The organism is Rheinheimera marina, assembly GCF_042654345.1.
GTDB classification, from domain to species: Bacteria; Pseudomonadota; Gammaproteobacteria; order Enterobacterales; family Alteromonadaceae; genus Pararheinheimera; species Pararheinheimera marina.
The window spans coordinates 171,613-614,615 of sequence record NZ_JBHSGB010000006.1; the positions used below are offsets into that span (position 1 = coordinate 171,613).

Below are 443,003 nucleotides of genomic sequence, written 5' to 3' on the forward strand. Positions count from 1 at the left end.
GCCACCGGCATTGGCCACCAGATTAAACTTGGCGCTGATATTTTTCTCCAGCGTCAGCTTGATGCCACCACTGACAGTAGAAACATCAACCCGCGGTGACAATGAATTTTTCAACTGGGCTTCCTGACCACCATTGACCGCACTCATAGAAAGCTGCTCGACGCCATCCAGTTTCAGGTCCGCTTCACCATTCACCACCGAGACCCGCACTTCTTTGGCTGTGGTGCTGCTGCTGATTTCGCCATTGACTGCGTCCAGCTCCAGCCGGCCGGCTGAACCAGTGTCTTTAATGGCGCCATTGACCGTGCTGATACTGACTTTGCCCTGATTGTCGCGACTGTCAATTTCGCCATTGACTGTTTGCAGCTGCACAAATTGACGCAGTGCGGAGGCATCCACCTTACCGTTTACGCTGGTAATTTTGGTACTGCCCTGAATGCCTTTGACGGTGACATCAGAATTGACGCCCTGAAACTCCAGCTCTGCCCCTTTGGGCACGTCGATGGTCAGTTTGGAGCCTTGGTCGTTGTCCCCGCCATTAAAGTTATTAAAGGTCGGCATTTTGACTTTAAAGGTGGTAAAGCCATTTTTGGATTCCAGCGTATAGCCATCCGCCTTTTCGTCCAGTGTGCCGGATACCTTAAATTCTTTGGCGTCCACCGCACGGATTTCGACATAACCCCGCATGTTTTCGATAAAGATTTTTTCATTGGCAGCTACGGCTCTGCTTTCGTTGATCGACTCTGCAGCCCACGCCTGAGACATTGCGAATACCAAGCCTGTCACAACCAGATAATGTTTCATTTTTTACTCCTGTTACACCAGGCCCGACTGGACCACTTTTTGTAAATACTGTTGCTGTTGGTTATACAGCGAACGTAACTGTTTTAATAAACCTGCATCATTCGGGTTGTATTCCAATGCCATCTGCACCTGACTGATCGCGTTGTCCCAGTAGCCCAACTGCTGTTGCCAGTCTGCAAACACCGGGCTGACCCTGGTCAGCGTGGCCAGCTGCTGCGCTTTGGCCTGCTGATACTGAAAACTGATGGCGGTAGCGGCGTCTGCAAATACCGGAGCGGCGGCTGTCGCCTCAGGCACGGCTGCGCCGGGCAGGTTAGCCAGTTGACTGGGCGCTTCGCCCTGCCCCCACCACAAAAATGCCAGCACTAATGAAGCAGCACTGGCCATAGGCCACCAGTTCTGCCAACTGCGTTTTTGGGTTGGCTCCGCTTGGCCAGGCTCCAGCTGGGCCTGCAGACGTTGCTCCAGCTGCGGCCATAAATCGCGCTCTGGTGCCAGCTCCTGCGGCAAGGCGGCAATTAAATCATCCAGCTGCTGTTCGGTTTTCATCTAACCACCCCCGTAATAACTGACGCGCTCTGTGATACTGCGATTTTGAGCTGCCTTCAGCAATACCCAATAAAGCGGCTATTTCATTATGCTGGAAGCCTTCCAGCGCAAAGAGCACAAACACGGCCCGCGCCTGATCCGGTAAGCGTTGGATCAGAGCATCCAAATCGCTGGTATCTGCAGGCGCTTCAATGGCGATTTCCGGCATCTCGTCGGTAGACCGCCTGGATTCACGGTCTTTACGCCATAAATCCACCGCCGTGCGGGTACTGATACTGTGTAACCAGGTGGCAAAACTGCTGTCGCCACGAAACCAACTGAGTTGCTGCCACACCTTCACAAACACTTCCTGACAGGCGTCTTCCGCTTTGGCTTTGTCTTGCAACAGACGCAACGCAACCGCATAGACCCTGCGATGATACTTTTGATACAGCAGATAAAACGCCTGCCGGTCACCGGCTTTCGCGGCGTGGATCCAGTCCTGCTCTGGGTCCAGATCTGCTTTGGTCACTGTAAGGGTCATTCCATGCCTGAATTTATCTGAGTTCTGAAGCGTTAGTCGTTGCAGCCACTTCGAATGGTTTAAAGCCATGCAAAAAAAAAAATTTCAGTTGTAAATCAGCACTTTCCTCTGACAGACTACCGTTAAACCCCAGAAGAGCCAATGCCTTATGCTGCGCCTTGTGCTGTTACTTTTGCTGTCTTCCTTGCTAGGCGCCTGCAGCAGCCCGCATTTTTTACGTTTATTACCCTCGACCCAACAGGCTCTGGAAGCCAATCAGCTATTTGCCTATCAATATGCCGCCATGCAGCAACTTAGCCCAGAAGAGCTCAGTAGCCACTGCATGGACTTGGCCCTGCTGCCGGAAAAAAGTGCCAACCGGGCGCTGCGCCAATTAAGCTGTGCCGCGCTCTGGCTGCCTGTGACGCACAGTGCCGACGAAAAAAACCAGGCGGTATCGTTGTACAACCAAAGCCTGAATCAGTTGCTGTTGCAGCTGCACCCGCGGAAAAAACTTAGTAGACCGGCGCTGCGACTGGAGCTACTGCATGTTGTCGATGAAACCGGAGCCAGTATGACCGACTGGTGGCCCACCTCGTTATTCAGCTCAGACCGCGCAGAATACCAGCCACCGACCAACGGCCTTGGCGTCAGTATAGTCGCGGCCAGAGATCGCTCAGACCGGCCTGAGGACCTGAACTATCCACCCGAAGGTGTTTACCGCTCTTATACAGTGCTGCTGGACAGAATGGAGTTTGGCGAAGATCAGCAAATTAAGCTGTTTTTCCGCGCCTATGACGAGCACCAACTAAAACAGCTGCCCTTAACAGGCTTACGTTTTGACGCCGCAGCCAGTTACCTGTGGCTGATGCAACATGCCAAAGTGATGGACTTTGAACTGAGCGGCCTGTTCAGCGCCGCTGACAGCGACGAGCGTTATGGCGTATTCAGCGTCACCCCGCTGTCTGCGCATAAAATCCCGATCCTGATGATCCATGGCTTAAACTCCAGCCCGGTGATCTGGTTTGAACTGAGTCTGGCTATTTTGCAAAACCCGGCGCTTGCTGAGCGCTACCAAATCTGGCACGCCTTTTATCCGTCGGGCCCGCCACCTTTTTACAATGCGATGCGGATGCGAAAAAAAACTGACGAATTGCTGGCGCGTTTGCAACAACAGCAGTGCAGCCCTGAATTACAGCAGATGGTGATCGTTGGCCATAGTATGGGCGGTATTATCAGCAAGACCTTTATTCAGAACTCAGGTTATGAGTTATGGGACCGCACTTTTATCAAACGCCCGCAGCAGCTGGGCGCTTCCGCTGAGCAACTGAACCAGGTACGGGATATCTTTTTATTCAGTGCCCGCCCTTATGTCGATAAAGTCATCTTCCTCGACACCCCACATGGCGGCTCAGAAATGTCGGAGTCATTACTTGGGCGCTTAACCTCGGCTTTTATTACCTTGCCGGGCAATTTTCTGACGATGTTCCGCCAACTGCTCGACAAAATAGGCATCAATCAGCTAACTCCGGCTATGCAGCCTTATTTCGTCTCTGGCGGTCCGAATTCCGTGCAGGCGCTGTCGCCTTCACACCCATTGCTGCAAGGGCTGAATCAATTGCCGTATCAACGCCCGGTGTATTCCATTGTTGGCAGTGAAGGTGCGCTGTACTGCTTTGATACCAAAAGTTGCAGCCAACTCAGTGACGGTGTAGTGCCTTATTTAAGTGCGCACCAACCCAAAGCAGAGCAACAACTTATTGTGCAGTCCAGCCATAACTCGTACCGCTCACCAGAAGCGTTGGGCTTTATCCTCAAACTGCTCGGTTCACCCGCCCCAACAAATTAGCTATACTCGCCGGCCTTTTTCGCCGGAGTTTGACTTATGTCGCGTTACCTTGCCGTAGATTTTGGCACCTCGAATTGTGCTGCAGGTTTTATGCTGCACCACCAGCCGCAGTTGTTGCAGCTGGAACAGGACGGCAGCCGTTATCTGAGCTCAGCGCTTTATATTGAGCGACAACGGGACCCAGACGATGATGAAGCCTACTTGTCCGGCAGCCTGACCGCCTTGCTGCGCCAACAGCAACAAGTGTTGATTGGCAAGGCTGCGCACCAGCGTTACAGTCATGACCCACTGGGTGGCATTTTTATCCGTTCACCCAAATCCATGCTCGGTAGCCGGCTCACGCCTGCTCAGACCGAGATTTACACCCAGGTTGCCACTCTGCTGCTGCAGCAAATTTTGCAGCAGGCTGGCACGCAGCTGGACGCACCAGTCACCCAACTGCTGCTGGGGCGTCCTGTGCATTTCCAGGGGCTGGATCAGGCCGTCGGCGATGCCAGGGCTGAGCAGATCCTGCGTGAAGCCGCCCGCCGACTTGGCGTCGAAGAGGTGATGTTCGCCTTTGAACCTGTCGCCGCGGCGGTGGAGTACGAACGCACACTGGCGCAGGAACAACTGGTGCTGGTGGTCGACATTGGCGGTGGTACCACCGACATCAGCCTGATTCGGCTCGGCCCACAACTGGCCAATAAATTCGACCGTAATCCGGACTTGCTGGCTCACAGCGGCCGCCGTATTGGTGGTGTCGATATGGATATTAAATTCTGCATTTATGGCCTGATGAGCCTGTTTGGCCGGCAAAGCCCGGATTTAACCGGCAAACCCCTACCCGCCTCCTTGTTCAGCGACGCCGTCAATATTATTGATATCCATGCCCAGGAGCGTTTTTACGCGCCAGCCAGCTGGGATGAGTTGCAACTGCTGCAACAAAAAGCCGCGCAGCCCGATTTGCTGCAGCGCTTCTCCACCGTCTGGCAACAGCATTTAAGTTATTACCTGAACCAGCAGGCTGAACAGGCCAAAATTGCCTTAACCCAGCAGCCGCAAGTGCAGGTGGTGCTGGACCGGGTGGAAGCAGGTCTGGCGCAGCAGCTCAGTCAGCAGCAACTGACCGAAGCGCTGTATCAGGAACTGGCTGGCATTGGCCGGTTGATTCAGGACTGTCTGCAAGGCGCCCAAAGCCGCCCAGACGCCGTGTTTGTCACAGGAGGCTCGTCCGCCATTCCTGGTATTGCGCCCTTACTGCAGCAACTTTTACCGGACGTTCCTGTGGTGCGTGGCGACCAGTTTGGCTCCGTTGGTATGGGTTTATGCAAGCTGGGACAACTGGCATTTGCATAAACTGCGCAAAAAACAACCACAAGCACTGGCCTGAACCGCTGCTTGGCGCTACAATGCGCGCCTTTTTAACGCCGCCCCGCGGCATGTGGCCGAACAGGCCCTTAACTGAGAACTTTATGTCGTTTCAAGCATTGGGCCTTCAGCCCGCGTTAGTCGAGGCGGTTGCCGCCGCAGGTTACACCCAACCCACGCCAATTCAGCAGCAAGCGATCCCAGCGGTCCTGAGCAAACGGGACTTATTGGCTGCCGCTCAGACAGGTACCGGCAAAACCGCCAGCTTCGTGCTGCCTATTCTTGAAATGCTGTCTGGCCAGCCGGTGTTACGACCGCGGCCGACCCGCGCGCTGATCCTGACGCCAACCCGTGAACTGGCCGCTCAGATTGAACAACAAATTCAGAAATACGGCCAGTTGCTGCAGCCTAAACTGCGCCATCACGTGGTGTTTGGCGGTGTCAGCATCAACCCACAAATGATGGCGCTGCGCGGCGGCGTCGATATTCTGACCGCCACGCCAGGCCGTTTGCTGGACTTAGTCAGCAAAAACGCGCTGAAACTGGACCAGGTGCAAATGCTGGTACTGGATGAAGCCGACCGTATGCTGGACATGGGTTTTATTCACGACATTAAGAAAATTCTGGCGATGCTGCCAAAGCAGCGGCAGAACCTGTTGTTCTCCGCCACATTCAGCAACGAAATTAAAGACCTGACTCAGGGCTTATTGCACAACCCGCTGACTATTCAGATCACACCGGAAAACACCACGGTTGAGCGCATTGACCAGCAGGTGTACATGGTGCCGAAAGGCCAGAAGACGGCCGCGTTGTGTGAACTGATTGAGAAAAACCGCTGGCAACAGGTGCTGGTGTTTATGCCAACTAAACACCAGGCCAACCGTCTGACCGAACAACTGGTCTGTGCTGGTATCAGTGCCGCCGCGCTGCATGGCAATAAAAGCCAGAACGCCCGAACCAAAGCACTGGAAGACTTTAAAGAAGACCGCTTACAGGTATTAGTGGCCACTGACGTAGCGGCCCGTGGTATCGACATTGCCCAGCTGCCTTATGTGGTGAACTACGAGCTGCCACGTTCGTCTGCTGATTATGTGCACCGCATTGGCCGCACTGGCCGCGCCGGTAAATCAGGCCTGGCGGTGTCGCTGATCAGTGCTGATGAGCAGTCGCAGCTGAAACAAGTCGAAAAACTGATTGGTCTGAAACTGCCGGTCAAAGACTTTAAACCTGCGCCATTGTCGGCCGAGTTACAGGCCATTGCCTCAGCACCGCGGCCACCACGCCCGGTGCGTCGTAAACCAGAACAAGGCGGCAAAGCCGATGGCCAGAATTCAGGCCAGGGCAAAGGCCGTGCTGGCACAGGTCGCCCATCGCAAGGCCATAGCCAGGGTCAAGGCGGTCAGGGCAAAAAGCCGGAAATGTCTGCCGTTGGCAAAGCTGCGCTGGCTGCAGCCAATGGTCAGCCACAAAAACCAGCTCAGCGCCGCTTTCGGCCAAAGAAGCCTAAAACCAGCGCATGAGCATAAGGCTGTGTAAATACCTGGCGGACAGAGGGCTCTGCTCACGCCGCCAGGCATCACGGCTTATTGAACAAGGGCGATTGCAACTCAACGGCGCCGTCGCCAGTCACATCAGTCACATCATTCCCGGCGATCAACTGTTACTGGACGGCATGCCGCTGCCTGCGGCAGACACCAAACAAGTCTGGCTCTATCACAAAGCAGCCGGTGTGGATTGCAACCTCAATCCTGCCAAATCAGACAGCCTCTACCACCAGCTGCAACAGTTGCCTGTACGGTTACATCCGGTCGGCCGGCTGGACAAAGATTCCTGTGGCTTGTTGCTGTTAAGTAATGACGGAGAATTGACACAACGCCTGTTGCACCCGGATTTTGAGCATCCGAAAGAATACCTGGTGCGGACAGAACCAGCGCCAAATGCGCAGCAACTGGCAGCGCTGGCCGCTGGTGTCCATTGGCAAGTGGGGCCGCATCAGTACCAGTCCAAAGCTTGCCGGGTCTGGCCAGCACCGCATGGCTTTCGGATTGAACTGACTCAGGGGCTCAACCGGCAAATTCGCTACATGAGCCGGGCTGTTGGGCTTAAAGTGGTGTTTTTGCAACGCCAGCGCCTGGGGGAGTTACAGCTTGGCGCTTTGGCCGAAGGCCAGAGCCGCCTGCTGACGGAGCAAGAGTACCGGCAGCTGCGACACTCGCTTGGTCTTAGTGCAACACCTGCGGATAACGGCGTAGCCGCAGGCTAAGCCACAGCGTCAGTAAAAACACGGCGACTGACCCCAGCACCACCCCATTCCAGTGGGCCCATTGCCAGAACATCGACAGAAAAAGCCCGCCGCTGCTGGCGCCAACATAATAAAACACCAGATACAACGCGCTGGCACTGGCTTTGGCCCGCACCGCCTGATGATTGACCCAGGCGCTGGCCAACGAGTGACAAAGGAAAAAACCAAAGGCACTGATAAAAAACCCCAGTACTATGCACCAAAGCGGCGTCAGCAAGGTCAGCAGAGTACCCATCACCATAATGCCAATCCCAACTGCCATGCCAAGCCCTGGATGCAGCCGCACGGACGCCTTGCCGGAAATCGCCGAACCGACAGTGCCGGTCAGATAGGTCAGAAACAACAGGCCTATCCAGCCGCTGGACAGCTGATACGGCGCTTCGGCCAGCCGGAAGGCCACAAAGGTGTATTGATTCAAAAAGATAAAGAAATTCAGCCCGCCAATCAGGTAAGTCAGCAGTAAGGCTGGTTGACGCAAGTGAAACCAGTTATCGCGCATGGCTTGCTGTAAGGTGAACGGCTTTGGCTGGAAATAACTGGAGCGTGGTAAATAACGCCAGACCAGCCAGACACAAAGAGCGCTGCCTGCCGCCATGGGGTAAAACACCCACTGCCAGTGATTCAGTTCAGCAAACCAGCCGGCCAGTACCCGGCCACTGATGCCACCGACCGAGTTGGCGCTGATGTAATAACCTACAGCCGCCACCAGGGCAGGTTTGCTAAATTCTTCGCCCATATAGGCAATAGCCACAGCGGGCAAGCCGCCCAGACAAAAGCCCTGCACCGCCCGCCATGCCAGTAAGGAGGAGTACGATTCCACCTGAGTCAGCGCCAGGGTGCTGAGCGCCATACCGGTCAGGCTCCATAACAAAATAGTACGCCGCCCCAAGGCGTCCGACAGTGCGCCGTACACCAGCAATGAGGCACCAAGCGTTAAGGTACCAATGGCATAGCTCCAGCTGGTTTGCAGTGGACTTAATGCAAAATCACGGCTTAATTCAGGCAGCAGGGGCTGCAGCAAGTGCAGGTTGGCAAACACGAATACAGCGGCCAGGCACAGGGCGAAACTGGCAGTGTAAAAAGCGCGGGATTTCTTTTCGATCATTATAGCTTTGGCTTGAGTCCGGACTGCTGCTCAGTATACCCTGAAGCCCCCTTGCCGTCTGAGGCTTTGTATCAATAGAACGGATAAAACAGACGGTTTAGCCCATTCAATTCAGGATATGTGATGAAGTATTCAGCTTTGGCGGTATTGGTCTGTGCAGCCCTGACCGCGTGCTCCGAACCCAGCCCGAAACAAACCGTCGCACAAACAGCGCGGCAAAGTGACAGCGCCCAGGTACAACAAGCGCCGTCAGCCGCCGCCTTATACGAACAGGCTGCGCACACCCTGTTTCAGGCCCGCGCGCTGAATGCAGCCGGCTTGGGCTTATCTTCAGAACAAACAGGCAAAGATTTATCAGCCCAGCTGGAAGATTACGGTTCAGAAAACGAACAAGGCCTGCGCCAGCGCCTGACTCAGCTGGCCAGCCAACTGGCGGCGTTGCCGGCACCAGAAAGTGCTGCAGAAGCCGAAAACTTAGCCGTAATGCTGAACATAGTGCAGTACTACGCCGGTCAGCCAGGTTTTGCTGCCGGCTACATTGACCCTTGGATGGGCCACTCAGCCTTTGTGGTCAACCAGATCAATGGCCCGGTGATCGATATGCCAGGTGCACTGCAAAACTCGCACCCAATTAATTCTGAGCAGGACGCGAAAAATTACTTAAGCCGCCTGGAAAAATTTGGCGCCGCGCTGGCGTCTGTGCAGCAGAAATTTGAACTGGATGCCAATACCGGCTGGATGGCGCCAAAAATTCTGCTGGAGCGTGCATTGGTGATTATCGACTCCTTCGCAAACGGGGACGCCAACCAAAACGTGCTATATCTCGATTTCGCCCGCAAACTGGGCGGTCTGAAGCAACTGACCGACGCCCAGCGTACGCAGTATCTGGCTGAAGCTAAAGCGCTGGTGAGCGCACAAGTACAGGCCGGTTATCAGAAACTGGCAGTCAGCGTGCGCCTGCAATTACCTAAAGCAAGCAGCGAATCCGGCATCTGGGCTCAACCAGGCGGCGCTGACTACTACGCCTGGTCCGTGCGCCAACTGGGTGACACAGAGCTCAGCCCGGAACAAATTCATCAACTGGGGTTGTCTGAGGTGGCTCGCATCAGTCAGGAGATGGATCAGATCCTGAAGGCAGAAGGCTACAGTACAGGCTCGGTCGGCGAGCGTATGGCACAGCTAAACAATGAACCGCGCTTTTTGTACGAAGATTCCGACGCTGGTCGCCAGCAACTGCTGGATGATCTGAACCACTACATCAAAGAAATTGGCGAGAAAATGCCGGACTGGTTTGCCACCAAACCGCCGTACGAGGTAGAAGTACGCCGTATTCCGGTCGAGATCCAGGACAGCGCGGTCGGTGGTCAGTACAGCTCACCTGCCATCGACGGCAGTAAACCTGGCATTTACTGGATTAACCTGCGTGACATTAAAGCCAATGCCAAATTTGACCTGAAAACCCTGACCTACCATGAAGCCAACCCTGGCCACCACTGGCAAGTCGCGTTAAACCTGGCGCAGGACCAGCTGCCATTGCTGCGCCGTGTGGCACCTTACAACAGCTACATTGAAGGCTGGGCTTTGTATTCCGAGCTGGTGGCCAAAGAAATGGGCATGTATCAGGACGACCCTTTCAGTGATTTGGGCCGGTTGAAAGCCGAATTATTCCGCGCCGTCCGTCTGGTGGTCGACAGCGGTTTGCATGCGAAGAAATGGAGTCGTGAAGAGGCCATAGCGTACATGGCGAAAACCACCGGCACCACAGAATCGGATGTGGTAGCAGAGATAGAGCGTTACATGGCCTGGCCAGGCCAGGCACTGGGTTACAAACTCGGCATGCTGAAGCTGGTGGAACTGCGCCAGTACGCCCGCACTGAGCTTGGCGACAAATTCGATATCCGTGCTTTCCACGACCTGGTGTTATTGGGTGGAGCCGTGCCGATGTCGGTGCTGGAACAAAAAGTGAAAAACTGGGTGGCCACACAAAAAGCCTGATAGCGCAACTCACCTAGTGGGCGTGGGGTCAGGTCTTGTATTTTGCATGGCAATGCAAAATACAAGACCTGACCCCACGCCGTTTTGACCCCACGCCGTTTTCTAGCCTTCAGCTGACTCGTTGGTTTTTACTTTGGTGACCAGCAGCTGGTCAATTTTGTAACTGTCGATATCCACCACTTCAAACTTGTAGTTCTGGTAGATCACAAAGTCAGTCCGTTTCGGAATTTTCCGCAGCATATACATCATAAAACCGGCGATGGTTTCGTAGTTTTCTTCATCCGGAAATTCAGCAATATCAAAAACCCGCATCACATCATCAAGCGGCGTTAAGCCTTCCACCAACCAGGAATCTTCGTCACGTTGCACAATTTGCTCTTCGTCAGAGTACACCAGCTCGCCCATCACGATGCTCATCACATCTTTCAGCGTGACCACCCCCACCGTCAGTGCGTATTCGTTCAGCACCACGGCAAAATCCACCCCACCGGACTTAAAATGTGCCAGCACTTCGTACAAAGATAAAGTGTCGGGCACGATAAGCGGCGTATGAATAATGTTTTCTTTCAGCAGGTTAATTGGCTGCTGATGCAACACCTGCATCAGAATATCGCGGCTGTCGACATAACCCACCACTTTATCCAGGCTGTCATCCACCACAATAAATTTGGCATGCGGGTGTTCAGCAATTTTGGCTTTAATGCTGTCGCCAGACTCTTTTAAAGTGAAATAAATCAGGCTCTCTCGGGCCGTCATGGCCGAGGTGACAGTGCGGGAATCCATATCAAACACGTTTTCCAGCAGCTTGTGTTCCTGCTGCGCCAATACGCCGGCCTGAGCGCCTTCGTCCATCATCGCCACTATATCTTCCGGCGTGATTTGGTCTATCTGCATAGTCGGCACTTTAAAGAGGTAAAACACCGCGTTAGCAATACTGTTGAAAAACCAGACCAGTGGCTTCACCAACACCAGCAGCAGCATCACCAGATTAACCACCGAGATGGCCACTTTTTCTGGCGATAGCATTGCCAGACGTTTAGGCATCAGATCAGCAAACAGAATAAACAACGACGTGACCAGAAACACCGACAAGCCAAAGGCCAGAGTTTCCATCAGCGGGTTGTCTGAAATCAGCTGCAACGCAGTCAGAATAGATGGGGTAAATGCGGCCTCACCGAGAATACCACCCAGTATCGCTACCGCATTCAGGCCAATTTGCGCCACTGTAATAAAGCTGCCAGGGTTTTCCTGCAGCTTGAGTACCAACGCAGCCCTTGGCTCGCCGTCGGCGGCCAGTTGCTTTAAGCGGATTTTACGGGCAGCGGCCAGCGCAATTTCTGACATGGAAAAGAACGCACTTGCGCTGATCAGCGCCAGCATCACCAGAATATTTTCAAATAACGACATAATGTTTCTCAGTGTTGGAAGGCCCTACTGCAGAGCGATAAAAATACATCCTGCAGCTGCCGTCTGCTCAGTATAAGGGTAAACTGTTAACAGAACAAAAATTGGTTGAAATTGAATTATTTACCTGATGACTGACCTGACTCCCCGTATTCAGCAAGCCTATTTTCGCAACGGTCCTGAACACCGTTCTGGTGCGGACGTCAGTTTCCTCGACATCGTAAAGTTGTTTGGTTTTCAATCGGTGAAAGTCGGCCGTTGGGTCAGTGCCAGTGAACAGCAGTTGGCGGCCAATCTGTTTTTTGACGCTTTGTGTGATTTGATGCAATTGCTGCAGGTGCCACCACAAGTAATTTCGTTAAAACAAAGCCTGAGCCTGCAGTTTGGTATTGGCGGGCAGCCCGGCAGCTGTGCTTTTTACCAGCCACAGGGGCGCATCCTGGCGCTGGCGAAAAACGCTGGCGGTGGCAGCCTGGCGCACGAATGGTTTCACGCCTTTGACCATTATATTGCCCGTCATTTGTTTCAGCATTCTGTGGCCGAACTGGCATTTTCCAGCACGCTGTGGCTTGGCGATAGCCCCATCCGCCCCCACCCGCTGAACCAGGCTTTGAATGCAGGCTTCAAGGCTCTCTTTCTGTCACCAGATGGCCAAAGCCCAAGCGGCTATGTGCAACGCTGCGCCCGCTTTGACCGTCAGCATGGCATTTATTATTACGCCAAACCCGAAGAGCTGGCGGCCAGGGCCTTTGAACACCTGCTGCAGCGACAACCTCAGAAAAACAGTTTTCTGGTCAGTGGCACCATAAAAAGTGAAACGGCCAAAGCCGGGCTTTATCCGGATAGCACATTAACTGAACAACTCAGTCATTGCTGGCTGGGCTATTTCCGCCTGTTAGGCCAAAGCCTGGAAAACACCCGCTGACTGAGCCCTGCTGTTATGGCATAAATTTTGTACAACTTCAGTGATTCACCCTGCGCTGACAATTATTTGACCTGCGCCATGGATTGGAGAACTGCTATGCACCAAGGCACGAACTGGCAATTTGAACAACTGACTCAGATGCATCAACGGATCACGGCATTGCAGCAACTGGCCAGCCATCCAGAGCTGGTGGTGCTGTATCAGGGCCGTGCCTGGCGTCATCGGGACTTTCTCGAGTTGTCACTACGCTTTGCACTGATGGCAAAACACCTTGGCCATGACGTCAGTCTTTATGAGCTGTGGTTTGCCCGGCAAGCGGCATGGTTTTGCCATTATGGCTTGGATTGGCGCAGCGCCTAGGACAGAATTTTTGCTGCCAGCCTCAGGGATTGCCAGCGCCTTCCCTGGCGCTGGCCCTGCGGGCCGCGCTAAAGCGCGTCCCAATTCGCTCCCGGCGAATTGGTCGAACTAAGGGGTCAAACCAAAGCCTTTCTGCTCCGAATTAAAAACAAAAACCCCAGACTTTCGTCTGGGGTTAGCCAGTTTGAATCGGCAGCCCAGGGATTGCCAGCGCCTTCCTTGGCGCTGGCCCTGCGGGCCGCGCTAAAGCGCGTCCCAATTCGCTCCCGGCGAATTGGTCGAACTAAGGGGTCAAACCAAAGCCTTTCTGCTCCGAATTAAAAACAAAAACCCCAGACTTTCGTCTGGGGTTTTTGTTTTTAATCTGGCGGAGAGAGAGGGATTCGAACCCTCGTTAGGGGTTAACCTAAACACACTTTCCAGGCGTGCGCCTTCAGCCACTCAGCCACCTCTCCGGAACTTGCCGTAGCAAGCGCGGCTATCCTATTGAAAATCACCACGCTTCGCAACAACTAAATACCTGACGTCTGTCATTTGCTGAAAATACCAGCAAATGACGATCAGGCGTTGCCTTTAACCTGAACCTGGCTGGCTTTGGCGAAATTCAGCATGCGTTCCAGCGGCAGTAAAGCCCGCTTACGCAGTGCTTCGTCAACAAAGATTTCGTGGCCATCACCGTCCGTTAAAGCCGCCTCAATCGCCTGTAAGCCGTTCATCGCCATCCAGGGACAATGTGCACAGCTACGGCAAGTGGCGCCGTTACCGCCGGTTGGAGCTTCGATAAAGGTCTTGTCTGGCATTGCCTGCTGCATCTTGTAAAAGATGCCTTTGTCGGTAGCCACAATAAAGGTGTCATTAGGTAAGGTCTGACTGGCTTTGATTAATTGGCTGGTCGAACCGACAGCATCGGCCAAATCGACCACGTTGGCCGGCGATTCCGGATGCACCAGCACCGCAGCATTCGGATACTGCTTTTTCAGCTCCACCAGCGCTTTGGCTTTAAACTCGTCATGTACGATACAAGCGCCCTGCCACAGGACCATATCCGCGCCTGTCTGCTTTTGCACATAAGCACCCAAGTGACGGTCTGGGCCCCACAGGATTTTTTTGCCTTCGCTGTCCAGGTGTTCAATCACATCCAGCGCAATGGATGAGGTGACCACCCAGTCGGCTCTGGCTTTTACTGCAGCCGAGGTATTGGCGTACACCACCACCACGCGGTCCGGGTGCTGATCGCAAAAGGCACTAAACTGTTCTGCCGGGCAACCTAAGTCCAGCGAGCAGGTCGCTTCCAGCGTTGGCATTAATACGGTTTTTTCCGGATTCAGAATTTTGGCGGTTTCGCCCATAAACTTTACACCGGCGACAATCAGCGTTTTGGCGGAGTGCTTATTGCCGAAGCGAGCCATTTCCAGCGAGTCTGAAACACAGCCGCCAGTTTCTTCAGCCAGAGCTTGAATTTCTGGATCCGTGTAGTAATGAGCCACCAGCACCGCATCACGTTGCTGTAACAGAGTTTTGATACGTTCTTTATAAGCCTCTTTATCGCTAGTGCTTAAAGGCAACGGCTTCTTCGGGAAGATATAGTCAAGTTCATTAAACTGCATTGCTTGATTCATCATGCTGACCCGCGTTTGAAAAAGTGCGGCATTATACACAACTTTGGCATCAGATGCAGTGTAAGGTGCTGTTTGGATGGTGGGTCATGATGGATTCGAACCATCGACCAACGGATTAAAAGTCCGCTGCTCTACCAGCTGAGCTAATGACCCAAACAGGAGAAAACAAAGAAAGTGGTGGGTCATGATGGATTCGAACCATCGACCAACGGATTAAAAGTCCGCTGCTCTACCAGCTGAGCTAATGACCCAGGCAAGGGAATCGAACTGGTGGGTCATGATGGATTCGAACCATCGACCAACGGATTAAAAGTCCGCTGCTCTACCAGCTGAGCTAATGACCCAATTCGATTGTGTACCTGTCGCGGAAGTGGTGGGTCATGATGGATTCGAACCATCGACCAACGGATTAAAAGTCCGCTGCTCTACCAGCTGAGCTAATGACCCCTGCCGCGGACGCATATCTTACTTATTTAAAGCGCCAGTGCAACCAAAAATTACCAGAAAGCCGCTTTTCTTTGACTGTTTGCTGAAAAAGCCAGCAGACGTCTTTTCAACTTTGGCAGGTTTTTGATTTTCTGCACAAAAAAACAACCCCGGACTAAGCCGGGGTTGTTTTTATATCAGGTGATTACAGTGTATCCAGCTTGGCTTTTGCTGCCTTGGCTGGCTTTGATTGCGGGTATTTATTTACCAGCAGCTGATAAAACTGCTTGGCTGCTGCCGCATCACCGTCGCGTTCCGCTAACTGACCTAACTTGGCCAGAGCGTCCGCCGCTTTACTGGACTGAGGGTACTGCGAAACAACACGCTCAAATTGCGCCTTCGCTTTGAGGGTTTCGTTTTTCGTAAAAAACAGCTGCCCTAACCAGTAATAAGAATTCGGCACGTAACCGGAATCCGGATATTCCCGGACAAATTGTTCAAATGCAGGAATGGCCGCATCGTAATTCCGATCTTTTAAAACCAGATTAACCGCTGCTTCATAAGCACCACCTTCAGAGGTGTCGCTGGTGACCACAGGCTCAGGCTCTACAGCCGCCACAGCAGAACTCTGTCCACCCAACACAGCTGCAGGGTTTCCACCCGGAGCAGGCTCTTGAGCCGCCGGAGGCGCTGCAGTGACAGGGGGAGTGGATGCTGCAGACTGACCGCCACCAAGGCGTCTGTCCATTTCCTGATAAATATTGCGTTGTTGCTGCAATATTTCTTCGAGTTTGTAGGCGTGTGTCTCAGTGACCCCGCGCAATTCAGCCACTTCATCTAACAGAGCAGACAGCTGTTGCTGCATTTGCAACTGAGCATTCGCTCGCGCCTCAACCACACGCTCCAGCGCTTCAATACGCTCAGCGGTGGAATTGTATTTGGGTTTGACGGTGGTACCGCCCGTGCGGGACAGATCGGCTACAGGAGCCGGATCTGCCCACAGGGAAATACTAATCACCGAAAGCGCAGTAATTACAGATTTTTTCACTACTTTGCTTCGTTAGTTAGATTAGTAAACTAAAACAGCGCGACGGTTTTTAGACCATGCACCTTCGTCATTGCCTTCAACAGCCGGCTTTTCTTCGCCGTAGCTGACTACTGACATTTGGCCAGCAGAAACACCCAGGTTAGCCAGGTACTGTTGAACTGACTGACCACGACGCTCGCCCAGGGCTACGTTGTACTCTGGAGTGCCACGAGCATCAGTGTGACCTTCGATAGTCACGTTGATGTTAGTGCGGGCACGCAGGAATGCAGCGTGAGCTTCCAGAACAGAGGCGAACTCTGGACGGATAGCTGATTTGTCGAAGTCGAAGTAAATAGTGTTGTCTTGACGCAGAGCTTCCAGTTGCTGACGCAGCAGCTCTTCAGCAGACAGGCCTTGTTCAACCACTTGGTTGGTGTTTGCACCAGTGTTTGCATCAGTAGCAGCTACTTCGTCAGTTGAGCTACAGGCAGCTAAAGTTAACACTGGCACTGCAACTAACAAACCTTTTAAAACTTTATTCAAGTTCATGATGTTGTCCTTAGTATATCGATTAACCAAATTTTCGTTTTTTATAAAAATGGTGACCAGGCCGGAGATTTGACTCTGCCGTTTGCTGCCGGTAACCGTGCTTTAAAGCGCCCATCCATAGATACCAGTGCCAGTACTTGTGTCGAACCGTACAAAGTACTATAAATTATCATTGAACCGTTAGGCGCAATGCTTGGTGACTCGTCCAGATAAGTGCGAGTCAACACTTGCATATAGCGGCTCTCCACATCCATGCGGGCGATATTATACTGGCCATTTGTTCTGTTGACCATAACAATACCACGACCGTCCGGAGTATAAGATGCAGCTAAATTCATTTCCCCTTCAAATGTCACCCTTTTGGTAACACCTGACGCAATGTTCACACTGTAAATTTGTGGGTTTCCGCCACGTTCAGAACTAAATAATAACTCGGTACCATCTGGTGACCAGGACGGCTCAGTATCAATGGCTCTGTGTGTAGTCACACGTTTTAGTGCTTTGGTCGCGATGTCCATCACATAAATTTCAGTGTTACCGTCTTTTGACAACATCATTGCCATTTTGCGGCCATCCGGAGACCAGCGCGGCGCACCGTTAATGCCCTTAAAGCTGGTTAAAATACTACGACGGCCTGTGTAAATGTCCTGAATGTAAATCTGTGACTGACGCTTTTCAAAAGTCACATAAGCCAGTTTCGTCCCATCAGGCGACCAGGCCGGCGACATTAAAGGCTCTTTCGCTCTTAACAAGACCTGCTCGTTTTCACCGTCATAATCAGCTACAACTAATTGATATCTAAAGTCTGCACGGTCTCGTACTAACACATAGGCTATTTTAGTTAAAAAAGCACCACGTTCACCAGTTAATTTTTCATAGACGATATCACTGATGCGATGAGCATATTGACGGAACTGATCGCCACTGATGGTGATTTCACGAGCATCCAGTACTGCACTGACACCTGTTGTTAATTGACCACCAATTAACGCTGAACCTGAACCAGCAGAACCTGCGCCTTTAAACACATCCATCAATTCAAAGCGCACCACATAACGGTTCACGCCTACTTCACGAATGCTGCCCGTGACTACAGCTTCAACACCTTGTTTCATCCAGCGTTGGTAATCAATGTCCTGGCTGCCTTTTGGCTGCTGCGGCATCCGATTGGCCGCCAACGGATTAAACTTACCGCTGCGCATTAAGTCGGCAGATACCACATCGGCTATACGCTGGTTTGGCAGATTTGAACCTTCAAAAGTGAAAGGCACTATTGCCACAGGCCGCGCACTGTCCACGCCATCGGTTATCACAATCTCCAAACTACTGGCCTGAGCTTTTATGCTCAACACCAGCGCCAGAGTAAGCAAGGTATTTCCTAGTAACTTCAGCATCTTGTTATCTCAGTTCTGGTTTCAAAATTGGCGTTAAATCTTTAAGTGCATCATACACATCCGGGTCCGGCGACATCGGGAAATTACCGGCTTTCTGGATCGCACGCATAGCAGACTCACATAAAGCCCGGTCTCCGTCCAGCACAGTGGATGAAATTACAAACCCGTTTGGCGCCAGGCGAATATTCACCCGGCATTCTTTGCCACGCATGGTGTCATCCACAAACCAGTTTTGCTGGATTTTCGCCACAATCATTGCCAGATAACGCTGCTTTTCCGTCAGGATCTGACCGGCTTTGGCTGCACGACGAGCTTCAGCTTCAGCTTCCATTTGTTCTTGCATCATTTCTTCTGCGGCGTCACGCTCACGTTTTTCTTTTTCCGCTTTTTCTTTTTCGGCTTTTTCTTTGGCGGCTTTTTCTTTCGCTGCCTTTTCTTTTTCTTTCTTCTCTAGTTCCTGCTGCTTTTTCTTTTCCTGATCTTTTTTCTTTTTCTCAGCATCTAGTTTTTTCTGCTTCTCAGCTTCAGCGTCTTTGCGTTTCTTTTCATCCGCGGCTTTCTTTGCAGCCAGTTTCTTTTCCTGTTCCTGCTTTTTCTTTTCCAACTCTTGTTGCTTTTTCTCTTGCTCCGCCTGACGCTTTTCGCGCTCGACGCGCCGTTTATCTTCTTCGATTTGTTTTTGTTTACGCTCTTCTGTTTTACGTTCTTGTTCTTTCTTTTCTTTAATTTCTTTCACCTGCTCTTCATAAGCAGATTTATCCACAGTCGTCGCTTTCAGTGGTACAGCCGCAGCCATATCACCAGGCATAGGCATCACCAATACTTCTTCACTGCGAAAAAAACTAAAGTTCGCTACCAACAGCACCACCAGTAACAGATGTAAACCGGCAGAAATAATAAGCGACCGTTTAAACGCCGGATCCATCAGTTAGACTCCACGTCCTCAGTCATTAAACCCACTGCAGGAGCACCGGCTTGTTTTAATAAGTTCAGCAGCTGAATGATGGCGGCATAATTGACCCGGCCATCACCTTTAATGATCACCTGAGTGCCTGGTTCGACCTGTAAGGTCGCTGCCACTTCAGACTGTAACTCCTGGGCAGTGAAAGGCCCTTTGTTATTGCCGTCTTTTTCGAAGTAGTACAAACCACCTTCGTCTACAGTAGCAACCAATGGCGTTTTGCCATCTTTCATCTGCTCGATGGGTTCAGCCTCTGATTTCGGCAACTCCACATGCACCCCTTGGGTGATAATAGGAGTGGTCACCATAAAAATAATCAGCAATACCAACATCACGTCGATATAAGGTACGACGTTAATTTCAGCGACCATACGACGTTTTTTACGCACGTACATCAGTTGGCTTCTCCACTGGCTACAGCCTGACGATGCAGAATGTTGGCAAACTCTTCGACAAAGTTGGCGTAAGCATTTTCCAGCTGCTCCACTTTATGCGAAAACTTGTTGTAGGCAATAACAGCGGGAATCGCTGCAAACAGACCAATGGCAGTCGCAATCAGCGCTTCTGCGATACCTGGAGCCACCATCGCCAGTGTCGCTTGTTGCACCGCACCTAATGCAATAAATGAATTCATAATACCCCATACGGTACCAAACAGACCGATATAAGGGCTGATTGAACCGACAGTCGCTAAAAAGGCCAGGCTCTTTTCCAGACGCTCTACTTCACGTGACAGCGCCACACGCATCGCCCTTTGTGTGCCTTCCATGACGGAAGCTGCGTTACGGCTGCTTTTATGCAGGCGGGCAAATTCTTTAAAGCCCGATTTAAACAGGGCTTCCAGGCCAGTAACCGCGGTGCGTGCACTGACTTCGTTGTACAGTTTGGATAAATCCACGCCTGACCAGAATTTGTCTTCAAATTTCACTGTGTCTTCAGAGGCCTGCTTCAGCACTTTATTACGCTGGATAATCATGGCCCAGGACATCACGGACGCTGAAACCAGGATCAGCATCACAATCTGAACCACCCAGCTTGCATGAAGAATTAAATCAACTACCGAAAGTCCGCCCGTTGCCACCAGATAACACCTCTAAAATGTCGCGAGGTATTGCACTCGCTTTCATTAATGATAATTTGACACACGCAATACTAACCTCAGCTGAACAGAGTAAGTCTGCGTTTTCATTATAAATTTCTTGCCAGAATACCAGACTGGCTTTTTTTAACTGCCGTATTTCGCTACGCACAGTCAGCAACTGGTTAAAACGTCCAGGTGCTTTGTTATCCATCAGCACTTTGCGAACCACAAAAGCCAGGTCCTGAGCGAGCAGTACATCCTGCTCAACACCCAGTGTTCGTAACCATTCAGTTCGGGCTCTTTCAAAGAATTTCAGATAGTTAGCATAATACACTATGCCACCTGCATCTGTATCTTCGTAGTACACTCTGATGTCTAGCTGATGGGTCTCTGACATAAGGCCGTTTTGCCGTCCAAATTGCGCGCTATGATATTTGAGGCCTGTGGCGAACTCAACAGGCCGACAAGCCCCCGAATCAAAAATATTTATTTTGCTGAAGGCTTCAGTTTTCCATTCTGAGGATAAAGAGGCCAGTTAACCGGCAAAAGTTTCATTGCAACGATAAAACCACATAAATTGTCGATGAATGACAGCATGAGTCACCAGAGCCAAGTCGTCACAAGAATTATTAATACCTACCCCGCTCTATTAAGGTGCATTCCAGCCAGACAGACGGCTAGAGCCCCAATAAAACAGTATGCAAGCTCAGAATTCACACAATCAGAATTTTTATTCAGATAAGTAAAACTAATGCCGAAGTAAAGTTTTTCTCGTTTGAAGTAATTGCACTAACTTCCTACAATGCGCTCGTGTTCTGAACTAGCGCAACGTCAGCCCTGCTGATGTAGTGAAGAATACATGGTGATGTGACTGGTCTGTAGCAGACCGTTATGTTGCTCTCTCAACATGTTCCCTGGATTTTGAAGATTTACTTCAACTTGTTGCATTCGCCCGCTGTTAGCGGGCTTTTTTTTAACTAAAATCTGTCGACGCAAAAAAGCGCATACCGATGCGCCTTTCCCGGACTAAACGGCGTTCGCTTGTGTTAGTCCTGTTGCGGTAAATCAAAACCAAAATGTTTGTAGGCTGCAGCGGACACGATACGACCACGTGGCGTGCGCTGAATAAATCCTTGCTGGATCAGGAAGGGTTCAATCACATCTTCAATGGTTTCTTTTTCTTCACCAATGGCTGCCGCCAGGTTTTCCAGGCCAACCGGACCACCAGCAAACTTCTCGATAATGGTCAGCATCAGCTTTTTATCCATATAGTCAAAGCCCTGAGCGTCCACATCCACCATATGCAAAGCAGCTGATGCGACTTCAACGGTGACCTGACCATTGGATTTCACCTGCGCATAATCACGCACCCGGCGCAATAATCTGTTGGCAATACGCGGTGTACCGCGGGAACGACGGGCGACTTCAGTGGCCGCCGCCAGGTCCAGCTCCAGATTAAGGAAATGGGCTGAACGTTTGACAATTTGTGCCAGCTCGTCGGTTTTATAAAATTCCAGCCGCTGGACTATGCCAAAACGGTCGCGCAGCGGCGACGTCAGTGCACCGGCACGGGTGGTGGCACCAATCAGCGTAAAAGGAGGCAAATCCAGTTTGATAGAACGCGCCGCCGGCCCTTCGCCAATCATGATATCCAGCTGATAGTCTTCCATCGCCGGGTATAAAATCTCTTCCACCACTGGACTTAAACGGTGAATTTCATCAATAAACAGCACATCATTAGGTTCAAGGTTGGTTAACAGTGCCGCCAGATCGCCGGCTTTTTCCAGCACAGGCCCGGAGGTGTTTTTAATATTCACTCCCATTTCATTGGCCACAACCATTGCCAGGGTGGTTTTCCCCAAACCCGGCGGTCCGAAGATCAGCAAGTGGTCAAGCGGCTCTCCCCTGCCACGGGCGGCTTCAATGAAGATACTCATTTGCTCCCGCACATGCGCCTGACCGGTGTAATCGGCCAGCGTCTTTGGCCGGATGGCACGGTCAATCAGCTCATCTTCGCGGTTTGCACCAGCTCCTAACAGACGATCGGCTTCTATCATCAATGGCTTCCGTTAAATCATGCTGCGCAGCGCCAGCTTGATCAGCTGCTCACTGCTTAAATCTGGTTGTTTCACTTTTTCGACGGCTTTTGTCGCCTGAGTGCTGCTGTAGCCCAAAGCAACCAAAGCACTGATGGCATCATTTTCTGAGTTTTCTACCAACTCAAAGGCTTCCACTTCATCGCCTTGCAGCACCAGGTGATCTGTCACCGGGGTTGAAATGTTAAGGCCCCAGTCTTTTAGCCGGTCGCGCATTTCCACCAACAAACGCTCGGCGGTTTTTTTGCCCACCCCAGGTAACTTACACAAGGTACTGATATCGTCCTGCTGCACACAACGGACAAATTGCTGGGCCGTCAGGCCGGATAAAATGGTCAGCGCCAGTTTCGGCCCTATACCATTGGCTTTTAACAGCTGACGAAATAAAGCCCGTTCGGCGGCAGAATGAAAGCCATACAGCAACTGGGCATCTTCCCGCACCACAAAGTGGGTGTAGATCATCGCTTCTTTGCCGGTTTCAGGCAGCTTGTAAAAACTGGTCAGCGGTAACTGCACTTCGTAGCCGACACCAGCCACTTCAATTAATAAATCCGGTGCCTGCTTTTCCAGGATCACGCCACGTAAACTGCCGATCATTTGAGTCCTTATCAGCGCAAGCGGCGACGCACGGTTTTAGTCGCCTGCCCGGCCATATGAATTAAACTTTGCTGAGTATGCCCATGACACAAAGCCACAGCAAGCGCATCGGCGGCGTCAGCCTGCGGGTTGCCAGGTAACTTAAGTAAGGTGCGCACCATATGCTGCACCTGGGTTTTGTCGGCCGCACCTGTGCCCACCACAGCTTGCTTCACCTGACGGGCCGAGTATTCGAACACCTCCAGGCCGGCCACTTTGGCCGCCACTATCGCAGCGCCACGAGCCTGCCCAAGCTTTAAGGCCGAATCGGGGTTACGCGCCATAAAGACTTGCTCTATCGCAAACACATCGGGCTTGTTCTGGCCGATGATTTCACTGACGCCATCGAAAATTTGTTTAAGCCGGTCAGGAATGTCATTCAAGGTCAGGCGGATACAACCACTGGCCAGGTATTCAAACTTCTGACCTGTCTGGCGTACCACACCAAAACCAGTCAGGCGGCTGCCGGGGTCTATGCCAAGAATAATCACTTAATCCACCAGCGCCATCACCTCATCGGCGATGTCGGCGTTGTGATAGACGTTTTGCACGTCGTCAAAATCTTCCAGCATATCAATCAGCTTAAAGAATTTTTGCACTGTGTCGGCGTCGATGACCGCTTTGGTTGAAGGCACCATAGTCACTTCCGCGTGTTCAGCGTTCAGACCTGCGGCTTCCAGCGCTTCATTCACATCAACAAAGGCTTCGGGCGCAGTGAACACTTCAAAGGAACCGTCGTCATGCGTCACCACATCATCAGCACCCGCGTCCAGCGCCACGTCCATCAATTGATCTTCACTGACACCAGGGGCAAAACTGAACACGCCTTTTTTGGCAAAGAGGTAAGACACTGAGCCATTGGTACCCAGGTTGCCGCCATATTTGGTAAAGGCGCTGCGCACATCCTGCACAGTGCGTTTCAGGTTATCGGTCAGGGTTTCAACGATAATGGCCACGCCGTTCGGGCCATAACCTTCGTAGGTCAGCTCTTCGAAGTTCTCGCCGCCGGAGTCGCCAGCACCACGTTTAATGGCTCTGTCCATCACATCGCGGGATAAGTTGTTCAGCATGGCTTTGGCGATGGCTGAACGTAAACGCGGGTTTCCTGCCGGGTCGGCACCGAATTTGGCGGCAACCGTCAGTTCACGAATAATTTTGGTAAAAATCTTTACCTTTTTGGCATCCTGACGCGCCTTGCGGTGCTTCATATTGGCCCATTTGCTGTGCCCTGCCATAACTCTCTCCATTGTGCTTCAGTGTGCTCTGTAGCGTATGCACTACAAAGCAAAAAAAGGCGACTTGCGTCGCCGGTTTTTTCAGCTGGCTGCAGCAACTGCAGCCAGACCAGGCAGATTATTGCGGTTTAGCGACCACCTGAATGCCCAGCTCCGCCAGTTGCTGTGGATTGGCAAAACCCGGCGCATCGGTCAGAGGACAGGCAGCAGTAGCCGTTTTCGGGAACGCCATCACATCACGGATAGAGGTCGCACCTGTCATCAGCATCACCAAACGGTCCAGACCAAAGGCCAGACCGGCGTGCGGAGGCGCGCCGTAACGCAGAGCTTCCAGCAGGAAGCCAAACTTCTCTGCCGCTTCTTCATCACTGATACCCAGAAGTTTAAAGACTTTGGCCTGTACATCTGAGTTGTGGATACGCACTGAACCACCACCTAATTCAGTACCGTTTAATACCATGTCATAAGCATTCGACAGCAGATTGCCCAAATCCAGTTCGTCCATTGACGTGTCCAGGAACGCCTGCGTATCCAGTGGTGAGGTAAACGGATGATGCACTGCAGAGAAACTGCCGTCGTCGTTTTCTTCAAACATTGGGAAATCGACTACCCAAAGCGGTTTCCAGCCGGGAACCGTCAGGCCTAAGTCTTCACCCAGTTTTAAGCGCAGCGCGCCCATGGCTTCACATACGACTTTATAGCGGTCGGCACCGAAGAAAATCAGGTCGCCGTTTTCTGCGCCAGTGCGATTTAACAGCTCTGCGACAATCTCAGCCGTTAAGAACTTGGCCACTGGCGATTGAATACCATCCAGACCGGCAGCTTTGTCATTGACCTTGGCCCAAGCCAGACCTTTGGCACCGTAAATACCCACAAAACCAGTGTAAGCGTCGATGTCTTTACGGGAGACTTTTTCAGCACCGCCAGGCACTTTCAGCGCCACCACCCGACCTTTCGGATCGTTAGCCGGGCCTGAGAACACTTTGAAATCAACGTCTTTGACCAGATCAGCGATATCAACAAACTGCATTGGGTTACGCAGGTCCGGCTTGTCTGAACCATAGAGGCGCATCGCTTCGTTAAAGGTCATCTGAGGGAATTCCCCCAGGTCAACATTTAACTGCTGCTGGAACATCTGACGCACCATTTTTTCAGTCACTTCACGTACTTCCACCGCGCTCATAAAGCTTGTTTCAATATCGATTTGGGTGAATTCAGGCTGGCGGTCTGCACGTAAATCTTCGTCACGGAAACACTTCACAATTTGGTAGTACCTGTCCATACCTGACATCATCAGCAGCTGCTTAAACAGCTGTGGTGACTGAGGCAACGCAAAGAACTGACCTTTGTGGGTGCGGCTTGGCACTAAATAGTCGCGTGCACCTTCAGGTGTTGCCTTGGTCAGAATAGGGGTTTCGATGTCCATAAAGCCGTGGCTGTCCATAAAGTTACGGACAAAACTGGTGACTTTGGCACGGAACTTCAGACGGTCGCTCATCAGCGGACGACGCAAGTCCAGGTAACGGTATTTCAGGCGTTGTTCTTCGCTGTTGTTCTGGTTGAAATCCAGTGGCAGCGCCGGTGATTTGTTCAGAATAGTCAGCGCAGAGGCATAGACTTCCACTTCACCAGTCGCCATGTCTTTATTGACTTGCGAGTCAGGACGGGCGCGCACTGAGCCGGTAATTTGCACACAAAACTCGTGACGCAGGCTGGAGGCCTGCTCGAATAATTCGGTTAAATCCGGATCAAAGAATACCTGCACCAACCCTTCACGGTCCCGCAGGTCGATAAAAATCAGACCACCTAAATCACGACGGCGATTGACCCAACCGCATAGGGAGACTGTCTGGCCTACGTCTGAAGCCTTTAATGAACCACAATAATGGCTGCGCATTGCTTATCCTTTAATCCGAGCTTGTTTGTCAGCAAAAATGAGGGCTCATTATATAGAAATGAAGGGCTTTGTCACGGCTTCCTGCTGCTGAATCTGTATTGGTTTTTGCCGCTTTGCTTCACCTGATACATCAGCTGGTCCGCGACCTTTAGCAATGGCGCCGCCTCAGTACCGTCCTGTGGATAGACTGCAATCCCTATGCTGGCCGAGGCGCGGATCTGGCAAACCGATAACACCATCGAGTCTTCCAGGCACTGCAGGATTTTCTCTGCCACTATGGCTGCATCGTCCCGGTCGACCAGCCCCGTCAGCAATAAAACAAATTCGTCACCACCGAAACGGGCAACGGTATCGGTTTTACGTACGCAGTACTTCAGCACCTGTGCCAGTTGCACCAGAAGTTCATCACCGACATCATGGCCATACTGGTCATTGATTTGTTTAAAGCCATCCAGGTCCATAAACAGCACCGCCAGCAGCTCGTTGTGCCTTGCGTGTTGGTGAATTGCACTTTGCAGCCGCTCCATAAACAACGAACGGTTGGCCAGTTTCGTCAGTTCGTCATGACCGGCCATAAAACGCATTTTCTCTTCCATCTGCCGCCGTAGGTTCACTTCACGACGTAAGGAATAATTCCAGACCCAAAACACCAGCACCACAGCGGCAGCCACAGCGACCACCTGCAAAATCAGCTCGATAAGGTGACTGCGGTCCAACCCCTGCTGGATATGCAAATTCAACCATTTATCCTGAATGGTTTTCCTGTCCTGATCACTGATGGTTTTTATGCCTTTGTTCAGCAGCACCCGCAGCGGCGCATAATTTTTATGGATAGCAAAATAGGACGCCTCTGCAGGCAAGTCTGTCGGGATCTGCACCCTCAGGTTGATCAGCGAAGGGTCTGTCAGCACCACACCAACCGCCACTATATTGTCCAACACAAAGTCGACATCGCCACGCACCATTAAGTCAACGCCCTGCTCTATCGAAGGCACAGGCACCAGCTCGTGTTGTGGATAGTTTTTCACAAACTCATGCAGGTACTGATAATCCTGCATCATTGCAATGCGCTTTGGCGCCATTGCAGCAACGGCCTGGACAGATTCTTGCTGCGCCTGCCCGAGTAAAACCCACTGCAGGGTCCAATAATCGTCGCTGAACTCAGCAAATTGATGGCGCTCAGGCAAGTCGGACATATTGGCAACGGCGGCCAGCTTGCCTTGCTCAAAATCTGCCATCAGGGCAGACCAATCCTGATAAGGTTTGGCCTGTAACCTGGCGCCAAGTCGCTGATTCAGCAACGCCAGGATGTCTGCTGTCATGCCCTGAAACTCACCGTTGCTGGCGATAAATTCGATCGGCGGCCAGTTCGCCATTACCCCGACACTCAGCTCTTGGGTCGCCAAATCCAGCTCATCCACAGTTAATGGCACCTGCTCGCGGAACTTGCGGTAATACGCAGGCATTGCCGGGTCCAGCCAGCGCTGCTCCAGGGCAATCAATTCATCCAGGCTGATTTGGGCAAAACCCTGTTGAATTTGCTGGTAGAGCTGTTCGTTGCCCGGGCGGATCAATGAATAAATGGCCGTATCAAACCTCGGTTCCGCCAGCGCTGAAAATGCTGAATCACTGTTCATTTCGCTAAGGCGTTTACTAATCATCAGGTCCGCAGCGAAAAAGCCTGCGATCTGCTTACGCTGGGCAGCATCTATCAGTGCTTCCAAAGTGCGGTATTCCTGCCACCTGAGGTCCGGATAATTGCGGCGCAGCTCTGCGGCGTAAGCAGAGGTATGCATAATGCCGACTTTTTTGCCTGCCAGTTCACTCAGCTGATGAATAAGCTGGCTATTTGGGAAGTAGAAAGATGAACTAAGGTTATAGAGATGATAAGCAAGTTGTAACCCAGCCATTTTCTCAGGGTGCTGCATCTGTGCCATTTGCACATCGATACGGCTCTTGTGCAGGTACGCCAATAAATCGTCTGACTGTGCCGGCATAAAGGCCACTTTGATACCAGTTTTTTTCGACCAAAGCCGCCACATGTCGACGAAAAAACCTTGCACCTCACCGGACTGACTGACATGCATAAAAGGCTGATTGCCCACGGATACTCCAATCAGCAGGCTATCCGCGTCCGTTGCCACACTCAGCCATTTGCGTTCTATTTGGTCGATAAAACCAGACGGAACCGCAGACGCTGCCTGCTGCAACGCCTGATGCAAGTTAGGGTTCGTTTTCGCGGCCGCAAAAGTCAGCTGAATTTGCTGCAATGGCACCTTTTTATACATGGGAAACAGCAATTCCAGCTGTTCAAACTCTGGATAACGTGGGGTTAACCTGTCCAGCCCGGTGAAGGCCTGAATTTCTCCGGCTAAAGCCGCCTGGTACAAGGCGCTGGCATGCGGGTAGGTTTTCAGCGTGATACCCGGTAATAAACGGCGCAAAATTTCGCTGTGAGTTGCGTCTGCCACAGTCCCGACGACCAAAGGTCGTAAATCGGCCAGGCTGGTCACCCTGCTCAGGTCACGGTGCACAAAGACGTTACTGGTCAGTTCCAGGTAACCCTGCCCCAGTAAAAACTGACGGGCTCTGGCGGGTGTTACACCCAGACCGCCATGAAAATCTACTTTGCGTTCCGCCAGCAACTGCAAGCTCTCAGGCCAGTCTACTGCAACAAACTCAAGCTCTATCTGCTGCTGTTTGGCCACCTGCTGCCAGAAATCCACCACCAAGCCGGCCGGGTTGCCATATTCATCAACAAACATATAAGGATAAGAGTCATTGGAGAGGGCAACACGCAGATGCGCTGGCAAGGCGTTATTTTGCGAAGCCTGCAGCAGAGACGACAGCAACAACATCAATACACAACATAGGTTCCTGAGCATAGCGCCTGCATCATAAAGTTTCGTACACTAAGCGTCATTCGAATGAACTGCTTAAACGGACACGATGAATTTGTACTTAGGTTGCCCGGTCTGGGCCAACACAGACTGGAAAAATTTGTTATATGACAATGACCTGGCAACATCTGAATTCTTAGCTAACTATAGCCGCTTTTTTAATTCGGTCGAGGGCAACACCACTTTTTACGCCACGCCCAGTGCGGACAGCATTCAAAAATGGCTGGAGCAAAGCAGTGCGGATTTTCGCTTTACCCTGAAACTCCCCCGCAGCATCAGCCATCAGTTTGACCAATGGCAACCTGACTTAGTCCAGCAGTGGCTACAGCTGTTTTTACCGCTACGCAGCAAAATAGGGCTACTGCACCTTCAATTGCCCGCCAGTTTCAGCCCGGCATCCATGCCTTGGTTACAGCAATTGATCAGTACTGTCAGGCCGCTGTACCCGCTGGCAGTCGAAGTGCGGCATAGAGCGTTTTTTGATAAAGCAGAGCACGAAATAGCGCTGAACCGCCTGTTGCGGGATTGGGACACCGAGCGGGTCATTTTTGATTCGCGTGCGCTGTTTTCTGTGTCACCAAGCACAGCAGCCCTGGCGGAAGCCCAGCGCAAGAAACCTTATTTGCCTGTTCATGCGGTTGCTTTGACTCAAACTCCAATGCTGCGTTTTGTTGGCCTGGATGACATGGACATTAACCGTCAGTATTACCAGCCCTGGCTCGGTAAAGTCAGGCAATGGCTGAACGAAGGCCGCAGCCCTTATCTGTTTTTTCACAGCCCGGATAACAAAAGCTCTCCACTGCTGGCCCGTCAGTTTGTGCAAGAATTAGGCATTGCACATCCGATACTGCAGCCATGGTTGGCCGAACCACCACAGCTCAGCCTGCTCTGAGTTCGCAGCGGGCGTGATTTCAGGTAAACTAATGGCCGTTTTTTGACTGCCGGTATCGCTTATGAACAAAGACCAAATTTACGCAGACCCTCTGGGGCATATTCAGGATTTTCGTTTTGATTCGACCGTCGTCGATGTATTTCCTGACATGATCCAAAGGTCAGTACCAGGCTATCAGACCATTATCCAGACTATCGGTAAACTGACTGCCCGCTACCAGCAGCCAGACAGCCGTTATTACGATTTAGGCTGCTCGTTAGGCGCTGCCACTTTGTCGATGCGACGCAATATCAGAGCGTCTGGCTGTGAAGTGATCGGGGTGGATAACAGTGAAGCGATGGTGGCGCGTTGCCAAAGCCATTTGCAGGCATTTCGCTCGGACGTACCGGCCCGCGCCGAACTGGGCGACATCCGCCAGGTACAGATGGACAATGCCGCTATGGTCGTCAGCAATTTCACATTGCAGTTCCTGCCGCCGGAAGACCGTGATTTACTGGTCCAACGTATTTATCAGGCGTTAAAGCCAGGCGGCATCTTTGTATTGTCTGAAAAAATTGTTGAGGCAGATACAACCACGCACGACTTGCTGATTGATTTGCACCACGACTTTAAACGCGCCAATGGTTACAGCGAACTGGAAATCAGCCAGAAACGCACGGCGCTGGAAAATGTGATGCGCCCCGACAGCAAAAGCCAGCACCAGGCCAGGTTAGAAGCAGCGGGTTTCAGCCATATCAGCGTCTGGTTTCAGTGCTTTAACTTCTGCTCTCTGGTAGCGATTAAACAGGGAGCTGCAGCTTGAGTCGTTTTAATGCGTTTTATCAGCAAATAGCGGCCAACGGTCTTGCCCATTGGTTAACCAGCCTGCCTACTCAGCTGGAGCAATGGGAAAAAGAAGCCTTACATGGTGATTTTAAGCAGTGGCAGAAAGTATTGGACCACCTACCGGTCAGCCAGGCTGGTCTGGTTGAGCTAAAAACTCAGGTCAGCTTTGGCGATGCCGACGCCTTGTCCGATGGTGCCCGTCAGCGCCTGCAGGTGTTATTAAAGCAACTGATGCCCTGGCGCAAAGGGCCTTTCACTTTGCATGGCCTGACCATAGACACAGAATGGCGCTCCGACTGGAAATGGGACAGAGTGCAGCCTCACCTAAGCCCGCTGGCGCATAAAACCGTGCTGGATGTGGGTTGTGGCAGTGGTTATCACTTATGGCGCATGCGTGGCGAAGGTGCCGGTTTTGTGGTCGGTATTGACCCGTCCCAACTGTTTTATTGCCAGTTTGAAGCCATCAAACACTTCAACCCGGACCCGGCCGTGCATTTATTGCCGGTAGGTATTGATGACTTGCCGGCGCTGAAAGCCTTCGACACCGTGTTTTCGATGGGCGTGTTGTACCATCGCCGCTCACCGATTGATTTTTTAACCCAATTAAAACAACAACTGAAACCGGGTGGCGAACTGGTGCTGGAAACCCTGGTGGTGGAAGGCGATGTGCATACTGTATTAGTACCAACGGACCGCTATGCCAAAATGCGCAATGTCTGGTTTATTCCAAGCGTACCGGCTCTGTTACTCTGGCTGGAACGGGTCGGCTTTAAAGAGGCCCGGCTGGTTGATATTGGCCTGACCAGCCTGGATGAACAACGCCGCACCGACTGGATGGAAAATGAAAGCCTCATTGATTTTCTTGACCCGTCTGATCATAGTAAGACCATTGAAGGTTACCCCGCGCCGTTAAGGGCTGTGATTATCGCCCGCAACTAAGCCTTAGCACCCCGGAGACATTGAATGCCGTACCGTCCCAAATCCACCATGGAGCAATGGCGAATTCTGCAGGCTGTGGTGGATGCCGGGGGTTATGCTCAGGCAGCCGATTTGCTGAACAAGAGCCAGTCGTCACTAAACCACGCCGTGGCCAAGTTACAGTCGCAATTGGGTGTCGAACTGCTGGAAGTCAAAGGCCGCAAAGCCTTTTTGACCGAAGCCGGTGAAGTGATGCTGCGCCGCTCCCGTTTTCTGACCCAACAAATTGAAGATCTGGAGCTGCTGGCGTCCAACCTGAATATGGGCTGGGAGCCAGAAATCCGTATCGCTGTCGAGCTGGTCTACCCAAAACAGATTCTGTACCGTGCGCTTGCCAAGTTTCATCCGCTGTCGCGTGGTAGCCGCATTCAGATCATTGATACCGTGATCACAGGCTCAACCGAAGTGATCCTGGAACACAAAGCCGATTTAGTCATCGCCGGTACCAGCAGTATTCCGCGTGGTTTTATGGGCGAACCTTTGACCGTCACCCAAATGTTCCCGGTAGTCGGCCCGCAGCATCCGCTGGCACTGGAGCCTCAGCTCGATTTAAACGACCTGAGTCAGCATTTACAAATTGTGATCCGTGATACCGCCGCCAAACCGAAAGACATCGGCTGGCTGAAAGCAGAGCAGCGCTGGACAGTAAATAACTTTTTTGAAGCACTGGACATAGTGCGCTCTGGCCTTGGTTTTTGCTGGTTGCCCGACTTTATTATTCAGCAGGCGCTGGACGCAGGGCAAATCGTCCGGCTTAATATTCCTTTAAGTTCCGCCCGGGTGGTGCCGCTGTCCTTGGTATCCCCCAAAGAAGAAACTTTGGGGCCTGGCAGCAAACAACTGCGCGAACTGCTGCTCGCAGAGCATCAACAACAAGAATAAACAGAGGAGCTGTACCATGGAACAAAAACAAATTACTGAACTGATGCAGGCGGCAAGCATAGACGCCATTAAGTTTGTTTCCGACTTTGCCGGCATAGAACTGGATTTCAGCCTGGCGTCTATTGCGCAGTTAGACCAAATCCTCGCTCAGCTGAAACTGCAACATCAGCAAAAGCACTACACAGCGGCCGAACTCTTTACCTTAAGCTCTATTCTTGGCGCTTATACAGGGGAAGTCTTTATCCGCCACCGTGCCGGTCACTGGCACTATGATGAAAGCAATGCCGCAGAACCCTACACTGCGGTGAAGGTAAATGACAAAGATTTTCCTTTTGCCTCCATTTGTTACCACCAAATTGTCAGCCGGCCTGAGATGACCTTATCCACCTATTTTGATAAAGCTTCAGAAGGTATTCGTCAGTAAAACCTTTTGTCAGGGGCCGTTCCAAGGTAAAATGCGCGCAATTTTTTTGGACCAACCTTTTCTAGCCATTGGGGACAGCCGTGAGCGAGCAAAAAACGTCGTTAAGTTACAAAGACGCTGGTGTGGATATTGACGCAGGTGAAGCTTTAGTTGATCGAATTAAAGGCGCGGTAAAACGCACCACCCGCAAAGAAGTCATTGGTGGTCTGGGTGGTTTCGGCGCACTCTGCCAAATCCCTGCCGGTTACAAAGAGCCAGTTCTGGTGTCTGGCACTGACGGTGTGGGTACCAAATTACGTCTGGCGATGGACTTAAAACGTCACGATGGCGTGGGTATCGACTTAGTCGCCATGTGTGTGAACGACATTGTTGTTTCAGGCGCTGAACCGCTGTTTTTCCTCGATTACTACGCCACTGGCAAACTGGACGTCGATACCGCTGCCACAGTGGTCGAAGGTATTGCTGAAGGTTGCCACCAGGCCGGTTGTGCACTGGTCGGCGGTGAAACGGCCGAAATGCCAGGCATGTACCATGGCGAAGATTACGACATCGCAGGTTTCTGCGTGGGTGTGGTCGAAAAAGCAGACATTATTGATGGCAGTAAAGTAAAAGCGGGTGATCAACTGATTGCTCTGGCATCTTCAGGCCCGCACTCCAATGGTTTCTCTTTAATCCGTAAGATCCTGGAAGTCAGCGGTCAGGACCCACAAACTCAGCTGGAAGGCAAAAGCATTGCTGACCACTTGTTGGCTCCAACCCGCATTTATGTGAAAAATCTGCTGGCCCTGATTAAAGCTCAGCCGGTGCATGCGCTGTGCCATATCACTGGCGGCGGCTTCTGGGAGAACATCCCTCGCGTACTGCCAGCACAGACCAAAGCCGTGATCAACGAAAGCAGCTGGCAATGGCCAACTGTGTTTAACTGGTTACAGCAGCAAGGTAATGTAGAACGTTACGAGATGTACCGCACCTTTAACTGTGGCGTAGGCATGATTGTGGTGGTTCCGGCCGAGCAGCTGGATGCAGCGCTGGATCAACTGAAAGCCGCTGGTCAAAATGCCTGGCATTTAGGGGAAATTCAAGCCGCCACAGCAGACGAAGCTCAGGTCGTTATCCAATAATGAAATCCATTGTTGTACTGATCTCCGGATCAGGTTCCAATCTGCAGGCGATCCTCGACGCCTGCAGTGCGGGGTTCATCCCTGGCCAGGTCAAAGCCGTCATTTCCAACAAAGCTGCTGCTTTTGGTCTGAAACGCGCTGAAACCGCAGGCGTGGCCGCGCAAGTATTAAGCCATAAAGGCTACGACAACCGTGAAGACTATGATGCGGCACTGGTGCAGCTGATTGACAGCCACCAGCCCGATTTAGTGGTACTGGCCGGTTTTATGCGTATTCTGACTCCTGCTTTTGTGGCGCATTATCAGGGCCGCTTGCTGAATATTCATCCGTCGTTACTGCCGAAATACCAAGGCTTGAATACCCATCAACGGGCCATTGAAGCCGGAGACAGCGAACACGGCTGTTCTGTGCACTTTGTTACCGCAGAACTGGATGGTGGCCCTGTCGTACTGCAAGCCAAAGTACCGATCTTCCCGGAAGATGATGCCGAATTGGTGGCAGCCCGGGTACATGAGCAGGAACACCGTATTTATCCTTTAGTCGTACGCTGGTTTTGCCAGCAGCGTTTACAACAGAGCGCAGATCAGGCATTGTTAGACGGCCAGGTCTTATCTGAATATGGATACGCTGATGACGAGGACAATGACTAAATGGCGCTTGATAGCGCCGTTTTTTTTACTGCTGACCCCACTGCTACAGGCAGAAGAAGCAAGCCAAACCACCCTTTCTCCCTTTGAAGCCACTTATGATGCCTTTCGCTCCGGCAAAAAACTGGGGGAAGCCAAACGTTACCTGAAACAAACTGACAACGGCTATGAGCTGGGCTACAGCAGCGAAGTCAGCTTTCTGATTTTTGATGACAAACGCTCCGAGCAATCCTGGTTTGTGCTGAACCAAGGCCGCTTGCAACCGCAACGTTATCTGATGCAGCGCACCGGGACAGGTAAAGACCGTTATTATGAGCTGAACCTGGATTGGACAGGCAAACAACTGACGGTCGGCAAAAAACGCCAGCCGAAGGCCCTGCCCTGGAATAACCAATGGTTAGATCCTTTGGGTTATCAGCTGCAAATGGTGCTGGATCTGAAAGCGGGAAAATCGGATTTTGTCTATCAGGTGCTGAACCGCGACGGCAACGAGCGTGAGTACCATTACAAACAAGCCGCCGAAGAGTTGTTGCTGTTGCCTTATGGCAAACTGAAAACCATCCGGATTGAGCGCACAGAAAAGGACAAGCAGGTATTGGCCTGGGTTGCCCCTGAGCTGAATTACCTGCTGGTCCGTTTATGGCAAGCAGAAGATGGTGTCGAACAATTTGATATTCAGCTTTCGGAACTGAACGGTCATACCGCTTCACCTAAATAGAACAGCTGGCTTTGGCCAGACTGCATTACCTGCCACTGCTCATTACTGGTCAGTGGCATGGTGGCGATCACCGACACCACATCCTGAGCCGTCGTTTCCTTGGCAAAATCAATGTCCAAATCCATATCAGATAAGCGCGCCACGCCAAATGGCGCCCGCCGGGTGACCCAATGCAGTTTGGTACTGCAATAGGCCAGCAAATACTCCCCATCTGACAACAACAGGTTAAACACGCCAAGCGCCTGCAACTCAGGACACAAGGAGGCGACAAACTCAAAGGCGGCTTTGTTGTCTTCCGGAGCCTGACTAAATTGCTGCTCCAGCCGGTGCAACAGATAACAAAAAGCGTGTTCACTGTCAGTCTGGCCCACGACCTGATGCTGGCCAACAGGTAAGGATGCAAAGTCCTTTAACTGGCCATTGTGCGCATAAGTCCAGTAGCGCCCCCACAAAGTGCGGGTAAATGGATGAGTATTCTCCAGCCCTATCCCGCCGCTGTTGGCCTGGCGGATATGCGCCACCAGTGCGGTGGTCTTAATTGGGTAATCCGTCAGTAAACGGGCAATTTCCGATTGGTAGCTCGGATTCGGGTCTTTAAAGGTAGTGACGCCTTTCCCCTGATAAAACGCTACGCCCCAACCGTCTTTATGCGGGCCAGTCTTGCCACCCCGCTCCCGCAGCCCTTTAAAACTAAAACAAAAATCTGTAGGCACATTGGCCGACATCCCTAAAAGTTCACACATAGCGCCGATTGAAAGACCTGAGTCGTCGTAAATAATTCTGGCTGAGAGTGCAACAAAAGCTGACAGAGAATCAAGTCCGATCTCAAGGAATGACTTGCATCTTGGACCCAGCCAAACTACTCTAGGCCGATAGTGGTCTGACCTCTAGATATCAGGAGTATATGATGGACGTTTTAATTTTATTACTGGTGCTGTTACTGACAGTTGCGGTGCTGGCTTACCACAGAGCCAGTCTGAGTCTGTTCACTGCAGCTATTGCTATTGAACTGGCCGTAGCCACCTTTACTGGCACTGTTGGGCTGGCAAGCTGGATTATTTTCGCGCTCCTTGCAGCGCCATTGAATGTGGCTTCAGTGCGTCAGAGTTACCTGACCAAACCGCTGCTGAAGCTGTACCGCAAAATTATGCCGGAAATGTCTTCAACCGAAAAAGAAGCCATCGACGCTGGCACCACCTGGTGGGAAGGTGACTTATTCCGCGGCTCACCAGACTGGCACAAGATGCACAACTTCCCAAAACCACGTTTAAGTGCGGAAGAACAAGCTTTCCTTGATGGGCCTTGCGAAGAGCTGCTGCGCATGGTGGATGACTGGCATATCACACATGAGCGAGCCGATATCCCGCCTCACGTCTATCAGTTTCTGAAAGACAAAGGTTTCTTCGCCATGATCATTAAAAAGGAATATGGCGGCCTGGAGTTCTCTGCTTATGCCCAGTCTTGCGTCCTGCAAAAACTGACCAGCAAGAGCATGATCCTGTCGAGCACTGTCGGTGTGCCAAACTCGTTAGGCCCTGGTGAGTTGCTGCAGCATTATGGTACCAAAGAGCAGCAGGACTACTACCTGCCGCGTCTGGCCAAAGGCCTTGAAATTCCTTGTTTCGCACTGACCAGCCCGGAAGCGGGTTCTGATGCTGGCGCTATCCCAGATTTCGGTGTGGTCTGTAAAGGCCAGTGGGAAGGCAAAGAAGTGCTGGGTATGCGCCTGACCTGGAACAAACGCTATATTACGCTGGCACCTATCGCTACTGTTCTTGGTCTGGCATTTAAGCTGCAAGACCCGGACAAACTGCTGGGTGATAAAGAAGACTTAGGCATTACCTGTGCGCTGATCCCAACCAGCACACCAGGTGTGAAGATTGGCAACCGCCACTTCCCTCTGAACGTGCCGTTCCAGAATGGTCCAACCCAGGGTAACGACGTCTTTGTGCCATTGGATTTCATTATCGGTGGCCCGAAAATGGCAGGACAAGGCTGGCGTATGCTGGTGGAATGTCTGTCGGTAGGCCGTGCTATCACGCTGCCATCCAACAGCACAGGCGGTATTAAAGCCGCAGCACTGTTGACCGGTGCTTATGCCCGTATCCGTCGTCAGTTCAAGCTGCCAATCGGCAAAATGGAAGGTATTGAAGAAGCTCTGGCACGTCTGGGCGGTTACGCCTATATGTCAGAAGCCTCTACCACCATGTCGGTCGGCTCGATTGACCTGGGTGAAAAACCTTCTGTAGTTTCTGCCATTACCAAATTCCATATGACCGAGCGCATGCGTCAGGCCATTATCGATGCAATGGATATCCATGGTGGTAAAGGCATCTGTATGGGCCCGAATAACTACCTGGCACGCGGTTATCAGGGTGCGCCAGTGGCCATTACGGTAGAAGGTGCCAATATTCTGACCCGTAATATGATTATCTATGGTCAGGGTGCTATTCGTTGCCATCCATTTGTACTGGCAGAATTACAGGCCGCAGGCCTGGAAGATGAACGTGCTGCAGTGACCGCCTTTGACCGCGCTCTGTTTGGTCATATAGGTTTTGCCATCAGTAACTTCTTCCGCTCTGTCTGGTTGGGTCTGACCAATGCAGCCTTCTCACAAAGCCCGTACAACGACGCAACAGCACGTTATTACAAACAAATGAACCGTTTCAGTGCCGCGCTGGCGCTGATGTCAGATGTGGCTATGGGTACTTTAGGCGGCGATTTAAAACGTCGTGAGCGTATCTCTGCCCGTTTGGGTGACATTCTGAGCATGCTGTACATCACCTCTGCTGTATTGAAACGCTTTAATGATGATGGTCGTCCGGCGCAAGACTTGCCTTGTGTGCAGTGGGCTTGTGAAGACAACCTGTACAAAGCACAGCAAGCACTGGATGAACTGATGGATAACTTCCCGAACCGCGCCGTGGGTGTGGTGCTGGGCAAATTGCTCTTCCCTTGGGGCCGTCGTTTACGTAAACCTTCAGATCAGCTGGACCATCAGGTTGCCCGTATTCTGCAAACACCATGTGAAGCCCGTTCACGTCTGGCAACCGGTGTCTACCTGACGGTCGAGCCAAACAACCAGATTGGTCTGATTGAAAAAGCGCTGACCGACATTCTGGTAGCAGAACCACTGTTTGATAAAGTGGCTCAGGCGGCGGGCAAACGTCTGCCATTCTTCCGCTTAAATGAAGTGGCGGATCTGGGCTTGTCATTAGGGGTGATCAGTGAAGAAGAAGCTGAAAAGCTGCGCATTGCTGAACAGGGCCGTCTGCATACCATCAATGTGGATGACTTTGAACCAACCTACCTGGCTGCAGACAAATCACTGTTTGCCGAAGCGGCGAAGTCGTCTTCAGCAGCTGCCTGAAGCAGTCCTGCACAGAAAAGCCTGCCTTAGTGCAGGCTTTTTTTTGCCTGCACTAAGGCAGGCAAATAACCATAGGCCTACCCAGCGTGCAGTCACAGCTGCAGTGATTGAATGAAGCAGCAAGATAAAGATGAAGATGCGAAACGCAGAAAACAAAAAAAACCGCTAATGCGGCGTCTGAAGAAGATGGTCGGTGATGCAAGATTCGAACTTGCGACCCCTTGGACCCAAACCAAGTGCGCTACCAAGCTGCGCTAATCACCGACGTATTTTGTAAAGCTAAATGGGGTGGCTGATGGGGCTCGAACCCACGACAACCGGAATCACAATCCGGGACTCTACCAACTGAGCTACAGCCACCACGGTAGAACTAACATCTGTTGCAATGGCGCGCCCGATAGGACTCGAACCTATGACCCACGGCTTAGAAGGCCGTTGCTCTATCCAGCTGAGCTACGGGCGCAAAACTCGAAGCCGCTAGGCTCGCTAAGATGGTCGGTGATGCAAGATTCGAACTTGCGACCCCTTGGACCCAAACCAAGTGCGCTACCAAGCTGCGCTAATCACCGACTTCGCTACACTACTGCAACGGGGCGGAATATTACAGCCCGGCCGCTGGAGCGTCAAACCTTTTTTTGTCCCAACCAAACTGATTGCTCATAATTTAAACCTTCTGGCGCTTTCGCTGAAATTGACAGCACTGATTGCCAATTTTATAAACATTTTCTGCTACTTACTCCTAAGAGTTCAGGATTCAGGTTGGCCTGCTCTGCCCTGCTGTGCGACAATTAGCGCCCATCTGATCCAGCAATTTAAGAGTAATCCGATGGCAGCACAAATCATTGACGGCAAAGCAGTCGCTCAGTCCACCCGCAACCAGGTTGCAGCACGGGTCCAGCAACGTCTGGCGGCAGGCAAACGCGCTCCCGGCCTGGCCGTGGTGCTAGTCGGTCTGGATGCAGCCTCTCAGGTTTATGTAGGCAGCAAACGCAAGGCCTGTGAAGAAGTAGGTTTTGAATCCTTTTCCTATGATTTACCTGCCACCACCAGCCAACAGGAATTGTTTACATTGATTGATACCCTGAATGCGGACCCGAAAGTGGACGGTATTCTGGTGCAATTGCCACTGCCTGCTGGTCTGGATGCATCAGCCATTCTGGAACGTATCAACCCACTGAAAGATGTGGATGGTTTTCACCCTTACAATATCGGCCGCCTGGCTCAGCGTATGCCAGCCCTGCGCCCCTGCACGCCCAAAGGCATTATCAAGCTGTTGCAGAGTACTGGCGTGCAAATCCGTGGCATGGATGCTGTGGTCGTGGGCGCCTCCAACATCGTCGGCCGCCCTATGGCGCTGGAATTGTTGCTGGCTGGCTGCACCACAACGGTCTGCCACAAATTTACCAAAAACCTGGAGCAGCAGGTACGACGCGCTGACCTGCTGGTGGTGGCTGTCGGTAAGGCCGAATTTATCCCGGGTGATTGGGTCAAACCTGGTGCCATTGTGATTGATGTTGGCATTAACCGTCTGGACAGCGGCAAGCTGGTTGGTGATGTGCAGTTTGATAAAGCAGTTGAACATGCCCGCTTTATTACCCCGGTGCCAGGTGGTGTAGGCCCAATGACAGTGGCCTGTCTGATTGAAAACACGCTGGAAGCCTGTGAGCAGTACCACGATCAGTAACAACGCACTTGCCAGTCACAATAAAAAAGGGCCTTACGGCCCTTTTTTATTGCTGTGTTAAGCCGGTTTCAACCGGTACTTCTGGTGCGCCAGCACCAGTGCAATCAGGCTGACCAACGCCACTGCAGCGCCAATCACCTGGCTGTACTCAGCAGGTAAGCCAAAGCCAATAGGCGCAGTGGCAATGTAAGCCACTGTAATGGCCGTACCAATCACCGCAGGAATACTGGCAATCCAATGGAAGGTGCCGCGATCGAACAGATACTTGGTAGCCAGCCACAGCACGCTGGTAGACAACAACATGTTGGAAAACGCGAAGTAACGCCAGATCAGTGAAAAGTCCAGCAACGTCATCAGGTAAGCCACAAACAAAATAGGCACTGCCAGCAGCAGGCGGTTACGCACACTTTGCGGAATATTAAAGGCATCCACAATGGTCAGACGCAATGCGCGAAACGCCGTATCGCCTGAAGTAATAGGGAAAGCCGCCACTGCCAACACCGCCATCACGCCGCCCAACACACCCAGGTAGCTGGTGGAAATATGGTTGACCACTAAACCTGGGCCGCCTTGGTCCAGCATGGCTTTGAGTTCAACATAACCACCTGGAAAGGCAGAAATACCAGCCAAAGCCCAGACACAAGCCACTATGCCTTCGCACATCATGGCACCATAAAACACCGGTCTGGCGTATTTTTCATTAGTCAGGCAACGCGCAATAATAGGTGACTGAGTGGAATGGAAACCACTGATGGCACCACAGGTAATGGTTAAAAACAGCAGCGGCCACACCGGCAAACCACCCGGGTTTGGCTCCAATAGTTCATGCTCCTGATGACTATGGGTGAAATAAGCAAACACATCCTGCACCTGCGGCAAGTGCGGTGCTTCCAGCAACAGGGCTCCGGCAATCAGCGTGGTCATCACAATCATCAGACCACCAAAAAACGGGTAAAGCCGGGCGATGATTTTATCGACAGGTAATAAGGTGGCAAGGAAGTAATAGAACAGAATGACAAGTACCCAGAAGGTGTTGTTTTCCAGGAAAGTTCCGTCAAAAAAGCTCAGATTGGCCAACAGACCAGCGGGGCTCATAATAAAAACCACGCCAACGAAAAACAGCAGCATGGCGGTAAACACCAGCATAAAACCTTTAAACACCACATTGTAATAATGACGCGCTATTTCCGGCAGACTCTTGCCGTCTTCTTTCAGGCTCATCACACCAGAGAAATAATCGTGCACAGCACCACCGACAATGTTGCCGATCACAATCCAGACTAAGGCGACCGGGCCATACAAAGCGCCCAGAATAGGGCCAAAAATAGGCCCGACACCAGCCACATTCAGGAACTGAATTAAAAATGCCCGGGTTGGGCTCAGCGCAACATAGTCCACCCCTTCACTAAAGCGTTGTTGGGGTGTAATGGCAGTCGGGTCTATACCGGCCTGTTTTTCAACAAAAGGGCTGTAAAATTTGTAGCCAAGCACAAGAATGGCAAGGCAGAGGAAAAAGATCAGCATAAGGCACTGTCCTGTCTGGTTTTAGTCAACAGATACTAGCCTATCAGCGAAGCAGCGCACACCCTATTAGCCAATGGTCGGAGCCGCCAGCTGCGCTGGGCGAAAAGCTTTACAGCTTTCCGCTCAGCACCAGACCAGCCAAAGCAGAAAACACCAGCATAAAGACACCACTGTAAAACAGCGCATTCAGAGCTTTAGGTGCCGAATTCAGTTGAGCTTTGCCTTGCAGTACAGCCCAGTAAAGATCCGGTTGCAGCGCAAACACCAAGGCAATCAGCATTACACCGGTCAGTCGACTGTATTCCAGTTGGGTCAGGCTGGCGTTATAGGTCCCCAGAAGCAGAGCACATAACGCCACAACGACGGCAGCAGCGGACAGCAGCCGCAGCCAGAACGGCGCTTTCTCAGAACGAGGTAACGCCATAGTTGGCATCCACCAGTTCGCTGGTTTTCAGTTGTGAGACCTGTGACTGAGTGTTGAACCAGGCAGTCACCGCCGCGATATCGTCTTGTGTTGCTGAGCCATAACGATGAGCGGACCAGATAAAAGCTTCAAACTGAGTTTTATCGCCACCACCAGCCATCACCAGATCGCGCTGTTCAACCTGGTTGATCACGCTTTCCAGAAATACACTGAAGGCGTGCTCATCTGTCAGTGCCAGCTTGCAGGACAGCATAAAACCGTACTCGGCAAATTCACCCAGATACAGCTTTTTTTGTAAACGACGGCTTTTCACTTTAGACACAATAGGCTCCTTAATGGGACTTGGCAGGCGATCCTGAACGCTTCAAGCCGCAGATTCAAGTAGTTTTTCTGCAGCGGTACTGACAGACGAACATTTGGACATTGTTACGAATAATTTGTGCGCGCTGGTTACTGTAGTCGTTCATCTGGAATACCACAGGCCAGAACGCGAAGGCTTTGCACAACCCCCAGAACTGGGTTTCCGCCATCCGCAGATCGTCAATCTGTAACACACCGGCCTGGTGTGCCTGAGCCAGAAAACGGCTCAAGCCTTTTTCTTTTTCCGACACCTGCTGGATCATTTGTTCAATCAGTTGCGGCTGACGAATGTATTCCGCCAGCAGCACCCTTGCCTTTTCGATGAAATCGGCCTGAGCGTACAGTTGCCACATGGCTTCAGCGATATTCTCCAACTGCACCACAATGTCCTGCGCCGGATCGTACTCCACATTGGTGACATCTTTGCTCAGTTGCCAGAACGACTCGGTCACCGCCTGGAACAAGGCTTCTTTACTTTCAAAATGGTTATACACAGTGCGTTTCGAGACGGCAGCCCGTTCAGCAATCGCATCCATACTGGCACCAGCAAAACTTTTTTCTTTAAATTCAGCTAACGCCGCCTTATGAATGTCCAGACGCTTTTGCTCTGAACGACTGAGTTTTTCCACCTGACTGACTCCGCAAAACCTTCGATTGAAAAAATTTTACACTACTGAGTTTACTTTTTCATGGATTTTATTAAACTACACCGTGTAGTTTACTTTATTTAATCTCAGGAGCCCATTATGAACAGCCACACATCACCATCGATCCGTGTTCAGGCCGATGCTCAGGACAAAACCGCCTGGGTTCGCATTTTATGGCGCTTTTTGACCCAGAAAGTGGCTGACAAAACCCCAACACAAGCGCTGCCGGTACAGCGACCTGATTTGTCGGGTACTGAAGATCTGGTGATCCGCTTCAGCCACAGCACTGTGTTGCTACGGTTAGATGAGCAGTACCTCTTGCTGGACCCGGTGTTTTCCGAACGCGCGTCGCCACTGTCCTTTGCCGGCCCGAAACGTTTCCACCAGTTACCAATGCAAATCTGTGACTTGCCGGAAATCTCCGCGGTGCTGATTAGCCACGATCACTATGACCATTTGGATAAAGAGTCGGTGCAGCAACTGGATGCCAAAACCCGTACCTTCGTGGTACCTAAAGGGGTCGACCAGCATTTAATTCGTTTTGGTATTGCGGCTGAGAAAATCCGCGTGCTGGACTGGTGGCAACAGACCCGCTTAGGCAGTCTTACCCTGCACGCCACGCCAGCCCAACATTTCTCTGGCCGTGGTTTGTGGGATAAAAACCAAACAAGCTGGGCCTCTTTTGTCATTGAATCCAGCCAACAACGTGTCTTCTTTAGTGGTGACAGCGGGTATTTCAAAGGGTTTTCAGAGATTGGCCGCTGTTTTGGTCCCATCGATTTAGCACTGATTGAAACCGGTGCTTACGACGAGATGTGGCCTGATGTGCATATGCAACCGGAGCAAAGCTTGCGCGCTCATCTTGATTTACAGGCCCGTTACCTGATGCCAGTGCACAACAGCAGTTTTGACCTGGCGATGCACGCCTGGTATGAACCGTTGGAACGCTTGGCCCTGGCAGCTGAAGCCTATCAGGTGTCACTGGTCACTCCGGTATTTGGTGCCGCAGTGAAGTTGGCCAGCCTGCAAAGCTCTGCGGCCACTGAGTATTGGTGGCGTGAACTAATGCCCGCCAGTGATACACTGGCATTGGAACCGTTGTTTATTCCGGCATAAAAAACCTTCAATATCCAGGGCGGTTTTGCCAGCATTACCGCCCTTTTTCATGCCTGAAACCGCCAGACGCCGCAAATGGCCACTGAAACTGCCCCCAAAAGCGTAGTGGGCGGGAGCGCAGTTTGTGTGCCCCTTCGCTTGCTGTATCCGTTGATTTAAAAAGTGACAGGTTGCCTATGTGGTCTTATTTACAACAGAACTGGTTTTACAACCTGCGTTCTGACTTGCTTTGTGCTGCGCAGGTTACGCTGGCACTGATCCCCGAGGCCATTGCGTTCTCGATTATCGCCGGTTGACCCTAAAGTAGGCCTTTACGCGTCCTCTGCTATTGCGGTGATTACGGCCTTTGCCGGTGGCCGTCCGGCCATGATCTCAGCGGCCACCGGGGCTATGGCACTGCTGATGGTCACGCTGGTCAAAGAACATGGTTTACAGTATCTGTTGGCTGCAACACTGCTCTGCGGTGTGCTGCAAATCCTGTTTGGTTTGTTAAAGAAGGCACAGAAGTCGACGTTCTGGGGCTGAACCATGCCAGCGCGACCTTGGTAGACAAATTTGCTATCCACAATAAGCCAGATGCGATTGAGCAGCTGATGCACTAACAAAAAAGGAGCCTATAGGGATATATCCACGGCGGGTCTGCGTGGGCTTTGCCTTTTCCGCTGCAGCTGAACCAACTCGTGAATAGATAAGCAGTTTTAAATAAAAACTGCTTATCTGATCGGCATTAGCCCTTGAGGTTCCTTTTTAATAGCCTTTTGCCGGGTCAAACCATAACAGCGGGTTGTCCAATGGCGTTTCTTTTGGCAGTAACGGATTCACCAACTCAATCACCGTGCGTTCAGACAGCGCCGCTTTATCCAGCGCCGGACCAAAAGAGTGCAGAAACAACTCCTGCATACTGCCATCTTCAATGGCTTTCCATAGCCCCCGCTCTATCGCAGAGGCCAGTTCTTCGTTGTCCTTTTGTACAAAGAAGTACAAAGGGGCTGTGTAGTGCAGCACCCATTTTGGCGCCACCGCTAATCCCAGCGCTTCACGTTGGCTCAGCTCAGGCCAGATTTCGGTGACAGAACGCGGGAAAAAGTCGATTCGGGCACTTTTGACCATACGGAACATGCCTTCAAAATCGCCACTGCCCAGCACCTTAAACTGATTGGCCTGCAGCACTGGGAAATCGGGCCAGTCACTACCCTGCACCGCCATTAATTTTTGCAGCTGGGCTTGATTTGGCAGCCTGGCAAACTGATTGGCGCGTTCTGGCTGAATAACAAAAAGCCGCCAGCCAAGCAAACCCCGGTCAATTGGAATTCGGATAGGCCTGAGTTGTTGTTCACGTTCCGGGGTGGTCATGGTCCAAAGCACATCCAATCCTTGCGCTGTGCTGACCTGCCGTAAAGTGCGATGCTGAGTCATCACCGAGGCACTGGGCACAGCCTGGTAATCAGCGCCGGATTTTTCCAGCGCCAGCTTCAGTAAAGCAACGGGATAATCGCCGCGCTCATCGGTGGCCAGGTTTTTTGGCCAGGCATAAATGACCGGCGTTGCGGCAAAAGATTTTACGGACGTTGCGACTAAAAAAAGAAGTAACAGGATAAACCAGGTACGCATATTGAACCTTCCCTGTTCGGATCCAAGCTAAGAACTGTTGTCTGATTGTAGCCAAAATTCAAACAACAGCCTGCCTTTTTAACCCGTTTTAGCCGCCACCTAACAGGCCTTTCAGCTTATCTTTGACTTTATCTTCAATTTTTTGCTTGGCTTTGTCTTTGGCGGTCTGACTGATGTCCGGTCGGATTTTGATAGCAGTCCACGGGCCTTTCACCCGCACCGGAATGGTCAGGCCTTTGCCTGCTTCCGTAGCACCCTGCCCTTCAATACTGGCTACCAGTCTGGGGCTTAACAAATAGTCGACCTGACGCTTAGGTAAATCCAGACTGCCATTACCAGTTAAACGCAGCAGCGGGCTGGCCAGGTGCAGATCGCTACTTTGGCCTATGCCGGCGGCAAACTGCATACTGGCAGATAGCTCCGAGAAGTCGGTTTTCTCCGACTCACTGAAATCTTTATCCAGATTCACTGCCTGCAGGTTGCCTTGCAACGCCTGACCGGCGCTGCGCACTATGGCGGCAATATTGGCACCGCGAATAGCCCCATCGGCAAAACGAAAGCTGACAGTGCCGTTCAGCGCTTCAACCAAGGCTTTCTGGTGTAGTCCACTACTGGCCAACTGACCGCTAATCTGGCCTGTACCCAGCAACTTATCAAAACCAGCGGCATCAGTCAGCAGCGGCTGCGCGGCCACGCCAGTCAGGTTAAACTGACTGGCCATCTGATAGGGCTTGCTCGCTGCATTCAGCTCCAGCCAGGCACTGCCTTTGCCCTGATAAGCGTCCAGCTTAGCTAAATCAAAGCGGGCCTTGCCATTGTTCAGTACCAGCTTCATCTCACTTGGCCCCAATTTGATTTGTTGAAACACCAAGCCCGCCAGCTTCAGCTGCTGGTCCAAATTCAGTTGCGTTAAGGCGGATAAATCAAGCGGCGTCAGATCCCAATCCTGCGTAGCGGCAGCCGCCGCTGTACTCTCCTGCTGCGGGTGCAAGCCCAGGTACGGGTTCAGATCCAGTGTATTCAGTGCCAACTGGCCGCTGACTTTAACTGGCTGCAGAAACTGCACGCGCTGCTCGCCGGTCAGTTTCAGCTGGTCCAGTGCCATGCTGAGACCTGTCAGTTGCAGATCGTTGTCGGTCAACAGTACTGTGGATTTAAGCTCAAGTTTGTTCATTACCTCCGGGCTGGCTTGGGTCTGCACATCAAACCAGGCCAACAATTCACGCAAGGAACCAGCTTCAAGTTCCAGTTTACCCTGCAGATTGGTTTGGTAATTGGCATCCAGTTTTAGCGCCAGCAGGTCATTATCCAGCTCCAGCTGCAAACTGATTGGCTCTTTGGCCAGCAATGCAGCCAGGTGGTCAACGCTCAGGTCAAGTTTCTGCGTTTTGCCGCGATAATCGGCCTCCCCCTGCAACCTCAGCGGGCTTTTCAGGCTGGCAATCTCAATGCTCAGTTGCAGGTTATCCAGTTGCTGCGCGCTGCCAGTTTGCGCATCCTGATAACTTAGCTTCCCATCAACAATACGAATGTCGCCTAACTGCAAATCCGGCAAAGCAGCTGCGGACGAAGGGGCTGACCCCGCTGCGGCTGCAGCAGGCTGTTTGTCACCCGCTAATAACTGCCAGTTTGCCTGACCTTTGCTGTTTTTCTCCAGATACAGCTCTGGTTTTTCCAGCACAAATTCATCAATACGCACTGTGCCGGACCATAAGCTGCTCCAGGCCAGACGCAGTGTCAGTTGCTCAGCAGTCAGCATCTGGCTGACCTTGCTGCCTGGCTGATTGGCAAACTTCAAACCTTTGAGCTGAAGGCCAAGCGCAGGAAACAAGCTCAGTTCGGGGGTGCCTTCCACCTGAATACGCCGTCCGGTTTGTTGCTCAACCTGACTGCTGACCTCTGCCCAGATTTTTTCGCTGGATAAAAACTGCGGCACCAGTAACACCAAAGCCCCAATCAGCAGCACCAGGGCTGCCACCAGTTTAATTGCGAGTTTCATTTATGCTCCTTGCTTATGGGGAAGAAAGACACCTTAACATAACCGCTTTAAGCTGAACCCAGCCTGTAGGCGGCATCACTAAAACCAGCTAGAATGCGCGCCCTATAATTGTCGCAACAGGTCACCATGAGTACCAGCAACGCCTTATACACAGACCTGTCCTGTTATTATGACCTGATGTGCGCGGACATTGACTACGCCAGTCAAAGCCAGATGGTGCACCGGCTGCATCAGCTGTTTGGCAATGGTGGCAACCGCCATTTGGATCTCGCGTGCGGCACCGGGCCACATATCCGCCAGTTACTGGATTTAGGCTATCAAAGTTCGGGCCTGGATTTAAATCAGCCGATGCTGGACAAAGCGAAACAACGTTGCCCTGAAGCCAGCTTCGTCCAGGGGGATATGTGTGCGCTCAACTGGCCTGAGCCGCTGGATTTAATCACCTGCTTTTTGTATTCACTGCATTATTGCGCCAGCCTGGCCCGGCTGAACCAATGCATTCGTCAGGTGCACCAGCAACTGGCTACTGGTGGGCTGTTTTGTTTTAACGCCGTCGATAAACAGCAAATTGATAACCGCCTGAGTCAGCAGCACAGCACCAACACCGACAACAGCCTGTTTCACTTTGAGTCTGGTTGGTATTACCCCGGCACAGGCGAACAGCAACAACTGCAATTAGCGATCAGCCGCAGCACAGGCGACATCACAGAGCAATGGCAAGACAGCCACCCTATGGTCGCCGTGAGTTTTTCTGAGCTGCACCAGCTGCTGGAACCTTATTTTGAGACGATCCTGCTGCAACATGATTACGAAAAAATTGTGCCATTGCAGCCAAACTCTGGAAATACACTGGTGCTGTGCATCAAAAAGCCAGGCTGAAACCACCGCATGCTGCTGCCGTTTGAACCTGTTCTGTTGCAGCAGCAACCACTCCTTGCCATAGTAAAGCAGCTTGGCTCTGCGATAACTATAACAAGGAACATCTATGAAGTTTTTCATTAAAGTCAGTAGCTTATTAGTGATGACTGTCAGCCTGCATCTGGCAGCTGCCACATCAAATGAGCGCACGCCCTCCGCTACCGAGCGTCATCAGGGCGACGGCCCGTATAAACGGCTGATTTTACGTGGGGTAACCTATGTCAGTGGCGAAGGCGCTCCACCGGTCGGGCCTGTTGATATCGTCATTGAACAAGACCGGATTGCCGAGATTGTGACCGTCGGCAATCCCGGTGTGCCAATCCCTACCGCAAACCGGCCCAAAGCTGCACAGGGCGACAAAGAAATGGATTTAACCGGCATGTATGTGCTGCCGGGCTTTATTGATATGCATGGCCATATTGGCGGCAGTGCCAACGGCATTCCGGCCGACTATGTGTTTAAACTCTGGCTGGCGCATGGCATTACCACAGTGCGTGAGCCCGGTAGCTTTAATGGCGTGGCCTGGACCATGCGCCATGTCAAAGCGTCCAATGACAACCTTATCGTCGCCCCCCGCATCGTGCCTTATGTCGGCTTTGGCCAGGGTCTTGGCAAGCCAATTTTTAGCGCAGAGCAAGCGCGCGACTGGGTTAAAGATGTGAAAAAAGCCGGGGCGGCAGGCGTGAAGTTTTTTGGCGCCCCACCTGCCATTATTGCCGCCGCGCTGGATGAAGCGAAAAAACAGCAGCTTGGCACCATGATGCACCACGCTCAGCTCAATGTGATGAGCACCAATGTGCTGGACAGCGCCCGCATGGGTCTCACCTCGATGGAGCACTGGTACGGCTTACCGGAAGCCCTTTTTACCGGCCAGACCATTCAGAATTACCCACTCAATTACAACTACCAGAATGAGCAAGACAGATTCAGCGCCGCCGGTGAGCTGTGGAAACAAGCGGCCGAGCCAGGTTCAGAAAAATGGAACTCGGTGCGCGACGAGCTGATTAAGCTGAACTTTACCATCAACCCGACCCTGACTATTTACGAAGCCAGCCGGGACGCCGAAGCGCAGCGTAACGCCCCCTGGCAGCAGGACTATACCCTGCCCACCCTGGCCAACTTTTTTAAACCAAACCGCAATGCTCATGGCTCTTATTGGTTTGACTGGGGCACAGAGCAGGAAGTGGCCTGGCGCGAAAACTACCGGCTTTGGTTCCGTTTTTTAAATGACTTTAAAAACCATGGCGGCCGGGTCACTGCAGGTTCCGACGCCGGCTATATCTATAAAATTTATGGGTTTGCTTACATTCAGGAATTAGAACTGCTACGCGAAGCTGGCTTTCACCCATTGGAAGTGATTCAGGCGGCGACACTGAATGGTGCACAGGCACTGGGCATGGACAAAGACATTGGCAGCCTGCAACCCGGCAAAAAAGCCGATTTGGTGATCGTGACAGAAAACCCGCTGGCAAACTTTAAAGTGCTGTTTGGCACCGGTCATTACCGGCTGAATGACCACAATGAACCAGAGCGCAGCAAAGGGGTGCGTTACACCGTCAAAGACGGCATTGTGTATGACGCCCAGCAACTACTGTCCGACGTGCGGCAAATGGTGCAGCAAGCCAAAGGTGACAGCAGCAAGCTCTGAGCCCGGTGGCATTCTTACCGACGTAAAAAAGGGCGGCCCATTCGATCATGCCGCCCTTGGTTTTTCTAGAGACTGATTATTTCAGATCGTATCTGTCCGCGTTCATCACCTTCACCCAGGCTTTGACAAAGTCCTGCACAAACTTGGCTTTGTTGTCGTCCTGTGCATAGACCTCAGCGTAAGAGCGCAGCACTGAGTTGGAACCAAACACCAGGTCGACCCGGGTTGCCGTCCACTTCACCGCCCCTGTTTTACGCTCAACAATCTGATACGAGTTTTTCCCCGTCGGTTTCCAGCTGTACGCCATATCGGTCAGATTGACGAAGAAGTCGTTGCTCAGCACGCCCACTTTATCGGTAAAGACACCGTGGCCAGTGCCGCCGTGGTTGGTGCCAAGCACCCGCATACCACCAACCAGCACAGTCATTTCAGCGGCGCTCAGGCCCATCAGTTGGGTGCGGTCCAGCATCATTTCTTCCGGGCTCACCACATAATCCTGCTTCAGCCAGTTACGGTAAGCGTCATGCAATGGCTCCAGCACAGCGAAGGATTCCACATCCGTCATCTCGGCACTGGCATCACCACGGCCTGGTGCAAATGGAACCTTAATCGCCACACCGGCATCTTTAGCGGCTTTTTCCACCGCCGCACTGCCACCTAATACAATCAGATCCGCCAGGCTGACCTTTTTGCTTAAACCGGCTTGCAGCTGCTCCAGTACCTTCAGCACTTTTTGCAAACGCACAGGCTCGTTGCCTTCCCAGTCTTTTTGTGGTGCCAGACGAATACGGGCACCGTTGGCGCCGCCACGGTAATCCGAACCACGATAAGTCCGGGCGCTGTCCCAAGCGGTCGAAACCAGCTCAGACACCGACAAACCAGTCGCCAGAATTTTGGCTTTCAGCTCATCAATTTCAGCTTCTGAAAGCTGGTAAGTCACAGCTGGGATTGGGTCCTGCCAAATCAGATCTTCAGCCGGTACATCCGGCCCTAAATAACGGCTTTTCGGGCCTAAATCGCGGTGCGTCAGTTTAAACCAGGCACGGGCAAACACCTCTTCAAAGTAGGCGTGGTCTTTGTAGAATCGCTCAGAAATCTTACGGTACTCTGGGTCGACTTTCAGTGCCATATCGGCGTCAGTCATCACCACCATAGTACTGCCTGCACCACCTTCGACATCTGCCGGGGTGTCTTCAGGCTTCAGGTTAACAGGCTTCCACTGATGGGCACCGGCCGGGCTTTTGGTCAGTTCCCAGTCGTATTCCATCAGCATTTTAAAGAAACCGTTGTCCCACTGGGTTGGATGCGCAGTCCAGGCCCCTTCCACCCCACTGGTTACGGTGTTACGGCCAATACCGCGGCTTTGGTGATTCATCCAGCCAAAGCCCTGCTCTTCAATGCCGGCACCTTCTGGGTCGGCACCTAACTTGCCAGCGTCGCCATTACCATGGGCTTTACCTACAGTGTGACCGCCAGCGGTCAGTGCTACCGTTTCTTCATCGTTCATTGCCATCCGGGCGAAAGTGACCCGCATGTCTTGCGCTGTTTTCAGCGGATCCGGATTGCCGTCTACCCCTTCTGGATTCACGTAAATCAGGCCCATCATGACCGCAGCCAATGGATTTTCTAAATCACGCTCACCTGAGTAGCGGCTGCCTTCGCCACCACTTTTCGCCAGCCACTGTTTTTCCGAGCCCCAGTATATGTCTTTTTCCGGGTGCCATACGTCGGCGCGGCCACCGGCGAAACCAAAGGTTTTAAAGCCCATCGATTCGTAGGCCATATTGCCGGCCAGGATCATTAAATCGGCCCAGGACAGCTTGTTGCCGTATTTTTTCTTCACAGGCCACAGCAACCGACGGGCTTTGTCCAGGTTGCCGTTGTCTGGCCAGCTGTTCAGTGGCGCAAAGCGCTGTGTCCCGGTGCCACCACCGCCTCGGCCATCGGCGGTACGGTAAGTACCAGCACTGTGCCAGGCCATGCGGATCATCAAGCCGCCGTAATGGCCCCAGTCGGCCGGCCACCAGTCTTGCGACACTGTCATCAAGGCTTTTAAGTCGGCTTTCACCGCCGCTAAATCCAAAGAAGCAAAAGCTTTGGCGTAGTCGAAGTCAGGGTCCATCGGGTTGGTTTTGCTGTCGTGCTGATGCAGGATGTCCAGGTTAAGCGCATTCGGCCACCAGTGTTCAGAAGCCGTGGCCGTCGATGTTTTGGCGCCATGCGCGAACGGACATTTTCCTGTTGATTTATCCATCTGTAGTTTCCTCATCGTTAAGATCACAGTGAGCCAACCGGCCCTCAAGTTGCTACTAACATTAGACCTTTTTTTTGACAACAGAAAGAAAGTTTAATGGACTGAGTTAATCGATTTAATTGATATAAAACAATAATTTCCTACTTGTTCAGCAGGTTTGACGACCCATATCCAGCCTTTCCTTTCTAGCCCCGGCTTGCGCAGAGATAAATTATGGTATACAAGTTACTATGCAATACATAGTAACTTGTATACCCGAGTAAACACCATGACAGACACAGACAAAAATTCGGATAAATGGGAAGTGCAACTGCGCAAAGGCACGCTGGAGCTGGTCATTCTGGCGCTGTTGCAGCAACGCACCCTGTATGGCCTGGAGCTGCTGAAGCAATTGCAGCAATTCAAATCAACGGCCATCAGTGAAGGTACCTTGTACCCGCTGCTGGACCGGCTGAAACGCGACGGGCTGATCGACGCCGCCTGGGTGCAGGAAAACGACACCCGGCCACGCAAGTATTACAGCCTGGCGGCAGCCGGAGCCGAACGTCTTGGCGCACTCATTCAGCTCTGGCGGCAATCGGTCTCCGATATAGAGCAGCTGCTCTGCAGCCACACGGACAACAATTAGAAGGGGAATAAAATGCAAACCAATGCAGCGGTGCAGCAGTATCTGCAACAACTGGAACTTTACCTGGCCCGGCTAAACGCTCAGGACCGCAATGATGTGCTGCGGGAAATTGAAAGCCATTTGTTTGATGTGCTGGAAAGCCAGCCTGACGCCGACATCCACCTGATATTGCAGGGGTTCGGAGAGCCGCGCCAATTGGCGCAGCAGTACATCGCGCATCTGACCACTGGTGCGCCACCGCCGAAAGGTTTTAAAGCCATTACTCAGGTAAAACGCAGCGTCACCTACAGCCTGTATTTTTCGATGGCGGTGTTTGGTGGGGTCACGGCATTCAGTCTGCTGCTGACCGCCATCGCCAAACTATTCTGGCCTGAGCATGTCGGGGTGTGGTCAGAATCCGCAGGGGAAGCCATTACCTTAGGCATAATGGCCGACCCTAAACCGGCAGAGCTGGAAGTGCTGGGCTATGGTCTGGTGCCCGTGGCCGCCTTGACCGGGCTTGCGGTACTCTGGCTCACCCGCAAAGTGCTGCTGGCCCTGAAAAAGCAGCTTTAGTCGTCGTCCTGCCACAGCTCATCGTCTTCGGCCAGCTGCTGCAGCAGGGTCGCCTGGCGCTTGAGCTGGTCGGCACGTTGGTTAAGTTCACCCGGCAGACTGGGGCTGCCCAGCCAATCCTGGCCCTGACAGGCAGCAGCGGCTAATGCCGCCCACTTTTTGGCAAAGGCCAGCAAGGCTTCACGGGGTTCTGCCAGCTCATCGGCTGGTAAATGGTCAAAAGGTACTGGCTGCGGCTGACTGCCACTGCTGTCACCGACTAAAATCCAGTGACCCACATAACCCGGGTCGGCCGGGTCTTCCACTGCCCATAAGCCCAGGTAAGGTGCGCAGTCCCATTCAGGCCAGTCGCAAATCTCACCATGCGGGATCTGCTGTGCCGATACATAAGCAACTACGGCCGGGTATTGCTGTTCGCACCAGGCCCAATCGTCTGCGTCGTCCAATTGCATATCAGCTTCACTCAAAAGGAAATAAGGCGGCTATTGTCGGAAAGTCTGTCCAGCGCAGCAAGGAAAATAACGCACAGCAGCAAGGGAAAACAAAAAGGCTCAGCAGCAAAGGCCGCTGAGCCGCCGAGATGAGATCAATTACTGAGCCACACAACCGCAGACCGAACCTGCACTGCTGTTGATGTTGGTCCACTGGCCGTTCCACTTCAGGTTATTAGCGGCATTGGGGCAAACCCCTGGATTGGCTGTCGTGCCCTGACAAATCGCTGGCGCTGCGCTATTGCTGCCAATTGGCGTGCTTGAGGTCACATCAATCGCCTCCCCTTTGCCCACCACAATGTCCAGAAAGATATGACTCAGATTCTGGCTGGTGATGTTGTTATTGACCTGGTTGCCGGTGCCGACATAGTTATGGCAACCAAAGCAGTTGCTGGCAAAGCCCGCACTGTTCAGGTTCACATGCTGGAAGGTGGTTTCTGCCACTGAGTTGGCCAGGCGCAAAGAACCACGTTCGTTTGGCACGCCCTGCCCGCCTGAGCTTTGCGCGATATCACTGACCCACAGCGCCCCGACATTAAAGTAGTTGCCCAGCACCGGCATACCGGCAGGCACTGAAGTACCCCCAAGCAGGCTGTCCAATCCGCTGTTTTGTGCCTCAATAGCCGAGATGTTCTCGACGGCCTTGAGATCACCAGATCCGGTCCCGAATGGGTAAACCCGACAAATATTGGTGGGTGTTCCTGTGGCTGCCGACAAGCCCTCGGATGGGTTATTGAAATTACAGGTGTTGCCTGCGGTTTCAGTCCCTGTCAGGCCGGTAGCGCAGCTTGAACTGGCAAAGGTAAAGCTGTCTTTGCCAGTGATGCTGCTTGGCGCACAGTCCGGTGTGTTTTGTTTGTGTTCAAAGGTGGCCCAGACAAATTCAGGGTGATCTGGGGTTGCCACCGCAATATGCATACCGACCAGGCCCAGCGTTTGGGGTTGCCCGCCAATGCTTTGTTGTTGGGTAACAAAAGTGCCGGCGCTAATTTCGGCAGCAGAAAGCACTTTCCAGGCCGCTTTAATTTCTGTGGTGCCACCGGGGAAATTAATCAGGTTTTGTTTTTGCAGCTGCACAGCGCTGCCAGGCAAACCACACATGCTTTTACTAAAGCGCACGTCGTAATACACCACATTGCCGTCCTGGGCATAAATGGTGGCACCATCACCGGCTTGTTGAGTAGAAATCGAGGTGCTGTCGGCTTTATTCAGGCTGGTTCTTAAGGTGGGGCCTGTCACTGTGGCATCACACGAATTAGCCGGGTTGCCTTGGCTGTCAAACTCAAGCACGGCATACTGGCTTGGGTCCATAAAATTGCGCTGGCCAGTACTGTTCGCTGACATCAGGTACAAATAAGTCTGGGTCGAAAACTGATAGAAGTCACAAAAGGTTGAGTCGCCGGGACCAGCACTTTGCTTCACCTCAGCGGGCATTGAAGGGTTACTTAGCCAGGCCGGAGCGACTGGGCAACTGGTATCCGCAAGCACAGTTGTGCAGAGGCCAGCCCACAACAAGGCGCCGCCCAGCACTATTTTGGTGGTATTCATAGCAGGTATTCCTTCCTTTTCAGTGTTGTCACCACAGATAGTGCAACCGGCAGCCCATCCACCAGCCACTTACCTGTTTCAGATACACTAGCTCAAATTATCCATTTCTGGAACTAAATGAAAAAAAAGAAACTTAGGTTTTGCTAATTTTCAAACCCCCTCCGCCACAGATAAATTTTACCGCCGACTTGAACTGGTTAAATTCCAACCTCACTATCCACTGTAAAGCCGGGTGAATTCTTCGCCTACCCATCGCAGGAGCAACACAATGTCTTACCGGATTGAACATGACTCAATGGGCGCGTTGGAAGTGCCAGCCGACGCCTTGTACCAGGCTCAGACCCAACGTGCGGTGCAGAATTTCACCTTGCACCCGGCCAGCCTGCCTTGGCCTTTTATCCGCGCTTTGTTATTGATCAAACAAGCAGCGGCTCGCGCCAATCAGCAGTTGGGGCTACTGAGCAGCACGCAGAGTGACGCTATTATTCAGGCGGCACAGTCTCAGCTTGAGCAGCCGGATCCGGCGCAATTCCCAGTGGGTGTCTACCAGACAGGTTCAGGCACCAGCTCCAATATGAATGTGAACGAGGTGTTGGCGACTCTCGCCAGTCAGAGCGCTGGCGAAAAAATTCACCCGAACGACCATGTGAACCTGGGCCAAAGCAGTAACGACACCATCCCGACGGCTATCCATGTCAGCGCCGCACTGGCGATCAGTGGCGATCTGTTGCCGGCCCTGACCCAGGTGCAGCAGGCGCTGAGCCAATTGTCAGCGCAACAAGGCCATGTACTGAAAACCGGCCGCACCCATCTGATGGATGCCATGCCGTTGCGTTTTGGCCAGGTATTCAGCGGCTGGCAAGCTCAGTTACAGCATGCCGCAGAGCAGTTGCAGGCGCAGCTGCCGCACTTACAGCAGCTGGCGCAAGGTGGCACCGCCATTGGCACCGGTGTCAACGCCCATCCGCAGTTCGCCGCCCGTTTTGCTGCCGCGCTGAGCGAACAAACCGGTCTGTCGTTTAGCCCCAGCCCCAATTTCTTTTTCAGCTTAAGCTCCCAGGATGTCGCGGTGGCGACTTCAGGCGCCTTAAAAACCCTGGCGGTTGCGCTGCTAAAAATTGCCAATGATTTGCGCTGGATGAATTCTGGCCCGCTGGCAGGTCTGGCGGAAATTGAATTACCCGCGCTGCAGCCAGGTTCGTCCATTATGCCGGGTAAAGTGAATCCGGTGATCCCGGAAGCTGTCGCGATGGCCTCGGCCCAGGTCATTGGCCACGATGCGGCTATTACAGTGGCAGGCCAATCAGGTAATTTCGAACTCAATGTGATGTTACCGCTGGTGGCTGCCAATCTGCTCGACAGCATCAGTCTGCTCAGTGGCAGTCTGCGGGCATTGGCCGAAAAAGCGCTAACCGGGCTGAAAGTACGGGCAGACACCACAGCCCGGGCTTTAGCGCGTAACCCGATTCTGGTGACTGCGTTAAACCCGGTGATTGGCTACGAGAAAGCCGCAGCTATCGCTAAACAAGCCTATCAGCAGCAGCGCCCAGTGCTGGACGTGGCGCTGGAGCAAACTGATTTATCGGAAGCTCAGCTGAAAGAATTGCTGGACCCGGCGCGTTTAGCAAACTAATACTGAGCGGACGGATTGCAGCTAAGCGTCTGAACAGTCAGTCCCGGCGCTTAGCTGGCAGCCTGCGCCACTTTTTGTTGGCCTAAACGCCAGATGGCGTAGCTGAAGGCCAGGCTCAGCACCAGCATAAAGACACTGGCCCACCACCATTTGGCAGAACTTGGGTTGTACAGCAGGAAATACGCCATCTGACCCAGGTTCAAAATGGCAATGCCTTTGAGCATCAACTCTTTGTTCACTTTGGCCAGCACCACAGCCCCCAACGGCGCCATCAGCAACACCACGGGGTAAGCACAGAGCCAGGTCTGCACCTGATACGCACTCAGGTCCTGTTCCACCAGTCCAAGCCAGCCATAGCCCAGCACACTGATCGCCGCCATCAACATAATCGCCAGCTGAGTGGCGCGTTTTTCCTGCATACGAAACAAGGTCACCAACAAGGTGTAGAGGATAATATCGGCGCCGGTGCCAAACAAACTGGCACACATACCACCGGTCAGCAACACCAGCGTCAGCAGGCCCCATTCGTAGCCTTTGGGTGAACGCAGTTCACTCTGGCAACCGCGATGTTTGCCCAAACTGTACGCCAGCGCAAACGCAGTGATCAGGCTTAAAAACAGCGCCTGAATAATGTACACCGGCAGCTGTTGCAGTACCTGCATGCCCAGCACAAAACCGGCAAAACACAGCGGGATCATCCACAGCAGCGGTTAAACACCCTTTTGTCTGGCGTGCTGCATAAAATGAATACGCTCGCGCTGGTCATACCTATGCTTTGGATCATCAGGCTGAAATCCCGCGCCATCACCCTGTCTATCTGCAAGAAAATGTTCAGCACCGGAAAAGCCACAGCACCGCCTCCTTCCGGGGTAGACCCAGCGACAAAGGCGCCCACCACCATAATGGCTGGGTAAAACCAGTGCTCCGCCAAAAAAGCCAGGTCGTTAAAACTGTAAAACAGCACAGCCCACAGCAACAACGCCGCGAAAAACCAATAGCGAAACAGCCGGTAACCAAACATGCACAGCACTCCTGAAAATACTTGCCAATTTATACCCTGTTTCGCCGATAGCTGAATAGCCACCATTGCAAAAATCCCCCCTTTAATACTGGGGTCAGGTCTTGTATTTTGCGTTTCAATGCAAAATTCAAGACCTGACCCCAAAAGAGACTTGACCCCATCGTATTTGCCGGTGCACTGGCAGTTTCAGGCAGATTTAGCCAGCGCGCAGGTTTATAATGCCGGCTTTTCAACCACAGAGTAGTCCAGATGATCGGTGACCCAGCAGAGCAAGCGCAGTCCCAGCAATCAACCAGCTTTGACGCCACAAAAACCATTTTGCCAGTGGTGGCGGCGGTCAGTTTTGTCCATTTGCTGAATGATTTAATTCAGGCCATTTTGCCGTCGATTTACCCATTGCTGAAAACCGAATACAGTCTCAGTTTTGCCCAAATCGGTCTGATCACGCTGAGCTTCCAGCTGATGGCGTCAGTGCTGCAACCGGCGGTTGGCCTCTACACCGACAAACACCCCAAGCCGTACCTGTTACCCTGTGGCATGCTGATGACCTTGCTAGGTCTGATATTGCTGGCGAGCAGCAGCAGTTTTGCTGGTTTATTGGTGGCCTCGGCGATGATTGGTATGGGGTCATCCACCTTTCACCCGGAAGCGTCGCGGGTGGCCCGCATGGCATCCGGTGGCCGCTTTGGTTTTGCCCAGTCGTTTTTCCAGGTCGGTGGTAATGCCGGTTCGGCCTTTGGTCCTTTGCTGGCGGCCGCCATTATTCTGCCACGTGGGCTGGATGCAATTCTGTGGTTTACCCTGTTTGCCATTTTAGGGATTGCAGTGCTTAGTGCAGTCAGCCGCTGGACCATCCGTTCAGGGGCCAGCTTAAAAGGTGCGAAAAAACAGCCGCATTTCAGCCATTTAACTATGGCCCAGGTCAAAGGCGCACTGCTGGTACTGGCCATACTGGTGTTCTCCAAATACATCTATATGGCAGCTCTGACCAACTACTACACCTTTTACCTGATGGAAAAATTCGCCGTCTCGGTGGCAGATTCTCAGCTTTACCTGTTTATCTTCCTGGCCTCAGTGGCACTCGGTACTTTTGTCGGTGGCCCGGTTGGCGACAAAATTGGCCGTAAAGCCGTGATCTGGATTTCTATTCTGGGGGCTGCGCCTTTTACCCTGCTGCTGCCTTACTGCAACCTGTACTGGACCGCCGCACTGTCCGTGCTGATTGGCCTTGTGCTGTCTTCGGCGTTCTCCGCCATTATTGTGCTGGCGCAGGAATTAGTACCGCATAAAATCGGTCTGATCTCCGGTATCTTTTTTGGCCTGATGTTTGGCATCAGCGGCATCGCCGCCGCCGGGCTTGGTGCCTGGGCTGACGCCACGTCCATAGTGCAGGTATTTCAGTACTGCGCTTATTTGCCGTTGCTGGGCGTGGTCACTGTACTGCTGCCTAAAATGCGAAAAGACTAATGCCTCTCAGTGTCAGACAACCCGGGAGTGCCGGGTTCGTCTGACAGACTGTTCTTGTAATTCATTGATTGAAACGTTAAAACAGACCTGACACCGGAGCGAACAAAATTTAATCTCAACTGGCTCAATCAGGGAGTTTTGCATGGCAATTCGTTTTCTATCCGCAGTCGCGGCTATTCTTTTCTGTCTGACATCATCATTCGCGCAGGCCGCTCCCAAAACAGAACTTCAGGCTGGCGCCGTCGCTTCCCCTGATCAGTACGGCGCGCTGGTCGCCGAACAAATTCTGCGCCAGGGCGGCAATGCCGTTGACGCCGCTATCGCCACCGCCTTTACCCTGGCCGTCACTTACCCCGAAGCCGGCAATATAGGCGGTGGTGGTTTTATGCTGATTTGGTTTGAAGGCCAGCCGTATTTCCTGGACTACCGCGAAACTGCGCCCGCCGCTGCACACCGCGACATGTACCTGGACGCAGATAAACAGGTGATTGAAAACTTAAGCCTGATTGGCCACAAAGCCAGTGGTGTGCCTGGTACAGTCAAAGGCTTATGGCTGGCGCATCAGAAATTTGGCAGCCTGCCATGGAAAACCCTGCTGGCACCGGCCATCCGCTACGCCAGTAACGGCTTTACTGTCGCCGCCAATCAGTACCAATACCGTGCCGATATCTCAACGCAACTGGAAGGCAAAACCAACTTCTCCGACTATTTTGGCACCATGAAAGCAGGTGAAAACTTTAAGCAGCCAGAGCTGGCGCAAACCCTGAGCCGGATTGCTGAACAAGGGCCGGACGATTTTTACAAAGGCAAAACAGCCCAGCTGCTGGTGGCAGAAATGCAGCGCGGTGGCGGCCTGATCAGCATGGCCGATTTAGCCGCATACCAGGCGGGTTGGCGTGATGCACTGGTCACACCCTGGCAGGGCAAAAGCTTTATCAGTGCGCCGCCCCCCAGTTCAGGTGGTATTGCTATAGGTCAGTTGCTCGGTTTGAAGCAGCGCCGTCAGGCTGATTTTAACGGCGTGGCGCACAACAGCAGTCAGTATGTGCATCTGATCGCCGAACTGGAAAAGCGGGTTTATGCTGACCGGGCAGAGTATTTAGGCGATCCCGGCTTTGTGAAGGTACCGCAGGAGCAATTGCTGAGCGCCGCTTATCTGGATCAGCGCGCCAAAGAAATTAACCCCAAGGCGATTTCGGCCACAGCGAATGTAAAACCGGGGCTCGAAGGCTACCACACCACCCACTTCTCTATTCTGGACAAAGCCGGTAATGCGGTATCTAACACCTACACGCTGAACCTGGATTTTGGCAGCGGCGTGGTGGTGCAAGGCGCTGGCTTTTTGCTGAATAACGAAATGGACGATTTCTCGGCCAAAGCTGGCGTGCCAAATGCCTTTGGCGTGGTGGGCAAAGACGCCAACTCGATAGCGCCGGGCAAACGCATGCTGTCGTCGATGAGCCCAAGTCTGGTGGTGAAGGATCAGCAGATTGAGCTGGTGGTCGGCACGCCGGGTGGCTCCACCATAATCACCTCGGTATTTCAGGTGATCAGCAACCTGTATGATTTTGGCATGGGGCTGCAACAAGCGGTGGCGGCGCCACGTTTTCACCACCAGTTACTGCCAAAAGACCAAATCACCATGGAGCCTTTTAGCCCGCTCTCTGCCGAAGTGCAGCAGCAGCTGACTGAACGTGGTTATGTGCTGAAAACTCAGGATTGGAACTTAGGCGACGTGCAGGCCATTCAGGTGCAGCACCAGCAGGTCTCAGCCGCAGCCGACCCGCGCTCGCGCGGCGTCGCCAAAGTCATTCAGTACTAAAGAAGTGCAGCCGGCCTGCATACAGCGCAGGCTGGCTAATTCAGGTCTTGTGGCGTCACTGGCAATAACGGCAGCTCAAACACAAAGGTGGTGCCTTTGCCAGGCACACTGACAAAACTGATCGAGCCGCCATGCAGCTCCACCAGTGATTTGGAAATCGCCATGCCAAGACCAGTGCCGCCGACCCGTCGGGTATTGCTGGAATCGGCCTGAGCAAACTTTTCAAACACCCGGTCCTGAAACTCCAGCGGAATGCCGGGACCGGAATCTTCCACTTCAATCCGCACTTTATCGCCTTGTTGCTGGCTGCGAATTTGCACTGCACCGCCTTGTGGCGAATATTTAGCGGCATTGGACAATAAGTTCGACATCACCTGCATAATCTTGTCCGGGTCTACCGTCATCTGCAGATCCTGGCCAGGATGCCAGTCAAAACTCACACCGTACTGGCTGGCATAGCCCTGGTTCGCTTGCAGCGCCTGCTCCAGCAGGCCATTGAGCGACACTTGCACCAGATGCAGCGGCGAGTCCGCCAGCGTGGCTTTGTTAAAGGTCAGCAGGTCATTCACCAGCCGGGCCAGTCTACAATGAAGTGGTCTCGCCATTTCAGGTAGCCTGGAGTGTGCGGCCAAAAGTCGCCAAGGTGAATGTGGCGTCCATGGCCGCCTGGTGCCAGGCCAACCCCTTTAACGAACATGGCCCACACGGGGTACGCAACCTGGTGGTGAACCCAGAGCTGCTGTCGGTGATCCCCTGACAGCAACAGGCCCGCAGCCTGACTACGGGCCTTCGCTGTTACTCCAGAATAGTGACTGTACTTTGCAGTGCTCTGTTGGCGCTGACATCCACCGGCGCGCCAACCACTGCAAAACTGCCCTGTAAGCGAATATCGGCAGAAGAGCTGCCGAGCTGTAAGCGGATTTCACCGGGCTCCAGCAACCAGGGCATCTTGCCGTGCTGCTGCGGGCCCAAAAACGCCGCCATCGTAACCGGCAGACTAAAGCGGACCTGTTTCTGCTCACCAGGCAACAAGCTGACCCGGGCAAAGCCAGCCAGTTGCTGCACCGGCCGGGTTAAACTGGCGACCGGGTCCTGCAGGTACAACTGCACCACTTCTGTCCCTGCCCTGCTGCCGGTATTTTTTAACTTCAGGCTCACCTCTACCTGCTCGCCGGCTTTAGCCTGGGTTTTATTCAGCGTGAGCTCGCTGTAGCTGAAGCTGGTGTAACTCAGACCATGACCAAAGGCATACAGCGGGCTGATGTTGTCATGTAAATAACCGCGGCTGCTGGACGCTTTGTGGTTGTAAAACAGCGGAATATGACCGGCACTGCGTGGAAAAGTCAGCGGTAATTTACCGGACGGATTCACCTTGCCAAGCAGCATATTAGCCAGCGCAGTACCGCCCTCCTGGCCTAAATACCAGGCCTCCACTATGGCTGGCATTTGCTCCGCCAGACCGCCCAGCGCCAGCGGCCGGCCATTTTGCAGCACCAGCACCAGCGGTTTGTTGCCCGCCACCGCCAACACTTCTTTGGCCAGCAATTGCTGGTCGGCACTCAGTTCCAGCGTGGTACGGTCGCCCAAGTGTTTGTCGGCCCAGGCTTCGCGCGCCAGTCCTTCGTTTTCACCCAGCACCAGCACTATGGCATCGGAGTTTTTCGCCAGCGCCACCGCTTCTGCGCGCAGCCTGGCATTGTCGGTTGCACTCGCCAGCACGGTGTCGTCATGGTTCCAACGCAGCATCGAATAGGTTCCGGCCTTCTCACTGCGCGCAACCATCGCTGCAGCCGCTTGTTCAGCCAGTGCATTAGTGCTGGAGGTATCTGTACTGGAAACAATGGGGCTGTCTGCCGTCGCTTGCGCCTTCGGCGTTAAAAAGTTGTTGTCTGTGATGCGGCTGCCACGGGCAAACGTCACCGCCACCTTGCCTTGCAGTTGCTGCTGCAAGGCGTCGACCAGGTTCACCGTTTTACGTGGAATGCTGCTGTACCCCCCCAGTAATGCCTCATCGGCATGCGGACCAATCAATGCCAGTTTTTTTAGCCTGCTGGCGTCCAGCGGCAACACGCCGTCGTTTTTCAGCAGCACTATGGATTTTTCCGCCAGGTCCAGTGCCAGGCGACGGCCTTGCTCTCCTCCTAAAGCCGCATCGGCTTTACTGGCATCCACATAAGGGTGCTCAAACAAACCAAGGCGGAATTTCAGCATCAACACGGCGCGCACTGCCTGGTCCACCGCCTGCACCTGCAGCTGACCGCTTTCGACCAGAGCTTTTAACTTGGGAAAGGCCATAGGATCGGGAGTTTCCATATCCACCCCAGCCAGCAGTGCCGCTTTGGCAGCGTCGGCTTCATTGGCAAAAAGCTGATGACGGACGGCTGCGCAGTTCCTGCACGGCAAAGTAATCACTGACCACGGCGCCATTAAAGCCCCATTGCTCACGCGCCAAATCTCGCAGTAGGTAGCTGTTAATGTGTGACGGTACGCCGTCCACTTCGTTGTACGACGGCATAATGCTGGCGGCAAAAGCCTGAGTAATAGCCGCTTCAAAAGGCGCTAAAAACACTTCCTGCAATTCACGCGGTGCAATATGGGCCGGTGCCGTATTCACCCCGGCCTGCGGTTGGCCATGGCCGGTCAGGTGTTTAAGCGTGGCAACCACTTTATCTTCAGCAAATGCAGCGTCTTTGCTGGCCAGGCCCTGAAAACCCCGCACGGCGGCAACGCCCAGCGCAGACACCAGATAAGGGTCTTCACCCATGGTTTCTTCGATACGACCCCAACGTGGGTCGCGGCCAATATCCAGCACCGGCGCTAAGGCCCAGTGTGCACCTGTGGCACGCATTTCCCGCGCGGCCAGTGCATAGAGCTGTTCCAGATCATCCGGTGACCAGCTGCTGGCCAGCGCCATGGCCTGCGGAAAACTGGTGGCGTCATAGGCCACATAGCCATGCAGCGCTTCTTCGTGCATCAAGGCCGGAATGCCCAGCCGCGTCTGCTCGGCCAACCAGCGCTGTGCCGCATTGTTAAACTCAGCCATCTGGCGTGGCGTTTTGTATTCGCTTGGCCGTGCTATATGGCCAATACCGTTTGGAATTAAGGCTTTGGCTTTGGCCGGTAAAAACTGCATCTGGCTATTTTACATCTGACGGCGCTGATGCCAGACACTTTGCAGCTGCGCCAGCTTTTCATCCAGCGTCATCCGGCTTAATAAATCGTCTACCCGCTCAGCGACAGGCGCTTTGGCATCTTTATAAAGCGGTGCCGTGTCGGTGCTGCCAGCGCCATAAGCGCCGCAGCTCAGCATGGCCGCAGAAACAGTGGTCATCAGGGTTTTACGCATAACAGTGGGCTCCTTGTCGCAAGCCAAAACCGGTGCAGCCGGTCTGATTATTTTTTGTGCCGCTTATGCGACTGACCTACCTTAGCCTGAGCTGCTGTGCTGCCCGTTAATGGAATGTTTTTAGTGAGTTATCTTTTTTCACAGCCCTGATGTGTCGTCAGGCCAGAACCCCTATGCTGGCTACCAGGCTGCGCCTATTTCGCAACCATGCGGACACAAACTCACAAAGCAGCCGTATCGACAACAAGGGGAGATTTCAGGTGCAAACTGCAACACAACAGGGGTCGGCTGCGATGACCAGCCCAACCAGCGAGGATCACAGCCAGGCCGAAAACAGCGGCTTGATCCTGTTTATCAGCCTGGTGGCTACTATTGGTGGTTTTTTATTTGGCTTTGACAGTGGCGTGATTAACGGCACCGTCGACGGCCTGCAGCAGGCCTTTCAGTCACAAAGCGTCGGCACCGGCTTTAATGTCGCCAGCATGTTGCTGGGCTGTGCCGCCGGTGCGTATTTTGCCGGCCGGCTGGCCGACCGCTATGGCCGCCGCACGCTGCTGCGCTGGGCCGCGGTGTTTTTTATTGTCAGCGCCTGGGGTTCAGGCATTGCTGACGGCTCTGTTGAGTTTGTGATTTACCGCATTCTCGGTGGTTTTGCCGTGGGTGCCGCGTCGGTGATTTCGCCCGCCTACATTGCAGAAGTGGCGCCAGCCCGCTACCGCGGTATGCTCAGCAGCCTGCAGCAAATCGCCATTATCTTTGGCCTTTTTATGGCTTTTGTCAGCAATTACCTGCTGGCCAATTACGCCGGTGCCTCCACTCAAAGCCTGTGGCTGGACTTTGCCGCCTGGCGCTGGATGTTCTGGATTGAGCTGCTGCCTGCCAGCGTATTTTTACTGATGCTGCTGTTTATTCCGGAAAGCCCGCGTTATTTACTGCTGACCGGTCGGCAGGCCGACGGCGAAAAGGTGCTGCATACCCTGTTTGGTGAACGCTGTGCCCAGAAAAAAGTGGCAGAAATTCAACGGTCGCTACAGGCCAATCATGCGCCGCGCTTAAGTGATTTACGCGACCCCACCACAGGCAAGCTGCGCACCTTGGTCTGGGTGGGCCTCGGCCTCGCCACCTTCCAGCAACTGGTCGGCATTAATGTGGTGTTTTACTACGGCGCCGTGCTCTGGCAGGCGGTGGGGTTTTCTGAAGCCGATGCACTGTTAATTAATGTGATCAGCGGCGCCATCAGTATTCTGGCCTGTGTACTGACCTTACTGGTGATCGACAAAATTGGCCGTAAACCGCTGCTGCTGTGGGGCTCGGTCGGTATGTTTATCACGCTGGCACTGCTGGTGTATGCCTTTGCCAACGCGGCACAAGACGAGAACGGCAACCTGCTGCTGGGCGACTACGGTACGCTGGCGTTGGTCAGTGCCAATGCCTACGTGTTTTTCTTTAACTTATCCTGGGGCCCGGTGATGTGGGTGATGCTGGGAGAGATGTTCCCCAATCAAATTCGTGGTGTTGGCCTGGCGGTCAGCGGTCTGGCGCAGTGGCTATGCAACTTCCTGATCACCATGACCTTCCCGTTACTGCTGACCGGCATCGGTCTGGCTGGCGCTTACGGCCTTTACGCGCTCGGCGCCCTGCTCTCCATCGCCTTTGTGCTGAAACTGGTGCACGAAACCAAAGGCAAAGAACTGGAAGAAATGCAATAACTGAACGGGGTCAGGTCTTGTATTTTGCATTGAAACGCATAATACAAGACCTGACCCCAAAGGTGGACCCCAAACCCGCAGCAACTAAGGCGCATCAAGGCCATAACGTTGTAGCAGTTGCTGGTAGCGTCCGTCCAGCTTTAAGCGCTGCAAGCCTTGTTCGATGGCTTCCATTAACGCGGCAGAATCGGCTTTATCGGCGGTCACCGCAAACTTCAGCGGTAACTCGGCAAACGCAGGTTCGGCCCAAGCCACGGCATCAGCCAGCCCAGTCCTGTCATGCGCCAGCAAAAATTCACCAACAGCTCGCTCTAAGGCCACATAGTCACAGCGCCCCAGCTGCATGCGCCGCAGGTTGGCTAAATCGTCCTGTGCTTCATCAAAAATCCCCCCCGCCTTTGCCAGCTCGGGTGGATAACCGTAACTGTGCACCGTGCAAATGCGCTGGTTACGCAAGGCGCTAAGCTGCAGATCCCGCTGCCCCAGCTCAGGCCTGCGCACATAAAAACCCAATCGACTTAGAAAAAGTGCGGAGCTCGCCAGCGCATTGTGGCGTTTTAATTCTTCAGGCCACAACAGCAGCACGCCATCAGCCCGGCCCAGTTTCAGCTCATGCAGCACCCGTGACCAGGGAATAAATTGCACCTTCGGCTGAAAATCACAGCCGTCCAGCATCAGCTCTAGCAATTCAACCGCCGCGCCCTGGTGCTCCATCTGCTCCGACGCATAAGGTGGGTATTCCAGCGTAAGAAATAACACCTCTTTGGCTTGCGGGCTGGGGGCCACAGCAAAAATCACAGAAGCAAATAACCAGGCGAAATAACGCAAGTGAACTCCGGGGCGACAGACAAAAGCAGAGTGGATTCATACCAAAACAGTAATGCAGTTTATTAAATAAGCAACAAGCACCGTACTCCTAGCAACTGCTTCTGGGGTCAGGTCTTGAATTTTGCACTTGAACGCAAAATTCAAGACCTGACCCCAGTCACAGCCTATTCACATGAGAAAATTTCATTATCCAATGAAATAAAACCACTTTTATTCATGCAATCTGACGCGTATAACTTACTCATTGCCAACAAATAGCCATCCAGACACCTTAAAGTCCAATATTAAGTCAGGTCTTGGGGGTTGGGGTCAGGTCTTGTATTTTGCGTTTCAATGCAAAATACAAGACCTGACCCCAACCGATGCCAAGCGATGACCTAACAAAACTGGCTGGCACCTGGACCAACGGAGAGCAGAGCATGAGCACGAACTTTACCTTCAGCATTAAACGCATCGGCTTTGATGAGCATTACCAGCCGGCCAATAACACGCGGATCACCACCAATTTTGCCAATTTAGCCCGGGGTGAAAGCCGCCAGCAGAACCTGCGCAATGCGCTTTGTATGATCAACAGCCGCTTTAATGCGCTGGCTCCGTGGGACAACCCTAACCTGAACCGCTATGCCGTCGAGCTGGAGATCATTTCGGTGGATCTGGCCGCAGAAGGTCAAAGTCACAGCTTTCCGACCATTGAAGTGCTGAAAACCAGTATTCTGGACCACCAGACCGGTCAGCGCCTGGCGGGCATTGTCGGCAATAACTTCTCGTCTTATGTGCGGGATTACGACTTCAGCATCCTGCTGCCTGAACACAACAAAAACCAGCCACAGTTCAGCATTCCAGCTAACTTTGGCGATCTGCATGGCAAGTTATTCCAACTCTTTGTGAACTCAGCGGCCTATCAGCAGAACTTCGACAAGCCGCCAGTGATTTGCCTGAGCGTGTCGGACAACAAAATTTATCAGCGCACCAGCAACCAGCACCCGGTTTTGGGGGTGGAATACCAACCGAACGAGCCGTCGCTGACCGAACTGTATTTCAAAAAGATGGGCTTGCAGGTGCGCTATTTTATGCCGCAAGGCAGCGCCGCCCCGCTAGCGTTTTATTTTGTCGGCGACCTGCTGAATGACTACAGCAACCTGGAGCTGATCAGCACCATTGCCACCATGGAAAGCTTCCAGAAAATTTACCGGCCGGAGATTTACAACGCCCATCAAAGCGCAGGCGCCAGCTATCAGCCTAACCTGAAAAACCAGGCACATAACCTGACCAATATTGTGTACGACCGCGAAGAGCGCAGCCGCCTTGCGGTAGAACAAGGCAAGTTTGCCGAAGAGCATTTTATTAAACCGCACAGAGCCGCCTTAGAGCAGTGGTCGTCTCGTGCGCTGCACGCCTGAAGCTGCCGTATCGCCGCCAGAGCCCACTTACCTCGCGGCCATGCTGCAGCTGCAGCGCTTAACGCCCTGCACCTGGCACCAGGCCATTAACGAACAGAACACAGAGCATTAATGATGAGAAAACTACTCCCCACCTCTACCGCAGGCAGCCTGCCAAAACCAAACTGGCTGGCCGAACCTGAAACCTTATGGTCGCCATGGAAACTGCAAGGTGACGAACTGGTCAGTGGCAAACAAGACGCGCTGCGCTTGTCGTTGCATGAACAAGAGCAGGCAGGCATTGATATCGTCAGCGACGGCGAGCAAAGCCGCCAGCATTTTGTCACCACCTTTATCGAACATTTAGACGGCGTCGACTTTAGCAAACGCGAAACCGTACGCATCCGTAACCGTTACGACGCCAGCGTGCCTACAGTGGTTGGCCCGGTCAGCCGCAGCAAACCCGTGTTTGTTGAAGACGCCAAGTTTTTACGCTCACAAACCAAAGCGCCAATCAAATGGGCCCTGCCTGGCCCAATGACCATGATCGACACCTTGTACGACGCCCATTACAAAAGCCGCGAAAAACTGGCCTTTGAATTTGCCAAAATTCTGAACCAGGAAGCCAAAGAGTTAGAAGCAGCAGGGGTGGACATTATTCAGTTTGATGAACCCGCCTTTAACGTGTTTTTTGACGAGGTGAACGACTGGGGCGTTGCTGCACTGGAGCGCGCCATTGAAGGCCTGCAATGCGAAACTGCCGTGCATATTTGTTATGGCTACGGCATTAAAGCCAACACCGACTGGAAGCAAACCCTCGGCAGCGAATGGCGCCAGTACGAAGCGGTGTTTCCCAAGCTGCAGCAATCGAGCATCGACATTATTTCGCTGGAATGCCACAACTCGCATGTACCGATGGAGCTGCTGGAACTGATCCGCGGCAAAAAAGTGATGGTGGGCGCCATAGATGTGGCCAGCAACAGCATTGAAACGCCAGAACAAGTGGCCGCCACTTTGCGTAAAGCGCTGCAGTATGTAGACGCCCACAACCTGTACCCCTGCACCAACTGCGGCATGGCGCCACTGTCGCGCCAGGTGGCACAAGGCAAGCTCAATGCCTTAGCAGCGGGGGCAGAGATAGTGCGGCGGGAGCTGGCGGGTCAAAACTAAAGGATTGAATGCTGGCTCAGCGCTAAAAAAACAGCCAGGCAGTGCCCGGCTGTTATCTATACATCAAATGAATTCAAGCCAGCTTAACCTTTGCTGGTTTTCGCAGTGCGCGGCTTCGCTGTGGTTTTTGGTTTGGCTTTGGCTGCAGGCGCAATCAGGGTTTCTGATTTTTTATTGGAACGCCCTGTCACCACCTTACGCGAAATACTTTTCAGTAAAGACTCACGGTTGCTGACTTCAAAGCCTGGTTTGACAACGCGCTGTATTTTAGCGCCAATCAGTTTCTGAATGCGCTCTAAGGTCTGTTCCTCTTCACGGCTAACAAAAGACAACGCCTGCCCGGCAGCGCCAGCGCGGCCTGTGCGGCCAATGCGGTGCACATAATCTTCCGGTAAATAAGGCAGGTTAAAGTTGACCACATAGTCCAGGCCTTGAATGTCCAGACCACGAGCGGCCACTTCAGTTGCAATAAGCACCTGCAGTTTGGCTGACTTAAAGTCGGCAATGGCGCGGCGTCTGGCGCCCTGGCTCTTGTCACCGTGACAGACAGCCGCTTCAATACCACGTTGCTGTAAACCCGCTAACAGACGGTCTGCCTGCTCTTTGGTACTGGTAAACACCAGCACCTGGAACCAGTTTTGCTCGGCCAGCAGCTGTTCAAACAATTCAATTTTACGGCTTTCTTCTACCGCATAGACCACGTGCTGCACTGTATCTGCAGTGCTGTTCACTTTCGCCACTTTGATTTGCTGGTGATTACGCAGGATCTTATGCGACAGTTCATTGACTGCAGCTGAGGTGGTGGCAGAAAACAACATGGTCTGGCGTTTAGCGGCGGTCATTTGCATCAGCTTCAGCACATCAGCACTAAAGCCCATATCCAGCATACGGTCGGCTTCGTCCAGCACCACATATTCCACGTCCGACAGAATCACATTCCCCAGCGTCAGGTGCTCAATCAACCGGCCTGGCGTGCTCACCACAATATCTACACCAGTAGTCAGTTTACTGGCTTGCCCGCCCAGTTTGACGCCGCCGTATAAGGCCGTCACGCTGATGGGGGTGTGCTTGGCATAGGCTTTAATGGACTCAGCAATTTGTTCTGCCAGTTCGCGGGTTGGTGTCAGAATTAACGCACGAGGCCGTTTTTCTACCGTGGCTTTTGGGTTGTCCAGCATGCGCTGTAGCACAGGCACCGAAAAGGCGGCGGTTTTGCCTGTGCCCGTTTGAGCTGATACTTGTAAATCTTTACCGCGACGCGCTGGCACTATGGCTTGTGCCTGCACCGCCGTCATCTCATTGTAGCCACACTCCACCAGAGCGCGTTGCAGTTCGGCAGCTAAATCTAATGATGAAAATTGCATAAAAATTCCTCTGCCAACTGGCTACAGCAAAATTAAGGGGGCGAAATATACAGCATTTTTGCTGCAGTTAAGAGCTTTGTTTACAAAACATACCGCTTTGGCGGCCGAAAGACGGCGAATTCAGGCCTGAAGTGCCCTAGTGACCAAGGGTCAGACCTCATTCAGCGCCCAAGGGCAGCACTTAGTCCTCAAAGTCAACATCAGGGCGTGGCAGATGTGTGCAGCTGCGCGCCAGAATTTCGACATAAAACGCTGGCCATTGCTGTTCAACAGCAGCGTCGATTTTCTTATTGATATCAGAGTTAAACACTTTCACTGCCTGTTGTTCGGTCTCGCCAAAACGACAGTCAAAAGCCCAGTAATCTTTACCTTCTGGCAAGGCTTTACGACGTTCTCTGGCCAGGTATTTTTTAATTTCGTGTTTAATTGCATCGACCAAACGGGCTTGCTGCAATTTAGCGTGTGTTAATGCAAAGGTCTTTTTCATAGGAATTCCTAACTGAATGCGGTTGGCATAAACGCTGCCTGGCTCAAAAGGCCGGGCATTCTACATGGATATAGGCGTTATCACCGCCAAAATCTGCAGCGAAGCGCTAAATAATGCCGGTGATGCCGCACTAGTGTAGTGGATGATGGGCTTGTGGGGTCTGGAGTTATCCAGTTAAAGGTCGTTTAACTGAACTTCAATGTCGCGCTGTTTTGCCCTTTGTACAACCAGCGCAGCCAACTCCAGGTCGTCCATATAGTTTATTAAAGCTTCATAAGCTTTTGCCGGAACGCAGTAAAATACGGGTTCATTATGCGCAAGCACTGCCACCGCATAACCTTCAGCTTTCGCAACAACCGCCATAGGATTCAACTGAAACTCTGCGATGCTGGCTGTCTGCTCTGCCAAGACAGAATAAGCTTCAGGCATGCTACTCCCCTTCGCGCTCAGTCGATTTTTCTATGCTTTCGAATCCAAACTGACACATATGCACTGTGACTCTGGGCAGCCTCATACGCTCGGTCTGGGACATTAAAAACTCACGCCAAAACGGCCAGACATGATGATGTACATTCTTTTTGGAAAACTCGGCAATAGCCTCGTTAGAAATCACTTTTTTCATCACGTATTCAGCGGCAAAAGTTGCTTCAATGCAGGCCTTTTGCACAGGCTCCTGCCCTTCGGCTTCCTCTACCCATCTAAAGCCATAACCGCACTCAACCCGCACCAAATGCTGCCCATCCTTTAACTCAATAGCAGATACGGCCGGCAAAGCCGAACGCGTTTGAGTCTGAAACAGGTCAAAGTTTTCATATTTTGCAGGCGAATCTGCGGCCACACTACTTTGAGCATGAACAAGGTACACATCGTTGATACTTAAATGATCAATAGCCTCTTGCAGCAACAGGTTCATGGCTTCACCGCCAACTTTCATTCACGACCAGCTGAAGCTTAGGCATCAAAGGCTTCACCTCCGCGCCAACGCAAACTTTCGCTAGGTGCTGCTCCACTGTATTCGAGTGCCATGCGGGTACATCCGCTTTGGGAACCAGCCCTATCCGTTCCGCCAGAATATGGAATGCGTCCACCGAACTGGCAGCAAGCCGAATTAATTTGTCCATCGCCTCGGATTGGGTGACATCATCAGCTTCATACTTGGCAAAAGCCACCGGGCCGCCACCAAATACTTTGGCAGCCTGAGCCTGAGTAATACCAAGTTGCTCGCGAACTGCTTTCACCTCTGCGCCGGTTAAAAAACCGTCCACCTGCTTTTTAAAAGCAACCACAGCGCGCTTGTTAGCGCGTACTTGACCGGCGTCAGCTTGCTCTGAACCACAATGATCACACACAGAGAAATAGCTGACGATCGCGGAAGATTGACCTTTATAGTCGACAAGCTGAGAACCTGACTGCAGTGCTAAATGCCCTTCGCCACATAAAGGGCAAAGATCTTTACCTTGCATACAACTCTCCTTTTTAGCTACCTGACGGATGACTGGATACCACTAAAATCAGCTGCCCCGTCTTACCAATAGCAAATTTCAAATAAAACTCTGTGTTGAAGTAATCACCAAGGGCGTCGTTCATACGCCGCTCAACCACAAGGTACGCATCACAGGCCGCCCAAGCCCCATTTGGTTGCTGTCTGCACCACTCAGAAGCCAGATACCTACCTTCGAGCAAAGCAAGTTTCAGTAAAGCTGCAACATCTTCCAGATCCATCGACCATTTTTGTAAATCCTGCACACAACCTTTGGTCCATGCCCTGATCCGCTCTGGCTTTAACAGTGGCATCACATCTCCAACAGGATACAAAGGTCCACCAGCAATTTTCTGCCTGCCTTGCGCTGTTGGGTCTAAGCCCTGTTGATAGCGGCTGAGGATAATACAACTTACCATTATGGTAAGTCCAAGAGTTTCGTCAATGTTCCCAGCAAAATGTTCATCTCACTTTCCTTGTGCGTGGTTATGCGCAGACCAACAGTATGGTTGAAATTTAGCGTATGCAGCCCTTTCGAAAAGTTCATTTTTATCAAATCCCGTCCTTAGTTGTATTGCGTTTAGGAACCTCCATTGCTATGTTGGTTTTGTCTCCAATCCAGCAAAAAAAACAGATTGATCAAAGCAATGTGAAATCAATACTTTAAAGAGGGAATTTATGATTGTTGAGCAGCAACTGGAACGTGCGCGCCTTGAATTATTAGATATGGGCCTGCGCGCTAACCCGCAGCTGAATTACCGCAGCGGTAGTAAAGCGCTCGACATTATTGATGAAAAGTCGGCCAGCATTTTCCAGATGCTGGTTGAACAAGAAAGCCCCCTCAGCTTTTTACCGCTGCCAGAAGCCTACCAACAAAAAATTGCCGACAACGAAGATGAAGGCACCTTTTTCCAGAGCGACGACGAAACGGAATTACCACCACTTGATTTGTACCTGGAAGAAAAAAAGGGCGCGGCCCGCTTTAGCGACAAATACCTGCAAACTGGTTTAATCCCCGCCAAGCTGGATAAAGCACTTTTGAAACTGGAAGCTGAAGCCCATACCATGCTGCAGGAGCAAGGGGTTGAAGTGCTGTATTTAGCGCTTGGATTTTTGCAATGGCATGAGCCGGCCAATACCTCGGTGTCGCGCTATGCACCATTAATTCTGGTGCCTGTTGCCCTCACCCGCTCATCGGCCAGAGACAGTTTTAAGCTCCGTTACACCGGCGAAGAATTGGGCTCTAACCTCACACTGGCGGCCAAACTAAGAACGGAATTTAAATTAGTGCTGCCTCAGTACAGCGATGAAAGTTCAATAACTGATTACTACCAGGCAGTTGCAGAATCTATTTCGGCTCAGCCGACCTGGCGTGTACACCCGGACAAAATTGGCTTGGGTTTATTCTCATTTGGCAAGTTTCAGATGTATATGGATTTGGACCCAAGCGGCTGGCCAGAACAAAAGCGGCCGTCACAGTTGCCGCTTATTGGTCGGTTGTTTAGAGATGGCTTTGCTGAACAAGCAGCCATTAATCCCGATGACTTAAATCATCCTGAAAAGCTGCATTTGGTAAAAGACGCAGACTCCAGCCAAATTGAAGCCATCCTTGCGATGAAAGCAGGCTCAGATTTAGTTATTCAGGGCCCGCCTGGCACCGGTAAATCCCAGACTATTACCAATATCATTGCCGAAGCCGTTGCGCTGGGTAAGAAAGTACTCTTTGTCGCCCAGAAAATGGCAGCTCTGGAAGTGGTGAAAAAGAGACTGGACGAGTCTCACTTGGGTTATGCAGTGCTGGAACTACACAGCCATAAAAGCACCAAAAAGACGGTGCTGGCATCTATTGCTGAATCTTTAGATCAAGGCCGCCCACAAACCCAAAGCAGAGAAAGTGAACTACTCTACCTAGCCGAATCCAAAAGCCAGTTGGACAACTATGTGCAGGCCATCAAAAGCCCAATACGGCAGAGTGGCCTCAATTACGTGGAAGCACTCGGCACTTTACTTCAACTCAACAGCCAAATTGCTGACTCTGCGCTTCCCGTCATCCCCTTTAGTTATTTTGAAGCATGGACAGCGGACCAATACAACAGCGCTCGCAAACTGGTTATCGAGCTGACAGAACAGTTAGCACGTATAGGCGAACCAGCAGAACACCCCTTTGCAATGTCGCTTCGCACTGATTTTTCACCAGCCCAACAACAGGCATTAGTGAGCACGATTTATGAGGCGACAAAGTTACTTGAGCAGATTGAAACTGAAAGCCAGGCCACAGCCCACTACCTGCAACTGAACAAACCAGAATCGTTAAACAGCGTTGCACCGCTTGCGGCCACCGTACTATGGCTGGCTGACGTACCCGACTTAAAACGAGTCAAGGTAAATAACCCGGTATGGGCTGACGAGCCAAAGAAAATAGCGAATGGTTTAGCCTGCTTAGAGAAATTTTTGGCCGTAAAAGCACAATGCGAACAGCACTTTATCGCCCAGGCTCTGGATGCCGATTTACTCAGTATTCGGCAAGGCCTGATCGGGAGAACCGATAAGTGGTGGCGCTTTTTATCCGCTGCGTACCGCCAGGCGAAAGCGAAATTGGCTGGCTTATGGCGCGGTGAGTTGCCAGCAAATAGCGCAGACTGGTTTATCGCGTTAGACGCTGGTCTGAACTACCAATCTTTGAAAAAAGAATTGGCGTCTTATCAGGCCACACTGGCTGAAGCTTTTGCTTCACAATGGCAAGGTGAACACAGCGATATACAAACCTTGCAGCCCATTCATCAGTGGATAGCCAATTTCCACAGCAAAGTAGCAACCAACGAGCTGCCGTTGTCACTGGCTGCATTGATTGACCAAGGCGCAGATAAACCGCGGCTTCGCAGTAGTGCAGAAAAACTTAACCACTTAAGCAACGCCATTGAGCTACAAACGAACACTCTGAAAGAACTGGTGCAAATTGATGCGAACGACTCTAGGTACCACTTCAGCACTGTGCCTTTTGCCGAATTTAAAGGCCTGTTAGCCAGCTGGAGCAACCCAGCCTTGCTGTATGATTTCGCTCGCTACAACCAGATCATTCAGGCGTTATTGCCCTACCAGATAAAGCCGCTTACCGACCAGGCTTTTCGCTGGAACAAAGCGCCCAACTTGCTGCTTAGCATGTTTGAACACAGCTATTACCGAGGTTTAGTAGACCACGCCTATGATGCTTGTGAAGCCATCCGCCGCTTTGACCGACACAAACACGAACAAAGCCTGCGTGAATTTAAACGCATTGATGGCAGTAGTTTGTATTTTGCACAAGAACAGCTGGTACACAACTTATACGAGCGCCTGCCGAAAAAAACCGCCAAAGGCGAAATGGAGTTGGTACTGCGTGAGCTCGGCAAGAAAAAACGCCATATTCCCATTCGTAAACTGCTGGCCGAAGCCGGTACTGTAATTCAGCAAATTAAGCCCATTTTTATGATGAGCCCAATGTCGATTGCCACCTATTTAAAGCAAGGCGCGTTGGATTTCGACCTAGTGATATTTGACGAAGCCAGCCAAATACCGGCCCCGGACGCTTTGGGAGCCATGCTGCGCGGCAAACAAGTGATTGTGGTGGGTGACAGCAAACAAATGCCGCCGAATAACCTGTTTGGTAAGGCCGTAGAATTGGAAGAAGAAGAGCTGGAAAACAGCGCCACCGCCGAAATGGAAAGTATTCTGGCGTTAATGGAAGCCAGAGGCGCAGCAAGCAAAATCCTGCGCTGGCATTACCGTTCTCGCCACGATTCACTGATAGCGGTGTCAAACGACCAGTTCTACCAAAACCGTTTAGTTGCCTTCCCAAGCCCTGGCTACCATGCCGATGCCACAGGTTTGAAATTTCATTACCTGCCGCAAACCCATTACGACAAAGGCGAATCACGCACCAACCCTGGCGAAGTAAAGGCGGTTGTGGCAGCAGTATTACAACATGCGCTTACCAAGCCCCATTTATCCTTGGGTGTTGTCGCCTTTAGCTTGTCACAGCGTGACGCCATTTTGCTGGAACTGGAAAAAGAGCGCCGCTTACACCCAGAAACAGACGACTTTTTTGCCCGCCATGCGGCAGACGATGAGTTCTTTGTAAAAAACCTGGAAAACGTGCAGGGCGACGAACGCGACGTTATTTATATCTCTATATGTTATGGCAAAACCAGCGATGGCAAGCTGAGCCAGAACTTTGGCTTGTTGAACAAACCGGGCGGTGAACGGCGCTTAAACGTGCTGATTTCACGCGCCCGCTTAGCAATGGAGGTATTTGCTAACTTCAAAGGCGATGAACTGAAAGTTGAAGCCGACAGCCCCTTTGGCGTGCGTGCTTTACAAATTTTTATGCAGTTTGCCGAATCCGGCCGTTTAGACAAACCGCACGAAAAAGCCCAGGAACAAAACTTCGCGTTTGGCGCCCTGCTCCACCAAGCCATTCAGCGCCTGGGTTATCAAGTAGCAACAAAGGTAGGCAGCCAAGGCTATTACATAGACTTAGCCATTAAGCACCCGGACGACCCAAGCAAATATGTGCTTGCGCTGGAATACGATGGTGCCGGCTATTACGAAGCTGCATCCGCCCGTGACAGAGACAGGCTACGGCAAAGTGTGCTGGAAGGCTTGGGCTGGAGCTTTGAACGTCTGTGGTCTACCGACTGGTACCGCGACCCGGACGCAGAACTGCACCGACTTAAACTGTTGATAGACCAGGCCATTGTAAAACACAACGAGCTAATGGTTGCACTTGCCGAGCAAGCCAACAACATCAGGCCTGTGCTTAGCGTAGCTAGCACTGCCGAACCTGCCGCCTCAATTTTACGGGTAGAAGAAGAGCCACCAGAATTCGAAGCCTGCACCAATCCGTATAAAAAGACCGACGTGTCCAAGTTAAACATTCCGGCTGTGGATGACTTCAGCGCCATTCCTTTTAGCATGTTGGTTCATGCGGTAGAACGCATTGTAGAAACCGAATACCCCATATTCACCAGCTTAGTGGCCACCCGACTGGCAAACGCCGCTGGCCTGACACGAGTTGGTGCCAAAATTAAACGCACTGTAGATCAAGCCATCGAATGCGCGGTAGCCAAGGAGCTGATCCAGTTAGACAAAGACGAAGTGTTATGGCCGCATGGCCGCAGCACAGTAAAATTAAGAAACTGGAACAGCGCCGACACAGCAACCCGCAAGCTGGAAAATGTCTGTGATGCCGAACTGACTAATGCCCTTTTACTAACAGTACAAGACGCCCACGCTATCAGCGTAACGGATGCAGCATCCGCAGCTTTGGGGTTACTGGGTTTTCAGCGCGCAACAGCTCAGGCTGCAGAACGGATGGCGAAGTTGGCACTGGTTCAATGCGATAAAGGTGTGTTGGTTTGTGAGAATGAAAGGTTGAAAATAAGGAATAAACCATAAACTCCTTTTAATTTCATTTACTATTCATATAAATAAAAAATACTTTTGAACTTTTAAGTTAAATAAGCCACCTTAATCACACCTAAAACAGGAAAAATGAATGAGCTTAGAAAAAATAATTTTAGAATCTGTAAAATCTGCCTCTCCGGCGATTCTAAAAAAATGAAACTTATAATTGAAGAATTTGAACACTTTTCAAATCATAAGCTAATGCCCCATCTGCTAAGTAGCTATGTAAAACTAAACACATCAACATCTCAACTGTTCAGAAATAAAGGATATAAAATAAACGAACTATATATCCCACTAACACTAAAAATATTAGACACCGAAGAAGTAAAAGTAGATAAATACCCGGCTGGCGCGATAGAAAAACATAACAAAATAATCATCAAAGATACAGCCGGCATGGGGAAATCAACTGTATTAAAAATGTTATTTAGATACTGTTTTGACACTGCAAAAAGAGTGCCTATATATATTGATTTAAAATCATTAATTGATGAAGAAAAAATAATACCTGTTGAAGTCTACATGCATAAATCATTTCCTTCATTTACTGAAAAGCCAAGTCAAGATTTTATAAATTTACTTCTTCAAAGGGCGCCGTTTCTGTTCTTATTCGATGGCGCAGACGAAGTCCCAGACAAGCACAAACCCAAGCTATTCAAAGAGATCTCGGATTTTCAAGCAAAAGCATCAAACTCCGCATTTATAATTGCCACAAGAGATGAGGACAAAATTCTTAGCTCTTTTAACGATTTTACATCTGCATCTATTCAACCATTAAAGAAAAATGAAGCTTACCTGCTGCTTGAGAGATATCAATTCGAAGATGTTAAAGCATCAGACTTGATAACTGAAATTGAAAAACCAGAAAATGCTTCTGTCTTAGATTTTCTTAAAAATCCATTACTTACAACTCTTCTTTACACTGCATATGCATACAAGAAAAAAGTACCACTTAAGAAAAGTTTATTTTTTAAGCAAATTTATGAAGCTTTATATGAAAACCATGATGCAACTAAGATAGGATATTTGACTAGAGAAAAAAATCTGGTTTAGATATTAATTCTTTTGAAAAGATACTATCACATCTTGCGTTTTATAGTCGAAGCAAAGAAAAACTAGAATATAGCAGGCCAGAACTCTTTGATATTTTATGTAAAATTACTGAGGTTCACCCAACTATCGAATTTGATATTAATGGTTTTATCGAGGATCTAACGAGTAGAGTACCTGTATTAAGGAAGGATGGATTATCTCTTGCTTGGCAACATAAATCGATTCAGGAGTACTTCTTTTCGATCTACATGATTAGAACACTAAAAGATGAACAAAAGATAGAAATGCTGACAAGGTTAGCTCAAAGCAATAAACTATCAAAATACAAGCTTGTAATTGATATAATTCACGATGAAGATACAGAACTATTTCACAGGACATTTACTCAGGCAGCTTATGATTTTTACATGGGAAACGTCAAAGATAAATATAAAGAAAAATCTACGGAGAATGATTCACTAAATGTCTTTTACAGATATATATCTGGAGACCTGAAAAGGATTATAGGAAAAGGTAACTATGACCGAATCTACCATAAAGTAAATCTAGCCACCGCTGAAATATTTACAGAAATTAAAATGCTTATACAACAAAAATACGATTTCAAGAATTACGGCGCGTCACAATCATATATACAACATAATACCAAATCATTTGCATATGCCAGCATACTAACATCACCAATTGTAACCATATTAGAAGTATTAAACAGCAAAAAATCAGATTTCGTTAGAAACGTATCAATCAACGGCGGCGGACTGATAGGTGGAAAATTAATTGAAAATTTCACAAAGGAAGGAAATGTTAATGCGCTTCGCTCGCTAGGAATAAACTTTAACATCTATGTTATCGATGCAGAAACCTGCCGCACATTTTTAGAAAAACTAAATTCAGATGTGAAGAAAAGAGAAGAATCAACGCTGTTCTTTACTGATTTTTAAAAAATAACTTCGATGTATTTCATATAAAAAGGTGAATATAGCACTCACCTTTTTTACTTGCTAATGATCCGCTAAACAAAGACATTTAGCGGATTGTCTTTTACCGATAATCTTCCGGACTAGGGCAAGCGCACATTAAGTTGCGGTCGCCGTATACGTCGTCGATACGGGTAACGGTTGGCCAGAACTTGTTTTCGGCCACGTATTGCGCCGGGAAAGCGGCGTATTGGCGGTCGTAAGCACGGTCCCAACCGGCGTCGAAAATGTCTTCCATGGTGTGCGGTGCGAAGTGCAGCGGGCTGTTGTCTGCTGTCCACTCGCCTGCTTCTACCCGGGCAATTTCATTGCGAATAGAAGTCATGGCCAGAATGAACTTGTCCAGCTCGGCTTTGCTTTCTGATTCAGTTGGCTCAATCATCAGCGTGCCAGCAACCGGGAATGACATGGTTGGCGCGTGGAAACCGTAGTCCATCAGGCGCTTGGCAATGTCCATCTCAGTCACACCAGTGGCTTCTTTTAATGGGCGCATATCAATAATACATTCGTGCGCTACGCGGCCGTTGGTGCCCACGTACAGCACAGGGAAGTGTTGGCCCAGTTTCTGTGCCATGTAGTTGGCGTTCAGAATGGCCATTTCAGTGGCCTGACGTAAACCGTCGCCGCCCATCATCTTAATGTACATCCAGCTGATTGGCAGAATGCCGGCGCTACCGAAAGGTGCGGCAGACACTGCACCGTTGTTTTCGCCTGTGCCGTCAATTTTTACCACAGCGTGGTTAGGCATAAACGGAGCCAACTGTTTCTTCACGCCAATTGGGCCCATACCAGGGCCGCCACCGCCGTGTGGAATACAGAAGGTTTTGTGCAGGTTTAAGTGCGATACGTCCGCGCCGATAAAGCCAGGCGAAGTCACACCCACCTGAGCGTTCATGTTGGCGCCGTCCATATACACCTGGCCGCCGTGGGCGTGAATGACGTCACACAGCTCACGAATGGATTCTTCGAATACACCGTGGGTAGACGGGTAAGTCACCATAATGGCGGCTAACTTGTCTGATACGGCTTCAGCTTTGGCTTTTAAATCAGCCATGTCGATGTTGCCGCTCTTGTCGCAGTCTACCAGCACCACTTCAAAGCTGGCCATGGCCGCTGTTGCTGGGTTAGTCCCATGCGCAGACACCGGAATTAAACACACGTTGCGGTGTGAATCGCCACGGCTTTCGTGGTACTTACGAATGGCTACCAGGCCCGCGTATTCACCCTGAGCACCAGAGTTTGGCTGCATTGACACAGCGTCGTAACCGGTAATGTTCACTAACCAGTCGGCCAGTTCGCCAATCATCTGGTAGTAACCTTCGGCCTGGTCGCGTGGTACGAACGGGTGCAGCTGGCTGAATTCTGGCCAGGTGACCGGGATCATCTCGGCAGTGGCGTTCAGCTTCATGGTGCACGAACCTAATGAGATCATCGAGTGGTTCAGTGCTAAGTCTTTGTTTTCCAGCTTTTTGATATAGCGCAGCATTTCTGTTTCGCTATGGTACTGGTTAAACACGGCGTGCGTTAAGTAGGCAGAGGTACGGACTAAGTCAGCCGGAATAGAGCTAGAACCGTTCGCTACAATAGCTGCGTCCAGCGCGGTTACGTCTAAGCCGTGGCCTGCGCCTAACACAATGTCAAACAACTGAGCAATGTCGGCCGCGCTGGTTACTTCGCTGAAGGCAACGCTTAAGCTGTCTGCAATGTCAGTACGCAGGTTCACACCAGCAGCAATAGCGCGTGCTACAACGGCAGCGCGGTCAGCCACAGTAAAGGTGATGGTGTCGAACCAGCTGTTGTGCTTCAGTGCCACGCCTTTGGCCTGAATGCCAGCGGCGAAAATGTCGGCGCTGCGGTGAATACGCTCTGCAATGTTTTTCAGGCCTTGTGGGCCGTGGTACACACAGTAGAACGAGGCCATGTTGGCCAGCAGTACCTGTGCAGTACAAATGTTTGAGTTGGCTTTTTCACGGCGAATGTGCTGCTCGCGGGTTTGCATGGCCATACGCAGTGCCTGGTTACCACGGCGGTCTTTTGACACACCAATGATACGGCCTGGCATAGAGCGCTTGTACTCGTCACGGGTGGCGAAAAACGCTGAGTGTGGGCCACCGAAGGCCATAGGTACACCAAAACGCTGGGCAGAACCCAGTACCGCGTCGGCGCCCAGTTCACCAGGAGATTTTAACAGCAGCAGCGCCATTGGGTCTGTGGCTACAGCAACAATGGCTTTTTTCGCTTTTAATTCAGCAATTAAGGCAGCGTCGTTACGTACTTCACCTGTGGTAGACGGGTACTGAATCAGAGCACCGAATACGTCGTGGTTTACCGCGTCAGCCGCTTTGCCCACTAACACGTCAAAACCAAACATTTCGGCGCGGGTTTTTACCACGTCGATGGTTTGTGGGTGTACGTCGTCAGCAATGTAATAAGTGTTTGATTTGTTTTTGGTGACGCGCTTGGCCAGTGCCATGGCTTCAGCAGCGGCTGTGGCTTCGTCCAGCAACGAGGCAGACGCTAAGTCCATGCCAGTTAAATCTAACGACACTTGTTGGAAATTCAGCAGCGCTTCTAAACGGCCCTGCGCAATTTCTGGCTGGTATGGCGTGTACGCTGTGTACCAGCCCGGGTTTTCCAGCACGTTACGTAAAATAACGTTTGGCGTTAAGGTTGGGTGGTAGCCCATACCAATGTAGCTTTTGAAAATTTTGTTTTTGTCGGCAGCGGCTTTTAAATAAGCCAGCGCGTCCGCTTCAGTGGTGGCTGCGCCTGTCGCCAGCGGCGTGGTCAGACGGATAGAAGCAGGCACTGTTTGTGCAATCAGCTCTTCCATGCTGCTAACGCCCAGCTCTGCCAGCATAGCGGCAGTTTCGTTGGCGTCAGGGCCGATATGGCGTTGAATAAATTCTTGATGGTTCGCAAGTTGCGACAGGGTTTTCACAGCTGAAGTGGTCATGCCTTGAAGTTCCTAAAGCGTTTAATAAATCTGTGGTTGCCCGCAGTGGGCGTTCCGGTTTGGCCGGTAAATAAAAAACCCCGTGTTGCCACGGGGTTTAAAGACGACTTATTCGGCGTCGATAACAGCCTGGTAACCAGCGGCGTCTAACAGGCCAGCCAGTTCGCTTTCGTCAGAGATTTTGATTTTGAACATCCAGCCGTCGCCGAATGGCGCGCTGTTTACCAGCTCTGGTGCGTCGTTCAGCGCGTCGTTGGCTTCAACGATTTCGCCAGACAGTGGCGCATAGATGTCTGAAGCTGCTTTTACAGATTCAGCGACAGCAACGTCGTCACCTTTAGTTACGGTTTCGCCAACTTCTGGTAATTCAACGAACACCATGTCACCCAGTAAGTCCTGAGCGTGTTCAGTGATACCAACGGTGTACACGCCGTTACCTTCGTCGCGTACCCACTCGTGTGATGAAACATATTTTAAATTAGTTGGAATAGAGCTCATCTTTTGTTCCTCAGACCTTAATGCTGTGTTTTATTGGGGCCAGTTGACTGGCTTCGGCAACCACCATAGCCAAGGCTTGGGGTTGCCGCAAGGCGGGTTTTGCAGGCGTAGCTGATTATTTTTCAGCCAACGCCTACCCCACCATTAAATAACTTTTTTACCCATGCGGACAAAGTTTGGTTTCACCACTTTGACCGGCACCAGTTTACCGCGAATATCCACTTCTGCCGTGTCGCCAGTAGCAGCCGGCACGCGGGCCATCGCAATACTAAAACCTAAAGTTGGCGAGAAAGTACCAGAGGTAATTACGCCTTCACCGGCAGCAGTCACCACTTTTTGGCCGTGGCGCAAAACGCCTTTGGCTTCCATCACCAGGCCAACCAGTTTTTCAGTACCAGCCGCTTTTTGCTGTTCCAGCACGGCACGGCCAATAAAGTTGCGGTCGCTTGGCTCCCACGCAATGGTCCAGCCCATATTGGCAGCCAGTGGCGAGACAGTTTCATCCATATCCTGGCCATACAGGTTCATACCTGCTTCTAAGCGCAGCGTGTCACGTGCACCTAAACCAGCTGGTTTCACACCGGCATCCAGCAGTTGCTGCCACAGTTGTGGGGCTTTCTCTGCAGGTACAGAAATTTCGTAACCGTCTTCACCTGTGTAGCCAGTCGTCGCCACGAACAAGTCACCAGCCTGTACACCGAAGAATGGCTTCATGCCAGCCACAGCCGCTTGCTGCTCAGCTGACAGAATAGTGGCTACTTTGGCTTTGGCATTCGGGCCTTGTACGGCAATCATGGCGAACTCAGGGCGCTCAGTCACCGTCACGTCAAAGGCTTTGGCTTGGGCGTTGATCCAGGCTAAGTCTTTTTCGCGGGTGGCACTGTTTACTACTAAGCGGAAGAAATCTTCAGTCAGGAAGTACACGATTAAATCGTCAATCACGCCGCCTGCTTCGTTCAGCATGCCGCTGTACAGGGCTTTGCCTGACACTTGCAGCTTGGCTACGTCATTGGCCAGTAAGTGGCGTAAGAAAGCGCGGGTGTTGGCACCACGTAAGTCAACGATGGTCATGTGCGACACGTCGAACATACCGGCGTCCTGACGCACAGCGTGGTGTTCTTCGATTTGTGAACCATAGTTCAACGGCATATCCCAGCCGTGGAAGTCCACCATCTTGGCGCCAGCTTCTACGTGCTTGGCGAATAATACGGTTTGTTGGGCCATCGGTACTTTTTCCATTGTTGTATGCTGCGTACGGCGCGGCAGAGGTAAGGTTTCAGCCGCTGCGTTGTTCGCACAGGCTGACGCCATTGAAAAAGTTAGATTGCAGTCATCAGTTGGTCACAGTTTTGTGCATATAACCAAAGCTACAATTCAGGATGAGCCTGATTATAACCGATGGCCCAAGGGGCCAACAGCCCCTAGTTCATTAGATTTATTTATGCGGAGGAGTCCAGAGTCAGCAGGCTGTTGCGGCGTTGTCAGTCAGGCGTGAATTCCGGGCGGGCCCGTTTAGGCAAGTCACCGCTATTGCCAAGCGCGGCCGCCATAATGCTTTTCTTCAGCGGACCGGCTTTATCCACCAGCCGCATACCTAAGCCCCGCACCAGTTTTAATGCGGGGTTGCTGCTACCAAAGCCACGTTTAAAAGCTTCCATGGCCACAATCAGGGTTTGGGCTTCGGCCTTGCGCCAGCGCTCAAAACGGCGCAGCAAACGCTCTTCCTGTAAGGGCTTACGGGCGAGCACCTGCTCTGAGATTAGTTCTGCTAATGCGACAACGTCCATTAAACCTAAATTCATGCCCTGCCCCGCCAGCGGGTGAATGGTGTGTGCTGCATCGGCAACCAGCACCACCTTATTCAACAACCATTCGCTGGCGTAACGCATTTTCAGCGGATGCGCGCTCAGCACACTGGCGCGGCTTAATACGCCAAGCGCATTGCCACTGGCGACAGTCAGTGCTTTGTTGAACTCCGCTTCGCTCAGTGCCAATAGCTGCTCTGCCTGTTCAGGTGGCACACTCCAGACAATGGACAATAGATGCGAATCGGCCAGTGGCAACAAGGCCAAAGGCCCGTCTTTTAAAAACACCTGGCGCGCACACTGGCCATGCGGTTCGGTGCTGTGAATTTGGCACACCAGCGCCTGGTGATCGTAATCCCAAAAGGCAATTGGCATTTTCAGCTGCTGACGCACAAAAGAGTTGGCGCCATCAGCCGCCACCAGCAGTTTGCACAGCACGGGCCCCTGCCCACTCAGACTAAGCAGAGTTTGCTCTTCGCCGGCATTAATGCTGTCAATCTGGCAATTAAACAGGCAGCGCACATTGGCTTTGTCGGCCAGTTGCTGGAACAGGCACTGGCGCAGCTCTTCGTTGTCCACCAGGTACCCCAAAGCGTCCACTTGCTGCCCGGCTGCGTCAAAGGCAATACGGGCAAAACTGTCGGCTTCCCAGACTTCCATTTTTTGAAAACCGGCTTTGCTGGAAAGCTGTTGCCAGGCGCCCAGTTGCTGCAGCACCCGGCGCGATGCCTGGTTCAGCGCACTGACACGTTGCAGGCTGGGCGCGGCGCCAATCTGCGGCGCATCGCCTTTATCCAGCACGGCAATTTTCAGCGGCAGTTCGCTTAACAGCAATGCCAGAGTGAGACCTGCGCTGCCCGCACCAACAATAGCGATATCCAAATCCAACATGGTTAAACTCCTTCGGTCTGGCGCTTCGGCACGGTCATTCCAAGCTGCTGCAAGCGCTGCTCTATGTGCTTAAGCGGCGTCAGCCCCATCGCAAAATGCGCCAGTTGTGATTTCAGGCCACTGCAATAATTCAGCCCGCTCAGGCCAATATTCCGCCCAAGCGCGATCAGCCGTGACGAATTGGAAAACAGCCGCACTAAGGCGTCTGTGTACAGGATCAGTTGCTGCATATCCGGCTCACGCAGCTGCTGGTAAGCGCGGGTAAAGGCGTAATCACCCAGCTGAGCCGGTGTCGCCTGGTTTATTCTGGCCTGCACCAGCAGCAGTAATGAGTAGATATCGCGCAGCGCCAGATTAAAACCCTGGCCAGCAATAGGGTGCAGGTTATGTAATGAATTGCCCAGCAGCACCACCCGATGCCGGGCAGCTTCCGAGGCCCGGCGCAAAGTCAGCGGATACAAAGCACGCTGCCCGGCCTTGTGGAACACCCCGGCCCGGTAACCCGCCTCACTTTGCAGTGCGGCAAGAAAATCCGCTTCGGGCAATTGCATCAGCGCTGCGGCTCGCTCTGGCGCTAAGGTCCAGACCAGCGAATAACGCTGCTGCGTCAGCGGCAACAAGGCCAGCGGACCTGTGGAGGTAAAACGCTCAAAGGCTTTACCCTGATGTGGCCCTTGCAGGCCAATATTGGCAATCAGCGCCGTTTGGCCATAGTCATCGCTTTGCAGCGCAAAACCGGCCAGCTCGCGGCTGGGTGAAGCGCCGCCTTCGGCAATCACCAGTAAACGGCAACTGAGGCTGACGCCCGATTTCAGCTGCACCTGCTGCAAGTCCAGTGACGGCGTAATGGCACTGATGGCGTCGGGCCGGAACCAAACTAAGCGCCCTTGCGCTTCATAAGGTTGCAGCTTTTGATGCAGCACTGTGCCTATATGCTCCACTTCGATCACCTGACCTAGTGCGTCCAGCTGATAGTCGCTGCTTTGCAGGTAAGTTTTACCGAAGTGGCCTTTGTCTGACACCGCAATGGTTTTAATCGGGCTCGCATGAGGCGCCAGCAATGACCAGAGACCCCAGTTTTTCAACAGGCCTATGCTGCCTTGTGACAAGGCGATACTGCGGCTGTCGAAACTGCTTTTGGACGGGCTGGCCTGAGCCTGCTGTTCAATTAACGCCACCTTAAGGCCAGCGTGCTGCAATAACTGGTGTGCCAGCATGGCTCCTGCCATACCGCCGCCTGAAATCAGAATATCAAAAGGCTCTGTCAACGCGTCCTCGCTTGTACTGGGCTTTGCTTGTGTCAGGCTTTGCCTGGTCTTAGGCTTTGCTTGGTTGTAGCCTGGGCCAGCTTACTGCGCGGCCATCAGCGCCTCTATCTGTGCAACCTCTTTTGGCACCGCCTCGGTCAGGTTGTCATGCCCGTCCCTGGTGACCAGTAAATTGTCTTCTATACGTACCGCCAGGCCCCACCATTTAGCGTCACAGGCGGAGCCGGTTGGAATATAGAGGCCGGGTTCAATGGTCAGCACCATGCCAGGCTCAAATGGTCGCGCGCTGCCGTCTTTTTGGTAAGCGCCAACATCGTGTACATCCAGCCCCAGCCAGTGGCCAAGGCCATGAATAAAGTACTGCTTACAGGCGTTATCCTGAATTAATTGCTCCAGCTCACCCTGCAAAATACCCAGCGCCAGCAAACCTTTGGTCAGCTCGCGCTGCGCTGCAGCGACGGCGTCATTCATGCTGTTGCCCGGTTTAACGGCTGCACAGGCTGCGTACTGGGCGTTTAACACCACCTGATACAGCGCCGCCTGCGCCGCGCTGAACTTGCCATTGACCGGGAAAGTACGGGTAATGTCGCCCGTATAGCCCTGATACTCGGCCCCCGCGTCAATCAGCACTAAATCGCCGTCTCTTAACGCGTCGTTGTTGTCGGTGTAATGCAAAATACAGCCGTTTTCGCCGCCGCCTACTATGGTGTTGTAGCCGACTTTACGGGCACCGTGCATGGCAAACTCATGCACAATATGCGCTTCCAGCTGGTATTCAAACACGCCGGCTTTGGCCGCCTGCATTGCTCTTCTATGGCCCAGCGCACTGATATACCCAGCTTTTCGCATCAGTTCTTGCTCAGCTGCATCTTTAAATAAGCGCAGCTCGGCGATCAAGGGCCGTAAGTCCTGCTGCACTGTAGGCGCCTGATAACCACGCTTTGGATAGAGCCTTAAGGTTTTCAGCGTCTCTGCCACTTTGGCATCAAAAGCGGCATAAGTACCTTCAGCGTACACCAGTGTTTGCTTTTTATTCAGCGCGTCCAGCAGCACCGTATCGAGCTGGTCGATACAGGCGGTGTCCAGACCAAATTGGCTCTTGGCGGCTTCAGGCCCAAAGCGCCGGCCTTGCCAGACTTCAGCCAGCACGTCTTTAGCGCGACACAGCAGAAGATGCCTGCTTTCGCCATGCTCTGCTTTGCTTAAGATCAATAAGCTTTCTGGTTCTGGAAAACCCGTCAGGTAATTCAGGTCACTGTCCTGACGGAACGGGAATTCAGTGTCGCGGCTGCGGGTCAACTCTTGTGCCGACGGGATCAGCGCCACAGAGTTAGCGGGCATTTGCGCCAGCAATGCGTCGCGGCGTTGTTGGTAAATAGCTGTGTTCATTAATGCAGGGTCTTGTTCTGAACTTCGGCTTTGGCAAACTTCTGGCCCACTTCATTAAAACAGGTCAGCACCAGTAAACGGATATGCTCAAGCACTAAGTAATAGGATTCTTCATTGTCTTCGCTACTGGTGTCGTCCAGCGCAAAAGGGTCGATATGGGTTATTTCGGTCAGCTGGGTAACGGCATCGCGCACATCTTCCGAACAAAGCGACAAATCGTTTTGCTGAATGGCAAAACCCACTAAAAACGACTGCGCCCATTCGACCATGGCTTCCAGCCGTTCTGGTAACGAATCGTCGTCAGACGGCAGCAATAAGGCAAAGGAGTAGTCGGTTTGTGCCAAAGATGCAGACGTCTGAGCAATTAATTCAGAAATTTCTGTTTTTGCCTCGTGAGATAAGGCTTGCCCGTCATTTAAGAAGTCATCCAGAACTGGTAAGATCTGCGTCGCTTCGGCATTGACACCGGCAGACAGCAAGCCAGCAATTAAGCCATGAACTTCGGCGGCAGACGCCATCAGGTGAGATTGATCCAGCAAGCTGGTCCAGTAGTCGTACGAGCGTAAGGCATTCGGATCCATAATTTTTCGGCCAAAGCGACTTTTCAAGGCGTGTATCCTATCATCTGAGCGTTAAGCCCGCCAACAGATGGCGCCCAACTCGCAGGCCCCGGCGGTAACTATGCAACTTCGTAAATTTCGTCCCGTTCCTCCACCTCCGGCCGACGCCGTGGTGAAAAAACCTGTCGCCATCAAAGGCAAAGCCGACAAACCGAAACAACTGACTATTTCCGTGTTGGGCCGGGTGCTGAAAGTCGCCTGCCCTGTGGGTGAAGAGCAGCGCCTGCAAGCCGCCATTACTGAACTGGAAACCCGGGTCGCCAACACCAAATACAAGCCCGGCGTGCATATGAATGAAGATGTGCTGCTGATGATCGCACTGAATTTATGCAACGAACTGGTGGATTTGAAACCTAAGCCTGCTGAGTCATCCAACTAAGTTGTGAATTAAAACACCAACTTGCGGCAAAATTACGCAACTAAACGCTAAAAATGAAATTCGGGGCTGAACAGCCCCGGAGCCGGTGTTATACTTGAGGCGTTCTCTGAGTTGTTTGTGATTGGGATGACGTCCCTGAGCCGATATTCTTTTAAACCAGGGGCTCTTCTGTGTTGCTAGTGTGCAAGCTCAGCCCGTACTGAGAAGCCTGAGGCGACCTTTGGACTCCCGCCTTGAACCTTGGGTTCAAGGGCTATCTCTCGACACGGCAACTTGGAGAACTATCCCCCCACTTGCTTTTGTTTCCTGCTCTGTTGTTTTAAGCTTTGTGCATTCTGTTTTGTGATAAGCCACTTATGTCTTCCAGCCGTGCTGAATTACGCACACTGACCCGTCAGCGTCGCCGCGCTTTGTCTGCAGCCGAACAGCTGCAAGCAGCCAGTGCCTTGGCGGCACAATTACTGAGCTGGCCGCAATTAGCCCAGTGCCAGCAGATAGCGCTTTACCTGACCAATGACGGTGAAATCTCCACCCAACCCTTGCTGCATGCCTTATGGGCCGCCGGGAAAACCCTGCATTTGCCTGTACTGCACCCTGTGGTACCGGGTTATTTGCTGTTTCAGCAATTTAGCGCCGACACGCCGCTGCGGCTGAATAAATTTGCTATTGGCGAGCCACAACTCAATTGCAGCCAGCTGACGCCTGTGCAGCAACTGGATTTAATACTGACCCCCTTAGTGGCCTTTGATGCACTCGGTAACCGGCTGGGTATGGGCGGTGGTTTTTATGACCGCACCCTGTCTCAGCTAAAGCCAGACGCCAGCCGGCCTTTGCTGATGGGGTTGGCGCATCAATGCCAGCAAGTGCCGCAGGTACCTGTGGAGGCCTGGGACCAACCACTGAGTTATATCGCCACGCCAGAAAAAATCTGGCAATTCAGCCAGTAAGGTTACGCCGCCGCAACAGCTGGTTTACACCTTAGCGACCAGCCCCCCTTGCTGGTCAGATCTGAAGCAGTTCTTTTTTAGTAAAGACCTTTTTCGGCCCCCTGCTTTCAGGGTAATATCCATCTGTATGGCTAAACGCTTTTTGGACCCGCTGATGACCCAGGATCAAATGAAAAAAAATGCGGCATGGACCGCATTAGATTACGTACCACGCCAAACTATTGTGGGTGTGGGCACAGGCTCCACCGTGAACCACTTTATTGACGCCTTGGCGACCATTAAAGACCAAATTCTGGGTGCCGTGTCGTCCTCTGTCGCCTCCACTGAAAAAATGCAGGCGCTGGGCATTAAAGTACTGGATCTGAATGAGGTTGAAAGCTTTAGCGTTTATGTCGACGGTGCCGACGAAATTAACTCTCGCAACCATATGATTAAAGGCGGTGGTGCCGCGCTGACCCGCGAAAAAATTGTCGCGGCCGTCGCAGAAAAATTTATCTGTATCGTCGACCAGAGCAAACAGGTTGAGGTGCTGGGCAAATTCCCATTGCCGGTCGAAGTGATTCCAATGGCGCGCGCTTATGTCGCCCGTGAACTGGTGAAACTGGGTGGTAACCCGGTCTGGCGTGAAGGCGTCGTCACCGACAACGGCAATATTATTCTCGATGTGCATGGCCTGTCGATTACAGAGCCAGAAGTTTTAGAACAACAAATAAACAACCTGGTCGGCGTGGTAACCAATGGCATTTTTGCCCGCCGCGCAGCCAACCTGGTGCTGGTGGGAACACCACAGGGCACTTTGGTGCTGAACTGATTTTTGCAATTAACAAGAGTGAAGTAACAATGACTAAGTTTTCGTTGCCAAAGGACAAGATCAAAATTCTGCTGCTCGAAGGCCTGCACCAAAGTGCAGTGCAAACCTTTAAAAAGCAGGGTTACACCAATATCGAATACCTGAAAACCTCTTTAGAAGAAGACGAGCTGATTGAGAAAATCCGCGACGTGCATTTTATTGGTATTCGTTCCCGCACCCAGTTGAATGAAAAGGTGCTGGAAGCTGCAACGAAACTGACCGCCATTGGCTGTTTTTGTATCGGCACCAACCAGGTGAACCTGGACGCCGCCATGGAACGCGGTATCGCGGTCTTTAACGCGCCTTTCTCCAACACCCGCTCTGTCGCCGAACTGGTACTGGGCCAGCTGATTATGCTGCTGCGTGGTATTCCGGCCCGAAATGCCGCCGCACACCGTGGTGAATGGCAGAAAACCGCCACACAGTCGTTTGAAGCCCGTGGCAAAACGCTGGGCATTATCGGTTATGGCCATATCGGCACTCAGCTGTCGATCATGGCAGAAAACATTGGTATGCGGGTGCAGTTTTACGATATCGAAGACAAACTGGTTTTGGGTAACGCCACTCAGGTGGACCTGGGTTCACTGCTGAAAACATCAGATGTGGTGACATTACACGTGCCAGAAACCACGTCCACCAAAAACATGATTGGTGAAGCCGAACTGGACCTGATGAAGCAAGGCGCGATTTTAATCAATGCTTCACGCGGCACAGTGGTAGACATCGACGCTCTGGCTTCAGCATTAAAAGCCAACAAACTGGCCGGTGCCGCCATTGACGTGTTCCCGGAAGAGCCAACCAGCAATGACGAAGAATTTACTTCGCCACTGCGTGAATTCGACAACGTGATCCTGACCCCACACATTGGTGGCTCTACTCAGGAAGCGCAGGAGAACATTGGTTTTGAAGTATCCGGTAAACTGGTGAAGTACAGCGACAATGGGTCGACCTTGTCTGCTGTGAATTTCCCTGAAGTGTCGCTGCCTGAGCACAAAGGCCGCTCACGCCTGCTGCATATTCATAAAAACCAGCCTGGCGTTTTGGGCAAAATTAACGAAGCCTTTGCCAAACACGGGATCAATATTTCAGGTCAGTACCTGCAAACCAACGCAGAGATTGGTTATGTGGTGATTGATATCGACTCAGAAGATCACGAACTGGCACTGAACGAGTTAAAAGCCATTCCAGGCACCTTACGCGCCCGCGTACTGCACTAACCCACTCTCGCACTCTCGGGGTCAGGTCTTGAATTTTGCATTTCAATGCAAAATTCAAGACCTGACCCCATACCCTTAGAACGAATACACCACTGTGGCGGCGGTTTCGCTGTCAGTGCTTTTCTTGTCTGCGGCTACGTCGGAATCGTATTTCACATTCACACTTAAACGCAGCGCCAGCCGGTTATTGATTTGTGCGGTAATAGCACTGCGGCTGACATAACTGGTGTTGTGGCCATCAAGTGACACGTTGTATTCCAGTGTTTGCTTAAACTTGCTGGTTGCCGAGAAATGGTATTCAAAGTTGGCTGCAGCGTACCAGATTAAACCTGAGTTGCTTTCGCCTTCGGATGGCTTGTCATAAGCCAAACCCGGACCGGTTTCGAAGTCCAGGTAGTTTTCTCCTTCCGAGTACAAACGGTTGGCATAACCTGCAGCCAATGACATTTGCTCACGGAACGCACCAAAGCGGTCGTTCAGGTAGTGTGCCCGGCCGAACAAGCTGCTGTCAGACTGCCTGTATTTGTAGTTACTCTGACCGGTCAGACCAATCCGCTGGCCTGTGGTGTAGTCGGTTTTTTCACCTGTGACTGAATCTTCCGTGGTGTTGCGCTGAAATAGCGTCTGAATAAAGTACTTATTACGGAAGCGGTCCAGTTCCTGATTTAATTCCACATTACTGCGCACTGCGGTGGATTCGGTGTTACCACGGCTTAACGCCACCCCAACTTCCACGTCACCCGCCCAGGGTTTTATCTCGGCGTTTGCAACGCTGGCTGGGGCTTGCTGCGCCAGACTGCTGGCAGATAACAACATCAAACATGCGACAACAGTACGCATCACTCGGTATCCTTTTTTTGGTTTTCTATTCTGAATTCAGATAAAGAAAAACCAGGCGGTGCCTGGCTTTTCTGGCCACGCTGCGGCGAATTACTCCGCGTCAGCAGCCCGGTTTTGGATATAACCTAACGCCATTTCAATGCGGCTTAAGCAACGCGCTTTGCCAATCAACGTCAGGGTCAGGTCCAGCGACGGCGAGTTACCGCCACCTGTGACAGCAACACGCAGTGGCATGCCCACTTTGCCCATGCCTAAACCCAGGCTTTCGGCCGCCGCATTGATAGCGCCATGCACAGCTTCGGCAGTCCATTCGGTTAACTCCGCCAGTTTGCTTTTTACAGCAGCCAAAGGCTCTGCGGCCACAGGGCGCAGGTGTTTTTTCGCGGCGGCTTCGTCAAACTCAGCGAAGTCTTCATAGAAATAGCGGCTGACTTCCACCATTTCTTTTAAGGTTTTCACCCGCTCAGCCTGCACTTTGACCAGTTCAGCCAGCGCAGGGCCGTTGCTGGTATCCAGCTTCTGATCGGCCACATGCCATTCCAGGTGTTTAGCCACATAAGCTGGCTCCAGCGTTTTCATATAGTGCTGGTTTAACCAAATCAGCTTGTCGGTGTTAAAGGCTGACGGTGCACGGTTACAGTTGGCTAAATCAAACAGCTCGACCAGCTCGGCTTTGCTGAAGATTTCCTGATCGCCATGCGACCAGCCTAAACGCACCAGGTAGTTCAGCAGGGCCTCTGGCAGAAAACCATTGTCACGGTATTGCATCACGCCAACAGCGCCATGGCGCTTCGACAAACGCTTACCGTCATCGCCCAGAATCATTGGCACGTGAGCATATTTCGGAATTTCAGCGCCTAATGCGGCCAGAATATTCATTTGACGTGGCGTGTTGTTGACATGGTCGTCACCACGAATGACATGGGTGATGCCCATTTTCCAGTCATCCACCACCACAGTCAGGTTGTACGTCGGGGTGCCGTCACTGCGGGCGATGATTAAGTCGTCCAGCTCAGCGTTGGCAATTTCGATGCGACCTTTGATTAAGTCGTCAATCACCACCACGCCGTCCAGCGGGTTTTTAAAACGGATCACATAAGGAGTGTTTTCCGGATGATCAGTGCGGTCGCGCCACATGCCGTTGTATTTTGGCTTCAGGCCAGCAGCCATTTGCTCTTCACGCATCTTGTCGACTTCTTCAACAGTGCAGAAGCATTTGTAGGCTTTGCCTTCAGCCAGCAGCTGAGCCACCACTTCTTTGTACAGGTCAAACCGCTTGGTTTGGAAATACGGGCCTTCGTCGTAATCCAGATCCAGCCAGGTCATCCCTTCCATAATGGCGTCCACAGACTCCTGAGTGGAACGCTCTAAATCTGTATCTTCAATACGCAGAATAAACTTGCCGCCAGTTTTGCGGGCATATAACCAGCTGTATAACGCCGTTCTGGCGCCACCAACGTGCAGATAACCTGTAGGGCTTGGCGCAAAGCGAGTAACAATCGACATAATAAATCCATCAGGGCCAAAAAATCGGCCGCTATTGTAGCGCTGTTAACTGCTGAATGCACGGCCGATACCACCATTGCAGCGGTTAAAGCGGTTACTTTTACAGCATACGATTAAGCAAACCGAAAATAGTGTTGACACAAAAAGTCCGCCCCCTATAATGACCGCCGAACGTTACGCCGGATGGTTAGCTCAGCCGGGAGAGCACCGCCCTTACAAGGCGGGGGTCACTGGTTCGAACCCAGTACCATCCACCATCAAACTCTGTTTGAAACGACGTTCACTGCAGTACCCAGACCGGATGGTTAGCTCAGCCGGGAGAGCACCGCCCTTACAAGGCGGGGGTCACTGGTTCGAACCCAGTACCATCCACCATCAAACTCTGTTTGAAACAACGTTTACTGCAACACCCAGACCGGATGGTTAGCTCAGCCGGGAGAGCACCGCCCTTACAAGGCGGGGGTCACTGGTTCGAACCCAGTACCATCCACCATAATTTGTTGTGATAGTGTAAGGTCGGTGAAGCACCGCCCGCTCTCTGTGACAACACGGGTGACACTGATTAAACCCAGTACCATCCACCATCAAACTTAGTTTGATAAAACTTCAGTTACACCCAGACCGGATGGTTAGCTCAGCCGGGAGAGCACCGCCCTTACAAGGCGGGGGTCACTGGTTCGAACCCAGTACCATCCACCATAATCTCTTTCAATGAAATCCAGACGCCTTGCAAGTGCGATGTACGCACCGCCCGCTTTCCATGACAAAACGGTTGTCACAGGTTCGAACCCAGTACCATCCACCATATTGTTACGCAGAAGACCTGTAGCTTTATAAGCCCCCTCGAGGCACCGCCAATTTTTTCACAATTTACTAACCTTACTTCCTAAATTCGCAAAATTTTCAAATTTCACCGAATTTCTCTGGCCTTGCTGCATCAATTAGCGCTTTAATATCTATATTTGATAGAAATGATAAATCCTCTAGAAACGCATGACTGACGAGCTGAGCCGCGATATCCGCATTCTGATTGTGGATGAGCAACCCATTTTGCAAAATTACCTGCGCTTTGCGCTGGAGACCTTGGGCTTTCTGAGTTTCAGCCATGCCGAAAATGCCAGTGCGGCTTTGGCTTTGTATCAGGAAAAGTTTTTTGACTTGGTGATCTGCTCTTTTAACCTGGATGGCAAAGACGGTTATCAGCTGTATCAGGAACTCAAAGTCCGTAATCTGTACCGCCACAGCACAGGCTTTATCTTTATCAGCGCCGACACCGACCCTTCTCTGGTGCACAGTGTGCTCGAGCTGCAACCTGATGAATTTATGGTAAAGCCATTTTCCATCAAAGATTTAAAGACCCGTATTGAACGTACCATGCAGCGCAAACAGCAGCTCAAACCTCTGTATGAACTGCTGGATCAAAATAAAACTGTGGGTGCAGTGCAGCAAATTGACCATTGGCTGAAACAAAACAGCATGCCAAAGTTTGCGCCTCTGCTTAGAAAAACCCGCGGTGAGATCCTGATCAACAGCAACAGATGGGCGGAAGCCGAGCAATTTTATGACGCTATTCTGGACCGGGACCCACAGCCCTGGGCGCAGCTTGGCCTGGCACGTTGCCTGATGGAGCGCGGTGAATTCAGTCAGGCCATATTCCTGCTGCAGCCGTTATTGCGAAAATCTGACTACAAGCTGTTGGCGCTGGATTTACTGTCCAATATCTACCTGCAACAGCATTTGTTTGACAAAGCACACGCCGAGTTAAAACAAGCCGCTGCGCTGGCGCCACGCAATTTATTGCGCCAGCAAAAGCTGCTGAATTTATCCAGGCTTAACCATGATTACGAACATCAGTACAAAGCAGCACGCGATCTGGTGAAGTTCGCCCGCTACTCCGTTTTTGAACAACCTGATTTGTATCTGAACCTGGCGCGATCCTGCATCGACTATGCGCTGACCACCAGTGAAGACGACCAGACCTATCGCTTGTCCAAGGTTGCCAATGAAACCTTGAACTCCATGCGTAAAGCCTTCCCGGATCAGCCCAAAGAAGAGCAGCAACTGGTATTGCAGGCCCGCTTACTCTATCTGAAAGACCAAATCGACAAGGCGAAACAACTGCTGCTGGAGCTGCAAAAAGCGCCACAGCCAGACCGGCTGGAAGATGCGCTGGACAAGGCCAAAGCGTTGCATGAAGTGGGCTTACTGAATGCATCCCGTCAGGTCCTGAGCCAGGTCACATTGGACAGCCAACAAGAACAAGGGGTAGACCCGGTGTTTATCCGCTACCTGCAACAAGAACAAAAAGAACGGGCCGCGCTGCCGATGGGCCCACGTGAATTTAATAACAATGCAGTGCAGATGTATGAGCAAGGTCATTGGCAAACAGCGCTGGACGCCTTTGTACAGGCATTTCAGGTGATGCCGTCCAACGCAGGTATTGCGCTGAATCTGTTGCAGGCGCTGCGCTCTGGCAAAGCTCAGCTTGATGCTGAACAGGCGTCGCTGCTTGAGCAGCAGTGTGAACTGCTGTTGGTCAATTCCAAGCTAACCAAAGAGCAGCAGCAACGTTGGCTGCAATTACAAGGCCGCGAGCCTATTGCGATTTAACACCAGATGCCGCAGGCTCTGGCCATTCACTGAGCACCAGCTTCAGCCGGTAACTGCGCACTAACCACAGCGCACCAATCGCCAAAGTAATAGGCGCCAGCAATAACCAAGGCGCAGTCACAGTCACAAAGGCGGGCAGATGCGTCAGGCTGTGACCCAAATCAAGCAACGCCGTCGCAATCAGTGGCCATCTGCAATGACGCCACAACACAAAACAGCGGCGCCAGCCTTTGTCTTTTCGTTGCGACAACACCAGAGTCAGCACCAAAGCCGGCAACGCTATCAGGCAGGCCAGCATAAAGTCTTCCGAATGCGGATAGATCATTTTCAGCATGCTGTCGCCGCCTTCCCGCATGGTCAGCACCACGACCCACAACAGATAAGGCCGCAGCAACACCAATAGCAGGGCGTAAAACATCCAGGGAATACGCACCAGCCCATGGTCGTCCAGCTCAAAATACCGCTTCATTTAAGCGAGACCGTGCTCAGTAAATAAATCCAGCATTTGTTGCTCAGTCCAGACCGGAATATTCAGCTCGGTCGCTTTCGCCAGTTTAGAACCCGCATTGTCTCCGGCTATCACCGCATAGGTTTTTGCCGAAACCGAACCCGAGACTTTCGCCCCCAGCCGCTGCAGTTTGTCTTTGGCTTCATCCCGCCCCATCGCCAGCAAGGTTCCGGTCAGCACCAGGGTGAACCCAGCCAAGGGCTGCTCACCTTGTTGTTTCTGTTCAATGGCAGGCCAGCTCAGACCGAGCTCGATCAGCTCAGCAATCACGGTCTGGTTGTGTGGCTCAGCAAAAAAGCGCTGAATTTGCCCGGCGACCACAGCGCCTACATCGTTGACTGCCAGCAGCTGCTCCAGGCTGGCCTGCTGCAGTGCGTCCAGCCTGGTGAAGTGATTCGCCAGGTTCAGTGCTGTCGCCTCACCCACTTCACGGATCCCCAGCGCATAAATAAAACGTGGCAAGCTGGTTTGTTTGGCCTGTTCAATGGCGGCCAATAATTTCAGCGCCAGCTTTTCACCCATCCGGTCCAGCCCGACCAAGGCACTGAATTCCAGCCGGAAAATATCGGCTGGGGTTTTCACCAGCTGCTCGTCGACCAACTGGTCAATCAGCTTGTCCCCCAAGCCTTCAACGTCCAACGCTTTGCGGGCAACAAAATGTTTCAATGCTTCTTTTTGCTGTGCAGCGCAAAACAGGCCACCGGTGCAGCGGGCAACGGCTTCACCTTCCACCCGCTCTACTGCGGAGTCGCACACCGGGCAGGTCTGTGGGAACAGAATAGCTTTGGCATCCTGTGGCCGCTCTTCGAGCACCACGGCGACAATTTGTGGGATCACGTCGCCAGCGCGGCGGATGATGACTTTGTCACCAATCAGCACGCCGAGGCGGTTAATTTCATCCTGGTTGTGCAAGGTGGCATTGCTGACGGTCACACCGCCCACCACCACAGGTTCTAACCGTGCGACTGGCGTAATAGAGCCGGTGCGGCCAACTTGAAACTCCACATCCAGCAAGGTGGTGGTTTTCTCCTGCGCCGGGAATTTAAAGGCCACAGCCCAGCGTGGTGCCCGTGACACAAACCCCAGCGCCTGCTGTTGAGCCAGGCTGTCGACTTTCAGTACCACCCCGTCTATTTCATACGGCAGCTTCGCCCGTTTGGCCAGGATCTGCTGCTGATACGCCAGTGCAGCAGCCAGGCCATGCACCTGCTGCACTTCCGGGCACACCGGCAAGCCCCAGCTTTTTAGCTGCATCAGGCGGTCATAATGGCTGTGGTTATTCAGTAAACTGGCCGGGTCGTCCAGCGCTCCAATGGCATAGGCATAAAACATCAATGGCCGGGTTGCTGTGACTTTCGGGTCGAGTTGACGCAGGCTGCCTGCCGCCGCATTGCGTGGGTTGGCAAACACTTTGTCGCCACTTTGTCGTGCTTTGGCGTTCATTGCCTCAAAACCGGCCAGTGGCATAAAGACCTCACCACGCACTTCCAGTACCGCCGGCACATCCCCAATCAGCTTCAAAGGAATGGCGCGGATGGTTTTAATGTTGGCGGTAATGTCTTCGCCAGTGAAACCATCACCGCGGGTCGCCGCCTGCACCAGCTGGCCATCTTCATAACGGATACTGACTGCCAAGCCGTCCAGTTTCGGCTCCGCCGAAAAGCTGAAGTCGCCAGTGAAATCGATGCGATCCGCCATACGTTTGTAAAATGCACTGAAATCATCGGCGTCAAATGCATTGTCTAACGACAGCATCGGGATCTGATGCGTTACCTGGCCGAATTTACTTAAAGGGGCCGCCCCCACCCGCTGTGTTGGCGAGTCGGCAGTGATTAACGCCGGATCCTGTTGCTCCAGCAGTTGTAACTCACGAAACAGCGCATCGTAGTCGGCGTCAGGGATTGAAGGGTTATCCAGCACATAATACTGATAGTTATGGTGGGCCAGCAGCTCACGTAACTGCTGCGCCCGGGCGGCAGAAGTTAAAGTCATAGTTAACTCTTTGTTGGTCAAAGGCCTGGAGGCCAGATAAACAAACAGGCCCCATGACGGGGCCTGTGCAGTTCAATGTTCTAATCGCTGTTAACCGTGGATCAGCTGCTTACGCTGAAACTCACGGATTTTCTCCACATAGTGGCGCACGGTTTGCACCGTCAGCACTGAACGTTGGCCGTCCAGCACCTGGCCACCGAATTCATCGGCCAGCTTTTTCGCCGCGCTGTGCATCAGGTTAAAGTTCTGCAGCGCTTCGCCAGGCCCTGGCAACGTCATAAACAGGCTTAAACCACGGGTATTCATCTTGTCCATGTCTTCCAGGTCAAAGGTGCCTGGGTTAAACATATTGGCCAGCGAGAACAGCACCTCACCAGAACCGGCATTGTCCTGGAAGCGGTGGAAAATATTCATTTCGCCGTATTTGAAGCCCAAGGTCAGCAGGCTTGGCAGTAATAAGGAACCGTTGATTTCTTCGCCTTCGGGCAGCAACACATACAGGATCAGCACTTCATTGGCTGGCGCCTGTGGCGCTTCATCTTCCACTGCATCGTAACTGGCCTGCTCTTCTGCAGCAAAATCCAGCTCGTCTGTGGCAGAAAAACCGCTCAAGTCCAGTGACGGCTCCGACACTTCAGGCTCGCGCCGCACTTTCACTGGCTCACGTAATTTATTGCTTTTTGGCGGTACAGTCGGCGCCGGTTTGGGTTGTGGCTTTTCACCCGGAGCCAACACGCGCTTTTTACCCACACCAAACTCGTCAAAGCCGTCGGCCTTCTCTTCCGCGGTTTCAGGTTCGTAATTCAGTTTGTCCTGATTGTTTTTCCGGACCGTCCACCAACCGTGTAACGCCAGAGCCGTAATACCGGCTACACCCAGAATAATTAATACATAACGTAATTCTTCAGCCATCTCTTTTACCTTTTAGTTCTCAGGCTTGTGCCATTTTCACGGCATCTTCCACATCCACTGCCACAACACGAGAGACTCCGGGTTCCTGCATGGTTACCCCCATCAGCTGTGCTGCCATTTCCATCGCAATTTTGTTATGGCTGATATAAATAAATTGCACTGTCTCAGACATTTCCCGGACCAGATTACAGAATCTGCCGGTATTCGCGTCGTCCAGCGGCGCATCGACCTCATCCAACATACAAAAAGGTGCCGGATTTAACCGGAAAATTGAAAACACCAATGATAAAGCTGTCAGCGCTTTTTCACCACCCGATAACAAGTGAATTGTACTGTTTTTTTTCCCCGGCGGCCTTGCCATGATGGTAACTCCAGTTTCTAACAGATCTTCTTCAGTTAAATCAAGGTAGGCACTACCGCCACCAAAAACTTTTGGAAACAGATTCTGCAGTCCTTCATTCACCTGTTCGAAGGTCTCCTTAAATTTTTGCCGGGTTTCCCGGTCGATTTTACGGATGGCGGTTTCCAATGTATCCAGTGCGTCGGTTAAATCCTGATGCTGGGTATCCAGATACTTTTTCCGCTCATCCTGCTGTTCAAATTCTTCGATAGCTGCCAGGTTAATAGGCCCTAACCGGCTGATACTATCCTGTGTTTTTTCCAGTTGCTGCTGCCATTGCACCTCGTCAGCTTCAGCCGGTAAGGTTTCCGACAGCTCGCGGAAGTTCACCTGCAACTCGGTCAGTTGCTCCAGCATATTGGTGGCCCGCACCCGGTAACCTTCGGCAGCAAGTTGCAGGTCGGTCAGCTCACGCTGTTTTTGCGCTAACACATGGTTCAGACCTTGTTGGCCTTGTTCCAGTTGCCGCAGCTGGTCGTCCAGTTGTTGCAGTTGTTGACTTTGTTCAGCCACTAAAAGTTCCTGCTCAGCACGTTGTTCCAGCAGGATCTGCAATTCTTCCTGTGGATCGGCGTCCGGTTCTGCCAGTTCTTCTAACTGATCAGCGACCACCTGAGCACGTAACTGCAGCTGTTCTTGTTGTGCTCTGCCCCGCTGCAAACTTTGTTGTTGAAACTCCAGCTGTTTTTGCGCCGACTGCTGTTCCAGTTTCAGTTGCTGTACCTGCTGTCTGCAGAGATCGTATTGCTGGCGCAGCTGCTGTACCTGCTGCTGGCTTTGCAGCAGTTGTTGCTCCAGCGGGTACTGTTGTTCCGCCAACTGCTCCTGCTGCAGCTGTAATTCATCCTGTTGCAGCTGCAGCATGTCCAGCTGCTCTGCACTTTGTTCGGCCTGCTGCCGCGCTTTGCTCAGCTCCAGCTGGGTTTGCTGCAACTGCTGCTGGCTTAACCGCTGTTGCTGCTCCGCCAGCAGGCAAGCTGTGGTCAGTTGCTGCACTGCCGCTTGCTGGGTGTCTTTTTGCTGCTGCAGCTGCTGCAACCGGCCTTTGTCTTGTTGCAGTTGTTGCTCGGCCTGCTGCAAGTTGAGGTGTTGCAGCTGCAACTCAGGTTCCAGTTGCTGTAATTCCAGTTCAAGCACGCTGAGCTGATGCTGCAGCACCAGGCTATTGTCCTGCTCATCCTGCGCCAATTGACCCCAATTAGACCCAAACCAACGGCCGTCCTGGCAAATCAGCGACTGCCCCAGCGCCAGTTGGCTTAGTTGTGTTTGCAGCTGTTCAGGGCTTTGCAGCAACAGAATCTGATTGAAATAATCCGGCACCAGACCATCGACCACGGCAGCAAGAGTGCCCAGAGTTTTGTTCTTGGGCTGGCGCAGCACATAGGCCTGCGTTGGTTCTGACTGATGCTGCTCGCTTAAGCCGGCCTGCTGCAAACCGGACAGAGCCGTGGCAACAGCCAGCGCCCAGCTTGGGTCCGGCTGCAACTGAGCCAGTAATTCTGCGCTTTGTTGTTGGCGCTGCTGCCACTTTTGTTGCAGCTTCTGATGTTGCTGTTGCAGGTTTTGCTGCGACGTTTCCAAGCGCAGCAGACTAGTGCGTTGCTGCTGCCAGTGCAATTCAGCCTGCTCGAAAGCCAGCTGAGCCTGGTTAATTTGCGTACTGAATTCCGTTAACGCCGCCTGCTGCAATTCCAGCTCTTGGCGCAGCTGGGCCGTTTCTGCCGGCTGCTGCTGTTGTGCCAACAACTGCAATTGCTGGTCTAGCTCGGCCGCTCTGCTGCTGGCCGATTGCTGTTGTTCCTGCTGATGACGCTGCTGGAATTGATTCTGCTGTAACTGCTGCTGCAATTGCAGACGCTGATGCAGCTGTTGCTGCTGGCCCTGCTGTTGCTCAGCCAACAGTTCGCTGGCTTGCTCCAGTTGTTCGGTCAGCTGTTCCAGCTGTACCTCACTGATGTCCAGCTGCGGCGCATAACCCAATAACTGCTCCTGCAACTCCTGTTGCTGGGCCAGCTGCTGCGCCAGGTGTTCATCGGTGTCTGTCAGCGTCAGTTGCAAGGTACGTAACTCGTCGCTTAAACGCTGACGTTGTTGACGCTGATGCAACAAGTTTTGCTCCAACCGGGTGATCTGGTTGCCCAATTGGTAATAACGGGCCTGCGTTTGCTGATGACTGTCACGCTGTGCCTGCTGCCGCTGTTTGAGTTGCAGTAATTGCAGCTCGTCACCGGACTGGCTGGCCTGGAATTTTTCAATCTCGGTTTGTTTCGCCAGAATTTCCTGTTCGCTCTGCTGCTGCAAGCCGTGGAAATGTAGCCATTTCAGGCAAGCCAATTCGGCTTTGAGTTTGCGTTCCTGCGTTTTCAGCTCTTTAAAACGCGCCGCCGCGGAGGCCTGACGTTTGAGCTTTTCGAGGTTTTTACCCAACTCTTCGCGCACATCACTCAGACGGTCGAGGTTTTCACGGGTATGTTTGATGCGGTTTTCGGTGTCGCGCCGCCGCTCTTTGTATTTGGAAATGCCAGCGGCTTCTTCGATAAAAATCCGCAGCTCGGCAGGTTTGGATTCAATCAGCCGTGAAATCATGCCCTGTTCGATGATGGCATAACTGCGCGGTCCAAGGCCTGTACCTAAGAAAATGTCGGTAATGTCACGCCGCCGGCATTTACTGCCGTTCAGAAAATAGCTGGACTGGGCGTCGCGGGTCACCAGACGTTTAATCGAGATTTCACTGCGATCGGCCAGGCTGCCCTGCAAGCGGCCTTGGGTGTTTTCAAACACCAGTTCGACTGAGGCTTGTGACACAGGTTTGCGCTGGGTCGAGCCGTTGAAGATGACGTCGGTCATGGCATCGCCGCGCAGGTTTTTTGCAGAGCTTTCACCCAGCACCCAACGCACGGCATCGATCACGTTGGATTTGCCGCAGCCATTTGGCCCCACCACGGCAGTCATTTGGGCCGGAAAGCCCACTGCGGTCGGGTCAACAAAAGATTTAAAACCAGCCAGTTTTATTTGCTTTAAACGCATCAGTCCCTGGATCACAGCGCAGGATTGGTATTCTGCCGAAACTGTAACAGAAGCCCCCTTAGTGTGTCATTACTGAAACTTGCGGTTACGATTTGTATTTGCCTGTATTGGCAGTATTTTTTATGCTTCAGACAGTTAGCAAAGGCGGAGCTCTGAACATGCAGTACCTGATGCGCGGTTTGTCGTTAATTAAAACCAAAGGTCTGAAGCGTTATGTGGTGGTGCCGCTGAGCATCAATCTGGTGTTATTTGCCAGCGCATTCTTTTACCTGATGAGTCAGCTGGGTGCCTGGGTCGATCAGGTCGCAGCCACGTTGCCGGACTGGCTGAGCTTTCTGCAGTATCTGATTTGGCCATTGGCATTGTTTTCTATTGTGATGACGATGGCGCTGACCTTTACCATGATTGCCAACTTTATTGCCGCTCCATTTAACGGCTTACTGGCAGAAAAAACCGAGCTGTACCTGACAGGTCAGCCATTGCCTGATCAGGGGCTGTGGGCTTTTACCAAAGATATTCCGCGCCTGCTTGGCCGGGAATGGCAAAAGCTTGTGTACCTGCTGCCACGCGCCATTGGCTTTTTGCTGTTGTTCTGGATCTTGCCTGGTATTGGCCAGTTACTGTGGTTTTTGTTCTCCAGCTGGATGCTGGCGGTGCAGTACTGTGATTACCCCTTTGATAACCACAAAATCCCTTTTGCCACCATGCGTAAAGAGTTACGCGACCAATGGCAACTGAGTATGGGTTTTGGCATGAGTGTGTATGTGCTGAGCTTAGTACCACTGATTAACTTACTGATTATGCCGGTCGCCGTCTGCGGCGCCACCGCCATGTGGGTGGATCACTACCGCTACAAACCGCTGCGCAGCCAGCATTTGCGTAAGAACTGAAGAACGCTGTTAGCTTGGGGTCAGGTCTTGTATTTTGCATTGAAACGCAAAATACAAGACCTGACCCCAAAGTGTGAGGCTAAGTGGTGTGTTTACGCCGCCAGCGTACATCCATTTTGGCTTTCGGATGCAGGCTGCAATGTTGTTGCACCACCACAGGCCGTGACACGATCAGGTTGTTCGGGTACACCACCTGTTCATTGTGTTTTGTCACCAGCACAGTACTGAACAAATTGATTTCCAGTACCCGGCCTTCTACATAGTTGGAGCCGTCGATAATACGCACTTCAGCGCCAGGCGCGAAATTACGCTGGCCGAGCATAATGAAAAACGCTGTGATGTTAGAGATAAGTGACCAGGCGGCAAACAACGCCACCCCAATCACCGCGATCATTGAGGACGCAAGAACCAGCAGGCCTTTGATATCAATGCCCCAAACCACGCTGAGCACCACGACCAGCAGCAGAAACAACAGAATATGAAACACCACCAAAGCGCGGCGGTTCATTTCTTCTTTCAGCACACTGGCCGCAATAGTTTTGTACAGGAAAGGCGCAATACGCCGGCTCAGTACAATATAAAACAGAATAATCACCAGGCTGACAATGATCTGCACCACCGCAGGGCTGAAATGCGCAAACACCGCTTTCAGTTCAGCCAGCCATTGCATCGCTTGTTGCACTTTTATGTATCCTTTTTTGGCTAATCCAAATCGTTCAGTGCCCAACTGACGATATAGTCTTCAAACTTTTCCATATCGACCGCATCTTCAGAAATCGTCTTATTACGTACCGACATCTGCTTTTTGTGCATCAGGCTCTTTTTACCGCCATTCAGTAACGGGTGCCAGGACGGCAGGCCGCGGCCTTCGTATAAACGGCGGTAGCTGCAGCTGGTTGGCATAAAGAAAATGTCTTTCAGGTTCTCTTTAGTCAGCTTGACGCAGTCCGGCACCAGCACGGTACGCTGGTCATAAACGGTGCATTCACACTTGTGGCTGTTCAGGTACTTGCAGGCAATATTGGTGTAATACACCGTTTCTTCGTCTGCGATGTAATCGGTCGGGCCTTCCTGCTCTTCATCGTCAATAAATTTGTTCAGGCAGCATTTGGCACAGCCATCACACAGCGCCTCCCATTCCTGGGTGCTCATGTCTTCCAGGGATTTTTGTTCCCAGAATTTCTCAGTTAACACAGTTGGCCTTACGCAGACACGCTGGTCTGCAATGTAAAAAAGTCATTCAGTTCGATACCTAAGTGGTCGCCAGGCAACAAAGGCCCGACACCAGCAGGCGTGCCGGTCAGCACCAGATCGCCTGGCAGCAGGGTAAAATGCTGCGACAACTCGGCCAGAATACGCGCCACCGAGCGAATCATCATGCCGGTATGACCAGCTTGGCGTGGCTGGCCGTTGACCTGCAACGAAAACTCCAGCTGTTGCGGGTCTTTAATTTCTGAAGCCGCCACAAAACCCGACACCGGACAAGCCCGGTCAAAGCCTTTGGCAATTTCCCAGGGCCGCCCCAGCTCTTTTAAGCGCTTTTGCACATCGCGCAGCGTTAAATCCAGCGCCAGACCATAGCCCCATACGGCTTGCAAAGCTTCATGTTCTGACGCTTTGCTGAGCGGGCTTTGCAACAACACCGCCAATTCCGTTTCATTGTGCACCTCGCCCTGCCCCTGTGGCAGCAGCAAGGGCTGCTGCAAATGGCATAAAGCGGTCGAGGGTTTAATAAAAAACAGCGCTTCAGGCGCGGTTTTGCTGTTCATTTCAGCGATATGGTCCAGGTAATTCTGACCAATACACAACACTTTGCCGATGGGCAGCGCCAAAGGCTGTCCCTGACTGCCCAGATGCTGGTAGTTCATCCTTAGTCCTCACTGATAATCAGGTCAGCCAGATAGCCCACGCTGGTGACAAAATAATAAGAACGGTTCCAGTGCATTAATGTCTGGTAGTTGCTATAGGCAAGATAGACCCGGCCATGTTCATCGTCCGGCATCACTAAGGCGGCGCGGATATCCCGTTTTGGCAAAGCACCGCCTGCGGTAGTACGTACACCCAAAGCCTGCCACTCGGCCAGACTACGCTCAGACTGCGCCCACCACTGCAACCACTGCGCTCTGTCTTTACTGCCTTTAGGGATCACCAGGCCCAGGTCAAACTCTGCTGGCAAACGCACTTGCCGGCCCCAGGTCAGGCTCTGGTCCCAGCCTTCGGTTTTCAGGTAATTCGCCATCGAAGCCCAGGCATCCATCCGACTCTGCCAGATATTGATATGACCATCACCATCGCCGTCTTGCGCATAGGCCATAAAGGCACTTGGCATAAACTGGCTTTGCCCCATAGCACCGGCCCAGGAGCCTTTCATCTCAGGAAGAGAGACATGGCCAGCTGCCAGAATATCCAGTGCCAGGAAAAATTCTTTACGGAAAAACGCTTCACGCCGGCCATCATAAGCCAGCGTCGCTAAAGCAGAGGGCACAGAATAATTGCCCATCACTTTGCCGAAGCTACTTTCCAGTGCCCACAGCGCCATAATAAAACGCGGCTGAACACCATATTTTTTGCCAATACTGGCCAACTCTGTCTGATGTTCTTTATAAAACTTCCTCGCCAGCGTAATACGTTGTTTGCTGATGCGCTTGGGCAGGTAGGTGTCGAGTGTTTCCACAAATTCCGGCTGCTTTTTATCAGCCACCACCGCAGATTTATAATGCTGCAGGTTAGCAAACACCTGCTTGACCAGCGCGGCCGGGTAGCCGCGTTCAGTGGCTTCCTTTTTTAAACCAGCCACATACTGCTCGAAACCTGGCTTGTGATCTGCAGCTGCCGGAGCAGCGTTGGCGGCAGTCTTTGAGGCTGCAGTGCTGTTGGCAACCGACTGGCTGCACGCCAGTAACCCAGCCGACAACAGCACCGGCAGATACCAATTCAACTTCATTGTTGCTCCTTGTTTAACCAGTCCTTATGCTCAGCCAGCCAGTCTTCTTGCTGCGGTGGCATTTGCAGATAAAAGCCCTGTTCATTTAATGACTGCCGTACTTTTTCAATGTCGGCATTGGCCAGTTGGTCACGGCCAGCCAGATTCAGCAAGGTCACCAGTTGAGGTGGGCCAAAGCTGTTGAGCAGGGCTTCAGGCACCGCAGAGAAATCGTCACGGCGCAGAACATACAAAAAGGTCTGGTCTTTTTTCGGGCTTTTATAGATAGCGCATAACATAGGGCAAAAACTACTCTGACTAACTTGCCTTGGGGGTGCGCAAACTATAACATGAAGCACCAGCCTTGCGTATCAGAGCGTGCAAGGGCTGCAAAGAATTTTGCCTTAACAAATCAAAGAAAAATAAGCGCTATTTCATCTATGTCAGATCATTCCTTTGAACTAAAAGGGAGTTTATTCCCTCTGTCTGTGTTGTATTGCCAGGATTTATCTGCCAGCGCACTGAAAACCCAGCTGGAACAAAAACTGTCCCAGGCTCCGGCTTTTTTTTACCGTGCCCCCGTGGTTATTAATATTGAAAGCATCAACGAGGTGCCGGATTTCGTCGCCATTAAGCAGGTGTTTGCTGAGTTGGAGCTGGTGCTGGTGGGCGTTTGTGGTGCCAATACAGAACTGAAAAAAGCGGCGCAGTCTGCTGGCCTCGCGTCATTGCAGCTGAGCAAAAACAAAACGCCTGCCAAAGAACACAAAGAAGAAAAAGCCGCACCTGCCCCCGCAGCCCCAGTGCTGATGGACACCAAAATTGTTGAACAGAACATTCGTTCTGGCCAGCAAATTTACGCCAAAGGTGCGGATCTGGTAATTCGTGGTACTGTAGGTGCAGGAGCTGAAGTTATTGCCGATGGCAATATTCATGTGTACGGAGCCTTGCGTGGTAAGGCCATTGCCGGTGCCGCCGGAGACAGCAGTAAACGTGTGTTCTGCCACAAGTTAGAAGCAGAATTAATTTCGATCGCCGGCAGTTACTGGCTCAGTGACAGTCTGCAGGGTGAATACTGGGAGAAATCGGCCTGCATCAGTTTGCAGGACGATAAATTGGTTTTAGCAGATTTGCTTTAAGGATATTTTGCGATGGCAAAAATCATTGTTGTAACGTCAGGAAAAGGCGGTGTTGGTAAAACTACTTCCAGTGCTGCCATTGGTACAGGTATTGCGATGCGCGGTTTTAAAACCGTGATCATCGATTTTGATATTGGCCTGCGGAACCTCGACCTGATTATGGGTTGTGAGCGTCGCGTGGTGTATGACTTTGTCAATGTGATCAATAACGAAGCCAACTTAACTCAGGCACTTATTAAAGATAAACGCATCGACACCTTATTTATTTTGCCTGCGTCGCAAACTCGCGATAAAGATGCATTGAGCAAAGAAGGCGTTGAACGGGTGCTCAACGACCTGAGCAAAGACTTCGATTACATTATTTGTGATTCACCTGCAGGTATTGAATCCGGTGCCATGATGGCGCTGTATTTTGCCGATGAAGCTGTGGTGGTGACGAACCCTGAAGTGTCATCCGTACGCGACTCAGACCGTATCCTCGGTATGCTGAGCAGCAAATCACGCCGCGCCGAGCAAGGCCAGTCAGGCATCAAAGAACACCTGCTGCTGACCCGCTACAACCCGGAGCGGGTAGAAAAAGGCGAAATGCTGAGCGTGGAAGATGTCGGTGAAATTCTGGCGATTAAACTGCTGGGTGTGATCCCTGAATCTCAGGCGGTGCTGAATGCATCGAACTCAGGTACTCCGGTCATTCTGGATGAAGAAAGTGACGCAGGCCAGGCCTATCTGGACACAGTTGCCCGCTTACTGGGTGAAGATGTGCCTTTCCGTTTCCTGAATGTGGAGAAAAAAGGTTTACTGAAACGTCTGTTTGGAGGCTAACCAATGTCGTTATTGGACTATTTTCGCTCGTCGAAAAAGAACACTGCCTCGACTGCCAAGGAGCGGTTACAAATTATTGTGGCCCATGAGCGCCGTCGTCGCACCAGCCCGGATTATCTGCCGCAACTGGAGCGCGATATTCTGGAAGTGATCCGTAAGTACGTCGACATTGCCGACGACCAGGTGTCTGTGTCACTGGAGAAAAGCTCAGATGAACTTTCTGTGCTGGAATTGAACGTGACCTTCCCGGAAGAGAAAAAAGGCAGCTAAGGCTGTCTTTACAAAGAAAAAGGCCCTGCGGGGCCTTTTTTTATTGCTGCAGCTACGGCCATTCAGGGCCACTGAATATGTGCAATCACAGGCAGATAAGGTTTGATCAATGGCGCCCGCCAGTTACGTAATAACTCAGGCACCGGCACTTCTGAACGCTCAGCATCACTGATACGCCAGATCCAGTTAAAGAGCTCGTTGACCTGTTTGCGCACCGCCAGCAGCTCCGCCGGAATATCGGCGTTTTTTGCCGCCAGCTTAATGCAGTCCACCAGCTTTTGCTGCTCTTCCTTCTGACCTGCAAATACATCGCGATGATAGAAGGTATGAGGACACTGCTCGGCCGGTAAGGCTTTGGCTTTTTCAATCAGCGCCAGCACGGTTTTGCCGTGACGGCGTACTTCACGTTGTGGGATCTCCGGAATATTCAGCATCGATTCGATGCTGCCTGGGCGGCGTTTGGCAATATCCAGTAAATGGAAGTCTTTAAATATCAGCCCCAGCGCCATGTCTTTTTGCATAGCGTATTGCTGGCGCCAGACCACCAGCTCACGTAAAACAGCCAGTTCGCGCGGGTTCAGTAAAAAGCTGTTTTTCACTTCCAGATGCTTAAAAGCATCCGGCCAGGAGACATGGCGACGCGCGATTAAATGACGACCTTCCGCCAGCAACAGTTCGAGTTGATTCTTCTGCTCAAGCTCAGTCAGCAATTGCTGGTACACCGGCAGTAAATATTCCACATCGTGCGCGGCATAACGCAACTGCAACGGGCTGAGCGGCCGCGCCAGCCAGTCGGTACGCGATTCACTTTTATCCAGCTCTTTACCGGTTACCTTGTGCACCAGCTTGGCGTAGCCCAGGCTACTGCCCCAACCCAGCAGTTCGGCGGCCAGTTGGGTGTCAAACAGTGGAGTGATATCCAGTAGTTGTTTGGTGGCCAGCGCTTCCAGATCTTCAGTGCAGGAATGGATCACTTTCACCACATTGGGATTGGCCAGTAAGGCGCGAAGGCTGGTCCAGTCTAAATCAGCCAAGGGGTCAATCAGCGCCAGACGACTGCCATCAAACAGCTGAATTAACCCCAGCTTAGGGTAAAGGGTACTTTGCCGGATAAACTCTGTGTCCAGCGCCAGACTGGCCGCCTTGCTGGCTTCTGCACAAAATTGATCGAGTTCGGTTTGGCTGCTGATTAACTGGTCGCTCATGCTTGGTCCTGTGTCCGGCGCACCGTGCCCCTGAAAAAACAAACCGGCGAATTCGCCGGTTTTGTTGTTCTGAGTTAGCCTTTCAGCTCACGTCGCAGGATTTTTCCTACATTGGTTTTTGGCAATTCTGTGCGGAATTCTACCAGCTTCGGTACCTTATAGCCCGTTAAACGTTCCTTACAGTGCTTAATCAGCTCAGCATCGGTCAGGCTTTGGTCTTTTTTCACTACGAAAATTTTCACCGCTTCACCTGTGGCTTCGTTGGGCACACCAATGGCAGCAACTTCCAGCACTTTCTCGTGCATGGCCACCACTTCTTCAATTTCATTCGGGTAGACGTTAAAACCAGACACCAAAATCATGTCTTTTTTGCGGTCCACGATGTAGAAGAAGCCGTCGTCATCCACTTTGGCGATATCGCCTGTGGCCAGCCAGCCTTCATCATTCAGTACCTTGGTGGTTTCTTCTGGTCTGTTAAAGTAACCTTTCATCACCTGTGGGCCTTTCACCCACATTTCACCGGCTTCGCCAGCGGCCACTTCTTCGCCCTGATCGTTTACCAGTTTGATATCGGTAGAAGGTGCAGGTAAACCAATGCTGCCATTGTAGGCTGGCAGGTTGTATGGGCTGACCGTGACCAGAGGTGCACATTCAGTCAGACCATAACCTTCCACCAGACGGGTATGCGTCACTTTCTGCCAGCGCTCAGCCACTGGGCGTTGCACCGCCATACCACCACCCAATGCCAGTTTCAACCTGCTGAAATCCAGCTGGGCAAAACCAGGGGTATTTAACAGGCCGTTAAATAAGGTGTTTACACCGGTCAGGGCAGTAAATGGGTACTTGGCCAGTTCTTTGACAAAGTTGGGCATGTCACGTGGGTTCGTGATAAGCAGGTTGGTGCCGCCGTACTTCATAAACACCAGGAAATTGGCCGTTAAGGCGAAGATATGGTACAGCGGTAACGCAGTCACAATCAGCTCTTTGCCTTTGCTCAGCAGCGGGTCCAGACAACCGGCCGCCTGCTCCAGGTTGGCGATCATATTGCGGTGCGTCAGCATCGCGCCTTTGGATACACCAGTGGTACCACCTGTGTATTGCAGGAACGCTAAATCGTCACCCACCACTGCAGGTTTCTGATAACGGCTGACATCGCCCTGGCCAATCACGGTTTTGTAAGTGGTGCTGTGTTTCAGGTTATGAGCCGGGATCAGCTTTTTGACATGCTTAACCACCAGATTGACGATGCTGCCTTTGAGCAGGCCAAGCATGTCACCCATTTGGGTCAGTATCACATGTTCAACGCCTACTTTGTCTTGCACGTCAGCCAGCGTGTGGGCAAAGTTTTCGACAATCACAATGGCTTTGGTTTTCGAATCGTTCAGCTGATGTTCCAACTCACGAGGGGTGTACAACGGGTTAACGTTCACCACCACACAGCCAGCGCGCAGGATGCCGAGAATACAGACAGGGTATTGCAGCAAGTTCGGCATCATCACCGCTACAGCGTCGCCTTTTTGCAGTTTCAGCTGATGCTGCAGATAAGAAGCAAATTTCAGGCTCAGCTCGTCCAGTTGACGGTAGGTGATGCTTTTGCCCATATTGATGTACGCTGTTTTGTCAGCGTACGCTTCGATGCTTTCGGAAAAAACCTCTAACAATGACGGATAATGATCGGCATTGATCTCAGCTGGCACGCCAGCCGGATAACTTTGTAACCAGAGTCTGTCCACTGTCCTCTCCTCGTGGTATTGGCAGTTTTATAATTATTTTAGTGAGCGTTTTGCCTTGATATGCCCAGTTAACGTGGCCCACAAAGCAAAGGTCGAGTTTTTACTCTAATCCGGCATCATCCCATAATTGCTTTATTTGTACAATTGTTCGCTGAATCATCCATTTTTATAATCACTATAACAGCAGGAAATTTCAGCTGACCAGCAAAAGCTGCTCTATTTGCTTAGCAACAGCAACCGATTGAGTCATATGACAATGATGTCCGCCTGGCACCGTCAGCAGATTAAGTTTGGCGTAACATCCGGCAAAACGCTGCTGAGCATCTTGCATCATCGGTAAGCCCTGCTCGGCCATCAACACATGTACTGGGCATGCAATAGCACGCAGCAGTTGCTCGGCCTGTTCGGGCATCAGCCGGTACATGGACGACTCACGCAGCCGTAAATCAGCGCGCCAGCTGCAGCCATTCTCCACTGGCTCAGTGCCCCGCTCGGCCAGCAGCAAGGCACTGGCAACATCCAAATCGCCTTGCTGCAATCGCGCCTGTGCCGCCGCGGCAAGATCAGGGTACAGCGGCTTTTGTTTGCGTTCACTTTGCCAGCGACTCTGACTGGCACTGCGTAATTGCTGCACCACCGCCCTGGCATCGCCCAGTACCAGACCAAAAGAGTCAATCAGGATCAGCTGCTTCACCAGCTCCGGGTGCACAGCTGCCAGTACAGAGGCAATCATACCGCCCATCGAGTGGCCAATCAGACTGATCGGACCCCATGATTGCTGACGCAATAAACTGGCGATATCGTGCACATAGTCGAGAAAATGATAGCTGGCATCCGGGCTTCGGTGCGACGACCAGCCATGGCCGGGCAAATCCAGCGCCAATAGTGAATACGTAAGGAGCTGCTGCGCCAAAGGCGCAAAGCTGTTGGCGTTGTCTAACCAGCCATGCAGACAAAGTGCATCAGGCTGCTCTGCCTGACCAGATTGCCAGGCCGCCAACGTTAAATTACCAGCTAAGGTGAAACTTAGCTGGCGCTCTAAGGCTGGATTATTGCAGTGTTGGTTTAACAAATTTCAGCGTCATCCTGTCGCTTTCCCCGATCGCCAGATATTTGCTGCGATCAGCCAAGCCCATGGCCAGTGTCGGAGGCAAAGCATACACGCCTTTTGGATAATCTTTAGTGTCGTTCGGGTTGGCATTAATTTCGGATTGCGCCACCAATTGAAAGCCCGCAAGACCAGCCACGTGAATCACATAGGATTCATCCAGATAGCCTTCAACCGCTGAGCTGGAAATTTCAGACACTTTACTGGCCCTGTGGTCCACCAAACCAAAGACCCCACCGGGTTTTAGCACGTCGTAGACTGCGCGAAACACGTCCAGCAGGTAGCCCTGTTCATTCCAGATATGGCTATTGCGGAACGACAGCACCATATCGTACTGGTTCACCGGCCCCATATACATATAAGCCGGAGGGTCAAACTCCAGTTGCTGCACCGGGCCAAAATAGGATGCGTTTTGTGTCAGGTGCTGGTTCAGCTTTTCGGTAATGCGGCTCCAGAAAATCTTCCTGTCATCCGTCATGCTACCGTCATCGCTGCGAAAGGTTGCCACCGTCAGTTTGCCTTTGTCTTTCAGATAAGGCGCCAGAATTTCGGTGTACCAGCCGCGGGCCGGCCAAATTTCCAACACCTGCATGTCGGGTTTTAAGCCGAAGAAACTTAAGGTTTCTACCGGGTGCCGGTATGGATCGCGAGCCTTGTCTTCGGCACTGCGGATGGGCTGATCGACCCAATGTTGTAAGTCAGCAGCCTGCGGGGTTGCCGCAGACGCTGCAAAATGAAAGAGGCATACAAAGCTAAGGCTGTACTTTAGTCTTGTTGTTATCGACATGAACCGGACCTTGTGTGGTTGTAGTTTGTTTTGTAATGGTTTTCACTCGGATGCCTGGACCGTAAAACCCACTCCAGTACGGATAAGGACGGTAATAAGGCCATGGATCCACATACTCGACCCGGGTGTCCTGCAATTTAGGCCAGACATAGACTTTTGCGTCGTTAATGACCGGATAAACATACTCGTATTGATCCACTTTGCCTTGCTCTTTGCGGCCCAGTTCACCCAACACAGTCACAGATTTGCCTTGTTGGTACACCATCGGATCCAGGAATCCTTTGATGTACGCCACAAAACGGCCGTGGCTCTGATCGGATACAGCAGGACGACCATTAGAACCGGATGGGAAATACACCACTTCCAGCCGGGTTTTATCTTTCTGATTGCTGACTGCAGCAATCACTCCACTCCAGCGTGCAGTGCCAAAATCAGTTCCGGCTTGCACCGCTGTGTCGTAATTCACCAGCGCCACGTTGTCTGCAATACGGACCTGCTCTGGGTAACTGGCACAACCCGCCAACACCACCAATCCGAACAGAATGGCAACAGATTGTTTTATCATGATAATTTTTACCTCTTGGCGTGATACAGCTTAGATATCCAGCAGGCGAGTTAGTTCCGTTTTACTCTATGCGAAGGCCGCATCCGGCGCAAGCACCGGCTGCACTTTCGCGACAACCAGGCTTTCGTCTGAGCCAACTACCCACTGGGCGTGTTTATCATTTTGTCATCCCAGCCTAGTACCTTAAGATGAACCCTTGCTGAGTCTACCTGCCTGTAAACGGGCAATTTGTTGAAAAAGGTCAAACGATGTTAAAAAAAACTGCGTTAATGGTCTGCGCTGCCCTGGCTGCAGCCCCTGCACTGGCGGCACCAAAAAATATTATCTATATGATTGGCGACGGCATGGGCCCGGCTTATCTGGCTGCCTACCGGTATTATATGGACGACCCGGCCACCAAAACCGTGGAGCGCACCATATTTGATGAGCTTTGGGTTGGCGTTGCCACCACCTATCCTGATGACGATACGGTCGTGACGGACTCAGCTGCAGCCGCCACAGCGCTGGCCACCACCCATAAAACCTATAACGGCGCCATTTCGGTGGATCATCAACACCATAACCTGACCACCATGCTGGAAATTGCCAAAGCCAAAGGCAAAACCACAGGGGTGGTCGCCACCGCCCAGATTAACCACGCCACTCCAGCCAGCTTTATTGCACACGACCCGGCGCGCCGTAACTACGACGCTATTGCCGATGATTTCTTTGATAACAGAGTCCATGGCAAGCCAGTCGCCGATCTGATGCTCGGTGGCGGCACTCAGTACTTTATCCGTAAAGACCGCAACCTGGTCGAGCAGTTTAAAAGCGAAGGCTACCAATACGCCGACAACTGGGACGGCCTGCGTCAGTTGAATAAATTACCTGCCATGGCGTTACTGGCACCAGAAGGCTTTGTCAGCACCATTGATAACCCAGAACCTGCACCGCTCAAACAAATGACCGAAAAAGCGCTGCAGCTGATGAGCGGCAGTGAAAAAGGCTTTGTGGTGATGATTGAAGGCAGTCAGATTGACTGGTGTGGTCACGCCAACGACGTTGCCTGCGCCATGGCAGAAATGCGCGATTTCGCTGAGTCCATTAAAGTGGCGAAGGCCTATGTCGACAGTCACCCGGATACCCTGCTGGTGATCACCGCCGACCATGAAACCGGTGGTTTATCTTTGGGTGCAAACGGCCAGTACGCCTGGAAACGGGATGTGATTAAAAAAGTGAAAAACAGCGGTGACTATATTGCAGACCAACTGCTGCCACTGAAAGATGCAGCCACCTTGTATCAGGCCTGGTTGAGCTTTACCTCTTTGCCGCTGTCTGCTGAAGAACAACAACTGCTGGTCAACGCCCGTGCCGAAGGCCAGAAAACGCTTGCCAAAGCAGTCAAACAGCGCATTGATCATCATTCGTTAACCGGATGGACCAGTGGAGCCCATACCGCCATTGACGTGCCTGTGCTCGCTTATGGCGCTGACAAAGCGGCCTTTGCTGGTTTCCAGGACAATACCGATATCGCTGCCAAGCTGATTGAGTTTATTCAGAAGTAAGTGACGGGAAAAGAGACTCTAAGCGAACAAATCCACACTGAATAGCTGCTGGATTTGTTCGCGTTTTTCCTGATTCGCCAGGCTTTGATAAGCCTGCAGTGCCTGACGGTTTTTGTTATTAGGCTGGTCGTAACTGGTGCGGCGTTGCTCCTGCTGTTCATCCAGCAGACTGATCACCTGAGCACTGGCTTTAACGCCACTGCCTTCTGGCTGGGCAGGTTTTTCCGCCACAGGCTTGGCAGGCACCGGCAAAGACGCCAGCCCCTGAAAAACCTGTGCCACATTCTGGCTTTGTGGAATGTCACGACTGACAGTCACACTCATGAAATTCGTTCCGCCTGTTTAAGTCAGTTTATTTTTTACCGGCCCGGCAGCTTTTGCCAGGTGACCTCGTCACGAACATAACTTGGCTCGGCCTGTTCAGCGGCAAAAAATTGCCCCAAACGGCAAGCCATTGCCGCATGCGGCAACATATCCTGTGCTGAAGGGTACAGAATTGTTGGGCTGTGCAGCACCTGTGCGAAATCCTCTTCTCCGGAATTGCCAGTTTTATGCCAGTCTGTCAGCGCTTGCAAATAGGTCTGCCAGCCAGTGCCGACCGCACAAATAGGGCCCTTGAGCTTCGGAGCCGGCAGCGACGCAGGTTTACAGGCAATTTCTTCGCTAAGTGGCTGCATCAGGCCAAAATCATCCAGCGAAAAACTGGCGATATAGACTTCACTCATACGCGCATCAATAGCAGCTACCACCTGATGGGCCTGATGCACACGATGCGCCGCCTGTGCCATGGCCGCCAGTGTCGACACACCATAAACCGGAAGATCGGCGCCAAAGGCCAGACCTTGTGCCACACCAACACCAATACGCACACCAGTAAAGCTGCCCGGACCTTTGCCAAAGACTAAACCGTCCAGTTGCTGCAAGGTCAGGCCAGCCTGGCTCAGCAATTGCTGCACCATAGGCAACACCCGTTTGCTGTGTTGTTGCGGACAGACTTCGTCCAGTGTCAGCAGTTGATCATTCAGTTGTAACGCCACCGAGCAAGCTTCAGTGGATGTATCCAGGGCCAGTAATTTCACCAGCACTCCTTAATCTCGTACTTAATCTTGTAATTGCTGCAGAAATTCTACCGCAGAGTGCAGGTCCCGGCTACGCCGCATTGGCGGTAAACTTTTCAAAAATACGGCACCATAAGGCTTAGTGACCAGCCGGTTATCACCAATCACCAGCACGCCCTGGTCGGACACATCCCGAATCAGCCGGCCTACCCCTTGTTTTAAGGTAATAACGGCCTGAGGTAACTGCACCAACGCAAAAGGGTCTTGCCCTTTGAGCTGGCAATCTTCATGTCGCGCCTGCAATAAAGGGTCGTCCGGTGACGCAAAAGGCAGTTTGTCGATAATGACACAACTTAAGGTGTCCCCCCGCACATCCACCCCTTCCCAGAAACTGCCGGTGCCGAGCAATACGGCATGTCGGGTTTCAACAAACTGCTCCAGCAACAAGCGTTTGCTGGTACTGCCCTGCACCAGTACAGGCAAGCTTAAATGCTGTGGCAATTCATTCGCCATCCACTGCAACATGCGGTGACTGGTAAACAGGAAAAAGCAGCGGCCCCGATTGGCTTCAATCAGAGGTACCGCCACTTTCAGCAGCGCCTGAGCAAAACGTGGGTCGCTCGGTTCAGGTAAATAACGTGGCACCAGCAACATGGCCTGTTGCTGGTAATCAAATGGACTGTCGAGCAGCAAGGTCGCAGCATTTTGCAGCCCCATTTGCGCGGCATAATGGTCAAAGCCGTTGTCCACCGACAAGGTGGCCGAAGTGAATACCCAAGCCCTTTTCTGACCGAACACCAGCTCACTGAATTTATCGGCAATGCTAAGCGGCGTTAAATGCAGGCCTAAATGTTGACGGCTGGTTTCATACCAAAAGCTGACGCCGGTTTTTTGCACGTCCTGCAATTTCTCCAGCTGGTTTTTCGCCTGAGTCAGCCGCTCAAATACATGGTCCACCACCTCATTGCGGCCAAGACTGCCTTTGAGAACCTGATACAACATGCCCATAGCGTCGAACACCCGGGTCAGTGCCAGCTGAATTTCCGGCCGCTGATACGCGTCCCGCCAGTTGCCGCGCTGCGGGTCCTCCGGCCATAACAGCCGTAAATCGCGGGTCAGCATCGCCAGCTTATCGGCGGTTTTGCTGAGCTGCGGGTGGTCGCGCAGTTCGGTTTTGCAGACCAGGTCCAGCTCTTTGCACAGTTCTAACAAAGTTCGGGTCGACAAGGATTCGCCAAAATACTCGGACGCAATATCAGGAATTTGATGGGCTTCATCAAAAATCACCACATCCATTTGCGGTAACAGTTCGCCAAAGCCAGTGTCTTTCAGTGCCATGTCGGCAAAAAACAAATGGTGATTCACTACAACTAAATCAGCTTGTTGGGCTTTTTTGCGCGCCTTAAGCAGGTGGCAATCTTCAAAGCTGGGGCAGTCTTTGCCCAAGCAGTTGTCTGTGGTACTGGTGACTAAAGGCAGGGCTTTTGAGTCTTCAGCAATGTAAGTCAGCTCTCCGACGTCACCACTTTGTGTTTCCACCGACCACTTTTTGATCAGTGCCAAATCATTCAGCAGCGCAGGTTCCATGCTGGGCGCATGGCCATAATGCTGCTGCAGCCGGAACAGGCAGAGGTAGTTGGAGCGGCCTTTGAGCAGACTGGTCTCGACCGGTAATTTCAGCGCTTTGAGCACAGTCGGCAAATCACGGAAAAACAGCTGCTCCTGCAGGTTTTTGGTCCCGGTCGACAGGATCACCTTTTTGCCCGACAACAAAGCCGGTACTAAATACGCGAAGGTTTTGCCTGTGCCCGTACCAGCTTCGACCACCAGGGCGGAGCCTTGCTCTATGGCCGATGTGACCGCCAGCGCCATTTGTTTTTGTGGGTCGCGGGCGCGAAAACCGGCAATCGCCTGCGACAAGGCGCCTTGTTCGGCAAAAGCCGATTCCACTCGTTGACGGAACATCAGCGCTGACCTTGCCGGGCTGGAAAACTGAAATGCTGCAAATCCACTAACCTGCTGAGAAAAACAGCCGCTATTATGCCTTTGTCAGACAAAAATATCTAAGTGACCATCGGCATCAGCGTGCTGATCGGCTTCCGGTGTGATCTGAGGGGTAACTGCTGCGGCTGCCGAAGCGGCTTGTCCCTGGCCATTCCGGCCTTTTTGCTGCTTCTGCTGTTCTTTGAGCAGTATTAAAAAACGTTTTTCGTTTCTGTCATAAGCGCTGATCCGGGCGTCTTTAAACACCGGCGTGATCATAGGCCCAGCTGATGCGGTTGGTGTGCCCGGCGGTCGCTGCAAATAAGGAAATAAGATGTCCATCAAAGCCTCCTTTGTATTGTTATCGGCCGGAACCGCCACAACTTTATCTATACAACCTGCTTACATATTAACCAAATCAAAAGCCTGACTCTCTTGTTTATTTTGACCGTCGCTTATAGAACAAATTCACAAATCATCATCAAACACAATAAATTCAAAGCATTAAACAAATCTCCAAACCAATTGGATTGGAAAAATCATTGAATTTTCTGCTTGCCTGTACTGCGCAAATCCGCTAGCTTGTATACAACCTAAGCAGGAGATACTCATGAAATTGTTCAACAGCTGGCACCATCATCACCATCATTTGTCCGACTAGCTAGTCCTTGTTGACCATGGAGGCTAGTTTGTACACGGCCTCCGATGGGAACTCTGCAACAGATGCAAACAAAAACCCCGGGGCCAGAACCCCGGGGTTTTTGTTTTTAACGCTTTAAAAAATAGACGAGACAGCATATGACAGTAGACGGCAAAAGATTACGTATTGCGATGCAGAAATCCGGTCGCTTATCGCAGGATTCACAAGCACTGCTGACCAGTTGTGGTTTGAAAATCAACTTACGTGAGCAGCGCCTGATTGCCCATGTCGAGAATATGGAGATCGACCTGCTGCGGGTGCGCGACGACGATATTCCGGGCCTGGTGATGGATGGTGTCTGTGACCTTGGCATTGTCGGCGAAAACGTGCTGGAAGAGCTGTCGCTGCAGCGCCAGATCGACAACGAACCTTATAATTATCAGGTGTTAACCCGCTTAGACTTTGGCGGCTGCCGTTTATCTATTGCAGTACCACAAGAAGAAAACTACCAGTCGGTGAAAGATTTGGAAGGTCGCACCATTGCGACCACCTACCCTCGCCTGCTCAACCGCTACCTGAAACAAAATGGCGTCAATGCCCGGGTGGTGACGTTAAAAGGTTCAGTGGAAGTGGCACCTCGTGCAGGTCTCGCCAGTGCCATCTGTGATTTAGTTTCCACCGGTGCCACGCTCGAAGCCAATGGCCTGAAAGAAGTAGAGGTAATTTACCGCTCCAAAGCTGTGCTTATTCAGCGCCGCGATCTGGCAGAAAGCAACAAGCTGAACATGATCAACAAACTGATGCCACGTATCGCAGGCGTGATGCAAGCCAATGAAAGCAAATACATTATGCTGCACGCCCCACGGGCTCAGCTGGAACAGGTGATTGCGTTATTACCTGGCGCTGAGAACCCGACCTTATTGCCGCTGGCTGGCAATGACGCCATGGTTGCCATCCACGTGGTCAGCAGCGAAACCCTGTTCTGGGAAACCATGGAAAAGCTCAAAGCGCTGGGCGCTAGCTCGATTCTGGTGCTGCCGATTGAAAAGATGATGGAGTAAACCAGCATGCAAATCCAAGCTTGGCCTGCGCAGCAAGCGGCACAGCAACAGCTGCTGGCCCGTCCGCTGCAACAGCAATCGCAGCAATTGACCGATGCAGTGCGCAGTATTATTCAGGCAGTGAAAACCGAAGGCGATGTGGCGCTACGCCGTTTCAGCGCAGAGTTCGACCGGGTTGCTGACAACCCGCTGCGTTTATCCGCCGAGCGCCAGCAGCAGTTAATCAGCGGTTTATCGGATGAGCTGAAACAAGCCATTGAAACGGCTTATGGCAATATCCGTCGTTTTCACGCCGCGCAAGTTCCGCAAGACATTGAACTGGACACCCAACCCGGCGTGACCTGCCAGCTGAAATACCAGGCCATCACCAGCGTGGGTTTGTATGTGCCAGGCGGCAGTGCGCCACTGCCTTCAACTGTATTAATGCTGGGTATTCCGGCTCAGTTAGCGGGCTGCCCGCGTGTGGTGCTGGTGACGCCGCCGGGTCAGCCTCAGGCTGGTGACATTGCCGCCGAAATTGTCTATGCAGCCTCACTCTGCGGCATCAGCGAAATTTACACCTTAGGCGGCGCTCAGGCCATTGCCGCTTTAGCCTATGGCACTGACACTATTGTGCCTGTCGATAAAATATTTGGCCCCGGCAACCGCTATGTTACCGAAGCCAAACAGCAAGTCAGTCAGGATGCCCGCGGCGCGGCCATTGATATGCCAGCGGGCCCCTCTGAGGTGCTGGTGATAGCCGATGACAGCGCCAACCCGGTGTTTGTTGCCGCCGATTTATTGTCGCAAGCCGAGCACGGCCCGGATTCGCAAGTGGTGCTGGTCAGCCCCTCTGAAGCCTTGCTCGATGCGGTGGTGGTGGAACTGGAACGCCAAACCGCCTTATTACCCCGCGGCGCTATTGCCGAAAAGGCACTGGCCAACAGTCGGCTGATTTTAACCAAAGATTTGGCCAGCGCAGCGCTGGTCAGCAATTTATATGCGCCAGAGCACCTGATTATTCAGACCCGTGACGACGAGCAACTGCTTGGCAGCCTTACCAATGCCGCCAGCATTTTTGTCGGGCCTTTTACGCCGGAGTCAGCCGGTGATTACGCCAGTGGTACGAACCATGTGTTGCCGACTTACGGCTATAGCCGCAACCACAGCAGTTTAAGCCTGGCCGATTTTTACCGCCGTTACACAGTGCAAAAACTGACAGCAGCCGGCATGCGCGCGCTGGGGCCAACCATTGTCAAACTGGCCAAAGCCGAAGGCTTAGACGCCCACGCTAATGCCGTGTTGTTTCGCTTAGATGTATTAAAAAGCCAGGCCAGCCAAGAGGATGTTTCGGCATGAAGATCAGTGAATTAGCCCGCGATAAAGTCAAAAACCTGGTGCCGTACGCCTCGGCCCGGCTTAGCATGAGTGGTGGGTCGGTCTGGCTCAACGCCAATGAAAATTCGCTGGCTACCCAGTATCAGTTAAGTGGCGACTACAACAGATACCCGGATTGCCAGCCACCAGCCTTGATCCAGGCCTATGCCAGCTACGCTGGTGTCAGCCCTGATCAGGTGCTGACCAGCCGCGGCGCCGACGAAGGCATTGAACTCTTAATCAAAAGCTTCTGTGAGCCGGGTAAAGACCGCATCAGCATTTGCCCACCGACCTATGGCATGTACAAAATCAGCGCCTTTAGCCAGGACGTTGAGGTCAATACAGTGCCGCTGACCAAGGAGCTGACGCTGGACCTGCCAGCGCTCTTTGCGGCGCCAGACACCAAGCTGGTGTTTATCTGCAGCCCGAACAACCCGACGGGAGACTTAATTCCACGTCAGCAAATAATTGAGGTACTGGAGTTTTTCGCCGGCAAAGCACTGGTGGTGCTGGATGAAGCCTATATTGAGTTTGCTCCAGAAGCGACTGTGGTGAATTTACTGGCCGACTACCCGCATTTGGTGGTGCTGCGTACCTTGTCCAAAGCCTTTGCGCTGGCTGGCCTGCGCTGTGGCTTTACCCTGGCGCAGCCGCCTGTGATTGCCGCACTGAAACAAATGATTGCGCCCTACCCGGTGCCGGCGCCTGTAGCAGACATTGCGGTGCAGGCACTGTCCAAAGAAGGCCAGCAGCAGATGCGCAGCAGAGTGCAGACCATTTTGCGCGAACGCGACCATTTCAGCCGTTTTGCCGCCGACTTGCCCTATGTCAGCCGGGTGTACAGCACGGCTGCCAACTATGTGCTGCTGAGCGTGCCTGACGCCGCCGCTGTGGTAAGCGCCATTGCCGACAAAGGCATTTTAATTCGCAACCAGTCCAGCCAAATTGGCCTGGGCCAGGTGGTGCGGGTGTCGATTGGCAGCCCGGCCGAGATGCAACAGCTAAAAGCCGTAATGGCAGAGCTGTCGTTTTGATGATGATTATGATTTTCCAAAAGAATTGATGAGCTGAGGTTTGCAATGACCGCTTTGCCTATTTTATTTATCGACCGCGACGGCACCATGGTGGAAGAGCCACCTGTCGACAAACAACTGGATAGCCTGGAAAAACTGACTTACGAGCCAGATTTAGTGCCAAGCCTGCTGAAGTTACAAAGTGCCGGTTACCGGCTGGTGATGGTCACCAATCAGGACGGCCTGGGCACCGACAGCTTTCCTCGCGACACCTTTGACGCACCACATGACAAAATGATGCAGCTGCTGACCTCGCAAGGCATTCGATTTGACGACGTGCTGATTTGCCCGCACTTTGAGCGAGACAACTGCAGCTGCCGCAAACCCAAACTCGGGCTGGTGAAGGACTACCTGCAGCAAGGCAAAATCGACTTTACCAATTCTTTTGTGATTGGTGACCGCCAAACCGACGTGCAGCTGGCCGAGAATATGGGCCTGCGCAGTTTCCGTTACGACCGGAGCACTTTGGGCTGGAAAGCCATTACTCAGGCGCTGCTAAGCAAAGGCCGCACCGCCAGTGTCAGCCGGGTGACCCGCGAAACCAATATTCAGGTGACGGTGGATTTAGACCAAAGCGGCGCCAACCAAATCAGCACCGGCGTTGGCTTTTTTGACCATATGTTGGACCAAATAGCCACCCACGGCGGCTTCTTATTAAAGCTGACCGTCGAAGGCGATTTACATATTGATGACCACCACAGTGTGGAAGACGCAGCACTGGCGCTGGGGCAGGCGCTGAAACAAGCACTTGGCAATAAAAAAGGCATTCAACGTTTTGGTTTTGTGCTGCCGATGGATGAATGCCGCGCCGAATGTGTGCTGGATTTATCCGGCCGGCCGCTGTTGAAATTTGACGCTGAGCTTGGTCAGGGTCAGGTCGGCACCCTGAATCTGGAAATGGTGCAGCACTTTTTCAGAAGCCTTAGCGACGCCATGCTGATGACGCTGCACTTGTCCGTCAGCCCAGGCAACAAACACCATATGGTGGAAGGCTTGTTTAAAGCGTTTGGCCGCGCCTTGGGCCAGGCCATTAAAGTCAGCGGCGATGCATTGCCAAGCAGTAAAGGAGTGCTCTGATGAGCCTGGTGATTGTTGATACCGGCTGCGCCAATATCAGCTCTGTGTACTGCGCCTTTAAACGCCTGGGGGTGGAGGCCAAAGTCAGCCGCGACCTTGGCGAGATTAAAAACGCCGCCAAACTGCTGTTGCCTGGTGTTGGCGCCGCCCGTCAGGCCATGAGCAATTTACAGCAGCGTGATTTAATCGACACTTTAAAAGCCGCGCCACAGCCATTGCTTGGCATTTGCTTAGGTATGCAGCTTTTGACCGACCACAGCGAAGAAGGTGATGTCGCCTGTTTAGGTATTTTACCCGGCGAAGTCAAACGCATGCAGGTCGGCAAGCTGCGCTTACCGCATATGGGCTGGAATACGTTGACGACCACCGACGCCGGACAACAGCACCCGTTGCTCGCCGGTATTGGCGCACAGGATTATGTCTACTTTGTGCATAGCTTTGCGGTGGCGCCATCGGCCATTACGCTCGCCAGTTGCGACTATGGCCAGCGCTTTGCGGCAGTGATTGGTCAGGGCAATAAATTTGGTGCTCAGTTTCACCCGGAGCGCTCCGGCAAAGTGGGCGCGCTGCTGTTACAGAACTTTTTAAGCCTGAAGGCTGATTGAGGAAAGCTTGTGATTATTCCTGCAATTGATTTGATTAACGGTAAAACGGTGCGGCTTTATCAGGGCAGTTACGACCAGACGACAGAATATACGCAAAGCCCGCTGCAGCTGCGGGATTTATACGCCGAAGCAGGCGCAGGCCTGCTGCATCTGGTGGATTTAACCGGCGCAAAAAACGCTGCTGAGCGCCAATTGCCACTACTCAAACAACTGATGCAAAACGCACCGCTGCCAGTTCAGGTCGGTGGTGGTGTGCGCACCGAAGCCGATGTGGAGCAACTGCTCGAAGCTGGTGCTTCACGCGTAGTAGTTGGCAGTGTTGCGATTCGCCAGCCTGAACTGGTCAGTGACTGGTTACGCCAATACGGTGGTGAACGTATCGTGTTGGCGCTTGATGTCGTCATTCGTGCTGATGGCGCCAAAACCCTGCCAAGCCATGGCTGGATTGAACAAAGTGAACTCAGGCTGGAGCAATTACTGGATGGCTACTTAAGCTCTGGTGCCCGCCATGTGCTCTGCACCGACATCAGCAAAGACGGTACTCTGCAAGGCCCAAATCAGGCCTTGTACCATGAAGTGGCGGCCCGTTATCCGCAAATTGTCTGGCAGGCCTCTGGCGGTGTCGGCGCCTTGTCAGATATCAGCGCATTAAAACCAACAGGGGTTGGTGGTGTGATTTTAGGCCGCGCTTTACTCGAAGGTAAATTTACCGTGCAGGAGGCAATTCAATGCTGGCAAGACGCTTAATTCCCTGTCTGGATGTGCGGGATGGCAAAGTGGTGAAAGGCGTGCAATTTCGTAACCACGAAATTATCGGCGAAATAGTGCCGCTGGCGCAGGCTTACGCCGAACAAGGCGCCGACGAGCTGGTGTTTTACGACATTACCGCCTCCAGCGATGGCCGTGTGGTGGATAAAAGCTGGGTGCGCCGCATTGCTGAAGTCATTGATATTCCATTTTGTGTCGCAGGTGGTATTAAATCTGTGGCCGACGCAGGGCTGATTTTAGAAATGGGCGCCGACAAAATTTCGGTGAACAGCCCAGCGCTGGCACGGCCTGAGCTGATTAGCGAGCTGGAACACAACTTCGGCCAGCAATGTGTGGTGGTCGGTATCGACAGCTTCTTTGACAAAGCAACGGGCCAGTATCAGGTGTATCAGTTTACCGGCGATGAACACCGCACCCAAAAAACCAGCTGGTTAACGCTGGACTGGGTGAAACAGGTGCAGCAACTGGGGGCAGGTGAAATTGTACTCAACTGCATGAACCAGGACGGCGTGCGCCAGGGGTATGATATTGCTCAGCTCAAAGCCGTGCGGGCGAGTTGCTCGGTGCCGCTGATTGCCAGTGGCGGTGCCGGTGCTAAGGCGCATTTTGCTGACGTATTCAAACAAGCCGATGTTGACGGTGCCTTGGCCGCGTCGGTGTTTCACAAAGGCGTAATTGCCATACCTGATTTAAAGCAGTATTTGCTGGCACAGCAGTTGGAGATCCGGCCATGAAACTGACTCTTGAAAATTTAGACCAACTGGATTTTTCCAAAGGCGATGGTTTGCTGCCAGTCCAAGGCTTGCTGCCAGTCATAGTCCAGCACGCCCGTTCCGGCAAAGTGCTGATGCAGGGTTACGCCAACCGTGAAGCGCTGGAACATAGCCTGCAAACTGGTGCTGTCACCTTTTTCAGTCGCAGCAAAAACCGGCTTTGGACCAAAGGCGAAAGCTCAGGCCATACGCTGAAGCTGTACAACATGACCGCCGATTGTGACCGCGACAGCATTCTGGCTTTGGCGCTGCCACAAGGCCCTACCTGCCACACTGGCAGCGAAACCTGCTGGTTTGACACCGACGCCAATAGTCCCAGCCTGAGTTTTATTGACGATCTGGAACAAGTGATCCACAGCCGCTACGGCGCTGACCCCAGCACCAGCTACACCGCCAGTTTATTTGCCAAAGGTGTCAAACGCATTGCGCAAAAAGTGGGGGAAGAAGGCGTGGAAACCGCATTGGCTGCCACAGTTGGCGATAAAGAAGAGTTGAAAAACGAAGCAGCCGATTTGTTGTACCACCTGCTGGTGTTATTACGCAGCCAGGATATGGCGCTGGACGATGTGGTGCAGGTATTAAAACAGCGGCATAAATAGCGGCCTTGGCCACAACCTGTGGCAGCCGCTTTATACCGAGCGGCTGCCACTTAAGTAAATAGAAATAACCCAGCCACCAGATAACCCGATCCTATACCAATAGCAAACACCGAGAAAAACCGGATACGGGCCAACTGTTTCGCCACTTGAAACACGTTTTTGCCTTTGAGTAGAGAATCCACCATGTAGTCCTGACCCAAAATAGAACTCAGCACCGACAAGCCAAAAATCGCCAAAGCAATATAGACATCTTTGCCCGCTTCAATCAGTTTGGTTTGGATCAGCAGTACCAGACCACCACAAATCGCCGACGATAACCAGGCATATTGTTTTAACAGTTCGAAATGCAGCTCCGTCGCTAAGGTTTCATTCGGTCGCTGTTGATCCATATGTTGAGCCTGTGTTGGCGCATCGCACTCAGCAGACACTGAGCCCTGTAATATAGGTTGTGGCGAGTCTGGCGCAGCCTGTTGTGGTTCCGTCATCGGGGTCATACTCCTGTTGTTATCAGTACTGTGCAGTCAAAGCCAAAAGGCGTGAAGCAACACTATGTTGTTTAAGCCTCCAGATTACGCAACAATTACACAACCTGTCGATGACTATGTGTTTACCTGCCGGGTGAGCCGACCAGCACTGGGGTCTACAGCTTTTTGTTAGTTCACCCTTGAGCAGCCCTAAGGCAATTGCCTACAATGGCACACTTTTTTAACTGACAGGCCAACGCCATGAACGATACCGTCGCCCGCCCGGATTTACCGGACCGTCTTTCTGTCCACCCACGCAGCCCACATTACAATGCCGAAGTCTTTGCCCATGACATTGGCATTCGCTTAAACGGCAAAGAGCGCTTTGACGTGGAAGAGTACTGCATCAGCGAAGGCTGGGTAAAAGTGCCGGCAGGTAAAGCCGTGGACCGCCGTGGTAATGCGCTGCTAATCAGCATTAAAGGCACTGTTGAAGCCTATTACCGCTAAGCTTCTGTGCCCTTACAACACAAGGCAGCCTGGATTGGCTGCCTTTTTGTTTGTTCCGCACCTGAGTGTTGTGCACACAAGCGGCAAAAAACTACAAGACTGCATTTTTCTGCGCATCTGAGTTAGCCTGTGGTTTTAGTTTTGCCGCGGAGCAACAGATGAAAAACTGGTTATTTTTAGGCATTGCCATTGTCTGTGAGGTGATTGCCACCTCAAGTCTGAAATCCAGCGAAGGCTTTAGCAAACTTCTCCCCTCTCTGCTGGTGGTTACAGGTTATGCCGCCGCTTTTTACTTTCTATCGCTGACACTGAAGAGTATTCCTGTTGGCATTGCTTACGCTGTATGGTCTGGGCTAGGCATAGTGTTAGTGTCTCTGGTCGCCTGGCTGTGGCACGGCCAAAAAATTGACCATTGGGGTCTGGTCGGTATGGCACTGATTATTAGTGGTGTCCTGGTGCTGAATTTATTATCAAAAACCAGCCCGCACTAAGAATGCAACTATGCTGAACAGACCTGCCAAGTTCCTTGCCTGTTAAGGAGCAGTATGAACACTGGTGTTGTTTTATTCGTATGTCTTTTGACGGTGTTGTGCAGCCCGGCATTTGCCTCTTCCCTTCCTTGTCATTTAACAGTTCCGGTTACAGAACAACCGCATCAAAGTACCTCGACTGAGCCCAGCCGCTGGCGTGCGCTGCAGCAAGAATTGCTTCAGCTATTGGCGCAAAGTGCGGACTGCAGCATTCAACTGATTAAAGTGCCCTGGGCCCGCGGTTTAGTGATGTTGCAGGACGGGGAGCTCGATTTAGTGATGACCTTGTCCAAAACAGCGGAACGTGAGCGTTATGCCGACTTTATTGGCAGCCACTATATGGAAGAAATGGTGCTGGTACTGCGACGGGACTATCAACAGCAAGTGTTGAAGCTGGATGACCTGTTGCAGCTGCCTGGAAAAATCGCCGTATTGCGTGATGGTTTTTATGGCGAAGAGTATCAGCAGTTAAGGCGTAACCCCGCCTTTGAACGTAAACTGCAACCGGCGCAAACCATCAGCCATCAACTGGCGTTTCTGCAACATCAACGAGTACTTGGCATCATTGGTGAAAAAGCCCAATACGAGCGATGGGCCAGCAGCCATCCAGAACAGGCGGCAGACTATGTCGAGCAATTGCTGGTCAACCGCAACCCGGTGTATTTTGCCGCCAGCCGCAAAGCGCTGAGCCAGCAACAACGTGATCACCTGCGGCAAAGTTGGGCCAAAGTTTATGGCTCCACTGCCCATAAAGCCATTTTGCAAAAATATGGCTGGAGTACGGTGTTGCAATAAGTCTCAGATCTTACTTGCCAAACTCAGGTTAAGACAGCTACGCTGCCCCGTTACAAAAAAGTTAAAAATCATTATTTCCCATAACACCGCGGATAAGGAATTTTATGAAAAAGCCGCTAGTCACAGCACTGATAGTAGTGTGTTGTTGGTCCTCTCAGACGATGGCTGCAGGTTTAGGCCTGGTGGGAGATGTCAGCGTCAGCGGTATGTTCAGCCCAGAAGTACAAGAATTTAAAATTAAACAGGTGCATCCCGGCTCTTTGGCCGAAAAAGCCGGATTGGTAGCAGGCCAGACTATCCTTGCTATTGATGACTGCAAAATCCCTGGCTGTCCGGCCAATAAAGCCCGTACCCTGATGAAAAAAGCCACTGGTGAAACACTTCAGCTACTAGTCGCAAATCCTGATGGGAAAGAGCAGCTGGTCAGCATCCTCTTCGAATAAGACAGCTCAGGCGTGCTAACGCCCGCCCGGGCAGCCTTTACCACCAGTTAGTTGTAAGTCAGCTTCAGCGATTTAATATCCGCCCACTGGGCCTGACCTTTGAGTAAATCGCCAGCCGGGTCCGTCATCCGTTGGTCGACAAAGGTGTTCGGTATCAAAGTTCCCGACTCAGGCAGCACATCAACATGTTCTGCGTCGCTCCACTTCCAGGGGCCATCGGCATAACCTGGCAGAACAGCAGTTTCCGGCTGCGAGTATCGGATAAAAGCCTGAGCTCTTACTGGCGTGTCCTCGGATAACCTCATCAGCGCCGCATGTTGTGGGACTTGCGCAACAAAGGTCAAGGTGTTGCCCTGTTGCTGCAGACCCAAAGCCATGGTTGGCGAGGTGCTGGATGTGGACAAGAGTCGCCCAGTGCCATTTTCAGGGTAATGGGTCCAAATCTGCGCCCCTAAATCGACCAGAGGCAAGGAATAATTGTCAGGGAAGAACCGTGTATTTTTGAAATGCAGGATCTGGAAATTAATATCGCCCTCATCGGTTTTGCCATTTTTATTCAGGTCGAACGAAATCGCGTAGTCGTATTCAATTTGGTTGAGTTGCGAAGCAGTTCTGTTGATAGTGACTGAAGGAGGTAAATAAGCCAATTCCAGCTCCGCTTTCACAGTGCTCAGATTTTGCGGATTGGCGCAGCCCGGTGTCGGCCAAAAGCTTTGCAGCGCAGGCAGTTCTAGCTCGTCTTTGCCTTCTTTGAGTTTCAGCGCCGCGCCAGCCAGGCTGAACGACGTTGTACTTTGCTCGCCTGTGGTCACGTCTTTACTGGTTACCGAATTGGCCGTGCTGGCCACCACATTAAAAAAGTCCGCTTCGTAACAACCCTTGCTGTCATCAAACACATAAGTGCTGATACTGCTTTGGGAAACCATGACTACTGCCAGTCCGTCGATACCCCACACCCCGGTATAAGCCACTGATAACGGCGCTGGCACGTCCTCGGTACCGTCGCCAGAACCACCGCCACAGCCAGCCAACGCCAAAGCGAACATCAACACATATCCATATTTCATCAAACAACTCCTTATTTACAAAGATATAACAATACCGTACAAAACCCCCAAATTGAAAACAAATTGCCAGACTACCCGACAAAATTCCAGCTCAGAACTTATTTCCCCCTCGCCTACCCCTGGCTGCACTTTTGTTTTATGCTGGGTCAAACCAATAAAAACAGGGAATTCCATGAAATTCAAAACCCTCAGCCTGCTCACTATGCTGGCCTGCGCCACTTCCACTTTTGCCGCCGAACAACTGAACTACCAAATCCTGGTGGATAAAGGCAATAAAGCCGGCGAGCAACTGGTCACTATTGGTGACAATGGTGATATCAAGGTGCGTTACATCTTCAAAGACAACGGCCGCGGTCCAGAGCTGGACGAAGTGATTAAACTCAATGCCGCAGGTTTAATCAGTGATTACCAGGCCAAAGGCAATACCACCTTTGGTTCGGTGATCAATGAACAATTTAAGCTCGACGGCACCCAGGCCAGCTGGAGTACAGGCAAAGAGCAGCATCAGGCCAATACCGATGGTAAAGCCATGTACCTGCCGGTCGATGGTTCGCCTTTCCTGGCATCACTGGCTATTAGTGCCATGGCAAAAAATAAAACCAACAGTCTGCCGCTGTTACCCAGCGGCACGCTGAAGCAGGAAGTGGTCAGTGAACTTATTGTCGATAAAGGCGGCGAGAAACAACAGGTTCAGTTACTGGTGCAAACCGGTGTTGGCTTTGAACCCAGTTTTGTCTGGGCGACCAAAGGTGACAACGCCCGCTTGTTTGCCTATTTGGCACCGGGTTACCTGACGCTGATTGAAGACGGCTGGCAAGGCAATGCAGAAGCCATGATGGCCATTCAGCAAAAAGCGGAAACTCAGCTGCTGGAAAAAGTAGCCACCGAACTGCCAAAAGAATTACATGGCCTGACCGTAGTGCGTAATGCCCGCATTTTTGACTCGGTGACGATGAAAGTCAGTGAGCCAAGCGACATTTTCCTGCTGCGCGGCAAAATCACTACCATAGTACCGGCCGGTAGCCTGCATAGCCTGGTTCAGCACGACATCGACGCCGCCAACCGCATTGTGTTGCCAGGCCTTTTCGACATGCATGGTCATATTTCCCGCTGGGAAGGCATTCTGCATCTGGCTGCTGGTGTCACGACCTTACGTGATATGGGCAATGACAATGCGACCTTGCAGCAGATGATGGACGAAATTGCCCATGACCAGTTGCTGGCGCCAACCATAGTACCAACCGGCTTTTTAGAAGGTGAAAGCGCGTTTTCTGCCCGCAACGGCTTTGTCATCAGCACGCTGGATGAAGCCAAAGCCGCCATTGACTGGTACGCAGCGCACGGCTACCCACAGCTGAAGATTTACAACTCCTTCCCGAAAGACATTCTCAAAGCCACAGTCGCTTATGCCCACAGCCGAGGCCTGCGCGTCAGTGGTCATGTGCCAGCTTTCCTGAAAGCCGAAGACGCCATTCATGCCGGTTTTGACGAAATCCAGCATATCAACCAGCTGATGCTGAATTTCCTGGTGAAACCTGACACCGACACCCGTACATTGGACCGTTTCTATCTGCCCGCCAAACAGGTGGCTGATTTGGACCTGAACAGTGAAAAAGTGCAGGATTTTATCAAACTGCTGAAAGAGCATAAGGTAAGCGTGGACCCTACACTGGCCACTTTTGATTTTCTGAAGAAAGTCGACGGTACGGTCGGCGAGCCATGGCGCGCCATTGTCAAACACCTGCCACCAGATATTCAGCGTGCTTATGCCCGTGCTGAGCTGGATATTCCGGATGAAGCCACAGCAGAACGTTATGCCAGGTCGTATGCCAAGATGGTGGAATTTACCGGCATGATGTACAGGGCAGGCATTCCGGTGGTCGCCGGCACCGACGAGCTGGCTGGTTTTACCTTACAGGGTGAACTTGAGCTGCTGGTCAAGGCGGGCCTGACCCCGTCTGAAGCACTGCAAGTCGCCACCTTAAATGGTGCCCGTTTCAGCCGGGTCGAGCAGAACAAAGGCCAAATCAAAGCGGGCTATGACGCCGATTTACTGCTGGTGGACGGCGACCCGACCAAAAACATTGGCGATATCCGTCAGCTGGCGCTGGTGATCACCCAGAATAAAGCCATCAGCCCGACCCGTCTGTACCGTCAGATTGGTGTTGAACCTTTTGCCAAAACCGAAGTGAAAATCCGCGATTACACTGAGCCTGCAGGCCAAAGCGGCGGCAAAGCACAGCATGGTCACCGCCATCTGCACTAAGGCGCTCAACCTGTTGAGGTCAAAATCTCCACAGTGCAGCCAGCCCTAACCCTCAAGCCCCGGTTAACCGGGGCTTTTTAACGGAGCAACAGTCCGATGAAATACAAAATTAAGCAAAAAATTTTCAGCCTGACCGACAGCTTTAGTATTGAAGATGAGCATGGCAACACCGCCTATAGCGCCAAGGGTAAGTTGTTCAGCATTTCCAGCAGTCAGACCTTAGCCGACGCCTCAGGCCGCGAACTGGTGAAAATTAAACGCAAGTACCTCACCTTGTTACCGGCCTGCCGCCTGCTGTGCGCCGACGGCAGCGAGTGGCTGATCCGTAAACGATTCTGGCCATTCTGGACCAGTCGTTTTACCATTACAGGCCCGGCGGGAGAGCTGGAAATCAGCGGTAATTTGTGGCAACACGAGTATGAAATTCGCCAACACAATCGCTTACTGGCGGCAGTATCTAAAGCCTGGTTCAGCTGGTCTGATACCTATGGCGTCGATATCTACGCACCCGAGTGGACTGCACAGCTTCTGGCTGCTGTTATCGTGATCGACAGGATCCAGCACTCCGGTAAAAATTCGGTAGTGGACGACGACTAGTCAATGCCGTTGTCCTCACTTATGCTGCCGCAGTCGAACACTAAACAACAGGAAATGTCGTGGATTTAAGCAGTTATCTGGCGCTGGTTACCATCGCCTTTATGGGAGCCGTCAGCCCTGGTCCCAGCCTGGCACTGGTGATCCGTAATACGGTACAAGGGGGCAAAGGCTACGGGGTAGCCACCGCCTTGGGCCATGGCGTTGGGGTCGGTATTTATGCGCTGCTGACCGCGCTTGGTTTGTCGTTGTTGCTGAGCACCTCGCCGCTGTTATTTGACCTTATTCGCTACACAGGTGCCGCATTTCTGGCGTATCTGGGGGTGAAGTCCTTGCTGGCGAAACCGGCCGATCCAAATGCCCCCGTCGTGGTGCATCAAAGTAAAGGCCACCAAGGCGCGGCCGAAGGTTTTCTGATTGCGTTTTTAAACCCGCATCTGGCACTGTTTTTTATCGCGCTGTTCAGCCAGTTTGTGCATACCGACACGGGTTTAAACCAGGCACTGCTGATGATGTTCACAGTGGGAACTATTGATGCCGCCTGGTATTGCCTGGTCGCAGTGGTGCTGTCCGCCGGCCCGGTACTGGCGTGGTTACGGCAAAAAGGCCACTGGATAGACAGAGTCAGTGGCGTGGTGCTATTGGCATTGGCGGTCAAAGCCGTACTTTGAACAAAGCCCGGCAACGCCGGGCTTTTTATTTTAATTGTCGGCACAGCCCAGAGGCAGTTTTAAGCGGGCAATGGCCCCACCTTCAGCCCTTTGCAGCCGGATAAAGTCGCCGCCATGCTGGCGGGCGACCCGCTGCACAATGGCCAGACCCAGACCATGGTGAGACAAGCCATCGGTGTTATGTTCCCTGTTACTGTTCCAGCCTTCGCCATCATCACAGACATCAATCAGGCAATCCTGCTGTACCAGACTGATTTCAATCCAGACCTTGGTCTGACAATAACGCAGCGCATTGCTAAGCAGGTTGGATAAGGCGCGTTGCAACAGCTTCTGATCGGCCTGCAGCACTACAGCCCCAGCACTATGCAGCTGGATCTGATGTTCAGTATTGGTAGCAAATTTATCTATCAGCTCTTGCAGCAGCCGATCCAGCCGCACGTCGCTTAGCTGCAGTTCAGAACGGAAGTTTTGCTGAGCCAGCCGCAGGTAGTCATACACATTGTCTTCAATTTCCTGCAAATTCCGGCTGATTTGCGCCGACTGCTCAGTACTTAAACGCTGCTCCAAGTTCAGCAGTACAAAGCGTAGCCTGGCCAAAGGGGTTTTAATATCATGGCAGACGGTATCGGCCATTTCGCGCTGCAACGAATTCAGGTCGGCGATGGTCTGATTCATCCGACTGAGCGAGCGCGCCAGCGGCTGCAAATAAGACTGCTCACTGAGCTGAAAGGCTGGCAAATGGCCCAGTTTAATTTCCTGCAACGCACTGCGTCTTAAGGTATCCACGTCACGGAATAAATTCCGGCTCAGCCAAAACAGACAGAGTAACAGCAGCAATAAAAACACATGCGCCAGGTCGATACTGAAATCCGCACCATCGGGTAAATTCAGCTGACTTAAACAGATGAGTTCGCCCCCCGACATCTCACTGCACATGGACGCATTGCCCTGGGTATCCCGCATCACTTCAACGCCGTACACCACATCAGGTTGCGGCTGCCAGTAGCCTTTAGGGTAAGTGACATACAGGCTGTTTGGACAATCGTCGGTATCGGACAGCCGACAATGCAGCTGCTGCGATTCACTGTGATGGTACACCTGATGCAACATACTGCGGGCCGCTTCGACCATTTCGTCGCCCTGATAAAACCAGTTGTACAGCTGGTTCAGGCTGAAAAACAGCAGCAGCACCAGCAGTACAATACCGAGGTAAAAACGCAGCAACGCCGACTTCATTCGTCGCCTCCTGCCAGGCTGGCGTGGCTGATGCGGTAGCCCTGCCCCCACACCACCTGCACATTCCAGTTCGGATCCTGTTGCTGCAGTTTTTTCCGTAGCCGCGACGCCCGGCCATCCATGGTGCGGTCGACGCCATCGTATTCACGGGTCAGCTGTTCGCGAAACAGCCGTTCACGGCTCACCACAGCGCCGTAGTTTTCCAACAGCGTCTGCAGTAACTGCAATTCGGCATTGGTCAGCCGCAGCTCTTCAGTGTCGAGAAACACCCGTCCGGCCACCTGATCAATGTGCAGGTTATGCCGCTTTATAAAAGTGCGGTCTGGCTCTGCCACTATTGCAGGTAAAAACACCTTAATCTTCGCCAGCAGAATTCGTGGGTCCAGCGGTTTGAGCAGGTAATCCTGAGCGCCCAGTTCCAGACCTTGCAGCTGAGCACCGACCGAGGTTTGTGCTGTCATGAAGAGCACAGGTCCTTTAAACTGCTGGCGAATTTGTTTCACCAAATCGAAACCGCTGCTGCCCGGCAACATCACATCACAGACCAATAAATCAAAACGCTGGGCCAGCAGCAGCTTTTTTGCTTTTTGTGCATTGCCACAGCTGCTGACCTGGTAGCCTTCATTTTGCAGAAAGTCTGCCACCAGCTTGCACAACTCAGCATCGTCTTCCACCAGCAGAATATGCTGCATCAGGGCGTCCCCCAACTGCGGCTACGCTTAAGCAACTGATCGCCGGCATTCAGGTCCACCTGCAATACCCGCACTAACCGCTGGCTGACCAGCGCCCCCGACTGCTGATCACGCAATTCAAAACGGCTGTGTTCAGTCAATACCAGTTGCAACTGCTGCCTGACCTCGCGGCCACAGAGTAAAGGTTCTGCTTTGGACTGCAGATAAAGGCATAGCTGTTGTTCGTTTTGCCATTCAACGGAGAGTTGCAGGCTGCAGGCTTGATGGCTGTGGTGAAGACATAAACGTGGCTTCAGGCTAAACGAGTCAGCCCGGGCCTGGCCAGTGCACAGCATCGCGCCGCCCAATAACAAGGAAATAAACAGTAGTCGCATAACGAAGTGCCGACACAAAGTGAAGTTATTACTCTGCCTGAAGCTTTACCGGCAGGCAAGCAAGCGACTGCCGGTAAAGCTGGTGCAGATCAGAACTGATAACGTACTTCCAGGCCATAGGTCAGTGGCGGGTTCAATGACACCGTTGGCGTGCCAAGTGCAGCGGCGGCAAAGCCACCAATACCGCCTGTGGTGTCCTGGTCCAGCAGGTTTTTGCCAAACAGCGCCAGTTCCCACTGATCATCACTGCTGCTCCAGCTGATGCGGGCATTCAGATCTTTGCGATCGGCGAAATAAGCCGGAATGCTGTAGGCCACAGGCAACAGGTCTGGATCATCAGCTCTGGTATTTTCTTCGTAGACATAGTCCATATGCAGCTTCAGATACCCATTGGCCCATTGGCCTGGCACCGCCCAGTCTGCCGTCAGGGTGTACGAATCGGCCGTTGAGCCTTTGTCGGTGTCAGTCACTAAGTCGCCGTCTGCGTTATAGAACTGATCCCATCTGGATTCTGTTTTGCGATACTCAGTGACCAGACCCAACTTCAGGCTGTCCAGCGCCTGCCAGTCCAGCACCAGCTCCATACCCCGGATATCCTGGTCGCCGTTAATCACCATAGGCACAGCCACGCCGGAATCCGGCTCTTTGCTGTTGACCGATTGCTGCCTGTTGTCCAGATCCATGTCAAAAGCAACCAGTTGCAGACGGACTGTCTGCCATAAATCGGCTTTGTAGCCCAGCTCCATGCTGGTCACTTCTTCCGGTTCAAAAGGAGTCATCGCAGAGCGCGGATCTAAGGAGTCATAACCGCCTGACTTATAGCCGGTGGAATAGGACAGATACAGCATCTGCTCGTCCGTCAGGTTTTAGCGGGCCACAGCGCGGCCTGTCCATTTACTCCAGCTGTTGCTGGCATTGAGCTGCGGCATTAACGGGAATAAAAAGTCGGTCAGGCCATTCATTGGCGCGCCAAAAGAACGTTCTTTGATTTCCCAGCTAAAGTCTTTGTCATCCTTGCTGTAACGCAGGCCGGCGGTCAGGCCCCATTGCTCATTCAACTGGTAATCGACATCGGAGTAAACACCAATGGAGGTGAAGTTACCTGTATTGATAATATCTTCGCTCCACAGCTGGCCAGTTGCAGAAGGCCCAAAGATTTCATTAATGCCCAACCCAGCACTGATGGCCTGGTAGGTTAAATCGCCGGTGGCCTGAATAGCAGCCACCAGTTCAGGGCTAAAGGGCGCGGCACCCAGTTGCTGCAATAAGCCACCCACGGACGGGTCCACCATGGCCATCACACTTAAAATGCTGGCCCAGTCCTGCGGGTTCCATAAATGGTCAGCTGGCAGGCCCATCATGCTGATCATCTCATCCGGTACACCAGCGCCCTGCAGGGCCGGGATCAGCATGGCGTTGATATCGGCCGTAGTCAGCCGGGCTATGGTGTCGGCAGTAATATTCAGGCTGGTCTTCTGGTAAACATTTTCTTTGCTGTAGGTCAGACCGCCGACATAACTTAACTTGTCATGCTGGTAGTTAATTTGCAGTTCGTTGTAAAAAATGTCGGAGTCTTCGAAGTTAATGGTGTCTAGGTAACGGGTTTTGTCGGCGGTGCCGTCGGTGTCGTCTCGGCCTGAAACTTCCCATTGTCGTTTGCTGCTAATAAATTTCCCTGACCATTCATCATTAAAGTCATGGCTAATTTTCAGCGACCATGCATCCATGTCGCGGCGTTCATGGCCGTCAACCACATCGTTTTCGACGATACGGTCAGTCACATTCATGCTGTACGCATAAGGGCTGACGCCAACGCCTGGCGCATAACCCTGGTTCATATCGTCATAGTCATAACTTAATTGCACTTTGGTGCTGCTGTTCGGCTGCCACAAGGCGGCCAGCCGCGCCGCTTTATGATTACGGTTGCCCAGCTCTTCGCCCTGGTAATCCTCGTAGAGGTTGTCAACAAAAGAGTCGCGCTTGTTACTCATCATATTAAGCCGCACCGCAAATTCGTCACTGATGGCTTTGTTGCCCATCAGCTCATAACGTTGCTGGTTGTAGTTGCCCAGCGTGGCTTTGACAAAGGCCTCGTCGTCCTGCGCTGGGGCGTTCGGGATCATATTGACCACACCGGCTGCGGCATTTTTGCCAAACAAAGTCCCTTGTGGGCCTTTGAGAATTTCAATGCGCTGCATGTCGGAGAACATCACACTTTGCGCAGCACGAGGCAGGTAAAAATCGTCAAAGAAAATAGCAACAGACGGGTCGCCCCCCGTACTGATATTGCTGCTGGAAATCCCCCGCATGGTGGCGCTGGCCTGGGCGACCGCATCTTTACTGAAGGTAAAACCCGGGGTGTAGTCGCTGATATCACCCAGCAGTACTGAGTTGGTTTCTTTTAAATCTGTTGCAGAAATACTGTCGATGGCGACCGGCACGTCCATCAGGTTTTGCACCCGCTTTTGTGCTGTCACCGTCATCACTTCAATGGCTGGTTCTTCTTTGGTATCTGCCTGTTGCGCCAGCAGATTGTGACTGCACAGCGCCAACACCACCCCTGCAGCCAGTGGATGCAGACTAAAGCCTTTGCCAAGGCGCAATTGCTTTGTAGACATAAGTTTCTCCCCGTTCTTGTTGTTCTGTTTTTCGGGATCTGACGCTCTCTACTGAACTTGTACTGCGTCCCTTCAGAGGCGGATCTCGTCCATTCCGATACTACCTGCGCTGTTCTCGAAATTCAGCGAACTGGACAATTTTGTACACTTTTCGGTTTGAACCCTGAGAGCTGAAAACGCAAGCTTAGGCCAGACAACCACAAAGAATTAAACTTATAAATGGCGTTGATATGCGGATAAAAATCAGAATATTGCCGACATTAGCACTGATTAGCCTGAATACAGCTTTGGCGTCAGAACCAACACTTTGCCTGAGCTGCCATGGCGACAACAGCAGAGCGGCCACCTCAGCGCCGCTGCTGGACGCCCAGCTGAAACCTTATCTGCAAAAACAATTGCAGCAATTCAGAGCGGGCGAACGTGGCAGTGACCCCGCCGACGCCGCAGGCCAAACCATGGCCGCCGTTGCCAAAACCCTGACCGATGCCGACATAGCGCAATTCGCAGGCTACTTCGCTGCACTGCCAAAAACTGCAGTGGCAGCAGAGCCCGCAGCCGCTGAGCTGCTCGACAAAGGTCGTCGCCTCTACATTGGCAACTGCGGCACCTGCCATGGCAATCAGGCCGAAGGCAATAACGCCTTGCATGCCCCTGCACTGGCCGCGCAAAGCCCGGCTTACCTGCTACTGCAGCTGCAGCATTTTCGCAGCGGTCTGCGTGGCCAACTTAAAACCGACAAGCCAGGCCGCCAGATGGCGATGATGGCGAAAACGCTGACTGAGCAGGATGTGCAGGCCGTGGTGGCCTATATCGGAGCAGGGCTGCCATGATGCTGACCTTTTTTGCTCAACTGGCGCTGGCCGGTCAGCCACTGCAACTGAGTGGCAGCTGCCCACCCAGTTTTGAGCTGACAGCGCAAAACCAATGCAAGCTGGTGACTCGGTATGACTTGTACGACTCATTGCAAAACAAAGGCGTTGGCGGGACTCAAACCTCCTTACCTGAAGCCCGTGACGGCTTTACCCCACAGCAAATTGATTTAGGCCGCTTTTTGTTTTTCGACCCTCTGTTGTCCGCCAACCATCAGCAAGCCTGTGCCAGTTGTCATCAGCCCGCACTGGGCTTTACCGACGGTAAAGCGCTCAGCACCGGCGCTCATGGGGATGTCGGCACTCGCAGTGCACCCAGTTTGTGGAATGTGGCCTATTTAAAGCAGCTATTCTGGGACGGCCGCACCAAAACCCTGGAGCAGCAGGCACTGATCCCGCTGTTTGCCAAACATGAAATGGCCAATACCCCGGAGCAGGTGCTGGCCGAGCTGATGAGCAATAGCCAGTACCCTGCGCTGTTCCGCCAGGCCTTTCCTGACAAAGAGCAACTGGATTTAACTCAGCTGGCCACAGCGCTCACCGCCTTTCAAAGCTCACTGATTTCGCTGAACAGCAAATACGATCAGTATGCCCATGGCTACCACCTGGCACTGAACGATGAAGAAATTAAAGGCATGAATGTGTTCCGCTCTTTTGTAGCGCGCTGTTCGGAATGCCACACCCCGCCACTTTTTACCAACCAGCAAATTGCCGTGATTGGCACGCCGGAGCCGGAAGGCATGCCGTTCGACCCGGGTGCAGGCAGTGAAGCAGGCAAAGAGAAATGGCGCGGCGGCTTTAAAGTGCCCAGCCTGCGCAATATAGCCCTGACGGGGCCTTATATGCACTCAGGCCGCTTTGCCACCCTGGAAGAAGCCGCCGAGTTTTACACCAAAGGCCGCGGCCATGCCGTGCCCAAAGGCGAACATTTGCAACTGCACTGGCATATCTGGGAGCCGAAATTAAGCCCGGAAGAAATTAAGCAACTGGCGGTGTTTATGAATACCCTGACCGATCAAAGCCTGTTACCGGCTATCCCTCAGACTTTACCTTCTGGCCTGCCGTTACCGGCGGAGCTGCAAACAACCAACGACAACAACAAAGGAATCAAGCCATGAAAAAAACGACGGTGGCATTGGCTCTGCTGGTCCCTGTGGCCTTTATTGCCGGCAGTTACCTGTCTGGCTCCGGTCAATCAGCTCCAGCCTATCAGCCCGATGTCAGCTATGGCGCCAGCGGCGATGCCGGGAGCACGGCCAATCAGAAAAAATCAGTGATCAATACCATGGCACCAGGCGCTGTGCACCAGGTGAAACCTGGCCAGCTGATTATGGACGCAGTGCAGGCGGCCAACCCGGGCGATATGATCCAGGTCTGGCCAGGCGACTATAACGAAACTGTCTACATCGACAAAGACAATATCCGGCTCTCTGGGGTCATTGTTGAAGGCAAACGCCCGCGACTGTTTGGTGACGGCCATTTAAACGATGCCATCCTGTATTCCGGCAACAACATCGTGGTGGAGAACTTCCTGATCACCAAATACAAAGGCAACGGCATTATGGGCCAGGCCGGCAATAACTTTGAGATCAGAAACAACATTATTGAAGACACCGGCGTGTACGGCATTTTCCCGCAACTGGGTGACAACGGTATTGTTGAACACAACGTGGTTTACGGCATTGAAGACGCCGCCATTTACATTGGCATGAGCGATCATATTCATGTCGCCAACAACGAAGTATTCGACAGTGTGGCCGGTATCGAAATTGAAAACAGCCGTCACGCCATTGTTGAAAACAACTTTGTGCACAACAACACCGGCGGCATTCTGGCTTTTGTCACCCCTGGCCTGCCGATTAAAGACACAGTGGATGTGATTATCCGTAATAACTGGATCAGCAATAACAACACCAAAAACTTTGGTGCACCTGGCTCCACTGTGTCTGGCATTCCGGCTGGTACCGGCATTCTGATTATGGCGGCCGACAAAGTGGTGATTGAAGACAACCTGATTATTGGCAATAAAACCGCCGGTATCATTGTGACCGACCACCAGAACGCCCCGAATACCACGCTGGATCCGGAGTCAGATCCTTACCCGGATGAGGTGATGATTTTGAATAACCTGATGTACAACAATGGTTACGACACCATTCCGGAGGCCAAAGTGCTGATGGCAACTGAGCTGAAACAAGGCAACCCGGATATTGTGCGGGTGGGCGACAGCAACAAGAGTTGTATCAATAACCCGCAGCAGTACATCACGGTTGGTGTGGCGAAATGGCCATCCTGCAGTTTTACCAATACCGACAACGTGGTGAGCTACCTGCTGGACACCCCTGCGGCCCCTCGTTCAGTGGATGCCAAAGACAAAGGTAAATACGCCTATCTCGGTATTTGCACCGGCTGCCACGCCTACACCGGCCGTCTGATTGGCCCGCCGGTTCAGGTGATCCAAAGCCTGTATATGGACGACCCGCAAGGTCTGGCTAATTTTATTGCCAACCCGGTGAAAAAACGCGAAGACTTCCCGGCCATGCCAAAACAGGACTACCTGGACGCAGAAACCCGCTTAGCAGTGGCGGAATATATGTTATCCGTGACCAAATAAGTCACCTGAACAGGTGGCTGTAGGGGCGCAGCTTGCTGCGCCCTTTTTTAATTCCCCGGGCTCTGGCTTACCATCCGCAGGACTCCGCTTATTGCTGCCCTTGTTCCTTTGCCTTTGCTTAGGCTACAGTCACCACCACTTTGCCCACTTGTTGATTGGATTCCAGAAAGCGGGTTGCTTGCTGTATTTGCTCCAGTGGGAAAGTTTTTGCGATCACCGGGTTCAACTGACCCGATGCCAGGCCAGCGCTGATAAAGGCTTTGGCACGCTCTAGCGTTGCGTCGTCGGACACCACTTCGTTGTACAGATAGCCTTTAAGGGTCAAGCTCTTGCCCAGTACGGTGAACAGCGGAAAAGGAGTCGGCTCCGAACTCAGTGCGCCATATTCAAACAAAATCCCGCCTCTGGCCATGCTGGCAGTGAGCGGCTCAAAAGCGGGTCCGCCAACAGGGTCGAACACGACCCGGGCACCTTTGCCAGCGGTTATTTCCATCACTCGCGCGACTAAATCTTCTTCCTCAGTGGCAACCACATAATGCGCCCCAGCATCCAGCAAAGCCTGACGCTTGGCAGAGGTTCGTGAGGTCGCAATTACCGTCGCGCCGACAATCCGTGCAATCTGAAAAGCGGCCAAACCCACACTGCTGGACGCTGCAGTCACGATCACTACATCATCTTTGCTCAGTTTTGCCTGATCAATCAAAGCCCCCCACGCTGTCACATATTGCATCCAGGACGCAGCCGCCGCTTCAAAGGAGATACTGGCAGGGTGCTTGACCAAATGACGGGCTGGCACATTAGCCACTTCGCCATAGGTGCCCCAGCGGGCAATATCATTTGGCGGAATTAAACTGACCACATCACCGTGAGCAAATTCAGTGACCGACGAGCCTACAGCAGAGACAACACCTGAAGCTTCATAGCCAAGGCGACTTGGAAAAACCGCCTCTTGCAGATAGGCATGATTGCGGAACATGACTTCGGCGCGGTTTAAACCTATGGCGCGCACCGCGATTTGCACTTCATCTGCGGCAGGCTGTGGTACATCCACATCCTCCAGTTTGAGCACACTTGCGTCACCATACTCATGAATACGAACAATACGGGCCATCGGTATACCTCTGTCAATTTAGTGAGTGAACTAACCAACCAAGTCGCCATGAAGGGATTCTGGGTTGATGAGCAGCAGAATAGCGCGCCAGATAATCACTCAGAAGACACGGATATTTGAATTAATTATTATATTATCTGATAACAGTCATAGTGATTGGTGTGCACCCGATGGAGTTTATCCAACAAATTAAGGTATTTGTCACAGTGGCTGATTTAGGTAGTTTTGCCAAAGCAGCAGATGCGCTGCACATGACTCGCCCCAGCGTCAGTAACGCGATCACCACACTGGAAAACCAGCTTGCGACAAGGCTGCTGCACCGCACCACCCGGCGCTCCAGCCTGACAGCCGAAGGGGAGCTGTTTTATCACAAAGCAATCCAGCTACTGGCTGATGTAGCCGAAGCGCAAAACCTGTTTGGCCGCACCGGTCAACCTGCGCGCGGCCGGCTGCGCGTAGAGATCCCCGTCGCTGTCGCCAGTACAGTGATCATCCCTCGCCTGCCTGAATTCAGACAGCTTTATCCGGATATCGAGCTGATCTTAGGCGTCAGCGATCAGCCAGCCGACCTGGTTGCTGAAGGAATTGACTGCGTGCTTCGTATTGGCGGTTCAGCGCCACCGACCATGGTGAGCCGGCAAATCGCGCAAATTCCAATGCTGTTTTGTGCCTCGCCCGATTACCTGACAAAACACGGCACTCCTGTCAGCACGGACGAACTGCAGCAGCATCAGATCATTAGCTATTTTTCCGGGCGCGTGCGCCAGCAAATGGAGTGGTCGGTCAAAGACGGTGCAGCAGAACAGCCGCTCCATCTGCGCCCAACTATGTTGGTGAACAACACAGCCGCCTATGTGGACTGCGCTCTGGCAGGCATGGGACTGATTATGGTGGCGGGTGTCTATGTAGAAGCCCAGCTCCATGCCGGTACCTTGATTGAAGTGCTCCCCGATAGGGACCACGTTAGTTTACCTTTATCCGTGTTATACCCACATCGTCAGCATCTGTCGTTGACGGTTCGAGCTTTTGTCGATTGGGTCGTCGAGGTGTTTCGCCAGCAAAACAGCCGCTGGATCACAGCGAGCTAGCACTGTCTGCTGCGCTTGGTTTCATCTGAGGCATCAACAGCGGCTGGTGCCAGCACCGTCAGAGTTGCACCTTGTGCGCTTTGCTATAGCGTAAAAACGCCAGTAACTGCTCAATTTGTTCGTCCTTTAAATGGCTAAAAGACGGCATTTTGCTTTTATAGCGAAAGCTGTTGGCGTCTTTGATAAAGGCGCGCAGGTTCGTCTCGCTCCAGTATTCAGTGACATTTTTCGGCGCATTCAGCTCAGGGCCCACTTCCCCGCCCTGCAGGTTGATGGAATGGCAACTTAAGCACTGGCTTTTAAACAGCAAAAAGCCTTGATACACGGCAGAATCCTGCGTAACCCCGGTTGGGTAAAGTGCGGCGTACGTCTCGGCAAAACTGACCAGTTCAATTTTGACCAGCTGATAAGGCCAGGGTTGGTGTTTGGCAGCAGCGCCCTGGGTCCAGACCAGGTAAAAAGGTGCTGGTGATAACTTGGCTTTGCCTTGGGTGACCGCTTCAAACTCAAAATCGGCTTTGCCAGCTTCGGCAAAAGCCAATACAGGTTCTCCGGCCAGTAAACTCAGCGGCATCGACGGCGCGTACCCGTCGCTGGCTACCAGCTTTAACTCATCGCCTGGCATGCCATTTTGATAACCCGCCAATTTCAGCACATCAGTCAGCAAAAAGCCCAGATAGCTTTTTTGTTGCCCGTACACAGGGTCATACAACTCAACCCTTTTTACCGGCAACTGCTGCTTGAGTTCGGCCAGAGGGTAATCAAGCTGATGACCAGGCAGGCTCACCGTTAAATCAGCGGCCGCCAACGAGTAACTGACAGCAACCAACAGCACAGCCCATAGTTTCATCTCTGTCTCTCCTGGTTGCTGCCAGCATGATTACAGTGGCAAGTAGTGGTTTAAAAAGGCATCAATCTGCTCAAAGGTTGCCTTACGGTGAGAATAATAGTCCAGATGGTGGGTGGCGTTTTCCAGCTCGACATACTGCACCTGTTTCTTTGCACTTTTCAGCTCATCCGCCATCCAGCGGCTTTGTTTGACCGATACTGAACGGTCTTCAGTGCCATGGATCAGCAACACCGGCGCTTTAATTTGCTTTACTAGATTGATTGGCGAGTTTTGCTCCAGCAGGTCGTTGTCTGTGCCCATTTGTTTTTTCGCCAGATTGTAACTGGTGAATTTACGGTAGCTGCTGCGCTGCTCTTTCAGGTCAAACACACCGGCAAAACTAATAGCGCACTGGTACAAGTCCGGCGTGCGGGCCACCCCAAGCAACGCCGCATAACCGCCATAACTGGCGCCCATAATGCAAATCCGTTTCGGGTCTACCAAGCCTTCGGCAATCAGGTACTGCACGCCATCGGTAATATCGTCCTGCATCGCCATACCGTACTGCCCTATCGCCTGGCTCATAAACTCATGGCCGTAGCCGGTTGACCCACGGAAGTTCGGTTGAAACACCTGGTAGCCTTTATTGACCAGATAAGCCGTGAAGGGGTCGAAGCTGTTGTTGTCGCTGCTAAAAGGGCCGCCATGTGGAAACACCACCAAAGGCGCCGCTTTGCTGCCTGGCGGTACCGACAAGTAGCCTTCAATGGCCAGTCCATCACGGGCTTTGTACTGAATTTTTTGTTTGGCAACTAACGTCGTTTCGTCCAGCCCCGGGTTAGTTTCAGCCAAGGCCATTAAGGATTTATCGTTGCGATCTCCCAGCAGGTAGGTGCCCGGGCTGGTGACACTGGTGGAATACACCAGGTAGGTCCGGTCATTCTGGCTTAAATCGCTGATGTAGTTCACTGTGTCTGGCAATACTTTGTCCAGACCGGCCTGAAAGGCTTTAAACTCTTCATCCCAATACCAGCTGTCGGCACCGTCGGCGCTGAAGTAAATTCCGACAGGTTCGTCTTTGGCTTCTGAATAAATTAAGCCACCTTCGAGGTCATACTGCGGGTGGCTCAGCAACAAGGTACGTGGGAAATCAGCTTTGGATAAATCCACTTTAAACACGGCATTGCGGCCTTCATGGTTAGCGCGGATATATAAATCTTTTGGGTCTTTGCCAAAGCCCAGTACAGACACAGCCTGTTCGGAAAAAGCTGGCCATTGCCAGGCAGTCATCCAGTCCTCACTGCCCGGTGGCAACAGGCGAATTTTGTATTCAACGTTTTTTTCATCATAACCCAAGCCAACCCGCACCACGCCCTGACGGTCCACCATCCAGCTATTAATGCCTGGTTTATGCTTGTGCTGCAGTTTCATTTTTCCGGTCTTTACATTGACCTGATAGACGTTGTCCTGACCGGCCACCTCGCGGTCCAGACTCAGCAAAAAATGGTCCTGATCAGGGAAACCGATTTTAATCACGTCGTCCTGAAACTGGCTTTGATGCTCATCTTTTTGCGTCCGGGCGACCATAGGGATGATTTCGGCGCCCTCTTTGGCTTCCATTGAAAACAGCCGGGTCTCGTGAGTTTTCACGCCCATACCCCGCACGCCACCAAAACGGAAGCTCAGCAGCAGATGGCTATTATTGGCCCAGCGCACCCAGCCTATTTTGTATTTGATATTATCCGTGCGCGCCAGATACACAGCGTCGCCGCTGACCAAGTCAATCAGTTGTAACAAGGTGTCATCTTTGACATGACGCAGAGCAATGAGTTTGGAACCATCAGGTGATAACCGCACCTGGTCCAGTCGCTCGCCATGATAAAAAGTCTCCAGAGGTAACACAGCAGCCTTATCGCCCTGTGCCATCAATTGAATGCTGAAAAAACTGCAGACGAGCAGAAAAATCCTTAAATTTACAGGCATTTGCAATCCTTGCTAAATAAATTAGATACAGAAATTTAACGGAAATGACTTTGGGGAACAAGTAGAAACAAAAGACTTTGTTTGGGTGGCAACCTCACCAGCCGGCATCCCGGCACATACATTGTCTGCTTTGGCTGCTTCCTTCCGGACCTGACCAGGTGAACAAACTAGCATTGCGGGAGGACCGATGAGGTCACCATTGAGGGTACCGGCTAAACCGGTGCGCGCATTATCCGTAAAAGCCACAGTGATGGCAAGGCAGTATTGGCCGCTTCAAGCATTTTCCGGGTAACGCGCGGTTATTTGCTGAAAAAACGCACGATACAGCTGCATATCCTGTTCAAAGGTCTCACCCGTTTCCAGGCAAGGACCAAAACGTACTTGCCTGCTTGAATAATCCAACCCAATCAGCGCCACTGGCACCTTGGCCTGCTTGGCAATTTGCCAGAAACCGGACTTCCACTGGGTAACTTTTTTACGGGTGCCTTCCGGTGCCAGGCCAAGCAACATGGCGTCGCTTTGTGCGAAACGTTCAACCACCTGGCCAACCACACCATGTGCCGCACTGCGGTCCACCGCAATACCACCAAGACGAAGCAGCAGGCCTCGCACCGGCCAGACAAAAATACTGTGTTTGCCTAAAAAGGACACTTTGATATCCAGTGCCAGCACCGCGGCAATGCCAATAAAAAAGTCTTTATTGGCGGTATGAGGAGCAACCGCCAGCACCAGCTTTGGCTGCTCAGGAATAGGGCCGCTGATTTGCCACCCCCCCAGCAGCTTCAGCAGTAAGCGGCCAATAAAACGGCCAAAACGGCTGTTGCGTTTTGGCCAGTTTTCCGGGATATGGCGGTGTGGCATTAAGGTTGAGCCAATACCAGTTGATGCGCCTGCAGCACTTTTTTCAGTCGCTGTTGGTTCACAGGGCCTAAGCGGATCATCTGACGCTGCGCCAGCGGTAATTCCTGCAAGGACGCATCAGCATAGGTGTAATACACGTTCGGCTGCTCCAGTGCCACTGGTGGCGCTACTTCTGGCGCTTCCAGCAACACTTTAATGGCTTGTTGTACGCGGTCACGGAACTGTGCATCCGGGTAGCCCAGTTCCTGATAAGCCTGCTGCATCAGCGGGTAGTATTTTTCAAAAACCTGTTTCACTTCAGTCACGGAAATACTTTCCAGCAACTGCAGGTAAGGCTCGTAACGGACAAAGTTATTCGGGCTCAGCAGCAGCTGCCCGTCCTGACGTTCCACCATAAATTTTTCAGTCATCGGTTGAAACAGCGGCTGATTCTTCGGCAAAGTGCCTTGCGCCACGTTGTCGACATAAACCACAAAACGACGGACCATGTCTTCAGTGACAAACAACGACGACAAACCAGGTGCCCACTTCATGGCCAAAAGCGCGGCTTTGACTTCAGGGTCTGAGTTATCCAGATCCGGCAACGCCGGCACAGTGTCCACCTCGACCGGCTCCGCCAAAGGCTGCTCCTGCAGCGGCGTTTCATCTTCTGCCTGCACGGTCAGACTGTCGATTGGCTCTTGGTTGGCCGTCAGTACGTCGGCCGGTTCGGCTTGCGTTTGAGTTACAGGCGGCGCCACTGGCGTTGGCTCCGGCTCAGTGCTGTCTTCTCGCAGAAAAAACCAGGCCAGAACTGCGACGGTGACAAACACCACTGCCAGACCAATATAGTATTGTTGCTGGCCTGAGCCAGGCGTCTTTTCAGTCATAACTCCGTTATCCTTAGTCACTGTCCGCAGCTGTTAGAAAGCAGCTGTAGCGTTGCATTTATTTGGCTTTTCAGCAATATATATCAACAGACTGCGGTTTTGGTTAAGAAGTTTCGATGCAAACCAGCAAAACAGAAAAAAAATCGACGCACAAAGTAGCCTTATTGCTGACCGGCGGCGGCGCCCGGGCTGCCTACCAGGTTGGAGTGCTCAAAGCTATAGCTCAGCACTACCCCCGCACCAGTGCCATTCCCTTTGACATCATCTGTGGCACTTCTGCAGGCGCCATTAATGGCACCGGTATTGCCTGCTATGCGTCCTGCTTTCATTTGGGGGTAAAAAAGATTGAGTTTATCTGGCGCAACTTTCATACCGGCCAGGTGTATTTTTCCAATTATCTGCGCTTGGGCTGGCATTTGTTACGCGGCTTTTTAAGTAACTTTCAGGCCGACTATGCCAATAAAAAGCCGGTCAGTTTGTTCGACAATAAACCGCTAAAACTGCTGCTGCATAACATTGTCGATTTGCAGCGTATCGACCGTAATATTCAGGGCGGTTACCTGTCCAGCGTTTCGGTCACGGCTTCCTGCTACAACACCGGGGATTCCATTACGTTTTTCCAGTCCGAGCAGGCGCAGGAGTGGCGCCGGGCCAAACGCTGGGGCCGCAAAACCTTGTTGGGCATCCAGCATCTGATGGCTTCCGCTGCCATTCCACTGGTATTTCCTTCGGTGCGAATTCACCAGCAGTACTTTGGCGATGGTTCTGTCAATCAGTTGTCTCCACTAAGCGCTCCTATCCATTTGGGCGCCGATAAAATACTGATCATTGGTCTGGAGCCGCCACGACCCGCAGATTTCAGCCATCAGATGCCGCATCACCCGGGTGTCGCCACTGTGGCCGGGCATTTGCTCGACACCATTTTTGCCGACACCTTAAACGCCGACCTGGAGCGGATGAACAGGATCAATAAAACCATTGATACCTTAAAATTGCATGGCATTCCGAGTGACTTAAAAAAAGTGGAAAGTTACCTGATTAACCCCAGCGTCAACTTTAACCAAATTGCCAGTCAGTATTTTTTAAGCCTGCCCATCGCAGTCCGTACCCTGCTGAAGTTTATTGGCATCAGCCAGCACTCCGAATCCAGCTTGACCAGTTACCTGTTATTTGAAAAACCCTACACCCGCCGGCTGATAGAAATAGGCTACGAAGACGCGATGCGGCAAATGTCAGCCATTCTGCAGTTTTTACAGGGGGAAGCGGCAACTTCAAGCCGTCAAAAAACCAGCAGTGACGAAAGTTGATTTGAAAATATCTGCAAGATCATCCACTTACTGAACTGGCACAATCCCTGCTTATCCCGCTTATCTATAGCACTGCGGAGAAGAGTAGTGGAATTATTTGGCTTACAGGATATGGCGCTGTTCGGCACCAGTTATGCGGGAGTGACCCAACACCCGCAGTGGACGTCTGACGATCCGGTATCTTTAACCGAACAATTACAAACCAGCCTGGATTTGGCCGAGCAGCTGGAGATTTTCTCTATGGCTGCAGGCAAAGTTTTGCCGCTGCGTTCTTTGCAGCTGCAAACCGCCGTCGGCAAATACCTGGCATCGGGCTCGGAAGCAGCGCCGAGTGAACACCGCAGTATGCTGATGTTAAACGACCAGTGCCTGGCTGAACTCTGTTACCAGACCGAACTGCCGGTGACGCCCATGCAACAGCATCAGCTGTGGCAACTGGAGCGCCAGTGGTTGTATCCGATGCGAAACACCCTGGTGGTCGCCCGCTTGCAGCAACTGGCACTGCGGGACAGCCTGACCAGCCTTGGCAACAGACGGCATTTTGACGATCAGTTTGCCAAAGCGCTGCAGCTGTCGCACCGGCGGCATGAAGCCTGTGCGCTGATCCTGCTGGACCTGGATAACTTTAAACGCACCAACGACAACTTTGGTCACCATGCAGGGGATGATGTGCTGTTGGCGGTGGCTGATGCAATGCGTCATACCTTACGTGCCAGCGACGGTTTGTTCCGCTTTGGTGGTGACGAGTTTGCGGTGATCTTAACTGCCGAAGATGCCGCCTGTGCTGAGCTGGTGGCACACCGGATGGTGAAAGCCATTAACCAGCATCATTTGTGTCAGCAATTTGAAGTCACAGCCAGCGCCGGCCTGGCGCAACTGACGCCGGACGAACAGGCTGCCACTTTGTTCGCGCGGGCGGATGATGCCTTGGCACAAGCCAAACTGGCCGGTAAAAACGCCGTCAAAGTGTCATTGCTGAATCAGGCCTGATCCAGCCGTTGTATGTCAGGCCCGTGTTGCCAGTGCAGCCGGGCCATTGCCACATCGTCCCTACAGTTCCCGGTCACACCGGCCACAGCAATCACCTGCCCTGCCTGCACTAACACCGGCAACTGCGCCCGTTGCCAGGGGGGAATTTGCCATAACTTCAGCCACTGCTTCAGCGACTTATGATGGCGCTCCCCAGCCGGAAGAAAAGGGTAATGGTACTGACCAAAACACAGCTGCAGTTGCTGATCCGCGGCATATTGAAAAGCGATGCCCTGGCCACGCGGCTGCACCTGTAGCTGGCCCAGGTCACAGGGTAACTGCAGCAACTGACCATCCCATGGCTGACACTGGGGTTCAGGCGCCAACCGCCCCTCTAACAGGTAGACCCAGTGCTGGAAACGCCGGAGCTGGTATTGCTCGAGTACTAACAATGGCTGAGCGTCCTGCTTCGCCTGCACCAGCTCGGTAAAAAAGGTCTGCAGCCAGCTGCTGGACGGGTTCAGTTGCCACTGTGCTAACCATTGGCGCACCAGCAACTGTTGTTCAATGGCCGGAAACTGCGCCAGTTCCTGCAAATTCAGCCGCCGCTCTTGTTGCACCTGCGACATCAGGGGTTCAATTTGTTGCTGCTGCCAGCTCCACAGCTCCCGCACATGCTGCTGGCTGCGCAGTGCATTGGTACGAAAACTCGGCCAACGCTTCTGCAATAAGGGGATCACTTCGTGACGCAAAAAGTTGCGATCAAAGCGGCTGTTGCTGTTGCTGTCATCTTCAACAAAAGCCAGTTGCTGCTGCGCAGCAAAGGCTTCCAGTTCGGCTCTGCTAAAAGGGAGTAAGGGGCGCACCATGTAGCCCTGCGCAAAAGGCTGCAGTGCCGCTATACCAGCAAGACCAGCCAGGCCAGCACCACGTTTAAGCGCCAACAACATAGATTCCAGCTGATCGTCAGCATGATGGGCCGTCAGCAGCAGTGTATCGCTATGCTGGACAAAAGCCGCCAGCGCCTGATAACGGGCAGCTCTGGCTTTGGCTTCAAGATTGGCGCCGCCTTCCAGCTTCACCCGCACGGCCTGGAACGGCACTTTGCGGGTCAGACATTGCTCGGCACAGAAGGTGGCCCAGTCATTGGCGTATTGGCTTAAACCATGGTGGATATACACAGCTTCCAGTTCCACCTCAAGCTGCTGACGCAGCTGCACACAAAGTTGCAGCAACACCATCGAGTCCAGGCCACCTGAAAGAGCCAGCACCAGCTTTTGGGCCTGCAGAGGTTTAAGTGCGCTGTGCAGCGCCTGTAATAATGGTGAGGTCATAAAAAAACCGCCTGACGGCGGTTTTTCCTTAGCTGATTAGCAATAACCGAACGACATCAGGCGTTTATAGCGTTTGTCGAGCAACTCTTCAAGGCTGAGTTTCTCCAGCCGGTTTAAGTCACGGATTAATGCCTGCTTCAGACTTTGTGCCATCTGGTCATGGCCACGGTGCGCGCCGCCCAGCGGTTCGCTGATAATCTCGTCAATCAGGTTCAGCTCTTTTAAGCGTGGAGCCGTAATACCCATCGCATCGGCGGCCAGTGGCGCTTTTTCGGCGCTTTTCCACAAAATGGACGCACAACCTTCCGGAGAAATCACCGAATAGGTGCTGTATTGCAGCATGTTAACCTGATCACCGACACCGATGGCCAGAGCACCACCAGAACCACCCTCACCAATTACAGTACAGATCACCGGCACTTTTAAGCCCGCCATCACTTTCAGGTTACGGGCAATAGCTTCACTTTGGCCACGTTCTTCGGCGCCTACACCCGGGTAGGCACCTGGCGTGTCAATAAAGGTGACGATAGGCAATTTAAAGCGCTCTGCCATTTCCATCATGCGCAGTGCTTTACGGTAGCCTTCAGGTTTTGGCATGCCGAAGTTACGTTTGATTTTTTCAGCGGTGTCACGGCCTTTCTGGTGACCAATCACCATCACAGTGCGCTCGCCAAGACGGGCAGTACCACAGACAATAGCCGGGTCGTTGGCGAAAGTACGGTCACCGGCAAACTCATCAAAGTCAGTGAAAATATGTTTGATGTAGTCCAGGGTGTAAGGACGCAATGGGTGACGGGCCAGCTGTGCCACCTGCCATGGGCCCAGCTCGGAGAAAATCTTTTTGGTCAGAGTCAGACTTTTCTCTTTGAGTTTGGTGACCTCTTCTTCCAGGCCTATATCGTATTCACCGTTGCGGCTGACCTTGCGCAATTCTTCTATTTTGGCTTCAAGTTCCGCAATCGGTTGCTCAAACTCTAAATAATTCAGCATCATCGACTGTTACTACCTTAGTTAAAATCCAGTTGTATTGTTGCTAATTGCTTTAATTGATGCAACAAAGCGTCTGTGGGTGTCACCCACCATTCGGTCCCCAGTGCCAGCATGACTTCGCCTTCTTCGCGCTGATAAAGCAGCCGAACCGGCACTGTGCCTTGTTTAAATTCTGTCATCGCCTGCTGCAACCGCGGCAGATAATCCGCCTGCATTTGTTGGCTTTTTACGGTTAAGGTCACGGATTTTAAGCACTTTTCTCTCGCGGCTATAATGTCCGTCACTTCGCGGCCGGTCATTGTAAGGCCACCACTGAAATCATCAAAGCTGACCTGTCCCGACACCACCAAAATTTTGTCTTTTTGCAGCAGATGCTCAAAAGTTTCGAACGGTTCGGGGAAAAAGCGTACATCTAAACGCGCCGATTTGTCATCCAAAGTGACAATGGCCCAGCGCCGGCCCTTTTTATTGATCATGCTGCGCACTGACAACACCAGACCTGCAGCATGCACCGTCTGGTCACGCCGGGTCGGTTGCATGTCAACCAAACGGCCCGAGGCGTAATGCGGCAGTTCTGCCAGATATCTGTTGATCGGGTGGCCGGTTAAATACAGACCCAGGGTTTCCCGCTCCCCCTCCAGCCAGACTTCATCCGGCCAGACCGGTACCTGTTTAAAGGCCGCCGCCGAGTTTTCCGGCTCTGGCGCCATTAAGCCAAACAAATCCGCCTGCCCTACCGCTTCGGCTTTGGCTTGTTGTTCAGCGCCACGCATCGCTTCTTCCAACGTGGCCATCATGGCCGCCCGATGTGGCCCTAATTTATCCATAGCACCAGATAAAATCAGCTTTTCAATCACACGGCGGTTTAAGCGTTTTAAATCAACTTTGTTACAGAAATCGAACAGATCAGCAAATTTTCCATGCTGTTGCCGCGCTTCCAGTATGGCGTCGACCGGGCCTTCACCCACACCTTTAATGGCGCCGATACCATACACAATGTGGCCGAGTTCATTCACGGTAAATTTATACAGGCCGGAGTTCACGTCTGGCGGGATCAGTTTGAGCTGCATGCGCTCACATTCATCTACCAGGGTCACAATTTTGTCGGTGTTGTCCATATCGGCCGACATCACCGCCGCCATAAATTCGGCCGGGTAATGCGCTTTCATCCACAGCGTCTGGTAGGACACCAGGGCATAAGCGGCGGAGTGCGATTTGTTAAAACCGTAACCGGCGAATTTCTCTACCAGGTCGAAGATTTTCATTGCCAGCTCAGCGTCGACACCATTTTTTACCGCGCCGTCGCGGAAAGTGTCCCGTTGCTTCGCCATTTCCTCAGGTTTCTTTTTACCCATAGCGCGGCGTAACAAGTCGGCGCCGCCCAGTGAGTAGCCAGACAACACCTGAGCAATCTGCATTACCTGCTCCTGATACAGGATAATGCCGTAGGTTGGTTCCAACGTGGCTTTGAGTGACTCATGCTGCCAGGTGGCATCCGGGTAGGAGATTTCTTCACGGCCGCGTTTACGGTCAATAAAGTTATCCACCATGCCCGACTGCAACGGGCCTGGCCGAAACAGTGCCACCAGGGCTATCATATCCTCGAAGCAGTCTGGCTGCAGACGGCGGATCAGGTCTTTCATACCACGCGATTCCAGCTGGAACACCGCCGTGGTATCCGCCTTCATCAGCACGTTGTAGCTTTTTTTGTCGTCCAGCGGAATGCTGTTAATGTCGACCAGCGGCTTGCCTTCCCGGGTCAGCCGCTCGTTGGCCATATTGACGGCCCACTGCAGAATAGTCAGGGTACGCAGGCCGAGGAAGTCGAACTTGACCAGACCGGCGTATTCAACGTCGTTTTTATCAAACTGGGTGACAGGGTTTTTGCCTTCGTCGTCACAATACACTGGCGCGAAATCAGTGATTTTAGTGGGCGCTATCACCACACCACCGGCGTGTTTCCCGGCGTTACGGGTTACCCCTTCCAGCTGCCGCGCCATATCAATCAGATCTTTGACTTCGCTATCAGAGTCGTACAACTCAGGCAGGCGCGGCTCTTCGGCAAAAGCCTGCTCCAGCGTCATGCCCGGTGTTGGCGGCACCAGTTTGGAAATCCGGTCAACAAAACCATAAGGATGGCCCAGCACCCGGCCGACGTCGCGGATCACCGCTTTGGCCGCCATGGTACCGAAGGTAATAATTTGCGACACCGCTTCGCGGCCATACATGTCGGCCACGTGTTCAATCACTTCGTCGCGTCTGTCCATACAGAAGTCGACGTCAAAGTCGGGCATCGACACCCGCTCAGGGTTCAGGAAACGTTCGAACAGCAGGTCAAATTCCAGCGGGTCCAGGTCGGTAATTTTCAGTGCATACGCCACCAGCGAGCCGGCACCCGAGCCCCGGCCAGGACCTACCGGAATATCGTTGTCTTTACTCCACTGGATAAACTCCATCACCACCAGGAAGTAACCAGGAAACCCCATCTGGTTAATTACGTCGAGCTCAATTTGCAAACGCTCATCGTATTCGCCGCGCCGCTCTGCCCGCACCGCCGCGTCGGGAAATAACTGTACCAAGCGTTCTTCCAAACCTTCACGCGATTTCATCACCAGGAAATCGGCGTCAGACATACCGCCGGTTGGGAAAGCCGGTAAAAAGTACTCGCCAAGCCGGATGGTCACGTTACAGCGTTTGGCAATTTCCACTGAGTTTTGCAGCGCTTCAGGAATATCGGCAAACAGCTGCTGCATTTCTTCTGCTGAGCGTAAGTACTGCTGCTCACTGTAGTTTTTTGGCCGCCGTGAATCTTCCAGCGTGTAGCCGTCGTGAATGGCCACCCGGATTTCATGCGCCGGGAAATCCTCTGCCGTTAGCAGAACAACCTCGTTGGTGGCCACCACTGGCAACTGCTCGCGTTCAGCCAGCTCCACCGCCATTTGAATATAGGTTTCCTCATCCGCCCGACCAGTCCGGATTAATTCGAGGAAAAAGCGGTTGGGAAAATGCTGCCGATAAAACTGCACCAGGGTGTCGGTGGACTGCGCGTTGCCTTTAAGCAGCGCTTTGCCGAGCGGGCCGTCTTTACCACCGGACAGCACAATCAGGCCCGGGCTGTATTTTTCCAGCCAGTCGTGTTCAATTTGTGGCCGCCCCTGCACATGACCGCGCAAATACGCATCCGACAATAACAAGGTCAGGTTGGCGTAACCTTCGTTGGTGGCAGCAAGCACCAATAACCGGCAGGATTCGTTCGGGAATAACGGATGCAGTACCCAGAAATCTGCCCCAATCAGCGGCTTAATACCAGCGTCATGGGCTGTGCTGTAAAAACGTACCAGGCCGCACATGTTCATCTGGTCGGTCAGCGCCAAGGCCGGCATGCCAAGCTTTTTCGCCGCGCCGACTATAGGTTTGATCTTTTTGATGCCATCGACCATCGAAAAATCGCTGTGCACCCGTAAGTGAATAAATCCCGGTTCAGCCATGGTGCGCCTCCAGTACGTCCCGCACTGGTTTAAAACTACGTCTGTGTTCGCTGATCACGCCATGCTGGCGAATAGCAGCCAGGTGCTCGGCCGTCGGGTAGCCTTTATGACCGGCAAACCCATACTGCGGGTAAAGCTCAGCCAGCTGCGCCATTTCGCTGTCGCGGGCCACTTTGGCCAGAATTGAGGCTGCGCTGATTTCCGGCACCAACGCATCGCCTTTCACCACTGGACTGGCAGGCATCAATAAACCTGGTGGTATCCTGTTGCCATCCACCAGCACCCATTCCGGCTGTATACTCAGACCTTCCACCGCGCGGCGCATCGCCAGCATAGTGGCATGCAGAATATTCAGGCTGTCGATTTCATCCACTTCGGCACGGCCTAAGCTCCAGCACAGCGCTTTGGCTTTAATTTCATCGACCAGCAACAGGCGCTTTTTTTCACTGAGTTTTTTCGAGTCGGTAAGACCAACAATGGGCTGGTTCGGGTCCAGGATCACCGCGGCTGTCACCACAGCGCCCACTAAAGGGCCACGGCCAACTTCATCGACCCCGGCAATCAGGCTGACTGGCGGCCTTTGGTACAATTCGCTCATGGCTGACGCTCCAACACGGCAGCAATGGCTTTGGCCGCCTGGGCACTGGCATCACAGCGAATGCTCTGGTGCAGCTCAGTGAAGCGCTGTAACAGCGCGGCGCGCTGCTCCCCTTGCAATAAAGGCTGCATAGCGGTGACCAGGTGGTCGACCTGCACCTGCTCTTGCAGCAGCTCAGGCACCAAAGGCTGGTCAGATAATAAATTCGGCAGGCTGAAAAATTTCAGTTTGACCAGACGTTTGGCGATTTGATGAGTCAGCCAGTTCAGTTTGTAACCGACCACCATCGCGGTTTTAGCCAGCATCGCTTCCAGGGTAGCCGTGCCAGACGCAATAAACACAGCGTCTGCGGCGGTCAGCACCAGCCGGGCTTTACCCACTTCCAGCTGCAGCTCCAGCTCTGGCGCGACCTGGGCTTTAATAGCGCGGAACAGCCCGGCTTTTTGCTCAGTGACCATATTACAGACCAGCTGAAGTTCAGGCTGCTGTTGTTTGAGCTTCGCAGCTGCCTGCAGAAAATCGGCCGCCAATAGTTTAATTTCATTGCCCCGGCTGCCTGGCATTAACGCCAGTACCGGCTGGTCTGGCAGCAGGCCCAGTTCGGTTTTGGCAGCGGCTTTGTCAGGTTCGACCGGCATCTGGTCGGCCAGAGTGTGGCCAACAAAAGCGCAAGGCACCTGATGTTGGTCGTAAAAGGCTTTTTCAAAAGGCAACAGCGCCAGCACCAGATCGGTAGCTTTGGCGATTTTAAAAATACGTTTTTGCCGCCAGGCCCAGACCGATGGGCTGACATAATGCACTGTGTTAAAACCGGCCTGTTTCAGTTTCAGTTCAACCGGTATATTAAAGTCCGGCGCGTCGATACCAATAAATAAGTCTGGCTGCGCTGAAGTCAGGCGTTGCAGCAACTCTTTACGAACCTGCAGTAAACGCGGCAACCGCCCCAGTACTTCCACTAGCCCCATCACGGCCAGCTCTTCCATATCGAACCAGGCTTCAAAGCCCTGCGCTTTCATACGAGGGCCACCAATGCCAAAAAATTCGGCCTGCGGATACAGCTGTTTGAGTGCCCGGATTAAATCGGCACCCAGGATGTCACCTGAGTGCTCGCCAGCGACCAGCGCAATACGCCGTGCTGTTGTCTGTGGAAAAGAAGTCTGTTCTGTCATGCGCTTGTCTGAGAGGGCAGTCTTGGCTGCCTGAGTTGATCCTGATGCAAACTATCCTACCCTGATGCACGGTGAAGGCGCCAGAGATTAAAAAGCCGGAGCAAGTCCGGCTTTTTCTGCGAGTGCGGCTTAGCGAATAATACCGCGGCTGGAATTGGCAATAAAATCGGTGAACAACTTCACCTCAGCAAATTCTGCTGCTTTGTCTGCCAACACTTCCAGCGCTTCCTGCACTGTTAAGCCTTTGCGGTACACTTCTTTGTAGGCACGGCGTACTTCCAGAATGGCGTCAGCGCTGAAACCACGACGTTTCAGACCTTCAACATTCAAACCAGCCGGCACAGCGTGTGAGCCATGCGCCATCAGATAAGGTGGTACGTCTTTGACCACAATAGAGCCACCGCCGATAAAGCTGTGAGCACCAATATGGCAAAACTGGTGGATACCGCTCATGCCGCCCAGAATCACCCAGTCGCCAACATGCACGTGACCAGCCGCCTGCGCCCCGCTGGCGAAAATGACGTTGTCGCCAATCACACAGTCGTGTGCCACATGGGTATTGTTCATAAACAGATTGTGGGAGCCAATGCGGGTGACGCCCTGATCCTGCACTGTGCCACGGTGCACTGTGCAGTTTTCACGAAACACGTTATTGTCGCCAATGACCAGCTCTGTGGCCTCACCTTTATATTTTTTGTCCTGGCAGTCTTCACCAATGCTGGTGAACTGATAGAAGTGGTTCGCCTTGCCAATTTTGGTTGGCCCCTTGAGCACCACGTGGGATTCCAGCACTGTGTCATCACCAATTTCAACATTGGCACCAATCAGACAAAAGGGCCCGATTTTGACGTTTTGCCCCAAACGGGCTGAGGCATCAATCACGGCGGTTGGATGGATCATATTAAAGCTCTCTTCGGGCACACATCAGTTCAGCAGTACAAACAACCTGACCGTCCACTTTGGCCTCACCATAAAACTTCCATAAATTGCGGCGTTCTTTTAAAAACTTCACTTCCAGGATCATCTGGTCGCCTGGCGTGACCGGCTTTTTAAAGCGGGCTTCGTCAATGGCGGCAAACAGATATAACTCGTTTTCAGCCCGTTCACTGACAGTTTTAAACCCCAGAATACCAGTGGCTTGCGCTAGTGCTTCCAGAATTAACACGCCTGGGAAAATCGGCATGCCAGGGAAATGCCCGGTAAAAATAGGCTCATTAATGGTGACGTTTTTGACTGCCGTTAAGGATTCGCCCGGCGTGTAGTCCAGGACCCGATCAATCAATAAGAATGGGTAACGGTGCGGCAGTAAAGCCATGATCTCCTGGATTTCCAGGCTGTTAAGTTGGTTTGCCAAAATGAACCTCTTGTCTAGTTATTCGTCCTGAGGCGGAGCAGAACTCAGTCGTTGAACCTGTTGTTCCAGTTCCCGCAGCTTCTGATACATCTGATCCAGCTGGCGGAAACGAACACTGTTCTTACGCCATTCCAGATTGCTGCTGGCCGGAGTCCCTGAGGAGTAGATACCTTTTTCGGTAATGGATTTAATAATCATCGACATACCAGTGATTTGTACGCCATCACAGATGTCCATATGACCATTAATAGCACAGGCCCCGCCGATAATGCAGTAACGCCCTATTTTAGTGCTACCGGCCACCACAGTACAGCCTGCAATTGCCGTATGATCACCAATCTGCACGTTATGGGCAATTTGAACCTGGTTATCCAGTATCACATTTTGGCCAATCACTGTGTTTTCCAGCGCGCCACGGTCTATGGTGGTGTTGGCGCCGATTTCACAGTCATCACCAATCAGCACAGTGCCGGTCTGAGGTATTTTCACCCAGCGGCCCCGTTCATTGGCAAAACCAAAACCATCAGCGCCTATCACAGCGCCGCTGTGCACCAGGCAGTTTTTGCCCAGTTGAACCCGATGGTAAAGCGTGACATTGGGCCAGATTTTACAACCAGCACCAATCACCGCGCCTTCACCGATAAAGCAACCGGCGCCAATCTGCACGTTCTCACCAATCACAGCACCTGCGGCAATCACCACATTGGCACCAATCTGAACGGAGTCAGGCACTAAGGCGGAGGGGTCAATCTGAATGTTGGCAGCGCGACCTTGAGCTGCAGCCGGGGTTGAATCAAGCCACTGCGCAATGCGGGCAAAAGCCACATAAGGGTCTTTCACCACCAGTGCATTGACCGGGCAGAATTCCCGATCCTCGTCTTTAATCAGGACAGCTCCCGCAGTCGTCGTCTGCAGAAACTTGCGGTATTTGCTATTGGATAAAAAACTAATTTGGCCAGAAGTGGCTTCTTCTAATGTGCCAACGGCACTTATCAGTGCCGTTGCATCCCCATGTAGCTGAGCACCTAAGCGCTCAGCCAGTTCAGCCAGGGTAAAAGCTGTCATTATTTCGCTTTGCTCACCTGGTCGATCACCGCTTTAGAGATGTCGAATTCAGGCTTCACATGAACAGCCGCCTGAGAACTTAAAATCAGGTCGTAACCGTCTTTGGCAGCGATACCGTCAATGGCGTTTTTCACCAGGCCCATCAGCTTGTTACGCTCTTCGCCCTGACGACGACGGTAATCTTCATCCAGTGGGCGAGCCATTTGCTCGTAACTCTTCATTTGCTTTTCCATTTCAGCCTGCAGCGTTTTCTTCTGCTGGTCATTCATGGTGGCACCATCACGCTTCAGCTTTTCCTGATTAAACGCAATGTCTTTTTCCAGCTTCTGTACGTCAGCGATACGGCCTTCGAATTCAGCTTTCAGGGTGTTTTGGATTGTGGTGGTTTGTGGCAGACCAGACAGAATTGACTGTACATCAACTACACCAATTTTCATTTCTTTCGCCGCCGCTGTACCGGCCATCATTAAACCAGCCAGCAACACTACTGCAGTTTTGGCAACGCTTTGCTTAAACATCTTGTTTCTTTTCCCTTCAAAATTTTTAGAATGTTGTACCAATATTGAAACTAAAGTTTTCTTGATCGTCACCGTCGTACTTTTTAATGATTTTCGCCAGACTGAAGGTCAGCGGCCCCATTGGTGAAATCCATTGTAAAGATACACCAGCCGTAGCACGAATTAAACTAGGATCTGAGTAATCCAGCAGCTGTGGTGAGTAGGTTGATGTCGCGTAACGGCTTAAACCAATGTAGCGGTCCATATCGAATTCAGTGTCCCACACGTTACCTGCATCAACGAACAGACTGGTACGGATTTGATTGATGTATTCGTCACTGACAAAAGGTGTTGGCGTGATCAATTCCAACGTCGCTACAGCCATGGCGTTACCGCCCATGGAACGGGTCGATACATAGTAACTGTCTAACGACGGATCTGTAGGTAAACCTGAACTGCTGCCACCAATGTTTGGTAACCCTGGTACTGAGTTCACCACGCGGTAAATCGCATGAGGACCGATGATACGGGCTTCAAAACCACGTAAGTTCTGACCACCGGCGTAGAAGTTATCGGTAAACGGCAGCGTGTAATCGTAACCGTCTTTGTCGCCATAACCATTACCATAACCCAGTTCCAGCTTACTCAAGAAAGACCAGCGGTGGTCATTGCTAAGCGGGATGTACTTGCGGGCTTCAAAAGTAGTTTTGTAGTACTGCAAGTCTGAATTCGGTGTAGTGACCCGACCTGTTAACACCATTTCATGACCGGCTGTCGGGAATAAACCGCGGTTCAGCGTACTCTGCACCCAAGAGGCAATCAGCTCGTAGTTGGTGAACTTGAAGCCACCATCCGGATCGGCTTTATCTAACAACACAGCGCGGAAATGACGGTACTGGTCCACTTCTGTCAGTGAATTAATTTCGTTCACTGCGTAGTTGGTACCGAAATTCAGTCGGTTGTATTCGTTGATCGGGTAACCAATGCTGGCACCGAAACCATAACGTTTCTGCTTATAGGCTTCCAGGTTGGATGACAGGCTGGTGTAGTCTGTATCTGAATAGAACACCTGACCACCTAAGCTGACACCATCCAGCGTAAAGTATGGGTCTGTCACGGACAGACTGACTTGCTTGTTGTATCTGTTGGTACTCAAATTGATACCGGCGGAGTTACCAGTACCAAAGAAGTTCTGTTGTTCCACACCAATCTGGAATGACAAGCCCTGGAAATCACCGTAGGCAATACCGGCGTTAAAGCTGCCTGCTGGCTGCTCTTTCACTGTGTATTTCACATCGACGCCATCGTCTACACCAGCCACAGGGGTGGTTTCAAAATCGACTTTTTCAATGTAAGGCAAACGTTGAATACGTTCTTTTGACAATTCCAGTGCATCGTTGGATAACCAGGCACCTTCCATCTGACGCATCTCACGGCGCATCACTTCGTCTTTGGTGGTGACGTTACCCGCCACGTTAATACGGCGCACATAAACACGTTTACCCGGGTCCACACTGATGGTCAGTGCCACTTCTTTGGTATCGTCGTTAATGGTTGGAATAGTGCGGACTTTCGAATTGGCGTAACCAAAGCGGGCCAATAACTTGGCAATGCTTTCTTCGGTGTAAGTCACCAGAGCACCGTTATACAGCTGACCGGCCTTTAACGGTACCAGCGCTTTAATAAAGTCATCCTGGCCAATTAAGTCACCGACAAAATCGACGCCTGTGATGGTGTATTTCTCACCTTCAGTGACGTTTAACGTCACATAAACGGATTCTTTGTTGGTGCTGACCGACACCTGGTTGGCGTCGATGTTAAAACGCAAATAACCACGGTCTAAGTAGTAACTGCGGATTTTTTCAAAGTCGCCCTGCAGCGTTTGCTTCTGGTAGCGGTCTGACGACAGAAAGCGCCACCAGGGCAAGTCATACATGGACTCAATGTTGTTCAACAGTTCCTGGTCGCTGAATACTTCGTTGCCGACTATGTTGATCTGACGAACAGAAGCAGCGTCACCTTCTTCAAACTCAATCTTCAGGTTGACCCGGTTGCGCGGTAAATAGGTGACGTTCATCTTCACTGTGGCATTGTATTTACCCACGCCGTGATAAAACTCGGTCAGACCGTTTTCAACTTCTTTGATGATGGTTTTGTCGAGCGGTTCACCGACCACTATTTTCTGGCCTGTCAGGCTTTCGGTCAGTTGCTCTTCTTTGATGTCTTTGTTGCCATCAAACTCGATTTTGTTGATGGTTGGACGCTCTTTCAGCCGGTAAATCACCGTATTGCCGTCACGATAAACCTGAATATCATCGAAGTGACCAGCGGCATACAGCGTTTTGATACTACGGGATAACGTCGCTTCGGTGACTGTGTCACCAATGTTAAACGGCAAATTATTCAGTGCCGCCCCTAAAGCGACCCGTTGCAAACCTTCCACCTGAATGTCTTGCACGGTAAATGATTGTTCAGCGAGCACCGAGTTACTTAAGCCAGCAAGTAACATCGCAGCTACTAATCGTTTAATTGTCATTGTTTAGGACTACTTTTTGATTAGTTATTTACAAACGAGAAATATCGTTGAGCAGCGCAATTCCCATTAACGTCAGCAGTAACAGGCTTCCAATCCGGAAACCCAGTTCCTGCGCTCTCTCAGAGACAGGTTTACCCCGTATAAGTTCCAGCACAAGATACATTAAATGGCCGCCATCCAAAATAGGCAGGGGCAGTAAATTTATCACACCGAGGTTTACGCTGATCATCGCAAGAAAAGACAAAAACGCAATGAAACCAATATCGGCGCTGCTGCCCGCCCCTTGTGCTATCGAGATTGGGCCACTTAAATGTTTGACAGAAATGTCACCAAAGATAAATTTTCCCAGCATTGAAACAGTCAACCGGGTCAACTGCCAGGTCTTCTCCATGCCCACCCAGATAGCCTCCAACGGGCCATACTGTTGGGTAAACTGCATATGCTCCGGCCACGGCATTACTGTTGGGCTGACGCCTAAAAAGCCCTGATGAAAACCATCGGCGGTTTCGCGGCTTTGCGGCGTCACGTCCAGCGTCAGATGGTCGCCATCGCGCTCTAAGGTAAATTTAAGTAATTTTTCCGGGCTGTTCTGTACCAGCTGCACCATGGACTGCCAACTGGTCACCACATCGCCGTTAATAGCCACTATGGTATCGCCCACTTGTAAACCAGCCAGCTCAGCCGCAGACCCGGCTTCGACCCCACTGATTTTAGTCAGCACTTCGGGGCGTAAGGGTTCAATACCTAAGCTACCGAACACACTTTGTGTGTCCGGGTCAAAGGTCCAGCGGGTTAAATCCAACTGCACGCTTTGCTGCTGCCCTTGTTCGGTCTGTACTGTCAGTTCAGCACTTGGTTTGCCAACCTGTTCAACCAGCAGCAGGCTGACAGCACGCCAGTCTTCGGCTTTTTCACCGTTGACCGCCAGGATTTGTGATTTTGCCGGCACCGCAGCAACGGCCGCCACAGAGCCTGGCTGTACCTGACCAATCACAGGGCGAATGTTGGGCACACCAATCAGGTACATCAGCCAGAGCAAAGCAATGGCAAACAAAAAGTTCGCCACCGGGCCGGCGGCAATAATCGCCATCCGTTGCCACACCGTTTTGCTGTTAAAGGTTAAATCGTGAAACTGCGGCAATACCGGATCGGTACGCTCATCCAGCATGCGGACATAACCGCCCAACGGAATGGCCGCTATCACATATTCAGTGCCCTGACGATCACGCCAGCTGTACAGCGCTTTGCCAAAACCAATGGAGAACCGTTTGACCAGTACACCGTTTTTACGGGCAACCCAGAAATGGCCAAACTCATGCACAGTGACAAGCAGGCCAATGGCGACCACAAAACTCAACAAGTTCCACAACAAATCAGACATCAGTGCATCTCTTTGATTTTCTGGAGTACAAAAGCACGGGCTTCACTGTCCAGCTGCAAAATATGCTCAAGGCTGCTGGCTTTGACCGCAGCAAAGTGGTCCAGTGCCAGCGCATTAAAGCGGGCTATATCGGTAAAACGAATTTGCTCTGCCAGAAAGGCCGCAACGCTGACTTCATTGGCAGCATTCAGCGCTGTGGTGGCGCCCTGCCCTAAAGCACAGGCTTGTTTGGCCAGATAAAGGCATGGGTAACGTTCAGCACAAGGCTTGGCGAAACTGAATTCAGTCAACGCAAAAAAATCCAGTGGTTTGACATTGGTGCTGATGCGCTGTGGAAATGCCAGCGCATGGGCAATAGGCGTGCGCATGTCCGGTTGACCTAACTGGGCCAGCACAGAGCCGTCGGCGTATTGCACCATGGAGTGGATAATACTTTGCGGGTGGATCACCACCTGAATGTCGTCAGGCCGGCAATTAAATAACCAACGTGCCTCAATAAACTCCAGGCCTTTGTTCATCATGGTGGCGCTGTCGACCGAAATCTTCTGGCCCATCACCCAGTTTGGGTGTGCCACCGCCTGCGCCGGAGTAATGCGCTCAAAATCAGCCAAATCTTTACGTAAAAACGGACCACCACTGCCGGTCAGCAGCAATTTACTGATTCCATAGTCAGCCAGTTGCTGATTGGCGGTGTCCTGCTGCAGCGCAGAAGGCAGACACTGAAAAATAGCGTTGTGTTCGCTGTCGATTGGCAGCAAAGTGGCGCCATGCTGTTTCACTTTCTGGATAAACAGCTCACCTGTCATCACCAGTGCTTCTTTGTTGGCCAGTAACACAGTTTTGCCCTGCTCTACCGCAGCTAAGGTTGGCAATAAGCCGGCCGCACCGACTATAGCAGCCATCACAATGTCAACGTCTGGGTGAGCAGCCAGTTCTGCCAAGGCGGCAGTACCGCTGAGGACTTCAGTCGCAAGGCCTGCATCCGACACCGCTTGCTTCAGTAAAACAGCTGCGTCGGCATCAGTCATCACTGCATAAGCAGGTTGAAACTGCCGGATTTGCTCCAGCAGTTTCTGCCAGTTTTGTGCTGCGGTTAACGCGAACACCTGGTACTGCTCAGGGTATCCGGCCAGCACATCCAGGGTGTTGCAACCTATTGAGCCCGTCGCGCCTAAAATCAGCACTGAGCGCATCAGGCAAAACCTCCCAGCAGCGCCAGCAATAAGGCATAAAGTGGTGCTGTGGCGGTCAGGCTGTCAATACGGTCCAGAATACCGCCGTGGCCCGGAAAGATGCTGCCGCTGTCTTTCAGACCCGCAACCCGTTTAAACATACTTTCAGACAGATCACCAAATACGGACAGTAAGGTCAGCAGCAGCGCGGCCAGGTACCAGGTCAGCGTCTGCTCTGGCCAGCCAAGATACGCCGACACCGCCGTTACCAAGAGTAGAACCATGGCAAAACCACCGGCCATACCTTCCAACGTTTTACCCGGACTGACGGCAGGCAGCAACTTGCGTTTACCAAAAGGCTTGCCCACCAGATAACCGCCAATGTCTGCGGCCCAGACAATACCCAGCAACAGGAAGATTAACCAGGCGCCTGTGTAGCTGTCCTGATGGTAATTGACGGAACGAACCAGCAGCACGGCCGTCCAGGCTGGCACCAGAGTGAACCAGCCCATCAGGGCACGGCGCAGATGGCCTTGGCTCCAGCTGGCGCTGCTTTTTGGAAAGCTAAGCACCAACAACACGGCCACCAGCCACCAGAGCACGCCCAAACCCAGCATCAGGTTACTTAAATCATCCATCTGTACTGGCCAGTACGGCGTATCAGGCAAAGCGATATAAAGCCCCAACAGACTCAGGCCAATCAGGCTGCAGTAAAGCAGCTGACTGCTCAGCTTGCGGTAACCACAAAACAGGCTCCATTCCCAGGCACCAATCAGGAAGGCGGCGGAAATAAAGATGGCAAAATAAGGCAAAGGCAAAAAGAATACGGCACATAGCGCTAAAGGCGCCAGGACCAGGGCTGTGATCACTCGTTGCTTAAACAAAGTTGTTATCCTTGTGTCGAGCGCATAGCCAGCTCACGGATCTGGGCTCCGGTGCAACCAAAACGCCGCTCCCGGTCGGCAAAGGTTGCTAATGCCTCAGAAAACACCTGCTCGTCGAAATCCGGCCATAAGGTTTCAGTAAACCAGAGTTCAGCATAAGCCGCCTGCCACAGCAGGAAATTGCTGATGCGGATATCCCCTCCGGTGCGGATCAACAAATCAAGCTCTGGCTGATCGGCCATCTGGACATACTGGCCCAACTGCTGTTCGGTGATCTGCTCGGGGTCTAACTCTTGGCTAGCGACCTGACGGGCTAAGTGTTTGGCTGCATTCACCATATCCCAACGGCCACCGTAGTTAGCAGCCACATTCAGGGTTAAGGCGGTGTTGTCAGCGGTAAGCTGTTGCGCTTCTTTAATATGTTGTTGTAGTTTTTCGCTAAAAGGTGACAAGTCACCAATGATATTCAACCGGACATTGTTTTTATGCAGGCTTTTCACTTCCTGCTGTAGGACCAGTAAAAACAGCTGCATCAGACCTGACACTTCATCTTCCGGACGACGCCAGTTTTCGCTGCTGAAAGCAAATAAGGTCAAAGAGCGGATCCCCAGTTTACGGCAAAAGCTCACTGCCCGCCGCACCGCGTCCACCCCTTTTTTATGACCCCAGACCCGCGGTTTACCCTGCCGCTCGGCCCAGCGTCCGTTGCCGTCCATTATAATAGCAACATGTTGTGGCAAGGCATGTTCTAATGCCTGTTGCACCTCTGTCATTGAAACCTGACCTTATAACCGCAATAAAAAACGCCGCGAAGTGTTGCTCCCACGGCGCTTCATTCCATAACCAGTCAATTGACTGATTAAACTTCCATCAGTTCTTTTTCTTTTGCTGCCAGAACTTCATCAACCTTTTTTACCCACTGGTCAGTGATTTTCTGGATTTCGTCTGATGCGCGACGCTCATCATCTTCACTGATTTCTTTGTCTTTTAACAGCGCTTTTAAATCAGCATTGGCGTCACGGCGGATATTACGTACAGCAACACGGGCCCCTTCAGCCTCACCACGGACCACTTTCACCAGGTCTTTACGACGCTCTTCGGTCAGTGGAGGCAGCGGGATACGCATGGTGGTACCGGCACTGATTGGGTTCAGGCCTAAATCTGAGGTCAGAATGGCTTTTTCTACCGCCTGGATCAGGCTTTTATCAAATACGGTAATCATCAGAGTACGGGCATCTTCAACAGACACGTTAGCGCATTGACGCAGCGGCGTATCGGCACCGTAATAAGACACCTGGATACCGTCCAGCAGGCTTGGGTGAGCACGGCCGGTACGGATTTTGGAAAGTTGATTCTTCAGCGCGTCAACGCTTTTTTCCATCCGGGTTTTGCTGTCTTGGAGAATATCGTTAATCACTTTGGCTATTCCTTAATTCTGCTTCACCAAAAAAGTGGCAAAGAGTTTACTGTAATTTTTCCGCGTGGTCGATCACTGTGCCTTCTTCTTCACCCAGCACCACACGTTTCAGTGCGCCCGGAGTGTTCATATTGAAGACACGGATTTGCAGGTTATGGTCGCGGGCCAGTGTGAAGGCCGCTAAATCCATCACTTTCAGTTCTTTTTCCAGCACTTCTGTGTAGGTCAGTTTGCTGTACATAGTGGCCGCCGGGTCTTTCACCGGGTCGGCAGAATAGACGCCATTGACCTTAGTCGCTTTTAATACCGCATCGGCTTCAATTTCGATACCGCGTAAACAAGCAGCAGAGTCCGTGGTGAAAAATGGGTTGCCGGTACCAGCAGAGAAAATCACGACACGGCCAGATTTCAGCAGGCTAATGGCTTCGGCCCAGTTGTAATCGTCACAGACACCATTCAGAGGAATGGCTGACATCAGACGGGCGTTCACAAAGGCACGGTGCAGTGCATCACGCATCGCCAAACCGTTCATTACTGTGGCCAGCATACCCATATGGTCACCGACCACACGGTTCATACCGGCTTTGGCCAGGCCTTCACCGCGGAAGATGTTACCACCACCAATCACAATGGCGACCTGAACACCCAATTCCACCAGCTCTTTAATTTCCGTGGCCATCCGGTCCAGCACTTTGGGGTCGATACCAAAGCCTTCTTCACCCATCAGGGCTTCGCCGCTCAGCTTTAACAGTATTCTTCTATAGGCTGGTTTTGGATTGCTCATGGAGTCCTCTTCATCTTTGTTGTTAGATATCCGGTGTCGGTTTTCGGCGCCGGCTTTGCAGAGGCCGGGCTTTTCTATCCTTGGATAAAAGAAAACCGCGACAGCGGGTTACGCGGTCGCGGTTATTCTAGCTGGTTTCAAAGTATTGCTAAAGCAGCAATTACTTCTTGGCAGCAGCGATCTGAGCAGCTACTTCGGCAGCGAAGTCAGTTTCCTGCTTCTCGATACCTTCACCTACTTCCATACGGATGAAGCTGGTCGCTTTCGCGCCGCTTTGCTTCAGGAAGTCACCCGTAGTGATAGCTGGATCTTTTACGAACGGCTGACCAGTCAGAGAAACTTCGCCGGTGAACTTCGTCATACGACCAGCAACCATTTTCTCAGCGATTTCTTTTGGCTTGCCGCTGTTGATAGCGATTTCGATCTGAATTTCTTGCTCTTTAGCAACAACTTCAGCCGGTACGTCTTCTGGAGTCAGGTAAGACGGGTTGTTCGCAGCTACGTGCATTGCAACGTCTTTTGCGATTTCTTCGTTACCGCCTTCCAGTACAGTCAGAACGCCGATACGGCCTGAGTGCACGTAAGAACCGATCACAGCGCCTTCAACCAGGTTGATGCGACGGATGTTGATGTTCTCACCGATTTTGGCAACCAGAGTAGCACGGGTTTCTTCAACTGAAGCTTCACCTAAAGAAGCAGCGTTGATAGCGTCCACAGTTAACAGCTTGTTGGCGTGAGCCAGGTCTGACACTGCGTTGGCGAAAGCCAGGAAGCTGGCGTCACGGGCAACGAAGTCAGTTTCACAGTTGAATTCGATAGCGATACCGAAACCGTTACCAACGCGGGTCAGTACCACACCTTCAGCAGCGATACGGCCAGCTTTCTTGGCAGCTTTAGCCTGACCATTTTTACGCATCAGTTCGATGGCCGCTTCGATATCACCAGCGGTTTCTTCCAATGCTTTTTTACAATCCATCATGCCAGCGGCGGTGCGCTCGCGTAATTCTTTTACTAAGGCAGCTGATACGGCCATGGGAATTCCTCGCAAAATTTGGGATAAACAAACAGGGGCTTTCGCCCCCGTGAGCATATAAATGCCAGATGCCGCCTTTATGACAAAGGCGGCAATTCACTGCAATTATTCAGCAGCGACGAAAGTCTCGGCTTCAGCCTGAACTTCGATGTTTTTGCTGCGACCTTCAGCCACGGCCTGATTAACAGCACCCAGGTATAACTGGATAGCGCGAATAGCGTCATCGTTACCAGGGATTACGAAATCAACGCCTTTTGGATCTGAGTTGGTATCAACTACAGCCACTACAGGGATACCCAGGTTGTTTGCTTCTTTGATGGCGATGTGCTCGTGGTCAGCGTCGATCACGAACAGAACGTCAGGCAAACCGCCCATATCTTTGATACCGCCTAAGCTCTTTTCCAGCTTGTCCATCTCGCGGGTACGGTCTAAAGCTTCTTTCTTAGTCAGCTTGTCGAAAGTACCGTCCTGGCTTTGCGATTCCAGGTCTTTTAAACGCTTGATTGACTGACGAACTGTTTTCCAGTTAGTCAGCATACCGCCTAACCAGCGGTGATTGACGTAGTACTGGTCAGATTGCAAAGCAGCTTCTTTGATTGCTTCAGAGGCAGCACGCTTAGTACCAACAAACAGGATTTTGCCTTTCTTCGCAGCAACTGACTGGATGAAAGCCAGAGCGTCGTTCATCATAGGAACAGTTTGTTCCAGGTTGATGATGTGAACGCGGTTACGGGCGCCGAAAATGAATGGCTTCATTTTTGGGTTCCAGTAACGGGTTTGGTGACCGAAGTGTACGCCCGCCTGGAGCATATCGCGCATAGAAACTTTTGCCATTTAGAATAGTCCTCTAATGGGGTTGGGCCTCCATACATCCCATAGAGCCGACCGTTACGCTTGGCGTATTGGCACCCCGGCTTATGTGTCGATGTATGTGTGTTATTTTATTCGCGGCGAATTTGCCGCAGTTATGCAACTGACTCACCGAATCCGATTTGCCAAATTGCGGCGCGCTTTATACCATATGCCCCCTTGAAACACAATCCATTGTGTAATTTTGCAGCAGAGAGAAAGCCATGGCCGCCACCATCAAAACCCCGGATCAAATTGAAAAAATGCGTATCGCAGGTCGTCTTGCCGCCGAAGTGCTGGAGATGATTGAGCCGCATGTGGTGGTCGGTGTGACCACTGAAGAACTGAACCGGATTTGCCACGACTACATTGTCAATGTGCAACAGGCCATCCCTGCTCCGCTGAATTACCATGGTTTTCCTAAATCCATCTGCACTTCAGTCAATCACGTGATTTGCCATGGCATTCCGTCAGACGATAAGAAACTGAAAGATGGCGACATCATCAATATTGATATTACGGTGATTAAAGACGGCTACCACGGCGACACCTCAAAAATGTTTGTGGTGGGTAAACCAAGCATCCTGGCGGACCGCTTAATTAAGGTGACGCAAGAATGTCTGTACCTGGGTCTGAAAAAGGTGAAAGACGGCGCCCGTTTGGGTGACATTGGCCACGTGATCCAGCAGCATGCCGAAAAACACAGTTATTCTGTGGTACGGGAATACTGTGGCCACGGCATTGGTGCCACTTTCCACGAAGACCCACAAGTACTGCACTATGGCCGTCCTGGTACGGGTGAAGTGCTCAAAGCCGGGATGACCATCACCATTGAACCGATGATCAATGCAGGCCAACGTCACAGCAAATTGATGAAAGACGGCTGGACGGTTATCACCAAAGATCGTAGTTTATCTGCGCAGTTCGAACACACCATTCTGGTGACTGAAACCGGCTGTGAAATTCTGACCTTAAGACCAGACGACACTATTGAACGGATCCTGACCGCCAGCTGACAGCCTGGCGGCTTTGATGAGGTAAAGCGATGAATATGGCATTGGCATTCAACAAGTCTTTACCTGCCAGCTGCACCCTGGACAACTACAAAAAGCATTTTGCTGACTTTAATGACTGGCTGAAGGTCGCCTTTGAACATCAGACCATCGCCAGTCTGGTCAAAGCCCGCGCCCGTTTTATTGACGAGTCGTTGTGTGCCTTATGGCAGCATTTCGGCTTATCTAAACACAAACACTATGCACTGATTGCGGTCGGTGGTTATGGCCGTGGCGAGCTGCACCCCTGCTCTGACATCGATTTATTGCTGCTGACAGAAAGCCGGCCTGACGCACAGCAACAAGAACAAATCAGTCAGTTTATTACCCTGCTGTGGGACTTACGACTGGAAGTCGGCCACAGTGTGCGTACGGTAAAAGAAACCGTCACCTTGGGCAAAGACGACATCACTATTGCCACCAATCTGATGGAAATGCGCCTGCTGACCGGCTGCAAAGAGCTGTTTGGCGAATTGCAGCAACAGATCAGCAAAGACAGTTTCTGGAGCTCACAAAAGTTCTTCCAGGCTAAACGCGATGAGCAGCAACAGCGTCACGCGCAGTACCATGGCACCGCCTACAACCTGGAACCCAATTTAAAAGCCAACCCTGGTGGTTTACGCGACATTCAGACCATTGGCTGGGTGGCGAAAAAGCACTTTAATACCCGCACTATGCGTGAGCTGGTGGCTTATCAGTACCTGACGGAAGATGAATACCAGGAACTGATGGAGTGTGAAGCCTATTTATGGCAAATGCGTTTTGCGCTGCATGTTGAATCAGGTCGCAATGAAAACCGCATTTTGTTTGACTATCAGCCCGCTGTGGCACAGCGGCTGGGTTTTGGCGACGACGGCAAAGCTTCTGTCGAGCGTATGATGAAACGCTTTTTTCAGACGGTGCAACGCGTCACTGAACTGAACGATATGCTGCTGCAGCATTTTGAAGTCAGCATTCTGAACAGCCATGCCAAATTTAAACAGCTGAAACTGGACGACTATTTTGAGCTGGTCGGCCCGCTTATTCGGGCCACCGACAATGCGGTATTTGCGCGGCGCGAAAACATTCTGCGGCTGTTCTGGCATATCGCCAATAACTCCAATATCACCGGCATTCATTCAGACACCATTCGTTTGCTGCGATTGGTGCGCCGCCGTCTGATGGGCGATTTGCAGGACTATGAAGCCTGCCGTCAGTTATTCCTGACCATTATGCGCCACCCGCGTGGCATGGACAGAGCCATCACCCTGATGCACCGCCACGGTATTCTGGCCGCTTATCTGCCGGCCTGGCGTAACATTGTCGGCCAGATGCAGTTTGATTTGTTCCACGCCTACACAGTGGATGAACACACCCACAGGGTGCTGAAGAACCTTTATCGCTACAGCCAGCAGGGCTTTGAAAACGAATTTCCGCTGTGCACCGAAATTGTCAAACGAATGGAAAAACCCGAGCTGTTGTATCTGGCCGGTATTTTTCATGACATCGCCAAAGGCCGCGGTGGCGACCATTCCGAGCTGGGCTCCCTGGACGCCCGTGAGTTTGGCAAACTGCATAAACTGAGTGACTTCGACAGCAAACTACTGGCCTGGCTGGTGGAGAGCCACTTGCTGATGTCAGTGACAGCGCAGCGCCGTGATATTCACGACCCGGCGGTGATAGCTGAGTTTGCCGAAAAAGTGCGGGATGAAACTCGCTTAAATTACCTGTACTGCCTGACCCTGGCCGATATTCGTGCGACCAACGACAATTTATGGAATGACTGGAAAGGCTCGTTGTTGCGTGAGCTGTTCCTCGGCACCCAAAAGGCACTGCGCCGTGGTCTGGAAAAACCTATAGACCTGCGCGATTTAATCCGCGAAAACCAGGCCGAAGCGATGAAGCTGCTGCAAAAACAAGGCTTCACCGAACACGAAGTGCTGGCCCAGTGGAGCCGGGTGAAAGCCGACTACTTTGCCCGCTACAGCCCAAAGCAAATTGTCTGGCATTCAGAACACATATTGCGTCATAAAGACCCGAAAGAACCTTTGGTGCTGGTCGACAAAACACCGTACCGCGGCAGCACCCAGGTGTTTGTCTATACGCCGGATCAGGAAGGCCTGTTCGCCCGTTTAGTGGCCGCGCTGGACAGCAAAAAAGTTACCATTTATGACGCCCAAATCATGACCAGCAAAGACGGTTATGCGATGGATACTTTTGTGGTGCTGGAACAAAATGGCGAACCTGTTACCTCGCCGTCCCGCCTGCAAAGTTTAAAACGGTCACTGGAAACCTTTATTCAGGGCAAAGCCGAACAAAGCAAAAACAAACAGCGGTTGTCACGGCAAATGCGTTCTTTTACCGTTCCCCCCAAAGTGGTGTTTTTACCGGCACAGAACAAACACCGCACCATGCTGGAAATTACCGCATTGGATATGCCGGGTTTGCTGGCCAATCTTAGTGCGGTGTTCCAGCAATGTGAGATCAGCATTCACGCCGCCAAAATCACCACTATTGGTGAAAAAGCCGAAGACTTTTTTATGATTTCAACCCGCCAGGACCAAGCACTGGACGCCGAGCAACAAGCCCGGCTGCGCAAGGTTCTGGTAGAGCAATTAACTCCCGAGACTGAGGACTGATATTTTGACAGAGTTAAAAAGCATTATTGAAACGGCCTTTGACAACCGTATGGCCATTACGCCAGCAACAGTGACTGCCGATGTGAAAAACGCGGTCAGTCAGGCCATTGAATTGCTGGACAGCGGTAAAGCCCGTGTTGCAGAAAAAATTGCGGGCGAATGGGTGACGCACCAATGGCTGAAAAAAGCCGTGTTACTGTCATTCCGCATCAATGACAACCAGGTGATGGATGGTGCAGAAAACCGTTTCTTCGACAAAGTACCGATGAAATTTGCCGACTACACGCACGAGCGTTTTGTCGCAGAAGGCATGCGGGTGGTGCCTCCAGCCGCAGTGCGTAAAGGCAGCTTTATCGACAAAAACGTGGTGCTGATGCCGTCGTACGTCAATATCGGTGCTTATGTCGGCGAAGGCACCATGGTCGACACCTGGGCTACTGTTGGTTCCTGTGCTCAGATTGGTAAAAACGTGCACCTCTCTGGCGGTGTCGGTATCGGTGGCGTGTTAGAGCCACTGCAAGCCAACCCAACTATTATCGAAGACAACTGCTTTATCGGTGCCCGCTCAGAAGTGGTTGAAGGCGTGATCGTCGAAGAAGGCGCTGTGTTGTCTATGGGTGTCTATATCAGCCAGTCCACCCGTATTTACGACCGGGAAACCGGTGAAATCAGCTATGGCCGTGTACCAGCCGGTGCCGTAGTAGTGCCGGGTTCGATTCCGTCAAAAGACGGCACGCACAGCCTGTACGCCGCTATTATCGTGAAAAAAGTCGATGCGCAGACACGTGCTAAAGTGGGCATCAATGCCTTACTGCGTAGTGTCGAATAACAGCACCTTGCGCTAACAAAAAAGCCAGCAACAGATGCTGGCTTTTTTCTTGCTGCGGGCTGGCACTTACAGTTCAACACCCAGCCAGGCTTTATGTTGTGCTTTTTGCTGACGGCTTGGTTTTGCCACCGCTTTAATTACGCCCGGCCCCTTAGGTTGCATCCGTACGGCCAGAGTCGTTTGTTGTAAGCGGCCTTTGCGGAAATAACTCAGTTCCACCTTGTCGCCTGCTTTGAAATCCTTCAAACGCTCCGTCAGACCCGCTTTTAATTGCAGGCCATTGACCGCCACAATCAAATCTTCCGAGGTCAGCCCTGCAATCCAGGCTGGCGAATCGCGCTCTACTTTAGTGACTGCGGTAAATCCTTGTTGGTCCGTCCCTGAGACACCGCTAAAGACTTCCTGCTCTTTATCTGCCTGCCACTCTAAACCAAAGCTTTTTAACAGCGCTGCCGGTTCAAAAGCCAATGGGCTTTCCACCTGAGTGGCCCAGAAGGAGTCAAGCGATTCCCCGGTCAAGTCTTTGGCAATCTGTTTAACGTTTTCTGCGGTAAAGGCCGTGGTTTTGCCAAAACGCTGATACAACTGGTTATGCAAGTCACGGTAACTCACTTTATTGTTGGAATTTTCCAGCATCCATTGGTCCAGCAGCCAACTGGCGATAAAGCCTTCACTGTAGATATTGACGCTGTAGTTGGCGGCGTGGTCACCGCCCTGAGCAATCCAGTTGTCAAAACTGCTTTGCGCCACCGACTGCACCTGACGGCCTGGGGTATGCATAAAGCGGTTCAGTAACTTGGCTAAACCTTTGTAGAATTCTTCCTTTTTCATCAGCCCAGCCTGCAGTAGCAACTGGTCTTCGAAATAACTGGTGCTGCCTTCAGAGATCCATAACAGCTTGCTGTAATTTGGCTGCAGGTAGTCATAAGGCACCAAATCCGCCGGGCGGTAGGCTTTGACGTTCCAGGTATGCACCAGCTCGTGCGACGCTGTGCTCAGAAATCCCAGATAATCTTCGCGTTTGGCAAAACCAAAACGGTCTTTCTGGATCACGGTGGAATTTAAGTGCTCAGTGGCGCCTCGGGCACCGTCAGCCGCATGCACAATAAACAAGTAGCGGCTAAACGGATGCCCCTGCCAGATCCGGCCTGTCGTCGCGACCAGTTTCGCCAGATCCTGTTGCATTTGGTCCAGGTTGTAGTTGCCTTCGCCCCAAACTACTAACCCATAGGAGCGGCCATCGACCTCAAAGCTGCGGTACTGGTTAATCCCGGTTTCGATTGGAGAATCGGCCACCACGTCATAATTTGCGGCTTTAAAGCTATGCTCGTTGTCCGCGTGTTCCATGCCAGAGTATGATTTCCACTGTGCAGGCACATCCAGCTGCACAGTCAACGGCAAGTCTTTATGCTTCGGGCTGAACATCAAATACGCGCTGGCATTGATATAGGCATGGGTGTCATCAATGTGCCGGGTGCGGCCACCCAGCTCATTGGCGTAAATCTGATAACTGACTTTTAAGGTACCGGCCGCAGGCAATTGCAGCTGCCAGCTGCTTTTTTCTGTTTTCTGGAACGGCACCGGCTGGCCGTCGGCCATACTGGCCTGGAAATAACTGACCCCATTGGCCAGGTCAAGAATTTGGTATTTACCACTGCGCCAGGCGGGCAGGCTCAAAGTTAAAGCACCGGGCTGGCTGACATCCAACTGCATCTCTACCTGTGCCAAATGATGTTCTGGTTGTTTTATATGAATTTGGTACTGCACTTCTGCCATCGCTGACAGCGACAGAAAACTGATCATGATCAGTAAAACTTTCAGGGTTCTCAAACTACACCTCCGCGTTGAATGCCGGGCAAGATAGCATAAATCCATGTTCTGAACGGGCTTTGTCGGTAAGGACCAGCTGCAGAGCGATCAAAAAAGTGTAACTCAATATGAAAACTTTCAAATTAACTTTTACATTTGACCGACAGTCTGTTCTAATAGCCAGCGTCCAACCGGACATCTAAAAAGCAGACCCTAAGAGAATACTATGAACTATCTGACCTCTGCCGAAGAACAAAACTGGTTACCTTACTACTTAACCAAAAAGTAACCAGAAAGAACTACCCTACAATTGCTGATTAAACGGACCCTTGTGGTCCGTTTTTTTCATTTTTTTCAATTAACTACTGTCGCTTTTAAAGTCAATCCAGATATACTTAGGCCAGTTAAGCCGTATTTCTGTATGCGGAGAGTGATACGAGTGGCCGAACAACCAAACGACCTGAAACTGCAGTTGGCTAGTGCTCTCAAGGCGCGAAAGCAATTAGAAGACACCTACGAATCCCAGTTCAAAATTCTGTCACAATTTGTGGTCCGGCTGTCTTTAACCTGTAAAGGTATTGATATAGAGCTGGATAACAAACTGGCAAAACTGCGTCAGGAATTCAGCCGCAGCACCGATCTGGAAAAAATACTGCCGTTGGTGGAAGCTACTTCTGATTCGCTCAAATTGCTTGAGACCAGGCAGCAGCACGACCTGAAAAAGGCACAAAGCACTCTGTCAGAAGCAGGTAAGTTACTGCAAAAGCAACGTGGCTTGCCTGATCAGCTGCGTCGCGACTTGCGGGACCTGCTAAGCAAAGTGGACCAGCCTTCGGCCACAGTGCATGCTTTTTTGCCACACATCACTACCCTGACCGAGCTGTACCAGACCGCATTGGGCACCAAACAGCAACAGGACGCCGGCCAGGCCGATGATCACCGATACCAGCATGTGTGCCGGCAGATATCGGTCGAACTGACCAATCTGCTCAGTGAACTGGCGTTTGAAGCCAAATATGCCCCAGATGTGGAAAAAATCCGGCTGACCCTGCTGTCCGACATCACCATTGAGGTGTTGCTGGAAAGCTGTCTGCGTACCATTGAAATTATCATCGCCTCTATTACCGATGAACGGCAGTCCGCCCAGCACTTCCTGCTGAAGCTGAATGATGCACTCAATACAGTGCAGAAAAATCTGCTGTCGTCACTGACTGGCAGCCAGAATTTCCGTGACAAACTGTCGCAACTGAACCATCAGATTGAACAGCAAATCGATGCACTGTCGGTTGAAAGCAAAAATGCCACCTCGCTGGAGCAGTTGCAGCAACTGGTCAGTCACAAATTGGGGGCCATAGGCCACTCAATGAAAGAAAAAGAAGCGCTGGAAAAAGATGAGCGGGAGCTCATTCTTGCCGCGTTGAAGACGATGGAACAACGTCTGGCCGAGCTGGAAGATGAAGCCAAGCAGTTTAAGAAGCGACTGTCTGAGCAGAAGTTCCGCAGCTTGCAGGATGCATTAACTGAGCTGCCAAACCGAGCCGCCTTTGATGAACGTTTCGAGTTGGAAATACGCCGCTGGCAACGTTATGGTAAACCATTGACCATTGCCTTGGCTGACGTTGACTTCTTCAAGCAAATCAACGACAACTATGGTCATAGTGCCGGTGATAAAACCTTAAAAGTCATAGCACAGGCATTAAAACAAAGCCTGCGCGATACCGATTTTATCGCCCGTTACGGTGGTGAAGAGTTTATTCTGCTGTTTCCGGAAACTGCGCTGGATGAGCTGAACCAGCCACTGAACAACCTGCGGGAACGTATTAAGAAAATCCCGTTTAAATTTAAGGACAAAAACGTCCCTATCTCTATTTCATTTGGCGCCACTGAACTGAAAGCCTCTGACACCAACAGAGCTGCTTTTGACAGAGCCGATGAAGCTTTGTACGAAGCCAAACGGGCAGGACGGGACAGAGTGGTGCTAAAACCCTGAGCAGCAACGCATAAGGATGTCATTTATGCACGTACAGTTAAACCCCTTGGGGGCCATGTCGTTATTATCCCAACTGGAAGTTGACCGGCTGAAATCCAATACCAGCGCAGATGCCTTTCAGTTGTTCCGTAATTGCTGCCTGGCGGTGTTAAACGTCGGTAGTCACACCGACAGCTCTGCTGAAATTTATGACCAGTTTAAAGACTTTGATGTCAACCTGGTGGCCCGCGAACGCGGTATCAAGATCGAATTATTTAATCCACCGGAATCGGCTTTTGTTGATGGCCAGATTATCCGGGGTATTCACGAGCACCTGTTTGCGGTGCTGCGGGATATTCTGTTTTACCATACCCAGCTGACTCATGCGAACCGGCTGGATTTATGCAATACCGACCATATCACCCATTCTGTTTACGATATTCTGCGTAATGCCCGGGTGATAGACGCCAGCATCGAACCCAGCATGATTGTCTGTTGGGGTGGTCATTCGATCAATGAAACCGAATACAAATACACTAAAGAAGTCGGCTATCAGCTCGGGTTACGTGGTCTGGATATCTGCACCGGCTGCGGCCCTGGTGCGATGAAAGGCCCAATGAAAGGCGCCACCATTGGCCACGCCAAACAGCGCAATACCCAAGGCCGTTACCTGGGGCTGACCGAACCCAGCATTATTGCCGCTGAACCACCTAACCCTATAGTGAACGAGCTGGTGATCCTGCCAGACATTGAAAAACGGCTGGAAGCTTTTATCCGGGTGGCGCACGGCATCATTATTTTCCCGGGCGGTGCTGGTACCGCAGAAGAGCTCCTGTACTTGCTCGGCATTATGCTGCATGAGAAAAATAAAGATCAGCGTCTGCCGGTGATCCTGACAGGACCACAGCGCAGCGCTGCTTATTTTGCTGAACTGGCCAGCTTTATTGAACAGACCTTAGGCAAAGAAGCCCTGAGTCTGATTGAAATAGTTATTGATGATCCGGTCGCTGTGGCGCAGAAGCTCAAACAAGGTTGCACACAAGTCCGGCAGTATCGCAAAGCCACAGGGGATGCCTACCACTTTAACTGGACCCTGCACATAGACCCGGATTTCCAGCATCCTTTTGCTCCGACCCATCAGAATATGGCGTCACTGGACCTGCATCTGGAGCAGGATAAAGCCCGTCTTGCTGCTAACCTGCGCCGGGCCTTTTCCGGCATAGTGGCCGGTAATGTCAAAGATGAAGGTTTACGCGCCATTCGTCAGCACGGGCCATTTCAGTTATCAGGCGAGCCGAAACTGATGGCGCTGATGGACAAGCTGTTGCAGGCCTTTGTCGAACAAGGCCGGATGAAATTACCAGGCAGTAAGTACGAGCCTTGTTATCAAATTCTGCAGTAACATGGCACATTTGTTATTAATTGATGGCCTGAACCTGGTGCGGCGCCTTTACGCTGCCCAGGAACGGCCTTTCGTTAATTCAGCCAGCCCCTACTCCACGGCAACAGGCGAACAACTGCTGTTTAATACCAGCGAACAGGTGCTGTTGGTGCTGAAAAAACTGGTGCGTCAATTTGAGCCCAGCCACCTGACCCTGGTGTTTGAGCAGCCTCATCTGAACTGGCGCGCCCAGTTATACCCGCAATACAAAGCCGACCGGCATCCAATGCCGGAACATTTACAACTGGCATTGCCAGCTTTACTGCAGCGGCTGGCGGACGCAGGTTTTAATTCGGTTCAGCTGCCAGAGCAAGAAGCCGACGACATCATCGCCAGCCTTGCCATGCAGATGCGCCAGCATCAGCAACAGGCGACCATCGTCTCTACCGACAAAGGCTATCTGCAACTGCTGCCTGCCGGTGTACAGCTGTATGATCATTTCAACAGGGTGCAACACAGTGCTGACACAGTGCTGCAGAAATTTGGCGTATTGCCGGAGCAGTTAGTCCGATATTGGAGTCTGGTCGGAGACAAAACGAATAACATTAGTGGAGTTGCCGGGATAGGCCCGAAAACAGCCATGGAATTGTTGCAGCTGGGGCCGGATATAAAAACGGCCTTGTCCCATCCGGATTGCCCGGAAAAGCTGGCACAGAAGATCAAAGCAGCCAAAGCGGACTTGCTGGTCTTTATGCAGATCCTCAGTCTGAAGACAGATTTGCAGCTGGGGCTGAACCTGCAACAATTCCGTTATTCGCCACAAAGGTCTGATTGATGAGTAAAAAGGTCTGGTTACTGCTCGGAAGCGGCGTCTTGCTGTATCTGGCACTGACAATTTTAGTGTTGTTGTTCTACAACGATGATCCGGATCAAATGGACTGGCAGGACAGAGAAGCCTTTAATACCAAGCTGATCTATAAAATGGATCTGAAACAGCCTTTGAGCCGGACTGAAGTGATTTCCTCCTTAGGCGGGCCAGATATTACCGAAGCCATCGTGGTGTCAGAGCAGATTTATCAGATGATGTATTACCGGACCCACAGAACCAAAAGCGATGGCATCACCACAAGAGATGAATGCACAGCCTTGTTGTTTAAGAACAATCAACTGATCGCAATAGGCGAAAACGCAATTGAACAATACAACCAGCTCAGATAAAGCCGTGCATCTGCTGGCCGGGCTCTATCAACAAGCCGGACAGCTGTATGCGTCAGCTGAAGTGAGCGCCAGTCAGGTGCAGCAACTGTCTGCTGCCTTATTGGCACTGAGCCAGACCCACCCTGCTTTACTGCTGAGCCAGTTATCCTTGACACCAAAAGAGCAGCCGCTGCTGGCACTCGCCGCATTAAAACAAAGCGCCCTGCTGTGCCTGTTGCAACGTCAGCTGAAGTTGCCGGATAACTGGTGCCTGCTGATGTTGCAGGCTGTATTGGTGCAACCGCTGGCACTGGCCGACAGCTCGGCTGAGTTCAGTGCAGCACAGCAGCGCTACCCTGCCTTGCTTAGCCTGAAAACCTTCCCTGAACTTTGCAAAGCGCTGAATCTGGCCGCGGTGTTTAAGCTTTGCGATCATAAAGCGAAAAACCGGCCTTACTGGCAAAGCAGCAGCACGTCGCTGATGGTCAGCTTTTGCTGGCAGGTGGCCCGACTGATGCTGCCAGGCTCTGGCCGTTTTCCCGGGCTTGAGCAAATTTCAGCGCTTTTTTTACCGCAGGCGGACCAAGCCGAATTCGTGTTATGGCAGGCGATAAGCCAGGACCCACTCTGGCTAACCGGCCGTTTTGTACAGGACGAAGAGCAGCAATTACTGATGCTGATAGACCCGGTTGCCCAACAGGGTATGCTGCGGCTGGTGTGTTTTGATAAACAACACAAAGTCTTTTCTGCGATCACTGAGTTGCCAGAATATGGGCTGACACTGCTGCAACCCCGCACTTTCAATGACTGGGCCTACTGCAGCTTCTGGCAAGAAAGCGAAGTGCAACTGGCTACGCCAGATAAATTGCCCAATCTGCACTGGCTGCAACAACTGGCCAGCGCGCAAACGGTCAGCCAGCAAAGCAAAATGCTGCAACAACAACCTGAACTCTCTGAACTGGTTAAACAGCAGGCCTCGGTCCTGAGTCGTCAACAGCTGGAGCTCGACTCAGAAAAACACGCCATAGCGCTGATAGGCCAGCACAATTTACCCGCCGTCTTACAGCAAAGCTGGCTGGCACAGCACTGCCTGCTGCAGGCTCACCCCTGGCACCAGCAGTTGCTGCAATTCCGCCAGGCCCTGCAACAGGCGCTGCTGTTGTTAGACAACAGCCTGGACTTGTTGGGTCTGAACAGCTTTACCGCCAGCACTCTGGCCTGGTGTTGTTGCTGGCCTTTATGGCAGCAAAATGATGCGCGGCTCTATCCGCTGGTCAGCGCTCAGGGGCGCGGATATCTGGAGCTGTATCTGAAGCAACAGCTCTGGAAGCAGCCCCAGTATCAGCAACTGCTGTGTAAAGTGCTGAGCCATTTGCAATGCCCGCCAGACTGGACTGTCGCCGCCAAGCAATACCGGGCGTTGCCGCAGCAAGCACAAATTTCAGCCCAGGCGTTGCTGCTGGCAGCGGCTTTGGAGCTGACACTCAGCCTGTTTTCAGTGGCGCAGGACCAGGCAGAGCAGCTGGAGCAAAGTCTGCGTTTTTTGCAGCAAACCAGTAAAAAACCACTGTCTGCCGCCGCCGAGTACCAGCAACAGCTGCTGGTATCGGTGCAACCCTGTACCGAACTGTCACCACTTTGTAATTTAATTTCGGCATTGGGCAACGAAAGCCGACAAAACCCGCAGATTTCCCGGCAAATAACCGCATAAAGTGGAAACTAACCACCAAAAATGCTATATTCGCGCCGTTTTTTTCCTGGCCGCCACCCTGGGTAACCCCACTACTTCAAGCTATAAAGGTGTCGGCATCAACCGGTCTACGTAAGGATTATTATGAGTTCTCAAACTATTACCGTCATCAAAGGTGATGGCATTGGTCCAAGCATTGTCGAAGCTGCTATTCAGGTTCTGGATAAAGTAGGTTGTAACTTCAGCTACGAGTATGTAGATGCTGGCTTAACTGCGCTGGAAAAAACCGGCGAGTTATTACCACAAGCTACGCTGGATGCGATTGCACGTAATAAAATCACCTTAAAAGGCCCGCTGACCACGCCAGTTGGTGAAGGTTTTACGTCTATCAACGTGACGTTACGCAAGAAATTCAACCTGTACTCCAACGTACGTCCGGTGATTTCGTTTAAAGGCACCAAAGCCCGTTACGAAAACATCGACATCATCACTATCCGTGAAAACACCGAAGGTATGTATTCAGGTGCTGGCCAAGTCGTGAAAGAAGAAGGCACAGTGGCCGAAGCCATGAGCATAGTGACGAAAAAAGGCTCAGAGCAGATTGTTGAGTTTGCCTTTGAAACGGCCCGCCGCGAAAAGCGCAAAAAAGTCACTGCAGTGCATAAAGCCAACATCCTGAAATCAACTTCTGGCTTATTCCTGAAAACGGCCCGCGAAGTGGCTGCCCGTTACCCGGATATCGAATTTGGCGAAATGATCGTTGATAACGCCTGTATGCAGCTGGTGATGAACCCGCAGCAGTTTGACGTCATTGTCACCACCAACCTGTTTGGTGACATTCTGTCTGATCTCTGCGCCGGTTTAGTCGGTGGTTTAGGTATGGCGCCAGGTGCCAACATCGGCAAAGACTGTGCCGTCTTTGAAGCGGTACACGGCAGTGCACCGGATATCGCCGGTAAAAACCTGGCCAACCCAAGCTCAGTGATCCTGGCCTCTATTCAGATGCTGGAATACCTGGGCATGAAAGACAAAGCCGAAAAAATTCTCGCTGCAGTCAAAGATGTGATTGCGACGGGCGACCGCACTACCCGCGATTTGGGCGGTACCCATGGCACCACGGACTTTACTGCCGCAGTGCTGGAACGCCTGTAATTGAAAGAAGCCGCTGAAAAGCGGCTTTTTTTATCACTGAAACTCAGTGTTTCTGCCACAGCGTTAAAGCAGTTCAGCCTCTGCATCGCGCTAAGCTCAGGCATGGTTTAGCATAAGCCGGGCCTGCGTTGCAGTGCCTCACCCTGTTGTCAGTCACCTCACTCTGGATAAGGAACTTTTGGATGTACCAGCTCTATTTTTCGCCTTCAACCGCCAGCATGGCACCGCATATTCTGCTGGAAGAATTACAGGCAGAGTACGAACTGGTGCTGACAGACACCGCCACAGCGTCGCATAAATCGGCAGACTACCTGAAGCTGAACCCCAACGGCTTAATTCCGACTTTAGTGGACGGCGAGCTGGTGTTATTTGAAACCGCGGCTATCTGCCTGCACTTATGTGATAAACATGCGGATAAAGCCTTAATGCCCGCGCCAGGCAGCGCCCAGCGTGGTGAGGCCTATAAATGGCTGTTCTGGTTATCAGCCACCTTACAAAGTGCGCTCATTGTGTATTTTTATCCGGAACGTTGGGTCGAAGGCGAACAAAACGCGGCCGATGTGAAAGCCCATGCCCAAGCCAAAGTGCTGAGCCTGCTGGAGCAAATGGAACAGCAAGTTGCCAGTCACTGTGGCCATTGGTTTTTGGGCGATGAATTCTCGCTGCTGGATATTTACGCCATGATGTTATGCCGCTGGACCCGCAATTTCTCAGGCAAAAAAGCCCGGGATTTCCCATTTCTTGCATTGTGGCTGCAACGTATGCTGGCACGCCCTGCGGTGCAAAAGGTCTATGCCAAAGAAAACATCCAACCGCCGTTCGTTTAACTGACAGGCTCAAGCGGTTTGCTGCTTGAGTGGATACGGATCACAAAGACCACAGCATCCACACTGCCGGTCAGGTTAAGCGTCTGCACCGGCTGTTGCTGCCAGCCTAAATCCAGCGTTTTGAGTTCAAGCTGCTTTGTTGCCATCGTCAGTAGTGCAGTTCCCTGCGCCAGAAAAACCCCAAGGCAAACCAGGTCGTCGCCGGGCTCCATAAGGTAAGGCAAGGAGTGCACCTCCAGACTGGCCCGCACAGCGCCGCGCCGGCTCATCAGATTAAAGTCGCGAATGGCACCATCTATCAGCCCGCAGTGCACCGGCGTTTCACCGGCAAATGCAAAGGGCTGATAGGGGCTGATCAGCTCGACCTGCTCAGCAGGCAGCTGCAGGAAAAAACCTGCGCCTTGCAACAACAAAATAATGCGGTCAATACCAGGAAAATGGGAGAACGGCCCGTCACTTGCCACTTCAGCAATAGACAAGCGCCACAACAGGCCGTGCTCATCATCCTGACGCAGCAGCTGATGGGTAATACCACCGCCATTTTGCCAGGGTTGAGTCAGCCATTGTTCCGGCCTAATCAATCGGAAAGGACCCGCATCAGGCTTTACAGACATGTACAGTGACCTCTTCCCTGTCATGGTACAAATGCTTGGCCTGGAAACGGACCCGAAGCCCAGCTTCTTTCAGTTTTTGCTGCATAGCCTCCAGCACTTCAGCCACAGTTTCGTAGCGTTTTTTCATTGGCAGTTTCAGGTTAAAAATACTTTCCTGACACCAGCCGTTGATCAGCCAGTCACAGACCAAATCACCAACCCGTTGTGGCTTTTCAATCATGTCACACACCAGCCAATACACGTTTTTCTTGTCCGGCGTGTATTTAAATCCATCGACCTGATAATGCTTCACCTGGCCTGTGTCCATTAAACTGTCGGCCATCATGCCGTTGTCGATGGCAACCACCATCATGCTGCGTTTCACCAGCTGATAGGTCCAGCCACCGGGGCATGCGCCTAAATCCACCGCATTCATGCCAGACGCCAGGCGGGTTTCCCATTCATCTTTCGGAATAAACTGAATAAAGGCTTCTTCCAGTTTCAGCGTGCTGCGACTTGGCGCTTCAGACGGAAACTTCAGCCGCATAATGCCATTTTCCAGCGGGCTGTTATTTTCCGGGTAAGACAGGCCCAAATAAGCCTCTTTGCCGGATAACATAAACAAATGCAGCACAGGCGCACGCTGGTTTTCTTTTTTCAGCAACACGCCGCACTGACGCAGTGCCTGACGCAGTGGCACTGTGAATTTGCGGGCCAGAGTCGACAGCGTTTTACCATCATTGGTTTCCGGGTATTCCACCCGCAGCTCGCCCAGGTTGCGCAGCTCGGCTCCCAAGGCGGCCTGTACTACGGCAGAGACCCGGTCTGCCGGGTCCAGTTCCAGCTTTTCGTCCACCAATAAACACCACTGGCGGGCGAAGATCAGCTTGTCGAAGTCATAGTCACGGTAAAAGCTGGCCAGGCTTTCGCTGTCGTAGGCTTCAAAAATCACAAAAGCGCTGTTATTGCTTAGTTTGCAAAACCCGGCCACACCTTGCTGACCCGCTTTGTCCTGGATTTCCGCCGCACATTCTTTTTCAAAACCAGCACGGCAATAGAGTAAAAGTTGTCTCATGTTATTTCCTGATCCAGGGGCTTAACGCCAGCAACAGCCAGCTGATAATTAATAATTGTCCGGACAAAGGTGCCAGCTGGCCAAAATGCAGGCTCCAGCCAAACACCCCGCCCACTAAAGTAACAACAAACCCACAACTGCCCAGGTGAAACGCCAGCGCAACCAGCCGGCTTAACCAAGGGCTTTTTTGTTGCAGGTTTTCGGCAGCACCCAGCACCAATAAAGCCAGGCAATGTAAGGTAAGAATAAAGCCCGCGCTGAGCAGCACCGCCAGTTGACTGCCGGTCAGGCTGGACTGCCACAGATGCATCAGCGCCGCTGCACCACCGACACAGACAGCGCCATACAAAGCCGCCAGGCTGGTGTTAAGTTTCCAGAATAACGTCATCAATAAATCTCCCGGTCCGCTCTGCCGCCTGTTGCAGCAGTTGCTGCTGAGTCAGGCCACTGGACTTCAGCGGTTTAAAATCATGGTCTGCGCTGCGAAGCCAGTTCACTTCTACTTCAGGCCAACTTAACGAGCAGAGCTCTGCAGCAGTGCCAAAAGGGTCACGCTCGCCCTGCATCACTAGGACCGGCCGTCGCAATGTGTCGAAATGCCCGGTTCGCCAGCTGTCTTTTTTCGGCGGATGAAAGGGGTAGCCATAACAGCACACTGCTTTCACAGCAGCGGGCACCTCACCGGCAATACCAGCACAGAGCATAGTGACGACGCGCGCGCCCATGGATTTTCCAGCCAGTATTAGCGGCAAATCTGTCGCCATCCCAAAGAGCTCTTCTTGCAGCTGCGCAATTAATACCGGCATTTTTGGCGGTGGCCGCCGCTGTCCGGCCAGACACTGCTGCATATAGGCAAAGTTAAAGCCCCATACGTCAATGCCCTGCGCTGCCAGATGGCTTGCAAGCTGCTGACAAAACTCAGACTGCACTGGCGCACCGGCGCCGTGACAGAGCAACATACGGGCTTTGGCAGAAACCGCCGCTTTTAGTAATTCAGCCATCGCGGATTAATCTGGCGTGCTGTTATTAAAATAGTGCTCAGCAAAATCCTGCTGATCCAACTCCACTTGCCGGGCTATCCATTGGCGAAACGCCACTATTTTTCCAAGCTCAACCTGGCTTTCCCGGCACACCAGGTAATGCGAGTCTTTGCTCAGCAATACATGGTTAAAAGGCACGATCAGCCGTCCTGAATTTATATCTGGCCTTGCCATCACGTTGTGCGCCAATGCCACGCCCTGACCATGAATAGCCGCCTGCAATACCATAGCGGTATGCGAAAAAATAGGCCCCTGGTTCACATTAAAGTTTTTAATGCCTTGCCCGACAAACCAGTCTTTCCAGGCCTGGCGCGACCCATCGTGCAACAGGGTATGAAACTTCAGATCCTGTACATCTTTCAGCGGTTTGCCGCTGGTCAGCAATAAAGGTGAACAGACCGGCAATAAGTATTCGGTATGCAGCTTATCCGCATGCAAGCCACGCCAGCTGCCTCGGCCATAATAAATGGCCACGTCCACGTCATCGGTCAAGGACCCTTCGTCTGAATCCACCGCTTTGATCCGCACATCAATGTCACTGTGGGCTTCACTGAATTTACTCAAACGCGGCACCAGCCACTGAATGGCAAAACTCGGCTGCAGGCTGACGGTCAGCGAGCCCTTAGCACCACGCGCCAGCAGCTTCTCAGTTGCTTCATGCAGCTGAGAAAAAATCTCTTTAATATCAAGAAAAAAGCTCTGGCCTTCTTCGGTCAGTAACAAAGACCGGTTTTTCCGCATAAACAGCTTCAGGCCCAGATGGTCTTCCAGCGCTTTGATCTGATGGCTAATCGCCGCCTGGGTGACAAACATTTCCTCAGCGGCTTTGGTAAAACTCAAATGCCGTGCTGCGGTTTCAAAAGCTTTTAGCGCATTCAGAGGAGGTAAACGCCTTGCCATGGCTGGAGTCCTGAAGATTTTAATAAGTTTTTTTAATGTAAAAGCAGTATAAGCCAGAGCTGATGGGCTTCACCAGCTCTGTTTGAGGGAGGACGTCGTTATGCTTTTGGTACGTAACCTTCGATATGCACATCGGCACCTTCGAATAAAAACTGCTGCATGGCGTCTTCCAGCAGTTTGCGGTGCTCCAGATTCATCATATTCAGCTTTTTCTCGTTAATCAGCATCACTTGCTTGGCTTGCCATAAGGCCCAGGCTTCTTTGCTGATGGAATCAAAAATCTTTTTGCCAAGCTCACCCGGATACAGCTGAAAATCCAGCCCTGGCGCTTCTTTCTTTAAATAAACACAATTAACCTGACGTGACATGCTGCACCTCACAGTAAAAAATTTGCGCTAGTTTAAACCAGTGCGGGTTAAGCCCCAAGCATTAATCCGTTTCGTCCTGCAACCGGGCTTTTATCCAGCTGCGGATTGGCGCAGGCAAACCAACGCTTTCCAGTTGTTTTCTGCTGTACCAGCTTTGCTCTGGTTTGGTCTCAGCCACTTCCAGTTGCCAGACTTTTGCCTGCAGTTTGTAGTGCGAAAACACATGGTTAAATTCGCCCTGCAGCACCGCCTTCGGCTCAGTCTCTACCTGGGGCAAAGCCCAGAGATCAGCCCAAATACCGGTTGAAGGCCGCTTTTCCAGCAATAACAACCCTTGTTGCTGCACCCAGAGAAAATGCCCCTGTTTGACCGGCGTTTGTTTTTTTGGTTTGGCTGTTGGTAATTCAGCAACCCGATTTTGCTGATAAGCCAGGCAGTCGGCCTGCAACGGACAACGCTCACACAACGGCTGACGGGGTTTACAGATGGTTGCGCCCAGATCCAACAAGGCCTGAGCAAAACTGCGGTTCTGTTTCAAAGGCGTCAGCTGTTCTGCCAGCGTCCAGAGTTTTTTATCGACGGCCGAGCTTGTGGGCACGCCTTCGATGGCAAAAAGCCGGCAGAATAAGCGCCGCACATTGCCGTCCACAATAGGCCCCCAGCTATCGTAAGCAAAAGAGCGAATTGCACCTGCGGTGTAGCGGCCAATACCAGGAATAGCCAGCAAATCCGCCAGCTCAAATGGGAAATCGCCAAGCCCGGCAATGGTTTTCGCTGCTTTATGCAGATTGCGCGCCCGGGCGTAATAGCCCAACCCCTGCCATAAGGCCATCACCTGATCCGTCTCTGCCTGAGCTAAATCAGCCACGTCTGGAAATGCCGCCATCCAACGCTCGAAATAAGGGATCACGGTGCTAACCTGGGTTTGCTGCAACATCATTTCGCTGACCAGCACCCGGTAAGGGCTGGGGTTTTGCTGCCAGGGCAAGCTATGGCGGCCCTGACTGGCTTGCCACTGGATGATCGTTTCAGAAAACAATGAAGGAGACTGTAAAAACAACGACACGCTAAGCTACCCATCTGGAAAAACGCCGCCATTCTAGCATCGAATGCAGCTTTGGCACCTCGTATTAGTTGAGCTGACTGCACAGAATAAGGATAATACGCGGCCAATTTATAGCGGAGAGTCTTTGATGAGCGAGCAGCAGCACCCAACCGATCAGCCTGAACAACCACAGGAAGAAAAATTCCTGCGTAAAATCAGAAGCTTTGTGCTGCGAGAAGGCCGCCTGACCAAAGGCCAGCAACGTAGTCTGGACCTGTTCTGGCCAACCATGGGTCTGGAACATCAGGCCACATCTTATGATTTCAGCCAGATTTTTGGCCGCCAGGCCCCTTTAGTGCTGGAAATCGGCTTTGGCATGGGCAAGTCGCTGGTTCAGATGGCGAAAGAAGCACCGGAAAAAGACTTTATCGGTATTGAAGTGCACAAACCTGGTGTCGGCGCCTGTCTGGGGGAAGCCGAAACTCATGCTGTGAAAAACCTGCGTCTGTTTGAACATGACGCCGTTGAAATTCTGGAACAGAGTGTAGCCGACAATACGCTGGACACAGTGCAGCTGTTTTTCCCGGATCCATGGCATAAAAAACGTCACCACAAACGCCGCATTGTGCAGCCTGAATTTGTCCAGTTGCTGCGTCGCAAGTTAAAACCAGGTGGCGTCTTCCATATGGCGACTGACTGGGAAAACTATGCCGAACATATGCTGGAAGTAATGAGTGCAGCCGAAGGCTACCAGAATCTGTCTGCCAGCAACGACTACGTACCGCGTCCGGACCATCGTCCACTGACCAAATTTGAAAACCGCGGTGTGAACTTAGGTCATGGCGTCTGGGATCTGATGTTTAAGAAGGTTAATTAAGATGCTTGATAACAGCAGCCTGATGGTAGTACGCAACAGCGCTGATTTAAAAGGCTCGGTGCTGGTGGTGGAGCCGCCAGCCGACCGTTTAGTCGTTGAACTGAAATCGCTGGGGCTGCAAGCCCGCTGTTTTACCACCAATGCTGCTGTTGCTCACAACTGGCAAAGCCTGAGTGCTGAGCCAGCCTTTTTGGGTGAACTGCCAACAGAACAGTTTGATTCAATTCTGATCTTTCACCCCAAAAGCAAAGAGCAGTTACCTGCTCTGCTACAGCAACTGAAAGCTGTGGTCAAAGCTGACAGCCAGTGTTTTTTAGTCGGAGACAATAAAGGCGGCATTAAAAGCCTGCCTGCACTGGCCGAAAAAATTGGCGTCAAAGTTTACAAACTGGACAATGCCAAACATTGCCTGTGGTTTGAGCTGGACCATCTGGCCGAAATGAGCGGCAGCCAAAGCGGTTTTCTCCAGTTTCCTCTGGTCAGTGGCACGACAGAACTGACTATTTGTTCCAAACCTGGCGTGTTTAATCACGGCAAACTGGATTTAGGTACTAAGTTGCTGCTGGAACATCTGGGGCATGTGCAAAAAGGCAAAGTACTGGATTTCGGCTGTGGCGCCGGTATTGTCGGTGCTTACCTGAAAAAGAATCACAGTGCCATTGAGCTGGTGGCCAGCGACATCAGCACTCTGGCGGTCGAATCGAGCAAAGCCACTCTGGCGGCCAATCAGCTGGCCGGCACAGTGCTTTGTGCTGATGGCTTACCAGCCAAAGCCGGACCTTTTGACCATATTGTCAGTAACCCGCCGTTTCACACTGGCTTAAAAACCGATTATCAAATCAGTGAGTTGTTTTTCCAAAGTGCAAAGCAGCAATTAAAAGCCGGTGGCAGTCTGACCTTGGTTGCCAATGTGCACCTGCCTTATGCAGAACAACTGAAAAGCCTGTTTTCACAGGTAAAAGAGCTTGGTCGGCGCGACGGTTTTGTGGTTTATTATTGTCAGTAACCACCACTACGGATCGCCATAATGCGTTGGATTGCCCCGCTATGTTTATTGTTCGCTAGCCAGGCTCAGGCTGCTGAATGCATTCAGGCGCCCAGTCGCACTCAGGCCTGCCCTCATATGGTGTATCGTTTGGGCCAGCTACCTGGCATGGAAAAACCAGCAGTCCTGTGCATTTGTGCCAGCGATTTTCAAAAGTTTCTGCATAAACCTAAAGATCCCACCGATGCCCAGTTACTGCAGCTAAAAAAAATGCAGCTGGAAAGCGAGCTGGGCCAGCCAATAGACCCAATACTCGCGGTGCTAAAAAGCCACTGATTACTCAGCCAACACTATCTGGCGCGGATAAAAGGCCCCTAAATATTCTTCCTGGTGCTGCAGCAATGCCGGCACCAGAAACAACTTGCCTGCCTCGACCCAATAAATCGCGTTTTGTTTAAAACGAATGGCTAAATCCACAGCTTTGGATTTTTCGCATAACACGGCCCAGCTTTTTTCCTGAAAGGATAAGTCAGGTGAACAGCCAATAATGGCTCGATACGGCAGGTTTAATTGGTCAAGAAAGTCAGAGAAATGTTTGTCGAGAAGTAAGTTTTGTGAAGGATGATGCAGGTCACCTGCGGGATTTTGAGCGCTGATAATGGCAAAACTTATATCCTGCCCCAGCCGCTGATGGCATAAAAACACGCTACTTTTGTACTGATCCCATTAGTCCATGTGTTCACTCCTGTATCAGACCGAAACTACTATAAACCGCTTTTATTTTTTTGTCGCTGCTGAACAGTTGCAATTGAATGTAACTTCAATACTATAAGGTGAGGACGTACAGAAAATCGCGGATGGATCAATGAGTTCTGCGTTAAAAGCAACATCAATGAAAGGCGCATTGATATGGGTGGTTATGCTGATTTGCAGCATCACTTTATGTGTCTCTTTGACTATAGCGACCTTGCAGGACATCAAAGCAGAAAAGAAAAACCTGTCAGAACAGCTGCATGCTTACGCCGCCATTATTGCTTTTAATGCGGTAGGTTCACTGGAAATTGACGACCCCGAAATTGAAGATAAACGTCTGGCATCCTTCGCGGCCGAGCCTCGCCTGACCAATATTCATATTTATAAACAGCAGGAAAACGGCGAGCTGACATTTTTTGCCAGTTACAACCGCCGCGACATCGGGCCTTATCCAACTCAGTTTTCCCGGGTCGAGCAGCTGAAAAACACCCTGTTAAGCGAAGGTGCCATGGAGCTGAGCCAGGCGATTGAAAGTGACGGCAAACGCTTGGGTTATGTTTATGTGCGCTCCAGCCTGGATGAGCTGAGTGACTATGTGCAAAACCGCGTGTTGTTCGACATTCTGATTGCCCTTTGCTCATTAATTGGTGCCTTTATCCTGGCTATTCGGTTGCAAAACCGCTTTACCCAGCCGATCTATAGCCTGCTGTCACTGGTACAGAAAGTGTCGAAAGACAAGGATTACCATGTGCGGGTACCAGCGATGGAGATTATCGAATTCCATAATCTGGGCCGTGCCGTCAACACCATGCTGGACCGTACTGAGCAGCAAATTAATAAACTGCAGGGTGCGGAATCTGAAATACGTCAACTGAACCAGGATCTGGAACATAAAATCAGTGAGCGCACTCTGGCACTGAAAAGCTCCAACCAGGACTTACTGAATACCTTATCCACTCTGCATCAGTATCAGAATCAAATTGTAGAAACTGAAAAAATGGCCAGCCTGGGCCAGATGGTGGCCGGAGTCGCCCATGAGGTTAATACACCTATTGGCTTAGGCGTCACAGCCTCAACTTTAATGCAGGACAAACTGCTGGAAATTCAGCGGGCTTTTGATGATAAAAAACTAACGTCAAGCCAACTGGCCAAATTCCTGTCGGACAGTAGCGAAAACCTTGGCATTATTTACCGTAATCTGGAGCGCGCGGCCAACCTGATCCGCAGCTTTAAACAAGTGGCAGTGGACCAGTCGAATGACAACAGACGCATGTTTAATATGTCGCAGCTACTGAACGAAGTACTGCTGTCCTTGCGGCCCAACCTGAAAAAAACTCAACACCAAGTGTTGATTGAATGTGATGAGCAGCTGGAGTTTGAAAGCAAACCAGGCCCAATCAGTCAGATCTTAATCAACCTGATTATGAACAGTCTGATCCACGCCTTTGAACAAACCGAACAAGGGCAAATATCCGTCAGCGTGACGCTGGCCAACAGTCGCTGCTTTCTGCATTACAAAGACAATGGCTGTGGCGTACCAGAAAACATTAAAAAACGTATTTTCGACCCCTTTGTCACCACCAAAAGAGGTGAAGGTGGCAGCGGTTTAGGTATGCATCTGGTCTATAACCTGGTTACTCAGGCGCTGAATGGCAAAATCCAACTGGACAGTACCTTGGGCCAAGGCATTGATATCCACATAGATTTTCCGGTTATACCCAAATAGCAAAAAAGTATTTCCAATTTCAGCCTTTAAGGTGTTGCTAATTGTTAACAATTGTACTTGTTAACAATTGGACCGATCTATATAATTGCGCAGACATTTGCCATGGGCAAACAGCCAATTATTTAATTTAATTTCAAACACTTAAATATAATTAATAAGGTTTTAGCACAATGCAGACTCCTGTGATTCTGATCGTTGAAGACGAGGAAGTAACTCGCCTGAACCTGGTAAGCCTGTTTCAGGGCGAAGGCTATCAAGTGCTGGAAGCAATCAACGGCGAAGAAATGAACCAGCAACTGTCAGAGCAGAAAGTGGATCTGATCGTGATGGACATTAACCTGCCGGGCAAAAACGGTTTAATCCTGGCGCGTGAATTACGTCAGAAAGAAAACCTGGGCCTGATCTTCCTGACCGGCCGGGACAGTGAAGTCGATCGCATTTTAGGCCTGGAAATCGGTGCAGACGATTACCTGACCAAACCATTTAACCCACGTGAACTGACTATTCGGGCCCGTAACTTATTAAACCGGACGGTAAACCAGCCGGTCGCGGAAGAACACAAAAGTGTGGTTCGCTTCAACGGTTGGGTACTGGATGAAAACAGCCGCAACCTGACCTCCCCTACCGGAGAGTCACGTCGTCTGCCAAAAGGTGAATACCGTGCTTTACGTTTGATGCTGGACAGCCCGGGCAAAATTTTTACCCGTGAACAACTGATCCGTCATATGACTGGCCGTGAGCTGCGTCCGAATGACCGGACTGTGGATGTGACCATCCGCCGGATCCGTAAGCATTTTGAATCAGAGCAGGATTGCCCAGAGCTTATCAGCACTATTCACGGTGAAGGTTACCGTTTTGTCGGAAAGCTGGAAAAATAATTCAGACAGCTTCCAGATAGTCTTCCAGAGCGGCCAGGTGCCGCTCTATTGTTAAGTGAAAGTCCACCAGCTGTTTTTCCATACCCTGCCACTGCACAGGCTGTTCAGTCTCAAGCTGTTTAGCTTGCTGCTGCACCCATAACAAGCCAACGGACGAAGCAGCTCCTTTGAGTTTATGCGCCGCATCACGGAACTCCTGCTCCTGCTGTTTCACTGCAGTTTCAATCATCTTATTGATATAACCGGGCATCAGCTGAGCAAATAGCTGCACACTGCGCTGCATGGTTTGCACACCCAGCGACTGCAGGTAATCATCCAGCGTGTCCAGATCAAGAATATCCGAACTACGCTGGGGTTTGAGCTGGGTATTGTTGCCAGCGCCGGTGCCAAATAACTCATTAAGCAGCTGGTCCAGCTTATTGGTGTTGATAGGTTTGGCCAGTGAACCTTCAACCCGAATGCCATTTAACTGCTCCTGCGCTTTACGCACATTGGCACTAAGCACCACCACAGGCAGGTCGACGAGGTCAGGTTCAGAGCGAATGTAGCGGGCAATTTCATCCCCTGTCATATCTGGCAGCTGCATATCCAGCAGTACTAAATCTAAGTCGTCTTCGGTTTCCAGCAGTGCCATGGCATCTTCGCCGGTTTCCGCCAGCACCACCTGATGGCCGCGTTGTTCCAGCAGATTGGTAGCAATTTCAGCATTCAGCGGCACATCTTCCACCAGCAGCACTGTCAGCGCCGGATGCAGGGGCAAGGCTTCAGGCTGCGGTGGCGCCAGCAACTGAGTCGGTAGCCGCACGCTAAAACAACTGCCGCTACCGGTTTTGCTCTGCAGGCTGATACTGCCGTCCATGGCTTCCACCAATGAACGCGATACCGACAAGCCGATCCCTGAACCGACCATACTGAGCCTGCGACCGTCGCTGGATTTATAGTACATATCAAAGATACGTTGCTGCTCAGCTTCAGCCACCCCAATGCCGGTATCCCGTACATGGAACACCAGCTCATCGCCGGATTGCTCACTAAACTCCAGCTCCAGCAGCACCTGCCCTTTGGCAGTAAACTTCACCGCATTATTAAGCAGGTTCCATAACACCTGCCGCACTCTGGTCGGATCCAGTTTGACATAACAGTCGGCACAGAACTCGGCCGGCGCTATAAACTCCAGCCCTTTTTGTTGGCAGATCAGGCTGGCGAAATTACAGATATCCCGGACAAAATCACCCAGTTGCACACTCTGATACAGAATATCCAGATCCTGCCGGTCAATTTTGTCCAGGTCGATAATGTCGTTGAAGATATTGCCGAGCGTCTCGGCGCTACTAAAGATAGTGTTGCTCCAGCTGCGCTGCTCACTGCTTAGCTGAGTTTCCAGCAATCGCCGGCTCAGGCCGACAATACCATTCAGCGGTGTACGCAGTTCATGGCTTAAGGTGGCAATAAACTTGCCTTTGTCCTGATAGGCTTTTTCCAGTGCCTGCTCAGCCAGTTTACGTGAGGTAATATCACGGCCGAACCCCAGCAAACCAATATAGCGGCTTTGTTTGTCGAAAAATGGCACTTTGCGCATTTCAAACCACATCATCCGCCCATCGGGCGCCTGGTATTCCACATCAAGCGTCATAGCGGTGCGGCTGACGTTCAGTTCCTGGTCAATTAAAATGGCACTTGGCATGGTGTCGGCGTCGAACAACTCCGCTGGATAATGGCCAATCAGTTCTTTGGCCGATTTGCCCATCAGCACTTCAAACATCTTATTGCAGCTGACAATGCGGCCAGTCTCGTCGCGGTAATAGAACAAATCGGGAGAACTGTCGACAATAGAACGCATCAGCAAACTTTGCTCTTCCAGCTCCTGCTGGGTTTTACGGCGCCAGGCAATTTCCCGGCGCAGTTCGTCCACCGCCCGACGTTTTGCCTGAAACGCCTTTTTCCGCTCTTCAATTTCAAAGTTCAGCTGACGAATGGTTTCCTGCATATTCTGGTTCAGCAACCGCTCCTGTCGGATCGAGTCCTGCAGATAGAACAGCGCTTCGTCCAGATGTTGCACCAGGTAAAAACTGATCAGAATAAACACCGGCGAACAGGTCAGCGAAAACAGCAAAGCGCCAAGCACCAGTGGCCACAGCACCACTTCATACAACAGCAGGCTATAAGCACCAGTCAGGACCCCTGTGACGGCCTGCAATAAGATAAAACAGAGGAAAAAGCACTGCAGCCAGCCCCATTGCTTCAGGTAACTGGCAAATTTCCGGATCACAGGATGAACACTGTGTTGCATGCGAGCCTTCAGGGGTTACAGAAAATCATGGTCAGTCTGCCAAAAACACCTCTGCTTGTCGCCATCAATTTGGCCAGTCGGCATGAAAGTGCCAGGCAACAACTTGAATTCAGCCAGCAGCAGCCCAATTTAGCGAATATCTGAGCAAAACACTCAGGTATTCGTTTTTTTCGTTTAAGCCATTCGAAAAAAATCAGCCAAGGCCGCACAAGTTTTATACAGGTCCATAGAAAAAAATATGGTATAAAGTGCGCCAATTTTTAAGGCAGCCCGTATTGCACTGGGTTGTATAAAAACGGACATTGGAGTTTTCATGCCGAGCATAATGCCAGACGTAGCCAACCATGCATCAGCCAGTTACGAAAGTACGCTGGATTGGGTTGGTATGAGCCAGATTGAACTGCCCCTGATGTTCGCCGTTGCCGGCGAAGCACCGCGTCAGGTCAGCAGTAAAGTAGAAGCTTTTGTGAACCTGAAGGATCCAAAGGCCAAAGGCATTCATATGTCACGGCTTTACCTGCTACTGGATCAGCTGTCCAATGAATCCAGCCTGAGTTTTCAGACCTTAAGCCAGCTGCTGCACGATTTTATCAGCAGCCATGAAGAGCTGAGCACCCATGCTTTTGTAAAGTTTGACTTTGACCTGCATCTGCGCAGAAAAGCACTGATCACTGAAAAACAAGGCTGGAAAGCTTACCCTGTCACTATCACTGGTCAGCGCAAAGACGGCAAACTGTCGGTTGAGCTGAAGGTAAATGTGCCTTATTCATCAACCTGTCCTTGTTCTGCAGCACTGGCGCGCCAGTTAATTCAGGAAGCTTTTGTCACTAAGTTCGCCGGCCATAAAGAAGTCAGTATGGAACTGGTGAAAGACTGGTTGGGTACCACTCAGGGTATTGTGGCCACGCCACATAGTCAGCGTTCTGTGGCGGAAGTCAAAGTGAAGTTGAATCAAAGAGTGATCGACTTCCCGGTGATTGCGCTGATTGATGCCATTGAAGATGCGTTACAGACGCCGGTGCAAGCCGCAGTGAAACGCGCAGACGAACAGGAATTTGCCCGCTTAAACGGTCAGAATCTGATGTTCTGTGAAGATGCAGCCCGCCGTTTAAAACAGGCGTTAAATAACCTGACTGAATTCGACGACTTCTGGCTGCGGGTGAACCACTATGAATCTCTGCATGCCCACGACGCTGTGGCTGTGACGGTCAAAGGTGTTGCATCAGGTTACATCGCATAAGTTTCGCATAAAAAATATCTTCTCAATTACAAAAAAGGCCGGTCTAACCGGCCTTTTTTCTATCTCTCCTGGCATTTACTGCCAAAAAAACTAGATTTAATGTAATTAAATTACAAAAAACTGCTGTTCTTTTCGACGGTCTAATGGCCTGGGCTAAGCGGCAAATCTGTCTTGCAATTTCGGCCGAATCTCGGTATATCTAAAAGGCATTTTTATGGATAGACGTCTAAACGGCATAAAAATGCAGCCCAAAGGTCAGCAAACTGCATGAAAGCATAAATGTTGTTTTCTTTCAGTGATAAAAACGCCCATTACAAGAATAATAATTCACTATTTATAAATTTATATTTACTTTTTAGGACAGGTTGGAGGAAGGGTCATGGCGTTGTATCACCACAGTCAGGCGAGAGAGAACTGTGGCTTTGGTCTGATCGCCCATTTAGAAGGCGTCGCCAGCCACCGTATTGTGAGAACTGCGATCAGCGGCTTAGACCGGATGCAGCACAGAGGTGGAATTTCAGCGGATGGGAAAACAGGTGATGGTTGCGGCCTGTTAATGCAAAAGCCCGACAGCTTTTACCGCGCTGTAGCGGAAGAAAAAGGCTGGAGTTTAGGGACTAAATATGGGGTGGGTATTATTTTCCTCAGCCAGGATCCGGTTAAAGCCGAACTGGCACGGGCTATTATTGAGCAGGAAATTACCCGCGAGACTCTGACCCTGGTGGGCTGGCGTGAGATGCCGGTTGATGCATCGGTGTTAGGTGAACTCGCCCTCGATTCCATGCCACAAATTAAACAGGTCTTTGTCAGCGCCCAGCCAGGCTGGGGCGATCACGACTTAGAGCGCCGCCTTTATATGGTGCGCCGTCGTATCGAAAAACAACTGACCGACGACAAAGACTTTTATATCCCAAGCTTTTCTTCGTTGGTGACCGTATTTAAAGGTCTGATGATGCCGGCTGATTTGCCGCGTTTTTATCTGGATCTGGCCGATGTGCGGATGGAAACCTCCATTTGCGTATTCCACCAGCGCTTTTCGACCAATACCATGCCTCGCTGGGCCTTAGCTCAGCCATTCCGTTTCCTGGCCCACAATGGTGAAATCAATACCATTACCGGTAACCGTCAATGGGCGCGGGCACGCCAATATAAATTCGCTTCGCCATTGCTGCCCGATTTGCAGACAGCAGCGCCTTTTGTCAGCCAAAGCGGCTCGGATTCCAGCTCGTTAGACAATATGCTGGAACTGCTGCTGGCCGGCGGTATGGACTTGTTCCGTGCTATGCGTTTGCTGGTACCACCAGCCTGGCAAGGCAACAAGGTTATGGACGACAACCTCAAAGCCTTCTATGAATTCAACTCCATGCATATGGAACCATGGGATGGCCCGGCCGGTATTGTCATGACCAACGGTAAGCATGTGGCCTGTAACCTGGACCGCAATGGCTTGCGCCCTGCCCGTTTTGTTATTACCAAAGACAAGCTGATCACGCTGGCTTCTGAAGTCGGCATTTGGGATTACACACCAGATGAAGTGCAGGAAAAAGGCCGTGTTGGCCCGGGCGAGATGCTGGCGGTGGACACATCAACAGGCAAAATCTGGCGCTCCGAAGAAATTGACGCCGACCTGATGAACCGTCACCCGTACCGCAAATGGTTGTCTGCTAACGTGCAGCGCCTGGTGCCGTACGAGCAGTTTGACAGCGACCTGATTGGCAAACGTGTATTCAGCGACGACGACATGCTGGTGTACCACAAGCTGTTTAACTACAGCTATGAAGAAATCGAGCAAGTGATCAGCGTGCTGGCCAAAGACGGCCAGGAAGCAGTCGGCTCTATGGGTGACGACACCCCGATGGCCGTGCTGTCACAGAAAACCCGTACTTTCTATGACTATTTCCGTCAGCAGTTTGCTCAGGTGACCAACCCGCCAATAGATCCGCTGCGGGAAGCGCACGTGATGTCGCTGGCCACCAGTATTGGCCGCGAGCACAACGTGTTCAGTGAAACGGCTGGTTATGCACGCCGTATTCAGTTTGAATCGCCGGTGATGATGTACAGCGATTTAAAACAGTTGAAAACCGCTGATGAGAAATACTACAAGCACCATATTATTTCGCTGAACTTTGACCCGAGTGAAGAAAGCCTGGAACAGGCCACCCGACGTATTTGTCATGAAGCGGTGCGTGTGGTGCGCGATGACAAAATTGTGCTTGTGATCCTGACTGACCGCCGTATTGCTCAGGGGTTAATCCCTATCCCGGCAGCTATGGCCGTGGGGGCAGTGCACCATGCGCTGATCGACAATCAGCTGCGTTGTGACTCCAACATTATTATCGAAACCGCGTCGGCCCGTGACCCGCACCACTTTGCGGTGCTGGTTGGTTTAGGCGCAACAGGTATTTACCCCTTTATGGTGTACGAGACCATTGAACAGCTGGTGGAAAAAGGCAGCTTAGCGCTGAGCGCCCGCCAGGCTGTACTGAACTACCGCAAAGGTATCAATAAAGGTCTGTACAAAATCATGTCGAAAATGGGTATTTCGACCGTCGCCAGCTACCGCTGCTCCAACCTGTTTGAAGCTGTGGGCATCAATAAAAACGTGATGCAGCTGTGCTTCCCGGATATGCCATCACGCATTCAGGGCGCCGACTTCACTGATTTCCAGCAGGACTTACAAAACCGCGCCAACAGCGCCTGGCTAAAACGTAAGCCACTGACCCATGGCGGCCAGCTGAAATACGTGCACGACGGTGAATACCACGCCTATAACCCGGATGTGGTGCAAAGCCTGCAAAAAGCCGTGCGTTCCGGTAAATATACCGATTACAAAATCTATTCGGACTTTGTGAATCAACGTCCGGTGGCGCATTTACGGGATTTGTTTGAGCTCAATTATGCGGCTGCCAGCCCAATTGCCATCGAACAGGTGGAAGCGCAACAACAGATGTACCCACGCTTTGACAGCGCGGCCATGTCTATTGGCGCCTTAAGCCCGGAAGCGCATGAAGCGCTGGCCATTGCGATGAACCGCTTGGGCGGTCGCTCTAACTCAGGTGAAGGTGGTGAAGACCCCCGCCGCTTTGGCACTGAGAAAAACAGCAAAATCAAACAGGTGGCCTCTGGTCGTTTTGGTGTGACACCGCACTATCTGGTGAATGCTGAAGTTATTCAGATCAAAGTGGCGCAAGGCGCCAAGCCAGGTGAAGGCGGTCAGCTGCCAGGTGAAAAAGTCACGGCTGAAATTGCCCGTCTGCGCTATTCAGTGCCGGGGGTCACGCTGATTTCGCCACCGCCACACCATGATATTTATTCGATTGAAGATTTAGCCCAGCTGATTTTCGATTTAAAACAGGTGAACCCGGACGCTTTGGTGTCAGTGAAGCTGGTGTCTGAACCTGGTGTTGGCACTATTGCCACCGGGGTGGCCAAAGCCTATGCCGACTTAATTACAGTGTCTGGCTACGACGGCGGCACAGGTGCCAGCCCGCTGACGTCGGTCAAATACGCCGGCTCGCCGTGGGAACTCGGTTTGGCGGAAGTGCACCAGGCGTTAGTCGACAACGGTCTGCGTGACCGCGTACGTCTGCAGGTGGATGGTGGTCTGAAAACCGGCCTGGATGTGGTGAAAGCCGCTATTTTAGGCGCTGAAAGCTTTGGTTTTGGTACTGGCCCTATGGTTGCTTTAGGCTGTAAATTCCTGCGCATTTGCCACTTAAATAACTGCGCCACTGGCGTCGCCACTCAGGACGCCACGCTGCGCCGCGACCACTTTAACGGCTTGCCGGAAATGGTGATGAACTACTTTAAGTTCTTATCCCAGGAAGTGCGTGAGCTGATGGCAGAACTGGGTGTGTCTCAACTGACTGACCTGATTGGCCGCACTGATTTATTGTCCGTGCGCCAGGGCCAGACGCAGAAACAGCTGAAACTGGATTTAAGCCCAATTCTGCAATCGTCCGGCGTGCAGTCAAGCAAACCGCTCTACTGTGTGCAGAACAATACGCCATTTGACCCGGGTGCGCTAAACCAGTTACTGGTCGAACGCTGCAAAGACATGGTGCAGTACAAAACCGGTGGCCGCTTAAACCTGGCTATTCGCAATACGGACCGTTCTGTCGGTGCGACTTTGTCAGGCTTAATTGCCCGTCATCATGGCAACCAAGGCATGGCCACTGACCCTATCCAGGTGCAGTTTAACGGTACTGCAGGCCAAAGCTTCGGCGTCTGGAATGCTGGCGGTCTGCATTTATCTTTGCAGGGTGACGCCAACGATTACGTTGGTAAAGGCATGACAGGTGGTCAGCTGGCCATTTACCCACCTAAAGGCGTCAGCTACTCAAAAGACGATGCCACCATTGCCGGTAACACCTGTTTGTACGGCGCCACAGGTGGCCGCTTGTATTTAGCAGGCCGCGCTGGTGAGCGTTTTGCGGTGCGTAACTCCGGCGCTATTGCCGTGGTAGAAGGCACAGGCGATAACTGCTGTGAATACATGACAGGTGGTGTGGTGTTGGTACTGGGTCAGACCGGTGTCAACTTTGGCGCCGGTATGACAGGCGGCTTTGCTTATTTGTTAGATGAACAAGATGATTTGTGCCTGAGGGTAAACCCTGAACTGGTGGAAACGCTGGATGTCAGCATGCCGATTTTGCAGGAACACCTGCGTAGTCTGCTGCATCAACACGTTGAAGCCACCGGCAGTGAGAAAGCCCACCGCATTCTTACTGAGTTCAGTAGTTATTTACCTAAATTCAAGCTGGTGAAACCAAAAACCAGCGATGTAAACACCTTGCTGGGTCACCGTGCGCGCTCGTCTGACGAGTTGCGGGTGCAGGCGATGTAAGGAGCACTCATCATGGCACAAAACGTATACCAGTTTATCGATGTAAAGCGGGTCGACCCGCCAAAGCGCTCGCACCGCGAGCGCACTATTGAATTCGTAGAAATTTACCAGCCAATGACAGAAACCCAGGCGGCAGGTCAGGCCGACCGCTGTCTGGACTGTGGTAACCCCTACTGCGAATGGAAATGCCCGGTGCATAACTACATTCCGCAGTGGCTGAAGCTGGCCAACGACGGCAAGATTATTGAAGCAGCTGAGCTGTCGCATAAAACCAACAGCCTGCCGGAAGTCTGTGGCCGGGTGTGCCCACAAGACCGCTTATGCGAAGGCGCCTGTACCCTGAACGAAGGCTTTGGCGCTGTAACCATCGGCTCCATTGAAAAGTACATTACCGACAAAGCCTTTCAGATGGGCTGGCGGCCGGACTTATCCGCCGTGGTGAAAACCGACAAACGGGTGGCTGTTATTGGCGCCGGCCCGGCAGGCCTGGCCTGTGCTGACGTGCTGATCCGTAACGGTGTTACCCCAGTGGTGTTTGACCGTTACCCAGAAATTGGTGGCCTGCTGACCTTTGGTATTCCGCCATTTAAACTGGAAAAAGACGTACTGAAACTTCGCCGCGAAATCTTTACCGAGATGGGCATTGAGTTTCGTCTGAACACCAATGTCGGTGTAGACGTCAGCTTTGACTCCTTATTGGCCGAGTACGACGCTGTGTTTTTAGCGCTCGGCACCTACACGCCAATGCAAGGTGGTTTAGTCAATGAAGACGCGCCTGGGGTCTATGAAGCACTGCCGTTTTTGATTGGCAACATCAACAACCTGATGGGCTGGCAGACAGAACACCCGTTCGTCGATATGGCCGGCAAAAAAGTGGTGGTATTAGGCGGTGGTGACACCGCAATGGACTGTGTCCGTACCTCGATTCGCCAGGGCGCCAGCCAGGTGATTTGTGCGTACCGCCGCGATGAAGCCAATATGCCGGGTTCGCGCCGTGAAGTGCAAAATGCCCGCGAAGAAGGGGTGGAGTTTCTATTTAACCTGCAGCCACTGGGCATTGAAGTGGACGCAAACGGCAACACCATTGGCGTCAAAGTGGTCACCACCCAAATGGGTGCACCAGACGCCAAAGGCCGCCGCAATGCCGAAGCCGTGCCAGGCTCAGAGCAAGTATTGGCCGCAGACGCCGTGATTGTGGCCTTCGGCTTCCAGCCAAGCCCACCGCAATGGCTGAAAGATATGGGTGTAGCGTTGGATGAAAAAGGCCGTGTGGTGGCCAGTGAAACCAGCCCTTACCCACTGCAAACCAACCAGCAAAAAATCTTCGCCGGTGGCGATATGGTGCGTGGCTCCGACCTGGTCGTCACCGCCATCGCCCAGGGCCGCAAAGCCGCTGAAGGTATTCTGGATTATTTGCAGGTGTAAAGTTGCGGGTTTAACAGTGAAAGGGCGTGGCATTACACGCCCTTTCACTTAATGCTTGATAGCAGCATCGATGACATGTCAACTTACCCTAAAAGCGTTTACTTAAAAAATATGCTACGTCAGGAAAAATAAAAACGCCAAAAGCTCGCAGAAACAGCTTCAAACCACTTATTGAGTAAAACCTAAACCATCTACTCTGTTCAGGATTATTCTCTTACATTAAACAAGCCTTTCAGAATATAACCGACCAAACCTACAACCACTGTCGTTGAAGTAAGCAAGGCAATAATTACTTCCGGTGGAACTTCTCTGCTGTAATCAAACTGCTCACACATGTAAAAGGCAACTACAGTCCACAAAGCAATAAACCATAACCACATTAACCATAAAACATGCGCTGATAACGACCGCTTAAGTTCCGTCGAGGTTCGGGTGTCTTCGGTCTTCGCTCTTACACCATCGGTTTCCGCTCTAGCGCGTTGCTGTACCTCAAGAACGTCCTGATCTGTCGGTTCTGGTTCTATTGGGTCATCCGCTAAAGGTGGTAACTCGAGGTTTAAAGACATTCCACCCTACCCGAATGCAATATCTGCTGATAATGTGGCCGGATCAGGGAGTCTGGAATTATTGCTCCTCTGACCTCGTGACCTTTTTGATCAAACCATACTGAATGCCAAGGACTACCTACTCTGTGAGACAATTCTGAAAGTTGCCCACCACTGAGCCTGGCAAAGTTTCTAACCACATCCTCTAGAATCCGCAAGCTCTCAGTATCGATCCCTGAGGACCTTGTACTTTCAGGCAAATCAGCAAGAGGAATCGGCTGACTTTGGTAGTTTCTAAATCGCCCATAAATCTCAGGGATCACAGGACCATATTGCCAAGCGTTAATTTTTTCATTAATCAATGGTAAGCCACGCTGCGCCAAAGAAATTCCATGGGCAATGTATACCAATTTTTGCACTTGCATTGGTGTTAGCGAATAGCCTGAAGATGCTGCCACCTTAAGCAGATCTATAGCAACATCGACTGCTGGGTACATAACGTTATCTCCCACTTAACTCAAGCCAGTGTTCCAGAATAATACTGTTAAAGTGTACAGCTATCTATCCCACCAAATCAAGGTGAGTACCTCCGTCATGGCCAGATCACCGTTTATTGTGGCAAAAGCCCGACGCTATATTCAGGGCTGCCTTGAATCCTGAACCTGTAATGAAAAACGATTCTTGCCATGTAGTTAGATGTGTTTAGTCGGACACAATGCTAAGGCTTTAGCCACCACACATTGAAACTCATTGAAATTCAGGGTAAAACAGCCGGATAGTACCAGTTTGTTAAACGCAGGGGATTGTGTGAAGCCTGTTCAAATCACAGCACTGCTGTTAACCATAACGGCTCTGCCTGGCTGCACCACAGGCCAGTTAAGCTACGTTACGCCAGGCGGCGAGCATAAAACCGCCTGTCACACGGAATACAGCGGGCAGCCCAGTGTCGATAACTATGCAGTGGAATATATTCTGAGTTATTGCGCGACTGAGGCCACCAAACAAGGCCATACAGTCTCAGAACAGCACCTGCTGGACATCAACCGTACTCTGCCCGCGGCGCCTGCGGGCAAAAGCTGGTCGCACGAACTTGCCAGACAGCTGCATCAGGCCGGTCAGCTAAGCGACAAAGAGTACGGCTATTTAATCGCCGCGATGGATTTGGGGCATATTGAAAGGAAAACTGAATAAATAAAGATCCTGGCCTGTTCGTGGTGCTTGCTGGGGGTATCAGTCTTGACCTGCTCCACCAGTCCATTATTCCTCTTGAGATCCGGCCGGACACGACAGCGCTGTTTTCGACTTCCCCCCAGATGCGGCCCAAAGAAAAACCTGACTGGCAACCTGATGTACTGAGTTATTTCGGGCAGCTTCTCCCCTTGTAAATCAATAAGCTGCATCTATTCTTAATGCTGGTTTCTCTTCAAATTGGTTTTGCCATGTCATTGATGGTCAGTGGTTTGATCTTCTGCGTGCTAATGCTGTTCCCCGCAGAGTTCAGAGCCGAAGAGGTGATCCATATCCGTCATTATCATTTACAACCCCGCCATGGTTTTGCCTTAAAGCTACTGGAACTGGTGCTGGAAAAAAACGGCGCTCCTTATCGTATTGAGGCGGTGCAATCACCTGAGGTTTTAACGGAAGGCCGGGTAGAAAAAATGGTGGTAAATGGAGAGCTGGATATGCTGTTTATCTCCACTTCTGCAGAGCGTGAGCGCACTATGATCCCGATTAAAGTCCCCATTTACCGCGGCCTGCTCGGACTCAGGCTGCTGTTAATCACACCGGAAAACAATGAAAAGTTTAAAAATATAACCACGCTGAAACAACTTAAACCCTATGTGGCCGGGCATAATCCACATTGGAGTGACTTTCATGTATTTAAGGAAAATGGCTTAAGAGTCGTCAGCTCCACAAATTATCAATTGCTGTTTGAAATGCTGAAACATGGCCGGTTTGACTACTTTTCCAGAGGTGTCAATGAGGTATGGGGCGAGTTAGCCTTGCATTCAGACGACCTGATCATTGCTGACAATATCATGTTGTTTTATCAGCACCCTGTGTATTTTTTTGTCAGTAAACACAGGCCCGATCTGGCAGCTGTGCTGGAACAAGGTCTGGCAAAGGCCACAGAGGACGGCTCTTATCGTGCTTTGTTTGACCGTTATTATGCCGACACACTGAAGAAGGCCAACTTAAACAACAGAACCATGATTTTTCTGAACAACACGGCTGTGCCTGTAGGTACAGCACCAATAGATACCAGTTGGTGGTTAACTCCTTGAATCCAGGTGTATTATATGACGTTCACTGTCAGCCAGTCCGCTGGCGCCAACCTCAGCCTGACAACAAAGACGGTCTTGCTAAGTGGTAAAGACGATAGCAATTTTGCCGTGATGGATTTGAGTTAGCCTGAAGGAAAACACTATGAATAAAGCGCTGAGTCTATTGGCTGTATTGATGACTGGCCTCTGCGTTTATCTGCTGAGTCAGGCTTTTGCTCCGCTCAGCTCTGATAGCGGGCTGGGCGGGCTGCCAAGTGCCGGCGAGCAGATGGCATCCCCATCAAAAACCAATGAACCAAGGCTGGCTCAGTCGGAGTTAACACCTGCTGCAGAGCTACACACGGATAACACAAGACAACCCGACACACACACCACTATGCAGGTTAAAACAAGACCCAGCTGGCGGCTGGATGCGGCTCTGGCGGAACATCTCGACAGACTGTTAACGCAGGCCCAGGCAGGGGATGCTGAAGCTGCTTATGTCTTGGGCATGAACTTACGCCGTTGTTATGGCGTGCCGGTTGATGAAGAGACCTATGCACAGCGACTACAACAGGCCTACGACAATAAGGCAGACAATAGTAGCGTGGTTAACCTGCAGCTGAATTATCAATTCTGTTTGGGCGTTAGCGAGCAGCAGCGTAAAGAATTTTATGTACTGCTGGCAAAGGCCGCAGCGAAGGGAATGGTGCCAGCACAGGAGTTTATCGCAGCCATGGTGCCTGAGCGTTATATGGAACTGATTGAAGCCGCTGAGTTGCCACGAGAAGACTATATCAGGCAACGTGACACTTTCGTCTTGCAGCAAAAAAGCTGGCTGGAAGATGCCGCAGCGCATGGCAGCCTGCAAGCTATGGTCCGGCTGGCGCAACAAAACTACTATCAACAGGATGGCCCTGATGGCCGGCTGAAAGCCTATGCCTTTAATCAGTTGATCTTAAACTTTACCGATGACAACGAGCTGTATAGCCGGTACGACCGTTACCAACAAAATCTGCAGCAACAACTGACAGCAGAACAGATTGCTAAGGCGCTGGAGATGACTGAACACTGGACTCAGAGCGTCAACCAAAACGGCAGTTTATACCCGTTTTAACCCGTAAAGCGCCGTCAGCCCAGCCAGTTTAACCGGGCAAAACTGTGTTGCACCTGCAACTGACCTTCGCCATGCCACAGTTGCAGTTGACCCGGCGCTATCACGCCGGGCAAGAGGTCGGTTTCCGCTTTAATGGCTTCCAACCCAACCCAGCCACTTCGTCCGCTGTATTTTGCGGCGTAAAGGCAAAGGTCGGCCAGTTTCAACAGGCTTTCCCAGTGCAGAGGTGAAGCGCCCAGTGGCAACGGATAACAGGCATAGCCGACAGAGCAACTGACAGCAACTGGCGGCGCCTCGCTCAGCGGAAACAACTCTTGCTGCACAGTGTCAACCAGTCGTTGTGCCAAAGGAGCGGCTTCTTCTCTGTTAATACTGCGGGCAATCACCAAAAACTCTTCGCCGCCCCAACGCACCAGATAGTCCGATTGGCGAAACACCTGCTGCAGCTTCTGGCTGAAGTGTTGCAACACCTCATCACCCGCATAATGGCCATAGTTGTCGTTCAGCGCTTTAAAGTGGTCCAGGTCTATCAAAAACACCGCGAGTTCAGCGCGTTCAGGCTGGCTGGTTTTGCCACTTTGCCAGTCCTGCCAGCGGCGCCTGGATTGTTCCAGTTCGGTTTCGATATGGCTTTCCAGAAAGTGTCGGTTGTAGAGACCGGTCAGCTTATCGGTCAGGCTGATCACTTCCAGCTGCTGGTAAGCCTGCTGCAACTCAGTATTTTTCTGTTTGAGTTCAGAGGTTCTGGCGGCAACTTCCTGCTCAAGACGGCGGTTTTGCTGGCTTTGCAGATAGCGACGATACAAGGAAATCATCAGCACAAACACCGCCATTAAGCCAAAAATCCAGAAGTTACGCGCCAGTTGGCTTTGCTCCAGCCGGACCTGCTGCAGGCTTTGCTCATTTTGTAGCAAAGATATTTGGTACTGCTGGCGGGTATATTCGGTCTGGGCCTGAATGGCGGCAATAGCGGCCGCCTTTTTATTGCTGAAGATGTCATCTTCCAGCTGCTTTTGCGCTTGCAGCGCCTGCAGCGCATCACGCACCTGATCCAGCCGGATATAAGCGTCCACCCGCATTTGCTGCAGCAACGCTTCGTCCGCCCGTTCATTGTTTTGTTGTGCCTGCACAATACCTGGTTCAATGTAACTCAGCGCTGCCTGTGCCTTGCCCTGGCGCAGCGACAGCTCAGCCGCCATTTTGTAGCTGTCGACCAACAGGCTTTTGTAGCTCTGTGTGATCGCGGTCTCAATCACCTGGTCCAGCAATTGCTGCGCTTTGGCAAAATCCCCTTGCTCCATTGCCAGTTTGGCATGCACAGTGCGGGCCCATTCAATGTCCCGTTTCGCACCAATTTGCTGAAATAGCGTCAACGCCCGGTCGGCGTGCGTTCTGGCCTTGTCAAAGTCTTTCAGATCGCTGTACAAAAAACCCAATTTGTTGTGGCTGTAAGCGATATCACGCTGATTGCCACTGGCCATATCCATTTCCAGAGTTTGCAGGAAGTACTTTAATGCCTGGTCATTATCACCCAGACTGCGATGTAAATCGGCAAGATTAAAAATGGTGCTGGCAATGCTGTCGCTGTCTTTCAACTGATAACTCAGTTCCAGACTTTGTTGGTGGGCGTGCAGGGCTTCTTCAAACTGGCCCATTTTCTCTAGCACAGTACCTATGTTGTTGTAACCAGATGCGATGGACTCTAAATCCTCCAGATCACGGTAGATCTGCATCGCCTGATACAGGTATTTCAGCGCATTGGCATAGTCACTCTGATAGCGGTAGGTCATGCCCAGCCTGTCCAAAGCATCGGCCAGCGCTTCACTCTTCCCCAAAGGCTGCAACAACGCAACCGCCTGTTCCAGCTCGGGTTTTGCTATCCGATAGTTATTGCGCTCCATCGCATTTTTGCCCAGCTGAAAATGCGCCATACCTAAATGCAGTGGGTCTTGGACTACCGTAGCCAGCCGAAGATAGTCGCTGGCCAGCTGATCGGCTTTGGCTAAATCACCTTGTGCTCTGGCTTGTTTCAACTGCGCACGCAGCGCGGAAAAGTCCGTGGTTTCAGCCACACAAAACAGGCTCAAACAGCAGAGCACCAGACTAAAAACAACAGGAAAGCAACGCATTACTAAGGATCTATCCGCCGAAAAACTGCACAGAAACTAGCACAGGTTAATTAGCGACATCAAATACAATGCGACGTCAGCGACAACAGCTGCCTCCCGGCTGCTGTCAGAACCCCTTAGCGTAGTGCCAGCATATCGCTGCGGATAAAATCAGCCAGCACCGCCTGGTGTTGCTGCTGCCATAACTGCAAGGCGCTGCTATCGCCGCTGATCACCTGCTGGATAAAGGCTGCAGATAAGGCCTGGGTGGCGGCTTTTATGACCTTGTTCTGGTTAGCAGTTTCGTCATTGCGGCGCCAGCCGGAAAACACGTTGTGGCTACCGCCATTAAATACCGCCATCACTTTGTAAGGGCTGGCCATCGCATAAAACAGCTCCAGCCTGTCCTGTGGTGATGAGTAATAACCCGGCACTTTAATTTCGTCTTCGGTGGTAGTGATGTGCAAGGTTGGAATAGTCACGTCAGCCAGCACCTGCTGCAGCGGCTGGTCGTTATAAAATGGCGGCGCAGAAATTAAAATGGCCGCTTTAATACGTGGGTCTTTTAAGCTGACCAACTGGCCGTTCTGTTCCACCTGAGCACCAGACAGCAACATGGCGGTATTGGCACCATAGGAATGGCCAGCCATCAGAATTTGGTTGGGGTCCACACCTTGCGAGGCATCACTTGCTAAAAACTGGTCCAGCGCAAAACGCACGTCCTGCACCCTGGCCAAGGCTTCGCTTTCATCAGCAGCATCCATCAAACGAAACGGCAGCAATAAGCGGCTGCCCTGCCAGACTTTGCGGTCGCTGCCGTCATGTTGCAGGTGCAGGCTGTAATAACCCTGACTGGCCCAGTATTGCCCCAGATAGGCATAACGCTCTTTCGAACCACCCAGGCCATGCGAGAACACCAGTAACGCCGCCTTGTGATCTGGACGCGCAGTGGTTTTAGGGCTGAATAATAAGGCGGGTACAGTACGCTGGCGGCTTTGGTCAAACCAGCTAAATTCAGTTTGTGTAACCTGGGCGTCTAAATTGTCCGCCAGTTTTTCTGCCTGCTGTACTGAAGGTAAGTTCAGGTGTTGCTGCCAGACGGCCGGGCTCAAACCACTGGCCTTGGCGCTGCAGCCGCTCAGACTCGCACTGAGCAGTACAGTCGCAGCGAGGGCAATCAAGGTGGTCCAAATCCGTTGTGTCTTCATCGTTATGCTCCGGTGTCGGACTGCAGTGTAATCAGTCCGTTCTAACTGCCAGGCGCACTGGGTTCAGTGGCATGGATTACGGGATAAGGGCAGTGTACGAAGAGAACAGACCAGAAAAAAGCGGGAAATTCTGCACAGAGTATTCAAAAAAATTCATCAATAGCAAAAACGCGTCGATGGCGATATCGGGGTCAGGTCTTGAATTTTGCATTGAAACGCAAAATTCAAGACCTGACCCTGAACTACCAAGACCTGACCCCAAGCATTAAGCTTTTTTCACCAGTAACAGCCCCACCTGAGCTGAGCTGATCACAACACTGTCACCAGCTTCAAGCTCGCTGTCGCTGCACTCCGGATCCAGTTTCACCTGCCAGTGCACGCCACTGAACAGCAGCTCACTGGCCTGGGTTTTGCTGGTATGAGCGGCAAGTACCAAAGGCGTGCCGACAAAATCTGAAATGCCTTTGTCTTCCTGCAAGCGTTCGTCGCTGTGCTGCAGGCGCCGCAGTGGTTTCCACAGCACCAGTGCGGTGATCACAGCAAGTACAGCCAACGCCAGCAAGCTGACCCAAAGCTCATCTGGCAGCCAACCCAGATACAAAGCGCCAGACACTAACAGTGACGACACCGCCAGCGACAACAACACCTCAAGCAGACCAGGCACTGCAAAAGGCAGCAGCGCCAGACAAACCAGGCCTAATACCAACAGTGATGAGGTTAAATCCATCAGGTTCTCCTCAATTATTTATTCAATGCGCTGTTTAATGCACCGGACTGCTGAATAGCCGCTACCACTCCTAAAGCTTCGGCCACCGTATTGCCCGTGGATGATTTGTCATTGTCCATCAGCACGACAGTGGATTCGCGGGCTATGGCTTTTTTCGCCGCAATAGCTTCAGTGGCCAAGTCCAGTTGCACCGCAGCCTGGCCCTGTGCAGTAGAAGCAGCTTCACCAATCATGGTCAGGGCTTTGGCTTTGGCTTCAGCCACCAGTTCAATAGAACGGGCTTCACCTTGTGCCTTTAATACCTGTTGCTCGCGTTCAGCTTCTGCCGCCAGCACAGTCGCCTGCTTTTCACCCTCGGCCAGGTTAATAGCCGCCTGGCGCTTGCCTTCAGAATCCAGAATAGCGGCGCGTTTTTCCCGCTCAGCACGCATCTGTTTTTCCATCGCGTCCAACACTGAACTTGGCGGGTTAATGTCTTTAATTTCGTAGCGCATCACCTGCACACCCCAGGCGGCGGATGCCTGGTTGATGGCGTCAATAATTTTGGCGTTTAAGCTGTCACGTTCTTCAAAGGTTTTATCCAGGTCCAGCTTACCAATTTCAGAGCGCATCGAGGTTTGCGCCAGCTGGATCACCGCATACACATAGTTATCAATGCCATACGAAGCTTTGTACGGCTCCATCACCTTGATATAAAGCACACCGTCAATGGTCAGGCTGATATTGTCTTTGGTGATGGCCGACTGGCTGGGAATGTCGATGGCATTTTCTTTCAGCGACACCCGGTAGGCAATACGGTCGATAAAAGGAATAATAAACTGCAGGCCTGCCGTCTGGGTTTCGTGGTATTTACCCAGACGTTCAATGATATAAGCCATATTCTGCGGCAGTATCACTATAGCTTTGCCAATAATAATTAACACGGCACACACCAGCACCAGAGGCACCAGCAGCTGACTGTCAAATAGCATCGATTGGTCCATCACTTATCCTTATGATTTAGTTAAATTCAGCAACAATTTAACGTATTTTTTACCAAAGCTAAACCCGCGACCGCATTCTTTCGTTGCCCTCTTTCAGTCAGAACCTTGGGGTCAGGTCTTGTATTTTGCGTTTCAATGCAAAATACAAGACCTGACCCCAATAGAGTGAATTTGCTGCATTCACTTTTCGTCCCTGCGGCCAGAGGTTAGACTGTCTACAAGCAAATCCAGAGGTTAGGACATGAAGTGGGGTATGTTGTCAGTTCTGTGTCTGAGCCTGGTTTTGCGTGCGCAAGAGCAGCCCCAACTGCTGATCCCCAAACCCCGCTCAGAGTACGACATTAATCATCAGTACTACGTCAGTTTGCTGGATAAAGCCTTGCATAAGGCGGCAAAAGGCAGGCCAGTGCCTAAATTGGTCAGCAGCTACCAAATGGAGCAAGGCCGGGCCTTGCGTGAACTGGCCAAAGGTGAAGTACTGGACGTATTCTGGGTAGGCACCGACCAGCAAAAAGAACAGCAATTCCGAGCTATCCGTATTCCTTTGGAACGGGGCCTGATGGGCTTTCGCAAAATGATCCTGCATAAAGATTCTGTGGCCAGATTTGCGCAGGTCGACAGCCTGCAGGCCTTGCAACCTTTCACCGCCTGCCAGGGCGCATTTTGGCCAGATGTCAGCATTATGCGCGCCGCCGGTTTAAAAGTGCTGGCGGCCCCTGTGTATGAAAATATTTTTAAACAGGTCAACGCCGGCCGCTGTGATTATTTTCCGCGTGGCTTGCATGAGGGCGTGGTTGAGCTGCAAAAACGCCATGATCTTTACCCGGATTTAGTGCGTTACCCGGACCTGATGCTGCACTACCCTTTTACTGTCTATTTCTTTACCCAGAAACAGCATGAAGAACTGGCGAAGTGGATAGAACAAGGCTTGGAATCCATGATTGATGACGGCGAGTTGTTGGCCCATATGCAACAAAATGAGCTGACCCGTCAGATGTTTCCGTTAGAAGCACAAGCGGCCAGTCGCTGGATTTTGCTGGCCAACCCATTACTGAGCAAAGACACTGACTTCCACAACAGCCGCTATTGGTTTGTACCGGCCGATTTTGGTTATTCGCAGGAGCGCCATTGATGCTGCAGGCAAAAGATATTGCCGACCTGATATTAAAAGGCTTTCGCCGTCACTTTGTGCTGTTCCAGCGCATTACTGCACAGGCGAAAAACCGCTACAGCTATCAGAACTGGCAAGGCTTACAACAAGATAACTCTGAGCGCATCTCTTACTACGACAGCAGGGTGAATGAAACCCTGACGCAATTGCAGCATTTGTTGCCCGCCGTTGCGGAGCAGTCCGCCGACGGCAGGCCTTTGCTACTGGATGAAGCCTTGTGGCATCAGGTACGCCAGCAGTACCAGCATTACCTGATGTTTCACCCTCAGGCCGAACTGGCAGAAACCTTCTACAACTCAGTGTTTTGCCGCTTGTATGAACGTAAATATTTTCATAACCAGAATATTTTTGTCGAATCCACCTTAAACAAACAGCAATTACCGGCCCCAGTCGCCTCTGTCTACGAAAGTTATTTCCCGGCCCAATATGGCCTGAAACAAAGTATTCGCGCCATTATGGCCAGCTTTAAACTGGATGTGCCTTTTGTCAATTTAGAGCGCGATATCCGCCTGCTGGTCCGCACTTTTACCGAACAATCCAGCCATGGCCGTCACCCGGTGCAACTGGTGCGTTTTGATATTTTAAAGTCACTGTTTTTCCGCAACAAGGCGGCTTACATCATTGGGCGGGTGGTGACACCAGACGGCCAGCAGCCATTTATTATTCCGCTGTTGCACCAGGGTAAAGACGGTGTTTGTGTCGACACCCTGATCACCGACGCTCAGCAGATGAGTATTATCTTCGGCTTCTCCCGTGCTTATTTTATGGTGGAAATGACGGTACCTTCCGCCTTGGTGCATTTTCTGCGCGAGCTGTTGCCACATAAAACCCTGGCCGAGCTTTACTCCTCCGTCGGCTTGCATAAACAAGGCAAAACCGAGTTTTACCGTGAACTGCTTCAGCACCTGACCAAATCCAGCGACCACTTTGTGGCGGCGCCCGGTATTCGCGGTATGGTGATGATGGTGTTTACCCTGCCTTCGTTTCCTTATGTGTTTAAGGTGATCCGCGACCGTTTTGCCGAAACCAAACAGTTCGACCGCGCTACCGTCAAAGCGCGCTATTTACTGGTAAAAAAACACGATCGCGTGGGCCGGATGGCTGACACCATGGAATTCTCTGACGTGGCATTGCCACTTAACCGTTTCAGCCCGGAGCTGCTGCAGGAACTGCAGGACAGCATTGGCAGTTCAATGCGAATTGAGGATGACTTACTAATCATCCGCCACTTGTACATTGAACGACGGATGATCCCACTGAATATCTATCTGGAGCAGGCCAGCACCACGTTAAAACGCCATGTGATGGACGATTATGGTCAGGCGCTGAAAGACATGATTGCTGCCAATATTTTCCCAGGCGACATGCTGCTGAAAAACTTCGGCGTGACCCGGCATGGCCGGGTGGTGTTTTACGATTTTGACGAAGTGCAGTACCTGCTGGACGTGAATTTCCGCACCATTCCGCACACCGACAATTACGACGACATGCTCAGCAGCGAGCCCTGGTATTCGGTCGCTCCCGGCGACGTGTTTCCGGAGCAAATCACCACTTATGTCACAGCGCAGCCGGATATCCGCCAAATGCTGCTGGAGCAGCATCCGGAACTGGCAGACGCCCGCTATTGGCAGCAAAAACAGCAAGGGATCCGCGCTGGCCTGGTGGAAGATATCTTCCCTTACCCACAATGCCAACGCTTTGCCCGGCTCTATCCGGACGAATTTGCATAGCCAAGCCAGAGCGGCTTGCGTAAAATGCGCCGCCTGAACCTGAGCCTGTTGTGACACCAATGAATTCTGTATTGGCGCTGCGTGCGCGTGAACTGCAAAAAACCACCCGGATCTTCCGTGCCCGCGGCAGTAAAGTGATCCGCTGCGAGCAGTGCTTATTGCCGGTGCCAGACTGCATTTGTGCCGCCAAACCTCAGGCTTCGGCCCACTCAGCCTTTTTGTTTCTGATGTACACAGGTGAAGCCTACAAACCCAGCAATACAGGCCGGTTGATTGCCGACATTGCAGAGCGCAACTTCGCCTATGTTTGGGATCGTACTCAGCCTGATCCTGAACTGCTCGCCTTGCTAAAGCAGCCAGAGTACCAGCCCATTATTGTGTTTCCACAGCAATACGCCGCGCCAGAGCGCTGCATATCGGCAGTAGAAACAGGCGATAAAATTCCACTTTTTGTAATGCTGGACGGCACCTGGCGCGAAGCCAAAAAGATGTTCAGAAGCAGCCCTTATCTGGACGGCTTTCCGGTGCTGGGCATTCAGCCTGAACAGGCCTCCAGCTATCAGCTGCGCGAAGCGGCGCATGAGCATCAGCTTTGTACGGCGGAAGTAGCAGTGGAGGTGTTAAAACTGGCTGGCGATCAACAGGCCAGTGCAGACTTAGCCCAGTATTTTCAAACCTTCCGGCGTAATTATATTGCCGGCAAACCGCATTTAACTTTCGAATAAAAACACTGCAACTGCAGAACTAACCAGGCTGGATCATCCAGCGGCAGGTCATGACCGGCCTCACTGTGCAACCGGATTTCTGTGTTAAGCCACGCGGCCAGCCGCGCACTGCAGCGCCAGTCCACCAGCCGGTCGGCCTGGCTGGCCATCACAAACACCGGGCATTGGGGTTTGACTTCAGGTCTGAATCTCGCGGCGGCCCACAACTGACGCAGCGCATTGGCTTTGGATACCGGGTACTGCCGGGCAAACTGGATCCATTGTGCCACCACAGCCCGCTGTGGCACCTGATTGCTGGTCAGCTGCCAAATCAGCGGCTCGCGCTGCTCTGGTTGCTGGCTCAATGCGCAGCGCAGCAAGGTCAAATAGTTGGCAGGCCTTAGGCGCTGCCAGAATGGACTGAGCGCACTGCTGCTGTTGATCAGCACCAAAGACGCCACGTGCCCGGGCGCCGCCACAGCCCAGTCCAGCGCCAGCATTCCCCCCATTGAAATGGCACACAGATGCAGCCTGGCTTGCCGATACTGCGGGTAGTTTGCCGCAAGCTGTTGTTGCAGGCTCTGGCGCATCTGTTCAATACGGCCCGGGCTTGACTGCTGATACAAAGCGCCGCAACCTGGAATATCCAACGTAACCACTGGCAGCTCTAACTGCGCAGCCAACCGCTGTGGCAGCTTCTGCCAATGCCGCTGTTCGCGCACCAGGCCACGCAACAGGAGAATCACATCAGCGGCCATACCAAAGCTCCAGCGCCTGCTGGCGATGCATGCGGGGGTACAGGCTTTGTCGCCACTGCTGCTGTGACGCGGTGGCCGAGATTAAAAAGTGCAGTAAGGTCAGGTGCGTGCGTAACACCCGTTTCACCCGGTGCGGTTTGACCGGATGAAACATGCCAAGCAAATCCAGCAGCTGCCAGGGGTTTTTCCGCACCCAGTTCCAGGAGCCCATTTCCAGTGTCAGCGGTAAAAAAGTGGTGTCCGTCTGCAGTGACTCGTCATACAGCTGGTCCCATAAATCACCATGGCAAAGGTAATGCTGTGACTGCGGTTCAAACTGATACGGCTGATAAGGGTAGCTGTCAAACAACAGCTGACGCAGCCGGAATAACTCGGCTAAATGCGGCACAGGTTCGCGGCTTTTGGCATAAGGGAACCACAATCTGTCCATCACGCCAAACCCAGAGTGGCAATCCAGCACCAGGCTGAAGGGCCCGCGAAACAGTTTTTCCCGAACCAGCCGCACTAAGGCTTGGGTTTCGGCTTCCGGTTGCAGTGGATTGCCGCGATACCATGGCAGGCGTTTGGACAACAAATGGCCGCCTACCAAAAAGGCCGCTTTGCCTTCACAGCGCACCTGACCATTTCGCATCAAATCGACGCCATGGCCATTGCTGCGGGTTTTCAGCGCCATGCCAACAGGGTTCACCATCGGCAACAAATACAAATTCAGCTGGCTTAAGCTATCGGCTAAGGTCTGGTCCCAGTTCAGCCGGTTTTGCAGGCTTTCCAGAAAGGCAATCAGCACGGCGCTGCCAATCCGTTCCAGCCCATGCACACCGCCGACCAGCAACAAGTTGGGTTTCGCCGGGTCACGCGCACCCAGTTCAATCAGGTAACTGGGCAGCCGGATGCCGCTGAACTCAAATTCAGCCCAGCACTGCGCCGACACCTGGGCAGGTGCCCTGTCCAGCAAGGCTTCCAACCGGATCAGCTCCGGTAATAAATGTCGTACCCGGGCTGACCGCACCCAGCTCTCCCTATCCTGCTACATCGGTGTTTTTCTTCAGCATAAAAGTAAAAAGCCCAAGTTAAAGTGAACTTTTCATGACAAGCACGGACTATGAATCGCTGGAGTTTCAGCGACTTGGGCGGCATACTGAAAAAAAACGGAGGGGCCCTGATGCGATATTTAGTTTTGTTGCTGCTGGTGGCACAAACGGGTTGTGCTTACAGCCAACGTGGTTCAGATGAGTGGTGGTATGACAGAACCCAGCGGGATACCAGAGCGCAGTGCAACACTCTGCCCGCTGAACTCAAAGCGCAGTGCCTGCAGCAGGCTCAACAGAGTTACGAAGAGTTTAAAAAGCAGCAGCAACATTAGAGCTGTAGCTGGTAAGCGTCCACCCATTCATTTTTATGCGGCACCAGCACTGGCGCAATAGGCAACATGCCGACTTTCTCCAGCAGCTTTTTCGACGCCAGATTCTGTGGCGACACAATGGCCTGCAGCTCTGTCAGCTGCAAAGTACGGGCATAAGCCACCACAGCTTGTGCCGCTTCAAGTGCATAGCCCTGGCCGGTAAATTGTGGAAAGTAGGCATAACCTAAATCCGGTACCGGCAGAAAATCACGCTGAATAAGGCCACAAAGGCCAATGGCGGTGCCGTCCTGCAACAGCACTTTGTACATACCAAAACCATAAGTCTGGTAACTGGCCAAAGCGCCTTGTTCCAGGTTAGTTCGGGCATCCTCTAAGGTGCGAACCCCTTTATCGCCAATGTACTGCAAAAAACTTGGCTCGTTGTACAGCGCCAGTGCAAAGGCGGCGTCGTCCAATGTCAGAGGCCGAATAATTAAACGTTCCGTGGTTAACATCAACGTCTCCATCACAAAAAACTGCGGCAGGTTCTGATGAATACTGTACAAAAAAAACCGGAGCCTTTGCTCCGGTTTTTGAGTCATTACTCAGACTGGTCCTGTTGCTTCTTCGCCCGTTCTTCCCAGAAAGTGGCATTTTTAATGCCTAACTTCAGCGGGTCAAAGGTGATAGGGCCACCGGCTTTCTTTTGCGCTTCATAGTCACGCAGACAACGAATGGTTGGCTTGTGCAGGAAGAAAATCAGCAAAATACCCAGCACGTTAATCCAGGCCATCATGCCCACACCTATGTCACCAATGGTCCAGATATAACCTGCACTGTTTACCGCACCGTAAGCCACCATAAACATCAATGCCAGTTTAAACAGCCACAGTGGCAGCTTGTCACCAAACAGGCTGTTTAAATACGCCACGTTGGTTTCAGTGATGTAGTAGTAAGCCAGAATGGTAGTGAAAGCGAAGAAGAACAGCGCCAAGCCCACGAAAATAGAACCGAAGTCACCAAACACCTGCAGCAGCGCCAGCTGGGTAAAGGCAGGCGAGCTAATCTCGGTATTGGCTGCCACATTCTGCACAATAAAAGTGCCGTCGGTTAAGGTGCCCGCGACGTTATATTGCTGAGTGATCAGAATCATCAGCGCAGTGGCGGTACAGACAAACAAGGTATCCACATAAACAGAAAACGCCTGCACTAAACCTTGCTGAGCCGGGTGGTCCACTTCTGCTGCAGCTGCTGCATGTGGGCCAGTGCCCTGACCCGCTTCGTTGGAATAAATACCACGTTTCACACCCCAGCCAATAGCCGCTCCTAAACCAGCCTGAGCCGTGAATGCATCACTGATGATCAGGCTAAACACGCCGGGTAATTTATCCAGATTCAGAAACACCACCACCAGCGCCATAATGATGTAACCCAATGCCATAAATGGCACTACGATTTGAGTGAAGTTGGCAATACGACGGATACCACCGAAAATAATAAAACCCAGGATCATCAGGATCACCGCCAGCGTGATCAGCTTATTGGTACCAACCAGGCCAAAAGCCGTGTCGACCATAGCACCCTCGCCGAAGATCCGTACCGCCGCATCACCGACAGCATTGGCCTGCACGCCCGGTAAAAACAAGCCACAACCAATAATGGCGGAAACGGCAAACAATACACCCAAAGGCTTCCAGCCCAGGCAACGTTCAAAATAATAGGCCGGACCACCACGGTACTGGCCGTTCTGTTCGACTTTATACAACTGGCCTAAAGTCGACTCGACATAAGCGGTACTGGCGCCCAAAAAGGCCACCACCCACATCCAGAACACAGCGCCGGGGCCACCAAAGCCTATGGCCGCAGCCACACCGGCAATGTTACCTACCCCAACCCGACCTGACAGCGATACAGCTAAGGCCTGAAACGACGATATCCCTTTGTCTGAGCTGGAGTTATTTAATAAGAGTTTCAGCATTTCTTTGAAATGACGCAGCTGCGCGAAACGGGTCATTACAGAGAAAAACAAACCGGCGCCCAGACACAGATAAATCAGCGCCGGACTCCAGATAACACCATTGATGGCGTTGACTAATTCATTCATTTACATGTTCCCCACGGCATTGGATGGCAATACAACTTGTCTATACCTGTCGTACTTGAAGCTGCGGCTTTGTTGGCTGCACCATCTCGCCCCAGTCACATAGGTTTACTATGCTCCTGGGGTCTCACTGGCTTGCCGCCTCCCCGCAACTGCAAGTTACTTGGGTAAATCTGCCTTTGTTTTTGGATAAAACAACGGCCGGAATCGCTGCCCGGCCGTTATGCCCTAACAAGATACCGCAAGCACGCCGCTACGCCTATTCTTTTATGCACAGTCCTTTTATCGATAGCCCTGTTGCGCCTTGCCTCCTTTGGTCCCATCTTTGCCTCCAGTGGCAAACAGCAGTCGTCGCTTTTCAAAAGCGCTTGGTTATACTGCTTCTGACTTTAGTTGCCGGGATATCGCAGTGCTTACCACCAAACACTCCGCCATCATGCGCTACCACATTTGGTTCTGGCTGGTTATTTTTATCACCAGCCTGTTGAGCTGGGGCCTGGATTATCTGCTGTGGCAGAAAAAAGAAAGTGTGCTTTACCTGGGCCTGGCCTTTATCAGCGACGCTGGCGCTTTTGTGCTCACCGGTGCTGTGCTGCTCTGGTCTCAACACCAAATTCAGCAACAACATTTTTCCATCTGGCATTTTGTACTGGCTGCCGTTGTCGCCACGCTGGTGTACATTCCGCTGGATAATGTGCTCTGGTTACTGCCGATGAAAGATGAAGCCTTTGATTTACGGCTACTGCTGAGTAACCTCGACAGCAGCACCCTGGCCTTTTTTGTCTGGACCAGTCTTTACCTGGCTTATGTACTGCACCAGCAGCGTAATTTCCGCTTGCAGGAATCCAGCCGGCTGACGCAAAAAATTCAGCAACTGGAACTGCAGGCGCTGCGCCACCAGCTCAACCCACATTTTACCTTTAATGCACTCAATTCAGTCTGTGCATTGATTGAAGCAGAACGTTATGACGATGCTGAGTTGATGTCTGAGCAGCTGGCATCCTTTTTACGTTATTCGCTCAGCCATTCACCAGAGCAACTGGTGCAACTGGCCGACGAGCTGGCCGCTATTAATGCCTATCTGTCACTACAAAAAACCCGCTTTGGCAATAAGCTGCGGGTGGACTGGCAAATTGAGCCTGAAGCCAACAGCCAGATGATCCCACCGCTGCTGCTGCAGCCATTGGTGGAAAATGCCATTAAATACGCGGTCGCCAGTCGCCAGCAAGGCGCCACCATCACCATCAGTGGCGAATGCAAAAACAACGAACTCTGGCTGAAAATTCAGGACGATGGCCCAGGCGAAGCAGCCACCACACTGGCAGGCCAAAGTGCCGGAGTGGGCCTGAGTAATATCCGCAACAGGTTAAAGCAGCATTTTGGCCAGACCGCCCGCCTGGTGGTGGATGCAGGTCAGCAAGGTTTTGCGGTGTTAATTCAGTTGCCGCTGCAGCGGAGCGCGCTATGACGGCAGTGCAACCCTCGTTAGGGCGTTTCTGGTACTGGCATCTGCTGTATTGGCTCAGTTATCTGCTGGTGAAGTTTATTCATCTGGCGGTACTGGTGCCGCTGGATGGCCGCGCTGTGTTTCCTTATCTGATGATTTACCTGCTGCTAAGCTGCATTGCATTTCTGGTGACTGGTTACGTTGGTCAGCGCGAGCTGCGCGCGTCTCATAGTCTGCGCCAACAGGCCGTCATTCTGCTGCGTTGGCTGGTTCCCCTCTGGGTCGCACTGGTGCCGCTGCGCCAGTACCTGATGATGAACTACGCCATGCTCAACTATGAAAACGACGTGAGCCCGCTGCATTATTTATTGGCCTTTAATCTGGTGCTGATGCCCATAGCCGGCTGGGGGGCACTTTTTATGGTCTACAAAGCCAATGTGCTGGACCGGCTGGAATTCAGCCATCAGCAAGAGTTGGCCAGACAAGCCCGGATGACCCGGTTGAAAGTGCTGCGCTACCAGGTGAACCCGCATTTTATGTTTAACACCTTAAATGCGCTGAATTCGCTGATTGTGCAGCATAAAGGCCTGGACGCTGAAAACCTGATCCTGCAGCTGTCGGCCTTTTTGCGCCATTCACTGAAAAACCACACCGAACATCTGATCCCGCTGAAAGAAGAACTGGACGCGCTGGCCGCGTATCTGGCCATTCAGCAGGTTCGTTTTGGCGAACGGCTGACCTTGTGCTGGCAGCTCGATGAGGCAGCACTGAACTACAAAATTCCGCCACTGCTGCTGCAGCCGCTGGCGGAAAATGCCATTAAATATGCAGTGTCTGAAGTCAAAGGTGCGGCGCAAATTCGGGTGGCCGTGCGCAAGTGCGACAGTCATATTCACTTGTCGTTGGCCGACAACGGCCCGGGCGCAGCACTGGCCGCCGGTTGGCCACTTCAGGCCAGCAGCGGCAGCCTGCAGAATCTGGCCGAACGTTTAAGCCTGCTGTTCGGCAGCAAAGCCAGGTTGGCGTTTCAGCAGCAGGATCAGCTTTTTACCGGTGAAATCTCGTTACCTCTGGAGTCTCTGGATGCAATTGATTAGAACCCTGATCGCCGACGATGAACCGCTGGCCATCAGTAACCTGAAAGCCAAGCTAGCAGCCTACCCAAACATTATGGTGGAACAAAGCTTTGATAATGGCGACGACACGCTAGCCTATTTACGTCAGCATCAGGTCGACCTGGTGTTTCTGGATATTCAAATGCCGGGGTTAAAGGGCATCGAAGTGCTAAAGCAGCTGTCGAAATCCTCAGCAATGGCGGCGCCACTGATTATTCTGGTCACCGCATACGACAACTATGCGTTTTCCGCGTACGAGCATTTCGCCTTTGATTACTTGCTCAAACCCGTGTCGCGCCAACGCCTGGCGCAAACCTTACTTGATGCCAAAACCGCACTGGATAAACAGCAGCAACTGGTACCGCCACCTGTCACGCAAAAGCTCACCTTTAAAACCGGCGCCTCAACCTTATTGCTGGACGATGTAGACGTATTGATGATTGAAGCGGCCGGCAATTACATGTGCGTTCATACCTTAAGTGAAAACCTGATTATCCGTGAAACCATGAAAGAGTTGCTGCAGCGGCTGCCGCCGCAGTTTGTGCAGGTGCACCGCTCCTCCATCGTCAATCTGCATCACGTGCACAAAGTGCAGCCGCATAACAACGACTACCAGCTGCAACTGTCCAACGGCAAACAGGTGGTGGCGTCGAGGCGCTTTAAAGCCGACTGGTCGCCCAAATTGCAACAGCTCTGAGCTGAGACTGTGCCTTCGCCGCACTACCAGACACAGAGTAAACGGGCAACAGCATCCACGCTGTGCGCAGCTGCCGCTTACCACGGCAGAGCCGTGCCATCCCAGTTCAGTAAAGCTCCGCTTTGTCCGGCAGTCAGCCCTGCGGCCACAGCTGCCAGCCGCTTTGCGGTCGCTAACGGACTTTGCAGTTGGCCAGCGGGCAGATTGTGCTGAAAAGGAGCGGACAGCTGGGTATCTGTAGTGCCGGGATGAATACTGACAATGACGGCCGTTTTGTTCAGCCGCCCCACTTCAATGCTGACATTTTTTATCAACATATTCAGTGCCGCTTTGCTGATACGGTAGCTGTACCAGCCCCCCAGCATGTTGTCACCGATACTGCCGACCTTTGCACTGAGCACCAACAGTTTGACGGCAGGCCTTTTGTACAGGTAACCAAAGAGTAATTTCAGATAGAGCGCAGGCACCTGCACATTGCTGGCAAAACGAACGGCAAGTTGATTGATATCCAGTTGGCGGATCGTTTTTTCCGGCATCGCCTGATTGTCATGCAGCACCCCATTGCAGATAAAGATGATATCCGGTTGTTGCGCCAGTGCGGTGGCGACACGCTCAGCACTGGTTGTTTCAGAGGTTAGCGGGTCCTGTATCCAGCGAATGCCAGGGAGCTGCAGTGAAGGTTGACGGCTGATGACGACCACTGTGTGAGTCTCTGCATAGTGCTGTGCCAGCGCCAGGCCAATACCACTGCCGCCACCAATAATACATACCGACTGTGTCATCGAACCAATTCTCCCGCCAGTTGCACACCACTGAGCCAGGCATTTTCTACCCGACCGCCATTCAGCCAGTCGCCGGCCAACCCAAGCGCCAGTTCAGGCCGGTGCAGCATGCCATAGCGTGGGTACAGCGGGTTTTGCTGAGCATAACGCCAGCGATGACAAAGCGTCATCTCAGCAGCCAAGGTTTGACCGGCAAGTTGCTGCACGGCCTCAATGGCGTAGCCCGCAATATCGCGGCTGTCTGCGTCGAGATGCTGCTGAGAAAAAGCCGCACCAAAGTGCAACAACCATTGTTCGCCATTACAACGGCCTGGCTTGGAGCTTTGCCGCGCCAGCCAGCTAAACGGGCTATTTGCATTGCCAAAAATGCCATCGTAAGGCCAGGGGCCAGACGCCAGCTCAAGATTGACCGCCCAACAGGGCAGCAATGCTGGCATGGTAAATACGGCGCTGAGTTCAGTATCAATCACCCCAGCTTCGCGCAGCAAGGGTTCTGCTTGTTGCTGCGGTATCGCCAGTACCAACTGGTCAAACACGCCCAGGCTGATACCGTCACTGAATAGTTGCCAGCCCTTACCGTCAAAAGCCAGTCGGTCAACCTGGCAGCCGGTATGCAGCGCAGCGCTTTTCAGCAAAGCTACAACCGGCGCCTGCATCGACGGCACTCCAATAAAACGCAAGGTGTTATCAGGGGACGCAATTACTGCGCCCTTCTCAAGCCGGCCTAACCGGCCTTGCCACTGCGCTATGCTGCCATCGCGCAACCAATGTTGGCACTGAGCGATAAACCCTTCATCGCGGGCCGTGAAATACTGAGCCCCTAAGTCGAGGTAGCCCAGCTCAGTGCGTTTACTGCTCATACGGCCGCCTGCAGCGCGGCCCTTATCAAACAGCCTGACTTGCTGGCCCTGCTGAGTCAATTGACTGGCACAGGCCGCTCCGGCCATACCGGCCCCAATAATGGCGATGGTCATTCTGGATGTCCTGAATTTACCTACAATGATTCTGCTGTAACTACGCGGATAAGGCCGTTTACGATCAGCAGCAGGCTCAGCTTAACCGCCGGAGCATGACCAGGTGCAGGCACATTAAACATGTATGCCGCGGTACCAGCTGTCATTTCCTGCGCTAGCTTTGTCAGTTTGCTGTCACAAAACCCCGCCCAATTATTGCCCAATGTTGCTAAATATTTCGGTGCCCCCTGCTGTCACAGCTGGCTTCCCAGTGGCCCCATTTGAGCAGAAAACCAACAAAAACAGCGCCAGAATTCAGGCATGGCGCGGTGCCATAGCGGAGGATACCCCAATGAAAGTTTTAGCTTCTATCGCCATTCTGACCGCAGTAATCTCTGGTTCAGCCCAGGCCAGCGACACTTCTTACAGCATGGACCCAAGCATTGAGCAGTTACTGGTCAAGGTCTGCAGCCAAAGCCAGGATGACGACAAATTTGGCTTAAATAAAACCCTGAAAGCCAACCGGCTGAGCAAACAAAATGCGGTGGATAAAGTGGTCTGCAACGGCCAGCCGTTAGTGACTTTCGCCCGCAACTACGAAGCGCACAAAGTGGTAAAAATGCTGGAACGTTACGAGCAGCGCGGCAAAGGCAAAGTGTCTATTTCTGATGTAGTGGCAGCGCCGAATTAATGGCCCTGTCCTGGCCCTCTTCTTTGAATGCCAGTCGGTAAAGCTGACTGGCATTTTGTTTGAGATGACAGAAAAGGTTTTTATTTATCCTGTTGGCGGCTGAGCCCGGTTCAGCACCCTCTCGCCAATCTGCTGAAAAAAGCATACAAACAGCTTACCCCAGCGGCCCTGACAGCACGCCACAGTACTGCATGGTCCTGCATACCAGCCACTGGGCAGAAGCAAACCCAGCACAACAAGCCAGCAGTCCGGTCAAAAAGGCCGCCCACGGCCCCATCTGCTTGCGGCGCGCAATCAATGCCGCGGCGACTGCAGCAATGCCTAAACCTGACAGCGAAAACAGGTGCCCAAGACCAAGCAGGCCATCTGGCCTTGGCAAAGACACTTGCCAGGCCCAATACAGGAGGCAGGATAACACCAGTGCAGAAGCGGCACCGCTGGTCAACAACGGGGGTGCTTTGGCAAGTTGCACCAACCCCACCAAAGCAACCCAGCACACCGGGTAATACCAAACACCGACATAGAGCAGATCGCCCACCACCAACATTGCCGCCAGCAAAGCAGCACCTATCCCAAACGCAATAAGGCTATCTGTCCATCTAGACATGGTGTACATAATTCCTAAGGTTGAAATGTAGTGGCTACAACGATATGGCCAAAATTAGTTGACCACTACACGCTTTCGAGATCGCGAGCTTCAATAGTCGTTGGGGTTCGCATACTCAAAACTCATAACGCCCAAATTTAGCGCGGAAAGCCGCGCAGCGGGTTGCCGTCGCAGCCAGCATTTTTTGCTGGCGATAAAATTTGATTGTTATGCAGCCGCGACAAAATGATGACAATGTGATTCTAATCAATTACCTGATTAACCTTTGCCTTACCTGCAACAACAGGTAATCCCATCTCAATCCATTTGATAATACCTTCATCTATGACCCCAGTATTTTTGTACCCTAAACTTCGGAGATGATTGATAACTGAATCTGAAGCGGCATGAGGACAGGCACAATAGGCAATAATCCACGTGCCATCATTAGGTAAGTTTTCCGCAATTCTTGATTTATCTCTGTAATACGGCATCGGAACCGCACCAGGAATGTGGATACGTTGCCATGCTGAACCTGGCCGCGTATCCAAAATAATCATTTTATTATTATCTTTTAATGCTTTTTCAACTTCGCGAGCGGGCACATATCTACCTTCTCTTAAATTAAATTGTGGTGCGTTCCCCTTGGGATTGAGCACATACTCATTTGGATTCGGCCATGGGGCAAGTTCAGGCGGTTGTGGGCTCCAACCCGAAGCCTGACTTCTGAGATAGGCAACGACATCATGAATCTCCTCATCCTTGAGAATTCCGGCAAAACTTTTCATCGGCGTGCCATCTCTTCCGTTTACGATAGCGTATTTCAAATAGCTGTCTGTTGCGCTCGATAAGAATAATTGGTCTGCTAACGCAGTACCGGTGCCACCTTGCCCCTTGTCTCCGTGACAAGTTGCACAGTTTTTACCATAAAGCTCTTTCCCCTTTGCCGCCTTTCCAGGAATCGGCGCCTGGTCTAAATCTATTGGAGAGATATTCTCTTTCTGGGCAAGCCATCTGATCAATAAGATAATGTCTGATTCTGTCAGAGGTCCGCCTGCGTCTTTGATATACCCATCCATTGCAGAATTTATCCGCCCAAATGCAATCGAATCAAACATCATCTGAGGGAATGCGGTGCTCAGCATCGACTTTGAACGTAAAGATGGCGCATGATCTGCCTTATAACCTTCCCGCTGCGCGCCGTGACACAAAGAACAATATCTTTGGTACATAGCGTCCGCTTTTGCCATCTCCACTTGATTTAATGGTGATAACAGATCAGCCCGACATGGCGCATTGAAGCTCAAGGCGACAACAGCAAAAATGGCCAACAAAATCCTATTCATACACATAAATCCTTTTAAAATTTTAGTTTGTCAAAAGTTGCAAAAGTCTATCAGGGCTTACAACCTTTTCAGCAGCAACAACCCTATACTTATTTTGAAGTAGGTATTTAACAACCAATATTTTCCCATTTTCGATCCTGACCCTATGAAATATTTTTTGATACCGCCAAATAAATGATGGGTATCACTAATAACAACGACGATTCGTTAAATATGCGCAAAACAATATCACCCGGAAACTTATTTTGTCTGACAGCACATAAAAATAACCAACCCGAAAAAATAAAGTAAAAAAAATAACAGAGTTACTAGACCTAATTTAACCTTTAACCAGGTGCCTCCAATGCCAAATTTGAACCAAAGCCATCCACCAAACAAAAAAGCGAAAAAAAACATTAGCAAACCAAACCGGAATAGCTTTAAGGAAAACCTCTCAACTATATCTGTGTTTTTACCAGATTCCCGCCCTCTTTGTAATGCAAAATGGCTCTGGGCAGAACAAAAACACATGCCAACCAGCCTATTACAAATAATATATGTGCGGTTTTAATGATGAAGTAGATAATAATCTCCTTTAATCATCACGCTTGATTCACGGGTTTTAGCAAGGCCCAATGAACGCAGCAAAAAAATCGAATTATCTGAAGCTATTGTCAGGTCGCAATAAGCAGCTGATTGCGCCATTTCCATTCCATTGCAGCCAACCCGCCTACAAAAACAGCCTCGACAATTAGATGAGCGCAACCCAATAAAGTCATATTGCCAGAAAATTGGGTGACTATAGCGATACAAATCAAAGCCCATATCCCATTTGCGCATACTAAAATTTTTATTAAACTTTCTTGCCGTCGTCTTCGAGTGGCAAGCGTAAATGAATACCACGCATACAATAAGTTTACAGTTCCTATAACCAATAAAAAACTTTGTGAGGTCGAGTATAAATCGGTCAGCCAGCCGGAGAGTGAGATCACTAAAATTCCGGCGAGTGCACCAGCAGTGCAGTCTATCCATAGAAGGTTCTTGGCTATTTTCATACATCTATTGCTTCTTTACTAAAGCGGCTTAACTAACGCCTAAACGGCATAACGCCCCAATAAGCGGCGGATAATAGTTGGCTAAAATAGTGAACGAAGTGAACGCAGCCAACTGTTATGCGTCCGACTTGATTGGCTTGTTAGAGCTACTTTTTATTTGGTTTAATTAATATTAAGCGCATTAATGGGCGAGCAATTAACAAAATGAACGCCAACAAAACTACGAAAAGAACACCTAATTGATAAAACTGGTTTAAACCATACAAAAATGAGCTTTCACTAGGCTGCGTAATTTGAAAGTAGAGAAATAAACTAACAGCACTTACCACTATCAATATGACCACAAGCAAAATTGTATTTAGCGGTTCACCATATTTAAATTTAATTTCGTCCTCGTCGCTCAAAATACACTCCGATCCTTAGGTAGCTCTAACGATGCCCGCAGCGGCGAGCGTAGCGAGTCCAACAGCCGAAGGCTGCGTGCTGCCGGGCCTTGTTATGCCAATTGCCGAAGCCAATCATTGAACCACTCCTTGGGCATTTGTTCGGCCTCAAAGTCTTTGGTCCGGAGCTCTTCAAGCGTATATGTGTTTGCCAGATAGAGATCCCACTGCGTTTCCACATCAGTGAGAACAGGGAGCAAACTCTCAATTTCTGGATCGGCATCAACATCAAGATACTGACACCAGAACCTATCGCACCATTCTGCGATCTGCCTGTGCGAGTATGGGGAAGCTTCTGGGGTTGCGCCCCACCCAAGCATTTGTGTCACTGATTCTCGCGTAAACGGCATTTCCGCTGGAGCACTTGGTTTCATAGTTCGGAGCACCTACTCACTAAGGCATAACGCTCGAGTTAAGCCGCGCCGCGAAGCGGCGTCGGCTTGAACGAATTGTTAGACATCATTTGCCGACTACCTTGGTGCTCTCGCCTTTCACGTAGTGAACAAATTCTTCCAACTGATCAGCGTGCAAGGCCAAGCGATCTTCTTCTTGTCCAAGATAAGCCTGTCTAGCTTCAAGCAAGACGGGCTGATACTGGGCCGGTAGGCGCTCCATTGCCCAGTCGGCAGCGACATCCTTCGGCGCGATTTTGCCGGTTACTGCGCTGTACCAAATACGAGACAACGTAAGCACTACATTTCGCTCATCGCCAGCCCAGTCGGGCTGCGAGTTCCATAGCTTCAAGGTTTCATTTAGTGCCTCGAATAGATCCTGTTCAGGGACCGGATCAAAGAGTTCCTCCGCCGCTGGACCTACCAAGGCAACGCTATGTTCTCTTGCTTTTGTCAGCAAGATAGCCAGATCAATGTCGATCGTGGCTGGCTCGAAGATACCCGCAAGAATGTCATTGCGCTGCCATTCTCCAAATTGCAGTTCTCGCTTAGCTGGATAACGCCACGGAATGATGTCGTCGTGCACGACAATGGTGACTTCTATAGCGCGGAGAGCCTCACTCTCGCCGGGGAAAGTCGAAACCTCCAGAAGGTCGTTGAGCAAAGCTCGCCGCGTTGTTTCATTAAGCCTTACAGTCACAGTAACCAGCAAATCAATATCGCTGTATGGCTTCAGGCCGCCATTCACTGCGGAGCCGTACAAATGCACGGCCAGCAACGTCGGCTCCAGATGGCGCTCAATGACACTAAGCACCTCTAACAGTTGTGTCGAAATTTCGGCGATCACTGCGTCCCTCATGATGTCTAACATATTACTCAAATGCACGGCACTCGCTTTAATTCGTGCGCCACACCCTCTTTCCTGAGTTGTCTTCTTTATTCGTCGCCGTTAACTTATCTGACTTCAGTGACTTAAAGCGGACTGTCTCAAACACTGGCACGAGAAATCAGGTTATAACCCGAATAAAAGGCTTAAACAACCAGCTGACACTGAGACGACACAGCTTTATTTTTGGTCAGACAAAGCAGCTCGCTTTTGGTGAAAACCAATCCATCAGCAAAACAGACGCGGGTAACTGCGTAGTGAGCAATATAAAAGTGAGCGCGCCAGAAGCGAACGGGCGAACGCAGTAGTTACCGGTGGCTGGGTTGCCTGCCACAGAGGTGGGATGCAGTAGCTGTTTTTCCTGCAACTTAGGGCGAACGCAGCAGCTGTTAGTGGTCGAATTGCCTGCCACTTAGGCGGATAAAAAAGGGCAGCCGAAGCTGCCCAAACTGTCAGTGTTTACCGACCACGTTATCAACGCTGTGGATGTCCAATCCGCTTAGAACTGGTTCATCGTGTTGTCTTTGCCTGCCGCTTTTAAGGCAGCGTCGCCTGAGAAGTACTCTTTGTGGTCGTCTCCCATATCCGAGCCGGACATATTCTGGTGTTTTACGCAGGCAATGCCCTGGCGGATCTCTTTGCGCTGCACCCCTTCCACATAACCCAGCATACCTGCGGCACCAAAGTACTCTTTGGCCAGATTGTCGGTCGACAAGGCCGCCGTATGGTAAGTCGGCAGCGTGATCAGGTGGTGGAAAATGCCGGCTTCCCGTGCCGCATCAGCCTGGAAGGTACGGATACGTTTATCCGCTTCCAGCCCCAGTTCAGTGCCATCGTATTCCACCGCCATCAGTTTGGCTCTGTCATAACCCGCCACATCTTTGCCTTCAGCCTGCCAGGCGTCGAACACCTGCTGGCGGAAGTTTAAGGTCCAGTTAAAGGATGGGCTGTTGTTGTACACCAGCTTGGCGTTTGGCACCGCCTCGCGAATACGGTTGACCATTTCGGCGATTTGGCCGATATGTGGTTTTTCGGTTTCAATCCACAATAAGTCGGCGCCGTTTTGCAATGAGGTGATACAGTCCAGCACCACACGGTCCACACCAGAGCCGGCTTTAAACTGGAACAAACCGCTGGCTAAACGTTTAGGCTTTAACAGCTTGCCATTGGCTTTTACCACTACATCGCCGTTTTGAATATCGTCCGCGCTTTGAATGTAATCACCATCGAGGAAACTGTTGTACTTGTCGCCTAAATCGCCCGGGGTTTTGGTCACGGCAATTTGTTTGGTCAAACCAGCGCCTAAGGAGTCGGTGCGGGCGACAATAATGCCGTTTTCAATGCCCAGCTCTAAGAAGGCGTAACGCACCGCGTTAATTTTGGCCAGGAAGTCGGCGTGAGGCACAGTGACCTTACCGTCCTGGTGACCACATTGTTTTTCGTCCGACACCTGGTTTTCAATTTGAATCGCACAGGCACCGGCTTCAATCATCTTCTTCGCCAGTAAATAGGTGGCTTCTTCGTTACCAAAACCAGCGTCGATGTCGGCAATAATGGGCACCACATGGCTTTCGAAATTGTCTATTTTCGCCAGCAGTTCTGCCACTTTGCCCTGCTGGTCTGCTGCACGCGCCGCATCCAGCTCACGGAACAGGCCGCCTAATTCACGGGCATCAGCCTGTTTTAAGAAGGTATACAGCTCTTCGATTAAGGCAGGCACTGCGGTTTTTTCATGCATCGACTGGTCTGGCAATGGGCCAAAGTCTGAACGCAGAGCGGCAATCATCCAACCCGACAAATACAGGTATTTTCGTTTGGTGCCGCCGAAATGTTTTTTAATCGAGATCAGTTTTTGCTGGCCTATAAAGCCATGCCAGCAGCCTAACGACTGAGTGTACTGGCTGCTGTCGGCGTCATAAGCCGCCATATCAGCACGCATTACATTGGCGGTATGCTGCGCAATGTCCAGCCCGGTCTTAAAGCGGTTTTGCAGCTGCATCCGCAACGCGTATTCAGCACTAATCGCATTCCAGCCCGCGCCTTGCCCTTTAACGGTCTGTTCCAGTTGTGCCACTGCATCTAAATAAGCTGACATGTTGATCCCCTGTGATTGCTGTTCTGTGGTTGCAGCGAAAGTGCTGTTGTTGCAATTCACTATAGGTTTCAGTTTTGAGATTCATGTAGTTGATTTTTATGATTCCCATCATTCATTATGTGAATATAGCCAGCCTGAGGATCGGATAATGAATATCAGCAAAATTGACCTGAACTTATTGGTGTATCTGGACGTGTTATTGCGGGAAAAAAACGTGACCCGCGCCGCCAACCAGCTGAACATTACCCAACCCGCCATGAGCAATGGTTTGAAACGGCTACGTGACTTATTAAACGACCCTATTCTGGTGCGCACCTCAGACGGTATGGTTCCGACCGAACGCGCCAAAGAGCTGGCGCCTGTGGTGCGCGGCATTTTGCTGACGCTGGAAGAAACCCTGCAGCCGAATAAAGAGTTTGAGCCAGAGCACAGCCACAGGGTGTTTCGTATTATGGCCAGTGACTACGCGGCATCCACCCTTATTCCGGCGCTGCTGAAAAAGCTGCGGGCCCTGGCCCCCGGCACCTCACTCGACATTATGACGCCGTCGGACGTGACCTTTCATGATGTAGAAAACGGCAAAGTGGATATGGCTATCAACCGCTTTGACCAGCTGCCGCAATCGTTCCACCAGAAGACCATCTGGCGCGATAGCTTTGCCTGCCTGGTGAACAAACAAAACCCGATCGTTAGCCACTTTAACCTCGACAGCTATTTAAAAGGCCAGCATATCTGGGTCAGTAAAACCGGTTTTGGTGTGGGTGTGGGCATGGACCCGGCCGATGTGCAAAAGCTGGGCTGGGTGGACGAAGCGCTGGCGAAGTTTGGCAAGCAGCGCAATATCAGCGTCTTTACCCGCAACTACCATGTGGCGATGCATCTGGCGGTAGAAACCGACCTGATTGCCACCCTGCCGCTGCGTGCGGCGCTCTTGTATCAGAATGACAATACCATGCAAGTGCTGGACCCGCCTTTTCCTATTCCGTCCATTGAACTAAAGATGATTTGGAGCCCCTTGTTGCACCAGGATGCCAGCCATATCTGGCTGCGGCGGTTAATTGGTGAAGTGGCCGAGGAGTTGTAATACAAAGGGGTCAGGTCTTGAATTTTGCATTGAGACGCAAAATTCAAGACCTGACCCCAAATAAGGAGTTACAGCAGTTCGTAGGCTGGTAAGGTCAAAAAGTCCACCAGCTCATCTGCGGTGGTAATTTGCAGCAGCAACTGCTGTGCTTTCGCAAAGTTCTGCTCCTGCCATAAAGCTTCCCCCACTTCAGCGCGAACCACAGCCGATTCCTGCGCCAGCATCTGGGCAAATAAGGCTTTGGTGACCAACTGGCCATTGCTCAGTGACTTGCCGTGTTTGATCCACTGCCAAATCGAGGTGCGGCAAATCTCGGCGGTTGCCGCGTCTTCCATTAAGCCGTAAATCGGCACACAGCCTTTGCCGCTGATCCAGGCCGCAATGTACTGCAAAGCCACGCGGATATTGGTGCGCATACCAGCTTCGGTGCGTTCGCCTGCTGAAGGCGCCAATAAATCAGCGGCTGTTACCGGCGCATCGTCAGCGCGGCTGACATCCAGTTGATTGCGTTTGCCGTCGGTCAGGTAACGGTTAAATACCGTATTGGCTGTGGCGGCCAGGCCTGGGTGTGCCACCCAGGTGCCATCGTGGCCGTTGCTGGCTTCACGCTCTTTGTCGGCTGTTACTTTGGCCAGAATAGCTTCGTTGGCGGCCGGGTCTTTCGCCGGAATAAAGGCCGCCATACCGCCCATCGCCAAAGCGCCACGCTTGTGGCAGGTTTTGATCAGCAGCCGTGAGTAAGCCGACAGAAACGGCTGGTCCATGGTCACCACCTGACGGTCCGGTAGCACCCGGTCAGCATGATTTTTTAAGGTTTTGATATAACTGAAGATATAGTCCCAGCGGCCGCAGTTCAGCGCCACAATATGCTCACGCAGTGCATGCAGAATTTCATCCATTTCAAATACAGCAGGCAGGGTTTCAATCAGCACAGTGGCACGAATGGTACCGACCGGCTGGTTGAACTTGGCCTGGGTAAAACGGAACACCGCGTCCCACCAGGCGGCTTCTTTATGGCTTTGCAGCTTCGGCAGGTAATAATACACGCCCGAGCCATTGGCCAGTCGTGTCTGGTAGTTGTGCAGGAAATACAAGGCGAAATCGACCAGTGAGCCGGGCACCTGCTCACCGTCCACCAGCAGGTGTTTTTCCCACAAATGCAGGCCACGCACCCGGGCAATCAGCAAGGCCGGGTTGTCACGCAGCGCATACTGCTTGCCGGATTGCGGGTCGCTGTAGTGAATGGTTCCCAGGTTAGCGTCACGCAGGTTAATTTGGCCTTCAATCACACCAGTCCAACTCGGCGCCTGTGAGTCTTCAAAATCCGCCATAAAGACTTTCACATCTGCGTTTAGCGCATTGATGATCATCTTGCGGTCTACCGGACCGGTAATTTCCACCCGGCGGTCCTGCAAGTCGGCCGGAATAGCCGCTACAGTCCAATCTCCCTGGCGGATGCTGGCCGTTTCAGGCAGAAAATCTGGCAGCGTACCGCCGTCAAACTGCTGCTGCCGGCTTTGGCGAGCGGCCAGCAGTGTCTTTAGCTGTGGCCTGAATTCACGGGTCAGTTCAACCAGCAATTGCTGCGCCTCGGGTGTCAGTATTTGCTCAAAGCCACTGTGCATCGCGCCCAGAATAGTTAAACCTGAAGTGGTGGTCATCTGTTGATCCTTGCCTTTCTCTTTGTAGGGTGACCTCCACTATATGTGAGCCGCCTCATTTCAGCCATTAATAGCAGCAATGCCAGACATTCACCTGACTTATACAGGTTAGAGCAAAAACACTAATTCATTGGCATAACCCCTGCATAGTTCAGTCTAGTAGGCACCTCAGAGTGTCTGTTTAGTCAAATTTTTGTCGGAGGTCGTTATGGAATTGGTTTTATTGTTACTGGTGGTATTAGTGGTGGCGGCAGCGTTGCTGGCAAGCCGCTTTATGCAGCACGGTAACCCCTTTCCGGTCAGCAGAAAAGCCACCTTATTTACTCAGGTTGAGCGCAACTTTATGTTGCTGCTGGAGCAAGCGGTAAACGGCGAATACAAAATTATGAACAGAGTCAAAATGCTCGACCTGCTCGATTTCAAACAAAACACCGACAGCAAGTCACGCCGCGCTGCCATGCTGAAAATGAATGCCAAGTACCTGGACTTTGTGTTGTGCGATCCAAAAGACATGACCATTGTCGCAGTAATTGATCTGGTGAATAACAACAGCAAAGATGGTCACAAAGCGGCGCCGGACTGGTTTGTCAGCGGTGCATTGGAAGCGGCGGGTTTGCCGTATATCCGGATGAAAGTGCGTACCGATTACAGCCTGGCCGATATCCAAGCTGGCCTGGCCGCCAAAATTGGTAAAAACCTGCCAAAGCCAGACCCATTATTAAAAGGCCACGTAAAAAAGGGCCCAACGCGTCCGGTGCGGCCGCTAACACCAGTGCTGTCGCCTAATCAGATCAAGGCGCAGTCTACTGCGTTAATTCATTAATCATCAATTAGTTACAGAAGAGGCCACCTGCGGGTGGCTTTTTTATTGGCGCTTTCGGTGAGCCTTTCAGCAAAAATTACAAATTTTTACTTCAGCTGCAGGGCTTGCTGTCGATAAAGTTAAAGGATAAATGGCATGGGAGTAAACATGACAACATCCATAAGCGGAGCCCCTGGCTTAAGCGAAGGCTATGAAGTGCTGAGCGCCAGTCTGGCTAAAAAGCAACAAGTTGCCGATGGCCGTGCGGCCCTCGAACTGTTGCAAAGTGCAGCCATGCCGGTGGCACAGCTGCAAAGCCCAAGTCCGGTGGGCAACCTGGGTCAGAATATTGACATCAGAGTGTAGGCTTTGGTCTGCAACCAAAGGGCTGACCTTGTCAGCCCTTTTCTTTTGTCCTGCAACCGCAAGTGTACAGGCTTAGCCATGCTGTGCATTCAGCCAGGCCTGCCGGTCCGGCAAGGCGGCAAAAGCACCAAACGCCATACAGGTGAGCGAGCCCGCCCGTATGGCGCCCTGCACCAGTTGCTGCTGCCAGCTGAGCGACTGCAGCGCATTGTCAAATGTCTGGCCTTGTTCAATCGCTTCGGCCAGCTGAAACAACCAGGCCCCGACAAAAGCATCGCCCGCTGCTGTAGTATCTTTTACCTGCACAGGTGCAACCTGCAGGGTAAAGTGGCCGGCCCGGCTGTAACTCTTCACTTCTGCCGCCCCAGCCGTCACCAGCAGCCACCGGGCCTGGCCAGCAAGCAACTGCTCAATCCAGTCCTGGTCTGACTGTTCGTCAGCCAGATAACGCAGCTCATCGTCCCCCAGCTTGATCAAATCCGCTTGCTGCACCAGCTGTCGCACCAAAGCACGGTCAGCCTGGCCTGAAGCCCACAGGTTATGTCGCAGGTTTGCATCCACACTAATCAGCCAGCCGTTTTGCCTGGCCGCGGCAATCAGCGAAAAACTGGTGTCGGCAATAGCCGCTGTAGTCAGGCTGTTGGAGCATAGATGCAAGATGCCGGGCTGCTTCCAGAATTGCTGTGGGCAATGCTCTGCCTGGTACAACAAATCAGCGGCGGGTGGCCGGTAAAACGAGAAACTGCGATCACCCTGCTGATCCAGGGCCACGAAAGCCAAAGCGGTTTTTGCCTCGCTGGTAAAGCGAACCTGCTGACAATCAACCCCGTAGTGCAACAATTGCTGATGCAGGAACTCGCCAAATAAATCCTGCCCCAACATGCCCATAAAATGGCTATCGCCGCCCAGCCGCGCCACCGCGACCGCCACATTGGCAGGTGCACCTCCGGCGTAACGGCGGAATACATCCGGCTGCCCGGGGTCTTGTAGAAAGTCGATTAAGACCTCACCAAAGCAACAAACGGGAACAGTTGGCATGGCATGCACCTCGGATAAACATGAAATAATCTTAATCGTTTAAGCCAGCTTAGCTTTATCTGCTTTGTGCGTAAATTCATTGCAGAAAAAATTTTTGTTTCAGCCACAGAAATTCTTGCAAAAACGATTCAGATCACGTTTTATTAGCGGGCAGATCCTTGCTCAATGCGGACAACAATAATGCAGGCCACTACAGCTCAGTTACTCAATCAACCTGAACTTCTACAGCAGGAATGCCAAACTTTGCTGAAACGTTTCAGCCAACTGCTGAAGCCGTTGGCCAAGCAGCACTGGCCACTGCTGCAGTCCAGACTGAGCGAACAGCTGCCGGTATTACTGCGGCTGTACCTGAGCCTGTACGCCGAGCGTTATGACTGTTACTTCCACCTGGAGCAGCTACTGAAAAGCCTGGCGAAAAGCCTGGCAAACCGGCCCGACTACCTGTGCCAGTTGGACCAGCAACCACAAGACTGGCATAAGCAAAACAACCAGTTGGGCGGGGCCTGTTATGTCGATTTGTTTGCTGGCGATTTCGAAGGCCTGAAACAGCGAATTCCCTATTTAAAGCAAACCGGCATTAACTACCTGCATTTGATGCCGCTGTTCAAAGCACCAGAGCCAAACAGTGACGGCGGTTATGCGGTGTCGGATTACCGCACCACCATGCCGTCGCTTGGTAGCATGCAACAGCTGGCGGAACTGATGGCCGAGCTGCACCAGCAAGGTATCCGTCCGGTACTGGATTTTGTGTTTAACCACACCTCTGACGAACACAGCTGGGCACAAAAGGCGCAAAAAGGCGACCCGGACTACCGTGATTTTTACTTTTTTTTGACCGAAGCTGAGCGCGACCGCTATGCGCCAAGCCTGCGTGAAATATTCCCGGAAATCCGCCGTGGTTGCTTTACACAAGACCCGGCATCCGGCTTGTGGATCTGGACTACCTTTAACAGTTTTCAGTGGGATTTAAACTACGCCAACCCGGCCGTGTTTAATGCCATGGCAGAAGAAATGCTGTTTCTGGCCAATCAGGGCGCAGCGGTATTGCGGCTGGATGCGCTGGCCTTTGTCTGGAAAGAAGCCGGTAGCAACTGCGAAAACCTGCCCAAAGCCCATTTGCTTATTCAGGCCTTTAATGCGGTCGCCCGTATAGCGGCACCGGCGCTGCAGTTTAAGTCGGAAGCCATAGTGCACCCGGACGAAGTGGTGAAATACATTGCGCCTACTGAATGTCAGCTGTCGTACAACCCACTGCTGATGGCGCTGCTGTGGAACAGCCTGGCCACCCGCAAAACCCGCTTACTGACCGAATCGTTAAAACGTCGTTTTGCGATAGACCCGCACTGCAGTTGGGTGAATTACATCCGCTGTCATGACGATATTGGCTGGACTTTTGACGACAATGTGGCCTGGCAATTAGGCATCAATCCGGAGCACCACCGGCATTTTCTCAACCAGTTTTATACCGGCCAGTTCCCTGGCAGCTTCGCCACTGGGGTGCCCTTTCAGCAAAACCCGGTCACAGGGGATTGCCGGGTCGCCGGCATGCTGGCGTCCCTGGCTGGTGTGGAGCAAGCTCAACTGCAACAGAAGCCGCAGCACCTTGAGCATGCGCTGGCGCGCATTTATCTGCTCAATTCGGTGATCCTGAGTATAGGCGGCTTGCCGCTGCTCTATATGGGCGATGAACTGGGTCTGCTGAATGACTACAGCTTTAGTCAGGATCCGGCGAAAAAAGATGACAGCCGTTGGGTAAACCGGGTGAAAGTCACAGAAACGCAGCTGGTGCAGGCCAAAAAACCAGCATCGCTGTCGGGTAAAATCTACCAGCAACTGCAGCAGTTGCTCAGCTGCCGCAACCGCTTGGCGGTGTTAGGCCAGGGCAGCACTGAGATCCTGGACAGTGGCAATCCGCACCTGTTTTGTTATCAACGCGAACTGGCAGGCGACAAGCTGCTGGCACTGGTGAATTTCTCTGAGCAGACCCAGCACCTGCTGCTGCCAGCCACCGGCAGTTATACCGATGAATTGAGTGGTCAGCGCTATCAGGCCGGCACCATTCAATTAGCGCCTTATCAGGTGCTGTGGCTGACCCCAGTCAGCAGCTGACAGTCACTCTAAGTGCATCACTTCAGCTGCTGTTTTAACCACTGCACCATGTCTGTCCGGACTTGCTGCTGCACCGGAGCAAAGCTGTGGTTAGCCGCAGGATAGAGCATGAGCTGGTAAGGCCATTGGCGTTTTTCCAGTTCGCCAGCCATAAGTTTGGACTGAGCCACTTCGACCCGCTCATCCTGCTCACCGTGTTGCAGCAACAGCGGCACCTTGGGTAAGTCGTCAAGGAAATACAGCGCAGAGCGTGCCCGTAACAGCGCCGTTTTATTGTCGGCATAGCCTGGCATACGCTGCTGATAAACCTTCTCCATGGCAGGCCTGAACTGCAGATGAGATTCTAAATCGGCCACCCCAGCGCCAACCACCAGAGCTTTCACTGGGCCAGGCCACTGGGTAGCCGCCAGATAGGTCATCATGCCGCCTCTGCTATGGCCCCAAATAGCCAGTTGGCTGCTATCGGCTTGCGGCAATTGATCGGCAATGGCTTTTAGCGCCAGCACATCAGCCACTTCAGCCCCGCCAAACTCATCATGCAACAAGGTCGCCCCAAGCTTGAGTTGATCCGAACGATAGTTACTGGCGAGGATCACAAAACCCTGCTCTGCCACCGGCATCAGCTGCTGATACACCTGACCAAACACCAACTGGCCAAAGTCGCCATTGCCACCCCGGTTAAAAATCAGCACTGGCAGTTTTTTATCGGCACTTTTGGGTGACAGGATATAACCACGCACCGAATGTCCATCTACTGTGTAGCGAATTTCGTTGCAGTCGACATTGGCCTGATAACGGGCAAAGTCTTGCGCTTTAAATTGTTGCTCCAGCATAGCCCGACGCTGTTGTGGGTCCACGCCTGGTTTGGCTGGCTGCGCATTCAGCCAGTCGAGAAAGCTCTGATGGCTGACTGCCGGGCCTGAAAAGCAAGAGCGCTGTTTTTCAATCTGCACAGGCGTCGGTTCAGGGCTGAGTGGCGCCGGTGTTTTGGTGGTGAAAGCCGATAACGAATACGCAGAAGTCAGGCCAGACAGCAGCAGAAGTGCAGAGAACGCAGTACATCTCATTGTTGTTACATCCATGTAATAAAAACCACAGCAAACTAACTGAAGCTTTATCCAACAGTCAACTGCTTCGTGCTCGGCAAGCTATGGCTTTGGCCGGATTGCTTGCGCTTCTGGCCTGTCTGCTACTTGCCGGTTTTTTTGCGTACAGCGATAGTAAGCCTGTGCTGAATTCTTAGTGGAGCCCGTCATGTTTGATGCTGTGCGTAAGCCCGGAGTGCAAGGCGTGGTGCTCGCCGCCGCCGGTATTTTGATGGTGACAATGGGCATACGCCAGTCCTTTGGCCTTTTTGTGAACCCTATTAATGCCGACACAGGCTTGGGCCTGGTCGCTATCAGTTTCGCGCTGGCGATAGCGCAGTTTTGTTGGGGAGCAGTACAACCGGTTGCCGGCATTCTGGCCGATAAATACGGCCCCAAACCTGTGCTTTCTTATGGCTTGCTGATCCTCGCCATTGGCTGTGCGCTGACGCCTTTTATTCAGAACAGCTTTGGCCTTATTTTTACCATAGGCCTGCTGAGTGCTATAGGTGCCGGAGCCAGTAGTTTCTCGGTATTGATTGGTGCCGCAGCGCAACGTTTGCCTGCCGAAGCACGGGGTTCCGCCTCAGGCATCATTAACGCCGGTGGCTCATTGGGCCAATTTGTGTTTGCACCACTGGCGCAAAAACTGATTGCGCTATTTGGCTGGATGGGCGCAATTTGGGCGCTGGCGATTGCAGCACTGGCGGCATTGCCGCTGATTAATAAAGTGACTGGCCAGCAAGAGACCGAACACAGTCATGCCGCCCAGGCCAAAGATGAGTCGCGCATCTGGCCAACCATACGCCAGGCGTTAACAGACCGCAGTTATGCATTGGTTCATTTGGGCTTTTTTACCTGTGGTTTTCATGTCGCCTTCCTGGTTACCCACTTGCCCGGCGAAGTCGAGCTTTGTGGTTTACCTGCAAGTGTGGCCAGCTGGTCGCTGGCGCTGATAGGTCTGGCCAATATTGCCGGCAGCCTCTATGCGGGCGCTTCTGTGGCGAAGTATCGCAGTAAACATATCCTCGCGCTGATGTATGCATCGCGGGCTGTGCTGGTCGGCTGGTATTTGCTGATGCCAAAAACCGAATGGACTTTCTACCTGTTTGCCATTGGATTGGGCCTGACCTGGCTGGCGACGGTGCCGCCTACTGCCGCCATTGTTGGTAAACTTTTTGGTACCCGATACCTGGCCACCTTATTTGGTCTGACCTTATTCTCCCACCAGATTGGCGGTTTCTTAGGTGCCTGGCTTGGCGGCCTGGCGATCACAGAGTTCGGTGATTTCAGCTGGATGTGGTATGCCGATATAGCGTTGGCGTTGGTTGCTGCAGCGGCAAACCTGCCAATCAAAGAAGCGAAAATTGCCCCAGCGCAGGCCCAGCCGGCCTGAGCCTCAATTAAGGCAGACAACAAAGCCGGAGCGAAGTCCGGCTTTGTTGTCGGTGCCGCCATTACACCCTGAACTGGGTGACCAGCTGATTCAAATGTTCGGCCAGACGGGCCAGCTCAGCACTGGAGGCCTGGGTCTCGTGGGCACCTTCCGAGGTTTGCGCCGACAGGTCACGGATATTCAGCAAGCCGCGATCCACTTCGCGGGCCACAGTGGCCTGCTGCTCAGCGGCACTGGCCACTGTCATATTCTGATCGTTAATCTGGCCAAGTGACACCGCAATGCCGGAAAACGCGGTACCGGCCGCATCAGAGGCCTGACGGGTTTCAGTCGCTACTTTACTGCTGCGTTCAATGCTCTCCACTGTCTGCTGAGTTTCCGCCTGCACCGCCTGCATCATCTTTTCAATTTCTTTGGTCGATTCCTGCGTTCTGTGTGCCAGCGCACGCACTTCATCGGCCACCACAGCAAAACCACGACCACTTTCGCCGGCTCGGGCCGCTTCAATGGCGGCGTTTAACGCCAACAAGTTGGTTTGGTCGGCAATAGCACGAATGACATCCAGCACTGAACCAATGCTTTGTACCCGTTCCACCAGTTGCACTATCCCCTGGCGTGCCTGCTGTAAATCGGTTTCCAGTACGCGGATAGAGTCCACAGCCAGGTCAACCCGCTGCTTGCCGTGTTTGGCTTCTTCGTCGGCTTCAGTGGAGTTCCGTGACGTTTCCAGCGCATTACGGGCCACATCTTCAATAGCCGCCGTCAGCTCGGTCACTGCGGTCACCGCCATATCCAGCTCCATACTTTGCTGGTTCAGAGTACGGGAGGATTGTTCAGTCACGACGGACAGTTCTTCAGAGGTCGCTGCCAGCTGAGACGACGAGTGGCTGATATCGTGAATGGTTTTTCTCAGCTGCTGCTGCATACGCGCCATGGCACGGATCATCTCACCGGCTTCATCCGGTTCATCGTCATGAAAGTTCTGGGTTAAGTCACCCGAAGCAATACGTTGACTGACCAGCACCGCGTTATTCATCGGTAAGGTTAAACTGCGGCTAAAGAAAAACGCCAGCACGCCACCCAAACCAATAGCAAGCACAATCACAGTAACCATGCTGGTGTTGGCCATCACAATGCTGCGTTTGGCATTTTCAGACTGTTGATGCGCAGTTGTCTTCTGGTATTGCGCTAAATCAGCCAGCGCCTGAGTGAGGTTAGCTGACGCCTGATTGACGCCTTGTCCACGCATCGCTTGCGCTTCAGCATAGTGTTCATCCCGCATCAACGTCAGCATCTTGCTATGCATACTGTCGTAGCCGGCTTTGGCTTGCAGCACTTTATCGAATGTCGCCTTGCCTGCTGCGCTTTTATGGAATTCGGATGCCTGTGCTGAGAACTGATCGTAGTTTTTCATCACAACAGACAACTGCTGCCATTCCTGCTGGCGCTCTTCTTCCGTTTGGGCCAACAGAATGTTGACGGTGCGAAGGCGGATCAGCATAAACTCCCGGTTCATTTCAGCCACCAGCATAGTGGCTGGCAGTCGCCGGTCGGCAATATTATCGATACTGGCCTGGGTTTCGGCAAAACGGAACATTGCCACTACACCAACAATTACACTGACTAAAACTAACAGGCCAAATGACAAAGCCAATCGTTTCCCTACTTTTAATTTACGCAGCATCTGGTTACTCTCAACAGAAAAATGAATATAAAACCCTTGGTAATAAGCGACCTTACCGCAAGTTTTCTTTAACCTCCCCCAGCTGAGCAAAAAATAGCCAGCCTGGAAGGCTGGCGATTATATAGACAGGTTAAATTAATTCACTCATTGTAGACAGACGACCAGTTATCTTCGACCAATAACCGAAGAATCTGATTTAGTACCTAAATATCAACCACTTACTCTGTAATCGGCCAACATCTTTCCTTGGCCAAGTGCTGCAGCTTCGTGTTCAGTTTCGCGATACGGCTCGGCCAGAGCTTGCTGATACCACAACTGCATCGCCGGTTTTTGCAGCAAAAAGCGGGCATAGTCAGCGGCTTGCTCTGACAGTGGCAAACCGTAGGTCTGACAACGAAACACCACAGGGGCATAAAAGGCGTCCACAGCACTGAAATTCGCACCAGCCAGATAAGGGCCGCCAAAGCTATCCAACCCTTGTTGCCACAACTCGCTGATCCGCTTCAGATCCTGCATCACTGCCGCTGGCAAAGGCGATTTGTCAAAACGGCCACCGGCATGGAAAGGGCAATAACTGCGCAAGCCGGTGAAACCTGAGTGCATTTCTGCACTGGCCGAACGGGCCCAGCTACGCGCTTTGGCATCGGCAGGCCAAACGCCGCTATGGCGCTCTGCCAGATATTCCACAATGGCCAGCGAATCCCACACCACCCAGCCTCCATCATGCAGGCAAGGCACTTTGGCATTAGGGGCAAAGTCTTTAAACACAGCAGCATTGTCATTACTCAGAAACTGCACCTGCTTTTCTTCAAAGGCAATACCGAGCTCTGTCAGTAGTAACCAGGGCCGCAATGACCAGGACGAGTAATTTTTGTTGGCGATAAATAACTGATACATAAAGACACTCCTTTTTTCACTAGTGTAACTGCCCTATGCCGCAGTACCAGCTGCAATCAGGCCAGCTTCGGCAACAAATAAGCCCATTCTTCACCACTGGTCTGATTTGACAGAAACGCAGCCATAGGTAACCATTTTGTTACTTATGGAGCATCTATGAACGAACAACAACTGGACCAGGTGTTTCTGGCACTGGCGAACAGCAGCAGACGTTTGCTGTTGGATCTGATTGCCGCCAGACCTGGCTGCACGCTCAGCCAACTGCAGGCTGATTTCAGCATCAGCCGTATTGGCCTGATGAAACATCTGCAGGTGTTACTGGATGCGGATCTGGTGCTTGCGCAAAAACAAGGCCGGGAACGGCCTCTTTATTTTAACCCTGTGCCTTTGCAGCAGATCCATCTGCGTTGGGGCGAACAATACCGGGATTTTTGGGCCAGTCAGTTGCTGCGGCTAAAAGCTGCAGTGGAACAGAAAAACCCAGCCCCACAGCAAACCGAACTGAACCATACAGAACTGAACCACACCGAACTGAAGAAGGAATTATCATGACCGAAACCAGCAGACTGGTGTCCAAAATTGTGATCAACGGCAGCCTCGAAGCCATCTGGCGCGAGCTGACCAAAAATGATGAACCCCAGGCTGCTGTGTTTAATGCCTGGTTACACGCCCAGGCTTTAGTGCCAGGTGCCAGCTTGCAGATGCGCACAGCAGACGGCCGCAATGTGCTGGTGATTGGCAAGGTAATGGAATATGAGCCACCCTACCGTTTTGTCCACAGCTTTCGATTTACTCAATACGACGACCCGGAATCTGTGGTCTGTTATCAGCTGACGCAGCTGGAGCACGGAGTGGAAGTGTCACTGATTGTTGAAAACCTGCCGGTTGGCAGCCGTACCGCCAAAGATATGACCGGTGGCAGCACCATGATCCTGAACACCTTAAAAGCCGTGGTCGAAACCGGCAAACCGGCCTTTGGCACCCGCGTGATGTATTTCCTGTTCAGCAAACTGGGCTTTGTGTTACCCGCCAAAACCCGCGTTGAACATTGGCCTTTGTAATAAGTAAGGAATAACAAATGACAGCGATCACAAGCGCCGAACAAAGCCAATGGCGCAATCTGGAGCAGAGCAGCGGTAAATCACAAGCTGAATGGCTGACGCTGGCCAATCAACAAAAATTCGACAAACACAGTGAATTGGTGAACTGGCTGAAAAGCGAATTTGGTATAGGCCATGGCTACGCCAATCTGGTGGCGCACAGGGCCAAAGAAGCAGCTGCTGGCGGGCCAGCCGAAGCAGAAGACTTAGTAGCGGCCCAATACGCAGGTGCCAAAGCCGCTTTGAAACCCTGGTATGAAGAGCTGCTGCAGTATCTGCAAAGCCTGGGGACTGATATTGAAATCAGCCCGAAAAAAACCTATGTCAGTATCAGGCGTAACAAACAATTTGCATTAATTCAGCCCTCTACCGCCACCCGACTGGACATAGGCCTGAATTTAAAAGGCACAGAACCACAAGGCTTGCTGGAAGCGTCCGGCAGTTTTAACGCCATGTGCAGCCATCGTATTCGTGTCAGTCAGGCGGCGGATCTGAACGATGAACTGAAACATTGGCTAAAAGAAGCCTATTTAAAAGGCTGAAGACCTCAGGTTTAAGGAGATAAACACATGTTATTAGGCGCATTTTCGGTCAGCTTAACGGTGAAGGATATTGAAGCATCCAGGCAGTTTTATCAGAAACTTGGCTTCACTGTTTTTGCCGGCGATCAAAGCCAGAACTGGTTAATACTCAAAAATGGCGACACAGTCCTGGGGTTATTTCAAGGCATGTTTGAGAAAAACATCCTGACCTTTAACCCAGGCTGGAACCAGAACGCAGAACCTTTGGCCGAATTTACCGATATCCGCCAGATCCAACAACAGCTGCTGGCCCAAGGTATTCAACTGCAGAAAAGCGCCGATGAAACCAGTTCAGGCCCAGCCCATCTGGTACTTGAAGATCCGGACGGCAACCAGATTATGCTTGATCAACACAGGTAAAGCATGGGGTCAGGACAACCTGCCCCATAAGAATTAGGCATTGAACCGATGTATCAGATAGCGTTGGTGCTTTGTGTTCCTTTAAAACGTCGCGTCCAAACCTCACGCAGCCAGGTCGCCACACAAGCCAAGACCATGGCTGGCAAGGACATCAGCAAAGGCAATACAGCTCCAAATGCAAGGCTCATCACCAGTACATACCCCAGCACAATTTCGGCCCTGTGCAGTGGTAACACCAGCGCCATGACAAACACCGCTATAAACAACGGTTGGGTGATCTGTTCTGCTCCGGCTAAAAATGAACCTGCAACCGCAGCAGCGTAGAGGCCAGCTAAGGCAAAATTGCGCCAGAAGCTGAACAGGTTGATTACTCTGAAACGACGGCTGGCCAGCACGCCCAACACAGGAAAAATCAGAGCTCCCCAGGCATTGGACACTGTGGGTAAGCTGGGGTCAGCCAATAAATGGTGGGCTTCAATGCCGCCATGTAACCATTGCCAGCCCAGCGGCAGCAGACCCATCGCTAAAGTAAGCAACCACAACAACTGCGTCTGACGATTATTGTTCAACCCTGTTCTCCTTGTTTATTAACAACGAATTTACCTTAGCAAAAATTTTCTAAGCCCAAACTGTTGAATCGTAAGCAAATATAACAAAGCAGCCGCTGGAGGCCGGGGGGGAAACTAAGTCTGGAGTGCTGCGTTACTATCAGGTCAATCAGGAGAGCTGTTCTTGGAATTCTTAGGGGTCAGGTCTTGGATTTTGCGTTTCAATGCAAAATTCAAGACCTGACCCCAACGATATTAATTCAGTTTACGCAGCCAGATATTGCGGAAACTGACTTTATCGCCATGGTCCTGCAGCTTTAGCGGCAGGCAGCCATGAGCTTTCACCTGAGGCGGGCCAATCCATTCAGTAGTGCCAGCAATTTCAGTGTGGTTTTGTACCAGAACACCGTTATGCAGCACTGTGACATAACCCGGGCTCAGTCGTTTATCGCCATCAAAACGCGGCGCTTTATAGATAATGTCGTACTGCTGCCACTGGCCGGCCGGCCGGGTGGCGTTGACCAGAGGAATGGTTTGCTTGTAGACAGAGCCGGCCTGACCATTGGGATAGGTCGGGTTGTTGTACGAATCCAGCACCTGAATTTCATACATGCTTTGCAGGAAAATACCACTGTTATTGCGCCCCTGCCCTTCTTTGTCCATCCGGTCGCTGTCGACTTTCCATTCGACATGAAGCTGAACATCACAGAAGCCCTGCTTGGTTTCAATGTCGCCCGAACCAGGTTTCACCTGCAATACGCCGTCTTGCAACGACCAATCTGCCTTGCCGCCTTTCGCAGATTGCCACTGGCTTAAGTCGGCGCCCAGCAGCGCAATCGCATCGGACGGCACAGCACCTTCCGCGGCGCTGACCACAGCCGGTACCGGCTGCCAGACTTCCGTCTTGGCCGCCAGTTGATGCATTTCTTGTTCAGACAGTTGTTTGTCCGCCGCCAGCGCACCACAGGCAGGCATCAGGGCCAACACCCAGATTAACTTTTTCATTCGTATGATTCCTTTGTTCTGTCTAGGTCGCCCAGGCCTTGTCGCCTTTTTTATAGGGAAGATCACCGTCGTATTTACCAGGCACAGCCACATAACGCAGTGCTTCGGTGCCCCCCACCTGAGAGCTGAAGAAGGTAAATAAACTCAGCTGTTTCAATAAGGTGAAGTAATGCAGCTCGCCTTTACGTTCAGATGATTTGGAGCTGGCCAGCGAACTGCTGCCCTCCAGCCCGCTGGTGCCACCTTGCTTGGCGTCCTGGTCCAGCTTGCTCAGCAGCTGCAGCTTTTGCTCGGGTTTCAGTGCCATAAAGTCTTGTTTAAACTGCTGTTTACTCAGCTGTTTGATTTGCTTTAACCCAGCAAAAAATAAGGTCTGGTGTTCCAGGCTGTAGCAGTCATTCACCAGCACGGCCATCACGGCGCCACAACCGGCAGCTTTGGCACCAGGCGTGCTGGTTTGCGGCAGAATGGTTTCGGCAATTTCATCCAACATCGCCACATCATCGGCGGTGTACAGGGTTTTACCTGCATCCGGCGACTTCATACCAGCCGCCCAGAGCTCACCACCCACCATGGCCATGCCGGTGGCTGCTGCGATCATTTTTAATAAGTCGCGTCTGTTCATCTTACAGCTCCCCTTTTTTCAGCTGCTCAACCGCAAAATTGGCGGCGCGGGCTGTCAGTGCCATATAGGTCAGCGACGGGTTCACGCACGAAGCTGAAGTCATACAGGCGCCATCGGTGACAAAGACATTCGGCGCATCCCACACCTGGTTATTGCCGTTCAGCACCGAGGTTTTCGGGTCACGCCCCATCCGGGCCGTGCCCATTTCGTGAATACCCATACCCGGGCCATAATCGCCGGCATAACCCTGTACGTTTTTCACGCCAGCCGCTTCCAGAATATCGATAGCGTCTTGTTTCATGTCTTCACGCATTTTCAGCTCATTAGCTTTGAGCTCAACATCCATCGCCAGCACAGGTAAACCCCATTTGTCCTTGCGGTTTTTGTCGAGGAAAATGCGGTTGCTATGGTCCGGCAGAATTTCACCGAAGCCACCCATACCAATGCTCCATGGGCCTGGCTGAGTCAACGCATCTTTAAAGTCAGCGCCAATGCTGAGCTCTGCCACATTGCGGCTCCAGCCCTGACGGCTGGCCGAGCCCTGGTAACCGAAACCACGCAGGTAGTCGCGCTTGTCGCCACCCCAGTTACGGAAGCGCGGAATATAGAAACCTGACGGACGACGGCCAAAATAGTATTTGTCGTCAAAGCCTTCCACTTCACCAAAAGCGCCAACGCCTAAGTGGTGGTCCATCACGTTATGACCCAGCTCACCGCTGCTGCTGCCAAGGCCGCCTTGCCAAATGTCGGTGGCAGAATTCATCAGAATCCAGGTGGAGTTAAAGGACGAGGCATTAAGGAACACAATCTTACTGGTGAACTCGTAAGTCATCTTGGTTTCGCTGTCCAGCACTTCCACACCACGGGCTTTTTTGCTGTTTTTGTCATACAGCACCTGGGTCACAATAGAAAAGGGCCGCACCGTTAAATTGCCGGTTTTCATCGCCACAGGTAAGGTGGCCGACTGGGTACTGAAATAACCGCCAAAAGGACAACCTAACCAGCACTTGTTACGGTACTGACAGCCCACCCGGTTTTGTTCAGGTTTAGGCTGGGTAATGTTGGCACAGCGGCCATGGATCATATGACGGCTGCCGCCAAATTGCTTTTTCAGCCGTTCAGCTACTGTTTTTTCGACAATATTCAGCGGCACCGGCGGTAAATACTGGCCATCCGGCAATACATCCAGACCGTCGCGCACCCCGGAGATGCCAGCAAAACGTTCGGCATAGTCGTACCATGGCGCCAAATCCTGGTAACGGATTGGCCAATCAACGGCTATACCGTCTTTGAGGTTGGCTTCAAAATCCAGTTCGTTAAAACGATAACTCTGACGACCCCACAGCAGCGAGCGGCCACCCAAATGGTAACCACGGAACCAGTCGTAACGCTTCACTTCGGTGTAAGGCGACTCCTGCTCATTGGCCCACATGCCAAAGGTACTTTCGTTTAACGGATAGTCACGCGACAGCACCGGGTAGTCTTTTTTCATTTGATTGGTCGGTTTGTCACGGTGCGGATAATCCCAGGCTTCTTTAAAAGCGTTTGGGTAGTCCTTGATATGTTCAATAGGTCGTCCGCGTTCCAGTAGCAGTACTTTCAGGCCTTTTTCGGTCAGCTCTTTAGCTGCCCAACCACCGCTGATGCCAGACCCTACTACTATGGCGTCGTAATGATTGTTCGCTGTTGTCATTTATGATCCCCTGTGATGGGCGGGTTTCTACCCGTCGTCCTTGAAGCTGCGACTTTGGTGACTGCGCCATGTCGCCCCAGTCACATAGGTTAGCTATGTTGCTGGGGTTTCACTGGCTTGTCGCCTGCCCGCATCTTCAAGTGACTTGGGTATAGAGCCCTGTTCTCGTTATAAGTTGTTCAGGGCAGTGCACCTGCCCCGCTCTGATCCTTGACCTGTTCAGACGTCGCAAATCTGAATGGCCTGCGCCAGCGCAGCCGCCCTACCGGCTTTGCTGTCGGCTGTTGGAATAAATTCCTGCGCCAGGTAACCGCTAAAGGGTAAATCCCGGATCGCTTTGGCAATGGCCAGGTAGTTCAGCTCCTGGCTGTCATCAATTTCATGACGGCCCGGTACACCCGCCGTATGGTAGTGACCAAAATACTGATGGTGCTGTTTGATAGTGCTGATAATGTCGCCTTCCATAATCTGCATATGGTAGATGTCATACAGCAACTTAAAGTTCGGTGAACCCAGTCGTTTACACAGCTCTATGCCCCAGGCAGAGCTGTCGGCCAGATAGTCCGGATGATCGACTTTGCTGTTAAACAGCTCCATCTGCAGGACCACGCCACGCTGTTGTGCTTTGGGCAATATCTGCTTTAAGCCCTTAACCGCATTGCTCAGTGCCGTTTCATCATCCATGCCCCGACGGTTACCACTAAAGCAAATCAGATTGGTGTAACCGGCGTCCGCCACTAAATCGATATGCTTCAGGTAACGGGGGATCAGTGCCTCGTGAAATTCAGCTCCGCCAAAACCGTCGGTCAGATTCAGCTCAGCTCCGTTGCACATCGAACTATCAACGCCATGTTTTTTCAGGGTCGGCCAGTCTTCCGGGCCGACCAGGTCAATAGCGTTAAAGCCCAATGACTTAATCAGCTGGCAAAGTTCGTCAATTGACAAATCACCATAGGTCCAACGGCTGACTGAGTGTCGGATATTGCCTTTCAGTGGCGCGGATTTCGGGCTGGCTGAAGCCGAACTTAAAAAGCCAGTCGCGCCTAACACCGACACGCCAACGGCACCGGCGGCCAGTTGTTTCAGCAATTCCCGCCGCGGCAGGTGGTGTGGGTTCTGAGTCATGTGTTACTCCTGACGCAGCGGTTCGTTTTTAAACACCAGCGCAAACACCACCAGCACCAGCGCGGCGAATCCTGCCGGGAATAACCAGATGCTGGCCCAGTCGGTCGCTTCCGCTGTGCTATACGCATCAGTAATTTTGCCCGCCACACTGAAACCAATCAGCATACCGACACCGTAAGTGGCCAGGGTGATCAGACCTTGAGCTGAGCTGCGAATTGCCGCCCCTGCTTTGCTGTTGGTGTAGATTTGGCCGGAGACAAAGAAGAAGTCGTAACAAATACCGTGCAGCGCAATACCCAGTAACAACATCCAGACGCTGCTACCGGCATCACCATAGGCAAACAGCACATAACGCAGCACCCAGGCCGCCATGCCCAGCAGTAAGGTCCAGCGAATACCAAAACGGTTTAAGAACAGGGGCAGTGCCAACATAAACAGCACTTCAGACGCCTGACCCAAGGTCATTTTTCCCGTCGCGTTTTCCACACCAATACCAGTCAGAAACGGGTTAGCATTCTGGTAATAAAACGCCAGCGGAATACAGATCAGCACTGAGGCAATGAAAAACAAAAAGAAGTTTTTATCTTTGAGCAGGGCCAACGCATCCAGGCCCAGCAACTCACCGATTTTCAGCTGCTGGCCACGGCCGGCTGGCGGCGTGGCTGGCAAGGTAAAGCTGTACACACCCAACACTGCGGACGCGATAGCGCACATCAGGAAGGTATTTTTCAGCAGACCGTCAGCAATGCCTTGTTGTGAATCCCAGCCAAACAGGTAGCTGATCACCAGACCGGCGGCAATCCAGCCCACAGTGCCCCAAACGCGAATTTTGCCAAACTCCAGATCCGGCTGCTTTAACTGGCCGAATGACACTGAGTTCACCAGCGCCAGAGTCGGCATATACACCAGCATATAAGCCAGTACTAACGGATAAAAACTGCCGAAGTCGCCGGACTGATACATCAGGAACATCAGCACGGCACCCGCTAAGTGCAGCAGGCCAAGCAGACGTTCGGCATTAAAAAAACGGTCAGCAATCAAACCGACAAAAAACGGCGCGATAATAGCGCCCCAAGACTGGGTGGAAAACGCCGCGCCCATTTGAGCACCTGTGGCTGAAAGGTTCTGACTTAAAAAAGTACCCAAAGTGACAAACCAGCCACCCCAGATAAAAAACTGCAAAAACATCATGCTGCTTAAGCGTAGTTTGATGCTGTCCATAGGTTCCCCGCTGCTGTTGGACTCTCGTTATTGTGGTTATTTGTTGTTGTGTTTTACCTAAATGACGCCAGACGACTTAGTCGTCCAGTCCCAGAATACGGCGGTTGCGTTTTGCATCCGTCGCGGCGCCGGCAAAATCGTCAAAGGCTTTTTTGGCACGGTCAATTAAATGCCCGGCAATAAAAGGCGCACCTTCAGCAGCGCCCTGGGCAGAATCTTTCAGGCAACACTCCCATTCCAGCACCGCCCAACCGTCAAAACCGTATTGGGTCAGTTTGCTGAAAATACTGGCAAAATCGACCTGCCCATCGCCCAAAGAGCGGAAGCGTCCCGGGCGGTTCACCCAGTCCTGATAGCCGCCATAGACACCGCTGCGACCATTGGGTCTGAACTCAGCATCTTTGACATGGAACATTTTGATCCGGCTGTGATAGCGGTCGATAAAATCCAGGTAATCCAGTTGCTGCAGCACAAAATGGCTGGGGTCAAACAGAATGTTGGCGCGTGGGTGGTTGTTAACCGCTGCCAGGAACTGCTCAAAACTGGCGCCGTCATGCAAATCTTCACCTGGGTGAATTTCGTAGCAAACATCAACACCGGCTTCGTCAAAGGCATCCAGAATAGGCAACCAGCGTTTGGCAAGCTCAGCAAAGCCCTGCTCCACCAGGCCAGCCGGCCGTTGTGGCCAGGGGTAGACCAGATGCCACAGCAAAGCCCCCGAAAAGGTGGCATGCGCTTTTAAGCCCAGCCGCTGGCTGGCTTTGGCGGCGTATTTCAGTTGCTGAATGGCCCATTCGGTGCGCTCAGCCGGCTTGCCACGCAAGGCTTCTGGTGCGAAGTTATCAAACAGCTCGTTATACGCCGGATGCACCGCCACCAGTTGTCCCTGTAAGTGGGTCGACAGCTCGGTAATGGCAATACCATGCTCAGCACAGGCCGCTTTCATAGCATCGCAATACGCCTGACTATTGGCCGCTTGTTCGAGGTCGAAAAACGCCGGGTCGTTGGTGGGCACTTGCACACCTTTGTACCCGAGATCCGCCGCCCATTTCGCCATTGTTTTTAAACTGTTAAACGGCGCTTCACCGCCCATAAACTGCGCCAGGAAAATCGCCGGGCCTTGAATTTGACTCATGTTGCTCTCCTAAGCGTTGCTTACAGACTGTCGCGGATATCCGGCACCGCCAGCCATTTTTGATTGCTGCTGCCGCTGGCCGCCACAGTTTCAATAAAAGCCATGCCACGTAAGCCGGCGGCAATACCAGGCACACCGCTCGGTTGTCCATGCTCACCGGCACGGATAGCCGCGGCAAAATCGCTGTATAAATTAGCCATGGCTTCCAGGTACCCCTCCGGGTGACCGGACGGCAAACGACAGCGGCGATTCGCTTCCTGACCCAAGCCAGGCATACCGCGGCCTGCCCTCAGTAATTGCACTGGGGCGCCATGAGGTTTCAGGATCACAGTGTTCGGTTCCATCTGGTGCCACTCCAGCGAGCCTTTTTCGCCATACAGACGAATTTTCAGCGCGTTTTCTTCCCCAGCGCAGATTTGGCTGGCCATCAACACGCCGGACGCGCCTTCTGCAGTGCGGAACAGCGCCGCGCCGTCGTCGTCCAACCGGCGGCCAGGAACATGGCTTTTCAGCTCAGCACAAAGTTCTGTCACACGCTGGCCACTGATAAATTCCGCCATACCAAAGGCATGGGTACCAATGTCGGCCATACAACCACTGGCACCAGCCTGAGCCGGATCGGTGCGCCAACTGGCTTGTTTGTTTTCGCTGCTTTCTAAATCATCGGTCAGCCAGCCTTGCGGGTATTCGACATAAATTTTGCGCAGTTGACCCAAAGCACCGGACTGCACCAGTTCGCGCGCCTGCCATACCATAGGGTAACCAAGATAAGTGTGCGCCAGGCCGTAAAGCTGATTGCTTTGTTTTAGCACCGTCGCCAGTTCACGGGTTTCTTGCAGTGTGACGCCGGCTGGTTTTTCACAGAACACCGCAAAACCCGCCTGCAACGCAGCACTGCTGATAGGCACGTGCAGTTGATTTGGCGTGACCACCACCAGCAGTTGCATGCGCTGCTCCGCCGGTAAAGCAGCCTCAGCCGCCAGCAGTTGTTGCCAGTCTGCATAGACACGCTCAGGCGCAATATTCAGTTCTGCTGCTGTCGCCTGGTTGTTGTCCTGATTGCGGCTAAAAGCGCCGCAGACCAGTTGATATTCGCCATCCAGGCCTGCTGCATGACGATGCACTGCACCGATAAAAGCGCCGGCACCGCCACCGACCATGCCATAACGGATTGGCGTTTTGCGTTCTGTTGTCATTATTCAGCTCTCTGTTGCATCGAACCGGATCGGGTTCTGCCATCAGAGAAAAATGTAATGGATTACATTTTGCACCGTCAAGGTGATTTCTGCCCCTCGTCGCAAATTTCGTCGAAAAAAGCCGCCAACCCGCACCAAAATAGAGCATTAACTTTAAAAATATGCAGTTTTTTTGCACCAAGCTGACTTTTCATTTGCTGAAAATCAGCTTATAAATGCTATCGGTTACAAATTACCAAGAAAGCCTGGTCTGCGGTAGACTGACCAGCCAATAAAGCAGCATGAAAACAACAGGTTGAATGGCTACTATTCATGAAGTCGCGGCTCTGGCCGAAGTTTCGGTCGCGACAGTTTCCAGAGCACTGCAACAACCGGAACGGGTGTCAGACAAAACCCGCGCCCGGGTATTGGCTGCGGTCAAACAAACCGGTTACAAACCTAATTTAATGGCGGTGAAGTTTCGCTCCGGCAAAAGCCGCAACCTGGTGGTGCTGGTGCCAACTGTCGCCAACCTGTTTTTCGCCCGGGTGATCAGTGGCATGCAACAAAGTGCGCATGACAAAGGCTATTCCCTGCTGCTATGCAACACCATGGCCAACGAAGAAATGGAACAGAGCTACGCGCGGATGGTGCATACCTCGCAAGCCGATGGCCTTATTCAGCTTCGGGCGTTTAACCCCTTTACCGGTCTGGAACTGGCCGCCGATCAGCCACTGCCTATGGTCAACGCCTGTGAAGTGCTGGACCGCATCCGCTGTCCGACCGTGCTGCTCGACAACAAAGCGGCCGCTTATGCCATGACCGAGCATCTGCTGGGCCTGGGCCATCGCCGTATTGCGATGATCAAAGGCCCGCCGCGCAGCCCGCTGACCCGCGACCGGGTGGCTGGTTATAAAGAAGCCCTGAGCGAGGCAGGGGTCGACTTTGATGAAAGCCTGCTAAGCCCGGGTAATTTCAGCCTGGCATCAGGACAAAAAGCCGCCGCTGAACTGATGGCATTGCCGCAGCCACCCACCGCTATTTTCTGTGAAAACGATGAAATGGCGATTGGCGCGCTGCAACAGCTGAAACAGCTGGGCCTGCGGGTGCCGCAGGACGTTTCAGTGGCAGGTTTTGACGACATTGCCTTTGCCGCGTACAGCGAACCGCCGCTGACCACCATAGCGCAACCGGCGGAAGAATTTGGCAGTACCTCGGTCAGTTTACTGATCGATTTAATTGAAGGCAGGCTGGGCAAAGCCCCCAAAGTCATACTGCCTTTTGATTTGATAGAACGTGCCAGTACGGGCCCTGCCCCGGGGCACCTAACCTAAGGAAAGCAGCATGAACAACGCTTTGTCTCCGCCATCTTTGCAAGACCCGTCCAGACGTAAATTATTGAAATACAGCCTGTTGGGTTTAGGCACCGCCGCTTTGGCTTCACCATTAAGCCAAGCCTTCGCAGGCAGCCCCGCTCACAAACTGCAGGCGGGTCTGCAGCTGTACACTGTGCGTGACCTGATGGGTCAGAGTGTGGCCGACACCCTGAAGCTGGTGGCCGGTATTGGTTACAAAGAAGTGGAATTTGCCGGCTACTTTAATCTGAAAGCCAAAGAAATCCGCCAGATCCTCGACAGTGAAGGCTTAACAGCGCCATCGGCTCACGTGCCACTGGAGGTGCTGCAGGCTCAGCTGGACCAAGTGATTGAGGATGCGAAAATCGTGGGTCACCACTTTATTGTGCTGCCTTATCTGACCGAGCCACAGCGTCAGACCATCGACCAGTACAAATCCTATGCCGCCTTTTTAAACAAAGCCGGTGAAGCCTGTAAAAAAGCCGGCCTGCAAATGGCCTACCACAACCATGATTTCGAGTTTCAGCCAATCAATGGCCAGGTGCCTTACGATATTCTGCTGAAAGAAACCGACGCAGACCTGGTGAAACTGGAGCTGGACCTGTTCTGGACCATTAAAGCTGGCTTAAGCCCGCTGCAATTGTTTGAACGTGCACCAGGCCGTTTTGCGATGTGGCACGTCAAAGACATGAGCCAGAAAGGCGACATGGTCGATGTCGGCACCGGGGTGATTGATTTCGCGCCTATTATCGCCAAAGGTGAACTGGCTGGCGTCAAACATGCCTTTATCGAACACGACAACAGCGATAACCGCGTGCGCACCATCAAACAAGGCTTTGACTCACTGTCCAAACTGCTGAAGTAACCTACCCTGCTTCACTCCCTTTGGGGTCAAATCTCTGTGGGGTCAGGTCTTGAATTTTGCATTGAAACGCAAAATTCAAGACCTGACCCCAGCTTTATCTGTTTATTTAATGCCCAACCTTGACGAACTGAATTTTCAGAGGTAAAACGATTAAGTGCGGTTGAATTTAATTCATCTCACACGACAATAAAGCGACTCCATAGCCCATAAACCAGAGCGGCAAAACAGGATGTTGCTTTTTTTACGCAAAAGAACTTAAACGATTAAGTCAAGCTCGACAGGGGGCATTTAAATGTTCAAGCAACAGAAAGTTTCAGTCGCGGTACGCCAGGTGTTATTGGCGTCTGGTTTATTGGTCACAGTGCCTGTGATGGCGCAGGACAACAGCGCCGCAGAGGCCAGCAAAGACAAAGAAGAAAAAGCCTTTGAAACCATTGTGGTCACCGGCAGTGTGCCCGGTCGTACCCAGATTGAATCGGCGATTGCGGTCACCACAGTCGACGCCGAAATGATTAAAGATTTCCAGCCGAGCTCTGAGTCGGAAGTATTCCGCATGATCCCGGGTATTCAGGTGTCCGGCACAGCTGGCCCTGGCGGTAACTCCAATATCGCAGTGCGCGGGTTGCCAGTGGCCACCGGCGGCTCGCCTTTTGTCCAAATTCAGGAAGACGGCCTGCCGACTGTGCTGTTTGGCGATATGAACTTTGGTAACAATGACTACTGGACCCGTTTTGATTCCAGCGTTGATCGGGTGGAAGGGGTCCGCGGCGGCACCGCCGGCACTTTCTCGTCACAATCTCCGGGCGCCATCATTAACTACATCAGCAACTACGGCGAAGTCGAAGGCGGCTTGCTGCGCCTGACCACTGGCCTTGGGTATGACGAAAAGAAACTCGATTTCCGTCAGGGCGGTGCCCTGAGCGACAACGTCAATTACCACCTGGGCGGCTATGTCAAACAAGGCAAAGGTCCACTGGACGCCGGTTTTAATGTCAGTGAAAGTGCGCAAATCAAAGCGAACCTGACCAAGTACTTTGGCGACGCCAACTATGTGCGTTTTTTGGTGAAAGTGGCCGACACTCAGGAACCGAACTACACGGGCGCTCCTGCACTGGCCGACTACGATGGCCATAGTTTCAGTAACCTGCGGCCCTACCCTGGTTTTGATGGTCGCAGCCAGTCCAATTACTCCATTCACAATCAGGAATTTATGATTGTAAACCGCAGTGGCGATTTGGAGCGGGTGGAGATGAGTGGCATCACCACCGAAGCTCTGGCGCTGGGTAACGAACTGCATTACGAGTTCAGCAACAACCTGGTGCTGGACAACAAAATGCGCTGGACCGATATGAGCGGTGGTTTTACCTCGCCTTTCCTTAATGTGGTCAGCACCAGCAGTGTCATTGGTTCCAGCCTGAATGGCGCCACAGTCGGTTCTATTCGTTATGCCAATGGCCCACTGGCCGGAACCTTGTACGATCAGGACTACCTGAACAACAACACCAATGTGCATACCAGCATGCGTGACGTCGGCAGCTTTGTGAATGACCTGGCCTTGTCAAAAGAATACGAACTGGGCGATCAGCTCGTCACAGCCCGCGCTGGTTATTTCTATATGAACCAGAATATTGCGTCAGACTGGCACACCAACCGCACCTTCTCGGAACTGAGCGGTAACAACCCGGCCATGCTGGAGCTGTTTGACACCTCAGGCAATCAGCTGACCGCCAACGGCATTGCGGGCTTTAACAACAACTGGGGCAGTTGCTGTGCCCGCGACTATGATCTGGCCTATACAGACACAGCCCCCTATCTGGCGCTGGATTTAGACAATGACCTTTTTACGCTGGATGCCAGTGTGCGCCGCGATACGGTGGACGCGTCCGGTTGGGCACTCTCAGGTGGCTCCGAATTCAGCACGCTGGTGTCTGGGGTGGCCATTCCGACCATCATCGCCAATGGCAGTCAGGAGAACCTGGATTATTCGGTCAGCTACAGCTCCTGGACAGTCGGTGGTCTGTACAAACTGAATGAAGACACCAGCTTCTTTACCCGTGCCTCCAAAGGTGGCCGCTTTAATGCTGACCGTCAGATTGCGTCCGGTAAAATCAATGCAGACGGCTCGTTAAACCAGGCCGGACAGACAGCGGCAGTGGACTTTGTGCACCAGTACGAACTGGGTGTGAAACGCCGTGGCGATGTGTTGGATGGCTACTACAGCCTGGAACTGACGTTATTAAAAGGCGACTTCAAACAAAGCACCTATGAGTTGTCAGCCACCTTGTGCGGCGGTGCCGGCGGTTGTGTGATTGACGCTGAGTACAAATCACAGGGCGCAGAAATCCTGGGTACCTTAAGGTTGGGCGATTTCTCGCTGGTCGGTAATGCCACCTACTCAGATGCCGAGAAAAAATCAGCAGGGTCCAGCAGCTGGGTGCGTGCCGACGGTATTCCGGATCTGATTTACACCCTGTCGTCCAACTACCATATCAATGACCAGTGGATCACCGGCCTGAATGTGACCGGCCAGACCACCGCTATTGACGGTGCAGGCAATGAATACCCTTCCAACTACACCTTAGGGGCCAACCTGAAATACAGCCCAACTGACAATTTGCAGTTTGGCTTGCAGGTATACAACCTGACCGACGAATTTGATATTCGCGGCAGTGGTGGCGTGGCCGACGCCAGCGTCAGTCCGACGGTGATTTCTGGTGGGCCAGTGATTGGACGCACTGTGAATTTATCAGTTACCTTAAGTTATTAACCTAACCAAAGCCGGGTTCGCCCGGCTTTTCCGTTAATCCGCAGGTCAGCATGAATTCAAACGCCATAAGTTCAGTACTGATTGTCGGTGGCGGCACGGCAGGCTGGATGACAGCAGCGGCGCTGGCCAATGCCTTACCGCAGGGCTGCCGCATTGCTCTGGTGGAATCCGAAGACATTGGCAGTGTCGGTGTTGGCGAAGCCACCATTCCACCGATCCGGCTGTTTAACCAAAGCCTCGGGATCGATGAACACGACTTTATCAAAGCCACCCAAGGCAGCTTTAAACTCGGCATTGAGTTTGTGAACTGGGGCTGCCGTGGCCAGCGTTATTTCCACCCATTTGGCAGTTACGGCCGTCAGTTCGATGTGGTGAATTTTCATCACCATTGGTGGCAAGCCCGACAGCAAGGCAAAGCCGACAACCTGGAGCAGTACTCCATGGCCTGGCAGGCGGCGCAGGCCGGCAAATTCGCCCCGCCTGTGGCCGAACCCAGATCAGTGCTGTCGACCCATGATTACGCTTACCACTTTGACGCCGGCCTTTACGCCCGCTACTTGCGCCGTTACGCCGAACAACGTGGCGTCGCACGCATTGAAGGCAAAATAACCGCAGTGCAGCAACAGCCAGAAAACGGTCATATCCGTGCCGTGCAGTTGGAGTCAGGTGCTGTGCTGGACGCCGAGCTTTTTATCGACTGCTCGGGTTTTCGTGGCCTGTTAATTGAACAAAGCCTGCAAACCGGTTATGAAGACTGGTCGCACTGGCTGCCCTGCAACAGTGCTTGGGCTGTGCCTTCAGAGCGCGGGGACTTTACACCTTACACCCGCTCCACCGCCTTATCGGCCGGCTGGTGCTGGCGTATTCCACTGCAACACCGTACAGGCAACGGCCAGGTGTTTTGCAGCAGTTTTATCGAGCCACAGCAAGCCGCCGACCAATTGCTGCAGCAGCTGGATGGCGAAGCGCTGGCAGAGCCGCGCCAGCTGAACTTTGTCACCGGACGCCGCAAGCTGTTCTGGAATAAAAATGTGGTGGCTATTGGCCTGTCCAGTGGCTTTCTGGAACCGCTGGAATCCACCAGTATTCATTTGATCCAGGCTGGCATTGCCAAATTGCTGGCACTGTTTCCGGACACCAGTTTCAGCCCCTTATTACGGGATGAATACAACCGTATTGCCATTCGGGAAATGGAAAATATCCGCGATTTTGTTATTTTGCATTACAAGCTGACCCAGCGCGACGACAGCGAACTCTGGCGTTATTGCGCCGAGATGCAGGTGCCTGATCCATTGCAGTACCGCATTGAACTGTTCCGTCAGTACGGCCGCCTGGTTCCCGGCGAGCTGGATTTATTCGGCAACACCAGCTGGCTGGCAGTGCATATAGGCCAGAACAACCTGCCACAGCAAAGCGATATGCTGCTGAATTACAGGCCTGTGCAAGGCAGTGATTATCTGGCGAAAATGCGCCAGGCGATGCAACAGGCAGTGCAACAACTCCCTTCACATCAAGACTACATTAACCAATACTGCAAAGCAGAACCGGCGCCTTAGCGCCGCTGCGGTTTCTCAAAACGAAGACTTAATGGGTCTGCTGCAGCCTTGCTGCAGCAGGCTGCTTCAGGTAGTTCCACCATAAGCCGAGGCACAATAGCCCGGCAAAGCCGGTTGCCAGATAAAAGCCATACCGCACATCGCCCAAGGCGTCACCGACCATGCCCATCAGCAAAGGCCCAAGGGCAGCGGCCAGCGCGGTAAAGGCTAAAATCAGCCCGGCCGCTGCGCCATGTTGGTCGCGACGAAAACAACTGATGCCTTTGGAATTCAGTGTCGGGTACATCATCGACATAAAGAGGCCACTGGCCGGCATCAGCCACAAAGCCCAACTCACGCCCTGCCACATACTCAGCGCAAAGCAGAGGAAAATCGCGCTGCCAAACCAGGCCAGCAGCACAGTCCAGTCGAACTTCAGCAACAGGTACTCCGCTAGAAAACGTCCGGCGGTGCGCAGCACAAAAAATAAGGTAATGGCGTGAGTCGCCAACAAGGCTTGTTGACCGTCATAGCTTTGCAGCAAGGTCGGCAACCAGACAAAAATAGCCACTTCAGTCGCCACATAACAGGCAATCGCCAGCGAAAACCACAACGCGTAGGGGTCTTTCACCAGTTTGAGGCTTTGCCAGATGGAGCTTTGCGGCTGCGGCTGGTAGGCCGGGTACTCCAGCCGGGCGGCAATTAACAGCAGCACGGCACAGATAAAACCAGCCAGCAGATAGAGCTGAGTCCAACCCAATTGTGCGGCTATTAGCATACCGACGAAGGCCGGCCCCGCTATCGCTCCCAAACCGAAAAAACCTTCAACTCTGTTCATTAGTCGGGTATGGCTGTGGCTATCAGCACTGACATCGCCTACCAGCGCTAAAGCGCCGGTTTTAAACAAACCAATCGCCAGCCCACTGACACCAAGCAGCAGCAGGTAAAACAGGAAATCTTCGCCAAACACAAAAGCAACACAGGCCAAGGCGTACAGCGCCAGGCCGGAGAGGATCACTTTTTTCCGGCCAAAACGGTCTGCCAGCCGGCCAAGGAATAAACCGGACAAGCCAATAAACACCATAGGCACATAATGAAAGGCCGCCGCTTCGGTCAGGCTCAGCTGAAACTGCTGCACCACCTGCGGAATAATGACGCCGACTGCGTCTGTGGTCATCGCAAACACAAAAAACATCAGGCAGGTCATCCATTTCACCTGGCTGTAGGCGCTCGGTGCCATCGACACCTGCGCAGCAAGAGACTGGTTTTGTTGCATCGTTTATTACCCTGTTGAGTGGCAAAAGCGGCGGTGACGCAGCCGCACTGATCTCTGATGGATCTTAATTTCAGCCTACATCTGAATCGTTTAAGTTTCAATGAAAACTGTTAAAAAGGGGTCAGGTCTTGTATTTTGCATTGAAACGCAAAATACAAGACCTGACCCCTTTTTACTATTAGCAGCTTTGCCGTTGCATAAGTTCAGACGGCATCAGTAGGTCGGTTTGCAAATCACCGGCCAGCAAACGGCGCGCGGCGGTACGGCCTTTTTCGTCGCTATGCTGCGCTATGGTGGTCAGGCTTGGGTAAAAGCGTTCCGCTTCTTCGATGCCATCAAAGCCTACGACGACCAAGTCCTGTGGGATGGCAATACCCAGTTCACGTGCGACTGTCATTGCCGCCAGCGCTATGCGGTCGCTCATGCACAGCAACACCTGAGGCCGCGGAAACTGGGTTAAGGCTTCGCGGGCCGCCACCTGCGCAAAGTGATGGGTGTTTAATGGAATATGCCAGACACTTTGGGCTGGGATCTGCCGGCCATGTTTGTCAGCAGCCGCCAGATAGCCATCCAGCCGACGGCGGGAAATGGATTGTTCGGTGCCATACAGCTCGTCCGGCTGAATGCGACAGACCCGCTCTGAATCAATCAACCGCAGGCCTAACACCGCCACAGCGCCGTTTTTTTGCGCCAGTGCATGGCTGGCGATCTGCCGGGCTGCAGCGTAGTTGTCGACGTTGACGGCCGCCACCCCGGGTAAGTTGCAGTCGACACTAATCAGCGGCTTGCCGCTTTTCAAAATACGCTGCAATTGCTCATGGTTGCTCGGCGCCCCATACAAAATAAAACCATCGGGTAAGGCTTCTGCACTGCTGCAAGCGGTGTTATGCCGACTCGACAACAGCAGCAAATCCATGCCCTGCTCCTGGATCACTTCCGCCACCCCTTTGATCAGCTGATTAGCCACCGGATCGCTGACCGAATACTCCAGGCTGTCGGACAGCAAAATAGCGATAATGCCGGATTTGCCGGTGCGTAAACTGCGGGCCGCTGCATTCGGGCCGTCGTAACCCAGCTCAGCACACTGCTGCAAAATCTTTTGCCGCAGCTCTGGCGACAACTGATCGGGCCGGTTAAAGGCATTGGAGACAGTGGCGACAGAGACATTCAGCAGCGCCGCCACAGTTTTCAGATTGAGTTTTTTAGCAGAAGCGGACGACACGTCATCTGTCCTTATCAGGAACACAGTAGTTTCAATGCTTTATGATGCCTCTGATTTAGGCATATTACCAGCCTCGGGTCATTTGGGGTCAGGTCTTGAATTTTGCGTTTCAATGCAAAATTCAAGACCTGACCCCCACGCTACGCAGGGAAATTAACGGTGACCAATAAACCGGCGCCGTGGTTTTCCAGCTCGATGCTGCCGCCATGGCCTTCGGCGATGTCCCGGCACAGAGTGAGCCCAATCCCGGAACCGCCTGCTTTGGTGGTAAAAAACGGCACCATGGCATGGGCCAAACTGTCCGCGCTTAAGCCCCCTCCAGCGTCCTGCAAACTCAGGCGCAGCCCTGCAGGCGTTTCCTGCAATTGAAGTTCGATCTGCTCTGCAGCAGAGCCGGACTCATGGGCGTTTTTCAGTAAATTCAATAACAACTGCATCAGTTGCACTGAGTCCAGTTGCCAGTCCTGTCTGGGTAAATCCCCAACCAGTTCAAATTCATACTGCTCCTGCAACTGGTTAATCAGCCGCGGCCAGTTCACCGGCCCACGCTGCGGCAACGGCAGCTTGGCAAACTCAATATAAGACTGCAAAAACTGATTCAGGTGGCGCGAGCGCTCGGCCATGGTCTGGAAAATCTGCTGCAGCCGGTCATCCTGATACTGCCGGGCCAGCTGCTCACCGGAAAACGCCATCGACGACAGCGGCGCCAGCGTATTGTTCAGCTCGTGCCCTATCACCCGCAGCAGTTTTTTCCAGGCTTTGATTTCTTCCCGGTGGATTTCCCGCGTCATCGGCTTGAGCAAATACAGCTGATGTGGCTTCTGGTTGAGCTGAAAAAAGCTGATAGACAAATGCCAGATACTGGCCGGTTCGCCCAGATGAATTAAGCCCTGCTGGCCACTCTGGATCGCCTGCAGCAGCGCAGGCCAGCTGGCTAACAGCTGTTCCAGCAACAGCCCTTCGGCGTTACGGCCCGGGTTAAACAAAGCCCTGGCCGCGGGGTTCGACATTAATAAACGGCCGGCAGAATCAGTCAGCAACAAAGCGCTGGGGCTGCTTTGCAGCACTGTGTCCAGCAGCAGCTCACGTTGGTACAAGGTGGCCCTTTCCTGCCTTAGCTGGGCCGACATGTCCTGCAGCACCCCGGCCAGCGGCTGCAACTCACTCAAGAGCTCGCGGTTGGCATCGACATTAAAACTGCCATCCTGCAGGTTCTGCGCATGAAGATTCAGTGCCTGCAGCTCATCGGCCAATGGCTTCAGGGCCAGGTACTGACCAACACCAAACAGCCCCCAGCCGGCTAGCAGTACAAGAAGAAGCCACCATGGGGTGTTAAAGCACCACAGCAACCCCAGCACCAGCGCAAGCGCCAGGCAATTGACTAACCAGAGCCGCTGCCCCAGTGTGGTTTTAAGGCGGGGTAATGCCATAGAACTCCATGCGCCGGTACAAGGCCTGCCGGCTGATGCCCAAGGCTTTGGCGGCGCGGGATACGATGCCCTGCGCGGCAGACAAGGCCAGCTCAATTTCAGTTTTGTCTAAATCGTCCAGGCTCTTTTTCGAACCGCTGTCTTGCGGTAACCCCAGATCGGCAACATCAATGGCCTCTCCAGGCGTCAGTAATAAAGCCCGTTGACACAAGTTCTGCAACTCCCGCACATTGCCGGGCCAGCTGTATTGACGCAGCGCTTGCTCTGCCTCGGGTGTCAGCGTTTTTGTACCAGCCAGAAAATGACGGGCCAACGGGATGATGTCGTCCAGCCGCTGGCGCAGCGCCGGTAAATGCAGCTGCACCACATTAATGCGGTAATACAAATCCTGGCGGAACTGGCCTGTGGCGATAGCCTGGGTTAAATCGCTGTTGGTGGCGCTGATAATACGCACGTCCACTTTGCGGGTCTGGCTGGAACCTAAACGTTCAAACTCGCCGGTCTGCAACACCCGCAGCAGTTTCATCTGGCCAGATAACGACAGGTTGCCAATTTCATCCAGGAACAAGCTGCCACCGTCGGCCGCTTCAAAGCGGCCTATCCGGGTTTTGCTGGCACCACTGTAGGCACCGGCCTCGGCGCCAAACAGCTCAGCTTCCATCAAGTCGGCCGGCAAGGCGCCCATATTCACTTTAATCAGCGGCTGCCGCCGGCGATCAGAGTTGGCATGCAGCACCTGCGCTATGCCTTCTTTGCCGGCGCCGTTTTCGCCGGTGATCAGCACAGCCGCATTGCTCGGGGCCAGCTGCAGCGCCATCTGCAGCAATTGCTCCATCGCCGTGCTGGCAAAGACCAATCCGGCTAAGTCTTTGCCGTCAAAGGATGCCAGCCGCTCTTGCTGGCGTCGCTGCGCCTGTTGTTGTTGCTGACTGAGTTCAGACAGTTTCAGCACATTCGCCACAGTGGTCAGTAAACGCTGGTCATCCCAGGGCTTGGCAATGTAGTCCGTTGCGCCGGCCTTGACCAGCTCCACCACCATATCCAGCTGAGTCCAGGCGGTCATCAGCACTAATGGGGTAGCGGGATAGGCAGAACGCAGCTGATAAAACAGGTTTTTGCCTTGTTCACCGCTCATTTCGCCCTGGGCGAAATTCATGTCCTGCAAAATAAGATCCACAGTCTGGCGGGCGAGCAGCTGCAAGGCCAGTTCGGGAGACTGCGCCAGCAGTACCTGATACCCCTGCAACTGAAACAGGGTCAGCAAGGCGGTGCACACCGCCTCGTTGTCATCAATGACCAGTATTTTCTTCATCTGTTATAGCGTCTTGGTGGCTGTAGCCGGTGAAATCCTTGTGGCTATTCTGGCAGGATACCATGTTGCCAGAGTGACACAAACCAACAGTAACAGAGTGGCCAGCAGAGGCAGCCACAGTGGCACTGCCGGAATGCTGATCACTTTAGCCAGGCTGATATTCAGGCCATAACACACCAGCACGCCCAGCACAGCACCCACCAGCGTCGTCAGCCAACTCTCGCTTAACACGTCCAGCAAAACCCGGGCTTTGCTGGCGCCCAAAGCCCGCTTAATCCCCACTTCCTGCTGCATTTGCAGTGCGTGAAAGTGTGCATGACTGTAGGCTGAAATCATCGCAACCAGCAGCATCAGGCCACTTAAAATAGCCAGCAAAGTTGCCAGGCCAATTTCAGATCGGAACACCTCGTCACGGTTTTCGTCCATTCGCGTCACAGTACCGATATCCATCTCCGGTTCGGCACTTCTGATCACATCGGTAAGTTGCTGACGCACCAGCTCAGCCTGCCCTGGCGCAACGCGAACTATTAGCTGATAACCACGCTCAGCTCCATCCAGAACATAAAACAGGATCTGTGAATAAAAAGGATCGCTGGCGTAACGTTGAGAATAAAAGTCAGAAATAACTCCGACCACGGTACCGTTATTGGTTGATTTGCCAATAGGATCCTGCCCGGCGAACAATTGCCTGGAAAGTTTTTCGGTAATGACTGTGTTTGGCGTATTCATATCTGCATCGGTCAGCAGGCGCCCAGCCACCAACTTACTACCCAGAACCTGAAAAATCTGAGCACCGGTATTGTAATAAGCAACAGAGCTTACATTGGACTCATCCTGACGGTCTGTTTCAAACATATTGCGGTTTGAGCCCCCTTGACGCAGAGGAATTTGGTTGGCAGAGTCCGCAGCTTCGACCCCCGGAATAGCCCGGATGGCCACCAGTTGTCTGGTGATCACTTCAGATAATGCGGGTTCAACCCGCATTGCAGCACTGGTCGGCTTTACCCATACTGTCAGCAATTGATCCAGCTCCAGTCCAGTCGGCTGCTCGACGAGCTCCTTCGCCGCCCCAGCCAGTAACAACGAGTTGACCACCAAACCTAAGGTCACAGCCAGCTGCAACAGCAATAAGGCGGTAATCACTTTGCGGCGCAATAAGGATTTAATAATTAAAGAAACTGACATCACAGACTCCTTATTATTTTAACTGTTGGTTCAGCGGGCTGAACGAGGTTTTTAACGCCGGATACAGCGTGACTAAATAACTTACCAGCACCACAAAGGCTGCCATCACCGCCAGCATTGACCAATCCCAACCAGCTAAAGCCTTAGTGCTGGGTAATAAAGAACTGATGGCCCACAAGCCCAGCTGGGCAAATAACAAAGCCGCCATAAAGGCCAGTACTGAGCTCAGCAGCACATCCGCCACAATCTGGCCTTGCAACTGCCAGCGGTTGGCACCCAAAGCACGGCGCAGGCTGAATTCATACTGATTGGCCATATAGCGGTTCAGTGACAAATGGCTGGCATTGACCACACAAACCAACAGGAATAATGAGGCCACCAGCGCAAAGGCATCCAGTTGATCATTGGTCGCGCGCAGCGCCGTCTGCACGTCCAGCAGATTGTCCAGTTTGTTACTTTCTGGCCGTTCATGGCGCCCAGCGGCTTTTTCATCCGCCACCAGGTTTTTCAGAAATTGCCGGTACTGTGCCACTTTTTCCGGGCTGTCCAACTGCACCCAAAACTGCAGCATATTGGCAAAGTTGTTTCTGGCCATTTGTGAGTAAGTGGCCATATTGCCGTCCCAATCCACATCAAAATAAGAGTTCTGTGTATTGGACTGAATAGCCAAATCGTATGCGGTTTCCAGCGGAATATAGATGTCTTCAGCAGGTTCAGCAGAACGACGACCGTTCACGTCATACAGGCGTGGCAGCATGGCCCAGTCATCCAGCACTCCAATCACTTTGTACAACTTGTCATCAATCAGCATGTCCTGCCCCACCACGTCGGTGCGGCTAAAAAACTTCAGCGCGGTGTTTTTGCTGATCACCACTTCCATTCTGGCCTTGTTGTCCGGCCAGGTTTCCCCCTGTAAAAAGGGCACATCAAATAACTTAAAAAAGTCACGCTGAGTTACTCGCAACTCGACCCGACTTGGTGTAGCTTGCTGATTCTCCACTGTTTTGGCATAGGCGTCGCTGGAAAACATCGCCGCTTCTGCAGATGGAATGCCGCTGCCGCTCATTTTTTGTATGTCCATATAACTCATGACCCGCGGAGGTTCAAAACAGTCGGTGCAGTCTCCGGGCACTGAGTTAATCCGCGCCATAAACAGCGTCTGGCTTTTTTCTGGCAACGGGTCACGGTTCATCCAGTAGTACAAAGTGGCGTTACTGAAAAAGGTGCCCAGGCCCAGGCTTAAAATCAGTAAGGTTAAACAATAGGGTAGCGGCGCCCGTTTAATGCTGTGCAGGCTGAGTTTCAGGTTATGTAAGAACTGTTCCATCTCAGGCTCCTGCGCTTAAAGGCTCATACACTGTGGCATCGTTCAGCTGTCCGTCGACAATCTGCACATGGCGGCCAGCGCGGCGGGCCTGGTCCGGGTCATGGGTAACCATCAGAATGGTACAGCCCTGCTGGTTGATTTTTTCCAGCAACTCCATCACCTGACGCGCCATTAAGGAATCCAGGTTGCCTGTCGGTTCATCCGCCAGCAGAATGCGTGGTTCACCGGCAATGGCGCGGGCAATAGCCACCCGCTGCTGCTGACCGCCAGACAACTGGCTGGGGTGGTAATCACGACGGGCCGCTAAACCCACTGTTTCCAGCGCCTGTTCCACCCGGCGCTTACGCTCAGCCGAATTCATGCCGCGGTAGCGCAGCGGCAGTTCAATATTGTCAAACAGGCTGAAGTCTTTAATCAGGTTAAAGCCCTGGAAAATAAAGCCAATTTTTTCATTACGCAGTGCAGATAAGGCTTTATCCGACAAGCCCTGCACTGAATGGCCATCCAGCAAATACTGGCCCTGATCAAAACTTTCCAGTGTGCCAATCACGTTCAGCAAGGTGGATTTGCCTGAACCTGAAGGCCCGGTCAGCGCGACAAACTCGCCTTCCTTCACATGCAGATCAATGGCCCGCAGTGCGTGGGTTTCAATCAGTTCGGTGCGGAAAATCTTCGATAAATTATTAATTTTAATCATGTTGTGCTCCTGCAAATTCGGTCAAAGTAGTGATTAATTCAGTTGTACGCGGTCTTGCTGTTTAAATTCATCCAGGTTGGAGATCACCCACTGGTCGCCTTCTTTGGCGCCTTGCAAAATCTCCACGTATTGCACCGACGAAGCGCCTAACACCACCGGGGTTTTCACTGCCAGGTCCTGATTGACCTGATAGGCAATACGGCTGGCGCCTGAGGCCACAAAGTCACCGCGGCGAATGCGCAGCACGTTGTCTTTTTGCTCAATAATGACGCGGGCAGATAAACGCTGGTTCTGTCGCAGACTGGTGCTGTCGTTCTGACTGAAACGCACCCGCGCCGTCACCAGATTATCTTTGACCTCCGGCGAAATATGACTCAACTGGCCTTTCAGCTGTTGGTTACCCAGATTCACTTCCACCGGCATACCGACCGCTAAATCACGAATGTAGCTTTCCTGAATAGCCAGCTCAGCTTCGTACTGGCTTAAATCAATCACCGTGATCAGCGGCGCGCCAGCCAGCACATGGGCATGCTGCTCCACCAGCCAGTTGCCGACCTGACCAGTGACCGGGGCGGTAATATGCAAGGCGGCCTGTTTTCGCTCCAGCTCAGCGACCACTAAGGTCTGACGCTGTAAGGCTGCCGCCCCCGACTTTTTTTCAAACTGCAGCTTGTCCGACGCTAAGCTGACTTTGCGTTTGGCATGGTCAAACTCCAGTTCGGCCTGCACCAGCTTGTCTTTGGCCACGTCATAGTCCAGCTGACGGATCACCCCGACTTTGATCGATTGCTCAGCCCGCGCCAACTCACGCTGCGCTGCCAGCAGATTGACCTGAGCGGTATTCTGGATTTGTTCCATATCCAGCTGCAGCTCACGCGCCAGCAAAGTCGCGCGTTCAAAATCAGATTCCATGCTGGCTAAGGTGGCTTGTTGCTGTTTCAGCTCGTTCTCCAGTTGTGGGCTGGACACCACCGCCAGTAAATCCCCTAAGGTCACAGCTTCACCCGGTTGTTTCAGGTATTGAATTTGACCGGCTTCCTGGCTGATTAACGTCGGTGCGTTGGCCGCCACAATACGGCCCTGCACCGATAAATCGCGGGTAAAACTGCCGCGCTCAACAGTGGCAAGCTGCACCTGATTTTTTGGGATCACTAACGACGCCTGAGCGCTGCTGGCGCTCCACAAACCATAACTGATGGCCGAAACGGCGAAGGTAAAACCCAGTGCCAGCAGATTGCCTTTGCTGAATCGTCTGGCTTTCGGCTGGAGTTGAATATCCTGATTCTGTGTACCCTGTATCATCTGCTGTTCCTGTCCGCTACTTTGCGGTAACCTGATTCGACAACAACAGATAGCAGGCTTTGTGCCAACTACAAAAATAGCCATAAGCTTCTGTATTTATTGAATTTACCCAACAAATCTAAGCAATAGCAAAGTGTCCGCGGACACTAAAAGTGTCCGGCAGTGGCTAACGGACACTTCAGGTTAGTGCGGATCAGCAAGGACTAGTGAATGTCAGAGGCTCAGCATTATTTATTGTGTTATCAGACGTCGGCCGACTATCTGGAAAAGCGGGTGCTGTTTCGCGCCGCCCATCTGGAACTGGCCTGGCAAGCCGCAGAGCGCGGAGAGTTGGTGTTAGGCGGGGCTGTCGGTGAACCCATTGAAAGCGCTATGTTGCTGTTTAAAGTCTCAGACCCGGCCATTATTGAGGCCTTTGCCAAAGCGGACCCTTATGTGAAAAACGGCCTGGTCAGCAGTTACCGCATTCTGCGCTGGCACACAGTGGTGGGCGAAAGCGCCAGTACACCGGTCAGATTGGCTTGACCGGCGGCCAGATTCAGCAACGCGCTCTGGTGCCAGATCCCGCTTTGGATTCACCAGCGAAAATGGGCAAATAACGAACGCTCTATCGCAACTTTTCAAGGAAGAAAATGAAACCTTTTCAAATCGTGGGCCTGTTTTTTAGCCTATTGGCTTTTTCTTATTATTTATTAATTAGCTCCGATCCTCAGGACAGCAGCCCCTCGGCTGGCTTTGGCGCCATCCTGATTATCCTGCTGAGTATGGTTTCAGCAGTGCTGCTAATCCCCAGCTCTTTTGGTTTATGGCGTAAAAACGCCAGGGAGGCCAGACAAGTAACAGGCCCGTTCTGGCTTAGCCTGCTGGCGGTGAATTCTCTGTTAGCGCTATTTTACAGTGGTGTCGGTCTGGTCTGTATTTACCACCTCAGCATCTGGTACCTGCAGACCCACTGACACTGAGCAGCACTGCTGCTTGCCGAAAAATAATAAAAGGCGTTTTTTTGGAATATCTGTCGGTTAAGCGTACTGGAGTTGTCTTTTTTGCTGCAGTATCAACACTCTTCCTATGCCTTCAGCATGGTTGTTTCGCCTACGGCGAGGGAAGGCAAAGAACTAAGCAGACCCTGTGCGGGTGATTGCGGGATTTCGATAAGCCAACAATCTGGCTTATCGACGCACGAACGCCCTTTGTTTTTATTGACTGCAGTATGCTGGACTTAACGTGATGGCCCTTCGACCAACAACAGCGCCAAACGCCGCACCACGGGTAACACCACCAGCACCACAGGGAAAGCGACCATCCAGGAGATGCCCCAGGCACCTAACCATGTATGCAGCAGCTCCGGGCTCAGGCCAATGCTTTTAATGGTGGCCACTAACGACACAATGCAGCTCATCAGCAATGACAGTAAAAAAGGCATCACAATGCCCAATTTATACCCAAGTGACCTCAAGATGCGAGTTTCAGAGCCCTTGGGCGGGGCTAAAAGCGCTTTATGCCGCGTTAACTGTTGTCGCTTTAGAACCACTAAAGCGTCCAACAGCAGCCTTGCCTAAAGCGCTTTTATCTCCCGCTGAATTCTGCTTCTTGAAGTTACTTGGGTATATGTATGCGGTAACTTCTTCATAGGGTTCTCAATAACCTAATTGCGGGGCGTCAAAGTGTTCGGGTTCGTCGGAGTAAATACAGACATTCCAGTCGGCTGCCAGGCCGTCTTCAGCCAGGCAATAACGCTGGAAAAACTCTTTAATTTCATTACGCTGACAATGCGCTTCAAAACTGGCCAAGTCCGCCCAAATTTCATTAAACACAATAGGAAAACTGCTGCCGGGTGCAAAGTCACTCTGAACCTGACGGGTCACCCGGTACTGCAGGCAGCCATCTTCGCGCAAGGTATTCGGCTCCAGGCTTTGCAGCACCTGAAACAACTCTGATGCTTTGCCCGGCTTGGGCTGAAACTGGGCAATGCAATAGACTTTCTTTGACATGCGGACTCCTTTAAAGCGGCCAGCTTTGCAGCTGACGGCTGGATTGAAATTGATGTTCCGCCCCACTGATAGGGTCGGTAAAATGCAAACGCTGCGCCAGCAGCTGTAACGGCTGACTGAAATTGCCGCGCTGTTTCGGCTGCAACTGGGGGTAATATTTGTCCCATAAAATGGGGCAGCCAATCTGCTGCATATGCAGACGCAGCTGATGGGTTTTGCCGGTATGGGGGCAGAGTTCAAATAAACCAAGGTGCTCGCGGCAAGCCACCAGACTCAGGCTGGAATCGGCATTGACGTCACCAGCCCACTGGCGCATTAAAAAACGCGGCTCCGATTTTTCAATACGGTTTTGCACCCGCCACTGCATGGGCAAGTCGGCCTGTTGCAGCGCTGGAGGCAATTCGGCAACCGCCTGATAGGTCTTTTCTACTTTGCCTTCAGCAAACAGCTGGTAATAGGCCGCCCGGCTTTGCGGGTTGCAGGAAAATAACACCAGACCAGCGGTTTCATTGTCGAGCCGGTGCACCGGCACTAAATCTGTCAGGCCGGTGTCGCGTTTTAACCGCTCCAGCAGACATTCATTCACGAAATCACCACCTGGGATCACCGGCAGAAAATGCGGCTTGCAGGCCAACACAATATGCTCGTCACGGTACAGTAACTGATGCTCAAAGGGGATCTGGGGCTCGATGGTCACTTCACGAAAATAACAAACGCGGCGGCTTGGTTTGAACAGGGTGTCAGGCGTAATAGGCTCGCCGCTGTCATACCAATACACTTTGCCGTCCAGCACACGTTGCTGCCATACCTGCGGTGCAATGCGGTGAAAATGCGCACATAAAAAGGCCAATACAGTACGCCAGCCCTGATCGCTGGCTGGTAAAGTAATTTCTGACGGGGTATTGGCTTTGCTCACAGCGCCTCCGGGATTGAAGGCGCGTAGTTAACCGATTTTTACCGGCCGGATCAAGTTATTCGCCAGATTTGAACTTAGCCAGCGGTAACATGCGGTATAAGGTATTGTCTTTGCGACCATAGTGGTGCCACAGGGCCATCAGCGCATGGCCACCAATCAGGTAGTAGCCCAAGGTGGCTCCCAGCTTGTGCACGTCTTCCAGTTGATGAGCCAACTCACTGTCTTCACCGGTCAGCAGAGGGACTGACAGCCCCCAGAACTGAAAATCGTGACCTTCCAGGCTCAGCACCAGATACCCCAACAGGATCATGCCCAGCATCCAGCCATAAATCAGCAGATGGCCAAGGCCTGTCAGGCGCTGCGCCAACATCGTCGGGCTCGGTACTATGGGCGGGGCTTTATCCAGCAAGCGCGCCAGCACACGAAAACCGGTCAACAACAATAAGGTCAATGCCAGGCTGTAATGCAAAGCTTTGACTAAATCCCTGGCATCACTGCCCCGCTCAAACAAGCTACGGCTTTCCATCGACAGGTAGACCAACACCATCAGAATCAGACTGAGCCAATGCAAACCAATAATGACCGAACTGTACTTTGTACTTTGACTGCTCATTGCATTTCATCCTTTCGTTTTTTTTCAGTCTAACCCGGCTCAGCTTAAGGCAAACTTAAAGCTCAGCCCAGCCATGACCACCAACAACAAGCTGACAGCGGCAATTTTGGCGGCCAGACTGCGGCTGCCCGACACCAGCACCATGGCTGTTTTCACCAGCGTGTTACTGACACAGGCCAATAAGATAGCCTGAGCCGCCAGTTGCGCCTGCTGTTGCCGCCCAGCGAAATCGGCCATCGACAAGCTGATGGCATCCACATCGGTCAGGCCGGCCAGGGCCGACAACCATAACACCCCCTGACCAGGCAGGTAATGCTCCACCAGTTTGACAGCCAACAGTACGCCAGCAAACAACAAACCAAACTGGATGGCCGACCAGAGGCTGAACGGGTTCTGCACCGGCAGCCTGGCGGTCGCAACCGGAGCCAGCCGGCTGTTGCCATGCCAGAACAACAACACAGCGGCAGTCGCACACAACAGGGCCATCAAGCCAAGCGACCAGGCCAGTTGCTGCAGCAAGGGTAAATACAGCGCCGAGCAAATTAACAGCACCCGCAAAAACATTACTGCCCAGGACAATAAAATGCCGCCAGCCAGGTGGTCTGCCGCCAGCTCGTCACTTTGTTGTTTACTGCTGCGGGCAAAAGATAAGGTCGCGGCGGTGGAAGAAACCAGCCCGCCGGTTAAGCCGGTGACAGCACTGCCTTTGACTGAGCCTAACGAGCGCACGGCCAGATAGCCGACCAGCGACAAGGCTGAAATCAGGATCACCAGTAGCCAGAGTTTATAAGGATTCAGCGCCTGCCAGGGGTCTATGGCCTGATTGGGTAATAAGGGCAACACAATAAAGCTGGCGATCAAAAGTTTGAGCATGGCAAACAGGTCACCAGAATCCAGCTTACCGACCAGGCCATGCAAAGGGTCACGAAATGCCAGCACCGCCGAGGTTAAAATCGCCAGTGCAACGGCAAGCTCGGCATAGCCAAGCACCACAGCGCCGCCCAACAGACAGACCGTAATAGCCGCCAGTTCGCTGGTCAGCCCCAGCCTGCTTTGTTCAGTTTTGTTTTCCAGCCAGTAGGAGCTCAGCACCAGCGCCGTCACCGCCAGTAACGCCATCGCAAAAATCCACAACTGGCCGGTTTGCATGCCCAACCAGGCACTGACCGCCCCCATTTGTGAAAACAGGATATAAGTGCGGATACCGGCAAAACTGCGCGGATGTTCGCTGTTTTTATGCTTTTCCCGCTCCAGACCGACCAAAGCGCCCAGCAATAAGGCGATTATAAAATGTTGTACTATGGACAAATCCATTAAAAGACCCTATCAGCCTTACCTACTTTTTCAACTGGCTTCACTCTACCAGAACAGGTTAAAAAAATAGCGGTTAAAACTTAGCCCCCAAGCTGATTTTCTGGCTGAGATCTCTGCTGTCCAGCTTTTGATCAGCCATTCCCGGCAGACGAAAATCAATGCGGCTCCAGTCCAATACCCAGCTGTAACTCAGGCTGACACTATCTGTCAGATGGTAACGCACACCGGTACTTGCATTGATTTCACCATCAAAATACAAAAAGCGGACAGGTTGATTCAGATGCTTCAACAGGTACCCTTCGCTGTACCACTCCAGCGCCGTATCCGCCCAACGATAACGCAAGTCCCAGTCCAACTGACTGAATTTCAGCGTCACCGAACTGTCCCCATCCAGTAACAACTCCAGCAGAGGCTGCTGGCGAAAGCTGCTGTGCTTCACGCCCAACAACACAACCAGCTCCGCCCTGGCCTGGTCCGTATCCACAAAGCTGTAGCCCAACCCTGAACTCAGATCGAGGTTCTTGTAGTCAGTTGTCAGGTAGTTGTAACCATAATCAGCCTTGGTACGCCAGAAAAACGCCTCAGCAAAAAAGTAGTCAATACCAGGGGTCACATTGTATTTGTGTGCTTTTTCAACAGCATTGCTGGTTTCGTAATCGTACTTAGTATCCAGATTGGCCCGCAGCTGCTGCCAGCGCAGTTCGGACGACGACACAAAACCTAAGGTATCCAGGCTGTTTTCGTTACGGCGGCTGGACGCCGATAAATCGACCCTGTGTTGATGTTCAATGCCGTCAGGCTTGTTGCTCGCTATTTCCACGGCGGCCACTGGCAGACTGGCGCCAGTGACGTCAGGTTGAACAGTCGTAAGCTCAGGCAAACTGCTTTTAATATGCAGGCGTTGGATCACCAGCTCACCTGCGTAGCTGGTCGCTAGCACCAATTCGCTGTCACTGTAACGGACCAGGGTGCCACTGATGCTATCGCCATTGTCTAATTTCAGCTGCAACTCAGTGGCCAGCCCGGGCAGCACAATCACAGCCAGCCACAAACATAGTCCTTGTTTCCACATAACTCAGGCCATTTATTGCTCAGAACTTCAGCTTAACCAAGAGCTTAGCAAATAGAAACGACTGCCACTCTGGTTAAATTTATACCTGTCAGTAAAAAATAGTCCATCCCGGCCCTTGAATATCGAACAGTCGCGATATATATATCGTTATATCGCGATATGCACAATGGAAGACTCATGAGCACTGTCAGTCTGGATGAGATGTTTAAAGCCTTATCCCATCCGGTGCGGCGGGACATTCTGCATTGGTTGAAGCAGCCAGAGCTGTATTTTGCCGATCAGGAGCACCCGCTGTCACTGGGGGTTTGCGCCGGAAAAATTGAACGCAAAACCGGGCTGTCGCAGTCAACGGTGTCGGCCCATCTGGCCACGCTGCAGCGGGCAGGCCTGGTCAGTAGTAAAAAAGTCGGCCAGTGGAATTTCTTTTGCCGCAACGAAGAGCAAATTCAGCAGTTGCTGAACCAATTGACGCAGGATTTATAACGGAGTTTGTATGACCACTATTTTTGACCCTGTCACCCTGGGTGATTTAACCCTGAAAAACCGTATTGTGATGGCGCCTTTAACCCGCAGCCGTGCCAGCGAAGGCCGGGTGCCGAATGCACTGATGGCGGAGTACTATGCCCAGCGCTCAGGCGCAGGTCTGATCCTGACGGAAGCCACCTCGGTGACTCCGATGGGGGTCGGATACCCGGACACCCCAGGCATTTGGTCAGCCGAACAAACCCAGGGCTGGAAAGCCATCACCGAAGCTGTGCATGCCAACAACAGCCGGATCTTTTTACAGCTGTGGCATGTTGGCCGTATTTCCGACCCGCTGTATTTAAACGGTGAGTTGCCAGTTGCGCCCAGCGCGATCAAACCAGCTGGCCATGTCAGCCTGGTTCGGCCAATCAAAGATTTTGTCACCCCACGCGCTTTAAGGCTGGAAGAACTTGCTCAGGTGGTAGCGGACTACAAACAAGGCGCCATCAATGCCAAAGCGGCAGGCTTTGACGGCGTGCATGTGCATGGTGCCAATGGTTACCTGCTCGACCAGTTCTTGCAGGATTCCACCAATAAGCGTGACGACCAGTACGGCGGTTCCATTGAAAACCGCGCCCGCCTGCTGCTGGAAGTGGTGGACGCTTGTATTGACGTCTGGGGCAAAGACCGGGTGGCGGTGCATCTGTCACCACGGATGGACGCACATGACATGGGCGACTCCACGCCAGCTGACACCTTTGGTTACGTGGCGCAGCAGTTAGGTCAACGTGGTATTGCCTTTATTTCCACCCGCGAGCATGCGGCTGACGACAGCCTGACACCAACCCTGAAGCAAGCCTTTGGTGGCCCGGTGATTGCCAATGAAGGTTTTAACAAAGAGCTTGCTAATCAATGGATTGCCGCAGGCAAAGCCGATGCCATCGCCTTTGGTGTGCCTTTTATTGCCAACCCGGATCTGCCAAAACGGCTGGAGCTGGATGCGCCGCTGAATGCAGCCCGCCCTGAGCTGTTTTACGCCAAAGGCGCTGAAGGTTATACCGACTACCCGACGCTGTAAGCGACAACACGCAACCCCTGCGCTCTGAACGGCGCCGGGGTTGCCAGCCATAGCGGTTAATAGCGGTAACTCACTGTGGCTCTTACACTTCTGGGTTCAACCGGGTGATAATGCAAATCCTCCACGCCTTCTTCAGCTTCACCTGGCAGCCGTGAGCTGTACCAGTAATCAATGTCATGGTCGTAGCTGTTTAGCAGATTCAGCACGTCAAGCTTTAGATCCCAGCCCGTCAGACGGTAGCCCAGCGACAGATTGACCAGGCTGGTGGCGTCTGCTTCATGCTGCTTTGCACTGTCAAGAATGCGTTTACCCAGATAACGCAGCCTGGCACTGGCATAAAAGCCTGAGTCGGCCGGCTGGTAGGTCACGCCTGCGCTCGCGACCCAAGGCACTGAACCATCCACGTAGCGGCCTTCTCCGGCCTCATCCTGACGAAAGCGGGCACTGGTCCAGGCAACTTCTGCATCCAGACTCAGTCTGGGGTTGAGCCAGAGATAGGAAGCCAGTTCCAGTCCGTGGCGCCGTGACGCCCGGCTGGGTTCAGTGCTGCCTGCATCTCCGACATACAACAGCTCCGAATCAAAATCCAAAGTCCAGAACGCGGCGGAGAAATTAATCCAGTCCGCGTCGTAATAACGCAGCCCGGCTTCAGCGCCTTCTGAGCGCACCAGCAGGTCAACCGGGCTGACTGCTTCACCGCTGAGCGGGTCCACATGAATGGTGGCGCCCCGAATATCATTGGAGTGAAAGCCCTGCCCCAGACTGCCATAGAGCTCAACATTGTCGCTGAGCAAATAGGACAAGCCGCCTTTGAAACTCAAAATCCCGTCGTCGCTGCGGCCACTGTTCAGCGCCGTATCGCTCTGAACCTCACCGGAAAAATAGTCATAACGCAGGCCCAGACGCAAGGTCAGCCACTCATTCAGTTCGGCTTCCAGATTGCTGAACAGCCCATTGGATAGCTCGTTGACGGCATCGTCACGCACTGTGCCTGTGTACACACCTGCATTGGTGGTGTTCAGCGCCACTTTGCCAATATCGTCAAAGCGCAGCTCGTTGCCGAGGCTCAGCTCGGCCCGAACCTCGTCCAGCCACAAATGCCAGTGCCGGCTTAATTGACCACCCCAAACCTGACGCTGATCCAGCTGTTCAAACTGGTCACCGGCCAGCGGGTCGTTCAGCAGATAAGTAAAATCTGACAACAGGCGCAGTCTGGATTGGATCAAATAAGCGCTGGCCGACCAGTCATCGTCCTGATAATTTGCAGAGAGGCTGTACCTGCTGCTGTCGCCCCCCAAGCCGGTATCCAGTGAGCCATAGCGGTCAATCAGCCCGCTTTGTACCGCCCGTAAGGGAATTTGGTCGGCCGATTGCCATTGGTTGTCATACGCCATCAGGCTGACCGACAACTGCCCGGCGCCCACTGTCGTCAGGTACCTGGTCAGCCAATTGAGTTTATGCACGTCTTCATCCACATCAGTCCAGGGACCAGCGTAGGTTTGGAACTCTGCAGCATACAGCAGCCGCTCTCCCTGCCATTGCTGCTGCGCCGTCGCCAGGTAACGCTGGTAACCATAGCTACCCAGCGTCAGGCCCAGCTGCGGCGCGGCCAGTTGGTCGGCCAGGCTGATGCGGGCTGAACCCGAGCTGGCAAAATCACCGGCTCCGGCATCATAAGGCCCTTTGGCGTAGCTGATTTGCCCAACCAGTTCAGGAATTAAGAAATTCACATCGGTGTAACCCTGACCATGGCCGTGGCTGCGCATATTGACCGGCATACCATCGACATAGGTGGCGAAATCGGTGCCGTGGTCCAGGTTAAAACCCCGCAGAAAATACTGGTTGGCTTTGCCGGAGCCGCTGTGCTGTGTGACGATCATGCCGGGCACAAACTCCATAATTTCGCCGGTACGGGACAATGGCCGCAGCGCAATTTCTTCGGCAGACACCAGGCCCTGTGAGGCTGAGCTGCTAAGCCCAAGCAGATTCTGCTTACGGCCATAGACGCTGATTTGTTCTATCGCGTAATCCATCTGGCCTGTTGGGTCTGCCTTCACCGGCAACCACAGACTTGCCGCGACCAAACCACATGCCAGCCCTACTTTGTTGTACAACCTATTCATCTGAACCAGGACCCTGAAACGACTGCTGCGCACCCTAACCAATAGCCGCGGCGAATACAAACCCCGGCAGCCTAAAGTTCGTTAAAGTGGTCTGATAGCCAGACCAATGCAAACCGAGCCTTATAATGCAAACCGAGCCTTATGATGCGGAAAAAAAACGCCAGCCTGATCAGGCTGGCGTTTGTCATGTTGCTGAGTGTACAGTGCTTAACGCACTATGGTCATTTCACTGAGCAGATTGTCAGCACCATCGACATCCTGCATCATCCACAGCATAAAACGGATATCGACATGAATAGCCCGGGTAATTTCCGGGTTGAAGTACCAGTCTTTGGTAATAGATTCATAGGTTGAATCGAAATTCAGACCGACCAGCTCGCCGCGGGCGTTCATCACGGCTGAACCTGAGTTACCACCTGTGGTGTCAGCACTGGACAGGAAGTTCACCGGCACTGAGTTAAAGGCGGTTTTCTTTGCTTGCGGGCAGGTAAAAATGCCGCAGTACCAGGGGCTTTCGGTGCTCGCCGCTAAATCAGCGTAAAAATAGCCGTCGGTTTTACCCTGGTTGTAGGCATCCACCAGCTTTTGCGGCAGGTTAAACGGGTACTCCGCCTGACGTTTAGCAATCATGCCTTTGACCGAGGTAAAGGGTGTTTTGTAAACGCCGTCTTTGGCCGGGTAACCATCCACAGTACCATAGGTAATACGCAGCGTACTGTTGGCATCCGGGTACACAGGTTTACCCTGCTCTTTGTTGTAGGCAATGATGGCCTGCATATAAGCCGGACGCACTACAGCAATCTGGCCTTTTAACTCTTTGTCCTGCAACTCCAGCGCTTTGTTTTTGCCGGCAATGGCTACCGCCAGACGAATAAAGGCGTCGTCGCTTTGCTCAAAGGCTTCAGCCTTTTGACCTAACCAGGCCAACCGGCCTTCAGTGCTGGCCAGCTTGCTTTGCGCATACAGCTTTTGCAGCAGCACTTTAATTTGCGCCTGCGTCATACCGGCGGTTAAACCTAAAGCGGCGTCCAGTTCAGCCACCCGCACCGCTTCCGGCTGAGCGGCGTATTCAGCCAGTTGCTCTGACCAAAGTTCGATATCCATGGCCTCTGCATAACTTTTTTCCAGCCGGGCCAGCCGGGCTTTAATCATCGGCAAGTCACGGTCCTGGTAACCCATTTCGCGTTCAGCATCTGGCTTTTGCTGCTCTTGCGCCAGCCGGTACAGCGTGCTGGCCGCGTTTAATAAATCGCTGCGTTTGGCATTTTCAAAATAATAGGTTTGCTGAGTAAAGGTCTGCTCAGCGTCGACCACCTTAGCCAGCTCCAGCAATGCCTGCTGGTAGGACGCACGGGATGGGTCCGCCTTAATCCACTGGTTCAGTTGCTGCTCACGCTCCAGCTTAATGGCGTGAATGTCGGTCACTTTAAAGCCATCCAGCAAGCCCTGCAGTTTCTTCATCCTGTTGTTATGGCTTTTCACCACAGAGGCGTATTTCACTTTCAGCTCGCCGTCGGCAGCACCTAAACGGTCGATGCTGTTGATCATCTGCTGATACGTTTTCACCATGGCCGGGTATTGCCAGTCAGCGGCAAAGGCAATTTCATCCGCCAGCCGGTAACGGCTGGTCTGGCCCGGGTAACCGGCCAATAAGATGCCGTCGCCTTCACGCACACCAGAGGCATTCACTTTTAAGAAGCTTGTTGGCTGGTAAGGCACGTTATCTTCGGCATAAGGTGCTGGTTTGCCGTCTTTGCCGACATAACCACGCAGGAAGGTGTAATCACCGGTATGGCGTGGGTATTCGAAGTTATCGATGTCGCCACCAAAATTACCAACCGACTCGCTTGGTGCGTACACCAGACGCACATCCTGCAGCATCAGCTGTTTAATCTGGAAGTACTGCAGACCATGGTGAAAGCTCACTACAGAACAGCGGTAATTCGGGTCGGCTTCACAGGCTTTAATCAGGTTCTTGCGCGCCATTTCAATGGCTTCATAACGTTCAGCGCCGGTCAGGCCAGCCAGGCTTGCCGTGACTTGCTCGGTCACATCCAGCACCTGTTCGGTAATGTACAAACGCTCCTGCGGCCCGGCTGGTAATTCTTCTTTTAACGTTTTAGCCAGAAAGCCTTTTTCAATCAGGTTGTTGTCTTTGGTGGAGTTGTTCTGAATGGCGTTATAACCACAGTGGTGATTCGTCACCACCAGGCCCTGGCCAGAGACAAAAGACGCTGAGCAGTAGCCCAGGCTGACAATGGCGTTCATTGGGTACTGGCTTAAATCGGCCAGTTGTTTACCTGGAATTTCGATGCCGGCTTTGCTGAGCTCTGTTTGTAATTCAGCCAGTTGGTAAGGTTGCCACTGACCTTCGTCTGCCTGCACAGACAAAGCCGTAGCCACAGCCAAAGCTGCAGTCACTAATGCGTATTTCATGGGGACCTGTGATTGTTTTTGTTGCGGTGCGCCGATTATCCACGCTTTGCCGTCCAACGCAACCGCAAGGGGGTAAGGCGCATGGCACAGAAGATAATTTTACTCAGCCTAATTTACCCAATCAGATCAACATGCTAACAATAAGCCTCGTTCAAGGAGTGACCATGTTTAATCTGAGTTCTATCGTCGAAAAATTCCGGCCTTTGCACCTGGCGCAGCGCTTTTATCTGCTGGCCACCTTGAGCCTGCTGGCTTTCCTGCTTAGCATGGCCAAAGCCAGTGTGCTGATCCAGCTGTTTGCGCTGTGTCTGCTCGCCGCCACCGCTATTGAAATGTGGCAACGTTTTGCTGTTTGGTGGCACAGCCTGCTGGGCAAGGCACTCATCCTGGTGTTTTACGCCGTCGTGCTGAATTTCTCATTTGCATATGCCGAGTCGATGGTCAATTCAGTGCTCGGGATCCGGCCCGATGTGGTGCCTTACACTGTCAACCTGGCGGCCTTGCTGCTGGCGCCAGCCTGGGCCCTGATTGGCAGCATGCTGGTGCTGCAACTCTATACCACCTTGCATGTCAGTAAAGTGATGTTGCTCGCCATGTTGCGCCCTTTTGGCCTGCGTGCCCGGCATATTTTACCGGACGAACCTTACCCGGGCTGGACCCTGTGTGCCCGCATTATTTACCTGCCGGTGGTCAGCGTATTTTTGCTGATGGCACTGGCCAGCTATTTCAGTGGGAAACCGGGAGAGCTGTTTAGTGACGGTAGCACTGTGCTGGAACTGGATGCCGAGCAGAAACGCCCTGAAACCGCTTTAGGTCAAAAACAACAAATCAATGTACTGGGCGGCGAAGGGCCACTTTTGCCAACCATGCTGTGGCTAAACAAAGTACTGGCGACCTTTAACTACCAGATAGAAAGCTTAGGTGCGTCCAGTTGCACGCTGACAGCCCCCACCCATCTGGTGCATATCAATGACTTTGAGGTGCTGCTGATCACCCCGGACTCAAAAGCTGAGCTGGGGTATCGTTATGAAGTCGCGCTCTGCCAGTCACCGGCTTTTGGTCACAACAAATCCAATCCGAAAACAGCAGAATTGCCATAAAAAAAGCCAGCATCGCTGGCTTTTTCGTTAAAGGGGTAACCCTTAATGGCCTTGGGCCAGTTTAATCTGCCGGTTCAGTACCGGAGTTAATACAAACATCAGCACGCCACAGGCCACACCAATCCAGCCTAAGGTGGCGAATACATCGGCATAAATACCCAGTGCAGTTTCAGTGCTGGTGCCTGCCGGCATCGACGCCAGGGTACCAAAACGGCCAGCCAGCATTTCACCAAAGGCTGATGCCAGGAACCAGACGCCCATCATCAGGCTGACTACACGTGGCACCGATAAGGTGGTCACTGCGGACAGACCAATAGGCGACAGCGCCATTTCACCAATTTCCAGTACCAGGTAGGCCAGAATAAACCACCAGAAACCGGCCAGACCATTGGCTTCCGGGTTCAGGGCGGCGTACTGCAGCACAAAGTGGGCTAAACCGGCAAACAGCAAACCAAAACCAAACTTGGCCGACGCCGACGGGTTCCAGCCGTTGCGATCCAGCACAGGCCAGAGCCAGGCAAAAGGAATGGCTAAGGCAAAAATAAACAGCGCCCCCACAGCGGTCAGCTGTGACGCATTGGGTGTAAAGTCAGTCAGGCCAAGATTAAAGGTGTAGCTGTTCATCACCCGGTCTGAGAACGCCAGCCAGGTGCCGTAGGTTTGTTCGTACAGACCCCAGAACACCGCAGAGATAGCAATCAGCACCATCAGGACAATCATATTGGCGCGCTCAGCTTTGCTGCACTCGACAAAAATAAACTTAAACCACCAAATCAGCAGGCCTATGCTCATCGCAATAGCCACCACTTCAGTGGCGGTAATTTCAGTGCCTTCGGCCAGGCCGAGCAGTGCAGCCAGTGCACCAAAGTCAAAACGGGTTTGCAGAATTTGTTGCACCAGGGCCACACCGGCCACAGCGCTTAGGTAAATCAGCCATTCGCGCTTGATACCAAAACGTTTTTGCTGCAGTAATTCTGGTTGGCCTGGTTCTGCCTGGCCATGCAAGTGTTTGCTGTTGCTGACAAAAACCGCCAGGCCCAGCAATAAACCAATACCAGCCGAACCAAAACCATATTCCCAGCCGTATTCAATACCCACCCAGCCAACAAACAGGCTGGAGATAAAAGCCCCCAGGTTAATGCCCATATAGAAAATGGTGAACGCCGAATCGCGGCGCGGGTCATCGTCTGCATACAAACGGCCAACAATAGTGGAGATATTCGGCTTTAAAAAGCCAACCCCAACCGCCACCAGCGCCAGTGATAAATACATCACCTGCACTGCCAGTGCGTCGACACCGGCGTCCACTGTGGCGGCATGGCCTTTATACGCCATGCCCAGCATACCGACCGCCATCATGGCGCCACCAAAGGTCACCGCTTTGCGCATCCCCAGGTATTTGTCGGCCAGCAAGCCCCCAACCACAGGCAAGGCATAAGCCAGACCGGCGTAAGTGCCAAGCAGAATGTAACCGTCGTTATCGGAAAATAAATGGTGTTTGGTCAGGTAGAGAAACAGCAGCGCCTTTAAACCATAAAAAGCAAAACGCTCCCACATTTCGGTAAAAAAACAGATATAGAGCCCTAAAGGGTGTCCAAGCAGCTCACGCTGTCCGGCCAGATGGTTGGTTGTCATAAAGCATCCGCGTTGTTGTCTGTTGTTATGCGTCACCAGTATGCAGCTAAGAGGCTGGATCTGGTTAGTCAGGGTCTGTCTGTGCAAACCGGTCCGGTATTAAACCCAATGCTCAGTCTGGCAGCAAATATATTTACCCTTCGCTTTAGTCAAAATCACCAGCTATTGGTAAAAACCATCATTAGCTCGTCAGCTAAAAATATCTAACCACATGATTTATAAATAATTACCAAGCTGGCATTAAAGTTGAAACGCTATAGATAGCAATGAAAAAAAGGAGACAACAATGAGCCTGCTGCGACTGATATTTAACCTGCTGTGGTTTGTGATGGGTGGTTTTGTGATGGGTCTGGCCTGGTGGCTGGTGGGGTTACTGTGTTTTATCAGTATTGTGTTTATCCCCTTTGGCCGCGCCTGCTTTGTGATTGGTGAAATGGCGTTCTGGCCTTTTGGCAATGAACATGTCAACCGGGAGCGCCTGAACCGGGTGGCTGATATTGGCACTGGCCCTTTGGGTGTGCTGGGTAATGTGATCTGGCTGGTGTTTGCTGGCTTCTGGCTGGCGTTGGGCCACCTGTTTCATGCCATCGCCTGCATTGTCACTATTATTGGCATTCCGTTTGGTCTGGCCCATTTGAAACTGGCCACCCTGACCCTGATGCCGATTGGCCGTACTGTGGTGAATAAAGCCTGTTAAGACTCGCCCTGCTCTGCGCAGGCCTGGCCATACAAACGCCAGGCCTGTTGTTCGGCGCGGTAATAATCCCAGACACAAGGGCAACAGCTGCCACTGCCACAGCAGTCGCTGCTATCCGGTGCGACCGGCTCTTCGTCCGGTACTTTCACTTTGATCTCACCAATCTGTACGTACTTGTTCATGCAAAAACCTTCAGAGCAAAAATCGCTGGGCAAAAACGGCGCAGAGTGTAGCATAAGCCGCAGTGATTCTTTAAAACCCAGCCCCATGAACGAAAAACAGCAGCGAATTTGGCAAACCGTATTACAGATCCCAAGCGGAAAAATTGCCAGCTACGGGCAAATTGCTGATTTAGCCGGTTTACCAGGCAGGGCCCGGCTGGTCGGTAAAGTGCTGGGGCTGGCACCTGAGGCCATGCAATTGCCCTGGTACCGGGTGATGCGCAGTGGTGGCCAACTGGCCTTTGCCGCCGGCACCCCCAATGCATTGGCACAGCAGCAACTGTTGCTGGCGGAGGGTGTCGTGGTACGTCATGGTCGGGTGGCCAAAGAGTTCTGGTGGCAACCGGATTTAGCTGAATTGCTGTTTAAGCTGCAGTACTGACCCGCTCTGCAGTCGCACCGTCAGAGTTAGCTGTACATATAGCCCAGCATACCAAGCATAAAACCAGCCACAGCTCCCAGTGGGGGCGACCAGTGCTGTTTCAACCGGACTTGTGGCGCAATGTCCTGAAACACTGAATACAAAATGCCGCCCGCTGCCAGCAGCATAATGCCCCCTAACATGGCCGGATGCTCAGCCAGCACAAAGTAACCAATCAGGCCAGCCACAGGCCCCAACAAGGCCATCAGCGTAAAACTGACACAAATGGCAAAGGCCGAATGCTGCTTGCTCTGGCGAATTTCCCGAAACGCATTAAAGCCCTCAGGAATATTTTGCAGCGTGATCAATAACGCCAGTAAGAAAGCATGAGGCCCGCCAGCGGCCAGACTGGCCCCCAGCGCCATCGATTCGGGCAAAAAATCCGCCAGCATGGCCGTCAGCTGACTGGCCGGGCTCTGCTGGCGGGCTAACCAGATATCCAGCGCCATAAACAGCAGAGCCCCACCGATAAAACAGCAGCAGGCCAACCAGGGAGAAAGTTCAGCGATCCCTTCAGGTACCAGCACCAATGCAACGGCCGACAATAAAGCGCCACCACCAAACGCCATCACGCTGTGACGCAGTTCCAGCTCCAGCCAGTGCGACTGCAGGTGTTCAAACCTGGCCAGCAAAGCACCTGCCGGCATCGCCAGGCCAGCAATCAGGGTCAGTAGCAAAAGTTGTGTTAAATCAGACATAAAGCCAAAACCATCTTCCATAACGAGCATCAACTCAGTGCCTGATTAGCCTAATGCCAGACGCTGCAGCAGTACAGTGTTTTGCTGGCGTTGGTACCAGTCATTGCCCACCAGTTCCAGTTCATCTATGGTGCACTGACCAAAGTCACAGTGACGCAGTGCGTCCAGGTGTTTCAGCAATGGCCCGGGCTGTGCCGGACTCTGACTAAACCTGAGCACCGTCAGGTGAGCGGTCTGTAACGGATAACGCTGGTCAATCGAATGACGCAAGCCGCTTTGGCCAAACAGCTGACGTAGCCGCTCGCGCAGCTGGTTTAAACCGGCGTCTGCAAAAAAGCCCTGCACCAGCACCGACGAGGCCGATGCGGTAATGCCTGAAAACTTCAGCTGCAAGGGCCCGCTGTCGGCCAGCGCCTGGCGGATCAGCGCGATGTAGGGCTCTGGTTGGATCTCGGCAAGGCGAAACCCCGCCACACAGGAAATCAGTGACAGTACCGTCAGATGAATATCGCTGGCCGGATACAGATACTGCCGCGGGTCCAGCTGCTGTAACGGCACCAGTTGTTGCAGAATTTGCTGTTTCACCTTAGTTGAGGGCCTGGCCAGCAGTGTGATCCCATAGCGATAGTCGGCCTTGCCCTGTAAATAAGGGTCAGTATCAAACTGCTGCAACGCAAACTTCGCCCTGGCCTGCTGCCACATGGCATCGTAATGCTGTTGCAGTTCAGCTCTGCTGCTTAACATCTGCGGCATTAATGAAAAGCTTTAGAGCGTAACAACCAGCGCAGTGGCAACTGAGAGGCTAACATGCCGAGCAGCATCAGGCTGCAGCCCAGTACTGCCCTGCCGCCTAATTCTTCACCCAATAACAGCACACCACCAATGGCAGCAAATACAGTTTCCAGGCTGAGAATAATGGCGGCATGGGCCGGGTGCGCGTGTTTTTGCGCCAGCACCTGCAAGGTGTAAGCAATACCGACAGACACCACACCGGAGAATAACAAGGGTTGCCAGGCGGCCAGCGCCTGAGCTGCGCTTGGGGTTTCGATGCTAAGTGCAACGACGGAGCTCAGCAGGCCGCAAACCACAAACTGCAGGCAGGCCAGCAATATAGGCGGCACCTTTTTGGTGTAGTGGTCAATACAAAGCAAATGCGCGGCCCAGAATAAAGCGCCAATCAGCTGCAGCAAATCCCCCAGGTTCACGGTGAAATTATCACCGACGCTTAGCAGATACAGGCCGCTGATCGCAATCACAGCGCCGAGCCAGGTATTGGCATTGGTGCGATGGCCCAGCAGCAACCCCAGTACCGGCACCAGCACCATATAGAGACCAGTAATAAAACCGGCATTGGCCGCGCTGGTATACAGCAGACCCACCTGTTGCAACGACGCCGCGACAAAGAGCACTGCACCGACCGGCAAGGCGGCCCACAACAAGGCTTTTTTATCGTAATCACCCAAGCGGCCGGTTTTTTTATACCAAAATATCAGTGGCAGCAGGCTGCAGGCACCAATCAGAAAACGCAGCGCATTAAAGGCGTAGGGCTCCAGATGGTCCATGCCCAGGCGCTGTGCGACAAACCCCAGGCCCCAGATGCCGGCGGCCAGTAATAACATCAGATTGGCTTGCACTTATTCTCTCCGCCTGAAGCTATCAGGCCAGGTATTAACGTCTATGCGCTCAGGTTACTGAGCTTTTAGCAGCAAAACAATCGGCATAACCCGCCGGATTAAAACGCCCCGCCATCCACAGCACCAGCAGGCAGACCAGTGCCAGTACCAGCCAGCTCAGGCTGAAACTCTGGGTCAGGTCACGGATAAGACCGGCCACTAAAGGCGAAAATGCCGCCAGCGTATAACCAACCGCCTGCACAAAAGCCGTCAGGCTGGCCGCCTGCTGCGCGTCTTTGCGATGGTCCATCGCGACAATCAAAGACAACGGAAACAACCCACCTATGCCCAAGCCGAGCAATGCAGCCCACAGCCAGGCCGCTGCTGGCCAGAGCACCAGACCAGCAAAGCCTGCCAGCATCAACAGCGCCAGCGCTAACAGCACAGGTCGACGGTCATACAACCGGCTGGCCAGCATAGGGCTGACAATGCCCGACAACACTTCCATGCTGATCATAAAGCCCAATAACAGTCCGGCTTTTGGCTCAGGCCAACCCAGTTCAACATAATAAGCTGGCAACCAGGCCAACACGCAGGTAAAAGCGCAAGTAACCAGGCCAAAAAACCAGGCCAAAGTCCAGCCGCGGCGATACTTACGGTACCCCAAAGGGTTCTGGCCCGAACCTGGCGCCGCCAGCTGACGCAGCCCTGAACGCTGTGAAAACCAGGCCAGCAACGCCAGCACGGACAACAGCGCCCAGCCGCCAAGCGCCAGACGCCAGCTTTGCAATGCCTCAGCCAGATAGGCACTGAGCGAAGCCGCCAGTGCGGCCCCGGCAATAATGGCGGAGATATACCAGCCCATCACCAGCGCAGCATGGCTGGCAAAACGCTGTTTGATCACCGCAGGCGCCACCGCCTGCACCATTGCGATGCCGAGGCCGGACACCACAGCAGTCAGGATCAGATCCCAGACGCTGGCGCTCCAGAGCCGGATTAAAGTGGCCAGCCCAATGGCCGCTGCAGCCCAGAAAATCAGCAGGTAAGGCCCCAGTTTTTGCGCAAAATAATGCGCGCACAAAATACCCAAGCCCATCGCCAGCACCGGCAACATGGTCAGCAATGACGCCAGGCTAAAGCTAAAAGGCAGCTCCTGCTGAATAAAAGGCAATACAGGGCCTATCGCGGCCATCGACGGCCGTAACGTCAGTGCCAACACCAACAATGCGAGGATCAATCCCAGTTGAGATACTGGGCGTAAGGACGAATTCATAACACCTCCGGGGAGCAGGGCGCGCACTTTACCACAAATTTGCAACATGCTGAGCTGCAGCAGATCCGGCTTGCGATCTAAATCAGATCTTTTATACTGTGTTTATATACAGTATATTTTACCCTGCTATGCACCCTTTATTACAGCAACTACAGAACAAGCAATGGCTCTGGCAAGGTGGTCAGACTCAGGCCCCCTTTGGGCAACTCTGTGCATCTGGCTGGCCACAACTGGATCAATGGTTAGGCGGCGGCTGGCCGCAACAAGGTATGCTGTCGCTGCACAGCGCCACTGGGGTGGGCGAATTACAGTTACTTGGCCGGCTGCTCGACAGCGGCAACCGCTTGCTTGCTTTTATCAATCCTCCGGCACAGCTTGGCGCTGAAGCCTGGCAGGGCCAACCGCTGTCACAGCTCTGGCAGCTGCAGGCGCGTAAAAGCGCCGATGCGCTCTGGGCTGCCGAGCAGTGTCTGCTCAGCGGCAGCTGTCACACCGTGTTGCTGTGGCAAAATCAGTTGGAATTACGTCAGCACAAACGCTTGCAACTGGCCGCCCAACAAGGCCAGAGCCTGCTGCTATTGCTGCAGCACCAGGCGACAACCCCGTTGGCGCTGCCCTGGGATTTAAGCCTGCAGCTACAACCACAAGCCGACGCGTTGCAACTACAGATGCTCAGGCGTAAAGGCTTTGCCCGGCCAGATCCCTTTAAGCTGAGCTGGTCTGCCCTCTTTCCGCAGTTTTTCCCGGCCAGCCCCTTTGCCCAACAGCAGCCAGAGACAGAACAAAGCCCGCACAAACCGCAGGGCGGCGCGAAGGCGCCATCCAGAAAACGCTCACGCCAGAGAATACGGCTCAACCTTTTGTGGCCCGCCGATCATGCCTGAGCTCTGGTGTTACCTGCATTTCCCTAACCTGTTGCTGGATTCCTTACTGCAGCAGCCATCGTCTGCGCTGGACCCGGCTTTGCCTTGTGCTTTGGTAGACACCGAACACCGGCTGCTGCAGCTGAATGCACGGGCACGTCAGGCAGGCTTAACTCCAGGCTCAGGCCTGGCCAGTGCGGCCGCTTTGTGTCACGAGTTACAGCTGCAGCCTTATGACCATGCCGCAGAGACCACGCTGCTGCAGCAACTGGCGCTTTGTTTGTATCAGCACTGTGCTGATCTTGCACCGGACCCGCCGCAAGGGCTCTGGCTCAGACCCGGCCCTATGCTGCAGTTGTATCAGGGTTTTTCCCCCTGGTGGCAACAGCTGCAGCAAAGCGTAGCGCCCATTGCAGCGTCACTGAACTTTGCCACAGCACAAAGCGCTGCCGCCGCCCGTTTGCTGGCCCGGCAGGGCTATAACCAATGCACAGCCGAACCTGAACAGAGCTGGCCAGCACTGCGCCAGTTGCCGCTCAGTGTGGCCGGGCTGCCGGATCAACTGGCCGAATCACTGCGACGATTGGGGCTGAAACAACTGGGCCAACTGCTGGATTTACCCAGAGCTGAACTCAGCCGACGTTTTGGCCCGACTTTGCTGCATTACCTGCAACAACTGCAGGGCGAGCAGCCGCTGGCATTAACGCCACTGCGGCCTCAAAGCCATTTTTCCGCCACACTGGAGCTTTGGTATGAAATCAGTGACAGCCCGTTATTACTGGCACCAGCCAACCGTTTATTACGGCAATTGCAGCAGTACCTGATTGAACGCGATTTGCTGGCGTACCAGCTGCAACTGGTGCTGACAGACCGGGAAAAACAGCAACAACAGCTGTCGTTCAGTTCAGTGGCTGGCGAGCAACAAAGCAGTGCCTGGCAACAATTGCTGGGGCTGAAACTGGACAGCCTGAAACTCAAGGCCCCGGTGATCAGTCTGGAGTTAAGCCTGCTGCACGCCGGGCCACGTTATGCTGATCAGAAAAGCTTGTTTGCAGAGCACAGTGCCCGCTACAGCCCAGCCGCCCTGCTGTCGTTATTACGGGCCAGGCTCGGCGAGCATGCAGTGCAGCAACCGGTGCTGGCCAATCATTTAGTGCCAGAGCAAGCCAATCAACTGGCTCCGGTGCAGCAATCCATTCCGGGCAAAGGCTCTGGTGCAGGCCAATCTCTGAGCGCAGCTCAAACCCCAAACGCTGCGCTGGCCACGGCGCTCCTGCCCTCTGGCTGGCGGCCGCGCTTACTACACAGCACAGCCCAACCGCTACAAAGCGCCCCCAGAGCGCTGATCGGCCCACAGCGACTCAGCTGCAACTGGTGGCAACCACAAAGCGTGCACCGCGACTATTATGTGGCACAGCTGGCCAGTGGTCAGTGGGCCTGGCTGTATCAGGATTTACGCCAGCCCGGCTGCTGGTACCAACAAGGCTGGTTTTGCTGATGGACCAGTTGCCTTACGCCGAACTGTGCTGCCAAAGCCATTTTTCTTTTTTACAGGCGGCATCCAGCCCGGTGGAGCTGGTGGATCAGGCCGTCGCTTTAGGCTATCAGGCGCTGGCCATTACCGACGAATGTTCGGTCGCCGGTATAGTTCGGGCTTATCGGAGGATCCGGGATAAAAACTACCGGCTAAAGCTGATCACCGGCAGCCTGATGCAATGGCCGGACGGCTTGCGTCTGGTGTTGCTGTGCCCCGACCAGGCCGCTTACCGCGAGTTGTGCCGGCTGATCAGTGCAGCCCGTCGGCGTAGCGAAAAAGGCCAGTACCAGCTGGCGTTATGGGATTTTCAGCGTTTACAGCATTGCCTGCTGCTCTGGTTACCCAGCGGTGATCCAGAGCAGGATCAGCAGTGGGCTCAGTTGCTGTGTCAGTACCATCCGGGCAGGGTCTGGCTTGGTGCCAGCCGTTATCTGACCGCCGCCGATCAATTTTATTTACCTTACTGCCAGCAGTTGGCAGCGCAGTTTGAACTGCCCTGCTGCGCCGTCGGCACTGTGTTGATGCACCAGAGCAACCGATTACCCCTGCAGCAGGTTCTGAATGCGATCCGGCTGCATCAAAGCCTGAGCCAAAGCGAACGCCAGCTGCAGGTGAATGCCGAACGCAGCATGCGGCCTTTGCACCGGCTGGCACAGTTGTTTCCGGCCGAGCTGCTGCAACAAAGTGTCAAACTGGCACAACGCTGCAATTTTGATTTGGGCAGCATCCGTTACCAGTATCCCAGTGAACTGGTACCGGCACAGCAGGATCCAGACAGCTATTTACGCCAGTTGGTGGAGCAAGGGGCCGCCTGGCGTTTCCCGGACGGCGTACCGCCGGATGTGCAGGCGCTGATCGACAAAGAACTGCAACTGATTGCAGAGCTGAAGTACCCCTATTATTTTCTGACTATTTACGATTTGGTCTGTTTTGCCCGCGAGCAACAGATCCTGTTTCAGGGCCGTGGTTCAGCCGCCAACTCGGTGGTCTGTTATTGCCTCGGCATCACCAGTGTCGACCCCACCCAAATTCAGCTGTTGTTTGAACGCTTTCTGTCGAAAGAGCGCGACGAACCGCCCGACATCGACGTGGATTTTGAGCACGAACGCCGTGAGGAAGTGATCCAGTACATTTATCGCAAATACGGCCGTGAACGGGCCGCTTTGGCGGCCACCGTTATTTGTTACCGTTTTAAAAGCGCCTTTCGCGATGTAGCCAAAGCGCTCGGCCTGATGGAGGCTCAGGTGGAGTTTTTTCTGAAGAACCTGCACCGGCGTGACCGTCACCAGCCCTGGACAGCTCAGCTGGCGCAATTGGGGCTGGACCCGCAATCCCGGCTGGCCAGCTTGCTGGTGGAGTTAACCCAGCAACTGGTGGGCACCCCTCGGCATTTGTCCCAGCATGTCGGTGGTTTTGTGATCACCGCAGGGCCCTTGTATGAGCTGGTGCCGGTCGAAAACGCCGCCATGGCAGAACGCACCGTGATCCAGTGGGATAAGGACGATCTGGAAAGCATGAAACTGATGAAAGTGGACGTGTTGGCACTGGGGATGCTGACCGCCATTCGCAAAGCCTTTGATTTGGTGCGCCAGCACCAGCAACAGGAGTTGTCATTGGCTGGCATTACCCGGCTGGGTGACGACAAGGCGGTGTATCAGCGCATTCAGGCCGCCGACACTGTGGGAATATTTCAGATTGAATCACGCGCTCAAATGTCGATGCTGCCCCGCCTGCGGCCACACTGCTTTTATGACCTGGTGATCCAGATTGCGATAGTCCGGCCTGGCCCTATTCAGGGCGATATGGTGCATCCTTACCTGAAACGCCGTGATGGCGAAGAGGCCGTCGACTACCCGTCCGCCGACGTAGAAAGCGTGTTAAGCCGCACCCTGGGCGTGCCGATTTTTCAGGAGCAGGTAATTAAAATTGCCATGGTGGCGGCCGGTTTTACCGGCGGCGAAGCCGACCAGCTGCGCCGGGCTATGGCCAGCTGGAAAAAAACCGGCGAGCTGCTGCAGTTTAAGCACAAGCTGATTGATGGCATGTTAAGCCGCGGCTACCCACAGCAGTTTGCCGAACGGATTTACCAGCAAATTTGTGGTTTTGGCGAATACGGTTTCCCGGAATCGCATTCCGCCAGCTTTGCTGTGCTAGCCTATGCTTCGGCCTGGCTGAAACATTACCATCCAGCGGCCTTTTACACCGCACTGCTGAACAGCCAGCCGATGGGCTTTTATGCGCCCAGCCAGTTGGTGCAGGATGCCAGGCGCCATGGTTTGGAGACTCTGCCGGTTTGCATTAATCATTCAGACTGGGACCATCAGATGGTGCAGTCGCAGGGGCAATGGGCAATCCGGCTCGGGTTACGGCTGGTCAAAGGGCTGAGCCGGCAAGCGGCGCTGCAACTGGAACACCACAGGCCAACAACAGGCTTTCAGAGTCTGGCTGATCTGCAGCGATTGCAACTCAGCAGCGGCGACCTGACCGCGCTGGCCAGTGCCAATGCCTTGCAACAACTCAGTGGCAGCCGCTTTGCCAGCCGCTGGCAGTTGCTGGATAACGAAAACCGCCTGCCGCTGCTGCAAAACCAACACTACCAAACCCAAACCGAACTGCCACTAGCCGAACCTTTGCTGGAAGTGCTGGAGGATTACCAGAGCACAGGCCTGACGCTGCGCCAGCACCCGGTCTTGTTATTGCGTCAGCAACAGCTGCTGGGCCCTTTTACCCTGGCCTCTGAACTTGGCGGCTTGCCGCATAAAAGCCTGGTGACCGTGATCGGCCTGGTCAGCTCCAGACAAATGCCGGGCACCGCCAGTGGGGTCACTTTTATCACGCTGGAAGATGGCACAGGCAACATTAATCTGCTGGTCTGGTCGGCCACAGCTTCGGCACAGCGCCAGCCTTACCTGAAAGCCAAACTGCTGAAAGTGCAGGGTATACTGGAGAAACAAGGTGAGGTGATTCACCTGATCGCCGGCAAGCTGACCGACCTGACGGCCCTGCTCGGTCCGATCCGTAGCTACTCCAGGGAGTTTCATTAATGAGCCGAAGCAGCAAAGCAGCCAAACCTTACCGGGTGAAAAAAACCGGCATCAAAGACGAAAACATCGACCGGCAAATTTTGGTACTGCACAGGGCGATGGCGGAAAAATTGCTGCGCCAGCCACAGCTGCTGCCGCAGGTGCTGACAGGTTTGTAAATCAGTCGGTCTATTGGGTATGCTGGTTCAAACGCCGTACCTCTGCGGTACCATGGACCCGGCAGCCAGCCCCTTACTGCCAGCGGAGTTTGTTTGATGTCACATCCCCCATCGTTACGCCACCGCCTGGCCAAACAGCTGGACCCGCAACTTTATCCACATCAGGGCTTGTCATTACTGAACCTGTTGATCGCCTGGGTGATCCTGCTGGGTATTGTGCTGGCGATACTGCAAACCGAGCCGACCATACGCCAGGGACATGAAGGCTGGTTCCGCTTGACTGAACTGCTGTTGGCGTCAGTGTTTTTGCTGGAATATCTGGCACGGGCCTGGACCTGTGTTGAAAACGATGCCTATACCCAGCGCTGGCGTTACCTGTTGTCGTTTTTCGCGCTGGCCGATCTGGTGGCCATAGTGGTGGCCTTTTCGGTCTACTTAGGCAACGGTGGTGTTCTGCTCAGACTGCTGCTGTTGATCCGTATTTTACGGTTGGCCCGGCTCGGGCGCTTTTCAACAGCGCTGGACTGCATTGCCCAGGCCATTCGCAGCCGGGCTTATGAGCTGCTGATCAGCGCGATTTTTGCATTACTGATTCTACTGACCTCCTCCACCCTGCTGTTTCTGGTGGAAGGCGATTTACAGCCCGATGCCTTTGGCTCCATTCCACGAGCCGCCTGGTGGGCTGTCGCCACCCTGACCACAGTGGGTTATGGCGATGTGTACCCTGTCACCGTGTTGGGCCGGGTGTTGGCTGGCCTGACCGCTATCAGTGGGATCTGTATTATCGCCATTCCAACCGGCATTCTGGCATCCGCATTCAGTGACGCCTTGCAGGAAGCCAAACAGCGTCAGCACAGTCTGCCCAAACGCACCGACCTGCCGCATTAACCGGCTTTAGCGGACAGGCAACAGCTGCAGTAACTGCAGCAGGTCGTCCACCACAAAGTCGGCCTGATCTGCAAAGCGACCGTTGTCGCCATAACGGAATAAACAGCTGCGGGCACCAGCGTTGGCCGCGGTTTGTAAATCAAACAGGTAATCACCGACATAGAGCAGTTGCGACACCGGCAGCTGCAAACGGTCAGCAATTTGCCACAAACCATGCGGCTGAGGTTTGGCCGGTGCGTCTTCACGGGTCAGCACCAGCTCAATCGGGATCTGCAATTGCTGGCAACAGAGCGCTGTGGCGCGCCGCATATTGCGGGTCAAAATAGCGCGCGGAAACTGCAGTTCAGCCAGCTGTTGCAGCAGTTGCTCAGCACCTGGCATCCAGCCGGCTTGTTGCGCCCCTTCCAGTTCAAAGTCTTCGATAATGCGGCTGGCACGCTGGCGTTCAGTGTCGGATGGCAGGCTGTGCAGATGTTCCAGAATAGCGGTGCCCTGAGGCCAGCCTAAACGTTGGCACAACAGCGAGAAATCCAGCCTGGAGTCGACCAGGGTACCATCCAGGTCGAACACCAGCGCTGCAATTTTTGGCTCAGGAATGGCTCTGCTCCTCAGACAAATGAGCCATCTCGCCGCGATGCAGTTTGTCATGCACCTGATGGTCATGCATCAGGTACTGTGGCATCAAGGACCCAAGCAACATACCAACCAAACTGGCGACTAAACCAGCCAGATGAGCAGGCACCAGCGGGTCGTCGCCGCCCAGCCAGATAATGGCCTGCCAGGTCGCTACACCAAAAGCAATCGACAGCAAAGCGCCCTGATTGGTGGCTTTACGCCAGTACACACCAAAAGCCAGCGGAATAAAGGCCGCCACCAGGGTGATCTGATAGGCATTTTCCACCATGCCAAAAATGGTCGATTCACTGTTCAGCGCATAAGCCAGGGTGCAGAAACCAAATACCAGAGTGACCAGCTGCATCAGGCGCAGCAGTTGTTTATCGGTCAGGGTCGGCAACATCGGCTTTAAGATATTTTCGGCAAAAGACACAGACGGAGCCAACAGGGTGGCCGAGGCACAACCTTTAATGGCCGACAGCAAGGCGCCGAAGAACACCACCTGAGCAATCAGCGGCATATGCTGCATCACCAGGCTTGGCAGGATCAGCTGGGTGTCCGACGCCATCATTTCTTTCACCATATCCGGCGCAATCAGTGTAGCGGCATAACCAATAAAGAGTGGGATCATCGCAAACAGCAGATACAGCACACCACCAGTGATGGAGCCCCAAACCGCAATCTTTTCTGATTTAGCCGACTGCACACGCTGAAACACGTCCTGCTGCGGAATCGACCCCAACATCAGGGTGATAGCAGCGGCAATAAAAGCCAGCACCTCTTTTAAATCCGCTTCAGGCCAGAAGCCGAGCTTACCGGCGGCGGCGGCATGGTCCACCACCACAGCCACACCACCAACCATCTCAGAGACTTCACCGCCAATGTAAATCAGGCCCAGTACAATCACCACCATCTGCACCAGATCGGTAATAGCCACGGCCCACATGCCACCAAACAGGGTGTAAATCAGGATGCTGGCAAAACCAATGCACATACCGGCGGTCTGGCTGATAGCGCCGTCCGACACCACATGAAACACCAGCCCCAGCGCCATCAACTGGGCACCGACCCAGCCAAGGTAGGACATCACAATGGCCAGCGTGGTCATCACCTCGACAGGACGACCATAACGCCTTTTATAAAAGTCGCCGATGGTCAGCAGCTTCATGCGGTACAAGGGGGCCGCAAAAAAGATACCGACGAAAATCAGACAAAGCGCTGCGCCAAAAGGATCCGCCACTATCGAGCCCAGATTGCCATCAATAAAGGTGGCCGGGATCCCCAGCACGGCTTCACTGCCAAACCAGGTGGCAAATACTGTGGCGGTCACCATATAAAATGGCAAATGCCGCCCGGCCACCGCGAAATCGCTGGTGTTTTTCACCCGCAGAGCCGCCCACAACCCTAAAGCGACTGAAAATACCCAGTACGCAATCACCAGACTCAATAACATAACAGGCCTTATTCCTTATTTTTTTGCGCTACTCTAGCGAACACTTATGCACAAATACAGCGGATTTATGCGGCTTGAGCTGAGTTTTTTTCAAGCGCCTTGAGTGCCCCAGACCGAAGGCCAGGGGTACTGGCTGAATTGCTGGCAAAACCATTGCAGCGCCTCGCCTTGTGCCTGCTTTTGCCAGGCCAGATACAAAGGCGCATTATCGCGTGGAATGCTGGTTTTTTTGGCAATCAGTTCACCACGGGCAAGCTCCGCCTGGATCAAATGTTTAGGTAGAAAACCCACCCCCAGCCCCTGCACCTGAGCGGCAATTTTGGCCGCCATGCTGTCAACCCGCAGTACCCGCCTGGTGGCAAACAAACCTGAGCTGCGTTTCGGTGCATCCAGCGCCGAATCCGCCACCACAATGGCGGTTTGCTGAGCCACATCTTCCAGGTCAATCTGCCGGTTCAGTTCGGCCAGTTCATGCAAAGGCGACAAGGCAAACACGAATTCGGCTTCGCCAATGGGCACTAGCTCATAACGGCCTTTGGGCATTTCGGCAGACACACCAATGGCCAGCTGGGCCTGGCCGGTTTCCAGCGCTTCCCAGCTACCGCCCAGCACTTCCTCACGAATGCTGACTTCGGTCATTTTGCCCAGCGCCATAAATTGCTGCACCAACGCAAGCACTGGCGCATAAGGCACAATACTGTCTTTGGCCAGCACCAATTGTGTTTCCCAACCGGTATCCACCTGCTTGATGGCATCCTGCAAACGGCTGGCAGCCTGCAACAATTCCCTACCCTGCTCCAGCAACAATTGCCCTGCGGGTGTCAGTTGGGCTTTTTGTTTGCTGCGGTCAAACAACTGCACGTCTAAGTCTGCTTCCAGCTTGGCAATGGTGTAACTCAAAGCCGAAGGCACTTTGTATAAATGCTCTGCCGCTGCAGCAAAGCTGCCTTTGCGTGCAATGGCGTCCATAGCTCGCAGCGCATCCAGCGTCAGAATGGGGTGATTGGCCATGCGACTTCCTTATTCAAATTTTTTGAACACTGAGGTGATTTTATTCCGCTTTTCGTCAGAGGTAAAGCCAACTAAAGTACATACATCCAAGCACGACAGGCAGTAAATAAACGGCGTTTGGACCAAACCAAAGGTCAATTAATTTAAGGTGAGTGAAAATGAACAAAGCAACTTTACAACAAATTTTTTCCAGCAATGCAGGTTTTGGCGCTCTGGCGTTACGGGTTCCGGTTGGTGTGATCTTCGCCGCCCACGGTGCGCAAAAACTGTTCGGCTGGTTTGGTGGTTACGGCCTGGAAGGCACAGGTGGCTGGATGGACAGCATTGGCTTAAGCCCAGGCATCCTGATGGCGTTCCTGGCTGGTGCCGCAGAGTTCTTCGGTGGCCTGGCACTGATCCTGGGTCTGCTGACCCGTCCGGCAGCCGCAGCACTGACGGTTGCCATGCTGGTAGCCATCTTCTCGGTGCATATCCAGAACGGCTTGTTTATGAGCAATAACGGTTACGAATTTGGCCTAGCCCTGCTGGCGGCTTCGGTTTCGCTGCTGCTGAGCGGTGCAGGCAAAGCCTCTGTCGACAACCTGATTGCCAGCAAGTTAAACCAGTAAGACCTCCAAGCGCGGCCCTGCGGGGCCGCCATTACGAACCCAATTCAATTGAACACTGAGTGGCCCTGTGCGGTCCAAGGAGACAGTCCCATGTTAGTATTCAGAGCATCCAAAGACCGTGGCGCGGCCAGTTTCGGCTGGTTAAACAGCAAACATACCTTTTCATTTGGCCGTTATTACGACCCGACCCAAATGGGCTTCTCGGCACTGCGGGTGATTAATGACGACGAAGTGGCACCAGCTGCAGGTTTTGATACCCATGGTCACCAGGACATGGAAATCATCAGTTATGTGCTGCAAGGAGAAATTGCGCACAAAGACTCGGCAGGCAATATCAAAACGCTGCCAGCCGGTGAATTTCAGTTGATGAGCGCAGGCAAAGGTATTTATCACAGCGAATTTAACGCCAGTGACAGCAATAACCTGAAGTTTCTGCAGATTTGGATCCAGCCTAATCAGTTTGGCGGCGCCCCGGGTTATCAGCAAAAAGCCTTTGAGCGTCAAAACGGCCTGAACCTGATCATTTCTCCAGATGGCCGGGATGGCAGTTTACAGATGAAACAAAATGCCTTTTTGCATCAGTTAATCCTGCCGCAAGGCGAACAGCTGGCATTACCGGTGCAAGCCGACCGTCGCTACTACCTGCATCTGATCACTGGTTCACTGCAGTTAGGTGAGCAGCGTCTGCAACCGGGTGACGGTATTAAAGTGGCTCAGTTAAGCAGCCTGAGTGCAGAAGCCCTGGAAGGTCCGGTGGAAGCTTTGTGGTTTGACCTGCCTTAACGACCGATCATCAGGGCAGCACCTTGCCCTGATACAACCACAACACGGCGCGGCTGAATTCAGCCGCCCATGCCGCTTCATTATGATCGGCCCCTTCAACCAATCGGTACTGTGCCTGCTGCGCCGTCATCCCTTTAGCCACGAGCTTGTGCACCAAACGCTCAATGTCAGGCACCATGCTGCCGCCTTCCTGCAAGCCCATATAGAAATACAATCGCTGCCCGGGCAATGGCAGCTGCTGGCTGAACTGCTGCACATTAGCCCCAACCGCCCAATAAGACGGTGAAAACAGCCCGTAGCGGCCAAACACCTGCGGGTACTTCAGTAACGCATAATGGCTGATCAGTCCGCCCATCGAGCTGCCCATTATCCCTGTATTGGCGGCATCGGCTTTGGTCCGGTAATGCTGGTCAATATAAGGTTTCACCACAGTGACCAGAAACTGCAGGTACTGATCGCCCTGCGCCTGACCAATAGGCGGCCCTGAATAAGGCAATAACTCCTGATTACGAAATTCACCGCCATTGTCGATGCCGACGACAATCAGCTTCAGCCCTTGCTGCGCCAGTTGATTCAGACTTTCATCCACCCGCCATTCGCCAGCATAGGAAGTGCTGGCATCAAACAAATTTTGTGCATCGTGCATATAAAGCACAGGGTAAGAATCGTTGGAGCTCTGGTAATCCGGCGGTAAATACAGCCGCAGGATGCGGCTTCGCTGCAAACCCGGCATCTGAAATGCCGGTTCCAACACTGTAACATTGGCGGCTGCGGTGGATCCTTTTGCCAGCACACCCGGTGACGCAAGCATCAGCAGCATGACTGCCAGGCTGGCGCTTTTTAACTTTGTACGACTTTGCATTTAGCTACTGCTACCACTGTTAAGCTGAAAAAGCGTTTTGGATAAGTCGCTGAGCAGCGACTGGTTTTTACTCACCACCCCGTTGATTTCGCTGGCCGAAGCGCTGGCTTTACTGGCCAGGGTGCGCACTTCATCCGCCACCACAGAAAAACCACGACCGGCCTCACCAGCCCGTGCCGCTTCAATGGCAGCATTCAGCGCCAATAAGTTGGTCTGGTCGGCAATGCTGTTAATGGTGGACACCATCACATTAATACTTTGGCCTGAGCTGATCAGTTCCCTCATAACCCGGTCGCTGGTTTGCACCACCGTCAGCCGCTCTGAGATATCCGGGCCAAACATGATAATTTTCTGTAACTTACCATAAGGGTCGAAGACGGCACAAAAGGTGGCGGCCAGGCCAATCTGTCTTCGCCCCACCACCAGATGCACCTCTGTACTGATACTTTTTCCGCAAGTCACCTGCTGCTGCAAATCTGCCGATAAGAAGGTTTTCCAGTCGGCCAGCGCTGAATTCAACTCCTCTTTGCCTAGCTGCAATTTCTTCTCGGCATAGCAATTAATGTTGAGTAAGCGGCCCAGCTCATCCCATTCCACCATCAGATTGGACTGACTAATCGCATCAAAACGGGTTTGCGCTTCTAATGCTGCAGTTTTGACTTTACTGATATCGGCCAGAATGGCGATATAGCCTTGCAACTCACCGGCGTCCGAATGCACCGGATTGCTGGTCACCGAGATCCACAGCGAACTGCCGTCTTTGCGGTAGATTTCAATTTCATCATAAAAAGCTCTGGGCACGCTGAGCTCGTGCTCAATACGTTCGGTGGTGGCTTTGTCGGTTTTACTGCCAACCAAAAAATCACGCGGATTGTGACCAAGGATCTCTTGCTGGCTATAACCTGTCATCGCGCAGAAACCTTTATTCACATACTGAATTTTGCGGTCAGCACCAGAAATCGTCACCGCATTATCGGTTTCGTTGGCCACCATCGACAGCAGCCTGAATTCCTGCTTCTGCGCCACCTGGGCGGTCATATCATTGGCAAATTTGACAATCTTCAACACCCGGCCATTCGGGTCTTTAATCGGATTATAGGTCGCGTGGATCCAGACCGGCTGGCCGGACTTGGTCAGCCGTTTGTATTCTGCCGTCTGGTACTGGCCTTTTTTCAACGCTTGCCAGAACTGGGCATACGCACTGCTGGCGCTTTCCTGCGATTCGACAAAAATCCGGTGATGTTTACCCACCACTTCATCCAATTGGTAACCCATCAGATTGAGAAAATTTGCGTTGGCAAATTGAATAATGCCGTCCAGGTTAAACTCGATCACAGCCTGAGCCCGATGAATAGCGTCAAGCTGCGACGCTATATTGGCACGGGCCAGCACTTGCGCTGTCACATCGGTGGCAAACTTGATAATACGCACCACTTTGCCGCCACTTTTAATCGGCGTATAGGACGCCTGGATCCAGACTTCCCGCCCGGTTTTGGTCAGCCGCTTGAATTCAGCGGTTTGTGATTGGCCAGCGCGTAAACTGGCCCAGAAACTCTGGTAGCTGCTGCTGGCGGCTTCGGTGGGTTCGACAAAAATCCGGTGATGTTTGCCTTTCACCTCTGAGGCTGCGTAGCCCATCAGATCCAGGAAATTTTGATTGGCTTCCAGAATAGTGCCGTCTAACTCAAACTGAATCACCGCCTGAGTCTGATTGATCGCGTCGATCACATCATCTGAACTGGTACGAAAACCGAACATCGCAATACCTCGCAAGTTGTCCCTGTAAACAGGCTAGCCAAGGTTTGATATGACGCAAGAGCAAATGACTGATTTAAAAAATTAATTTGCCCTGAGGGTGGCAGATTGAAAATAGTCTGGCCACTTTGTACAGTACGCTTTTTTCCGGTGACATTTTATGTGGTTAGCCCGAATTCAGTACCCCTTGCTGGCGCTTAGCTCTGCCGCCCTGATGGCCAGCATTGGCCCGATAGCCCGGCTTAGCCAGGTGGATGCTGCCAGCCTGACCTTCTAAAGGCTGGCCTTTGGTGCAGTCGCCATCGGCTTATTTTTACTGGGCAGCCGCCAGACACAGTTAGTCCGCCAAACCCCGCACTGGACTGTGATGCTCAATGGCGTGTTACTGGCCAGCTTTATTTTGTGTTTCCTGCAGGCCATTCAGACTTTATCCCTGACGCTGGCCATTATGCTGGTGTATCTGGCTCCGGCTTGCGCTGCGCTGATAGCGCATTTCTGGTTTAAGGAACGGCTGACTGTATTTTCACTGGCGATGATCCTGCTGGCCTTTTTCGGTTTTGTGCTGTTACAGGACTTGAGTTCAAGCCAATCCGGCCAGTTTTCAGCAGGCTTTGGCTATGCGCTGGGTTCATTGCTAACCTATTGCGCTTTTCTATTACTGAATAAAAAAGTGCCCGCCTCGGAACACCGCTTAAACAGTACCTTTTACCAGTTGCTGGTGGGGGCCTGCTGTGCCTTGCCCTTTATGTTGCAACAGAATGCGCCAAGTGCAGCACAATGGCCCTGGCTGATTGCGGCTGGCTTATTTCCCGGAGCCCTGGCGCTTTGGTGCGCGGTGCAGGCGCTGACTCATTTGCCGGCGCGGGTCTATGGCACCCTGGCCTATGCCGAACCTTTGGTGGTGGTCCTTTGTGCCTGGTGGTTGTTTAGCGAGCCCTTGTCGCTGCGCCAGGCCTTGGGGGTTAGTCTGATTATTCTGGCAGGTATTGCTCAGACCGCCGGTGCAGGCACTGCTGCTAAGCGCCCGGTCGTTCAGGCTTGAGGTACATCCAGTATCAGCCGGTTTCTCAATTCGATTTTAACGCCCGCGCTTGGAAAGGCGGCGTTATACAGCCGCAGTTGTACCCGCATCGCCGGTACCAGCCGCACCGGTTTGGGTAATTTATACAGGTTGGTACAAGGTAAGCTCAGCAGTAAATCCTGCTGCACCAGCAATTCGAGTTTGCAGTTTACCCCAGCCGGCACCTGGCCGGTGGCGCCAAACGCCACAATATCGGCACTTTGTTTCGGCCATTTGGCGTCATAGGGGATCACCACATCAGCACCGGCAATCAGCGTTTTCTCGACGTTCCAGACCAGATCCCGCGGTGCCGCTGCTGCCACAGCAGGCAGTAACATCAGTAAGCAAAATACGCTGGTCCGGCCCGCCCTCATAACCCCTCCAACTTTTGCATCAGGCTAAAATTCAGTTCGGCCTGCTGCAAATCACGCTGCAACTGACCTTGTGAACGCTGCAGTTGGCCCAGTTGTTTACGCAAGGATTTGTTTTCTGACGTCAGTTCTTGTTTGCGCTCCACATCCTTAGTAGCAGCTAATGCATCGGTATTGCTGTCGATGCGTTGTTCCAGCTCTTTAATGGTGTCGTTATTCTGCTCAAACACCTGTTGCAGGTTTTCCAGTGCTACCTTGGCGCCATACCATTGACGGCCACGTTCATACCCCAGCCTGAATTCAGTTTCCAGCGCACCGCTGCACAGCGGATTGAAACTTTTGCCTTGCTGTCCCCACAACACGCCATTGTCGTACTGACAAAATTCTATCGCACCGGCCGCATGGCCTTGCTGATAGGCCTGAAAATCTGAACTCAGCCCATGTTTGGCACATTCCTGCTGATAGCTACGAAACTTGCTGGCTTCAATGCCCTGCTGCGCATCGGTTTTTCCGATGGCAAACCAGTCGCCTAACTGACATTCCTGTTGACTGATACTGCTGCAGGCCACAAGGCTCAATACCGGCAGTAGCAGTAGCAAATGTTTCATGCACGCCCCTTCATTTTTCCATCAGGTTTTAATCTACCTGATCTGTCTGGCAGATTCATCTGCATATTCCAAGCCGCATATTCCACGTCAAGGCAACTTCAAGCACAATGCTCTTTTGAGGTCAGACGGCGACAGAATGAATTATTTGGCACATTTATGGCTGGCTCAGCACAACACAGGCTCCAGAGTGGGCAACCTGCTGGGCGATTTTTGCCGTGGTGTGGATTTAACTGCACAGCCTCCAACCGTGCTGGCAGGTTTATATAACCACAGAGCGGTGGACTGGTTTACCGACCGGGCGGACGAAGTTCGCCAGGCCAGGCAACTTTTCAGCGCCCCCATGCGCCGCTTTGCCCCGGTTGCATTGGATTTGCTGTTCGATCATTTGTTGATTCGTCACTGGGCAGAGTGGAATCAATCAGCTTTTTCTGCCTATAAAACCCAGCTTTACTGTCAGCTGCAGCAAGACCTGCCGCAGATGCCCACCGGCATGGCGGTGGTGATGCAAAAAGTGCTGCAACAGGACTGGTTTGGCAGTTACGCCACACTACAAGGGGTGCAACACGCCATTCGGGCACTGGCACTTCGTGGACAGCGCACCGGTATTTATGCCGCCATCGCAGATGAGCTGCCACAGTTGCAGCCGCAAATTCAGCCGCTGTTTCTGCGCTTTTTGCCACAGCTACAGCACTTCGTTGTACAAGCCGCCATCGAGCAAAACCCGGCTCAGGCGAAAGCCCGTTACATCAGCGCCACCGGCAAAGACCAAAGTAGCGAGGCTTGAGATCCATCAAGCTGCAACAAGCTGGCACTGGCTTTTTTGATCCGAAAGCAACTGGCCTCTGTCTGCAGATAACTGGCCAGCAGCGCAGACAAATCAGGCTCGTGGCCGACACAGACCAGTAGTTCAGTGCCCTGCCCGGCATAATGGGCGATCGCCTGCTGTTGCACTGCGGCCTGACTGTAGATATCCAGCCAGTTGACTTGCTGCGGCGCTGGCCAGCCGAGTTGACGATGCAGTATCTCTGCGGTTTGCAGTGAACGACACAAGGTACTGCACAGCAACAACCCGGCACCCAGCTCTGCGCCAGCCAAAAACGCCGCCAGCCGCAGGCATTGTTGCCGGCCTTTGTCGGTCAGCTGACGGCTGCGGTCCGGGAAGCCCAAACTGCGGTCATCCGCCGTGGCATGGCGGATCAGTAATAATTTCATGATTAGCTCTAAAATTCTGTGGTTTTCATCGCCGCAGGCCCATTTGTCATTCAGTATCCATCAACGTATAAAAACAGCGCCAGTGCCGCCATACCCACGAGCGAAAAAAACTTGTTATAATCGCCGCACTTTTTCCGGCACAGATAAAGCGCCGGTCCCTTAACAGTGCGGAGAACGAAAGATGCAATTTCCTGATGATGGCAACGGCGATATGCTCAAGGCGATGGCTGAATCCGGCATGGACCTGAGCCAGGTGCTGGCACTGGATTTTTATCTGGTGTTCCCGGACCAGACCAAAGCTGAATCGGCTCTGGCCGCGTTAGCTGGCAGCGCGATGGATGGTGAAGTGGAACTGAACCTGAACGATCTGGACCAATGGGAACTGATTGTCAGCCTGAACATGCTGCCAGAGCATGCCACTATTACCGCCAAAGAAACAGAACTGGATAAATTCGCCAAAAAATTCGGCGGTTACAACGATGGTTGGGGTGTGATGCAACACCAGGACGGCGACGAGGAATTTGCCGACGACGACCACGATCACCACTGCGATGACCACTGTGGTCACTCTCATTAAAACTCAAAAAACAGCGAGAACGACTTATGGGCGCTCAATGGAAAGCCAAACATAAACAAGACGCTGCGGCCGCCAAAGGCCGTATTTTTACCAAATTAGCCAAAGAGATTATGGTTGCTGCCCGTAACGGTGCGGATCCGGATATGAACTCTAAACTGCGGGTAGCGATGGAAGCGGCGAAAAAAGCCTCTATGCCGCGTGACACGCTGGAACGCGCCATTAAAAAAGGCGCAGGCTTGCTGGATGGCCCGGTTAACTACGAAGCCGTGACCTACGAAGGTTTTGCGCCCTATCAGGTGCCAGTGATTGTGGAATGTCTGACCGACAACAAAAACCGTTCAGCCCAGAGTATCCGCGTACTGTTCCGTAAAGGTCAGCTGGGGACATCAGGCTCAGTGTCCTGGGATTTTAAATATTTAGGCGCCATTGAAGCCTCACCAACCAGCCCGGACGCCGACCCGGAACTGGCCGCTATTGAAGCTGGTGCCCAGGACTTTGAAGCGGCAGACGAAGGTGAAACCCTGTTCCTGACCGAACCTACCGATCTGGACGCCGTGTCCAAAGCCCTGCCTGAGCATGGCTTTACGGTGACTTCGGCCAAGCTGGTGTACCGGCCGAATAACCCGGTCAGCAGCCTGACCGATGAACAACGCGCCGAAGTGGAAGCCTTCCTCGACGCTATTGACGCCGATGATGACGTACAGAACGTCTATGTCGGCCTGGCAGGTTAACCTTTATCACAAGCCGTTAACCTGAATAAAAACCCGGAAATGCCAACAGCTTTTCCGGATTTTTCGCATAAAAAATCAGAAAAACCGCAAAAGCACCCGCCAAATTACAAATTTACATTCAATTTTACTGATATGCCCTTGAGCTGTGCTCCGGCTTATGGTTTTATCCGCGCGACTTAAAAATCGTCAGGAAATTCGAGGCCGTATTCATGCGATTCCAACCCCATTTGTTAACCGTCGCGGTTTGTACCGCGCTGAGCGCTCTGCCTTCTGTACAGGCTCAACAGCAACACAATGCCGAAGAGGCACAAATTGAAAAAATCAGTGTCACCGCCACCCGTCGTGCCGGCACAGTGCAGGATGCGCCGCTGAATATCACAGCGCTGGATAATGACGTGATGGCGCAGCAGAACATGACAGAGCTGGCCGACGTGGCCCGCTGGGTACCGGGTCTGACAGTGCCGGATTTAGGTGGCCGTGACGGCACACCGCTGATTGTACGTGGCCTGAACACCAACTCCTCAGGTCCGGATTCGGACGGTGGCACTGTCGCCACTTACCTGGGCGAAATGCCGGTGCAAATGGATTTACGCCTGGTTGATATTGAACGGGTGGAAGTACTGATTGGCCCTCAGGGCACCTTGTACGGCGCAGGTACTTTAGGTGGCGCTATCCGTTATATTGCCAAGGAGCCTGAGTTTGGTGTGACCAGCGGCTCCGTCTTTGGTGACATTTCACAAAATGCCGAAAGCGACAGTCAGGGCTCTGAAGGCGGTTTTATCCTGAACCTGCCGTTGTCCGGTGACACACTGGCGCTGCGTACCTCACTGAATTACGTCAATGACCCGGGTTTTATTGATTACAACTACCTGGTGCGTCAGCCTGGAATCAGCCTGACCGATCCGGACTGGACCAATGCCGAACAGGTTGACACCAACCTGCGCCGCAAAGCCGACGCCAACGGCGAAAAAATACTGACCGGCCGCATTGCGCTGCGCTGGTCACCAAACGAAGTGTTCGACTCCACGCTGAACTACTACTACCAAAGCCAGCAAGCGGAAGGCCGTTCGATCAGCCATTACCAAAGCCTGGGCGCCGACAATCCGTTAGCACCACAGATTGGCCAGTACGAGTCTGCCTACCGCTATGAAGAGCCGAACGACCTGGACGATTCACTGCTGAGCCTGGAAATGAAAGTGGATCTGGATTTCGCTGAACTGGTGTCCGCCACCGGCTTTGCCACCTCCAAAGAACAAGGCCAGCGTGACCAGAGCGACCTGTTGATCCGATTGGATTACGGCTACGAAGAATTCCCGGCATTTTCTGCTTTCACCTTTGAAGATGAAAAGGATGAAACCTTTACTCAGGAGCTGCGCCTGGTGTCCAGCGGCGATGACGCCTTAAGCTGGATTGTTGGCGGCTACTACAGCAACAACGAGTTTGACGGCCTGAGTAAAGAATTTACGCCTGGGTTTGACCAGTACGCGCTAAACGTCTGGGAGACCGGTGGCAACCCAAGGCCGGATGCACTGGAATACATTTCCGTTGATAAAACTAAAGTGATTGAAAAAGCCGTATTCGGTGAGCTGAGTTACCAGCTGACTGACGCCTGGCAAGCCACTTTGGGTACCCGTTTCTACCGCTACAGCGTGAACTCAGCCTCAGCGGTTGATTTACCTTTGTACAACTCGGTGTTCGATGGCGCTCCATCGGATCAGATTATTCTGGACTTCGAAGGGGCCAGTGCCAAAGACAATGGCAACCTGCTGAAATTTAACACCAATTACAAACTGACTGAGGACCTGATGGTCTACCTGACGGTCAGTGAAGGCTTCCGTATTGGTGGCTCCAATGGCGTAGCCGCCTGTACACCGGAAGATCTGGAAGGGGGTCAGCGCGTTTGTGCCTTACCGAATGAACGCCTGTATGCGGCCGACACCACCACCAACTATGAGCTTGGGGTGAAATCCAGCTGGCTGAAAAACAAACTGCACTTAAACGCGGCCTTGTTCCGGGTGGACTGGGATGACGCCCAGGTCACAGGCGCCACCATCAATGGTCAGCAGCCCATCATCACCAATGCCGGTGCTGCCAAAGCTCAGGGCATCGAGTTCTCTGGCCGCGCCGTGCTGACCGGTGAACTCAGCACTTACCTCACCTATGCCTACACTCAGGCAGAGCTGACCTCAGATGCACCTTTCCTGTTTGCCGTGGTGGATGAGCAAGGCACTGAACTGCAGGATTATTACGACGGGAAAGCTGGCGATCGCCTGCCGGGCTCACCAGAGCACAGCCTGTCCTTTGGCCTGAATTACCAGACGGATGTGTTCGAAGACAGCCAGCTGGACCTGAGCTACGGCGTCACTTACCAAAGCGATGTCTACACCAAAGTTGGCCTGCGTGCCGACGGTGAAGCCTTGCCTGGTTATGCCGTGAATAACTTTTCCGCCAAGCTGGCACAGGACGCCTGGTCGGTGACCTTCTATATCGACAACCTGTTTGATAAATATGCTTTTACTGCCACCCGCCGTGACCGTGGCGATATGGGTCTGGCCCGCTTTGACGAGATGAACAGCAATGACCCGGCGCTGCAGCGCAACTACGGCCATTACATTCTGACGCCTCGCACCTTGGGCCTGAAGTTTAACTATCAGTTTGAACTTTAACGGCAATGCGATATAAACAAAGCGCCTGAAGGCGCTTTGTTTTTTTTACAGAGAGACTGATGCAATCACCGATCACCCTGCCTGCGCTGACGCACGCCAAAACCCTGATGCAACAGCAAAAGTGGCAACAAGCTTACCAGTTGCTGGCAGGCCTGGTGCAGCAACAACCGCTATTGGCTGACAGCTACTATCTGATGGCACTGATCCAGCTGGAACATCAGCAGCTGCATAAAGCCAAAGCCCTGTTAGTCCAGGCGTTGAAACTACGTAATGCGCCGGAGTTTAGGGTACAACTTATTCAGGTGTGCAGCCTGCTCGCGCAGATGGCAGATGTCAAACAGTTACTCAAACCCCTGGTGGCCAGTCAGCTAACTAATGCGCTTTGGGCCGATATAGTTGGAGTTGCGCTGACCCGGCTTGGAGACCATCAGGCGGCTCTGGCCTACTTTGCTCAAGCCACAGTTCTTGCGCCGGACAACGCGGCTTACGCCTACAACTATGGGGTAGCACTAAAGTTTGATGGCGATTTTACAAGGGCCCGCAACGCCTTACAGCACGCAATTACCATGGATCCGAGCCATAGCGCTGCCTGGTACGCGCTGACCGAACTCGACAGCGCCGAACAAGCCACCATGCATAGCGCGCAGTTGCAACAGATGTTAAAGCAGCAGACTGAGCCGGAAGAGCGCCTGATCCGCAGCCATGCCTTAGCGCGCTGTCTGGAAACTGTGGGTGACTATGCCGAAGCTCTGGCAGTGCTTCACCCCGCCAAACAGGCAAAACGGCAGAGCGCAGCCCAAGCGGTCCAGCAGCTGTTACAGCTGTTTCCTGCCTTCACGGAACTGGCACAACAAGCCAGTTCAGCCACAGGTGGCAGCCTGAGCACAGAACCGATATTTATCATTGGCATGCCACGCTCCGGCACCACCTTGGTGGAGCGGATTTTAAGCAGCCACAGCCAGGTGCAATCGGCCGGCGAATTGCAGGATTTTGCCACCGCAGTGAAAGAGCTGACGCAAAGCCCGGGCCGAACCGTGTTAGACCCGGCTACGCTGGCCGGCGCTTATCAGCTGGACCCAGCCGCTATTGCCGAGCGTTATTTGCAACGCAGCCGGGTACTGACGGGCAGCAAGCCCCATTTTATCGACAAGCTGCCATTTAATTTCTTTTACGTTGACCTGCTGCGCCGGGCCTTCCCGCAGGCGAAGATTATCTGGATGCTGCGTAACCCGGCCGATACCTGCCTTGGTAACTACCGTGCGCTGTTTTCACTGCATAACCCTTATTACAGCTATGTGTTTGATCTGAAAGACACCGCCGCCTTTTATGCCGGGTTTTACCACTGGACTTTGTTCTGGCAACGGCAGCAGTTGCCACAAATTCGTTTCCAGTCCTATGAAGAGCTGGTGCGCCAGCCCGAACAACAAACTTATGAATTGCTGCAGTTTTGTGGCCTGACGCCAGAGCCCGGCTGTTTTGCCTCAGAGCAAAACCAAAGTCCGGTAGCGACCGCCTCTAAAGTGCAGGTGCGCGAAGCCATCCATACCAAAGCCGTGGGGCGCTGGGCCCGCTATCAACCAGCGATAGCCCCTTTGCTGCAGGCTTTGGCTCAGCATCAACTGCCCTTTGAGTGGCCAAAAATCTGACACCTTCAGCTTTGGCTCCTGCAGTCAAAAGATTTATACTGCCGGCCTTGTATGTAAGGATGTAACGAATGAACGTTCTGGTCGCCTCAGCCAACCCAGCCAAAATCCGCGCTGTTGAATCTGCCTTTGCCGACGTCTTCGGCCGCGCCAATTTATCCGTTTGTGGTATTGCCACCGAAAGCGGTGTCGCCGCGCAGCCGATGACCAGCGCCGAAACCCTGCTGGGCGCACAAAACCGGCTGCAGGCGCTGCTGCACGCTGATGCCGACTACAAAGTCGCGATTGAAGCCGGATTAGATGGCGATATGACCTTTGCCTGGATGCTGGTCGAGCACCAAGGCATGTACGGCAAAGCCCGCTCGGCCAGCCTGATGTTGCCACCGCAAGCGTTGACGGCACTGCAACAAGGCGAGGAACTGGGCGATGTGATGGACGCCATGTTCGCCGAGCAGAATGTGAAACAAAAAGGCGGCGCTATTGCGCTGTTAACCCAGGACAAACTCAGCCGCAGTTCGGTCTACCATCAGGCATTGATCCTGGCACTGATCCCGTTTTTAAACCCAGAGTTGTTTCCAACACCGCCTTTAGCCTGAGATTTACTGCAAGTCCGCACTTTTGGTCATGGCCGTTAACGGCCGCTACTGCTAACCTGCCAGCCAGTTTACACAAGGTAGCGGCAGCTAAAATGGTCATGGCTAAAACCGATCTCTGGCAACAACTGTTGGTATTTATTGAACAGAACCTGCATACCGAACTGGATACCAGCTTGCTGGCCTCGCGGGTCCATTTAAGCAAATGGCATTTTCAACGACAGTTTAAACAGCAATACCAGCAAAGCGTTGGTCAGTACATTCGCGCTTTGCGATTGGCCAAAGCCAGTGCCCGGCTGCAGTACCGAAGCGATGCCATACATCAGCTGGCCGGGCATTGCGGTTTTCTGAGCTCGGAAGGCTTCAGCCGTAGTTTTTTACAGCACAGTGGCATGGCGCCATCTGAGTTTCGCCGGCAAACTGCCCAACTGCCGCCAGGCCAAAGCCTGCTGCCTGCCGGGGTGACAGATCCAGAATGGCTTTGGCTGGAGCCGCTGACGGTGGCACTATTGAACCATCATGGTTCGATGCAGCAACTTGGCAGCACAATTCAGCAGTTTATTCAGTGGCGTAAGCAAAACAAACTGCCACCTACGGTCAGCCGGACCTTCAACTTATGGTGGCAAGACCCAGCCACTGCAAGCACTGACCGCTCCCCTTTTGCGCTGGCTGCAGAACTAAGCAGAGCGCCAGCGCAACAACTGCAGCCGTTGCAGTCCTATCAGTTATTCGGCGGCAGCTACCTGAGACTGCGACTGACCGGCCCTGAGCAGCACTATTAGCGCCTGGTTCAACAGCTACTGCAGCAGTGGCTGCCCTCATCCAACGCGGTATTGCGTGAGGAGCCCGTTGTGCTAGAACGACTATGCTGGTTCCCGGATGTTGCCGAATGTGACGCAAAAAGCTGGCTTTATCTGCCAGTTTGCGCCTAAGCTGGGCTTTGTGACTCATTCTGGAGAGACCTATGACAAGCTTAAAGATCCTGGCAATATGTGGCAGTTTACGGCAAAAGTCCAACAACAAAGCTTTATTGCAGTATGCAATGCAGCAAGCGCCGACAGGCATTGAGATTGAACTGGCAGACCTGTCTGGGCTGCCATTTTACAACTCAGATTTAACCGAAAAACCTGACAGTGTGACGAAACTGATTGCTCAGGCTGCCGCCGCCGATGCGCTGCTGCTGGCGAGCCCTGAATACAACTACTCTATCGCGCCTGCACTGAAAAACGCACTCGACTGGTTGTCCCGCGAACCGAACAATGGCGTGCTGGCCGGCAAAACTGCGGCGATTATGGGCTCAGGTGGCGGTATGGGCACCTCCAGGGCGCAATACCATCTGCGTCAGGTCTGTGTCTTCCTCGACCTGCATCTGGTGAATAAGCCTGAAGTGTTCTGCAATTCCTTTGGCGACAGCTTTAACGCCGCAGGTGAACTGGTGGACGAGCGAATTCAGGGCTTGATTCAGCAGCAACTGCAGGCATTGGCCGAATTGACGGGTAAAATACGCAATTAAAACAAGGCCGTGCTTGTGCCAGGTGAAAAACTTTGTCAGATTAACTAAAGCAAAAACCCACGGATAAGAGGTTGCCGCTTGATTGAGCGTTTAAAACAGGATTTTTACCTGATGATGGTGACACTGGTCGGCGTGCTGGCCAGTTGCACCCTGGTACCTTTTGTACTCTACCGACTGGTCAGTGAAGATTATCTGGTCGCTACGGTCGACCTGCTGCTGATCAGTACCTGCACGCTTTCAGTAAAATGGGCCTGGCGCACTGGTGATACTGAGCGACCTGGCCTGATGATGGCGCTGGCATTTTGTATTGGCGCCGTCACTGTGGTGTATAAACTCGGCTCAGATGCGTTGTACTGGATTTACCCGCTGATGGTGTTTCTGTTTTTTCTGGTGGCTCCACTCAAGGCTCTTTGGTTGTTATTGTCCATGCTGACGGCTATTGCCCTGCTCTACCTGTCCAACCAAAGCCACATCTTTGCCAGCGCCTTTCAGTTTGTCGTCTTTATCGCTACCACATTAATCACCTGCGTCTTTGCCTATATTTTCGCATACCGCACTCATGTTCAGCGCAATGAGCTTAGAACACTGGCCACCATAGACCCACTGACTGGCGCCCGTAACCGGCATCATCTATCCGATGAGCTTTCGGGTGCCATGCAGCGTTATCGTACCTCAGGTAACGATTCAGGTTTGATGTTGCTCGACCTCGACCACTTTAAAAGCATTAATGACCAATATGGCCACCAGACTGGGGATCAGATCCTGGCGCAGCTAATCCCCTTGCTGCGCCAGATGCTGCGCCAGCAAGACCAAATCTATCGTTATGGCGGCGAAGAGTTTGTCATTCTGGTACAAGGCATTCAGCTGGCTGATTTGCATCAGCTGGCAGAAAAAATCCGCCATGGCATCTGGCAACAACTAACGCTGCCGGATGAAAAAACCATCACCACTTCTATTGGCATTGCCTGCACCAGTCAGGCCCGTGACTGGCCACATTGGCTGCAGCTGGCCGATCAGGCGCTGTACCAGGCCAAACATCAGGGCCGCAACAAAGTGATGCTGGCAGAAAACACAGTTACGACTTAAGTCGTAACGCCAGCCAGGAGCCTGTGCTTTATGCTGGCTTTATCTTGGCTTGCAGGAGTGTGCTGATGTTACTGTTTTTTCTACCCCGTTACCTGGCGCTGAGCATTGTGGTGTTACTCGGTGTGGCGTTGCTTCATGCGGTGCAGCCTGTCCGGCTGGGTTTTGTTGCCGATGTGCTGGCGCCACCACTGCTCTGCCTCTGGCTGGTTCGCTGGTACCAGGGCCAGCATCCTCCTTTACAGCTGTCAGACCGGCCACGGCTCACCTATGGCCTCGCCATGCTGGACGCACTGTTGCAGGCGGCGCTGGTGTTTATCAGTGTCGGTTCAATGCAGGCGATTGCCTTAAGCGATGCAGTGCTGAGCTTTTTTAGCGTGGTGGTGTTTCACACCCTGATGATTTATTTTGCCTTGGGCTACACCATCAGCAAAGGGGCTGTAACGCCAGCGTCCAAAGCCGCCTGAAACAAAAAGGGCTGGTATTAAACCAGCCCTTTTGAATAGTTTCAGTGGATTAACTGCGTAGCAGGTGATCGAAAGCACCTAAAGCTGCAGTGGCACCAGAACCCATCGCAATAATGATTTGCTTAAATGGGGTGTTGGTGGCATCGCCAGCCGCATAGACACCATTCAATGAGGTCTTGCCATGGCCGTCGACGATAATCTCACCACGGTTGGTCAGCTCAATAGTTCCGCGCAGCCATTCAGTGTTTGGCACCAGGCCAATTTGCACGAAGATACCTGCCAGCTCGACTGTTTTGCTGTCACCTGTCGCACGATCTGTGTACTGCAGGCCGACCACTTTGTTGCCATCCCCCAGCACTTCTGTGGTTTGCGCTTGTTTAATAATGGTGATGTTTGGCGTAGATTCGGCTTTTTTCACCAGCACGGCATCTGCACGCAGACTGGCATCAAACTCCAGCACAGTCACATGTTCAACAATCAGTGACAAGTCCAGTGCGGCTTCAATCCCAGAGTTACCACCACCAATCACCGCCACTTTTTTGCCTTTAAACAGCGGGCCGTCACAGTGCGGGCAATAAGCGACGCCTTTACCACGGTATTCTTTTTCTCCCGGCACGTTCATTTCGCGCCAGCGGGCTCCGGTCGATAACACCAGACTCTTGGCTTTTAATACCGCTCCGTTGGCCAGTTCCAGCTCCAGATGTTCAGTGCCCTGGCTCAGCTTCACCGCTTTCTGGCTGTTCATCACGTCCACTTCATACTGACGGACATGGGCTTCTAAATTCGCTACCAGTTTTGGCCCTTCAGTTTCTTTCACAGAAATAAAGTTTTCGATACCTACGGTATCCGCCACCTGACCACCAAAACGCTCAGCCACCACACCAGTGCGCAGGCCTTTCCGGGCTGAATAAATCGCCGCTGACGCACCAGCCGGGCCACCACCGACAATCAGCATGTCGTAGGGGGCTTTGGTTTTCAGTGCTTCGGCCTGACGGGCTGCCGCATTGCTGTCCACTTTGTTCAGGATATTGGTCAGGCTGATTGCACCTTGCGAGAACTGCTGACCATTCAGGAATACAGTAGGCACCGCCATAATGTTGCGTTTGCTCACTTCGTCCTGGAACACTGCACCATCAATCATGGTGGTTTTAATCTTCGGGTTCACTGCCGCCATCACGTTCAGCGCCTGCACCACTTCAGGGCAGGTCTGGCAGCTTAAGGACACAAAAACTTCGAAGTTCAGTTCATCGGTCAGGCCGGCAATTTGCTCCAGCACCGCCTGCTCTTCTTTAATGGTGTGGCCACCTGAATGCAATAAGGCCAGCACCAGTGAAGTAAACTCGTGACCCAGCGGCACGCCGGCAAAACGGATCAGGCTGTTTTTCGCTGTGCCACGCACAGCCATCGACGGTGCGCGGACTGTGATGTCAGTTTCTTCTTTGACAGACACCAGCGGGCTTAAGCCAGCGATATCCGCAGCCAGGGCTTTAATTTCACCGGCTTTATCACTGTTATCTAATGCAACAACCAGCTCCACCGGGCTTTTCAGGTATTGCAAATACGTCTGTAACTGAGATTTTAAGGTTGCATCTAACATATTCGACTCCTTTTGCTGCCACTACTGGTCTGCTGCTACTGCCTTTTCGGCAAAGCTTCGCCATGCGGGACAAATCCCACGGGCAAAACATACTTAATTCGGAAAGAAGCTGGCGGCCTGCGCCAGCTTTTATAACGAGGGGCTGGAGGTCAGCCCCATGGTCTTTTCAGACTTAGATCTTACCAACCAGGTCCAGAGATGGAGCTAAAGTCGCTTCACCCGGAGTCCATTTAGCTGGACATACTTCGCCATCGTGGTTTGCAACGTATTGAGCAGCCTGAACTTTACGGAACAGTTCTGCAGCGCTGCGGCCGATACCCAGGTCGTGGATTTCAGCAACTTTGATTTCGCCTTCCGGGTTGATCACGAAAGTACCACGCAGAGCCAGACCTTCTTCTTCGATCATCACACCGAAGTTACGGGTGATAGTACCAGTTGGATCACCGATCATTGGGTAGTTGATCTTCTTGATGGTTTCAGAAGCATCGTGCCACGCTTTGTGAGTGAAGTGAGTGTCAGTAGAAACTGAGTACACTTCAACACCGATTTCCTGGAACTTGGCATAGAAATCAGCCAGGTCGCCCAGCTCAGTTGGACATACGAAAGTGAAGTCAGCTGGGTAGAACACCACAACAGACCATTTGCCAGCCAGGTCCTGATCAGTGACAGGAACGAATTTGCCATGGTGGAAAGCAGTGGCTTTAAACGGCTTAATTTTGGTGTTGATAATAGAAGACATTGTCATACTCCATGTTGGTTAGTGAAATTGAACATACATCAGATGTTGCACAGTGTAGTCCGACTGAATTATTTAATACAACGAATTAAATCCATAAATCTAATCAATTTAAATGATTAAACAAAACTCAACCTGACTGAGCAACACTGCCAGCCCAGACTTCTGCACTAGACTGAAAGAAACTCAGCTCAAAGCATGGGGGCAAATTGTGACAGTTCAAGGCATTAGCTGGCTTGGCGCTGCGCTTTTTTTGCTGAACCACAGCTTCTGTGCAGCCGAACCTGTGCTGGTGTACCAGTATAAGGACAGCAAAGGTATCACCGTATTCACCGACAAAGCGCCAGCAGGCACAAGGTTTCTGCTCAGAAAATACGATTGCCTGGCCTGTAGGGTCCAAGCACAGCTGGACTGGACAACGACCCCATTGTTTTTAACCGAGTATCAGCCACAGATACAACAAGCCGCCCGCTTGCAGCAACTGGACCCCGCGCTGCTGCGCGCGGTGATCCATGCAGAATCAGGCTTTGACCCCAAGGCCCGTTCCTCCAGCGGAGCCTTGGGCCTGATGCAGTTAATGCCAGCCACAGCCAGGGAATTGGGGGTGGCCGACAGCCTGAATGTCGCAGAAAACATTCAGGCAGGCGCGGCTTATCTGAAGCAGCAACTGCAACGTTTCCCCAATCAGCTTGGGCATGCGCTGGCCGCTTACAATGCCGGCCCTGAGACAGTCAGGCAGTATCAGGGCGTTCCTCCTTACACCGAAACGCAGCGTTATGTCAGCCGGGTTCAACTGTTATTACAGCGTTACCGCAGTGCCAGTTTGCCCGTTCCTGCCTTAGCAGCCGCCCCTCCCTTCATAACTCCTGCTGACAGCATCGCTGTGGCCATTAAAGAGTAACAAAGTATAACCCTTTGAATAGATGTAATTTTTAGCTTTGCGTTCAGGCTGGGCTATACGGCAGACTAATAAAAAAGGAGAGTCTGATGAAAAAAATAGTTCCCGTCGCCCTGGTTCCCTTGCTGCTGAGCGCTTGTGTGGTGCATGTTAATGCGTCCAGCCCTGAACCCACCCACCAAGAAAGCCAGCAGCTGTTTGTCAGCGGCAGTGGTATTAAAACACTGTCCGTAGAAAGCCAGGCAGGTAACCTGCGTATTATTGGCAAAGCAGGCCAAAGCCAGATTGATGTCAGCGCCAAACTCTATTACCAGGATAAATCTCAGGTGCAGCTGAGCCTGGAAAGCAAAGGTGATCATGCCATGTTAATGGCGAAGACGGACGGCAAATGCTTTGGTATTTGTACCGGTGAGTCTCCGCGCATTGATCTGGAAGTGACAGTGCCGGCCTCGCTGCTGCTGGACCTGGACGACGGCTCAGGCAATATCAGCATCAGTGGCATGACAGCCGATATCGACCTTGAAGATGGCTCAGGGGACATTCAGCTTCACGGCGGCGCGTCCGTCAAAATTGAAGACGGCTCCGGTGGCATCCAAATCAGTAATCTGACCGGTTCGCTGATTATCACCGATGGCTCAGGTTCAATCGAGGTGCAACAGGTGGCGGGTGATGTAGCGATCAACGACGGCTCCGGGGAAATTAACCTACGCAATGTGGGCGGCACTGTCCGTATCTCCGACGGCTCTGGCAGTATCAGCGTGCAGCAAGCGGGCAGCTTTATTCTGGAACAAGATGGTTCAGGTGAAGTGGAGATCAAAGACATTAAAGGCGAAGTCAAGCTGAACAAGGACTAATCCTGCTTCAGTCAAAGCCCGGATTTAAGCTCCGGGCTTTCCGCTTATCCCTTTTCATCGCCTCTGGTCACGTCCGCCTGCCACTTCTGCGCAGCCTTGCTGCATAGTCACTGCAGCAGGAGGACATTCAGCATGACAAAAACCGAATTACGGGCCGCAGGCCTCGGCTTTATGGCGTTAAGCAGTATATTGGCACTGGGCGCCTATTTACCTGTGCTAACCAGTCCTTTGCAGTCTTGCTGGTCCAGCTTGCTGTTTTAACTTCCGTAAAGCTAAACAAGGCTAGCTTTGCTGGCGATACCACTCGCCGAGGATCAGGCTGGCCGCCACGCTGACGTTTAACGATTCAACATGGCCAGTACCGGGAATTTGCAGCGCAATATCGGCCGCTTTGGCCACCGACTGCGACACGCCAAACATCTCTTCGCCAAACACCACCACCACTTTGGCCGGCAATTTAGTCTTATACAGGGATTCACCGCCATGGCTGGAGGTGGTTACCAGGGTATACCCCGCGTCTTTACACAGCTTGAGCGCCAGCGGCAGGCTGTCACAATGTAAGCCTTCGACAAACTCCACCCCACCTTCCGCCGTGCGGGCGGCGGCGCCATTGGCCAGTAGTTCAGCTTCTTTCATCAGAATACCGCTGATACCAAAGTGCGCGCAGGTACGGGCAATAGCGCCCAGATTGTGCGGGTTACCCACCCCATCCAGCGCGAGCAGACAATCGCGTTTTTTCGGTTGCTGCAGATAGGTAGCGACAGAACGTACCGGCTTACGTTTGAGCAACAACACCACACCACCGTGATGCTGACTGCCACTGATCTTCTCCAGTTCATCGTCAGACACAATGTGGTAAGCCTTTTTGGACTTCGCCAGAAACTTCATTAAATCGGCGAATTTCGGCGCCAGCTGCTCATTCAGATAAAGCCGGACCAGTGCATCCGGCCGTTGTTCAAAGGCAACCCGGCAGGCATTTTCACCATAGATTTTGGCTTCTTCGCTGCGGTTTTGTTTCAGTACTTTGGCGGAAACCGGCTTTTTACTGCCTGACTCCTGCAGTGGCTTGGCGGCCCAGGGTTTTTGCATCAGGCCTGAGCTTTCAGAACGTGCTGCAGGTCGACGTTTGCTGGAACGGTGTTCGGTCATAGTGGATCCAAGGCGGTAAAAAATGGCGCTTAGTGTAGCAGTTTGTCGCGTTCCACCACAGTAGCAGGCCGCACAAAGCTTGCCTTTCACGCGCCAGCCAGTATGCTTGCGTTTTGTTTTCGAGCAGGTCTTTTTATGCTGAGTTATCGCCACAGCTACCATGCCGGCAATCATGCCGACGTGGTCAAACATCTGGTGCAAGTAGCCATACTTAATTATCTGAAATTAAAAGATAAACCTTTTTGCTACCATGACACCCACGCCGGAGCTGGTTTCTACAGCCTGCACAGCGAACAAGCGCAGAAAACCGCGGAATACCAAACCGGCATAGGTCGACTGTTTGACTACCAGGCCAAAAGCCCTGAACTGGCCGCTTATATTGAATTGGTCAGAAGCCTGAACGACGGCAGCCTGGAGTTTTACCCGGGTTCTCCCAAAATTGCCGCGCAGTTATGCCGCCCAGGCGATACCATTCAGGCGACAGAATTGCACCCAGCCGATCACCCGATCCTGGCCAGCCAGTTTGTCCAGCGCCGCCATTGCCGCATTGAAAAAATGGATGCCTGGCACGGCATTAAAGCCATGCTGCCGCCATTGGCCAAACGTGGCCTGGTGCTGATTGACCCACCTTATGAACTGAAAACCGAATACCAGGATCTGGTAAAAGGCTTGCAGCAGGCCTATCAGCGCTTTCCGCAGGCGACTTATGCCATCTGGTACCCGGTGATAGAACGCAGCGCCGTTGAAGCCTTTCTGACCGCCATCGCCAATACCGGTATCCGCAATCAGTTGCGGATTGAATACAGCCCACTGTCCGACAGCGAAGGCTTTGGCATGACCGGTTCGGGCATGTTGGTCATTAACCCGCCTTATACGCTGAAACAGCAAATGCAGCAGGCCTTGCGGGAGCTGGATCCGCTGCTGGCGCAACAGCATTCACAGATACGGATAGAACAACGGGTAGAGGAATAAGATGAGACATTTATTGGCGTTGGTAGTGGCATTGAGCGCAGCTCCGGCATTCGCCTTTGGTCCTGTTGGCCACCAAATGGTCTGCGATATGGCTTACAAACTGTTAAGCCCGGCGTCCCAACAAAAAGTGGATAAGCTGCTGACCTTTCATGAGGAAAAACACTTTGGCAAGGCCTGCTCCTGGCCAGATCAGGTACGGGCTTTACCTGAATACAAACACACAGCCATGTGGCACTACGTCAATATTCAGCGCACCGACAACAGCGTCAGCATGGCGCACTGCCCGGAAAAAGGCTGTGTGTTGTCGGCTATTTCGCAGCAAAGCAAAAAGTTAGTGCCATTTGCACCATCCAGAGCGCAGTTAGAAGCACTGCTGTTCACCGGTCATTTTGTCGGCGATTTGCACCAGCCTTTGCACGCCGGTTATGCCAACGACCTGGGGGGCAACAAAACCGCAGTGTATTTCAATGGCCAACCGTCGAACCTGCACGGCGTGTGGGATTACGTGATTCTGGAGCAGGCCGGTTACAGCGCGGATGAGAAACAACAAGCACTGTACCAGGACTTACTGGCGAAACAGCAGCAGTGGCAGTCGGTCAATGTGCTGGACTGGGCCAATGAATCGGTGATGCTGGTCAAACTGATTTATCAGGGTTACAAGCCAGGTATGCTGGTCGATCAGCAGTACACCGCTGCGCATTTACCGCAACTGGAGCAACGCTTGCAACAGGCGGCAGTACGGCTGGCCTATTTGCTGGAACAGGGCTGGACAGCGCCATCCCCATCCGCCGAAGTGACGACAGCGACATCTAAGGCAGCTGAAAAGATTTAAATTTGGTCAGCTTCAGCTGGCTCAGTAAATGGGCCAGTTGCAGTTGATAGTCCATTTCTGTTGGTGCCAACTGGTAGGCGCTGTAATACATTTTGGCCGCCAGTTTCAGCTCTGTATCCTGCTGATAGCGTTGTCCCATCCGGCTACAAGCTCCTGCCCGCTGTTCGGGTGGGTAAATCAACTGAAAACTCTGACGGTACAAAGCTTCAACGTAAACCCGGGCCGTGGTGTACGGCAATTGACTAAGCAAACGATTAGCGCGCAGCATTAACTCAAAAGCAGCCTGGTGTTTATCCAGACGATGCAGCAGTACAGCCGCGTGGCACAAAGCCGGTAACGACATCTGCATACTTTCCAGATGACTGCGCTGACGTTCAATAAACTCTTCTGCCGCCGCATTGCCGGAATTCAATTGCACTAAGCTCGCCTGCAACCAGACCACTTCGGCGGCAAACGACTGCACCTCTTTATCTGCCACCACTTGTTTAAAGGTCTGATTCAGCAGCTGCAACAAGGCGTCGGTATGGCGCTGTTTAAACTGATGCAGATACAACAGCACCCGGCATAAACTCAGGCTCAAAGCGCAAAAACCATAGCCAGAGCCAATCAAGCGACGTTTGCGTTCAATAAACTCAATCGCCTGATCTTCCTGCCCAGCCAATACCAACACCAATTGCACTAATTGAGCCATTCGCAGCGACATACCTGCGGCCGGGATCTGACTGACAATCTGGGCGGCGCCGGTAAAGTCGTTCTGGTTCAACGCCAGGAACACCGACCAGTATTCACGTTTTTCCTGGTATTTCTGCAGTTCGTCCGCAGGGTTTTGCAGAAATTCCTGGCAAGGTTCCAAGTCACCATTTTCATAATCGATACGAAACTGCGCCCACAATGCCCAACCCTGTTGCCGGGCACAGGCATTTTTAATCAGGCCGCTGGCGGCATCAAACACACCCAGTTCCAGTAACACAGCCACCTTCAGCGGTAACAGCTGAGCCGGTGTGTCAGCACCGGCTTTTTGCTGCAGTTCGGTAATGAGCTTAAAAGCGTCGACATAACGCCGCTTTTGCACCAGTGTCAGCACAGGCTCTAGAAAAGGAGCCAGTTTGACATGTTGTTTCAGCTCATCGTCGATATGGAATTTATTGTAGGGTCGGTCCAACAGACTGATTTGATGAAAGGGGTAATCCAGCGCATAACGCAGACGATCATTCGGAGTGGCCAGCAGCACCAGCCGGCTGGAGGCTTTAAGCAGCTGTTTATCAATAATACGTTCCACCAGATCCTGGCCAGTCTGGCCGGGATCTGCGTCGTAATCGAGAAAAATGATGTCATAAGGAGCGGCATGCTCCAGACTCAGCAACTCCTCTGCAGAACGGGCCATATCGAGCTTTTTCATGCCCAGGCCCTGCAAAATTTGCTTCATCAAATGCGATGCAGCAGGGTCTGGTTCAATCACCAGCACCTGCAAATCGAAAAATTTACTGAAATCAAATTTGGTCAGACTCAAACAGCGTCCCTCACTGCATTAAACGCATATAACCAGCTGATTTTCTTAGTTTAGGCGTTTTATGCTTGCAGGCAAACTGAGGATTTGAAAAATTCAATACCATTTTGCAGTGCAGGCCTGTTACTCCTGGCCACGCCAACGGGCATGGCACAGGGTTTCGTGTTTTTCTTTACTGAGCAGAATACGGGCCAGCAGAATTTCTGGCTGACCAGCCACCTCTGCCAGGCCGATACGGGCTTCCAAGTGCAGTTCTGGTTCCAGCTCAACCGCAAACCAGTCTTCCCACTCCGCGGTCGCGTCAACCAGATCCACAAAAGCTGAAGCGTCCGCATGCTGCAGATACAGCTGAAAATCTGCCGGGCTCAGGTTCTCCTCAGCCAGCTCTTCAAAAATGACAAACGCATGGTCACAAAGTTCGTCCAGGGTCCAGAGTTCCAATTCAGGGGTCGACATGGGTGAATTCCTCAAAGCGCCGTCAGCGGCAACAACAGAGGCAGATTATAACGTCAGCCGGTGATGAACGGCAAAATCTCTGGCTCCCTGCCACACGAAGGGGTAGCATACAGCCCTTTTCCGCGCGGAGTCTTTGCATGCACCAATACTTAAGCTTAGTCAGCTTGCTGGTTGATGATTACGATCAGGCACTGGCCTTTTATCTTGGCAAACTGGGCTTCGAACTGGTGGAAGACAGCCCGCAAGGAAACAAACGCTGGGTGGTGATTCGCCCACGTGGCGCCAAAGAGAGCGCTATCTTGTTAGCCAAAGCCAGTACCGCTCTGCAACAAGTGCAGATTGGTCAACAAGGGGCCGGTCGCGTCTGGCTGTTTTTGCAAACCGATGATTTTTACCGCGATTACCAGCGTATGCAACAAACCGGCGTTGAGTTTCTGGAAGCGCCAAGGGAAGAGCCTTACGCCACTGTGGTGGTGTTTCAGGACCTCTATGGCAACAAGTGGGACTTACTGCAAAAGCGGGAGCTCTGATGTACCGCTGCCCTGTCTGTGCTGAAGCGCTGAGCGCCAATTCTGCGGGCCTGGCCTGCGTCAACCGCCATCAATTTGATCGGGCACGGGAAGGTTATGTCAACCTGTTGCCTGTGCAGCAAAAGAACTCCAAGGTGCCGGGTGATTCGGCTGAGATGATGCAATCCAGGCGCTTATTCCTCAATGCCGGGCATTACCAGCCATTGTCAGATGCAGTCAACCAGCTGTTGGCATCTGTGCATCCAGCCACCCTGCTGGATCTGGGGTCGGGAGAAGGCTATTACAGCAACAGGCTGCAGCAGGCCTTGCCCGAAACGGCCGTTTATGGGCTCGATATCGCAAAAACTGCCGTACGTTATGCCGCCAAAGCCTACCCAGCCGTGCAGTATTGCGTGGCGAGCGCCTGGCATCTGCCTTTTGCAGACCAGAGTTTTGATGCAGTGCTTAAACTTTGTGCCCCTTGTGAGCCACAGGAGCTGGCCCGGGTCTGTAAAGATGGTGCGGCCTTGCTTGCTATCAGTGCGGCCCCGCAGCATTTGGTGGAACTGAAGCAACAGGTGTACCCAGATGTCAGACTGCATAGCGACGCGATCCCCCAACTGGAGGGGTTCAGCCATCAGCAAAGGCAACAGCTGAGTTATCAACTGCAACAGGTCCCTGTCGCTGAACTGCTGGCGCTACTGGAGATGACGCCACTGAGCTGGAAATTTAAACCAGGCCAGAAGCAAAAGTTTGCCGAAACCAACCCAAGTATCAGTCTGGATTTTTATCTGGATTTGTACCTGAAAAAACAAAAACAATAAATCTGAAAAAATTGGCAACAGCCTTGCATAAACTTCGGCGGATCAACCGGGCAGTACCACTGAAGAAGTTGTTGTATGCAAGAATTCCTTACGCAATATAAAAATGAACTGAAACTGTGTTTTCAAAATGTTGGTCAGCATGAAAGTCAGCTGCAACAACTCAACAGTTGGTGGAGCAAAGTCAGTCTGATTGGCAAAATCAACTGTCTGAAAGTGGGTTCCACTATTCTCGACAGTATGGACGAAACCCGCCTGCGCTTTGAAGAACTGCAACAGGATCTGGTGGAACAACTGCTGCAGGAACAAGGACGTAAACAACTGCAGGCCGACCAGGCTTGCGTGCAGCTGGCACTGGATCTGTTGACCCGCAATCTGTTTGAACGTACCGCCGATATTGGCTTTTTGGCCAAAGACGCCGTACTGAGCCAGTATTTACAGCAAGCGGAGCCAAGGGATAAGGCCCAGCTGCAGCACCATCTGAGCCTCTACTGCCGCTTTTATTCTGTCTATGACGATGTATTGCTGTTCAGCCCGCAAGGCCAGTTACTCTGCCGTCTGCAAGACCAGCGGACGGAGCCTGCAGGCATCGACAGCTACCTGAACCAGGCGCTGGCCACACCAGGCCAGTTTGTCGAGTACTGCGGCCCCAGCGCCTTATTTACCGATAAAGACAATGCGCTGCTGTATTTGCAGGCCGTGACCGGCGCCAGCGGCGCTGTGCTGGGTGTACTTTGCCTCAGTTTTAAATTCAGTAATGAAGTGCAGGCGATCAGCCAGCAGCTGCTGCCTGACCAGCTGGGGCAGTTCTTTCGGCTGGTCAGCTCCAAAGGCCGATTGTTATTCCAAAGCAAGCAGCTGGACAGCCCGGTCAGCCTGCTGCCAAAACGCTGCCTTCAGACGCTGGAAGGTGAGCTTTATCTGGTCAGTCCGGCGCTCAGTCAGGGTTATCAAGGCTACCTGGGGCCCGGCTGGCAACTGCAACTCTGGACGCCGTTAAAGCTACTCAGCCAACCTGCGGCACAATCGTCGGCCTTAACACTGGACGTCGGCGCTTTGTTCCCGCAGCTGCAGCAAATCCGCCAGGATTCATTAAGGGTCAGTGACGAGCTAGATTTGATTGTGCTCAATGGGGTGATCGCTGCAGCGCGCAAAGCCGCCAGTGAGTTTGTGCCTGTGCTGGATGCTATCCGTGGCATTGGTCGCAATATGCATCAGGTCTTCAGCAGCTCCGTCAGCGAGTTAAGCCAGACTGTGCTGCAAAGCCAGCTGCAAGAGCTGCAGACCATGGCGGTGCAAGCCGCAGATATGCTGGAGCGCAATTTATATGAACGTGCCAACGACTGCCGCTGGTGGGCACAAAACCCTCGTTTTCGCAGCGCACTGCAGCAACCAGACCCTGCCGCTTTGCAGCAGCAACTGGCTGAAGAACTGCGTTATATCAATCAACTGTACAGTGTCTATGCCGGCATCTATTTGTTTGATCCGACACTGAAAATACTGGCTTGCTCCGTGCCTTCGGCCTTGCCGCAATTACCGGCCTCAGTCACGGCTGACGCCTGCCTGCAACTGGATGCAGCAGAGCTTTATCACGTCAGTCCATTTCAGCCCAGCGAGTTGTATCAAGGCCGGGCCACTTATGTTTATCAGGCAGCTATTTTCCCGGAACACAGCCAACAAGCTTGTGGTGGTATCGCACTGGCATTCGACAGTGCGCCCCAGTTCAGTGCAATGTTGACCGATGTTCTCCCCAAAAACGGGCAAGGTGAAGTACGTGATGGCTTTTCCGCCTGCTTTATCGAAGCCTCAGGCAAAGTACTGGCGTCCAGTTCAGAGCTATTGTGGCCAGTGATGAGCCAGCTGCAATTGCCGGCAGATTTATTGAAGCGGGCACTGGAAACAACCTGCACAGAGAAAATCCGCTTACAGCAACAGGAGTGGTTAGTCGCGATAGCGCCAGGGCGAGGTTATCGGGAATTCAAAACCACTGACTGCTACCGGCAACAAATCTATGCCTGCTTTTTCCTGCGCTGTTAACCGAGAGGCGACTGTAGACGTCTCTTTTACAATGCCTTCTTTGCCAACCAATCAGGTTGCTCTGCTGACCTGGTTGGCCTTCAGCCTGGAACGCTGAGCATATCCTTTAAAAGACCTGCCCGTTAATTAAACAGTTTTTTTGATGAGTACCATCAAATTAAACCGTTTTATCAACTAACACCGCGTCGTTATACTGCATTTATTGAATTTGAGCTGGGGCTGGCGCCACGACCAACACGCCGTATCAGGCAAGATAAATTGAACATTTTGCCAAGGTGGGGGTCGATAGGGGGCTAGCGACAGATTAACTTCCCGGTTTTGCCAGGTCTGGCATCTCTGTACTAGCGCAAGCGGTTACAACTATCTCCCTGGACCGCTTTTTTTCGCCCGGCATTACGCCGGGCTTTTTTTTGCCTGAATTCAGAGGTTGGGTACAGCCCCATCAATTAGACACAGTGCTGGTCTTATTCCACAGGTTCTGGTGTTTTCCATAGGAAAAATACTCATCGGGAAACCAGCACTTTGGTAACAGATCCATATTCTTCCGCTCTTCAAAATTGGAGACCAGCTTGCTCAGAATTTCCAGCAGACGCTCTTTGCTCATCACTTCCAGTTTTTTCCGCGCTTGTGGGAAATACAGATTATTTTCCACGCTGATCACCACATTCGACGCCGTCTGGCTAAAGGTCAGATTACGGGTGGCAACCCGGCAAATCGGCATATCGGCCGCGGCCGGATACAAGGACACCACCACGGCGTATTCGTATCTGTCCAAATCACGTTTATCAGAGTCTTTCGGAATATAAGTAATACCAAAACCTTGCGGAAACATACCAGTGATTTGCAGCAGCGCTTCGACGGCGGCTTTATGGTAATAGCCCCGCTCCACCCCACTTTGCAGCACCAATGCCGCTTTAGGCAGCGACTCATAACTGTGGTTGGCTTTGGTGGATAACACGACGGATGTATAGATTTGCGGGATCTTCAGCAGGTTGCCCACCCCACCTTCTGGCTTGATGGCATTTTTCAGCAAGGTAAACACAAAGTTCAGCTTGTCCTGCTCGTTTTTATTAAAGAGTTCACGCTCTTCTTTCGAATTGCCGACATAGCGGTCACAGGACAGGCCCTTAACAACATAGTTCAGCGTTTCCTGATAGTTAATTTTCAGCAGTTCAACCCGGTCAGCATCGTCCAGCACCCGAAACTCATTCAAATCGCCTTCGGGGCCACGCAGAATATGCAAAGCGTCCGGGTGAAAAGTGCCAATATCCTGCAACATGGCCGCCATCAGCAAAGGCACCTGCACATCGTGTCGGAACGGCGAATACTGGCCGTTGTAACCCATATCAGGTAAATCCAGTTTTTCTTTTTCTGCTCTTACTTTTGCCAGCACATAATCATTTTGCAGTTCATTATCCAGCAACAAACGGTCCAGTAAACGCAGGCTTAAAATGCCTTTGTACAAGTGCTTGTGACGTTGATTGACCGATGCCATGTACTTGCCTGAACTGGGCGACAACAGCTGAATAGTGCCGAGCAATTTGGAACTGAGCTGGTTCGTTTCTTCAAAGCTGTCCCCTTCCGACAAATCCAGGACTGTCAGACAGATTGCTTTCAGAGCCCGAAAGCGTTCCACCCGGCTGTCATCCAGCATACGTAAGTAGAGTTTGTAGGCAGAGGTTGCCTCAGCAAGCTGCTTTTGCAAGGCATCGCTTTTATCGCCTTGCTCCAGCTTTTGCTCCAACTGGCGGATTTGCTGCACTAGTTGCTGGTGTTTATCATCCTGTTGTTTGGCATGACGGAAGTAGTCTGTTGCTACTTCGTAGACAGAGTCATTGATTGGGGTTAAGTCATGAATTTTGCTCAGCAGGGTTTTTACCGTCTTCACATAACCGGACTGACTCTGGGCGCCATTTGCCATACGAACTGATATTCCTTCACAATGAATAAGTTACGGTTTGAGATTATAGCAGCAGTTGCCGCCGAAACTACTCTGCTAGTTCAGGCTCCCATTGTGCATCAAAAATGTCCGGGGTGAATTCCGGTTGCATCAGCGCCGCCATTTTCTTTTTCGTCTGAGGTTTGGCGTTTAACAGCCGAGACCAAAAGTAAGTGGAAATATCCCCGACCAGATTGGTTTCCGCATTGATCAGCACCACCAGGCCAACCCCTTTTTGCTTCGAATAGGCCATTTCGGTGCGGTAGCCTTTGACCCAACCACCGTGATAAAACACTTCATTGCCAGCAAAATTAAAAATACGTAAACCCAGTCCATAATGCGAGGTACTGACGTATTGGCCCCAGGTGCGCCCCCCTAAATCATCCGCCACTTTCACCCGTTTCTGCCGCACATCCTGCAGCATCACCGGCGATAATACGGTGGGGAACTGGCCCAATTGCGCCATCAGCCATTGGCTCATATCCATCACACTGGCATTGACCCCGGCGGCCGGGCTGACCCGGTAGTAACTCGGGTTCACTTTGGTTTCAGACCAGCCCCGTTTGACCCGTACATGCGGCATAGCACGGTTCTTCGACGCCAGAAATGCCGAATAACCCACTGAGGCTGTTGGCATTTTCAGTGGCTTAAACAGCTTTTGCTCCATCAGACTTTCAAAGCTTTGTCCTGTGGTTTTTTCCATCACCGGTTGGATCAGGCTGAACATCACGTTCTGGTAGCCGTAGCATTTTCCAGGTGAACACCTTGGGTTCACATAACGAAACTTTGGCAGAATTTGTTTAGGGGTTTCGTTGGCTTCAATCAAATCATCATAGGTATTTGGAAACAAGCCTGTACTCTGCGACACCAGATGTTCCACTTTTAATGCTTTCGTCGGTGCTGCACCTTTAAACGAAAACGCGGGCACATAACGGGTCACCGGGTCTTGCCACTGAAAACGCCCCTGATGCACCAGCATAGAGGCCAGCTGGCCGGTAAAGGTTTTGGATACCGAGGCCAGCCGGAATACCGTATAAGCATCCACTTTGGCTTTGGTACCCACAGAACGAACGCCATAAGCGCCGACTTTGATGATTTTATTGTCTTTAACAATGGCATAAGCCGCGCCTGGCACATTGGCTTTCTTTAATTGCTGCCGGAACTGCTGGTCAAAATCATTGGCCAGTTGATCCAAAGACGCGGCCACAGACTGGAGGGAAAACAAACAGAAGGCGCCCGCCAGTAATACAGTTAATCTCACACCAGAACCCTTAGTTTGGAGCTTCGCCCCTGCGGTTAATTGTGGTTTGCAGCAACTGGTATTGCTGCAAAAGTTCAGGAATTTGTTGTTCTGCCACCAGCTGCACCTGCTCGCTGCTGAGCTGCTCAGGGTGCCACTGACCAAAAGCAAAAGGCTCCAGCAAAGGCCCAGCCAGATAGACCCAGGCGTCCTGCCACTGGTGATTGGCGTATACCCGCACCAGCTCACGCCGGTATAAACCACTGTCGATTTCTTCGAAAAAATCCAGCACCGCCAAATGGTCAGCGTTCAAAACTGACAACAGCATTCCGGCTTGTTCAGCCTCACTGTCCGCCAGCAACACCGGCACCGCACCTGCGTCCAGATCTTTGCTCAAGCCATACCGCCTGTAGCCAGGCAACAAAGCGTCTGCTTGAGCAAACTGCTGACCTGTCAGCGCTTTAGTAATTACAGGAAAGGTCAGCAAGCCATAGACAAAGAGCTGTGTACAGTCCGGTTGAGTCATATGTGGGTCTCCAGATGCCTCAGGGTCAGAAAGAGCCGTAAGTCAAACTCCAGTTGATGATACTGGGGTTCCATATGCTGGCACAATTGGTAAAAAGCTTTGTTATGATCTTTTTCTTTCAGATGAGCCAGCTCGTGCACCACCACCATCTGCAACAAGGCAAAAGGCAGCTTTTTAAACAAAGCACTGATCCGAATTTCATTTTTGGCTTTCAGCCGGCCGCCCTGCACCCGGCTTATTTGTGTGTGTAAACCCAGACTATTGTCCAGATGTAATTTGCTGTCAAAGCAGACCTTGCTGAGCGGAGCACTGGATTTCAGAAAACGCTGTTTCAGTTGTTGGGTCAGCTGATACAGCGCCTGATCGGTCTGAATAGGATGGCTTAGTTCGGGATAACGCCCTTTCAGCACTGTAGCCAGCCGGCCTTGTTCCACCAGCTGCACCACTTGCTGCTGAATACTGGCCGGGTAAGCCGCCACATAACGTAAGGGGTCAAACGACATCAACACACTCCTGCTCAAACTAGCGGCAGTGTACTCAATTTTGCTGATGCCTTCAGCCTGACTTTTTCCTCAGCCTGTTTTAGCCTGCCGCACAATGCAGTGGCTGGGCGCTGCTGCGTATGGCCAGGATCTGGCCTTGTTGTCCACGTACCAGCTCGACAGTCTGACCCTGGCGCCACACCTGATCCTGGCGCAACTGCTCCGCCAGCTGCTGATCCAGTTTCACTAACAATTGATCACAGACCGCCACCTGCCATTGCTGCTGTTCAAACAACAGCTGCCCCAACAACGCCTGCTGCTGTTGCAGATCCTGCCGCGCCTGCTCGTATTGCCGGTAACGCTGCTGCCAGCCAGGCACCGCAGTTACCTGCTTCTGGGCAGACAACTGATGCAGCTGCACCTCGTGATAGCCTGTTTGCTGCACAGTCTGTATTTGATAATAACTGTCCTGCTGCCACACATAAGCCAACGCGACCACAGCCACCAGTGTCGGATCTTCGCCGCCCAGACCGATACGCTGGGCTGTGGCTGGAGGCTGAGCTGGTGGTGGCGGTGTGGGCAACACCCTTTTGGTTTGTTCGACTGGCCGGTCCGGCCGCACCCATGCCAGGCTGACAGGCTCAGTGGCTGGGCGAAATACCGGCACCGCCTGCTGGCCCAACAACGCCTGCATCACTGCAAAAAGTAAAAAGGTCATGCCGGCCGCCCCAGCAACTGCCACGACCAATTGCTGACTACTGTGGGTATAAGTTAAGCTCGCCATCATTCTTCTCCGTTGGTTGTTTGCGAATTAGACGAATCAGCCGAAAAAAAGGGGTTAATGTTGTTGAAAAAAATTGCAGTCTTTCTGACGATGGCGACCTGCTTTCAGTTACAGGCCTGGCCGCAACAGATTGTGGTGGTACGACATGCCGAAAAACAGTCGGGCAGCCAAGACCCAGCTTTATCTGTTTGTGGGCAACAACAAGCGCTGGCCATGGCGGCATTGGTGCCTGCGCCTGTTCTGCAGGTATGGCACAGCGGCTTAAACCGCACCAGGGAAACAGCTGAACGGATGGCGTCTAAGTGGCCTGAAGCGCAAAGTCAAAGTTATCCGGCGGCAGATTTCAGCAGCCTGCTTAAGGCACTTGCAGCGACCAGTCAAAACAGTCTGGTGGTGGGACATAGCAACACAGTGCCAGCTTTGTTGGCACAACTCAGCCGCCAGGCTGCCCCCGAATTAACAGAGCAGGATTACGGTCAGGTCTTTGTGCTGGAACGTCAGCAGGACAGCTACCATTGGCAACTGCTGAGCATAACGCCACCACAAGGCTGTCAGAAACACTAAAGCAGGAGCTGCAGAATGCAGCTCCGCGCTTCGTTAAGATTTGCGGAAACGTTCAACCAGTTCGTGCAGTTGCTCAGACGTCGCCTGTAAATCACGGCCCAGCTCGCTGACCGCATTGCCATCTCTCAATGAACTGCCCGCTAAATCAGAAATGCTGACCAACTGCTGGTTAATATCTTCCGCCACATGGGCTTGTTCTTCGACAGCTGCAGCCATCTGACCAGCCATAGAGGCGATGCTGGTCACCGCCGTGGTAATGCCTGACAACATTTGTTCGGTTTGGTTGACCTGTGCCACCCCCTGCTCAGCATCTTTTTGCCCGCCCTGTGCGACTTGCACCGCAGTTTTGGCTTTATCAGACAATTGCTGGATGATGGCAAAAATCTCTTTGGTGGAATTGGTGGTGCGTGACGCCAGCTGCCGCACTTCATCAGCCACTACAGCAAAACCCCGGCCCTGATCACCAGCCCTGGCCGCCTCAATAGCCGCATTCAACGCCAGCAAATTGGTCTGTTCAGCAATTTGCTCAATCATTTGTGCTGCTGCCACTATGGTGGAGGTTTGCTGCGCCAGTTCGCCCACTGAACTGCTGATATTGTTGACCGTCTGCTGTAATTGCAAAATAGCCTGCCGGGCCTGGTTCGCCACACTGGCCCCTTGCCGCGCCAACTGGTCGGCATCTTCAGCCTGGGTCGCAGTGTCCTGTACATGAGCAGAGACTTCGGCGATGGTGGTGGTCATCTCATTCATCGCCGTGGCGACTTGTTCTGTCTGTTGCTGCTGCTGCCGGATACTGTCGGCCGCCTGCACCGACATATTCATCACAGAACTGGCCTTATTAGCCACCGCAGTCGATGAGTCTTCTATCCGGGTGATCACCGCATTCAGATGCGCCAGCTCGGCCATCAGCGCCACTTCCAGTTTACCCAGCAGACCACTGTCCTCGGTGTACGACAGCACCGCCAACTCGTCCATAAAAGGTTTGGGGTTTAACGTCTTCAGTTTCTCCAATGCAGAGCGGTAACGACGTAACCCCAACCACACAGCACCAAGGGTACTGAGCAAAAAAAGCCAAATAGCGTCTGTGGCATCCTGCCAATACCACAGCACTATACCCACCAAAATTAACAAAAATGGTACGGCCTCCCATTTCAGATCCGTCGGCCATTCGGAGGCGACCTGGCGGACCTTTTTGCCCTGGTTAAAGGCCTGATACAAGGCTTCAGCCCGGCTGACCTGCTCGCGGCTGGGTAAAGAACGCACCGATTCATAACCCACTACCCTGCCATGCTCAGTCACAGGCGTGACGTAAGCATTTACCCAGTAGTAATCACCGTTTTTGCAGCGGTTTTTCACCAGTCCCATCCAGGGGTTACCTTGTTGCAGGTAGCTCCACATAGTGCGAAACGCCGCTTCCGGCATATCCGGATGACGGACTATATTGTGAGGTTTACCAATCAGCTCTTCGCGGGAAAAACCGCTAATCGCGACAAAGGCATCGTTGACATGCACTATGCTGCCTTTGATATCGGTGGAAGAAATCAGTTGTTGTTCTTTCGGAAAGGTCCGCTCTACAGTGGTAACAGGCAGGTTCTTACGCATCCCTCGTTCTCCTAGTTCCAATCCAAGAAAAGTGGTGTATGAATATCAGGCATTTGATAATTCTGATAAAAACCTAGCAGCAGATCAGGTACAGCAACAGAAAAACTGCAAATTATTTTTTGCGCAGCAGCACCAGCACTTCGGCATGCTGGCTGTGAGGGAACATATCAAACAGCTGGGCTTTCACCAGTTGGTAGTCAGCGGTCAGGTTGGTCAGGTCTCTGGCCAGGCTCTGTGGATTACAGCTGGAATACAACACATACTCTGGGGCCAGCTTTAGCAATTGGTTACAGAGTACCGATCCCAGACCACGCCGGGGCGGGTTGACCAACAATAAATCCGGCGCTTGCTGCTGCGCCAATGCAAAGGCATCCGCATCCAGCGCCATAAAATCTGGCTGCTCCAGTGCCAGCTCGGCAGCCGCTTTACGGGCACTGGCAATAGCTGCCGCTGAAATTTCAATACCGGTCAGTTGAATACCCGGCCTGCTGCTGGCCAGGTGCAGGCCAAAACCGCCCACACCGCAGAATAAGTCCCACACCGAATGCAGCGACAAATCAGCAGTCCAGTCCACCGCAGTCTGATACAAGGCAGCTGCCACCGCCGGATTGGTCTGGAAAAAACTTTGTGGGGTCAGATACAAAGGCACCTGATTTAACCGCTCTGCCAGATAACTGTTTTCAGTCAGCAGAATTTCTGTTTCGCCTTCCAGCTGCGCCATCGCCACTGGCTGCAAATTAACGGAGCACAACTCGAGTTCAGGCCATTGCTGTTGCAGCCAGGGCAAATGTTTGCGGATAGCCGCCAGGTGGTTTTGCGAACGCAGCACAAAACGCAGCATAAAACGACCGCTGGAACTGGACTGACTGAGCAGAATAAATTTCAGTTCGCCCTTACGTTCAGCCACCTGATAAGGCTGCAACCGGGCGCGCTGAATAAATTGCTGCACCAGGGCAAAGGCCGGCGCAAAGGCGGCGGGATACAGGAGACAGGAGGTTAAATCGACGGCTTCACCTGTATTCAATAACAGGCCCAATACCGGATGTTCAGAACAGCCCGACACCACCATCTTAGCTTTGGTGCGAAAGGCGGACTCCGCACTTGGGTAAGGGGCAAGCACCTGCTCAGGAGCAAATGGCGCCAGCAATGACAACCACTGCTGCTGTTTGTGCTGCAATTGCAGGGAATAATCCTGTTCTATCTCAGTACAAGAGCGGCAACGCCCTGCAGCAAACTCAGCACAATACACCAGCAACTTCCTGCCCTGAAAAAAAGACGGGCTAGTGTAAACCAGCCCGCCCGCCTTTCGCCAGCCTGATTAAGGCTTGAGGTGTTGTTGTAAAAAGCTCAGCACCGAATCAAAGTACTTTTTCCGGTTTTCCGGAGCGTAAAAACCATGACTTTCATCATCAAAATCGAGCCATTGATAGGTCTTGCCCTGTTTATCCAACGCCTTGCGCAGCGCTTCGGCCTGGCTATAAGGTGCCCTGCGGTCACGTTTACCGTGAATAATTAACAAAGGTGCTTTGATAGAACCAGCTCTGTATACCGGCGAATAGGATTTCAGCTGGGCCTGGTCCGTCCCCAGGACTTGGTCCAGATAGGCGACACCAAAAGAAAGCTGCGGAATGTCACCATCCGATTTTAGCTGTTCCAGTTCGTACACCCCAGCCACACCTATGGCACAACGATACAAATCAGGGTCTATGGCAGCAGACTGGACTGCGGAATAGCCACCAAACGAGGTGCCCATAATACAGACCTGATTGGCATCCACCACGCCTTGAGCAATCAGATACCGCACTCCGGCGCTAATATCTTTTTGCACCGCATCGCCCCACTGGCCATACCCCGCTCGCTGGAAGGCGTCCCCATAGCCGCCAGAGCCACGGAAATTGACCTGCAACACGTTATAGCCACTCTGGCTAAGTAACTGCACTTCTTCGTTAAAACCCCAGTAATCCCGCACGCCATGTGGGCCGCCATGGATCAGCACCACCAGAGCTTTACTCTGGCCTTTGGCTTTGGTCAGATAGCCCTGCACAGGTAGCTGGTCAAAAGAAGGGTAATTCACAGCTGTGGTTTCAGACCATGGCAACCCATTGAGCTCAGATTTACGATCCATCAATTTACGCAGCGAATTATCTTTTTTCTGGTACAGAAAATAAGCTCCAGGATTCACATCACTGTAAGCATAAATCACCCAAGTCATGTCATCACTGCTGCGGCTGGTGACGCTGACCACCTCCCCCGGAAAGGCAATGGTGAGGTTCTTGAAAAGCTGACTTTCCGCCATGGTTTTGTCCAATAGCACATAAGCAGGATTGCCATCATCCAGCCGGAGCGCATAAGGCTGATTGTCTTTTTTGGTCAGCTCCACATCGGTAATACCTACTTTGGCATCCGAAAAAACAACAGTTCGCTTGCCGGTAAAATCAATCCGACTCAACGCTGGCATCGCTGTGTCTTTTTGATCCACCAGTAATAGGCTATCGTCTGATGGGCTGACTGCCAGTACATTGATCCCTTCACCAAACCAGTCTGCAGGAAGTTTGTTCCACTTGTCTTTATCCCGCAGATACACATCCTGCCCAGCTGTTTTAGTGGTGACTACAGCCAGACGTGGTTCACCTTTGTTATTGGTGATAATGGAGGAATAAGGCGCAGGTGCTGCGGCTAGTCGTTTGGTTTTTCCTGAATACACATTCATTTTCAGGATTTCAGCCATCCCATCGCCACCCGCATTCCAGTTGGTGGCAGTGATCAGGATGTGGTCATTGTCCTGTTCCAGTGTATCTACGACCCGGCCCCAGGCGCGACGCCCTTCTTTGGCTTTAAAGCGGGTTCCGACCTGCTGCTCACCGGCCCGGTAACCAAACAGCATCTCGGATTTTTTGCCATCGTAATTGACCGCATAAATTTCACCGAAAATTCGGGGTTCGGTATTCCAGAGCACGGATTCCGCCAGTTCGATGACCACCCGTTCATTGTTCACCCAATGGTAAGTACCCACTTCAACTAAACCAGGAAAGCGGACACTACCAGTCATCTGAAAGCCGTCCAACGCAATAAATACCAAAGAGCGGCGCCCTTCGGAACGGATCACCGCCGCCAGATGTTTGCCATCAGGTGAAATTTTAACGTCGGTGTAATTGCTGTGCTGCGAGAGCAATGTAACTAAATCCGGTTCATTATTTTTCGCCCAGACAGGCGGCATAAATAAACTACCGGCAAGAAGAAATGCCAATATATAAGCTTTCATATAAATCCCTTTAATCTTAGTTCCTGATAACACTATGAAATTAGGGTTGCAACCCTAACAAACATTTACATAGATTTAAATAGTGTAATGGCGCGTTGATAGTTCTCCAGCGCCAAAGCCGCATCGTACCTGTTGCCTTCGTCCCGCATAAAGGCATGTTCAGCATTGTATTCAAACCAGCTGAACCTGGCGTTGGCCGAGGTTAGCTGCCGGTAAATCTCAGCACGGCCAGCTGCGGGCACATGGGGATCTTGTTTCCCCCACACCATCACCAGTTCAGCCTGAATTTGCGGGCTTAGTGCCAGAGTTTGTTTGCCGGTTAGCGTGGGCAAGGTGTCGCTGTGTAAATCGGTGGCATACAGGCAATACGCCGCTTTGATTTCGCTCTGCAGCGCGGCCCGAAACGCCAGATGGCCACCGATACAGACCCCAAAAGCACCGACTTCAGGCCGCACATAAGGCAGAGTTTTCAGGTAGGTCAGCATCGCCTGATTGTCGCTATCGTAATGCTCCAGCGGTTTGGTCCATTTGTCCTGGTTGCCTTTGTCTTTACCGGCATCGTCATACGCCAGCACAGTGCCTTGCGGGTTTAACTCGTGAAAGATTTCCGGCACCAACACCACCAGGCCGTGAGACGCCAGCAAGGTCGCAGTGCGGCTGATAGGCGCCGTTTGCTGAAAAATCTCGGAATAAAACAGCACAGCCGGATAACTCCTGCCCAACTCCGCTGCCTGCAGCGGCTGATACTGATAGACCCGCATTGGCCCCGTGGCTGTATTTAGTGTGATGCTCCGTTGTTCAACTTGCATGACGTATATGGCTCCCTAAGATGTCTGGCCGTCTATAGTAATAAGGCCATGCACTTCCTGCCAGAGGCCAGCCGAAATTTGATTAATTCGGCATTCAGCCTCGGCACCCTACACTGGCTTTCATCTGAACAGGAGTAGTTATGCAACATCATCAATGGCTCGCCGCCGCCATCTTATCGACAGGCCTTATCGCTGCAGCTGCAGTGGTCGGCAATGCAGTGCTGGACTTTCGCGCTATGGAACGAGTGGTGCAGGTGAAAGGCTTGTCGGAGCGCGAAGTCGCCGCCGACATGGTGATTTGGCCGGTTAAATTTACCGACGCTGACAACGATCTGAGCAAACTGGTCGCCAGCATTGAACGAAAAAACGAGCAAGTGCAGGCCTTTTTAAAATTACAGGGCTTCGCGGCTACAGAAATTTCAGTGGCGCCGCCACAAATTGTTGACCGCCAGGCCGGTTATTTTGATCCCAATGCCCGCCAATTGCGCTACAGCGCCAGTTCAACCCTGACGGTGTACAGCAAAAATGTCGATTTAGCCCATCAGGCCATGACGCGTTTATTGGAGCTGAGTAAAGGCGGTATCGCCATTGCCGGGCAGGATTACGACAGCAAAGCAGAGTTTATTTTCAACGGTCTGAACGAGCTAAAACCCGACATGATTGAAGAAGCCACCCGCAATGCCCGCGAAGTAGCCACCAAGTTTGCTGCTGATTCTGACAGCCGGCTCGGCAAGATAAAAGCGGCCAGCCAGGGCCAGTTCAGTATCAGCGACCGTGACAGCAATACCCCATACATCAAAAAAGTGCGGGTGGTTGCCACAGTGGATTATTACTTATCCGATTAAGGGTAAAGGAGACGTCATATGAAGAAGTTGAGCTACAGTCTTTTGCCATTCGTAGCGGTGGTGCTGTTATCTGGCTGTGCGGTATCAGGCCCCAGAGTCTGGGTTGAGCCGCCGCGTATGTAAGTGCCTGCGGTTGTGGTGGAGCCTGCCCCAGCCGTTATTGTGGTGGAAGAGCGCCATTATCACGGTCACCCGAAAAAACATAAGCGCCACTATCACAGATGTCACAGGTGCGATGATTAACAGATCAGACTTGGCATCTGTAATGCAAAGCAGCTAGCATTTGCGCAACACAACAAGAAGGAGAGCGCAGATGCGCAATACAGTCGTCAGTCTTCTCGCAGCAGTCGCCCTGTCAGGTTTAACCGGCTGTGAAGTGGTTGGCCCCCGGGTTAAAGTGGAACCGCCAAAAGTGAAAGTGCCAGTGGTTGTTATCGAAGGTCAGGATCAGGGCAAACACTGCCCACCTGGTCAGGCGAAAAAAGGCCGCTGCTAACAGCTCATGCCGATCAGATAAGCAGTTTTTATTCAAAAACTGCTTATCTATTCACGAGTTGGTTCAGTTGCAGCGGAAAAGGCAAAGCTCACGCAGACACGCCGTGAATACGTTCCCTGTAGGCTCGGCTTTGGCATCCCTGCCAAAGACGGTCTGCTTAGTTCTTTACCTTTCCTCGCTTTGGATAGATTCAGTTCGTTTACAGTTTTAGTTCAGGTGAATTCTGATACTGTGCGGTAAAAAGTAATGCCAGTCAGCTTATCTGACTGGCATTAGCTGCTAACAGCGGCCTTTTTTCTTAGTCGTATTCAATACCCTTTATTTCAGCTGTTGCAGCAGCGTTTTTAGCTGAGCCAGTGGCACCAGTTTGATGTTCTGCCCTTGTTCTGGCATCCGGTTGCGACCGTCCTGCACCAGAATAGCGCCCTGTTCAAAACCTGGCCCCAGGTTCAGCGTGGTCAGTTCCAGACCATCGGTCTCGGAGCTGCCATCAATAGCGAGATCCGGATTTAGCCGAATACGAAAACGCAGCACAGCTTCATAAGGGGCCGTGGCTTTATACAGCACGTAGCTGTCATTGCCCTGGCTGGAGACCAGCAGATATGGCTGCTTGCCAGGCCAGAAAGCCAACCCTTCGACATCCGCCACCAGCATCTGGTCATCGGCTTTGATAATGAACTCGCCTTGGGTGGCGGCGCTGGCCCGGGCGTCAAAACGCCAAATCCCGACATCCTCTTCACCGACAAACAGCTGATGCTGCCCATCATCGGCCACGCAACCTTCCGGCTGCGACGGCACCTTCAGGCTGCGCACCAGTTTGCCGCTGGCGCCTTTGGCGGATGCGCTGATCTGGTACTGCGCAACAGTACCGTCTTTGCTGTTGGCAAACACATAAAACTGCTGGGTTCCGGCAGGCTGATACATACACAAACCGTAAATATCAGTCAGCCCGGTCTGAATACGCGTCAGAGTGCTGACCTTGCCATCCGCACTGATCCCAAACAGCTGAATGCCATTGTCTGCTCTGGTGCTGGCCGCCGCCAGTGCCATCGATTGGCCCTGATAGTGAAAGCCATAACGCAGGTCGACATTATTCACCCGGCCGACCGCTAAAAACTGTTGCTGTGCCCCTTGCATGTTGTAAACCGCAAGGCCGGCTCTTTTGTCAGTCGCCAGGATCAGGCTTTTCGCCGGATCGGTCGGGTGTTGCCAAATAGCCGGGTCGTCAATGGCGTCACCACGGTAGCTGACCGCAGCCGTTTCCAACGTAGGACTGAGCTGATAGAACGCCGGTACTGTGCGGCCCCAATGCTGCACCTGTTGGGCTTTATCTGTGCTGTTTAAGCGCTGCAGCTGCTGCGCTGTTGCCCCCACCGACAATCCCTGACGGTCCAGCTGCAATACTTCAGGTTCATCCAGCTGCAGCGGCTGACGCTGTGGTGCTTTGCTGAACTGACCGGCGGGGTAGCGCAGCAAGGCCGCAGGTTCGGACTGCAGTGCCAGTAAATCACCGGCAGCAGTCAGTTCCAGCGCTTTAATTTCACCGGCAATGGCGCCTTTCGGTGCCAGCACATCCAGCAGCTGGCGGTTTTCGCTTTGCTCCAGCTCAGCCGAATAAGACCAGAGTGCAGTGTCGCCTTCCGCCAGATACAACAGACCTTGACGCTGGTCCACCGCACAGGCACTGGCATTGGTCGGCAAATTCAGGCTGCGTACCGGCAAGGCTTTCTCCAGCGCTTTGCCATCCTGCGCCAGTAACCACTGCTCGCCAACACCCCGGTCACCAATTAAAAACAGGCTGAGCTGTTTGTTTTGTTCGCTGTAGTACCAGCACAGGTCATCCACCACCAGCTGGGTGCTGGCTTGCTGCAAAATTCTGACCTTGTCGGTGGCCGTCTTCAGGCCAACCAGCACCTGGTTGGTTTCGCTGTCTACCGCTGCAAACCAGCTTTGCGCTGGCAACTGCAGAGCTTTTAAGCGTTCAAAGCGGCCGCTCCACTGGCCAAGCGATTGACCTGAATTGTCGTGCAGCGACAGCTGCTCCGGCGCCGCTTGCAGCATAAACTGTTGTGTTTGCAGTGCCTGGCCTGTCGGCTGGCTGGCGACGCTGGCACAGCTACTCAGCACCAGCGCTGCCAGCAAACTCGTTTTTGCTGAAATTTTTGTTGAAATGCTTTTCATTGGGTTCACTCCTTACCAACGGCTCAACTGCACACCAAAGGCAAAGGTGCGGCCATATTCTTCATACTGGGCGTTAAATTGATGTTTGCCTGTGTAGTTGTAATAAGGCTCATCGGTCAGATTCACCGCGTTAAAGTACAGCTGCAGCGCCGGGCTGAATTTGTATTTGGCACTGAAATCCCATTGCAGCTGTGCGTCAGAGAACAGGTCATAGCGTGCATCATCCAGCTCGCCCACTTCCACCAGGTACTCGGATTTATAGTTCGCCGCCAGACGCAAGCTCCACTGCTCGTCTTCATAACCCAGCGCCAGGTTGGCGGTGCGGTCTGACTGGCTGGGTAAATCAATATCCCTTGTCATCCGTTCGCCATCGTCGTACCAGCTGATTTGGGCATCCGAGCCGGTCAGCGTCAGGTTGGCGGATAGCAGGAAATGCTGCCAGAAGCCGCCAAGGCCCTTCAGTTGCTGCACCAGATTCAGCTCCAAACCATATAAAGTCGCATCGTCACCATTGACATAAGTTTCGGCGGCTTTGAAACCGGCATAGTCGCCGTAACCGGCTAAATCAGTGGCGTAGACAAAATCCTCAATGTCTTTGTAGAACAAAGTGGCGGACATTACACCCAGTTCGTCCGGGTAGTATTCCATACCCAAATCCAGGTTGGTTGACCGTAACGATTTCAGCGCCGGGTTACCGAAACTGGCTTCCAGTTCATCGTCATCTTCTTCCAGTAAAAAGGCCGGGGCCAACTGGGCAAAGTTCGGTCGCACCAGGGACGTGGTGGCGGCGGCACGTAACAGGCTGTTGTCTGACAGTTCAAATTTGCTGATCAGCGCAGGTAACCAGTGCGCTTCTGAACCACTGTAGGTGCGTGGGCTGAATTCTTCATCAATGGCGTTGTATTCACTGCCGAAGGCGTCACGTTGTTCATGTTCATAGCGGCTACCAGCCACAACCTGCCAACCCTCGCCCTGCCAGTTACCCTGCAGGTAAGCAGCGTTAATTTGTTCATCCACCCGGAAATCGTTGATCTGTGATTCGACATCGTCCAGGTAATCGCTGTTGTCCAGCGAGTTCAACATCGCCATCAGCGCCGCAGGGTCCACGGCCGGACCAAAATGGTCCAGGCCATAACGGGCATTACTGTGGCTGTAATCGGCCAGACTCAAGGCGCTGACACCAGCGTCTTCCAGATCTTCAAACAGCCACAGGCTTTCATCTGCGGTCTTTTTACGGTCGCTGAATTTGGCGCCAGCTTTCAACTCCACCGCGCCCCAGGAGGTCAGCAGGTCGCGGCCAAAATCCAGCTTGATATTGTGCTCACGCTCTTCGGTGCGGGTGTCGGCCACTTCCACTTCTTTCAGCTCGTAATTGCCTGCCTCATAAGCGCCGTCCGGCGCCTGTAGCCGGATAATGTCGCCTCCGAGGAAGGTTACGCCTTCTTCAAATTCAGTTTCGAACTGGCCGTCGGCCAGGCTGTAAGGCGTCACTTCATCGGCTTTGCTCATACCGCCTTCCAGCGACCAGAACCAGACATCCAGTTGTTGCTTCATGCCCAGCACCACAGCGCTGATGCTCTGGCTTTCTTCACGGGCTTTGATGCCACGCACCAGCTCGGCGCCAGTGTCAGTGCCTGCCTGAATTGGGTCACTGAACTCAGTGGCCAGACTCTGCCGCACTTCGGTGTCGACAAACTCACTGTATAACGTACGCAGGTAATAATCGGTATCACCACCTGGCCTGTAGTCGAGGTTCAGCGCCGCGCCCTGGCGTTTACGGCTGATGCTGTACTGACGTTGCTCAAATTCCTCCAGCGCTTCGTCATCCAAATCCCAACTGCCACCGGTCTCCACGTTGTCCGAGCCAAACTTGCGGTCGGCATAGCTGGCAGAAAAGGCCACACCCAAAGCGTCTTTGTCGGCACCAATATCAAAAATGCCGGTTGCCACGCCGGAGAATTTCGGGCTGGTTTCGCTTTGCTGTTGGTTGTAGCTGCCTTCACCGCTCAGGCTGTAAAAGTTGTCGCGACGGTCAAACGCAGAAATGGCTTTAATATCGACGGTACCACCTAAAGAACCAGCCGCCTGCTCTGGCGCAATGGTTTTACTGACTTCCACCGAAGCCAGTAAGTCGGACGGGATCACATCCAGTGCCACAGCGCGGCGGCCAGCTTCAGGCGCGGCCAGTTGGGTGCCGTTGTAGGTAACGGTGTTGTAATCCGGCGCCAGACCCCGCACCCGGATAAACCGGCCTTCGCCCTGATCCGGCTCGACCGACAAACCAGCCAGCCGGGCTAAAGATTCACTTAAGTTTTTATCAGGAAACTGGCCCAGTTCGTCGGTGGTCGCCACGCTGACAATGCCACTGGCAAACCGCTGTTGGCTCAGCGCTTTACTGGCTGAGTTCAGCTGGCCCTGCACCGTCAGTTTGTCGATATTGCTGTCGACCGCCAGGCTTAAATCGCCCAGCGCCAGGTCACCACTAAGCTGCACCTGCTGTTGCTGCTGCGAACGCCCGGCATAACTCAGCACCAGCTGGTAGTTACCCTCCGGCAGATTGGCAAAAGCAAAACGGCCGTCATGGCCTGTCACTTTACTCAGCTTCAGCGCCGGAATGCTGACCTGAACCCCGGACAACAGCACTTCCCGGCTGTCGAGCACCCGGCCCGACAATTCAGCCGCCATCAATGGCGTGACACAGCCTACAGCCACAGCTGTGGCCAGTATGGCTTTTTTAAATCGCAGGTGTTTATTGGCAAACATAGTTTTTTTACTGAGCGCAGACATAGCAGTTCCCTGATGAGCAATAACAGACATTGCCTGGCAGTCTGACCCGCCACTGTGACAAGCCGGTGTCGGCCAGCTGGCAGGCTGCGCAGAAATGACCCGGTCTGTTTAGCGCATAGGTAAGCCGCGCTGTCATGGTTTTGTCATGCAGCCCGCGCACACTGAATTTTTTAGTTGCGCACAACCGAATTATGACCACACACCCAAGAAAACTGCTGTTAACCCTGCTGCTCTGCCTGCTGTGTGTTGTGCTGGCACTGCAAAATGGCGAGGTGAAACCCTGGGCACGGATTGACTGGTTTGACGTTTTGGGTGAAGGCAGCAGCTTTTTGGTGGTGCTGGCCTGGCTGCTGCTGGTGCTGTTTAGCCGCCCGGCGGGCCCTGTGACCAATGGCCTTTATGTCGGTTCTTTGCTGCTGGTGTTGTCTTACTGGCTGAACCTGCTGGACGAATTTATTGCCTACCCAGACACGGAGCGCCTGCTGAGCTGGCTGGAGTCTATTCCTGCGCCCATCGGCATGCTGGTGCTGACTATGGGTCTGGTCGGCTGGCACCGGGAGCAGAGGCTGATTAACTCGCAGCTGACCAGCCGTGAGCTGCACCTGCGGGCCCATGATTTGCTGGACCCGCTCACCCGGCTGTACCGGCGCAATTACCTGCTGCAGGCGCTCCGGCGCGAGCAGGCGCTGCAGGCCGAACATCAGCAACCCTTTTGCCTCTGGCTGCTGGAACTGGATGAATTAACACAGCTGATGCAGCAACAAGGACTGGCAGAGTCCGAACATCGCTTACAACAACTGGCGGAGCTGCTGTTGCTGCAATTCAGACCCGGCGATTTAGTCTGTCGCTTGTCCAGCCACAGTTTTGTCGTGCTGCTGCCTGAAACCCCAGAGCGCACAGCCCGAGTGCTGACCGATTTAGCGCTGCGCCACCTTGGCAGCACGATGCAACTGCAGGCCCGGCGCAGTGCCCTGCATTGTCAGACCGACGCTTATCCGCAGACTGCAGAAGCACTGCTGCACCAACTGCAGCAGCAACTGCCGCCAGTGCATCAGGCGGCGCTGTTGGACCCGCACTGATGCTGCTCTGCCCGCACGAACCCAGCCTGCTGTTCAGCACTGTTGCCAAAGACATGCTGCAGTGCTGCGTGCGGCGTGGTTTTCATCTGCAAAAGCTGCTCAAAGGCACACCGTTGTTTCCGGCCGACTTAGACCAGCCGCGACTCAAGCTCAGCGTGCAGCATTACCTGCAACTGGTGGAGAATTGCCAGAAGCTCTGGCCCGGTCCTGAGTTGGCGCACCTGACCGCCCAAGCCTGGCTACACAACAACCAGCACCCCTTGTTGCAGTTACTGCAGCATTGTCAGACCATGCCGCAAGCCTTGCTGTATTTTGTCCGTTATCAGAGCCTGTTGCTGCCGCTCTGGTACCCCAGGCTGCAGCGCAAGCAAGGCCAGATCCGGCTGGAACTGCGCCCTGCGTTGCAACTGGGGGCCGCCCGGCCTTTTATTGAGCATTTGCTGTGCAGTTTCTTCGCCGGTTTATTCCAGCGGGAACTGGGACGGCCGCCAGAGAAAATCAGCCTGACCTGGCTGAGTGACAACCCGGACTGGAGCTACCCACTGGAATGGGGACTGCAGCCACAACTGGCCGCCAACTGGACCTTAAGCTGGCCGCAGTACTGGCAACAACAGCCATTGCGCCAGGCCTGCGCCAACCGTAAAAAGCTGCAGTTAAGCTGGTGTCAGATGCTGCAACAAAGCCTGCCGCCGCGTCAGGGTTTGTGGCAACAAACTGAACAGCTGTTATTTGCGCAGTTACCGGATTTACCGGCACAGGAACAAGCGGCGCAGCAGCTCGGCATTGCGCTCAGTCGTTATAAACGCCTGCTGGCTCAGCAGAACTGCAGCTATCAGCAACTTTGCGATCAGGTACGTTTTAGTGTGGCTTGTGACGCCATGGCGCAGGACCTGCCCAACAGGCAACTGGCGCTGCTACTGGGCTATTCCGATGAGCATAATTTCAGGCGGGCATTTAAACGCTGGGCCGGGCTATTGCCCAGCCAGCTGCGGGCTTTACTGTAAATCGGTGGCCTTGCCATGCAGGGCCTGACCGTCAAACTCGACGCCATCCCAACCGTATTGCATAAACTGGCGGATATTCTGATGGTCGGTACCAGCTGGCTGTTCCAGCACGTCCTGGCGGTAATAATCGCCAAACATCTGCAAGGTTTGCGGTTCAGACAAGCGATGCAATAAAGCAAAAGCCAAAATCTTGCAGGAACCATTATTCTGACCAGCCTCGTTGTGCTGAACGCCATTTTTAAAGGCAGTCGGCGTAAAGTCATACAAGGCATCAATCAGCTGAATACTCTGGTTAAAACTGATGCTGTCCGGGTCTATGGTCAGTTGGCGGAAAAAATCTTCAAGCATGGTCCATTCCTGATTAAAGTTTGTACAGATCCGGCCGATAAGACTGCTGAACACCAGAGGGGGAAACTTATGCAAATCCTCAGCAGCAGTCAGCAACAACAGGCATCCGGCGCGTCGGTATCTTATGCTGTCCGACGGGTGTCTCCAAGTCAAAACGACCAATCAACTGTAACAAAGGATAACAGCAGCGATAGATCTTTGCCTGCCACAGCCTTACCAACGGCGCAGTCCGAGTCTGAAGAGGACCTGGCAGAGATCAGCAAAGACGCTCAGCTGGCCTTTAATAAACAGAATACGGTAGGCACCATCAAACGCCTGCTGGAGCTCTTGAACAACGGTGAACTGAAAGGCTGGATTGATTTGGAGAAGTTGGCCAAGGCCTATGCCGGCACTCCCGCCCAGTCAAACCAGAGTGCAGAAGCCGCTGAAGCCGCCCCAGCCCAATTGGTGCAGGAATGGCGTTACAGCGCTGAGCATCTGGCGGCAGAACTAAACGGCAGCGCCAGTTTCAGTGATGGCACTGAAGTCAGCTGGTCCATCAGTTTTGAAATGAGCTACCAGGAATTCAGTTATTCCGAACGGGTGGAGCAGCCGATGCAAGACCCGCTGGTACTGAGCATGAATGGCCAGCCCGCCGAACTGACCGACCAGACCAGCGCTTTTGCGCTGACCGCTCAACAAAGCAGTATCCGTCATCTGGCCTCTGACCAGTATTATCTGGCGGCGGATCACAACGACAATGGTCAGGTCGACAACGGCACCGAGTTGTTTGGCCCGCAAAGCGGTCAGGGCTTTGCCGAACTGGCGCAGCATGATGACGACCTGAACGGCTGGATCGATCAGAACGACCGCATCTGGTCGGCGCTGAATTTATGGCGGCCGGGCGACGGCCTGTACAGCATGAAACATGCCGGTGTGATGGCGTTGAATCTGAATACGGTCGCTACGCCATTTACTTTACGCCAGGGCGATCAGGTGATGGGCCAGCTGCAGCGCAGTGCTGTGTTTCTGACCGAAGATAAGCAAGCCGGTTTACTGCAGCAGATTGATATCAGTGTGTAGCGCTAATATTCAGGCGGGTTTGGCCCGCCCGAATATCAGGACAACAGATCCGATAACCTGCCTGGCTTGTAGTGGCGTAACTTGCTGCGCCAGCTGTAAGAACCTGCCACTGTCACTCTGAGCATTGAGTGCCGGATCCGGCCAGTATTTTTTATTCGCTGCGGTTACACTAAAGCCCTGACTGAATCACCGGGGCCGCAGATGTCTGATATACAGCTGTACCAACAAGCCCGCTTATCACGGGATCCGCGTTTTGACGGCCTGTTTTTTATTGGCGTCAAAAGCACAGGTATTTACTGCCGCCCCATCTGCCCGGCTAAATTACCGGCTGAACATCAGGTGGAATATTACTCCTGTGCCGCCGCCGCGGCTCAGGCTGGCTTTCGCCCTTGCCTGCGCTGCAGACCCGACAGTGCGCCGCACTCGCCGGCCTGGCTAGGCGTACAAACCACCTTACGTCGCGCCATTCAACTCATCGACCAGGGCGCTCTGCAGCAGGGTAATCAAGGGCAACTGGCGGACCGGCTTGGTATCAGCGAACGTTATTTACGCAAATTATTTCAGCAGCATCTGGGCGTAGCGCCCAAACACTATGCGCTCTACCAGCAAGTGCTGCTGGCCAAACAGTTGCTGCACCAAACCCAGTTACCCGTTGCCGAGATTGCGCTGCGCTCAGGCTTTCACAGCCTGCGCCGCTTTAATGATGCCTTTAAACAACAGGTTCAATTGACGCCTGGCCAGATCCGGCGCCGCCCTCAGCACGGAGAACAGACAGTGCTCGAATTGCAGTTAAGTTACCGGCCGCCACTGGACTGGGAGGCCCAACTAGCCTTTTGGCAAAGCCGCACGCTGGACGGCATGGAATGGGTGCGGGGCCAGATCTACGGTCGCACTTTTGTCCATCAGAACGTGCCTGGCTGGTTTGAGCTTTGCCCACATCCGGCAAGCACTCAACAAAACCACAGCCTGCAGTTGAAGCTGCACTGGCCAAGCAGCGCCGATCTCAGCCCGGTGCTGGCAAAAATCCGTCAGCTGGCCGATTTAGACGCCAATATGCTGGCGATTGAGCAGCAATTAAGCCCGGTGTTTGGTGACCAGCTCACCGCAGGCCTGCGTATTCCGGGCTTATGGGGTAGCTTTGAAGCCGCTATCAGAGCCATTTTAGGGCAGCAAGTGAGTGTGCAGGGCGCCCGCACTCAGCTTAATCGCCTGCTGACCGAGCTGGCCGCCACTGTGCCCGGCACCGACAAAAAACTGTTTCCGACGCCCGAAGCCATTGCAGGCAGCGAACTCTTGATGATTAAAGTGCCACAAGCCAGGCGGGACACCCTCAAAGCGCTGGCGCGTTTTGTCATAGCGCAGCCGGATTCCACACCGGATGACTGGTTGCAGCTCAAAGGCATAGGCCCCTGGACTGTGGCCTACGCCAAAATGCGCGGTCTGGGCGAACCGGATTTATGGCTGGGCGGCGATTTAGGTGTGCAAAAAGCCCTGGCGCACCTGCCCGCCTTTACCGAACAGCAGCTGTCGCCCTGGCGTAGTTATGCCACTTTTCAGGCCTGGCACAGCCTGTCGTTGCCAAAACCCGCCAAAGACAGCGTCAGTAAGGACTAAGCCATGCAACAACTGCAATTGCCAAGCCCCTTGGGGCTGATTGAGATTACCGCCAGCGAACAAGGCATCCACAGTATTTATTTTGTCGACAGCTCCAGTGCGCCAACGCACAGCAGCCTGGCCGCACTGGCAGCGTGCAAGCAGCAACTGACCGACTATTTTGCTGGCCAGCGCCAGCAGTTTGAATTGCCGCTGGCTGCGACAGGCACAACCTTTCAGCAGCAGGTCTGGGCCGCGCTTTGCACTATTGATTACGGTCAAACCTGCAGTTATGCCGCCATAGCGCAGCAGCTGGACAACCCCAAAGCAGTGCGCGCTGTCGGCGCCGCCAATGGCCGCAACCCCTTGTCTATTGTGGTGCCCTGCCATCGGGTGATTGGTGCCAACGGCAGCCTGACCGGCTACGCCGGCGGCCTGGAGCGTAAACTCTGGCTACTTGAGCATGAACAAAAATATGGCTTTGCGTTAAGCTGAGAAAAAATCATTTTTGAAATCAGCCAATTAAATAGTCAAAATTTTCGAACAACCTGCACAAAATATTGCGCTTTTCTTCAAGCGGCCCGGCTGATTAACTGACCTCATCAACTTTGGAGGTATGTATGACTATCCGTGTAATCAAACAACTTATTCCGGCGATGCAAGCGTCTGACGGCGCAGGCGTGAAAATTAAACGCAGCCTGGGCCAGCGCCAGGGCGTACGGCTCGACCCGTTTTTAATGCTCGATGCTTTTGGCTCTGCAGAAGCCAGCGATTACATCGCCGGTTTCCCGGCGCATCCGCACCGGGGCTTTGAAACCGTCACTTATATGCTGGACGGTCATATGCTGCATGAGGATCACCTGGGTAATCAGGGCCATCTGAAAAGTGGCGGCGTGCAGTGGATGACCGCCGGGCGCGGCATTATTCACTCGGAAATGCCACAACAGGAATCTGGCCTGATGCGTGGTTTTCAGCTGTGGATCAACCTGCCCGCCGCCGAAAAAATGAAGCCGGCGGCTTATGTGGATATTGCGCCCACCGATATTCCGCGTTTTGAGCTGGATGCGGGGAGCTGGCTGAAGATGATTGCCGGCAGCATTGAGCTGAATGGTCAGCAGATGGCAGGCCCTATTCAGGGCTTAAGCACTGAACCTCTGTATCTGGATGTGCAGTTACAGGCCGGCCAGTCGCTGCAAATTCCTGTACCGGCCAGCCACAATGTCTACTTCTATCCCTTTGAAGGCGACGCACTGGTGGCGGGTCATAAAGTACGGGAGCACCATGGTGCCGTGCTGGACCAGGGCGATACTGTGGCCGTGAAAGCAGAACAGCCACTGCGGTTTATTTTGCTGGCCGCTAAGCCTATCCATGAGCCTGTGGTGCAATACGGTCCTTTTGTGATGAACACAGTGGAAGAAATTGAGCAGGCCATTCGTGATTTTCAGGCCGGTGTGCTGACCGATAACCAGCAGGCTCAGACCATTCAAATCCATAAAGCCTAAGACTTTGTCCCGCCGCGGGGCTGATGCTATGATCAGCCCCGTTTTTTATTGCTTAACGGGATTGGCCATGCAAAAAGTTGGAATCATTGGTGCGATGGAACAGGAAATCGCACTGCTCAAAGCCCAAATTCAGGATCTGCAGACCACAAAAATTGCCGATTATGAATTTTACAGCGGCAGCCTGAATGGCACCGCCGTGGTGCTGGTGCAATCTGGTATAGGTAAAGTGGCCGCCGCAGTCGCCACCACCCTGCTGATTCATCAGTTCCAGCCAGATGCAGTGATCAACACAGGGTCTGCCGGTGGTTTTGACCCGGAGTTGAATGTCGGTGATGTGGTCATTGCTAGTGAAGTGCGGCACCATGACGTGGATGTCACAGCTTTTGGTTACGAGCTGGGCCAAGTGCCACGCATGCCAGCCGCATTTACCGCCCATCCGCAGTTAATTGCCGCTGCCGAACAAAGCATTCAGCAACTGGGCTTCTGCAAAACCAAAAAAGGCCTGGTCACTACAGGTGATGTCTTTATGTGCCAGCCGGAGCGTATTGCGAAAACCCGTGCAGAGTTCCCCGCTATGCTGGCGGTCGAAATGGAAGGCGCTGCTATTGCCCAGGTTTGCCACCAGCTGCACACCCCTTTTGTGGTGATCCGCAGCTTAAGTGACATTGCCGGTAAAGAATCGCCAAGCTCCTTTGAGGCTTACCTGGAAATCGCCTCGAAAAACAGCTCAGCCATGGTGATTGAACTGCTGAAAAACTTAAAAACTGTGACCCTGGCTTAAGCCTTCAGGTTGGTGTACAGATGTCGCAGCTGCTGACTGATCTCTGGCTTTACCCGCCACTGTTGCTGCTGGTCTGGATCCTCAGCCAGCACCTGCGGCTGCCGCGTGAAACCCAGCCGATGGCTCTGCTGCAGCTGTTTGCCACCCGGCTGGGCAGCAAAGTCAATCCGCCCAACCGTAGCGAGGGCCAGCAACAGCTGTCCGGCGCTTTGGCGTTGCTGACCCTGGTGTTACCTTTACTGGCCCTACTGTCCCTGCTGTACTGGTTTTCCGACTGGCCACTGGTGCTGGACGCGCTCTTGCTGTTTTTGTGTCTGGACTTTGGCCGTCAGCAACTGCGCCATCGTCAGGTGGCTTCAGCCATCAGCCGCAAGCAACTGGGGCTGGCGCGCGACCTGTTGCAACTGGAAGTCTTGCGTGACTGCAGCACCTTGTCGGAAACCGGGTTATGCAAAGCCAGCATGGAACATCAGGCGCTGCAACTGGCACGGCACTGGCTGGCCTTGGGGTTCTGGTTTTTAGTGGGTGGAGGCCTGACGGCGGTGGCGTACCGGCTTATTTTGTTATGCAGCCAAAGCTGGAATACCAAGCAGCAATCCTTCCAGCACTTTGGCAAAGCTTCAGCCAGTCTGGGCCAGCTTTGCAGCCTGCCCGGTTACTTTGGCGTCAGCCTGCTGTATGCGCTGTTAATGAGTCTGGGCCGCAGCTGGCGTGAGTTACAACAAAGCAAACACAGTAACCTCTGTGTCGGCCAACGTTGGGTGCTGGCCAGCCTGGCTGGTGTGCTGCAGGTGAATTTAGCCGGTCCGGTGATTTACCAGGGTCAGAAGCAACGACGCGACCGGGTGGGCCCATCCCGTTTGCCGCAGCTGGCCGACTTATGGTTGATGTTAAGGCTGACCCAGCAAGCCCAGTTTGTCTGCTATCTGCTGTTACTTTCCGTCAGTTTATTGCAACTTTTTTCAATACTGTATTAACACTGGACAAGGCCAAACAAAGCACTGTATTTTGGAGCCATTCCGCTGATTTATCTGCGGCAACAATAAGAACAACTAATTGAGTTTTAAGAGGTTTAAGTGACTGCTGCCTGGTTACGCTGCTGTTGTTTTTTCTGGCTGTTGCTGGCATTTTCTGCGTCGGCCGTCACCTTGTTACAGCCATTAACACCGGATCAGAATTTATCCTCCGGTTCAGTCAACGATTTGCAGCTGGATCACCAGGGCTTCTTATGGGTCGCCACAGATTCAGGCCTGAACCGTTTTGATGGCAATCAGAATATCCGCATCGGAGAGGCCAACACTGCACTCTGGACACAGCGTTACAGCAAAATTTTGCTCGACGGCCAAAAACGTTTGTGGGTGATGGCGCCGGTTGGCGGCCTGTATCTGTTTAACCCAGAACAGGCACGGCTGGATTTGCAGAGCAAATTGCCTGAAAACGATCAGTCCCCCGCCCTGATGTCAGGCGCCCTGACCGAAGACCCGGAAACACTGCTGCTCAACAGCAGCCGTAAAGTCTACAGCTATCAGACAGAACAGCGGCAGTTGAGCCTGCTGACACAACTGCCGGAATCACCGGACAACTCGTTGTATATTCGCACTTTACTGGCTTATCGTGACTGGGTATTCATAGGCACCTCCAAAGGTTTGTACCTGCACAGGCCTGACCACCCTCTATTGAAGATCCCCCATTTGCCTGCCGAAATCTCCGGCGACTACCCTCAGCATGTCAAAGCGCTGTCGATTCAGCAGCGGAAATTGCTGGTTGGCACTGTACAAGGCTTGTATCAGCTCGACCTGATGCAACTGGAGCAAACCCCAGGTCAGCCACCTGCGGTGCAGATACTGCAAAGTGACGCCAATATCTGGCAGATACTGCAGAAAAATCAGCAACTGCTGCTCGGCACAGAACAGGGCTTGCTGCAACTGGACCTGAACACCGGCGTGCTGACCAACCTGGTCCGGTTCAGTCACAGCCAGCAGGCGCTTTCCGATAACAATATCACGGCGATGTTGCTGGATGATTTAGACGGCTTGTGGTTGGGCAGCCGCTTTGATGGCGCCTATTATTGGCACCCACGCAGTCAGGCGGTGGTGCAAATGAGCCAGGCCGGCGATGATGGCCTGGGGCTTAGCAATGACAAAATTACCTCAGTGGCGGAACGTGGCCCTGACGAATTATGGCTTGGCAGCAGAAATGGCCTGAATCTGTGGCATCGTGCAACCGGCCAGGTGCAGCAGTTCCTGAAAAACCCGGACCCGAAAGCCGTCTGGCACAGCAGCTCTATTTTGAATATGTCGACCGACAGCGATGGCAATCTTTGGTACTTCTCTTCGTCCGGCCTGAATTATTTTGATGCCACCAGCCTGCAACCTAAAGCCATGCCACTGCAAAACCAGGCCGATAAAGCTATTTTGCAAAGTGCCCGTGTGGGCAGCCTGCATTGCACCTTTGGCGCCTTTTACCTGCTGACGCCGCAAAGCTACTACGGCTACAACCCGCTGAACGGCAAGGTACAGGAACTGACGCAGCTGCAAAAAGCCATTCCAGCCAAAGACATCCGGCAAATTCTCGGGCGCTGGCCCACAGCGGAAGACTGGTTGCTGTTGTCAGCCAACGAAAAACTCTACCTTGCCAATGAAAAAACCGCCGAATTAGTCCCCTTGTATGAAGCACCCTCTGATCAGGCCTACCGCTACCGGGCGGGCGACAAAATGGCAGTCGATAAGAATGGTCTGGTCTGGGTCAGTATGGCCAACCTGGGCCTGCTGGCTTTTGACAGCCAGAGTCGTCAGCTGAAACACCTGTTTAATACCGCCAATAAACTGCAAACCAACTCTGTTTATGCAGTGCAGGCGGATCAACAGGGCCAGATCTGGTTTTCCAGCGACAAAGGCGTTTCTTCACTGAATGTTGACAACCTGCACGTTGAGCACTTCAGTAAACAGGATGGCTTGTCCGCCAATGGTTTTTTACCACGCAGCAGCGCGCTGCTGAGCAGTGGTGAGCTGGCATTCGGTTCAATACGGGGGGTGAACCTGTTATCCCCTGAACGCCTGGCGGAATCGCGTCAAAAGCCGCAAGTAGTGATTACTTCGGTCTCGGCATTACAGACCAATTTACATTCCCCACTGACCAGTCTGAATGGCCATGAATTTAATCTGCCCTATCAGAACCAGGGGCTGAGTATCAGTTTTTCCAGCCTGAATTACCGTGACGCCGCCAAAATGCGTTACCGCTTCTGGCTGGATGGCCCACAGCGTTCGGTGTTTCCCGAGCAAAACCAGAGCTCGGTCAGCTTCGGCCAGCTGGCACCTGGGGATTACCAGTTTAATGTGATTGCTATTTCACCTGTGTCCGGCATGGAAAGTGAAATCGCCAGCCTGAAACTGACCATCAGTGCTGCGCCCTGGTTAAGCCGCGGTGCCTTTATTGCGTATGGCTCCATTGCCTTGCTGGTATTGCTGGTGTATTTACGCACCCGTCAGCAGCAACAAAAAGTGCTGCGCCTGGCGCACGCCAGAGTAACAGCCAGTGAACAGCGACTGAAACAAGCGCTGGATTCGATCGACAGTGGCGCCTGGGAATGGCATTTACATAAAAATTCCATGTTTGCCTCCCGTATTCACAGCATGCTGGGGTATCAGGAAGCGCTGAACCCGCTGACCATGACCCAGCATTTGTCACTGATCCATCCGGATGACAAAGAGCCCTATCAGCAAGCCTGGCAAAAATTACTGCAAAACCCGGAGCGTACCTTTGATCACAGCTACCGGATGCAGCATAAAAATGGCCAGTGGCTCTGGTTCCGCGACATCGGCAAAGTGGCTGAAGTGTCGCCACAAGGCCAGGTAGAACGGGTCATAGGTACCTTCAGCAATATGACGGAAACCCGCGCTAACCAGGAAAAAGCCCGGTTGTTTGGCGAGGCCTTCCAGCAAACCCGCGACTGGGTAGTGATTCTGGACGCCAGCCAGAAAGTATTGGCCGCCAACCAATCTTTTGCCGATGTGTTTGGTTCGGTCGACGACTACCTGGCCAAACCGCGCACCCACCACTTGGGTATTAACCTGCAGCGCCGCCGCTTCTATACCCAGCTGCTGCGTAACCTGACGGTGAACCAGCACTGGCAAGGTGAAGAACTGGTGCTGACTCCAGACGGCAAAGAGCGCCCTACCCTGATTAATATCAGCGCTATTGGCGATGGCGAAAAAGTTGAATTCTACGTGTTAGTCTTTACGGACATCACGGCGCAAAAAGTCGCCGAAGAAGAATTACGTTACCTCGCCAGCTACGACTCCTTAACCGGCCTGCCAAACCGCACCTTACTGATGGACCGCATTCAACACGGCATAGACCAGGCGAAAAGGGCGAAAAAATCGCTGGCTTTGTGTTTTATCGACCTGGATAAATTCAAACAAATTAACGATTCGCTCGGCCATGATGTCGGTGACCAGCTACTGCAGGAAGTAGCCAAACGGCTGAAAATCACCTTGCGTGAAACCGACACTATCGCCCGTTTGGGTGGCGACGAGTTTGTGGTGCTGCTGGAGTCCTATAAAAACCAGGACAATATCAGCCATGTGGCACGTAAAATTCTGCAATCGGTTGGCGAACCTATGCAACTGGGGCCGCATACAGTGTCAGTGTCACCCAGTATCGGCATTGCGGTCTACCCGGACGATGCGCTCGACGCCACAGCACTGCTGAAACATGCTGACGTCGCGATGTACCACGCCAAAGATTTAGGCCGGAATAACTTCCAGTTCTTTATCAACGAGATGAACGAAAAAGCCCATATGCAGCTGGAAAAAGAAACTCAGTTGCGGCAGGCCTTTAAAAACCGCGAGTTTGTCAATTTTTACCAGCCTATCGTCGATTGTCGCTCAGAAGCTGTGATAGGTGTTGAAGTGTTAATGCGCTGGCAAAGTAAAAAAGGCCTGGTGCCACCATCTGACTTTATACCGATGGCCGAAGACTTACGTTTGATTGTGCCTATGACCATGCTACAACTTGAGCAGGCCTTAACCGATCTGAAACAGTGGCGCCAATCTGGTCTGGATCTGTATTTGTCGGTCAATTTGTCCACCAGCCATCTGGAGCACCATAGCCTGGCCGACCAGACCGCCTTGTTACTGGAGAAGTATCAACTACCAGCCAATTGCCTGCGCTACGAAGTGACCGAAAGCGCGTTAATGCGTGACCCGGAAAAAGCCATTACCACCATGCTGGCCTTGAGTGATTTAGGCATTCAGCTGTCACTGGACGACTTTGGTACCGGCTACTCGTCACTGAAGTACTTAAAAGAGCTACCGATTGACGCGATAAAAATTGACCGCAGCTTTGTTAAAGACATTGGCATAGACCCGGACGATGAAACCATTATCGAAGCTATCTTGTCGATGGCGGCAAGCCTCGGCATCAGTTGTGTGGCCGAAGGGGTGGAAACCGAACAGCAGCTGGCATTTTTCAGCACCCGTCAGTGTTATTTGATCCAGGGCTATCTGTTCGCCAAGCCTATGCCAGCCCAAGAGCTGGTGGATTACCTGAGCGCAGAGCAATTCAATTGATGGATAGCCCGCAGAAGGACGGCATCAGCGTCCTTCTGGCGGTTGCCATAATTCAACGCGGTTGCCTTCTGGGTCTGTCACCCAGCCGAATTTACCGAATTCTGAATCTTCGGTGTTGTCGTCCACCTGACAGCCTTCATCACGCAGCAGCTGCAGCAGGGCCGCTAAATCGGCCACCCGGAAGTTCAGCATAAAGCCTTGTCCGCCCGAGCCGAAGTAACTGGTGTCGGCGGCAAAAGGGCTCCATACGGTACAGCCAGTGCCACTTGGGTTGTCCGGGCTCTTCCACTGAAACACCGCGCCACCCCAGTCTTCCAGCGGCACGCCCAAATGGGTTTGATACCAGGCCGCCAATGCCTTGGGGTCTTTGGCTTTAAAAAAAACTCCACCTATTCCTGTGACTCGTTGCATGCTTTGACTCCCTGTGTTCAGTTACCTGGCGTGATGCTGACTTAATTTAAACAACAAATTGGTCCGCACCGCCGGCCATTCACTGGCAATTATGGAATACACCACAGTATCGCGGTAGGAACCGTCTTTCATAATCATATGGTTACGCAAAATGCCGTCTTGTCTGGCGCCTAAACGCTCAATGGCGTTGCGTGAGGTCTGATTAAAAAAGTGGGTACGAAACTCGGCCGCTATAGCGCCACACTGCTCAAATAAATGGCGCAGCATCAGGTACTTGGTTTCTGTATTGACCGCAGTACGGCGCACCGACTCGGCGTACCAGGTGTAGCCAATCAGCGCGCGTTTATTGGCCGCATCCACCTGGTAAAACCTGGTGGTGCCCACCACCTGCCCTGTTTCCGCCAGTTTCACCACAAAAGCCTGTTCGCCCCGCTCAGCCCCCTGCACCGCCTGTTGCACATAAAGCGCCAGCTCGTCCGGGTTCGGCACAAAGGCATACCAGAGTTTCCAGCTTTCGCCATCACGCAGCGCGGTGCTGAGCGCCTCTGTATGCTGCTCTGTTAAGGGTTCTAAGCTGACATGCTGGCCTTGCAACGGGCCGGGTTGGATCCACATAAAAACGTCCTTGGTCTGAAGTACTACCACAGAGCCCACTCTAAAATGCGCCAGGCCAAAGTACAATGGAAACAAACAGCTGGCGCTTTATTCGCTTTATCGTTTTGCCGCTCTGAAAATCCAAAGCTGGCTGCTATACTGCGCGCCGTTCAGAACCCCGTGTTGGAGACCCCATGCAGCCGCAACTGGTCACTGGTGCCCTGCTTTTGTTGTTGGCCGAAGCTTGTTTTGCCGGCATTGGCGCCTGCGTTAAATTTACCAGTGACAGCGCCAGCCATGCCCAGGTGGTGTTCTTCCGTAACTTTTTTGCGCTCTTGGTGATGCTGCCCTGGATCCTGTTGCAGGGAAAACAAATTCTCTACACCAAACGCTGGTACCTGCATGTCAGCCGCGCCACCACCGGCATTATCTCCATGTACTGCTTTTTCTATGTGATCAGCCAGCTGCCTTTGGCACAAGCCATGGTGGTGCTGCTGATGTCACCTTTTATTGTGCCGTTAATTGCTTATTACTGGCTGAAAGAACGGCCGAGCCGGCTGACGCTGTTTTCCATTGGGTTGGGCTTTGTTGGGGTGCTGTTAGCGCTGCCGGTGGCCACAGGCCAGGGCGGCGCATTTTATCTGTTTTTAGTGGCTTTGCTGTCGGCGGTTTTAGTGGCGGTCACCAAAACCACCATACGTTATATGTCCGATACCGAACCTGCTGCACGTATCGTGTTTTATTTTTCCTTACTGACCGCGGTCATTTCCTTTATTCCGGTGCCTTTTGCCTGGAACCCTCTGCCCGCCGAAGCCTGGTGGGGCTTTGCTGCTATGGGGGTTTTGGCTGCCATAGGCCAGATGGCCATGACCAAAGCCTACGCGCTGGCGCCAGCTTCGGATATCGGGATCTGGACCTACAGCTCAGTGGTTTTTGCCGGTTTATTTGGTTATCTGTTCTGGTCCGAACCTGTCACTATGGCCTGGTTTGGCGGTGTACTGATTATTTTCTACGCCGGTTATATCAGTACCCGGCAACGGTTACTCTGATAACCTATTGAGATACAAACTGATTTCACACTCTGTTACATTTACCCCGCTATTTTTTTGAAACAGCTTCCAACCTTTTTTTGCCCTCTTCCGACTTAGAAATAATCGTTATGAGGAGCCTCTATGAAAATTGCCGACACCAGCAGCCAGGACGAAGTGCTGCAGGCCAAACCTAAACCGAAAAAACTGATCTATGGTGCAGGCGCTGGCCTGGCGCTGATGCTGGCCATTTGGACTTTAGCCCCGGCGGTACAAAGCTGGTCGCAGTCCGATTTGTCAGTGTCGATGTCGCGCGTGCGTATCGACACGGTGCGAAGCAGCGACTTTACCCGCGATATTACTGCACAAGGCCAGGTGGTGGCGGCAGTCAGCCCGAAACTCTACGCCCCGGCCGACGGCACTATTACCTTGCTGCTGGACGCCGGCACTGAAGTGAGCAAAGGCGAAGTTCTCGCCAGCATCGACAGCCCTGAACTGACCAGCAAACTGCAGCAAGAGCAAGCCACACTGTACAGCCTGCAGACCAGCTACGACCGGCAGAAAATTCTGGCCAAACGCCAGCAGCTTACCGATCAGAAAGCCGTCGACATTGCCCAAATGACACTGACCACAGCCGACCGGGAAAAACGCCGGGCCGACCTGGGTTTTGACAAAGGTGTGGTCAGCAAAATTGAACACGAAAAAGCCCAGGACGATCTGGAAACCGCCAAAGTGCAGCACCGCCATGCCGTGGAAGACGCCCGCCTGAATGTGGAAAACCTCGACTTCGAACTGAAAAGCCTGGCTCAGCAGCTGGACCGTCAACGTTTGCTGGTGGACGACTACCAGCGTCAGGTAGACGCGTTAAATGTGCGCTCACCGGTCAACGGCCTGCTGGGTAATTTAGCGGTAGAAAACAAAACCTATATCGCGAAAAACCAGCTGATTTTGTCCGTGGTGGATTTAAGCCAGTTTGAAGTAGAAATTGCGGTACCAGAAAGTTACGCCAACGACTTGTCGATTGGGTTGCCGGTGGAAGTGACCGTCGAGCAAAAAACCTATGCCGGCAAGCTGGTGACTATTTCGCCTGAAGTGTTTGAAAACCAGGTGAAAGGCCGGGTGCGCTTTACCGAAGGCGAAGGCCCGGCTGCGCTGCGGCAAAACCAACGCTTGTCCAGCCGCATTCTGCTGGAACACAGACCCGACGTGTTGCAGGTGGCCCGCGGCCAGTTCCTTGACAGCAGCAATGGCCGCTTTGCCTACAAAGTCAGCAATGGCCTGGCGGTGAAAACCCCAATTGAAACCGGCGCCCGCAGTATCAGCGCGGTGGAAATTCTGTCAGGCCTGAAACCAGGCGACCAAATCATTACCTCTGGCACCGACAGCTTTAATGGCGCCGACACTGTTCAATTGAATTAAGCCTTACTAAGGAGAGCCGTTATGCTCAGCATGAAAAATATCAGCAAGTCGTTTGCCACCGACAATGTGGTCACTCACGCGCTGCGCGAAATTAATCTGGATCTGAACGAAGGCGATTTTGTCAGTGTGACTGGCCCGTCCGGCTCAGGCAAAACCACCTTCTTAAACATCGCCGGCTTGCTGGAGCAAAGCAGCAGCGGCGAATACTGGCTAGACGGTGAAGACATTGCCAAGCTGAACGACGCGGGCCGCTCGCGGATGCGTAACCAGAAAATTGGCTTTATTTTCCAAAGCTTTAACTTAATTCCTGATTTAAACCTGTTCGACAACGTCGATGTGCCGTTGCGCTATCGTGGCTTTAATGCCAGTGAGCGGAAAAAACGTATTGAGCACCATTTAGACCAGGTGGGCCTGGCCTCGCGGATGAAACACCTGCCAAGTCAGCTCTCCGGCGGTCAGCAACAACGGGTCGCCATAGCCCGCGCTTTAGCCACCTCACCGCGTTTTTTACTGGCGGACGAACCCACAGGTAACCTCGACAGCCAGATGGCGCAAAGCGTGATGAGCCTGCTGGAAGATATCAACAAAGGCGGCACCACCATTTTGATGGTGACGCACGACCCGTCGCTGGCGGCCCGCGCTAAACGCCAGATTTTTATCAAAGACGGCCGTGTCACTGAACTGACGCAAAAAAACCAGAACAACCTGCATCTGGTTAACGGCGAATAAGGAGCAGCTTATGTTTGCGTATTATTTGAAACTGGCGTACTTAAGCTGCAAACGCACCTGGGGTATGACCAGCCTGATGGTGCTGGCCATTGCCTTGGGTATTGGCGCTTCGATGACCACCATTACGGTGAACTACCTGATGTCGGCCAACCCTATCCCGCATAAAAGCAGCGAGCTGTTTGTGGTGCAGCTGGACAGCTGGGACCCGAACAACCCGTATTACGATGACGGCGACGCGCCAGATCAGCTGACCTACCGCGACGCTACATTCCTGTGGCAGGCGAAAAAAGCGCCGCGTCAGACCATTATGACCGGCATGAGTGCAGTGGTGGAACCGGCGGACAAAGACGCGCTGCCCTTTTTAATTGAAGGCCGTGCTACCAGTGGTGACTTTTTTACCATGTTCGACACACCGTTTTTATACGGCAGCGGCTGGGACAGAGCCGCCGACGAACAACAGCAACGGGTCGCAGTGATCAACGCCGAGCTGAACGAACGTTTGTTCGGTGGCAAAGACCCGGTCGGTCAGCTGATCAAACTGGCCGGCGAAGACTACAAAGTGGTGGGCGTGATGGCGCGCTGGAACCCAAAACCTAAGTTTTATGACATCAGCACCGGCGCCTTTAACGACAGCGAAGAAGTGTTTGTGCCTTTTAGCCTGATCACCGAACAGAAGCTGGGCCGCAGCGGCAATACCAACTGCTGGAAACCGACTGAATCCGGCTACCAGGCTTTTCTGGACTCCGAATGTATTTGGGTGCAGTTCTGGGTTGAATTGCCTTCTGAAGCAGAGAAAGAACAGTACCTGACCTTTATCAATAACTACGCCAAGGATCAGCACCAGTTTGGCCGCTTTGCCCGTCAGGACAATAACCATTTGCGGGATGTGATGCAGTGGCTGGAAAAACGCGAAGTGGTGTCCGACGATGCCAGTATGATGATGGCGATGTCGCTGATGTTTTTACTGGTCTGTTTGCTGAATACCGTCGGGCTGTTGCTGGCGAAGTTTTTGGGCAAAGCCAGTGAAATTGGCGTGCGCCAGGCACTGGGCGCCAGCCGGAAGGATTTATTTGTCCAGCACCTGATTGAATCGGGCCTGATTGGTCTGGCCGGTGGTTTATTGGGCTTAGTGCTGGCTTTTGCTGGCCTGGAAGCAGTGAAAAGCATGTACGGTGATTGGATACGTGACCTGGCCCGGCTCGATCTGACCTTAGTGGCCATGGCGATTGGCCTGGCCGTACTGTCCAGCATTATCGCCGGTTTATACCCAACCTGGCGCGCCTGCCATGTGCAGCCGTCGCAGCAACTGAAAGCGCAATAAGGAGCCAGCCATGTTAGAAATTGGACCGATTTTCCGCGCTTTATTGCGCAATAAAATAGGCGCCTTGCTGATTGCACTGCAAATTGCGCTGACTCTGACCATTATGGTAAACGCCGTCTTTATGATGCAGGAGCGCAGCGGCAAAATGGCGCGCCCCAGTGGTCTGGACGAAACCAACACCTTTTACCTGAGCAACACTATTTTTGCCCAGAATTACAACCAGCAAAGCGCACTGGCGCGCGATTTGGATCTCATTCGCAAAACCCCTGGGGTGGTCGATGCTACCCAGATCAACGCTATTCCGCTGTCGGGCGGTGGCTGGTCGATGGGGCTGCAAACCAAACCAGGTGACGATATCGAAGGCACCGGGGTGGCTGTGTATATGGTGGACGAGCACGGCATCAACGCCTTGGGCGTCAAGCTGATTGCCGGTGAAAACTTTGCACCCACAGACATTGTCTGGCGTGCCAGCAGCAGCAACGACTGGCCGGCCAAAGCCATTCTGACCAAAGCCATGGCCGAGCGCTTATTTGACGGTGACTGGCAAAACGCGGTTGGTAAAACTGTCTATATCAATAACCATGAACCTATCCAGATCAGTGGCTTGATTGAAACCCTGCAAGCGCCCTGGAACGGCTGGGACAATGTGGAAAACGCCATGCTGGTACCGCAGCAGTTGGAAAGCCGTGGCAGCCGCTTTTTCATTCGTACCGAACCTGGACGGCGCGACGAGCTGATGCCAGTGATTGAAAAAATGCTGGCCGAAGCCGACAAAGGCCGCATTATCCGCCGGGTGACCAGCATGGAACAAACCCGCAATGACAGTTACCGCCAGCATCAGGCCACCAACAGCATTTTGCTCACCGTGATTGTGGTACTGACCTTAATTACCGGTTTTGGCATTGTCGGTCTGGCCATGTTCAGCATCAGCCGTCGCACCCGCCAGATTGGCACCCGCCGGGCACTTGGCGCCAGCCAGTGGCAGGTGATGCGGTACTTTATGCTGGAAAATCTGTTGATTAGTTCAGTGGGTGTGCTGCTCGGCGCAGCCGGCGCTGTCGGTCTGAATATCTGGCTGGTCAGTACCTTTAGTATGGCGCCTATAGGGCCAGGCCTGATTGTGACAGGCGTGCTATTGCTGTTGCTGGTTGGCCAACTGGCAGTCAGTTACCCTGCCCTGCTGGCGTCGCGGATTTCACCGGCCACCGCCACCCGCGGCCGGGCCTGACACTAGGGCTTGTTGACGTTTCAGGGTTATTTTTGCAGCCGTCTGGCCGGTTTTTATGCCAGGCGGTGCGAGTGCAGTGTAGTTCGTCTACATAAACGAGCATCAACGCAGCAGAAAGACCGGCCAGACGCTGCCCTTCGGGTTCGTCTGGCGGCGCCCTGCACTTTGTCACTCGTCGCTCATTTAGAATAACTAAACTTCGCTCCTCGTTTCGCGTTCAGAACGCCGCCAGAGCGAACAAAATTTAATCTCGAAACGTCAACAAGCCCTAACCGTCGCCTTTGAAGCTGCAGCTTTGTTGCTGTGGCTGTGCAAGTTCCCAACCACTTTCCCCGCTGGTTTTGTCCTTAACAGCGGGGATTTTTTATGCTTACCACAACTCCTGCACCAGCGAAATTTTGCCTTGGTGAAAACCAAACAGCACCAGCAGTGGTTGTTCTGCCTGCCAGCTGCCATCCAGTTTTAACACACCATGGGCATATTCCACCGCCATAAAATTCGTGCCCGGAATACTGCGTAACACGCGTTGTTGCTGTGACGGCCCATTGGTGTAGGCACCCCGTTTCAGATTACGTAAAAAGGCGCTGCGCCAGCTGGCTTTGTCAAAATGAGCCTGGTAGTTGCTGTGAATATACTGCACGTCGGGCGCCAGCTGCTCAAGCAGCCGATCGATATCTGCAGCGGTTGAACCTGCTCTGCTGACCTGATCCAGCGCTTTAAAGTAGCGGCTGACTTCGGCCAGCTGACAGCGATTGTCGCAGTCTGAAGCCCAGAGCTGAGCGCTGAACAGGCCAGGTACCAGCCATAGCATCTTTTTCATTGCATCTCCTTTGCACCAAGGGCGGGTGAACGGCAGCCAGTTCAGCTGTGGTTACCATAATTCGCGGGGTTCTTCCGGCATCACCTGGTTACGGCCGGCTTGTTTGGCCAGATACAAGGCCTCATCCGCATCAGAAATCAGCTTGCGGGCATGGTACTGGCAATTTTTGGCGCTACTGACGCCAAAGCTGGCAGTCAGTTTAAAGGCATAACCTGCTTGTTCCGGCTCCAGTGCTTCAATGGCCTGGCGCACGGTTTCAGCTAAAGCCCAGCTTTGAGCAAAGTTGCACTCTTGCAGCAAAATGGCAAACTCTTCGCCACCAATCCGGCCTATGGCATCACTTTTACGCAAGCACTCTTTGGCCGCGTTGGCCGCCTGCTGCAAGGCCCAATCACCGGTCTGGTGGCCATGGTTGTCGTTAACAGATTTAAAGTGGTCTAAGTCAAACAGAATAAAGCCCAATTCCTGCTGCTGCTTTTCCGCCTGCTGCAGCGCCGCCTCAAGCACCTCTTCAAAGTGATCCCTGCTGTACACCCGGGTCAGCTTGTCATAGGTCACCCGCTCTTTCAGTTTGACCCGCACCCGGTGGCTACGCACCACTAACACAGCAAGCAGCAGCACCAGCACAGACCCCACCAGCAAGTACAATCGCTGGTTTTCACTTTCGGCTTTCGCCAGCGCAGTTTCCAGCTGCAGCTGGTTGGCCTGCTGGCTCAGCGTATCAATTTCCTGCTTGCGCTGCGCCGCCTGCATTAATGCGGCATGGTAAGCCAGTGCGGCCGATTGTTGCTTGTCATAGGTCTTCTGGTAGGCCGAAAAAAGATCTTCTGCGTAGTCCAGTGCCCGTGCAGGCTGCTGTGCGGCTTTATTAAGTTTGACTAACGCATGATAGATTAAAGTTGCGACTTCAAGAGGAGTTGTCTCTTTGTGTTTATTGAATAATTGTGTCAGCACCTCAGCCTGCTCTGACGCAAGCTTCAATTCATCATTTTGTACCAACGCATTCACAAATGTTGCCTGCCAAATCATCGCCAAATTTGTGTAGCCAAAGCTTAATGCGAGTGACTGCTTGTTCCGCAAAACATCAAGCGCCTTATTGGTTTGCGGCACAGATAACCAATAAATGCTAAGCGCACTTTCACTTAGCAGTGCATATAGCATTTGTTGTTTGTTGTAGCAGTAACGAATCTCATCCTGCAATTGACTTTCTGGGCGAACCCAAATGTGACTGCGATAAGCGATTTGAGTTTGAAGATAGAGAGCGGTGCAACGCACATTGTCGGGATACTCAGAGAAGTCAGCTTTCCCCAAGGTAGCAGCAGCTTCATCGTACAAAGCAGAATCCATCAAAGCCAGGGCCATAGCCATGAGACCACTTGATTTCACTGCCTCAGGTAATTCGCTGTATTTGACGTCATTTAACTGCAAGCCGTAAGAGAAGGCTTGATAAAAATCACCTTTAAGTTGATACAAATTAACCACAGAAACCAAAGTTTTGTATTTCAATTCCAGATCTTCAGACTGAGACAGAACCTGAAGGTAAAACCGTTCTGCATCGTCATAATTGGTCAATAACATTGCAGAACGTCCCTGGTAAAAATTAAGCAGGTTCGTTTGCTTGCTATCTGTTTTTGGTGTGACTTTACTGACGCTATGTTTGACGTAATCAAGAAAAGATTTGGCGTCTGAGCTAAACAACATGTCTGCATGTGCCGGATCAAAGTCGGATTCAGCATGTGCAGATAAGCTAAAAACGATCAGCAAAACACCGATCGTTTGCTTCATTCGTAGTAAGAGCAAAATATTAAGCCGACTCGCGCTCAGGAGCCGGAACGTCCTCTTCCAGAGGCTCTTCTTCAGGCTGGTCTGGAGCGATAATACAACAAACAATATCACCTGCGCTTTTTACTAACTGGGCAATTCTAGCTTTGTCTCCAGAGAGAATCGCGCTAATTTCAGCATCAGATAAACCATCCAATTCCATCTTCACTCGTAACTCTTCCTGACTAAGAACTCTTAATTCAGCACTTGAAGCAAAACTGGTAATGAAATGCAGTAACTTACTCATTTTTTCTCCTTATTTTACAACTCTTGACCATAAGTGATTTGCATATCCAAGCACAATAGCTCCCAAAAATTTAATCTGCTGCAGGGTCCAGCAGCTTTCTCATTTCCATATTTGGAACAAGTTTTTTTGCTGGAGGAATAACTAGTGTTGTGTGCAGAAATAACTCAGCTTGTGGTAAATCACCCAGTCGAACCCTATCCATTCTGGGTTTACCAACAGGTAAAGTGCAAGCCTCATACAGCACCACCTGATGATCAAGCGGATAATGCTCGGACAGCAGCTCGACTAACAAAGCCAGCCGCTGCTGGTTGGTGCTGAAACGGGCGACGGATAAATCACCAGCCACGCCAATTTGCCATAAAATCAGGTAAGCGCTGGGGTCGAGGTTGCGTTTAAACATCATCAACTGGGTAGTTTCATATTGCTGGCAGCCAACCCGGCCCGGGTCTATGCCCAAATCGGCAATCAGGCAGTCTTCTGCCGACACTCCTGGCTCCATATGGGCTGCAAACCCTTCGGCCCTGGCCTGCGCCAGCGCCTGGTGCGGTACCTGGGCAAATACGCCAGGGTGACCATAAAAAGCACCGACGACTTTTTTACCTGCCCTCACTTCGGTCAGTATCGCGTCCACCATCTGACGGTAACTTTGGCTTCTGTCCTGCCCTTCCTTGTAATAGGGCTGCAGGCTGCGCACATCCGGGTGCAGACTATCCAGCCATTTCTCCACCACACCATGCGACATCAGCGCAAACACCACATCGGCTTGCTGAATATAACTCTGACTTAAGGGCGTAATATGCGCCGCCATCATCATGCCTGTACCTACACAAACCAAACTACCTTTATTCGTCATAAAACCTGTGCCTAAATTTGATAAGGATAAATAGCTAAATACTGCTGCCAACGACTTCGCCTCATAATCCAATAGCCAAATCCATTTTGCTCATTTGAATATTCAATATGCAGCCGTGTTAAAAATGCAGGCACCGCTTTATTTGATATCCGATGCTTTACGTCCAGCCCTTCCAGCCCCCAAACGCTGAACCCAAAGTTGATCAATGCAGCCCCCACCAACACCGAATATCCCTTATTACAATGCTCTGGTAATAACATCAGCCCAAACTCGGCCCTGTCATCTTCAGTGCTGATCAACGCCGTAATCCCCATCCCACTATCATTGTCTGACGAAACCGACCAATAGTAGGCTGAGCTATCACCTCGCAGTGCTTTTTTGAACAGTTCATCAGCTTCGAATTGAGTCATCACCGGAGCAATATGCTTCATCACGTCAATGTTGGTAAATAACTCGATAAACAACTCATTGTCATCTTGGCACAACGGAGTTAAACATAACCCTGCATGTCGAATTTGTTGTTGAATTCTTTCCATTTTTTATGCCTGCACTTCACAGAACAGCCAATTTAGTTCCTTGCGACGTGACAAACAAGTCCCAAATTTATCGCATGAGCAGCGCGTTTTAGCCGTCCATAACAGCAATACTTTGCTTGCTCTGCCACTCTTGAACAAGGACATCGGCTATGGGCTGGCGACTAACACTTCGGCAACTCATGCTGGTACTTGAGGCACTACTCGGCTAAAATACTCCACCTTTTTTTACGTTAACTTTTTTACGGGCTACAACACAGATGGGCAAAAAGCTGCACATTAAGACCTGGGGCTGCCAGATGAACGAATACGATTCGTCCAAAATGGCGGACCTGCTGGATGCCACCCACGGCTACACTCTGACAGAAGAGGCAGAAGAAGCAGACGTCATTCTGCTGAACACTTGTTCTATCCGGGAAAAAGCCCAGGAGAAGGTATTCCATCAACTGGGTCGCTGGCGTCCGCTGAAAAAGAAAAACCCGAACCTGATTATTGGTGTTGGTGGTTGTGTGGCGTCGCAGGAAGGTGCAGCCATTCGTGAACGCGCACCTTATGTCGACATCGTGTTTGGCCCACAAACGCTGCACCGTCTGCCAGAGATGATTAACTCTGTGCATGGCAGCAAGTCGCCTATTGTCGACGTGTCTTTCCCGGAAATTGAGAAGTTTGACCGTCTGCCAGAGCCAAAAGCCGAAGGCCCGACTGCCTTTGTGTCCATTATGGAAGGCTGTTCCAAGTACTGTACTTTCTGTGTGGTGCCTTACACCAGGGGTGAAGAAGTCAGCCGTCCGCTGGACGACGTGCTGCTGGAAGTGGCGCAGCTGGCCGAACAAGGCGTGCGTGAAGTCAACCTGCTGGGCCAGAACGTGAACGCCTTTCGTGGTGAAAAGCACGACGGCAGCATATGCCATTTCTCCGAGCTTCTGCGTTTAGTGGCGGCCATTGATGGCATTGACCGGATTCGTTACACCACCTCACACCCGGTCGAGTTTACCGACGACATTATCGAGGTGTACCGTGACGTGCCTGAGCTGGTGGATCACCTGCATTTACCGGTGCAGTCTGGCTCGGATCGCATTCTGGCGCTGATGAAACGTAACCACACCGCCATTGAATACAAATCAAAAATTCGTGCGCTGAAAAAAATCCGGCCGAACCTGTCGATGTCGTCTGACTTTATTATTGGCTTCCCGGGTGAAACCGCAGAAGACTTTGAGCAGACCATGGACCTGATTAAAGCCATGAACTTTGATCTAAGCTTCAGCTTTATTTACAGCGCCCGCCCAGGCACCCCTGCGGCCGATTTACCGGACGATGTGCCGGAAGAAGAGAAAAAACAGCGTCTGTATATTCTGCAGGACCGCATCAACCAGCAAGCACAAAGCATTGCCCGCGCCATGCACGGCACTGTGCAACGTGTGCTGGTGGAAGGCCCGTCGAAAAAAGATATTATGGAACTGACTGGCCGCACCGAAAACAACAGGGTAGTGAATTTCGAAGGCTCACCAGATATGATTGGGCAGTTTGTCGACATTGAGATCACCAACGTGTTTGCCAACAGCTTAAAAGGCAAAGTGATCCGCACCGAAAACGAAATGGATTTACGCCGCTCCGTGTCTCCGGCCTCTATATTGGCGAAAGCGCCAAAAACAGATGGGCTTGGGGTCACCAGCTACGTGCCGTAAGACAAATCCGAACCGTCGACAAAGGGTGCATAGCGCCCTTTGTTTTTGTGAAGCATCAAGCAGAGACAGGACATTGGATAACCCCATTACCAGCTTAGATTTTGTGTTAACTCCTTTTGACCCACAGCGCCTGGCGTTTTTGTGGGGGCCTTTCGACGACAACCTGCGCCAGATTGAACGGCGTTACCGGGTGCAAATTTCTTACCGCGACAACGAGGTGCATTTGGTCGGCCTGACCGCTCAACTCGAGCCGGTGAAGCAGATCCTCGAATTATTGTTGGCAGAAACCGTCAACGTCCAAGGCAAAGCCATCGCATTAACGCCGGAGCAGGTGCACCTGGTGATCCAGCAACAGCAGCAGGACCCGGACGAACAAGGCTCAGCTGAGGTGAGCATCAAGACCCGCAAGGGCTCGGTGAAAGGCCGCAACGCCAATCAAAGCCAGTATGTGAAAAATATCCGTCAGCACGACGTTACCTTTGGCATAGGCCCGGCCGGTACAGGCAAAACCTATCTGGCGGTAGCCTGCGCAGTCGACTCGCTGGAAAAAGGCGAAGTGCGCCGAATTGTGTTAACCCGCCCTGCCGTCGAAGCCGGTGAGAAGCTGGGCTTTTTACCCGGTGATTTAACACAAAAGGTAGACCCTTACCTGCGCCCGCTCTACGACGCCTTGTTTGAAATGCTGGGTTATGAAAAAGTCGAAAAGTATTTGGAACGTGGTGTGATTGAAATAGCGCCGCTGGCCTATATGCGCGGCCGCACCTTGTCCGACGCCTTTATTATTCTGGATGAAAGCCAGAACACCACGGTTGAACAGATGAAAATGTTCCTGACCCGGATTGGCTTTAACTCCAAAGCCGTGATCACCGGCGACGTGACCCAGGTGGATTTACCTCGCGGCCAGTACTCGGGCTTAAAGCACGCAATGGATGTGCTGTCCGACGTGCCTGAGCTGAGCTTTAACTTTTTTAAAGCCAAAGACGTGGTGCGCCACCCGGTGGTACAAAAAATTGTGCTGGCCTATGAAGCCTTTGATGCGAAAAAACAGGCCGCTGCCGACGCGGCGAAAGCGGCCAGACTGGCAGCAGAATCTGCGCCAGCCGCACAGAGCGACACGCCCGGCACTTCTGCAATAGCCGACTGAGGAACTTATGGCCGTTATTCTTGATTTACAGCTGGCGAGCACGGCCAGCAACTTACCTACAGAAGCGCAGTTCCAGCAATGGCTGGATGCTGCGGTACTGCCCTTTCAGCAAGACGCCGAAGTGACCATCCGTCTTGTTGATGAAGACGAAAGCCGGCAGCTGAATTTTGATTACCGCGAAAAAGACAAACCGACCAATGTGCTGAGTTTCCCTTTTGAGTTGCCTCCCGGGGTGGAAGAGCTGCCGTTATTGGGCGATTTGATTATTTGTGCCGATGTGGTCGCCACTGAAGCAGCCGAACAAGGCAAAGCATTGCACCATCACTGGGCTCATATGGTGGTGCATGGTTGCTTGCATTTATTGGGTTATGACCATATTGAGGATGCCGACGCGGAGGAAATGGAAAACGAAGAAATTCAGATCCTCGCGACACTTGGCATAGAAAACCCTTATATTCTGCCAGATTAACTGATATCTTATTTTTTTTTAGCTTTGGAGCTTAATACTTTTTATGGGTGACGACCATTCTCACTCTAGCAAGGGTTCTGCGAAATCCTGGTTAGAGCGTATAGCCGCCATTTTTACCGCAGAACCACAGGATTTATCCGATCTGGTCGAGATTATTCAGGAAGCCGGCACCCGCCAGCTGATTGATACCGACACCCAGCGTATGCTGGAAGGTGTGCTCGACGTCTCGAAAATGCGTGCCCGTGACATTATGGTGCCCCGCAGCCAGATGGCGACCCTCAATATCAACCACAGCCTGCAGGAACTGATGCCTGTGCTGCTGGAGAATAATCACAGCCGCTACCCTGTGGTCAATGAAGACAAAGACCATATTGAAGGTATTTTGCTGGTCAAAGATTTGCTGGCGCATGCGCTCAAAGGTGAAACCGACTTAGACCTGCGGCCTTTTCTACGCCCTGCGGTGATTATTCCGGAAAGTAAACGGGTCGACGCCCTGCTGAAAGAATTCCGGCAAAAACGCTACCACATGGCGGTTGTGGTCGACGAATACGGCGGTGTGTCTGGCCTGGTGACCATTGAAGATATTTTGGAACAAATCGTTGGTGAAATTGAAGACGAACACGACGATGAAGAAGATCTTGATATCAAACAAATGGCCAGCCATGTGTTTCAGGTCAGCGCCCTAACGCCGGTGGACGAATTTAATGAAAGCTTCGGCACCGAATTTGATGAAGAAGAAGCCAGTACCATTGGCGGTATTGTGCTGCATGCGTTCGGCCATATGCCGGAAAAAGGCGAAACCATTGAACTGCAACATCTGACCTTTAAAGTCAGCAAAGCCAATAACAGACGCCTGGTGCAACTCCAGGTGATTAAAGCCAAAACCCCGGCCGAACCGCCGACGGAATAAAGGAAGAACATAGTGTCGTTGTTACGGACCTCTTTCTTACCAGCCCTGCTTCTTGCAGGGCTGGGTGCATTCAATACCCTGGCTTACGCGCCTTACAGCTGGCACGCCATTCCCCTCTTCACCCTAACAGCACTGGCGCTGATGCTGCTGCGCTCACAAAGCTGGAAACAAGCGGCGTTTTACGGTTTTAGTTATGGGGTCGGCTGGTTTGCCGTTGGCATCAGCTGGGTGCATGTCAGCATCGCCACTTTTGGCGGAATGCCGCTGGTTGCCAGCCTTGGCATTATGGCGGTGCTGGTGCTGTATCTGTCGTTGTACCCGGCCCTTGCCGGAGCCTTAGCCTGGCGTTTTCGCCAAAGCAAAGCCTGGCCTTTGCTGCTGACCGCCTGCTGGCTGATAGCCGAAAACCTGCGCAGCTGGGTGTTCACCGGCTTTCCCTGGTTGTCAGTGGGCTACAGCCAGACAAGCTGCTTTCTGGCACCCTGGGCGCCCCTGATTGGCGAAGTGGGCATCAGCTTTGTCATGCTGCTGTTTGCCGGCAGTTTTGCGGTGCTGGCGCTACGCCGGCAATTTGGCTTTGTGGCCCTTACGGCCCTGCTGTTTGCGCTGACGCCATTTCTTGGCACCTTAAAAGGCTGGCAAAGTAGCGGACAGTCGGTGTCTGTCGCTTTAGTACAAGGCAACATTGCGCAGAACCTGCGCTGGGACCCGGCAGAAGAAGCCAACACCATGAAAAAGTACATGGAGCTGTCGCGCGAATACCTGAACCATCAGTTGATGATTTGGCCTGAAGCCGCCATTCCTCAACTGGAACCTCTGGCGCTGGCTTACCTGATTAACCTGGATATGCTGGCGGCAGAGCGGGAAACCGCGGTAGTGACTGGTATTCTGGACTACAAAACCAATGGTGATGCCTACAACGGTATGATTGTGCTGGGCCGGTATCACAATGCCAAAACTCAGGGCGATTACAGCTACGGCACCCAGAACCGCTACCAGAAGCACCATCTCTTGCCAATCGGTGAGTTTGTGCCTTTTCAGTCTGTGCTTAAACACATAGCGCCCTTTTTTAATCTGCCGATGAGCAGCTTTAGCCGTGGCGACTGGCAGCAAGCTAATTTGCAGGCCAATGGTTATCAGTTGTTGGCAGCACTTTGTTTTGAAATTGCCTTTCCACGCCAGATGGTGGCGAATTTCAACGACGACACCGACTTTCTGTTAACGGTCAGTAATGATGCCTGGTTTGGCCAGTCCATCGGGCCGCATCAGCATCTGGAAATTGCCAAAATGCGCGCGCTGGAATTGGGACGCCCTTTGCTGCGCGCCACCAATAACGGCATTACGGCTGTGATAGCCGCAGACGGTGCTGAACTTGGCCGCCTGCCACAGTTTGAAGATGGGGTGTTGTCACTTAAGGTGCCACAAACCTCTGGCCGTACTCCTTACAGTCTATGGGGTGACTGGCCACTGAATCTGTTCAGCCTTGTGCTATTGGCCGGTTTCTGGCTGCGCCAGCGGTTGAGCGCCGCCAAAAACCAGGTCTGAGCCAACCGGGCGAAAACCCGGCTCAGGCAAATACGGTCACCACCTGCCGGCTTAACCCAACCAAAGCACCGGCAGGGTTCCATAAACGTGAGCTGATCAGGTGGTAACCGTCAGCGCCCTGCTCTATTTCTGCGGCATAAGACCAATACTGTTCGCCGTTAAAACCAGTCCAGCCCGGCAATAACTCTAAAGTCCAGGTGAGTGAACTGGCCGGTGCAGGCTGAGGCAATAAGCCAAGGCTCACCGGCCACCAGGCGTCTATTAATGCCAACAGCTCTGGCAAACCGGCTTCGCCCTGATGCGCTTTTAAGCGGTTACGGCCCGCCAGCACCCGCTGACTGCCACCACTGTAAGGCCAGTTTCCGGCGTCCAGCATAAAATCAATATGTTGAGTAAATTCCGGCACACCAGGCGCCGCCGGCATCTGCCAGCCTTTATGCTGACTGATGCTGTTTTGCTGCAATTCTGGTAACAGCGGTAAGTCCAGCTTCGATGGGCGCGCCACACCAAAACTGGCCAGCAGCACCAGGGCGACTTGACCATGTTGTTCTATTTCCACCAGCGCCTGGGTCACCGATTTGCCCTGGCGTAAAATCCGGCGGCTGACAGTCGCCGTGCCAGGTTCCAGCGGTGCGACAAAAGATACCGTCAGCGAGCGGATCTCTGCCGCACTGACCGGCCCGTTTAATAAATGCTGCGCCGCTAAGGCCGCCGCCATACCGCCAAATAGCGCCCTGCCCTGGCCCCAGCCGGCCGGCACCTCAATCTGTACCTGCTCAGACTGGGCCGTAGAAAACTGCTGCATCACCTGTAAAAACTGCATTTCAACCTCATTGACTGCACCGGGCTGCGTGTTTGGCTGCAGCCCTTCCGTTGTGGTTGCTATCTTAGTTTTCTGACTGCTGCGCTTCCAGATCTTTTACCGTTACAGTGCCAAGGGCTTCATCATTACGCTGCTGCAGCTTGACTAAATACTTCAGCAGTTCAGGCGGAAAGCGGCTCAGATAGGGGTCGCCATTTATGTTGCTGATATTGACCGAGCTACCACCACCAAACTCCTGTCGGGTGCCATAAATATCGGTCACAATCCAGTCATCAATCAGCGCATACATAGTGTCGGCATCCTGCAGTGCGTCTTTTTCTGCCGGTTTCAGGTAGTGATTTAAATGGGCTCTGAGGTCCTGTTGAAAATTCGGAAAGTAGTCGGCATTGCGCTGGTAAAAACTGGATACCAGGAAGTTGTCGCCGGCCGGATACGTACCGCGGTTGGAATTAATAAAATCAAAAGCATTTGCCTGCAATGCCCGCATCACATTTTCGCCGGTATAAGCAAACTTACGAATACTGGGGCTGCCAATATAGCCCTGGTACAGGCCATAGAGCACCAATGGGTCGTGGTCAAATTTCACCTTCAGCACTTTGTGTTGAATGTCGTTCAGGCTCAACTCCACCCCTTCAATTTTCAGCAGCTTACGTTGCAATAAACCGCCCTCTGCGGTAACAAACTCCTCCAGGTATTTCTTCGGATAGATTTTATTGATTTCATCAATCACCACCAGGTTATACAAATTCAACCAATAGGCCAGTTGCTCAGTGGCGGTCAGGGTATTGAGCGCCACTTCACTGGGCAACTGCTGAAGGCTTTGCCGTATGGCGCTGACATTGTCATTTAGCTCAGGCAATTTTCGAAACTGTTCATAATGGAACTTATTACCCGCCAGAAGCGTGCGGGTTTTGTATTTATTGGTTAAGCGCGTGCCAGTATGGGGTACTTCAGCTTTGGCTTTTTCCCGGTTAACCGGGCCAGACAACATGACTGATGAGCGCAGCACAAAGTCCCAATCAGCATAATCAATGACAATTTTAGACTTGGGGTCATCACCAAACCAATGTTTCGGCAGGTTCTGTTCAGTAGCCTGACTGGTCAGCGAACACAGCATCGCCAAGGATGCCAGCAGTAAATGGATTTTCATTTTGTTCATTCCTTCGAGCAAATGGTGATTGAGAAGGGGCAGCCCTACCACAAGGAACGCTGCCCATGTTTAAATGAGGGATCAGTTTTGCTCCGATTCCTCTTTCAGGTCTTTCACTGTCACAGTGCCGCGGCTTTGTTCATTTCTCAGCTTCAGTTCTTTCAACCGCAGCATTAATTCCGGTGAGAAACGGCCGTAGTCTGTTGCCCGGCTTTGCAGTGCCGAACTGAGCAATTCAGTGTTAGCAATTTCAGAGGTTTCTGGTGGGCCGCCAATCTGGCTAAAGGCCCCCAGTAAAGCTGCTGAGCTATCAGCCACACTACCACCAAAGTTTTGATTGGAGCCGTAGATGTCCGTCACAGTCCAGTCATCAATTTTAGCGACCATCTTTTTGGCATTATCCAGAGAATACTGGTCTGAGCCACTGAGGTACTCCTTCAAATGCGCGCTCAAATCTGCTTTAAAATCAGGGAAATAATCGGCGTTGCGCTTATAAAAATTGGCAACCAAAAACTCTTTACCGGCGGGGTAGGTACCGCGATTGGAGTTGATAAAGTCAAACGCGTTTGCTGTCAGCGTACGGCGGACATTATCACCGGTATAGGCGTGTTTACGAATACTCGGGCTGCCAATATAGCCTTGGTACATGCCATACAGCGTCAGTGGGTCTTTATTAAACTTCACTTTTAACACTTTATGCTGGATATCATTCAGGCTTAAAGCGACCCCTTCCACCGTCACCGTTTTGCGCTCAAGCAGGCCATCATCGTCGGTAACAAAATCTTCCAGTTTTTTTTGTGGATAGACTTTGTTGATTTCGTCCACCACGACCACGTTGTACAGGTTCAGCCAATACGCCAGTTGCTCATCATTTTTCAATTGATTGAGCTGAACTTCTGCTGGTACCTTTTGTAGACTGTCCCGAATGGTGCTCACCGTTGCTTTTAATTCAGGTGTCTTACGAAAGCGCTCATAAAAAAATTTGTTACCGGCATTAATGGTTTTAACGTTGTACTTATTTTTCATTCGGGTGCCGATACTACCGCGGTCCTCAGATGCAAGTTCACGGCTTGGCGGCCCGGACAACAGCACAGACGCCTGTAACACATAATCCCAGTCACTGTAATCAATAGTAATAGTGGAGTTTGGGTCTTCACCAAACCAATGTTCCGGCAGTTTCTGCTCGCTGGCCTGAATGCCAAGCGTAAAAACCAGCAACACCGACGCCACTAACCAGTTCTTTTTCATTGTTATCGCTCCTTCGCTTTGATCTGTATTCAGGTTCCGGAGCACGAATACACCCTGTGATTCCGGTTCAGTCAAAGCCTACACTAGCCCAATTAGTCAATGGTTTCAAATTTGTTAACACGTTGATTTGACTGAAGGAGTTCTGGCCGACACAGCAGAGCTTGCCGTGACGGCCTTAGAATAAGGGAACTAACTCACTCAAGGAGCAGACAGTGAGGTCGGCTTGAATACCCGCAGGTAGCGCTTTACCCGGGTGTTGCATGAAACAGGTGTAAAACCCCATCTGCTGGCCACCGGCTATGTCAGCCACCGGGTTGTCACCCACCATCAGTACTGTGGCAGGATCCGGCTGGCCCATTTGCTCAAGAGCATGCTGGTAAATCTTCGGGCTGGGTTTGGCGGCACCCACCTGCTCGGAGATCACCAGTAAATCAAAATGATCCTGCAGGCCAGCACGCTCCAACCGAACTTGCTGCAAGTCAGTAAAACCATTGGTGATAATACCCAGACGCTTGTTGCCTTTAAGCCGTTGCAGTAGCTCGATGGCACCGGGCAATGGCGGGCATACCTGCGCCATGGCTTGCAGGTACTGGCGGTTCAACAGCGCAGGGTCCACCTGCAACTCTGCGCCAAGCTGGGTAAAACGCCTAACTTTTAGCTCGTCTGCGGCAATGTCTCCTTGTTGGTACTGCAGCCAGAGCGGTTGGTTCAGCGCCTGAAACTGCTGGTAATCCTGCTCGGTGAAGTGACGCTGATACTGCTGCATCATCAGTGTCAAACCACTGAACGCATCAAAATGAAACAAGGTGTCGTCAGCGTCAAACAACACCCATTGCAGATGTTCGATCCAGTCCTTACTCATCGGCAGTTCCGTTGACAATGTCGGCGATATCTTCCAGCCGCCGCAATGCCAGGAAGTTAATAGTGCGTTTCGGGTACTGGCCTTTGCTGTTGCGCTCGCCCGCGGGCATATCCATCAACAACTCCAGCGCTTCATCCACTTGTTTGACCGTGTAGATGTGGAACTGGCCGTCGCGCACCGCTTGTGTCACTTCGTCATTCAGCACCAGGTTCAGCTGGTTGCTGGCCGGAATAATCACGCCTTGCTCACCGGTTAATCCGCGTGACTGGCACAAGCGGAAAAAGCCTTCGATTTTTTCGTTGACGCCACCAATGGCCTGCACCTGACCATGCTGGTTAATAGACCCCGTCACCGCCAGACTTTGGGTAATAGGCAAATCGGCAATCGCGGAAATCAGCGCACAGACCTCAGCCAATGACGCACTGTCGCCGTCAATCAGGCCATAAGACTGTTCCATCGCAATATTGGCCGACAGCGTCAGCGGAAAATGCTGGGCATATTTAGCGCCAAGATAACCGGTCAGCAGCATCACCCCCTTAGAGTGAATGGCTTTGCCGAGTTCAACTTCACGTTCGATATCAACCACGCCAGTCGAACCGGCAAATACAGTGGCGCTGATCCGGGCTGGCGTACCAAAGGCCGTGTCACCAATTTCCAGCACGGTCAGGCCGTTAATTTTGCCAACAGACCAACCGTCGGTGTCGATCAGAATTTGGCCTTCCTGAATATCTTCTAAAAAGGACTCACTGATGCGGCCGGTGCGGTACTGTTTGCCTTCCAGCGCTTCCTGCACATGAGCCGCCGTCACTTCGTTCTGGCCATGCTGGCCTGCATAAAAACACGCTTCCCGCACCAGCTCCAGCACTTCGGCAAAGCGGGCCGACAGTTTGCGCTGATGTTCGGCCTGGCGGAAACTAAAACGCAGCAACTGCGTCAGGCCACAAGCCGACAAAGTTTCCAGCCCCATTTGCTGAATTTGATCCTGAATTTGCAGCGACATAAACCGCAAGGTGTGAGGCGCAAACGGCAGGTAATGCTCAAAGTCAGCCAGCACGCGGAATAATTCGTTGAATTCGTCGTCGACGTCCTGGATCAGGTAATACAAATCCCGAGACCCCAGCAGCACTATTTTCACGTTCAGCGGTATAGCTTTTGGCGTGATAATGGTCGAATTGGTGACTGCATGGTCACTCAGGGTATCAATCACTATTTCGCCGCTTTTCAGCGCCAGTTTCAGGGCGTCCCAGACGCCAGGTTGCGTCAGCAAGCGGTCAGCGTCCAGCACCAGATAACCGCCATTGGCTTTGTGTAAGGCGCCGGGACGGATCATGCCGTAATTGGTATACAGGCTGCCCTGCATCGAACTGTATTCGACCCGACCAAACAGGTTGCCATAGCTGGGGTTCGGCTCAAAAATAATAGGGGCGCCGTCCATCAGTTCATGGTGCATCAGCACATTGGGCACAAAGTCTTCGACAAACAAACTGCGGGTGTCCATTTCTTCCAGCTTGTCTGTTTCTGCATCTTCCGGCAGCAACTCCAGCACAGCCTTGACCAGCGCCGGTTTCATTTCTTTTAAGAAACGCAGTACGCCAATTTCTTTGGCGTAATCATGTTCCAGTTGCTTGAGCAGCGGTTTGATCGCGGTTTCAATGGTCTCGCGGCGCAGCGCCCGCAAGTTCTCCGACAACTCGCGTTTCCACTGTGGCAGCTCCAGCAACTGCTCGTTTAGCAGGGTTTCCAGCTCCGACACCAGGTCATAAAAGAACTGCCGTTTTTCATCGGACAGTTTGGCAAACTCGTTGTCATCCAGCGCTTTACCATCAATGACCGGCGAGAAGCTGACGGCACCATTCTCTTCGTACAACACCACTTGCTGCTCCAGCGCTTTGCGCTCGACCAGCGAAATTGCAGCTTCGTATTTGTCGTCAAAGGCCGAATGAATGGATTTTTTCTTACGCTGATACCCTGGGTTGTCAAAGGCAGCTGGAAAGGTATCCAATAATTCATCAATCAGTGCTTCAACTTTTTTCACCAACACTTTGCCTTCGCCCGGTGCCAGCCGAAGAGTATGCGGTACCCGCTCGTCGTCAAAGTTATTGATATAGCACCAGTCGTCCGGCGTGGCTTTTTCACTGGCCGCTTGCTGCAGTACATCCTGCACCAGAGTAAAACGCCCCAACGCCGGTTCCCCCATCACATAGAGGTTGTAGCCCGGCATATCCATGCCGATTGCAAAATTCAATGCGGCTTTGGCTCTGTCCTGCCCGATAAAGGTGCTGGATAAACCGCTGACATCCAAAGCTTGCTGGATTAATTCAGGGGCAAGAGAAGGTCCTAATTGTTCGGGGGAAAGCGCAAGGGAACGGCTCTGTGGCGTCATGCAAAAGGCTCTTACTAATCAAAAAAAGGAAACTGCCTCATCTTAACAAATGACGGCGTAAAAAGAACAACTGCAATACAGTTTCACCAGGCTGCCGCACTAAGACGGCAAACCTAAGCGGGAAAACTGCTGCCCACCGCAGTCGGCGCAGCTACATAGCTCATCAGGGTGAAAAAAGCTTTGGGTCTGGCCACAGGAATTGCACTGGTACAGGCCCATCCCAACCCGCTCCCCCTGCAAATAGACGCCATGGTGATGCAGGTCTTCCAGCAATTCCTGCCATTCCACCTGCGTTTTGTCGGTGATCAGCGACAATTCATACCACAGTGCCTCAGGCCAAATCGACGGCGGCTGCTCTTCATCGGACTGGCGTTTTAAGGTCTCCAAAAACAACTGGGTTTCGTAGGCACTTAAGTCTTTGCCTGCTTTCAGATAAGCCCGGATGGTCTCAGACCATTGCACCAACCGGCTCACCTGCTCTTCACGGGCTTGTTTCAACATTGCAGCTAACTCGTTGAGCCAGCGTTGATATTTGTCTGAAAAATCTGCCATAACTGCCTCCTGTCTCTCAGTATAGTCGGCAACAAACGGCTTTTTTGTCAATTTAGTCGCAGCCTGGTTGTAGTTGGTCTGGCTTTGTTTCAGGCTGGTATTTTACCGGAGCTTTCTATGAAAAAAATAATAATAGCCCTCAGCCTGTCGTTGAGTTTAACCGCCCAAGCCGCCGACTATTACCCACCGGCCGGCCAATGGGCATCCGCAAAACCGGCCAGCCTGAAAGTGAATGAGCAACAGCTGACCGACGCGGTGCAGTACGCCATCGCCAGCGAAAATCCCGCCAGTAAAAACCAGGCCGTGGTGCAGGCCACCACCTTTGGCGCTAAAGAGCCCTATGACCAGATTGTCGGCCCTATGTCGGTGCGGGCACCGGCCAATGGTCTGATTATTTATAAAGGCAAACTGATCGCGCAGTGGGGCGAGGTGGACAGTGTCGATATGACGCACAGCATCACCAAGACATTTTTAACCACTGTGGCGGGTCTGGCCTGGCAGCGCGGTTTAATTCACAACCTGCAGGACAAAGTCGGCCCCTATATGCCACACGGCGTCGACTTGTATCAGAGCGAGCACAATAGCCAAATCCGCTGGGACCATTTATTGCGCCAGACCAGTGACTGGCAGGGCAGCTTATGGGGCAAACCGGACTGGGCCGACAGACCCGAAAGCAAAACGCCTGCCGAATGGCCAAACCGGCCACTGCGCACACCAGGCAGCCACTATAAGTACAACGACGTTAGGGTCAACCTGCTGGCTTTATCTACCTTGTATGTCTGGCGTAAACCTTTGCCGACTGTACTGAATGAACAGATTATGCAACCGATTGGCGCCTCATCCACCTGGCACTGGTATGGCTACGACAATAGCTGGATTGAACTGGATGGCCAACGTATGCAATCGGTCTCTGGTGGCGGTCACTGGGGTGGCGGCATGTTTATTAATGCCTGGGACTTAGCCCGCTTTGGTTATCTGTTTTTACGGGATGGCCGCTGGGAAGACAAGCAACTGGTCAGTAAAGAATGGATTAAGCTGGCCCGCACCGGTGGCAGCGACAACCCGGAATACGGCTTTGCCAACTGGTTCTTAAACCCTGGCCGTAAAGCCCTACCGAGCGCCCCTGAAAGTGCAGTGACCTTTCAGGGGGCTGGCCGCAACATTATCTACATTGATCAGCAGCATGACCTGCTGATGGTGGCGCGCTGGATTGGCAATGGTGATGAACTGAACCAACTGGTTGGCAAAGTGCTGGCCGCATTGCCAGATTAACCCTCAGGCAACTAGCGCTGGTCCGCCAGCGCTAGTTTAACACCAAGCGCAACAAATAATGCCCCAACACTTTTATCCAGCCAATACCCCACAGCGCTGCTGACTTTCATTTTCTTACCCGCCAAGCCAGCGCTGACCGCCAGAAACATACACCAGAGCATGCCATTGAGGTTAAAAATCCCCCCGAGCACAAGAAAAGCCAGCGCTTTATTGGCTGCATCAGCGGCAATAAATTGCGGCACAAAGGCCAGGAAAAACAACGCCACTTTGGGGTTCAGCACATTGGTGACAAAGCCCTGCAAAAAAATACTGCGCGCAGAGGCGGCCGCAACGGTTTTAGCCTGCCCTCCGGCCGGCGCTCGTTTGGCCAGCAGCATTTTCACCCCCAGGTACAGCAAATAAGCGGCTCCGGCCAGTTTCACCAGAGTAAAGGCGGTTGCCGAGGTGGTAAGAAGCGCTGAAACCCCTAAAGCAGCGGCAACAATATGCACGCAAACACCGCTGCCAATCCCCGCCACAGCAATCAAGCCAGCCCTGATGCCTTGACTGGCACTGCGGCTGACAATCAGCACTGTATCTGGCCCTGGGGACATATTCAGCAACAAGCCGGAAATGACAAACAACCATAAGTTTTCGATACCAAACACAAAAGCGCTCCGTTGAAAAATCCCCTGACAGCGCATCACTTTAGGGAGCAGCATCAGCCGGAACAAGAGCGCTGGCATAAAATAAAACAATCTGCGCTTTGTCCGCACAGGTTGTTGTTGCCCTACCCTGCTATGCGGTATGCTAGCGGCAATTTTTTTCGCCGGTGCAGGGCGCCTCTCGCACCGGTTTTGCATGGTTTGAAGTCGGAAGGTCTGAATGCACGAACAATACAGCCCGCAGCAAATTGAACAGCAGCTGCAAGCGAAGTGGGAACAAAACAACGCCTTTAAAGTGGTGGAAGACGCCACCAAAGAAAAATTCTACTGCCTGTCGATGTTCCCTTACCCAAGCGGCCGGCTGCATATGGGCCACGTGCGTAACTACACCATTGGTGATGTGATCAGCCGCTTCCAGCGCATGCAAGGCAAAAACGTCATGCAGCCTATGGGTTGGGATGCCTTCGGTTTACCGGCTGAAAACGCCGCCATTAATAACAAAACCGCACCAGCCAAATGGACCTACGCCAACATTGATTACATGAAAAACCAGCTGAAACGCTTAGGTTTTGGTTATGACTGGGACCGCGAAATTGCCACCTGTCAGCCGGAATACTACCGTTGGGAACAATGGTTCTTTACCAAACTGTTTGAAAAAGGCCTGGTCTACAAAAAGCTGTCAACGGTGAACTGGGACCCGGTGGACCAATGTGTACTGGCCAACGAGCAGGTGATTGACGGCCGTGGCTGGCGTTCAGGCGCCTTGGTGGAGCAGCGTGAACTGGCACAGTGGTTTATTAAAATCACCGATTACGCCGAAGAGCTGCTGAATGACTTAGACCAGCTGGATGGCTGGCCTGAGCAGGTCAAAACCATGCAGAAAAACTGGATTGGCCGTTCAGAAGGGGTGGAAATCACCTTTAAAGTTGCCGGTTCAGACCAAACGCTGACTGTGTACACCACCCGTCCGGATACCTTCTACGGTGTCACTTATGTCGCCGTGGCTGCTCAGCACCCGCTGGCGCAACAAGCTGCATTGAATAACCCGCAATTGCAGGCCTTTATTGACGACTGCAAAGGCAACAAAGTGGCCGAAGCCGAAATGGCCACCATGGAGAAAAAAGGCGCGCCAACCGGCTTGTCTGTTATTCACCCGCTGACCGGTGAACAAGTCCCGGTTTGGGTCGCCAACTTTGTGTTGATGGACTACGGCTCAGGTGCGGTGATGGCGGTGCCAGGTCACGACCAGCGCGATTACGAATTTGCCACCAAATACAATCTGGCGATTAAACAAGTGATTGAGCCTGCTGCCGGCAGTGAGACCGCTTGTGACTTAACCACAGCTGCCTTTACCGAAAAAGGCGTGCTGGTGAACTCTGCTGAATTTGACGGCCTGGATTTTGCCGCCGCCTTTAAAGCCATTGCCGACAAGCTCGCAGGCTTAGGCATTGGTCAGATAAAAGTGAACTACCGTTTACGTGACTGGGGCGTGTCCCGTCAGCGTTACTGGGGCTCACCAATTCCAATGCTGACTCTGGAAGATGGCACTCAGGTGCCCGTGCCGGAAGATATGCTGCCAGTTCGCTTGCCAGAAGATGTGGTGATGGATGGTGTGAAATCGCCTATCAAAGCCGATCCAGAGTGGGCAAAAACCAGCTACAAGGGTCAGGCCGCTTTCCACGAAACCGATACCTTCGACACCTTTATGGAGTCGAGCTGGTACTACGCCCGTTACTGCAGCCCGGACCACGACAAAGCTATGTTAGACCCGGCCAAAGCCAACTACTGGCTGCCGGTTGACCAGTACATTGGTGGTATTGAACACGCCATTCTGCACCTGCTGTATTCACGTTTCTTCCATAAGTTATTACGTGACGTTGGCCTGGTGCAGTCGGATGAGCCATTCAAACGCCTGTTGTGCCAGGGCATGGTGCTGGCTGAAACCTTCTTCCGTGAAACTGACAACGGCGGCAAAGAGTGGTATTCGCCTGCTGACGTGACCGTTGAGCGTGACGATAAAGGCCGTATCACAGGCGCCATGTTGCAAAGCGACGGCCAGCCGGTGCAAAGCGCAGGCATGAGCAAAATGTCCAAGTCGAAAAACAACGGAATCGACCCACAAGTGGTCATCGACCAGTACGGTGCTGACACCGTGCGTCTGTTTATGATGTTTACCGCACCACCAGAGCAAACCCTGGAATGGCAGGACTCAGCCGTGGAAGGCGCTAACCGTTTCCTGCGCCGCGTCTGGACCTTAAGTTCAGAAAACAAAGCGCTGTTTGGCAGTAACTGGTCAGGTGAGCTGAACAATGAGCAGAAAGCGCTGCGCCGTGAAGTGCATAAAACCATTGCCAAAGTGACAGACGACATTGGTCGTCGTTACACCTTCAACACGGCCATCGCTGCCATTATGGAGCTGACCAACAAGCTGCAAAAAGCACCGGTCGATACCGACGCCGACAAGCAAGTGAAAGTGGAAGGCATTAAAGCCATACTGCAACTGCTGAACCCAATCACCCCTCACCTGTCGCAGTACCTGTGGTCTGAGCTGGGCTTAGGTGATGCACTGGAACAACACCCCTGGCCAGCGGCCGATGCTGCTGCACTGGTGGAAGATGAGAAACTGGTGGTGGTGCAGGTGAATGGCAAGTTGCGCGGTAAAATCACAGTGGCCGCAGACGCGACCCAGGACGATGTGTTGGCGCTGGCCAAACAAGACGAAAACGTGCTGCGTTTCCTCGAAGGCGTCGAGATCCGTAAGGTGATCTATGTGCCGGGTAAACTGCTGAACCTGGCGGTTGGCTGATGCGCAGTGTCCGCCTGCTCCCCCTGATGCTGCTGAGCCTGGTGCTCAGCAGCTGTGGTTTCCATTTACGCGGCAGCTTGCCGCTGGAAAAGTTTCCATCTTTGTATCTGGATGCGCCTAAGCATTCCGAACTGGCCAAACGACTGAGCCTGCAGCTGCAAAGCAATCAAGTCAAACTGCTGGACCAGATGGACCCAAAATCCCCGGTGCTGAAGCTGGAACAAGACAGTCTGGAACGTCGCACGTTGTCATTGTTCCCCAATGGTCAGGTAGCCGAGTACGAGCTGATTTACAAAGTGCGTTATACCCTGTATCTGCCAGAGCACAACGAACAGCAACGCGAGTTTCAGCTAAACCGCGATTACCAGGACGACCCGAACCGTGCCTTGGCCAAAGCCAAAGAGCTGGATCTGATGCTGGACGAACTGCGCACTCAGGCTGCCAGCCGCATTATCCGCCAGCTGAACCGGACCCAATAGATGCTAAAACTGTATAGCAATCAACTTGCTGCACAGTTAGATAAACAGCTGGCGCCCGTGTATCTGGTGTTTGGTGAAGAACCACTGCAAAAGCAGGAAAGTCTGGATCTCATCCGGCAAAAGGCCCGTAAACAAGGCTTTGACGAGCGCCTGAGTTTCCATTGGGATCAGCAATTCAGCTGGCAGGATTTTTTGCTTGAGCTGAACAACCTGTCGTTATTTGCCCCTCGCCGTTTATTTGAACTGGAACTGCCGGCCAAATTACCTGCCGGCGCCGCTGAACAGCTGAAACAACTGTCCACACAGCTGCACCCGGATCTGCTCCTGGTGCTGCATGCCAGCAAAAATGCCACCGAATTTGCCCGCAGCAGCTGGTTTAAACAACTGGCACAAAGCGGCGTGCAGGTACAGTTTTACCCCTTGGATGACCAGCAGTTTGCCCGCTGGTTACAGCAACGCGCCAGCAGCATGAAGTTGCAGCTCAGTAGTGACGCAGTGACCTTGCTGCAACATCACTGCGCCGGTAACTTATTGGCGGCCGCACAGGAGCTGGAAAAGTTAGCACTGACTGACCACCAGGGCCGGATTGATGCCGCCTTGCTGGAACAGTTTCTGGCAGACCAGTCGCATTATTCTGTGTTTCAACTGGTGGATGCCTTGCTGCAGGGCCAAGGCAATGAGGCGCTGCATATGCTGCACCGTCTGCTGTTGCAGGACACCGAAGCAGTCATTATTGCCTGGCAGTTGCAAAAAGAAATTCAGACGCTGTTGCAAATGCATCTGGCACAGCAACAAGGTCAGCCAATGGCAGATTTTTTTAAAAATCATGGGATCTGGCCAAAACGGCAGGCGATGTACCACAGCGCCGTGGCGCGTTTACCACAAAAATGGCTGGGTTATTGTGTGGCTGAACTGGCCGCATTTGACCGGGCTTTTAAAAGAGGTTTATTAAGTGACAGTGATTTAGCGCTGGCCCATCTGGTCAGCTTGTTTGTCTGCCCGGTACCCAAAGTCTTTTCGCTGCAACAAGTTTACAGCCATGACTAAACCCCGCCTGGCGATTTTAGGTGGCACCTTCGACCCGGTGCACAAGGCCCATCTGGCCTGTGCTTTGTATGTGCAGCAACTGTTGCAGCCCGAGCAGGTGCAACTGATGCCCTGTCACCTGCCAGCACACCGCAGCAGTCCTGGCGTCAGCCCTGAGCACAGAGCAGCGATGGTCAAGCTCGCCATTGCACCCCACCCAGGCTTAAGTCTGCAAACACTGGAACTGGACCAACACCGCCCTTCATACACAGCAGACAGCCTGCAGCAACTGGCTCTGCTGTATCCTCAGCACCAGCTGCTGTTTGTGATGGGCAGCGATTCCTTGGCTTATTTTAAAAGCTGGAAAAAATGGCAATCAATTCTTGAACTTAGTCACCTTGTTGTCTGTCAAAGACCAGGCTCAGGCCGGACTGATGGCGATTGCGCCGCTCTGCTGGACCAATTTGGCGTAGCAACCCCTAAGCAACTGGCAGTGCAACAAAGTGGCGCTATTCTCTGGCTGGACAACGCGCCGATGGATTTATCAGCAAGCCAAATACGCCAGTTATTGCAAAGCCCGCAGCCTGAGTTGGCCGCCCCCTTGCTGGACAGCAGAGTGCTGGATTATATCCGGCAGCACCAGCTGTATCAGGCCATGTAATGCCGTGGAAAAAATGCTACCATATTGCGTTTTTTCAGCCTGGAGTTAACTGTGCAAGCCCAAGAGTTATTAAGTTTTGTTCTGGACAAGATGGACGACATGAAAGCCAAGGACATCACCTCGTTAGATGTAAAAGGTAAATCCAATGTCACTGAAGCCATGGTGATTTGTTCAGGCACGTCAAACCGCCACACCCGCTCCATTGCGGATTACCTGGTGAAAGAAGCCAAAAAGGCCGGTTTGTCGATTTTGGGCATTGAAGGCACAGGCTCTGGTGAATGGGTGTTGATTGACCTGGGTGACGTGATTGCACACGTGATGCAGGAAGAAAGCCGCAGTTTTTACCAACTAGAGAAGTTGTGGAGCGCCTGATCGGATGAAGTTGTTACTCATCGCTGTAGGCAGCAAAATGCCAGATTGGGTGACAACAGCCTATCAGGAATATGCCCGCCGTTTTCCGCGCGACTTACCGCTGGAACTGATTGAAATTCCTGCTGGTAAACGGGGCAAAAATGCCGACATTAAACGCATCCTTGAACAGGAAGGCGAAAAAATGCTGGCAGCAGTGCCAAAAGGAGCCCGTATTGTCACGCTGGAAGTGGAAGGCGGCAGCTGGAGCAGCCCGCAATTGGCGCAAAAGCTGAACCAATGGCAGATGGACGGCCGTGATGTCTGTTTGCTGGTCGGTGGGCCTGAAGGCCTGGCACCGGCCTGCATTGCTGCCAGCGAGGCCAAATGGTCCTTGTCTGCGCTGACCATGCCACATCCCATGGTGCGGGTGGTGCTGGCGGAGAGCCTGTACCGGGCCTGGAGCATCAGTACCAACCACCCTTATCATCGCGAATAATTCATGCGTAAAGAACGTCAGGCCATTCAGGACCCATCCGCCGACAGTCAGTTGTTTAAACAACGGGCCGCTGTGGGTTTTGTGGTGGTGGTGCTGTGTTTTATCCTGATTGTGTTCAATCAGTATCACCTGCAAATTGAGATGCACGACCATTACGTCACCCGTGCCGACGGCAACCGTATTAAGCTGATCCCACAACCGCCAAACCGTGGCTTGATTTACGACAGAAACGGCGTCTTGCTGGCAGAAAACCGCCCTATCCATTCGGTAGAACTGGTGCCGGAACAAGTGAAAGACATTAAAGCCACGGTGGCTGAGCTGGCGAAGCTGATTGAAATTACGCCTGAGCAGCAGGACGAATTTTTAAAAGAAGTCCGGCATCACCGTCGCTTTGCCAGCATTGCGGTGAAAGAACATCTGACCGATCAGGAAGTGGCCATTATTGCGGTGAATCAACACCGCTTTCCCGGCGTCACGCTGGAAGCCCGCTTAACCCGACATTACCCCTATGGCGATTTGTTCACCCATGCCATTGGCTATATCGGCAAAATTAACGCCAAAGAGCTGGACAAGCTGGATGCGGATGGCGTGTCGGCCAATTACGCTGCCAGCCGCGATATCGGCAAAATAGGCATGGAACGTTTCTACGAAAGTCAGTTGCATGGCCAGGTTGGTTTTGAGCAGGTGGAAGTGAATAACAGAGGCCGGGTGATCCGGGTCCTGAATTCACAGCCGGCCACCTCTGGGGATGATTTAATTCTGTCTGTCGACATCAGTCTGCAACAAAAAGCCAAAGAGCTGCTTGGCGAAAACCGCGGCGCCATAGTCGCAATGGATCCGCGCGATGGCGCAGTGTTGGCGTTTTATTCCAACCCCAGTTACGACCCCAACTTATTTGTTCATGGTATCAGTGGTAAAAACTACCGTGAGCTACTGAACTCGCCTGACCGGCCTTTAGTGAACCGGGTGACTCAAGGCGTATATCCGCCCGCCTCCACCATCAAACCGTTGATGGCGATTCTGGGGTTAGAAAATGGCACAGTCACCGAACAAACCCGAATTCCAGACCCAGGTTTTTATAAGCTGCCTAACTACAGTCGGGCCTACCGCGACCATATTAAATGGGGCCATGGCTGGGTCGACGTGTACACCGCCATTACCAAAAGCTGTGACACCTATTTTTATGACCTGGCGGTCAAACTCGGTATCGATAAAATCTCTGTCTATATGAAACAGTTTGGCTTTGGCTCGCGCACCGGCATTGATGTGCTGGAAGAAAGTCAGGGCCTGATGCCATCGAAAGAGTGGAAACGGGCCCGGCATAAACAAAGCTGGTTTCCAGGGGACACCGTATCGTTAGGCATAGGCCAGAGCTACTGGACCATCACCCCGATGCAGCTGGCACTGGCCACTGCAGTGATGATTAACAATGGCGCCAAACCAACTCCTCACATGGGACGGTTTTTCCGCAATGTGCAACAAGACACCAACCTGACCGCGCCCATGGAGCAGGTGGTGGAAGTGAAAAACCCGAAAAACTGGGATATCGCCCGTGAAGCGATGCGTCAGACCGTCATGGTTCAGGGCGGCACCGGCTACAACGCCTTTAAGGGCATCAGCTACAGCGCGGCAGGCAAAACGGGCACGGCGCAGGTGATTAACATGGCGCAGAACCAAAAGTACAATGCGGCGGCACTGAAAGAAATCCACCGCGATAACGCGATGTTTATTGGTTATGCCCCGGCAGAAAACCCAAGCATACTGGTGACTGTTGCCGTTGAAAACGTCGGGGGCGGTGGTTCAAACGCCGCACCTATAGCCCGTAAAATGATGGACCACTATTTTACCCGGCAAAGTGCCGCAGGGGCTCAGCCATGACCACCTTAAAAGACCCGCAGCACCAGAGCCTGATGGCAAAACTGCATTTGGACGGCCCGCTGTTTTTTGCCCTAACCGCCCTGTCGATTACCGGGCTCTTTGTATTGTACAGTGCCAGTGGCGAAGATTTTGGCATGGTCAGCCGCTATGTATTGCGGGTGATTATGGCCTTTGGTGTGATGCTGCTACTGGCTCAGGTCAAACCACAAACGCTCAGTTTCTGGGCCTTGCCCTTATTTCTGGTCGGTACCACCATGCTAATCCTGGTGCTGGCCGTGGGTCATATCGGCAAAGGCGCACAACGCTGGCTAGACCTGGGTTTTATGAAGTTTCAGCCATCCGAATTGATGAAGCTGGCAGTCCCTATGGCCATTGCCTGGTTTGTATCCTCGAACCCCTTACCACTGCGCACCAAACACCTGATTTTTGGTTTTGTCATGTGCGCCATCCCTACGGTGCTCATCCAGCAACAACCTGATCTGGGCACCTCCATTCTGATTTTTGTGTCCGGGGCTTTTGTGCTGTTTTTGGGCGGGATGAGCTGGAAAATTATCAGCTCCATCGCGCTGGCGCTGCCTGTGGTCAGTTACAGCATGTGGCTGTTTTTCATGCACGACTACCAAAAGCGGCGAGTGCTGACCTTCTTAAACCCGGAAAGTGATCCACTGGGGTCAGGCTACCACATTATTCAGTCCAAAATCGCCATAGGCTCTGGCGGCTTTGAAGGTAAAGGCTGGCAGCATGGCACCCAATCGCAACTGGAGTTTTTGCCAGAGCGGCATACTGACTTTATATTTGCGGTGTTCAGCGAAGAGCTTGGCATGATTGGCGTGCTGTTTTTACTGGCTATGTACCTGTTTATCATAGGCCGTGGCCTGGTACTGGCCAGCCGGGCACAGGACAATTTTGCCCGCTTGTTAGGCGGCAGTATCATGCTGACGTTTTTCGTCTATGTGTTTGTCAATATCGGCATGGTGTCAGGCTTGTTGCCTGTGGTTGGCGTCCCGTTGCCGCTGATCAGTTATGGCGGCACATCAATGGTTACACTGATGGCAGGTTTTGGTATTCTAATGTCCATTGCGACTCATAAACGTTTTTTAGCTCCGCAGTCCTGATATGAACATAAAAAGAATAACGGCCCTGAGCCTGTCAGTTTTAATCTCTGCCTGTAGTCAGACGCCCACACCAAGCTCCGACACGCAAAGTAATCGCGGTTGGGAAGAACCCAACAAAGGCCGTTACGCCCAGGATAAAGACAGTCATCCGACCCGGATGCCGACTCTGTTGGAAATGACAGACCCTGAACCCAAAGCAGAATTGCTCAGTCGTGGTGGAAATAAACCCTACAATATTTATGGGGTGGATTACACGCCTCTGACGGCAATTACTGAATACGATCAGGTCGGTGTCGCATCCTGGTACGGCAATAAATTCCATGGTCACAAAACCTCCAACGGCGAAGAGTACAGTGTGTTTGCCATGAGCGCCGCGCACAAAACCTTGCCATTGCCTTCTTATGTGCGAGTGACCAACTTAGATACCAACCAATCCGCCGTGGTGCGGGTCAATGATCGCGGGCCTTTCCACAATGACCGCATCATCGACCTGTCCTACTCCGCCGCCTACAAGATTGGCATGATGGGTAAAGGTACGGCCCGGGTTCGGGTTGAACTGCTCGCCTCGCCCGCCATGGCTGGCCAGGAAACCTATTCGATGGGCCTCGGCAGTCCCGGCCGCAATAAGTTTGAAGAAACTACACTGGTGTCCAACCCAGCCACACCGCGCCCTGGTTTAAGCCAGCCGATGCCAGCGTCTGTCGCAGCACCTACCAGTCCGGCGGTTCCCGCCTATCAGACAGCTGCGGCGACTGCCAAAGCAGGCAAAGTCAGTGGCTGTTATATCCAGCTGGTGGCCAGTGGTAACAAAGCGCGTTTACAGCAATTAGGCACCGAAGTAAGCCAGCGCCATGCTGTGGCGACAGAAATTAATGACGGCAACGGAATTTTCCGCTTGCTGGCCGGTCCAATGACGTCAGCGGCGGCAGCCGCTACCTTGCTGGGTCAACTGAAAGCAGCTGACTACCCATCTGCTTATATCACCGACAGAAACAGCTGCGGTTAACCCGAATTTTTAAGCGACAACGAAAAGAAAAGGTCTCATGAATACGTATCGTAAAGTTCTTCTTGCTGGTTCCATTGGTGTTGCAAGTTTTTTTGCAGCCGGACAGACAGCCCCAGCCCAGCCGACAGTGTTACCTCAGCCGCCGGAAGTAAACGCCAAAGGCTTTATTCTGATTGATTACAACACAGGTGCCGTGCTGGCCGAGGGCAATGCCGACGAACCACTGGCTCCTGCCAGCCTGACCAAGATGATGACCAGTTATGTGATTGGCCTGGAAATCAAAAACGGTAATATCAAACCAAGCGACCCTGTCACTATTACGGAAAACGCCTGGGCTAAACAGTATTCAGACTCATCCAAAATGTTTATTGAGGTGGGCGAAACCATCAGCGTAGAAGAGCTGAACCGCGGCATTATTATTCAATCAGGCAACGATGCCTGTGTTGCCATGGCTGAGCATATCGCCGGCACTGAAGGTGCTTTCGTTGAACTGATGAATGCGCACGCCGCCCGTATTGGTATGAGCAGCACCACCTTTGCCAACGCACACGGTTTACCAGACCCACTGCAACGCACCACAGCCCGCGATATGTCGAAGCTGTCGGTTGCCTTAATCCGAGACACGCCGGACGAATACAAAATTTACTCAGAAAAAGAGTATGTATTTAACGGCATCAAGCAATACAACCGCAACGGTCTGTTGTGGGACAAAAGCCTGAACGTTGACGGTATTAAAACCGGCCACACCTCAGAAGCAGGCTACAGCCTGGTGACTTCAGCCACCAAAGACAATATGCGACTGATTTCTGTCGTGATGGGCACGGAAAGCGCTAAAATCCGTGAAGCAGAAAACAAAAAGTTACTGACCTACGGTTTCCGTTTCTTTGAAACCTTTTCCCCCTTTAAAGCAGGTGAAAAGTTTGCTGAACAACGCGTCTGGCAAGGGACAAAAGATCTTCTGACCCTGGGTGTACTGGAAGAAACGCCAATTACGCTGCCACGTAACCAGCGCAAAGATTTAAAAGCCGACTTTAAGTTGAATCAGCAGCTGATCGCCCCCATTACCAAGGGTCAGCAACTGGGCACGCTTTACTTAAAACTGGGTGACAAAGATGTGGCGGAATACCCGCTGGTTGCCCTGGAAGATATCGAACAAGCAGGTTTGTTCAGCCGTCTGATCGATATGGTAAAAATGCAGTTTGAATAAACTGCCGGAACTGACCTTTTCAGCAGAAGTCCCGGCTACGCCGGGACTTTTTTATTGATAGTAGCGAGTACAACCCTATGACCACAGAAGTTAAAAACACCAGATTTGATGAGTTTTTGGAGTTTCCCTGCGCGGTAAACTTTAAAGTGCTGGGTGTGGCAGTGCCAGAGCTGGTCGACCATATTGTTGCGGTGCTGCAGGTGCACGCCAAGGCCAACGACTACAACCCACAGGTTCGCCCGAGCAGCAAAGGCAACTACCATTCTGTCACAGTGTCTGTGACTGTCATCAGCAAAGAACATATGGAACTGCTGTACACCGAACTGGGCCGGCTTGAACTGGTCCGTTATGTAATCTGACGCCCCTTTTTTCGTTGGTTGCAGGTATAATGCGCGACCAAAGTGTGCAGTGGAGAGTGAAGTGACACTGAACCATCAGCTGGTGATCCGGGATTTAGGTCTGTGTGACTACACAGAGACCTGGCACGCCATGCAACGTTTTACCGACGAACGCGATGAACAGACCCCAGACGAACTCTGGCTGGTTGAACATCCGCCGGTGTTCACTCAGGGGCAAGCAGGCAAAGCAGAACATCTGCTGATGCCCGGCGATATCCCGGTAGTGCAGGTGGACCGCGGTGGTCAAGTCACCTATCACGGACCTGGCCAGCTGGTCGCTTACGTGCTGCTGGACATTAAACGGCGTAAACTGGGCGTGCGTGAACTCGTTACCTTAATAGAACAATGCATTGTCGACAGCCTGGCGCCTTATGGCATTGAAGCCTACCCACGTGCAGATGCACCAGGTGTTTATGTTGAAGGGCGTAAAGTTGCGTCTCTTGGCCTGCGGGTGCGCAGAGGTTGTACCTTCCACGGCCTGGCACTGAACGTCAGCATGGATTTAGGCCCCTTCGGCCGGATTAACCCCTGCGGCTACGCGGGTATGGAAATGATCCAGACACAAAGTATTCAGGGCCCTCAGACTGTTGCTGAGGCCAAACACCAGTTGGTGCAGCAATTTGTGCAGCAACTGGCTATAACCCATCCCGAACACAAAACAGGGTTAACAGACTAAGATGACCACCAAAACAGCCCGTATGGAACCCGGTGTCAAACTACGCGACGCCGACAAAATGGCGTTGATCCCGGTAAAAGTACTGCCAACTGAACCCAGCGAAATGCTGCGCAAGCCCGACTGGCTGAAGATCAAGTTGCCCCGCAGTACCGAACGAATCGAACAGATTAAAGGCGCCATGCGTAAACATGGCCTGCATTCGGTCTGTGAAGAAGCTTCCTGCCCTAACCTGCCGGAATGTTTTAACCACGGCACCGCCACCTTTATGATTTTGGGTGCTATCTGTACCCGTCGTTGCCCGTTTTGTGATGTAGCCCACGGCAGGCCATTGCCGCCAAGCGCTGAGGAACCCGAAAAGCTGGCACTGACCATCAAAGATATGGCATTGAAATATGTGGTCATCACCTCGGTTGACCGCGACGACTTACGTGATGGCGGAGCCCAGCATTTTGCCGACTGTATCACCGCCATCCGTCGCGAAAGCCCGGCGATTAAAATTGAAGTGCTGGTTCCGGACTTCCGTGGCCGGATGGATGCCGCGCTGGACATTCTGACCCAGACACCACCGGATGTGTTTAACCACAACCTGGAAACCGCGCCGCGTTTGTACAAGCTGGCTCGCCCGGGTGCCGACTACAAATGGTCGCTGGAACTGTTGCGTCGTTACAAAGAAGCACACCCGGAAGTTTCAACGAAATCCGGTCTGATGGTTGGTTTAGGCGAAACCACCGAAGAGATTATCGAAGTGATGCACGACCTGCGGGCACACAATGTCGATATGCTGACCGTTGGCCAGTACTTACAGCCAAGTAAGCACCACTTACCAGTCAAACGCTATATGAGCCCGGCCGAGTTTGAAGAAATCAAACGCATCGGCTATGAAATTGGCTTCAAGCATGTGGCGTCCGGTCCTTTTGTCCGTTCGTCTTACCATGCAGACCGCCAGGCTGCCGGCGAAGAAGTTGTGACTTACAACGCTAAATAGTACTTCACAATGCTATTTTGTACTGTACATCGCTATTTTGTACCGCCACTTCGTAGTAATAGCGGAGTGGCTTAGTGAAGGGGATTCCAGGGATCAAGGAATTCCCCTCCGATAATCGTTACTGGCGGGTTGATTGGTTCGGTGCCATTCAACCCAACCCCAAGCTCCCGCGCGAGCCAGTACTGCAAGTTGTTATCACCCCATTCAAAACACCTGATATTAGAGCTCTGCCCCCTAATAAGCTGGCTTCTGCATCCAGCGGTTTGGTGGATTACACAGAACAACAAACAATCTGTATTGGTACCGGCCAGCTGCCGGCTATGTGTGTTGGCTCTATTTGGCGCAACAGTGAGTGTCAGCAGCAGCTTGCTGGGCAACTGGCTGAGTTCAAAGTGTTAATTTGCAGGCAAAACTGATCCACCATTTGCATCGAATTTTGATCCGCTTTACTCAGTCAGTATTGCAATAAGATTTGTCTTTTCTCAAGCCTTACCTCCGCGCTGTTTTTGTTTTCTTGGTTGATTCTTTAAACCGATAACTGTTGTTGCCGGTCTCGATGATATGGCAGTGATGGGTAAGCCGGTCCAGCAGTGCTGTGGTCATCTTTGCATCGCCAAACACCCTGGGCCATTCGCTGAAGTTCAGGTTGGTGGTAATAATGACGCTGGTTTTTTCATACAGCTTATTGAGCAGATGGAACAATAACGCACCGCCATTTTGACTAAATGGCACGTAGCCCAGTTCATCCAGCACCACTAAGTCCACACCGCTGAGCCTTGCTGCGATGCGGCCACATTGCTCTTTGCGCTTTTCCAGTTCCAGCGCATTGACCAGTTCAAGCGTGGAGATAAACCGCACCCGAAGCTGGTGATGCTGAATGGCCTGCACGCCAATTGCAGTGGCCAGATGCGTTTTGCCGGTGCCAGGCCCGCCGACGAACACCAGATTTTGACTGCTTTGAATGAACTCGCAGCGATGTAAATCCAGCACCAGTCGTTCATCCACTTCACTTTCCGCGAAGTTAAACCCATACAAGTCGCGGTGTAAACATCCCCTAGAATCGGTGCATTCCTGATTAGAGTTCTCCGGCGTACACTACGTCTGAGGAGAACAGCATGAAAAAGTCACGGTTTACAGAAACACAAATCATCAAAGTGTTGAAGGAAGTGGAAGCAGGCCGGTTGGTCAAAGAAGTGTGCCGGGAATATGGCATTTCAGATGCAACCTACTACAACTGGAAGGCCAAATACGGCGGTATGGAAGCATCAGATGTGAAACGCCTCAAAGACCTTGAAGAAGAAAACCGCCGCTTAAAGCAAATGTATGCCGAGCTCAGTCTGGACCATAAAATCCTGAAGGATATCGTGGAAAAAAAGCTGTAAAGCCGGCGGTGCGACGTGAGCTGGCCGATTATGCGATACAGACTCATGCGGTCAGTCTGCGCCGGGCGTGCCGGGTGGTGGGTTTAAGTGATTCGGTGTATCGGTATCGGCCAGACGTACACCGAGATGATGCGCTGATAGCGACGCTTCAGGCCGTTTCAGAACGCTATCCGGCCTATGGCTTTAGCAAGCTGCTCAAGGTAATGCGTCGCCAGGGCCATCTCTGGAACCACAAGCGTATTCACCGGGTGTACTGTGAGCTGAAACTCAATAAACGGCGCAAAGGTAAAAAGCGTTTACCTAACCGAAATCCAGCGCCATTAGCTGTTCCGGCGACACTGAACCAGTGCTGGTCGATGGATTTTATGAGTGATGCACTGATGTGTGGTAGACGCTTTCGAACCTTTAATGTCGTCGACGATTTTAATCGTGAGGTGCTGGCCATAGATGTCGACCTGAGTTTACCGGCGCAGCGGGTGCTCCGGGTGTTAGAACGCATTGTTGCCTGGCGTGGATTGCCAGCAAAACTACGGATGGACAATGGGCCTGAATTTATCTCAAGCACGCTTGCCGATTGGGCAGAGCAACATGAAATAGAACTGGAATTTATTAAACCGGGCAAACCCACACAAAATTCTTACGTGGAACGGTTCAATAAAACATACCGCACTGAAATTCTGGATATGTATGCGTTTAAAACCCTGACGGAAGTTCGGGAACGCACAGAACACTGGATGCGGGAATACAACGAAGAACGGCCACATGATTCCTTAGGCGATTTAACCCCTTGGGAATATCTGGCAAAAGCAGAGGCGGAAAACTCTAATTTAGGCTGCCACTAAAAATGGGATGTTTACAATAACAATGTAAATTTAACCTGTTGAATTCCTCAGTAGTGATTAGCGGTGTAGAATAACGTTATGATGTCTGACTCTGGTACAAATGAGCTTTGTAATTCACAGAAGTTGTGAATTACAACGCGCAATAACATTGTTCGTTGGTCACTGCCTAAAAAAGAACTCCGCCTTTGGCGGAGTTCTTTTTTTACAGCCAATGAATAACCTTCTGTTAAGCAATTGAAGGTCTGTTAGTTTCTCAGTCAGAGTCTATTTTTTGCCGTGAAAACCAACTATGCTTAGCCCATCAGAGAGGAGAGGTAGTCGTGGATCACAGACGTTTTAGCCGGGTGCTGTTCAATGGCCCCACTCTATTAACAGCGGCAGGTCAGCAACTGCGCGGCCAGCTCAAAGATTTGTCCCTCAAAGGTGCGTTAATCCAGCTGGAACAACAAGCCAGCCTGGTGACCGGCACCCATTATCAACTGGAAATTGAGTTGAACGATTCAGGCTTACAATTGGTGATGCAGGTCAGCGTTGCGCATCAACATGAGGATTTAGTTGGTTTGCGTTGTGAGAAAATGGATATCGACTCGGTCAGCCATTTACGTCGCCTATTGGAACTGAACCTGGGCGATGCCGACTTACTCAGCCGGGAGCTGGCCGATCTGTCGGCCTGACCGCTTCTTCCAGCAAACGGATCGCATCCGGATAACCTAAAGCTGCAGCCTGACGCATAAACAGTGACCAACTCACCATATCACCAGCCATACGGGCTCTGTACGCATACAAATACTGCACTGGCATCAACTCTTTGGCAGAGTTGAGCTGGTGTTGCATCAACTGAAGATACAACGGGCTGAGCTCCGCCTCGTGATAACGCATTAATGACCAGTCGGCCAGTGCATAGGCCTGACGTCCAGCCTCAGCACAGGTCTCGACTTTAATCAGTTGCTCCGCTTGAACCTGATGCGAAAAACGCTGCTGATGCGCGGTTAGCAGCGACAGGTCCGTCAGCAAGTTTGGGATATCTGGCCGCTGGCAGACTTGCCGTGCCGTTGATACAGGTAAGCGGTATTCGTCAATAAAGCCCAACACATGGGCAAACTCATGCCTGAATACCGAGTAGCCACTAGTCTGAGCCAATTGCAAAATGCCATTGTTATAACTGGCTCCGCCTTCGCCCCCGATCACCAGTAGCTGCGTGATGGCCGCCGTGTTGACCAGGTCGGCCAGATACTGGTAGTTGCATTGCACTCTGGTTTTGCTATCCATGCTGCAGCGCAGCTGCAAACTGTTCACCCTGACCGCTGGCGCAAAACAAACAGCAAGCCGGTTCATCGCTTTGTCCTTCTGCCAGCTGGTCAGCAACTGCAGCCAGTGCAGCTCTGCCTGCTGGTTCTGTACCACAGGTTGTAAAGTTAATGCACAGTGTGGGGCTTGCCAGCCACTGACCGGACTTGCGCCTTGCCATAAACCATAGTGTGACGTCAGAGCGGTATCAGGCTGCTGCGATGCCGACTGCATCCAGTCAGACAGAAACTGCGCAGCGGTGTAATAGCCATGCTGATGCTCCATTAGCTGCAATAGCGGCGCTAATGCGGAGGATTGACCTAACTGCAGCGCCTGCTGCTGCCACTTCAGCGCGGCCTGCCATTGCTGCTCATTGGCGCGTCGCTGGCCAAGTTCCAGTGCAGCTCCGGCTTCCGTTCTGGCTGCCGCAAACAATTCAGCGTCAGACTTTGCAGTCCAATCGGGCTGGCAACCGCACAATGTCAGCAATAAAAAAAAGCCGGCAAGCCGGCCTTTTTTGGCTGATTGTACGCTGTTATTGAGCCACTTCAGCACCTGCATCCAAACCTCTTAACCTGTTCATTTCAATGCGGGCATAACGATGCTCAACAAATTCATGAATATTGGTAGCCAACGCCTTTTTGTAGTAATCCAGCGCTTTGGTCGGGTGGGCCTCTTCATGCCATTTCGCCAGGTAGAAATACACCTCACATAAACGCTCAGCCAATTGCTGAGGGTTTAATTGCGGATCAGCTGCAATGTTTAGCAACTGCTGCTCCGTGATTTTACCCAGATAAAACGCGACGATTTGACTGGCCCAATGCTGAGGATCCAGCTTACTTTCATTTAACGCGAGACGAGCCTGAGCCTCAGGTACCGAACGCTTGCTCTCTGCAAAATACAGCCACAAGGAACGGTATGGATCTTCAGGTTTAGCAGTATGGAAGGCTTCGAAATCGCTGACCGCCAAATCTGTTTTACCGTCGTACATCAGCGCGATGCCACGGTTCAGATAGGCGTAGTCATAATCCGGAGCCAACTCCAGCGCCGCATCAAAGGACTCGTACGCTTCGTTGTAATTGCCAACCAAAGTATGGTGAATACCGATAAAGTTATAGGCATCGGCCATATCTGGCTGCAACCGCAACGCACGCAGAAAATCAAAGCGGGCTAAAGCTCTTAAGCCGACACTGTCGTACATCACACCACGATCGTAAAACAAGCGGGCGCGTTGCTCATCAGTCGCTTCTGGCTTGGTAAGCAGCTCAGTAATACGGGCGATCGCAATTTCTGTGCGGTAAGACACCGGCTGAGCTTCAGGCATCTGCAAGTCTTCGACCAGCTCAGAATGAGACGCCGTGGTTTGAGCACAACCCGTCAACCACACTGCACAAAGCAGTGTGGTGACTAAGGTTCGCAGGGATTTACTCTGCAGCAGCTGCATCGGCAGCCTCAGCAGGCTTGTCCTGAGCTTCTTTGATGCTCAGGCGAACGCGGCCTTGTTTGTCCACTTCCAATACTTTTACCGCAACTTTCTGACCGATTTGCAGGTGATCAGCCACATTGTTCACGCGCTCGTCAGAGATTTGTGAAATGTGCACCAGACCATCTTTACCTGGCAATACGTTCACGAAAGCACCGAAATCAACGATACGAACCACTTCACCGTGGTAGATACGGCCCACTTCGATTTCCGCTGTGATAGCTTCAATCTTGTTGATAGCGATATTGGCAGCCTGAGAATTGGTGGCTGCAATTTTCACTGTACCGTCATCTTCGATTTCGATGGTCGTGCCTGATTCTTCGGTGATCTGACGGATCACCGCGCCACCTTTACCAATCACGTCACGGATTTTCTCCGGGTTGATCTTCAGGGTGTAGATGCGTGGAGCGTGCTCAGACAGCTCTTCACGGTGCGTGCTGATCGCCTGGTCCATTACCGTCAGGATGTGCAGACGGGCCGCTTTGGCTTGTTTCAGAGCGATTTGCATGATTTCTTTAGTGATACCGTCGATTTTGATATCCATCTGCAGTGCAGTGATACCTTCTGAAGTACCGGCCACTTTAAAGTCCATGTCCCCCAGGTGGTCTTCGTCACCCAGAATGTCCGACAGAACCACGAAATCAGAGCCTTCTTTCACCAGACCCATCGCAATACCAGCGACAGAAGCTTTGATTGGCACACCAGCGTCCATCAGAGCCAGAGAAGAACCACACACAGAAGCCATTGAGCTTGAACCGTTTGATTCAGTGATTTCAGACACAATACGTACTGTGTACGGGAAATCATCGAAATCTGGCATCACCGCAGCAACGCCGCGCTTGGCCAGACGGCCGTGACCGATTTCACGACGCTTAGGCGAACCCACCATACCGGTCTCACCTACTGAGAACGGAGGGAAGTTGTAGTGGAAAATAAAGTGGTCTTGTTTTTCGCCCAGCAGGTCATCCACATTCTGTGCATCACGTGCAGTACCTAAAGTGGCTGTTACCAGCGCCTGAGTTTCACCACGGGTGAACAGCGCAGAACCGTGAGTACGAGGTAGCAGGCCAGTCATCACTGACAGGGCTCGCACCATTTCGTTGTCACGACCGTCGATACGAGGCTCGCCTTTGATGATCCGGCTACGGACGATTTTACTTTCCAGGTTATGGAAAATATCGCCAGCTTCCAGCTCATTCAGGCTCTCACCTTCGGCCAGTTCAGCTTTGATTTTGGCAAACACAGCGGCTTTGATTTCACCGATACGCTCGTAACGCTTGGCTTTTTCAGTGATACGGTAAGCTTCACCAACTTCAGCAGCAGCCAGCTCTTCAATTTTGCTGATCAGTGCAGTGTTTTGTGCAGGAGCGACCCAGTTCCAAGCCGGTTTAGCAGCTGCGGCAGCAAATTCGTTAATCGCATTGATCACAGTTTGCATCTGGTCATGACCGTATACAACGGCACCTAACATCACATCTTCAGACAGTACACCGGCTTCAGATTCAACCATCAGTACCGCGTTGGCAGTACCAGCAACCACTAAGTCCAGCTTACTGGTTTTCAGTTCAGCTTCTGACGGGTTCAGTACGTACTGGTTATTGATGTAACCAACACGGGCAGCTCCCAGAGGACCGGCAAACGGAATACCTGACAGCGCTAACGCAGCAGAAGTACCGATGATGGCAATGATGTCCGGCTGAATTTCAGGTTGCACAGAAACTACAGTGGCAATGACCTGAACTTCGTTGGTGAAACCTTCAGGGAATAATGGACGGATTGGACGGTCAATCAGACGAGACGTCAGAGTCTCACCTTCTGAAGGACGGCCTTCACGTTTAAAGAAACCGCCTGGAATACGACCGGCAGCGTAGGTTTTTTCTTGATAGTTGACGGTCAGAGGAAAGAAATCCTGACCTGGCTTAGGCTCTTTTCTGCCTACCACTGTGACTAACACAGAGGTATCACCCATGCTGGCAAGTACAGCCGCGTCAGCTTGACGGGCGATAACGCCGGTTTCCAGAGTAATAGTGTGTTGGCCAAACTGGAATGATTTTACGATGGGAGTCACGTGAGTATTTCCTTTCTGATTTTCGCGTTTTTTCGCGGAGTCTTTTGTTCGATTTTTCGCGGCACAGTATAGCCTGTTCAACAGGTTAAAAGATAGCGGCGGGCCGCTGGCACTACGAAGAAATATTAAGCATTCTGCGACCGCAGGTCAGACCTTGATGGCAGTAAAAAGTTCGGATGCATAAAATGAGGGGCAAGCCAGGCAACCGCCAGTCAGGCTAGAAGATAAAATCACTGGCGCTAAAAACAAAAAAGCCAGTCATCAGACTGGCTTTTCCGCACATCGCTATTAACGACGCAGACCTAAACGCTCGATCAGCGCAGCGTAACGCTGAGCATCTTTGCCTTTCAGGTAGTCTAACAGCTTACGGCGCTGGCTAACCATGCGCAGCAGACCACGACGAGAGTGGAAATCGTGTTTGTGATCAGCAAAGTGAGGCTGTAACTTGTTGATAGAACCGGTTAACAGAGCAACTTGAACTTCTGGTGAACCAGTGTCGCCTTGTTTAGTAGCGAAATCAGCTAAGATTTGCGCTTTTTCAGCTGTAGTTAGTGACATAAAATCCTCCGATTGGATATACAGCTGTAGCCAGGCACTAATCCAGCTACAGCAAAAGAGCGCGCATTTTATGCGGTTTCAGCAGCACTGACAAGCAAAATCATGCCTGTGAGCTGCTGGTATTCAATAACCTGCGAACGGACAACACAGCGCCAGCCACAGAACCAACCCCAATAAACTGAGCCGCGGCGCCATAGAGTTTTACGGCCGGCAATTCAGCCTGACCCAACAACTGCAATTCTGCGTCGCTCAATTGCACCGTTTGGCCGTGCACCAGGCGTTTTTGCTGAGTCTCGTTCAGACTGAGCGCAGGCAAGCCGGTTAAGGCTAAATCCATCGGCAACAATAAAGCATCCAGCCCTGCCCAGTCTTTGGTATCGTTCAATGGCACCAGTTCGGCTTCCTGCCGCATTTGCTCAGCATGGAAAGGCCCGACATGGGTGCGGCGCAGCGCCGTGACGTAAGCGCCAGATCCTAACAATTCCCCTAGATCATCAATCAGGGTGCGAATGTAGGTACCTTTACTGCAATGCACAATAAAACTGGCGTTCACACCGTCAAAGCTCAGCAATTCAAAGCGGAATACCTCGATAGGCCGTGCCTCACGAGGCACCTCAATGCCCTGCCGCGCATATTTATACAGCGGTTGACCTTGGTACTTCAATGCCGAGAACATGGTCGGGACCTGCTGCTGCGGGCCACGAAAGCGGGTTAACGCCTGCTCCAGCTGTGCCAGGTCAAACTGAACCGGGCGTTCGCTGATCACTTCACCGGCAGCGTCACTGGTGTCTGTCCGGATACCAAAACGAGCACTGACCTGATAGGTTTTATCGGTATCGAGCAGAAACTGACAAAACTTGGTGGCTTCACCAAAACAAATTGGCAATAAGCCACTGGCCAACGGATCCAGAGCACCGGTATGGCCGGCCTTTTCAGCCTGGTACAGCCAGCGGATCCGTTGCAGGATGCCATTGCTGGAGACTTCCAGCGGCTTATCCAGTAATAAAATACCGTTTACCGCACGACGGGCCATTATTCTTCCTCATCGTGCTTGGCTTTTTTCTCGGGTTCCTGGCCTGAAGCGACACGCTTACGTTCATCTTCTTTACGAACCTGTTCCACCAGGTTGGCCATATTGATACCGCGGTCCAGTGACTCATCGAAATAAAACCGGATGGTCGGCACAATACGTGACTGAATGCGCTTGGCAATCAGGCTGCGGATAAAACCACTGGCATCGTTCAGAATGTCCAGATTCAGTTTCACTTTGTCCTGATCCAAGCCTAAAAAAGTGACGAAAATTTTGGCGTGCGACAAATCTTTCGAAACGTCTACCGCCGAAACCGTAATCATGCTGTGCAGGCGCGGGTCTTTGATTTCACGTTGTAAAATCACCGCCATTTCCTGCTGCATTTGTTGTGAGAGCCTGTCTACCCGGCTGAATTCTTTAGCCATTGTTCTTTCCTTCTAGCTGAGAAAGAAACAGGGGCTAAGCACTGCCTAACCCCTGCCGATTTCTGTATCGAACTTTCTGCTGTTACAGCGTACGTTCTATCTGAACCACTTCGAAGACTTCGATTTGGTCGCCTTCACGCACGTCGTTGTAGTTCTTCACACCGATACCACATTCGAAGCCATTACGAACTTCAGAGACGTCGTCTTTAAAGCGACGCAGTGATTCCAGTTCACCTTCGTAGATCACCACGTTATCACGCAGAACGCGGATTGGTGCGTTACGTTTCACGATACCTTCGATCACCATACAACCAGCGATAGCACCGAATTTCGGTGAACGGAACACGTCACGAACCTGAGCCAGACCAATGATCTGTTGTTTAAACTCAGGCGCCAGCATACCGGTCATCGCCGCTTTCACTTCGTCTAACAGTTCATAAATGATGCTGTAGTAACGCAGATCCAGGTTTTCGTCTTCGATGATCTTACGCGCAGAGCCTTCAGCACGCACGTTGAAGCCGATCACGATGGCGGATGAAGCAGCTGCCAGTGTGGCGTCAGTTTCAGTGATACCACCCACACCGCTACCGATGATCTTGATTTTCACTTCATCGGTCGACAGTTTCAGTAAGGAATCCGTGATCGCTTCAACAGAGCCCTGAACGTCTGCTTTCAACACGATGTTCAGTTCGGACACATCGCCTTCAGCCATATTGGCAAACATGTTTTCCAGTTTGGCTTTTTGCTGACGAGCCAGTTTCACGTCGCGGAATTTACCCTGACGGTACAGGGCAACTTCACGGGCTTTACGTTCATCACGCACTACTGTCACTTCATCACCAGCAGCAGGTACACCAGACAGACCTAAGATCTCAACCGGGATAGACGGGCCAGCTTCTTTGACTTCTTTACCGTTTTCATCGCGCATTGCACGAACACGGCCATATTCGAAACCACAAAGCACGATATCGCCTTGCTTCAGTGTACCTTCCTGAACCAGGATAGATGCCACCGGACCACGACCTTTGTCCAGGCGGGATTCAATCACCACGCCACGGCCCATACCCTCACGTACAGCGGTCAACTCCAGTAATTCAGCCTGAACCAGTAACGATTCCAGTAAGTTGTCGATACCGATACCTGCTTTGGCAGATACTTGAACAAACTGAGTATCACCACCCCACTCTTCCGAGATCACGCCGTATTGAGATAACTCGTTACGTACGCGGTCCGGATCCGCTTCTGGCTTATCAATCTTGTTCACTGCGACCACGATAGGCACACCAGCTGCTTTCGCGTGCTGAATGGCTTCTTTGGTTTGTGGCATCACGCCATCGTCAGCTGCAACTACCAGCACCACGATATCCGTGGCTTTGGCACCGCGGGCACGCATGGAGGTAAAGGCAGCGTGACCTGGGGTATCCAGGAAGGTGATCATGCCGCGGTCAGTATCGACGTGGTAAGCACCGATATGCTGGGTAATACCCCCGGCTTCGCCTGCGGCAACCTTAGCTTTACGGATGTAGTCCAGTAATGACGTTTTACCGTGGTCAACGTGACCCATGACGGTGACAACCGGGGCGCGAGGCTCCAGCTGGCCTTCGCCTTCACGGTCTGACATTACGGTTTCTTCCAGCTCGTTTTCTTTGGTCAGAGTGAACTTGTGGCCCATCTCTTCACACACGATAGCGGCAGTTTCCTGGTCAATTACCTGGTTAATGGTCGCCATGGCGCCCATCTTCATCATCACTTTAATCACTTCAGACGCTTTCACAGCCATTTTGGCTGCCAGCTCTGCCACAGTGATGGTTTCACCAATTTTTACTTCACGCTCAACCGGCTGCGCAGGCTTGTTAAAGCCATGCTGCATACTGGTTGGGGTTTTCTTTTTCTTGTGCCGATTGGCGCGGTTAAAGGCGTCTTTATCATCCGCGTCATCTTTTTTCTTCGCTTTGCCGGCAGGCGCTTTGCTCTTACCGCTGCGACGGCCACCACGTTCATCACGTGAATCCGCTTCGTCTTCCGCCTGTTTGGCGTAAGCGTTGCTGGTCAGGTGGTAATCGTCTTTCTCTTCTGTTGAATCTTCTTTTGACCAACGCTCAGCGTTTTCTTCAGCCAGACGGCGAGCTTCTTCAGCCTGACGCTGGGCGTCAAGTTCCAGCTTACGCAGGCGTTCAGCTTCTTGCTGTGCCTTAATGCGTTCAGCTTCGCGTTTCGCTTCTTCTTTAGCAGCTTTGCGGGCCGCTTCTTCCGGATCGTCTTTATGACCAGCTTTAGCGGCTTCATCACGTCGTTTGGCTTCTGCTGCTTTGCGCTCAGCTTCTTCTTTCGCTTTACGCTCCGCCTCGTCCTTCGCTTTCTTCTCAGCAGCTAAACGTTCCTGCTCGTGACGTGCAGCTTCAGCTGCACGTTCTTCTTCCTGGCGGGCCTCTTCAGCTAAACGAGCTGCATCGTCACCAAAAGGACGTTTCACGTAGGTTTTTTGCTTGCGCACTTCTACCTGAACTTCGCGGTTACGACCAGCGCCACCGGACACGCTCAATGTGGTTTTCTCTTTACGCTGCAATGTCAACTTGGTTGGCTCAGCAGACTGACCACCATGGGCCCGGCTTAAATGATCCAATAAAGAGCGTTTTTCGTCTTCACTGACCATCTGGCCAGCGGATTTTTGAATGCCTGCATCAGCAAACTGCTGGATTAAACGGTCAACAGTGGTGTTGACGTCACTGGCCAGTTTCTCAATAGTTACATCTGTCATGTCAGTGTTTTCCTCCGTTTACCCAATCAGTTCTGTTCGTTAAACCAGACGATGTTACGGGCAGCCATAATCAGCTCAGCCGCTTTTTCTTCTGACATTTTTTCAATTTCGATCAAATCATCTACTCCAAGCTCAGCCAGGTCGTCGAGAGTGACAACACCTTTGCTGGCTAATACGTACGCAGTGTGTGTGCCCACACCTGGCAGGTTGATCAGCTCTTCACTCGGAGCTGCACCTTCCAGCGATTCTTCGCTGGCCAGAGCTTTAGTGGTCAATACTGCTTTTGCGCGTTTACGCAATTCTTCGACTGTGTCTTCGTCCAGACCGTCAATGGCCAGTAATTCGCTGACTGGCACATAGGCGATTTCTTCCAGTGAAGAGAACCCTTCATCGACCAGCACGCCAGCGAAATCTTCATCAATTTCCAGCGCGTTCATAAAGAGGTTCAGCACTTTAGAAGTTTCTTCCTGGTGCTTTTCCTTCATCGCGGTCACTGTCATTACGTTCAGTTCCCAACCGGTCAGCTGACTGGCCAGGCGTACGTTTTGACCGGCACGGCCGATGGCCATGGCCAGGTTGCTGTCTTCCACCGCGATGTCCATAGCATGAGCATCTTCATCCACAATGATCGAAGCCACTTCAGCAGGAGCCATCGCATTGATCACGTACTGGGCTGCGTTATCATCAAACAGCACGATATCAACACGCTCACCACCCAATTCACCGGATACAGCCTGAACGCGCGAACCACGCATACCCACGCAGGCACCCACAGGGTCGATACGACGATCGTTGGTTTTTACTGCTATCTTGGCACGCAGACCTGGGTCACGGGCTGCACCACGGATTTCGATCATCTCTTCGCCGATTTCCGGCACTTCGATGCGGAACAGTTCAATCAGCATTTCCGGACGGGTACGGCTTAAAAACAGCTGAGCACCACGGGCTTCTGGTTTTACTGCGTACAGCAGACAGCGGATACGGTCGCCCGGACGGAAGGTCTCGCGAGGCAGCATTTCTTCTTTGGCCAGCATGGCTTCGGCATTGTTGCCTAAATCCACGATGATGCTGTCACGGTTTACTTTCTTCACCACACCAGTGACTAACTCGCCTACCTGGTCGACATAAGCTTCAACAACTTGTGAACGCTCTGCTTCACGTACTTTTTGCACAATGACCTGTTTGGCCATTTGCGTCGTGATACGGTCGAAGGTGATGGACTCAATCTGTTCTTCAACGTAGTCACCTACATTCAAAGACGGGTCGTCATACTGAGCCGCAGATAAGGTCATTTCGCGGTACGGGTGTTCTTGCACCTGGTCATCCGGGATCACTTGCCAACGGCGGAAGGTTTCATAAGCACCGGTTTTACGGTCGATCGCGACGCGAACTTCAATATCACCTTCATTTTTCTTTTTGGTGGCAGCTGCCAGCGCATATTCCAGCGCCTGGAAAATCTTTTCACGTGGGACCGATTTTTCGTTGGACACTGCGTCCACAACCAATAAAACTTCTTTAGCCATCTTATTATGCCTCGCTATGACCCGTGTATCAGAACACAGGAACCAGGTTTGCTTTATCTACGTTATCCATCAGCAAACGGTAGGGTTTGCCATCCACTTCAACTACCAACATATCGTCTTCGATTTGTGTCAGCAGCCCCTTAAACTTGCGACGGCCATCCTGAGGAATAGCCAGTTTCACTTCAATTTTCTGTCCCACCACTTTGGTAAAGTGCTCCGGTGTGAACAACGGACGGTCTAAACCAGGTGATGAAACTTCCAGGAAATACTCAGTTGGAATTGGATCTTCAACATCAAGAACAGCGCTGACTTCGCGGCTGACCACAGCACAATGGTCAACATTCACGCCTTCCGGGTGATCAATATAAAGGCGCAAGGTCGAGTGCTTACCTGCCCTTATCAATTCAATCCCCAACAATTCAAAGCCTGCCGCTTCCACTGTAGGGGCAAGCAGATCTGTTAATTGCTGTTCTTGTTTAGTCAAAGAGACCTCCAGACATCAGAAATAAAAAAAGGGCTTAGCGCCCAGAATTTTAGTACAACTCAATTGCAGATATAAAAAAGCCCCGAACAAGCGGGGCGAATTTAACTCTGACTGAAAACTGATATCGCCAATCAGTTTTCTGAATTCTTGTACGCGCACTGCGTATCGGGCTATTCGCCAAGGTTAACGAGAGTAACTTGCTATGCAAAGTAGCCTCTCTGGATTAACGTCGGAAAAATTGGTTGCGGGAGCCGGATTTGAACCGACGACCTTCGGGTTATGAGCCCGACGAGCTACCAGGCTGCTCCATCCCGCGTCCGTAAAACGCGCACATTATATAGCCCTGGTCTGACTATCGCAAGGCAGAAATCGTTCTGTTCTTGCTGTGCATTAATATTGGTGCCGAGAGCGGGACTTGAACCCGCACGCCCGAAGGCACTACCACCTCAAGGTAGCGTGTATACCAATTTCACCATCTCGGCTGAATTGAGGGTTAGTTCCCTACCGGGATTTCAGACTCTGGCTTTTTCTGGTCAGCCTGCTCTGTCGTCGGCGTCAGGTTTTCCCATTCATCCGCTTTTTTCACATGCGTGGTGCTCAGGTTACCCAGCAGCAGGCTCAGTGCAAAAAACAGAGTCGCTAACACTGTCGTAGTACGTGTCAGGAAGTTACCTGTTCCGGAGGAACCGAAAATAGTAGCAGAAGCACCAGCGCCAAAAGAAGCGCCCATATCCGCACCTTTACCATGTTGGATCAAAACTAAGCCAATCAGGGCAATAGCAACCAACAGATATAACACAAGAAATAATTCGTACATTATTCACCTTTCGCACTGAGGCAAATTGCAGCAAATTCTGCTGCATTTAAACTGGCTCCACCAATCAGAGCCCCATCAACATCGGCTTGGGCAAAAAGTGCCTCGCTATTGCCGGCGTTTACGCTGCCACCGTATAAAATCCGAAGGGCTGCGGCCGCGTCAGCACTGTACTGTGTCAAATGCTGACGAATAAATGCGTGCACTTGCTGAGCTTGTTCTGGAGTGGCCGTATTGCCAGTACCTATGGCCCACAAGGGTTCATAAGCAACGACGGAGGCCTCTAGCCATTGAGGCTGCGCAGAATACACCGCATCCAATTGCTCTGCAAGCACCTGAAAAGTTTTTTCTTCCGAGCGCTGACTGGCGGTTTCCCCAATACAGAGAATAGGTTTCAAACCAGCGTCTAACGCCTGTTCTACCTTTTTCGTGACCTGCTGATTGGTTTCACCAAACAAGGTTCTGCGCTCTGAGTGCCCGACAATCACATGGCTGGCACCAGCCTGGGCTAGCATAACGGCAGAAATTTCACCGGTAAAGGCACCAGCAGCCTGTTCGCTCAGATTCTGAGCACCCAAGCTATAGTGAGGGTGTTTTGGAAAGTTCGGCAGAAAAATTACCGGAGGACAGATCAAAATATCCGGCAAGCTTCCTGATAACGCCGCCAAGCTGTCGCTGACCTGATGTGCCAGGCACTGATCACCATTCATTTTCCAGTTTGCGACGACCAAAGGCTTGCGCTGTCTCATAATATTGCCCCGAGCTGAAACCGGGCGAGATGGTAACTAACCTCGCCCGCTCAGACAAGTTAAAGTAGTGGTTTAACTGGCAATCTTAACTGAGTCGGCTATTTTTTGTGCCATTTTTTGTACTTCATCCTGTACTCTTCCTTCAACCATTACACGAATTAAAGGTTCAGTCCCTGATTTGCGAATGAGAACCCTGCCCTGACCAGCCAGTTCTTTTTCCACTTGTTGAATCACATCTTTCACATGCTGGTTTTCCAACGGCGCAGTGCCCTTCTCAAACCGGACATTGATCAGTACCTGCGGAAGTTTATGCATGCCTTGGGCTAGATCAGCCAACGACAAGCTGGCATTCAGCATTGCGGCCAGCACTTGCAGTGAGGCTATAATGCCGTCACCAGTACCGGTGTGGTCCAGATTGAGCACATGGCCAGAGTTTTCCCCGCCAATACGCCAGCCTTTTTGCCCCAGCATTTCGACCACATATCGGTCGCCTACCGCAGAGCGGGCGAAAGGAATATCCAATTCTGCCAACGCAATTTCAAGACCCATATTACTCATCAGGGTGCCGACCACACCACCTTGCAGTTTGTCTTGCTGTTTGGCGTTGCGGGCGATGATATAGACAATTTCGTCCCCATCGATCACACGCCCTGTATGGTCGACCATCATCACGCGGTCACCGTCACCATCATAGGCAATCCCCAGGTCAGCATGGCTTTCCACCACAGTTTTTTGCAGCAAATCAGTATGGGTTGCACCACAATGGTCGTTGATATTCAACCCATTTGGCTGAATGCCGATGGCCGTCACATCAGCGCCTAATTCACGAAACACGCTGGGGGCAATGTGGTAGGTTGCACCATGAGCACAATCAATGACAATTTTTAAGCCGCTCAGGTTGAGATGGTTGGGCAAATGGCTTTTACAAAACTCTATATAACGCCCTGCCGCATCATCGATACGCTGAGCTTTCCCGAGCCGCTCGGAAGGCTCACAGACCATTGGCTGCTCCATCGCCTCTTCAATGGCTAATTCAATATCATCCGGTAACTTAGTACCGTCTGCTGAAAAGAACTTGATGCCATTGTCATAATAAGGGTTGTGCGAAGCACTAATCACAATACCGGCCTCGGCACGGAAGGTACGTGTCAGGTAAGAAACGGCAGGGGTCGGCATAGGACCTAATAATCGCACATCCACACCGGCAGCGACCAAACCAGCTTCCAAAGCCGTTTCCAGCAAATAACCTGAGATGCGGGTGTCTTTACCAATCAGTACTTTACGAGTGCCACGCTGTGACAATACGCGCCCAGCAGCCCAGCCCAATTTCATTGCAAATTCCGGCGTAATAGGAAATTCACCCACCTTGCCGCGCACACCATCAGTTCCAAAATACTTCCTAGCCATGCTCTACTCCAAATAAGGCGGCTTGTGCAACCGCGACTGCTTGCACTGTCTCTTTGACATCATGCACCCGAATAATATGGGCGCCTTGCATAACGGCTATTGTGGCACAGGCCAAACTGCCTGCCAAACGCTGGTCTGTCGGTAATTCCAGCAATTGACCAATCATTGATTTTCGCGACATCCCGACCAACACAGGGTAATTTAACTCCAGCAAGGCTGACAGTCCGCTTAACAACTGGTAGTTGTGTACCAGCGATTTACCAAAGCCAAAACCTGGGTCCAGCATGATTTGCCCAGCAGCCACTCCGGCCTGGATACAGACATCAGCCCGCTGCTGCAAAAACTGACTAACTTCTTTCACCACATCAGAGTACTGCGGTGCCTGCTGCATAGTCCTGGGCTGGCCCTGCATATGCATCAAACACACTGGTACCTGTGTTTGTGCCGCCAACTCCACCGCACCTTCGTCTTGTAGTGCCTTAATGTCATTCAGAATGTCTGCCCCTGCTTTGACGGCTTCCCGCATCACGGCTGTTTTGCAGCTGTCGATGGAAATTACGCAGTCCAGCTCTTTGCGCAGCAATTCAATCACCGGGATCACACGATCCAACTCTTGCTGTACTGAAACATCTTCAGCACCAGGCCGGGTCGATTCGCCGCCTATGTCCAGTATCATGGCGCCGGCGTCCAACATGGCGGTAGCTTGAGCCAGCGCAGCATCCTGACCAACAAAGCAGCCGCCATCAGAGAATGAATCCGGGGTCATGTTTAAGATGCCCATCACCTTGGGTCTGGACAGATCTAATTGCCGCGCTCGCGGCAGTTGCAACAACATAAAGCACTCCGTTAAAGCACAAACCCCGGTCAAGCCGGGGTTTGTTTAGTCAATCAACATGGTTACAAAGGGTTGTCTGTTGAAGGTTCTGTCCCTGCAATAGTTTCTTTCGTTTCAGGTTCATCATTCTTCGGGCCTTTGTTTTGATCCTTTGGTTCCCAATTCTCAGGCTCGCGCACCGGACGGCGCGCCATCAGGTCGTCGATCTGCTTGGCATCAATAGTCTCATAGGCCATCAGACAGTCTTTCATCGCATGCAGAATATCCATATTCTCTTCGATCAGCTGCTTAGCTCGGGCATAGTTCCGATCGATAAAATCACGGATTTCCTCGTCAATAACTTTGATCGTCTCTTCCGACATATGGCGGTTCTTGCTGACCGAACGGCCTAAAAATACTTCGCCTTCTTCTTCAGCATACAACAGCGGACCCAGCTTGTCTGAGAACCCCCATTGGGTCACCATCTTGCGGGCTAAGTCAGTTGCACGTTCAATATCGTTCGATGCGCCCGTTGTGATGGCTTCAGGACCGTAAATCACTTCTTCGGCAATACGGCCACCAAAAAGTGAACTGATCATGCTTTCCAGGAAACGTTTGGAATGGCTGACGCGGTCACGCTCTGGCAGGTACATGGTCACCCCCAGTGCACGGCCACGCGGAATGATACTGACTTTGTACACAGGGTCGTGTTCAGGAACAAGGCGACCGACAATAGCATGACCTGCTTCGTGGTAAGCGGTCATTTCCTTCTCTTTTTCCGTCATTACCATAGAACGACGTTCGGTACCCATCAGAATTTTATCTTTGGCCTTTTCGAATTCGTCCATCGAAACCACGCGGCGGCTGGCGCGAGCAGCAAATAATGCAGCTTCGTTCACCAGGTTGGCCAGGTCTGCACCTGAAAAACCTGGTGTACCACGGGCGATCAGTGACGCATCAACGCCATCAGCCAAAGGCACTTTGCGCATATGCACTTTCAGAATTTGTTCACGACCACGCACATCCGGCAAGCCCACAACCACCTGACGGTCAAAACGGCCCGGGCGTAACAATGCAGGGTCCAAGACATCTGGTCTGTTGGTTGCTGCGATTACAATGATGCCTTCGTTACCATCAAAACCATCCATTTCAACCAGCATTTGGTTCAGTGTTTGTTCGCGCTCGTCATGACCGCCACCTAAACCAGCACCACGCTGACGGCCTACCGCATCAATTTCGTCGATAAAGATAATGCAAGGAGCTGCCTTTTTGGCCTGTTCGAACATATCCCGTACCCGGCTGGCGCCGACACCAACAAACATCTCAACAAAGTCAGAACCTGAAATAGTGAAAAACGGCACTTTGGCTTCACCGGCAATGGCTTTAGCCAACAGGGTTTTACCTGTACCTGGAGGGCCGACCATCAGGACGCCTTTCGGAATGCGACCACCTAATTTCTGGAAACGAGAAGGGTCTTTTAAGTAATCGACCAGTTCCGTTACTTCCTCTTTGGCTTCGTCACAACCGGCAACGTCAGCAAAAGTCGTTTTAATCTGGTCTTCGCCCATCAGACGAGCCCGGCTCTTACCGAACGACATGGCGCCTTTGCCACCGCCGCCCTGCATCTGGCGCATAAAGAAAATCCAGACACCGATCAGCAGTAACATCGGGAACCAGGAGATAAAAATCTGACCCAGCACACTAGGTTGCTCTGGTGCAGTGCCGGTGAAGGTAATGTCATTTTTGTACATGTCATCAACCAGCTTCGGGTCGTAGCCCATTGGGATCACGGTTTCAAAGCGGTCACCTGAGCGTTTCACACCGGTGATTAAACCACCCTGTTCTTTCACTTCACGGATCTGGCCCTGATTAGCTTCTTTCAGGAATTGGGTATAACTGATTTGCCGCTCGGATTTGTCCGCCGGTCCAAAGCTGTTAAAGACCGACATTAACACCACGGCAATCACTAACCAGACGATCAGATTTTTAGCCATATCACTCAAGGTAGGAACCTCTTAGTTACCAAAACAAATAATTACGAACTGATGGATCTGGCGCTACTTTACTAAACTTTAAAGCCAGTCGCCACGATATATGTCTCGCTGGAGCGAGCGCGGGACGAATCCGGTTTACGAATTCGTACTGCAGTGAATACATCCCGCACCTGTTTGACATAGTCATCAAAGCCTTCGCCGTGAAACACTTTCACCACAAAAGCACCATTCTTTTTCAACACTTTATGGCACATATCCAGGGCCAGCTCCACCAGATACATACTGCGGGACTGGTCTACTGTTGCATTGCCACTCATATTCGGCGCCATATCGGACAGCACCACATCCACATTGCGGCCACCGATCCGCTCAAGCAACGCATTAAGCACCGCATCTTCGCGGAAATCGCCTTGTAAAAAGGCCACTCCGGCCAGAGGATCCATCGGCAGAATATCACAAGCGACCACACAGCCAGTTGGACCCACCAAGCGCGCTGCAAGTTCAGACCAACTGCCTGGTGCTGAACCTAAGTCTACGACGGTCATGCCGGTTTTGATCAGTTTGTCTTTGTCCTGAATTTCGTCCAGCTTAAAAGACGCTCTGGAGCGCAGCCCCAGTTTTTGGGCTTTTTGTACAAATGGATCGCTGACATGCTCCTGGATCCAACGCGATGAGCTGGCGGAGCGTTTTTTCTTGGTCATCTTTCTACTCTTAAATAGTCTTCCACGGAAGATGGCGGTACAATACGCTATTTTCAAGCTTTCCCAACTGGAAAACCCGATTTATGAACTTAAGCAATAAACAAAAACAATTTCTTAAAGCCAAAGCACACGAGCTGAAACCTGTGGTTCTGCTGGGCGGCAATGGTCTGACTGAAGGTGTCATGTCAGAAGTGGATCTGGCATTGAACCACCATGAACTGATCAAAGTGAAAGTGCCTAGCATCGACCGTGAAGAAAAAATTGCCATCATGGACGCGATTGTGCGCGAATCGAAAGCACAAAAAGTGCAGGTAATTGGCCACATTCTGGTGCTGTTCCGTCCATCTGATGACAAGAAAATCCAGTTACCGCGTGGTTAAAGCCGGATAAATCCCGCCTGAATTAACGACTGGCGGGCCTCTTCTTCATTTGCAGCTACATGACGGGTCAGGTCTAAAGGCTTTTCCGCATCCGTCGCTTTCAGATACTGCCAGGTCAGTATTGGATCAGCCGGCAATAAAATTTCTACGTGCTTCAGATTTCGAGCCAAAGCCCAGACTGAGTTTTCCTGCAGCAGGGTAAATGCCTGCGCCGGGCTTGGTTGCCACAACTGCATATCCAGTACAACGGCCCAAGGCTCGTGCACAACAGGCTGCACCGTTTCTCTGAACGCTTTGATGTATTCTTCAGTTTGCAACACAGTGGACACACCTATGGCTTTCACCCAAAGCACCCGCTGTTCCAACTTCAACTGATAGGCCTTATGAAGCAACAATACATCTCCTACTTCTGGCAATGGCTTGGTCAAGCCAGATTCACTACTGATACTACCCTGTTGTTATGGTGAAAAAAATGGCGGCTAAAGCCGCCATTTTTTCAGAACCATAATCAGAGGTACTTCACATCGGCAATTTCGAATTCGACTTCACCGGCAGGCGTTTTGACTCTGACCACATCGTCCTGCTCTTTGCCAATCAGGCCACGGGCAATAGGTGAGTTCACAGAAATCAGGTTATTTTTGATATCAGCTTCGTCATCACCCACAATGCGGTAAGTCACTTCTTCTTCCGTATCAAGATTCAGGATAGTCACAGTGGCGCCAAAAATCACCTTGCCATTATTCGACATCTTAGTGACATCGATGATCTGTGCATTTGACAGCTTGGCTTCAATATCCTGGATCCGGCCTTCAATAAAACCTTGCTGCTCACGGGCAGCATGATACTCGGCGTTTTCTTTTAAATCACCGTGTTCACGCGCCTCTGCAATAGCTTCAATCACAGCCGGACGCTTGACTGTTTTCAGTTCCTGCAGCTCATCACGCAGTTGCTGTGCGCCCTGAACTGTCATTGGGATCTGATTCATCCTTTTACTCTCTTATGTAATTCCTGCACTGATGCAACCCGGGCAAAGGCACTGGCGGCCGTTGACAGGCAAGTTGCAAAAGCAGCATTCAAAGTTGTGGTGTAATTCGCTTTATGTTGCAGCGCGCCACGACGTAATACTTTCGAGTCTTCAATCGCCTGACGACCTTCAGTGGTGTTGACGATGTAACTGTATTCGCCGTTTTTGATGCGGTCCAGAATATGCGGACGACCTTCAAACACTTTGCTGACTTCACGGCAAGTGACACCAGCATCCTGCAATGCTTTGGCAGTACCACCTGTTGCATCCAGTTCAAAGCCTTTTTCCAGCATCAAACGCGCCAGCTCAACGACGCGCACTTTATCGCTATCACGCACTGAAAGTAAAGCACGGCCGCCGGAAGGAATCATCACCCCGGCGCCTAACTGTGCCTTGGCGAAGGCTTCAGCGAAATCGTCACCCACCCCCATCACTTCGCCTGTTGAGCGCATCTCTGGGCCAAGGATAGGGTCGACACCAGGGAATTTGTTGAATGGGATCACCACTTCTTTCACAGAGAAATACGGTGGGATAATCTCCTCCGTCACGCCCTGTTGTTTCAGGCTCATCCCTGCCATACAACGGGCGCCGACTTTAGCCACTGGTAAACCGATGGCTTTGGACACAAATGGCACAGTCCGGGCAGCACGCGGGTTCACTTCAATCAGGTAGACTTCACCGTCTTTTACAGCAAACTGCGTATTCATTAAACCGACAACGCCTAATTCCAGTGCCAGTTTCCGTACCTGGTCGCGCATCACGTCCTGGATTTCTTTGCCCAGGCTGTGCGGAGGCAATGTACAGGCAGAGTCACCTGAGTGCACACCGGCTTGCTCGATATGCTCCATAATGCCGCCGATCACAACGTCGGTGCCGTCACAGATAGCGTCGATATCCACTTCAATGGCGTCATCCAGGAAACGGTCCAACAACACAGGAGAATCATTTGATACAGACACGGCTTCTGTCATATAGCGGCGTAAATCGATATCGTCATAGACGATTTCCATCGCTCGGCCGCCCAATACGTAAGAAGGACGCACCACCATGGGGTAACCGATAGCTGGCGCCTTGGTCAGCGCTTCTTCCAGACTGGTCACAGTGGCGTTTTGCGGCTGCTTTAAACCTAAGCGCTCAACCGCTTGCTGGAAACGCTCACGGTCTTCTGCACGGTCAATTGCATCTGGCGACGTACCAATGATCGGCACTCCGTTCGCTTCCAGCGCGCGGGCCAGTTTCAGTGGAGTCTGACCACCGTACTGAACGATCACGCCTTTTGGCTGCTCCTTCTTCACGATTTCCAGTACGTCTTCCAGCGTAATAGGTTCGAAGTACAGGCGATCTGAGGTGTCGTAATCGGTAGACACAGTCTCAGGGTTACAGTTGACCATAATGGTCTCGTAGCCATCTTCACGCAGCGCCAGAGCGGCATGCACACAGCAGTAATCGAATTCAATGCCTTGACCGATACGGTTTGGCCCACCGCCGATGATCATGATCTTATCGCGGCCGCTTGGCGCCGCTTCACACTCCTCGTCATAGGTGGAATACATGTAGGCAGTATTGGAAGCAAATTCTGCCGCACAGGTATCCACACGCTTGTACACCGGGTGCAGGCTAAAGCTGTGACGCTTTTTGCGTACTTCGGTTTCGGCCACACCTAAGAGGTCTGCGATACGTTTATCGGCAAAACCTTTACGCTTTAAGGTACGCAGGCGTTGTTCATCCAGGCCGGCAAAACCGTGCGCCGCCACTGCGGTTTCTTCTTTCAGTAAATCTTCAATCTGCACCAGGAACCAAGGGTCAATTTTGGTCAGGTTGAAAATTTCATCCATGCTCATTCCCAGACGGAATGCATCAGCGATGTACCAGATTCGGTGTGAGCCTGGCTCACGCAGTTCACGAATAATTTTTTCGCGCGCTTCTGGAGCGTTGATGTCGATCACCGGGTCCAGACCACAAACGCCAATCTCCAAGCCACGCAGGGCTTTTTGCAGCGATTCCTGCTGGTTACGGCCAATCGCCATCACTTCACCAACGGATTTCATCTGAGTGGTCAAACGGTCGTTGGCACCAGCAAATTTTTCGAAGTTAAAGCGTGGTACTTTGGTGACCACATAGTCGATGCTCGGCTCAAAGGACGCAGGCGTTTTACCGCCAGTAATATCATTGGCCAGCTCGTCCAGCGTGTAACCGACGGCCAGTTTGGCTGCTACTTTGGCAATAGGGAAACCTGTGGCTTTAGAGGCCAGCGCAGACGAACGCGATACCCGCGGGTTCATCTCGATGATGACCATACGGCCATCTTCAGGATTGATACCAAACTGCACGTTGGAACCACCGGTTTCCACGCCGATTTCACGCAGCACCGCCAGAGAGGCGTTCCGCATGATTTGGTATTCTTTGTCCGTCAGGGTCTGCGCCGGAGCCACAGTGATGGAATCACCGGTGTGGACGCCCATGGGGTCAAAGTTTTCAATGGAGCAGACAATGATGCAGTTGTCGTTTTTGTCACGCACCACTTCCATCTCATACTCTTTCCAGCCGATCAGTGATTCGTCAATCAGCAACTCTTTGGTTGGCGACAAATCCAGACCACGGGTACAGATCTCTTCAAACTCTTCACGGTTGTAAGCAATACCGCCGCCTGAGCCCCCCATGGTGAACGAAGGACGGATAATACAAGGGAAGCCGATTTTTTCCAGCACTTCGAAGGCTTCGTCCATCGAGTGGGCTAAGCCAGCGCGTGGACAGGCCAGGCCGATAGAGCGCATGGCTTTGTCAAAGCGGCTACGGTCTTCCGCTTTGTCGATAGCGTCAGCGGTGGCACCAATCATTTCGACATTGTATTTAGCCAGCACCCCATGGCGCTCTAAATCCAACGCACAGTTCAGTGCGGTCTGACCACCCATGGTCGGTAACACAGCGCATGGACGCTCTTTTTCGATAATTTTTTCTACTACCTGCCAGTGGATAGGCTCGATGTACGTGGCATCGGCCATTTCAGGGTCAGTCATAATGGTGGCGGGGTTGGAATTCACCAGGATCACCCGGTAGCCTTCTTCTTTTAAGGCTTTACAGGCTTGAGCGCCTGAATAGTCAAATTCACAGGCCTGACCGATCACAATAGGACCGGCACCGAGGATCAGAATACTTTTAAGGTCGGTACGTTTTGGCATAACTCTTCCTGCTCTCGCTAATCAAGCCTGACGCTGTTGCATCAATTCGATAAAATGGTCAAACAATTCACTGGCTTCGTGTGGGCCTGGGCTCGCCTCAGGGTGCCCCTGGAAGCTGAAAGCTGGCTTGTCCGTGCGGTGGATCCCCTGCAAGGTGCCATCAAACAGTGACTTGTGAGTGGCGCGTAAGTTCGCCGGCAAGCTGGCTTCGTCCACTGCAAAACCGTGGTTTTGTGCGGTGATCAGTACGCGTTTGGTGTCGAGGTTTTGCACCGGGTGGTTACCACCGTGGTGCCCCACTACCATTTTGACTGTTTTGGCGCCACTGGCCAGTGCCAGCAACTGGTGACCTAAACAGATACCGAATACCGGAATGTCAGTGGTCAGGAAAGTTTCAATGGCTTTAATAGCGTAATCACATGGCGCCGGGTCGCCTGGACCGTTGGATAAAAAGATGCCGTCTGGATTCATCGCCAGCACCTGTTCGGCAGGTGTTTGCGCCGGAACCACGGTCAGACGACAGCCCCTGTCGACTAACATGCGCAGAATATTGCGTTTCACACCAAAATCGTAGGCTACAACATGAAACTGCTTGTTTTCAGGTGTCACAAAACCCTGGCCTAACTGCCAGCTGCCTTCGGTCCACTGATACGGTTGCTGAACAGTGACTTCTTTCGCCAGATCCATGCCTGATAAACCAGGGAAACTACGCGCCAGCTCCAGAGCTTTGGCTTCATCTAACTCATCACCAGCCATCAGGCAGCCGTTTTGAGCGCCTTTTTCCCGCAGCAGGCGGGTCAGCTTACGAGTGTCGATGTCGGCGATGCCAAGAATGTTACGGGATTGAAGATATTGACTAAGAGAGGTTTGATTACGGAAATTGCTGGCTAACAGAGGAAGGTCACGGATAATCAGGCCTTTAGCCCAAACTTTACCAGATTCCTCATCTTCCTCATTGGTGCCGGTATTACCGATATGAGGATAGGTCAGTGTGACCATTTGTTCAGCGTAAGAGGGATCAGTTAATATTTCCTGATACCCAGTCATTGAGGTATTAAACACCACCTCTCCGACAGAAACACCTTCAGCGCCAATGGCTGTACCGCGAAACACGGTGCCGTCTTCCAGTACGAGCAGGGCGGACTTAGTCAAGATAACCTCCAAACAGCAAAAAACGGGGGAAAAACGATCCGTTCACCACCCGTTTTGACCCAGAATTTTTGAACCCAGATTTGCCTAGACAAACCTGCTTATTCTAGGTGATTTGTGCTCTTTGGTCTAACTATTTTTTGAAATTTTATAAAAACAGCTGTTTAGACTCATTTTTATAACATAGCCCACAAAAAACTATGCTAAGTCGGCCAATCCCAGCACTTGCTGCATAGAATAAAGTCCAGGCTGCTTATTTTGCAACCATAGCGCTGCCCGCCATGCGCCTTGTGCGAAGGTCGTACGACTGGATGCCTTATGGGTAATTTCCAGACGCTCGCCAAGGTCAGCAAATAACGCTGTGTGATCACCGATGATGTCACCCCCCCGCACAGTGGCAAAGCCGATGGTCTGCTGATCGCGTTCACCGGTAATACCTTCCCGGCCATAGACAGCCACGTCAGCTAAATCGCGCCCCAGCGTTTTGGCAATCTGGTGACCTATAGCCATCGCTGTACCAGACGGCGCGTCCTTTTTAAAGCGATGGTGCGCTTCAATAATTTCAATGTCGGCCGAATTACCCATCACTTTGGCAGCCGTTTGCACCAGATGCAGCAGCAAATTAACCCCAACACTCATATTAGGGGCCCAGACGATAGGTATGAGCTTGGCCGCAGCCTGCACCTGAGCATATTGACTATCGCTCAGGCCTGTGACACCAATCACCATGGCCTTTTTGGCCTGCACTGCCAGCTCAAGATGCTGCAACATGGCTTCAGGCATTGTAAAGTCAATCCAGATGTCGGCCTGTTGTATCACAGCCAGAGTGGTTTGCTGCAGTAACACAGAAGTTTTGCCACACCCAGCCAACTCACCAGCATCCAGGCCAGCCAGTTCTGAACCCAAACGAACTGTGGCGGCAGCCAAAGGCAACGCCTGCTCTTTTGCCACAGTGACCAGAGCCCGGCCCATCCGGCCATTTGCGCCTAAAATACCTACGCTGCCCATTAGCTACCTCAACAGAATTCAAAATCGGCCGCTATTTAACGGCAGTCTGGATGGATAAGCAATAAAAACCTCAGACCGCAGCCCGGAAAATGGCTTCGGAGGCGGCGTAGTCAATCTGGCCATGTTCACCCAGCTGCTGCATACCTGCAGCCCTGACTTTGGCGGCCAGTTCTGTGGCGGCACTTGCAGGTAAACCATAATCAGTTAAGCGGGTTGGCACGCCCATACGCTCAAAGAACAAACGGGTATGGGTGATGGCTTCGTCAATTTGACGTTCTGGGTCCTGATGTTTCAGGCCCCAGACGTTTTCAGCAAATTGCAGCAACTTTTGCTTTTTCGCTTCCCGCTGATGCTGTAATAAAGCCGGCAACACCACCGCAAGAGTCTGGGCATGGTCTAGGCCATAAAGTGCCGTGATCTGATGACCCAACGCATGCGTCGCCCAATCCTGCGGCACACCCACACCAATCAGTCCGTTGAGCGCCATGGTGGCAGACCACATCAGATTCGCCCGTACATCGTAGTTTTCTGGTTGTGCCAGCGCTTTGGGGCCAACATCAATCAGGATCCTCAACAAAGATTCAGCAAACGCATCCTGTACAGCCGCATTCACTGGGTACGTCATGTACTGCTCCATCACGTGGACGAAGGCGTCGACAGCACCATTGGCGATTTGTTTGGCTGGCAAGCTATAGGTTACGGTCGGGTCCAATACGGCAAACTGCGGATACACTGATGGGTGGGAAAAGGACAACTTTTCCTGAGTGGCTTTTTTGGTGATCACGGCATGAGGGTTACTTTCAGAACCCGTAGCAGGCAAGGTTAATACGCAGCCTAAAGGCAACGCCTGACGTACCCGCACTTTGTTTTGCAAAATAGCCCAGCCGTCCAGCTCTAGCAGAGCTGCAGCAGCGATGTATTTGCTGCCGTCCACTACGGAACCACCACCCACGGCCAGAATAAAATCGAGTTTTTCTTGTTGAACCAGCGCGACCGCTTTACTCAGTGTTTCGTAGCTTGGGTTCGGCTCAATACCACCAAATTCGACCACCAGATGCTGCTTCAACGCGCTTGTCACCTGCTGATACACACCGTTATGGTGAATGGAACCGCCTCCATAAGTGAGCAGCACCCGAGCTCCAGCCGGTATCAATTGACTTAACTGTGCAATTTGGCCTGCGCCAAAAACTATACGGGTCGGGTTTTGATAGGAGAAATTCAGCATAACGTGTGACTCTTCTGGTTGCGATAGATCAGATATGCGCCTGCCGGAGCCAAAGTTCAAGGGAGTTCATCGCAGAGTAGGCAACAGAGAGAAAAGTAGATAGGCTGTTTTTTCATCGGACTGGCAACCAAATCAGGTTCTAACTCAGGTCGTTTTCTTATTTGACAGGACTTCTGGACGTCTATATATTCCGCCAGATTTTAAAAACCTCAACCAATTAACGAGGATAACGAATGACTCATTCGGAAAAACAGCAGGCACGTCTGTCGTTACTGCCGATGCTGCTGTTTGTAGCACTATTTTTAGGCACCGGCCTTTACCTGCAATCGCAAGGTGTTGACTACGCTTTTTACCAGCTGCCTGGGCCTGTCGCCATCATTCCCGCTTTAGTACTGGCCATCTGGCTGTTTAAAGCACCATTAAATAACGCGATTGAGGTTGCTGTGCGCGGCGCAGGCAACAGCAATATCATCACCATGTGTTTTATCTACTTGTTAGCCGGTGCCTTCGCCGCTGTCGCGCAGGCCACTGGCGGTGTTGACGCAGTAGTCAATGCAGGCCTGTCCTTGGTTCCTGCGCAATTTTTGTTGCCCGGACTGTTTGTGATTTCTGGCTTGGTCGCTACCGCCATGGGCACCTCAATGGGTACTATCGGTGCTTTGGCTCCTATTGCGGTAGGTCTGGCCCAACAAGCAGGTCTGGAGCCGGCGCTGGTGGCTGGTGTACTGCTCAGCGGCGCCATTTTTGGCGACAATCTGTCGATCATTTCAGACACCACCATTGCCTCAACCCGCACTCAAGGTGCGCAGATGAAAGATAAATTCCGTGAAAACCTGAAAATAGCCCTACCCGCGGCATTGCTGACCTTAGTCATTTTTGTGCTGATCGGCCAAAACGAAAGTCAGGTAACGGTCAATGAATTCAATTGGACAGGCGTACTGCCATACGCAGCCATTCTGATCCTGGCCGTCGCTGGCTTAAATGTGTTTGCCGTGCTGCTGTTGGGCATTGTGCTGGCTGCGCTGCAGGGCGCACTGTTTGCCAACTACGATGTCGCAGGCTTGGGGAAAGATATCTACAAAGGCTTTGGCTCAATGCAGGAAATCTTCCTGCTGTCGATGCTGGTCGGCGCTTTGGGCGAATTTATTAAGCAACAAGGTGGCTTGGATTATTTATCGCAGCATATCAGCAGTTATGCCGAAAAACTGCGCCTGGCTGGGAATAAAGCCCAGCAACTGGCCATTGCTGCTTTGGTGTTTGTCAGCAACCTCTGTATTGCCAACAATACAGTCGCCATTGTAGTGGCTGGTGAAGTCAGCAAACAAATTGCCACAGAACATCAGATCAGTGCCAAACGCAGTGCGAGCCTGCTGGATGTGTTTGCCTGTATTGCACAAGGTTTGGTGCCTTACGGCGCTCAGGCCCTGTTGTTGGGAGCCAGCTTTGGTTTATCGCCCTGGGATGTGGTGACCCAAAGTTATTACTGCCTGTTATTGGCGCTGTTTGCCCTACTGCGCATTGCCTTTGAGAAAACCAAATAAGCACTCTTGAATAAACAAGCCCGCATGCTGCGGGCTTGTTTATTGTTTTACTGAATGTATTCACCCAGCAGCGAGCTTAGCCTTTACTGCAGGCCGGTAATGCTCCCTGACTGCGACGCTGCTGAAAGTACCCCTCTGCCACCGCCATATGTGCATCTAAGGCTTTGATCCGGTTTTCTGGCACCGGGTGGCTCGACAAAAACTGTGGTGTGCCACCGCTGCCTTTAGCCGCCATGTTTTGCCAAAGCTTCACGGACTGCGCAGGTTCAAAACCGGCTTTCGCCATTAAATCCAACCCGATAATATCCGCTTCACTTTCATGAGTACGGCTAAACGGCAACGCAACGCCAATTTGAGCGCCCACCCCAAAAGCAGTCATCAGTTGCTGTTGATACTGTGAACCTGTCGCCGCCAAAGCGCTGTCAGCAACGGTCAGAGCGGTTTGAATAAATTGGTCGCTCGACAATCGCTCGTTGCTATGACCGGCCATGACGTGTGCAATTTCATGCCCGATCACAGCGGCCAGTTGATGCTGGTTTTCTGCCACCAGCAGCAACCCTGTATAAACCCCAATTTTGCCGCCGGGTAATGCGAAGGCATTGACCTGATCGTCTTCAAATACCACCACTTCCCATGGACTTTGTTGCCATTTGGCATCGGTCTGCTTAATCAGGGTATTGGCAACACACTGCACGTACTGGTTGATTTTTTTATTGCTGCTGACCGGTGTCTCTTTTTTCATGCCTTCGAAGGTCTGAGAGCCCATGGCGCTTAACTTACTCTCATCAAACAGCATCAGTTGTCGCCGGCCCGTCGGCGAATGGGCACAACTGGCCAGCAATACAGAAACCGCCAGCAAGGCATAAGTAAAATGACGCATAACTTCCCTCCTGCATCTGTTGGCATCAAGGCCAACATGAATTAACTGCTACTTCAAAAACAACAAACCACCTTATGGTGGTTTGCTGAATTGGTACTTAACCGGTTAAATCATCAAAGAACTTTTTCACACCGTCGAAAAATCCTTTGGATTTGGGCCGGTGTTTGCCTTCGCTGTCACCGATCCAGCTTTCGTCCAGCTGGCGCAGCAATTCCTTCTGACGTTCGCTGAGGTTAACCGGTGTTTCCACCACAACCTTACAGACCAGATCACCGACACCTCCGCCGCGCACCGACTGCACACCTTTGCCACGTAAGCGGAACATTTTGTCGGTCTGAGTTTCAGCCGGGATCTTCAGCTTAACCCGGCCATCCAGCGTCGGTACGTCGATTTCGCCACCTAAGGCTGCAGTGCTGAAACTGATAGGCACATCGCAGTACAGGTTATTCCCATCCCGCACAAAGATCGGGTGGTCTTTTACATGCACCTGCACATACAAGTCGCCCGCCTGAGCACCAAACATTCCGGCTTCGCCTTCGCCAGCCAGACGGATGCGATCACCGGTATCCACGCCAGCAGGGATTTTCACCGAAAGCGTTTTGGTTTTCTCTACCCGGCCGTCGCCATGGCATTTAGAGCATGGATCCGGGATGATCTTGCCGCGGCCACTACAAGTAGGGCAGGTTTGTTGTACGGCAAAAAAGCCCTGACGCATAGTCACCTGACCGGCCCCATGACAGGTTGGACACGATTTAGCCTGAGTTCCTTTTTTAGCGCCTGAACCGTCACAACTGTCACAGCTGACCCAGGTGGGCACTTTGATTTCAACCGACTTGCCTTTCACCGCCTCTTCCAGGCTCAGCTCCAGGTTGTACCGTAAGTCAGAGCCGCGCTGTGCTCTGGATTGACCACGGCGGCCACCACCAAAGATATCGCCGAATACGTCGCCGAAAATATCATTAAAGTCAGCACCACCGCCACCACCGCCGCGATTCGGGTCAACGCCGGCATGACCGTACTTATCGTAGGCTGCACGCTTCTGGTCATCGGACAGGATTTCGTAAGCTTCCTGAACCTCTTTAAACTTTTCTTCCATGGCTTTATCGCCCTGAGTCCGGTCAGGGTGATACTTCATCGCCAGTCGCTTATAGGCCTTTTTGATTTCTTTCTCATCGGCGCCTTTGGCAACGCCGAGAACTTCGTAATAATCACGTTTCGACATAACAGCTCATCTTATAAAGGAGCGACCGCACAAAGGCGGCCGCTCGGATTGACTCTGAGTGTCAGCGCATCTTAAAGACAGGCTGACGACGACACAATGATTACTTGTTGTCTTTCACTTCTTCGAACTCAGCGTCAACGACGTCATCACCGCCAGCATTTTTCGGCTGTTCAGCACCACCGGCTTGTTGCTCTTTACGCTGAGCAACTTCTGCCAGTTTCTGACCTGCTTGCAGCAACGCCTGAGTCTTGGCTTCAATCTCTGCTTTGTCGCTGCCTTTGATCACAGCTTCCAGCGCACTGATGGCTGCTTCGATCTCTTGCTTGTCGTTGGTTGCCAGTTCTGCACCGACTTCTTCAATTTGCTTGCGGGTACCGTGGATTAACGCATCAGCCTGATTACGGGTTTGTACCAGTTCTTCGAACTTTTTGTCTTCTTCCGCATTCAGCTCGGCATCACGTACCATACGCTGGATTTCGTCATCGCTTAAACCTGAAGAGGCTTTGATGGTGATCTTCTGCTCTTTACCCGTGTCTTTGTCTTTGGCCGACACATGCAGAATACCGTCAGCATCCAGGTCGAAAGTCACTTCGATTTGTGGTTCACCACGACGGGCCGGACGAATACCTTCCAGGTTAAACTGACCCAGTGATTTGTTGGCAGATGCCTGCTTACGTTCACCTTGCAGTACATGGATGGTCACAGCCGATTGATTGTCATCTGCTGTTGAGAACACTTGCGACTTTTTAGTCGGAATGGTGGTGTTCTTTTCAATCAGGGCTGTCATTACGCTACCCATAGTCTCGATACCCAGAGACAGTGGTGTTACGTCCAGCAACAGTACGTCTTTGACATCACCTGACAGTACAGCACCCTGAATTGCCGCGCCTACAGCCACAGCTTCATCCGGGTTCACGTCTTTACGGGCTTCTTTACCGAAAAACGCTGCAACCGCTTCCTGTACTTTTGGCATACGGGTCTGACCGCCAACCAGGATAATATCGTCAATGTCGCTGACTGACAGGTCTGCATCTTTCAGAGCTTGCTTTAACGGCTCAATAGTACGGGCAACCAGGTCATCCACCAGAGATTCCAGCTTGGCGCGGGTCACTTTGATGTTTAAGTGTTTAGGACCAGTGGCATCTGCAGTGATATACGGCAGGTTCACTTCGGTCTGAGAAGCAGACGAAAGCTCAATTTTGGCTTTTTCCGCGGCTTCTTTCAGACGCTGCATTGCCAGTGGGTCGTTGCGCAGGTCAATGCCCTGCTCTTTCTTGAACTCATCCACCAGATAGTTGATCAGGCGAGAGTCGAAGTCTTCACCACCTAAGTGAGTATCGCCATTGGTCGACAGAACTTCGAAAGTTTGCTCGCCATCGACATCATCAATTTCAATGATAGAGATATCGAAAGTACCACCACCTAAGTCATACACCGCAATTTTGGTGTCGCCTTTTTTCTTGTCCATGCCGTAAGCCAGTGCGGCTGCAGTTGGTTCGTTGATGATACGTTTCACTTCCAGACCCGCGATGCGGCCAGCGTCTTTTGTCGCCTGACGCTGCGCGTCGTTGAAGTATGCAGGTACTGTGATAACAGCTTCAGTCACTGGCTCGCCCAGATAATCTTCAGCCGTCTTTTTCATCTTTTTCAGCACTTCAGCTGAAATCTGCGGAGCAGCCAGCTTTTTGCCTTTAACTTCAACCCATGCATCCCCATTGTCAGCTTTAACAATCTGGAAAGGCATAATTTTGATATCGCGTTGTACTTCAGCGTCTTCAAAACGACGACCAATCAGACGTTTGATGGCAAACAGGGTATTTTTCGGGTTCGTCACTGCCTGGCGTTTGGCCGGCTGGCCCACTAATACTTCGCCGTCATCGGCATAAGCGATGATCGAAGGCGTAGTACGCGTACCTTCTGCGTTTTCGATAACCCGAGGCTTGTCACCATCTAAAATGGCCACACAGCTGTTTGTTGTACCTAAGTCAATACCGATAATTCTACCCATAACTGCTCTCCGCTACTTAATCTGAACAATTAATATTGTGTTGAACCGTTAATGGGGCTTATCCCTATTTGATTCAAGGTTATTTTCTGAAAATTTTTTCTATTTGCGCGATAAAGCAGCAAATGTCCCGGATAAACCGCAATTTGGCGGCATAGCTTATGCAAACATTAAATATGTATGCTCTGAATTTTCTACCGCAAATCTGCTAGCGAACGCGTATAATTCCTGCTAGCTGCGTTGAAACAAAAGAGACAGACTATGCCTTTACTCGATAGCTTTACCGTTGACCACACCATTATGAAAGCGCCTGCTGTGCGGGTAGCTAAAAAAATGAATACGCCAAAAGGCGACGCCATCACTGTGTTTGATTTACGTTTTTGCGTGCCGAACCAGGAAATCCTGTCGGAGAAAGGCATTCACACGCTGGAGCATTTGTTCGCCGGCTTTATGCGTGACCACTTAAATGGAGCTGACGTTGAGATTATCGATATCTCGCCAATGGGTTGCCGTACTGGCTTTTATATGAGCCTGATTGGTACGCCGGACGAACAACGCGTCGCCGAAGCCTGGAAAGCAGCCATGGCCGATGTGCTTCAGGTGCAAACCCAAAACGAAATTCCGGAGCTGAATATTTATCAGTGTGGTACTGCCCAGATGCACTCACTGGATGAAGCGAAAGAAATCGCCCAGAACATCATCAACAGAGGGGTTGGTGTAAATTTGAATGACGAGCTGAAGCTGTCTGCAGAATTTTTAAAATAAAGAAATAAGGCTGACGCTCAAGCGTCAGCCTTAAACAATTGAACTACCTGTGGATCCTGAATTGAGACACCACTGAACTTAAGGTCGTAGCTGACTGATCCAACTGCTGTGCTTCCGACGTAAGTTCTGCTGCATGGGCAGCTGTCGTATCAACTAATTGAGTGATACGGTGTAAATTCAGATTAATATCTTCAGCCACAACGCCCTGCTGCTGCGTCGCCACCGCAATCTGCGCACTCTGCTGCTGGACCACTTCTATCGCCTTCCCAATAGCCTCTAATGCGCCTTGCATAGTTTTGGCTCGCTCTGAACTCAACTGAGTCTGCTCCCGCCCTTGCTGCATTTTCAGCTCGGCGTCTTTCGCTATACTTTGCAGCTTCTCGACCATAGCGCGAATATGGCCGGTGCTTTCACTGGTGCGTCCGGCTAACGAACGGACCTCATCCGCAACCACGGCGAATCCGCGGCCTTGTTCGCCAGCCCTGGCCGCTTCTATCGCCGCATTGAGTGCTAAAAGGTTCGTTTGATCAGCAATGGCTTTGATTACATCAACCACGGCACCTATGTTCTCAGATTCTTTCGCCAAGCCAATCACAACCTCTACCGCTTCCGACATTGTGGTCGCCAGCACAGACATGTCCTGCAACGCCGCCTTGGACAACACCACGCCTTCAGAACCGCGCTGCTGTGCGGCAGTTGCAGCAGAACTTGTTTCTTGTGCATTGCGGCTTATTTCGAGCACTGTAGCCGACATTTCTGTCACTGCAGCCGATACTGCATCAATTTGCTGTTTGTTATTCTGAATTTCCTGGTCAGTCTGAGCAGCAACCAGATTCAACTGGCGGCTGGATTGGTGAACCTGAACCGATTGCTCTGAGGTGCTTTGTAAGGAACCCCGAAGCTTGCCGATAAACTGATTGAAGTGAGTCGCAAGCACGCCAACTTCATCGGAGCTCTGCACTGAAAGTGTCTTGGTTAAATCCCCTTCGCCACTAGCGATATCCTGCATAGCCACGGTCAGCTGAGCCAGCGGTTTCAGGATCACTTGAGTCAGTGCCAATACGACGATAGTACTCACCGCTAATATAAGGAAAGTGAACAACAAGGCCCAATTTACAGCCTGTTGGATGGGTCCTTCAATGAGTTCTGCCGGGATTAACAGGCCCACTTGCCAGCTCATTTTCGGAAAGTCTTGCGCTACCGGCTGAAACGAAGCGTAATAACTATGGCCCTTAAATTCGACAGGAATAAAGCCAGATTTTTTCTGCGTGGCGGCGTTTGCTATGTGCTTAAAACCTGAAGTGTCGGCCTCAGTATCCAATAAGGCGAAATCATCATTGGGCTTGCGTTCTTTCAGCCCAGCTTTTGCTGACAGATGAACTATTTGGCCTTTGCTGTCGAGCAAAAATGGAATGCCCGCCTGTTTGTATTGGATTTTTTCGATTTGCTCGCCAATTTTATTCAGGTGGAGATCCAAGCCCCCGACACCTAACAAAGTACCATCAGGCAAGTACACCGGCCCTTCCACAACAGCAGAGACAACTCCTGTCGTAAAGTCTGCAGAAGGGGAACCTACGAAATAGGTATTTTGCTGCAGGCTTTCAATGTACCAAGGTCGTTGTGTAGCGAAATATCCCTTATCGACTTTCCCAGCATCAGGCCCCTCTTTGTCGACTCCAGTGCGGGAGTTTTCGCGAAAGTACTCTGCAGTTCTGTCCAATGCGAAAAATGCCGAAAGGATCACAGGGTCCCGATCACTGATCCTGATAAATGTATTATTGATGCTGTCATAACCTGGTACAGATTTCAGCTCAGCACCGCGGGCTGGATACTGAATAAACCATTGCTGAAACTGCGGACTATCAAGAAAGGTTCTGGCAACCTGAGTATATTCACCAAAGAATCGACGAATACCCCCTGCTTCATTTTCAACTAGACTACCAACTTCAGCTTCGACCTGAGTTCGGGTGAGCTGGCTGATGTGGTAAACAGTAAACCAAGATGTTGCAACGAGAAGTATCGCGATAGCGCCGCCGACACCGAATAAAAATTTTTGTTTGATAGATAGTTTTTGTAGTAATTCCATAATGCCCCCAACTACTTGCGTCTCCATCAAAACATAAAGTAACTGGTCTTTCCACTGAATTTACCCTGCGTTACCTTGCCTTAAACGGCTAGCATTTTTGCTACTTTGTTGTGCGCCTTGATGCACTACATGAGCGATAACTAATGGATGAGATTGATCGAGGTATGCATGAGTGCCTTCTAAAAAATCACAGAGTGTAAGCACCAATCCAGTGCAGAAAATCTATGGAAATGAGCAATTCTGCACTCTGTGAATTCCGCGGTTAGACAAAGAGTGTTCTGATTGTGGCTTGACGTTACTTAATGTTAATGCCCTTCCATTATTCGAGGACGAGCCTAGCGGTCAACGGGTGTATTGCGGGCAAGATGCGCCGCTCCGGCTAGCTTCCGACGAACGCGTCGCATTCGTTGCCAAGCTCAAGGATGGTTTTTGAACTAAAAAAGCAAAAACCCCGCTGTAGGGCGGGGTTCTTAGAGGAGGAGCCTGGCGGTGAACTACATTGCTCACCCCATCCCTGGGGTTCGCCGCTTCGCGACCCGCCTTCGGCGGTCCAAATTGGCTCCCGGCCAATTTGTATTCCAGCCCTCCCCTCTTCGGGCCGGCTGCGCCGTTACGGTTCGTTCCAGACGAACTGGTCGCATGAGGGATACCCTGCTCGGTTGATTCATCGCAATACTTACAGTGCAAAAAGCCCGCTCTTATGAGCGGGCTTCTTAGCATTGGGAGCCTGGCGGTGAACTACTCTCGCATGGCAAGCGCCACACTACCATCGTCGCAGCTGCGTT

At 52.3% G+C, this 443,003-nt stretch carries 406 protein-coding genes, 15 tRNA genes, 2 other RNA genes and 2 pseudogenes (1 of these 425 running past the window's edge); 186 read left to right on the forward strand and 239 right to left on the reverse strand.

The window, feature by feature from the left end; all coding sequences use genetic code 11:
• The 3 genes in view from ACFO3I_RS06740 to ACFO3I_RS06750 are tightly spaced (at most 12 nt apart) and all read right to left on the reverse strand, a layout consistent with a single transcriptional unit that may run on beyond the window.
• Positions 1 to 804: the 5' portion of a DUF4097 family beta strand repeat-containing protein gene (locus tag ACFO3I_RS06740; RefSeq protein WP_377332782.1), read on the reverse strand. The gene continues 144 nt to the left of window position 1, outside the view; only the first 804 of its 948 coding nucleotides appear in the window; the start codon lies at positions 802 to 804; its stop codon lies beyond the left edge, outside the window.
• A gap of 12 nt (positions 805 to 816) precedes the next feature.
• On the reverse strand, positions 817 to 1,353 hold the full coding sequence (locus ACFO3I_RS06745; protein WP_377332784.1) for a hypothetical protein: 537 nt from the start codon (positions 1,351 to 1,353) through the stop codon (positions 817 to 819).
• On the reverse strand, positions 1,328 to 1,864 hold the full coding sequence (locus tag ACFO3I_RS06750) for an RNA polymerase sigma factor (RefSeq protein WP_377332786.1): 537 nt from the start codon (positions 1,862 to 1,864) through the stop codon (positions 1,328 to 1,330). Before ACFO3I_RS06750 ends, ACFO3I_RS06745 begins: the two co-directional genes overlap by 26 nt.
• 160 nt (positions 1,865 to 2,024) lie before the next feature.
• On the opposite strand from ACFO3I_RS06750, the gene ACFO3I_RS06755 reads away from it, so the two are divergent.
• From ACFO3I_RS06755 to ACFO3I_RS06770, 4 genes are all read left to right on the forward strand, one after another.
• Positions 2,025 to 3,704 carry an esterase/lipase family protein gene (locus ACFO3I_RS06755; RefSeq protein ID WP_377332787.1) on the forward strand — a complete coding sequence of 560 codons (1,680 nt, stop codon included), beginning with the start codon at positions 2,025 to 2,027 and terminating at the stop codon, positions 3,702 to 3,704.
• Between the two features lie 36 nt (positions 3,705 to 3,740).
• Positions 3,741 to 5,042 (forward strand): molecular chaperone, encoded by a 1,302-nt coding sequence (gene yegD, locus ACFO3I_RS06760; protein ID WP_377332788.1) that lies wholly within the window; start codon positions 3,741 to 3,743, stop codon positions 5,040 to 5,042.
• Between the two features lie 116 nt (positions 5,043 to 5,158).
• Entirely contained in the window at positions 5,159 to 6,574 is a 1,416-nt protein-coding gene (locus ACFO3I_RS06765; RefSeq protein WP_377332789.1) for a DEAD/DEAH box helicase, read from the forward strand.
• A complete protein-coding gene (locus ACFO3I_RS06770; protein WP_377332790.1) occupies positions 6,571 to 7,317 on the forward strand; it encodes a pseudouridine synthase in 747 nt (248 codons plus the stop codon). The genes ACFO3I_RS06765 and ACFO3I_RS06770 overlap by 4 nt, the downstream gene beginning before the upstream one ends.
• Here ACFO3I_RS06770 and ACFO3I_RS06775 read toward each other — a convergent pair.
• The gene (locus ACFO3I_RS06775; RefSeq protein ID WP_377332791.1) at positions 7,277 to 8,461 is read right to left on the reverse strand and encodes an MFS transporter; all 1,185 of its coding nucleotides are present in this window, start codon (positions 8,459 to 8,461) and stop codon (positions 7,277 to 7,279) included. The genes ACFO3I_RS06770 and ACFO3I_RS06775 overlap by 41 nt on opposite strands.
• Positions 8,462 to 8,584: 123 nt before the next feature.
• On the opposite strand from ACFO3I_RS06775, the gene ACFO3I_RS06780 reads away from it, so the two are divergent.
• The gene (locus ACFO3I_RS06780; RefSeq protein WP_377332793.1) at positions 8,585 to 10,456 is read left to right on the forward strand and encodes a DUF885 domain-containing protein; all 1,872 of its coding nucleotides are present in this window, start codon (positions 8,585 to 8,587) and stop codon (positions 10,454 to 10,456) included.
• Positions 10,457 to 10,558: 102 nt separating this feature from the next.
• Here ACFO3I_RS06780 and paeA read toward each other — a convergent pair whose 3' ends face one another.
• The gene (gene paeA, locus ACFO3I_RS06785; RefSeq protein ID WP_377332794.1) at positions 10,559 to 11,863 is read right to left on the reverse strand and encodes a polyamine export protein PaeA; all 1,305 of its coding nucleotides are present in this window, start codon (positions 11,861 to 11,863) and stop codon (positions 10,559 to 10,561) included.
• 127 nt (positions 11,864 to 11,990) lie between these two features.
• Here paeA and ACFO3I_RS06790 point away from each other — a divergent pair, with 127 nt between their 5' ends.
• Entirely contained in the window at positions 11,991 to 12,785 is a 795-nt protein-coding gene (locus ACFO3I_RS06790; protein WP_377332796.1) for a CLCA_X family protein, read from the forward strand.
• A gap of 96 nt (positions 12,786 to 12,881) precedes the next feature.
• On the forward strand, positions 12,882 to 13,145 hold the full coding sequence (locus tag ACFO3I_RS06795; RefSeq protein ID WP_377332797.1) for a hypothetical protein: 264 nt from the start codon (positions 12,882 to 12,884) through the stop codon (positions 13,143 to 13,145).
• Between the two features lie 365 nt (positions 13,146 to 13,510).
• Here ACFO3I_RS06795 and ACFO3I_RS06800 read toward each other — a convergent pair.
• From ACFO3I_RS06800 to ACFO3I_RS06890, 19 genes are all read right to left on the reverse strand, one after another.
• Positions 13,511 to 13,600, reverse strand: a tRNA-Ser gene (locus ACFO3I_RS06800).
• 105 nt (positions 13,601 to 13,705) lie between these two features.
• A complete protein-coding gene (gene nadA, locus ACFO3I_RS06805; protein ID WP_377333449.1) occupies positions 13,706 to 14,764 on the reverse strand; it encodes a quinolinate synthase NadA in 1,059 nt (352 codons plus the stop codon).
• A gap of 77 nt (positions 14,765 to 14,841) precedes the next feature.
• Positions 14,842 to 14,917: transfer RNA gene (locus tag ACFO3I_RS06810), tRNA-Lys, on the reverse strand.
• A gap of 22 nt (positions 14,918 to 14,939) precedes the next feature.
• Positions 14,940 to 15,015, reverse strand: a tRNA-Lys gene (locus ACFO3I_RS06815).
• 17 nt (positions 15,016 to 15,032) lie between these two features.
• Positions 15,033 to 15,108, reverse strand: a tRNA-Lys gene (locus tag ACFO3I_RS06820).
• A 27-nt stretch (positions 15,109 to 15,135) separates the two neighbouring features.
• Positions 15,136 to 15,211 (reverse strand) — tRNA-Lys (locus tag ACFO3I_RS06825).
• Between the two features lie 184 nt (positions 15,212 to 15,395).
• Positions 15,396 to 16,238, reverse strand: coding sequence for a tol-pal system protein YbgF (gene ybgF / locus ACFO3I_RS06830; protein WP_377332799.1), 843 nt, complete (start codon positions 16,236 to 16,238; stop codon positions 15,396 to 15,398).
• 21 nt (positions 16,239 to 16,259) lie between these two features.
• Positions 16,260 to 16,766, reverse strand: a complete 507-nt coding sequence (gene pal, locus ACFO3I_RS06835) for a peptidoglycan-associated lipoprotein Pal (protein WP_337840527.1) — start codon at positions 16,764 to 16,766, stop codon at positions 16,260 to 16,262.
• A 41-nt stretch (positions 16,767 to 16,807) separates the two neighbouring features.
• A complete protein-coding gene (gene tolB / locus ACFO3I_RS06840; protein ID WP_377332800.1) occupies positions 16,808 to 18,160 on the reverse strand; it encodes a Tol-Pal system beta propeller repeat protein TolB in 1,353 nt (450 codons plus the stop codon).
• 4 nt (positions 18,161 to 18,164) lie between these two features.
• Complete coding sequence (gene tolA, locus ACFO3I_RS06845) at positions 18,165 to 19,085, reverse strand: cell envelope integrity protein TolA (RefSeq protein WP_377332801.1); 921 nt, start codon at positions 19,083 to 19,085, stop codon at positions 18,165 to 18,167.
• Positions 19,085 to 19,516: a protein TolR gene (gene tolR / locus ACFO3I_RS06850; RefSeq protein WP_337840530.1), complete on the reverse strand. Its 432-nt coding sequence runs from the start codon at positions 19,514 to 19,516 to the stop codon at positions 19,085 to 19,087. Before tolR ends, tolA begins: the two co-directional genes overlap by 1 nt.
• Positions 19,516 to 20,136 (reverse strand): protein TolQ, encoded by a 621-nt coding sequence (gene tolQ / locus ACFO3I_RS06855; RefSeq protein WP_377333451.1) that lies wholly within the window; start codon positions 20,134 to 20,136, stop codon positions 19,516 to 19,518. Before tolQ ends, tolR begins: the two co-directional genes overlap by 1 nt.
• A 37-nt stretch (positions 20,137 to 20,173) precedes the next feature.
• Complete coding sequence (gene ybgC, locus ACFO3I_RS06860; protein ID WP_377332802.1) at positions 20,174 to 20,599, reverse strand: tol-pal system-associated acyl-CoA thioesterase; 426 nt, start codon at positions 20,597 to 20,599, stop codon at positions 20,174 to 20,176.
• A 649-nt stretch (positions 20,600 to 21,248) separates the two neighbouring features.
• Positions 21,249 to 22,259 carry a Holliday junction branch migration DNA helicase RuvB gene (ruvB, locus tag ACFO3I_RS06865; RefSeq protein ID WP_377332804.1) on the reverse strand — a complete coding sequence of 337 codons (1,011 nt, stop codon included), beginning with the start codon at positions 22,257 to 22,259 and terminating at the stop codon, positions 21,249 to 21,251.
• Between the two features lie 12 nt (positions 22,260 to 22,271).
• Positions 22,272 to 22,895: a Holliday junction branch migration protein RuvA gene (ruvA, locus tag ACFO3I_RS06870; RefSeq protein ID WP_377332806.1), complete on the reverse strand. Its 624-nt coding sequence runs from the start codon at positions 22,893 to 22,895 to the stop codon at positions 22,272 to 22,274.
• 11 nt (positions 22,896 to 22,906) lie between these two features.
• Complete coding sequence (ruvC, locus tag ACFO3I_RS06875) at positions 22,907 to 23,425, reverse strand: crossover junction endodeoxyribonuclease RuvC (protein WP_377332808.1); 519 nt, start codon at positions 23,423 to 23,425, stop codon at positions 22,907 to 22,909.
• Positions 23,426 to 24,169: a YebC/PmpR family DNA-binding transcriptional regulator gene (locus ACFO3I_RS06880; RefSeq protein WP_377332810.1), complete on the reverse strand. Its 744-nt coding sequence runs from the start codon at positions 24,167 to 24,169 to the stop codon at positions 23,426 to 23,428.
• Positions 24,170 to 24,287: 118 nt separating this feature from the next.
• Positions 24,288 to 26,066 carry an aspartate--tRNA ligase gene (aspS, locus tag ACFO3I_RS06885; RefSeq protein WP_377332811.1) on the reverse strand — a complete coding sequence of 593 codons (1,779 nt, stop codon included), beginning with the start codon at positions 26,064 to 26,066 and terminating at the stop codon, positions 24,288 to 24,290.
• A 71-nt stretch (positions 26,067 to 26,137) separates the two neighbouring features.
• A complete protein-coding gene (locus ACFO3I_RS06890; protein ID WP_377332813.1) occupies positions 26,138 to 28,951 on the reverse strand; it encodes a transporter substrate-binding domain-containing protein in 2,814 nt (937 codons plus the stop codon).
• A 64-nt stretch (positions 28,952 to 29,015) separates the two neighbouring features.
• Between ACFO3I_RS06890 and ACFO3I_RS06895 the strand changes: the two genes are divergently transcribed.
• The 8 genes from ACFO3I_RS06895 (at position 29,016) to ACFO3I_RS06930 (ending at position 35,453) form a co-directional block, all read left to right on the forward strand.
• The gene (locus ACFO3I_RS06895) at positions 29,016 to 29,858 is read left to right on the forward strand and encodes a DUF72 domain-containing protein (RefSeq protein WP_377332815.1); all 843 of its coding nucleotides are present in this window, start codon (positions 29,016 to 29,018) and stop codon (positions 29,856 to 29,858) included.
• A gap of 61 nt (positions 29,859 to 29,919) precedes the next feature.
• A complete protein-coding gene (gene cmoA, locus ACFO3I_RS06900; protein WP_377332817.1) occupies positions 29,920 to 30,660 on the forward strand; it encodes a carboxy-S-adenosyl-L-methionine synthase CmoA in 741 nt (246 codons plus the stop codon).
• On the forward strand, positions 30,657 to 31,622 hold the full coding sequence (cmoB, locus tag ACFO3I_RS06905; protein WP_377332818.1) for a tRNA 5-methoxyuridine(34)/uridine 5-oxyacetic acid(34) synthase CmoB: 966 nt from the start codon (positions 30,657 to 30,659) through the stop codon (positions 31,620 to 31,622). The genes cmoA and cmoB overlap by 4 nt, the downstream gene beginning before the upstream one ends.
• Before the next feature lie 24 nt (positions 31,623 to 31,646).
• Positions 31,647 to 32,543, forward strand: coding sequence for a LysR family transcriptional regulator (locus ACFO3I_RS06910; RefSeq protein WP_377332819.1), 897 nt, complete (start codon positions 31,647 to 31,649; stop codon positions 32,541 to 32,543).
• A 16-nt stretch (positions 32,544 to 32,559) separates the two neighbouring features.
• The gene (locus ACFO3I_RS06915) at positions 32,560 to 32,967 is read left to right on the forward strand and encodes a hypothetical protein (RefSeq protein ID WP_377332821.1); all 408 of its coding nucleotides are present in this window, start codon (positions 32,560 to 32,562) and stop codon (positions 32,965 to 32,967) included.
• 80 nt (positions 32,968 to 33,047) lie between these two features.
• Positions 33,048 to 34,088 carry a phosphoribosylformylglycinamidine cyclo-ligase gene (gene purM, locus ACFO3I_RS06920; protein WP_377332822.1) on the forward strand — a complete coding sequence of 347 codons (1,041 nt, stop codon included), beginning with the start codon at positions 33,048 to 33,050 and terminating at the stop codon, positions 34,086 to 34,088.
• Positions 34,088 to 34,738, forward strand: coding sequence for a phosphoribosylglycinamide formyltransferase (gene purN, locus ACFO3I_RS06925; RefSeq protein WP_377332823.1), 651 nt, complete (start codon positions 34,088 to 34,090; stop codon positions 34,736 to 34,738). Before purM ends, purN begins: the two co-directional genes overlap by 1 nt.
• A complete protein-coding gene (locus ACFO3I_RS06930; protein ID WP_377332825.1) occupies positions 34,719 to 35,453 on the forward strand; it encodes a DUF3108 domain-containing protein in 735 nt (244 codons plus the stop codon). The genes purN and ACFO3I_RS06930 overlap by 20 nt, the downstream gene beginning before the upstream one ends.
• On the opposite strand, the gene ACFO3I_RS06935 is transcribed toward ACFO3I_RS06930, so the two are convergent.
• A complete protein-coding gene (locus ACFO3I_RS06935; protein ID WP_377332827.1) occupies positions 35,432 to 36,196 on the reverse strand; it encodes a class II glutamine amidotransferase in 765 nt (254 codons plus the stop codon). The two genes, ACFO3I_RS06930 and ACFO3I_RS06935, sit on opposite strands and share 22 nt — an antisense overlap.
• Positions 36,197 to 36,360: 164 nt before the next feature.
• On the opposite strand from ACFO3I_RS06935, the gene fadE reads away from it, so the two are divergent.
• The gene (gene fadE, locus ACFO3I_RS06940) at positions 36,361 to 38,823 is read left to right on the forward strand and encodes an acyl-CoA dehydrogenase FadE (protein ID WP_377332829.1); all 2,463 of its coding nucleotides are present in this window, start codon (positions 36,361 to 36,363) and stop codon (positions 38,821 to 38,823) included.
• Positions 38,824 to 39,010: 187 nt separating this feature from the next.
• Here fadE and ACFO3I_RS06945 read toward each other — a convergent pair.
• From ACFO3I_RS06945 to ACFO3I_RS06960, 4 genes are all read right to left on the reverse strand, one after another.
• Positions 39,011 to 39,087 (reverse strand) — tRNA-Pro (locus ACFO3I_RS06945).
• Between the two features lie 20 nt (positions 39,088 to 39,107).
• Positions 39,108 to 39,183, reverse strand: a tRNA-His gene (locus tag ACFO3I_RS06950).
• Positions 39,184 to 39,209: 26 nt separating this feature from the next.
• Positions 39,210 to 39,286, reverse strand: a tRNA-Arg gene (locus tag ACFO3I_RS06955).
• 29 nt (positions 39,287 to 39,315) lie between these two features.
• Positions 39,316 to 39,392: transfer RNA gene (locus ACFO3I_RS06960), tRNA-Pro, on the reverse strand.
• Positions 39,393 to 39,649: 257 nt separating this feature from the next.
• Between ACFO3I_RS06960 and folD the strand changes: the two genes are divergently transcribed.
• Positions 39,650 to 40,507 carry a bifunctional methylenetetrahydrofolate dehydrogenase/methenyltetrahydrofolate cyclohydrolase FolD gene (gene folD / locus ACFO3I_RS06965; RefSeq protein ID WP_377332830.1) on the forward strand — a complete coding sequence of 286 codons (858 nt, stop codon included), beginning with the start codon at positions 39,650 to 39,652 and terminating at the stop codon, positions 40,505 to 40,507.
• A gap of 57 nt (positions 40,508 to 40,564) precedes the next feature.
• Here the strand turns inward: folD and ACFO3I_RS06970 are convergent, their stop codons facing one another.
• From ACFO3I_RS06970 to ACFO3I_RS06985, 4 genes are all read right to left on the reverse strand, one after another.
• Entirely contained in the window at positions 40,565 to 42,031 is a 1,467-nt protein-coding gene (locus ACFO3I_RS06970; protein ID WP_377332831.1) for a carbon starvation CstA family protein, read from the reverse strand.
• 109 nt (positions 42,032 to 42,140) lie between these two features.
• Complete coding sequence (locus ACFO3I_RS06975) at positions 42,141 to 42,455, reverse strand: hypothetical protein (protein WP_377332832.1); 315 nt, start codon at positions 42,453 to 42,455, stop codon at positions 42,141 to 42,143.
• Complete coding sequence (locus tag ACFO3I_RS06980; protein WP_377332834.1) at positions 42,436 to 42,777, reverse strand: YggL 50S ribosome-binding family protein; 342 nt, start codon at positions 42,775 to 42,777, stop codon at positions 42,436 to 42,438. Before ACFO3I_RS06980 ends, ACFO3I_RS06975 begins: the two co-directional genes overlap by 20 nt.
• A gap of 55 nt (positions 42,778 to 42,832) precedes the next feature.
• A complete protein-coding gene (locus tag ACFO3I_RS06985; RefSeq protein ID WP_377332836.1) occupies positions 42,833 to 43,444 on the reverse strand; it encodes a TetR/AcrR family transcriptional regulator in 612 nt (203 codons plus the stop codon).
• Positions 43,445 to 43,561: 117 nt separating this feature from the next.
• On the opposite strand from ACFO3I_RS06985, the gene ACFO3I_RS06990 reads away from it, so the two are divergent.
• Entirely contained in the window at positions 43,562 to 44,578 is a 1,017-nt protein-coding gene (locus ACFO3I_RS06990; RefSeq protein WP_377332838.1) for an MBL fold metallo-hydrolase, read from the forward strand.
• Between the two features lie 176 nt (positions 44,579 to 44,754).
• Positions 44,755 to 45,073: pseudogene (locus ACFO3I_RS06995) on the forward strand (SulP family inorganic anion transporter); the annotation flags it as partial.
• Positions 45,074 to 45,325: 252 nt separating this feature from the next.
• On the opposite strand, the gene ACFO3I_RS07000 reads toward ACFO3I_RS06995, so the two are convergent.
• Positions 45,326 to 46,189, reverse strand: a complete 864-nt coding sequence (locus ACFO3I_RS07000; RefSeq protein WP_377332840.1) for a hypothetical protein — start codon at positions 46,187 to 46,189, stop codon at positions 45,326 to 45,328.
• Positions 46,190 to 46,277: 88 nt separating this feature from the next.
• Entirely contained in the window at positions 46,278 to 48,188 is a 1,911-nt protein-coding gene (locus ACFO3I_RS07005; protein ID WP_377332842.1) for an AsmA family protein, read from the reverse strand.
• 126 nt (positions 48,189 to 48,314) lie between these two features.
• On the opposite strand from ACFO3I_RS07005, the gene ACFO3I_RS07010 reads away from it, so the two are divergent.
• Positions 48,315 to 49,067 carry a class I SAM-dependent DNA methyltransferase gene (locus ACFO3I_RS07010; protein WP_377332844.1) on the forward strand — a complete coding sequence of 251 codons (753 nt, stop codon included), beginning with the start codon at positions 48,315 to 48,317 and terminating at the stop codon, positions 49,065 to 49,067.
• A gap of 106 nt (positions 49,068 to 49,173) precedes the next feature.
• Positions 49,174 to 50,754: an amidohydrolase family protein gene (locus tag ACFO3I_RS07015; protein ID WP_377332846.1), complete on the forward strand. Its 1,581-nt coding sequence runs from the start codon at positions 49,174 to 49,176 to the stop codon at positions 50,752 to 50,754.
• Positions 50,755 to 50,830: 76 nt separating this feature from the next.
• Here ACFO3I_RS07015 and katG read toward each other — a convergent pair whose 3' ends face one another.
• Entirely contained in the window at positions 50,831 to 53,008 is a 2,178-nt protein-coding gene (gene katG / locus ACFO3I_RS07020) for a catalase/peroxidase HPI (protein WP_377332848.1), read from the reverse strand.
• Between the two features lie 268 nt (positions 53,009 to 53,276).
• Here katG and ACFO3I_RS07025 point away from each other — a divergent pair, with 268 nt between their 5' ends.
• The gene (locus tag ACFO3I_RS07025) at positions 53,277 to 53,636 is read left to right on the forward strand and encodes a PadR family transcriptional regulator (RefSeq protein ID WP_377332850.1); all 360 of its coding nucleotides are present in this window, start codon (positions 53,277 to 53,279) and stop codon (positions 53,634 to 53,636) included.
• A 12-nt stretch (positions 53,637 to 53,648) separates the two neighbouring features.
• Positions 53,649 to 54,191, forward strand: a complete 543-nt coding sequence (locus ACFO3I_RS07030) for an HAAS signaling domain-containing protein (protein WP_377332851.1) — start codon at positions 53,649 to 53,651, stop codon at positions 54,189 to 54,191.
• Here the strand turns inward: ACFO3I_RS07030 and ACFO3I_RS07035 are convergent.
• Positions 54,188 to 54,643, reverse strand: coding sequence for a DUF4826 family protein (locus tag ACFO3I_RS07035; RefSeq protein WP_377332854.1), 456 nt, complete (start codon positions 54,641 to 54,643; stop codon positions 54,188 to 54,190). The genes ACFO3I_RS07030 and ACFO3I_RS07035 overlap by 4 nt on opposite strands.
• 138 nt (positions 54,644 to 54,781) lie before the next feature.
• A complete protein-coding gene (locus ACFO3I_RS07040) occupies positions 54,782 to 56,230 on the reverse strand; it encodes a mannan-binding protein (protein WP_377332856.1) in 1,449 nt (482 codons plus the stop codon).
• 268 nt (positions 56,231 to 56,498) lie between these two features.
• Between ACFO3I_RS07040 and ACFO3I_RS07045 the strand changes: the two genes are divergently transcribed.
• Positions 56,499 to 57,863: a class II fumarate hydratase gene (locus ACFO3I_RS07045; protein ID WP_377332858.1), complete on the forward strand. Its 1,365-nt coding sequence runs from the start codon at positions 56,499 to 56,501 to the stop codon at positions 57,861 to 57,863.
• Positions 57,864 to 57,913: 50 nt separating this feature from the next.
• Here the strand turns inward: ACFO3I_RS07045 and ACFO3I_RS07050 are convergent, their stop codons facing one another.
• Both ACFO3I_RS07050 and ACFO3I_RS07055 read right to left on the reverse strand, forming a co-directional pair.
• The gene (locus ACFO3I_RS07050) at positions 57,914 to 58,561 is read right to left on the reverse strand and encodes a TSUP family transporter (protein ID WP_377332859.1); all 648 of its coding nucleotides are present in this window, start codon (positions 58,559 to 58,561) and stop codon (positions 57,914 to 57,916) included.
• Positions 58,558 to 58,884: a hypothetical protein gene (locus ACFO3I_RS07055; RefSeq protein WP_377332861.1), complete on the reverse strand. Its 327-nt coding sequence runs from the start codon at positions 58,882 to 58,884 to the stop codon at positions 58,558 to 58,560. The genes ACFO3I_RS07050 and ACFO3I_RS07055 overlap by 4 nt, the downstream gene beginning before the upstream one ends.
• A gap of 249 nt (positions 58,885 to 59,133) precedes the next feature.
• Here ACFO3I_RS07055 and ACFO3I_RS07060 point away from each other — a divergent pair, with 249 nt between their 5' ends.
• Together ACFO3I_RS07060 and ggt are read left to right on the forward strand one after the other, a co-directional pair.
• Entirely contained in the window at positions 59,134 to 60,351 is a 1,218-nt protein-coding gene (locus ACFO3I_RS07060; protein WP_377332863.1) for an MFS transporter, read from the forward strand.
• Between the two features lie 142 nt (positions 60,352 to 60,493).
• A complete protein-coding gene (ggt, locus tag ACFO3I_RS07065) occupies positions 60,494 to 62,173 on the forward strand; it encodes a gamma-glutamyltransferase (protein WP_377332865.1) in 1,680 nt (559 codons plus the stop codon).
• Positions 62,174 to 62,208: 35 nt separating this feature from the next.
• Here the strand turns inward: ggt and ACFO3I_RS07070 are convergent, their stop codons facing one another.
• Positions 62,209 to 62,778, reverse strand: a complete 570-nt coding sequence (locus ACFO3I_RS07070) for a sensor histidine kinase (protein WP_377332866.1) — start codon at positions 62,776 to 62,778, stop codon at positions 62,209 to 62,211.
• A 17-nt stretch (positions 62,779 to 62,795) separates the two neighbouring features.
• Between ACFO3I_RS07070 and ACFO3I_RS07075 the strand changes: the two genes are divergently transcribed.
• Entirely contained in the window at positions 62,796 to 62,930 is a 135-nt protein-coding gene (locus ACFO3I_RS07075; protein WP_377333464.1) for a hypothetical protein, read from the forward strand.
• 38 nt (positions 62,931 to 62,968) lie between these two features.
• Here ACFO3I_RS07075 and ACFO3I_RS07080 read toward each other — a convergent pair whose 3' ends face one another.
• The 3 genes from ACFO3I_RS07080 to ACFO3I_RS07090 are packed head-to-tail and all read right to left on the reverse strand — an operon-like array spanning position 62,969 to position 65,519.
• Positions 62,969 to 64,600, reverse strand: coding sequence for a glycoside hydrolase family 3 C-terminal domain-containing protein (locus ACFO3I_RS07080; protein ID WP_377332868.1), 1,632 nt, complete (start codon positions 64,598 to 64,600; stop codon positions 62,969 to 62,971).
• Positions 64,527 to 65,306 carry a glycoside hydrolase family 3 protein gene (locus tag ACFO3I_RS07085; protein ID WP_377332870.1) on the reverse strand — a complete coding sequence of 260 codons (780 nt, stop codon included), beginning with the start codon at positions 65,304 to 65,306 and terminating at the stop codon, positions 64,527 to 64,529. The genes ACFO3I_RS07080 and ACFO3I_RS07085 overlap by 74 nt, the downstream gene beginning before the upstream one ends.
• A 9-nt stretch (positions 65,307 to 65,315) precedes the next feature.
• Positions 65,316 to 65,519, reverse strand: coding sequence for a hypothetical protein (locus ACFO3I_RS07090; RefSeq protein WP_377332871.1), 204 nt, complete (start codon positions 65,517 to 65,519; stop codon positions 65,316 to 65,318).
• 173 nt (positions 65,520 to 65,692) lie between these two features.
• On the opposite strand from ACFO3I_RS07090, the gene ACFO3I_RS07095 reads away from it, so the two are divergent.
• Positions 65,693 to 67,228, forward strand: coding sequence for a sugar porter family MFS transporter (locus ACFO3I_RS07095; RefSeq protein WP_377332872.1), 1,536 nt, complete (start codon positions 65,693 to 65,695; stop codon positions 67,226 to 67,228).
• Between the two features lie 84 nt (positions 67,229 to 67,312).
• On the opposite strand, the gene ACFO3I_RS07100 is transcribed toward ACFO3I_RS07095, so the two are convergent.
• Entirely contained in the window at positions 67,313 to 68,056 is a 744-nt protein-coding gene (locus ACFO3I_RS07100; RefSeq protein WP_377332873.1) for a substrate-binding periplasmic protein, read from the reverse strand.
• 419 nt (positions 68,057 to 68,475) lie between these two features.
• On the opposite strand from ACFO3I_RS07100, the gene ACFO3I_RS07105 reads away from it, so the two are divergent.
• On the forward strand, positions 68,476 to 69,456 hold the full coding sequence (locus tag ACFO3I_RS07105) for a DUF1852 domain-containing protein (protein WP_377332875.1): 981 nt from the start codon (positions 68,476 to 68,478) through the stop codon (positions 69,454 to 69,456).
• Positions 69,457 to 69,570: 114 nt separating this feature from the next.
• A complete protein-coding gene (locus ACFO3I_RS07110; RefSeq protein ID WP_377332877.1) occupies positions 69,571 to 70,605 on the forward strand; it encodes a methionine synthase in 1,035 nt (344 codons plus the stop codon).
• 83 nt (positions 70,606 to 70,688) lie between these two features.
• Here the strand turns inward: ACFO3I_RS07110 and ACFO3I_RS07115 are convergent, their stop codons facing one another.
• From ACFO3I_RS07115 to ACFO3I_RS07140, 6 genes are all read right to left on the reverse strand, one after another.
• A complete protein-coding gene (locus tag ACFO3I_RS07115) occupies positions 70,689 to 71,969 on the reverse strand; it encodes a DEAD/DEAH box helicase (RefSeq protein WP_377332879.1) in 1,281 nt (426 codons plus the stop codon).
• A gap of 181 nt (positions 71,970 to 72,150) precedes the next feature.
• A complete protein-coding gene (locus ACFO3I_RS07120; RefSeq protein ID WP_377332881.1) occupies positions 72,151 to 72,456 on the reverse strand; it encodes a DUF6172 family protein in 306 nt (101 codons plus the stop codon).
• Positions 72,457 to 72,630: 174 nt separating this feature from the next.
• A complete protein-coding gene (locus tag ACFO3I_RS07125) occupies positions 72,631 to 72,885 on the reverse strand; it encodes an antitoxin (protein ID WP_377332883.1) in 255 nt (84 codons plus the stop codon).
• Position 72,886: 1 nt separating this feature from the next.
• Positions 72,887 to 73,390 carry a hypothetical protein gene (locus tag ACFO3I_RS07130; RefSeq protein WP_377333466.1) on the reverse strand — a complete coding sequence of 168 codons (504 nt, stop codon included), beginning with the start codon at positions 73,388 to 73,390 and terminating at the stop codon, positions 72,887 to 72,889.
• Positions 73,374 to 73,919: a type II toxin-antitoxin system MqsA family antitoxin gene (locus ACFO3I_RS07135; protein ID WP_377332884.1), complete on the reverse strand. Its 546-nt coding sequence runs from the start codon at positions 73,917 to 73,919 to the stop codon at positions 73,374 to 73,376. The genes ACFO3I_RS07130 and ACFO3I_RS07135 overlap by 17 nt, the downstream gene beginning before the upstream one ends.
• 13 nt (positions 73,920 to 73,932) lie before the next feature.
• Positions 73,933 to 74,355, reverse strand: a complete 423-nt coding sequence (locus tag ACFO3I_RS07140; RefSeq protein ID WP_377332886.1) for a hypothetical protein — start codon at positions 74,353 to 74,355, stop codon at positions 73,933 to 73,935.
• 259 nt (positions 74,356 to 74,614) lie between these two features.
• Between ACFO3I_RS07140 and ACFO3I_RS07145 the strand changes: the two genes are divergently transcribed.
• The 3 genes from ACFO3I_RS07145 (at position 74,615) to ACFO3I_RS07155 (ending at position 81,375) form a co-directional block, all read left to right on the forward strand.
• Positions 74,615 to 79,369 carry a DUF3320 domain-containing protein gene (locus ACFO3I_RS07145; protein WP_377332888.1) on the forward strand — a complete coding sequence of 1,585 codons (4,755 nt, stop codon included), beginning with the start codon at positions 74,615 to 74,617 and terminating at the stop codon, positions 79,367 to 79,369.
• A 96-nt stretch (positions 79,370 to 79,465) separates the two neighbouring features.
• The gene (locus ACFO3I_RS07150) at positions 79,466 to 80,434 is read left to right on the forward strand and encodes an NACHT domain-containing protein (RefSeq protein WP_377332890.1); all 969 of its coding nucleotides are present in this window, start codon (positions 79,466 to 79,468) and stop codon (positions 80,432 to 80,434) included.
• A gap of 248 nt (positions 80,435 to 80,682) precedes the next feature.
• On the forward strand, positions 80,683 to 81,375 hold the full coding sequence (locus ACFO3I_RS07155) for a hypothetical protein (RefSeq protein ID WP_377332892.1): 693 nt from the start codon (positions 80,683 to 80,685) through the stop codon (positions 81,373 to 81,375).
• A gap of 100 nt (positions 81,376 to 81,475) precedes the next feature.
• On the opposite strand, the gene gcvP is transcribed toward ACFO3I_RS07155, so the two are convergent.
• From gcvP to ACFO3I_RS07190, 7 genes are all read right to left on the reverse strand, one after another.
• The gene (gcvP, locus tag ACFO3I_RS07160; RefSeq protein ID WP_377332893.1) at positions 81,476 to 84,367 is read right to left on the reverse strand and encodes an aminomethyl-transferring glycine dehydrogenase; all 2,892 of its coding nucleotides are present in this window, start codon (positions 84,365 to 84,367) and stop codon (positions 81,476 to 81,478) included.
• A gap of 108 nt (positions 84,368 to 84,475) precedes the next feature.
• Positions 84,476 to 84,865, reverse strand: a complete 390-nt coding sequence (gene gcvH, locus ACFO3I_RS07165; RefSeq protein ID WP_377332895.1) for a glycine cleavage system protein GcvH — start codon at positions 84,863 to 84,865, stop codon at positions 84,476 to 84,478.
• Between the two features lie 144 nt (positions 84,866 to 85,009).
• Entirely contained in the window at positions 85,010 to 86,089 is a 1,080-nt protein-coding gene (gcvT, locus tag ACFO3I_RS07170) for a glycine cleavage system aminomethyltransferase GcvT (protein ID WP_377333453.1), read from the reverse strand.
• Between the two features lie 257 nt (positions 86,090 to 86,346).
• Positions 86,347 to 87,561: an FAD-dependent monooxygenase gene (locus ACFO3I_RS07175; protein ID WP_377332896.1), complete on the reverse strand. Its 1,215-nt coding sequence runs from the start codon at positions 87,559 to 87,561 to the stop codon at positions 86,347 to 86,349.
• A gap of 2 nt (positions 87,562 to 87,563) precedes the next feature.
• Positions 87,564 to 88,829 carry a 2-octaprenyl-6-methoxyphenyl hydroxylase gene (ubiH, locus tag ACFO3I_RS07180; RefSeq protein WP_377332898.1) on the reverse strand — a complete coding sequence of 422 codons (1,266 nt, stop codon included), beginning with the start codon at positions 88,827 to 88,829 and terminating at the stop codon, positions 87,564 to 87,566.
• 81 nt (positions 88,830 to 88,910) lie between these two features.
• Positions 88,911 to 90,218 (reverse strand): Xaa-Pro aminopeptidase, encoded by a 1,308-nt coding sequence (pepP, locus tag ACFO3I_RS07185; protein ID WP_377332899.1) that lies wholly within the window; start codon positions 90,216 to 90,218, stop codon positions 88,911 to 88,913.
• Entirely contained in the window at positions 90,218 to 90,826 is a 609-nt protein-coding gene (locus tag ACFO3I_RS07190; protein WP_377332901.1) for a UPF0149 family protein, read from the reverse strand. Before ACFO3I_RS07190 ends, pepP begins: the two co-directional genes overlap by 1 nt.
• Positions 90,827 to 90,899: 73 nt before the next feature.
• Between ACFO3I_RS07190 and ACFO3I_RS07195 the strand changes: the two genes are divergently transcribed.
• From ACFO3I_RS07195 to serA, 5 genes are all read left to right on the forward strand, one after another.
• The gene (locus ACFO3I_RS07195) at positions 90,900 to 91,217 is read left to right on the forward strand and encodes a cell division protein ZapA (RefSeq protein WP_377332903.1); all 318 of its coding nucleotides are present in this window, start codon (positions 90,900 to 90,902) and stop codon (positions 91,215 to 91,217) included.
• 100 nt (positions 91,218 to 91,317) lie between these two features.
• A non-coding RNA gene (ssrS, locus tag ACFO3I_RS07200) (6S RNA) lies at positions 91,318 to 91,501 on the forward strand.
• A 72-nt stretch (positions 91,502 to 91,573) separates the two neighbouring features.
• Positions 91,574 to 92,164 (forward strand): 5-formyltetrahydrofolate cyclo-ligase, encoded by a 591-nt coding sequence (locus tag ACFO3I_RS07205; RefSeq protein WP_377332905.1) that lies wholly within the window; start codon positions 91,574 to 91,576, stop codon positions 92,162 to 92,164.
• Between the two features lie 154 nt (positions 92,165 to 92,318).
• Entirely contained in the window at positions 92,319 to 92,975 is a 657-nt protein-coding gene (gene rpiA, locus ACFO3I_RS07210; protein ID WP_377333454.1) for a ribose-5-phosphate isomerase RpiA, read from the forward strand.
• Between the two features lie 29 nt (positions 92,976 to 93,004).
• The gene (gene serA / locus ACFO3I_RS07215) at positions 93,005 to 94,231 is read left to right on the forward strand and encodes a phosphoglycerate dehydrogenase (RefSeq protein ID WP_377332906.1); all 1,227 of its coding nucleotides are present in this window, start codon (positions 93,005 to 93,007) and stop codon (positions 94,229 to 94,231) included.
• Positions 94,232 to 94,306: 75 nt separating this feature from the next.
• On the opposite strand, the gene ACFO3I_RS07220 is transcribed toward serA, so the two are convergent.
• Both ACFO3I_RS07220 and gltX read right to left on the reverse strand, forming a co-directional pair.
• Positions 94,307 to 95,071, reverse strand: a complete 765-nt coding sequence (locus ACFO3I_RS07220; RefSeq protein ID WP_377332907.1) for a DUF481 domain-containing protein — start codon at positions 95,069 to 95,071, stop codon at positions 94,307 to 94,309.
• 90 nt (positions 95,072 to 95,161) lie between these two features.
• On the reverse strand, positions 95,162 to 96,577 hold the full coding sequence (gltX, locus tag ACFO3I_RS07225; RefSeq protein WP_377332909.1) for a glutamate--tRNA ligase: 1,416 nt from the start codon (positions 96,575 to 96,577) through the stop codon (positions 95,162 to 95,164).
• A 181-nt stretch (positions 96,578 to 96,758) separates the two neighbouring features.
• Here gltX and ACFO3I_RS07230 point away from each other — a divergent pair.
• The 5 genes from ACFO3I_RS07230 to ACFO3I_RS07250 all read left to right on the forward strand — a co-directional run bounded on the left by ACFO3I_RS07230 (position 96,759) and on the right by ACFO3I_RS07250 (position 99,187).
• A tRNA-Val gene (locus tag ACFO3I_RS07230) sits at positions 96,759 to 96,834 on the forward strand.
• 42 nt (positions 96,835 to 96,876) lie between these two features.
• Positions 96,877 to 96,952 (forward strand) — tRNA-Val (locus tag ACFO3I_RS07235).
• Between the two features lie 42 nt (positions 96,953 to 96,994).
• Positions 96,995 to 97,070 (forward strand) — tRNA-Val (locus ACFO3I_RS07240).
• 130 nt (positions 97,071 to 97,200) lie between these two features.
• Positions 97,201 to 97,276, forward strand: a tRNA-Val gene (locus ACFO3I_RS07245).
• 294 nt (positions 97,277 to 97,570) lie between these two features.
• A complete protein-coding gene (locus tag ACFO3I_RS07250; protein WP_377332910.1) occupies positions 97,571 to 99,187 on the forward strand; it encodes a response regulator in 1,617 nt (538 codons plus the stop codon).
• Here ACFO3I_RS07250 and ACFO3I_RS07255 read toward each other — a convergent pair.
• The 4 genes from ACFO3I_RS07255 to smc all read right to left on the reverse strand — a co-directional run bounded on the left by ACFO3I_RS07255 (position 99,174) and on the right by smc (position 106,026).
• The gene (locus tag ACFO3I_RS07255; protein ID WP_377332911.1) at positions 99,174 to 99,656 is read right to left on the reverse strand and encodes a DUF2919 family protein; all 483 of its coding nucleotides are present in this window, start codon (positions 99,654 to 99,656) and stop codon (positions 99,174 to 99,176) included. The two genes, ACFO3I_RS07250 and ACFO3I_RS07255, sit on opposite strands and share 14 nt — an antisense overlap.
• Positions 99,657 to 101,687, reverse strand: a complete 2,031-nt coding sequence (ligA, locus tag ACFO3I_RS07260) for an NAD-dependent DNA ligase LigA (RefSeq protein ID WP_377332912.1) — start codon at positions 101,685 to 101,687, stop codon at positions 99,657 to 99,659.
• Positions 101,688 to 101,777: 90 nt separating this feature from the next.
• A complete protein-coding gene (gene zipA, locus ACFO3I_RS07265) occupies positions 101,778 to 102,599 on the reverse strand; it encodes a cell division protein ZipA (protein WP_377332914.1) in 822 nt (273 codons plus the stop codon).
• 19 nt (positions 102,600 to 102,618) lie between these two features.
• Positions 102,619 to 106,026, reverse strand: a complete 3,408-nt coding sequence (smc, locus tag ACFO3I_RS07270) for a chromosome segregation protein SMC (protein WP_377332916.1) — start codon at positions 106,024 to 106,026, stop codon at positions 102,619 to 102,621.
• Between the two features lie 158 nt (positions 106,027 to 106,184).
• On the opposite strand from smc, the gene cysZ reads away from it, so the two are divergent.
• Positions 106,185 to 106,916, forward strand: coding sequence for a sulfate transporter CysZ (gene cysZ, locus ACFO3I_RS07275; RefSeq protein WP_377332918.1), 732 nt, complete (start codon positions 106,185 to 106,187; stop codon positions 106,914 to 106,916).
• Between the two features lie 79 nt (positions 106,917 to 106,995).
• Here cysZ and ACFO3I_RS07280 read toward each other — a convergent pair whose 3' ends face one another.
• Genes ACFO3I_RS07280 through ACFO3I_RS07300 form a run of 5 tightly spaced genes read right to left on the reverse strand, consistent with a single transcriptional unit; the run spans position 106,996 to position 110,138 of the window.
• Positions 106,996 to 107,598 carry a mechanosensitive ion channel domain-containing protein gene (locus ACFO3I_RS07280; RefSeq protein ID WP_377332920.1) on the reverse strand — a complete coding sequence of 201 codons (603 nt, stop codon included), beginning with the start codon at positions 107,596 to 107,598 and terminating at the stop codon, positions 106,996 to 106,998.
• A gap of 20 nt (positions 107,599 to 107,618) precedes the next feature.
• Complete coding sequence (locus ACFO3I_RS07285) at positions 107,619 to 108,110, reverse strand: YcgN family cysteine cluster protein (RefSeq protein ID WP_377332922.1); 492 nt, start codon at positions 108,108 to 108,110, stop codon at positions 107,619 to 107,621.
• Positions 108,111 to 108,118: 8 nt separating this feature from the next.
• On the reverse strand, positions 108,119 to 108,784 hold the full coding sequence (locus ACFO3I_RS07290) for a fumarylacetoacetate hydrolase family protein (protein ID WP_377332924.1): 666 nt from the start codon (positions 108,782 to 108,784) through the stop codon (positions 108,119 to 108,121).
• Positions 108,785 to 108,786: 2 nt separating this feature from the next.
• Positions 108,787 to 109,860: a lytic murein transglycosylase gene (locus ACFO3I_RS07295; protein WP_377332925.1), complete on the reverse strand. Its 1,074-nt coding sequence runs from the start codon at positions 109,858 to 109,860 to the stop codon at positions 108,787 to 108,789.
• Complete coding sequence (locus ACFO3I_RS07300; protein WP_377332927.1) at positions 109,857 to 110,138, reverse strand: YcgL domain-containing protein; 282 nt, start codon at positions 110,136 to 110,138, stop codon at positions 109,857 to 109,859. Before ACFO3I_RS07300 ends, ACFO3I_RS07295 begins: the two co-directional genes overlap by 4 nt.
• 141 nt (positions 110,139 to 110,279) lie before the next feature.
• On the opposite strand from ACFO3I_RS07300, the gene minC reads away from it, so the two are divergent.
• From minC to minE, 3 genes are read left to right on the forward strand one after another with little or no spacing between them, the layout of a single operon-like run.
• A complete protein-coding gene (gene minC, locus ACFO3I_RS07305; RefSeq protein ID WP_377332929.1) occupies positions 110,280 to 110,978 on the forward strand; it encodes a septum site-determining protein MinC in 699 nt (232 codons plus the stop codon).
• Positions 110,979 to 110,990: 12 nt separating this feature from the next.
• Positions 110,991 to 111,800 (forward strand): septum site-determining protein MinD, encoded by an 810-nt coding sequence (gene minD / locus ACFO3I_RS07310; protein WP_377332931.1) that lies wholly within the window; start codon positions 110,991 to 110,993, stop codon positions 111,798 to 111,800.
• Between the two features lie 3 nt (positions 111,801 to 111,803).
• Positions 111,804 to 112,070 (forward strand): cell division topological specificity factor MinE, encoded by a 267-nt coding sequence (gene minE, locus ACFO3I_RS07315; protein ID WP_377332933.1) that lies wholly within the window; start codon positions 111,804 to 111,806, stop codon positions 112,068 to 112,070.
• A gap of 62 nt (positions 112,071 to 112,132) precedes the next feature.
• Here minE and rnd read toward each other — a convergent pair whose 3' ends face one another.
• From rnd to ACFO3I_RS07340, 5 genes are all read right to left on the reverse strand, one after another.
• Positions 112,133 to 113,275, reverse strand: a complete 1,143-nt coding sequence (gene rnd / locus ACFO3I_RS07320; protein WP_377332935.1) for a ribonuclease D — start codon at positions 113,273 to 113,275, stop codon at positions 112,133 to 112,135.
• A 74-nt stretch (positions 113,276 to 113,349) separates the two neighbouring features.
• Positions 113,350 to 115,008 (reverse strand): long-chain-fatty-acid--CoA ligase FadD, encoded by a 1,659-nt coding sequence (gene fadD, locus ACFO3I_RS07325; RefSeq protein WP_377332937.1) that lies wholly within the window; start codon positions 115,006 to 115,008, stop codon positions 113,350 to 113,352.
• A gap of 193 nt (positions 115,009 to 115,201) precedes the next feature.
• On the reverse strand, positions 115,202 to 116,080 hold the full coding sequence (locus tag ACFO3I_RS07330; protein WP_377332939.1) for an alpha/beta fold hydrolase: 879 nt from the start codon (positions 116,078 to 116,080) through the stop codon (positions 115,202 to 115,204).
• Entirely contained in the window at positions 116,058 to 116,903 is an 846-nt protein-coding gene (locus ACFO3I_RS07335) for a class I SAM-dependent methyltransferase (protein WP_377332941.1), read from the reverse strand. The genes ACFO3I_RS07330 and ACFO3I_RS07335 overlap by 23 nt, the downstream gene beginning before the upstream one ends.
• The gene (locus ACFO3I_RS07340; RefSeq protein ID WP_377332943.1) at positions 116,869 to 117,468 is read right to left on the reverse strand and encodes a Slp family lipoprotein; all 600 of its coding nucleotides are present in this window, start codon (positions 117,466 to 117,468) and stop codon (positions 116,869 to 116,871) included. The genes ACFO3I_RS07335 and ACFO3I_RS07340 overlap by 35 nt, the downstream gene beginning before the upstream one ends.
• Before the next feature lie 248 nt (positions 117,469 to 117,716).
• Between ACFO3I_RS07340 and ACFO3I_RS07345 the strand changes: the two genes are divergently transcribed.
• Positions 117,717 to 119,012: an alkaline phosphatase gene (locus ACFO3I_RS07345; RefSeq protein WP_377332945.1), complete on the forward strand. Its 1,296-nt coding sequence runs from the start codon at positions 117,717 to 117,719 to the stop codon at positions 119,010 to 119,012.
• A gap of 18 nt (positions 119,013 to 119,030) precedes the next feature.
• Here the strand turns inward: ACFO3I_RS07345 and ACFO3I_RS07350 are convergent, their stop codons facing one another.
• The 4 genes from ACFO3I_RS07350 to ACFO3I_RS07365 all read right to left on the reverse strand — a co-directional run bounded on the left by ACFO3I_RS07350 (position 119,031) and on the right by ACFO3I_RS07365 (position 122,395).
• Complete coding sequence (locus tag ACFO3I_RS07350) at positions 119,031 to 119,336, reverse strand: hypothetical protein (protein ID WP_377332947.1); 306 nt, start codon at positions 119,334 to 119,336, stop codon at positions 119,031 to 119,033.
• 35 nt (positions 119,337 to 119,371) lie between these two features.
• The gene (gene tsaB, locus ACFO3I_RS07355; protein ID WP_377332949.1) at positions 119,372 to 120,091 is read right to left on the reverse strand and encodes a tRNA (adenosine(37)-N6)-threonylcarbamoyltransferase complex dimerization subunit type 1 TsaB; all 720 of its coding nucleotides are present in this window, start codon (positions 120,089 to 120,091) and stop codon (positions 119,372 to 119,374) included.
• A 21-nt stretch (positions 120,092 to 120,112) separates the two neighbouring features.
• Positions 120,113 to 122,035 carry an ATP-dependent DNA helicase gene (locus tag ACFO3I_RS07360; protein WP_377332951.1) on the reverse strand — a complete coding sequence of 641 codons (1,923 nt, stop codon included), beginning with the start codon at positions 122,033 to 122,035 and terminating at the stop codon, positions 120,113 to 120,115.
• 84 nt (positions 122,036 to 122,119) lie between these two features.
• Complete coding sequence (locus ACFO3I_RS07365; protein WP_377332953.1) at positions 122,120 to 122,395, reverse strand: hypothetical protein; 276 nt, start codon at positions 122,393 to 122,395, stop codon at positions 122,120 to 122,122.
• 456 nt (positions 122,396 to 122,851) lie between these two features.
• Here ACFO3I_RS07365 and hisG point away from each other — a divergent pair, with 456 nt between their 5' ends.
• Genes hisG through hisIE form a run of 8 tightly spaced genes read left to right on the forward strand, consistent with a single transcriptional unit; the run spans position 122,852 to position 130,005 of the window.
• The gene (gene hisG, locus ACFO3I_RS07370) at positions 122,852 to 123,754 is read left to right on the forward strand and encodes an ATP phosphoribosyltransferase (RefSeq protein WP_377332955.1); all 903 of its coding nucleotides are present in this window, start codon (positions 122,852 to 122,854) and stop codon (positions 123,752 to 123,754) included.
• Between the two features lie 6 nt (positions 123,755 to 123,760).
• Positions 123,761 to 125,092 carry a histidinol dehydrogenase gene (hisD, locus tag ACFO3I_RS07375; protein ID WP_377332957.1) on the forward strand — a complete coding sequence of 444 codons (1,332 nt, stop codon included), beginning with the start codon at positions 123,761 to 123,763 and terminating at the stop codon, positions 125,090 to 125,092.
• Entirely contained in the window at positions 125,089 to 126,144 is a 1,056-nt protein-coding gene (gene hisC / locus ACFO3I_RS07380) for a histidinol-phosphate transaminase (protein ID WP_377332959.1), read from the forward strand. Before hisD ends, hisC begins: the two co-directional genes overlap by 4 nt.
• A 45-nt stretch (positions 126,145 to 126,189) precedes the next feature.
• A complete protein-coding gene (hisB, locus tag ACFO3I_RS07385; RefSeq protein ID WP_377332961.1) occupies positions 126,190 to 127,260 on the forward strand; it encodes a bifunctional histidinol-phosphatase/imidazoleglycerol-phosphate dehydratase HisB in 1,071 nt (356 codons plus the stop codon).
• Positions 127,260 to 127,865: an imidazole glycerol phosphate synthase subunit HisH gene (hisH, locus tag ACFO3I_RS07390; protein WP_377332962.1), complete on the forward strand. Its 606-nt coding sequence runs from the start codon at positions 127,260 to 127,262 to the stop codon at positions 127,863 to 127,865. Before hisB ends, hisH begins: the two co-directional genes overlap by 1 nt.
• Before the next feature lie 9 nt (positions 127,866 to 127,874).
• A complete protein-coding gene (gene hisA, locus ACFO3I_RS07395; RefSeq protein ID WP_377332963.1) occupies positions 127,875 to 128,612 on the forward strand; it encodes a 1-(5-phosphoribosyl)-5-[(5-phosphoribosylamino)methylideneamino]imidazole-4-carboxamide isomerase in 738 nt (245 codons plus the stop codon).
• Positions 128,594 to 129,367: an imidazole glycerol phosphate synthase subunit HisF gene (gene hisF, locus ACFO3I_RS07400; protein ID WP_377332965.1), complete on the forward strand. Its 774-nt coding sequence runs from the start codon at positions 128,594 to 128,596 to the stop codon at positions 129,365 to 129,367. The genes hisA and hisF overlap by 19 nt, the downstream gene beginning before the upstream one ends.
• Positions 129,364 to 130,005: a bifunctional phosphoribosyl-AMP cyclohydrolase/phosphoribosyl-ATP diphosphatase HisIE gene (gene hisIE / locus ACFO3I_RS07405; RefSeq protein ID WP_377332966.1), complete on the forward strand. Its 642-nt coding sequence runs from the start codon at positions 129,364 to 129,366 to the stop codon at positions 130,003 to 130,005. Before hisF ends, hisIE begins: the two co-directional genes overlap by 4 nt.
• Positions 130,006 to 130,055: 50 nt before the next feature.
• Here hisIE and ACFO3I_RS07410 read toward each other — a convergent pair whose 3' ends face one another.
• Complete coding sequence (locus ACFO3I_RS07410; RefSeq protein WP_377332967.1) at positions 130,056 to 130,490, reverse strand: hypothetical protein; 435 nt, start codon at positions 130,488 to 130,490, stop codon at positions 130,056 to 130,058.
• 240 nt (positions 130,491 to 130,730) lie between these two features.
• Here ACFO3I_RS07410 and ACFO3I_RS07415 point away from each other — a divergent pair, with 240 nt between their 5' ends.
• The 4 genes from ACFO3I_RS07415 to ACFO3I_RS07430 all read left to right on the forward strand — a co-directional run bounded on the left by ACFO3I_RS07415 (position 130,731) and on the right by ACFO3I_RS07430 (position 132,747).
• The gene (locus tag ACFO3I_RS07415; protein ID WP_377332968.1) at positions 130,731 to 130,979 is read left to right on the forward strand and encodes a DUF3297 family protein; all 249 of its coding nucleotides are present in this window, start codon (positions 130,731 to 130,733) and stop codon (positions 130,977 to 130,979) included.
• 158 nt (positions 130,980 to 131,137) lie between these two features.
• The gene (locus tag ACFO3I_RS07420) at positions 131,138 to 131,470 is read left to right on the forward strand and encodes a DMT family transporter (RefSeq protein ID WP_377332970.1); all 333 of its coding nucleotides are present in this window, start codon (positions 131,138 to 131,140) and stop codon (positions 131,468 to 131,470) included.
• Positions 131,471 to 131,524: 54 nt separating this feature from the next.
• Positions 131,525 to 132,304 carry a substrate-binding periplasmic protein gene (locus ACFO3I_RS07425; RefSeq protein ID WP_377332971.1) on the forward strand — a complete coding sequence of 260 codons (780 nt, stop codon included), beginning with the start codon at positions 131,525 to 131,527 and terminating at the stop codon, positions 132,302 to 132,304.
• A gap of 104 nt (positions 132,305 to 132,408) precedes the next feature.
• Positions 132,409 to 132,747, forward strand: a complete 339-nt coding sequence (locus ACFO3I_RS07430; protein WP_377332973.1) for a PDZ domain-containing protein — start codon at positions 132,409 to 132,411, stop codon at positions 132,745 to 132,747.
• 47 nt (positions 132,748 to 132,794) lie between these two features.
• Here the strand turns inward: ACFO3I_RS07430 and ACFO3I_RS07435 are convergent, their stop codons facing one another.
• The gene (locus tag ACFO3I_RS07435) at positions 132,795 to 133,814 is read right to left on the reverse strand and encodes a hypothetical protein (protein WP_377332975.1); all 1,020 of its coding nucleotides are present in this window, start codon (positions 133,812 to 133,814) and stop codon (positions 132,795 to 132,797) included.
• Positions 133,815 to 133,986: 172 nt separating this feature from the next.
• Between ACFO3I_RS07435 and ACFO3I_RS07440 the strand changes: the two genes are divergently transcribed.
• From ACFO3I_RS07440 to ACFO3I_RS07450, 3 genes are all read left to right on the forward strand, one after another.
• The gene (locus tag ACFO3I_RS07440; RefSeq protein WP_377332977.1) at positions 133,987 to 136,080 is read left to right on the forward strand and encodes an amidohydrolase family protein; all 2,094 of its coding nucleotides are present in this window, start codon (positions 133,987 to 133,989) and stop codon (positions 136,078 to 136,080) included.
• 96 nt (positions 136,081 to 136,176) lie between these two features.
• Positions 136,177 to 136,677 carry an LURP-one-related/scramblase family protein gene (locus tag ACFO3I_RS07445; protein ID WP_377332979.1) on the forward strand — a complete coding sequence of 167 codons (501 nt, stop codon included), beginning with the start codon at positions 136,177 to 136,179 and terminating at the stop codon, positions 136,675 to 136,677.
• Between the two features lie 59 nt (positions 136,678 to 136,736).
• Positions 136,737 to 137,345, forward strand: coding sequence for a LysE family translocator (locus ACFO3I_RS07450; protein WP_377332981.1), 609 nt, complete (start codon positions 136,737 to 136,739; stop codon positions 137,343 to 137,345).
• A 30-nt stretch (positions 137,346 to 137,375) separates the two neighbouring features.
• Here the strand turns inward: ACFO3I_RS07450 and ACFO3I_RS07455 are convergent, their stop codons facing one another.
• The 5 genes from ACFO3I_RS07455 to ACFO3I_RS07475 form a co-directional block, all read right to left on the reverse strand.
• A complete protein-coding gene (locus ACFO3I_RS07455) occupies positions 137,376 to 138,581 on the reverse strand; it encodes a sensor histidine kinase (protein ID WP_377332982.1) in 1,206 nt (401 codons plus the stop codon).
• Positions 138,578 to 139,273, reverse strand: a complete 696-nt coding sequence (locus ACFO3I_RS07460) for a response regulator transcription factor (protein ID WP_377332984.1) — start codon at positions 139,271 to 139,273, stop codon at positions 138,578 to 138,580. The genes ACFO3I_RS07455 and ACFO3I_RS07460 overlap by 4 nt, the downstream gene beginning before the upstream one ends.
• Positions 139,273 to 139,647, reverse strand: a complete 375-nt coding sequence (locus tag ACFO3I_RS07465; RefSeq protein ID WP_377332985.1) for a DUF3019 domain-containing protein — start codon at positions 139,645 to 139,647, stop codon at positions 139,273 to 139,275. The genes ACFO3I_RS07460 and ACFO3I_RS07465 overlap by 1 nt, the downstream gene beginning before the upstream one ends.
• An 89-nt stretch (positions 139,648 to 139,736) precedes the next feature.
• Complete coding sequence (locus tag ACFO3I_RS07470; RefSeq protein WP_377333456.1) at positions 139,737 to 140,510, reverse strand: TonB-dependent receptor domain-containing protein; 774 nt, start codon at positions 140,508 to 140,510, stop codon at positions 139,737 to 139,739.
• A gap of 3 nt (positions 140,511 to 140,513) precedes the next feature.
• Positions 140,514 to 142,265: a TonB-dependent receptor plug domain-containing protein gene (locus tag ACFO3I_RS07475; protein WP_377332987.1), complete on the reverse strand. Its 1,752-nt coding sequence runs from the start codon at positions 142,263 to 142,265 to the stop codon at positions 140,514 to 140,516.
• Between the two features lie 230 nt (positions 142,266 to 142,495).
• Between ACFO3I_RS07475 and ACFO3I_RS07480 the strand changes: the two genes are divergently transcribed.
• Genes ACFO3I_RS07480 through ACFO3I_RS07490 form a run of 3 tightly spaced genes read left to right on the forward strand, consistent with a single transcriptional unit; the run spans position 142,496 to position 145,748 of the window.
• A complete protein-coding gene (locus ACFO3I_RS07480) occupies positions 142,496 to 143,095 on the forward strand; it encodes a c-type cytochrome (RefSeq protein WP_377332989.1) in 600 nt (199 codons plus the stop codon).
• Positions 143,092 to 144,252, forward strand: a complete 1,161-nt coding sequence (locus ACFO3I_RS07485; RefSeq protein WP_377332990.1) for a cytochrome-c peroxidase — start codon at positions 143,092 to 143,094, stop codon at positions 144,250 to 144,252. The genes ACFO3I_RS07480 and ACFO3I_RS07485 overlap by 4 nt, the downstream gene beginning before the upstream one ends.
• Positions 144,249 to 145,748 carry a parallel beta-helix domain-containing protein gene (locus ACFO3I_RS07490; RefSeq protein WP_377332992.1) on the forward strand — a complete coding sequence of 500 codons (1,500 nt, stop codon included), beginning with the start codon at positions 144,249 to 144,251 and terminating at the stop codon, positions 145,746 to 145,748. The genes ACFO3I_RS07485 and ACFO3I_RS07490 overlap by 4 nt, the downstream gene beginning before the upstream one ends.
• A 118-nt stretch (positions 145,749 to 145,866) precedes the next feature.
• Here the strand turns inward: ACFO3I_RS07490 and ACFO3I_RS07495 are convergent, their stop codons facing one another.
• Entirely contained in the window at positions 145,867 to 146,859 is a 993-nt protein-coding gene (locus ACFO3I_RS07495; protein ID WP_377332994.1) for a zinc-dependent alcohol dehydrogenase family protein, read from the reverse strand.
• 170 nt (positions 146,860 to 147,029) lie between these two features.
• Here ACFO3I_RS07495 and ACFO3I_RS07500 point away from each other — a divergent pair, with 170 nt between their 5' ends.
• The gene (locus tag ACFO3I_RS07500; RefSeq protein WP_377332996.1) at positions 147,030 to 147,947 is read left to right on the forward strand and encodes a LysR family transcriptional regulator; all 918 of its coding nucleotides are present in this window, start codon (positions 147,030 to 147,032) and stop codon (positions 147,945 to 147,947) included.
• A gap of 58 nt (positions 147,948 to 148,005) precedes the next feature.
• On the opposite strand, the gene ACFO3I_RS07505 is transcribed toward ACFO3I_RS07500, so the two are convergent.
• The 5 genes from ACFO3I_RS07505 to ACFO3I_RS07525 form a co-directional block, all read right to left on the reverse strand.
• Positions 148,006 to 148,797, reverse strand: a complete 792-nt coding sequence (locus tag ACFO3I_RS07505; protein ID WP_377332998.1) for a c-type cytochrome — start codon at positions 148,795 to 148,797, stop codon at positions 148,006 to 148,008.
• Between the two features lie 30 nt (positions 148,798 to 148,827).
• Positions 148,828 to 150,702 carry an alpha/beta hydrolase family protein gene (locus ACFO3I_RS07510; RefSeq protein ID WP_377333000.1) on the reverse strand — a complete coding sequence of 625 codons (1,875 nt, stop codon included), beginning with the start codon at positions 150,700 to 150,702 and terminating at the stop codon, positions 148,828 to 148,830.
• A gap of 149 nt (positions 150,703 to 150,851) precedes the next feature.
• Positions 150,852 to 150,949: signal recognition particle sRNA small type (gene ffs, locus ACFO3I_RS07515), an RNA gene on the reverse strand.
• Between the two features lie 83 nt (positions 150,950 to 151,032).
• Positions 151,033 to 151,620 carry a 1-acyl-sn-glycerol-3-phosphate acyltransferase gene (locus ACFO3I_RS07520; protein WP_377333002.1) on the reverse strand — a complete coding sequence of 196 codons (588 nt, stop codon included), beginning with the start codon at positions 151,618 to 151,620 and terminating at the stop codon, positions 151,033 to 151,035.
• Entirely contained in the window at positions 151,620 to 152,489 is an 870-nt protein-coding gene (locus tag ACFO3I_RS07525) for a DUF3014 domain-containing protein (protein ID WP_377333004.1), read from the reverse strand. Before ACFO3I_RS07525 ends, ACFO3I_RS07520 begins: the two co-directional genes overlap by 1 nt.
• A 116-nt stretch (positions 152,490 to 152,605) precedes the next feature.
• On the opposite strand from ACFO3I_RS07525, the gene ACFO3I_RS07530 reads away from it, so the two are divergent.
• Complete coding sequence (locus ACFO3I_RS07530) at positions 152,606 to 153,796, forward strand: patatin-like phospholipase family protein (RefSeq protein WP_377333006.1); 1,191 nt, start codon at positions 152,606 to 152,608, stop codon at positions 153,794 to 153,796.
• Between the two features lie 87 nt (positions 153,797 to 153,883).
• Entirely contained in the window at positions 153,884 to 154,786 is a 903-nt protein-coding gene (locus tag ACFO3I_RS07535; protein ID WP_377333008.1) for a GGDEF domain-containing protein, read from the forward strand.
• Here ACFO3I_RS07535 and tilS read toward each other — a convergent pair.
• The 18 genes from tilS to rpsB form a co-directional block, all read right to left on the reverse strand.
• Entirely contained in the window at positions 154,777 to 156,099 is a 1,323-nt protein-coding gene (tilS, locus tag ACFO3I_RS07540; RefSeq protein WP_377333010.1) for a tRNA lysidine(34) synthetase TilS, read from the reverse strand. The two genes, ACFO3I_RS07535 and tilS, sit on opposite strands and share 10 nt — an antisense overlap.
• Before the next feature lie 36 nt (positions 156,100 to 156,135).
• Entirely contained in the window at positions 156,136 to 157,092 is a 957-nt protein-coding gene (gene accA, locus ACFO3I_RS07545; protein ID WP_377333012.1) for an acetyl-CoA carboxylase carboxyl transferase subunit alpha, read from the reverse strand.
• Between the two features lie 14 nt (positions 157,093 to 157,106).
• The gene (dnaE, locus tag ACFO3I_RS07550; RefSeq protein WP_377333013.1) at positions 157,107 to 160,577 is read right to left on the reverse strand and encodes a DNA polymerase III subunit alpha; all 3,471 of its coding nucleotides are present in this window, start codon (positions 160,575 to 160,577) and stop codon (positions 157,107 to 157,109) included.
• Positions 160,570 to 161,175, reverse strand: coding sequence for a ribonuclease HII (gene rnhB, locus ACFO3I_RS07555; RefSeq protein ID WP_377333015.1), 606 nt, complete (start codon positions 161,173 to 161,175; stop codon positions 160,570 to 160,572). The genes dnaE and rnhB overlap by 8 nt, the downstream gene beginning before the upstream one ends.
• Positions 161,172 to 162,344: a lipid-A-disaccharide synthase gene (lpxB, locus tag ACFO3I_RS07560; RefSeq protein WP_377333017.1), complete on the reverse strand. Its 1,173-nt coding sequence runs from the start codon at positions 162,342 to 162,344 to the stop codon at positions 161,172 to 161,174. The genes rnhB and lpxB overlap by 4 nt, the downstream gene beginning before the upstream one ends.
• 129 nt (positions 162,345 to 162,473) lie before the next feature.
• Positions 162,474 to 163,244, reverse strand: a complete 771-nt coding sequence (lpxA, locus tag ACFO3I_RS07565; protein ID WP_377333019.1) for an acyl-ACP--UDP-N-acetylglucosamine O-acyltransferase — start codon at positions 163,242 to 163,244, stop codon at positions 162,474 to 162,476.
• Position 163,245: 1 nt separating this feature from the next.
• Positions 163,246 to 163,698, reverse strand: coding sequence for a 3-hydroxyacyl-ACP dehydratase FabZ (fabZ, locus tag ACFO3I_RS07570; protein WP_337840658.1), 453 nt, complete (start codon positions 163,696 to 163,698; stop codon positions 163,246 to 163,248).
• A gap of 18 nt (positions 163,699 to 163,716) precedes the next feature.
• Positions 163,717 to 164,763 carry a UDP-3-O-(3-hydroxymyristoyl)glucosamine N-acyltransferase gene (lpxD, locus tag ACFO3I_RS07575; RefSeq protein ID WP_377333020.1) on the reverse strand — a complete coding sequence of 349 codons (1,047 nt, stop codon included), beginning with the start codon at positions 164,761 to 164,763 and terminating at the stop codon, positions 163,717 to 163,719.
• Positions 164,763 to 165,281 carry an OmpH/Skp family outer membrane protein gene (locus ACFO3I_RS07580; protein WP_377333022.1) on the reverse strand — a complete coding sequence of 173 codons (519 nt, stop codon included), beginning with the start codon at positions 165,279 to 165,281 and terminating at the stop codon, positions 164,763 to 164,765. Before ACFO3I_RS07580 ends, lpxD begins: the two co-directional genes overlap by 1 nt.
• A 25-nt stretch (positions 165,282 to 165,306) precedes the next feature.
• Entirely contained in the window at positions 165,307 to 167,796 is a 2,490-nt protein-coding gene (bamA, locus tag ACFO3I_RS07585) for an outer membrane protein assembly factor BamA (RefSeq protein ID WP_377333024.1), read from the reverse strand.
• Between the two features lie 28 nt (positions 167,797 to 167,824).
• Complete coding sequence (rseP, locus tag ACFO3I_RS07590) at positions 167,825 to 169,177, reverse strand: sigma E protease regulator RseP (protein WP_377333025.1); 1,353 nt, start codon at positions 169,175 to 169,177, stop codon at positions 167,825 to 167,827.
• Complete coding sequence (ispC, locus tag ACFO3I_RS07595; RefSeq protein WP_377333026.1) at positions 169,177 to 170,370, reverse strand: 1-deoxy-D-xylulose-5-phosphate reductoisomerase; 1,194 nt, start codon at positions 170,368 to 170,370, stop codon at positions 169,177 to 169,179. The genes rseP and ispC overlap by 1 nt, the downstream gene beginning before the upstream one ends.
• Positions 170,370 to 171,233 (reverse strand): phosphatidate cytidylyltransferase, encoded by an 864-nt coding sequence (locus ACFO3I_RS07600; protein ID WP_377333027.1) that lies wholly within the window; start codon positions 171,231 to 171,233, stop codon positions 170,370 to 170,372. The genes ispC and ACFO3I_RS07600 overlap by 1 nt, the downstream gene beginning before the upstream one ends.
• A 5-nt stretch (positions 171,234 to 171,238) precedes the next feature.
• On the reverse strand, positions 171,239 to 172,006 hold the full coding sequence (gene uppS, locus ACFO3I_RS07605) for a polyprenyl diphosphate synthase (protein WP_377333028.1): 768 nt from the start codon (positions 172,004 to 172,006) through the stop codon (positions 171,239 to 171,241).
• A gap of 86 nt (positions 172,007 to 172,092) precedes the next feature.
• A complete protein-coding gene (frr, locus tag ACFO3I_RS07610) occupies positions 172,093 to 172,650 on the reverse strand; it encodes a ribosome recycling factor (RefSeq protein ID WP_377333030.1) in 558 nt (185 codons plus the stop codon).
• Between the two features lie 46 nt (positions 172,651 to 172,696).
• Positions 172,697 to 173,434 (reverse strand): UMP kinase, encoded by a 738-nt coding sequence (gene pyrH, locus ACFO3I_RS07615; protein WP_337840667.1) that lies wholly within the window; start codon positions 173,432 to 173,434, stop codon positions 172,697 to 172,699.
• Between the two features lie 160 nt (positions 173,435 to 173,594).
• A complete protein-coding gene (gene tsf / locus ACFO3I_RS07620) occupies positions 173,595 to 174,467 on the reverse strand; it encodes a translation elongation factor Ts (protein WP_377333032.1) in 873 nt (290 codons plus the stop codon).
• Between the two features lie 105 nt (positions 174,468 to 174,572).
• Positions 174,573 to 175,301: a 30S ribosomal protein S2 gene (gene rpsB / locus ACFO3I_RS07625; RefSeq protein WP_377333034.1), complete on the reverse strand. Its 729-nt coding sequence runs from the start codon at positions 175,299 to 175,301 to the stop codon at positions 174,573 to 174,575.
• A gap of 239 nt (positions 175,302 to 175,540) precedes the next feature.
• On the opposite strand from rpsB, the gene map reads away from it, so the two are divergent.
• From map to dapD, 3 genes are read left to right on the forward strand one after another with little or no spacing between them, the layout of a single operon-like run.
• The gene (gene map / locus ACFO3I_RS07630) at positions 175,541 to 176,332 is read left to right on the forward strand and encodes a type I methionyl aminopeptidase (protein ID WP_377333036.1); all 792 of its coding nucleotides are present in this window, start codon (positions 175,541 to 175,543) and stop codon (positions 176,330 to 176,332) included.
• A 29-nt stretch (positions 176,333 to 176,361) separates the two neighbouring features.
• Positions 176,362 to 178,986 (forward strand): [protein-PII] uridylyltransferase, encoded by a 2,625-nt coding sequence (gene glnD, locus ACFO3I_RS07635; protein ID WP_377333037.1) that lies wholly within the window; start codon positions 176,362 to 176,364, stop codon positions 178,984 to 178,986.
• A gap of 4 nt (positions 178,987 to 178,990) precedes the next feature.
• The gene (gene dapD, locus ACFO3I_RS07640; protein WP_377333039.1) at positions 178,991 to 179,815 is read left to right on the forward strand and encodes a 2,3,4,5-tetrahydropyridine-2,6-dicarboxylate N-succinyltransferase; all 825 of its coding nucleotides are present in this window, start codon (positions 178,991 to 178,993) and stop codon (positions 179,813 to 179,815) included.
• A gap of 66 nt (positions 179,816 to 179,881) precedes the next feature.
• Here dapD and ACFO3I_RS07645 read toward each other — a convergent pair whose 3' ends face one another.
• Positions 179,882 to 181,645: a M61 family metallopeptidase gene (locus tag ACFO3I_RS07645; protein WP_377333041.1), complete on the reverse strand. Its 1,764-nt coding sequence runs from the start codon at positions 181,643 to 181,645 to the stop codon at positions 179,882 to 179,884.
• Between the two features lie 418 nt (positions 181,646 to 182,063).
• Here ACFO3I_RS07645 and ACFO3I_RS07650 point away from each other — a divergent pair, with 418 nt between their 5' ends.
• From ACFO3I_RS07650 to ACFO3I_RS07680, 7 genes are all read left to right on the forward strand, one after another.
• Positions 182,064 to 183,614: a diguanylate cyclase gene (locus ACFO3I_RS07650; protein WP_377333043.1), complete on the forward strand. Its 1,551-nt coding sequence runs from the start codon at positions 182,064 to 182,066 to the stop codon at positions 183,612 to 183,614.
• A 25-nt stretch (positions 183,615 to 183,639) separates the two neighbouring features.
• Complete coding sequence (gene ppnN / locus ACFO3I_RS07655) at positions 183,640 to 184,995, forward strand: nucleotide 5'-monophosphate nucleosidase PpnN (RefSeq protein WP_377333045.1); 1,356 nt, start codon at positions 183,640 to 183,642, stop codon at positions 184,993 to 184,995.
• A gap of 1 nt (position 184,996) precedes the next feature.
• Positions 184,997 to 185,809, forward strand: a complete 813-nt coding sequence (gene xni, locus ACFO3I_RS07660; protein ID WP_377333047.1) for a flap endonuclease Xni — start codon at positions 184,997 to 184,999, stop codon at positions 185,807 to 185,809.
• On the forward strand, positions 185,809 to 186,192 hold the full coding sequence (locus ACFO3I_RS07665) for a DUF3192 domain-containing protein (RefSeq protein ID WP_377333048.1): 384 nt from the start codon (positions 185,809 to 185,811) through the stop codon (positions 186,190 to 186,192). Before xni ends, ACFO3I_RS07665 begins: the two co-directional genes overlap by 1 nt.
• On the forward strand, positions 186,167 to 187,882 hold the full coding sequence (locus tag ACFO3I_RS07670) for a hypothetical protein (RefSeq protein WP_377333049.1): 1,716 nt from the start codon (positions 186,167 to 186,169) through the stop codon (positions 187,880 to 187,882). The genes ACFO3I_RS07665 and ACFO3I_RS07670 overlap by 26 nt, the downstream gene beginning before the upstream one ends.
• A gap of 123 nt (positions 187,883 to 188,005) precedes the next feature.
• Positions 188,006 to 189,013 carry an isocitrate dehydrogenase gene (locus ACFO3I_RS07675; protein WP_377333050.1) on the forward strand — a complete coding sequence of 336 codons (1,008 nt, stop codon included), beginning with the start codon at positions 188,006 to 188,008 and terminating at the stop codon, positions 189,011 to 189,013.
• Between the two features lie 182 nt (positions 189,014 to 189,195).
• Positions 189,196 to 189,840: a glutathione S-transferase family protein gene (locus ACFO3I_RS07680; protein ID WP_377333052.1), complete on the forward strand. Its 645-nt coding sequence runs from the start codon at positions 189,196 to 189,198 to the stop codon at positions 189,838 to 189,840.
• Here ACFO3I_RS07680 and ACFO3I_RS07685 read toward each other — a convergent pair.
• From ACFO3I_RS07685 to mutY, 7 genes are all read right to left on the reverse strand, one after another.
• On the reverse strand, positions 189,837 to 190,454 hold the full coding sequence (locus ACFO3I_RS07685; RefSeq protein ID WP_377333054.1) for a HutD/Ves family protein: 618 nt from the start codon (positions 190,452 to 190,454) through the stop codon (positions 189,837 to 189,839). The genes ACFO3I_RS07680 and ACFO3I_RS07685 overlap by 4 nt on opposite strands.
• Entirely contained in the window at positions 190,438 to 191,508 is a 1,071-nt protein-coding gene (gene rlmM / locus ACFO3I_RS07690; protein ID WP_377333055.1) for a 23S rRNA (cytidine(2498)-2'-O)-methyltransferase RlmM, read from the reverse strand. The genes ACFO3I_RS07685 and rlmM overlap by 17 nt, the downstream gene beginning before the upstream one ends.
• Before the next feature lies 1 nt (position 191,509).
• Positions 191,510 to 191,896, reverse strand: a complete 387-nt coding sequence (locus tag ACFO3I_RS07695; protein ID WP_377333056.1) for a hypothetical protein — start codon at positions 191,894 to 191,896, stop codon at positions 191,510 to 191,512.
• Positions 191,874 to 192,509, reverse strand: coding sequence for an alpha/beta family hydrolase (locus ACFO3I_RS07700; protein WP_377333057.1), 636 nt, complete (start codon positions 192,507 to 192,509; stop codon positions 191,874 to 191,876). Before ACFO3I_RS07700 ends, ACFO3I_RS07695 begins: the two co-directional genes overlap by 23 nt.
• Positions 192,510 to 192,515: 6 nt before the next feature.
• Entirely contained in the window at positions 192,516 to 193,448 is a 933-nt protein-coding gene (locus ACFO3I_RS07705) for a transcriptional regulator GcvA (RefSeq protein WP_377333058.1), read from the reverse strand.
• A gap of 98 nt (positions 193,449 to 193,546) precedes the next feature.
• The gene (locus tag ACFO3I_RS07710; protein WP_377333060.1) at positions 193,547 to 193,816 is read right to left on the reverse strand and encodes an oxidative damage protection protein; all 270 of its coding nucleotides are present in this window, start codon (positions 193,814 to 193,816) and stop codon (positions 193,547 to 193,549) included.
• Between the two features lie 61 nt (positions 193,817 to 193,877).
• Entirely contained in the window at positions 193,878 to 194,882 is a 1,005-nt protein-coding gene (gene mutY / locus ACFO3I_RS07715) for an A/G-specific adenine glycosylase (RefSeq protein ID WP_377333061.1), read from the reverse strand.
• Positions 194,883 to 195,009: 127 nt separating this feature from the next.
• On the opposite strand from mutY, the gene trmB reads away from it, so the two are divergent.
• The 3 genes from trmB to ACFO3I_RS07730 are packed head-to-tail and all read left to right on the forward strand — an operon-like array spanning position 195,010 to position 197,059.
• Positions 195,010 to 195,738: a tRNA (guanosine(46)-N7)-methyltransferase TrmB gene (trmB, locus tag ACFO3I_RS07720; RefSeq protein WP_377333062.1), complete on the forward strand. Its 729-nt coding sequence runs from the start codon at positions 195,010 to 195,012 to the stop codon at positions 195,736 to 195,738.
• A gap of 1 nt (position 195,739) precedes the next feature.
• Complete coding sequence (locus tag ACFO3I_RS07725; RefSeq protein ID WP_377333064.1) at positions 195,740 to 196,744, forward strand: methyltransferase; 1,005 nt, start codon at positions 195,740 to 195,742, stop codon at positions 196,742 to 196,744.
• Positions 196,745 to 196,765: 21 nt separating this feature from the next.
• Positions 196,766 to 197,059 (forward strand): hypothetical protein, encoded by a 294-nt coding sequence (locus ACFO3I_RS07730; RefSeq protein WP_377333065.1) that lies wholly within the window; start codon positions 196,766 to 196,768, stop codon positions 197,057 to 197,059.
• On the opposite strand, the gene ACFO3I_RS07735 is transcribed toward ACFO3I_RS07730, so the two are convergent.
• Complete coding sequence (locus tag ACFO3I_RS07735; RefSeq protein ID WP_377333067.1) at positions 197,060 to 197,428, reverse strand: DUF3293 domain-containing protein; 369 nt, start codon at positions 197,426 to 197,428, stop codon at positions 197,060 to 197,062.
• A gap of 160 nt (positions 197,429 to 197,588) precedes the next feature.
• Here ACFO3I_RS07735 and ACFO3I_RS07740 point away from each other — a divergent pair, with 160 nt between their 5' ends.
• Positions 197,589 to 199,202, forward strand: a complete 1,614-nt coding sequence (locus tag ACFO3I_RS07740) for an ATP-binding protein (protein ID WP_377333069.1) — start codon at positions 197,589 to 197,591, stop codon at positions 199,200 to 199,202.
• Between the two features lie 170 nt (positions 199,203 to 199,372).
• Positions 199,373 to 200,080, forward strand: a complete 708-nt coding sequence (gene arcA / locus ACFO3I_RS07745; RefSeq protein ID WP_377333071.1) for a two-component system response regulator ArcA — start codon at positions 199,373 to 199,375, stop codon at positions 200,078 to 200,080.
• Between the two features lies 1 nt (position 200,081).
• Here the strand turns inward: arcA and ACFO3I_RS07750 are convergent, their stop codons facing one another.
• Positions 200,082 to 202,370, reverse strand: a complete 2,289-nt coding sequence (locus tag ACFO3I_RS07750) for an ATP-binding protein (RefSeq protein WP_377333072.1) — start codon at positions 202,368 to 202,370, stop codon at positions 200,082 to 200,084.
• 313 nt (positions 202,371 to 202,683) lie between these two features.
• Here ACFO3I_RS07750 and folE2 point away from each other — a divergent pair, with 313 nt between their 5' ends.
• From folE2 to ACFO3I_RS07765, 3 genes are all read left to right on the forward strand, one after another.
• Positions 202,684 to 203,610 (forward strand): GTP cyclohydrolase FolE2, encoded by a 927-nt coding sequence (folE2, locus tag ACFO3I_RS07755; RefSeq protein WP_377333074.1) that lies wholly within the window; start codon positions 202,684 to 202,686, stop codon positions 203,608 to 203,610.
• Between the two features lie 379 nt (positions 203,611 to 203,989).
• Entirely contained in the window at positions 203,990 to 208,456 is a 4,467-nt protein-coding gene (gene gltB / locus ACFO3I_RS07760; RefSeq protein ID WP_377333076.1) for a glutamate synthase large subunit, read from the forward strand.
• A gap of 12 nt (positions 208,457 to 208,468) precedes the next feature.
• Positions 208,469 to 209,881: an FAD-dependent oxidoreductase gene (locus ACFO3I_RS07765; protein ID WP_377333077.1), complete on the forward strand. Its 1,413-nt coding sequence runs from the start codon at positions 208,469 to 208,471 to the stop codon at positions 209,879 to 209,881.
• A gap of 206 nt (positions 209,882 to 210,087) precedes the next feature.
• Here ACFO3I_RS07765 and ACFO3I_RS07770 read toward each other — a convergent pair whose 3' ends face one another.
• Both ACFO3I_RS07770 and ACFO3I_RS07775 read right to left on the reverse strand, forming a co-directional pair.
• On the reverse strand, positions 210,088 to 210,447 hold the full coding sequence (locus tag ACFO3I_RS07770; protein WP_377333079.1) for a hypothetical protein: 360 nt from the start codon (positions 210,445 to 210,447) through the stop codon (positions 210,088 to 210,090).
• Positions 210,438 to 210,923, reverse strand: a complete 486-nt coding sequence (locus tag ACFO3I_RS07775; RefSeq protein WP_377333081.1) for a Panacea domain-containing protein — start codon at positions 210,921 to 210,923, stop codon at positions 210,438 to 210,440. Before ACFO3I_RS07775 ends, ACFO3I_RS07770 begins: the two co-directional genes overlap by 10 nt.
• A 310-nt stretch (positions 210,924 to 211,233) precedes the next feature.
• Between ACFO3I_RS07775 and ACFO3I_RS07780 the strand changes: the two genes are divergently transcribed.
• The 3 genes from ACFO3I_RS07780 to ACFO3I_RS07790 all read left to right on the forward strand — a co-directional run bounded on the left by ACFO3I_RS07780 (position 211,234) and on the right by ACFO3I_RS07790 (position 213,807).
• Positions 211,234 to 211,617, forward strand: coding sequence for a hypothetical protein (locus ACFO3I_RS07780; protein WP_377333082.1), 384 nt, complete (start codon positions 211,234 to 211,236; stop codon positions 211,615 to 211,617).
• Positions 211,618 to 211,835: 218 nt separating this feature from the next.
• Positions 211,836 to 212,711, forward strand: coding sequence for a substrate-binding periplasmic protein (locus tag ACFO3I_RS07785; RefSeq protein ID WP_377333083.1), 876 nt, complete (start codon positions 211,836 to 211,838; stop codon positions 212,709 to 212,711).
• A gap of 142 nt (positions 212,712 to 212,853) precedes the next feature.
• Positions 212,854 to 213,807: an SEL1-like repeat protein gene (locus ACFO3I_RS07790; protein ID WP_377333084.1), complete on the forward strand. Its 954-nt coding sequence runs from the start codon at positions 212,854 to 212,856 to the stop codon at positions 213,805 to 213,807.
• A gap of 14 nt (positions 213,808 to 213,821) precedes the next feature.
• Here ACFO3I_RS07790 and ACFO3I_RS07795 read toward each other — a convergent pair whose 3' ends face one another.
• The 4 genes from ACFO3I_RS07795 to ACFO3I_RS07810 all read right to left on the reverse strand — a co-directional run bounded on the left by ACFO3I_RS07795 (position 213,822) and on the right by ACFO3I_RS07810 (position 218,833).
• Complete coding sequence (locus tag ACFO3I_RS07795) at positions 213,822 to 215,894, reverse strand: diguanylate cyclase (protein WP_377333086.1); 2,073 nt, start codon at positions 215,892 to 215,894, stop codon at positions 213,822 to 213,824.
• Between the two features lie 158 nt (positions 215,895 to 216,052).
• Complete coding sequence (locus tag ACFO3I_RS07800; RefSeq protein WP_377333088.1) at positions 216,053 to 217,123, reverse strand: alpha/beta hydrolase family protein; 1,071 nt, start codon at positions 217,121 to 217,123, stop codon at positions 216,053 to 216,055.
• 265 nt (positions 217,124 to 217,388) lie between these two features.
• The gene (locus tag ACFO3I_RS07805; protein WP_377333090.1) at positions 217,389 to 217,850 is read right to left on the reverse strand and encodes an NfeD family protein; all 462 of its coding nucleotides are present in this window, start codon (positions 217,848 to 217,850) and stop codon (positions 217,389 to 217,391) included.
• A gap of 14 nt (positions 217,851 to 217,864) precedes the next feature.
• Positions 217,865 to 218,833 carry an SPFH domain-containing protein gene (locus ACFO3I_RS07810; protein WP_377333092.1) on the reverse strand — a complete coding sequence of 323 codons (969 nt, stop codon included), beginning with the start codon at positions 218,831 to 218,833 and terminating at the stop codon, positions 217,865 to 217,867.
• A 253-nt stretch (positions 218,834 to 219,086) separates the two neighbouring features.
• On the opposite strand from ACFO3I_RS07810, the gene ACFO3I_RS07815 reads away from it, so the two are divergent.
• From ACFO3I_RS07815 to ACFO3I_RS07825, 3 genes are read left to right on the forward strand one after another with little or no spacing between them, the layout of a single operon-like run.
• A complete protein-coding gene (locus tag ACFO3I_RS07815) occupies positions 219,087 to 219,965 on the forward strand; it encodes a type 2 periplasmic-binding domain-containing protein (RefSeq protein WP_377333094.1) in 879 nt (292 codons plus the stop codon).
• Positions 219,965 to 221,734, forward strand: coding sequence for a bifunctional isocitrate dehydrogenase kinase/phosphatase (aceK, locus tag ACFO3I_RS07820; RefSeq protein ID WP_377333096.1), 1,770 nt, complete (start codon positions 219,965 to 219,967; stop codon positions 221,732 to 221,734). Before ACFO3I_RS07815 ends, aceK begins: the two co-directional genes overlap by 1 nt.
• A 59-nt stretch (positions 221,735 to 221,793) precedes the next feature.
• The gene (locus ACFO3I_RS07825) at positions 221,794 to 222,459 is read left to right on the forward strand and encodes a tRNA-uridine aminocarboxypropyltransferase (protein WP_377333458.1); all 666 of its coding nucleotides are present in this window, start codon (positions 221,794 to 221,796) and stop codon (positions 222,457 to 222,459) included.
• Here the strand turns inward: ACFO3I_RS07825 and ACFO3I_RS07830 are convergent.
• Positions 222,423 to 223,196 carry an alpha/beta fold hydrolase gene (locus ACFO3I_RS07830; protein WP_377333097.1) on the reverse strand — a complete coding sequence of 258 codons (774 nt, stop codon included), beginning with the start codon at positions 223,194 to 223,196 and terminating at the stop codon, positions 222,423 to 222,425. The genes ACFO3I_RS07825 and ACFO3I_RS07830 overlap by 37 nt on opposite strands.
• Positions 223,186 to 224,205 (reverse strand): DUF2817 domain-containing protein, encoded by a 1,020-nt coding sequence (locus ACFO3I_RS07835; protein ID WP_377333099.1) that lies wholly within the window; start codon positions 224,203 to 224,205, stop codon positions 223,186 to 223,188. The genes ACFO3I_RS07830 and ACFO3I_RS07835 overlap by 11 nt, the downstream gene beginning before the upstream one ends.
• A gap of 153 nt (positions 224,206 to 224,358) precedes the next feature.
• On the opposite strand from ACFO3I_RS07835, the gene ACFO3I_RS07840 reads away from it, so the two are divergent.
• Positions 224,359 to 224,559, forward strand: a complete 201-nt coding sequence (locus ACFO3I_RS07840; RefSeq protein WP_377333101.1) for a hypothetical protein — start codon at positions 224,359 to 224,361, stop codon at positions 224,557 to 224,559.
• Here the strand turns inward: ACFO3I_RS07840 and ACFO3I_RS07845 are convergent.
• Positions 224,556 to 225,053 (reverse strand): GNAT family N-acetyltransferase, encoded by a 498-nt coding sequence (locus tag ACFO3I_RS07845; protein ID WP_377333102.1) that lies wholly within the window; start codon positions 225,051 to 225,053, stop codon positions 224,556 to 224,558. The two genes, ACFO3I_RS07840 and ACFO3I_RS07845, sit on opposite strands and share 4 nt — an antisense overlap.
• A gap of 86 nt (positions 225,054 to 225,139) precedes the next feature.
• On the reverse strand, positions 225,140 to 226,642 hold the full coding sequence (locus ACFO3I_RS07850; protein ID WP_377333104.1) for an alanine/glycine:cation symporter family protein: 1,503 nt from the start codon (positions 226,640 to 226,642) through the stop codon (positions 225,140 to 225,142).
• A 406-nt stretch (positions 226,643 to 227,048) separates the two neighbouring features.
• Between ACFO3I_RS07850 and ACFO3I_RS07855 the strand changes: the two genes are divergently transcribed.
• The 3 genes from ACFO3I_RS07855 to ACFO3I_RS07865 are packed head-to-tail and all read left to right on the forward strand — an operon-like array spanning position 227,049 to position 229,898.
• On the forward strand, positions 227,049 to 228,107 hold the full coding sequence (locus ACFO3I_RS07855) for a sensor histidine kinase (RefSeq protein ID WP_377333106.1): 1,059 nt from the start codon (positions 227,049 to 227,051) through the stop codon (positions 228,105 to 228,107).
• Positions 228,104 to 229,183 carry a sensor histidine kinase gene (locus tag ACFO3I_RS07860; RefSeq protein ID WP_377333107.1) on the forward strand — a complete coding sequence of 360 codons (1,080 nt, stop codon included), beginning with the start codon at positions 228,104 to 228,106 and terminating at the stop codon, positions 229,181 to 229,183. The genes ACFO3I_RS07855 and ACFO3I_RS07860 overlap by 4 nt, the downstream gene beginning before the upstream one ends.
• Entirely contained in the window at positions 229,170 to 229,898 is a 729-nt protein-coding gene (locus tag ACFO3I_RS07865) for a LytR/AlgR family response regulator transcription factor (protein ID WP_377333109.1), read from the forward strand. The genes ACFO3I_RS07860 and ACFO3I_RS07865 overlap by 14 nt, the downstream gene beginning before the upstream one ends.
• Before the next feature lie 77 nt (positions 229,899 to 229,975).
• Here ACFO3I_RS07865 and ACFO3I_RS07870 read toward each other — a convergent pair whose 3' ends face one another.
• Entirely contained in the window at positions 229,976 to 230,680 is a 705-nt protein-coding gene (locus ACFO3I_RS07870; protein WP_377333111.1) for an SDR family NAD(P)-dependent oxidoreductase, read from the reverse strand.
• Positions 230,677 to 231,654: an NAD(P)/FAD-dependent oxidoreductase gene (locus tag ACFO3I_RS07875; RefSeq protein WP_377333112.1), complete on the reverse strand. Its 978-nt coding sequence runs from the start codon at positions 231,652 to 231,654 to the stop codon at positions 230,677 to 230,679. The genes ACFO3I_RS07870 and ACFO3I_RS07875 overlap by 4 nt, the downstream gene beginning before the upstream one ends.
• A gap of 331 nt (positions 231,655 to 231,985) precedes the next feature.
• Between ACFO3I_RS07875 and ACFO3I_RS07880 the strand changes: the two genes are divergently transcribed.
• Positions 231,986 to 232,324: a DUF3718 domain-containing protein gene (locus tag ACFO3I_RS07880; protein WP_377333114.1), complete on the forward strand. Its 339-nt coding sequence runs from the start codon at positions 231,986 to 231,988 to the stop codon at positions 232,322 to 232,324.
• Between the two features lie 154 nt (positions 232,325 to 232,478).
• Here the strand turns inward: ACFO3I_RS07880 and ACFO3I_RS07885 are convergent, their stop codons facing one another.
• The 6 genes from ACFO3I_RS07885 to ACFO3I_RS07910 form a co-directional block, all read right to left on the reverse strand.
• Complete coding sequence (locus ACFO3I_RS07885; RefSeq protein ID WP_377333115.1) at positions 232,479 to 232,931, reverse strand: hypothetical protein; 453 nt, start codon at positions 232,929 to 232,931, stop codon at positions 232,479 to 232,481.
• 242 nt (positions 232,932 to 233,173) lie between these two features.
• Positions 233,174 to 234,256 carry a c-type cytochrome gene (locus ACFO3I_RS07890; protein ID WP_377333117.1) on the reverse strand — a complete coding sequence of 361 codons (1,083 nt, stop codon included), beginning with the start codon at positions 234,254 to 234,256 and terminating at the stop codon, positions 233,174 to 233,176.
• 653 nt (positions 234,257 to 234,909) lie between these two features.
• Positions 234,910 to 235,290 carry a hypothetical protein gene (locus tag ACFO3I_RS07895; RefSeq protein ID WP_377333119.1) on the reverse strand — a complete coding sequence of 127 codons (381 nt, stop codon included), beginning with the start codon at positions 235,288 to 235,290 and terminating at the stop codon, positions 234,910 to 234,912.
• A gap of 496 nt (positions 235,291 to 235,786) precedes the next feature.
• Positions 235,787 to 236,107, reverse strand: a complete 321-nt coding sequence (locus tag ACFO3I_RS07900; RefSeq protein WP_377333121.1) for a hypothetical protein — start codon at positions 236,105 to 236,107, stop codon at positions 235,787 to 235,789.
• Positions 236,108 to 236,192: 85 nt separating this feature from the next.
• The gene (locus ACFO3I_RS07905) at positions 236,193 to 236,984 is read right to left on the reverse strand and encodes an AadA family aminoglycoside 3''-O-nucleotidyltransferase (RefSeq protein ID WP_018716282.1); all 792 of its coding nucleotides are present in this window, start codon (positions 236,982 to 236,984) and stop codon (positions 236,193 to 236,195) included.
• A 526-nt stretch (positions 236,985 to 237,510) separates the two neighbouring features.
• Positions 237,511 to 239,106 carry an isocitrate lyase gene (locus tag ACFO3I_RS07910; RefSeq protein ID WP_377333122.1) on the reverse strand — a complete coding sequence of 532 codons (1,596 nt, stop codon included), beginning with the start codon at positions 239,104 to 239,106 and terminating at the stop codon, positions 237,511 to 237,513.
• 148 nt (positions 239,107 to 239,254) lie between these two features.
• Here ACFO3I_RS07910 and ACFO3I_RS07915 point away from each other — a divergent pair, with 148 nt between their 5' ends.
• Positions 239,255 to 240,190 carry a LysR family transcriptional regulator gene (locus tag ACFO3I_RS07915; protein WP_377333123.1) on the forward strand — a complete coding sequence of 312 codons (936 nt, stop codon included), beginning with the start codon at positions 239,255 to 239,257 and terminating at the stop codon, positions 240,188 to 240,190.
• A 68-nt stretch (positions 240,191 to 240,258) separates the two neighbouring features.
• Here the strand turns inward: ACFO3I_RS07915 and aceB are convergent, their stop codons facing one another.
• Positions 240,259 to 241,851: a malate synthase A gene (gene aceB / locus ACFO3I_RS07920; RefSeq protein ID WP_377333125.1), complete on the reverse strand. Its 1,593-nt coding sequence runs from the start codon at positions 241,849 to 241,851 to the stop codon at positions 240,259 to 240,261.
• A gap of 208 nt (positions 241,852 to 242,059) precedes the next feature.
• Here aceB and ACFO3I_RS07925 point away from each other — a divergent pair, with 208 nt between their 5' ends.
• A complete protein-coding gene (locus ACFO3I_RS07925; protein WP_377333126.1) occupies positions 242,060 to 242,674 on the forward strand; it encodes a DUF2726 domain-containing protein in 615 nt (204 codons plus the stop codon).
• 147 nt (positions 242,675 to 242,821) lie between these two features.
• The gene (locus ACFO3I_RS07930) at positions 242,822 to 243,019 is read left to right on the forward strand and encodes a hypothetical protein (RefSeq protein ID WP_377333127.1); all 198 of its coding nucleotides are present in this window, start codon (positions 242,822 to 242,824) and stop codon (positions 243,017 to 243,019) included.
• Positions 243,020 to 243,091: 72 nt separating this feature from the next.
• Here ACFO3I_RS07930 and ACFO3I_RS07935 read toward each other — a convergent pair whose 3' ends face one another.
• Entirely contained in the window at positions 243,092 to 244,057 is a 966-nt protein-coding gene (locus tag ACFO3I_RS07935) for a carbohydrate kinase family protein (protein WP_377333129.1), read from the reverse strand.
• 180 nt (positions 244,058 to 244,237) lie between these two features.
• On the opposite strand from ACFO3I_RS07935, the gene ACFO3I_RS07940 reads away from it, so the two are divergent.
• On the forward strand, positions 244,238 to 246,166 hold the full coding sequence (locus ACFO3I_RS07940) for an alpha-amylase family glycosyl hydrolase (protein WP_377333131.1): 1,929 nt from the start codon (positions 244,238 to 244,240) through the stop codon (positions 246,164 to 246,166).
• Between the two features lie 17 nt (positions 246,167 to 246,183).
• Here ACFO3I_RS07940 and ACFO3I_RS07945 read toward each other — a convergent pair whose 3' ends face one another.
• The gene (locus tag ACFO3I_RS07945) at positions 246,184 to 247,233 is read right to left on the reverse strand and encodes an alpha/beta hydrolase family protein (protein ID WP_377333133.1); all 1,050 of its coding nucleotides are present in this window, start codon (positions 247,231 to 247,233) and stop codon (positions 246,184 to 246,186) included.
• A gap of 187 nt (positions 247,234 to 247,420) precedes the next feature.
• On the opposite strand from ACFO3I_RS07945, the gene ACFO3I_RS07950 reads away from it, so the two are divergent.
• The gene (locus tag ACFO3I_RS07950) at positions 247,421 to 248,647 is read left to right on the forward strand and encodes an MFS transporter (protein ID WP_377333134.1); all 1,227 of its coding nucleotides are present in this window, start codon (positions 247,421 to 247,423) and stop codon (positions 248,645 to 248,647) included.
• A gap of 61 nt (positions 248,648 to 248,708) precedes the next feature.
• Here ACFO3I_RS07950 and ACFO3I_RS07955 read toward each other — a convergent pair whose 3' ends face one another.
• Both ACFO3I_RS07955 and ACFO3I_RS07960 read right to left on the reverse strand, forming a co-directional pair.
• The gene (locus tag ACFO3I_RS07955) at positions 248,709 to 250,331 is read right to left on the reverse strand and encodes a methyl-accepting chemotaxis protein (RefSeq protein ID WP_377333135.1); all 1,623 of its coding nucleotides are present in this window, start codon (positions 250,329 to 250,331) and stop codon (positions 248,709 to 248,711) included.
• A 210-nt stretch (positions 250,332 to 250,541) separates the two neighbouring features.
• Positions 250,542 to 251,228 carry a glutathione S-transferase family protein gene (locus tag ACFO3I_RS07960; protein WP_377333136.1) on the reverse strand — a complete coding sequence of 229 codons (687 nt, stop codon included), beginning with the start codon at positions 251,226 to 251,228 and terminating at the stop codon, positions 250,542 to 250,544.
• Between the two features lie 156 nt (positions 251,229 to 251,384).
• Here ACFO3I_RS07960 and ACFO3I_RS07965 point away from each other — a divergent pair, with 156 nt between their 5' ends.
• Genes ACFO3I_RS07965 through ACFO3I_RS07980 form a run of 4 tightly spaced genes read left to right on the forward strand, consistent with a single transcriptional unit; the run spans position 251,385 to position 253,269 of the window.
• Entirely contained in the window at positions 251,385 to 251,780 is a 396-nt protein-coding gene (locus tag ACFO3I_RS07965) for an ArsR/SmtB family transcription factor (RefSeq protein WP_377333137.1), read from the forward strand.
• Positions 251,777 to 252,289 carry an SRPBCC domain-containing protein gene (locus ACFO3I_RS07970; protein WP_377333139.1) on the forward strand — a complete coding sequence of 171 codons (513 nt, stop codon included), beginning with the start codon at positions 251,777 to 251,779 and terminating at the stop codon, positions 252,287 to 252,289. Before ACFO3I_RS07965 ends, ACFO3I_RS07970 begins: the two co-directional genes overlap by 4 nt.
• Positions 252,290 to 252,306: 17 nt before the next feature.
• Entirely contained in the window at positions 252,307 to 252,870 is a 564-nt protein-coding gene (locus tag ACFO3I_RS07975; protein WP_377333141.1) for a DUF5655 domain-containing protein, read from the forward strand.
• A gap of 27 nt (positions 252,871 to 252,897) precedes the next feature.
• On the forward strand, positions 252,898 to 253,269 hold the full coding sequence (locus tag ACFO3I_RS07980; protein WP_377333143.1) for a VOC family protein: 372 nt from the start codon (positions 252,898 to 252,900) through the stop codon (positions 253,267 to 253,269).
• Positions 253,270 to 253,322: 53 nt separating this feature from the next.
• Here the strand turns inward: ACFO3I_RS07980 and ACFO3I_RS07985 are convergent, their stop codons facing one another.
• From ACFO3I_RS07985 to ACFO3I_RS08020, 8 genes are all read right to left on the reverse strand, one after another.
• Positions 253,323 to 253,838 carry a hypothetical protein gene (locus tag ACFO3I_RS07985; protein ID WP_377333144.1) on the reverse strand — a complete coding sequence of 172 codons (516 nt, stop codon included), beginning with the start codon at positions 253,836 to 253,838 and terminating at the stop codon, positions 253,323 to 253,325.
• A 234-nt stretch (positions 253,839 to 254,072) separates the two neighbouring features.
• The gene (locus tag ACFO3I_RS07990; RefSeq protein WP_377333145.1) at positions 254,073 to 254,822 is read right to left on the reverse strand and encodes a 3-keto-disaccharide hydrolase; all 750 of its coding nucleotides are present in this window, start codon (positions 254,820 to 254,822) and stop codon (positions 254,073 to 254,075) included.
• Positions 254,823 to 254,844: 22 nt separating this feature from the next.
• Entirely contained in the window at positions 254,845 to 255,447 is a 603-nt protein-coding gene (locus tag ACFO3I_RS07995; protein ID WP_377333147.1) for a gluconate 2-dehydrogenase subunit 3 family protein, read from the reverse strand.
• Between the two features lies 1 nt (position 255,448).
• Positions 255,449 to 257,140, reverse strand: coding sequence for a GMC oxidoreductase (locus tag ACFO3I_RS08000; RefSeq protein ID WP_377333149.1), 1,692 nt, complete (start codon positions 257,138 to 257,140; stop codon positions 255,449 to 255,451).
• Positions 257,141 to 257,359: 219 nt separating this feature from the next.
• Positions 257,360 to 258,265: a hydroxypyruvate isomerase family protein gene (locus ACFO3I_RS08005; RefSeq protein WP_377333151.1), complete on the reverse strand. Its 906-nt coding sequence runs from the start codon at positions 258,263 to 258,265 to the stop codon at positions 257,360 to 257,362.
• A gap of 3 nt (positions 258,266 to 258,268) precedes the next feature.
• Entirely contained in the window at positions 258,269 to 259,486 is a 1,218-nt protein-coding gene (locus tag ACFO3I_RS08010; RefSeq protein ID WP_377333153.1) for a nucleoside permease, read from the reverse strand.
• Between the two features lie 76 nt (positions 259,487 to 259,562).
• On the reverse strand, positions 259,563 to 260,621 hold the full coding sequence (locus ACFO3I_RS08015) for a sugar phosphate isomerase/epimerase family protein (protein ID WP_377333155.1): 1,059 nt from the start codon (positions 260,619 to 260,621) through the stop codon (positions 259,563 to 259,565).
• 20 nt (positions 260,622 to 260,641) lie between these two features.
• Positions 260,642 to 261,817 carry a Gfo/Idh/MocA family protein gene (locus ACFO3I_RS08020; RefSeq protein ID WP_377333157.1) on the reverse strand — a complete coding sequence of 392 codons (1,176 nt, stop codon included), beginning with the start codon at positions 261,815 to 261,817 and terminating at the stop codon, positions 260,642 to 260,644.
• 299 nt (positions 261,818 to 262,116) lie between these two features.
• Between ACFO3I_RS08020 and ACFO3I_RS08025 the strand changes: the two genes are divergently transcribed.
• The 4 genes from ACFO3I_RS08025 to ACFO3I_RS08040 all read left to right on the forward strand — a co-directional run bounded on the left by ACFO3I_RS08025 (position 262,117) and on the right by ACFO3I_RS08040 (position 268,339).
• Positions 262,117 to 263,130 carry a LacI family DNA-binding transcriptional regulator gene (locus ACFO3I_RS08025; RefSeq protein ID WP_377333159.1) on the forward strand — a complete coding sequence of 338 codons (1,014 nt, stop codon included), beginning with the start codon at positions 262,117 to 262,119 and terminating at the stop codon, positions 263,128 to 263,130.
• Between the two features lie 10 nt (positions 263,131 to 263,140).
• Positions 263,141 to 264,016 (forward strand): sugar phosphate isomerase/epimerase family protein, encoded by an 876-nt coding sequence (locus tag ACFO3I_RS08030; RefSeq protein WP_377333161.1) that lies wholly within the window; start codon positions 263,141 to 263,143, stop codon positions 264,014 to 264,016.
• A 292-nt stretch (positions 264,017 to 264,308) separates the two neighbouring features.
• Positions 264,309 to 266,783, forward strand: a complete 2,475-nt coding sequence (locus ACFO3I_RS08035; RefSeq protein WP_377333163.1) for a TonB-dependent receptor — start codon at positions 264,309 to 264,311, stop codon at positions 266,781 to 266,783.
• A 50-nt stretch (positions 266,784 to 266,833) separates the two neighbouring features.
• Positions 266,834 to 268,339: a tryptophan halogenase family protein gene (locus tag ACFO3I_RS08040; RefSeq protein WP_377333165.1), complete on the forward strand. Its 1,506-nt coding sequence runs from the start codon at positions 266,834 to 266,836 to the stop codon at positions 268,337 to 268,339.
• 28 nt (positions 268,340 to 268,367) lie between these two features.
• On the opposite strand, the gene ACFO3I_RS08045 is transcribed toward ACFO3I_RS08040, so the two are convergent.
• The 8 genes from ACFO3I_RS08045 to ACFO3I_RS08080 all read right to left on the reverse strand — a co-directional run bounded on the left by ACFO3I_RS08045 (position 268,368) and on the right by ACFO3I_RS08080 (position 278,069).
• Positions 268,368 to 269,594, reverse strand: a complete 1,227-nt coding sequence (locus ACFO3I_RS08045; protein ID WP_377333167.1) for an MFS transporter — start codon at positions 269,592 to 269,594, stop codon at positions 268,368 to 268,370.
• 178 nt (positions 269,595 to 269,772) lie between these two features.
• Positions 269,773 to 270,816 (reverse strand): LacI family DNA-binding transcriptional regulator, encoded by a 1,044-nt coding sequence (locus ACFO3I_RS08050; protein WP_377333169.1) that lies wholly within the window; start codon positions 270,814 to 270,816, stop codon positions 269,773 to 269,775.
• Between the two features lie 140 nt (positions 270,817 to 270,956).
• Complete coding sequence (locus ACFO3I_RS08055; protein ID WP_377333171.1) at positions 270,957 to 272,246, reverse strand: sensor histidine kinase; 1,290 nt, start codon at positions 272,244 to 272,246, stop codon at positions 270,957 to 270,959.
• Positions 272,227 to 273,558 (reverse strand): sigma-54-dependent transcriptional regulator, encoded by a 1,332-nt coding sequence (locus tag ACFO3I_RS08060; RefSeq protein WP_377333173.1) that lies wholly within the window; start codon positions 273,556 to 273,558, stop codon positions 272,227 to 272,229. Before ACFO3I_RS08060 ends, ACFO3I_RS08055 begins: the two co-directional genes overlap by 20 nt.
• Before the next feature lie 3 nt (positions 273,559 to 273,561).
• Positions 273,562 to 274,743, reverse strand: coding sequence for an FtsX-like permease family protein (locus tag ACFO3I_RS08065; protein WP_377333175.1), 1,182 nt, complete (start codon positions 274,741 to 274,743; stop codon positions 273,562 to 273,564).
• Positions 274,744 to 274,756: 13 nt separating this feature from the next.
• On the reverse strand, positions 274,757 to 276,070 hold the full coding sequence (locus tag ACFO3I_RS08070; protein WP_377333176.1) for an ABC transporter permease: 1,314 nt from the start codon (positions 276,068 to 276,070) through the stop codon (positions 274,757 to 274,759).
• A 1-nt stretch (position 276,071) separates the two neighbouring features.
• Positions 276,072 to 276,767, reverse strand: a complete 696-nt coding sequence (locus ACFO3I_RS08075; RefSeq protein ID WP_377333178.1) for an ABC transporter ATP-binding protein — start codon at positions 276,765 to 276,767, stop codon at positions 276,072 to 276,074.
• A 33-nt stretch (positions 276,768 to 276,800) separates the two neighbouring features.
• A complete protein-coding gene (locus tag ACFO3I_RS08080; protein WP_377333179.1) occupies positions 276,801 to 278,069 on the reverse strand; it encodes an efflux RND transporter periplasmic adaptor subunit in 1,269 nt (422 codons plus the stop codon).
• A 210-nt stretch (positions 278,070 to 278,279) separates the two neighbouring features.
• Between ACFO3I_RS08080 and ACFO3I_RS08085 the strand changes: the two genes are divergently transcribed.
• Both ACFO3I_RS08085 and ACFO3I_RS08090 read left to right on the forward strand, forming a co-directional pair.
• A complete protein-coding gene (locus tag ACFO3I_RS08085; protein ID WP_377333181.1) occupies positions 278,280 to 278,594 on the forward strand; it encodes a YciI-like protein in 315 nt (104 codons plus the stop codon).
• A 107-nt stretch (positions 278,595 to 278,701) separates the two neighbouring features.
• Positions 278,702 to 279,025, forward strand: a complete 324-nt coding sequence (locus tag ACFO3I_RS08090; RefSeq protein ID WP_377333183.1) for a hypothetical protein — start codon at positions 278,702 to 278,704, stop codon at positions 279,023 to 279,025.
• A 263-nt stretch (positions 279,026 to 279,288) separates the two neighbouring features.
• Here ACFO3I_RS08090 and ACFO3I_RS08095 read toward each other — a convergent pair whose 3' ends face one another.
• The 6 genes from ACFO3I_RS08095 to ACFO3I_RS08120 all read right to left on the reverse strand — a co-directional run bounded on the left by ACFO3I_RS08095 (position 279,289) and on the right by ACFO3I_RS08120 (position 283,975).
• The gene (locus tag ACFO3I_RS08095; protein WP_377333185.1) at positions 279,289 to 279,492 is read right to left on the reverse strand and encodes a DUF2798 domain-containing protein; all 204 of its coding nucleotides are present in this window, start codon (positions 279,490 to 279,492) and stop codon (positions 279,289 to 279,291) included.
• Positions 279,493 to 279,706: 214 nt separating this feature from the next.
• A complete protein-coding gene (locus tag ACFO3I_RS08100) occupies positions 279,707 to 280,060 on the reverse strand; it encodes a putative quinol monooxygenase (RefSeq protein WP_377333187.1) in 354 nt (117 codons plus the stop codon).
• Between the two features lie 10 nt (positions 280,061 to 280,070).
• Positions 280,071 to 280,976 (reverse strand): pseudouridine synthase, encoded by a 906-nt coding sequence (locus ACFO3I_RS08105; RefSeq protein ID WP_377333189.1) that lies wholly within the window; start codon positions 280,974 to 280,976, stop codon positions 280,071 to 280,073.
• 55 nt (positions 280,977 to 281,031) lie between these two features.
• Positions 281,032 to 281,589 carry a cytochrome b gene (locus ACFO3I_RS08110; protein ID WP_377333191.1) on the reverse strand — a complete coding sequence of 186 codons (558 nt, stop codon included), beginning with the start codon at positions 281,587 to 281,589 and terminating at the stop codon, positions 281,032 to 281,034.
• Positions 281,590 to 281,628: 39 nt separating this feature from the next.
• Positions 281,629 to 282,903 carry an MgtC/SapB family protein gene (locus tag ACFO3I_RS08115; protein WP_377333192.1) on the reverse strand — a complete coding sequence of 425 codons (1,275 nt, stop codon included), beginning with the start codon at positions 282,901 to 282,903 and terminating at the stop codon, positions 281,629 to 281,631.
• Positions 282,904 to 282,976: 73 nt separating this feature from the next.
• Positions 282,977 to 283,975, reverse strand: coding sequence for a DUF481 domain-containing protein (locus tag ACFO3I_RS08120; RefSeq protein WP_377333193.1), 999 nt, complete (start codon positions 283,973 to 283,975; stop codon positions 282,977 to 282,979).
• A 177-nt stretch (positions 283,976 to 284,152) separates the two neighbouring features.
• Between ACFO3I_RS08120 and ACFO3I_RS08125 the strand changes: the two genes are divergently transcribed.
• Positions 284,153 to 284,458, forward strand: a complete 306-nt coding sequence (locus ACFO3I_RS08125) for an ArsR/SmtB family transcription factor (RefSeq protein ID WP_377333194.1) — start codon at positions 284,153 to 284,155, stop codon at positions 284,456 to 284,458.
• Between the two features lie 10 nt (positions 284,459 to 284,468).
• Positions 284,469 to 285,518 (forward strand): alkene reductase, encoded by a 1,050-nt coding sequence (locus ACFO3I_RS08130; protein WP_377333196.1) that lies wholly within the window; start codon positions 284,469 to 284,471, stop codon positions 285,516 to 285,518.
• Positions 285,519 to 285,574: 56 nt separating this feature from the next.
• On the opposite strand, the gene ACFO3I_RS08135 is transcribed toward ACFO3I_RS08130, so the two are convergent.
• Positions 285,575 to 287,641 carry a TonB-dependent receptor gene (locus ACFO3I_RS08135; protein ID WP_377333198.1) on the reverse strand — a complete coding sequence of 689 codons (2,067 nt, stop codon included), beginning with the start codon at positions 287,639 to 287,641 and terminating at the stop codon, positions 285,575 to 285,577.
• A gap of 207 nt (positions 287,642 to 287,848) precedes the next feature.
• Positions 287,849 to 290,077, reverse strand: a complete 2,229-nt coding sequence (locus ACFO3I_RS08140; RefSeq protein ID WP_377333199.1) for a S46 family peptidase — start codon at positions 290,075 to 290,077, stop codon at positions 287,849 to 287,851.
• A 164-nt stretch (positions 290,078 to 290,241) separates the two neighbouring features.
• On the opposite strand from ACFO3I_RS08140, the gene ACFO3I_RS08145 reads away from it, so the two are divergent.
• On the forward strand, positions 290,242 to 291,177 hold the full coding sequence (locus ACFO3I_RS08145; protein WP_377333201.1) for a hypothetical protein: 936 nt from the start codon (positions 290,242 to 290,244) through the stop codon (positions 291,175 to 291,177).
• Between the two features lie 42 nt (positions 291,178 to 291,219).
• On the opposite strand, the gene ACFO3I_RS08150 is transcribed toward ACFO3I_RS08145, so the two are convergent.
• Positions 291,220 to 292,812 carry a peptide MFS transporter gene (locus ACFO3I_RS08150; protein ID WP_377333203.1) on the reverse strand — a complete coding sequence of 531 codons (1,593 nt, stop codon included), beginning with the start codon at positions 292,810 to 292,812 and terminating at the stop codon, positions 291,220 to 291,222.
• Positions 292,813 to 293,098: 286 nt separating this feature from the next.
• On the opposite strand from ACFO3I_RS08150, the gene ACFO3I_RS08155 reads away from it, so the two are divergent.
• A complete protein-coding gene (locus tag ACFO3I_RS08155; RefSeq protein WP_377333205.1) occupies positions 293,099 to 293,509 on the forward strand; it encodes a YccF domain-containing protein in 411 nt (136 codons plus the stop codon).
• Here ACFO3I_RS08155 and ACFO3I_RS08160 read toward each other — a convergent pair.
• Positions 293,506 to 293,691: an oxidoreductase-like domain-containing protein gene (locus tag ACFO3I_RS08160; protein WP_377333207.1), complete on the reverse strand. Its 186-nt coding sequence runs from the start codon at positions 293,689 to 293,691 to the stop codon at positions 293,506 to 293,508. The two genes, ACFO3I_RS08155 and ACFO3I_RS08160, sit on opposite strands and share 4 nt — an antisense overlap.
• Between ACFO3I_RS08160 and ACFO3I_RS08165 the strand changes: the two genes are divergently transcribed.
• Positions 293,690 to 294,112 (forward strand): MGMT family protein, encoded by a 423-nt coding sequence (locus ACFO3I_RS08165; protein ID WP_377333209.1) that lies wholly within the window; start codon positions 293,690 to 293,692, stop codon positions 294,110 to 294,112. The two genes, ACFO3I_RS08160 and ACFO3I_RS08165, sit on opposite strands and share 2 nt — an antisense overlap.
• 26 nt (positions 294,113 to 294,138) lie before the next feature.
• Here the strand turns inward: ACFO3I_RS08165 and ACFO3I_RS08170 are convergent, their stop codons facing one another.
• Genes ACFO3I_RS08170 through ACFO3I_RS08185 form a run of 4 tightly spaced genes read right to left on the reverse strand, consistent with a single transcriptional unit; the run spans position 294,139 to position 297,735 of the window.
• Positions 294,139 to 294,849 (reverse strand): ZIP family metal transporter, encoded by a 711-nt coding sequence (locus ACFO3I_RS08170; RefSeq protein ID WP_377333211.1) that lies wholly within the window; start codon positions 294,847 to 294,849, stop codon positions 294,139 to 294,141.
• A gap of 45 nt (positions 294,850 to 294,894) precedes the next feature.
• Positions 294,895 to 295,602: a 2'-5' RNA ligase family protein gene (locus ACFO3I_RS08175; protein WP_377333213.1), complete on the reverse strand. Its 708-nt coding sequence runs from the start codon at positions 295,600 to 295,602 to the stop codon at positions 294,895 to 294,897.
• Positions 295,602 to 296,483, reverse strand: a complete 882-nt coding sequence (locus ACFO3I_RS08180; RefSeq protein WP_377333215.1) for a DMT family transporter — start codon at positions 296,481 to 296,483, stop codon at positions 295,602 to 295,604. The genes ACFO3I_RS08175 and ACFO3I_RS08180 overlap by 1 nt, the downstream gene beginning before the upstream one ends.
• 49 nt (positions 296,484 to 296,532) lie before the next feature.
• Positions 296,533 to 297,735 carry an MFS transporter gene (locus ACFO3I_RS08185; protein WP_377333217.1) on the reverse strand — a complete coding sequence of 401 codons (1,203 nt, stop codon included), beginning with the start codon at positions 297,733 to 297,735 and terminating at the stop codon, positions 296,533 to 296,535.
• Between the two features lie 128 nt (positions 297,736 to 297,863).
• Between ACFO3I_RS08185 and ACFO3I_RS08190 the strand changes: the two genes are divergently transcribed.
• From ACFO3I_RS08190 to ACFO3I_RS08210, 5 genes are all read left to right on the forward strand, one after another.
• Entirely contained in the window at positions 297,864 to 298,619 is a 756-nt protein-coding gene (locus ACFO3I_RS08190; RefSeq protein WP_377333218.1) for a recombinase RecA, read from the forward strand.
• On the forward strand, positions 298,612 to 300,096 hold the full coding sequence (locus ACFO3I_RS08195) for a Y-family DNA polymerase (RefSeq protein WP_377333220.1): 1,485 nt from the start codon (positions 298,612 to 298,614) through the stop codon (positions 300,094 to 300,096). Before ACFO3I_RS08190 ends, ACFO3I_RS08195 begins: the two co-directional genes overlap by 8 nt.
• Positions 300,096 to 303,179: an error-prone DNA polymerase gene (locus ACFO3I_RS08200; RefSeq protein WP_377333222.1), complete on the forward strand. Its 3,084-nt coding sequence runs from the start codon at positions 300,096 to 300,098 to the stop codon at positions 303,177 to 303,179. The genes ACFO3I_RS08195 and ACFO3I_RS08200 overlap by 1 nt, the downstream gene beginning before the upstream one ends.
• Positions 303,179 to 303,337, forward strand: a complete 159-nt coding sequence (locus ACFO3I_RS08205) for a hypothetical protein (protein ID WP_377333223.1) — start codon at positions 303,179 to 303,181, stop codon at positions 303,335 to 303,337. Before ACFO3I_RS08200 ends, ACFO3I_RS08205 begins: the two co-directional genes overlap by 1 nt.
• 96 nt (positions 303,338 to 303,433) lie before the next feature.
• Entirely contained in the window at positions 303,434 to 304,225 is a 792-nt protein-coding gene (locus ACFO3I_RS08210) for a potassium channel family protein (protein WP_377333224.1), read from the forward strand.
• A gap of 6 nt (positions 304,226 to 304,231) precedes the next feature.
• On the opposite strand, the gene ACFO3I_RS08215 is transcribed toward ACFO3I_RS08210, so the two are convergent.
• The 3 genes from ACFO3I_RS08215 to ACFO3I_RS08225 all read right to left on the reverse strand — a co-directional run bounded on the left by ACFO3I_RS08215 (position 304,232) and on the right by ACFO3I_RS08225 (position 307,304).
• On the reverse strand, positions 304,232 to 304,795 hold the full coding sequence (locus ACFO3I_RS08215; protein WP_377333225.1) for an HAD family hydrolase: 564 nt from the start codon (positions 304,793 to 304,795) through the stop codon (positions 304,232 to 304,234).
• Positions 304,796 to 304,814: 19 nt separating this feature from the next.
• On the reverse strand, positions 304,815 to 306,293 hold the full coding sequence (locus ACFO3I_RS08220) for a high affinity choline transporter 1 (RefSeq protein ID WP_377333226.1): 1,479 nt from the start codon (positions 306,291 to 306,293) through the stop codon (positions 304,815 to 304,817).
• A 90-nt stretch (positions 306,294 to 306,383) separates the two neighbouring features.
• Positions 306,384 to 307,304, reverse strand: a complete 921-nt coding sequence (locus ACFO3I_RS08225) for a LysR family transcriptional regulator (RefSeq protein ID WP_377333228.1) — start codon at positions 307,302 to 307,304, stop codon at positions 306,384 to 306,386.
• 158 nt (positions 307,305 to 307,462) lie between these two features.
• On the opposite strand from ACFO3I_RS08225, the gene ACFO3I_RS08230 reads away from it, so the two are divergent.
• Positions 307,463 to 307,912 carry a DoxX family protein gene (locus tag ACFO3I_RS08230; protein WP_377333230.1) on the forward strand — a complete coding sequence of 150 codons (450 nt, stop codon included), beginning with the start codon at positions 307,463 to 307,465 and terminating at the stop codon, positions 307,910 to 307,912.
• Between the two features lie 90 nt (positions 307,913 to 308,002).
• The gene (locus ACFO3I_RS08235) at positions 308,003 to 308,695 is read left to right on the forward strand and encodes a pirin family protein (RefSeq protein WP_377333232.1); all 693 of its coding nucleotides are present in this window, start codon (positions 308,003 to 308,005) and stop codon (positions 308,693 to 308,695) included.
• Between the two features lie 10 nt (positions 308,696 to 308,705).
• Here the strand turns inward: ACFO3I_RS08235 and ACFO3I_RS08240 are convergent, their stop codons facing one another.
• Both ACFO3I_RS08240 and ACFO3I_RS08245 read right to left on the reverse strand, forming a co-directional pair.
• Complete coding sequence (locus tag ACFO3I_RS08240) at positions 308,706 to 309,557, reverse strand: alpha/beta hydrolase (RefSeq protein WP_377333234.1); 852 nt, start codon at positions 309,555 to 309,557, stop codon at positions 308,706 to 308,708.
• Positions 309,558 to 311,315 carry a methyl-accepting chemotaxis protein gene (locus ACFO3I_RS08245; protein ID WP_377333235.1) on the reverse strand — a complete coding sequence of 586 codons (1,758 nt, stop codon included), beginning with the start codon at positions 311,313 to 311,315 and terminating at the stop codon, positions 309,558 to 309,560. It abuts the gene before it with no gap.
• A gap of 277 nt (positions 311,316 to 311,592) precedes the next feature.
• On the opposite strand from ACFO3I_RS08245, the gene ACFO3I_RS08250 reads away from it, so the two are divergent.
• Positions 311,593 to 312,354, forward strand: a complete 762-nt coding sequence (locus ACFO3I_RS08250) for a DMT family transporter (RefSeq protein ID WP_377333459.1) — start codon at positions 311,593 to 311,595, stop codon at positions 312,352 to 312,354.
• Here the strand turns inward: ACFO3I_RS08250 and ACFO3I_RS08255 are convergent.
• Together ACFO3I_RS08255 and ACFO3I_RS08260 are read right to left on the reverse strand one after the other, a co-directional pair.
• Positions 312,345 to 312,746: a hypothetical protein gene (locus tag ACFO3I_RS08255; RefSeq protein WP_377333237.1), complete on the reverse strand. Its 402-nt coding sequence runs from the start codon at positions 312,744 to 312,746 to the stop codon at positions 312,345 to 312,347. The genes ACFO3I_RS08250 and ACFO3I_RS08255 overlap by 10 nt on opposite strands.
• Positions 312,743 to 313,351: a DUF2799 domain-containing protein gene (locus tag ACFO3I_RS08260; RefSeq protein WP_377333239.1), complete on the reverse strand. Its 609-nt coding sequence runs from the start codon at positions 313,349 to 313,351 to the stop codon at positions 312,743 to 312,745. The genes ACFO3I_RS08255 and ACFO3I_RS08260 overlap by 4 nt, the downstream gene beginning before the upstream one ends.
• 136 nt (positions 313,352 to 313,487) lie before the next feature.
• Between ACFO3I_RS08260 and ACFO3I_RS08265 the strand changes: the two genes are divergently transcribed.
• Entirely contained in the window at positions 313,488 to 314,135 is a 648-nt protein-coding gene (locus ACFO3I_RS08265; RefSeq protein ID WP_377333240.1) for an acyl carrier protein phosphodiesterase, read from the forward strand.
• On the opposite strand, the gene ACFO3I_RS08270 is transcribed toward ACFO3I_RS08265, so the two are convergent.
• Positions 314,093 to 314,563 (reverse strand): SixA phosphatase family protein, encoded by a 471-nt coding sequence (locus ACFO3I_RS08270; RefSeq protein WP_377333242.1) that lies wholly within the window; start codon positions 314,561 to 314,563, stop codon positions 314,093 to 314,095. The two genes, ACFO3I_RS08265 and ACFO3I_RS08270, sit on opposite strands and share 43 nt — an antisense overlap.
• A gap of 181 nt (positions 314,564 to 314,744) precedes the next feature.
• Between ACFO3I_RS08270 and ACFO3I_RS08275 the strand changes: the two genes are divergently transcribed.
• The 9 genes from ACFO3I_RS08275 to ACFO3I_RS08315 all read left to right on the forward strand — a co-directional run bounded on the left by ACFO3I_RS08275 (position 314,745) and on the right by ACFO3I_RS08315 (position 323,836).
• Positions 314,745 to 315,140 (forward strand): ribonuclease E inhibitor RraB, encoded by a 396-nt coding sequence (locus ACFO3I_RS08275; protein WP_377333243.1) that lies wholly within the window; start codon positions 314,745 to 314,747, stop codon positions 315,138 to 315,140.
• A 26-nt stretch (positions 315,141 to 315,166) separates the two neighbouring features.
• Positions 315,167 to 315,871 (forward strand): YebC/PmpR family DNA-binding transcriptional regulator, encoded by a 705-nt coding sequence (locus tag ACFO3I_RS08280; RefSeq protein WP_377333245.1) that lies wholly within the window; start codon positions 315,167 to 315,169, stop codon positions 315,869 to 315,871.
• A 209-nt stretch (positions 315,872 to 316,080) separates the two neighbouring features.
• Entirely contained in the window at positions 316,081 to 318,537 is a 2,457-nt protein-coding gene (locus tag ACFO3I_RS08285) for a TonB-dependent receptor (RefSeq protein ID WP_377333247.1), read from the forward strand.
• Positions 318,538 to 318,596: 59 nt separating this feature from the next.
• Positions 318,597 to 320,183 (forward strand): tetratricopeptide repeat-containing sulfotransferase family protein, encoded by a 1,587-nt coding sequence (locus ACFO3I_RS08290; RefSeq protein WP_377333249.1) that lies wholly within the window; start codon positions 318,597 to 318,599, stop codon positions 320,181 to 320,183.
• A gap of 68 nt (positions 320,184 to 320,251) precedes the next feature.
• Complete coding sequence (gene yjjX / locus ACFO3I_RS08295) at positions 320,252 to 320,776, forward strand: inosine/xanthosine triphosphatase (RefSeq protein WP_377333250.1); 525 nt, start codon at positions 320,252 to 320,254, stop codon at positions 320,774 to 320,776.
• A 98-nt stretch (positions 320,777 to 320,874) separates the two neighbouring features.
• Complete coding sequence (locus ACFO3I_RS08300) at positions 320,875 to 321,555, forward strand: AraC family transcriptional regulator (RefSeq protein ID WP_377333252.1); 681 nt, start codon at positions 320,875 to 320,877, stop codon at positions 321,553 to 321,555.
• A gap of 182 nt (positions 321,556 to 321,737) precedes the next feature.
• Entirely contained in the window at positions 321,738 to 322,286 is a 549-nt protein-coding gene (locus ACFO3I_RS08305) for an NADPH-dependent FMN reductase (RefSeq protein ID WP_377333253.1), read from the forward strand.
• Positions 322,287 to 322,364: 78 nt separating this feature from the next.
• Complete coding sequence (locus tag ACFO3I_RS08310; protein WP_377333255.1) at positions 322,365 to 323,372, forward strand: GGDEF domain-containing protein; 1,008 nt, start codon at positions 322,365 to 322,367, stop codon at positions 323,370 to 323,372.
• 65 nt (positions 323,373 to 323,437) lie between these two features.
• Positions 323,438 to 323,836 carry a hypothetical protein gene (locus tag ACFO3I_RS08315; RefSeq protein WP_377333257.1) on the forward strand — a complete coding sequence of 133 codons (399 nt, stop codon included), beginning with the start codon at positions 323,438 to 323,440 and terminating at the stop codon, positions 323,834 to 323,836.
• Positions 323,837 to 323,885: 49 nt separating this feature from the next.
• Here the strand turns inward: ACFO3I_RS08315 and ahpF are convergent, their stop codons facing one another.
• A complete protein-coding gene (gene ahpF / locus ACFO3I_RS08320) occupies positions 323,886 to 325,433 on the reverse strand; it encodes an alkyl hydroperoxide reductase subunit F (RefSeq protein WP_377333259.1) in 1,548 nt (515 codons plus the stop codon).
• Between the two features lie 172 nt (positions 325,434 to 325,605).
• Positions 325,606 to 326,172: an alkyl hydroperoxide reductase subunit C gene (gene ahpC, locus ACFO3I_RS08325; protein WP_377333260.1), complete on the reverse strand. Its 567-nt coding sequence runs from the start codon at positions 326,170 to 326,172 to the stop codon at positions 325,606 to 325,608.
• A 208-nt stretch (positions 326,173 to 326,380) separates the two neighbouring features.
• Here ahpC and ACFO3I_RS08330 point away from each other — a divergent pair, with 208 nt between their 5' ends.
• The 3 genes from ACFO3I_RS08330 (at position 326,381) to ACFO3I_RS08340 (ending at position 328,182) form a co-directional block, all read left to right on the forward strand.
• Entirely contained in the window at positions 326,381 to 327,070 is a 690-nt protein-coding gene (locus ACFO3I_RS08330) for a lytic transglycosylase domain-containing protein (RefSeq protein ID WP_377333261.1), read from the forward strand.
• 86 nt (positions 327,071 to 327,156) lie between these two features.
• Positions 327,157 to 327,921, forward strand: coding sequence for a hypothetical protein (locus ACFO3I_RS08335; protein ID WP_377333262.1), 765 nt, complete (start codon positions 327,157 to 327,159; stop codon positions 327,919 to 327,921).
• A gap of 132 nt (positions 327,922 to 328,053) precedes the next feature.
• Positions 328,054 to 328,182, forward strand: coding sequence for a hypothetical protein (locus ACFO3I_RS08340; protein ID WP_377333264.1), 129 nt, complete (start codon positions 328,054 to 328,056; stop codon positions 328,180 to 328,182).
• 21 nt (positions 328,183 to 328,203) lie between these two features.
• Here ACFO3I_RS08340 and ACFO3I_RS08345 read toward each other — a convergent pair whose 3' ends face one another.
• Complete coding sequence (locus tag ACFO3I_RS08345; RefSeq protein WP_377333266.1) at positions 328,204 to 329,070, reverse strand: tRNA/rRNA methyltransferase; 867 nt, start codon at positions 329,068 to 329,070, stop codon at positions 328,204 to 328,206.
• 135 nt (positions 329,071 to 329,205) lie between these two features.
• Between ACFO3I_RS08345 and ACFO3I_RS08350 the strand changes: the two genes are divergently transcribed.
• Both ACFO3I_RS08350 and ACFO3I_RS08355 read left to right on the forward strand, forming a co-directional pair.
• Positions 329,206 to 330,042 (forward strand): 23S rRNA (adenine(2030)-N(6))-methyltransferase RlmJ, encoded by an 837-nt coding sequence (locus ACFO3I_RS08350; protein ID WP_377333268.1) that lies wholly within the window; start codon positions 329,206 to 329,208, stop codon positions 330,040 to 330,042.
• Between the two features lies 1 nt (position 330,043).
• Entirely contained in the window at positions 330,044 to 330,874 is an 831-nt protein-coding gene (locus tag ACFO3I_RS08355) for a S1/P1 nuclease (protein ID WP_377333270.1), read from the forward strand.
• On the opposite strand, the gene ACFO3I_RS08360 is transcribed toward ACFO3I_RS08355, so the two are convergent.
• Positions 330,852 to 332,384 (reverse strand): hypothetical protein, encoded by a 1,533-nt coding sequence (locus ACFO3I_RS08360; protein WP_377333272.1) that lies wholly within the window; start codon positions 332,382 to 332,384, stop codon positions 330,852 to 330,854. The genes ACFO3I_RS08355 and ACFO3I_RS08360 overlap by 23 nt on opposite strands.
• Before the next feature lie 120 nt (positions 332,385 to 332,504).
• The gene (locus ACFO3I_RS08365) at positions 332,505 to 332,837 is read right to left on the reverse strand and encodes a DUF440 family protein (RefSeq protein WP_377333274.1); all 333 of its coding nucleotides are present in this window, start codon (positions 332,835 to 332,837) and stop codon (positions 332,505 to 332,507) included.
• A gap of 137 nt (positions 332,838 to 332,974) precedes the next feature.
• Between ACFO3I_RS08365 and ACFO3I_RS08370 the strand changes: the two genes are divergently transcribed.
• The 3 genes from ACFO3I_RS08370 (at position 332,975) to ACFO3I_RS08380 (ending at position 336,204) form a co-directional block, all read left to right on the forward strand.
• A complete protein-coding gene (locus tag ACFO3I_RS08370; RefSeq protein ID WP_377333276.1) occupies positions 332,975 to 333,367 on the forward strand; it encodes a VOC family protein in 393 nt (130 codons plus the stop codon).
• A complete protein-coding gene (gene rlmA, locus ACFO3I_RS08375) occupies positions 333,367 to 334,170 on the forward strand; it encodes a 23S rRNA (guanine(745)-N(1))-methyltransferase (protein WP_377333278.1) in 804 nt (267 codons plus the stop codon). The genes ACFO3I_RS08370 and rlmA overlap by 1 nt, the downstream gene beginning before the upstream one ends.
• 75 nt (positions 334,171 to 334,245) lie before the next feature.
• Positions 334,246 to 336,204 (forward strand): cache domain-containing protein, encoded by a 1,959-nt coding sequence (locus tag ACFO3I_RS08380; protein WP_377333280.1) that lies wholly within the window; start codon positions 334,246 to 334,248, stop codon positions 336,202 to 336,204.
• 442 nt (positions 336,205 to 336,646) lie between these two features.
• On the opposite strand, the gene ACFO3I_RS08385 is transcribed toward ACFO3I_RS08380, so the two are convergent.
• The 5 genes from ACFO3I_RS08385 to ACFO3I_RS08405 form a co-directional block, all read right to left on the reverse strand.
• On the reverse strand, positions 336,647 to 338,125 hold the full coding sequence (locus tag ACFO3I_RS08385; RefSeq protein ID WP_377333282.1) for a hypothetical protein: 1,479 nt from the start codon (positions 338,123 to 338,125) through the stop codon (positions 336,647 to 336,649).
• 67 nt (positions 338,126 to 338,192) lie between these two features.
• The gene (locus ACFO3I_RS08390; RefSeq protein WP_377333284.1) at positions 338,193 to 339,404 is read right to left on the reverse strand and encodes a serine hydrolase domain-containing protein; all 1,212 of its coding nucleotides are present in this window, start codon (positions 339,402 to 339,404) and stop codon (positions 338,193 to 338,195) included.
• Positions 339,405 to 339,414: 10 nt separating this feature from the next.
• Entirely contained in the window at positions 339,415 to 339,909 is a 495-nt protein-coding gene (locus ACFO3I_RS08395; protein ID WP_377333285.1) for a gamma-glutamylcyclotransferase family protein, read from the reverse strand.
• Positions 339,906 to 340,412, reverse strand: coding sequence for a YgjP-like metallopeptidase domain-containing protein (locus tag ACFO3I_RS08400; protein ID WP_377333287.1), 507 nt, complete (start codon positions 340,410 to 340,412; stop codon positions 339,906 to 339,908). The genes ACFO3I_RS08395 and ACFO3I_RS08400 overlap by 4 nt, the downstream gene beginning before the upstream one ends.
• Positions 340,413 to 340,491: 79 nt before the next feature.
• Positions 340,492 to 341,175 carry a hypothetical protein gene (locus tag ACFO3I_RS08405; RefSeq protein ID WP_377333288.1) on the reverse strand — a complete coding sequence of 228 codons (684 nt, stop codon included), beginning with the start codon at positions 341,173 to 341,175 and terminating at the stop codon, positions 340,492 to 340,494.
• Positions 341,176 to 341,238: 63 nt separating this feature from the next.
• Here ACFO3I_RS08405 and ACFO3I_RS08410 point away from each other — a divergent pair, with 63 nt between their 5' ends.
• Entirely contained in the window at positions 341,239 to 341,739 is a 501-nt protein-coding gene (locus ACFO3I_RS08410) for a SixA phosphatase family protein (protein ID WP_377333290.1), read from the forward strand.
• Positions 341,740 to 341,772: 33 nt separating this feature from the next.
• Here the strand turns inward: ACFO3I_RS08410 and ACFO3I_RS08415 are convergent, their stop codons facing one another.
• The 4 genes from ACFO3I_RS08415 to ACFO3I_RS08430 form a co-directional block, all read right to left on the reverse strand.
• Positions 341,773 to 343,341, reverse strand: a complete 1,569-nt coding sequence (locus ACFO3I_RS08415) for a methyl-accepting chemotaxis protein (protein WP_377333292.1) — start codon at positions 343,339 to 343,341, stop codon at positions 341,773 to 341,775.
• 112 nt (positions 343,342 to 343,453) lie between these two features.
• On the reverse strand, positions 343,454 to 344,590 hold the full coding sequence (gene rlmC, locus ACFO3I_RS08420; RefSeq protein WP_377333460.1) for a 23S rRNA (uracil(747)-C(5))-methyltransferase RlmC: 1,137 nt from the start codon (positions 344,588 to 344,590) through the stop codon (positions 343,454 to 343,456).
• Between the two features lie 69 nt (positions 344,591 to 344,659).
• Positions 344,660 to 346,603, reverse strand: coding sequence for an alpha/beta hydrolase family protein (locus tag ACFO3I_RS08425; RefSeq protein WP_377333294.1), 1,944 nt, complete (start codon positions 346,601 to 346,603; stop codon positions 344,660 to 344,662).
• A gap of 65 nt (positions 346,604 to 346,668) precedes the next feature.
• On the reverse strand, positions 346,669 to 347,412 hold the full coding sequence (locus ACFO3I_RS08430) for a dienelactone hydrolase family protein (protein ID WP_377333295.1): 744 nt from the start codon (positions 347,410 to 347,412) through the stop codon (positions 346,669 to 346,671).
• A gap of 140 nt (positions 347,413 to 347,552) precedes the next feature.
• Between ACFO3I_RS08430 and ACFO3I_RS08435 the strand changes: the two genes are divergently transcribed.
• Both ACFO3I_RS08435 and ACFO3I_RS08440 read left to right on the forward strand, forming a co-directional pair.
• Positions 347,553 to 348,257, forward strand: coding sequence for an SIMPL domain-containing protein (locus ACFO3I_RS08435; RefSeq protein WP_377333297.1), 705 nt, complete (start codon positions 347,553 to 347,555; stop codon positions 348,255 to 348,257).
• Between the two features lie 313 nt (positions 348,258 to 348,570).
• Positions 348,571 to 348,753 (forward strand): hypothetical protein, encoded by a 183-nt coding sequence (locus ACFO3I_RS08440; RefSeq protein ID WP_377333299.1) that lies wholly within the window; start codon positions 348,571 to 348,573, stop codon positions 348,751 to 348,753.
• Between the two features lie 318 nt (positions 348,754 to 349,071).
• Here ACFO3I_RS08440 and ACFO3I_RS08445 read toward each other — a convergent pair whose 3' ends face one another.
• Complete coding sequence (locus ACFO3I_RS08445; protein ID WP_377333301.1) at positions 349,072 to 350,934, reverse strand: phytase; 1,863 nt, start codon at positions 350,932 to 350,934, stop codon at positions 349,072 to 349,074.
• A gap of 12 nt (positions 350,935 to 350,946) precedes the next feature.
• Positions 350,947 to 353,721, reverse strand: coding sequence for a TonB-dependent receptor (locus tag ACFO3I_RS08450; protein WP_377333303.1), 2,775 nt, complete (start codon positions 353,719 to 353,721; stop codon positions 350,947 to 350,949).
• Between the two features lie 191 nt (positions 353,722 to 353,912).
• On the opposite strand from ACFO3I_RS08450, the gene ACFO3I_RS08455 reads away from it, so the two are divergent.
• Entirely contained in the window at positions 353,913 to 354,800 is an 888-nt protein-coding gene (locus tag ACFO3I_RS08455) for a GGDEF domain-containing protein (RefSeq protein ID WP_377333305.1), read from the forward strand.
• A complete protein-coding gene (locus tag ACFO3I_RS08460) occupies positions 354,800 to 355,804 on the forward strand; it encodes a helix-turn-helix domain-containing protein (RefSeq protein ID WP_377333306.1) in 1,005 nt (334 codons plus the stop codon). Before ACFO3I_RS08455 ends, ACFO3I_RS08460 begins: the two co-directional genes overlap by 1 nt.
• On the opposite strand, the gene ACFO3I_RS08465 is transcribed toward ACFO3I_RS08460, so the two are convergent.
• Positions 355,796 to 356,152 carry a HopJ type III effector protein gene (locus tag ACFO3I_RS08465; RefSeq protein ID WP_377333308.1) on the reverse strand — a complete coding sequence of 119 codons (357 nt, stop codon included), beginning with the start codon at positions 356,150 to 356,152 and terminating at the stop codon, positions 355,796 to 355,798. The genes ACFO3I_RS08460 and ACFO3I_RS08465 overlap by 9 nt on opposite strands.
• 69 nt (positions 356,153 to 356,221) lie before the next feature.
• Between ACFO3I_RS08465 and ACFO3I_RS08470 the strand changes: the two genes are divergently transcribed.
• The 7 genes from ACFO3I_RS08470 to ACFO3I_RS08500 all read left to right on the forward strand — a co-directional run bounded on the left by ACFO3I_RS08470 (position 356,222) and on the right by ACFO3I_RS08500 (position 366,660).
• Entirely contained in the window at positions 356,222 to 357,214 is a 993-nt protein-coding gene (locus tag ACFO3I_RS08470) for a hypothetical protein (protein WP_377333310.1), read from the forward strand.
• A gap of 201 nt (positions 357,215 to 357,415) precedes the next feature.
• Positions 357,416 to 358,828 carry an AlkA N-terminal domain-containing protein gene (locus tag ACFO3I_RS08475; protein WP_377333312.1) on the forward strand — a complete coding sequence of 471 codons (1,413 nt, stop codon included), beginning with the start codon at positions 357,416 to 357,418 and terminating at the stop codon, positions 358,826 to 358,828.
• A 3-nt stretch (positions 358,829 to 358,831) separates the two neighbouring features.
• Complete coding sequence (locus tag ACFO3I_RS08480) at positions 358,832 to 359,302, forward strand: methylated-DNA--[protein]-cysteine S-methyltransferase (protein ID WP_377333314.1); 471 nt, start codon at positions 358,832 to 358,834, stop codon at positions 359,300 to 359,302.
• A 125-nt stretch (positions 359,303 to 359,427) separates the two neighbouring features.
• The gene (locus tag ACFO3I_RS08485; RefSeq protein ID WP_377333316.1) at positions 359,428 to 360,309 is read left to right on the forward strand and encodes a pirin family protein; all 882 of its coding nucleotides are present in this window, start codon (positions 359,428 to 359,430) and stop codon (positions 360,307 to 360,309) included.
• Between the two features lie 67 nt (positions 360,310 to 360,376).
• A complete protein-coding gene (gene mtnN, locus ACFO3I_RS08490) occupies positions 360,377 to 361,090 on the forward strand; it encodes a 5'-methylthioadenosine/S-adenosylhomocysteine nucleosidase (protein WP_377333318.1) in 714 nt (237 codons plus the stop codon).
• A gap of 20 nt (positions 361,091 to 361,110) precedes the next feature.
• The gene (locus tag ACFO3I_RS08495) at positions 361,111 to 362,067 is read left to right on the forward strand and encodes a cobalamin biosynthesis protein (protein ID WP_377333320.1); all 957 of its coding nucleotides are present in this window, start codon (positions 361,111 to 361,113) and stop codon (positions 362,065 to 362,067) included.
• 99 nt (positions 362,068 to 362,166) lie between these two features.
• Positions 362,167 to 366,660, forward strand: coding sequence for an EAL domain-containing protein (locus ACFO3I_RS08500; protein WP_377333322.1), 4,494 nt, complete (start codon positions 362,167 to 362,169; stop codon positions 366,658 to 366,660).
• 24 nt (positions 366,661 to 366,684) lie between these two features.
• Here the strand turns inward: ACFO3I_RS08500 and ACFO3I_RS08505 are convergent, their stop codons facing one another.
• Both ACFO3I_RS08505 and ACFO3I_RS08510 read right to left on the reverse strand, forming a co-directional pair.
• Positions 366,685 to 367,071 (reverse strand): VOC family protein, encoded by a 387-nt coding sequence (locus ACFO3I_RS08505; protein WP_377333324.1) that lies wholly within the window; start codon positions 367,069 to 367,071, stop codon positions 366,685 to 366,687.
• 21 nt (positions 367,072 to 367,092) lie between these two features.
• Entirely contained in the window at positions 367,093 to 367,686 is a 594-nt protein-coding gene (locus ACFO3I_RS08510) for a GNAT family N-acetyltransferase (RefSeq protein ID WP_377333325.1), read from the reverse strand.
• Between the two features lie 173 nt (positions 367,687 to 367,859).
• On the opposite strand from ACFO3I_RS08510, the gene ACFO3I_RS08515 reads away from it, so the two are divergent.
• The 5 genes from ACFO3I_RS08515 to ACFO3I_RS08535 all read left to right on the forward strand — a co-directional run bounded on the left by ACFO3I_RS08515 (position 367,860) and on the right by ACFO3I_RS08535 (position 373,390).
• A complete protein-coding gene (locus ACFO3I_RS08515; RefSeq protein WP_377333327.1) occupies positions 367,860 to 368,714 on the forward strand; it encodes a DMT family transporter in 855 nt (284 codons plus the stop codon).
• A gap of 123 nt (positions 368,715 to 368,837) precedes the next feature.
• Complete coding sequence (locus ACFO3I_RS08520) at positions 368,838 to 370,112, forward strand: efflux RND transporter periplasmic adaptor subunit (protein WP_377333329.1); 1,275 nt, start codon at positions 368,838 to 368,840, stop codon at positions 370,110 to 370,112.
• 21 nt (positions 370,113 to 370,133) lie between these two features.
• On the forward strand, positions 370,134 to 370,841 hold the full coding sequence (locus ACFO3I_RS08525; RefSeq protein ID WP_377333331.1) for an ABC transporter ATP-binding protein: 708 nt from the start codon (positions 370,134 to 370,136) through the stop codon (positions 370,839 to 370,841).
• A gap of 10 nt (positions 370,842 to 370,851) precedes the next feature.
• Positions 370,852 to 372,162, forward strand: coding sequence for an ABC transporter permease (locus ACFO3I_RS08530; RefSeq protein WP_377333333.1), 1,311 nt, complete (start codon positions 370,852 to 370,854; stop codon positions 372,160 to 372,162).
• A 10-nt stretch (positions 372,163 to 372,172) separates the two neighbouring features.
• Positions 372,173 to 373,390 carry an ABC transporter permease gene (locus ACFO3I_RS08535; protein WP_377333335.1) on the forward strand — a complete coding sequence of 406 codons (1,218 nt, stop codon included), beginning with the start codon at positions 372,173 to 372,175 and terminating at the stop codon, positions 373,388 to 373,390.
• 370 nt (positions 373,391 to 373,760) lie between these two features.
• On the opposite strand, the gene ACFO3I_RS08540 is transcribed toward ACFO3I_RS08535, so the two are convergent.
• From ACFO3I_RS08540 to ACFO3I_RS08560, 5 genes are all read right to left on the reverse strand, one after another.
• Positions 373,761 to 374,210, reverse strand: a complete 450-nt coding sequence (locus ACFO3I_RS08540) for a hypothetical protein (RefSeq protein ID WP_377333337.1) — start codon at positions 374,208 to 374,210, stop codon at positions 373,761 to 373,763.
• 51 nt (positions 374,211 to 374,261) lie between these two features.
• Positions 374,262 to 375,788, reverse strand: a complete 1,527-nt coding sequence (locus ACFO3I_RS08545; protein WP_377333338.1) for a GGDEF domain-containing protein — start codon at positions 375,786 to 375,788, stop codon at positions 374,262 to 374,264.
• Positions 375,789 to 376,014: 226 nt separating this feature from the next.
• Entirely contained in the window at positions 376,015 to 376,278 is a 264-nt protein-coding gene (locus ACFO3I_RS08550) for a hypothetical protein (protein WP_377333339.1), read from the reverse strand.
• Positions 376,279 to 376,348: 70 nt separating this feature from the next.
• On the reverse strand, positions 376,349 to 377,131 hold the full coding sequence (locus ACFO3I_RS08555; RefSeq protein WP_377333341.1) for an SAM-dependent methyltransferase: 783 nt from the start codon (positions 377,129 to 377,131) through the stop codon (positions 376,349 to 376,351).
• 11 nt (positions 377,132 to 377,142) lie between these two features.
• A complete protein-coding gene (locus ACFO3I_RS08560; protein WP_377333343.1) occupies positions 377,143 to 377,667 on the reverse strand; it encodes a GNAT family N-acetyltransferase in 525 nt (174 codons plus the stop codon).
• Positions 377,668 to 377,924: 257 nt separating this feature from the next.
• On the opposite strand from ACFO3I_RS08560, the gene miaB reads away from it, so the two are divergent.
• From miaB to lnt, 5 genes are all read left to right on the forward strand, one after another.
• Positions 377,925 to 379,349, forward strand: coding sequence for a tRNA (N6-isopentenyl adenosine(37)-C2)-methylthiotransferase MiaB (gene miaB, locus ACFO3I_RS08565; RefSeq protein WP_377333345.1), 1,425 nt, complete (start codon positions 377,925 to 377,927; stop codon positions 379,347 to 379,349).
• 73 nt (positions 379,350 to 379,422) lie between these two features.
• Positions 379,423 to 380,493, forward strand: coding sequence for a PhoH family protein (locus ACFO3I_RS08570; protein WP_377333346.1), 1,071 nt, complete (start codon positions 379,423 to 379,425; stop codon positions 380,491 to 380,493).
• Positions 380,494 to 380,500: 7 nt separating this feature from the next.
• Complete coding sequence (ybeY, locus tag ACFO3I_RS08575) at positions 380,501 to 380,962, forward strand: rRNA maturation RNase YbeY (RefSeq protein ID WP_377333348.1); 462 nt, start codon at positions 380,501 to 380,503, stop codon at positions 380,960 to 380,962.
• A gap of 43 nt (positions 380,963 to 381,005) precedes the next feature.
• Positions 381,006 to 381,872: an HlyC/CorC family transporter gene (locus ACFO3I_RS08580; protein WP_377333350.1), complete on the forward strand. Its 867-nt coding sequence runs from the start codon at positions 381,006 to 381,008 to the stop codon at positions 381,870 to 381,872.
• Positions 381,873 to 381,884: 12 nt separating this feature from the next.
• Positions 381,885 to 383,417, forward strand: coding sequence for an apolipoprotein N-acyltransferase (lnt, locus tag ACFO3I_RS08585; protein ID WP_377333352.1), 1,533 nt, complete (start codon positions 381,885 to 381,887; stop codon positions 383,415 to 383,417).
• Positions 383,418 to 383,439: 22 nt separating this feature from the next.
• Here the strand turns inward: lnt and ACFO3I_RS08590 are convergent, their stop codons facing one another.
• The 6 genes from ACFO3I_RS08590 to ACFO3I_RS08615 form a co-directional block, all read right to left on the reverse strand.
• Positions 383,440 to 384,240, reverse strand: coding sequence for a thioesterase family protein (locus ACFO3I_RS08590; RefSeq protein WP_377333353.1), 801 nt, complete (start codon positions 384,238 to 384,240; stop codon positions 383,440 to 383,442).
• A 64-nt stretch (positions 384,241 to 384,304) separates the two neighbouring features.
• Positions 384,305 to 385,390, reverse strand: coding sequence for a DUF547 domain-containing protein (locus tag ACFO3I_RS08595; protein ID WP_377333355.1), 1,086 nt, complete (start codon positions 385,388 to 385,390; stop codon positions 384,305 to 384,307).
• 81 nt (positions 385,391 to 385,471) lie between these two features.
• The gene (locus tag ACFO3I_RS08600; RefSeq protein ID WP_377333357.1) at positions 385,472 to 386,638 is read right to left on the reverse strand and encodes a DUF547 domain-containing protein; all 1,167 of its coding nucleotides are present in this window, start codon (positions 386,636 to 386,638) and stop codon (positions 385,472 to 385,474) included.
• 175 nt (positions 386,639 to 386,813) lie between these two features.
• Positions 386,814 to 387,500, reverse strand: a complete 687-nt coding sequence (gene yjjG, locus ACFO3I_RS08605) for a pyrimidine 5'-nucleotidase (protein WP_377333359.1) — start codon at positions 387,498 to 387,500, stop codon at positions 386,814 to 386,816.
• A complete protein-coding gene (locus tag ACFO3I_RS08610) occupies positions 387,493 to 389,883 on the reverse strand; it encodes a Lon protease family protein (RefSeq protein WP_377333361.1) in 2,391 nt (796 codons plus the stop codon). Before ACFO3I_RS08610 ends, yjjG begins: the two co-directional genes overlap by 8 nt.
• 99 nt (positions 389,884 to 389,982) lie before the next feature.
• The gene (locus ACFO3I_RS08615; protein WP_377333363.1) at positions 389,983 to 390,435 is read right to left on the reverse strand and encodes a zinc ribbon-containing protein; all 453 of its coding nucleotides are present in this window, start codon (positions 390,433 to 390,435) and stop codon (positions 389,983 to 389,985) included.
• 117 nt (positions 390,436 to 390,552) lie between these two features.
• On the opposite strand from ACFO3I_RS08615, the gene ACFO3I_RS08620 reads away from it, so the two are divergent.
• Positions 390,553 to 391,707: a serine hydrolase domain-containing protein gene (locus tag ACFO3I_RS08620; RefSeq protein ID WP_377333365.1), complete on the forward strand. Its 1,155-nt coding sequence runs from the start codon at positions 390,553 to 390,555 to the stop codon at positions 391,705 to 391,707.
• Positions 391,708 to 391,718: 11 nt separating this feature from the next.
• Here ACFO3I_RS08620 and ACFO3I_RS08625 read toward each other — a convergent pair whose 3' ends face one another.
• Entirely contained in the window at positions 391,719 to 392,354 is a 636-nt protein-coding gene (locus ACFO3I_RS08625) for a LysE family translocator (RefSeq protein ID WP_377333366.1), read from the reverse strand.
• 217 nt (positions 392,355 to 392,571) lie between these two features.
• On the opposite strand from ACFO3I_RS08625, the gene leuS reads away from it, so the two are divergent.
• The 14 genes from leuS to ACFO3I_RS08695 all read left to right on the forward strand — a co-directional run bounded on the left by leuS (position 392,572) and on the right by ACFO3I_RS08695 (position 405,851).
• Positions 392,572 to 395,157 carry a leucine--tRNA ligase gene (gene leuS, locus ACFO3I_RS08630; protein ID WP_377333368.1) on the forward strand — a complete coding sequence of 862 codons (2,586 nt, stop codon included), beginning with the start codon at positions 392,572 to 392,574 and terminating at the stop codon, positions 395,155 to 395,157.
• Positions 395,157 to 395,636: an LPS-assembly lipoprotein LptE gene (locus ACFO3I_RS08635; RefSeq protein WP_377333370.1), complete on the forward strand. Its 480-nt coding sequence runs from the start codon at positions 395,157 to 395,159 to the stop codon at positions 395,634 to 395,636. The genes leuS and ACFO3I_RS08635 overlap by 1 nt, the downstream gene beginning before the upstream one ends.
• Positions 395,637 to 396,683 carry a DNA polymerase III subunit delta gene (gene holA, locus ACFO3I_RS08640; protein ID WP_377333372.1) on the forward strand — a complete coding sequence of 349 codons (1,047 nt, stop codon included), beginning with the start codon at positions 395,637 to 395,639 and terminating at the stop codon, positions 396,681 to 396,683.
• Positions 396,676 to 397,323 (forward strand): nicotinate-nucleotide adenylyltransferase, encoded by a 648-nt coding sequence (gene nadD / locus ACFO3I_RS08645; protein WP_377333374.1) that lies wholly within the window; start codon positions 396,676 to 396,678, stop codon positions 397,321 to 397,323. Before holA ends, nadD begins: the two co-directional genes overlap by 8 nt.
• A gap of 51 nt (positions 397,324 to 397,374) precedes the next feature.
• A complete protein-coding gene (gene rsfS, locus ACFO3I_RS08650) occupies positions 397,375 to 397,695 on the forward strand; it encodes a ribosome silencing factor (RefSeq protein WP_377333376.1) in 321 nt (106 codons plus the stop codon).
• A gap of 4 nt (positions 397,696 to 397,699) precedes the next feature.
• Positions 397,700 to 398,170: a 23S rRNA (pseudouridine(1915)-N(3))-methyltransferase RlmH gene (gene rlmH / locus ACFO3I_RS08655; protein WP_377333378.1), complete on the forward strand. Its 471-nt coding sequence runs from the start codon at positions 397,700 to 397,702 to the stop codon at positions 398,168 to 398,170.
• 3 nt (positions 398,171 to 398,173) lie between these two features.
• Positions 398,174 to 400,048, forward strand: coding sequence for a penicillin-binding protein 2 (gene mrdA / locus ACFO3I_RS08660; RefSeq protein ID WP_377333379.1), 1,875 nt, complete (start codon positions 398,174 to 398,176; stop codon positions 400,046 to 400,048).
• Entirely contained in the window at positions 400,045 to 401,163 is a 1,119-nt protein-coding gene (rodA, locus tag ACFO3I_RS08665) for a rod shape-determining protein RodA (RefSeq protein WP_377333381.1), read from the forward strand. The genes mrdA and rodA overlap by 4 nt, the downstream gene beginning before the upstream one ends.
• Position 401,164: 1 nt before the next feature.
• Positions 401,165 to 402,169, forward strand: coding sequence for a septal ring lytic transglycosylase RlpA family protein (locus tag ACFO3I_RS08670; protein ID WP_377333383.1), 1,005 nt, complete (start codon positions 401,165 to 401,167; stop codon positions 402,167 to 402,169).
• Between the two features lie 37 nt (positions 402,170 to 402,206).
• A complete protein-coding gene (locus tag ACFO3I_RS08675; protein ID WP_377333384.1) occupies positions 402,207 to 403,376 on the forward strand; it encodes a serine hydrolase in 1,170 nt (389 codons plus the stop codon).
• 77 nt (positions 403,377 to 403,453) lie between these two features.
• Entirely contained in the window at positions 403,454 to 403,735 is a 282-nt protein-coding gene (ybeD, locus tag ACFO3I_RS08680) for a DUF493 family protein YbeD (RefSeq protein ID WP_377333386.1), read from the forward strand.
• Positions 403,736 to 403,865: 130 nt separating this feature from the next.
• Positions 403,866 to 404,450, forward strand: a complete 585-nt coding sequence (gene lipB / locus ACFO3I_RS08685) for a lipoyl(octanoyl) transferase LipB (protein WP_377333462.1) — start codon at positions 403,866 to 403,868, stop codon at positions 404,448 to 404,450.
• Between the two features lies 1 nt (position 404,451).
• The gene (gene lipA, locus ACFO3I_RS08690) at positions 404,452 to 405,435 is read left to right on the forward strand and encodes a lipoyl synthase (protein WP_377333387.1); all 984 of its coding nucleotides are present in this window, start codon (positions 404,452 to 404,454) and stop codon (positions 405,433 to 405,435) included.
• A 74-nt stretch (positions 405,436 to 405,509) separates the two neighbouring features.
• The gene (locus tag ACFO3I_RS08695) at positions 405,510 to 405,851 is read left to right on the forward strand and encodes a hypothetical protein (protein WP_377333389.1); all 342 of its coding nucleotides are present in this window, start codon (positions 405,510 to 405,512) and stop codon (positions 405,849 to 405,851) included.
• Positions 405,852 to 405,924: 73 nt separating this feature from the next.
• Here the strand turns inward: ACFO3I_RS08695 and istB are convergent.
• A pseudogene (gene istB / locus ACFO3I_RS08700) lies at positions 405,925 to 406,479 on the reverse strand (IS21-like element helper ATPase IstB); the annotation flags it as partial.
• Positions 406,480 to 406,550: 71 nt separating this feature from the next.
• Here istB and ACFO3I_RS08705 point away from each other — a divergent pair.
• Positions 406,551 to 407,659, forward strand: a protein-coding gene (locus ACFO3I_RS08705) for an IS3 family transposase (RefSeq protein ID WP_377332763.1) whose coding sequence is annotated in 2 segments (ribosomal slippage) — positions 406,551 to 406,803 and positions 406,803 to 407,659 — 1,110 coding nt in all. Because the reading frame shifts where the segments join, the coding sequence is not laid out codon by codon here.
• Between the two features lie 320 nt (positions 407,660 to 407,979).
• Positions 407,980 to 408,333 carry a PilZ domain-containing protein gene (locus ACFO3I_RS08710; RefSeq protein WP_377333391.1) on the forward strand — a complete coding sequence of 118 codons (354 nt, stop codon included), beginning with the start codon at positions 407,980 to 407,982 and terminating at the stop codon, positions 408,331 to 408,333.
• On the opposite strand, the gene ACFO3I_RS08715 is transcribed toward ACFO3I_RS08710, so the two are convergent.
• From ACFO3I_RS08715 to rlmE, 17 genes are all read right to left on the reverse strand, one after another.
• Positions 408,302 to 409,507 carry a hypothetical protein gene (locus ACFO3I_RS08715; RefSeq protein ID WP_377333393.1) on the reverse strand — a complete coding sequence of 402 codons (1,206 nt, stop codon included), beginning with the start codon at positions 409,505 to 409,507 and terminating at the stop codon, positions 408,302 to 408,304. The two genes, ACFO3I_RS08710 and ACFO3I_RS08715, sit on opposite strands and share 32 nt — an antisense overlap.
• A complete protein-coding gene (nlpI, locus tag ACFO3I_RS08720; RefSeq protein ID WP_377333395.1) occupies positions 409,482 to 410,390 on the reverse strand; it encodes a lipoprotein NlpI in 909 nt (302 codons plus the stop codon). Before nlpI ends, ACFO3I_RS08715 begins: the two co-directional genes overlap by 26 nt.
• Entirely contained in the window at positions 410,371 to 412,497 is a 2,127-nt protein-coding gene (pnp, locus tag ACFO3I_RS08725; protein WP_377333397.1) for a polyribonucleotide nucleotidyltransferase, read from the reverse strand. The genes nlpI and pnp overlap by 20 nt, the downstream gene beginning before the upstream one ends.
• Before the next feature lie 288 nt (positions 412,498 to 412,785).
• Complete coding sequence (gene rpsO / locus ACFO3I_RS08730) at positions 412,786 to 413,055, reverse strand: 30S ribosomal protein S15 (RefSeq protein WP_377333399.1); 270 nt, start codon at positions 413,053 to 413,055, stop codon at positions 412,786 to 412,788.
• A 100-nt stretch (positions 413,056 to 413,155) separates the two neighbouring features.
• Complete coding sequence (gene truB / locus ACFO3I_RS08735) at positions 413,156 to 414,088, reverse strand: tRNA pseudouridine(55) synthase TruB (protein ID WP_377333401.1); 933 nt, start codon at positions 414,086 to 414,088, stop codon at positions 413,156 to 413,158.
• Positions 414,088 to 414,510, reverse strand: coding sequence for a 30S ribosome-binding factor RbfA (rbfA, locus tag ACFO3I_RS08740; protein WP_377333403.1), 423 nt, complete (start codon positions 414,508 to 414,510; stop codon positions 414,088 to 414,090). Before rbfA ends, truB begins: the two co-directional genes overlap by 1 nt.
• A gap of 82 nt (positions 414,511 to 414,592) precedes the next feature.
• The gene (gene infB / locus ACFO3I_RS08745; RefSeq protein WP_377333404.1) at positions 414,593 to 417,268 is read right to left on the reverse strand and encodes a translation initiation factor IF-2; all 2,676 of its coding nucleotides are present in this window, start codon (positions 417,266 to 417,268) and stop codon (positions 414,593 to 414,595) included.
• A 26-nt stretch (positions 417,269 to 417,294) separates the two neighbouring features.
• The gene (gene nusA, locus ACFO3I_RS08750) at positions 417,295 to 418,791 is read right to left on the reverse strand and encodes a transcription termination factor NusA (protein WP_377333406.1); all 1,497 of its coding nucleotides are present in this window, start codon (positions 418,789 to 418,791) and stop codon (positions 417,295 to 417,297) included.
• A gap of 28 nt (positions 418,792 to 418,819) precedes the next feature.
• Positions 418,820 to 419,275 carry a ribosome maturation factor RimP gene (gene rimP / locus ACFO3I_RS08755; protein ID WP_377333408.1) on the reverse strand — a complete coding sequence of 152 codons (456 nt, stop codon included), beginning with the start codon at positions 419,273 to 419,275 and terminating at the stop codon, positions 418,820 to 418,822.
• A gap of 239 nt (positions 419,276 to 419,514) precedes the next feature.
• Positions 419,515 to 419,591: transfer RNA gene (locus ACFO3I_RS08760), tRNA-Met, on the reverse strand.
• Positions 419,592 to 419,672: 81 nt separating this feature from the next.
• Positions 419,673 to 419,757 (reverse strand) — tRNA-Leu (locus tag ACFO3I_RS08765).
• Positions 419,758 to 419,768: 11 nt separating this feature from the next.
• Entirely contained in the window at positions 419,769 to 420,092 is a 324-nt protein-coding gene (gene secG, locus ACFO3I_RS08770; protein WP_377333410.1) for a preprotein translocase subunit SecG, read from the reverse strand.
• A complete protein-coding gene (tpiA, locus tag ACFO3I_RS08775) occupies positions 420,092 to 420,838 on the reverse strand; it encodes a triose-phosphate isomerase (RefSeq protein WP_377333412.1) in 747 nt (248 codons plus the stop codon). Before tpiA ends, secG begins: the two co-directional genes overlap by 1 nt.
• A 72-nt stretch (positions 420,839 to 420,910) precedes the next feature.
• Complete coding sequence (gene glmM / locus ACFO3I_RS08780; RefSeq protein ID WP_377333413.1) at positions 420,911 to 422,245, reverse strand: phosphoglucosamine mutase; 1,335 nt, start codon at positions 422,243 to 422,245, stop codon at positions 420,911 to 420,913.
• On the reverse strand, positions 422,238 to 423,080 hold the full coding sequence (folP, locus tag ACFO3I_RS08785; RefSeq protein WP_377333414.1) for a dihydropteroate synthase: 843 nt from the start codon (positions 423,078 to 423,080) through the stop codon (positions 422,238 to 422,240). The genes glmM and folP overlap by 8 nt, the downstream gene beginning before the upstream one ends.
• 62 nt (positions 423,081 to 423,142) lie before the next feature.
• Positions 423,143 to 425,053 (reverse strand): ATP-dependent zinc metalloprotease FtsH, encoded by a 1,911-nt coding sequence (gene ftsH, locus ACFO3I_RS08790; protein WP_377333416.1) that lies wholly within the window; start codon positions 425,051 to 425,053, stop codon positions 423,143 to 423,145.
• Between the two features lie 71 nt (positions 425,054 to 425,124).
• On the reverse strand, positions 425,125 to 425,754 hold the full coding sequence (gene rlmE / locus ACFO3I_RS08795) for a 23S rRNA (uridine(2552)-2'-O)-methyltransferase RlmE (RefSeq protein WP_377333418.1): 630 nt from the start codon (positions 425,752 to 425,754) through the stop codon (positions 425,125 to 425,127).
• Between the two features lie 83 nt (positions 425,755 to 425,837).
• Between rlmE and yhbY the strand changes: the two genes are divergently transcribed.
• Positions 425,838 to 426,134, forward strand: coding sequence for a ribosome assembly RNA-binding protein YhbY (gene yhbY, locus ACFO3I_RS08800; protein ID WP_377333420.1), 297 nt, complete (start codon positions 425,838 to 425,840; stop codon positions 426,132 to 426,134).
• On the opposite strand, the gene ACFO3I_RS08805 is transcribed toward yhbY, so the two are convergent.
• The 6 genes from ACFO3I_RS08805 to ACFO3I_RS08830 all read right to left on the reverse strand — a co-directional run bounded on the left by ACFO3I_RS08805 (position 426,131) and on the right by ACFO3I_RS08830 (position 433,719).
• The gene (locus ACFO3I_RS08805; protein ID WP_377333421.1) at positions 426,131 to 426,529 is read right to left on the reverse strand and encodes a hypothetical protein; all 399 of its coding nucleotides are present in this window, start codon (positions 426,527 to 426,529) and stop codon (positions 426,131 to 426,133) included. The two genes, yhbY and ACFO3I_RS08805, sit on opposite strands and share 4 nt — an antisense overlap.
• 113 nt (positions 426,530 to 426,642) lie before the next feature.
• Entirely contained in the window at positions 426,643 to 427,119 is a 477-nt protein-coding gene (greA, locus tag ACFO3I_RS08810) for a transcription elongation factor GreA (protein WP_377333422.1), read from the reverse strand.
• Entirely contained in the window at positions 427,116 to 430,337 is a 3,222-nt protein-coding gene (gene carB, locus ACFO3I_RS08815) for a carbamoyl-phosphate synthase large subunit (RefSeq protein ID WP_377333424.1), read from the reverse strand. Before carB ends, greA begins: the two co-directional genes overlap by 4 nt.
• A 21-nt stretch (positions 430,338 to 430,358) precedes the next feature.
• Positions 430,359 to 431,489: a glutamine-hydrolyzing carbamoyl-phosphate synthase small subunit gene (gene carA, locus ACFO3I_RS08820; RefSeq protein ID WP_377333425.1), complete on the reverse strand. Its 1,131-nt coding sequence runs from the start codon at positions 431,487 to 431,489 to the stop codon at positions 430,359 to 430,361.
• A gap of 195 nt (positions 431,490 to 431,684) precedes the next feature.
• Complete coding sequence (gene dapB, locus ACFO3I_RS08825) at positions 431,685 to 432,494, reverse strand: 4-hydroxy-tetrahydrodipicolinate reductase (RefSeq protein WP_377333427.1); 810 nt, start codon at positions 432,492 to 432,494, stop codon at positions 431,685 to 431,687.
• 70 nt (positions 432,495 to 432,564) lie between these two features.
• On the reverse strand, positions 432,565 to 433,719 hold the full coding sequence (locus ACFO3I_RS08830; RefSeq protein ID WP_377333428.1) for an iron-containing alcohol dehydrogenase: 1,155 nt from the start codon (positions 433,717 to 433,719) through the stop codon (positions 432,565 to 432,567).
• A 233-nt stretch (positions 433,720 to 433,952) separates the two neighbouring features.
• Here ACFO3I_RS08830 and ACFO3I_RS08835 point away from each other — a divergent pair, with 233 nt between their 5' ends.
• Positions 433,953 to 435,260 (forward strand): Na+/H+ antiporter NhaC family protein, encoded by a 1,308-nt coding sequence (locus ACFO3I_RS08835; RefSeq protein ID WP_377333430.1) that lies wholly within the window; start codon positions 433,953 to 433,955, stop codon positions 435,258 to 435,260.
• A gap of 76 nt (positions 435,261 to 435,336) precedes the next feature.
• On the opposite strand, the gene ACFO3I_RS08840 is transcribed toward ACFO3I_RS08835, so the two are convergent.
• The 3 genes from ACFO3I_RS08840 to dnaK form a co-directional block, all read right to left on the reverse strand.
• The gene (locus tag ACFO3I_RS08840; RefSeq protein ID WP_377333432.1) at positions 435,337 to 436,140 is read right to left on the reverse strand and encodes a M48 family metallopeptidase; all 804 of its coding nucleotides are present in this window, start codon (positions 436,138 to 436,140) and stop codon (positions 435,337 to 435,339) included.
• A 97-nt stretch (positions 436,141 to 436,237) separates the two neighbouring features.
• Positions 436,238 to 437,362 carry a molecular chaperone DnaJ gene (dnaJ, locus tag ACFO3I_RS08845; protein WP_377333434.1) on the reverse strand — a complete coding sequence of 375 codons (1,125 nt, stop codon included), beginning with the start codon at positions 437,360 to 437,362 and terminating at the stop codon, positions 436,238 to 436,240.
• 100 nt (positions 437,363 to 437,462) lie between these two features.
• Positions 437,463 to 439,370, reverse strand: a complete 1,908-nt coding sequence (dnaK, locus tag ACFO3I_RS08850) for a molecular chaperone DnaK (protein WP_377333436.1) — start codon at positions 439,368 to 439,370, stop codon at positions 437,463 to 437,465.
• Positions 439,371 to 439,628: 258 nt separating this feature from the next.
• Between dnaK and luxS the strand changes: the two genes are divergently transcribed.
• The gene (gene luxS / locus ACFO3I_RS08855; RefSeq protein WP_377333438.1) at positions 439,629 to 440,132 is read left to right on the forward strand and encodes an S-ribosylhomocysteine lyase; all 504 of its coding nucleotides are present in this window, start codon (positions 439,629 to 439,631) and stop codon (positions 440,130 to 440,132) included.
• Positions 440,133 to 440,175: 43 nt separating this feature from the next.
• Here the strand turns inward: luxS and ACFO3I_RS08860 are convergent, their stop codons facing one another.
• Complete coding sequence (locus ACFO3I_RS08860) at positions 440,176 to 442,218, reverse strand: methyl-accepting chemotaxis protein (RefSeq protein WP_377333440.1); 2,043 nt, start codon at positions 442,216 to 442,218, stop codon at positions 440,176 to 440,178.
• Between the last annotated feature and the right edge of the window lie 785 nt (positions 442,219 to 443,003).

Bases quoted from the DNA above. Each gene is read 5' to 3' on its own strand.
- ACFO3I_RS06745 (WP_377332784.1), bottom strand. From the start codon at position 1,353: ATGAAAACCGAACAGCAGCTGGATGATTTAATTGCCGCCTTGCCGCAG.
- ACFO3I_RS06755 (WP_377332787.1), top strand. From the start codon at position 2,025: ATGCTGCGCCTTGTGCTGTTACTTTTGCTGTCTTCCTTGCTAGGCGCC.
- yegD (WP_377332788.1), top strand. From the start codon at position 3,741: ATGTCGCGTTACCTTGCCGTAGATTTTGGCACCTCGAATTGTGCTGCA.
- ACFO3I_RS06765 (WP_377332789.1), top strand. From the start codon at position 5,159: ATGTCGTTTCAAGCATTGGGCCTTCAGCCCGCGTTAGTCGAGGCGGTT.
- ACFO3I_RS06770 (WP_377332790.1), top strand. From the start codon at position 6,571: ATGAGCATAAGGCTGTGTAAATACCTGGCGGACAGAGGGCTCTGCTCA.
- ACFO3I_RS06775 (WP_377332791.1), bottom strand. From the start codon at position 8,461: ATGATCGAAAAGAAATCCCGCGCTTTTTACACTGCCAGTTTCGCCCTG.
- ACFO3I_RS06780 (WP_377332793.1), top strand. From the start codon at position 8,585: ATGAAGTATTCAGCTTTGGCGGTATTGGTCTGTGCAGCCCTGACCGCG.
- paeA (WP_377332794.1), bottom strand. From the start codon at position 11,863: ATGTCGTTATTTGAAAATATTCTGGTGATGCTGGCGCTGATCAGCGCA.
- ACFO3I_RS06790 (WP_377332796.1), top strand. From the start codon at position 11,991: ATGACTGACCTGACTCCCCGTATTCAGCAAGCCTATTTTCGCAACGGT.
- ACFO3I_RS06795 (WP_377332797.1), top strand. From the start codon at position 12,882: ATGCACCAAGGCACGAACTGGCAATTTGAACAACTGACTCAGATGCAT.
- nadA (WP_377333449.1), bottom strand. From the start codon at position 14,764: ATGAATCAAGCAATGCAGTTTAATGAACTTGACTATATCTTCCCGAAG.
- pal (WP_337840527.1), bottom strand. From the start codon at position 16,766: ATGAACTTGAATAAAGTTTTAAAAGGTTTGTTAGTTGCAGTGCCAGTG.
- tolB (WP_377332800.1), bottom strand. From the start codon at position 18,160: ATGCTGAAGTTACTAGGAAATACCTTGCTTACTCTGGCGCTGGTGTTG.
- tolA (WP_377332801.1), bottom strand. From the start codon at position 19,085: ATGGATCCGGCGTTTAAACGGTCGCTTATTATTTCTGCCGGTTTACAT.
- tolR (WP_337840530.1), bottom strand. From the start codon at position 19,516: ATGTACGTGCGTAAAAAACGTCGTATGGTCGCTGAAATTAACGTCGTA.
- tolQ (WP_377333451.1), bottom strand. From the start codon at position 20,136: ATGCTGATCCTGGTTTCAGCGTCCGTGATGTCCTGGGCCATGATTATC.
- ybgC (WP_377332802.1), bottom strand. From the start codon at position 20,599: ATGTCAGAGACCCATCAGCTAGACATCAGAGTGTACTACGAAGATACA.
- ruvB (WP_377332804.1), bottom strand. From the start codon at position 22,259: ATGATAGAAGCCGATCGTCTGTTAGGAGCTGGTGCAAACCGCGAAGAT.
- ruvA (WP_377332806.1), bottom strand. From the start codon at position 22,895: ATGATCGGCAGTTTACGTGGCGTGATCCTGGAAAAGCAGGCACCGGAT.
- ACFO3I_RS06880 (WP_377332810.1), bottom strand. From the start codon at position 24,169: ATGGCAGGGCACAGCAAATGGGCCAATATGAAGCACCGCAAGGCGCGT.
- aspS (WP_377332811.1), bottom strand. From the start codon at position 26,066: ATGCGCAGCCATTATTGTGGTTCATTAAAGGCTTCAGACGTAGGCCAG.
- ACFO3I_RS06890 (WP_377332813.1), bottom strand. From the start codon at position 28,951: ATGCTCAGGAACCTATGTTGTGTATTGATGTTGTTGCTGTCGTCTCTG.
- ACFO3I_RS06895 (WP_377332815.1), top strand. From the start codon at position 29,016: ATGAATTTGTACTTAGGTTGCCCGGTCTGGGCCAACACAGACTGGAAA.
- cmoA (WP_377332817.1), top strand. From the start codon at position 29,920: ATGAACAAAGACCAAATTTACGCAGACCCTCTGGGGCATATTCAGGAT.
- ACFO3I_RS06910 (WP_377332819.1), top strand. From the start codon at position 31,647: ATGCCGTACCGTCCCAAATCCACCATGGAGCAATGGCGAATTCTGCAG.
- ACFO3I_RS06915 (WP_377332821.1), top strand. From the start codon at position 32,560: ATGGAACAAAAACAAATTACTGAACTGATGCAGGCGGCAAGCATAGAC.
- purN (WP_377332823.1), top strand. From the start codon at position 34,088: ATGAAATCCATTGTTGTACTGATCTCCGGATCAGGTTCCAATCTGCAG.
- ACFO3I_RS06930 (WP_377332825.1), top strand. From the start codon at position 34,719: ATGACGAGGACAATGACTAAATGGCGCTTGATAGCGCCGTTTTTTTTA.
- ACFO3I_RS06935 (WP_377332827.1), bottom strand. From the start codon at position 36,196: ATGTGTGAACTTTTAGGGATGTCGGCCAATGTGCCTACAGATTTTTGT.
- fadE (WP_377332829.1), top strand. From the start codon at position 36,361: ATGGACGTTTTAATTTTATTACTGGTGCTGTTACTGACAGTTGCGGTG.
- folD (WP_377332830.1), top strand. From the start codon at position 39,650: ATGGCAGCACAAATCATTGACGGCAAAGCAGTCGCTCAGTCCACCCGC.
- ACFO3I_RS06970 (WP_377332831.1), bottom strand. From the start codon at position 42,031: ATGCTGATCTTTTTCCTCTGCCTTGCCATTCTTGTGCTTGGCTACAAA.
- ACFO3I_RS06975 (WP_377332832.1), bottom strand. From the start codon at position 42,455: ATGGCGTTACCTCGTTCTGAGAAAGCGCCGTTCTGGCTGCGGCTGCTG.
- ACFO3I_RS06990 (WP_377332838.1), top strand. From the start codon at position 43,562: ATGAACAGCCACACATCACCATCGATCCGTGTTCAGGCCGATGCTCAG.
- ACFO3I_RS07000 (WP_377332840.1), bottom strand. From the start codon at position 46,189: ATGCGTACCTGGTTTATCCTGTTACTTCTTTTTTTAGTCGCAACGTCC.
- ACFO3I_RS07005 (WP_377332842.1), bottom strand. From the start codon at position 48,188: ATGAAACTCGCAATTAAACTGGTGGCAGCCCTGGTGCTGCTGATTGGG.
- ACFO3I_RS07010 (WP_377332844.1), top strand. From the start codon at position 48,315: ATGAGTACCAGCAACGCCTTATACACAGACCTGTCCTGTTATTATGAC.
- ACFO3I_RS07015 (WP_377332846.1), top strand. From the start codon at position 49,174: ATGAAGTTTTTCATTAAAGTCAGTAGCTTATTAGTGATGACTGTCAGC.
- katG (WP_377332848.1), bottom strand. From the start codon at position 53,008: ATGGATAAATCAACAGGAAAATGTCCGTTCGCGCATGGCGCCAAAACA.
- ACFO3I_RS07025 (WP_377332850.1), top strand. From the start codon at position 53,277: ATGACAGACACAGACAAAAATTCGGATAAATGGGAAGTGCAACTGCGC.
- ACFO3I_RS07030 (WP_377332851.1), top strand. From the start codon at position 53,649: ATGCAAACCAATGCAGCGGTGCAGCAGTATCTGCAACAACTGGAACTT.
- ACFO3I_RS07035 (WP_377332854.1), bottom strand. From the start codon at position 54,643: ATGCAATTGGACGACGCAGACGATTGGGCCTGGTGCGAACAGCAATAC.
- ACFO3I_RS07040 (WP_377332856.1), bottom strand. From the start codon at position 56,230: ATGAATACCACCAAAATAGTGCTGGGCGGCGCCTTGTTGTGGGCTGGC.
- ACFO3I_RS07045 (WP_377332858.1), top strand. From the start codon at position 56,499: ATGTCTTACCGGATTGAACATGACTCAATGGGCGCGTTGGAAGTGCCA.
- ACFO3I_RS07050 (WP_377332859.1), bottom strand. From the start codon at position 58,561: ATGATCCCGCTGTGTTTTGCCGGTTTTGTGCTGGGCATGCAGGTACTG.
- ACFO3I_RS07055 (WP_377332861.1), bottom strand. From the start codon at position 58,884: ATGTTTGGTTACCGGCTGTTTCGCTATTGGTTTTTCGCGGCGTTGTTG.
- ACFO3I_RS07060 (WP_377332863.1), top strand. From the start codon at position 59,134: ATGATCGGTGACCCAGCAGAGCAAGCGCAGTCCCAGCAATCAACCAGC.
- ggt (WP_377332865.1), top strand. From the start codon at position 60,494: ATGGCAATTCGTTTTCTATCCGCAGTCGCGGCTATTCTTTTCTGTCTG.
- ACFO3I_RS07070 (WP_377332866.1), bottom strand. From the start codon at position 62,778: ATGGCGAGACCACTTCATTGTAGACTGGCCCGGCTGGTGAATGACCTG.
- ACFO3I_RS07080 (WP_377332868.1), bottom strand. From the start codon at position 64,600: ATGGCGCCGTGGTCAGTGATTACTTTGCCGTGCAGGAACTGCGCAGCC.
- ACFO3I_RS07085 (WP_377332870.1), bottom strand. From the start codon at position 65,306: ATGCAGTTTTTACCGGCCAAAGCCAAAGCCTTAATTCCAAACGGTATT.
- ACFO3I_RS07090 (WP_377332871.1), bottom strand. From the start codon at position 65,519: ATGCGTAAAACCCTGATGACCACTGTTTCTGCGGCCATGCTGAGCTGC.
- ACFO3I_RS07095 (WP_377332872.1), top strand. From the start codon at position 65,693: ATGCTGGCTACCAGGCTGCGCCTATTTCGCAACCATGCGGACACAAAC.
- ACFO3I_RS07105 (WP_377332875.1), top strand. From the start codon at position 68,476: ATGAGCACGAACTTTACCTTCAGCATTAAACGCATCGGCTTTGATGAG.
- ACFO3I_RS07110 (WP_377332877.1), top strand. From the start codon at position 69,571: ATGAGAAAACTACTCCCCACCTCTACCGCAGGCAGCCTGCCAAAACCA.
- ACFO3I_RS07115 (WP_377332879.1), bottom strand. From the start codon at position 71,969: ATGCAATTTTCATCATTAGATTTAGCTGCCGAACTGCAACGCGCTCTG.
- ACFO3I_RS07120 (WP_377332881.1), bottom strand. From the start codon at position 72,456: ATGAAAAAGACCTTTGCATTAACACACGCTAAATTGCAGCAAGCCCGT.
- ACFO3I_RS07125 (WP_377332883.1), bottom strand. From the start codon at position 72,885: ATGCCTGAAGCTTATTCTGTCTTGGCAGAGCAGACAGCCAGCATCGCA.
- ACFO3I_RS07130 (WP_377333466.1), bottom strand. From the start codon at position 73,390: ATGAAAGTTGGCGGTGAAGCCATGAACCTGTTGCTGCAAGAGGCTATT.
- ACFO3I_RS07135 (WP_377332884.1), bottom strand. From the start codon at position 73,919: ATGCAAGGTAAAGATCTTTGCCCTTTATGTGGCGAAGGGCATTTAGCA.
- ACFO3I_RS07140 (WP_377332886.1), bottom strand. From the start codon at position 74,355: ATGGTAAGTTGTATTATCCTCAGCCGCTATCAACAGGGCTTAGACCCA.
- ACFO3I_RS07145 (WP_377332888.1), top strand. From the start codon at position 74,615: ATGATTGTTGAGCAGCAACTGGAACGTGCGCGCCTTGAATTATTAGAT.
- ACFO3I_RS07150 (WP_377332890.1), top strand. From the start codon at position 79,466: ATGAATGAGCTTAGAAAAAATAATTTTAGAATCTGTAAAATCTGCCTC.
- ACFO3I_RS07155 (WP_377332892.1), top strand. From the start codon at position 80,683: ATGATTAGAACACTAAAAGATGAACAAAAGATAGAAATGCTGACAAGG.
- gcvP (WP_377332893.1), bottom strand. From the start codon at position 84,367: ATGACCACTTCAGCTGTGAAAACCCTGTCGCAACTTGCGAACCATCAA.
- gcvH (WP_377332895.1), bottom strand. From the start codon at position 84,865: ATGAGCTCTATTCCAACTAATTTAAAATATGTTTCATCACACGAGTGG.
- gcvT (WP_377333453.1), bottom strand. From the start codon at position 86,089: ATGGCCCAACAAACCGTATTATTCGCCAAGCACGTAGAAGCTGGCGCC.
- ACFO3I_RS07175 (WP_377332896.1), bottom strand. From the start codon at position 87,561: ATGTTGGATTTGGATATCGCTATTGTTGGTGCGGGCAGCGCAGGTCTC.
- pepP (WP_377332899.1), bottom strand. From the start codon at position 90,218: ATGAACACAGCTATTTACCAACAACGCCGCGACGCATTGCTGGCGCAA.
- ACFO3I_RS07195 (WP_377332903.1), top strand. From the start codon at position 90,900: ATGCAACTTCGTAAATTTCGTCCCGTTCCTCCACCTCCGGCCGACGCC.
- ACFO3I_RS07205 (WP_377332905.1), top strand. From the start codon at position 91,574: ATGTCTTCCAGCCGTGCTGAATTACGCACACTGACCCGTCAGCGTCGC.
- rpiA (WP_377333454.1), top strand. From the start codon at position 92,319: ATGACCCAGGATCAAATGAAAAAAAATGCGGCATGGACCGCATTAGAT.
- serA (WP_377332906.1), top strand. From the start codon at position 93,005: ATGACTAAGTTTTCGTTGCCAAAGGACAAGATCAAAATTCTGCTGCTC.
- ACFO3I_RS07220 (WP_377332907.1), bottom strand. From the start codon at position 95,071: ATGCGTACTGTTGTCGCATGTTTGATGTTGTTATCTGCCAGCAGTCTG.
- gltX (WP_377332909.1), bottom strand. From the start codon at position 96,577: ATGTCGATTGTTACTCGCTTTGCGCCAAGCCCTACAGGTTATCTGCAC.
- ACFO3I_RS07250 (WP_377332910.1), top strand. From the start codon at position 97,571: ATGACTGACGAGCTGAGCCGCGATATCCGCATTCTGATTGTGGATGAG.
- ACFO3I_RS07255 (WP_377332911.1), bottom strand. From the start codon at position 99,656: ATGAAGCGGTATTTTGAGCTGGACGACCATGGGCTGGTGCGTATTCCC.
- ligA (WP_377332912.1), bottom strand. From the start codon at position 101,687: ATGACTTTAACTTCTGCCGCCCGGGCGCAGCAGTTACGTGAGCTGCTG.
- zipA (WP_377332914.1), bottom strand. From the start codon at position 102,599: ATGGCTGAAGAATTACGTTATGTATTAATTATTCTGGGTGTAGCCGGT.
- smc (WP_377332916.1), bottom strand. From the start codon at position 106,026: ATGCGTTTAAAGCAAATAAAACTGGCTGGTTTTAAATCTTTTGTTGAC.
- cysZ (WP_377332918.1), top strand. From the start codon at position 106,185: ATGCAGTACCTGATGCGCGGTTTGTCGTTAATTAAAACCAAAGGTCTG.
- ACFO3I_RS07290 (WP_377332924.1), bottom strand. From the start codon at position 108,784: ATGAACTACCAGCATCTGGGCAGTCAGGGACAGCCTTTGGCGCTGCCC.
- ACFO3I_RS07295 (WP_377332925.1), bottom strand. From the start codon at position 109,860: ATGAAGTTGAATTGGTATCTGCCGGTGCTGTTGTCGGCTGGGTTACTG.
- ACFO3I_RS07300 (WP_377332927.1), bottom strand. From the start codon at position 110,138: ATGTTATGCGCTATCTATAAAAGCCCGAAAAAAGACCAGACCTTTTTG.
- minC (WP_377332929.1), top strand. From the start codon at position 110,280: ATGTCAGATCATTCCTTTGAACTAAAAGGGAGTTTATTCCCTCTGTCT.
- minD (WP_377332931.1), top strand. From the start codon at position 110,991: ATGGCAAAAATCATTGTTGTAACGTCAGGAAAAGGCGGTGTTGGTAAA.
- minE (WP_377332933.1), top strand. From the start codon at position 111,804: ATGTCGTTATTGGACTATTTTCGCTCGTCGAAAAAGAACACTGCCTCG.
- rnd (WP_377332935.1), bottom strand. From the start codon at position 113,275: ATGAGCGACCAGTTAATCAGCAGCCAAACCGAACTCGATCAATTTTGT.
- ACFO3I_RS07335 (WP_377332941.1), bottom strand. From the start codon at position 116,903: ATGTCGATAACAACAAGACTAAAGTACAGCCTTAGCTTTGTATGCCTC.
- ACFO3I_RS07340 (WP_377332943.1), bottom strand. From the start codon at position 117,468: ATGATAAAACAATCTGTTGCCATTCTGTTCGGATTGGTGGTGTTGGCG.
- ACFO3I_RS07345 (WP_377332945.1), top strand. From the start codon at position 117,717: ATGTTAAAAAAAACTGCGTTAATGGTCTGCGCTGCCCTGGCTGCAGCC.
- ACFO3I_RS07350 (WP_377332947.1), bottom strand. From the start codon at position 119,336: ATGAGTGTGACTGTCAGTCGTGACATTCCACAAAGCCAGAATGTGGCA.
- ACFO3I_RS07360 (WP_377332951.1), bottom strand. From the start codon at position 122,035: ATGTTCCGTCAACGAGTGGAATCGGCTTTTGCCGAACAAGGCGCCTTG.
- ACFO3I_RS07365 (WP_377332953.1), bottom strand. From the start codon at position 122,395: ATGGACATCTTATTTCCTTATTTGCAGCGACCGCCGGGCACACCAACC.
- hisG (WP_377332955.1), top strand. From the start codon at position 122,852: ATGACAGTAGACGGCAAAAGATTACGTATTGCGATGCAGAAATCCGGT.
- hisD (WP_377332957.1), top strand. From the start codon at position 123,761: ATGCAAATCCAAGCTTGGCCTGCGCAGCAAGCGGCACAGCAACAGCTG.
- hisC (WP_377332959.1), top strand. From the start codon at position 125,089: ATGAAGATCAGTGAATTAGCCCGCGATAAAGTCAAAAACCTGGTGCCG.
- hisB (WP_377332961.1), top strand. From the start codon at position 126,190: ATGACCGCTTTGCCTATTTTATTTATCGACCGCGACGGCACCATGGTG.
- hisH (WP_377332962.1), top strand. From the start codon at position 127,260: ATGAGCCTGGTGATTGTTGATACCGGCTGCGCCAATATCAGCTCTGTG.
- hisF (WP_377332965.1), top strand. From the start codon at position 128,594: ATGCTGGCAAGACGCTTAATTCCCTGTCTGGATGTGCGGGATGGCAAA.
- hisIE (WP_377332966.1), top strand. From the start codon at position 129,364: ATGAAACTGACTCTTGAAAATTTAGACCAACTGGATTTTTCCAAAGGC.
- ACFO3I_RS07410 (WP_377332967.1), bottom strand. From the start codon at position 130,490: ATGACGGAACCACAACAGGCTGCGCCAGACTCGCCACAACCTATATTA.
- ACFO3I_RS07415 (WP_377332968.1), top strand. From the start codon at position 130,731: ATGAACGATACCGTCGCCCGCCCGGATTTACCGGACCGTCTTTCTGTC.
- ACFO3I_RS07420 (WP_377332970.1), top strand. From the start codon at position 131,138: ATGAAAAACTGGTTATTTTTAGGCATTGCCATTGTCTGTGAGGTGATT.
- ACFO3I_RS07425 (WP_377332971.1), top strand. From the start codon at position 131,525: ATGAACACTGGTGTTGTTTTATTCGTATGTCTTTTGACGGTGTTGTGC.
- ACFO3I_RS07430 (WP_377332973.1), top strand. From the start codon at position 132,409: ATGAAAAAGCCGCTAGTCACAGCACTGATAGTAGTGTGTTGTTGGTCC.
- ACFO3I_RS07435 (WP_377332975.1), bottom strand. From the start codon at position 133,814: ATGAAATATGGATATGTGTTGATGTTCGCTTTGGCGTTGGCTGGCTGT.
- ACFO3I_RS07440 (WP_377332977.1), top strand. From the start codon at position 133,987: ATGAAATTCAAAACCCTCAGCCTGCTCACTATGCTGGCCTGCGCCACT.
- ACFO3I_RS07445 (WP_377332979.1), top strand. From the start codon at position 136,177: ATGAAATACAAAATTAAGCAAAAAATTTTCAGCCTGACCGACAGCTTT.
- ACFO3I_RS07455 (WP_377332982.1), bottom strand. From the start codon at position 138,581: ATGAAGTCGGCGTTGCTGCGTTTTTACCTCGGTATTGTACTGCTGGTG.
- ACFO3I_RS07460 (WP_377332984.1), bottom strand. From the start codon at position 139,273: ATGCAGCATATTCTGCTGGTGGAAGACGATGCTGAGTTGTGCAAGCTG.
- ACFO3I_RS07465 (WP_377332985.1), bottom strand. From the start codon at position 139,647: ATGCGACTACTGTTTATTTCCTTGTTATTGGGCGGCGCGATGCTGTGC.
- ACFO3I_RS07475 (WP_377332987.1), bottom strand. From the start codon at position 142,265: ATGTCTACAAAGCAATTGCGCCTTGGCAAAGGCTTTAGTCTGCATCCA.
- ACFO3I_RS07480 (WP_377332989.1), top strand. From the start codon at position 142,496: ATGCGGATAAAAATCAGAATATTGCCGACATTAGCACTGATTAGCCTG.
- ACFO3I_RS07485 (WP_377332990.1), top strand. From the start codon at position 143,092: ATGATGCTGACCTTTTTTGCTCAACTGGCGCTGGCCGGTCAGCCACTG.
- ACFO3I_RS07490 (WP_377332992.1), top strand. From the start codon at position 144,249: ATGAAAAAAACGACGGTGGCATTGGCTCTGCTGGTCCCTGTGGCCTTT.
- ACFO3I_RS07495 (WP_377332994.1), bottom strand. From the start codon at position 146,859: ATGGCCCGTATTGTTCGTATTCATGAGTATGGTGACGCAAGTGTGCTC.
- ACFO3I_RS07500 (WP_377332996.1), top strand. From the start codon at position 147,030: ATGGAGTTTATCCAACAAATTAAGGTATTTGTCACAGTGGCTGATTTA.
- ACFO3I_RS07505 (WP_377332998.1), bottom strand. From the start codon at position 148,797: ATGAAACTATGGGCTGTGCTGTTGGTTGCTGTCAGTTACTCGTTGGCG.
- ACFO3I_RS07510 (WP_377333000.1), bottom strand. From the start codon at position 150,702: ATGGCACAGGGCGATAAGGCTGCTGTGTTACCTCTGGAGACTTTTTAT.
- ACFO3I_RS07520 (WP_377333002.1), bottom strand. From the start codon at position 151,620: ATGCCACACCGCCATATCCCGGAAAACTGGCCAAAACGCAACAGCCGT.
- ACFO3I_RS07525 (WP_377333004.1), bottom strand. From the start codon at position 152,489: ATGACTGAAAAGACGCCTGGCTCAGGCCAGCAACAATACTATATTGGT.
- ACFO3I_RS07530 (WP_377333006.1), top strand. From the start codon at position 152,606: ATGCAAACCAGCAAAACAGAAAAAAAATCGACGCACAAAGTAGCCTTA.
- tilS (WP_377333010.1), bottom strand. From the start codon at position 156,099: ATGACCTCACCATTATTACAGGCGCTGCACAGCGCACTTAAACCTCTG.
- accA (WP_377333012.1), bottom strand. From the start codon at position 157,092: ATGATGCTGAATTATTTAGAGTTTGAGCAACCGATTGCGGAACTTGAA.
- dnaE (WP_377333013.1), bottom strand. From the start codon at position 160,577: ATGGCTGAACCGGGATTTATTCACTTACGGGTGCACAGCGATTTTTCG.
- rnhB (WP_377333015.1), bottom strand. From the start codon at position 161,175: ATGAGCGAATTGTACCAAAGGCCGCCAGTCAGCCTGATTGCCGGGGTC.
- lpxB (WP_377333017.1), bottom strand. From the start codon at position 162,344: ATGACAGAACAGACTTCTTTTCCACAGACAACAGCACGGCGTATTGCG.
- lpxA (WP_377333019.1), bottom strand. From the start codon at position 163,244: ATGATCCATCCAACCGCCGTGATTGATGCCTCAGCCCGTTTGGGGCAA.
- lpxD (WP_377333020.1), bottom strand. From the start codon at position 164,763: ATGACAGCTTTTACCCTGGCTGAACTGGCTGAGCGCTTAGGTGCTCAG.
- ACFO3I_RS07580 (WP_377333022.1), bottom strand. From the start codon at position 165,281: ATGTTTAAGCAAAGCGTTGCCAAAACTGCAGTAGTGTTGCTGGCTGGT.
- bamA (WP_377333024.1), bottom strand. From the start codon at position 167,796: ATGACAATTAAACGATTAGTAGCTGCGATGTTACTTGCTGGCTTAAGT.
- rseP (WP_377333025.1), bottom strand. From the start codon at position 169,177: ATGTCTGATTTGTTGTGGAACTTGTTGAGTTTTGTGGTCGCCATTGGC.
- ispC (WP_377333026.1), bottom strand. From the start codon at position 170,370: ATGCGCTCAGTGCTGATTTTAGGCGCGACGGGCTCAATAGGTTGCAAC.
- uppS (WP_377333028.1), bottom strand. From the start codon at position 172,006: ATGACAGAGGTGCAACAGGCATTAGAACATGCCTTGCCACAACATGTT.
- pyrH (WP_337840667.1), bottom strand. From the start codon at position 173,434: ATGAGCAATCCAAAACCAGCCTATAGAAGAATACTGTTAAAGCTGAGC.
- tsf (WP_377333032.1), bottom strand. From the start codon at position 174,467: ATGGCCGTATCAGCTGCCTTAGTAAAAGAATTACGCGAGCGCACCGCC.
- rpsB (WP_377333034.1), bottom strand. From the start codon at position 175,301: ATGGCAAAAGTTTCTATGCGCGATATGCTCCAGGCGGGCGTACACTTC.
- map (WP_377333036.1), top strand. From the start codon at position 175,541: ATGGCCGCCACCATCAAAACCCCGGATCAAATTGAAAAAATGCGTATC.
- glnD (WP_377333037.1), top strand. From the start codon at position 176,362: ATGAATATGGCATTGGCATTCAACAAGTCTTTACCTGCCAGCTGCACC.
- ppnN (WP_377333045.1), top strand. From the start codon at position 183,640: ATGCACGTACAGTTAAACCCCTTGGGGGCCATGTCGTTATTATCCCAA.
- xni (WP_377333047.1), top strand. From the start codon at position 184,997: ATGGCACATTTGTTATTAATTGATGGCCTGAACCTGGTGCGGCGCCTT.
- ACFO3I_RS07665 (WP_377333048.1), top strand. From the start codon at position 185,809: ATGAGTAAAAAGGTCTGGTTACTGCTCGGAAGCGGCGTCTTGCTGTAT.
- ACFO3I_RS07675 (WP_377333050.1), top strand. From the start codon at position 188,006: ATGAGTTCTCAAACTATTACCGTCATCAAAGGTGATGGCATTGGTCCA.
- ACFO3I_RS07680 (WP_377333052.1), top strand. From the start codon at position 189,196: ATGTACCAGCTCTATTTTTCGCCTTCAACCGCCAGCATGGCACCGCAT.
- ACFO3I_RS07685 (WP_377333054.1), bottom strand. From the start codon at position 190,454: ATGTCTGTAAAGCCTGATGCGGGTCCTTTCCGATTGATTAGGCCGGAA.
- rlmM (WP_377333055.1), bottom strand. From the start codon at position 191,508: ATGAGACAACTTTTACTCTATTGCCGTGCTGGTTTTGAAAAAGAATGT.
- ACFO3I_RS07695 (WP_377333056.1), bottom strand. From the start codon at position 191,896: ATGACGTTATTCTGGAAACTTAACACCAGCCTGGCGGCTTTGTATGGC.
- ACFO3I_RS07700 (WP_377333057.1), bottom strand. From the start codon at position 192,509: ATGGCTGAATTACTAAAAGCGGCGGTTTCTGCCAAAGCCCGTATGTTG.
- ACFO3I_RS07705 (WP_377333058.1), bottom strand. From the start codon at position 193,448: ATGGCAAGGCGTTTACCTCCTCTGAATGCGCTAAAAGCTTTTGAAACC.
- ACFO3I_RS07710 (WP_377333060.1), bottom strand. From the start codon at position 193,816: ATGTCACGTCAGGTTAATTGTGTTTATTTAAAGAAAGAAGCGCCAGGG.
- trmB (WP_377333062.1), top strand. From the start codon at position 195,010: ATGAGCGAGCAGCAGCACCCAACCGATCAGCCTGAACAACCACAGGAA.
- ACFO3I_RS07725 (WP_377333064.1), top strand. From the start codon at position 195,740: ATGCTTGATAACAGCAGCCTGATGGTAGTACGCAACAGCGCTGATTTA.
- ACFO3I_RS07730 (WP_377333065.1), top strand. From the start codon at position 196,766: ATGCGTTGGATTGCCCCGCTATGTTTATTGTTCGCTAGCCAGGCTCAG.
- ACFO3I_RS07740 (WP_377333069.1), top strand. From the start codon at position 197,589: ATGAGTTCTGCGTTAAAAGCAACATCAATGAAAGGCGCATTGATATGG.
- arcA (WP_377333071.1), top strand. From the start codon at position 199,373: ATGCAGACTCCTGTGATTCTGATCGTTGAAGACGAGGAAGTAACTCGC.
- ACFO3I_RS07750 (WP_377333072.1), bottom strand. From the start codon at position 202,370: ATGCAACACAGTGTTCATCCTGTGATCCGGAAATTTGCCAGTTACCTG.
- folE2 (WP_377333074.1), top strand. From the start codon at position 202,684: ATGCCGAGCATAATGCCAGACGTAGCCAACCATGCATCAGCCAGTTAC.
- gltB (WP_377333076.1), top strand. From the start codon at position 203,990: ATGGCGTTGTATCACCACAGTCAGGCGAGAGAGAACTGTGGCTTTGGT.
- ACFO3I_RS07765 (WP_377333077.1), top strand. From the start codon at position 208,469: ATGGCACAAAACGTATACCAGTTTATCGATGTAAAGCGGGTCGACCCG.
- ACFO3I_RS07770 (WP_377333079.1), bottom strand. From the start codon at position 210,447: ATGTCTTTAAACCTCGAGTTACCACCTTTAGCGGATGACCCAATAGAA.
- ACFO3I_RS07775 (WP_377333081.1), bottom strand. From the start codon at position 210,923: ATGTACCCAGCAGTCGATGTTGCTATAGATCTGCTTAAGGTGGCAGCA.
- ACFO3I_RS07785 (WP_377333083.1), top strand. From the start codon at position 211,836: ATGCTGGTTTCTCTTCAAATTGGTTTTGCCATGTCATTGATGGTCAGT.
- ACFO3I_RS07790 (WP_377333084.1), top strand. From the start codon at position 212,854: ATGAATAAAGCGCTGAGTCTATTGGCTGTATTGATGACTGGCCTCTGC.
- ACFO3I_RS07800 (WP_377333088.1), bottom strand. From the start codon at position 217,123: ATGAAGACACAACGGATTTGGACCACCTTGATTGCCCTCGCTGCGACT.
- ACFO3I_RS07805 (WP_377333090.1), bottom strand. From the start codon at position 217,850: ATGGATTTAACCTCATCACTGTTGGTATTAGGCCTGGTTTGTCTGGCG.
- ACFO3I_RS07810 (WP_377333092.1), bottom strand. From the start codon at position 218,833: ATGGACCAATCGATGCTATTTGACAGTCAGCTGCTGGTGCCTCTGGTG.
- ACFO3I_RS07815 (WP_377333094.1), top strand. From the start codon at position 219,087: ATGTTGTCAGTTCTGTGTCTGAGCCTGGTTTTGCGTGCGCAAGAGCAG.
- aceK (WP_377333096.1), top strand. From the start codon at position 219,965: ATGCTGCAGGCAAAAGATATTGCCGACCTGATATTAAAAGGCTTTCGC.
- ACFO3I_RS07825 (WP_377333458.1), top strand. From the start codon at position 221,794: ATGAATTCTGTATTGGCGCTGCGTGCGCGTGAACTGCAAAAAACCACC.
- ACFO3I_RS07830 (WP_377333097.1), bottom strand. From the start codon at position 223,196: ATGGCCGCTGATGTGATTCTCCTGTTGCGTGGCCTGGTGCGCGAACAG.
- ACFO3I_RS07840 (WP_377333101.1), top strand. From the start codon at position 224,359: ATGCGATATTTAGTTTTGTTGCTGCTGGTGGCACAAACGGGTTGTGCT.
- ACFO3I_RS07845 (WP_377333102.1), bottom strand. From the start codon at position 225,053: ATGTTAACCACGGAACGTTTAATTATTCGGCCTCTGACATTGGACGAC.
- ACFO3I_RS07850 (WP_377333104.1), bottom strand. From the start codon at position 226,642: ATGAATGAATTAGTCAACGCCATCAATGGTGTTATCTGGAGTCCGGCG.
- ACFO3I_RS07860 (WP_377333107.1), top strand. From the start codon at position 228,104: ATGACGGCAGTGCAACCCTCGTTAGGGCGTTTCTGGTACTGGCATCTG.
- ACFO3I_RS07865 (WP_377333109.1), top strand. From the start codon at position 229,170: ATGCAATTGATTAGAACCCTGATCGCCGACGATGAACCGCTGGCCATC.
- ACFO3I_RS07870 (WP_377333111.1), bottom strand. From the start codon at position 230,680: ATGACACAGTCGGTATGTATTATTGGTGGCGGCAGTGGTATTGGCCTG.
- ACFO3I_RS07875 (WP_377333112.1), bottom strand. From the start codon at position 231,654: ATGACCATCGCCATTATTGGGGCCGGTATGGCCGGAGCGGCCTGTGCC.
- ACFO3I_RS07880 (WP_377333114.1), top strand. From the start codon at position 231,986: ATGAAAGTTTTAGCTTCTATCGCCATTCTGACCGCAGTAATCTCTGGT.
- ACFO3I_RS07885 (WP_377333115.1), bottom strand. From the start codon at position 232,931: ATGTCTAGATGGACAGATAGCCTTATTGCGTTTGGGATAGGTGCTGCT.
- ACFO3I_RS07890 (WP_377333117.1), bottom strand. From the start codon at position 234,256: ATGAATAGGATTTTGTTGGCCATTTTTGCTGTTGTCGCCTTGAGCTTC.
- ACFO3I_RS07895 (WP_377333119.1), bottom strand. From the start codon at position 235,290: ATGAAAATAGCCAAGAACCTTCTATGGATAGACTGCACTGCTGGTGCA.
- ACFO3I_RS07900 (WP_377333121.1), bottom strand. From the start codon at position 236,107: ATGAAACCAAGTGCTCCAGCGGAAATGCCGTTTACGCGAGAATCAGTG.
- ACFO3I_RS07905 (WP_018716282.1), bottom strand. From the start codon at position 236,984: ATGAGGGACGCAGTGATCGCCGAAATTTCGACACAACTGTTAGAGGTG.
- ACFO3I_RS07910 (WP_377333122.1), bottom strand. From the start codon at position 239,106: ATGTCAGCTTATTTAGATGCAGTGGCACAACTGGAACAGACCGTTAAA.
- ACFO3I_RS07915 (WP_377333123.1), top strand. From the start codon at position 239,255: ATGAATATCAGCAAAATTGACCTGAACTTATTGGTGTATCTGGACGTG.
- aceB (WP_377333125.1), bottom strand. From the start codon at position 241,851: ATGACCACCACTTCAGGTTTAACTATTCTGGGCGCGATGCACAGTGGC.
- ACFO3I_RS07925 (WP_377333126.1), top strand. From the start codon at position 242,060: ATGGAATTGGTTTTATTGTTACTGGTGGTATTAGTGGTGGCGGCAGCG.
- ACFO3I_RS07930 (WP_377333127.1), top strand. From the start codon at position 242,822: ATGACAACATCCATAAGCGGAGCCCCTGGCTTAAGCGAAGGCTATGAA.
- ACFO3I_RS07935 (WP_377333129.1), bottom strand. From the start codon at position 244,057: ATGCCAACTGTTCCCGTTTGTTGCTTTGGTGAGGTCTTAATCGACTTT.
- ACFO3I_RS07940 (WP_377333131.1), top strand. From the start codon at position 244,238: ATGCAGGCCACTACAGCTCAGTTACTCAATCAACCTGAACTTCTACAG.
- ACFO3I_RS07945 (WP_377333133.1), bottom strand. From the start codon at position 247,233: ATGAGATGTACTGCGTTCTCTGCACTTCTGCTGCTGTCTGGCCTGACT.
- ACFO3I_RS07950 (WP_377333134.1), top strand. From the start codon at position 247,421: ATGTTTGATGCTGTGCGTAAGCCCGGAGTGCAAGGCGTGGTGCTCGCC.
- ACFO3I_RS07955 (WP_377333135.1), bottom strand. From the start codon at position 250,331: ATGCTGCGTAAATTAAAAGTAGGGAAACGATTGGCTTTGTCATTTGGC.
- ACFO3I_RS07960 (WP_377333136.1), bottom strand. From the start codon at position 251,228: ATGTATCAGTTATTTATCGCCAACAAAAATTACTCGTCCTGGTCATTG.
- ACFO3I_RS07965 (WP_377333137.1), top strand. From the start codon at position 251,385: ATGAACGAACAACAACTGGACCAGGTGTTTCTGGCACTGGCGAACAGC.
- ACFO3I_RS07970 (WP_377333139.1), top strand. From the start codon at position 251,777: ATGACCGAAACCAGCAGACTGGTGTCCAAAATTGTGATCAACGGCAGC.
- ACFO3I_RS07975 (WP_377333141.1), top strand. From the start codon at position 252,307: ATGACAGCGATCACAAGCGCCGAACAAAGCCAATGGCGCAATCTGGAG.
- ACFO3I_RS07980 (WP_377333143.1), top strand. From the start codon at position 252,898: ATGTTATTAGGCGCATTTTCGGTCAGCTTAACGGTGAAGGATATTGAA.
- ACFO3I_RS07990 (WP_377333145.1), bottom strand. From the start codon at position 254,822: ATGAAAAAGTTAATCTGGGTGTTGGCCCTGATGCCTGCCTGTGGTGCG.
- ACFO3I_RS07995 (WP_377333147.1), bottom strand. From the start codon at position 255,447: ATGAACAGACGCGACTTATTAAAAATGATCGCAGCAGCCACCGGCATG.
- ACFO3I_RS08000 (WP_377333149.1), bottom strand. From the start codon at position 257,140: ATGACAACAGCGAACAATCATTACGACGCCATAGTAGTAGGGTCTGGC.
- ACFO3I_RS08005 (WP_377333151.1), bottom strand. From the start codon at position 258,265: ATGACTCAGAACCCACACCACCTGCCGCGGCGGGAATTGCTGAAACAA.
- ACFO3I_RS08010 (WP_377333153.1), bottom strand. From the start codon at position 259,486: ATGGACAGCATCAAACTACGCTTAAGCAGCATGATGTTTTTGCAGTTT.
- ACFO3I_RS08015 (WP_377333155.1), bottom strand. From the start codon at position 260,621: ATGAGTCAAATTCAAGGCCCGGCGATTTTCCTGGCGCAGTTTATGGGC.
- ACFO3I_RS08020 (WP_377333157.1), bottom strand. From the start codon at position 261,817: ATGACAACAGAACGCAAAACGCCAATCCGTTATGGCATGGTCGGTGGC.
- ACFO3I_RS08025 (WP_377333159.1), top strand. From the start codon at position 262,117: ATGGCTACTATTCATGAAGTCGCGGCTCTGGCCGAAGTTTCGGTCGCG.
- ACFO3I_RS08030 (WP_377333161.1), top strand. From the start codon at position 263,141: ATGAACAACGCTTTGTCTCCGCCATCTTTGCAAGACCCGTCCAGACGT.
- ACFO3I_RS08035 (WP_377333163.1), top strand. From the start codon at position 264,309: ATGTTCAAGCAACAGAAAGTTTCAGTCGCGGTACGCCAGGTGTTATTG.
- ACFO3I_RS08040 (WP_377333165.1), top strand. From the start codon at position 266,834: ATGAATTCAAACGCCATAAGTTCAGTACTGATTGTCGGTGGCGGCACG.
- ACFO3I_RS08045 (WP_377333167.1), bottom strand. From the start codon at position 269,594: ATGCAACAAAACCAGTCTCTTGCTGCGCAGGTGTCGATGGCACCGAGC.
- ACFO3I_RS08055 (WP_377333171.1), bottom strand. From the start codon at position 272,246: ATGGCATTACCCCGCCTTAAAACCACACTGGGGCAGCGGCTCTGGTTA.
- ACFO3I_RS08060 (WP_377333173.1), bottom strand. From the start codon at position 273,558: ATGAAGAAAATACTGGTCATTGATGACAACGAGGCGGTGTGCACCGCC.
- ACFO3I_RS08065 (WP_377333175.1), bottom strand. From the start codon at position 274,743: ATGTCAGTTTCTTTAATTATTAAATCCTTATTGCGCCGCAAAGTGATT.
- ACFO3I_RS08070 (WP_377333176.1), bottom strand. From the start codon at position 276,070: ATGGAACAGTTCTTACATAACCTGAAACTCAGCCTGCACAGCATTAAA.
- ACFO3I_RS08075 (WP_377333178.1), bottom strand. From the start codon at position 276,767: ATGATTAAAATTAATAATTTATCGAAGATTTTCCGCACCGAACTGATT.
- ACFO3I_RS08080 (WP_377333179.1), bottom strand. From the start codon at position 278,069: ATGATACAGGGTACACAGAATCAGGATATTCAACTCCAGCCGAAAGCC.
- ACFO3I_RS08085 (WP_377333181.1), top strand. From the start codon at position 278,280: ATGTCAGAGGCTCAGCATTATTTATTGTGTTATCAGACGTCGGCCGAC.
- ACFO3I_RS08090 (WP_377333183.1), top strand. From the start codon at position 278,702: ATGAAACCTTTTCAAATCGTGGGCCTGTTTTTTAGCCTATTGGCTTTT.
- ACFO3I_RS08095 (WP_377333185.1), bottom strand. From the start codon at position 279,492: ATGCCTTTTTTACTGTCATTGCTGATGAGCTGCATTGTGTCGTTAGTG.
- ACFO3I_RS08100 (WP_377333187.1), bottom strand. From the start codon at position 280,060: ATGTCAAAGAAAGTCTATTGCATTGCCCAGTTTCAGCCCAAGCCGGGC.
- ACFO3I_RS08110 (WP_377333191.1), bottom strand. From the start codon at position 281,589: ATGAGCAGTCAAAGTACAAAGTACAGTTCGGTCATTATTGGTTTGCAT.
- ACFO3I_RS08115 (WP_377333192.1), bottom strand. From the start codon at position 282,903: ATGGATTTGTCCATAGTACAACATTTTATAATCGCCTTATTGCTGGGC.
- ACFO3I_RS08120 (WP_377333193.1), bottom strand. From the start codon at position 283,975: ATGTGGAAACAAGGACTATGTTTGTGGCTGGCTGTGATTGTGCTGCCC.
- ACFO3I_RS08125 (WP_377333194.1), top strand. From the start codon at position 284,153: ATGAGCACTGTCAGTCTGGATGAGATGTTTAAAGCCTTATCCCATCCG.
- ACFO3I_RS08130 (WP_377333196.1), top strand. From the start codon at position 284,469: ATGACCACTATTTTTGACCCTGTCACCCTGGGTGATTTAACCCTGAAA.
- ACFO3I_RS08135 (WP_377333198.1), bottom strand. From the start codon at position 287,641: ATGAATAGGTTGTACAACAAAGTAGGGCTGGCATGTGGTTTGGTCGCG.
- ACFO3I_RS08140 (WP_377333199.1), bottom strand. From the start codon at position 290,077: ATGAAATACGCATTAGTGACTGCAGCTTTGGCTGTGGCTACGGCTTTG.
- ACFO3I_RS08145 (WP_377333201.1), top strand. From the start codon at position 290,242: ATGTTTAATCTGAGTTCTATCGTCGAAAAATTCCGGCCTTTGCACCTG.
- ACFO3I_RS08150 (WP_377333203.1), bottom strand. From the start codon at position 292,812: ATGACAACCAACCATCTGGCCGGACAGCGTGAGCTGCTTGGACACCCT.
- ACFO3I_RS08155 (WP_377333205.1), top strand. From the start codon at position 293,099: ATGAGCCTGCTGCGACTGATATTTAACCTGCTGTGGTTTGTGATGGGT.
- ACFO3I_RS08165 (WP_377333209.1), top strand. From the start codon at position 293,690: ATGCAAAAACCTTCAGAGCAAAAATCGCTGGGCAAAAACGGCGCAGAG.
- ACFO3I_RS08160 (WP_377333207.1), bottom strand. From the start codon at position 293,691: ATGAACAAGTACGTACAGATTGGTGAGATCAAAGTGAAAGTACCGGAC.
- ACFO3I_RS08170 (WP_377333211.1), bottom strand. From the start codon at position 294,849: ATGTCTGATTTAACACAACTTTTGCTACTGACCCTGATTGCTGGCCTG.
- ACFO3I_RS08175 (WP_377333213.1), bottom strand. From the start codon at position 295,602: ATGCCGCAGATGTTAAGCAGCAGAGCTGAACTGCAACAGCATTACGAT.
- ACFO3I_RS08185 (WP_377333217.1), bottom strand. From the start codon at position 297,735: ATGAATTCGTCCTTACGCCCAGTATCTCAACTGGGATTGATCCTCGCA.
- ACFO3I_RS08190 (WP_377333218.1), top strand. From the start codon at position 297,864: ATGCACCCTTTATTACAGCAACTACAGAACAAGCAATGGCTCTGGCAA.
- ACFO3I_RS08195 (WP_377333220.1), top strand. From the start codon at position 298,612: ATGCCTGAGCTCTGGTGTTACCTGCATTTCCCTAACCTGTTGCTGGAT.
- ACFO3I_RS08200 (WP_377333222.1), top strand. From the start codon at position 300,096: ATGGACCAGTTGCCTTACGCCGAACTGTGCTGCCAAAGCCATTTTTCT.
- ACFO3I_RS08205 (WP_377333223.1), top strand. From the start codon at position 303,179: ATGAGCCGAAGCAGCAAAGCAGCCAAACCTTACCGGGTGAAAAAAACC.
- ACFO3I_RS08210 (WP_377333224.1), top strand. From the start codon at position 303,434: ATGTCACATCCCCCATCGTTACGCCACCGCCTGGCCAAACAGCTGGAC.
- ACFO3I_RS08220 (WP_377333226.1), bottom strand. From the start codon at position 306,293: ATGTTATTGAGTCTGGTGATTGCGTACTGGGTATTTTCAGTCGCTTTA.
- ACFO3I_RS08225 (WP_377333228.1), bottom strand. From the start codon at position 307,304: ATGGCCAATCACCCCATTCTGACGCTGGATGCGCTGCGAGCTATGGAC.
- ACFO3I_RS08230 (WP_377333230.1), top strand. From the start codon at position 307,463: ATGAACAAAGCAACTTTACAACAAATTTTTTCCAGCAATGCAGGTTTT.
- ACFO3I_RS08235 (WP_377333232.1), top strand. From the start codon at position 308,003: ATGTTAGTATTCAGAGCATCCAAAGACCGTGGCGCGGCCAGTTTCGGC.
- ACFO3I_RS08240 (WP_377333234.1), bottom strand. From the start codon at position 309,557: ATGCAAAGTCGTACAAAGTTAAAAAGCGCCAGCCTGGCAGTCATGCTG.
- ACFO3I_RS08245 (WP_377333235.1), bottom strand. From the start codon at position 311,315: ATGTTCGGTTTTCGTACCAGTTCAGATGATGTGATCGACGCGATCAAT.
- ACFO3I_RS08255 (WP_377333237.1), bottom strand. From the start codon at position 312,746: ATGAGGGCGGGCCGGACCAGCGTATTTTGCTTACTGATGTTACTGCCT.
- ACFO3I_RS08260 (WP_377333239.1), bottom strand. From the start codon at position 313,351: ATGAAACATTTGCTACTGCTACTGCCGGTATTGAGCCTTGTGGCCTGC.
- ACFO3I_RS08265 (WP_377333240.1), top strand. From the start codon at position 313,488: ATGAATTATTTGGCACATTTATGGCTGGCTCAGCACAACACAGGCTCC.
- ACFO3I_RS08270 (WP_377333242.1), bottom strand. From the start codon at position 314,563: ATGAAATTATTACTGATCCGCCATGCCACGGCGGATGACCGCAGTTTG.
- ACFO3I_RS08275 (WP_377333243.1), top strand. From the start codon at position 314,745: ATGCAATTTCCTGATGATGGCAACGGCGATATGCTCAAGGCGATGGCT.
- ACFO3I_RS08280 (WP_377333245.1), top strand. From the start codon at position 315,167: ATGGGCGCTCAATGGAAAGCCAAACATAAACAAGACGCTGCGGCCGCC.
- ACFO3I_RS08285 (WP_377333247.1), top strand. From the start codon at position 316,081: ATGCGATTCCAACCCCATTTGTTAACCGTCGCGGTTTGTACCGCGCTG.
- ACFO3I_RS08290 (WP_377333249.1), top strand. From the start codon at position 318,597: ATGCAATCACCGATCACCCTGCCTGCGCTGACGCACGCCAAAACCCTG.
- yjjX (WP_377333250.1), top strand. From the start codon at position 320,252: ATGAACGTTCTGGTCGCCTCAGCCAACCCAGCCAAAATCCGCGCTGTT.
- ACFO3I_RS08300 (WP_377333252.1), top strand. From the start codon at position 320,875: ATGGCTAAAACCGATCTCTGGCAACAACTGTTGGTATTTATTGAACAG.
- ACFO3I_RS08305 (WP_377333253.1), top strand. From the start codon at position 321,738: ATGACAAGCTTAAAGATCCTGGCAATATGTGGCAGTTTACGGCAAAAG.
- ACFO3I_RS08315 (WP_377333257.1), top strand. From the start codon at position 323,438: ATGTTACTGTTTTTTCTACCCCGTTACCTGGCGCTGAGCATTGTGGTG.
- ahpF (WP_377333259.1), bottom strand. From the start codon at position 325,433: ATGTTAGATGCAACCTTAAAATCTCAGTTACAGACGTATTTGCAATAC.
- ahpC (WP_377333260.1), bottom strand. From the start codon at position 326,172: ATGTCTTCTATTATCAACACCAAAATTAAGCCGTTTAAAGCCACTGCT.
- ACFO3I_RS08335 (WP_377333262.1), top strand. From the start codon at position 327,157: ATGAAAAAAATAGTTCCCGTCGCCCTGGTTCCCTTGCTGCTGAGCGCT.
- ACFO3I_RS08340 (WP_377333264.1), top strand. From the start codon at position 328,054: ATGACAAAAACCGAATTACGGGCCGCAGGCCTCGGCTTTATGGCGTTA.
- ACFO3I_RS08345 (WP_377333266.1), bottom strand. From the start codon at position 329,070: ATGACCGAACACCGTTCCAGCAAACGTCGACCTGCAGCACGTTCTGAA.
- ACFO3I_RS08350 (WP_377333268.1), top strand. From the start codon at position 329,206: ATGCTGAGTTATCGCCACAGCTACCATGCCGGCAATCATGCCGACGTG.
- ACFO3I_RS08355 (WP_377333270.1), top strand. From the start codon at position 330,044: ATGAGACATTTATTGGCGTTGGTAGTGGCATTGAGCGCAGCTCCGGCA.
- ACFO3I_RS08365 (WP_377333274.1), bottom strand. From the start codon at position 332,837: ATGTCGACCCCTGAATTGGAACTCTGGACCCTGGACGAACTTTGTGAC.
- ACFO3I_RS08370 (WP_377333276.1), top strand. From the start codon at position 332,975: ATGCACCAATACTTAAGCTTAGTCAGCTTGCTGGTTGATGATTACGAT.
- rlmA (WP_377333278.1), top strand. From the start codon at position 333,367: ATGTACCGCTGCCCTGTCTGTGCTGAAGCGCTGAGCGCCAATTCTGCG.
- ACFO3I_RS08380 (WP_377333280.1), top strand. From the start codon at position 334,246: ATGCAAGAATTCCTTACGCAATATAAAAATGAACTGAAACTGTGTTTT.
- ACFO3I_RS08385 (WP_377333282.1), bottom strand. From the start codon at position 338,125: ATGGCAAATGGCGCCCAGAGTCAGTCCGGTTATGTGAAGACGGTAAAA.
- ACFO3I_RS08395 (WP_377333285.1), bottom strand. From the start codon at position 339,909: ATGACTCAACCGGACTGTACACAGCTCTTTGTCTATGGCTTGCTGACC.
- ACFO3I_RS08400 (WP_377333287.1), bottom strand. From the start codon at position 340,412: ATGTCGTTTGACCCCTTACGTTATGTGGCGGCTTACCCGGCCAGTATT.
- ACFO3I_RS08405 (WP_377333288.1), bottom strand. From the start codon at position 341,175: ATGGCGAGCTTAACTTATACCCACAGTAGTCAGCAATTGGTCGTGGCA.
- ACFO3I_RS08415 (WP_377333292.1), bottom strand. From the start codon at position 343,341: ATGCGTAAGAACCTGCCTGTTACCACTGTAGAGCGGACCTTTCCGAAA.
- ACFO3I_RS08425 (WP_377333294.1), bottom strand. From the start codon at position 346,603: ATGAAAGCTTATATATTGGCATTTCTTCTTGCCGGTAGTTTATTTATG.
- ACFO3I_RS08430 (WP_377333295.1), bottom strand. From the start codon at position 347,412: ATGCAAGTTGAACAACGGAGCATCACACTAAATACAGCCACGGGGCCA.
- ACFO3I_RS08435 (WP_377333297.1), top strand. From the start codon at position 347,553: ATGCAACATCATCAATGGCTCGCCGCCGCCATCTTATCGACAGGCCTT.
- ACFO3I_RS08440 (WP_377333299.1), top strand. From the start codon at position 348,571: ATGCGCAATACAGTCGTCAGTCTTCTCGCAGCAGTCGCCCTGTCAGGT.
- ACFO3I_RS08445 (WP_377333301.1), bottom strand. From the start codon at position 350,934: ATGAAAAGCATTTCAACAAAAATTTCAGCAAAAACGAGTTTGCTGGCA.
- ACFO3I_RS08450 (WP_377333303.1), bottom strand. From the start codon at position 353,721: ATGTCTGCGCTCAGTAAAAAAACTATGTTTGCCAATAAACACCTGCGA.
- ACFO3I_RS08455 (WP_377333305.1), top strand. From the start codon at position 353,913: ATGACCACACACCCAAGAAAACTGCTGTTAACCCTGCTGCTCTGCCTG.
- ACFO3I_RS08460 (WP_377333306.1), top strand. From the start codon at position 354,800: ATGCTGCTCTGCCCGCACGAACCCAGCCTGCTGTTCAGCACTGTTGCC.
- ACFO3I_RS08465 (WP_377333308.1), bottom strand. From the start codon at position 356,152: ATGCTTGAAGATTTTTTCCGCCAACTGACCATAGACCCGGACAGCATC.
- ACFO3I_RS08470 (WP_377333310.1), top strand. From the start codon at position 356,222: ATGCAAATCCTCAGCAGCAGTCAGCAACAACAGGCATCCGGCGCGTCG.
- ACFO3I_RS08475 (WP_377333312.1), top strand. From the start codon at position 357,416: ATGTCTGATATACAGCTGTACCAACAAGCCCGCTTATCACGGGATCCG.
- ACFO3I_RS08480 (WP_377333314.1), top strand. From the start codon at position 358,832: ATGCAACAACTGCAATTGCCAAGCCCCTTGGGGCTGATTGAGATTACC.
- ACFO3I_RS08485 (WP_377333316.1), top strand. From the start codon at position 359,428: ATGACTATCCGTGTAATCAAACAACTTATTCCGGCGATGCAAGCGTCT.
- mtnN (WP_377333318.1), top strand. From the start codon at position 360,377: ATGCAAAAAGTTGGAATCATTGGTGCGATGGAACAGGAAATCGCACTG.
- ACFO3I_RS08495 (WP_377333320.1), top strand. From the start codon at position 361,111: ATGTCGCAGCTGCTGACTGATCTCTGGCTTTACCCGCCACTGTTGCTG.
- ACFO3I_RS08505 (WP_377333324.1), bottom strand. From the start codon at position 367,071: ATGCAACGAGTCACAGGAATAGGTGGAGTTTTTTTTAAAGCCAAAGAC.
- ACFO3I_RS08510 (WP_377333325.1), bottom strand. From the start codon at position 367,686: ATGTGGATCCAACCCGGCCCGTTGCAAGGCCAGCATGTCAGCTTAGAA.
- ACFO3I_RS08515 (WP_377333327.1), top strand. From the start codon at position 367,860: ATGCAGCCGCAACTGGTCACTGGTGCCCTGCTTTTGTTGTTGGCCGAA.
- ACFO3I_RS08520 (WP_377333329.1), top strand. From the start codon at position 368,838: ATGAAAATTGCCGACACCAGCAGCCAGGACGAAGTGCTGCAGGCCAAA.
- ACFO3I_RS08525 (WP_377333331.1), top strand. From the start codon at position 370,134: ATGCTCAGCATGAAAAATATCAGCAAGTCGTTTGCCACCGACAATGTG.
- ACFO3I_RS08530 (WP_377333333.1), top strand. From the start codon at position 370,852: ATGTTTGCGTATTATTTGAAACTGGCGTACTTAAGCTGCAAACGCACC.
- ACFO3I_RS08535 (WP_377333335.1), top strand. From the start codon at position 372,173: ATGTTAGAAATTGGACCGATTTTCCGCGCTTTATTGCGCAATAAAATA.
- ACFO3I_RS08540 (WP_377333337.1), bottom strand. From the start codon at position 374,210: ATGAAAAAGATGCTATGGCTGGTACCTGGCCTGTTCAGCGCTCAGCTC.
- ACFO3I_RS08545 (WP_377333338.1), bottom strand. From the start codon at position 375,788: ATGTTATTGACCAATTATGACGATGCAGAACGGTTTTACCTTCAGGTT.
- ACFO3I_RS08550 (WP_377333339.1), bottom strand. From the start codon at position 376,278: ATGAGTAAGTTACTGCATTTCATTACCAGTTTTGCTTCAAGTGCTGAA.
- ACFO3I_RS08555 (WP_377333341.1), bottom strand. From the start codon at position 377,131: ATGACGAATAAAGGTAGTTTGGTTTGTGTAGGTACAGGCATGATGATG.
- ACFO3I_RS08560 (WP_377333343.1), bottom strand. From the start codon at position 377,667: ATGGAAAGAATTCAACAACAAATTCGACATGCAGGGTTATGTTTAACT.
- miaB (WP_377333345.1), top strand. From the start codon at position 377,925: ATGGGCAAAAAGCTGCACATTAAGACCTGGGGCTGCCAGATGAACGAA.
- ybeY (WP_377333348.1), top strand. From the start codon at position 380,501: ATGGCCGTTATTCTTGATTTACAGCTGGCGAGCACGGCCAGCAACTTA.
- ACFO3I_RS08580 (WP_377333350.1), top strand. From the start codon at position 381,006: ATGGGTGACGACCATTCTCACTCTAGCAAGGGTTCTGCGAAATCCTGG.
- ACFO3I_RS08590 (WP_377333353.1), bottom strand. From the start codon at position 384,240: ATGCAGTTTTTACAGGTGATGCAGCAGTTTTCTACGGCCCAGTCTGAG.
- ACFO3I_RS08595 (WP_377333355.1), bottom strand. From the start codon at position 385,390: ATGAAAATCCATTTACTGCTGGCATCCTTGGCGATGCTGTGTTCGCTG.
- ACFO3I_RS08600 (WP_377333357.1), bottom strand. From the start codon at position 386,638: ATGAAAAAGAACTGGTTAGTGGCGTCGGTGTTGCTGGTTTTTACGCTT.
- yjjG (WP_377333359.1), bottom strand. From the start codon at position 387,500: ATGAGTAAGGACTGGATCGAACATCTGCAATGGGTGTTGTTTGACGCT.
- ACFO3I_RS08610 (WP_377333361.1), bottom strand. From the start codon at position 389,883: ATGACGCCACAGAGCCGTTCCCTTGCGCTTTCCCCCGAACAATTAGGA.
- ACFO3I_RS08615 (WP_377333363.1), bottom strand. From the start codon at position 390,435: ATGGCAGATTTTTCAGACAAATATCAACGCTGGCTCAACGAGTTAGCT.
- ACFO3I_RS08620 (WP_377333365.1), top strand. From the start codon at position 390,553: ATGAAAAAAATAATAATAGCCCTCAGCCTGTCGTTGAGTTTAACCGCC.
- leuS (WP_377333368.1), top strand. From the start codon at position 392,572: ATGCACGAACAATACAGCCCGCAGCAAATTGAACAGCAGCTGCAAGCG.
- ACFO3I_RS08635 (WP_377333370.1), top strand. From the start codon at position 395,157: ATGCGCAGTGTCCGCCTGCTCCCCCTGATGCTGCTGAGCCTGGTGCTC.
- holA (WP_377333372.1), top strand. From the start codon at position 395,637: ATGCTAAAACTGTATAGCAATCAACTTGCTGCACAGTTAGATAAACAG.
- nadD (WP_377333374.1), top strand. From the start codon at position 396,676: ATGACTAAACCCCGCCTGGCGATTTTAGGTGGCACCTTCGACCCGGTG.
- rlmH (WP_377333378.1), top strand. From the start codon at position 397,700: ATGAAGTTGTTACTCATCGCTGTAGGCAGCAAAATGCCAGATTGGGTG.
- mrdA (WP_377333379.1), top strand. From the start codon at position 398,174: ATGCGTAAAGAACGTCAGGCCATTCAGGACCCATCCGCCGACAGTCAG.
- rodA (WP_377333381.1), top strand. From the start codon at position 400,045: ATGACCACCTTAAAAGACCCGCAGCACCAGAGCCTGATGGCAAAACTG.
- ACFO3I_RS08670 (WP_377333383.1), top strand. From the start codon at position 401,165: ATGAACATAAAAAGAATAACGGCCCTGAGCCTGTCAGTTTTAATCTCT.
- ACFO3I_RS08675 (WP_377333384.1), top strand. From the start codon at position 402,207: ATGAATACGTATCGTAAAGTTCTTCTTGCTGGTTCCATTGGTGTTGCA.
- ybeD (WP_377333386.1), top strand. From the start codon at position 403,454: ATGACCACAGAAGTTAAAAACACCAGATTTGATGAGTTTTTGGAGTTT.
- lipB (WP_377333462.1), top strand. From the start codon at position 403,866: ATGCAACGTTTTACCGACGAACGCGATGAACAGACCCCAGACGAACTC.
- lipA (WP_377333387.1), top strand. From the start codon at position 404,452: ATGACCACCAAAACAGCCCGTATGGAACCCGGTGTCAAACTACGCGAC.
- ACFO3I_RS08715 (WP_377333393.1), bottom strand. From the start codon at position 409,507: ATGCAGGTGCTGAAGTGGCTCAATAACAGCGTACAATCAGCCAAAAAA.
- nlpI (WP_377333395.1), bottom strand. From the start codon at position 410,390: ATGCAGCTGCTGCAGAGTAAATCCCTGCGAACCTTAGTCACCACACTG.
- rpsO (WP_377333399.1), bottom strand. From the start codon at position 413,055: ATGTCACTAACTACAGCTGAAAAAGCGCAAATCTTAGCTGATTTCGCT.
- truB (WP_377333401.1), bottom strand. From the start codon at position 414,088: ATGGCCCGTCGTGCGGTAAACGGTATTTTATTACTGGATAAGCCGCTG.
- rbfA (WP_377333403.1), bottom strand. From the start codon at position 414,510: ATGGCTAAAGAATTCAGCCGGGTAGACAGGCTCTCACAACAAATGCAG.
- infB (WP_377333404.1), bottom strand. From the start codon at position 417,268: ATGACAGATGTAACTATTGAGAAACTGGCCAGTGACGTCAACACCACT.
- nusA (WP_377333406.1), bottom strand. From the start codon at position 418,791: ATGGCTAAAGAAGTTTTATTGGTTGTGGACGCAGTGTCCAACGAAAAA.
- secG (WP_377333410.1), bottom strand. From the start codon at position 420,092: ATGTACGAATTATTTCTTGTGTTATATCTGTTGGTTGCTATTGCCCTG.
- tpiA (WP_377333412.1), bottom strand. From the start codon at position 420,838: ATGAGACAGCGCAAGCCTTTGGTCGTCGCAAACTGGAAAATGAATGGT.
- glmM (WP_377333413.1), bottom strand. From the start codon at position 422,245: ATGGCTAGGAAGTATTTTGGAACTGATGGTGTGCGCGGCAAGGTGGGT.
- folP (WP_377333414.1), bottom strand. From the start codon at position 423,080: ATGTTGTTGCAACTGCCGCGAGCGCGGCAATTAGATCTGTCCAGACCC.
- ftsH (WP_377333416.1), bottom strand. From the start codon at position 425,053: ATGGCTAAAAATCTGATCGTCTGGTTAGTGATTGCCGTGGTGTTAATG.
- rlmE (WP_377333418.1), bottom strand. From the start codon at position 425,754: ATGACCAAGAAAAAACGCTCCGCCAGCTCATCGCGTTGGATCCAGGAG.
- yhbY (WP_377333420.1), top strand. From the start codon at position 425,838: ATGAACTTAAGCAATAAACAAAAACAATTTCTTAAAGCCAAAGCACAC.
- greA (WP_377333422.1), bottom strand. From the start codon at position 427,119: ATGAATCAGATCCCAATGACAGTTCAGGGCGCACAGCAACTGCGTGAT.
- carB (WP_377333424.1), bottom strand. From the start codon at position 430,337: ATGCCAAAACGTACCGACCTTAAAAGTATTCTGATCCTCGGTGCCGGT.
- dapB (WP_377333427.1), bottom strand. From the start codon at position 432,494: ATGGGCAGCGTAGGTATTTTAGGCGCAAATGGCCGGATGGGCCGGGCT.
- ACFO3I_RS08830 (WP_377333428.1), bottom strand. From the start codon at position 433,719: ATGCTGAATTTCTCCTATCAAAACCCGACCCGTATAGTTTTTGGCGCA.
- ACFO3I_RS08835 (WP_377333430.1), top strand. From the start codon at position 433,953: ATGACTCATTCGGAAAAACAGCAGGCACGTCTGTCGTTACTGCCGATG.
- ACFO3I_RS08840 (WP_377333432.1), bottom strand. From the start codon at position 436,140: ATGCGTCATTTTACTTATGCCTTGCTGGCGGTTTCTGTATTGCTGGCC.
- dnaJ (WP_377333434.1), bottom strand. From the start codon at position 437,362: ATGTCGAAACGTGATTATTACGAAGTTCTCGGCGTTGCCAAAGGCGCC.
- dnaK (WP_377333436.1), bottom strand. From the start codon at position 439,370: ATGGGTAGAATTATCGGTATTGACTTAGGTACAACAAACAGCTGTGTG.
- luxS (WP_377333438.1), top strand. From the start codon at position 439,629: ATGCCTTTACTCGATAGCTTTACCGTTGACCACACCATTATGAAAGCG.
- ACFO3I_RS08860 (WP_377333440.1), bottom strand. From the start codon at position 442,218: ATGGAATTACTACAAAAACTATCTATCAAACAAAAATTTTTATTCGGT.